We start from the raw sequence: 461,373 nt of genomic DNA on the forward strand, positions 1-461,373 counted from the left end.
TTGACAATCTCCGGTTCGAATCTGCTATGCCGATCTTGTGGGGTTTCTATAGAAATAGTGCCAGAGCCGGTCTTTATTTTTTTGGTGCCTTTTCCATTGCGCTTGTTACCCATAGAACGTTCTTCTTCCGACAAATGATTTTCCATCTCGGCAGATAGAGCGCTTTCCAGAAATTCCTTTATGATGGGCGCAAAAACGCCTCCTTCGCCTGTGAGTGATTTTCCACTACGTAATTGTTCTAAGGCCAAATCGCGTATGGCTCGGTACTCGGGTGTCTCTTTTTTCTTGTCTGTCATAAACTGCAATATTAAGATTTATTAGTTTATGGACAGAGTTTATTTTACACTCTCGACAGAACCTGAAAACTACCCAAATGAGCTTTTAAGAATTGGTTGAAAGAAAAAATATAAGTTATTTTGAGTTTAGAAAATTATACCGGACAGAGTTAAATTTACATTCCCTTTCGAAAAAAAGAAAAATTCTACTTTAGCATTGTCCTAAAAAAGGGAAGCTTACAATATCTGAAATATCCAGTGTCACATAGTAATAATTCTCATTTGTAATCTGCTATTTATTGTCGTCTGGGTCGCCACCGTTGTGACGACATACACTGGACGGATCATCCTGCTCAGTCATAAACATATCCTGCATCCAATCAGGATTTCTGTTTACAGGAATTTTGAATTCGCTAGGAATGAGAACACCTTCCCATGTTAACTAGAATAAGTTGTCAAAATTCTGAATCATTTCCACAGCATTGGCAATATCCCACCCATTTGGTGTGGCGTCACCTACCATATAAAAAACATCATAAGCAGGTCCTGTCAACTTCTCAAAAGCAATGATCAGGTCCACCAAATTAAGTTCGATGGCATAGACACCAGCCTCTTCAATTAAAAACTTATCATCGAGTTGGGAATCTTCCGTTCTGTACACCAAAGTATTGACATTTTCACCTTTATTATACGAAGGCAAGAACTGCCCCAGCCCGGTGATAAATTTCAATTCTCCTGCCGATAATGTTCCCTGAAAGATAAAAGTGGTCGGATCAGAAGAATTCGATGTTAGCGAAGTTGCAGCCTCAGGACTTCATCCGTTTGGAGCAGCATCGCCTATCATATAAAGGGTTTCAGAAACCGGTTGATAAGTCCAGACAGTAATCTGAGAAGTGGTCATTTGAGGTTCAATCCCCTCAACAGCTACATTTGCAGTTATGCGAATATCCAGGTCAACCTCTTCACCACCGTTAAAGCCAAAGAAATCCATCAACAATGTATTGATTTCCTCATGAGTAAAACTTTTTTTTTGGTAAACAGCTTTCCCCATATTATAGCTCATTGTAGATGCAAAATTATTGCTAGCAACATCCAATTCAAGTATATAGGAAATTGAGCTGCCGGTTCCCATATTGGTGCTTGAAGCCCCCAAAATACTACCCACTTCTGCATTAGCCTGTTTCAGTATCAGAACTATTTCACTATTAGAAACACTAATGGAGACCGGTTCTCCTATTGCGATATCGACTTCGTCATAATCGTCGAAACAACTATATGCTGACCATCCAAAAATGACGGCCATAAGGAAAATTATCAATCTGTTTAGACTGTTTTCCCAGGTGATATTTATATTATTTGTTTGCATGATTATTTCTTTTTGTAATCCTTGGTTTATGAATATGTTTTAAAATGCGTCAAAGAAGCATACAAATTGCCAGAAGTTAAAGGTAGATATCCTGATGCAGTGTTGCTACTGTTTGGCTTCAGGCTTTTTTCTTATCGGAATATGCATTTCATTTTCCGCGATATCTATCAGCCTATTTAAGGCTACAACACGTAATTTCTTTTATTCTAGTCTTTTCTCAAATTCCTTTAAACGTGCATCAAACGCCTTCTCTTGAGGACTTTATCCTTTTTCTTTGGCCATAATTTCAAAGCTTTTTACTTCTTGATTGGTCGGTTACGAGACCCCTAATTTACGAATCCAATTGTCTAAACAACAATGCCCCTTTCTCCCATATTTTTCCATTATCTCTCCCCGACTCTTGTTCGTACTTAGATATTCCTGGACAGCCGCATGTCTCAATTCGTCCGAATAATGGTTTACTTTTCTCTTCATTGTACTTGTTTTTGTTTACTTTTTTTGTAAACCTTTTTTAGGACAAGTCAGTTTTTCAACGAACAGGGATTCCTAAAGCCTTTAGCCGGGAAATTTGATTCTATTTTAGCAGTAATTCATGATCAATACACAGCGGTTGCTCTTCCCGATGATGGGTGACATAAATTATGGAAAGGTTGCTAATTGCTGCCAGGGTATCCACCAACTTCCGAAACCCTTGCTGCTGTGCCTCATCAAACCCCTGACAGGGTTCATCCAGAATGAGTAGAGTGGGATTTTTCACCAATGCACGCGTCAAAAGGCACAATCGCTGATAGGTGGAGGAGAGATCTGAAAACAACACATCCTCATCTTCGGCAATACCCATCACTTCCATCCATTTCAGGGCCGTTTGCCGTTGTTCCCGGCTAACGTGACGATACAGCCCTATAGTGTCGAAAAAGCCGGATTCAACCACTTGCCCGCAAGTAAAGTTACCTGGGAAATACTGAAACAGTTCGGGCGACATAAAGCCGATCTCCCGTTTTATGTCCCAGATGCTTTCGCCACTGCCCCGTTTCCGGTCGAACAAGACAATATCGTTGGCATAAGCCTGCGGATGATCACCATAGATCAGGCTGAGCAGCGTGGACTTTCCCGATCCGTTGGGACCCGACAAGGCCCACCGTTCGCCGGGACGAATGGTCCAGTCGATTCCTTGAAGTACTTCTACAGCTCCATACCGAACTGTCACATTACGCATCTCCACCAGTACCCGAAAATCCGTTTTCTGTTGCCCATTAAGCAATGCCAACAACTCCTTCTCATCCGGTAAGGCAATGGGGTTATGATTGACGGGCACCATATCGGGCCGATACTGATCGGCGGTGCACCACTGCATCTCATAGTTGTTTTTCATGACTAAAACATGAGTCACCACCTCGGGGATGTGCCGAAGTGCGGTAACCATTAAGAGGGAGATGCCGCTTTGTGCAATCTTTTTAAATACCTCATCAAATTTGCGACGTGTCTCCGGATCAAGACCAATAAGGGGGTTGTCAAGCAGCAAAAGACGCGGATTGTCCAACAGAGATGCAGCCAAACGCAAACGCTTGGTCTCTCCATTGGAAAGCTTAATCAGATGTTTCTCCAACAGGGGCGACAAATTAAACTCGGCGATCACCCGTTCCATGGTCCAGGGACCCTTCACCACATTTTTTTCAGCCCTCTCCCTAAGATATTCTTCCACTGTTTGTGCCTCATCGGCATACGAAGCATTGAAACGTTGCTGATAGAAAAAATCATGGGTATGACTCAAATTGGTAAAATCGTGTTTTACATCCACTAATTCCACCAGCTGACGATGCGAAAAAAGCGGATCAGTGATCTGATGCTTCAATCGATAATCCTGATAATAATGATGAACCACCTCTCCCCCTGCCACAAAAAAATCTCCGGCAATGGTTTTGAGCAAAGCCGTTTTTCCGGCACCGCCCGGTCCCACGATGGCCCAATGCTCTCCACGTCGGATGCTGAAATTGAGATTCTCAAAAAGTATCCGACTCCTGAATTTGATACAGGCATTATGTATGGTGAGGATTTCGTTCATATCAGATTATACAATAATGTAAGAAATACGCCAATGGCCAAACCACTTAAACACAATCTATCCAATCAGATAAAGTTTGTTTTAAAATCTTAATGCGAAACACACACACCATTGCTCACCATTATAATATGGGTAGAGAATCGATGCAGATTGCTTATTTCTATTTGGAAAGAGTTTTTTACTAATATATGGATTTACCCAATACGCAATTTTAGTGCTTAGGATTCCGATACCTGCCCCCGTCGTAACGTCCGTTAACCAATGTCTGTCGTTATACATTCTAAAAAAACCTGTTCCTGTCGCAATGACAAAACCTGTAATTCCATACCAAGCAGAAACATCTTTATATTCTTGCCATAGAAATTCAGCTCCCATAAATGCTGTGGCAGTATGACCTGATGGGAACGAGTTATTAGAACTACCATCCGGTCTGGTTATATTAGTTGTTAATTTCAGGCTAGAGACAGTTGCTGTCATAATGAGAAATGATGTCGCTAAAATTGTTGTCCTTTTTCTAAAGTTGTTTTTCCCCTTTATTCCCAATGAATTCAGCGCATAAACAGTCAAAGTTGGTGCGTATTGAGAAAAATCATCAATGGTTAGTTTTTCATCAATATTTTCGTTTAATTCTTCTTTTATTTCTGCATTCAAATTCTTCAGTCCATCACTTTCAATTCCAACCGTTCCATATCCAATTAATACAGTTGGGATAATTAACGATGAGTATTTAAATTCCAACTTTTTATCCGATGAAATAGTATCAGAGGAAAATTCTTGTCCAAAAATTTTAAATGAAAATGGTAATGACACCAAAATCATTATCAAAACTTTTCTGCCTGTCATAAAATAAACTATTATAATTTTGCTTTAAATGTTATGACTGTAGCTTTGAGCACTTCAGACCGATTCTCTGCCATGCCGCTTCAATTTTTATCCGCACCTTGAGAGTTAACCCTACTTGCCCCATAGTTAATGCTCTTTGTTTGAGTCCTGCATTAGCAACAATACATCAACTCCCGAAATTTCAGATAGCAGCTAAAAATACAAATCTTTTTCAAGGACCCCGGAATTTGGATGAAATTTTATTAGAAGGTGCTAATTCTATCAAGCTCAAGAATGACGCCTTTATCCAAGGCTAATCGGGTTTACTTTGACAAACACTACAAAGTAACCTAGCAATAAGCTATTTCACCACAATTATGCAACACGTTTTATAAACTTTTTTATCTGCTTTTCCCTGTTCGACATATACCATGATTGCAAAGCAAACCCGGGAATAATTTGCCCGGTATATTGAGTTAAACCGGCTTTGTAACCGCGAATGATTGCGTCCTTCAACATACTCAGGCAGAAGATTTAAAAAAGTTCAGGCAACAATCATTTGGCAGGTTCTGAAAACTTTTTTTCATCCTCTCCACACTATTTCTACACATTAGTTGAGCCCATTGAAACCACCGTTCCACTACTCTTATCGTCGTGGATATTGCGTATAATTTCTTTATAGATCAGGCAGTTTTTCGTGAAAACCATCTATTAATGCCTCTTTCTTTTTTCTGATCCACCCCTGTACTTGTTTCTCTCGGAAGAATGTCTCATCTATTCATTCAAAATCCTCAAAATAAACCAATGTAACGGGCAATCATTTTTTGGTATAGTTGGCACCTTTACCCTCTTGAAGTTGCGCCAAACGCCTTTTCAGATTTCTTGTACTACCGGTATAATAGCTACCATAGGCACATTGCAAAATGTACATGTAGCCCTTCATAAGTATAAATTTTATTTATTCATTGACCGATTAAGACACCATAGGTCTGTATATACACTTTGGGATACATTAAACACCCTTTTATTTTAATTGTTATTTAAAAAAACAAAACCCTTCTATGATTTTAGTTAAATAAGCAATCATTGATAATATTTTATAAGCATTCAATTCGTTTCCAAAATCTATATCAATACCATGAATAATTTCATGCCTATTCAAATAGACGACCCACCTGTTTAATTCCGATTGATGCATATTTATAGGTGTTTTTTGTTCGATAGATCCCAATGTAAAATGATGTTGTTCTAACAATGTTTTTCTAATTTTCGGAAAAACTTTAGGCTTATAATTATTTTTCGGGTCATTTAAAAAAAACTTTTCCCCAAAATAATCATAACAAATACCATCAATTTGAGTCAAAAACAATACAATTGCTGAATAAAATCTTTGGGCTTCAAAAGATTCAAAAGCCTCTATCAGAATAACTTTACGATTTATATATTTTTCAATAATAATATCCTTTAAACGTTCATAATTTTCCTTGAAATATTTTATGAAATACTTATCAATTTCATCAATTTGATTACTATATAAATAACTTATCAATACATTTATCTCCTTTCCGGAAATAGTATCAAAATTGGGTACAAACCAACCACAATCCGCCATTTTTTTTAAGAAAACGTTTAATCTTCTCGGTATTACGCAATTCAAACCTTTTATCAACATAGCGATTTAATAAACGCATAAAAATTTCATCCATAAAAAAATTTTTTCTATCAAAATAAATTCATTCAGTTCTTATAAATCAATATTTCCAATCACATTTATCCTAAATAATTGAAGTTATCCTCCAATTTCCACCTCGCATTTTTTTGCATAAAAAACTAATTGCTTTAAAAACAAATTTAAAACTATTTGGACAAATCATCTTACCCTTATGTCAAAACATAAAACAGTCCAACACAACCATTAAATTGATAACAATTCACTATCTTCAGGAATCGCAATATAACAACCACAAAGTACACAAGAAATGTCACCCGACAACCGAAAACATCGGGGACCGGGTCCCCGGGATCACCTTCTTTTCACCGAAGAACTAATAAAGATTATGAGCCAGGCAGCCAAAGATTATTGCTGGTTGCTGGACAGAAACTATACCGCCAAGGCGGCCCTGAAACTGGTTGGCGACCATTATAAACTGCGAGAGCGGCAACGGACGGCTCTGGACAGAGTTTGCCAGCCACAGGAACTGGTAGCGCGCGTGGCTGCCGGAGAACTTTACATGCCTGAAGAGTTAAAAAACCAACCTATAATTATTGACGGATTTAATCTGCTGATTATTTTGGAAGCCGTTTTAAGTGGTGCTCCGGTTTTTAAAGGAAGAGATGGACTAATAAGAGACATATCCGGTATTCATGGGTCTTACCGCAAAATCAGTGAAACGCCTAAAGCGATAGAGTTGACAGCCACATTTTTTAAACAATATCATGCCGGTACCGTTTTATGGGTTTTCGACAAACCGGTAAGCAATTCGGGCCGTCTGGCTCAACTGGTAAAAGAGATAGGTCGTAACAACAACATTAGCTGGGAAACAAAGTTGGCGGACCAGACCGACAATAAAGTTGCTGAAGCCAACCAAATTGTTATTTCTTCTGATTCTCAGATACTGGCTCGCAGCAAACAATGGTTCAATCTGATATCATTTTTACTGAATAACAAAACCATAAAGTCTATATGGCTAATAGACATCTGGAAATATTGAAGATTACATGTTAAACAACTAATCACTTATTTTTTAAGGCATCGTACAATATCTCAACGGGATGCTTTGCTCTTACACCTGTTCCATCTTTAATCTGATGCCGACAGCTGGTACCGGGGGCTGCCACCAACGTTTCTGTCTCTTTTCTTCTAATGGTTGGAAATAACACCAATTCACCTATTTTCATAGATACATCATAGTGCTCTTTTTCATATCCGAAAGAGCCGGCCATTCCACAACAGCCTGAAGGTATAACTTCCACTTCATAGTTTTTCGGCAAACTAAGCATCTTAACCGTAGGCTCCAAAGAGGCCAGTGATTTCTGATGACAGTGCCCGTGCAACAATATCTTTTGATGTTCATTAACAAAAAAATCGGGCGAAATATTCCCTTTCTTTGCTTCACGAATAACAAATTCCTCAAAAAGAAGAGCGTTTCGAGCAATATTACGCGCCTGCGGTTTCAACTCATTCGGAACCAAATCGATGTATTCATCACGAAAGGTCAACAGCGCTGAAGGCTCCAACCCTACCAGGGGAACCTCTTCCGATATCCATTTGCTCAGTCGGTTTACATTTTCGATGGCTATGTTACGAGCTTTTTTCAATAAGCCTTTAGATAAATAGGCACGTCCACTCTCCACATGAGGGGGGATTATCACTTCGTAGCCCAGTTTGTTTAACAACAGAATTGCCTTACGCCCTATTTCCGCATCATTGTAGTTGGTAAACTCATCATTAAAGAACAAGACTTTTCCTTTCGACAATGAATGTTTTGTCAGTAACTTTTTTTTCTTTCGATACCAATGTTTAAGGGTGATTTTATCAATTTTTGGCAACGAACGTTTGGGCGCAAAGCCTGATATACGCTTCAACACATTCGAGGTAAAAGAATTGGTCACCACAAAATTGTAGATTCCGGGGACTAACGATGCCAAAGCATTCAAACGAGAAATATTGGCAATCAAGCGAGTGCGAAGAGGAACCCCATGAACTTCATAATAGTGCTGCAGAAATTCCGCCTTCAGCTTGGTGACATCCACACCCGAGGGACACTCCGATTTACAGGCCTTACAGGAAAGACAGAGGTCCATCACTTTGTAAATCTCGTAATGATTGAATCGGTTCTTTACATACGGTTTTCTGAGATATTCTCTAAGAATATTTGCCCGGGCCCGGGTGGTATGCATTTCGTCACGCGTAGCCATATAGCTGGGACACATGGTGCCACCCGAAAGATGAGTCTTTCGGCAGTCGCCCGACCCATTGCAAAACTCTGCGGCACGGATATAACCACGTTCGCGGGAAAAATCAAAAATGGTCTTTATCTCCGGCGTCTCGGTAGTAGCATCGTAACGAAGCGACGTATCCATAGGGGGCGTATCCACAATCTTCCCTGGGTTCAACAGATGGTGGGGATCCCATGTTTTCTTCAATTGATTGAAAAGAATATAATTATCATCTCCCACCATATAGCGGATAAATTCACCTCTGAGGCGCCCATCGCCATGTTCACCGCTGAGCGAACCACGGTATTTTTTCACCAATCTGGCAATTTCTTCGGCAATCTGCCTGAAGAGTTTATGTCCCTCCTCCGTTTTCAGGTTGATTACCGGACGCAGATGCAATTCGCCGGAACCGGCATGACCATAAAAAACACAGGTAGTATTAAATGCCTGTAGCATTCTCTTAACGTCGGCCACATAATCCGGCAAATCTTCCACGGCTACCGATGTATCCTCAATAACGGCCACGGGTTTGGCATCACCCGGCGTAGTAAAGAGAACACCCAAAGCAGCTTTACGTAACGACCAAACCCGCTTGATATCAGATCCTGTAACAAGCGGAAAATGATAGCCCAGGCCGGCCTGTTTCAAAGCGTCGGTCAATCGCTTCACGGCTTCTTCTATTTCTTCCTTTGTCTGTTTGGTAAATTCAACCACCAGCAAAGCTTCCGGATCACCCTCCAGAAAAAAACGGTTTTTGAGCTGCTCCGAATTGTTTTTGGTACAGTTGAGAATAAAATCATCCATCAGCTCACTGGCCGAGGGCTGGTGCTTCAGAGCTATCAGGTTGGCCTGAAGAGCCTCCTCAACAGAATGAAAATGAACACATACCACTCCCTTTTCCCTGGGTGGCAGCGGATGACATTTCAGCTTAATTTGAGTGATCAACATCAAGGTCCCTTCTGATCCGGCCATCAGTTGTGCAAGATTAATACTTTCCCCGCCGGGTGTAAAAGGTGCTGAACGGGCTAATACATCCAGTGCATAGCCTGTATTACGACGATGAATGGATGACTTAGGAAATTCCTTTTCAATATTAGAACGGGTATCCGGATCGCTTAACATATCATTCAGCTGCCTATAAATGACTGCCTCCAAAGAATCGTCGGACACATCGCACTTTTTTCGAAACTCATCATTGCTCATCTCCTTAAAAGTCACCTTAGTCCCGTCACTTAGAAATCCGGTCACTGCCAGAATATTATCCCTTGTGCTTCCATAAACCAGGGAATTGGCCCCTGAGGAGTTATTGCCCACCATACCTCCGATCATAGCCCGGTTGGAGGTTGAGGTCTCCGGACCGAAGAAAAGTCCGTATTTTGCCAGATAAAGGTTCAGCTCATCGCGAACCACGCCCGGTTCAACAGTAACCCATCGTTCATCGGCATTCACCTCAAGAATTCGGGTAAAGGTACGGGAAACATCCACCACAATGCCGTTACCCACTACCTGGCCGGCCAACGAAGTACCGGCTGTTCGGGGAATCAGAGCTACACCGTTGTTCCGGGCAAAACGGATCAATTCCCGGAGGTCCTCTTCGTCTCGAGGGAACACCACGGCCAGGGGCATCTCCCGGTATACCGAGGCATCGGTGGCATAAAGCGTCCGAATCACCTCATCGGTAAACACTTTCCCTTTTATCAATTGCGATAGGGTTACAAGTTTCAATTTCATAAATAATGTACCTTAAAAAGAAGGGCAACCCTGCCGGGTCACCCTTCTCTCACAAGACCTAACTAAATGGCACTTCACTGTTTGTCAAGTGCAAATATTTTACTCTTTATCAGCATTTAAAGCATCAATGATTTTTTTCTCAAGTTCGTCTGCCAGTTCAGGATTATCACGTATCACTTCTTTCACGGCTTCTCGTCCCTGTCCCAGTTTAGTTTCACCATAGCTGAACCAGGAACCGCTCTTTTTAATAATGCCGTTTTCAACGCCCAGATCGATAATCTCACCCACTTTAGAAATACCTTCTCCATACATAATATCGAACTCAGCCTTTCTGAATGGGGGTGCCACTTTGTTTTTTACCACTTTTACCCGGGTATGGTTTCCGACGACTTCTTCCCCGTTTTTGATTTGGGTCACCCGACGGATGTCGAGACGAACCGAAGCATAAAACTTCAACGCATTACCCCCGGTCGTGGTTTCGGGGTTTCCAAACATGACACCAATCTTTTCCCGCAACTGATTGATAAAAATACAACAAGTATTGGTTTTACTAATATTGGAAGTCAATTTCCGTAATGCCTGAGACATGAGTCGGGCCTGAAGCCCCATCTTATTGTCGCCCATCTCCCCTTCAATTTCCGCTTTAGGGGTAAGAGCAGCTACGGAATCAACCACCACTAGGTCGATGGCAGATGAACGAATCAGCTGATCTGCGATTTCCAGGGCTTGCTCACCGTTATCGGGCTGAGAGATAAGCAAATTTTCCACGTCCACACCAAGCTTTTCGGCATAAAAGCGATCAAAGGCATGCTCTGCATCAATAATGGCTGCAATACCACCCAGTTTTTGCACCTCTGCCATGGCATGAATGGCCAGCGTTGTTTTCCCTGACGATTCAGGCCCGTAAATCTCAATAACGCGACCCCGTGGATATCCTCCTACGCCGAGTGCCCGGTCAAGAGCTATGGATCCGGATGAAAAAAATGGGACATTTTCTGCCACCGATTCCCCCATCCGCATAATGGCTCCTTTTCCATAGGTTTTATCAATTTTATCCATGGTCAGCTGAAGTGCTTTCAGCTTCTCTGCGCTGACTTTTTTTGCTTCTTGTTCTTTCTTGTCCTTCTTTTCCTGTTGTTCGGCCATAATTTATGTCTAATAATATGTTTTCCCTCTAACTGTAAGCAAGTTTCATTTCACCGATTCATCTGGTCAACGACCTGTTTTTCTGTCTTGAACCCGGCAACAATTTTGCTTTGACGAAGATAAAAAATCTCTCAAAACAACTCACTACAATTGCTCAATATTTTTCCTCCTATAGAATTAATTCATCCATGTCTGATGGCTCTTGCATGACCTGCTTTTACACAGGTTCATGATCCCAAGAGATAAAGACAAGCCAACATCGCCATGCTCGTTTCATCCACGGCACACACATCGACACATCACTTATAAAAACAACCAAGTAAAACCGAACCTTTCAAGTTGCCGGGACTCAAAATTTCAGATCCTCGAAAATCTGTTCAGCATGTTCTTTGGTTTTAACTTTCTCAAAGATTTTCAAAATCAAACCGTCTTCGTCTATGACAAAGGTGGTACGTACCACGCCCATATAGGTCCGACCATACATTTTTTTCTCGGCCCACACGCCATATTTTTCCAGAATCTCTTTTTCGGTATCGGCGATAAGATCGAACTTCAGACCGTATTTGTCACGAAACTTCTGATGCGAGGCTTCACTATCCGGACTAACCCCAATAATTTTGAATCCCTTTTCTGCAAATTGATCCAAATTGTCATTCAAATTACAGGCTTCAGCCGTACACCCCGGCGTGTTATCTTTGGGATAAAAATATAAAACCACTTTCTGACCTTTAAAATCATCCAGAGAGATCACTTTTCCATCCTGATTTTTACCGCTAAATGCAGGGGCTTTTTGCCCCACTTCCAGTTTATTCATCGCTACATTATTTTAAATGGTTCCTTAGGAAAACAGATATAAGAATATTTGGTTTAATGTTCATGCCAAACCTGCATTATTAAGTTTTAAGGATTGCCGCCACACCTTCAAAATCGCCCACAAATTTAAGGGGATTCAAATTCCTATCCGAGGGTTTAGAGCAAAATCCAATCATTCCACAAACATTTGAATCGCGTTTTCGAGTCTAATTTCAACCTGAATGATTAAATTTGATGCGCACAATGAATGAAGGCATCGTAAAATGAAGCAACTCAAAAATATTTTCAAACACATGAAATCAATTGCTGTAACACTGTTAGTTTTTTTATTCGCCATTTCAATAAAGGGACAAGATCAGCCGGTTTCTGCCGATGAGGCATTCGATTTGTTTCAGAAGGGAAACTATTCCGAAGCACTACCCGCCTATACCGCCCTCATCGAAAGATATGACCGAGACGCAAAATACAACTACTATTTGGGCGTTTGTTTGGTAGAACAAAGGCAGAATTACGAGGATGCCATCAAGCGACTAAAATATGCCATCTCCAAACGCGTAAGCCGGGATGCCCATTTTTATTTGGGGAAGGCTTATCAACACACCTATCAATATGATATGGCCATAAAAGAATATGAGAATTTCCTGAAATATGCCGCCAACAGTGATCCCCGCCGTGAAATCACCAAAAGAGCTATTCAGGATTGTGAATCGGGTCAGGAGCTCATCAACAAACATTTCAGCATCAAGGTAATCCGAAAAGACACTATTCAGCAAGAGAATTTCCTTAATGCTTATACTTTTCCGCATGAATGCGGCACTCTTTCCCCCAACGAATCATTTTTCAAAACGGGCGTTCCCCCGAAAGAGATCATGTATCGTACAGAAAAGGGAAATGAAGTATATTTTGTTTTGGAAGAATCTGCTGCGTCGGCACACGACATCTACAAAATGGAACGGTTGCTGGATAAATGGGGTGGCAGCAAAAACCTTGGTGTTCCCATTAATACCGACTATGATGAAAAATATCCTTTTTTAATGGTAGATGGCACCACCTTCTTTTTCGCATCGGATCGTCCGGGCGGTATGGGTGGCATGGATATTTACCGCTCCATATATGATCCGGAAAGCAACACCTTTTCTGCACCTGAAAATGTTGGCCCTCCGTTCAACTCACCTGCCGATGATTACCTCTTTGCAGCCGACCCCTTTGGCAAACAAGCCTGGTTTGCCACCAACAGAGGGGTGGCCCCCGGCAATGTCGTCGTGGTAAAAATTGTCTGGGATAACAGTGTCATCAAAAACCTGTCTCAAGACGCAAAGCAGATAAGAGAATTGGCATCTCTTCCCTTATCATCCGGAAGTTTATGGAATAAGAATCAGGAAGATCAGAAAATAAAACCTGCCAGGTCAATTCCGGATATCAAAGAATTTGTTTTTCACATTAACGATACCATAATATATACCAATTACCAACAATTCTTAAGTGATGCAGCCAGAGCTGAATTTAAACGTGGTCAGCAAGCTGAGATGGAAAAAGACAGTCTGGAACAGCTCATGCGTATCAAACGAAACCAGTATGCCAAAAGCTATAATCAAGAAGAATTGACTCGATTGATGGATGAAATACTAAATCTTGAACAAAAGGTTTATGGACACGATGATCAGGCCAAACGTCATCTTATTCGTGCCAGACAATTGGAAACCGAAAAAATCTCACAACTCATCAGGGAAGGAAACTATCAAAATATTGTACCTAAGGAAAAGAAAAACCAAAAAGACAAAGACCATAATGCACCGCTGGGCATCTTGCGGCCCAACGATTTCACCTTTTATTCGGACGAAGAGTTTGTGAGAAGGAAAGAAAAAATGACGCCCATTTACCATAAGCTTTTTACACCGGTACAGATAAAAACCCTGCAAACGACCGATAGCATGTATACCTGGGCCAACATCCTTAAACTGGAAGCCGCCAAACTCCTTGAGCAATCGGTAAACAATGAAGATGAAACGCCAAAACAAAAATCGATTTTTGATAAATTAAAAAATATTGATTCCTCAAATAATGAGCAGGCAGAACAAGAAACAGAACGCTTAATCAAGAAGTCAAAAAACATGCAAAAAAGAGCTCTGGACCTATATCATGATGCGCTCGACCGAAAATACAATATTTATCAGCCCAAATTGGAATTACTCTCTCAAAATTCCGATTTTCCTCAAATACAAACAACTTTCCGAAAGGCCCAGAGCTATTTTGAAGACGCCAATAATCAGCTGGCCAAAATGGCCATCTGGAATCCTGAAAAATACGAACATATAGCAGCCATTAAAAGAGAAGCCATTGAAATGATTGAGGATGATTTTGTAAATTACATTTCCGACCCGGGAAGATCATTCCCTCAAACTGTTAGCACTGAAAACAGCAGAAAGAAACCCTACATCCAAGCCAATTATCAAACCATCCAAAATAATAGAAACAGGCAAGCAGGGCCGGCTGCATCCACCGCCAAGCCTGAAAATGCAGACGCACTTATAAAGTCGGCCTTTTCCAAGGCTCAAAATTCCAATGAAAAGCCAATAACACTACCCGTATTTAAAATCCAGATTGGGGTCTTTAAAAATGCGCCGGATCCAACCATTCTGAACGATCTTCCCGAGGTCTCGTCCGAGCCAATAGCAGGGAAAGATCTTACCAAATACTTTGCGGGCAAATACACCACTTACGAAGAAGCCTTTCGCAATGTATCTCCTATCCGTGGGAAAGGATTTCCGGGTGCTTTTGTGGTGGCTTTTCACAATGGAAAACAAATACCCGTTAGTGAAGCTAAAAAATTGGTGAATTCTCAAAATTGATCACTTCTAAGTAATCGCTACGAACAAAATGAAAATTATATGGGTCAAATGTTCATGGCAAATATACACACCATTTGCCTCTTCCAATTTCAGAATATAACATCAATAAAATAATAGGGACGAAACGAGTCTGACAATGTGAGATTGTCGCAAAAGAACATGAATGAAACCATGAGTCATGCGAGTTCCATCAGACCAATGGATTAACCAATTTTTATACGGATGAAAATAACAGCAGTGCTTGTTCCATTGGAATTATTTTCATAATTTACAGCAAATTTCTGAATTATGGCACCATATGATAAAAAAGAAGAAAATCACAATCCCGGTAAAGAAAATATGGGCGATCATGTTCTAATTCTTTACAATGATGATGTGAACACTTTTGATGATGTGATCAACGCCCTAATAACCATTTGCCAACACGACAGTACTCAAGCTGAACAGTGTACCATCATTGCGCATTACAATGGCTCTTGCGAAATAAAACGCGGTCTCTACCCCGATCTGGTTCATCTTCGCCAAAAACTGGAGGAACAATCCTTAAGAGTAAGAATTCACCAACTTATTGTGCCATAGAAATTCATTCATTTTTAAACGAATATTCTCATCCAGGAATTGATTTCAACAAGAGGTTAAACATCAATATCACCTAATAACCAAATCATTACAATAAGAAAACATCAAATTACCAGCATCATATGCCGAATAAACGTTTTTTTAACTAAATAGATTATGGGAATAATCATATTATTAATCATCACCGGAATTCTGCTTCTCATTCTTGAGTTTTTTGTTGTGCCCGGCATCACGATCGCCGGAATAGGTGGTTTTGGAATGATTATTTATGGCATAATTATGGCCTATGGCATGGGTAGTTCCACCGGACATATCACACTGGCTGCCACGCTACTAGCCACCATTATTATTTTATATTATTTTCTCAGGACAAAGACCTGGAACAAACTAATGCTCCAATCAACGATCAAAAGTCAGGTCGACACTGTCGAAGAAGAAACCATAAAGCCCGGAGATCAAGGAATTACCATAACCCGACTCAATCCGATGGGAAAAGCCAGAATCAACAACCAGGAAGTAGAAGCCCATTGCCCTGGGCAATTTGTTGATCCAAAAACAAATGTTGAAGTCATTGAAGTACATCAGACCTATATTATTGTTAAACCTGTAAAATAATAACCATGGAAGTTTTTGGGACACTTGGACTGATAGCGGTCCTAATCGTTCTTTTTTTTATTTTCCTTTACTATGTGCCGGTAATACTCTGGTTTTCAGCCCTTGTATCAGGCGTAAGGATTTCACTAATCCAGCTGGCACTCATGCGCATTCGGAAGGTGCCGCCCACGGTCATTGTGAGAGCAATGATTGAAGCTCATAAAGCAGGTCTCCAGAGCATCAAACGAGACGAACTGGAAGCCCACTACCTTGCGGGTGGTAATGTAAACAATGTGGTTCATGCCCTCGTATCGGCATCCAAAGCCAACATTGACCTTTCATTCCAAATGGGTACAGCCATTGACCTTGCCGGTCGCGATGTGTTCGAAGCCGTGCAGATGTCGGTTAATCCCAAAGTTATTGACACCCCTCCTGTTGCAGCGGTTGCTAAAGACGGTATCCAGCTAATCACCAAAGCACGTGTTACGGTCCGGGCAAACATCAAGCAGCTGGTTGGTGGCGCCGGCGAAGAAACCGTACTGGCACGGGTAGGTGAAGGAATTGTTTCATCGATTGGTTCTTCCAGTTCGCACAAAGCCGTTTTGGAAAATCCGGATTCCATATCAAAAGTGGTTCTCAGCAAAGGTCTGGATGCCGGAACCGCATTTGAAATTCTGTCAATCGATATCGCCGATATTGACATAGGGAAAAACATTGGTGCGGAACTTCAAATCGATCAGGCCGAAGCGGATAAAAACATTGCTCAGGCCAAAGCGGAAGAACGTAGAGCCATGGCTGTAGCTCTGGAGCAGGAAATGAAAGCCAAAGCACAGGAAGCCCGCGCCCACGTAATAGAAGCTGAGGCAGAGGTGCCCAAAGCTATTGCCGAAGCCTTCCGCTCCGGTAATTTGGGTGTCATGGATTACATGCGATACAAAAACATCGATGCCGACACCCAAATGCGCGATGCCATTGCCAGACCTCAAAACCCCGGACAAACAAAAGGAAATGATGACAAAGGGAAAAGCGACAAACCGTAAATACCAATAATTTAATTTCGCATAAGACCGGTCTATATATAGGCCGGTCTTTTTTAACCAAAAACATTGTTGAGAATGAAAACAAAAAAATCTATTTTAAAATTCCTTTATTTTTCCATTGGAATCCTTTTACTGACCCAATGCCAAGCTCCAAAATCGAACCTTTTCCTGCCGGCAATTTTTTCGGACAATATGGTTCTGCAACAAAACGCTGATGCCATCATATGGGGAAAAGCAACCCCAGGCACATCCATAGAAGTAACTACCGACTGGGGGAGCTCTGCATCCGCTATAGTCGGACAAGACAGCACCTGGCAAGCTAAATTTCCGGTTCCTGAAGCCGGGGGACCACATGTCCTAACGATTCAAACGCCCGACACAATGGTAACCATCCAAAATGTAATGCTCGGGGAAGTATGGTTGGCTTCCGGCCAATCTAATATGGAAATGCCTCTGGCCGGATGGCCACCCAGAGATACCATTCTTCATTCGGCTCAGGTTATTGCCGATTCCGATAATCCTCAGATCAGAATGTTTACAGTAGGCAAAAAAACGTCCCTCATTCCACTTTCTGATGTGTCAGGATCCTGGGAAATTTCCAATCCGCAAAACGCAGGACACTTCAGCGCCACAGCCTATTTCTTTGCCGTCAAGCTACACAAAGAGCTGGGGGTACCCATTGGAATCATTCACAGCAGTTGGGGAGGGACACCTATTGAATCTTGGATAAGCAATGAAACACTTTCCGCTCATGAAGACTTTAAAGCCATCGCCACCAAACTGAAGCAAATCATCCCTCAGGAAAAAGCCTACAACCAATGGCTAAATTCTTTGAAACAGATTTCTGTTAAAACCTCTGATATAAACAAAGAACCTTATAAAAATCTGGATCTCTTCGACGGTTATTGCAGTGACCCGGAAACGAACACCGAGAATTGGAAAAGTATAAACCTGCCCGATGTTATTGAAAATTCGGAAGTAGGAGAAATCGACGGCGTCTTCTGGTTTAGAAAAACTTTTGAAATACCTGACGATTGGGCTGGGAAAAATCTGGTTATTTCTCTCGGCCCCATCGATGACATGGACGTTACCTATCTCAACGGAGAACGAATCGGAGGGTATGAAACAGAAGGACAGTGGCTCGTTGAAAGAATTTATTCTGTTCCTGGAGAAAAAATTAAATCCGGAAAAGCCGTTTTGGCGGTTAGAGTTATGGATATCATGGGAGGCGGAGGTATCAATGGTAAATCTGAGTTGTTAACCGTCTATCCGCAAAACAAACCTCAAAATGCCATATCTCTCACCGGAGAATGGAAATATAAAGTGGTGGCGCAGCTGTCAGGAAAAAAATTGTATTTATTTGATCCCGCCTCAGATACCTTCGAAAACCGCCCCGAAAGAGCTATAACCCTCAATTCTCATACTCCAACTTCTCTTTACAACGGAATGATTGCACCTTTGAAGCCCTTTTCGTTGAAGGGAAGCATCTGGTACCAGGGCGAGACCAATGTAGGTCGGGCAAAACAATACCTAGGATTGATGGAATTGCTGATAAATGACTGGCGCAATCGATTCAACAATGAGAACATGCCCTTTTATTATGTACAGCTAGCACCATGGAACTATAACGACCTGACAGGCATCAGTTCTGCTTCTCTTAGAGAAGCACAGAGAAGATCTCTCCAAATTCCTAATGCCGGAATGGCCGTGACATTGGATATTGGCGACCTGAATACCATTCATCCGGCCAATAAAATTGCAGTTGGTGAAAGACTGGCCCTATGGGCCCTCGCAAAAAATTATGACAAAAACCTGGCCTATACAGGTCCTCTTCCTTCTGAGGTTGAAAGAACAGACAATAAAGTAATTATCACTTTTGAACATACAGAGGGAGAACTAATTATTCACAATAATTTTCCTAACCAATTCGAAATTGCAGGAAAAAATGGGAAATTTGTCCCGGCTCGGGTAAAAATTAATGGAAATAAAATTGAAGTTTCTGCTCCTGGCGTATCATCTCCTGTAAATGTTCGCTATGCATACAGGAATGGTGCTGAGGCATCGCTATTTAACGCATCAGGATTGCCGGCACCATCGTTTACCACGGAGGAAGAATTTGAAAAATAATACATTTTTCAGGCAACTCATGGGGAAAAAAATTTGGGAGTTATAAGACGAATTAATACATTTGCAACCGCAAACAAAAAACAACACCACAGGATTTGCAAAGGCAATTATCTTTTGTTGTTTTAAAAAAATTATCAACCAATATCTGGTTATCCCAAAATTCCCAGGAGAGATGGGTGAGTGGCTGAAACCACCGGTTTGCTAAACCGGCGTACGGGTAATTCCGTACCGGGGGTTCGAATCCCCCTCTCTCCGCCATTTTAAAGATCATTGTGATGGGAAGCGATGATAAACGACCTCGGGGTATAGCACAGCCCGGTTAGTGTGCCTGCTTTGGGAGCAGGAGGTCGCAGGTTCGAATCCTGCTACCCCGACAAGACAATTTATTATATTGTCAGAGGCTCAACAAAAGCCGCATAAACATCAGTGTTTATGCGGCTTTTGTGCGTTTTACCGTTTTTTGTTGTTCAATAACCGTTACCCCTTTCAAGGGAATCCGAGGAAGACAAGAAAGCTGACCAAAAGCAAATAGTCGCTTCATCAAACAGGCCTCTGCATAGAGGCACCGCCAGTTCCAATTTACTGGCCATGATATTCACTCATAAGAACCTGATATACCCCCCATGAACAGAACATCCCTATATGGGTAATCCAAGCATGACAGATTGGTTGCTTAGAGATAAGAAATTATTATACTAACGAAAAAAACAAATTGAACGGCTGTTTGAGCTAATGGGATACAATCCATAGCTTAGGGACTTCAATGAGGCATACCCCCCAAAAAAAGCACCCCTATTTACTTCGAAATATAGAAATTACCTGCCAAATCATGTGGGGCAAAATTTCGAAACAAATAGACGATATATATTTAACATCCAACATAGCCCTTCACAACCAACCCATTACAGATTCATCATCCTCCAACACCCTGTAAGCAAGCCGGTGCGTTGGTGCCCGGTGTTTAGTCATTGTGCGCTAAAGGAAGGCGCAAACTTTTTATACCGATCAAAGAGTCACTTTTCCAGTGATGAATTCAAAGAATTCCCTAAAAAAAGGAATAACCATCAGTATGTACGGGAAAGTAAAAGCTTCAAACAATTTTTATTGACCGAAAGCTTATTGGGGCGTTATATTCCTCTGAATAGATTTACATTTTTAATCAAACAGCCATAAAAATTTGAAGATTTAGGTAAATTTATTGTCCATAATTAGTCAATACTTTTGCTAGATATTAAATATTTCCTATTAGAATTTTAAGAACCCGAATCGTAAAAAATCTCAGCAATGCGCTTAATTCTTTTAATTTTACTAACAGGTTTCTTATCCGCCCAGCCATCCTTTAATCAAGTTGTATTGGAAGCCGATGGACCGGGAGATACGTACGAGCTAATAAATTCTGTTCTGACATCTGATGAAGGCGATGTGATTGAAGTACCTGATTGTGGTCATCAGGGGTTTGGAAGACACATCGATGAAGTTTATGATCCTGAACTGGGGAAATTTGTTTTTCGTTTTCACATCCATGTTACCCCCGACAATGACCGATGCATTAATTATGATCGCCAAAGAACTGAAATAAAGACCTATGATAAGTCACCGGACAATCTATTGGGCACTCAAAATGAAAAAGTGATATACCAATGGAAATTCAAACTGGATAGTGATTTTCAGCCATCAAATAGCTTTACCCATTTACATCAACTCAAATCGGTCGGAAGTGATGAAGACAGTATGCCATTAATCACTCTCACGGCCAGAAAGGGGACACCGGACCAATTAGAAATCAGATATGCCGAAACCTATTCGCAAATCACCTTAAAAAAAATTGATCTAAACCCTCTTAAGGGCATTTGGCTTAACATTATTGAGACTGTCACCTATGGAGAAATAGGGTCAGGAAGCTACCATTTAATTATTAAAACAGAGAAAGAAAATCAGGAATTACTCAATTATTTCAACGATACTATCAGAACATGGAAAACCGATGCCGCATTTATCCGTCCTAAATGGGGTATTTATAGAAGCTTAAATGATCAGGAAAATCTGAGAGATGAAACAGTGCTTTTTGCCGATTTCCTTATAAAAGAAATATACACAGGGATAGAACCTCCACTACAAACACTACGAAAAGAACTATTATACCCTAACCCTGCCTCGAATGTGATTTTTATTAATCACATGCCACAAAATAACTTCACAATGGTAAACATATATAGCACTGATGGTCGGATGATAATGCAAAAAGAAATCACCGCTCAAAGCATGGATATTTCAACATTAAAACCAGGAATTTATTTATTATATCTTTCAAATGAGAGAAAAAGCAGCCAACCCTACAAGTTGATTGTTCGATAATTCACCAAGAAAAGAATTTTATTCTCCCCCTCTCCTACATATATGTTTCTAGAAATTACGATTATCCACTGGCAATTTAAAATGAGCATTCATCAGGAATTCTTTCTCCGCCTCAAGTTTGTTTCCACCATTCATGGTCCAAAAGCATAACAACTGGCTTATTCTGATTAGAATGCATCTTCGTAAATAGATAGACTAAACCGAAAAATTTAATCTATATCCTGTGGAAATATAAAATTCTGGAGCCCATTATAGTAAAAAATTACGGCAAAATAAAAAACCTCCCAGACATCCTGAAAGTTTAAGTTCATAACATTGCTTACTTAAAAATCTATAGTTTCTTACTTTAAAAAACTATAAACAAATCTCTTTCAGCGCAATATATAAAAAACCTGCCGGACTGAACAACAATCCGACAGGTCACTTCCGTTTTAAAAATCTAAATTGCTAATTCTACTTTTGGAAGTAGTAATTAAACTTAACATATGATCCATCTCCACTAGCTTGTCCTATATTCTCAGCAATATCTGCATAAGCATCTACAATTTCAATAAAACCATACTGCACTTCATCGTTCCATGTCTGTTTTACAATTATGACATCTCCTGCACTGAATTCATCTTCTTTGTCACTTCCCGGAGTGTAAATATCAAGGTCACTCTTGCTCGCACCAAAATCACCTACAACTTCTGGATCAATTTCCGTTAGAGTTTTATTTTTTACCATATCAATATAGGCTTTCTGAGCCGGATCAGATTCATCCAACACAGCAAACTTGGAAACTTTGGCTGCATTAGCACTTGGTAATTTTTCGCCGGTAGAAGAGCAAGCATAATTCTTAATAACTCCACTGGCATTCCCAGATTGTCTCAACTGAACATAACCACTCTTCGAAGCATAGAACAACAGAGAAATGTTAGCTTGAAGTATATCCCAAGAAGTACATGCATCATAAACCAAACCGGTATTGAAATCCAGGAAGAATTGGCCTTCACCACCTCTGGTATGAAGTTCGATGTTACTATAATACTTCACTTGCGGAACAATTACTTCAAAACTTTCACTAAGAATGAGCTCCTGCGTTTCACCAAAATAAGTTGCTTTAACCGTTACATCACTTGTTGATACAGCAAATTGGTCGTCTGTAAGCATAACCGTTAATTTGTCTCCGGATTCGTTTACCACAAAAGCTCCCTCCTGCTCGTTAAACCACATCTTATCTATTAATGAAAGATTTTCTCCTTCAAAAACAATATCACTACCTGTTACCCCTTCCTCAGGAATAGCACTAAAACTTGGAACAATGCGGTATAAAGAAAGAACTCCATTAGATCCCACCTGGGTAATAGTTCCACCATCATTATAAGAGAAAAACACTTTTGCAGGTTCTTCTTCTTCCTCAAAGAAAGGCACTTCAATCAAAAAGAAATCTTCATTGGCTTCAACAATATTAGCTTTTGAAGATCCAACGAAAACATCATAAACGACATCCAGGTTCTCACCTTCAATCTTAAATTGACTATTAGGTAGTACTGTAACATTTCCAAAATCGGAGATAACAGGCACTTTATGAATAACAGTAAATTCATCGGTGGATGAAGAAGCATTTCCAGACTCATTCACAACGGTGATTACACCGGAAACAGTACCTTTATCCAGTTTCACAACCATTTCATTACTACTGATACGATATTTGATATTTACGATGCTATCACCAATAGTTACAAAATTAACCGTACGTAGATTCTCTCCTTTAATGGTAATCTCATCACCCGATGAACCCGAAGTAGGTTCAAAACTTTCAATAACTGATGGATATTCTCCTTCTATATTAAATACAACCTCCTCATCGCATCCAAACCAGAATGCAGATATCAGCATTAATAATAACGATCCAATATTTTTCATCTTTCCTGCTTTTTTGTTGATTAGTAACCTGGATTTTGCGTAGCATTAATAGCAACGGACATTACACTATTGGGGATGGGCAATAAATACTGCCATTCTTCCAATTCTCGCTCATCTTCAACTAAATAGCTCATATCACTTGGAACATTTGCATAGTACATTTCTGACACAACTGTTCCGTCATCATTAATTGAAGAGATAATCAATTCACTGTTATAGTGATTTTTCATAACCGTCGCCAACCTATTGGTTCTCAAAAGATCAAAGAAGCGTTGATTTTCAAACGCAAACTCAAGCCTTCTCTCTTTCTCTATGATAAGCATCATTTCTCTTTGAGATACGACATCCCCCTCCTCAATAGGATCTAGGCCGGCTCTTTCTCTTACCATATTAACGTAAGGCAAAGCATTGTTTATCCCGGAGGTTTCATTTTCAATTTCGGCCAACATCATTAATACATCAGCAAAACGCAACACAATCCAGTCATTTTCCGCATCCAACTCATTTTCAAATTCGGATAAATACTTAGTCACAAAAGGAACAGCATTAAGATTCCCACTGTCATCGATCCATGTAGCATTCAACACAACATTCTTTCTTACATCATCACCCTCTGAATCATATGCTTCAATAAGATCATTGGTAGGGGTATTGTAATTGTATGATCTTCCTGGCACAAAGGTCCCGTCACGAGGCGTAAAATAATTAGCAAATGGAGATCCTTGACCATAACCTCCAGACAAATAACGAACAGCAAAAATAATCTCAGCATTCATTTCGTTATTCACATCAAATACAGAAGCGTAATCATCTAACAACTCATGCCCACTATTATCTTTTACATCCAATAATAATTCTTTAGCCTCAGAATAACGCTTCTGGGTTAGATAAACCTTTGCCAACAAAGTTTTTGCAGCCCATGAGGTAGCACGTCCAAGATTAGAGTCGTCATAACTATCCGGGAGCAACGCATTTGTATCACCATGTCCACACGCCAAAGCAAGATCATTTTCTATTAATTCATATACATCTTGCACAGAACTGCGAGCATAATTGTTAGCTTCCTCAATGGTCATTCTTTCAGTCACCAGAAAAACAGGACCGTACAGACGAACCAAATTAAAATAAACATAGGCTCGAATAAAACGGGCTTCACCTTCAAATTGATCTTTAAGATCTTGGTTTTCTACAGCATCAAGATGCTCCAGAACCACATTGCAGTTATCTATTGCTTTATAGGCTGCCTCCCAATACTCAGTATTTTCATCATGGGTCGTTTCAACTGTAAAATTATCCATTTGTCTTAATCGGACATTGATCGCGTCTCCTGTATTTTTAATATACAAGCGCGCATTATCGGAGCGTATTTCAGTCAACCGCCATTCCTCATTTGTTAAGTTCCTAAGACTACTATAACAAGCAATGGTGGCCATGTTTAATTCCTCATCGTTGGTAAAGAAACTACCCTCTCCCAGCTGATCAATTGGTTTTTTATCCAAAAAATCTTCACATGATGAGAGTGCTGCAACAGCCAATACCATTAAGGCTATATTTATTATTTTTTTCATAACCTGATTGATTTTTTAATGATTAAAAAGTAATATCCACACCTACGCTATAAACTCTTTGAATTGGGAATGCACCTCTTTGGTAACCATCGACCAAAGGACTTGAGTAGTTACCAGAGGTTCTTCGCGCTTCAGGATTAATACCTCGATAATCGGATGACCACCAGTAGAGCAAGTTTTGACCACTTAAATAAATTCTGACATTGGAAATATTAACTAATCCAGCAATTCTTTTGGGTAAGCTATACCCAATAGTAAGATCACGCAGAGCAATATAGTCAGCATCTTCAACGGCATAATCGGTTAGCATCTGATTAATTCCATTTCTTTCAAATGGTGTTTTCCCATCACCGATATTGTTTTCATCAATCCATCTATTGGTGTTAAACTTCTTATTATATCTAACAGTCTCGGCATAATATAAATCACCATTAATAACCTCGGAGCCAACAACCCCTTGAAACAGGAAGGAAACATCAAAATCCTTATATTTCAAATTATTCGTAACCCCCCAGGTAAAATCAGGCAATGGATCACCAATAACAGTAAAATCATTAGCATCAATAACCCCATCGGCAAAAACGTCAACCGCTCTTAACCCACCTGCCACGTCATTAACGTGTGAAGGATTTTCAGCAATTTCTTCTTCTGATTTCCAAACCCCTTGTGTTTTATACCCATAAAACTGTATCAAAGGATCTCCTACTCTGGTAAGATACATTTCATTTCTTTCCCCAGTTGATATTTGTTCAAACTCTCCCCCCAGGTCAAGCACCTTGTTTTGGTTCATGGCATAATTAAAGGTAGTGCTCCACTTAAAATCTGGCAAAACAAAGTTTTGGGTAGTCAAAGTAACTTCCAATCCTCTGTTTCGTACTTTACCCTCATTACTCCATGCTTCAGTAAACCCTATGATTGAGTTAACGGAACGTTCATACAACAAACTTTTGGTGATTGAATAATAGTAGTCAACACCTAAATTTATTCTATTCTTAAATGCACTCAAATCGATGCCATAATTAAATTCATTTGTTTGCTCCCATTGCAAATAAGAATTCCCTATAACCGATGAAGTATTGGATATTCCCGACACCACCGATCCATTAGAACTCCCCAAAACATAGGAATTAGGTGACAACATATTAGTATTCGCATAATTTGGGATATCATCTGTACCCGTCACACCATAGCTGGCGCGCAACTTCAATTGGTCAACCCAAGGTACAGCATCTTCAAAGAAAGGTTCTTCAGAGATCCGCCAACCTAAAGAAACGGAAGGAAAATACCCCCAACGGTTATCTTTTCCAAATTTAGAACTACCATCTCCCCTAAAACTGGCTGACAACAGATATTTATCAGCATAAGAATAAGCAAAACGCGAAAACAAAGAAACCAAACCTTCTTCTTCTTCCCAGGTGCCGGTCACTTGATCTTCATCATCATATTGCAAAATGGTTCCGGCAGCATTTAACGTATGTAAATAATCGGTAGGAAAATTATTCCCATACACACTAGCAATTTTTGTATTTTTTTCCTCAATAGAGAAACCAAGTAAGGCATCGAGGTTATGATTGCCTCTTTTCAGATTATAAGTTAATGTATTTTCTGAAAGCAAGTCACGGAACAAAGAATTCTCATACAGACCGCTGTTGGGAGAGGACGCCGTTTTTGAATTTATATTTTTATAGGTATTTTCCTCAGTATATTTCAAATTAAAACCATTTGATGTTTTAAACACCAACCCATCTGCCAATTTAATCCTAAAATAGATTGAACTTTGAACGCCATAATCATTTCTTGAATAAAATTCATTGTTCATGACCGACAGAGGATTATTATTAGAAGTGTTATATGGTGAAACCCCTGACTCGGTTCTTTCTTCTCCGGAAATAGGATCAATTCCTGTATAAGTTTTATTACTAAAATGATAACCATGTGCATAACTTCCAACTGGCTGGCCAGTCAAAGCGGAGGTATACTCGTTATGATATACCGGCAAATACCTAGGCGTACGAACGAAATCTGTAAACGGATTGGTAGGTTTGGATCGTTTGGTATAACTCGGAGTAATGGTAAGACCTATTTTTGTACGTGGAGATAAGTCCACCTCAACCTTAGAACGTACATTAATCTTATCATATTTATTTTGAAGCATTATACCTTCATCGCCCATATAAGAAGATGAGATATAGTATTTCATCCCTTTTTTCCCGCCAGAAACATTAAATTGAGCATTAAAAACCCCGGCCAGTCTCAAAGCCTCCTCTTGCCAGTTGGTATCCTCGGTTTCCAATACAGACATAGCAAAATACATAGGACTTAGTTCACTGTCACCAGAAAGAATTGCTTCATTAACTTTCATTGCTATAAATTCATCCTGCGTCATCATTGGATGCAACTTATAATAATCTTTAATACCATAAGATGCACGTACATTATAAGTTGGTTTATCTTCCGTACCACTCTTGGTTGTGATTATGATAACGCCATTAGCAGCTCTAGACCCATAAATCGCTGCTGATGCAGCATCCTTCAAAACTTCAATAGACTCAATGTCGGCCATATCAACAAGGCTAAGCCCATCATCCATTGGAAAGCCATCAACAATAATAAGCGGTTTACTATCGGCACTAATAGAACCAACCCCTCGAACGTTAATGCTTGGCTCCTCTCCAACCTGTGATGTAATATTTTGAATTTGCACACCGGCCATACGACCTTGAAGCAATTGGTCGGCTCGACCACCGGGAATATCTTCCAATCCACTAGTTTCCAACTTAGAAACAGCTCCAGTCAAATGAGATTTTTTCATAGTACCATATCCGACCACTACTACTTCCTCAAGTCCAACCAAATCCGCCTCTAATACAACATCAATTTTTGTTTGATTTCCAACAACAACTTCCTTAGGACTGTATCCAATAAAAGAGAAGGACACCACAGGATTCTCACCTTGAAGGGTCAAAGAGAAATTCCCATTAATATCAGTTATAGTACCATTGGTAGTCCCTTTTTCCACCACATTCACGCCAATAAGAGGAGCTCCGTCTCCTGCATCGGCTACAGTCCCTGTTATCGTCTGGGCCAAAACATGGGCAAAACCCCCTGCAAAAAGCAATAATGTTAATAAGACTTTTCTTTTCATTTGGTAAATTTTTTACATTTAGACTAATCGTTACAACAGAAAATTGACATCCAACGAGCGATTAAACAATTTTCTTATCTGATTTACAGGTTAATACTTTTATAAATTATAAATAATATCATCCTCCAAGGCTTTGTAAACCTCATCTCTTTTGGTTGAAAATCTTGCCCATCCATTTTCCCAAAAACATCCTTTGCTTCACGATTGAATCTTTTTTATTTGAGAAGAACCTCCGCGTAACATTATTTTTCTCTATTGTCCTTTCAAACATATTTCAAGCCATACAAACCCACCTTCCACCTTAATTGAGGATAATTCAACCGACATTTTTCAAAAACTTACTCTCTCTTTATCTCCCTTGACACAAAAACCAATTAAGTATCAACAATCTTTCTGGCCGACCAATAATTGGTTGACCAAAATTATTTAAAAAAAATTAATCCGCCAACTTTTATTGCCATTTCCTAACAAAAAATTACATCTGCAATTCAAAAAATTTCATCGGCCTATTTCCCAACTATTTAAAGCCCCCACATACTTAACCCTAAAAAATAGTCATCGGACAATAGACTCACACAACAACAAATAAGTCTTAAAAGACATGAACTTTCCCTTCAATGGGTATAATTATTATAATTTTTACTAATAAAATACTCACAATAATTACCCGAATGATTTTAATATTATGTATTACCGGAAAGCAATCTCTTCACATTCCATTTATTTCAAAAGAAGAACTACTACACCATCAGCAATTGGCCTATATAAAAAAATGGTGCAGAAACAGAGAAAGGATAAGTGCCAAAAATTTTAAAATTACTTTTATCAATATCCCGAGTTCAAACGATTATATATGACCTTTAAAACGTAAGACGATAAAAAACAATTTTTACATCTTCCATTCTTAAATCCTACAACCAAATGTTTTGGCACCTCAAATACACTTCAAAAGCAAAAAACAAAGTAGTCTTGGAAATAGAAAGAGAATATTCAATAACGCCCAAAAAAGATTCTTTCACAACGCAGTAAAAAAAAGGTGCATTGGATAGAAATCCGCCACACCTTTTAGTTTACCCAACAATCATTATTACGAATATTATATCCTTATATTCCTAAAGCCTGACCGCCTCCAATTTGAATAGTTTCTGCCGTGATAAATGAAGCATCTTTGCTTGCCAGGAAAGAAACCACTGAAGCCACTTCTTCCGGTTGACCTAACCGTCCTAACAGAATACTATTTTTCCATGAAGCAAAAACCTCAGGTTTAGTTGCTTTTATCTGAGCATGGAAAGGTGTATCAATAGTTCCTGGAGATACGGCATTTACTCTAATCCCATACTCTGCAAGATCTTTTGCCATAGCACGTGTAATAGCATTCACCCCGGCTTTAGAGGTTGCGTAAACACCTGCTCCTGGTCCACCGCCATTCCAAGCAGCATTAGAGGTATAATTAATAATAGAAGGAAAATCTCCTTTTTTTAGAAAGGGGATAGCTGCCCTGGCAACAAAAAATACAGAATCCAGATTCAACGCCATAACCGACCGATAAAAGTCAGTCGTCATATCTTCGAATCTGGATCTACCCCCCAATCCACCGGCATTATTAACCAAAACATCAATTTTACCATATTTTTTCCCAATGGTATTGATATTAGAAGTTACTTCTTCTTCATTGGTGACATCAAAACCATAGTATTCTGCCTGAATCCCCTCCGCAGAAAGTTCCTCTACTCTCTTGGCACCTTCTTCATGTTCAATACCGTTTAACACAACGGTATAACCATCCTTCCCTAATCGTTTTGCTACTTGGAAACCAATTCCACCTGTAGCACCGGTAACAACTGCAACTCTACTTTTTAAACTCATAATATATTAATTTAACTTATTTAAACTCTGTTCTTAAACAACCCTGTCTCCATTTAAGAAACCATCACAAAACTCTACGCAAACAAAAGATATTTTTTCTTCGTACGGCTAATCATTCACAAACCAACCTACTGTTCTTCAACAGGTTTAATTTGCTTGGCAAAAAAGAAAATGGATAAAACCCCAAGCGGAACAAAAGCGGCAATCATTATAAAAATTGGGATATAAGAAAATTTGGAAATTATTGGAACTAAGATATTTATCACTATTACAGCAAAAACACCTATGGCACCTCCCAACCCGGCCAAAGAACCGACGGACTTTCCACTAAACAAGTCACTTGGAAGCGTCTGCACATTTCCAATGGCAAATTGAAATCCAAAGAGCACAAACCCCACTACAAGAACAAACAGGATAGCTGTTTTAACAAAGAGAATCGTCACCAAAAGGCCCAAGAACATCAAAACACCTCCAATTGTAATAGTAGTTTTTCGAGCCCGGTTGACGGATGCCCCTTTCGAGATCATTCTACCGGAAAACCACCCCCCGGCAATACTCCCGATGGCAGCACCAACAAATGGGACCCATGCAAACAGACCGATCTGCTTCACATTAAATCCATACTGCTCTGCCAAATAAATCGGCATCCAGCTAACAAAGAACCACCAAATAGGCTCAAGAAAAAACCGACAAATTAGCAAGGCCCAAGATTCTCTATACGAAAGAATTTTAAAAATACTTAAGCCTTTACCCCCATCATCAGTACGTTCGCTGGCATGTTGACCTTCAAGGATGTATGCACGCTCTTTTTCATGAATCCAGGGATGTTTTCCGGGGCCTTTTTTATTTATTATTAACCAAGGAATCACCCAAAACATACCAAATGACCCTACAATCATAAAAGTAACTTGCCAGCCAAAGGCAGCCCATAGCATTGCGATCAATGGCGGGGCAATCACAGAACCGATAGACGCTCCAGCATTAAATATCCCCTGCGCAATGGCACGCTCTTTTATAGGGAACCATTCGGCATTACTTTTGACGGCACCGGGCCAATTACCCGCTTCTCCCAAACCTAGAAAAACCCTGAAAAAACTAAATGATAAAATCCCTCGCGCAATAGAATGTAGAAAGGAAGATAATCCCCAAACAAAAATGGAAATGACGTAACCAATACGAGTACCGACCTTATCAAATACCTTTCCTGATACGAATTGACCTACGGCATAGGCCACCATAAAAACATTTATAATAGTGGAATAGTCATTCTTATCCATGCCCAGATCTTCTGATATACTGGGCCACATTATTCCAATCGTACTCCTGTCAATATAATTAATAATGGTAGCTAAAGCGATTAATCCAATAATCCACCACCTAAGTCCCTTAAATTTAACTCCTTTACGTGTCATTAGTATATAATTTATCTAAAACATTAGTCCCATGGAACTCACATAGCTTGTCTTAAATTTATACATATCCCTTTTGGGCAAGCATCGCCATGCTCGTTTCATTCGAATAAGAATTTATTAATTCATTGTTTTCCGAAGCAAAGCCACACACTCCAAAGTATAGCGATATATGAAGAGAGAAATCAGCAGACCACATTTATACATTTCTAATGGAGATTATTCTATTTGGTCATGCTCGCTTTCAAGGCCCCTCACCAACACCACTTACGGAAACGTTTATTCTCATTCCCCGCAAAATCGGAAACCACAACTGCCAAGAACACCTTACTTCCCAAAATAAGAGACTTTGCTGCCATCCAGAAAATCTTCGCGTACCGGGCTAAAGACATCGATCAAAATCCCTTCCTCCAGACAAACAGCACTGTGAAGAACATTCGGTTCGAAATAAACACCATCGCCCGCATTTACAATCTGCTTTTCTCCATCAATAGTAAATTCGAATTTTCCTTTGGCGCAATAGGTAGCCTGAGTATGGAAATGCTGATGAGGAGAACCAACCGCTCCTTTTTCAAATTTCACCTTAACCATCATGATCTGATTATCGTACCCAAGGAATTGTCGCTGAACACCTCCTCCTAAGTCTTCCCACTTTTCCTTATTGGAATGAATGAAATTCTCACTTCTTCTTTTCATAGCCTGTTTTTTTACTGTTAACAATATTTCTTATTCTTATTAAAATAACATGCACTCGGAACTATTGACATCAAACACTTCGACCAACAAAAAATCACTAAAAACCAATCATTTGCCCAACAAAATCAATTACGTGTACAAATATTGATTCGCATCATTCATTTGCGGCAAAAAACTTCACATCGTCATTTCAATTCTTACCAAAGCATAGTAATATCGATCAAGCACATTTGCACGACCAATAAATTGGTTGACCAAAACTACAACGCTAATATTTATTTTGCAAATTTTTTCCAAAAAACTTCATCCAAAAATCAACTCAATACATGTTATCGCTAAATTTCAATCACTTAAAACACCAACCATTTTTCACATTCTTCAACTTAACTCAATACATCTTCATTGTTTTGGTTTACCAATTCATCCCATATAAATGAGATATAATTTTCTAAAGGAAACGGATCCTACCCAAGGAACCGTTAACAGTTATAAAAACAGCCAATCCATTTCTGCTTTTCATTAATTTAGGAATGAACCTTTTTGTATATATTCTAATTCCTATTAGATTTACTTTTTCAATAGCAAAGTAATTACCATGTCAAGCGCCTACCACATTGCTTTGTAGGTTTAATATATTTGCCAAAATTCATTACAATCAAACCAAAATGACCGACATCATAGAAATACTAAACAGAGGAGATTATGTCTGCGTGGTCAAAAACAAAGGCCGAATCAGAACATTTACGCAACGAGGCGTCCGTGATTTATATGAATTACTCACCAACGAACCGGATTTCCTAAAAGGAGCATATGTGGCAGACAAGGTGGTTGGTAAGGCCTCTGCCGCACTGATGATCGCCGGGGGAGTAAAAAAAATCTACACCCGGTTGATTAGCAAACAGGCTTTGGATCTTCTAAAAGACAAAGATATAGAGATCGAATATGACAAAGAAGTGCCGGTAATAATCAATCGTGACCAGACCGACTGGTGTCCCATGGAAAAATTGTGTTACAAGGAAAACTCCATAGAAAATATCCTGAAATTGGTTAGCGATTTTTTAAATAAGTCGAAATTAAAAACCGTTGCCCTGTTTCTCCTTGGCATGACCCTTTCATTCAGCACCAGCGGGCAGGAAAAATCAGATAGTTTAAATACTAGAAAAACGATATCTCTCGATGAAGTTACGGTGACCGGAACCCGATATGAAACCGACATTCGTCATTTGCCTTTGAGCATTTCTGTGGTTTCGCGAGATCAAATCAAAAATAGTCAACAGCAATCGCTATTGCCTCTACTCAATGAACAGGTGCCCGGCCTCTTCATTACCGGCAGAGGCATCATGGGCTATGGAGTTGCCAACGGTGCCGCCGGAACCATGAGTCTTCGGGGTGTTGGCGGACAACCCACCACGGGATTGCTGGTTCTTATCGACGGCGAACCACAATATATGGGATTAATGGGGCACCCAATGGCCGACACTTACCAATCCTTGCTGGCCGAAAGAGTTGAAGTGGTTCGGGGACCGGCCTCTGTTCTTTATGGATCCAATGCCATGGGAGGCGTCATTAATATCGTCACCTCTAAAGTAAAAAAGGACACGGTAACCAGTAATGCCGGTATAAGTTATGGCTCCTACAATACTCTCCAATCTTCTGTTTCCAACACCATCCGAAAAGACGGATTCAGCAGCAAAGTGGCAGCCTCCTACAACCGTACCGACGGACATCGCCAAGACATGGATTTTAACCAGTGGAACGGCTTTGCCAAATTGGGGTATGACATGGGCAGCCAATGGAACATCACCTACGATCTGAATTTATCCCGTTTCAACGCATCCAATCCCGGAACAGTGGATGCCCTAATAATTGATAACGATGCTGAAATAACCCGAGGAATGACCTCCCTGGCGATAGAAAATCATTACCATCAAACATCTGGAGCGCTTAAGTTTTATTATAACTGGGGACAACATAAAATAAACGATGGTTATCCTGTAGGTGAGGAACCCCTGGATGATCGTTTTCGCTCCAGGGATAAAATGACCGGCATTTCATGGTACCAGTCTGCAACCCTATTCCCCAATAACCGGGTAACCGTCGGGGTCGATTATCAATATTTTGGCGGTGAAGCGTGGAACGAATCCACTGAAAACACCAACAAAGTAACATTGACCGATACCACCTTATACGAAACTGCGGCGTATCTCAGTATAAGACAATCGGTTGGCAGTCGGCTGACCCTGGATGCCGGATTACGATACGATCACCATTCCAAAACCGGAACACAATGGATTCCTCAGGCTGGCATGGCCTTGCATTTGCCCAATACAATGGTGGTAAAAGCAAATGCCAGCAAAGGATTCCGTAACCCCACCATCAGGGAACTCTTTATGTTTCCGCCGCAAAACCCCGATTTGAAACCCGAAAGCATCATGAATTATGAGATTTCTCTATCTCAACACTTAAGCAACCATCGCCTTTATTATGGTTTGAACCTTTTTTATCTGGAAGGGGACAATATGATTCAAACCATATTTTCTGATGGCCGACCATTAAATGTTAATTCGGGAGAGATAAAAAACCAGGGAATAGAAGCCACATTTTCATACGCCATCAATCAGAAGTGGAGTACCAATGCAAACTACAGCTGGCTGAATATGGAACACCCCGTTGTGGCATCTCCCCGACATAAAGTCTTTGCCGAAGTGATACTTTCTCAAAAAAAATACCGAATATCCAACGGAATTCAATATATTAACGGTCTTTACACATCGGTAGAACCTGACCAACAAGAAAATTTCATATTATGGAATGTAAAAGCCGATTATCGGTTAAACCCTCTGATAAGCTTTTTTGTCAATGGGGAGAATCTTTTGGCGCAGGAATATGAGATCAATGAAGGGTATCCGATGCCGAAGGCTACTTTTATGACCGGAATTAATATCAACTTTTAATCATAACGACCATGGAAGCAACAGCAGTAAAACTCTACTCACTGGAGTATAAAGATGCTAAAACCTATTTGGTTACCTTACTTTTTGTTACCGGAAATATTGTATTTCCACAGCTCTGCCATTTGGCCAATCTGGGACCGGTACTTTTGCCGATCTACTTCTTTACGCTTATAGCGGCTTATAAATACGGTTGGAAAGCAGGCGTGCTTACCGCCCTATTGTCGCCAGTTGCCAACTCTTTGTTGTTTGGTATGCCACTGGCGGCAGCGCTGCCGGCCATCATGAGCAAATCATTACTCTTGGCCGGATTTGCCGGATTTGCCGCTTATTACTTTAAAAAAGTATCCGTTCTGATATTGTTGGGAGTAGTTCTCTTTTCACAAATTGTCGGAACCCTGATTGAATGGGCTATGGTCAAAGATTTCTTCCTGGCTGTTCAGGATTTTCGGTTGGGCCTTCCGGGAATGGCATTTCAAATATTGGGTGGATTTTTGATGATCAAGCTCATTTTAAAGAAATAGTTTTTTTCGAATACGCCTTATGACCAGCGAGTCAGATATAAGAAGGTTAGGGCAATCCCGTCAAATCGTTTCTATTGACAGAGGCTACGGCCTATCGGAAGGCTAGTCAAGCATGCATGAAAAAACTTGACTGCGAACATTCTGTTAATAGAAAACAACCATTCCGCATGAGATGAAATTGTTATTCCTTCCGGTATCTGACTCGTTGTCTTTTTTAATCTATTGATAATTGGAAATCCGGCATTCAATAAAACGACCATTCACCTGACCATAGATTACTACCCCGGGGATCAATTTGTTGTTAGAACCAAAAACAAACGCCCTCAAAATTATTAGCTGCATGAAAGAAGAAAAGACCATTCCACGGGAAGATTGCTACCCCCTAAAATCGTAAAAGGTGGAAGACTGATTATAGGTTGGTTAGTCCTTCCCCATAAAAATAAGGGCATGGAAAAAATGAAATGTGCATGGCAGCAATTACCAATACAGGATCTTTTAAAAGGATACCAACAGAATCACCCATTGTCCAAAAATTCATGTGATCACCGTGAAATGTGAACAAAAATTCCGGAAACAATGAAAATTTCTCGGTGAATACGAAAATTTCTCGGTGAAAATGAAAATTCTCCGGTGAAAATGAAAATTTCTCGGGGATATTGAAAATTCGACGGGGAATATCAGAAATTCGCGGTGAAAATGAAAATTTCTCGGTGAATATGAAAATTCGACGGGGAATGTCAAAAATTTCCGGTGAAAATGAAAATTTTTCGGTGAATACGAAAATTCGACGGGGATGATAAGAAATTCGAGGGGATGATGATTTTTGTCCGGTAAAATTCTATATTCCGGGTATTTTTCGATTTTTTGAAATCGCTTATAATAAGCTAAAACCGGATGTCGCACTTCAGGCATTTTTATAAAAAAGCGATGAATAACCAATGGTTAAAAGGTAGCAATTAAATCCGAAAAGAGCCTGAAGTGCGACATTTTCAATTCATTAAATATTCTCCAATACAAAAATTGAATAAGTAAACACCCGGTCTATCCTTTGGTTTGAAAAAGAAATGCTCTATAACCGAAGATCGCAATAACCACAAAACTGAACATCGGCAATATAAATGAGGCATTAACAGCCGGCAAAAATGCAACTTTTTCCATGTCAATAATAGCCCCCTGCAGTGGCGGCATCAATGCGCCTCCCAGAATAGCCATCACCAGACCTGCAGCACCAAGAGTCGCATCTTTTCCAACACCTTTTAGGGCAATGCCGTAAATGGTCGGAAACATTAAAGACATAAAACCGGATGTGGCGATCAAACAATACAAACCGTTCATTCCCTGAATAAAGATGGTACCTCCAATCGTCAGAATCCCACCAATGGCAAAAACCATAAGTAATCGCCTGGAATCTACATATTTCATAAGGAATGTACTAATAAACCGACTGGTTAAAAACAACCCCATCGCTCCAATATTGTAAAGTTGAGCTGTTGCCTTTGGAATCCCCAGGTTCTCTGCATACTGAATAATAAAAGTCCAGCACATAATCTGGGCCGCAACATAAAAGACCTGAGCAATTACACCTTCTCTGTATACGGTATTTTTGATCAAACGGTCGAATGAATCCCAAAAATGGACTCTCTCGCTGTGTTCGGTTCGGGGCATCTTGGTAATGGCAATTATCACAAGGACAGCGACGACCACCAAGCCCAAGAGAAGATAGGGGTCTCGTATCACTGCCAGATCATGTGCCCGAATACTTACCTTGGTTGTTTCATCCAACGCAGCGAAGGCTTGTTCCCCTAAGGAATCAGACTTTAAGGAGTCGAGGATTACCTGTGAAGCAACAAACATACCCAACAAAGATCCCATAGGATTAAAAGCCTGAGCCAGATTCAGACGTTGTGTTGCGGTTTCTTCATCGCCCAATGACAGAATATAAGGATTGGCAGTGGTTTCCAAAAAAGCTAATCCAAACGTCATTATATATAAGGCAACCAGGAAAAAGCCAAAAATTTGATACTGTGCTGCCGGCCAAAACAGAAATGCCCCAAAAGCGTAGAGCACAAGCCCCAACATAATCGCTTTCTTATAAGTATAGCGTTGAACAAACAATGCAGCAGGGATGGCCATGGTAGCATATCCGCCATAAAATGCGAACTGGATCAAGGCCGCCTTTGCATTGGAGATTTCCATTACTGTTCGGAAAGCCGCCACCATGGGGTTGGTAATATCATTGGCAAAGCCCCAAAGGGCAAACAAGCTGGTGATAACAACAAAAGGCACAAGATATTGTTTTGGTACAATAGAGGATTTGGTCGACATAACGATTCTATTTAACAGGTGTAACTCCTTTTTTTAGTAAAATATTTCCATATTTTGCGGTTTCGCCTGTTATTACAACGGCAAAAGCTGATTGGGCCCTTTCGTAAAACGCAAAACGATCCATACGTTCTACCGAATCAATGGCCGGGACTTCTTTCTTTATCTTTTCCAGATAGGACCGTTCCACTTCCGGATCCAGCAGATCTCCCTCCACCGGTGCCATCATCATCACGGGACAAGGCACATAACTATCCAGTTCAAAAAGTGGAAGAATCGCTTCCAACAGATCGGGGATCCGTATCCCATCCGCCCTCAATGTATTGGCGTTGACACTTTCTCCGGGGAAATGAGCATCGGCCAGAACAATTTCATCGCCATGTCCCATGGAAGCCAAAACTTTTAATAATTCAGGACTTATAAGAGGTGATATTCCTTTTAACATATCAATGGAATTTAAATGTTATTGCTCAATCATCCTTAACTTCCTTCAAAGACTCAACGGAAGGTTAGATATACTCAACGTAACAATACCTTGCAAGGTTGATACGGACATGATCAAATAAGTTGATCACAAAAGAGAATGTAAAAAACCTAAAATCATGCGAGTTCCATCCGACCAATGAATGAAACAAATTTTATACTGATGAAAATTTCACTTTACAATCACCGGCAATGGACTAATAAGAAATCAAATACCGATCAATTTGTCCTTAAAAGTAATATATCTTTGATACAATTTTTCATAAGTCATCACTTTTTCAGAAGGCTCAATAATATTGGGATTGAAGGGTATATTTTTCCGGGCCTCGTGTACATTGGAGGCGCATCCTGCGCCAGCAAAAACAAAAAGTGCAGCACCTAAGACGGTTGTTTCCTTCTGATCAATGAGACAAATGGGAGTATTGCAAACATCAGCGCGTATCTGATTCCATAATCTGTTTTTTGAGCCTCCACCCACGCAGATGATTTGATTGGCCGAAAAACGACCGGCAGTCTGAAGTTTTTCCAATCCTTCACGTAATCGGAATGCAAGACTTTCCAGGATTGCACGTCCTATTTGCCCACGCGAGGTATGAATGGTCAATCCGTGAATTTTGCCTCCATTGGCATCCCCATTTTTAAAGAATGAAGGATCAATCATCAGCCCATGTTCACCAGGCTCCACCTCTTCTGCTTCTTTTATTAATGTCTCGTACAATTGATCGCCTTTCAAGCCGGAATAGAAATGTCTTGTAAACCATTCCAGCACTCCGGAGCCTAACCAGTTTTGTCCAATGGTATATATTCCTGCTTCTGCATCAGCTTCGGTAGTAATCCCTTCTTCCAACTCATATCGAGAAGCCGTAAAATAGTTACTGCGAGCCATTAGAATTTCCCATGTACCGGAGCTGAGAACGGGTTGTTTCAACTCGGCACCAGATCCAAAAATAGCAAATTGGGTATCGTGTCCGGCCAGGAATAAAGGAGTTCTTTCAGGTAATCCGGTAAGGCGGGCAGCCTCAGGGGAGACTTCTCCCACCCTATCTCCCGGTTCGCCAATAGTTCCAAACAGGGCTGGTGACAATTTTAAGACTGTAAGTATTTCCTCAGAGAGACTTCTTGACTTCAAATCCATCAACATGGAAGTGCCCAGCATGGTGGCATCATTCACCCGACATCCACCCAATTTATTTAAAAAGAGAGAAGGCATAAACAAAAACCGATCAGCCTTTTCCAGAACATCCGGTCGATTTTCCCTGAACCATATCATCTTATTGATGGTATTAAATGCATAAGGAAAGACCCCACTGATTTCATAAAGTCGTTCAACCGGGCAGTATTGATCGATTGTTTCCACAATGGACTGAGTTCTGGAACATTGCCAGGAAATCACCGGATACAACAAGTCATCATTTTTATCGATGAATGCTCCATCGACACCGAAAGTGGTTACCGTAACACCGGCAATCCGATCTCTGTTTATCTGTTTCATAACCTTATCGGAAAGTCCACAAAACTTGCCCCACAACTTACCCAAGTTCCATATTCTGCCACCCGGAAAAAAAGGATCATCATCGGTTTCATTGGCAGCCGCTTCGGAAGCCTCTATTACACCTTTAGTATTGATGGCAATAACTCTCAGGTTGGTAGCACCACAGTCGAAAACAATAGCAATATCTTTATTTTTTGCAGGTATATCGTCCATAGATATTAATGGTCTTTTGCTGAATTAATTTTATAGCCTATTTGTATGGCGATCGGGCTTGATGGTATTATCCATAAAATTTAGGGGATCTGCCACTCAGTAAGCCCTAGAAAATCAAAAAGTAAATATCCAATAACACAGACGCAAAGCTTCTGGGGCCAAAATTACAATTGCTCACATCAGACGTTTTTAATTGAATTCTTATTTCAAATATGCTGATTATCTCCGGAAATGCTTTGCGTCTAAATGTCATTAAAACAAGTTCGAACAAACCCTACCCGTAGAGAGGTCCGTAATTGGAACAAGCTCTGTAATCGGCGCCTTCTTTATCTTCTCCGAAGGATGCCCATGCGCTGGGACGAAAGACCTTATCTTCATCAACGTTATGCAACGACACAGGGATTCTCAACATCGAAGCCAAAGTAATTAAGTCGGCACCGATATGTCCGTAACTAATGGCTCCGTGATTAGCCCCCCAGTTGGCCATAACGGAATAAACATCTTTAAAGGCCCCATTACCGGTTGTTCTGGGAACAAACCAGGTGGTTGGCCAAGTAGGATTGGTTCGCTGGTCCAGAATGGTATGGATATCATCCGGAATATCGACTGTCCATCCTTCAGCAATCTGAAGCACCGGTCCGAGTCCCTTAACCAGATTGATACGACTCATGGTAACAGGCATTTCGCCGGCAGTTTTAAATTGAGAAGAGAAGCCACCCCCTCTGAAGTATTCTCTGTCAGCCTGGGGCCATTGAGTATTTTCCAAACAACGTTGAACATCTTGCTCGGTGATTTCCCAAAATGGTTTCATCACTGAATTGCCGGCCTTATCCTTTTGCTGTCCTGTGGCATCCAGGGTGGTAGATCCGGAATTGATCAGATGAATGATCCCCCCTGCTGCTTTACCGCTCAGTTCTTTTCCAGTAACGCGTTTTACGGCTTCCGGGCTCCAATAGGTACGTACATCCGAGAATATTTGGGCTGTATTGGAAAGGAGATGCCCGAACAGCATGGCGACTCCGTTCAAACTGTCGTTTTCTGTGGCAAGCACAAAAGCTTCGCGTATTCCGTTCCAATCGAATGAGGAATTAAGAATGGCCTCAGAAAAATCGCCGTTAGGCATATAGTCGGTCCATTGCCGTTGTCCCTGGAAACCACCAAGAATGGCATTTCTACCCAGGCCTTCCTCACGGTAACCTTTTTCTACTATTTTCGGGTTTCCGATCATCATATCCCTAATAATAAGCGTCATCTTTACGACGGTTTCCCATTCCAATTGTTTCCGGGAAGCATCTTTCTTGTTATGGGGTTTATTTAAATCTTCTCCTTCTTTACAGTTCTTTTTGGTCCATTCAAGGGCCTTTTCAAACTCTTCTTTATCATAAATTTCTTCATCAATTCTCCGCAATATTTCGGTTGAATCCACAAATTCAGTACGAATACCCAGATAATCCTGGAAGAAATGCTGATCGACCATAGAACCTGCGATTCCCATAGAACTATATCCCACAGAGAGATAAGATTTACCTTTCATTTCGGCGACTGCAAGTCCGGCATTTACAAACCTCAGGATTTTTTCTTTAACATCGTCCGGAATACTCATATCATCTGCATCCTGTACATTACGACCATATATACCAAAAGCAGGCAACCCTTTCTGGGTATAACCGGCCAAAGCAGCGGCAAGATACACCGCCCCGGGCCTTTCGGTGCCGTTAAAACCCCATATGGCCTTTGGCATCAAAGGATCGGTATCCATAACCTCGGTGCCATAACACCAGCAAGGTGTAACGGTCAACGAAACACCAACTCCCTCTTGCCTGAATTTTTCAGCGCACATAGCAGCCTCTGCCACCCCACCGATGGTGGTATCAGCGATGACACATTCCACCTTTTCACCATTTGCAAAACGTATGTTTTCTTCTATCAGCCGGGCGGCTGCCTTGGCCAGTCCCATCACCTGAGATTCCAGAGATTCACGAACGCCTCGTTCCCGTCCATCAATGACGGGACGAATACCTACTTTGGGCATACTGCCTATTAGTCTTTTCGCCATAATACCTTAACTTTAGATGGTTAATTGCATTAATAAAATTTATCTAAAAACATTGGTTAAATAAAACTGGCATGGCCAAGTTTTATACATATACTTTCTCCGAAAGGTCGGGAAAAGCATGGATTATCTTCCTTGACCATACTCGTTTCATAACAAATTTCCCAATACAAACGATGCTTCACTTGTATTTACAAATTTGAGAAATCCCCATACGTTAACAAATGTTTGAATTTTATATTTTTGTATCTATTTTAAACATCATTTTTTGAACAAACATCATCAAAACCTAAAGAAATATGAGAAATACTTATAGCAAAACCCCGGACAAAGGCGATCCATCAGACGTATTTCAAATATTTCCGCGTCATCATTTGCAAATATTGTGTTGTCGATATTGGTGGTTGAAAAAATGGGAGTTTAAAGAGCTGGCTTTCCCCTATTGGCGTATATATCATAACACCATTGATGGAGCAAGAATAATTTACAACAACAAAGAATATTCTTTGTCATCGGATAAGATCATACTAATAACCCCGAACACTTCATTTCAAAGTAAGCTCTCGAGGCAAGGAACCCTACCACACGATTTCGAGCTGGAGGGTGGACGTGTAGAAAGTCTTAAGGACAAGGAAATTATAGAAACGACAGAAGGAGTTTTACACCTATTTATTCATTTCAATCTTGGAATTCCATATGACAATGTATCTCCCGGAATTTTTGTTTTTGACCTCACCGATCATCTAAGAGATAAGATATCCAGGATCATAGAGCATCTCACCGAAGATTACAGGCGTTTTAATTATTATGGATCGCTAGCTATTCAATCGTTGATTTGCGATCTCCTGTCGGAAGTACCAGAATCACTATGGGATCTTCGATCTAATGATCATAGAATTCTGAGCGTTCTTGGTTTTATTGAAAAAAATCTCCACCAATCACTAAAAAACAGCGAACTTGCCCAACAAGCAAAAATGGCCACCAATTCATTCACAAGACTCTTCACTACAGAGACCGGAATATCACCCCAAAGGTACGTCAAAAAAAAACGTGTCGAATATGCATGTGTTTTATTACACCATACCAACCGCTCCATTGATCAAATTGCAACAGAAACGGGATTTGCCGACCGTTTTCATTTTTCCAGGGTATTCAGGGAGATAACCAAGACATCACCTGCGCGCTATAGAAAAGAATATGAAATAACGTATACTCACTAACATAAGTACAAAAATCTGGTTGGAAAAAATACCGTAATATCCGAAACGCCATTTTACACCGGTTGTTCCGGGATTAAGTTGCCCCCCCTCCCTGGTTTCCCATAATAATTAAGGAAACACCTCAGCGCCTAACAAAATCAAAATGTATTACGGATTTCCCAACCATTACGACATGGCCGCTATAATGAGTTGTTTTTTACAAAATCAACAATTTCATTAAGATACCCGAATGCCACGCCCACAACTGTATCTGCTGCACCATAATAAACAGCAACTTTGTTGTCTTGTGTAATGGCAGCGCAGGGAAACACCACATTAGGGACATCCCCGGTTAATTCGTAAGTTGCATTAGGTGCCAGCAAGTAAGGTTGTGAACGGAACAACACTTTTGAAGGATCTTTTTCATCCAGGATGGCCGCCCCCATGGAATACCGAAAGCCGCGACAGGTATTGATGACCCCATGATAAAAAATGAGCCATCCTTCCTTTATGCGGATGGGTGCAGAACCGGCCCCGATTTTTGTGCACTGCCAGGCACTTTTTTCGAAATCGGCCACTTTCATCACACAGCGGTGCTCTCCCCAATATTTCATATCGGGGCTATAACTGATATAAATATCTCCGAAAGGGGTATGCCCATTATCACTGGGACGACTCAACATGGCATATTTACCGTTTATTTTTTCGGGAAATAAAACGCCGTTACGATTAAAAGGTAAAAAGGCATTTTCGCACTGATAGAAATCTACAAAATCAAAAGTATAAGCAATCCCGATGGTGGGCCCGTGATACCCGTTGCACCAGGTTACCCAGTAACGATCTTCAATAAAGACGACACGGGGGTCGTATTTATAGTCCGATTCAATCATTTCTGTGTTGCCGGGTTTCATGGCAATCGGTTCATGCTCAATATCCCAGTTAATCCCGTCCTTACTGAATCCGGCATAAATATTCATTTGGACAGCTTTGTTGTCGGAGCGAAAGACACCTGCATAACCATCACCAAACGGAACAACAGCACTGTTAAAAATACTATTGGATCCGGGAATGTCATACCTTCCAATAATCGGATTTCCGGAATATCTCCACATTACATCTGTCCATCCCCGGGGACGCTCTTCCCAGGGAAATGGTATCATACTCTTTAAATCTCTTTTTTCCATCCCAAAAAGATTAAACTACGTTTTTTATCATTGAATATTTTTAATATGGTCGTACCAGGTAAATTTCAAAACAGCAGAAGTTCCAAGCAAAACGGCCAAAGAAATCCATGCTGACTGATATTGACCTGAAAGGAAGAACAAAGGTAATACCACCATAGACATCTGCCAGGAAATCCCAATCAGCACATTAAAACAATCTCTCCAAAAATCTTTATTGGGGACAAAATCAGGATCATCCGCAATCACTGCTCTTTTTACCGGTTCCCAAAATCCCCAAGGACGTGTTTGTTTATAAAACTTCTTTAAAACCGCCATGCTTTCCGGCTTTGTTAACAACGTTCCGGCAATTGAAGCAGACATGGATATAATCAATGTCACAGGAAACATATAAATATCAATAGCCCCGGGCACAAAAACACGAAAAACCGGTGGCACAATGATGGAGGCCACTAAACCTCCCAACATGCCCCAAAAATACCCCATTCCGTTAAACCGCCACCAAATCCACTTTAACACATTGGCAGCCGCATAACCGCCATAAAGAGAGGAGGTAATCCAAAGGGTGAGGCTATTCAGTGATTTTGCAAAAAGACCAAATACCAATCCGATAATGACCAACAAAAGACTGGACATATAACTGTAACGAATCAATTTTTTATTGGAAGCCTCAGGGTTCAAATATTTTTTATATAAATCGTTGATTAAATAGGCCGGTGCAGCATTGATAAAAGCTGCAAAAGTTCCCATAAAAGCAGCCAACAGCCCAGCCAAAAGGATCCCTTTAATTCCTATGGGAATAAACTCCTGAATCGCCAATGGCAAAACCATTTCAAAGTCCGGCTCCGCTCCCATTTTCATTAATTCAGGCTTGAGATAGACCAATCCCAACACGGCTAATCCACCGATCATAAGATAACGCGGTATAAACAATACCAGAGAAGTTAAACCACTCATTTTAGCGGCATCAGCGGGTGTTCTTGTGGAAAGAATACGTTGCATGTCATAACTGGGTACCGGTCCTGCTAAACTGGCAAACACCCCTTTGAGAATCATCATCATCAACAACATGCCAAACATTTGATATCCATCCTGGGCAATCTTTCCATTTAGTTGAGGAAACAATTCAGACCAATCAAGATTAAGATTCCATTCAGGCCATAAATTGGTCCATCCCTGAGGAATAACCGCCTCAATTTGCTCAGGAGTAACTTTATTGAAGGCAATAATACCGATTGAAACGCAAGCGACCGTCATGATCAAGAACTGAAGTACTTCAGTACTTACCACACTGTACATACCCCCTTTCATGGTATAGATAGTAGTGATCGCAATAATGATAAAAGCATATACTTCCTGAGATGTTAAATGCAATCCCAGAATGGTGGTTGACAAGTCCCAAGAAAAAAAGGTAGCCGCAAATTTTCCGATCCCTTCAACAAAATAGGCAATAAAGCCGATGACACTGACCACGGCAAACAACACCACAATAATATGAGATAAACGCCCCCCTTTACCCTCTCCGAATCGGAACGTTATCCACTGAGCACCGGTCATGGTATTGGATCTTCGCATCCAAATGGCCAGAAACACCATTACAAAAATTTGATTCCATACAGGCCATAGCCAAGGGATCCATGCACTTTTTAGGCCATAAACAAAAACAATGGTAACCGTCCACATGGTTCCGGAAATATCAAACATCCCGGAAGCATTGGACAATCCAAGATAGTACCATTTGATCGTGTTTCCGCCAAGAAAATAGGCCTCAAGGTTTTTCGAGGCCCGCTTTGACAACCAAAATCCTAAAAATAAAGTTATTACCAAATATGAGAAAACAATACTAATGTCGATGAGTGATAAATTCATGATTATTAAAATATAGTATGACAAATCATATAAAAACAATATCTAAAATGGTGTCCATCAAATTTCACCCTCCCTGCCCACAAAAAAATGATTGACTCTCCACAACCATTCATTTCAAATTAATAAAACCATCTTTATCCACCATTAAAAAACCATCTCTCACAATTCTCTGTCAATGCTCATTAACAGCACCACTAAAAAATAAAAAAATCCAATATTAAATAAATAATCATATCTATCACAATCAGATTAGTCAACAATTATACGGCTCTTCAGCCGTATATCATCAGATGCCGCACCAACCATTAACGTAAAGGCTCCCGGCTCTACGCTCCTCTGGTAGTCTTTATTCACTATGGAAAAATCATCACTGCAAATAGAGAATGACACTTCCTTCTTTTCGCCTTTTCTTAAAAATACCCTTTTAAACTGTTTAAGCTGTTTCGCGGGTTGAACCATAGACGAAAATTCGTCTCGAAGATAGAGTTGAACGACCTCATCCCCATGAAAATTTCCGGTATTCCGCACTGTGCATCTAACATTAAAATCATGCTCTCCTACTTTCTCCACAGTAAGATTTTCGTATTTAAAAGTGGAAAAACTGAGGCCATAACCAAAGCTATATAACGGGGTAGCAGGCATTTCTACATAACTATGCGTACCGGGTCTTTTTTTGTTATAATAAACAGGAATCTGCCCCTCATGGCGGGGGATCGAAATAGGAAGCCGGCCTGCAGGATTATAATCCCCAAAAATAACATCGGCAATGGCGTTTCCCCCTTCCTGACCAGGATACCAAGCACAAATTAAGGCATCAGCATTTTGTGCTGCCCAATTCATCTTCAGAGGCCGTCCCTGGATGTATACGACAATAAGAGGTTTTCCAGTATTTTTTAAAGCTTTTAATAAATCTAATTGTTTGCCCAGAAGATCAAGGGTAGCCCTGTCGTATCCTTCTCCGGCATCCATATCACTAATACGTTCATCCCTAGCAACAGCAGCACCGTTATCTAAATACTCGGTTTTAAAATCACGAGCACTTGACCCGCCTACAACAACGACCACAGCATCGGCCTGACCAGCAACTTCCACTGCTTTTGCTATCTCTGTATGATTAGTATCTCTAATAGCACACCCCTTAATGTATTCAGTTGCTCCAGCAGGCAACTTTGAGCGAATACCATCTAAAACAGTTTTAATGTTACTGTCTTCCTGCGGTGCAGTATAATCTCCAAGAATATTATACTTATTGTCGGCATTGGGTCCAATTACAGCAATTTTTCCAATATTCTTTTTTAAAGGCAGCAGATTATTTTTGTTCTCGAGCAAAACCACCGACTCTTGCGCTGCCCTTCTGGCAACAGCCACATGTTGAGGATTGCGAACCATTTTCTCCGCTATTTCAGGATCAACATATGGATGATCAAACAATCCCATTTCGAACTTCAATCGTAACACCCGGGCCACAGCAGTATCTATCAAACTTTCATCAATATTTTCATTTTTCACAGCATCTATAAGCTTAAGAAAAGCCTTTCCTCCCAAATCTACATCAACCCCTGCCGAGAGGGCCATTTCTGAAGCTTCTTGTATAGATTTGGCCACATAATGTGAACCATGCAAACCCTCTATACTTCCAAGATCAGAGACCACGAAGCCATTAAAATGCCATCGGTCTCTTAAAACATCTGTCAAGAAATATTTATTGGCAGTAGATGGAACACCATCAATAGAATTATAGGAAGTCATCACCGACAAGGCCCCTGCATCAATGGCAGCCTTAAATGGAGGGAGGAAATTTTCTTCCAAATCCCGCTGCCCAATATTTACAAGATTCCCGTTTTGTCCTCCTTCGGAGATACCATAAGCCAAAAAATGTTTCAAAGTCGAAATAACGCTGTAGGGCTGGTTTAACTTACCGCCTCCTAAACCTTTTACCATGGCGGCCCCTAATTTAGCAGATAATACGGGGTCCTCACCGAAAGTTTCTTCCACTCTGGACCAACGAGGATCTCGAACGAGATCAAGAATGGGACCATAACTGATGTGAGCGCCCTGTGAACGAACTTCTGTAGCAATAACTTTCCCTACTTGTTCAAGAAGATCTGGTGACCATGTGGATGCAAGGCCTATCCCTGTAGGAAATACTGTAGTTCCAATAGCCATATGCCCATGGGGAGCTTCCTCTGCCAGAAAAACAGGGATGCCTAATCGCGTTTTTTCAGTTGCATAATTTTGAATGGCATTAGCAGTTTCTGCAGCCAATCGAGGCGTAAGACCATTTTTTAATGTTTTCTTGGTCCAGGGATCAGCCCTGAACGTAGCCCATAACATACCAATAGACTGATGCTCTACAATTTCCTTAAACTCATCAGAACAAGCCACATGGTTGTCCATTTTCGAATACATGGGCCACCCTAATGGACAAAGTAGTTGTCCAACTTTTTCATTGAGTGTCATGCGGGATAGCAAGTCGTTGGTCCTCGTCTCCACAGACTTTGAAGGATCTTTATAAATCTGCCCCGACATAGAGGGCATAGACACTAATAATACCCAGAGAAACAAAATACAATTCCGCATCTTAAAGTTTTTTATTCGTTGCTCCAAACAATAGAAAATAAGAGTGAAGGTAGGCGCAAAGGGTTAAATACCATTTTCCAAGGTTAAAACTTCTACAAAAACACTATTTGTACAATTATAAGCTAAAAAATTTACCTGGAAAAAATTTAAAACAAATTCAGTATTAAGGGCACCAGTATAGGCACCAACAAAGTCAGCGTAATTCCACTAAAAACAGCAATAATGCCATACTCTTTTCCCGAATATTTTACTATCACCGGAAGGGTTGTATCCATAGCAGTAGCACCTCCCGAAGCAATGCCCGCCAATTTCCCAAAGAAGCGTACCATGATAGGAACCAACAACAGGGTTAATATCTCCCTGAATATATTGGACAGCAAAGCTACAACGCCCAATTGCGGACCACTTAATCGGCTGATAAATACGGAAGATAAAGAATAATAACCGAATCCGGCACCAACAGCCATTGCTTCATTAATCGCCATATCTTTCAAAAAGAAAGAAACAACAGCTGCCCCGGACAGAGATCCTACAATCACCAACAAAGGAACCAATATTATCTTAAAATTCATCTGCAACAATATCTTAAAGGCTTCTTTATCTGCGCCGGTACTCATCCCTACCATTAACATCAAACCGAATAAAGTGTAAGTGACCAAGTCTTCATCCCCCAAAAAAGAAGGAAATATATCATATATTCCTCCCAATAATCCAAGTATAAAAAATGATACTATGATTAAACTTCCTTTCATAAAAAACGATTCTTTTAACACGACAAAAATCGATAACCCGGCGACATCATTAATTACTGTTCCGCCAAAGCTACTATTTGAGTGCTTCAACCCTCTCTATTTTCAAAAAACCATTTATACACCACAAATGCCAGAAGTATACTCCCCAAAATAGCCCCCAAAGCGAGAACTATAGCATCTAATCCTATTTTTGAAAAATTATTGAGTATTTCCTCTTTTCTCCCAACTGAGATGCCTAATAAAAATAACAATAAATAAATGGTCCAATTAACACCAGAATCTAAAAATTTCCGAAACTTATTCCTGTTTCGAAAAAAAAGGTATCCAATTAAAAGGCCCAAGAAAAAAAGTGCTACAACAATAAATGGAATCATATCCCTCACCGATTTTAACTAAACGATACTTTTATATCCTTAAAAATTTGGTCCATGAGGAAAAAGTCCGCACCAAAAAATCATAAAGGCAAATACCGTCCTTTTCCAGTCATTTACCCAATAGGAAAAATCAACAACAATGAATTGATACAAGAGACCCTGTTTCATCTTTTTCCAAGAAAACTCAGGCCGCAGATCATATTATAAAACCGGGAAGCTCTCTTGCAATCCGTTCTTTTTCGACACATAGCACCGATAAAGCGGAATGAAAGAGAGCTTCCCGGTATACCTTCAAACAAAAAAAAGCCTGAAATCTATAATAAGAAATAAACTTTCAGAACGACTAATCTTGTGTTTTCACTTTCACCACATAAGCAGCCAGCAAAAGATAAAGCATCCCTGCCAGTATCACTAACATACTCCCGGTTTGGCCAATGGCATCGGATGCCAGCCCCATCAACGGAGGTAATACAGCACCACCTGAAACGCCCATGATCATTAACCCTGATATTTCATTTCCTCTTTCAGGTCTTTTTTGCAAAGCCATCGAAAAAATAATGGAAAAGATATTGGCGATAGCAAATCCAATGACGGCCACCAGAATTAAAATCGGAACCGTCCCATTACTAAACAACATTAAGATCATTGCAGCCACAGCGGAAATCATGCTTATTCTGAAAAATCTCATTGCAGATAATTTGGCCAGCAAAATTGCCCCGGTCAAAGCTCCAAACGTACGGGCGGCAAAGTAAAGACTGGTTCCCAGGCCGGCTTGTTCCAAAGGCAGCCCGGTACGTTCCATCAAAAATTTAGGTGTAGCGGTATTCATACCCACATCTACTCCAACAACAAACAAGATACCCATAAAGAGCAGCAAAATAGTCTTGTCCTTCAATAATCCGAAAGCCTCACCAAACGAGGTCGTCTGTTCTACACTTTCTTCACGGGGAATTGGCACCAACCAAAGCCAAAGCCCCGACAATAGTGTGACCACAGCAAATAAGGGGAACAACATTTTCCAGTTTCCCAGAGAAGCGGCTGCAAAACCGGCTATAATGGGGCCCAAAAACGAAGCAATCGCCTTCATAAATTGACCAAGGGTAAGACGACTGGTCAATTGCTCCTGACTAACAACGTTCGACACCAACGGATTAAGAGAAACCTGCAAAATGGTATTCCCGATTCCGAGCAATGCAAACGCCAAAAGAGCCATTCCATAGCTGTAGGCGATCCACGGAACCAGCATGGCAATTACTGTTATAACCATACTAAGCAAAACAGTATTTTTCCGCCCCAGTTTATTCATTAACAACCCTGTGGGTACCGAAAAGACAAAAAACCAAAGAAAAACCATCATTGGCAACAGGTTGGCCACAGAATCACTAAGATTAAAGTCTTTCTGAACATAACTGGTCGAAATACCTACCACATCGACAAACCCCATTACGAAGAAACCGAAAAGAACGGGCAGGACTTTTGATAATGATGAATTACTACTCATAACATGAAACTTGTTTTAAAAGTCTTATAAAAATTAGATTGATGATATAATAAAATTCCAGGGAATCACCTCCCATCTCTTATAAATCCCAGACAGTCATCACATACCGCCTGGGATCTATGGCTATTCAATTTTTCAACTAGTAAAAACACTCTCAAAAATATCAATCGCACAACGTTCCTTCACTTCAAAGCCCAAAAAGCTCATCTTCGCAAAGAATTGAAACATTAGATCTAGTTTAAGATTGCCTCAGATTCGGCTACCGCAATCTTTGAGTCTGCAGTTCCATAGTAAAGGAACCATTTTCCTTTAAAGTGGGCCAATCCTTCCACAAAACACACATTATTCACCTGCCCCGTAATTTCAAAAGGCTGATCCGGTGCAATAAACCACTGATTGGTTCGATGCAATACCTTTGTCGGATCGTTTTTGTCCATAATAATCTGTCCTGCGGCATAAGTCCCATCGGCAAGCTTCTTATCACCAAAAGAAGGACTATTTTTACTGTTATATATCAACAAAATACCTTGCTCTGTAATAATTGCAGGAGGCCCCGGCTCCACCAATTCACTATCAAACATCCCTTTTCGTGTAGAAAACACGATCTTAAAGGGAACGGTATAGTGGCGCATGGTATCGAGCTTCATTTTTTCAGGATCTTTTTCAATTATCGGTTGCCAATCAATTAGATTATCTGATGTGGCAAGATAAATGTTAGATTCTCCCCAATACATCCAATATTTTCCGTTTATCTTTTCAGCAACCATTCGTCCGTCCTTTTCACGACAAACAATGGAACCGGCTTTCGACCACATATTAACGAAATCTCCCCCACTGGCTTTCTTAAACACTGATCCATGTTTTTCCCACGTTCTTAAATCTTTTGAGGTAGCCACAAAAAGTCTTGCCTTATCCCCATCATACGCGGTGTATGTCAAATAATATGTCCCGTTTTCATCTTCCACCAAACGAGGATCTTCACAGCCTCCCTCCCACTCAAATTTTTTATATTCATCGTTATCGGGGAACAAAACAGGATCCGTTCTTTTAACAAACCTGTATCCGTCCAGGCTATACGCCAAACCAATGCGCGATGTGCCATTATACCTTCCGATGCTGTCTTCGGCACGATACAAAAGAAAAACGGTATCTCCTCTTACGGCACTGGCCGGATTAAATACATCTTTTTCCTCCCAGTTGACAACAGATTCCCGAACCGGACAGAAAAATTCCAAACTGTCGGAGGGAACAAGGCAGGGATTCACTTCAACATTTTTGGTAAATGGCACCAAAAACTTTGCTTCCTCCTGCGTCCCTGAAGGCTGACATGCAGACACCATAAAAACACAGGCTGCAGCCAAAGATATAAAAACATTTTTCATCAGTTAAAAATTTTAATAATTTATCTTTAATGGTTTCTATTAGAATGAAATATTTACCCGTTTAATCATCACCATAAAGGGATGCTTTTCAACGTTAATGCATCCCTTTAAAATTGTCTCATCTTTTAAAGATCCAGTATGAAAACTAATGATACAGAAAAAGTTTAATACCCTTCATTCTGAACAATGCTTCCACCGGATCTGTCTACTTCGTCTTGTGGTATTGGATAGAGGTAATGAATATCTCTGAATCCGTAATCGCCCAATACCTCTTCGGCAATCCCCCAACGTTTTAGATCACGGAAACGATGTGACTCAAATCCCAGCTCTACACGACGCTCATGAATCAACCATTCCTTAATTAAAGAAACATTTGTTTCGTTGACATCATAATCAGGTAATGTGCCTTCGGGGGGATAGGTTCCATTGGCCGAGATAGAATTTCTTGCCCTCTGCCGAATGGCATTTATTAACGAAATAGCTCCTTCAGTATCTCCGGTATTCAAGAGGGCTTCCGATTTCCAAAGAAGAACATCGGCCCAGCGAATAAAAACTTTATTACTGGGAGAATCGTCATCGCCTTTATAAGTGCCATCCAATGATCCTAAAATTTTATTCACATTTTTGGATTCAACATCAACTGTATATAACAACCTAGGATCATTTTCTTCAAATTCTTCCAGAAAATTATCTTCCGGTGCAACAAAGCCCCACCCCAACAGAGCGCATAGTCCATTGCCTTTTTTCGGATTTTGTAAAGATTGGTGATCGTAACAAAAAATCACTTCATTCTCCTGAAATTCCTTATTTACATCGAAGCTGTCAAAATAGTTGGTATTAAGATCGTAGAATCCCAAAGTTTCCAAATCATTCACCTTGTTAATTACCTCATTCCACTCTTCCTTGAACAATGCCACTTTAGCCTGAAGGGCTATAACAGCACCAAGAGAGGCGCGCCATTTCTCTTCCTCACTTGAATATTTGGATTCAGGAAGCAAATCACGGGCATTATTGAGATCTGAACGAATCTGATCCCAAACCTTGTCAGCCTCTGCTCTGACTGCCACTTCATATGCTTCATTAAAAGAAGTTAACGGCTTTAGGATAAGCGGCACATCTCCAAAATTTGTCACCAAATCAAAATAATAGAATGCTCTTAAAAAATAAGCTTCGCCGAGAAGACGGTCCTGTAATGATCCATCAAACGCAAGTTTTTCCATCATGGCATCATCAGTCAGATAATCAATGGCTGTATTGGATCTTGAAATACCTTCATAATTATAGGCCCATTGACCATTAAATCCGCCATTCGAAGCAATAAAGCTAAAATTATTAAGCTCATCCATCCAAGCCTGGTCACCGTCCGGATTCCACTTTTTCTGCATATCATCCGAAGCAATATCTTGCAGGATAAAGTCATTTCTGGTAACCGTACCCTTATCCCATGCCCATTCACCAATTATATTGAGGGTACCGGAAAGTAACTGATAAGAAGATGTAACAGAATATTGCACCGTAGTTTTATTGGGTTCCAGATCCACCTGTTCAGGAGTCAACAAGCCTATTGGATCCTCTGTCAGATAATCTTCGCAAGAACCGAAGACCATAATTCCAACCGAAAACAAAAATATATTTCGCAGTAATTTCATGATATTCATTTTTTGGTATGGTTAAAAAACAAGGTTTACTCCCCCTATGAATGAACGTGCCTGAGGGTAGGTCCCCATATCAATCAGGTCAGTTGACTCGGGATCGAGCCCTGAATAGTCGGTAATGGTGAAAACGTTTTGAGCCGAGATGTAAAACCGTACATTTTTCAACCCTAATTGAGGCATTCCCTCAAGAGTATAGCCCAACTCAACATTTTTCAACCTGAAGTAGGAGGCATCCTCCACAAATATGCTAGACACCTTGCTACTTCCATTATCAGTGAAGCTCACGCGCGGAACAGTATTGGTAGAACCTTCTCCGTCCCAAGCATTCAAAACGTCAGTGGTATAGTTAAAGGGCCGAGTATCATAGTCCACAATTTTTTTAGAGTCGTTATAACGGTCAACCTGTCCCACACCCTGAAAGAAGAGAGAAAGATCGAAGCCTTTATAGGAGCCGGACAGGTTAATTCCGTAAAGCAGGCCGGGATTAGGATCACCAATATAATCACGGTCGTTGTCATCAATTTTCCCGTCATTATTCAAATCTTTAAACCTTATATCGCCGGGTGCAACCGTAGGATTAGTAGTTCCAAAAAGATGCTGACTGATTTCACTTTCGTTTTGATAAATACCTTCAAACACATATCCATAGTATGCATTTAAAGGATGTCCCGGTTCTGTTCGAGTGACCGTCCCCACTATACTGGGCAGATTGGGGTGTAATTTTTCAACCTCATTCTCTACGGTGGCCAGGTTAGCATTAATATTGTACTTAAATTCATTTTCACTGTTTCGATAAGTAACACCAAACTCCCAACCTTTATTGCTAACCTCGCCGGCATTAACAATCGTGGGATCCACGTCTCCTACAATGCTTGGAAGATTGATGGGCAAAAGAATATCGGTTGTTTTTTTGCGGAAATAATCAGCAATCAAATAGAGTTTATTTTTAAGCAACCCCAGATCCAACCCATAGTTATATTGAGTTGTTGTTTCCCATTTCAGATCAGAATTTCCATATCTTGATATCAAATACTTATCCCCTTCTTTCTTAATCAGAGTCAAATATGCGTAATTATCAATCTCCTGATTACCCAGTTTACCAATACTAGTCCGTATTTTCATATCAGAAAGCCAATCAAACTGCTCCATAAAGGATTCTTCGGACAACTTCCATCCGAAAGAAACAGATGGGAAATATCCCCATTGATTATCTTCGGCAAAACGAGAAGATGCATCGGCACGTAAATTGGCGGTAACCATATATTTCATGTCATAGACATAGGTTGCCGAAGCAAAATAGGACATTAAAGCCCATTCCGAACCGCTTCCTCCATTCCATAAGTCCTGCTCTGTACTTCCAAAATCTATATATCTGAATTTTTCAGTGTCATATTCATAGCGTCTTCTGGAAGCGTTTATTCCGGATTCATAATTGGTGATAAATTCACTTCCAATTAAAGCACTCACGGAATGCTGATCAAAAGACTTTTGATAGCTCAGCGTGTTATTCCAGGTCAAAGTAAAGCCTTCACTTCTTACTTCGTCAAGCCCATCGGGTCGATTCTGTCTACCAAGTCCTTCATCGATTGCACTACCGCTGCCGTCATCATCCCCAAAATTTTCATAAAAGGCTTTATTGTGATAGAAATTTAAATCTATTCCAACATTGGTTCTAAACTTTAAAGATTGGTCTGAAAGAAACCCAACCTCACCATATAGATTTCCAAAAGTTTTAAAATGAGACCGTTTATCGTCCGTAAAGTAAGCCAATGCAACGGGGTTTTGGGTCCACTCATATTTATCGCTTTCAAAACTTCCATCGGACTGATAGAACGGCAGGTCAGTATAAGGATCATCTTCCGAATAGGTAGGGTCATCCGGACTTTTATATACGGAAAGGATGGGTGGCCGCAGTAATGCATGACGGATAATACCGGGAGAATCCCCCTTGGAAGACAATTTATCCTGAATAGCGTAGGACAATTGCATATTCGTACCAATCTTAATCCTTTCTGTAAGATTGTTATTAATATTAGCCCTAAAATTATATCGTTGATACTTATCGTTATCGTAAACAACTATTCCATCCTGGTTGTAATAGCCGGCAGAAAGCAAGTACTGTAATTTTTCATTTCCCCCGCTTGCAGTCATTTGGATATTTTGTGAATAGCCTGTTTCAAATACTTCATCCAGCCAGTCGGTGTCGGCAAAATCGGACCGTCCTTTATCTGCTGTATATGGGTTGGTTCCCGAATAACCAGCGTTGTTCCAGGCTTTTTCAACAACCTCCATGTATTGTTCGGCATTCAGCATATCGGGCAGGTTGGTAGCCACTTGAACCCCTCTGTAATATCCGATATCAAATTTAGATTCCCCTTCCGATCCGCTTTTTGTTGTAATGATAATAACACCTGCCGATGCTCTGGAACCGTATATGGCGGCTGCAGACGCATCTTTTAAAACAGTCATTGATTCAATATCTGCAGGATTAAGAAACGTCAGTTCACGGGTGGGGACACCATCAATAACATACAATGGATTGTTGTTCCCAATGGTACCTTCTCCTCTTATTCTAATATTAATCTCATCCCCCGGTGCGCCGGTGCTTTGCGTCACCTGTACACCTGCCACCTGGCCCTGAAGTGCTTGTCCCAGCTCAGCGACCCGTCTTTTTCCCAAGTCGCCCACATTCACCGGGGAAACTGCACCGGTAAGCGTTGATTTTTTCTGAGCAGAATACCCCACTACCACAACTTCCTCGAGTCCCACAAAATCTTTCATCATGGTAACATCAATTTGCGCTCTGCCACCAATGGGAACCTCAAGGGTTTTCATCCCAACGAAAGAATACACTAAAACTTCAGCATTGGCCGGAACAGATAGCGTATAATTGCCATCCATATCTGTAATTGTTCCCAGAGTGGTTCCTTTTACAGAAACGGTTGCACCGGGGATGGGTTCACCTTGCTCATCCATTACCCTACCTGAAATACTTTGTTCCGATTGCTGAACAACTTCGCCGGAAGATTCTCGTCTGGAAAGAATAATCTGGTTGTCCACCACCTTATATATGACATCCCGACCGGCGAAAAGATAATCCAAAACGGCAAAAATATCTTCCCCTTCTAGCCTTACTGAGGTCAGAAAATCAACATCTACCAACTTCTCATTGTAAAGGAAATAAAACCTACTTTGGTTCTCTATTTCGTCGAGCACCTTTTCAGCTTTTACATTTTCAAGATCGATGGTTAGCTTTTTGGTCTGTGCATAAGCGTTCTCTGCAAAGATCTGGGATATTCCCACAAACATAAAGAACAATATGAGTCGCATAATTCGGAAGGTTTTCGTGAAGACACTACTGTCCCACATTCCTGTCTTAGGAATTTTTTTCATAGCTTTGTAATGTTTTAAAGTCCAACAATTGGGGATAAGGAAGTTGCCGCTTCTAAATCCCCTTTTTTTTAAAAGAAAAATACAACCAAAATCAATTAGTTTACCCGCTATCAAATATCGCTACCATTTTTTTTCATTTTATTGATGATGCAAAATCACCTTTTTTCGAGAAAAATTACCTGAGCGATCCTGCTGATTATCTATGATCTCATATCGAATAGGTGATGATAACTTCAAAAGCCTTAATACATCCTCCAGTTTTTCATCAATAAAAGTAGCCCTGAACGTATAATTGAGAAGGGCTTTATCATCAATCACCACATCCACATTAAACCATCGGGATAATTCTCGGGCCATCTGATGCATGTTTTCACCCCTCAACATCAGCTTGCCGTCAATCCAAGCGGAATAATGCCGCGGATTTACTTTTTTGCGAGTCAGCGTTTGCTTAAAGCTATTATAGACAAACATATCACCAGGTGTCATTTTAAATGCATGGGAACTACCTTCAGGAATCATTTCCACCCTTCCTTCTTCCAAAACAACCTCCATCATCTCTTCATCGGGCCACATATCAATATTGAAGCGGGTTCCCAGCACCCTGACAGACCCTTGTTTCCCACTGACAATAAAAGGATTTAAAGAATCTTTTTTCACATTAAAAAACGCCTCTCCACGGAGGTTTACCTTCCTCTTATCAAAAGGAATGGTATAACTTAATACAGAACCACTGTTCAGCCAAGTAGTGGTGCCATCCGGTAGCTGAGTTTGAACTCTTGATCCCATGGGGGCCATCACTTCTACCATCTTGGGTTCTATGTGGGAATGATTCCAGAAAAAAAACATTCCCGCAGATAAACCGAGTAAAGGTAATAATAACACTGCTGCAACTCGGCTATACCAATACACCACCCTATTTCTTTTACTTTTTCGTAAATGTTTTTCATTTTCTGAATTAATAAGAAAATGAATTTTATGAAGAACAGGTTTTAAATCTTTTGTCGTTTTTTCTCTCGCAACAGCATCCCAATCTTTTCGCATGCGTTTTTTAAGACTATTTTCATTAGTCCCTCCGCAATACAACTCCACAAATTTATTTTCTGTAGATCGGCCTCCTCTTTCATTCAGATAGTCATCAAATATTTGTTGTTGCTCCTCAGTCATTAGAATAAAAAATTAACTTAAATTATTAATTCCCCAAGCATTCCCGTACAGGCTGATCAGATAAGGAAATCCTTAACCATGATTTATAATAGTAATACCCCGCTAACGAAAAAATCTCCCGAATAAATTTACACTTTTTAAAGAAGTGTCTCATTTATTGTTATTTTCATTTTTTCCCACCACAAGATTTTCACCTCAACAAACACCTCTTTCAACCATTAGAAACTTCTAACAATGCTGAAGAATCAATTTACTGAAACAGAGAAAGATTCAACAGATTCAAACGTTCTACAATTAGGATATAGAAATAAATATTTAAAAGAAATTTCTAAAAGCAAGCGTTGACGTAAAATGAATTCCTCTAAACCGGAGAATTCAAAACCGATAAGACGAGACACGATAGAGGCCACCAAGAGAAAAAACGAACAATTTACTGGGATCGACGACTGTGCCATACTACTGAAGGAACAAATAGAAAAAAAGCCAAATCAAAGGCTTGGCTTCCTTCATATGATGACGCAAAAAACCTACAACTTCAGAAATTTGGTTATCAACCGTTTTAGGACTCACACCCACCAAAATGGATATTTCTTTCGCCGATTTCCCTTCAAAGCGACTTAATCGAAATATTCTTTGTTTTTTTTCAGGAAGCTTTTCCAACAAAACAGAAATTTGTTCCAATACGGAACGATAAATGATGGAGGCCTCGGTAGAATTATCACATTGATTAATTTCTAATTCATTTTCCAGATCCAAATACAGGCCTTTATATCTGAAATAATCCCTAATTTGATTAAAGGCAATCGTAAACATGTAAGAGTAAAAGCTCTCTTCCTCTTTTATTTTTTCTCGATTTCGCCAAATCTTCAGAAAAACATCCTGAACCAGTTCTTCCGCATCCGCTTCAGATTTTAAATATTTTAATCCAAATGCATATAATCGTGAAGAATAGCCGTCAAAAAGTTGATTAAAAGCAGAGGTACTTCCCTTTTTGAGTTCTTTTACGTAGGCTTGATCCTGAAGCATGCATCCTTCTGTTTATAGATGCAAAAATGTAAATTTAAATTAAGAAATACAAAATAGATATTAATCAGCATCTCTTACACATCGAAAGCCAAGGTGTAATGCCCCTGAATCTGGGGAAGATTTCATGCGAGCCGAAGATCTATATCCTGCACAATAAGAATCATTACATAAAAAAGACCCCCCTCTGAGTACTTTTTTGGGAACTCCGGGTTCCGCGGGGTCAAAAGAATGTTCCGGTCCTATAGGGTTTAGGGCGACACCCGTTTCTGCTAGAAACGCATAATAATCGGGATGATACCAATCGGCAGTCCACTCCCACACATTTCCGGCCATATCATACAATCCATACCCGTTTGCGGGGAAGGTACCAACAGGCGCCGTTCTTTCAAAGCCATCTTCCACAAAATTTTTATACGGAAAATTCCCTTGCCAGAAATTAGCTCTTTCTGCACTTACAGGTTCATTGCCCCACGGATATATATAGTTATTGTGCCCTCCCCTGGCCGCATATTCCCACTCCGCTTCGGTAGGCAATCTTTTGCCTGCCCACCTGGCATAGGCGGTGGCATCGAACCAGGAGACATGTACCACCGGATGATTATCCAATCCCTCAATGGAACTTGCCGGGCCCAACGGATGCGTCCAATCTGCACCTGGAACCCATTGCCACCAGGAAAAAAAATCACTTCTCGAAACTTCTTGCTTGGGAGAATTAAAAACCAGGGATGCAGGAACCAATAAAGAATCCGGAGGTTTGGGTGTCCCCGGAGGCAGTTGTTTTTTTAATTCTTCCCATTCGGGCTGCCGTTCGGCGGTGGTGACATAGCCGGTAGCTTCCACAAATGCTCTGAATTGGGCATTGGTAACCGGATGCCTGTCTATGTAAAAAGAGTCCACATGAACTTTATGAACCGGGAATTCATCAGGTTTGGCAAATTGTTCTTCCTTAGCACCCATTTCAAATACTCCTCCGGGGATTAACATCATACCTTCAAAAAGTTGCTGGCCCCCACGATCATTATCTTCAACATTCATTGATTCAGAAAACGATGAATAACGACTCTCCCTGCTGGCCGGCATGCAACAGCTCTTTGTTTCTGTTTTTGAAGATGGATGATTTGTTTGGCATCCTATTACCCAAAAGAATAACACCGATATAACTATTGCTCCCCTTTTCATCAGCATAAAATTAATTTAATTCATTGGTCTGATGGAACTCGCATGACCATTAGTTTATACAGGTTCTTATTGTGTCAAACTTAGTTGGTCATGCTCGTTTCATCCGGATTAACTTATTAACAGATTTGAAACTCCTCAACAAAAACTCTGATTTCCAACCTTTACGGCAATTAAATACTGTCCATATTCAGAGTCCTTATTCCAACAACTTAATCTGTTACAAAGTTTAATTCAGACAAAATAATCTTAAATTAATCCCTTGGGGTGCCATCAAAAAAATTTTCGTTTCTAATCCTGCTGATTCACTGTTACGCCGTAAGACTTCAGCTTTTCCATGACTTCCTGCGGCAGTTTCCAATCATGGTCAAAATAACCTTCCACGATTACTTTATGGTTACTCTTATTAAACAACAGAAAATCCTTCAGTCCTTGTAATGCCAGTGCCCCCTTTGGACTTCCAAAACGAATTCCTCCCCTCGGTTGAATCCCATCTTCAGGAATATATGTCCAAAACGGCAGGCCGGAACTAATAACTACCAAATGCCCATTATTGGGATAGCAATAGACAAGCCCCAAGCTGTCCGCTGAACTATTCAAATGCATAGGCAGCTTATCCGCCATCTCTGCAATAACAGAATTGGTCTCCCGGGTACCAAACAGTAGCATATTGGAATGAAACTTATCGAAATGACTGACTTGATCATCAGCAATAACTCTGGAATTAACAGTACTATTCTGATCAAAGTAAGAACCAAAAGAAACTGAGAAATCGGCTGCGGCCTTGGCCACCTCTTTTCGTTGAATAATTTCTTCTCGATCCTCACTATGGCGGGTCCCAAATACAAAGACATGCCTGCCGTTTACCGCCTCAAACAAAGGACCTTCCAGACCTTTCTTTTTGGCTATTACCGGGGCGATATACCGTTGGGAGACCCATTTCCCATTCTCTTTGTGAAAAGAATGATTATACTGTGGCAAACTAGTAATTTGTTGATCATCAATAGTTACATACAATATCTTTGAAGCATCGAACTGAGGATGTCCCTTTAAATTTAAGGAAAAAGCTTCCAGATTATCTGTTTCCGCGACCACCTGATTGGGTCCGGTAAACTCCACATCGATCCTTGCCAGGGTCCCGGGGGTTAATTTATCAATTGTCATCCAATAAGCTTTCGAGTATTTGTACCATTTTGTGGCATATCTTACTCTTTGCGGAAATGGATTTCGCCTAATTCCATCAAACCACTTGAAAATATTTCCATTTTCATAGGCATTCGCCCAAGAGTCGTGATGAACATCGGGATATTCATAATACTCCACCAGAGTTCCAAGGCTTCTGAGTTCATCCACTATTTGACGTGTACCCTCCGGATTAACCACCTGATCTGCACCTCCTTGAAAAACAGCAACAGGTAGGTTCAAGGCATTCTCTGTTAAATCAAAAACTTCTGCCGGGGGAGCCGGACAAACCGGTGCTAAGGCAGCAAAAAGGTCAGGACGTGACAAACCAATAAAAAGCGTCCCTCCACCTCCCATGGAAAGACCCGTTAAAAAAATACGGTCCTCATCAATATTAAAATCTTTCTGACACTTCTCGATCACTTTTATTACATCCTCTTCCGGAATTCCCAAATATCCCATTGTACCTCGGGCATAAGGTGCCACAACAATATACTCCACATCCTCCCACTCCGGAAAATATCGGGATGCCTCGGCATCACTTTCCCCTGGCAAATTGGTCTTTCCAAACACTCTGCGCAACGCCAACCGATGATTCGACATGGCACCGTGCAACATCACCACCAAAGGATACGATTTTTCCGGATCAAAATCCTGTGGAAGATAAAGAGAATAAGGTTGTTCGGAATCATCAATGGAAGAAAAGAATGTCTCAACCTGCGGGCCGACATGAAAATATTGAGAGATAGAATTATTGGTAAAAAATACAAATAAAAGAAACGCGAATAGACCTCTTAAAGAATACATGTCCTTTATTTTTGCTGTTAGAATAGTAATTTAAAAACTCACCTTAAATATAAGAGGATCAAAATTAAACAAATTACCATCCATCCTGAAGTTTTTTTTGACAAAAGCCAAACTCTCGTGGCGGACCGATTCACTTCACTATGGAAGAATCAGAAAAAGCATCAATCTGAAAATAGGATCCTATTCTTACAACCTTCTGATCATTGCAACAATCTCACTGTCCGGACGAAACCCACAATCATAGATTGGTATGTTGCGGGCAATATTAAATACCCGATCAAGGTGCTGGGCCGTCATTTCCCGATCATAATAATGTTGGGTGGCATTAGCCATAAAAAGCATTGCTCCTTTGACGCCGAATACTCTATTTAGTTCATTATTGACCGACTGTCGAATCACAAATATTTCGTTCAGCGGGGCCAAGGCAGGTTTTTGTGCATAATACGGCATCGGGGTATTAAAAAGACACCATTGTCCATCTATTTTGCGCAACCATAATCGATCATCATTGATCACTTTTGCCCCGGACCGTCCCCATAGTCCTGCCATAGTGCTCTTTCCGGTCCCCGAAACCGCTGTAAACAATCGTCCCACTCCTTCATCCATTATTCCTGAGGCATGAACGATGATGTCGTTTTGATGTTGAGCTAAAACGACCATCAAAATAGCCCCAAATGGTGAAGAAAGAGGATCAATATTGACCAGCCCATTACTTTTGGGAACGACTATGGTATGGATTTTTTTTTGATCAAAGTCAATTCGGCATAAAACCTCTTTAAATTGATCATCTTCAAAAAATTCCAAATAGATCCCCACATTTTTCTCGTCTTTTAGAATCTCCCAACGGTAGGCGATTTCCACGCCTTCAAAAGGCTCACCCTTTAACACCGTCACCATTCTCCCTCTGCTAATCTGTTCTGAAAGATCAAAGGTGCAATGAAACCTCAATTCGGAAGGGCAAAGTTCCTCGGTAAAAAGAGAAGAACCCAATAGGGAAAGACAGATATCCGATGAATTGGATTCGATCTCAAGTGATATGCCAGGTAGAAATAAATTCATTAAGCTTTTCAACAATAGATTTATCTTTCTCTGTCTTTAACATCGGTATGGGACAAATTGGGAGTCCCCAAAGCAAACAACTTCCTTCTAAGCATTATCCAACTTTAATAATTACATTATTCTTCATAGCCTTTTCCATAAAAAGCCGAATATCACTAGAAAGTGTTTCTTCATCAATATCATAAATATCCATAAGCTTACCAATGACGTTTTCAATGGTTGATGGTTTCTCAAAGGCCAAAAGAATATCAGCACCAACCTCATTAAGGGTAAGAACACCTGTCATATCCGCAACTTTATCAGCCAGCGGAACCATGACCATTTCATTCCCCATCTTTCGGGCAACAAAATTATCATTATCAACTTGATACAAGGCCTTAGGGTCAATCATAAACAGTTTGAATAAATGTAAGATTATTAGGTATAATATTAAAATTGGCAACCTTGTCTGCTTCCTTACGGTTAACAATCTGGTCGGTTATTTTACTGAATTCGTCCCCACAAAATGATCGTTTTTTCCCCTTTCAAAATTTCACTTTCATAATACCATCCTGGCAAAGGGGGCCACATCCTGTCCCACAAATTCCTTTCGTTGGTATTTAAAGAATCCGGTAATGGCAATCATTGCGGCATTATCGGTTGTATAGGAAAATTTAGGGATATAAATATTCCACTTATATTTTTCTTGTCCATCCAGAAAAGCTTGCCGCAGCGCCGAATTGGCTGATACACCCCCGGCCAGAGCAATTTCTTTAATTCCTGTTTTCTTGGCTGCGGCCACCAGTTTATCCATTAATATGTCAACGATGGTCTTTTGCAGGGAAGCACACAAATCTTCACGATGATGCGCCACAAAATCGGGATCGTTTTTAATATGATCTCTCAAAAAATAGAGAAATGATGTTTTCAGCCCACTAAAGCTGTAATCGAAATTGGCAATGCGTGGTTTGGCAAACTCAAAGGCTGTGGGGTTTCCCTCCTTAGCCAATTTATCTATCAGTGGCCCTCCGGGATAGGGCAACCCCATCACTTTTGCGCATTTATCAAAAGCTTCTCCTGCTGCATCATCGATCGTTTGCCCGATAATTTCCATCTTCAGGACGTCACGCACCAAGACAATTTGGCTGTTACCACCGGATACTAAAAGACACAAAAACGGAAACTTTGGAACCTCATGCTTTGACCCGGGTTCTTGTATGAAATGAGCCAATACATGCGCTTGTAAATGGTTCACCTCAATAAGTGGTATCTTACGGGCCAAAGCAAACCCCTTGGCAAAACTGGTGCCAACCATTAGCGATCCCATCAATCCCGGTCCCCTTGTAAAAGCTATGGCCGAAATATCCGATGGAACAACACCTGCATCCTTCATCGCTTTATGTACCACAGGTATAATATTTTGTTGATGAGCCCGCGATGCCAATTCCGGAACTACACCTCCATACTCTTCATGTACCTTCTGACCGGCAATTACATTTGATAAAATGGTTTCTCCTTTAATCACAGCTGCGGACGTATCATCACACGAGGATTCTATGCCTAATATAATCGGATCCATACTCTATTTCTCCTTATTTGGCGCTAAAGATAACAATTTCAATTAACACCCCTATCCACAACAACCGGATACGCTACCACCATACGACATAACATCATATTTCCAGAAATAAAAAATTAACACCACAAGATGCAAAAAACTATAAAATTATTATCTTTAAGCGGTTGAAGATATGAAACAATCACCATGCGCTTTAAATCGAAACCCCACAATTGGAAAATTATTTCCGGATTAACAATTTTATTGCTATCATTATTCTTCAGTCATATTACTGATCTATATTATTTAACTATTGCCATCTTAATGGGGCTTGGTATAATCTGCTTCCTCACAGGTTTTTTAGCGGGCAGAAAGGAGCAAGAAAAGCTTCAGTTCAAAAAAAGGAACATTCAAAAAAATGGATAACCGAGAGTTACGATTATGGAAATAACATTCGAAAAAGCAACATTAAACGACTTGGTGGCCATTAAGGAAATTTATGACTACTACATCACAAAAACCACCGCCACTTTTCACACACATCCCATCAGTTTTGAAGAATTACGCGAGATGATTCCCTTTTACGATAAAAAATATCCGTCATTTATAATCAGGGTAGATGAAAAGACGGCAGGATATTGCTATTTGGCACCTTTCAAAAAGAGACAGGCTTATAACCGTTCGGCGGAGGCCACCCTTTATCTGAAACCCCAATACTGTAGCAAAGGAATCGGATATAAAGCGGTCACTTTTTTGGAAGAAACTGCCAAAAAGCTAGGAATAAAAGTTTTGCTGGGAACCATTACTGGCACCAACGAAAACAGCATTCGACTCTTTGCCAAGTGCGGTTTTGAAAAATGCGCCCACTTCAAAAAGGTCGGACAAAAATTTGAGGAACTGTTGGATGTGGTGGTCTATCAAAAATTTATTGAGTAACCCCCCTTCCAACCTCCCAACCGATCCCTTAACTATCCATTAAATAGGCCTCATAAAGTTGAGATACGGATTTCGGATCTCCGATAAGAGTAAGGACATCATGCTCCTGAAGTTCTGTATCTCCATGAGGTGCGAAGGTTTCGGAATCCCGCTCTATTAGCGCCACTAACACACCTTCCGGGATCGGGATCTCTTTTAATTTTTTCCCGATTAATTGGGCTTGTTTGGATTGCGGAAGAAGCCGTAACGTAAAATAGCGCTCATTATGAAGCAAATACTCTTTAATCTTCCGTTCGCTTTTATGATCCAACACTTCTTCTACAAAATCTTCCCGCTCAATAATATCAATAAGTCTGGATAACATCCTCAACTGTTGCCGGGATTCGGTGAGGGGATTAACGAGAAAAAAGAAAACTCGAACATATTCCTCGGAGCTTATCCCGCCTTTCTCCACTGGCTTATTAACACCTCTGGTGGACAACACCATATGAAGCGAAGGATGATCTACCCCCTCACTTTTAGCATAAAGAATGGATACTTCCGGAATAATGAGTGCGGGTTCGATGGCTGAAGTGGTAAGAAATTCCCTAACAAGGGTCTCTTTTCCCACATGCATTTCCGTTGCAAAGGTTTCGGAAATATTTTCTACCAGTTCACCAAAATCCATTTCTCGATCATAACGACTAATTCGAGCTCGGATAATGGTTTCATCAAACGGATCTCCTTCCCGGAGCCCTTTCTCCTTCAGGATGGTCATAAATTCATTTTCCAATTCAGCGTACTGGTATTTTCCCAGAAGTGCAAACCAATGAAATATAGCCCCTTCCCTTTTTACTTTTTCACGGGCATAATAGTAATACCACAGCACCGCTGCAACGGTAATTAGAAAAATAAATAAAACAGCCGTCCAGCCCATATAGACGATCAGCATCAAGGATATAAAGATTCCACTTAGCTGCATCCAGGGGTAAAACGGTGATTTATACCCGGGATCGTAAGAATCAATATTACTTTTTCGAAAAACAATCACCGAAAAATTGATCAACATAAAGATAAACAACTGAAAAGCACTGGCTATCTTGGCAATACCCTCTTCGGTAAGAGTTAAAATCAACAACAAAACAATAACTGTGGTTAAAAATATGGATAAAAAAGGAGTACCCGACTTCCCCACTTTGGCAAATTGAGGAGGAAAAAGTTTGTCTCTTCCCATGGCAAACGGATATCGGGAAGAGGATAATAAGCCGGCATTACCGGTAGAAGCAAAAGCTGCCATTGCGGCCCCGACCATTAAATAGGTTCCTGCTTTTTCCGGAAGCCATTTAAATAGTTGTTTGGAAGCCGTCGCTGCGGGAGCCAGTTCCTGAGCAAACTGATCAGGCTCTATTAACGAGACCATCACCAATACACCCAGAAAATAAATAATACTTGTTATTACCAACGACAACAACATTCCCATCGGAATATTCTTTTCCGGATTCTTTATTTCTTCCGCAACACTTGCCACTTTAGTCAATCCCAGGTACGACACAAACACAAATCCGGCCGTCCGAATCAGGCCTTCAACCCCATTGGTAAAGAATGGGGTAAAATGACTGTTTTTAAACGGCGTATTGACTCTTTCAGTAAAAAAAATGGTATATAACCCATCGAAAATGAACATCCCCAACACCACCAAAAGAAATATGATAAAGAAACTTTGAAGCCCCGATGTTTTTTTGGCACCAATCAGGTTTACACCCATAAACACCATCGTTGCGGCTACGGCAACAATTTTCACCGGCACATCCCAAAATATGGAGGCATAGGCACCTATCCCGATGATGGCAAAGGCCGTTTTAAAGACCAGCGACAAGTAGGTACCCAGACCACCGATTGTACCCATCAGCGGGCCAAGACTTCTGTCAAGAAAAAAATAAGCACCTCCGGCTCGGGGAAGGGCTGTGGAAATCTCTGCAATACTAAACATTGCCGGTAAAATAAATAATCCCGAAACCAAATAGGCAAAAAACACTGAAGGACCGGTATATTGAGAGGCAAGACCAGGCAAGAGAAAAAAACCGGAACTAAACATAGCACCGGTACTTATGGCAAACACGTCAAATAACCCCAACTCCTTTTTTAACTTCCTTTTTTCCATAGGTAAATTTTATTATTTCTTTTTTGCAATGTCAATATTTCCCTGTGCCTGATGTTGAATGCGCCCAGCTCCCTTTGTAATCTCCATTGCCATCATTCTCCGGATGTCACGAACCTGCAGTTGTGCTCACTAAATGCACAATTCATTCATGAGATCCGAAATTTTATCTATCACCTCCCGGGAAATCTTTTCCATTTGGCAGCGTAAGCCCAAGTGTTCGATGACATACTGATGTTCCAAACCAACAGGAAAATCCTTGTTGTAATACTGCATTTCCTGCTCCTGAGTCTTAATCTTCTTCAACAACCTTTTCAATTGCTTCTCATAATCTTCAACAATCATCACTTCCACAACGTTTAACTCTGTCTCCCCCCGACTTCGGACGATCTCATTGTTTCGTTCGAGAATTATCTTAAAATCACGCAAAAACCATTCAATATGGTTTTTCCACATTTTGTACTCGAAGCTAAGGTCCATCAGATTTATTAAACCTTCTTTCATAAGAACACATTTTAGGATTAGATGGTTTGTTAAGATAATATTTTTTTCAATTTGAACAAAAGTGATAAAGGCGAAACAAGTGTGGCAATACTTCCCCAAAAAGAGCATGAAAAAACTTAAGACATGCCATACACATTACACTAAACCAATGAGTTAAATAAATTTCACACAAATAAAAAGGGGCAGCCTATATCAGGCAACCCCTTTGCGCTATTTGCTATGATAATTCTTCAACCTTTAACCATAGAAACCTCTCTGACAATTTCCATTCCCCGCTGAATAGCTTTTTCATTCATGGGCAGAAGATGGTGATGTCGCTCCGGAAGAGATTTCTTTAGTCCTTTTAAGACATTTTCGATATCCACAAGAGGTTTAATTTTCAAATAAGCCCCCAGAACTATCATATTCATGATTTTGGAAGATTTCATGCGAGATGCTTCCTCGGTGGCATCTACACAATAGATGTTGATATCCTCGCGTTCCGGATGACGGGTAATGCCATTGGAATCATACAGTAGAATTCCACCCGGTTTTACTTTGGGCTCAAATTTATCCAGTGACTGTTGATTCAACAATATAGACGTATCAAATACTTGCAGCATAGGAGAACTAATCCGCTGATCGCTGAGCACCACTGTAACATTCGCCGTGCCCCCCCTCATTTCGGGACCGTATGATGGCATCCAGCTCACTTCCATATTTTGCATAACACCGGAATAAGCCAGTATTTTACCCATAGATAGAACACCCTGGCCACCAAATCCGGCTATAATTATTTCTTCCTTCATAGTCTTAATTTTAATTTATTCATCTTTCAAGTCACCCAAGGGATAAAAGGCAAACATATTTTCCTCCATCCACTTATTGGCTTGTACCGGGGTCATTTTCCATCCCGAATTACAGGTAGACACCACTTCCACAACAGAAGTGCCTTTATTTTCTTTTTGCTTTTCGAAGGCTTTACGGATCGCTTTTTTGGTCTTGCGGACAGCCCCTGCAGTATGGACCGATTGTCTGGTAACATAGGCGGTACCCGGCAATTGAGCCAGCAATTCTGTTATTCTCAACGGATTTCCGTCATGCGAAGGTTCTCGTCCGTAGGGACAGGTCGCCGTTTTCATACCTTCCAAAGTGGTGGGCGCCATCTGACCCCCGGTCATACCGTAAATACCATTATTAATAAAAATAATGACAATATTTTCTCCCCGATTACAGGCATGTATGGTTTCAGCAGTTCCTATGGCTGCCAGGTCTCCATCCCCTTGATAGGTGAAAACATACCGATCGGGACGCAAACGCTTCATGGCAGTTGCCAGTGCAGGGGCACGACCATGCGCTGCTTCCTGCCAGTCTATATCCAAATAATTGTAAATCAACACCGCGCATCCAACAGGAGCTACACCAAGCGTAATATCCTGAATCCCCATCTCATCGATTACTTCGGCCACTACTTTATGCACCACCCCATGGCTACAGCCGGGACAATAGTGCATAATGTTATCGGTCAAAACTTTCGTTTTGCCGTAAACCATATTTTCAGGCTTTTTAATATCGTTGATCACTTCTGCCATTTTACTTTCCTCCTGTAAGTTTTTGTTCAAGGGCTTCGGCTACCTCTTCAGGTGAATGAACTACTCCTCCGAAACGCCCAAAATGTTCTACTTTAACACGGCCATCAACCGCCAAGCGTATGTCTTCCACCATCTGGCCGGCACTCATCTCTACCGAAAGAATTCCTTTTAACCGGCCTGCAAGCTCCTGAATTTGTTTTACCGGAAACGGGAATAGAGTTATGGGGCGAAGAAGACCCACTTTAAGTCCTTTTTTCCTCAAGATCTCTTTAGCTGCTAACGAAATACGTGCGCTACTACCATAAGCCACCAACAAATAGTCGGCATCATCGGTATCAATCGCCTCATAGCGCACTTCTTTCTCCTGTATTTCCTGATATTTTTTTTGAATCCTTCGGTTAGCTTCCTCATGTTTTTCTGAATCCAGCTCAACCGAAGTTATAATGTTGCGTTCCCTGTCATTTTTCTTGCCTGTAGTGGCCCAGGGATACATTTTTTCTATCTCTTCGTTGGTCCAACGCTTTTTTTGCGGTTTCAGTTCCACTTTCTCCATCATCTGACCGATCATACCGTCAGACAATATCATGGCCGGATTACGGTATTTGAAGGCCAAATCTAAAGCCAACTCAACAAAATCAGCCATTTCCTGAACCGAAGCGGGCGCCAAAACTATTAATTTGTAATCACCATGCCCACCTCCTTTGACCGACTGAAAATAATCGGATTGAGACGGCTGAATGGTTCCAAGGCCCGGACCTCCACGAACCACATTAACCACCAGACAGGGCAATTCTGCTCCGGCCAAATAACTAATGCCTTCCTGCATCAAGCTAATTCCGGGGCTGGATGAAGATGTCATAACACGCTTTCCACATCCGGCACCCCCATATAACATATTGATGGATGCCACTTCACTTTCGGCTTGCAAAACCACCATTCCGGTTGTTTCCCATGGCTTTAGTGCCATCAGGGTTTCCATAACTTCCGACTGAGGCGTAATCGGGTAACCAAAGTAACCGTCTACACCACAACGGATAGCTGCTTCGGCAATCGCTTCATTGCCTTTCATCAACCTTAGTTCACTCATTTGCTTATCGTTTCTTAATTCTGATTTCCTTTAAAGCTCTTTATTACGGCATCACGCCATTTCTAACTTCTTTCGGTATACCGTAATGCAACTATCGGGACATACCATTGCACAATTGGTACAACCGTTACAGGATTCCGGATGGGCCATAAACGCATAATTATAACCTTTTCCATTTACTTTATCGGACAATGCAATAACATTTGTCGGACAGGCTTCCACGCAAAGTGAACATCCTTTGCAGGTTTCTGTATCAACCACGATACTTCCTATCATTTTTGCCATAACAAATCAATTTGATTTTTTAACTCCATTACGAATTTAACCAAAATTTGTAATTCAACCTCATGACACCTGTCATTATTTCCTATAAACAAAGCAAATAAATGCAATTACAATTTGTAACCTTTTAAAAAATCAAGGAGTTAAGATAATTATTTATATGCATTCTATATTTTAGCCAAGCCAAAGAATACAGCACTGTTTTCCCCCGGTCCTTTGAATCAAAATTAAGCCTCCCGCCCAAACGCGCCAATGGCCAACGATCTTCGAAACAACCTCAAAAAAAATAACGATAAAACACTCTTTATGAATGCAATGATCGACTACCGGAAAATAATTTCAAACGGATGGCAAGGTCGTTCATTCTCTCTTTGCCCGTTTGCGATACACAGATCCTAAGTCCTTCGGTTCGAGTGCTGCCCGTTGTCGCTAGAGTGATGGCACTGATTCCGTATCGGATTAGTTCAAAAAGCAATTCTTCACCCGTCAAACCGGGAAAATAAATGGTAAAATAAAATCCGTCGGCCAAGGGTTGGTCTTCATCTTTGGAATAAACAAGCTTGAAACCGTTCTTCTCAAAAAGCTTTTTCATCCCAGTAGCCCGATCTCCATATTCTTTAATGTGGCTTATAAAGTCATATTTTCCATCATTTACCGATTTGAGAAGTGCCGCAAGGCCCCATTGTGCAGAGTAAGAAGTACCCGCAGTGGTCGCATACAGGGCTCCCTGCAATAAGGCGATCCCGAACCGCTCCGAATTAAACAAAGGCAAAAGACCTTCATAACGGCGCTCAAATAATTTATCGGATATCATTAAACCACCAATCCTCTGGCCGGCATAGCTAAATATCTTGGAACTGGAAAACAGCAGCACGTAATTGTCAGTATATTTTGCCACAGTGGGTTGACTGGGAGGTACGCCGGGTGTTCCGTAATGTTTGCGAAAATCCATTCCGAAATAAGCCAAATCCTCCATCACTATCACATCGTACTTATTGGCCATCTCACCTATTATGCTTAGTTCTTTCTCCGTAAAACAGATCCAGGAAGGATTATTGGGATTGGAATAAAGGATGGTACTGATATTGCCTTTTTTCAGATGCGATTCCAGTTTATGGCGCAGCTTGTCACCCCGGAAGTTATAAATATCGAAACTCTCGTACGGAATACCCTGTAAGACCAATTGCCTTTTATGAACGGGGAATCCGGGATCGATAAATAATGTAGTATTTTTTTGAGGATGACATCGACTCGCAACCATAAAGGTAACATAAGAGGCCTGCATAGATCCCACCGTCGGGATACATCCTTCGGGACTGAGTTCTATATCCAAAAACAAACGGGCAAACCTTGACAATTCCACTTTCAGTTCTTTCATCCCCTCAATCGGTGGATAAACAGCAGAGATGCCATGGTCCAGGCCTTCCTTTTCTGCCAAAACGCCCAACTCGGGTGTTTTAAGTCCAGGCACTCCCATTTCGGTTCGGATAAATTTCACATCATGCAGATCCTCCAAACGATTAACCAATTGCACAATCTGACGAATAGTGGAATATGAAAGACTGGTTATTCCATATTCGTTACATAATTGAGTGATAACCTCTTTACTAATTGGAAAAGGATTCTTCGGTGACATTAAAACAGTTTTTTATGGGATTTAATTATTACTCAAGGCAATTACTATCAATGTCTTGGGCATAGACCTTTTCTTTTCCCCGATTATTCCACATTTCGTTTATCTATCACCCTCCGGGCCTTACCCTCACTTCTTTTTATGGTTTTAGGCTCTACGAGTTTGATATTTATCGAAAGCCCAATGGTACTTTCAATCTGATTTTTAATCTTTTTCCCCAGGTTCTGCAGTTCACTGATTTTATCGTTATAAAAGCGATCTTCCACTTCCACATGCAATTCCAGCGTATCCAAATTATTTTTCCGATCCACTACCAGCAGGTAGTGCGGCGTAGTTTCATCCATCTCCAACAAGACACTCTCTATTTGTGAAGGAAAAAGATTCACACCCCGGATTATCAGCATATCATCGCTCCGACCGGTACATTTTTCCATCCTCACAAGAGTTCTTCCGCATTCGCAGACACCATAGTGAAGTCGGGTCAAATCTCGAGTACGGTAACGAATTATGGGAAGACCCTCTTTTGTAATAGTAGTAAACACCAATTCGCCCACTTCTCCTTCGGGCAATACTTCCAGAGTATCCGGATCAATGATCTCCGGAATAAAATGGTCTTCATTGATATGCAATCCCTTTTGACAACCACATTCGAAAGAGACCCCCGGTCCGATTATTTCACTTAATCCATAGATATCAAAAGCCTTTATTTTAAGTTTTTTTTCTATGTCGCGACGCATGTTCTCAGTCCACGGCTCGGCTCCGAAAATGCCCACTCTCAGTTTAAGTTCGTCTCGATCGATTCCGCTCTCGTCAAGGGCCTCGGCCAAATAGGAAGCATAGGATGGTGTGCAGGCCAATACGGTAGTACCAAATTCTTTCATCAGTTGCAATTGACGTCGGGTATTACCGCCCGATATGGGAATGACCGATGCCCCTACTTTCTCACCGCCATAATGAAGACCCAGTCCACCGGTAAACAATCCGTATCCGTACGCGATTTGAATAAAATCCTTTTTCCCCACGCCCGCTCCGGTTAATGTTCGCGCAATCACCTCCGACCAAACCGCAATGTCGCCTCGCGAATAGCCCACAACCGTTGGCCGACCTGTGGTTCCCGACGAGGCATGAAGACGAATTATTTCACTCATGGGAACCGCAAATAATCCGAAGGGATAATTATCACGCAGATCCTGTTTCGTCGTAAAGGGCAACCGTTTTAAATCGTCTAACGATTGAATATTCTCAGGTCCCAGACCTTTTTCCTGCATCTTTGACCGGTAATAAGGAACATTGAAATAAACCCTTTCAATGGTGTCTCGTAACCGGTCACGCTGAACCTGCCTCATCTCTTCTCGGGGCATGGTCTCAAAGTGCCGGTTCCATATCGATTGTTCCATAAAACTTTAAAATTTATACAAATCACTGGCAGAAATCAGCTCCAATTTATGCTTTTGAAGTTCCGCAAGCGCTTTCTCAATATTATCGCAACGCAATACAATAAAGGATTTATCGCCCGGCGAAAAGCCATAGAGATACTCGATATCGATACCAGCATTCGTAAGTATTTCAAGCGTTTTGGACAGGGCTCCGGGCGTATTGGGCGTGGCAAATGAAACAACCTCATTCATATTCACAGAAAAGTTGTGCTCTTTTAAGACCGACCAGGCTTTTTCAGGTTCGGAAACAATCATACGGAGAATTCCAAATTCTGATGAATCAGCGATGCTGCAGGCCGACACATTGATTTTGGCCTCTCCAAGAATGCCAAAGACTTCATTGAGGCGACCGGAACGATTTTCCAAAAAAATCGACAACTGTTTAATGACCATATAACGATTTCTTTTTTTGAATAAAACCACGGAAATTTACAAATTATTAACAATTTTTTCAATTTTTGAAACAAAAACTTTGAACCACCATCGGATCCCTTTTTATTTCTGCTGTCCATAGCCTCCAGATGCTATGATTCAATACATCTCCAACTAGATTATCTGCTAAAAGGGGAATATTTTATGCCCTTTTCCAAACTTTTCTCCTGAATAGGACATTTTTGTTTGGTAAACCTAAACTCTTTGCACTATTTTTGCTGTGTACAGCAAAACAGTAACCTTCAGGCAAAAGAGTTTAGCATTTCGTCGCGAAGAGCCAGCCCCCTAACAAAAAATAAAAATTCCGTTTTCAACCATTTACAGATTCTAATTCAGGATCTGAGGGTTTTCTGTTTTGGACATTCCGAATTACCGAACAACAAATGCGTTTCGCCACATTGACCAGAAATTACAACAAAATACTAATCATACTCCTGGGAATACTGATAGGCCTCCCTCTGGTGGGATCGGTATTTTTTATGCTTCCCGGCGTGCAAACCAGGATTGTTGCCGGCATCACCCAGCGACTGAGCAACGATTTGAACACAGAAATATCCATTGGTCGGGTTCAGGCCTTACCATTTTCAGGCATTCGACTTGATAATTTTTTGATCCGCGATTTAAACAACGACACCCTACTCTTTTCTCCGGGCGTACATGCCGAAATCGACTATTTTTCACTTCTGAAAAAGCATTTTTTCATCGGAAGGGTGACGCTAGACCAACCTCAAATAAACATCAGCGAATACAACCAAAAATTGAACTTCTACTTCCTGATTGATTCCATTGGCTCCAATCGTGCCGACACCTCTCAGTGGCACTACTCGGTCAGGGGCTTCCGCATCAATGACGGAAATATCTCCTTTACACATTCCGTGCTTCATAATCCCAACCTCAAACACGATACCCTCTCCTTTAATCAGGTAAACATCGATCTGGAAAGAACATCGGGTGTGGCCGATTCACTTAACTTCAGGCTCAACAACCTAACCCTTCATGAAAAACTGGGCCTTTCTATCCAAAGCGGGGGCGCCCGGGGACAAGTACGCCCGGATAAAATCTCCATTGATGATTTTTTCATTAAGACTCCTTTTTCCGAAATCAACATCGATCGTTTTGAAATACCGGTAAATCCGGAAAAAACCATTGCAGGAAGCAACAACCGGTTTTTGGCAGAAATAAAAAAGATCTATCTGTCGCCCAAAGAGATCGCCCTCTATCTGAAAAAATTCCCACAAATTGAAACATCCCTCGGACTCTCGGGAACGGTTTTTGGCTCCGGACAAAACCTGAAAGGTCGTGACATCTCTCTGCTTCTGGGCCGCGAAACCAGAATCAACCTCTCTTTCGACATCAGCGATCTTTCCAACTATCAGGAAACTTTCCTGTTCATGGATATCAAAAATCTGGAAACCACTCCTTCCGATCTGGTTCGAATAGCGGGTCGTGCTCAAAGCCTGCAAGGCAACCATTTACCGGCTTTGGGAACCATCCAATACAGAGGTAATCTCACCGGGTTCATCACAGACCTGGTTGCATACGGCAATTTCACCACCGCCATGGGGAGTATCAGTACCGATATTGGAATAACATTCAACCAGGATCAATCAATTTCTTATAGCGGGGCATTGAAAACCATCAACTTTAAGCTGGATGACATTCTCGGACGCAAACATCAATTTGGAGATCTATCGATGAATGTAGACATCAACGGTTCCTGGAAAAATAAAACCAATTATGCCACTTACATAAATGGGAAAATTCAGAAGTTTGAATGGAACCAATACTTATATCAAAACATTGACATTAACGGCTTGCTCACGCACCAGAGATTTGATGGTGCCGTGGCTGTTGTTGACCAATACGGCAATCTGAACTTCAACGGCGAAATAGATCTGTCGGCCCACATCCCCAGGTTTCAATTCACGGCAATGGTGGAAAACTTTATGCCCGATCGATTAAATATTTTACCCGGATTGGAAGAGGGCATTATCACCCTCACTATGAATGCCAATTTCGAAGGTGATAACCTTGATGATCTCTCCGGATTGGTGAGTATTTCGGATGGCTTAATTTATACCCCTCACACCTCCCTCGAGATAGACTCTCTCTCCCTGAAAGCTTTCAGAGATGACAATACGAAACGATTATCTCTCCGGTCCGACTTTATTGAGGCAGACCTGATCGGAGAATACCACTTTTCAGGAATTCGTCAATCCTTTCTCCAAATGATTGCTGATTATCTTCCGTCGGTCCATCCCACCACGCCCCATCTACCAATATCAGAAAACCAATTTAAGTTCGATGTGTCCTTCGATGGTTTTGACAAGGTACTGAAGCTCTTTTATCCCAATCTTTCCTTTGCCAACAGAGGAAACCTTAAAGGAGAAGTGGATTTCCGCAAACATATCTTTGATATCAATGCCTCATTTGAAAATCTGTCCGTTAACAACATCATTGCCAATGACATTCAGATCTATGCCAACACCAATAGATCCAAGAACCTGCAAATTGTAACCCGCGCCAAACAGATCAACTGGAACGACAAATTAAATCTCTACAACTTCTCCATTCATCAAATGGCCGGGAAAGATACGCTGGACATGAACATTTTCTGGAATAATTGGGATGCGGTTACCAACAGCGGGGCCATCTACACCACCACAGCCTTTCGGAGAGAAAAGAACGAAGGATTCTATTTCGCCACCCATTTAAAGCCGTCAACCATGATTCTGGAAGACTCTCTCTGGAACATCAATGAAGCCAGACTTCTTTACACCCCACAATCCATAAGTATCCAGGGGCTTGATATTCATCACCAGAAGCAGCGCCTGGCACTAAACGGTTTTCTCCATCGGAAGTCAGAAGACGGGTTGCGCCTTCTCATGGACAACATTGATATCTTTCAACTCTTTAAAGGAAGAAAGGAAGAAGGCCGACACTATTTCGGGGGAATGATTAACGGGAGTCTGGAAATTAAAAACTATTATCGTGAGCCGCTCTGGAAAGCCAATCTTTCCATCGACGATTTCAGTTTTGACGGCGACACTGCCGGGTTCTTCTCTATTGCTTCCTGGTGGGATCAAAACAAAGAAGCAGTGGTTGTCAACACTTCCTTGAAAGATGGAGATCGCACACCCCTTACCGGACAGGGAACCATCAATCCACGAGACAACAGTTTAGCCGTTGATCTGCAACTGGACCGTCTAAATGTCTCATTTCTGGAAACGTTTATCGGAAAGATACTGCAAGACTTTAAGGCTACCGCTTCCGGAAATTTAAATTTAACCGGCCCTTTGAGCAAACCCCTGTTTACCGGACAAGTCAATGTTGACGAAGGACAATTCAATGTAGACCTCCTTCAAACTTCCTACAGCATTAAAGATTCGGTTTGGTTTTACCCCAATGAAATACGTTTCAGAGATGTTACTGTTCAGGACGAATACGGAAAAACCGGATCTTTCAATGGATCGATCTACCATACAGGGTTTAAAAACATGGTATATAACCTTCAGGTAGATATCAACAACCAGCTGGTTTTGGATACAAAAGCAAAAGACAACCCCTATTATTACGGTACCGTTTTTGCCAAAGGGAAATTGTTGGTTACCGGCACCACCGGTAGCTTTGACTTATCCATCAGTGGCACCACCCTTGACAATACGCGTTTCTTCATCCCCATGAACGACACCGAAGAGGCTGAACAAAGCAATTTTATCCGGTTTGTTTCTCCTAAGAATTATTCTTCCGGCAATAATACTTTGTCGGCCCAAAACAACTCTCAAAAATATACTGCCGACCTCTCGGGGATGGAACTCAACATGGAAATCGAAGTCACCCCTGCCGCACAGATTGAAATCATTTTTGATTCTGCGGCCGGAGATATGCTTAGTACCACCGGCAACGGAAATATTCAAATTCTCCTCGACCGACAAGGGAATCTCAACTTTTTTGGAGAGTACGAAATCAATGACGGAGAATATCTCTTTTCTCTACAAAACCTTGTCAATAAGAAATTCATCATCAACCAGGGGGGGAACGTAACCTGGCAGGGGGATCCCTACAAAGCGCGAATCAACATGACGGCGGTCTATAAAGTAAAAGCCCCGCTCTCCGATTTGGTTGGGCCCATCTCCGACGGCGTTTCAGGAGATAATCAGGACATTTACCGACGGATTCCGATTTATTGTAACCTGAAACTTTCCGGACCTCTTGAAAGACCCGGTATTAAATTTGACATCGAGGCTCCTACCCTCAGCGAAAGCCGAGAAAGTTATATTCTCGATTTAATTTCTTCCGAAGATGAAATGAACCGACAAGTGCTCTCGCTGCTGGTCCTGAATCGTTTTTACACGCCCGACTATCTGCGGATGGAAAATACGGAGAGCACACAAACCAACAATGCCGCCCTGGTAACCACCACCGAGATGCTCTCCAATCAGCTGAGCCGTTGGCTCTCCAACATCAGCAGTGATGTGGATGTGGGCGTCAGCTATCGCCCCGAAGATAACCTTACCAGCGAAGAGATTGAAGTGGCCCTCTCCACCCAGATGTTTAACAACCGGGTGACCATCAACGGCAATGTGGGCTATGGGAAATATCAAACCAACACCAGTAAAATGGTGGGTGACTTTGACATGGATGTTAAACTCAATCCCGTCGGCACCATCCGCGCCAAAGCATATACCCGCTCCAATGATGATATCATCTACGAAACCTCACCCACGACCCAGGGAATCGGGATCTCCTTTAAAGAAGAATTTGATAAATTCACCGACCTACTCCATAAATATTGGAAAGCCATCACCGGGAAAAAAGAGGACGAAGACACAAGCCAGAATCCACAGAGTAGATAATAGGAAAAGAAACATGGTGTGTCTGGTTGCTGGCCTCTAGCTTCCGGTCTCTGACCACTGAGCGGCCTCTTGATCCAGCAGCCAAAGGCTTTTTTCTCGGTTTACCCTTGCAGCCGGATAGCTCAAATATTGCCCTTTTTGATTGAGGATCTCATGAACCTTGGGAGCCTTCTTTTCTCCGGTAACCAAAAAGGCGATATCACGGGAATTATTAATGACCCTTCCTGTCAGTGTGATTCTTTTTTGTCCGGATTTGGGATGGGTACCAATCTCGCACCATTCGGGCGAATCCCAAAGGGCTATTTCATGCGGAAAGATGGAGGCCGTATGTCCGTCATCGCCCATTCCCAGCAACATCACATCAAAGCAAGGTAGGCCGTTGACTTTGGGCAGCTCACGTTCCAAAATGTGACGATAATCCGCCCGCGCCTCCTCCGGTGACAATTCTCCTTTAATCCGGAAAATATTTTCCGGCAAAACAGGTGTATGATCGAAGAGATGTTCCCGGGTCATCCGATAATTACTCTCGGCATGATCGGGGGGCACACATCGTTCATCCCCCCAGAAAAACTTTATCCGGTCCCATTTGATACTCTTTTTATATTCCTGCGACAACACATCGAAGATGGTTTCCGGCGTGCTCCCGCCCGAAAGGGCCATATGAATGAGCTCATTCTTTTCTGTTAGTTCGATCAGACAATCTCCAAAATAGCGGGCCAGCTGTTCTTTAGAATAGAATATTTTAGTTTCCATAATTCGTCTTGGTTAAGTTTATTGAAATGACCACTTCCCTTCTCAAAGCTCACAATAAGTGCCATCTGAGAGATTCTTACAGGGATATCTCCAAGTCATTTCTCCTTCAATCAGATCATCGCTCTCTTCTGGGCCCCATGATCCTGCAGGATAACCATGAACCTTGATACAGGGTTGCTCTTTCCAGGCTTGAAGAATGGGATCAATAAATTTCCAGGCGGCTTCCACTGCATCGCCACGGGAATAAAGTGTCGGATCGCCCAACATACAATCCAGCAACAGACGTTCATACGCAGAGGGTAAATAGGCATCGGCCAATTCGGAATAATGAAAATCCATATTCACCTCTTGCACACGGAAGCCTGCTCCCGGAACTTTCATACCAAATTTCAGCAGCAGACCTTCATCGGGCTGAATACGTATCACCAGCTGGTTTTGATTTCGGATGATGGCCTCATCATCGGCAAAGAGGTGATGCGGTGTAGGCTGAAAATGAATCACAATCTCCGTTACCCGGGTGGGCAACATCTTACCGGTACGAATATAAAAGGGAACGCCTGCCCAGCGCCAGTTATCGATAAAAAACTTCATCGCCACAAAGGTCTCAACCCGCGATTGGGGATCAACACCCTGCTCCTGTCGATACCCTTTAACCTGCTGCCCCCGAACCTGAGATTCTATATATTGACCACGAATTACATATTTTTCCACCTCCTCTTTGGAAATAGGCCGCAACGACTGCAACACCTTGACAATCTCGTCACGAATACTTTCAGCATTTATCAGTGCCGGTGGTTCCATGGCCACCAGGCTGGTGAGCAATAAAAGGTGATTTTGAACCATATCTCTCAAAGCCCCTGACTCTTCGTAATATCCGCCGCGTCCTCCGACCCCAATGTCTTCGGAAGAAGTCACCTCCACATGATGAATGTAATTGCGATTCCACAGAGGTTCATAAATTCCATTGGAAAAACGGGTTACCAAAAGGTTTTGAACCGTCTCCTTTCCCAGATAGTGATCTATACGATAGATCTGTTCCTCTCTGAAATACCCCAATAGCTCCTTGTTGAGCTCCAGGGCACTCTCCAGATCACGACCAAACGGTTTCTCCACAATGAGGCGTCTAAAACCCTGATCATCTTTATTTAATCCCTGCTCAGCCAGATAACGTGGGATCAGAGAATACATACTAGGCGGTGTTGCCAGGTAGAAAATAAAATTATTTTGGCTGCCCGTTTCCCTGTCCAGGGCCTGCAATCGTTCTTTAAACCCTTCATACTCACCCCCCTCTTTGGTATTAAAAGCATAATAATGCAGCCTTTCTAAAAACCCTTCGGGAACTCCGTCTTTTTTGGAGGCAAACTCACTAATCCCGGTACTCATCTTTTCACGAAACTGATCGTCGGAAAGAGGAGTCCGCCCCACGCCCAGCACGGCAAATTTCTCAGGCAAAAGTTCTTGTTTATGCAGATCGGCCAGTGCAGGCACCAGCTTGCGCCGGGTTAAATCACCCGAAGCGCCGAATATTACTAAAATATGATTGTCCGGTCTCTTCATTCGTATAAATTTTATCTCATTTATTGCTCTAATGAAACTCACATACCTAAGTTTTTTGTATGGTCTGTGGTGAAAACCACTCCTGTCATGCTCGTTTCAATGTCAACATATTTTCTGCTATTTGTTTTACTGATACAATCTGTTTCAACCTGCGGGACGTCAGGTTATGTCCCGCAACGACAGGAGATCTCCTACCGTTGCATTCGTTTAAAATAATGGGGTGAATCGCCCCACTGATCATATCCCGGATGGTGACCAATCATTTCCAGCCGAATGGACAAACAATGGGAACAATCGTCGGCCCCTTCATCGGTACACGGCTTATTTTGATACAACAAATAATCTTTTCTGTGGTTCGACGGGGTAATGTTGGGCATGATCACATTGGCACCGGCCTGAATGGCTTTTTCCCGTCCCACCGGATCGATGGCCTGCATGGCGGTGGTTGCCGCGATGTTGATATCAGGCATCATCAACCGCAAACAAGCCACCATGTTGAGCGAAGTCAGAAACCGTTCCTGCAGGCTCCAAAGCTCCGATCTTCTGTCGTAGAGCGGTGTCTCTTCATGCTCTATATAGGGGCCCATCCCCACCATGTCCACATCAAAAGTCTTTATAAAAAGCAAATCTTCGGCCAAATGGTTCAGTGTCTGTCCCGGTAAACCAATCATCACCCCCGTACCGGTCTGATACCCCACCCGTTGAATAGACCTCAAACATTCCATTCTCTTTTGAAACCGATGTTTATCATTGTCGGGATGCAGTTGCCGGTAAAGGGTTTCATCCGACGTCTCGATGCGCAACAGATAGCGGTGGGCACCACTGTTGAACCACCTGCGATAGGTTTCCGGACTCTGTTCCCCCAACGAAAGGGTGATGCCCAATTTTCCATCTGTCTCCTTTTTGATGATTTGTAACAGACGATCCATTCGATCCACAAAAGCAGGATCATCGCGCTCACCCGACTGCAGCACCAGCGAGCCGTAACGGTGTTCAAGCGCAAAGCGCGCCGCTGCTATAATCGCCTCATCCGGCAAATCGTATCGCTCTGTATGGCGATTGCCCTTTCGGATCCCGCAATAGAAACAGTCTTTAGTACATAGGTTCGAAAACTCCACCAACCCACGATAATAAACCTCCCTGCCCCGATAGTTCTGAAGATACTCTCCGCCCAGCAAGAGCAACGCCTTTTGCGCCTCGCCACGTAACGACAGCAACTGTGAGAGTATTTCCACACTCCATCTTCCCGACTCTGCTATTTCGCGGATATCCCGTTTCATCCGTATAAAATTAATTTAAGTTATTGGTTGGATGGAACTCGTATGCCAGAGGGTCTATAACTCTTGTTGTGACAACCCTACGTTGTCATGTTCATTTCATCCTTATCTAGCTCATTGGCCCAATAAAACCGGCAGTCCCCTGTCTTTATCATTCTTTATTGTAATCTGATGAATAGTCCCTGCTCGTTTAATTGGGCAACATTGAATCTTCGAAAATAATAAGAAAAATCTTACCGACCGACGATAATGTGTGGCTTTTGAGCAGTGACAACGATCATTCTCATCGATCCCAATAACGAAACACTCATTTTTCCTGACAAAACTCAAAGCATATCTCTTAGATTAAAAGTATTTTTGAATATTCACAAAATGAAAAAACAGCCATGATCAACGAAAGCCTGCTGAATCCGAAAAGTATTGTCGTCGTGGGTGGGTCGGAAGACATTACCAAACCCGGGGGTAAAATACTGAAAAACATTCTGGATGGGGGATACAAAGGCACCCTGTCGGTCATCAACCCCGGCCACGATAAGGTACAGGGCATCACCGCCTGGAAATCGGTGGCCGATTTGCCTCATACGCCCGAGCTGGCCATATTGGCCATTCCCGCCCAACTGTGTGTTTCAGCAACGCAACAACTGACACAAAAAGGGACTCGTGCATTCATTGTCATTTCTGCAGGCTTCAGCGAAGATGGCCCCGAGGGACAAAGGCTGGAAGAAGAGCTGAAAAACATCATCAATAAAGTCAACGGCACCCTGATAGGGCCCAACTGCATCGGCGTATTGACACCCACATACAGTGGTATTTTCACTTCGCCCGTACCACGGCTTGATCCCAAGGGATGCGATTTTGTGTCGGGGTCGGGCTCCACGGCTGTCTTTATTTTGGAATCGGCCCTGCCCAAGGGACTCACCTTCTCGTCGCTCATCAGTGTGGGCAACAGCGCCCAGCTGGGCATTGAAGAGGTCCTGGAATATTGGGATAACGCCTACGTGCCGGGCGAAAGTTCCAACATCAAACTCATCTATGTGGAACATATCAAAAATCCCGACAAGCTGCTCAAGCATGCCTCTTCACTGGTCCGCAAAGGATGCCGCATCGCTGCCATTAAGTCGGGCATTACCGAGGCGGGACAACGCGCCACCGCCTCTCATACCGGTGCCATGGCCAGTGCCGACTCGGCCGTCGAAGCCCTCTTCCGTAAGGCCGGCATCGTTCGGTGCTTTGGACGTGAAGAACTCACCACCGTAGCCTCGGTCTTCAACTATCCCAGACTGGAAGGCAAGAACCTGGCCATCATCACCCATGCGGGCGGTGCCGGCGTCATGCTCACCGATGCCTTGTCGCAGGGCGGACTGGCCATACCTCCCATTGAAGGCAAAGATCGTGATCATCTGCTGAGCTTGCTGAATCCCGGCGCATCGGCCTCCAACCCCATCGACATCCTGGCCACCGGAACGGCAGAGCAGCTGGGTCGTGTCATTGAATATTGTGACACCCGGATGGATCACATTCACGGGATGATTGTCATCTTTGGCAGTACGGGCCTCTCGCGCGTCTTCGATGCCTACCAGACCATTCATGAAAAGATGAAACAATGCCGTAAACCGGTCTTCCCCATCCTCCCTTCTATCAGCAGTGCCCGAGAAGAGGTGGAATTTTTCCTCTCGCACGGACACATCAACTTCCCTGACGAAGTGGTGTTGGGACGCGCCCTGACCACCATCAATCAGGCGCCCGATCCGGCCGATGAGAAAATCTTTAAAGATGATATCGACATCACGGAGATACGCACCATTATAAAAGCGGCACCCGAGGGTTTCCTGGATCCCGGCACCATCAACGACCTGTTGCGGGCGGCAGGCATTCCGGTGGTTCAGGAAGGGGTGGCCACCTCCCGAAAAGAGCTCCTCTCCCTGGCACGTCAGTTCGAATACCCGGTCGCCCTGAAGGTCATTGGGCCGGTTCATAAATCCGACGTGGGGGGTGTGACGCTCAACATCAAATCGGACGAACACCTCATTTCCGAGTATAAGCGAATGCGGAAAATCAAAGGGGTAAGATCGGTGCTGATTCAAAAGATGCAGACAGGCACCGAGCTTTTTATCGGCGCCAAATACGAGCCCACCTTTGGCCATGTCATCCTGTGCGGATTGGGTGGCATCTTTGTGGAAGCCCTGGGCGATCATTCCAGCGGACTGGCGCCGCTCACCTTCAACGAAGCACGGTCTATGGTGCGCAGCCTCAGAAGCTATCCCATCATACGTGGCATTAGAGGGCAGGAAGGCATCAACGAAGATCAGTTTGTGGAAATCATTGTACGCCTCTCTACCCTGTTGCGCTTCGCCACCGAAATAAAAGAGATGGACCTAAACCCACTCATCGGAAACAGCAAAGAGATCAGAGTGGTAGATGCCAGAATGAGAATTGAAAAATAAATTTTGTGGAATACATTCCTCATTTTTACTACTTTTTTGAGGAATCTATTCCCCATTTTAAGGCAATTTTTGCTCCATGAATTCCACAAAATAAAACGTAAAGGCACAACCCTTTGCTAAAAAAGAATAAATCAATTAAGGCCGAAAGGCAACAATGGCCTTTATTTAGGGGATATCCCCATAAAAAATTGATGCCGATAACTTTATTTGCCATTGGCATCTCACCATTATTTCGGAAATAGCAAAACGAATAACGTTACTCAATGCTAGACAACCAATTCCAATTCTGTCTGCCGATAAACTACCTTCATCAAAAAAAACCTTTATTTAGTCCTTTCACAATGGGTTTTTCCTCATTTTTTGCAATCTTCGCGCCCTCAATTGGTGTATAAAGAAAGTAAAAGAGTTTTTTACATTTGACAATTAGTCACTTAATCATAATCCCTAAGTAGAATAACCATAATGCGCTTAAGGACTAACGCATCAAACAAACATGAAAAGATCGAATACTTAATGAAACAAGCATGACCATCTACGATGAGCCAAACATGAACATTTACAAACTGAGTCATGCAAGTTCTGTCTGATCTTGCTAAATAAATTTAATACGGATGAAAAGAGGGATTGATATAGATACAACAAACAATAGTAAAAAACACTACCGAGCACCTGTCCTGGAAGTGGTTAACCTGGACAGAGATATTATTTTGATGGGGAACAGTGGCGTGATTGGTGATCCTCCAATAGGAATGTCATCAAACAATTTTTCAGAAGGTTTTACAGATTCCGAAAATACCTCATCCAAACAAGAAGGCATCTTCCCCGACAAGCAAAATCCTTTTGGAGGAGGCACGCCTGATTACCAACGGTAAATTAGGTATCGCCAACGCATAAAGACCAAACACCTCAACACCAACTCAAAAAATAAAACAAACGAGGCCGAGCCCCTTGACCCGACCTCAGCTATCAAAAAAACGCTTTAGCCCTCACTGATCCACCTCTTCCTTGGTTCCGGAGGTAGAAGAACGGGTTTCCACCACACGGTTATACTTCTCAATCACTTCATTGATCTCCTTTGCCACCTGTTGATAAGAATCGTTGCCCGACACAATAGCATTGGCTTCCAGGTGCTGCAACAAGGCGCGGTAAACACCGATAATCTCCTTCCTAAGGTCGGCCATTCTCACTTCGGGTTTGGCAGCCTCTTCTTTTACTCTTTTCAGATAAGCCTCATCAAAGAGCTTGTTAGCCTCCTCCATCTCGTTCAGCCATTCGGCCAAACCTTCAATCTTTGCCACCGCCTCCACCAAATCGGTATCGGTCCGAAATTTATTGATGATCCCGGCAATGGTGCTGGTCTCTGCCTGATAATTGAGCCGGGCAACACCGCCGCCAAACAACAAGATGGCATCATAAAGCCGGGTGGCTGCCTCGCGTTTTTCCGCATCAAAATGGTAAGAAAAGGCATCAATAAACCGGTAAATACCGGTAAAGGCGCGGTCGCGCCGCTCATCCAGTTCCTGAATTTCCTGAGTAATGTCACTGCCCGTTTCGGGCTTGTACAATTCGGAAATCTGAGAACTCAGAGCCGACAGGTCATCATAAACATTCTTTACATTCAGCAATTCTGGGTCATGACTCCCCACAATGTTCAGTATATTCTTAATAAACTGAACAAACTCGCTGTTCCTGAAATTGTGAATTAACGCGGCAATAAACATATTCTTAACTTTTAAAGGTTAAAAACTAAAGTTTATTTCACACGTCTCCAATTTAAAATTTGAACAAAAAATTTTCAAGTTTTTTTATGAAATTTTGTGTTCATATCTTCTAAAATCCATTAATAAATTGGAATCTCGCCACAATATTAAGAATTATTAATCCTGCTCCAACCCCATAAAATCATCGATCCAGCAATGGGAATGCGCATTAAATGGCGTTTCCTTGTCACTTTTCTGATAGGGACACTGTTCCGTGAATATTCTCTGAATATTCTCCTCTGGAGGCCGTTACATCGTTGCAGCGAGCTTTCAAATCACTCTGGAAGCTATTACATCGCTGCAGGAAGGTTTCAAATCACTCTGGAGGCTATTACATCGCTGCAGGAAGGTTTCAAATCACTCTGGAAGCCGTTACATCGCTGCAGTGAGGTTTCAAATCAATCTGGAAGCTATTACATCGTTGCAGCGAGGTTTCAAATCACTCTGGAGGCTATTACATCGCTGCAGCAAGGTTTCAAATCACTCTGGAGGCTATTACATCGCTGCAGGAAGGTTTCAAATCAATCTGGAGGCTATTACATCGCTGCAGCAAGGTTTCAAATCAATCTGGAGGCTATTACATCGCTGCAGCAAGGTTTCAAATCAATCTGGAAGCTGTTACATCGCTGCAGTGAGGTTTCAAATCACTCTGGAGGCTATTACATCGCTGCAGGAAGATTCCGGCAAACAAACACATTAAAAGCTCAAAAAAAGAAAGCCCTGTTCCGACGTTTCGGAACAAAGCTTTCAAACTTCACAGGGATATACTTTTATAGATTGTTAGATGTAAGATGATTAGATGTAAGATGGCTAGATGTAAGAGCACTTAAAATACTCCTTCATGTTTTACTTGGCATGTCAGAATATCGATCTCCTCAATTCTGATCGCAACTTTTATGTGCATCTAAGGTCATCCTTTAACACAGACTACCCATCCCCAACAGAGATGGAAAACCCCATCCAAAATTACCCACCAACGACATCTCTTTATCTATATAATATCTATCTGTAACTACTTTTTGCTACCTATATCTATTCATTAATGGTCTATCCACTTAGTGGTTTGGTGTCCCACACGCCATCGGTCTAATTACCGAACAACCTTTTCACTCTCCACTACTCCGTTGGCAGTAACGCGAATCAGATACACACCACTATTTTCCGGCAGTTCCACTTCGGTTTCGGTATTGTCGGTCATAATGGTATTGATCCGTCGACCATTGAGGTCGGCCACTTCGATGGTGGCTTGTGAAGCCTGCAACAGTTCGGGACTAATTTTCACGAGCGCATCGTTCTGACGTCCCACAATCCGGATTTGATAGGCTTCTTCCTCTTGGGGGTGTTCTATCACCGTCGGGACCTCCTCAACTTCAGCAAAGTGAAGAACAAAACGATCGTGATCATCGCCCAACTCAACAGGAGTATAAACATATCCACTGGCTTCTCGAAGATTAACCATCGCTCCGGCGTCCCGATCTTCCAGATAAACATCATAACGGTCGGTAAACTGTTCCAGGTCGACATTCAGCGTCACCTCTCCTTCTACCCGGTTGCGAACACTCAAAGGGATCTCAAGGGTATCGGCAGTAATAACCGGCATACCGTTGATGGAAAGAGGTTCACCTCCAATGACCGTATATACTTCCGGTATATGGAGAGAGCTGTTAAACCGTTTTTCTGAATCCTCAACCCCCTGTTCCTCTAAGAAAGATTCATGGAAATAGAGGACTGTACCATCTATTGCCACTCCATTATCGGTTTGAATACGTATCAGGTTGTAATCAGATGGCTTCGTCGTTGAAGCACTTTTTAACGCCACCGCGTCGGACTTTACTCGAGCAGCCCGTTTAATGGTCAAGGACGCGTTGGGGGTTTCCACTTTCATCTGCACCGCCTGATAAGGTGCAATCAATCCCACACTACTTTCATCATATCCAGGTGGGATAATGCTCCAGACTCCAGGCAAATCATCACCATTATTATTGTAGGTCTGAATAATCCGTTCTCCATCCACCGTTATCCAGCTCCAAATGGTGTTGGATAAATTTTCCCGTTCCCATCCGGCAGGATCTTCCCAATCAATTGCTGTGGGGAAAGGATTTCCAACCAAGTAATATCCTTTGGTCAGACCATTCAAGGTTACATCCTCATTATAGACTTCACCTTGAAAAAAGAGCTCTTTACCATTCAAATATTTGGCAAAAACGGCTTCAGCAGTAGCCAATTCAGGCTTTTCACTGAGATAACCCTCATCGACCTTATACCATTGCCATTTGTCGTTTCCTAGTTCATCGCGGAAAACAAAGACCAAATCGTTATCAGGATCACCATCGGGATAGAACCACTTCAATTGAGAATTCCGGATCGGACTACTTAAGTAAAAAGCACCATTGGCTTCAAGGTTTAATTTAACATTCACATTCCCAGACTTCGTGGTGGATTCAGGCAACAAGAGCGATGACAAATTATCGTTGGTGGATTCAAGGACAATCGTCCCATCATTATCCACATCGTCAGTTATTTCCAATGAAGCACCGGGTTTGAGGGTCAGCGTTTTTCCGACATCGATGGAGAGACTTCGACACCAAGCATTTCTATCTTGTCCAATCACAGGATTATTGGAAGAGTATGCCGACTTAATAAGAACCGGGTTGGCCACCGATGGTACCAGACCACCACCCCAATTGGCACCGTCGAACCAGTCGGTCCCGTTGATTCCGATCCAGGTATAATCATCAATTGTTTTTAATCCAAAGGTGAAGAGTCGCACGGTATTATGATTCAGGGGCTCGGTGGTTACCAAACCGCCGTTTATGTCGCCCGATTTATTGGTATACTCCACCTCTTCCCATGCAGTGGGTTCATAACTGATAACCATGAAGTCGGGACTGTCGGGATTGATACCGCTTTCACTATCCCATCGCAGCATCACTTGCGCCTGTGCGGCACCTGGAGCTTCCACACGCCAGTATTCACTCTGACTCACAAAAGTGACACCCGCTTCCGTAAAGCCATCTTCCGAAGCGGCATGATCGAAATATTGAACGGTCCATAATCCGGTAGCATCGGGACGGATACCAATATTTCCATATCGGTAGTTATCCCCCACGGGGAAGTCGAAGGTAGTTCCCGCATTGATTCGTTTTTGCATGGGGCCGTCCACATAGCGGAGTCTGGAAGCTCCTGCCACGGCAGAATTACCGGCATTGAGGACGGTGAGCAGGGCATCGTCGGCAGTATTGATAATACCATCATTAAAAGTCAGCACATTGGTCACATCCACCGGGCCACTGAGCACAATACCGGAATTATTATCGGCAATGAGGTTGTATAACGCGCTGGCAGCTGTGAAATCACCACTAATGGTCTGCATGGCCTCGCCCTGCAGCCGGGCATCTCCCTGACGCATCTCCAGGGCGCCACCGGTGCGTGACACATCGCCACACAGGGTCAACAGCCTGCTTTCCTCATTGACCACCGTTCCACCGTCAATGGAAAGGTCGCCCAGCACTTTGAGATCGATATTGGGCAGGATCCGTTCTCCGTCGCCGCTAAACACCAGATGATTGACCTGCGGCATCTCGGACAGAACGGAATAATTGCCACTTCCTGAGAATTCGAGGGTCCCTCCCTCTTTCGACAAGAACTCGGTATATTCGCCGGCGGGCAACGATCCGGACTCCAAGATCATTCGGCCATTTCCGGAAACTTTACCGAGTCGGTGATTCAGGGTGGAACCCACCCCCAGAGTGCCTGTTTCGGTTAGGTTGGTTATGTAGGCTTCATGCCCGTTGGTACGCATCTGCACCTGATGCTTAATCATCACGATGGCCCCTTTAGGACCACCGCCGGGCACTTCTCCTCCGCCTACGACACTCCAGGTGGAAGGTTCATCCCAGTATCCATCATTTTTTGAAACAAATACCTGTACCTTATCGGGGATCGCTGCATCGGTACCGGCAGTATAATCGCCGTCGATACCGGCATCGTCGGTTCCTTCAAAGCGGTAGTTGAGAATGGTGTTGACCTCATCGAAGTCATCCACCGAATATTTATTCCAGCTGCCCGTCAGATCATCCAAGATACGGGCGGTGATGTAATCTTCGGCATTGTCACCGGGCACATCGTCGGGATGACCGTGCATGGCCACGGTAGCAGAAAACCCTTGAATACCTTCGGCGTCCAGCGTCCAGTTGTATTGCAACACATTATCTAGGTCTTCGGCCGGGATGGTGATATGAGGTTCGTTGGCCGCTTTCACGCGAATGGAACCGCCGGCCCGGCCATTGGCCGTAACCGCCATCACCACCGGGGTATATTTACCGGAGGATCCGATCGGGAAGGTAATATGGCCAACCGCACCGGCCGGCAAATATTTCCTGATTCCGGCATCGGTAAACGACAGGTTGGTTTGCACCATATTGGTTGGGGAGAAGCTGTCGGTGTCATCACCTGCAAATTGGGCCTGCTCTGCCAGTACCAGCAGATTGCGGCCTATATCCAAAACCCCGTTGTTAAGTTTCAGCACATCGGTGATGGTGGTCGCAGCCGACTGGGTGGGGATCACCACACCCGAAGCATTGTCGATCATCAACTTGGCAATGGCTCCTCCGCCCAAAAGCTTTTGAGATGCGGAACCATTCATGACGAGACCATGACTATTGTCACCACTCAAGGTAGAAGTCCCTTCCGCAACCGTGACATCGCCTTTTACCGAAACGTTATTTTCGACGGTATTAAGAGAGCCGGCAGCGAGGGTAAAGTCGTTTTGGATGACGATTTCGGTATTTTCGTCCATGTTCAGAGTTCCGTTTCCACCGTTTTTCACCAGGTTGTAAAAGGTGGTACTGCCCTGAATGGTCTGGCCGGCAGAACCACTGAAATAGGTCGTATTTTCGTTGGCAGTGAAGGTGCCACTATTGTTCATGTCGCCACGAATGGTCACATCCAAGCCTTCGGCATCAAAAAGGGATGATGCGCCAATGGTCAGATCACCGTTCAGCTCCAGAGGAACGGTTTGCAGACGGGCTTCCACACCTCCTGAAAGACGGAGGTTCTCCAGAGGTTGATTCACGTAGAGATCGAAGGCGCCCGTTTCAGCCCCATCGGCAATAAGAATGGTGCTTCCCTGTCCCAACGAAACCGTCTCGGGATCGAAATAAAAGTCGGCCAACCCGGAAGCTTTGCTGTTGTGAAGGGTGAGGGTCGCCCCATCGGCCATGGTAAAGGAACTGCCGGGATTGAGAATTTCGAAGACGGCGCGGGACGATTCGCCCCAATCATTAATTCCAACCTCTACCACCGCTTCACTGCTGTTCTGAGAATAGGTGAGGATGCCTGCTTCGGTGAAGGATGAGCGACGAATCTGCGAGCCCACGTAAAGCTCACCACTGCCGTTCACCTCTATTTCGGAACGACCGGAAGCCGTATATTCAATGAAGTTGTTGGTACCCCGGTCGAAGCGTGCCACCCCGCCATCGTTGATGGTCAGCTTACCGTCGAGCCACAAGCCGCCATCATCGGCATCGTCGCCACCCAATGAGACTTCCCCCTGATTAACAATCAGCTCAGCAGTGGAAGGAATTTTAAACAGTCCTCCGCCGGCGCTGAGTTCGAGGTTGATGTTGGGATGGTCGAGACTTACAATTCCCGAGGATATGGTAAGCGGTTTCCGCACTTCATCATTGGGGGCATTGAGAGTAAAATCACCCATAAAGAGGACCGAATCGGTCTCAGCCTTATTGACCATCACATAGCCAAAACGACTATTCCCACTGCCCGATTTAGTGAAGAGAGAAGAACCGTCACCGGTAAAAGAGACCGTTACCATATTAACGTTATCACCGTTTGTCTTATACAAATTTAGAACTCCATCTCCCTGATGAATGTCACCATTTATCTCCAGATTATGTTCTAACGAGGCGGTGCCGGCATTTTGCACAATCATTCGTCCATTCCCCGAAAAAATCAAACTACCCTTTATGGTGACAAAACGTTCGTAACCGGAATTTCTAAACTGAATGCGTCCCGTATTGATAACCACATCATCTTCCACTTCCATATCACCATATTGGTTTGTGCTCATCAGGAGCAGGGCATCATCCACAAAGAGACTTTTGGCTTTAAAATTCACATTGGCCACCGTTTTATTGCCCGAACCAGAAATCACTAAGTTGGGATATTGGTCCAGCTGATTGGTAAGCGTATAATTATCATCTCCATAATACTCAAAAATGGCGGTATCGTTGGTCACAAATTCACCAAAGTTGGCATCCGGAACATTTCCTGATGAAATCCGGAACTTACCGGCGCCATTAACCTCTGAAAAATTATGATTTACTGTCGATGCAATATCCAATACGGATCCATCTTCGATGATAATCTGTGCGGCTTCAGCACCATTATTAGTGATGTATACTGAATCATTATCGCCGATGATGACGATGTCTTCGGGACCGGGGGGATAATCCCAACGTCCTACCCTTCCACCGTTATGCCCGTCAAAGGACCAGGTATCTCTTTCGTTCCAATTACCTCCTCCATTACGACTGTAATAGGTATCATAATTAAGAAATGCTAGGTCACCCCAAAACCAATTGTATTCAGCAGCGGTAAAATCTCCTTCCGCAAGGTAACCGATATTTTGGTAAGTTATATGGTCAAACCGGCGACCTAAATCATCCTCGAACCAATACCATACCCCATCATAGTTTAAATAACTTTTGCAATTATCATCAAAATTGGTGGTTTCAAAATAATCAAATCGGATGGAAAGATCTTCAGATTCCAAAGAAGAGAAGCCATCCATATTTGTTTTCCAATAAAACGGCAAAACATCATATTCAAAACTGGGATTAGTAGCAGGATGCTCCTCCGGCACGGGAATCACTGCAAAAGCCCCGGACTCCCCAATCGCATTATTAACTATCAAGGTAACGGGAACATATTCATCACCCCCATCAACGTCCACCCCCACCGGATATACTACATTTCCGGTTTGGGACAATGAAAAATTGTATTGTAGTCCTTTATCGGCGGCGTTACCACGGGTTTTAATCATTTTGGAAGCGGAAAAGTTGCTGCCGGCAATCCTGTTGGTATCCACCCTCATCAGGTATTTATCGATATACATGATACCATTGGTAAGGGTAAAATAGCTGAAACGCACATCGCTGGTAAGAGAAGCCCCGTTGTTGTTATCCAGCTCGACCGATCCCATGGTGTAAGCGGTGGAATAACTATCCAGTGTTTGGTTTCCCGAGCCGTTTAGGACAATTTTTCCCAGAGTAACATCATCGGTAACAATATTTCCTTTTCCCAGGTAAAGGTCACCGCCCAATGAAACGGCTTTATTATTGAGATTCAAATCACCCCGCTCTACCGACAGGTTATTTAAAATTCGACAGCTGCCGTTCCCAAGAAACAGATTATTGGATTCGCTTTCCTTACTGATGGTTAAGTTATAAAACTCAAGGTCAGCTCCGGCATTATTGGTGAGGACAGAACTTTTGTCTCCTATAAAAGAAGTGGTATTATTTCTAAGTTCAACATTTGAGGTACTATTCTGCAGAGTAAGATCCCCCCCAATATTCATCGGATAATTGTCGTCGGACACATCGAGCGTCCCGTTTGTTCCGATGGTTAGGTCGTTAAGGATGGTTAGTTCGCTGCTGAGGAAGGCGGTGGCGGTATTGCTTTGTCCGGATATTTCGAAATTATAGAAGGGTGCAGAAGAAGAGATATGGAAATTTCCTGAAGCACTGCCTGAACGTTTGATTCTAATAGTACCGCCGGTGACGCTGTATTTCCCTTCACCCGATTCGATATTGATGGCCAGTTGACTGGATGTAGCGGCGTCTTGAATTTCCATGAGTCCGCCGGTCATGATAAAGACGTTATTGTTGCCCTTGATGCTAAAGGTTGCGGCGCCGCTGCCTGATAAGTCGCTGCCAAGGTCGCCGTACATATAGACGGCACCGCCCGACTGGTTGTAGGTCCACTTGCCGGTATTACCGCCGGCGCTGCGGAATCCGGGGGTATAGATGGTTCCGCCTTCGATGAGCACCAGGGCATTACCGCTATCCCATGCCACGAATCCGTGGGTACGGGTATTAAGTGTTCCGGAGGTAATCCGAAATTTACCCAGAACAGAAAATGACTGTTTTCCGGAGGCGGCAGTGGTGACCCCGTCGGCTGTGAAGAGGCCGTCGGCATTGGCATTATTGGCGGTGGTATTGACCTCCACGGCACTGCCGTTGAGCCACAATCCTCCGGTTGACGGCACATAAAAATCGTCCCCTCCCTCGGTCAGAGAATGGATATAGGTGGCGCCGGTAAGTTCCAGCGTTCCGTTTTTAATGTAGAGGGCTTTTTCGGTTCTGTAATTGTTGTTTTGTCCAAACAGTCGGAAATATTGCCGTTGTGAAGGGTTAACGGTAAACCGCCAGGTGGGATCGTTCCCTTTATCGATGATGAGGCGTTGCAGAAAAGTGGTATTATTGGCCTGCAGCACATTATGTGATTCCCCCTTGGCCGTCAGAATAACGTAACCATTTGAAGGGGTGCTGTTGTAATCGGGGTTGGCAAGATTCGTAAGACGGATGGTCCCATTATTAATGATATCGCCCCAGGCCAAGAGGTTATGGGCAGCGTTAGCCGTATTCACGGTAATGGAAGCCCCGGCATTGATCGTAATATCTCCGAGGACGTTAAGCGTTCGCGAAGTCGTATTGTTTCCAAACCGGAAAGCACCTTTCAGAACAGAAAAGTTACCATTCACGGTAAGCTCACCCGCCAAAGAAACGGTTGAACTGCTATTGGTGAGATCGATTTCCACATTATAAAAGGTGTGGGATGATAGATTATAGTCCGAACCTTTATAAACCACGGTGCCTTTTCCTTCATTGGTGAAATGGGAAGCATCTCCCGCAGGGAAGTTGTCGCCTTCCATGATGATGCGCCCCGAACCACGAATCTCTGAAAAGAGATGTCCCGAAGTATTTTTCAGGTCGAGGCGTCCCTCGACGGTCAAGACCTTGCAGTTGGCAGAAAAGGGGGCATCTTCGGTGGGCATGGTGATGGTTTTCCCGCTTTTAATGACGACGTTATCCCCGTCCAGGGGATATCCCTCATCTTCTGTAACATAAACAGCTGCGGCAGGATCCAGGGTCCAGTTTTCCGGATTGTTCCATTCACCCGAATTGATGGCATACCAGGTTTGTTGGGCCTGCGCACTCCATCCTAAAACCAATAACAAATAAACGAGGTAAAAATGCTTCATATTCTTGGGTTTTCATCTTTTGTTTATGGCGTCATTACTGAGCACACCTCAAACTGGTAGATTATACCCAAGAAATAAAATATTGTTAATAAGCTTTGAGGAACAAGAGGTGAGGATTGACGAAAAGAGCTTTATTGAAGATGAAGTTTGGGAAGCAACACCCCATTAATAAGACACTCAGCAGAGGCGGATTAACACCTTTAAAATAAGCACATGTGGCACATACAGAGCCCCCTGTCATATACCAACACCTGACATTCGAAAAAGGGGTGGATCTTTGTAATTTAACGAAAAGAGGTTGTCCTTGCGAATAAGGACAACCTCTTTTCATCAGAATTAAATTAGGTTAAATCATTGGTCTGATAGAACTCGCATGATCTTAAATTTTATACATTCACTTGTTGTGACAAACTTAGTTGGTCATGCTCGTTTTATATGTTTATAATTTTTCTTTCAAAGGCCGTATGGAACTCGCCTAAATTAATCATCCCTCTGTGTGTGAAATAATTCCCATGGCTCGTTTCATATCAATATATTTATACTGAAAATATGAAACACTTCCAATCTCGTAACCGATGATTACCGCGCCACCTTTTGGGTTTTCACCAGCCCCCCGGCCGCAACGCGTAACAGATAAATACCACTTTGAGCGGGTAAGTCGACCTGAGTTTCGGTATTTGCGGTTTGATAAGCGCTCACCAGATGACCATTAAGATCCAGCACCTGGATGGTAGCATCCGCATTTATCAGCAGGTCGGGACTGATCTGCAGCAAAGCATACTCTTTTTGCCCGATGATATGAATGCCATCCCAGTCGTTATCTTCCTCGATCTCTTCCACTGCTGTAGCTACCTTTTGTACTTTTTCCAAATGCAGCACAAAGCGATCGTGATCATCGCCCAACTGAACGGGGGTATAGACATATTGGTTACTATCATTAATGTTGATCAGAACGCCGGTTTCTTTATCTTCCAAAAAAACATCATAATCAGCATTAAATTGCTCCAGGTTAACCTCTAGCGTCACTTGACCTTCCACATTATTACGGACACTGAACGGAAATGAGAGCGTATCCGCAACCAGTTGGGACAATCCATTGATGGACAGGGCCTCTTCATCGATACGCGTATATACCTCCGGGACATTTTTTGAACTGTTAAATTTTTTATCGGCATCCTCGTCCCCCTTCTCTTCCGAAAGCGTCTCATGAAAATAAAGAACGGTTCCGTCAAAGGCAAAATCATTAGTTACCTGGATCCGGATAAGTTCCATATCGGAAGAACTTTCAGCCGAAGCACTTTTCAAAGGGGCACTGCTGTTTTTAACCCGAGCCGATCTTTTGATCGTCAGAGAAACATCCGATTCTTCCACTTTTATCTGAAAAGCTTGATTGGCCGCGATATGACTAACATTATCCCAATCATACCCAGGGGGAATGATTGCCGGAATACCGGGTAAAAAATCACCACCATTATTATAGGTTTGTACGATACGCATCCCATTATAGCTAATCCAACTCCAAATCGTGTTAGAAATTCCGTCTCTATCCCATCCTTCCGGATCCTCCCAATCTATGGCAGTGGGGAAAGGATTGCCCAGCAAATAATACCCCTCTGTTAAGTTGGAAAGCGTCACCTCGTCATTATTAACTTCTCCCTGGAGGCTTAGCTCTTTCCCATTTACATACTTTACAAAAACAGCTTCAGCCGTTTCCAATTCCTCATTTTCACTGATATAATCATCATCCACACGATACCACTGCCATTTATCGTTGTCTTGTACGTCTCTAAACACGTATGCAAAGTCATTATCAATATCACCATCGGGATAAAACCATCTTAATTGCGAGCTCTTTATGGGACTACTTAAATAAAAAAGAGAATTACTTTCCAAAGACAGTTTAACCTTTACGATTCCCGACTGCTTCATGGTTTCGGGCAACATCAAAGAAGCCAGGTTGTCGTTGGTGGATTGAAGGATTATGGTGCCGGCATTATTTACATCGTCCGTCACTTCGAGGGAAGCGCCTTCACTTATAGTGATGGAAGCTTCGTTTAAGACTTTAAGCTCTTTAACAATTAAATCATCCTCAATAACAGGATAATGATCGGCTACATCTATAATTACCAAAGTGGTTTCATCGGGAATTTCGTTATTTTCCCAGTTATCCTCATCATACCAGTCGGAACTTTGATTCCCGACCCACCGAGGACCATCGGATAAAACGCCTAAATCAACCACTAAATCATACAAATCAGAATCTCCCTCATCCTCAATAAAATCATCCAAGGTGCCGTACGCTTCCTCAAAAGTAACACCCCATCCCGGTCCGGAGATTTCTGCATTCGGATCCAGAATATAAATATCATCTTCCTTGCCTTTAAGACCACCTCCTAGATGAGAAAAATCTCCCCCCACAATCAAGTTACCGTTATTTTGAACCTGCGTACTTGATGAAGTGGAAAAATCCCCCAACACAATTAAATCGCCATTTACCTGAAGCGATGATCCCGTAGAAGATAAATTTCCGTGGACAATCAGAGTGGCATCTTTAGCTACAGAGATGCCAGCCGATCCCGTCAAATCGCCAAAAATCTCCACGTACGCACCTTTTTTAAGAGTAAGCCCGCCCCATTGATTATTGGTATAGTTTCCGGTAACGATAAAGGACCCATTGACCACAACATCTACAGGATTCAAATCCCCATTTCGGGTAATGGTACCGTTGATGAACATTTCCTTGTCAACATTTCCGTCGGCTGATGGCATATCCCCATTCCAACTGTCGTCACTTTCAAAATCACCAGTATAATTATTATAACTGATATAAGAATTCTGTTGTTTTTTAGCATCAACAACCTGCAGTGTGATAATCAAGCCCAACAAAATCAAGTAAAACTTCTTCATATAAATATCATTAACCACGTACAAAAATGCTTCCCCACTTTCTCTTTTCGCGCTGCAAGTATACAGTTGAAAAGTATTCAGGCTAAAAACCTTTGAGGAATGACCGACTATTTCTGACGAAACGGCAATATTATCCGACAACTGCGTCAGTGACAAGGCAAAAAAACAGCTAATAAAAAACTCCATTTGTTAAAAAACGAGGGAAAATTCCGATCTTAGCAACCAAAACCTAAGTTGTGACCTACGAGCTTCATCAATACCACGAGTGGATCGACCAGCTGCTTGAGGAAGGCAAAACAGTACAAGTCACGGTGCAGGGGATGAGCATGTTTCCCATACTGTTGCCGGGCGACAGTGTGCAAATCCGTAGAATTGGTTTCGATGAGATGCGGCCCGGCCAGGTGTTGATTTTTGAAAGAGAAGGACAGTGGATTGCCCATCGGCTCATGGTAAAAGAAGAGAAGAGCCAGTACCTGACCACACGAGGCGATGGACTGCCTCGACAGGATCATCCAATTCCGGCCACGCAGGTGAAAGGAATGATAACAGGTGTGGTCAGAAGCCGCTCTCCTTTTGCCCGAAGTATCAACACCTCCGCAGATCGATGGATGGTTTGGCTGACCCCGCTAACGGGTCGTCTGTTTTGGTATGCAGGCCGGATGGTGGTATGGGGATTGAAGAGATTGAAGAGATTGTAGAGATTGAGGGGATTGATGTGTTAAGGTGCTGATGTGCTATGGTGATGAATTAGGAAGCAAGTACATTTCTTATATCTTACCATCTAACATCTATAAATCTAATAATTTGGATTAAGCCGATTAATGAAATTGCATTAAATTAGTCATCTCAAAAAAGAAGAACAATCAAACACTATCGTCAAATATTAACCATACTGCGGTACATCTGGCAAAGCTCCCCCGGGTGGACGCTCCTCAACGGCGTTTTGCTCCTGGTAAGAGGGGTACTTCCACTACTGCTGCTTTATCTGGTAAAGTTGCTGGTGGATGAGATTCAGTTTGTGGCGACCAATCCCGGGGGCGAAGAGGTCCTGCACCGCCTAATTGGACTGCTAATTATAGCGGCGGCGGTTTTTCTGGCCAATGCCCTGACGGCCTCGTTGGGTACTCTGGTGCGGGAACGTCAGTCGTATGTCATCTCCGATTATTTCGATAACCTGATACACAACAAAACTACCCGAATAGAGTATGGTTTTTTCGAGCATCCCAAATATCAGGATATTTTTTTCCGGGCCCTGAACGAAGCATCGTTTCGTCCCTCACGGATATTCTACGGCATAATCGGTCTTTTACAAAACCTCATCACCCTCGCCGTGATGGGTGGCATATTATTGATGGTCCACTGGTCGGTATCCATCGTACTGTTACTGGTAACTGTGCCTGTGGCTATTATTCGTCTTCGGTATGCCCGCTCTCTGTTTCTGTTCAGGCGTAAAAACACGGAAAAAGAAAGAAGAGTTAACTATTACAACCGGTTGCTAACGTCCCAATCCTTTGCCAAAGAACTGAGAGTTTTTGATTTGGGCCATCTCTTTCGCCGTCGGTATCATCAGATAAAAAACGACTGGAGAAACAGTCAGTACAAGATGCTCCGAAAAAAAACGCTGCGGGAGATAACGGTGCAAATAATGGCTGCTCTGGCCGTATTTTCGCTATACGGGCTAATCGCCTACCGTGCCTTCAAGGGAAATATTTCTATCGGGGATGTGGTACTCTACTTCATGGCACTGCAACGAGGATATGCATATTTACAGGAATTTCTGGGGCGCATATCCGGATTATATGAGGACTCTCTGTTCCTGAACAATCTATTTGAATTTCTTCATTTGCCCGAAACGGGATTCAAAAACCGGAACGAAGGGAAAATCCCATTTCCGGCAAGGATGAAAGAGGGACTTCGACTGGAAAATATTGGATTTCATTATCCCTCCAATGAACGGTGGATATTACGTCATGTTTCATTTGAAATTGGCGCAGGCGAAACCATAGCACTGGTGGGTGTAAACGGGGCCGGTAAAACCACTCTGGTCAAGTTACTTTGCGGTCTTTACCGGCCGCAGGAAGGCTCTATTTCGGTGGATGGTATTCCTTTGGACAAGATTAGCTGGAAAGAGAGAATTGACAACATCAGCGTTATCTACCAAGATTTTATGCTCTACAATGTCACTGCACGGGAGAATATTTGGTTTGGCAATGTCAGACGGGCAACCACTGATGAGCATATCCAAAGTGCAGCTCAGCAGGCCGGCATTCATGAGATCATCGCCAACTTTGATAAAGGTTATGACACCATTCTGGGAACCTTGTTTGAAGATAGCGAACAGCTAAGCCCCGGCCAATGGCAACGACTGGCTCTGGCCCGTTCCTTCTTCAACGCATCATCTCAAATTGTTCTACTGGACGAACCTACCAGTTCACTGGATGCCTTCTCTGAAGCTAAACTGCTGCAATACATCCGAGGCATCACCGAAAACCGTACGGCACTGATCATTAGTCACCGGCTCTCAACCATAAAAATGGCCGACCGGATAGTGGTTCTGGATGGTCAGCATGTGGCTGAAACTGGCCCGTACAAAACATTAATGGATAAAAAAGGCGTGTTTTACCTGATGGTCCAATCACTAAATTCGTAGACAGGCTTTAGCCAATGGGTGGGTATCACCATTCATAAAACAGTCCGGTGAAAACGCCTAACGAGTAGGGACGAAAAGAGCCGGGCGAATCTTCCCCGATATCAAAAATAAAATAATCGATGCGAGGCTCCATTCGCAGACGAAGACCTTTAAATACTGGCACAGAAAGAGCAATGCCGGCATGGGTGCTAATTCCCATATCCCTAAGTCCTTCAGTTTCTCCAATCTTTTGTTTTTGACCGGGACGCTTCAAATAGGCATTGTTGCGGATCAGCCAGTTGGTGCTGAAACCTCCGGATAGGGAAACACCTAACCTTTTGTCCGGAAACAATAAATACCGAACCGTTACAGGAATTTGCATATAACCAAGACTTTGCTCCAACACGGGGATATCACTATCTTCCATAAAAGAAGGTTTTAACTCAATAAACTCATTGTCTGCCACTTTAAAACCAAGGGGTTCATCTACTTTAACCGGCGACAAATCATAATTGACCCTTCCCAGAGAATTATCCAGGCTTATCTCAGTAATACTGTTCGAATAATTATTTCCGGACATGGATTCATCCGCGAAACTAAAAACTCTCTCGGTGCGTGCTTCTGTTGCTACCTCCTGTCCCATGGCGGCATACCTCACTCCTGTTTCTATTTGCCACCTTGATCCCACATGCATGGCAAGGGTAAGTCCTCCTCCGGATGCATTCAGACCACTTTCATTAAAACGACTTGGTGCTGAACCGGAAACTGACCTGAAAGAATAGGTGGGCGAATAGTCCCCTCCCACCAACACCTGCATCGTCTTGGATTTGTCATTGTTTTCCTCCGGCAGGGCGATTGCGAAATTGTCGAAAACAGATTGGTTGGCATACAATTTTTCAGGCGGACGCACACTTAGGTTCTTCGCAATGCCGGAAAGAACAAGCGGTCTCATTTTAGCCATTGTCGGTTGAAGATCTTCCAGCGGGCCCACCTCCGATACATCGTCAGAAGGGACGACTGTTGAACGGGTACCGGCATCGGAAAACAATTGATTTTGGGAAACATGAGGCTCATTCATCACGGTTCCATCCACCTCCGTTTGTTCGGGCAATAATGCTTGCAGCTCCCTGTTTTGTTCTTGGTGAACAGGGGTCTCTCGGCTCAAATCATCTGTTTCCTCTATGGATTCTCCGGTAGGGGCAGACACCACAAGAGGTCCCTGCAAATGGTGAACAACCTCATTGTTAAAAAAGAAGAGTAGTCCTGCAACCAGAGCAATGGATGCAGCCGCGCCAACCCTTAAAAATAAAACCAGACGCCTCTTCTTCTGTTGATCGAGCCGGCGTTCAATCTCGTTCCAGACCATAGGTGAAGGTTGTGCTTCCAGGTCTTTCAGCTTTCTGAACAACAAATCGTTTTTATTTCCGGACATCATCATAATTTTATGGTCTCCAATTTTCTTTCCTCACGAATTCTTTGCTGAAGCCATTTACGGGCACGGGACAGATTGGACTTACTGGTCCCCGTGGAAATTCCCAATTTTCGCGCAATCTCATCATGCGTCATCTCATCAATCACATACATATTAAATACCAGTCGGTACTTCTCGGGTAATCTTTGAATAAGGGCCAGCAACTCATCGAGAGAATATCCCGATTTTTCCGATTGAAAAGATTCATTATCACTTTCCAAATCCGGGAACTCATTGGTGATCTCGGTACTGAACTTGGCCTTACGGAACGATTCGATAATCAAGTTAACCATGATACGCCGCATCCATCCTTCAAAGGATCCTTCAAAGCGGAAATTTTCAATTTTCTCAAACACCCGGATAAATCCATCTTGCAAAAAATCTTCCGCCGCCTCCCGACTACCGGCATAGCGTAAACAAACCCCAAACATTTTGGGCGCAAAAATCTCATAAAGTGCCTGTTGAGCACTTCGATCTCCTTTCTGGCAGCCAACAATTAATTCGTTTATATCTCTGTTTACAGACACTGAGAATCGCTCCTGTTAATATTTTGCACCAAGATACACCACTAAAACAGACATTTCAACAAAAAAGGGAAAGGGTAATTTAGAGCATTCGTTTTCTACATGTTAGAGCTTTAAAAATAAGATTCAAACCAACAGATTTTGACCTGATTATATGGTTGGCATGCTTATACCTGCGTCCCTCAAAAACACCGGGACAATAACCTATTGTTAAATCTCAACAGGCCACTAACATGAATAAAAGACGATAAAAGCGAAGATGGTTGCGTGGTGCGTATCAGAAATTTTTCCGGATTCGATCCAGCTCGCGCTTAGAGTCTTTGGCTTTAAGGGCCTCGCGTTTGTCGTGTTGTTTTTTACCCTGAGCCAGCCCAATTTCCAATTTTGCAAATCCCCGGTCATTGAGAAACATTCTCAGCGGTACAATTGTGAGTCCCGACTCTTTTGTTTTGCGCTCAAGTTTTTGAAGTTCTTTTTTAGTCAGAAGCAGTTTACGTTCCCTAAGGGGAGCATGATTATTAAAAGTACCGTAGAAATACTCGGAAATATTCATTCCCTTCAACCAGAGTTCACCTCTTTTAAAATAGCAGTACGAGTCTACCAATCCGGCACGTCCGTTCCTGACAGATTTGATTTCGGTACCAGTCAGTTGAATTCCGGCAACAAATTTATCAATGATTTCATAATCAAAAAAAGCCCGTTTATTGCGAATATTTATTCTGCTTGTTGCCATTTCAGATGGTTATCAAATTCAATAAAACAATTCTGATCAAATAAGGAAATCCTAATATTGCCAGTCCGGCAACCAAGGAAAACCAATTTTTTTGCACCTGAGAAGGCCCTTTCAAGAGCCTGACGCCAATCCACATCAAATATATGGCGTAAAAGCCAAAAATCTGCAGAAAGAAAACCTCCGGGACCAAAGCGGTAATCAGCAAAACCAAATAAAGAGAAGAAGAACTGTAAATGGTTAATTTGGCCGCAGTCTCACGCGATGGCTCAAAATGAAAATATTTCATTATCCACAAAACAAAGTACCAGGCCACAATAAGACCTAAAAACAACGCAGCGAATTCCACGCCCACTTTTTTCAGAGCCAGTTCTAACAAGAAGGCTTGCTGATTAATCAATTGCGAGATAAACGTTCCCAAAGCCACCAGTCCAATCAGAGGCAGAGCAAAAGAGCTCATCATTTCGTTGAAGGTAGTCTCTTCCCTATGAATGGCAGGCCATTCCTGACCGGGATTGATTGTCAGATTCCGCAACCTTAAACCAAGTAGCCGGTACATCTGAGCTGTATTAACAGGTTCATTTGACCCCATAAAAGTTTCCATCAATTTATTAGGTCCGCTATTATCTGTGCCGCCACCACGAACCCAAAAACCTATAGCACAATAATTAAAAAAAATGCACCAGATATAATCTGTTGACAAAATTAAAAAATATTGCCAAGGTTTCAAGTAATGACATTAAAATGGCGGGCCTCATCACCCGGCCTTCATATTCTTTTGCTATTTTTGAACGAAATTGAAAAAGTAAGATGCAGAAAGAAACCCCATACAACCTGATAGTAATTACAGGCCCCACAGCCAGTGGGAAAACACGTCTGGCCGCACACCTTGCCGCTCGAATCAACGGAGAGATTATCAGTGCCGACAGTCGGCAGGTTTATGAAAAAATGAATCTTGGTACCGGAAAAGATTACGATGACTATATTGTAAACGGACAAAAAATTGCCGGCCACCTCCTTGATATCAGAAAACCCGGATATAAATACAATGTTTACGAATACCAAACCGACTTTTTCAAAGTATTTGAAGAGATAAAATCGCGAGGCAAATTTCCCATAATGTGTGGAGGAACCGGCTTATATATTCAGGCAGTCCTCGACCAATACAAGATGGTACATGTTCCCCCGAACCCTTCATTAAGGGAAGAATTGCAAAACAAATCCCTGGAAGAACTCACCAACATATTGCAACAATTCAAAAAACTTCACAACACCACCGACACCGACACAAAAAAAAGAGCCATCCGAAGCATAGAGATTGAAACCTATTATCAAAGCCATCCAGAAATCGAAGTCGAATTGCCCAAAGTTGTCCCTCTCATTGTAGGCATTGCCATTGACCGGGAATTGAGACGAAAGAAAATAACCCAACGGTTAAAGGAACGATTGGAAGAAGGGATGATTGAAGAAGTAAAAAGGCTTATTGACGAAGGCATCGACCCGCAAGACCTGATCTATTACGGTCTGGAATATAAATACGTAACGCTCTACGTCACCAATCAAATCACCTACGACCAAATGTTTGAACGATTAAATATTGCCATTCATCAGTTTGCTAAACGACAAATGACTTGGTTCAGGGGGATGGAACGAAAGGGACATAAATTCAACTGGATAGATGCTACTAACGAGATAGACTCTAATGTTTTAAAAATAATTGATATGATGTACGACTAATCTCATACAAAAGTCCATTAAACACAAGAAATCAATACATTAATCAAATTACAGTCACCTTTTTCTTCACTATGCGTATAATGATTTGTGCGAAACCATCGTGACAGAAATGTTTCGCTGACTGTCCCAACCTTTCGGGAAGCATCGGTAGACAAAAAGTCAAATTAATTTTAAACGCATGTAACGCACATGACAAGCAAAGCGTTCCCCGCAACCACATGAATAAAACTCGTCATGCGAGTTCCATCAGAACAATGGTTTAATTGAATTTTTTACTGATGAACAATTTAGAACGGCACATACAACAGATACAAAAACTTGCCCGGCGCAACCAGGCCCTCAACAGCCAGCTGAAAAACCTGACGAGCCAGTATTCGGCCATACAACAGCAAGCAGAAAAATATAACCAGTTATTAAGTCGCTTTTCTGAATGGGGCGTGGCCGAATGGCCGGAAAAACCTTCCAAAAAAAAGGTGGAGCACCTGAAAATGGTTTCGCTGCTGTATGTATCCATCTGCGGATTCGAAGCACTTACCCAAATGGACAATCAATCTCACCATATTGATATTTTGGACGAGATATACATATCCATCAACAAGATTGCTCAGGAATTCAACTTAACCAAGATCAAGAGTTTTGGCGACAACATGATTTATGCGGTAGGACTGTCCAATAAAAACCGCACCAATCCCATAGATATCACCATGGCTGCCATCCGCATGAATTTAGCCATTCAGAATATCTATAACCAGCAGCGATGTGAACCGGTGTGGAAAGTAAAAATGGGGATCCATACCGGCCCCATTCTTGCCACCGACAAGAGTCGGCGCTATTCTCCCTTTTCCATTTCAGGCGATAATATTAATGTGGTATGTCGACTGGGAGAAAGCTGTCCCCCTGCAAAAATCAACATGTCGGAAATGACTTGTGAGCTGGTAAAAGAATTTTTCCAGTTATCCTCTTTAGGAACAATACCGGTTAGATTCAAAGGTTCCCTGAAAATGTTTCTGGTCAACGGACTGAATGAGGAACTCCAAAAAGAAAATAATCCCTTTGAAGGCAATAAAACTTTTGCTGTACGCTACGGCCACATTCAATTTCTGGACATCCAGGAAAAAGTATTGGACCTGCTGGAGAAAAATCTACCTTCCAATCTATACTACCACGATGTTAAACACACCATTGATGTCATCACGGAAGTAGAATTAATCGGATGGGCCGAAGGACTCAGTGAGGAAGAGATCCTGACCCTAAAAACGGCAGCTTTGTTTCATGATGCAGGACATATGGTCGATTACCGCACACACGAGTATCAGGGCATATTATTAGCCCGTCAGATTTTGACCGATTATCAATATCCTCCAGAGCGGATAGAAACCATCTCCCGGTTAATTATGGCGACAAAATCACCGCCAACGCCAAAAGACAAATTGGAAGAAGTGATTTGTGATTCAGATCTCGATTATTTGGGACGAACCGATTTTATTCCTGTTTCCAACAACCTCTACCGAGAGCTTAAAGAACGCCAAATGGTGGGATCATGGAACGATTGGCTCCAATTGCAGCTCAACTTCATCCAACGACATCAATATTACACCCAAACAGCCCGAAACCTTAGGGAGGTAAATAAACAGCAACAAATTGAACGGATTCAGTCACTGATCAATAAAAACAAAGTCAGAATTAATTATTAATTTTTTTTACTTTTGACCACTTAAACCAAAGAATTAAAAAAATCCATTTATGAAAAGTTGTATCGCTTTTTTTGCCGCTTTGTTAGTTTTAACCGCATGCCAGCCAACCCAAAAAAAGCTTAACGCTTCCATCTCCGATCTGAAGGAACGAGTTGATGCTTATCAATCCGTCCGGCTCACTACCGATGTATCGAATTTGTCTCCAGCACAAAAAGAGATGCTGCCTATTCTTTTCGAAGTGGCGGATATCATGGACAACCTGTTCTGGCAACAAGCATGGGGAGACCAAGAAACCTTGCTGAAAAATACGGAAAGCGAAGAGTTAAAACGATATATTGAAATCAACTATGGTCCATGGGACCGTCTAAACAACAATGAACCCTTTATTGAAGGAATTGGCCCTAAGCCTGCCGGAGCACGTTTTTATCCGGAAGATATGACCAAAGAGGAATTTCAACAGCTGGCCAATCACAGTAAGCTGGGGCTCTACACGGTGATTGAGCGCAACAGCGAAGGAGCCTTGACCGTTGTCCCCTACAGCAAAAAATGGGAAAAAGAATTAACCAGAGCCTCTGAACTGCTCATAAAAGCCTCTGAACTGGCCGAAGACGAAGGCTTTAAAAGATATCTGAAAGAGCGGGCCAAAGCGTTTCTTTCCAACGACTACTATAAAAGTGACCTGGCCTGGATGGAGATGAAAGATAATCTCATTGATTTTGTGGTAGGTCCTATCGAAACCTATGAAGATGGTTTGATGGGTGCAAAGGCCGCCTTTGAATCTTACTTGCTGATCAAGGATACCCAATGGTCTTCACGTCTTAACCATTACTCAACGTTGTTACCCCAACTTCAGACAGCGCTACCGGTCGATCCCAAGTACAAGACGGAGATGCCGGGCAGCGATTCCGACTTAAATGTATATGATGTTATCTATTATGCCGGGGATTGCAATGCGGGCAGCAAAACCATCGCCATCAATCTTCCCAACGATCCGGATGTGCAGATGAAAAAAGGAAGCCGTAAGCTACAACTTAAAAACAGTATGCGCGCAAAATTTGACCATATCCTAATTCCCATCAGCGAGTTACTAATTGATCCCTCGCAACGGCAATACATTGATTTCAATGCTTTTTTTGAGAATACGATGTTCCACGAAGTAGCACACGGTCTGGGAATCAAAAATACCATCAACAACAAAGGCACGGTACGTGAAGCACTAAAAGAAACTGCTTCTGCCATTGAAGAAGGAAAAGCCGACATTTTAGGATTATACATTGTAACTCACTTAACCGAGATGGGTGAATTAAAAGATAAAGATCTGAGGACCAATTATGTCACCTTTATGGCCAGCATCTTCCGCTCTGTCCGTTTTGGTGCAGCCAGTGCTCATGGAAAAGCCAATATGATTCGCTTCAACTACTTTCTCGAAAAGGAAGCCTTTACCAGAAATCCTCAAGATGGCACTTATAAAGTGAATTTTGAAAAAATGCAGGAGGCGATGAAACAACTTTCTGAAGAGATTCTTGTTTTACAAGGTGAAGGAGATTATGAAAAAGCCCAACAGATGATAGAAAACTTAGGCGTCGTCACTCCCCAACTGAAGAAGGATCTGGATCGCATTAACCGGGCCAACATACCGGTAGATATTGTTTTTGAACAAGGTCCTGCCGTTATCGGTTTGTAAAGACTGAATTCATTATCCCATTCCAAACCTGTTGATCTTTGAAAAATCAAAGTCAACAGGTTTTTTATGAATTAAAAAAGCATTGAATTAAAAATCATATCAACGCAACCATATGAACGCAAAAAAATTGTTTGCCGGCAATCCGGTGACTGAATTATTTAACATCCAATACCCCATCATCCAGGGGGGCATGGTGTGGTGCAGTGGCTGGAAGCTGGCATCTGCCGTCAGCAACAACGGAGGTCTGGGCTTGCTGGGGGCCGGAAGCATGTATCCCGACGTCCTTCGTGAGCATATTCATAAAATGAAGCAGGCCACCACCAAACCGTGGGGGGTGAATGTTCCGCTTTTATATCCGGATATTGAAGATCTGATGAACATCATCGTTGAGGAAGGTGTAAAAATAGTATTCACCTCAGCCGGTAGTCCTGCCAAATGGACCCCATTCCTTAAGGAAAAAGGCATTACGGTAGCCCATGTGATTGCCAATTCTCGCCTGGCCAAAAAATGCGAAGATGCCGGGGTGGATGCCATCGTTGCCGAAGGCTTCGAGGCAGGCGGTCATGAAGGACGTGAAGAGACGACCACCTTGACGCTCATTCCGCTGGTACGTAAAGCTACCCGGCTACCGCTTCTGGCAGCCGGTGGCATCGGTAGTGGCCAACACATCCTGGCCGCCCAAGCATTGGGTGCCGATGGCGTTCAAATTGGTTCACTGTTTGCCCTTTCGCAGGAATCATCGGCTCATCAGGCATTTAAAGAATATGCTGTAAAGGCCAAGGAAGGCGACACCATGCTAACCCTCAAACAACTGGCACCTGTCAGACTGTTAAAAAACCATTTTTATCATTTGGTGGAAGAGGCTCAAAGACAGGGCGCTTCAGTAGATCAACTCAAAGAGTTACTGGGACGGGGACGTGCCAAGAAAGGGATGTTTGAAGGGGATCTGGAGGAAGGAGAACTGGAAATAGGCCAGGTGGCTGCCATGATCAAAGAAATTAAACCGGTAAACGAAATCATGAAACAGCTGCTGGAAGAGTACCGATCGGCCAGAGCCCTTTTTTAAGCAACGAAGTCATTTACATTACAATCCACGGCCTTTATGAATGGGCCATCCATGGATAAGAGACAACCTAATGATACAATTTGAAAAACATACACTGAAAAACGGACTGCGAGTCATCGTCCACAGCGATAAAACCACGCCCATGGTGGCTGTAAATGTTCTTTATGATGTGGGAGCCCGCGACGAAGATCCGAATCGCACGGGTTTTGCACACCTTTTTGAACATTTAATGTTCGGCGGCACCAAAAATATTCCGTCGTACGATGAGCCGGTACAACATGTAGGTGGCGAAAACAATGCCTGGACCAGTAACGACTTTACCAACTATTATGTAACTGTCCCCGCGGTAAATATTGAGACAGCCTTCTGGCTGGAAGCGGACCGCATGACAGAGCTCAACTTTTCCGAAAGCAGTCTGGAAGTCCAACGAAAGGTCGTCATCGAAGAGTTCAAACAACGTTACCTGAATCAACCCTATGGCGATATACCGCTGCTTATTCGCGATCTGGCGTATAAGGTACATCCCTACCGCTGGCCCACCATAGGAAAAGATATTTCACACATCGAAAACGCCACCATCGAGGAAGTCAAAGCATTTTTCTATAACCATTATGCACCGAACAATGCCGTCTTGTCGGTGGCCGGGAACGTTGATGCGGAAGAAGTATTCCGTTTGGCCGAAAAATGGTTCGGCCCTGTACCTCAAAGAGACATTCCGGCAAGGTCTTTACCACAGGAGCCCCCACAGACTGAGCCCCGTTTTCTGGAAGTAAAACGGTCCGTCCCTGCCCCATTCATTCAGATGGTTTTTCACAACGGTCGGCGAACCGATTCAGATTTCTATGCCGACGATCTCTTGTCGGACATATTGTCAAACGGCCCATCTTCCCGGCTTTTCCAAACACTCATTAAAGAGCAGCAGCACTTTTCTGATGTTAACGCTTATATCGGCGGCGATCGTGATCCGGGACTGTTCACAATAACAGGGCGGCTCATGCCCGGGGTCAAAATGAAAACAGCGGAACACAGCATTCGAGCGGTCTTGGATAAGCTGATACAAACCCCGCCATCGGATTATGAATTGCAAAAAGTTAAGAATAAAGTAATTTCTAATCTTGTTTTTGAAGAGATCCACTATCTTAATAAGGCCGTAAATCTGGCCCAATATGAATTATTGGGGATGGTGGATGAGATCAATCAGGAACCGGAGAAATACGGTGCAGTCACCCCTCCGGATATCCAAGAGGCTGCAGCAAACATTTTCCGATCGGAAAATTGCTCAACACTGTACTATCAGCCTCTTTAACACAGCCTCTTCCAGCCCAAATAAAATTTCATTAATCAGAAGCATTATGTCAACAACCAATCATACGCCGCCACAGTTCAAAACCATTGAAAAGATAGATTTTTTGCCGGTGGAACTATTTCATCTTGACAACGGGGTTCCCGTATCGGTAATTCGGGCGGGCAGTCAAGAGGTTACCAAGATCGACATTGAGTATCCGGCCGGTGCGGTTCAAGCAGGCATCCCATTACTGGCATCAGCCACTGCTAATCTTATGCAGGAAGGGACCGGCAGTAAATCTTCACGGGAGATCTCCGAAATCATTGACTTCCATGGCGCCTATTTTAACACGCAAACCTATCATCACCACACGGTGGTTACCCTTCTTTGTCTGACAAGCCACCTTCCCCGGATGCTGGAATTAATTCATGAAATCATTTCATTTGCTTCTTTTCCTCAAAAAGAATTTGATATCTATCTTCAAAAACGGTATGAAGAGTTTCTGCTGGAAGGCGAAAAAGTAAAAACTCTGGCCGCCCGGCTTTTCGGCGAAACCATTTTTGGTGCTGAACATCCGTACGGACGACCATTACGCAAAGAACATTTCGACCAAATAACCAACCAACAGATCCAAACATTTCACAACCAACATTACAGGTCAGAGTTGGCCAGAATATATGTAGCCGGACAACCCGGCACCGAGATTGACCGTCTGCTTAACCACCACTTTGGACAAACAACCGGTGCCGGGCCCGAAAAAGATACCCGGATAGCACCTCCCACCCCCTCTGCCAACAAAAAAATAATACTCAAAAAAGATGGCGCGATGCAGTCTGCCATACGAATCGGCCGGCCCCTGTTCAACCAACATCACCCCGATTTTATCCCATTGCAGGTACTAAATACAGCACTGGGCGGTTACTTCGGTTCGCGCTTGATGTCAACAGTGAGAGAGGAAAAAGGTCTGACCTATGGAATCGGATCCTATATCATGCCGCTTAAGCATGCGGGGGTATGGATTGTCAGCAGCGAGGTAGCGGGAGAAAAACGGGATGAAGCCATTGATGCCATTTTCGAAGAATTCCACAAGCTCCAAAACGAGTTATTACCTGAAAAAGAGTTGGAAATGGTGAGAAATTACATGATGGGCGAATTGCTTCGCAGTTTCGACGGTCCCTTTTCCACGGCAGACATCTACCGCACCTTAAGTGAATACAATCTGGATTTTGATTACTACCGTCAAATGATTCGATATTTACGTCATGTTTCCCCTGTCAACATCCGTGATTTGGCAAGGCAATATCTTATCCCGGATGCGTTTTGGACCGTTGTGGCCGGCGTATAAATCCGGATAACGGCAGGCACTATTCAACCGAGAAAAAGGAATCGGTCGACTCAGCAATTGGAATAATTTGAATTATAACCATTTCTTCTTTTCAACCTTATTTATCCTACCCCGTAAAAGACCCGTGCAATAATTACGCAAATCCCATTTTATTCATTAATTTTAAACCGATCGGGAGATAGTCAATATGAGTGAAACGGTGAATAATTTAGAAGAGCAGGAAATAAAAAACTACTTTAACGAGCTTTTGAAAGTATGTCCCCGTTGTCGGACAGAAGAAGGCAAGAAGCTCGTCCAGAAAGCCTTTGATTTGGCGCACGAAGCCCATAAAGGCGTAAGAAGAAAGTCAGGCGAACTCTATATCTTCCATCCATTGTCTGTTGCCCGTATCGTGGCTGAAGAAATTGGACTCGGTGCCAAAGGGGTAGCTGCCGCATTACTCCATGATGTTGTGGAAGATAGTGAATATACACTGGAAGATATCGAAAGCATCTTTGGTGAAAAAGTAGCCGGCATTGTGGACGGACTCACCAAGTTGGAAGGGGTGGTAGATCAAACCCGATCCAAACAAGCCGAAAATTTCCGAAAACTTCTGCTCACAATGGTCGAAGACATTCGGGTGATTCTCATCAAGCTGGCCGACCGTCTTCACAATATGCGTACGCTCGACTCCATGCCTGAGCACAAAAGATTGAAAATAGCCGGTGAGACACTCTATCTTTACGCCCCCCTGGCTCATCGGCTTGGTCTCTACTCCATAAAATCGGAACTGGAAGATCTGGCTTTTAAATATGAACATCCGAAGATTTTCCAGGAGATATCCTCCAAACTGGCGGATTATCAAAGTAGGACAAAAAGTCTTATCACTCGTTTTTCCCTTCCCATCATCGAACGGTTGTCCAATGAGGGCTACGAATTTGACATAAAGGGACGTCCCAAGGCGATTTACTCCATTTGGCAAAAAATGCAAAAGAAACAAATCCCTTTTGAAGAGGTCTACGACCTGCTGGCCATACGGATTGTTTTCAAGCCCAAACCAAATATACCGGAAAAGGCGCAATGCTGGACCATCTATTCGCTGGTTACCGACATCTACAAACCCAAGCCCGATCGATTGCGCGATTGGGTAAGCACCCCTAAAGCCAACGGATATGAAGCACTGCATGCCACCGTCATGGGACCTGAAGGGAAATGGATAGAAATCCAGATCCGTACCGAACGGATGGATGAGATTGCTGAAAAAGGATTTGCCGCCCACTGGAAATACAAAGGTGCCAGCGACAAAGAATCGGAATTGGATAACTGGCTTCAGAGGATCAGAGAAGTACTGAACAATCCGGAATCGGATTCTTTGGAATTCCTGGACGATTTCAAACTGAACCTTTTCAGCCAGGAGATTATGATCTTTACACCCAAAGGGGATGTTAAGGTTATGCCCAAAGGAGCAACCGCTCTCGACCTCGCTTTTGAAATCCATACCGACCTGGGATACAAATGTATTGGCGCAAAAGTAAACTATAAACTGGTCCCCCTCAGTCATGAATTGAAAAGTGGTGATCAGGTAGAGATCCTTACCTCAGAAAAACAAATCCCCAGGTATGAATGGATCAATTTTGTTACCACTGCCAAGGCAAAAACAAGGATTAAAGATGCGTTTAAAAAGGAACGCAAGGCGATCATCCGCAAGGGAGAGAAGAGACTGGAAGAGGCGCTTAACCAAAAGAAACTCACCACCAACGCCAAGATCCTGAAAAAACTCTTAAAGTACTACAATCTGACCACCAAAGAAGAGCTCTATTTCCGAATAGGGAAAGGAACCATTGATCTGAAAAACCTGAACAAAATATTAAGTGACAAAACAGCCAACAAATGGGTCCGCTATTGGCGGCTTTCATTTGGGAAAAACAAAGACTTTATCCCGACAGGCAAAAAGAAAGCAACCAAAGAAAGCAACCCCAAGACCCAAATGGTGGTTTCTGATGATATGGATACGGAGGATTACGTTATTGCACCTTGTTGCAATCCTATTCCCGGCGATGATGTGGTGGGTTACCTCGACGAACATGACAAACTGATTCTTCACAGCCGAAAATGCCCCATCGCCATACGTCTCATGTCGAGTCAGGGCAACCGAATCGTCTCGGCCGAATGGGAGTCTCACAAGATACTTTCCTTTCTGGCCATCATTAATCTTTCCGGCATCGATCAAATCGGAATTGTCAGCAAAATCACCAAAGTCATCTCTGAAGACCAAACCGTGAACATGCGGTCCATTCATGTAGAAAGCCATGATGGTATTTTTGAAGGCACCATCTATCTCTACATCCACAATACGGAGGACTTAAACAACCTCATCTTCAACCTTATGAAAATCAAAGGCATTCACAACGTCACCCGTCAGGAACGAATTCACACCAACTGGTAAAGGCCTACTAGAGATATGCCGTCTTCCCGCATCGAGGTCAATCTTCCGCCTCCGTGCAACTGCCTGTCTCTTAATTTGGTTTTATTCTAAATAAAATTTTTATCTTTGCCTGTAAAGGTTCAATTTGTATTATTTTTATCGAATCAGGTTATGAACAAACCTTCCAACAAAGAAACGGTCAGGCAAATTTTTACGGAGTATCTGAAGAAAAACGGACATCGTAAAACCCCTGAAAGATATGCCATATTGGATGAAATCTATTCGCACGACGGCCATTTCGATATAGAGTCGCTCTATATTTCTATGAAAAATAAGAATTACCGGGTTAGTCGCGCAACGCTTTATAACACCATTGACTTGCTGCTCAATTGCAAACTGGTCATTAAACATCAGTTTGGGAAAAACATTGCCCAGTTTGAAAAAGCTTTTGAATCCAAACAACATGATCATTTGATCTGTACCAATTGTGGCAAAGTAATGGAGTTTTGTGATCCAAGCATCCAAATTGTGCTCAACAACGCATCTAAAAATCTGGAATTCACCGTCGTTCAGCATTCTCTCTATGTTTACGGTCTGTGCAAGGAGTGTCAGGAAAAAATAAACCAATCAAAAACCGACATCCCATCCCAACCGAAATAATTGAATCGGATCATTTCTGGATTCGCTGATAGTCGTAATCGTTGGCAGGTTAAGAAACAGGAATGGGCCACTACCCGCTTGCGCCCCATTCATTCCAATGATCCTGTTCTATTAGTTGCCAGGCAGTAGCACCAACCTATTGAGCCCCTTACCGCCAAAACATGGACGCTAAAAATTTTCAATTAATTCAAGCAAATTCAGGTTTTACGGTTTTATTTAATTAATTTTACACATCGGAAAGTCGACCATAGCAGTTGGCCTTCCGATTTTTATTGTGCCTAATTCTGACCAAACACATTCCAAAAATAAAAATCAAACGATATACAGATGAAGGTTGATGTTCTTTTAGGATTACAATGGGGCGATGAAGGGAAAGGAAAGGTGGTAGATGTATTGACCCCCAAATATGATGTGGTTACCCGCTTTCAGGGAGGCCCCAATGCCGGTCACACACTTGAATTCGAAGGTAAAAAATTTGTTCTTCATAACATTCCGTCGGGGATATTTCAAGGGAACAAAGTCAATATCATCGGCAACGGAGTTGTGCTGGATCCCATCATTTTTAAGCAAGAAACCGACGAACTGAAAAAACAAGGCATTGATTTAACGGAAAAACTTTTCATTTCCAAAAAGGCCCATCTAATTCTGCCGACTCATCGAATATTGGATGCTGCTTCGGAAGCTGCCAAAGGCAAAACCAAAATCGGGTCCACCCTCAAAGGCATTGGGCCTACCTATATGGACAAAACAGGCCGTAACGGCATAAGAGTAGGCGATATTCTCAACGACTTTGATAAAAAATATGCCGCCCTCAGGGAAAAGCATTTGCAACTCATCGAGATGTATGGGTTCGAATACAACCTGGAGGAATATGAAGAAGGCTTGAAAGAAGGCATTGAAACGCTGAAGCAGTTTACCCTTATCGACAGCGAACTTGAACTGAACCGATATCTGAAAAACGGCCAGTCCATTCTTGCGGAAGGTGCCCAAGGTACACTTTTGGATATCGACTTTGGCTCCTATCCTTTTGTGACATCATCCAACACGGTCTGTGCGGGAGCATGTATCGGCATGGGCGTTCCACCCCGAAGCATCGGCGAAGTCTATGGTATCTTCAAAGCCTATTGCACTCGCGTAGGGGCCGGCCCCTTCCCCACCGAACTCTTTGACGAAGACGGTGAACGGATGCGTAAAAACGGCAACGAATTTGGAAGTACCACCGGAAGACCCCGCCGCTGCGGATGGCTCGACCTGGTGGCCCTAAAATACAGCGTGATGATCAATGGGGTGTCGCGTCTCATCATGATGAAAAGCGATGTCCTAAGCTGTTTTGATACCATAAAAATTGCCACCGCCTATAAAATTGGCAACGACGTTGTGGAAGAGTTCCCCTTTGAATTGCCCGAAGGACTGGAACCCGTATACAAAGAAATGCCCGGGTGGAATTGCGACCTCACAGCCATTAAATCGGAAGATGATTTCCCGGCCGAATTAAAAAATTACATCCGGTTCATCGAAGAAGAGACAGGTGTACCCATTACCATTGTTTCGGTTGGCCCGGACAGGGAACAGACCATTCAGATCGAAAAATAATGGAGGGTTTTAACCCGCCCTCCCCGGCAAAAATTTAGTAGAGACGGGTTTCGATCCGTCTCTATGCTATATATCCGGATTCAACCCATCTGGATCAACAAAGCCCAGTTTTAACCCAAACCATGGAATAGACCGATGAAAGTTCTGGTTTTTTACACAAAGAAATTTGCCTACAAAACGGCCGAACAAAACCTCAGCGACGAAGATCTGAAGTTATTTTATCCTGACAAACAAGAAATAATACATCAGGGAGAACACACCAACTGTATCACCGCATTTGTTCAGGTGGAAGCAGAAGATGAGGAGAAAGGACTGAAAAGCCGCGAAAAAAAACTGGCCAACCATCTGAAGTGGGTGGCACGAAAAAACAACACCCAATCCATCCTGCTTCATTCCTTTGCACATTTATCTGCATCAAAGGCATCCCTGAAATTTACCGCCGATCTTTTAAAAGCTACCTGTGACCGATTACAAAACGGCAACTATGCGGCCGCCATTACCCCATTCGGTTTTTTTCTGGACCTGAATATGGAGGCACCGGGATTTTCCATGGCAAGGGTATGGGGAGAATTGTAACAGATTATCGTTTGGGCCACCAACCATCAACAGAAAAATGACACCAACTCAAAAGCATACCACTTAAGTCAGAAAACAGAAAAAACAAAAACCATGAAGCCAACATTGCTGATACTTGCCGCCGGAATGGGAAGCCGCTACGGAGGATTGAAACAAATGGACGAACTGGGTCCTAAAGGGGAATCGATCATCGATTACTCGGTATATGATGCCATCCGTGCAGGATTCGGAAAGGTTGTTTTTGTGATCCGTTCATCCTTTGCCGAAGCATTCGAATCACGCTTCGAACCGCGGCTCAAAGGCAAAGTGGAAACCGAATATGTATTTCAGGAATTGGAAAACATTCCGGCCGAATTCACCGTTCCCGAAGGCCGTGAAAAACCCTGGGGAACCGGACATGCCATGCTTATGGCCAAGGATGTGATTCATGAGCCCTTTGCCATCATCAATGCCGACGACTTCTATGGCCGTGAAGCCTACGAAAGTGCGTTCCGCTTCATTCAACAACATCCGGACGCGAACCAATATGCCATGGTTGGATACCCGCTCAAAAACACTCTTTCCGACTACGGAACGGTATCCAGAGGCGTTTGTGAAACAGATAATGAGGGCTACCTAAAAGATATTACCGAACGGACAAAAATCGGAAAAGAGAACGGAGACATTTTCTTTTACGAAGGAGAAAACAAAACCAGACTTTCCGGTAATGAACCTGTCTCCATGAACTTCTGGGTCTTTAAACCTTCATTTTTTGATCACCTGCAGAACGGATTTAACAAGTTTATGTCAGAGAAAGGTCAGGAACTAAAATCGGAATATTACTTTAATACCTGTGCCGACCAAACGATTAAATCGGGACTGGCCACCACAAAAGTAATTACCACCAATGCTCAATGGTTTGGAATAACCTATAAAGAAGATAAACCCAAGGTTCAAAACAGCATTCAACAGTTAACCCAACAGGGGATCTATCCGGCTGACCTTTGGAGACCATAAACTGCTAACACATCATCTCCCCTTGCATAAGGGGTAAGCACTGATCGGATGCGCATCAAGGTTTAAAATGATGCGCATCTTTTTATCATTTCATGCGGAAGAAAAAAAAAATGATGCGCATCAAATTTTTTTTCTTCCGCATCATTTTTTTTTTGATGCGCATCAAATTTTTTTTGAACGGCATCATTTTTCCAATTCATAAGCATCAATATTGCCCCACATTGCCAGGGAATGAAAAAAGCCAACACCTGTTACTACAATATCCCAAAAACGCTTTTTACCTAAACACAACCATAAGAAAAGCATAAACCCCTCCTCTATGCCCCCCGTTCCCTCATTAATTATCTAACAATTAGAATTTAAAAGCCTAAAAACTACTGTCATATCATTGACTTTGTTATCCTTTAATCCTAACTTGGACCTTTAACTCATTAAATTATAAGGTCATGGGAAAGTATGCAATGAAAACAGCCAAGAACGGACAATTTATGTTCAATCTAAAAGCAGACAATGGTGAAATCATCTTAACAAGTGAAACTTACACTTCTAAAGCCGGTTGTGAAAACGGAATTAATTCGGTAAAAGAAAACTCTTCTGTTGATACACGATATGAACGAAAAGTTACCAATCAGCAAAAGCCTTACTTCGTTTTAAAAGCTTCCAACGGTCAAATTATCGGAAAAAGTGAATATTATTCTTCCAATAGTGCCATGGAAAATGGTATTCGTTCGGTCAAAAAAAACGGGCCAATTTCTTCGGTGGTGGAACTCAATTAAATCATCCATGGAGATTACAAATCAACACTTTAACAAACCGAATCACGGAACATTACTTTCCGTGATTTTTTTTTACGGACATCTCAGAGATAACCATTGAAACGAGCATACCAATTATTTACAAACAGAAGAAGATGGACAGAAAATAAACCGGACAGAAGGGGGTGATGTAAGACGATGAGAAAAATACCGGATATAAACGAATAAACGGTTTACCTACCATTTTTCGTAAAATATTTGTACAACACCTACCCTCAAACCGATATAAAACAACCCTTTTTCACCCAACAGAAAAGGCCCTGAATTCCTTCAGAGCCTTTGATTTTATTGACTTTCGGTGCGAGCCGATGGGCGGATTCGAACCGCCGACCTGTTGTTTACGAAACAACCGCTCTAACCAACTGAGCTACATCGGCAATCTTTCTTACCTCGGAAAATTGCGATGCAAATTTAATCTTTTTCCGGATATTTTCGAAGACAAAGTTAGATTTAAGCTTTTTAGATATTAGATGACCAGACATGCGCCGGATTGTTTGACATGAGAATACCATTCTTCCGATAACGTCAGCCCAAGGCCATCCTATTATCCGTGTAGGGGTTAGCAATGTCATATCTCAGACCTGGGCCCACATAGCATCCCTGTGTTACCATTACCTCCCACAGAACAGCATTTTGCACCAATCTGTCCTTTTTTTCATCCGTATAAAAATTGGTTAATCCATTGGTTGGATGGAACTCGCATAACCATTCGTTTATACCGGTTCTTGTTGTGCCCACCAAGGTTGGTCATGCTCGTTTCATTTATTCACATGCCTTTTTTAGGACCAGTCAGTTTTCTAACTTTTACCTTCAAGCTTCTGGAAATATTTACACCATTGTTTCAGTCCGCATTGATCACACTTGGGTTTACGAGCCAGACAGACATATCGGCCGTGCAGGATCAGCCAGTGGTGAGCAATAGGGATCAATTTCTCGGGCAAATAATTCACCAGCTGTTTTTCGGCCTCAAGAGGAGTTTTGGCATTATGGGTTAATCCCAGGCGTGCCGAGACGCGAAACACATGGGTATCGACCGCCATCGCAGGTTTCTGAAACACGACCGAAGCAATAACATTGGCAGTTTTTCGTCCCACTCCGGGGAGTTTCTGAAGCTCTTTGATGTCATCCGGAACCACCCCGTTAAATTCATCCCTCAGCATTTTGGCCATTCCCACCAGGTGCTTACTCTTGTTATTGGGATAGCTGCAGCTTTTGATCACGTCCAAGACTTCCTCGGGCGTTGCTTCTGCCATTTCAAGGTGCGATGGCCATTTTTCAAATACTTTTGGGGTGATCATGTTTACCCTTTTATCGGTGCACTGGGCCGATAAAATAACGGCCACCAGAAGCTCAAAAGGATTGGAATAGTGCAGTTCCGTTTCGGCAACAGGCATATTCTCCTGAAACCAGTCTGTTATTTTCTGAAATCTCTCTTTTCGGGTCATAAAAAATACTATATAAACATAAGCAGGCTCACAGCCATCACCGCCATACCGGCAATGAGGCCATAGACCGACAAGTGATGTTCTCCATACTCTCTGGCTGCCGGAAGCAGTTCGTCAATACTGATAAAGACCATAATGCCTGCCACTCCGGCAAAAAGAATTCCAAATACCAGTGGACTCATAAAAGGCATCAGAAGTAAATAGCCCAGAATAGCACCAACGGGTTCTGCCAGGCCGGAAAGAAAACTCAAAATAAAAGCTTTACGCTTGCTGCCGGTAGCATAATACACAGGTACCGAGACAGCGATTCCCTCAGGAATATTATGGATGGCAATGGCCACCGCAATTGCAATTCCAAGATGGGGGTCATTCATTGCCGCAGTAAAGGTGGCCAACCCTTCCGGAAAGTTGTGGATAGCAATGGCCAGTGCGGTGAAGCCTCCCATGCGCATTAGACGTTTGTCATTATGTCGTTTCCGCTCCTTCTCGGTCATATGTTCCACCAACTCCACCTCGTGAGGATTTTCAGCCTTGGGAATAAACCGGTCGATCAAAGCGATCAAGGCAATCCCTCCAAAAAATGAGAGAACCGTAATCCACGTTCCCGATTCAGTTCCCAGAAATCCGACAAGAGAATCCTGCGCTTTAGCAAAAATTTCCACGAACGAAACGTAAATCATTACCCCTGCCGAAAAACCCAAACTAACAGATAAGAAACGCGTATTGGTCCTTTTGGCGAAAAAAGCCATGCTGCTACCAATCCCGGTAGATAAACCGGCAAACAATGTCAGGCCAAAGGCCAAAAGAAAACTGTTTTCTTCCATATCATTATTCCCTTAAGATGTTGCGAGTCTTGATAATGCTCCGAAATAATTCACCTTGATTAACCTGTTCCTGCGACTTCTTATGTTCTATCCGTCAATATTTTGATTAATAACAACAGAGTCCGGAAAATAATTTGCAAACAAGAAAAGAATGAAGTAGTTCCGGGAACAGATAGAACAAAACTACAAAATTTAAAGAATAACCAAGAATTGACATATCACAATAAGACTATTGCACCATGGAAAAACAGATAAAATCCAACCATAGAAAAACGAAATAAACGGAAACCGATCCCCCACACCTCTAATACATCACTCATATTTATAAACCCTTACCTTGATAGTCTTCGTCTATAAGGCATAGAATTAATTGATTTGACTTTAGTTAGTATGAACCTTAAATTTGCTTTTGTAAGATTCAATCATTCAAAAAACCATAAAATAATTAATATGATGAACGAACAAGAACAAATGCAACAGGAATTTTATCCGATGCCTCGCATCGGTGATCAGGCACCCGATTTCTCGGCCATGACCACAAAAGGTCCGATAAAATTTTCGGAATTCGCCAAAGACAAATGGGTGGTATTATTTTCGCACCCTGCCGATTTCACCCCGGTATGTACCACTGAGATGAGCGGCTTTGCTTTGCGGAAAAAAGAATTCACCCAACTGAACGCGGAACTTCTGGGGTTAAGTATTGACAGTATTCACGCCCATTTGGGCTGGGTTGCCAACGTAAAAGAAAAGACCGGCGTTTATTTTGATTTTCCCATTATTGCCGACCTAGACATGAAGGTTTCCAAACTTTACGGAATGCTGCAGCCCAATGAATCGGAAACGGCTGCTGTCAGAGCTGTATTTTTCATTGATCCCGCCAAGAAGATTCGGCTGATCATGTATTATCCGTTGAATGTGGGCCGTAACATGGATGAAATCCTTCGAGTGCTCAAAGCGTTGCAAACTTCCGACAAATTCAAAGTGGCTTTGCCACTCGACTGGAAACCCGGTGAAAAAGTAATCCTGCCACCACCCAAAACCTTGGAAGAGATGGATGCCCGCAACAAAGAAACCGGAATCGAGCGAATCGATTTCTATTTATCTAAAAAAGAGCTCAAGGTTTAATCTCACATCATTAGACTTTCTTATCGATTAAGAGCAACCGGGACGGATTATTGAGTCCCGGTTTTTTTTTGTTGATTTCTTCTTCATACTTTTTATATTTGACCGTAAAAATGAGATACCACGTATGAATATGAATTACTAACATTCATATTATTACAAGAAATGTAATTAAACCCAAATCATAAAAATCACACATTATGAAACGAAACTTGTTTGCTGAACAGCCATTATTCAATTGGCGCCAGGCCATTGAACGCCCAACCGCCAAAATCGTAACGTTGCTCCTGTTGGTTTTGAGCACCACTCTATTTTCGGGATATTCCCAGACGACGATTTCGTTTCCGGCCCCCGACAAGGACGGCGGCATTCCACTGATGCAAGCACTCAACCAGCGTCAAAGCAGCAGAAACTTCAGCTCTCGGGATTTGTCGCATCAGCAACTCTCCAACCTATGTTGGGCGGCATGGGGTTTCAATCGTACCGGAGAAAAAAAACGCACAGCTCCCTCTTCCATGAATAAACAGGAGATGGAACTTTATGTGGTGATGAAAGAAGGAGCTTACCGCTATAATGCCCAAAAACACGAACTGGAACTAATCAAAAAAGGAGATTTGAGATCCTTTTGCGGGAAGCAGGATTTTGTTGCTGAAGCACCCGTCAATTTCATTTATGTGGCCAATATGAGGAAGGCAGGCGTTGAAAAGGCCGAAGCGATCACACCGGAACATTTAATGACATCGCATGCCAATGCCGGTTTCATCGCCCAAAACACCTATCTGGCTTGTGCCTCGGAAGGGCTGGTCTGTGTGGTTCGAGCCTGGATCGACAAACCGGCGCTGGAGAAGGCTTTGGGGCTTTCGCCGTTTCATAAAGTCATTTTGGGGCATACCATAGGATTTGAGAAATAGCCTACTGAACGACTAACCTCCTAAAAGTCAATTAAGCCGTCAAACGCTATTCAAGAAAAAAAACCGAGGTATTCAATTCCGTAAGGAACAATACTTCGGTTTTTCAATTTTTTATCTAAAGTCGATCACAAAATTTTACGGGTTAACCCTCAGCAATTATTCTTTAAAAGGGATTACAGCGGCAGGATCAATAACCCGGAAAGTGAAAGATTCGGTGAAATAAAGCTGAACGGTTTTACTGTTGTGGGATTCATAACCGATAGAGATGTCTTGTCCTATAGTCAGTTCAAAATCACCACCTCTCTCCGAAACCATGAAAGCACCGTCAATAAAGGGGGCTGCAATAACAGCACCACCCAGCAAAACCTCCACTCTTTTCCGCAAAGGATAACCTTTCCCTGAAGCATTAAATCGTTCCCACAACGCCATATTCAAGACTAAAGAATAGGGTCCCTGAATGGAAGCATTTTTAAATTTAGCCACAGCTTCCGAAATAGTTTTAATAAATGCCTCATCGTTCTCCGGCAATGCGATGGGGTCGAAATCAGCGGCCTGGCTAAGGCCTTTTATACCGGAAGGATTAAATCCGTTGTATATAGCGTTCTCTTCAAATCTTGCCAATTTTCGCGCTGCTTCCTCCAGATTATTCAAATCGATGCTTTTGGCACCTCTGGCCATATTATCCAATTCCCAGATGTTTAATTCAAAGGGAACCCTAGTTTCAACCAAGGGCAATACCTGATGCATTCCGTATTGCACTTCTTCTTTTTGATTTTCGGGCACGTGAAGGCGCCCCAATGAGACAGCCGAAAAATTGAGCCCTTTAGGGCCATCCACATCCACAAATTTTCGTGCAGACAAAACTGAAGTAAAAACTTCAACTGCCGTGCTGTTAATTTGGTCCCATGCTTTATCGCAAATGGGCGCCATTGATTTTCTTAAAATATCCATAATTACATTAGATCATTAAAGATTTAATTTTTAGCCGTACGATGATCGTAAAACATCGTTTTATGGCCCTGAATGATTAACCGCCACAAATCACAAGCCACTAACTCCTAATCAAAAAAGCCCGGAGGATGTATCGTAACCGACTATCCTATTTTTTAATTTTCCCAATTCCCAAAGAATTGGCGGAAGAGTTGGTCCCATCGCTTTCACCTTCTTCCAATTCGGTAATATCTCCTTCCGAAAAAAGATACGTTCGCAATTCCTCGTCCCATCCCGGCATGTTACGTCGTAACCACTCCAGGGTCATGCAGGCATGTTCAATTTCTTCATCACGGTTGTGCGCCATGATCTTCTTCAACGATTCATCCTCCGTAAGATCAACACGTTGATGATACCAGTCTACGGCTTCAATCTCTTCTTTCAGGCTGTTAAGCGCTCTGGAAAAATTACGAGCCTCAGCGGATAATTCTTCGGCAGGTTCATGATAATTTGACATAGTTCGTTCCTTTTATATTTTTAATTCGAAAACTTTTCACATCAATTATCCCAAAGATAGCTAAATTGAACAAAATCGAGAATTAATTGAGTCATTAATTATGATCAAATCAAAAACATTCTAGTTCTGAAATTTGTCTCCATTTCATCTTTAACCCGACCATCTTTTACCGCCCACTTAATAATTCACGAACATCTATTTAAATTGATTATAACCAGAAAAGACCATAAATTTCAAATATTTACTAAGATCAAAATATGATGTCCAAGAAAAAACTTACCACAGCATCCGGCCGCCCCTATTTTGAGAAGCAAGACAGCATGACGGTCGGTCCCAAAGGCCCTGTACTTCTTCAGGATTATTATCTTCATGAGCAGATGGCCCACTTTAACCGGGAACGAATTCCCGAAAGGGTTGTACATGCCAAAGGTTCTGGCGCATTTGGAACCTTTAGGGTAACTCACGATATAAGCCGCTATACCCGAGCCCAGTTATTCAGTAAGCCGGGTAATGAATGCCGGGTATTTGTTCGATTTTCGACGGTAGGCGGCGAGAAAGGAAGCGCAGACACAGAAAGAGATCCCCGTGGTTTCGCCGTTAAATTTTATACCGAGGAAGGCAACTGGGATTTGGTAGGTAACAATACGCCCGTTTTCTTCATAAAAGATCCCAAAAAATTTGCCGATTTCATACATACGCAGAAGCGGGATCCCAGGACCAATATGATCAGTCAGACCATGCGATGGGATTACTGGAGCTTAAACCCCGAAAGTTTGCATCAGGTTCTTATTCTCTTCAGCGACAGAGGGACACCCGATGGTTACCGAAAAATGAACGGCTACGGCAGTCACACCTTCTCAATGATCAACGCAAAGAATGAACGCGTATGGGTAAAATATCACTTTAAAACATTGCAGGGAAATCACACCCTTACCGCCCAACAGGCAGACGAATTGAAAGGAAAGGATCCGGATTACGCCCAAAGAGATTTACTGAATGCCATCGACAAGGGCGATTTCCCACAATGGGCTCTAAAAATACAGGTCATGACAGAAGAACAGGCCAAGCATTTCCGGTGGAATCCTTTTGACTTGACAAAGGTATGGCCGCATAGTGAATATCCACTGATAGATGTGGGTATCATGGAACTGAATGAAATACCTGCCAACTATTTTGCAGATGTAGAGCAGGCCGCATTTAATCCGTCCAACTTAGTTGACGGTTTGGATGTCTCGCCAGATAAAATGTTGCAGGGCCGATTATTGTCTTATCCCGATGCCCACCGCTATCGTCTGGGGGTCAATTACGAACAAATTCCGGTAAACCGACCGGTTTGCCCGGTACATAATTACCAGCGTGATGGTGCCATGACGGTAAACGGCAATCAGGGGAGCTCACCCAACTACCATCCCAACAGTTTTGACGATATTGAAGTCGATAAAAAGTATAAAATTCCATCGTTTAATCTGGATTCGACCATTGCCGACACCTACGACCGGAATGAAAACGATGACGATCATTACACACAGCCCGGTCTATTATTCAGGAAAGTCATGAACGACCAGGAAAGGAAAAATACAATTTCAAATATCGTTGATGCCATGCGACAAATAAATGGTCCAAAACGCGATGAAATCATAAAAAGACAATTGATTCACTTCGCCAAAGCAGATCTGGAATTGGCTACCGGAGTCGCCAAGGGATTGAATTTTAAATTCGAGGTTTAATCATTTCCTCTGCCATGCAGCTCAAAGATTCAATGACAGAGATTATTTCGGTCGTTTAATGCCTTCTTCTGTTTCCGGAAGTAGGACATCGACAATTCGCTATTGGCCCTCATAAGGTCAAGACAAAACAGGCCATTGCTCCATTAAAAGCAAAAGGCCTGTTTTGGTATATCCATAAATTTTTACATGGCCAACACCAATGAGCATCTAGGCAAAAGAATAAACTTCCAGCAATATTTTCAATTAACAGTCATGTGTATTTAAAAGTTAAACAATCTATTGAAAATAAATTCAGGCAAAAAAATCAAGTATCTTTGCATGTATTATAAGAGAGGCTGTTTAAATGATTAATCCTCAAATCGAAGCCAATGGAATTTATGATACTCAAAGATATTCTCATCATCTTCGCTCTCTCGACACTGGTCAATTACATCTTCACCAAGATCAAGGTTCCCACCATTGTAGGATATCTACTCACGGGGGTGTTGGCCGGCCCCCATCTTGGAGGCATCATCACCAATATTGAGAACATCGATGTATTGGCAGAAATAGGCATCGTATTGCTGTTGTTTACCATAGGCCTGGAGTTTTCATTAAAACATTTGATAAAAATCCGCAAACTTGTTTTTTGGGGTGGCTTTCTTCAGTTTTCATTAACCACAATTATTGTGCTTGGGGTTGCCCGAGTATATGAATTGGATCTGAAAGGTTCTTTATTCGTAGGCTTTCTTACAGCTTTAAGTAGTACGGCCGTCGTTCTAAAGATTCTTCAGGACCGCTCTGAAGTCACCTCCAATTATGGCCGCACAGTACTGGGGATTTTGATTTTTCAGGATCTGATTCTCGTTCCTTTGTTGCTTCTAATACCCATTATGGGAGGCAAAACGGAAAATGTAAGTGGAGAAATATTGCGCATGGGATTGAAATCTGTGGTTATTATCCTATTTGTCATTTTTGGCAATAAATGGTTTATAAACAGGATTCTTCATGCCATTGCCATGACTAAAAACCAGGAATTATTTCTAATGAGCATTCTTCTAATTTGCTTATCAGTTGCATTCTTAACGTCTGAAATGGGCATGTCGTTGGCCTTTGGGGCTTTTTTGGCAGGGTTAATGATCTCCGAGTCGGACTATAGCCACCATGCTTTTAGTCACATCATACCGTTTAAAGACACTTTTACCTCATTTTTCTTTGTATCCATTGGGATGCTTCTTGATTTACAATTTGTAATGGCAAATCTCCACATTGTCATCCTGACGGTATTGATGGTTATCATCATAAAAATCATCATAGCGAGCGGTACGGCCTTTATGCTTGGGCACACCATCCGCGGAGTCATTCTGGTAGGTTTGTCTTTGGCCCAGGTGGGTGAATTCTCCTTTATACTGGTAAAACTGGGACAGGATTACCACCTCATTTCCGATTACTATTACCAGTTGTTTCTGGCTGTAGCTGTCATTACCATGTCGGTATCCCCCTTTCTGATTATGGTTTCAAAACCGCTCTCCAATGCCGTCATGAAGCTGCCTCTTCCCAACAAAATAGTTGAAGGTATTTTCCCATTACGTCAAATTGAAGTTCCTGAACTAAAAAATCATTTGGTGCTAATAGGTAAAGATCCTCGGGTGTTAAGTATGCCGATTATGGCCAGACACGTAAAGATTCCTTATGTATCAATAGTTTTTGATCCAGCCATCGTCCGGGAGAGACAACAGAAAGGAGAGATCGTCATTTACGGAGATGCCCAGAACACGCCCATATTGGAAACAGCCCACATCCATACCGCCTCCGTAATTGTCATCTCAATAGGGGATGTAGTAACCGCCATGTCCGTGACCGAAAAAGTAAGGAGTCTCAACAAACACGCAGCCCTCATCGTCCGAACCCGGCAAATTGATGATGCGGAATATCTATACAAATTAGGAGCTACGACTGTTATTCCCGAAGAATTTGAAACAGCCATTGAAATGTTCGAACGGGTTCTCAATAAATTTCTGTTACCACACCGACAAATAGAAGCAACCATCGGAGAAATCCGAAAAAACAATTACGGACTGGTTCGGGACATAAAAAAACGGCCCCGAAAATCGATATTGAGTCACCTTCCCAACCTGGAAATCTCAGCCTTTAAAGTAGACGAAGGCTCACTTGTTGCAGGGCACACTCTCTCCCACCTGGCCTTTAGAAGCACCTTCGGCGTTACGGTTGTGGCCATTAAAAGAAATGACAACCTGATTGATCATCCGGGACCTGACACTGAGCTCATTAAAAATGATATTGTTTATGTCTTAGGCAGGCAGGACCAGATCGTCCATGCGGTCAATCTCTTCGAAAAGCAAAGAGGGGAAAAGGCAGCCCACAAGACCTGAGTCTTAGAGCGATTTTGTGGTATTGGGAAAAGTTGATGTTATCCCCCACTTCAACTCGTCAGACAAAAGCATCCTGTTGGTTCTACTCCATTCCCCTCTTTGTCAAAAACATTGAATGCTTCAGCATTCTTTATATCCAGTGATTTTATTTCACTTCCCAAACTTCACCGGAATTCACCAAATCATGAAAAGATTTAATTTTTGATGTTTTCTTAATTCTCTCCATTTGTTCTTCGGCACATTGGTCATATACCGGGGCATCTGCATCTCTTATCACTCCCAGCGCTACAGGAAATTCCGGATATTCCATATCCGCCAGTTTCAGATGAATCGTTGGGTCTTCAGTATGGGCATCATGAACAAGAATATCCTTTTCGGAAATGCCATCTTCCCCAATGTGAACCACCTTCAAAGAAGTCCCATTCAGCACGAGTCCTTTGTTTCGTTGTTTGCCAAAAATCATAGGTTTCCCGTGTTCCAACACAATGGTTCTATCCTCTTTGAACTGCTTATCGGTAATTTCTCTGTGGGTATTATCGTTGTAAATCACACAGTTCTGTAGCACCTCCACAATTGAAGTTCCTTTGTGCCGCGCTGCTGCTTTCATGACTTCTACCGAAAGTTTAATTTCCTTATCAATGGTTCGGGCAAAGAAATAACCCCGTGCACCAATGGTTAATTCTCCCGGCCGAAAAGGGTATTCTATCGTTCCATAAGGAGATGTTTTTGAAATAAACCCACGTCTGGAAGTTGGTGAATATTGTCCTTTGGTTAAACCATAAATCTGATTATTGAAAAGAATCACATTAAGGTCCACATTTCGCCGGATCACATGGATAAAGTGATTGCCACCAATAGCCAAGGCATCCCCATCCCCGGTAATTTGCCACACACTCAGCTTAGGATTGGCCAGTTTCACACCTGAGGCGATGGCTGAGGCACGGCCATGTATGGTATGGAAACCATAGGTATTCATGTAATAGGGCAGTCGGGAAGAACAGCCAATTCCGGAAATCACGGCTATATCCTTTTGGGGAATATTGAGTTCCGCCATTGTTTTTTGCAGCGCATTCAAAATGGCATGATCACCGCAACCGGGACACCACCGTACATCCTGGTCACTTTTATACTCAAGAAATGGAAGTTTTTTGTTCTCAGCCATAGCTTATTTATCTAAAATTTTTTCAAAATGGTTTTTCAGCTCGGCCACAGTAAAAGGCTGGCCCTCCACCTTATTGTATTGTCTAAATGTAATATCAGGGAACTTACTTCTCAAATAGTTGGCCAGTTGGCCCAAATTAAGTTCGCACACCACAATTTTGGAGTATCGTTTCAGAATCTCATAACTATTTTTGGGCAAAGGATTAAGATAGCTAAAATGTGCCAAAGCAACCTTTTTGCCATCCTTTTGAAGTTCTTCCAGGGCGGTAAAAAGATGGCCGAAGGTTCCACCCCATCCGACAATAAGAAGGTCAGCATCCTCATCTCCGTGTACCTCAAGAGGTGGAATGAAATCAGCGACCCGTTCTACTTTTTCCTGTCTGGCTTTCACCATTTTAAAATGATTACGGTGATCATAGGAAACATCCCCCGATAGGAAATCCTTTTCAAGCCCTCCTATCCTGTGTTGATATCCGGGAGTACCGGGAATCGCCCAGTACCTGTTCAATCGTTTAGGATCTCGTTCATAGACCTGCCATTGGTCAGCACTTTTTTCCACATATGGTGGCTTAATATCGGGAAATTCATCCTCATTGGGAATACGCCATGGTTGCGTCCCATTTGCCAAGAAACCATCGGAGAGCAAAATCACCGGCGTCATATGTTCTATGGCAATTTTTGCGGCATAAAAGGCATAATCGAAACAATTTACCGGAGAACTGGCGGCCATGACCACCAACGGACTTTCCCCATTGCGTCCATAAAGAGCCTGATTAAGGTCGGCTTGTTCGGTCTTTGTAGGCAATCCAGTACTTGGACCTCCCCGCTGAACATCCACAACAACCAGTGGCAGCTCAGCCATAACGGCAAGCCCCAGGGCTTCTCCCTTGAGCGCCAAACCGGGTCCGGAAGTGGATGTAATCCCAAGGTTGCCGGCAAAACTGGCTCCTATAGCGGTAGAGATGGCAGCTATTTCGTCTTCAGCCTGAAATACTTTAACGCCCAAATCTTTTCTGGCAGACAGTTCCTGTAAGATTTCTGTAGCAGGAGTAATGGGATAAGAACCCAAAAAAAGATCCAATCCACTCTTCTGGGCAGCTAGCAAAAAGCCCCAAGCGATGGCTCTGTTGCCATTTAAATTTCGGTATATCCCCGGTTTTATTTCTGCCGGAGAAATGTGATAAGAAGGCGTAACGGCCTGAATAATCATTCCATAGTTATATCCTGCTTCAAGCACTCTTACATTAGCCTCAGCAATACGCTCGTTTTTCGAGAATTTCTCCCTAATAAGATGCTCCGTATCCTTAATAGGGCGATTAAAGAGCCAGAAAACCAACCCCAAAGCATACATATTTTTACTTCGCAGGATAGACTTATTGTCCAGATCCATGTTTTTAAGGCTCGCTCGGGTCAGAGTAGTGATAGGCGCTTTAATAATATTATAACTTCCAAGATTATCTTCTTCGATAGGATCATTTGATTTATAACCGGCTTTAGCCAGGTTTTTATCATCAAAACTATCCACATCAAGAATAATCGTAGCACCCGGCTTAAGCCATTCAAGATTAGCTTTAAGGGCAGCGGGGTTCATGGCAACCAAAACATCGGCACTATCACCGGGGGTATAAACTTCACTGTGCCCGAAATGCACCTGAAATCCGGAAACCCCTCCAATTGTTCCTTGCGGGGCCCTTATTTCAGCGGGAAAATCAGGAAACGTAGAGATATCGTTTCCGTAAATGGCAGATGAAAAAGAAAAAAGTGAACCGGTTAGCTGCATTCCGTCTCCGGAGTCGCCCGAAAACCGAACAACAACTTCATCTTTTTCAATAACTTTAGATTTTTTAGCCATAATTTTGCTAATTATTGGTGGTTCTCTGGTTAAATAAAAAAAACACCAGAACCTTTTACCGGTCCCGGGGTTAAAACTTAAATTATTGAGTAAAGTTAGAGACTAAATAACAGCTGAAAGTTGATATTTGTCAGATTTCAGGGTATTAAAATGTGCTTTGCAACAGTTGCTTTATATTTGCATGTTGAACCGCGAAATAATTTTAAATTTAACGGTTTATCACATCAGATTGTTTAATCTTATCACATAAACTATAAATCATTATGGCATTAATAAAATCAGTAAGGGGATTTAGCCCCAAAATCGGCAAAAATGTTTTTCTGGCCGATAACGCAACCATCATTGGAGATACAGAAATCGGCGATGATTGCAGCATATGGTTCAATGCGGTGCTGCGTGGCGACGTCAACAGTATTCGTATTGGAAATAAAGTAAATATTCAAGATGGATCGGTCTTGCACACCCTTTATCAAAAATCCACCATTGAAATAGGGAATAACGTCTCGATAGGTCACAATGTAACCATACATGGTGCAAAAATTGAAGATAATGTATTGATAGGCATTGGAGCCACAGTGCTAGACCATGTAGTAGTTGGTTCCAATTCCATTGTTGCGGCCAACTCACTGGTTCTGTCAGGGACTAAAATAGAGCCCAATAGTATTTACGCAGGGGTTCCGGCAAAAAAGGTAAAAGACATTGAGCCCGAACAAACCAAAGAAATGATCAACAAAATTGCCAACAATTACCTCATGTATGCCGAATGGTATAAATAGCGCACAATTATAAGAACAAACGCTCCGATTTCACAGGAAAATCGAGGAAAACAGAAGATGCCTCGTCAAACTTATCGGGATTTTCGGTTGTAAAAAAACTGCAAGTCCCGTTTTTTGAACACTTTCGGTCCATCTCAGGATGCCGCTTTAAATAATCTTTCAAACTGGCAGACACAATAGAGCCTTGAGAAAGAATATTCACATTAGGACGGACATATTTATTAATTAGAGGTAGTAGTAGAGGATAATGAGTACACCCCAAAATAAGGGTATCAATCATCTCATCCTGAGAAAACAACAAATCCAAATCCCGTTTTACAAAGAAGTCTGCACCATCAGAATTTATTTCATTGTTTTCGACCAATGGCACCCACATTGGGCAGGCCTGCTGACTAACAACAGCTTTTGGAAGAAATTTCTGGATCTCCAAGATATAGGAAAGGGATTGGACGGTTCCGGAAGTTCCAACAATTCCAACATGACCATTTTTAGTAACATTTACGACTTTTTCGACACTTGGACGTACTACCCCCAAAACCCTTCTAGACAAGTCATAGTTAGGAAGATCTCGTTGCTGAATAGAACGCAACGCTTTGGCAGAGGCAGTATTACATGCCAATATCACCAAATGTACGCCCATTTCAAAAAGCTTTAGGACCGATTGAAGGGTATATTGATAAACCATATCAAATGATCTGGTCCCATAAGGGGTACGAGCGTTGTCACCTAAATAAATAAAATCATATTCAGGAAAGTCTTTAAGGAATTCATTGAGTATTGTTAAACCGCCATATCCCGAGTCAAACACTCCAATAGGCCCCTGATTAAAAGCTATTTCCCCTGTATTCATCTAAAATTTTACCGTTTAAGATACGAAAATAAAAAAAAATCCTGAGGTAATTTGAATACAGATCCTTGATTCTCTACCAGACTAAATCAAGAAAAAAAGGAGAAAAATCTCAAAATAGAGGATGGGAAAATGATACCATTGGGTAAAAAAAAAGGCTGATAAATTATACCAGCCCTCTTCCGATTATATTTCTTGATATGTTTCTTTAAGCCGTCACAGGCAAATATTTCACTTTACATGGACTCACCTGCAATATTTCTTCAATTCCTCATTTGCTGAAGCTTGGCTTTCACCAATTCCTCGCAGTCCATACTTTGTTGTGAATGATACAAAACCACATTTGATCCGGTATCAAAGATATATATTAAGCCCTGCTCTTCTCCAACGGCATTAATAGCTTTTTGGACGTTTTCAACAATGGGCTGTAATAATTTTTGCTCCTTTTGAGTAAGAGACTGCTGTGCCAACTTATTAAAATTCTGGATTCTTTGATCATAATCCTGAATTTCTTTTTCTCTGGTTGCACGAATCAAATCAGATAACGAATCCCTCCTAACCATATAATCTTTATACTTTTCATCCAATTCCTTGGTCATAACTTCTAATTGATCCTGCAACTTTTTGGCTTCTTTTTGCAATTCTTGGTCAGCATTAATTTTTTCTGGCAGTTCAGAAATAAGTTTCTGGACATTCAAATGACCAAATTTTAATTCCTGCGCAAATGAATTCACAGAACTCAATGCAAAAAAAATCAATATAACGGTAAAAATCTTAAAACCTTTCATATTAAATAAGTCTAAATTATTAGTCTTATGGAATTAGCACGAGAATAAACCTGTTGTTTATCAATCAAAATTAGTTAATTCCCAATTTCTTTTTCACCAATGGAGTCACATCCACACTTCGATCAGATTGATAAAGGGTAACACCCGAGTTCGCTGCAAATATATAAATAAATCCGCCTTCCTTACCCACCTGTTGAATAGCATCTCTCAACTTTTCCATCACGGGTTGTTGCAACTGTTGTTGCGTTTGTGAAAGTTTTTGTTGTGTAGCTTGATAGAAAGTTTGAATTTTTTGGGACGTTTCCATCAATTGTTGTTCTTTTTGCTGACGCTGCTCCGCCCCCAGTGTATTATTGTTCTGAATATATTCCTGCTCCATTTTTTTATATTCTTCCTGCATGGTGGCAAGCTGATTTTCGAGTTTATTATACTCAGTCTCCATTGTTTTTTGCATCTCCTTAAATTCAGGCATTTCCTGCATAATTTCTTGGACATTAGCATGACCGAATTTAAGTTCCTGAGCATTTGTACCTGCAGAAAGGATAAGGAATAAGCTTATCAAGGCGGTAATGGTAAATCTTCTCATAGTTGTATTTTTTCTACTACAATATTTAAAACTTTATTTTGAATATCCAAGGATCTCTAACACCTCATCACTAATATTTTGACGTGGATTAACATAAACCACACCAGCATTACTCGCCATATCAAAAACAGCATCTAAATTGTCGCGATCTGCTATTTCCTTGATTGCACCGGAAACTTTTTCCTGAATAGGCTGAATAAGTGCTTGTTGTCGTTTCATCAATTCCCCTTCCGGGCCAAAATATTGTCGCTGAAGTTTTTTTGCGCTGTTTTCCAGTTGAATTATCTCCTCTTCCCGTTGGGTCTTCATGTCCGGTGAGAGCAAAACACTCTCTTTTTGATATTTTTTATACAATTGTTCCACATCGGCATATAAATCCTGAATTTCCTTTTCCCATTTTTGAGACAGCTGGTTTAGTTGCTCCTGCGCAGCTTCATAAGCAGGGATGTTGGACATGATATATTGCATATCCACAAATGCATATCTTTGAGCTGAAACTCCTGCAGCACTCAATGCAAAATAAGCTGCAGTCAATAATATTATTAAATAGGTTTTCATTTTTCTCCTTATTAAGTTATAAAAAACAAATTCAGGTTACTTATTACAAAAACCAAACCACGCTATTCATTTGTCGATCAAAAACTTTGACCAATAACAAAGTGGAAGTTGCCACCATTGGCATCAGGGCTTCCAGGAACTTCATCAAATCCATACCCCCAATCGATTCCCATAAGTCCGAATATAGGTAAAAATATCCTAACCCCTAATCCGGCGGACCGCTTTAACCCAAATGGGTTATAATCTCGGAACTCGGACCAGGAATTACCAGCCTCAGCAAACACCAACCCATATACTGTTGCAGAGGGCTGTAAGGTAAGAGGATATCTTAATTCCAAAGATAACTTATTGTAAATATTCCCATCTTGTCTTCCATTTGAAAGTGGTGTTAAGGAAGCATTTTCATATCCTCTAAGTCCAATGGTCTCACTACCATAATAACTATAACCTGCCATTCCATCACCTCCTAAAACAAATTTTTCAAAAGGTGATTTTTTATTTTCATCATAATATCCCAAAAATCCGCCTTCCACCTTGGTCATCAGCACCAATTTTCTAGCGTTATCAAGTGGTTTAAATACACTTCCTTTAAAGGTCCACTTATGATATTCAATCCATTTATAGCGTTCAGAATCAGGAAGGTCCTCACTTGCATAATCTATATCATCAAAATAGCTGTAAGGAGGTGTCAATTCCAAGCCCAAAACAAAATTAGAACCTTGTCTGGTATAGAGCGGGTTGTCTATAGAATTTCTGGACAACATAAATTTAAAGCTAAGATTGTTACTATTTCCATCTTGCATCAGGAAGTAAATCCAGTTTTTCAGATCATAACGCTGATAGCTTGCCTGGGTAAAAAATTGAAAGAAATCATCCGGCCAACTTAACCGCTTTCCAAATCCGACAGAAATACCGGTCACTTTCATATGCTCGTCGGGATCTTCTTCAAGAGGGGGATAGTAGCTTCCATAAGGATATCCGGAACTACCATAACCGTATCCACCATATACATTGCTGTATGGATTCCCGTAATAATAACCTGAACTGGTTCCAGTCTGGATAGATCTGTAAACAGAAAAACTAAAGGAATTAGGTTTCTTTCCCCCCAGCCAAGGTTCAGAAAAAGAAAAACTATAGGACTGATAATACTTCCCATTGGTTTGAGCTCTTAATGAAAGAGTCTGACCGTCACCTGTAGGTAAAGGTCTCCAGGCCTCCTTATTTAAAATATTGCGTACCGAGAAATTGGTAAATTTCAGTCCGAGGGAGCCCACAAACATACCACCCCCCCAGCCTCCGGAAAGTTCTATTTGGTCGTTGGCTTTTTCAACCAGATTATATTCCAGATCGACCGTTCCTTTTTCCGGATCAGGAATGGGAACAGGATTGATATTTTCCGGATCAAAATGTCCAAGTTGGGATAATTCACGAACGGTACGTATCAATTCGGATTTATCGAACAGTTCACCAGGTTTGGTTCGCAATTCACGTCTAACAACATGCTCATGGGTTTTAGTATTTCCTTTAATAATTACTTTGTCGATAGTAGCCTGTTGTCCTTCATAAACACGCATCTCCAAATCCACGGTATCGTTATAAACCTGAACATCCACAGGTTCTATGTTACTAAAAAGATAGCCATTATTCATATAAAGGTTATGAACAGCATCTTCGTCCATATATAACCGTTCTTCCAACAAGGTTTGATTGAAAACATCCCCTTTCCTAATGCGTAATTTTTCACTAAGATAGGGGCCGGGATAGACCGTATTGCCAACCCAGGTAATATTTCCAAAGTAATATTTATTCCCTTCTTCAATACCAATCACGATATCCACGCTATTATCCGGATTTCTGGCAATGGAATCATACACGACATATGCATCCCGATATCCATTTTCATTATATTTTTCAATAATAGTTTTCAGGTCATTTTCAAATTCCTCTTGGACAAACTTTTTAGTTCTGAAAAAGTTCTTAATCTTGCCTTTTTCATTGGTTTTTTTCATGAAGCGGTTTAACTTGTTGTCAGAAAACACCTTATTTCCGTCAAACTGCAAGCTACTAACTTTAACCTTTTCTTTTTTATCTACTTCCACATCCAAAAAGACATGATTCGGTTTATTGGGGTCGTCACGCTGGACAATAGTAACTTCGGTATTGTAAAAACCTTTTTGTACAAAATGTTCCTTAATATACCTTTCGGCCCGATCTACAAGATAGGGAGTCACCTGTGTGCCTTTCATCATTGAAATTTTCCCAGAAATATCCTCAATTTCAGATTTCTTAAGTCCGGAAAAATTAATCTCCGACAATCGCGGTCGTTCTTGAAGATAAATATTTAGAAAAATTTTATCCCCTTCAATTTTATCCGCAGAAATTTGGACATCGGAAAAGAGACCATATTCCCAATACTTTTTAACAGCATTGGTAATATCTTCTCCTGGGATAGTAATTTTTTGCCCCACTTTTAAACCGGATAAATTGGCCAAAATTTTGGGATCATTGTTTAAATCTCCGGTAACAATAATATCTGCAACAATAAATTCTTTGGGTTTACCGGAATAGGATATTACAGGTTTTTCTTCCTGAGAAAAGAGAGTTACAAAAGAAAAAATCAGAAAAAAGTATACTAAAAAAGTGCGATTCAACATTATTATAAATTTATTTTTTAACCTGATCACTTATTTTTCCGAAACGTCTTTCCCGACCTTGAAAATCGAGTAATGCTTTAAAGAAATGTTCCTTGCGAAAATCGGGCCATAATACGTTACAAAAATACAATTCTGAGTAAGCAATCTGCCAAAGAAGAAAATTACTGATTCGCAATTCCCCACTGGTTCTAATCAACAACTCAGGATCAGGCATATACGACGTTTCAAGATAATGGCTAAAAATATCGGCATTGACCTGATCAACGTTCAATTTCCCATCCAACACATCTGATGCAATTTTCTTAACCCCTTCCACAATTTCCCAACGGGAACTGTAACTCAATGCCAGCACCAATGTTAGTCCATCATTATCTTTTGTTTGATCCATACAGGCGGTCAGCTTATCCCGGACATCACCAGGCAAATTCTCTTTGCACCCAATGGTTTTAAGTTTGACATTATTATCCATTAAAGTCTTGGTTTCAGAAGAAATGGTTGAAACCAACAAAGACATTAATGCATCCACTTCGGTTTTGGGGCGGCTCCAATTTTCAGTGGAAAAAGCGTAAAGTGTAAGAAATTTCAACCCCAATTCAGCGGCGGCTTCGGTCACCTCGCGTACCGATTTCACCCCTTGTTGATGTCCAAACACTCTGGCATTACCTCGTTTTCGCGCCCAGCGGCCATTTCCGTCCATAATAATGGCCACATGTTTCGGCAATTTTTTCTTATCGAGCTGCTCTTTTACTGACATAGAATACTCAAATTCATACAAAAAACTCTTTGGCCTTTATTTATTTCAGGCCTGAAACAGGTCTCCCTGAATAATACGTTGAAGCAAGGAATAAAGCAGAAATAGAATTAACTGGCAACATCACGTCGAAGAGAACTCCACAACAGTTAATAACCGGCATTACACGTAACTCTTCGATGGTATAAATCAAACGTAACCAATAATCCTGCAAAAGAGTACCAATCATTGTTGTGCATAAAAGACGACTGATTAAAACCATAGGGATCAGAAGGATCAATAGCTCCATGTCCCATCAAATCCAAATCATCCGCAAATGTTTTTCTAAAATTCCATTCCACTCCAACATGCACCCAATCAGAAAGTTTCCATTTTATTCCTATGCCGATCGGCAAAGATAATATAAAATGTGGTTTTTCAGAATTATCCTCGTCACCTGAATTGTAACGACGATACAATGTTGATGCCATGCCAGTAGATATGTATGGAGAAAAACGTGTTTCTTCAGAACGAAACGGATGGTCATACTGAAAAAAATTAATTTCTATTTGAGCCGCAAAATCAGCCATACTTCTCTTAAATCGATATTGTGAAGAAGTATACCCATCTTGAAGAGGATATCGAACATTCTGATCCGGATAATTTCCCTTTAAGTTTATCACTGTCAATCCGCCTTTAAAAGCTATACGACTATTGGCCACAACCCTGATTACTCCTCCCAATGATGGTTGAGCACGGTAAAATAATTGTCCAGGATTCAAATCTCCATAATAATAAGATGCCCCTAAAAAAAAACCACCTTCAATTCGATCCTGTCCCAAACTTCCGGAAGGATGCAAAAAAAGTGCTACCATCAATACAATACAACAAATCCGGTAAAATAGAAGCATTAACAAATAGAATTAAATCCTGACTTTCTCAAAAAACGTTATCCAATGCTCTTTATTGCTGAAATCACAGATACATTTCAAAAAGATCAGTTACGCTTATCTGCTCCCCACATTAATTTATTTCTCAGCGTGGAATAGAAACTATGATTGGTTCTTTGAACCATATTAACAGTAAAAGCAGCCTTCCTGATCTTGATCTCTGTTTCCACATCCACAACCACGCTTCTTGAGTCGAGCGAGGCTAAAAATTTTCCACCTCTTGCTTCCATTTTTAGAGTCAGCTCCATATTATCAGGCACCACCAAAGGCCGAACCGTCAAATTATGAGGTGCAATAGGGGTAATTATCAACCCCTGCGAGGCGGGATGCATAATAGGGCCACCGACACTTAAAGAATAGGCTGTGGAACCGGTTGGGGTGCTCACAATAAGTCCGTCTGCCCAATAAGAATTCAGGAATTCATTATTCAGATACACATGAATAGTAATCATTGAGGAGCTGTCCTGCTTATGGACTGCCAGCTCATTTAATGCAAAATTAAAATCGCCGATAAATTTTTTGGGTGATGTTAACTCCAGTACAGAGAGATTTTTAACATCATACAATCCCTTTTCAATTTCCTGAAGTGCGGCCGGAAGTTCATGACGGGAAATATCAGCCAGAAACCCTAATCTTCCACTATTAATTCCAACCACCGGAATTCCCGTATCTCTCACAAAAGTAACTGCCTGTAAAAATGTACCATCCCCACCAATACTGAACACCATATCCACCAGAGGTAGTTCTTCAGGAGTAGAAAAAAAACCTTCCACCTCCGGTTTTAAGTTCACCTTTTCCACCAGGAATTCATAAAAAGGCTTGAAAATTATTATTTTTATGGACTTTTGATGGAGATAATCAAATAACTGATGACAATTATTAAAAAAAATTTCTCCAAAACTTTTTCCAAATATGGCAACTTCCATTCTTTTTTGAGAACGAAGATAAACAATTCGGGATGAAATCAATCTCAGATACTCAGGTATTTCATCAGGGATTCAAAATTACGACGGGTCGTGTCATCCACTCTTGGTTCTCCCACATAGGTTGACCTGATATTATAACCATATCGTACAAAAGCATTCTCTACCGAACTGATATCGACCCGATTCAACTTTATGGTAATTTTAAGTTGCTCATCTCCCTGTTTCTGTGACACATACAAACTTAAGATTTTAGCATTCGAATCCTCTACAATACGAGAGATTTCTGATAAAGCATAATCACGAGGCCCCACTTCAATTTCGATGATACCACCCGGGGTTTGCGCTGCAATCAGCTCAGAAAATCTGATCAACAAATCGTTTTGGGTGATTACCCCCATGTACTCTTGTTCCTCACTCAATACCGGCACAATTGTTAATTTAAGACGCGCAGCAATTTCAATCACCTCATATATATGCTGATGCTCGAACACATAAGGCACAATAAGTGACAGTTTATGATTTCCCAACGGTTCATCCACTGCATTCAAATCATAGATATCAGCATCTGAAATGAGGCCAAGAAATACTTTATTGTTGACAATTGGCAGGTGTGAGACTCTGAACACCTCCATCCAGTTCAGTGCATCAGCACCTGTATCGGACGTTTTCAGAGCAGGAACAATTTCGGATATTAAATCTTTCGCCAACATAAAAATACGCTTTCACGAAATACTTTGTAACTTTACCATTTTAAAAGAAACTGGCCAATGTTAAAGAATCTCTATTGCTGAAAATTACATTCAATATTTTAAACATACAAGCCATTTGGGTGTTTTATTTTCCGATAATTTAATTTTTAAGTCGCATTCCAATTATGACAAAACTAAGTGTAAATATTAATAAAATTGCAACCCTTCGAAACTCCAGAGGGGGTAATACTCCCAATGTTTTAAAAGCAGCCATCGATGTCCAAAACTTTGGGGCAGATGGCGTCACAGTTCATCCCAGGCCTGATCAACGCCATATCAAGTATAAGGATGTATATGAGATTCGACCCATTATCAAAACTGAGTTTAATATTGAAGGCTACCCTTCTCCCCAATTCATGGAATTGGTTAAAGCCGTTCATCCTCATCAAGTAACACTTGTCCCTGATCCCCCTGATGCTCTAACATCGAATTCAGGATGGGATACGATCAATCATCTTTCATTTCTACAAGACATTATCGGGGAGCTTAAAGAGTGCGGAATTCGAACATCCATTTTTATGGACCCAGATCCGGACTTAATTATTAATGCTGCAAAAACCAATACCGATCGAATAGAGTTATATACAGAGCCCTATGCAACCATGTACCCCCAAGACCCTGAAAAAGCCATTGCCCCCTTTATAGAGGCTGCAAATATTGCGAATAAAGCAGGGCTTAGAATAAACGCCGGACACGATCTCAATTTACAGAATCTAAAATTCTTCAACGAACGAATTCCTTTTTTAAAGGAAGTTTCCATAGGTCATGCATTAATTAGTGATGCCTTATATTATGGTCTGGAATTAACCATTAATAAGTACAAAGAATTACTCATCAGGGAATAATAAAAATGGAACTTTTCTATCGCGATAAAGGTCACGGTAACAAAACCATTGTTATCGTGCATGGTCTTTATGGATCTTCTGACAACTGGTTGACGGTCGCCAAGAGTTTTGAAAATGATTATAGAGTAATCCTCGTTGATCAGCGAAACCATGGTCGATCGCCTCACAGTGAGGAACAAACTTACGAAGCAATGTCAGGCGACATTTATGAACTTTTAAAAAAGATCAATCTAGAAAAAGCGATTCTTCTTGGGCATAGTATGGGCGGAAAAACAGTAATGCGCTTTTGTATGGACCATCCGGAAATGACAGAAAAACTGATAGTGGTCGATATTGCGCCAAAATCGTATCGTTCTTTTTCCAATTTTGCAGAAGTAACCGCTGACCATCAAAAAATCGTAGAAGAATTAATATCATTAAATCCGCTCCAATATTCAGATCGACGAACCATTGATGAGATTCTGAAAGCTTCATTTCCTTCACAAAAGTTGAGGGCTTTTCTGATGAAAAACCTGAAAAGAAATAAAATGGGTAAATACTTTTGGCAATTAAATCTTGAAGCCTTAAAGAATAACATGGATGAAATCATGGACGGTTTTTCAGGGATAAAAAAACCTAATCATAAAATGCCGGAAACCATTTTTATCAGAGGGGAAAAATCCCCCTATATTCATGATGAAGATGCACTGGTAATCAATCAATTTTTTCCAGGTTCACAAATTGTCTCCATTCCAGGTGCCGGACACTGGGTCCATGCCGAAAAGAAAGAACTCTTTGTCAAAACCGTTCGATATTTCCTGGATGAGTAGAGAGGCTTCGGTTAAATTTTATACAATGAATATCAGACATTTCAAACAGAAATTACTTTTTCTGTATCCAATAATTCTTCCCCCTTTAACCTAAGGAATAGTTGCACCGTAGCCAACACATCTTTTTCACAATATTTGGCGATTCGTTCTACATCATTATCTTCATAATAAACTCTGGCCACCTGACTTCCATCAATATCATCCTTTGGGGATGGGATTCCAAGAATGTGTGTCAACAAATTAAGCGAGGTATAGTGCTTGTAGTCACCAAATTTCCAGAGATCCAGAGTATCGATAAATTTCACCTCCCATGGTTTTTTGCCAGCTACATCAAGAATATCTGGTAACGGTAAACCATTCACAATCATTCTTCGGGCAATGTAAGGAAAATCAAATTCTTTAACATTGTGCCCGCAAATATTGGTACCGGGCTTTGAAGTGAAACTTTTCAGTGCGGAAGAAAAATCTTGAAGAAGCATTTTCTCATCGTGCCCGAAAAATGATTTAATTCTTAAAGTACGTCCTCCCTGTTCTGGCTTAAGAATTCCGGCCGATATACAGATAATTTTTCCAAACTCAGCATAAATACCTGCTCTGGCATAATCCTCATCCGGCGGCACATCGCCACCCGAAGTTTTGGCTGATTTATTAATCCACAATGCCTTCATAGTATCGTCAAGATTTTCAAAACTTTCATACTGGGGCACAGTTTCAATATCAATATACATTATCTTTTCAGGATGAATATCATTAAGCATGGCGTAGAATTTTGGAATAATTTATCTCAATAAAAATCAAGTTTCAATCGCTCTAGCACAAATAAGGCATAGAATTAAAAGCAATATAATCTTTGCATACTTTTGGTAAAATCAAAATGCAAAATAATAATTTTTTTGCCTTTTCAAGCACTTTGAAACACTTCAGAAAATATGTTTTTTATACTTTTACACCACTAAAAAAACTTTTGATTCAATCTATTTTTAACATCCTATGATTAAACACATTGTACTTTTCAAATTCAAGAGCTCCACAAACGAAGCAAATAAGAAGTCTCAAATCCTTTCGATCAAGACCAATCTTGAAGCATTAATTGACAAAACTGAGAGTCTGAAAAAAATAGAAGTGGGAATCAACTGCAATGACAATGAAAAATATGACATGGCCTTAACCACTGAATTCGAAGATATGGAAGGGCTTAAGGCTTATGCCACTCATCCTGAACATTTGAAGGTGTTGGCAATGATCAAAGAAATACTAGTTGAGCGCGCCTGCGTTGATTATGAAGTTTAAAACAAAACTACAGATGATAAACATAGCGGAAAAAAAATCTATCCATCCTCTTTGTTTATCATCTGTAGTAAGTTCTTAAACGGTATCAGAATAATAGGTTCCGGGTTCTTTTCGCAAATTATAATGAGATACCATTACTTCACCATAAGCGCCTGCACTTCTGATTGCCACCAGATCTCCTCTTTTCATTTCTGGCAAATCAAGCGCTTTTCCAAAGCTGTCAGAAGATTCGCAAATGGGGCCTACAACATCGTATCTAACTTTCTCTCCATCTCTATCAGCCAGATTTTCTATTTTATGACTGGCCTGATAAAGTGCAGGTCTTATTAAATCGGTCATCCCAGCATCTAGGATGGCAAAACGTTTTTTTACCCCCTCTTTGACATACAAAACTCTGGAAATTAAATTTCCGCATTGCGCTACAACAGATCTTCCCAATTCAAAGTGTAACTCTTGGTCGGGTTTTAATTCCAGAAAATCTTTAAACACTTTAAAATAAGAGTAGAAATCAGGGATAGGCATGCCATCCGGATCATGGTAATCCACACCAAATCCACCTCCCACATTAATCAATCTGGGAAACAAATGTCGGGAAATAAACCACTCCTGCAATTCATTTATACGCAAACACAATTCCTTAAAATTATCCAGATCCGTAATTTGAGATCCTATATGAAAATGCATTCCTTGAAATTGAATGTATTTCATCTGCCGCATCTCCTCTACAACCTTTTCAAGTTCAGATATCCCAATTCCAAATTTATTTTCATCAAGTCCGGTAGTTATGTAATGGTGTGTATTGGCATTTACATTGGGATTAATTCTGAGGGCCACTCGTGCTTTTTTCCCCACCTTTCGAGCTAATTCATGAATAACCTCCAGTTCGGCCAGAGACTCTACATTGAAACAGGCAATGTCATTTTCAAGTCCCATTTCAATTTCCCAATCTGTTTTTCCTACCCCTGCAAAAACAACACCACCAGGAGGAAAACCTAATTCCAAGGCTTTCTTCATCTCATTTCCACTCACGCAATCTACGCCAAAATCATACTGGCATATACGTTCCAGAATACGGTCGTTGGCATTGGCTTTTACCGCATAATGAATATGAAACCCATACCTCTGAGACTCTCTCTTTATAAAAGCCAGAGTCTCTTCCAGCAGAGACATATCATAATAATAAAAAGGGGTTCGAAGATCCTTAAACTTTTCAGTAGGAAATATAGTCATGATATGAGGAGAAAAATCAAAATAATTTAGCACTCAAAGCCCTAAGAGCTTTAACCTTATCTTTAACGTGAACCAGCAGAGATATGTTATGCTCGCTCCCCCCATAGGAAATCATTCTTATGGGAATATCCTTCAATGCTTCAAAAATCCTGTTGGCATAACCATTGTTCTCAGCCACCAAGTCACCAACCACACACACAATAACCTGATCTCTGTCAACTTCAACAGTACTAAATTTTCGTAAATCATCGACAATTTCCTCCAAATGACGATCGTTATCAATAGTTACCGAAACACCAACTTCAGAGGTCGTAATCATATCGATTGGTGTCTTATAACTTTCGAAAATTTCGAAGACTTTCCGCAAAAAACCATAAGCTAGAAGCATCCGTCCCGATTTAATTTTAATGGCTGTAATATTATCTTTGGCAGCAACGGCAGTAAGTCTTCCCTTATGCTGAGAAGATGTAATTCTTGTTCCCGGTGCCTTAGAATCCATGGTATTAAGTAATCGAACCGGAATATTAGCAAGTTTGGCAGGCAACACACTGGTGGGATGGAGAATTTTTGCTCCGAAATAGGCCAACTCAGCAGCTTCGTCAAAGGAAAGCTCTGCTATTGATTTGGTATCTTCGACATACCTTGGATCATTGTTGTGCATCCCATCAATATCTGTCCATATTTGTATTTCTACTGCATCAACGGCAGCACCGATAAGGGATGCGGAATAGTCACTTCCACCGCGCTGCAGATTATCAACCTCACCAAAAGCATTACGACAGATATACCCCTGAGTAATATACAAATGTTTATTTGGAGCACTTTTTAAAAGACGCTGCAGATTCTCTCTAATATATACTGTATCCGGCTCATTATTTTTATTGGTGCGCATGAAATCGAGTGCTGGCAGTAGCACTGAATTATACCCTTTTTCCTGGAGATAAAAGTTAAACAAAGCCGTTGTAATTAACTCTCCCTGAGCCAAAATAGATTTTTCCTCGAATACGGTAAATACATCTTTAGTAAAAGACCGGATATAATCAAAATGAGATTTTACCAGTTCAACACTCTTTTTTCGGTATTCCTCCTCTGAAAAAAGATCTTTAACGGTATCAAGATAACTTTTTTCCAACCGATTGATGACCTCATTGGCCCCATCGTAATTCTTTTTATATAAATAATTTGCAATTTCAACCAAACTATTGGTTGTTCCTGCCATCGCAGATAACACAATAATTTTATTATCCGGAGAAGTCACTAAACTTGCTACTCCCTTCATCCTTTCAGCAGATCCAACGGAGGTTCCACCAAATTTTAATACCTTCATTTGCTCAAAAATTAATTAACACCTTGAATCCAGACGGGATTGTAAGCTTTTTATTCCAAGCGAAGTAAACCAGTCCTAAAAAAACTAATCAAATGGTACTTCCTCCGGTCCTATACAACTTTCCAGATTCAAGCCAGTTGAACCTTTAATTGTTATTGGTATCCTGTAATATGCAATCCAACACTATTAATTTAGCACTTTTTCAGCCTGCAAAGTTATAATTTTAAATCAAATCACAACATTTTTCTCACACATTACTTTTTCTCACCATCTGGCAAATGAACCTCCAACAATTTACATTTTCCGTCCGTATGGATTGAAAATTCTTTCAAATCGGCAGGAATCAACACGGTCTCCCCCATCGAAATACTCTCCTTTTGATCGTTATGGTAAATAATTTCGGCATGTCCTTCTACTCCAATCAGAATAATGAATGAGTCAAGATAATAAAAATCTTTGTGCAGAACATGCCCGTTAAGGTCTATCAGACTGGTTACAAAATAGGGTGACTCAACAATCCGTGTCGTTTCATTGGGACGCACCGAATATTCCGTCTTATAATGCCCGTTTCCTGAAAAATCGATGACATCCAAAGCCAATTCAGTATGAAGTTCTCTGGTATTTCCCTGAGCATCCCTCCGATCATAATCATATATTCTATAGGTTAAATCAGATGTCTGTTGAATTTCAGCAAGTAAAATTCCCTTTCCTATAGCATGCACCCTCCCGGCCGGAATAAAAAACACATCTCCGGGGGATACTTCGTGCTTCTGCAACAACTCATCCACTCTTTTTTCTTTTAAAGCTTTCAGATACTCCTCACTGCTAGTATCCTTTTTAAATCCACTGATCAAAAATGAGCCTGCATCTGCCTGCATGACATACCACATTTCCGTCTTTCCAAAGGAATTATGACGCTTTGCAGCCCATTCATCATTCGGATGAACCTGAATAGACAAGTCGTCATTGGCATCGATAAATTTTATCAACAATGGAAATTCTTCGCCATATTTTTCAAAAACCTTATCACCTACTAATTCTGACATATAAATTTCGAGCAATTCATTCAAGGTATTCCCCTTCAAAAAGCCGTTGCATACAACCGAAACATCCCCATCAACACCACTCAACTCCCAACTTTCTCCAATATCACGCGCTGTTCCCAAATTTTTACTCAATACAGTATTCAACTTTGTGCCACCCCAAATTTTAGGTTTGAAAATAGGATTAAATTTCAAGGGATATAATTTTTTTTCCATTGTCGTTGATTTTTTATTTCACCAATTCACAAAGATAATCACTTCATCTATTTATCCCCATTTTTATCTACTTTTGCAAATAAAAATGGATATAACAGATGCACGTTTTTTGAAAAGCAGTCCACATCCTAAAGACTGCCCTACTCCTAATAAACCTGAATTTGCCTTTATCGGCCGATCAAACGTTGGCAAATCATCGTTGTTGAACATGCTTTGCCAACGAAAAAGCTTAGCCAAAATCTCCGGAACCCCCGGAAAAACAAGACTCATAAACCATTATATCATCAACAACCAATGGTATTTGGTCGATTTACCGGGTTATGGTTATGCTAAACTACCCAAAACGGAAAGAGAGAAATTCACAAAAATGATCAATTCCTATTTGATAGATCGCCCCAATTTATCCACACTTTTTGTTTTGGTTGACAGCAGGCATGCTCCGCTAAAACAAGATTTGAACTTTATACAAAACTTAGGGAAAAACAACATTCCCTTTTCTATTGTTTTTACTAAAACTGACAAGCTAAAACCCTTGCAGCTCGAAAACAACATCAAGGTATATAAGGAACGTCTCCTCCTGGATTGGGAAATATTACCACCAATATTTTACACCTCAGTTGTCACAAAAAGTGGAAGAGAAGAAATTCTCCATTATATTCAAGAAATTAACAAACTCTGAAAATCCTCTATTATTTTTAGGGTTCCGCAAAACTTTAACCCCGTATTTCTACTTATAAAAGTTGATTTTTCTTATCTTTGCAGGCAGACAATTCCTAATAAAACAACTGAAAAACAGGATTTTAAATGCCACCCAAAGCACCTATCAAACTCTTTTCCGGTTCCAATACTAGGTATTTAGCCGAAAAAATCAGCCTTTGCAATGGACGAGAACTTGGAAACATTAATGTGATGCGATTCAGTGACGGAGAATTCACCACCGCCTTTGAAGAGACCATACGCGGAGCCCATGTATTCCTTATCCAGTCAACGTTTCCCCCCTCAGATAATCTATTCGAATTATTAATGATGATTGATGCAGCCAAGAGGGCATCAGCATACAAACTGGTAGCTGTAATTCCCTACTTTGGTTTTGCACGTCAAGATCGCAAAGACAAGCCTAGGGTTGCCATTGGGGCCAAACTGGTAGCTGATTTACTCACCACCGCAGGCGTGGACAGAATCATTACCATGGATTTGCATGCCGATCAAATACAAGGCTTTTTCGACATTCCGGTTGATCATCTTTATGCTTCCAGCATTTTTGTTCCACACATACGAAAATTAAACCTCGACAACCTAGTAGTTGCTTCCCCCGATGTGGGAGGCACCAAAAGAGCCAACACCTATGCCAAATTTCTCGATAGCCCAATGGTTATTTGCCACAAACACCGTTCAAAAGCCAATGTGGTAGATGAAATGCGTATCATTGGCGATGTGGAAGGGAAAAATGTTGTAATATTGGATGACATGGTAGATACGGCAGGAACTCTTTCTAAAGCTGCAGATATGATGATGGATCAAGGAGCAAAAAGTGTCAGAGCTTTTGCCACCCACCCTGTTCTCAGTGGTCCTGCTTACGAAAATATTGAAAATTCAAAAATTGATGAGCTATACGTTACCGACTCAATTCCTTTACGTCGGAAGTCGGAAAAAATCAAGGTTCTCTCTGCTGCACAACTATTTGCAGACACTATAGAAAAAGTTTATAATTACCAATCTATTAGCACGCAGTTTGTTATTTAATTTATTACCTTTGCGGCCGCAAAAAAGCTTCGTGTGATGGGGAATTAAGGTTTCACATTACAATCTTAATTTTGAGTAACACATAAAAAACAAAAACAATGCAGACAATTGAATTAAAAGCGACCAAGCGTGAAGATCTTGGAAAAACAGCTACCCGTAAGCTCCGCAAGGAAGGTAGAGTTCCTTGTGTTATCTATGGAGGAAAAGAAACCATTCATGTTTCAGCGTTGCTTAAAGATTTCAACAAACTGATTTTTACGCCCAAGGTACACTTGGTGAATCTAGATGTTGAGGGTGAAAAGTATGATGCCATTATTCAGGATGTTCAATTTCATCCGGTATCAGATAATGCCATTCATGTTGACTTTCTTCAGGTATTTCAGGATAAACCCATTACTATCGAAATACCTGTAAAACTAAAAGGATTGGCAGTAGGTGTAAAAGCCGGGGGTAAATTGACACTGGAAAAACGGAAATTAAAAGTTAAAGCTCTGACCAAGGATATTCCTGACATGTTGGAAATTGATGTTACCAACCTTGGTCTTGGTAAAAGTATTCAGGTTGGCCAGCTCAATTTTGAAAACATCGAATTGCTCAATACCAGCAATCAGGTGGTGGCATCGGTTAAACTGACACGGGCTGCACGCGCCGCTGGTCAAACAGCAGAAGAAGCATAAAGTTACAATATTTCTTTTCATCAAATCAAACCTCCATATGGCTCAATATGGAGGTTTTTTCTATTTTTTCTCAAAATATAAATCTCACCTTCTCCTATTAGGAGTTAATAACTGATTAACCTAATTTTGCGGAAGAAATCAATACTGCAAGATGAAAACCCTTCTTAAAAATTTACATAACTTATTACTTCCAAAAAATAATAAGGACAAAACAGTGAAATATTTAATTACAGGATTAGGAAACATTGGAAAAGAATACGAACATACCCGACATAACATTGGGTTTGACATACTAGATGCCATCGCAAAACAAGAAGGACTTGATTTTGATGACGTCAGATATGGGGCTATTACAGAATATAAATATAAAGGGCGAATATTTATTTTATTGAAACCCAACACATATGTCAATCTTAGCGGCAGGGCTGTCAACTACTGGATGAAAAAAGAAAAAATTCCTGCGGAAAGGTTACTCATTGTTTTGGATGATCTGGCACTTTCTTTTGGCACCTTGAGATTAAGAGCCAAAGGTAGTGATGCCGGACATAACGGATTAAAAAACATCAACCAAGTACTGGGACATAACAACTATGCACGGTTAAGATTTGGTATAGGGAATGATTTTCCTCGGGGACGCCAAATTGAACATGTTTTGGGAAGATGGTCGTCAGATGAAGCCGCCCAACTTCCCGAACGCATTGAAATGGCCGGCGAAATCATTAAAGCCTTTGGAACTATCGGCCTAGCCCAAACCATGAGCCAATATAATAACAAATAACTATTATGAATAGGTCAGAAACGGTTCGAATTGACAAATTCCTGTGGGCTGTCAGACTCTTCAAAACGCGTAGTCTGGCCGCCGAAGCTTGCAAAAAAGGAAGGGTACTCATCGACAACTTACCAGTAAAATCCTCTCGACTGATTCGTTGTGGTGATAAAATTTCCATCAAAGTACCTCCGGCTATAAAGACTTACAAAGTTCTCAATTTGTCGGAAAAAAGAATGGGAGCAAAACTCGTTGACGGTTTCATTGAAGATGTTACTCCAAAAGAAGAACTGGAACTTTTGGAAATGGCTCATCTTACACAAAAAATGAACCGACCAAAAGGAACCGGACGACCTACAAAAAAAGATCGCAGAGAACTGGACAACCTGAATGACAAAGGTTGGAATTTCTTTGATTAATCACCATAATATTCAACATAAAACCTATTTTTCTCTCTAATAATGATTGTTTCAAAACATAAAAAGCAAAACGATATCGCAGGATATATCCTCTATATGTGGCAGATTGAAGATCTCATCCGCGCAAACGATCTGGACATGGCGAAAATTGAGAAGACCATCATATCGCAATACGAACAACCCGAAAATGTCAAAAAAGAAATTTTTGATTGGTATGAAAACCTAGTTTTCATGATAAAAAATGAAAAGATTGAACAGAAAGGTCACCTTCAAGTCTTGATCAATATAATTAACGACATGAACAACCTTCATCTCAAACTTATGCACTCGTCCAAAGAAATGGCTTATCAGCATCAATTTATGAAGGCCGTTCCGCACATTAAAGAGCTTGAAAAAAAAATGAAACCAACCCCCCGACATGATATCGAACTGATGCTGGCCGCTCTTTATAATGCTTTTATGCTTAAACTTCAAGGAACGGAAATAACCGATGCCACCAAGGAAGCCTTAACCATATTTGGAAAATCTTTATCCCTGTTATCAGCCAAATATCGACAAGAACAAAAAGGTGAACTTAATCCGGAATAAAAGTACAAGTAGCACGGCGCCCAAACCATTGGTAACGGTTTTTTGCAACCATACGATAGCCCCATTTGAGGAATGAAGAGGGAAAAAACTTTAAAATGCGTCCACACCAATGCCCGGTTTTCCCAGAATGTTCCAGAATATAAAGAATTGCAGAAGAACCTGATAATACAGATCCTTCTTTCGTTTTAACAACTACTTCATCAAAGTTATTCAAGTCTAGCCCCAATTGATGCATCAACAGAATACCTGGACCCGATTGTGCCGAAATCAACGACATCGAATCTCCGCTCCTTTTCTTTAACCACCTGGCAAAACCACTACACAACACGCAATAACCATCAAAAATCACTGTTATTGGTTTCATTTTATCTCCTAATCGATCAACGCCTTAAAGTAATCATTACTACTTTAACACCATATCCACCCTTCTGTTCACCATTTCATGTACTCTAGAAGATAAATCCCCCTCTGAAAAGATCGGATCATCGGTCCCTTTGGGAATAATCTCTATTTTTGAACGATCAATCCCAAAATTTTTAACCATAAAGTCTTTAACTGCCTTACATTGATTTAGACTCTCTTCAACAGCATCTAGGCTCTCATTCTCGGAATGGTAATAACCATATAGATACAACTTCTTGTCAGATGAATTATGCAATTGCACCGCCATTTGCCCCATCAACAGTTGATCGGCTGGACTAAAGGATCTAAATTTTCTTTCCGGAAAGAAAAGGGTTCTGACATTATAACGATCATAAATAATCTTCAAAGTTTCAGATATTACGACAGAATCTTTTTTCACAGGCCTATTTGCTTCATACAACGCCATTTCATCGGCAAGCCTTCTTACCTCATCCTCAAAATTATCCTTCTGTTTCCTTCCAAGTAAATCCATTCCTTCCGAACGATAGGTCCACCGCACATGGCGACGATCCTTATCACCCAATTTGTAGCTCACATTTAGTGATGTAAACAAATAGCGATCATTGGTAGCTCCGGTTAATATATTATCCAGATTGTCTGACGTTGAGAAGCGTAAAATACTTTCCACACCCACATCAAATCGGTTGTTTAACCGGTACATTACCCCTAATCCGAAAGGCATCACAATCTCCGATTGACGAGGTTTTTTCTTGCGGTAATCATTTTTATCATATCCAAGCACCACATATTCAGAACTGGCAGTTTCGTATAGGTCACTTCGCTGTACCACTTCTCCGGTCTCACTGAAAAGCAAACGACTACGAAACAAAGTTGCCCCCACACCAATCTTCAAATAAAAATTCCAGTGATCATTTATCGGTCCGGGATGTGCAGACATTTGATTCAATATGGCAATCCCGTTAATGGAAAAGTCGAGCAAGTCTCCTTCAAATCCGTACCGACCTTCCTTGCCTGACATATCTGCCTGGAGATATTGAAGCTCAAAGCCAAAAGCAGGTACCAGATGTTTAGTTAACAAAACAGAAGGACCAAAGTGAATATCTTCATCCGGAATAATGGTGTATCCTCGTTGATCGGCATACATAAAAACTGGACCAAACCCCACTCCCACTGACCATGTGTTATATTTCTGACCAAAGGAATATATCATTTCGGGGGTTTTAATAAACCCTTTTTTTTCTGCGATTTGCCCACTTACAGTACCACTAAAAATTAGTAGGGTAATTATTACAGAAAGTCTCATTCTTCAATTTTTTGGAAAATATCTACACGACGATTGACCATATGAACACCATTTGGCGCAAGCTCCTTGGTATTGGATAGTAGTTCATTCTCTCCTACAGGTTCAGTTTCGAAGCGGCTCCGGTCAATGCCATAATCTTTCACCAAGACGTCGACCACGGCATCACATCGCCTTTGACTTAACTTAACATTATAGTCGTCAGATCCTCGCTCATCGCAGTAACCTTGTACAATCACTTTCCGACTCTCATCTTCTTTCATAAACTGGGCAACTATTGCAATTGTCCTATGAGCCTCAGATGTGATTTCCGTCTTATCAAAACCAAAGAATACAGATGCAACCAATACATAGCGTTGTTCTACAATTTCATTATAAATTAATGTTGTATCTGTAACTGATGAATCATTTGCGGCCAAATAATCAAGTCTCTGACGCAATGAATCAAGCTCACGCCCAAAGGGCTGTTTTTGCCGTTCTCTTTCATAGGCCAGATTAAAATCTTTATAGGTCCACAAAGAATGCCGCTTATTCTTTTTGCCTATTTTATATGTCAAAGTAAAAAGTGCGGCCATGTATGAATCATTATCGGCACCCGTGAGATTGACATCCAAATTATCCTGAGTAAGATTCCTTAAGGTAAGCTCAAAACCAACATCAAAGCTTTTATTAAGTCTGTAATCGATTCCCAAACCAATGGGAACCACCACCTCACTTCTGCGATCTGTTATTTCTTCGGGGTTCTGTCTATCATATCCTATGGCCAGATAATCGGTCTCAGCCCAACCATAAGGACGAGGATAACCTGGTGTCCCGCTATGAACCTCTCCTACCGTTATCCAATTTCCGGTGCTTAGACTTCTCTGGCGCGCTCTAAAGTAATTAACACCCAGTCCTATTTTACCATATATATTAAGGCGGTCACGAATGGGGCCAAAGAGCACCAACTGATTGATACTCACATTCAGATTTAAGGATAAATCATAAAAATTCCCAGAAAAGTACCGGGTATTCTTTTCCCCATACAGATCTGCTGTCAAAAACTGAGCATCAACAGACCAAGGTCTGCCAAACTGTTTACTAACCAAAAAAGATGGTCCAAAGCGCCAGTGTGAGGATGGGAATAGGGCATAATCATTTACATCAGTATAATAAACTACCGGGCCGAAGCCGGCCGTCACAGACCAGGTATTATACTTTTTGTCAGGGTTGTAAAGTTGCTCTTCCTCAAGATTATAAAAATCTATTTGCTGGGCAACTAATTCCCCGATCCCTTCAAATAGAACTATTATTATAATGAGAGCTAGTAAAATATGTTTCATGTTTCTGATTTGGTTAATGATGTCAATATTAATCCGAGAACATTCAGGTCTATGGTCTAAAATTCACATATCCATTTTTTAAATTTGGATATACTAATTCTTCGCAATTAAAACCTTAACCAAATCTAAAATTAAAAACCAGCAGCGTAAAGGAAATTTTTACCAACTAATGATTAGTATAGATTAAAGTAAAACAGTTTACAGTCAGAAAGCATAGAGAAAGAAGAATTTTATTTATAATCTAGGCAGAATAATCCTATAATTTCATTGGAGAGAGGAGAACAAATAAATATGGCAAAGCTCAAATTTTGAGATAGACGAAAAAATTATTTTTCGCTTTCAAAGGTTATATCAATGACCGGTAAAGGTTATGACGGAACCTTGCATAAGTTTTACAGAGATCGTGTATAAAGAATGACCAACATTAGGGATAACCTTAAACTGACAGTTGAGATAAGTTTGAACAACAACATGTAATCGTAATAACAAAGCGGTTGCAGAATGATGAAAGACACATTCAATAATCTGCTTGGTTGAAGAAAGGAAATTATTTTGGAATCGTATATCAAACAAAAATAAAATGGACTTCTTAGCGTGAGATTCACGCGAAGAGGTCCATTTTTTCTGCATTTAATTCATTATACAACTTGTTATTAAAGCATTGCAACTTTTCACTCTTGTTGTTCTTCAAAAGCACTCAAGCCCCTCTTCAACCAATTAAGATAAGCCTCAATATCGGTGTTATAGCCCCTGTCAGGAACAAGTTTTTCCTCATCAAGGCCCAAAATAACATAGTGTGGCTGGCTGTTTTTTTGAAAGCGAGAAATCTGAAAATCGCTCCATTTGTTACCCACCGTTCTAATCTTCTTCCCGGTAACAGGTGATACATATTTCTCTTCTTCTGGAAGCTCTTCTCTAAAATCTACATATAGCGACGTCAAAACAAAATCGTTGGTCAACATATTTTTGACCGTTGGATCCGACCAAACGGCATCTTCCATTTTCCGGCAATTAGTACACCCCTTCCCGGTAAAATCGAGAAGTAACGGTTTATTCACTTGCTTCGCGTAGGCCAACGCCTTATCATAGTCAATAAATGCCGGAATTCCCTGAGGGCCCAGATGCATATCCTCAGAAAGAGAAACCGCAGGAGCGCCTCCACTTCCCGGAGTCCGGTTTCCTACACCATAGGGTGACTCGGCATAATTGGTTGGAGGTGGAAATCCGCTGATCAGATTAACCGGTGCCCCCCAAAGCCCCGGAATCATGTATATAGTAAACGCAAAAACGACTAAGCCCAACATCATACGGGAAACCGGAAGATGCTCCATTGGGGAATCGTGCGGAAGTCTGATTTTCCCCATCAAATAGAATCCAAGGGCACCAAATATAGTAATCCAAATGGCAATAAACACTTCGCGTTCCAAAATATGAAGCCCTAATACCATATCTGTTATACTCAAAAACTTAAAAGCAAACGCCAGTTCCAGGAACCCCAGAAAAACTTTAACCGAGTTCAGCCAACTTCCCGACTTGGGTAAAGAATTAAGCCAGCCGGGAAAAGCAGCAAACAAAGTAAAAGGCAAAGCCAATGCCAAAGAAAAACCTAACATACCAATTACCGGGGCCATGCCTCCCACCGAGGCGGCCTGCACAATCAAGGTACCCACAATAGGTCCGGTACATGAAAAAGATACCAACGCCAAGGTAAAGGCCATAAAGAAAATTCCTAACAATCCTCCCTTATCGGCCCCTTTATCAGCGGCACTAACCCATGACGAAGGAAGAACAATTTCGAATGCTCCAAAAAACGAGACGGCAAAAATAATCAGTAAAGCCGCAAAAAACAGATTAAACCATGGATCGGTAGATAACTTATTGAGTACGTCGGCACCAAACAGTGCTGTCACCACTGTCCCAAGAATAACATAAATGACAATTATAGAAATACCGTATAATAAGGCATTTCTTATACCGGTAGCTTTTGTTTTGCTCTGCTTAGTAAAGAAGCTCACCGTCATAGGAATCATCGGAAATACGCAGGGCGTCAAAAGAGCTGCTAATCCTCCCAGAAATGAGATCCAAAAAATGGCCCAATTGCCACGTTCTCCAACCTCTTCCGAATCGACATCTCCCTTTTCGGATACTTCAACAGTTTCCTTCTGAACTATGATTTGTTGATCCTTTCCTGAGGTGGCAGCCGTTGGTGTCACTTGGCCTCCTCCACCTATATCAACTCCTGCCTTATCTATGGTTAAAGAAAAATCTATTCGATCAGGAGGCAGACACTGTTCATCATCGCAGGCCATAAACTCCACATAACCTTCAATAACATGGACATCGGATGATTTAAGCCTTACCGGCAAGGTGAGCTTTGCAGTATTGGAAAACCATGAGAGCTCCATCTTAAATGTATTGTCGAACTTTGTAACGGGTGCAGGCTCTTCCCGGATCTCCCCTATTGGTTCAAAATCGTCGGATGACACAAGATTCACAGACGTTGGGACGGGGCCATCTTCAGGCAGGTTCACCGAATAAAGATGCCAACCTTCATCAATAGTAGCTTCTGCTATCACTTCAACATCGGTATCCGAAATAGAGCGCACCGAGAAACTCCATTTTACAGGTTCCAAAACCTGAGAATAGGCAGAAAACGCACTCCAAAAAAGAAGCAGAATAAGTAACAGATTTTGTTTTTTCATAACAATACTAATCTAACACTTTTAATTTGCGTAAGTAATTCTTCTTTAACTCATCATAATATTGAAGGGTTCATTTGGGCCATAGTCAAGAAAGAGCGATCCGAAACACTCTTTATCTCTAATTCATATTTTTCCTTTTAAAAACTGGAAAGATATAAATTTCCGAAAAATAAAATACCACTAGCATCTTGGGTACTCCTCATTTCTATTTCAACAAACTCCCATTCATCAATTTCTAAATATGTATATTTTTAGATATGTAGGCCAAAATAAAAAGCCTTAAAACCAAAATGGTTCAAGGCACATCACCCAACTAGGTGAAAAAATAGTATACAAAAAACAAGCCATTTTTCCCTATCAAGGCATTTTATATACGATGGCATTAATATTCATTCCTGCACCAACCGAAGTAAAAACAAAATGGTCTCCACTGTGTAGACGATGATCTTTCAATTCGTTCCGCATAACCAAATCAAAAAGAACCGGAACAGTGGCTACAGAATTATTCCCCAAAGAGCCAATTGTTAGGGGCATAATATTATCAGGCACGGAACGTAGACCATATAATTTCATCAAGCGCTTCAAAATAGCGTAGTCCATTTTAGCATTGGCCTGATGAATCAATACCTTCTTTACATCCGCTATGTCAATTTTGGCATCATCTATTGCTTTCTTAACCGTGGCAGGAACAGTATTAAGAGCATATTCATAAACTTTTCTACCATTCATTTTTAAAAATTGCTCCTTCTGATCCAATTCCGGATTATAGGATGGCCCCATATGAAGAAACCATGCATTCTCGAATGTATCGCTACGCGAAATATGTGAAATAATACCCACGGGGCTTTCGCTTTGACGAGCCTCTAGAATAACTGCTCCCGCCCCATCCGAATAGATCATACTGTCAACATCGTGGGGGTCGGAAATCCGAGACAAAGTTTCAGCCCCTATCACAAGAACCTTTCTTGCGGCACCTGCTTTGATATAAAAATCAGCCTGAATAACGGCTTCAATCCAGCCTGGGCAACCAAACAAAACATCATAAGCCCCACAAAAAGGATTTTGAATTCTCAGTTTGTGCTTGACTTTGGCGGCGAGTGAAGGAAGAATATCAGTTCGAAGAGTCTTTTTACTAATATCTCCAAAATTATGCGCTACAATAATTTTATCAAGCGTTTCAGGATCAACGTTGGCCGATTCCAGTGCCTTTCTAGCAGCAAAGGCCCCTATGTCAGATGCAACAAATTGGTCTTCCACATATCGTCTCTCCTCTATTTCCGTTATCTCTTTAAATTTATCTATTATTTCCCGATTTGTCTTTTTAACAGGTTCACCTGCAGCAGAAAAAAAACTATTTTGCAAAAAATCATCATTTTTAATCACTTGAGTAGGAACGTATGAGCCAGTTCCTGTGATTACTGAATACAACTGTTTATCCATTTTTAGTACTTACTTTTTTTAATATTCCTGCAGCAAAGGAACAAATTTTTAAAACAGGTATAAATACAAATCGTTTCCATTCGCCCCACCATATTACCACTCACCACATTTTTCAATCAAAACGCCAAATCAAGCATTTTGTTCTCAGCACAAAAAAATATTTATCGCAAATATTTATATAGCCCACTATCGGGTTAACAACCAATATACATCCGCATTTCAGGAAAAAGAAAAATTATATACGACCATCACGCACTATTTTCAGTTTGATATCTAACGCTCAATCAAGACCATATAAATTTCCAGACTTCAAATCGCATTTACGCACAAAAATCTAATGTTCAATTTTTGTAGGTAAACCCAGAAAAAACTATATTTGCACCGCAAAAGCAACAAATTTACCATCGGCCCGGATGGTGGAATTGGTAGACACGCAGGACTTAAAATCCTGTGGCCATTACGGCTGTGCGGGTTCAAGTCCCGCTCCGGGTACACATCAAAGCTCTATGATACATTTTTCATAGAGCTTTGTTTTTATTTAGATTGCTAACATAAAAAGATTGGTCGTTTTGGAAACATTATTTTTGGCATAAATTATTTATTGCCCTGAAGTAATTCAAATAAAAATATATTTACGCCTTCTTCAAACAGCTTTTTAAGACGCCCCCGTCGAATGTTTTTTAATTTAGCATCTGATAATTTTCGCCCTCCCCTCAATCCCCTTTTACAAACACAAAAAAATGAACTAATAAATTGTAAACCTATGAGACGGAGGATAATCTTCTTGCTTCGCCAATGGAATGATGCCCGAATAAAAATAAAATTCAGGCTCACTTTCGGACTTATTTCTCTATTTATTTTGTCATTAGCAATCATTGCCAATAAAGGCATTTACAGCATCATCAAGGATACGGAAAAGATACAGTCATCAGGACAGCTTCAGAATGACATTAAGCATTACCATACAACCCATTTGCAATGGGTCGCAAAAGTGAACCGGCTCTTAACCGATGATAATGTAACCAACCTCAGCGTAGAAACAAACCATAAACTCTGTGAATTTGGGAAATGGTACTATGGCGAAGGACGTAAAAAAGCAGAAGAACTGGTTCCTGAGCTATCCTCAATTCTCGAAAAATTTGAAAAACCGCACCTTCAACTGCATCAATCGGCTAGGCAAATTGGCAATGTGTTCAGCCAGGCAGATCATAATCTATCAAAGCAATTGAATCACGTAAAAATTGCCCACCTAGCATGGATGAATAGCCTAGAAGGCAGCATTTTAGAAGAGAGCCCCAACCATCAGATACAACTTAACGAAAAGGCCTGTACCCTTGGTCGTTGGCTCCACTCAGAAAATGCTAATTCCTTGATAAAAAACGATCCCCAATTAGTATCCTGGATAGAACAGTTATATCGGCCTCACGAGTTGCTTCATGCATCGGCGGTCCAAATCAATAAAGCTCTAAAGAGTGGCAATTCTGCACATGCCAAAACCATATTTAACAATCAATCTAAAATTCATGCAAAAAAAACTTTAGCAATACTCGATAAAATAATAGGCTGGAATGATCACCGGCTGGATGCCATGGCCAAAGCTGACAGCATCTATTCATACGTCACCCTGCCAACCATTGACGAACTTTCTCTCCTTTTTCAGGATCTTATTGTACAGACCAACTCAACCATAGAGAAAAACAATAAACAAATTGCTACCAATGCGACAATTACCCAGTCGTCTCTTATTTTTACAAGCTTTATGGTTTTGGCACTATCCCTTCTTTCGGCAATTTTCTTCAGCCGCTATTTTTACAAAAGTATAGGTCAAAGAGTGACAGATGCGCAGACCATAGCGCTAGGCAACCTGAATCGGCCGATCCTTGCAAGACAAAAGGATGAGCTAGGCGATCTAGCCCGGTCACTTGAACAAATGCGTAAAAAACTTAATGAAATTATCGGTAGTATTATTATGGGGGCAAATACCATTCAAATGGCTGGTCATCAAATCAACTCCGGAGCACAAAATATTTCCAACGGGGCTAATGAACAAGCCGCTTCCATTGAAGAAATCTCCTCATCGATGGAAGAAGCCCTTGCCAGCACTACCCAAACTTACAATCACGCTCAAAAAACAAGAAAGTTTCTGGAAGAGCTCTCCTTCAGGATTAAGGCAAGCAACGAAAAGGGCGCTAAAGCAAGAACCGTTTTGGAAGATATTGTTAGCCGAATCTCAATCATCAATGACATTGCTCGCCAAACAAACCTCCTCGCTCTAAACGCTGCTGTTGAGGCATCCAGAGCAGGTGACCATGGAAAAGGATTTTCTGTGATTGCCGCTGAAATCAGAAAGCTTGCAGAACGAAGCAAAGAGGCCGCACAAGAAATCAATAAATTATCATCCAAAGGAATTGAAACCGCTGCTGAGACCAAAGATTTAATGAGTGAACTCGCCCCTATGATTTCAGAAACAATCGAATTGATGAATGAAGTGGTAACTGCTAGTGCCGAGCAAAACACCGGAGCTCAACACATCAACTCGGCCATTGAAGTACTCAACGGCATGACTCAGGAAAATGCAGCCAGTGCAGAACAGTTATCGGCAAGTTCAGATGGATTAAATATTCAGTCAAAAAACTTGGATAATTTAACCCATTACTTCAAAGTTAAGTAGGCTTGCTAAGGAGTAAGTAGGTTTTTACAATAAACCTACTTACCCTTAAAAAAGGTTTATTTTAGTCCGGCAATACGCTTTATTTCATTCAATTTATTTAAAGCATCCATCGGTGTTAGATTATTTATATCCAGATTTACAATCTGGTCTCTGATCTGCTTCAACACCGGGTCGTCAAGCTGAAAGAAACTCAACTGATACCCTTCGCGATGCTTGGCTAAATCCTCCACCGGTTTTGAAATACCTCCTTGGCGGTGACTATCCTCCAGTTCGGACAGAATGTCATTCGCTCTTTTCACCACACTGGGGGGCATACCTGCCATCCGGGCTACATGAATCCCGAAACTGTGTTCACTACCTCCTGGGACCAATTTCCTAAGAAAAATAACTTTATTGTCCACTTCCTTTACCGATACATTATAATTGCGGCATCGAGGATAAGATTTTTCCATTTCATTAAGCTCATGATAATGGGTAGCAAACAAAGTTTTTGCCCTCGCACGAGTGTTCTCGTGAATATACTCCACAATCGACCAGGCGATAGAAATTCCGTCGTAAGTACTTGTGCCCCTTCCCAACTCGTCAAAAAGGACCAGACTACGTGGAGACAAATTATTCAAGATGCTGGAGGCTTCATTCATCTCCACCATAAAAGTGGATTCTCCCAATGAAATGTTGTCTGATGCCCCGACACGGGTAAATATTTTATCCACCACCCCTATTTTGGCACTCTCTGCCGGGACAAAACTTCCAATTTGTGCGAGCAAAACAATCAACGCGGTTTGACGCAATAAGGCCGATTTACCAGCCATATTAGGTCCCGTAATAATCATGATTTGCTGGCTATCATTATCTAGATAAACATCATTGGGAACATATTCTTCACCTGCCGGAAGCAACTTTTCGATGACAGGATGACGACCAGCATGAATATCTATTTCTTCACCATCATTTACCACAGGGCGAACATAATGATTCTCGGCAGCCAATGATGAAAATCCAAGAAGGCAATCCAGTCGGGCCAATATATTTGAGTTTAGCTGAATCGCCGGTATAAACTCAGACAAGGCCACAACCAAACCATTGTATAGCTCAGTTTCCAAAACCAAAATGCGTTCCTCGGCCCCTAGTATTTTACTTTCATACTCTTTCAATTCCTCCGTTATGTAACGCTCTGCACTAACGAGTGTTTGTTTTCTTATCCAGTCGGAAGGAACTTTATCTTTATGGGCATTACGTACTTCAATATAATATCCGAAAACATTATTAAAACTGATTTTCAGACTGGGAATACCGGTTCTTTCAATTTCACGTTGCTGCAACTTATTCAGATAATCTTTTCCGGAAAAAGCAATATTCCTGATTTCATCAAGTTCAGCAGAAACACCTTCTCGAATAACATTCCCTTTGTTAAGAGCACTGGGCGGGTCAGGAACAATCTCTTTTTCGATTCTATCACGAATAGTATCACAACTATTCAGTTGATCGCCCATGCGGCTAAGAACATCATTTTCGGCCGACAAACACAATTGACGGATAGGGGTAATACATTTCAGAGCATTGTGCAACTGCATCATTTCTCGAGGCGTAATGCGACCGGCAGCCACTTTTGACACCAACCGTTCCAGGTCGCCCACAGGTCGAAGATAAGTTTCCAGATCCATTTTAAACTGCGGATCTTTAAAAAAATACTCCACAACTGACTGACGGTCGAGAATTGGTGCGGTTTCTTTCAAAGGTAATGCCACCCACCGCTTCAGCAATCGACTCCCCATTGGCGTCACCGTTTTGTCTATAATATCAATCAATGAGCGCCCCCCGTCATTCACTGATGAAAAAATCTCCAAATTACGGATAGTAAAACGATCCAGCCAGACATATTTTTCCTCATCAATTCTGGAAATACCGGAAATATGTCTGATTTGATGGTGCTGGGTTAAATCAAGGTAGTGCAAAATAGCCCCTGCTGCAACAACCCCAAGTTTGAGATGATCAATGCCAAATCCTTTCAGCGATTTAGTCTGAAAATGCTTCAACAGTCGATCTCGAGCCGCATCAGGAGTAAAAGCCCAATCGTCTAGGCCATAGGTATAATGCCGTGGACCAAAAGTATCGGTAAAGAGTCCTCTTTTACTTTTTTCGAACAAAATTTCTTTCGGCTTAAAACTCGCAATAAGCTTTTCTATGTGGTCATAGGGTCCCTCAGCCGTCAAAAATTCGCCGGTAGAAATATCTAGGAAAGCCACGCCGGCACTTTTATCTTCAAGATGCACCGCCGCCAGAAAATTATTTTCACGATGCTCCAGAATATTGTCGCTGATGGCCACCCCGGGAGTTATCAATTCGGTAACTCCACGTTTAACAATCTTTTTGGTCAGCTTGGGGTCTTCAAGCTGATCGCAAACAGCCACTCGTTGTCCAGCCCTTACAAGCTTGGGAAGATAGGTATCAAGAGCGTGGTGAGGAAATCCGGCCAATTCGACCGAAGATGCAGAGCCATTGGCCCTCCGAGTAAGAGTAATACCCAATATTTCGGATGTTTTGATGGCATCATCCGAAAATGTTTCATAAAAGTCTCCTACCCTGAAAAGCAATATTGCATCGGGATATTTATTTTTAATGCTATAATATTGCTTCATCAAAGGTGTTTCTACAACGGATTTTTTTGATTTAGCCAATGGTTTTATCTTTTTAATTCAACTTCGGGATTACATTCGACAAAGATAACAATTGATCATCAGATTTTATGAGCGCATAGACCAGGTTATTTATAAAGACAAGATATCCAATAAAAATTAACCAACACCTGTTATTTCGCAGAGGAAATGAATGAGAAACATGCATCCGTATAAATTTAAGTTATTGGTCGAATGGAACTCGCATGACTTTTAGTTTATACATATTCTTGTTGCGACGAGCTTTCTTGGTTATGCTTATCTTTTTGGAAGAACCTCCGTCAATTAACAATGCATACGCTTAAGGGTTTAAGAAATAACTGTTAAGTCTTATAGTTTTATTGATATATTGGTACAATTTGGCTTCATCCTTCGATGCGACTCAATCGCATGCCCAGATGTGACTGAATAACACAAATAATAACAGCAGCCTAAATGGCTGTATTATCACTTTTTAGACAACGATAATTTGACTTCCGAATTTAGGAGAAAAGGTTAAGAACAAAGGATTAAAAAGAAATCCACCAATTTTTAACATCAAAGTAAGATCACGCTTACGACCTTTTTGAGGGAAAATTTTAACGATACCTCTAAATAATTTTCAAATCACTAAAAAGCTTTTCGCTTTCTATGATTTTGAATTATTGGAATCAATTAATATTTTTATCTTCGCATTTCAATTAAAACGAACAACAATCAAACATTTTACACTATGAAATATCTTCTAAAAAACCTGGGAGTATTAATGATTCTGGCGGCTGTGGTAATATTAGGCATTTATGCAAAAAACAGTTATTCCGACAATGTTTATCTAATCGTTTCAATGCTTTTACTTATAGGTGGAATATTTGCCCACATTATTTTCAATAAAAAAGTGGAAGGATAGGATTTTACTTTAATACATCGCAGACGGTTACTCCTCACGAAGTAACCGTCTGCGGTTAATTTTCTATTGTTTTCCGGCAAAAATACTACCGTTTTCCCGGAAGCAGATCAGGTCAATACAATCCTTCCGGAAGCAATAGGACAGATCGTCTTCTAAACCCTTACTCTTAAGTAATTGATAGTGTCTTCCCAGTGAGGCCATGCCATGCAAATCGTTTCGGGCATGGATAAATAATTGATGAGCCCCCAGTGCCGCATCCGACAAAAAAAGTGATTTTCCCATTTGCGATTGCACTATATCAATAATATACCCCGCACATAAAGTATCTTCCATTGTAAAGCTTCCGTTGCTGCCTGAAGCAATCAGAGTAACTTCATCGAAGTTTTCCAAAACTTTTGCAGTCGATCTGGCATTCAGAAAAGCAGCAATAAAAAGGTCATTTGCAGCTTCTGCTGCCCGTATAGCACGGGTACCGTTGGTGGTCGTCATTACAAGAATATGATTCTCTACCACAAGGGAGGACATCTCCAAAGGACTATTTCCATAATCAAACCCCTCAATGGGATTGGCACTTCGCTCTCCAACAAGAAGAACATTCTCCGGGTGTAACTCTCTATAATGGAATGCCTCCTCGGGCGTTAACACCGGCACTACTTTTGAAGCGCCGTTATTCAGGGCCGTTACCATTAGCGAGGTGGCACGCAACACATCAATAACAACCACGGTACGGCCGGCAATCCGATTGGCCGACACTTCAGAATACGAAAAGATAACATCTATATTCACATCAAAATAATTTTTATTGCATTTCTTTTGTCATCCATCTAAACCGCAACAAAAGAAACAAAGATATTGAAAATAACCCCAACAAGTATCCATACCATATACCCAGGGGCCCAGCATTCCAGACAAAAGCAAATAACCATCCGGTTGGCAAGGCTAACCCGAAATAGGCCACCAGAAGCATCCCAAACGGGATTCTGACATCTTCCAACCCACGCAATGCCCCCAACATAGTCACTTGCATGCCGTCAAACAACTGGAAGGCGCCGGCCACAATCATCAACCCGGCTGCAATGGAAGTTACCGCCTCTTGATCGATAAAAAGCGCAGGCAAGACATTTCTAAAAAAAACAAATAACGCTGCACTCAATCCCATAAAAGCAAGCACAAGATGTAATGATGCGAAAGTAACTGTCCGGATCGTTTCCGGCTCTCGCCGCCCCACCAGATGACTAACCTTAACAGTCGTTGCGGCGGCTATTCCCTGACTGATCATAAAGGTTAAACTGGCAAAGCTAAGAACGATCTGGTGAGCAGCCAAAGCAGCAGCGCCAAGCCACCCCATCATAATACTACCAAAACTGAAGGCTAAAACCTCGATAAAATACTGCCCACCAATGGGCAATCCCAACAACAACAAATGACGACACCTAGTCCAGGAAAACCGGGTTTCACGGATATGAATCCTGAAATACTTAAAAAATTCTAATCTGGAAAAGACCCACAAAAAAAGAATCGGCATAACCATGCGGGATGTTAAAGTGGCATAACCGGCACCTAAAAGTCCCATGGCTGGAAATCCACCCTTACCGAAAATCCATAGATAATTCAACAAAATATTCAACACATTAGCTGAAACTGTGATCACCATTGCAATGCGAGTATTGCCTAATCCTTCGGCGAATTGCTTAAACGTAAAAAATAAAATAAAGGGGATCATTGAAACAACCAAAATTCGATAGTAAGGTATTGCAGCCAACACTATTTCATTGGGTTGCCCCATATAAGGCATCAGATACGAAACAAGCCATAGGATTAATGTTAAAGACAATCCGGCCGCCTGAAAAGTGTATAACCCTTGCTTTAACCATTTGGTTGCCTCCAGCGAATTACCTCCTCCATAGGCTTTTCCAATCAAAGGGGTCAATCCGTTAACCATGCCTATTCCAAAAACCATTCCTACAACAAAAACCGTATTAGCGAATGATGCTGCAGCCAAAGGAATTGTTCCCAACTGTCCCACCATCAGGTTATCGGCCAATACAACGATCATCTGCCCAGCCTGAGCCAATATTACAGGAAATGCCAAGGCCAAATTGGATCGGTAATGAGCCGTATATGTTTTAATAATTTGCATTAAATGTTTAGATAAAAATCGCGAGTTAACGTTCTAAATTCCTCAGAATAATGATGACGAGATAACTCAATTACCAACTCTTCTGCTTGCAAAGCAACCCGAGGCAGCTGAAGTCCCCATACAGAAATCACCCGCTTTACTGATTTGGAAGGTGTCGGCCTGATCTTCAATAACCGATATTCGTATAAACCTCTTCTGGCAGCCTCCAAACGAAAATTCTCATAATCTAAAACCGGCAATATTAAAGAAAAAACACCAGTTTGCCGTAATGATTTTTTTATTCCTTCAATTAAATCGACATGAGACAAAGCGTGGTTATGACGTGCTAAGGCCTTTCGTGCAGAAGGATTCTTCATTCCCCCCGAAAAGAAAGGAGGATTGCACACTATCAAATCATATTGTTTGCCTACAGTATCACAAAATGTTTGAAAAGAAGATCTATAAACAGATAACCGATTGGCCCAAGGAGAAGCCTCAAAATTGGCTTCCATATCGTCACATGATGGATCATCCAGCTCTACAGCATCAATCTGGGCTTCGCAGCAGCGTTGGGCTAGAATAAGAGCAATAAGACCAGTCCCCGCTCCCACATCTAGCATGGACTTGGTATGATCCGGGATAGGTGTCCAAACCCCCGTTAAGACCCCATCAGTTCCCACCTTCATTATCGCTTTGTCCTGACGGATAGAAAATTGTTTAAACCGGAACATATTTAAAACTTCTCGTAAACACCTAAACCAAAAAGGGCATAATCATAAAACACGGGATCGTGAGGACGGAACTCTCTTAATTGCTGAGTGAGTTCCATGACACTTTTCAGATCATTCGATTTTCGGTTAAGCATTCCTAGCGATCGCGCAACCCTCCCAACATGTATGTCAAGAGGTATAAGCAAATGAGCAGGATCCATGCTAGACCATAGCCCAAAGTCAACCGGGGAGTCACGACGAACCATCCATCTTAAATACATATTTATACGCTTGGCCGATGCATTCTTAGCGACATTAGCCACATGCTTTTCTGTTCTTAATGAAGGCTGAAAAGAGAAAAATAACTTCCTAAAATGATCAATGGCTCCCACCATCCCATTTGAACTGTATCCGGCAAAAAAGACCTTTTCCAATCCTTCATGATCAATATATATTCGGTGCAGTGCCTTCAAAAAATAGTGCGCATCAACATCATTAAACGTTCGGTATACAAAGCCTGTCAGCCGATCAACCTCTCGCTCTGTAGCATTACAAATAAATTCATAGGGTGCCATATCCATCCGCTTCATCAGGTCTAAGCATTTGGTTAAAATCATGGATCGTTTTCCCCATGAAAGAATGGCTGTTAAAAAACCTGCAATTTCAATATCTTCTTTTAATTGAAATAAGTGAGGAATTTGCACCGGATCCTCGTCGATGAACCATCGAGACTGATAATAATTGGCCTTGCTATCCAGAAACTCCTTCAGCTCTTTTTTATTAAGCATAGCGAGAGAAAATTCACCCGGCAATGTTGCCGATAAGGAAATACTAATCAACTATGACTCCATCCACAATATGTATGGTTCGGTCGGCCTTTTCGGCCAGGTGCTGATCATGAGTGACAATCACAAAAGTCTGATTGAATTGTTTTCTCAGGTCAACAAAGAGGTCCATCAACTCTTCCTGATTTTTGGAGTCAAGGTTTCCTGAAGGTTCATCGGCAAACACCACTAAGGGATCATTTACCAGAGCACGGGCTACTGCCACCCGCTGTTTTTCACCACCACTCAGTTCGGCCGGCTTATGATCTAACCGTTCCGAAAGACCAAGATAAGACAAAAGCTTCAGAGCGCGGTCTTGGGCTTCTTTGTCCTTCCTTCCTGCAATAAGTCCGGGAAGCATACAGTTTTCCAGCGCAGTAAATTCCGGCAGCAATTGATGAAACTGAAAAACAAAACCAATATGTTGATTCCTAAATTTTGCGAGTTGATTCCCCGTAAGCCTATTGATTGGAGTGTTGTTAATTATCACTTCTCCTTTTGAGGGTTGGTCCAACGATCCCAAAATCTGAAGCAGGGTTGTTTTCCCGGCTCCACTAGCTCCCAAAATGGTTACAATCTCACCCTTTTCGATAGAGAGATCAATACCCTTTAGAACTTTAAGATCACCAAACTGCTTTTCTATATTTTGTCCTACTACCATTCTTTACTAATAGTTTTTTCTACCGATTTTGTCCGGTTTTTTACATTTGCCATCTCGATCCCTATATCCGAACTCATAGCGTATACAAGAACCAAATATATAATATATATATCAATAGAAATATTACACCTTTAAAGCGGGTTATTAGTCCTTTCTTTAAAGGTATCATAAAAAGTAACAGCAACACACCTATTCCAATCATCCACCAAATGTCAAAAGAAATCACACGTTTCGATACCTCTAAAGGCTTCAGAATAGCAGTTAATCCCAATATGGAAAAAACATTAAATATGTTGGATCCAATAATATTTCCCACCGAAATTTCCATCTCTTTTTTTAAAGCTGCCGCCAATGATGTAGCCAATTCCGGAACGCTGGTACCAAATGCAACAATGGATATGCCCACTACTCTTTCACTCACTCCCCAACCTATAGCCAGCTCACTGGCCCCAGCGACTAACCAATCAGCACCAAAATACAGACCGGTAATCGATAGGATCACTAAGAGCAATGAAACCCATAACTTCTTTCTAGGTCTCTGAAATACTTCTTCTCGAAGCGAGGACTGACGTCGGGAATAAATCACAGACCAAAAGAGATATAAAAGTATTAAAATAAACAAAACCAAACCTTCCACCCTATGGATTATCCAGTCCATCCCAAACAAGTATAAAAGGATAAACGAGAGCATCATAACCGACCAGTCAAATAATACGGAACGACGCTTTACCTCTATAGGAAAAACGACTGCTACACATCCCAGAATAAGAGCTATATTGGCAATATTGGATCCAACAATGTTCCCGATGGAAATGTCTGGTGAATTGGTAAACACGGCTTCAACACTCACAAAAAGCTCCGGCGCAGAAGTGCCAAAAGCAACCACCGTAAGACCAACGACCAAAGGACTAATCCGGAAATGAAGTGATAATTCTACCCCTCCCTTTACCAGTAGATTTCCACTGACAAACAGCAACACAAAGCCGGCAATAACCTGTAAGTATAGAAATAAATCCATTATAATACTTTTGAAATAACCAATGAATCGGATAACTCCGGTCACTCAAAAATTTTTCCCCGAAAAATTCCCCAGATAAAATATCACAGGCATTAGACGAAACCTATAGCCTAATATTCAAAAGAAGCAAATTCTTAAATTGATGTCTAATCCTTCTCTTCATCCAACCCGTAGGCTTTTCTAACATTTTCATCCATCTCTTGGGACCGAGTAGGCTCAGTCGTGGTCTCACCCCCGTCATTCATTGAGCCATCTTCTCTAAGCGATTCTCCAACTTCCTCTCCTACATGCTTGACATCTTCATTAACCTCATCTTTCTGCTCTTTTAGATAGTGCTGAACCTCTCCCAAATCTTCCTTCAAATCGTCAGTACTTTCTTCAAACTCTTTCTTCAGGTCATCCGCAGCTTTTCGAAACTCATTCATCCCTTTGCCAAGCATCCGAGCAAACTCAGGGATCTTATCGGCGCCGAACAACAATAAAATAACCAAAAAGATGACAAAAATTTCACCCATCGATATGCCGAAAAGAAACGTTATCATATTAGTGCCATTTATTTCTGCCAAAGATATAAAAAAATTCCCCGGTTGGCTTTTTCCAACCGGGGAACTATTTTTCCTATATGATCTTACAAATCTTTATTTTTTACGGCCTTTTTTAAGTCGGTTTTCTATAAAACTAAAAGCAATAGGTGATGCAATAAACAGGGATGAATAAGTTCCCACAACCACACCTACAATCAGCGCAAATACAAAGCCTTGAATAACTTCACTTCCAAAAAGGAAAATAACCAACAACACAACCAGAGTGGTCAATGACGTATTAATTGTACGGCTAATGGTAGAGTTCATGGCCAAGTTAAATACTTCTTTCAACTCTCTTTTTGGATAAAGACCACGATACTCCCGAATCCGGTCAAACACAACCACGGTATCATTAATCGAATACCCTATCACTGTAAGCACGGCAGCAATAAACGACTGGTCTATTTCCATTGAAAATGGCATCACGGAATAGAGTAAAGAAAAGGCTCCTAACACAATTAACACATCATGCACAAGTGCTCCAATAGCTCCTATTCCATACTCCCAGTTCCGGAAACGGATCAGAATATACAGGAATATCACAATCAATGAGAAAAAGATGGCATAACCCGCTTTGCTTCTGATATCTGTTGCAATGGTAGGACCCACTTTCTGAGAGCTCTGACGAAAATCAGACAGGAACTTATTGAGTGTGACACCGTCGCCCAAGAAAGGCTGAAGGCCTTCATACAACTTATTTACCACCTTATCATCGGTTTCCTTATCATCTTCGTCGATCAAATAGTTGGTAGTAATCCTTATCTGATGATCTGATCCAAATGTTTTGGCTTCAACATTAGCTTCTTCAAAGGCATCGGTTAAAGCAGATTGAATATCACTAGCGGATACGGCTTGCTCAAAACGAACAACATAGGAACGCCCTCCCGTAAAGTCAATACCTTGTTTCAAGCCTCTGAAGGATAGAGAAAGAACACCAAGCAGAATAACAATACCGGAAATCACAAAAAAGAGCTTTCTTTTCTCAATAAATTTGATGTGTGCCTGACTAAAAAGGCGATCGGTCAAATTGGTTGAAAAGCGAATATCAATTTTTGTGTTCATTAATCTTTCAAAAACCAAACGCGTAATGAAGATGGCTGAGAAGAACGAGGTTGCAATACCAATCATTAAAGTAGTGGCAAACCCTTTTATTGGGCCGGTACCAAAACTAAACAGAATCAGACCGGTTAAAAAGGTGGTGATATTGGCATCAATAATTGCAGAAAAAGCATTCTTATAACCATCTGCAATAGCTAGTTTAAGACCCTTGCCGGCTCTCAGCTCCTCCCGTATACGTTCATAAATCAACACATTAGCATCAACAGACATGCCGATGGTAAGCACAATACCCGCGATACCTGGCAGCGTCAATACGGCATTAAATGCCGCCAGCACGCCCATAATAAAGAACATATTGGCAATCAAAGCCAAGTCGGCAACCAGACCTGCTTTTACACCGTAATATAATATCATGTAAATCAACACAGCAATAAAAGCCCATATAAAGGATGTAAGTCCGGCATTTACCGCTTCAGACCCCAGAGATGGCCCCACAACAGTGCTTTCAACCACGCGAGCAGGAGCAGGCATTTTCCCTGATTGCAATACATTCGCCAAGTCTTTAGCCTCCTGTGGCGTAAAATCACCGGTAATAGAACTTCTACCTCCGGTTATTTCATTTTGTACGGTAGGGAATGAATAAACATAACCATCCAATACGATGGCGATCGATTTTTTAATGTTCGCCTTAGTAAGCCGAGCCCATGTTTTTGCCCCCTCACTATTCATCGCCATTTCAATCTCATAGCTTCCTTGCTGATTGGTGACAGCTCTTGCATTGGATACCGCATCGCCTTCCAACGGCGGACGACCATCGTGGCTGGTCACTCGCAAAGCAATTAACTGAAATAATTCTTCTTTACTGTCAAATTGTTGATTGGTCCAATATTGAGCTTCATCAGCCGGAATCGGTTTGATGGTCCATAAAAACTTAACGTCACGAGGCATCCGGGATTGAACTTCCTCCATTGCCAGATAATTGTTTACTTTACCTGTATCTCGTGAAGTGGCCAAACCAACAACCGGACCATTGGGGCGTCCACTGGGAGCAAGATAAGTAAAGAGTGAAACCATTTCCTCATTATCTTCTATCCCAAGAGAATCGCTATCAATCTCATCCAGCAGGGCGAGATCACTCTCTTCCTGTTCTTCTTTAGTGGCCTGGAGAGTAGAATCAGCTTTTGAAGTTGATTTTACTTCTGTTGTAATTCTGTTGACTTCTATCAGGCTTTGAAATATTTCTTCCTGATTATAAGTTTCCCAAAATTCCAGATTGGCAGTTCCCTGCAGCAAGCCCTTGACCCGTTCGGGATCTCCCACACCGGGTAATTCTATAAGAATACGACCTGTTTGGTCCAAGCGTTGGATATTGGGTTGAGTAACGCCAAAGCGATCGATACGCGTACGAAGAATATTAAAGGCATTATCAATAGCTCCCTTCGCTTCTTCACGGATAACATTAAGCACCTCTTCATTTGTTGAATTATAATCCACTTTTTCTCTTAACTCAACCGTATTGAAAATAGCTGCCAGTCGACCATCAGGAGCAACCTCTTCGAATGCTTCTCCAAACAAAGTGGTAAAATCTTTGGTGGAACTCTTTTCTCGCTCACGAGCCAATTTTAACGCTTTATGAAATGTTTCGTCCTGGCTGTAGTTCGAAAGTGCCTTTATAATATCTTCGACCTTTATTTCGAGAATGAGGTTCATCCCACCTTTAAGGTCAAGACCAAAATTGATTTCACGTTCTTTACACTCCTGGTAGGTGTATTTCCTCAATCCGAAAAGAAAGTTATAAACCACCTCGTTTTTCATGGAATCGAGATAGTTAAAACGGTACTGACTGATCAGAGAAGGATCGTTACCACCACGCTGAAGGGCATATTCTTCTGCCTGTTTTTCGACATCGCGAGTATGGAATGTAAAGATCAACTGATACAAACTAACCAAAGCCAAAAGAATGGCAAATAGCCTGATCGCTCCTTTATTCTGCATTTGTTGGTATTTTTATTAATTCAAAATCACATTTTTCTACTAAACGCGCAAATATATTGATTTTTTTTAAAACCTTTTGGCTTTGTGTTGCTAAAAGACCAGCATTAATATTTGCAGGACACTAAATCTTAATAAAAAACAATATGAGAAATAAATTACTAAATTGGTTTAAATCAAAAACGATGAAGCGACATTTGTCTCCGCAACCTTATTGTACCATACCACGCAATACCAAAACCTAACCCCAAAAGCAATACGGCAGGGATGAAAAAACACAGATAATTTACCGTAGAATGAGCACTAAAAGTTTGCATCCAAAAATTCAACAATGACCGCGACAGCATTAAGGAAAGAATAACTCCGGCCAAAACAAACCAAAAATATCCTGAGAAAAGTGTTATCCCGTTATTTACATCTGAGAATCCCATAATTCTCCTTAGAAAAAAATCATCCCGACGGGTAGAGATCAAGAAAGATACCAGTCCGGTCATACCTAGCGAAGCCATAATCACTACCAACACAGCAAAGGCCGTTGCTAATGAGCTGTATCTGTAATCTTCGCTATAAAAAGAGTTGACCTTTTCTAGAAGGGGAACTGCCGTGAAAGGCGCACTCGTTCCTACGCCATCCCAAACTTTTTTAATTTGATTAAAAGCATGACGGGACTCCGTACCGGAATACCGTATCAATATACTCCCGGGCACATCGTGCTTCTTAACCGCAATAAATAACGAAGGACGAAGCGGATCTTTCAAACTGCTTAAATAGAGGTTTTTTACAACTCCTGAAACGTGAAGATCCGTTTTACCACGAAAACCCGGAATCTCAGCTTGCAAAATCTTCTCTTCTCCTTCATCAACGCCCAATAAAGAAGCCCCCTCTTCATTTACCAACACCTTGCTAGAGTCTGCACAGAAAACGTTCCCTTCCTTTATAACAGCCTGAAGCGTTTCAAAAAAAGTACAATCCACAAAATGCACCGAAAGGAGATATTTTCTGCTGCTGTCCCCGGATAAATTAAAGGACATAATAGGGACGGGATCTCCGGGATTGTCATATAATTTACTGACGTGAGTAATCCCTTCAATATTTCGGATCTGAGATATAACCGAGTCAATATCTTCACCTAAATACCGGGCTCCCTCAACAAGAATCAGATTCTCTGAATTGAATCCAAGATCATAATTTCTTACGTAATGCATTTGTCGCCACATTCCAATGGAAATAGTACAAAGCATAACGGCCACAAAAACCTGTAAAAAAACTAATGGACCCCGTAGCCAAAGACCTGGATAGGATGAAAAACGGCCTTTTTCATCTTGCAAATGGCCCGCACTAATCCCGGAAAATACTGACGCAGGGTAGACTCCCGACAACAATCCCACGAAAAAAGTAATCACGATTACCCACCAAATATTAATCTGTTCCCGATAAGCCGAACCTAAAAAATCTACATTGAACAATTTCCCAAAAAAAGGAAGCAACAACTCTACCAACACCAACCCCAAAAAAAGAGCTATAAAGCTAAACAACACCGACTCACTGATAAATTGGACAACCAGACTATGCCGCCGGGCCCCGAAGATACGCCGCACAATAGCTTCCATTGCCCGATCCAATGCCCGGGAGGTCGTCAGATTCATAAAATTGAAGGCCGTTATTGCCAAAATAAAAAAAGCTATCCCTAAAAAAATAAATACATACAATGAGTTAGCCGTTTCGCCTATTTCAAAATCACAATCGGAAAACAAATAAATATCGGTCAGTTGTTGAAAAGAAAAACTCAAAAAAGTTTGAGACAATGGATCAAATAATGCCTCTCTTTGTCTATTCATCTCAGATTCAATATCTCCATTTATATGACGCGTCAAATCTTGAACATTTGTCTCTGGTGCAATTTTACAATAGATATAGGTAATCAACGAAAACCAGCTCTTACTAACTTCTGAATAGTTTTTATCTCCATAATAAGCATTCATCTGCTTTTCTAAAACAATAAAAGGAAGAACAATGCCAAATTTAAAATGGCTATTTTCCGGAACATCCTGAAATACTCCGATGACACGGAAAGTATCTGTTTCACTTATCCATACGGGCTCTCCCAATGGATTTCGTGAACCAAACAACCCGGATGCAACAGATTGAGAAATCATTATTCCTGTAGAATCGGAACACCACTGATCGGTTCCTCCCAAAAGAAAAGGTCTGGAAAATATTGAAAAAAAAGCGCTGTCTCCATATATTATTTCCGACTCAAAAGCTTTTGCATAATTACTTCGAACAGGCTTCTCCGGGGCATAAAGGACCCGAGTCATATCCAAAATTTCCGGAAATTCTTTTAATCTGGATGCTAAAACCATTGGTGTAAGAGCCACATTTACCGCTTCATTCTCCATTTTCCCCGTTGATACTACCCGATAGATGTTTTCCGCGTCTTCATAGTGTCGATCGTATGAAAACTGGTAAAAAACATATTTCAACACGAAAATACTCATGGCAATCCCCACGGAAAGTCCGACTAATGTCAGCAGAGAAAAGCCCCTATGGAGAAACAATGTCCGGAATGATATTACAATATAATTCCAAATACGCATAAAAATCGTCTAATTAAGTAATACTGCTCTTTAGGTGGGTTATCGGCCAAATGAAGAATGAGAAACCACATGTCCGTCAAACAGATGAATGGCCCTTTGTCCATACTTCATAATCTCCTCAGAATGAGTTGCCATAACAATTGTTTGTCCCTCCTCATTCAATTGACGAAACAGCTCCATTAATTCATCACTCTCGGAGGAACTCAATCTTCCGCAAGGTTCATCTGCCAGAATTAAATCAGGTGAGCAACTGCAAGCCCGAGCCAGTGCAATCTTTTGTTGCAACAAGTTGCCCAAACGCGATGGATATTGCCTCTTTAGATGCGTGAGTCGAAAACGATCCATCAACCGATTAACAATCTCTTTTTTCTCTTTTCGTCGATACGACATATACAAGAGAGGCAGGCCAATATTTTCCGAAACCGTCAAATCATCTATCAAATGAATATTTTCAAAAACAAAGGCCATATGCTGTCTCCTTATCCGATCCCTCTCCCGGTCTGAAACAGCTCCGACTTCGGAACCTTTAAAAAAAATTTCTCCACCTGACGGAGCATCAACCAACCCCAACAATCCCAACAAGGTTGTTTTTCCACTTGCAGAAGGACCCCCTATGACAACATACTCTCCTTCTCTTATATCAATATTGATATTTTGCAAGGCATATTTCACGTACTCACCACGTTGATAAAACTTCTGAATATTTCTTGTATGAATCATAACACTAAAAAATGTTCGAATGCGGACAATACATGTTCATTCACGGACACATCAAGCCATTTTACAATACCTCCATTCCAAAAATCCGGGCAAATGTAATATTATTGCTCCGTGCTTACGGTTATTTCTCCCACATCTACCACGTTCATAGTTACTAATCATAAATCTGGCCAAACGCTTCTAAATACTGTTTGTCAAATCATTAACAACACTCACAAGGCAATTCGATGAACAAAACCCTTTTCAAAATGTCCGATTACGAACATTTTTTGCCAAAACCTGAACAATTTTTAATACATTTGAATCGAGCTCAACGAAACGACAGTCTACCTTAACTGACCATCAGAAAGGTTGATAAGAAAACACAACCATAAAAATTTAATGAACGAATAACAATAATTAAATCAGCATAAGCTATGGCTACAAAATTTGGGAAAATCCTTGCAGTCGACGACAATACTGATATTCTGTTTGCGTTAAAACTTTTATTGCGCCCACATGTGGAACTCGTCACTACCGAAACAGAGCCTGAAAAAATACCAGCCTTGCTAAAAGAAACCGACTATGATGTAATCCTGCTTGATATGAACTTTACCCAAGATGCCATCAGCGGAAAAGAAGGGTTTCACTGGCTTCAAAAAATACTCCAAATTGACCCTTTGGCGGTGGTCTTATTTATTACAGCATACGGAGATGTGGAAAAATCGGTCCAGGCCATTAAAGCAGGAGCCACCGATTTCATCATTAAACCTTGGCAAAACGAAAAATTGATCGCCACCATATCTTCAGCCATCAAACTCAACCGATCTCGTCGTGAAGCCTCCGATCTGCGCGAAAAGCAAAGAGAGATCAATACCATCATGGACCAACCCTTTTCCGACTTTATCGGCATTTCACCCGGGATGCAACAAGTTTTCAGCACCATAAAAAAAGTTGCAGCCACAGATGCAAACGTCCTGATCTTAGGCGAAAATGGAACAGGGAAAGAATTGGTTGCCAGAGCTCTTCACCGTAACTCTTTAAGAAAAGACGAGGCTTTCATCAGTGTTGATCTGGGCGCCTTAAGCGAAACTCTTTTTGAAAGTGAACTATTTGGTCATGTTAAGGGTGCATTTACGGATGCCAAAACCGATCGCCCCGGAAGATTTGAATTGGCATCCGGAGGAACCATCTTTCTGGATGAAATTGGCAATCTTTCGCTTCCCATGCAGGCTAAGCTATTAACGGTGTTGGAGCGCAGGGAAGTAACCCGCGTTGGCGCCAATAAACCAAAACCTATTGATATCCGGCTCATCAGCGCCACCAACATGCCATTAAAAAAGATGGCCACAGAAAACCAATTTCGACAAGACCTTATCTATCGCATTAACACCGTTGAAATAGAAATTCCGCCATTGCGTGAACGACCGGAGGACATCCCGCTGTTAGCCGACCATTTCCTGAAAATATTCGGAAAAAAGTACAATAAAAAAATCAACAAACTAAACAGTCAGGTGATCAAAAAATTCCATTCTTACCCATGGCCCGGAAACGTACGCGAATTTCAACATGTTCTGGAGCGAGCTGTCATCATGAGCGAATCCCCCAATCTGGAACCAAACGATTTCCCTCTTTCGACGCATGGAGCCGTTACTGACGCCTTCGAATTTGACACCTACAACCTGGAAGATATCGAACAGAAAGTGATAGGCAAAGTACTTCGCTTACACAATGGGAATATTTCGAAAGCTGCATCAGACTTGGGTCTGACCCGCACTTCTCTTTACCGAAGAATGGAAAAATATGGGCTTTAATAATTTTAGAACCAATTATATCATACGGACCATCCTTTTAACGGCTACCATTTTCGGGTTTGGTTTCCTTTGGTACAATACCAGTCTCACAATGACATTAATACTGGTAGGACTCCTCATCGTTTTTCAGGTGGTGGCCATGATTTTTTACGTAGATCGCACCAATCGGGTGCTAAACAATTTTCTGGAATCGATTCGTTATTCCGACTTCACACGGACTTTTCAGGTAGAAAGTTTAGATTCTTCATTTGATAAGTTGAAAAAATCATTCAACGAAGTTATTAAAGATTTTCAAGCCGTAAGAGCTGAAAAAGAAGAGAATTACTTTTATCTCCAAACCGTCATCCAACACATCGGAATAGCACTCATAGCCTTCCAAAAAGACGGTAAAGTGGAATTGATCAACAATACCACTAAAAAAATTTTTCAGGTGCGTACTCTACATAACATACAAGGGTTACGCGAATTTAGTCCCGAAATTGTTCAAAAACTGCTTACCATCAAGCATGGAGAAAACATTCTCGTGAGGGTACGTCAAAAAGATGATCTGCTACAGCTGGCAATCTACGCCACGGAATTCCGCATCCACAATCGCACCATCATGTTGGTATCCATCAAAAACATACAGCAGGAGCTGGATGAAAAAGAAATGGAGTCTTGGCAGAAACTTATCCGGGTTCTCACCCACGAAATCATGAACTCCATCACGCCCATTTCTTCCCTTTCATCCACGGTACAAGATCTAATTCACAACATTATTAATTCATTCGAAGCACAAAAAATTGAAAATGAAGAAACCGAATTGCTAAAAGAGGTAGAACAAGCATTACAGACCATCCACAAACGCACCGATGGACTATTACACTTTGTAAACACATATCGCAACCTGACCAAAATTCCAACACCTAATTTTACTATTTTCAAAGTATCCCGACTACTCAACAACATTTGTGAACTTCATGGAAAAGAAATTCGGGAAAAAGGAATAACATGCAGCGTTATTGTTGAACCCGAATCACTGGAACTTTCGGCAGACGAGCATCTCATTGAACAAGTCCTGATAAACCTTTTGAAGAATGCCATCCACGCGTTAGATGGACGCGAAAAACCACAGATTGAAATCATGGCTTTCCTCAACCAACGAGGACGTATCACCATACAGGTTATCGACAATGGAAAGGGAATTTTGCCGGAGGTGCTGGATAAGATATTCATCCCGTTTTTCACCACCAAACCACAAGGATCGGGGATCGGGCTGAGCCTGTCGCGACAGATAATGCGATTGCACGGTGGAAGCATTAATGCTTATTCCAAACCGGGAATAGAAACCAGATTCTCTTTAACCTTTTAAATTAATTGACCCAATAAATTATCTGATTTTTAGATATGTAATCTTTTGGTGTATGTGATACTCCGAATACCCGCTCAGGTCTGCGTTAGTATTTCTTCTCCTGCTTAATTTCGTAAAGTCGGTTAAACATCACCGCCAAATGAGCATATAAAGAAGTGTTCTGTACCACCACATCATCAGGCGTCTTAATCCGCACAGGCGTAAAGTTCCATATGGCACGAATACCCCCCTCAACCATCAGGTTGGCAACATGTTGAGCACTTTCGGTAGGCACGGTCAATATCCCAATTTCTACGCCCTCTTCCCGCATCAACTTAAAATCATCGATATGATGAATCGGTACGCCCACAATCTCACGTCCCACAACGGCCGGATCTATATCAAAAGCTTTGACCACATTCAGACCGTATTGTTTCAATCCATGATCATGCAAAAGGGCACGCCCCAAACTTCCGGCACCAAACAAAAAAGCGTTATCTACTTTTCTAAAGCCCAGAAAATCTTCCAAGGCATCGATCAGTGGCTCCACTTCGTAGCCAACCCGGGTTTTCCCGGAAATGCCCGTATACGAAAGATCTTTGGTTACCTGGGTGGGATCTACACCCATATCTCCGGCAATATTGGTTGATGAAATATACCGATCCCCTTTACGGGAGGCTATTTTCAGATAAGCCAAATAACATGGCATACGACGCAATGCAGGTTCCGGTACGGAAAAACTCCTTTTTTTACTACTTCCTTCTTCCATGCAGATTTTTTTAATCTGGTTGTAACCTACAAATTTAAATGAAGTTTTTTACTAACGAAGAAAATCATTATTAAAAACCGGTCTCAAATCCAAACAAAAAAAAAGGACCTTTTGAGGTCCTATCATTTCGTGGGCGATAATGGATTCGAACCATTGACCCCCTGCTTGTAAGGCAGGTGCTCTGAACCAGCTGAGCTAATCGCCCTCTTGAGAAAAATCTAGTTGAAATGTTACGGTGGGCGATAATGGATTCGAACCATTGACCCCCTGCTTGTAAGGCAGGTGCTCTGAACCAGCTGAGCTAATCGCCCCGTTTTTTCTCAAAAGCGATGCAAAGATAGAAGAGTTTTTCTCAATCACCAAACAAAAAAATTATTTTTCGAGAGCTTCTGCTACCACGAAAGTACTTCCTCCTATGAAAATCAAATCTTTATCCCCAGCATTTTTTTTTGCAGCAGCGACTGCCAAACGAACATTCGGATAGGTTTCACCCTTAAGACCCATCTTTTCGGCCGCCTCACCCAGTTTCTTTTCATCCAAAGCTCTAGGAATGGATGCACGTGTAAAATAATAGCATGCTTCCTTAGGAAGTAACTTTAATATACTTTGAGTATCCTTATCATTTACCATTCCCCAAACTATATGCATTTTCTCATGTGCGACGGTCTTTAGCTGTCCCATCACCCGTTCTATTCCATCGACATTGTGACCGGTATCACAAACTGTCATTGGATGACGTGCAACCACTTGCCAACGTCCGGCAAGACCCGTTTGCTCCGACACTTTTTCAATCCCTTCGGCCAAAGAAGATGCATCAACCAGGAATCCTTTTCCCCTCAACAACACCACCGATGTCAAAACCGTTAAAAGATTTTCCTGCTGATAGCTTCCCAGCAGCGGCAATTGAAATGATCCTGAAAAATATTTGGATGTCACACTCACCCGTTGATAAAAATCACCTATTTCTACTTTATTTACATCAAATATTTGTGACGCAAAAAAAACAGGTGCCTCCCGCTCCGATGCCACCTGCCTGAAAACACCGGCCGTCTCCTCCTGATAACGTCCTATTACCACCGGCACCCTATTTTTTATGATGCCCGCTTTTTCTCCGGCAATAGCAGAAAGCGTATGCCCCAAAAACATAGTGTGGTCCATGCCGATATTGGTGATAACCGATAAATCGGGAGTAATAATATTGGTTGAATCGAGACGACCGCCAAGCCCTACTTCCACAACGGCAACATCAACCTCCTCACGGGCAAAATAGTCAAAGGCCATCGCTACCGTCATCTCAAAAAAGGAAGGATGAAGTCGCTCTATAATTTCCTGATTGTTCTCAACAAAATCGGTCACCTCTTGCTTCGATATCATTTGCCCGTTAACACGGATCCGCTCCCGGAAGTCAAGCAAATGCGGTGAAGTATAAAGACCGGTCCGATACCCGGCACTTTGCAAAATGGAAGCAATCATGTGCGAAACACTCCCCTTGCCGTTGGTTCCGGCCACATGAATGGTTTTATATTTTCGGTGAGGGTGTCCGAAATGCCGGTCGAGGGCATAAGTATTTTCCAACCCGCTTTTATAGGCAGCTTTCCCGCTACGCTGATACATCGGCAACTGCTCAAACAGATATTGAATGGTTTCCTGATAAGTCATCCTACTGAAATTAGCACCACAAAAGTCGCATTTTTTGAAGTCATTCCACTCTTTTGCCAACAGAAATTCAAAAAGAATTTACCGAAACGCAACAACGGAATTCACCCCCTAAAAATTGCAATCCAACGAAAGCTCGAATATTCGTCTCTAATCGATTTTCCCAAAAAATAACAACAGCATACATCTCAGAGTTTCTTCCGTTTTTCGTTTTTAATGCTTAATTTGTAGTCGGTAAAAAGATTAATTAATAATCATTTTAAGCGTATGAAGGTTGATAATCGGCACATTGTTCATTTCGATCTGGACTCCTTTTTTGTTTCGGTAGAGCGTTTACTCAACAGCCGGCTTAGGGGTGTTCCGGTCATCGTAGGCGGCATGTCCGATCGAGGCGTTGTGGCAGCATGCAGCTACGAAGCCCGAAGCTTTGGTGTGCATTCGGCCATGCCCATGAAGCTGGCACGTCGGCTCTGCCCACATGCCTTCTATATTCGTGGTGACATGGACGTGTACAGCCGTTACTCACGCATGGTAACTCAAATCATTGAAGAGTCGGCCCCACTATATGAAAAAGCATCTATTGACGAGCATTATCTTGACCTTACCGGCATGGATCGCTTCTTCGGATGCCTCAAGTGGAGCCACGAACTACGAAACAAAATCATGAAAGAAACAGGCCTGCCGATTTCTTTCGGCCTCTCGATCAATAAAACGGTCTCAAAAATAGCCACCGGAGAGGCCAAACCCAACGGCGAAAAACAAGTTGATTACAATGAAGTACGTCCCTTTTTGTGGCCTCTCTCCATTCGAAAAATACCCATGATCGGCCCTTCCACCTATAAGCTGCTGCGATCCATGGGGATTGATCGAATCAAAACACTGGCAGACATGCCTTCCGAAATGTTGTACCATGCTCTCGGCAAAAACGGAATAGAAATCTGGCGTAGGGCTAATGGCATTGACCCAACCCCCATAACACCTTATACCGAACAAAAATCCATCAGCAGTGAACGCACCTTTGAACAGGACACAGGAGACATGAAAATGCTAATGGCTCAGGTCGTAAAAATGACCGAAAAGCTGGCCTACCAGCTTCGTGCCACAGAGAAGCTGACAGGATGCATCTCCGTTAAAATAAAATACAGCGATTTTGAAACGCGCACCCTCCAGAAAACGGTTCCCTACACTTCTTTTGACCACCTTCTCATTCCCGTGGCCAAAGAACTGCTAACCCGGCTTTACACCCGTCGGATTATGGTGCGGCTCGTTGGGGTCAGACTATCCCACCTTGTTAGCGGCGCCCCGCAACTCGACTTGTTCGATGACACCCCACGACAGGTACAGCTTTACCGTGCACTCGACAATGTGCGACATCGGTTTGGGGCCGGCGCAGTAGGAAGAGCAGTGTAAGACAATGGTCATTGGAAAATCATATTACAGCCTTCGTTTCGGCACTCTCTCACCCGAAGAATTGGCAGACACAGCAGCCAAACAAGGTGTTGATGTACTTATCCTTACAGACATTAATAACACCACCGGAATTTTTGAGTTCGTAAAAACATGCCGGCAAAAAAACATCACACCCCTTACAGGTATCGAATTCCGAAACAACAATAAATGGCTCTATACCGGCATTGCCAAAAACGTTAAAGGCTTTGGCGAATTAAACCGATTTTTAAGTCATTACCGTTTACAGGGGCAGCCACTGCCTGAAAATCCGCCCTCTTTCGAACAGGCTTTTATTGTATGGCCATGGGATTCTAAAACCCCTAACGAAATAAAAGACAATGAATACATCGGCATTCGTCATTTTCAACTCAGACAACTGTTAACCTCTCCCTGGCGCAACAGACAGGAACGAATCCTCATCTGGCAACCGGTGGTCTTTACCAATCGCCGGGATCTGGAACTTCACCGACACCTGAGAGCCATCGATCGGAATGTCCTGCTCGACCATCTTTCCCCCGATGATACTGCATCGCCTTACGACTGGATGGTGCCACCACAAAAGCTAATGAAAGCCTTCAACGACTGGCCGGAAATTATAAAAACAACAAACAAACTATTAAAGCAGCTCTCTTTCGACTTCAGCTTTGAAGGCAGCAAAAACAAGCAAACTTACACCGGCAACCGTAGCGATGACGAACTGTTGCTGGCTCAACTTGCCTCAGACGGTCTCAAAGAACGCTATGGCCCCAACAATACCGTTGCCCGCGAACGTGTAGAAAAAGAGCTGTCCATTATCTGCAAGCTGGGCTTCGCAGCCTACTATCTGATGGTATGGGATATTATCCGGTATTCCCTTTCTCGCGGCTTTTATCATGTGGGACGGGGCAGCGGTGCCAACAGCGTTGTCGCCTATTGCCTGAAAATAACCGATGTGGATCCCATCGAATTAAACCTCTATTTTGAACGTTTTCTCAACCCCAAACGCTCCTCTCCCCCCGATTTTGACATCGACTACTCATGGAAAGAGAGAGAAGAGGTGCAGAATTACATATTCAAACGCTACGGAAGGGAGCACACAGCATTACTGGGAGCTGTCTCCACTTTTCAAGCCAGAGCAGCCATCCGTGAGCTGGGAAAAGTTTACGGTTTACCCAAAGAAGAAATCGACCTTCTGGTGACTCAACCCAGAGGATTTGAACCCGACACACTGGGAAAGAAGATTCTGAAAACAGCTCATCGTTTAACAGACTTTCCCAACCTGCGCACCATCCATGCCGGCGGCATTCTCATATCAGAAGCTCCCATCACCAACTATACCGCTCTGGATATGCCTCCAAAGGGCTTTCCCACCACACAGTGGGATATGTACACCGCCGAAGAAATAGGATTTGAAAAATTTGACATACTCTCCCAACGGGGAATAGGACATATCCGAGACTGTATCGATATTGTACATCAAACCCGAGGGGAAAAAATCGACATTCACCGTGTCGAAGATTTCAAAAATGACAAAAAGGTCAAAGAACTTCTCAAAAAAGGCGAAACCACCGGCTGCTTCTACATCGAAAGTCCGGCCATGCGTGGTTTGCTCAAAAAACTACAGTGCGAAGATTATCTGACACTGGTAGCTGCCAGTTCCATCATACGGCCGGGAGTGGCCCGGTCGGGTATGATGCGGGAATACATTCGTCGGTTTCATAATCCCAACGGATTTGAATATGCTCATCCCATATTGAAAGAGCAACTGAGCGAAACCTATGGTGTTATGGTCTATCAGGAAGATGTCATCAAGGTATGTCACCACTTTGCAGGCCTCGATCTGGCCGATGCCGACGTACTGCGCCGTGCCATGAGCGGCAAGTACCGTTCCCGCAAGGCTCTTCAGTCCATTGTCGAGAAATTTTTTGATCATTGTAACCAACGAGGTTACGACAAAGCACTGACAGCAGAAGTATGGCGACAAATTGAATCTTTTGCCGGCTATTCCTTTTCCAAAGCACACTCGGCGTCCTATGCCGTGGAGAGTTTCCAGAGTTTATTCCTGAAGGCTCATTACCCCTTAGAATTTATGGTGGCTGTAATCAACAATTTTGGCGGGTTTTATGACACATGGCTCTATGTAAATGAAGCCCGCCGGCTTGGGGGCATCGTTCACTTGCCCTGTGTCAACAAGGGACAATATGCGACCTCAATATCAGGGAAAAATATCTATCTGGGCTTTGTTCATGTCCATGACCTGGAACAAAAAACGGCATTAACCATTATTAATGAAAGAAACAGAAATGGCCTCTTTCAGCATCTGGAAGATTTTATAACACGCACCAATATCACCCGCGATCAGCTGCTTCTGCTCATCCGGATGGGCGCCTTTCGATTTACCGGGAAGAGTAAACCCCAATTGCTGTGGGAAGCCCACCTGTTTTTGTCTAACGGGAAGAAAAAAAAGAATATTCCACGGTTGTTCCGGACAATATCTCCCCACTACCGTTTGCCCCGACTGGAACAACATAAACTGGAAGAGGCTTATGACGAAATAGAATTGTTAGGCTTTCCGGTAAGTTGTTCTTTTTTTGACATGCTAAAAACCGCTTTTCGTGGCGAACTCCTTGCTCGTGATCTATCACACAATGTGGGTCGGCGGGTTCGAATGACCGGCCGGTTGGTAACCATTAAATATGTCCGAACCATCAACCGTCAGATCATGCATTTCGCCACCTTTTTGGATGCCAACGGCGAATTTTTCGACACGGTCCATTTCCCCGCAATTCTCAAACGATGGCCTTTTGCCGGAAACGGGATTTACCTCATCCAAGGAAAGATCGTGAGTGAATTCGGGTACCCCTCGATCGAAGTGGAAAAGATGGCTTCGTTACCCCTTCTCCCCGACCCGAGAAGTCACTGACCCAAAATAAATACGGAAATTTTTCGCCAATAAAACTTCATCTAAATTGGGGTTTACGCATATTGCTATGATCCAATCCTACAACTTATTAAAAGTTATTTTAATTTGTTCTAAACAAAAAATAGATCCCCTAAACGGCCAATCTTTCCCAATTATATACATTTGTGGCCATTAAGGGGAAATAATACATGGCTGGTAAAAATCAGATAGAGCACGAAGGAATCGTAGAACAAACCGAAGGCGATCAGGTTAAAGTCAAAATTTTAACCCAATCGGCATGTGCTTCCTGCCATGCAAAAGGTGTTTGTACGGCTGCCGACCTTCAGGAAAAAATCATTGATGTCTCCAGCGATCACGCTTATGCTTCCGGTCAACGGGTCATTCTCGTTGGGGAAAGACGACTAGGGCTTCAGGCTGCCTGGTGGGCTTATATTCTCCCGCTCCTACTGATGCTTGGCACACTGATCATTACCTTCTCTCTCACCAACGATGAAAACATATCCGGTCTTTTGACTCTGGCCATATTAATACCCTATTATTTGCTGATAAAAATTTTCAATAAGAGATTTTTAAAAACATTTTCGTTTACCATAAAACCATCGATGGATTAGCGTTATGAGTATTATTTTGATAACCATATTGACCCTCGTAGGACTAGGAGTGCTGGCAGCGGTCATTCTTTATCTGGCTTCCCAAAAATTTAAAGTTTTTGAAGATCCACGTATTGATCAGGTGGAAGAAGTGCTTCCTGCCGCCAATTGTGGAGGGTGTGGTTTTCCGGGTTGCAGGGCCTTTGCCGAAGCTTTGGTGAAAGCCGACGACATTTCCGATTTAAACTGTCCGGTTGGAGGTGCGGAAGTAATGAGCAAAGTGGCACAAATACTTGGAAAAGAAGTAGCACAATCAGAACCACAAATTGCAGTGGTCCGTTGCAACGGAACCTGTGAACACCGTCCACGCCTCAACCAGTACGAAGGGGCTTCTTCCTGTACGGTAGCTGCTGCATTATATGGCGGTGAAACAGGTTGTTCCTTCGGATGCTATGGGTTGGGTGATTGTGTCGACGCCTGTAACTTCGATGCCATGTATATGGATGAAGAGACCGGACTCCCGGTCGTGATCGAAGACAACTGCGTGGCCTGTGGGGCCTGCGTGGATGCCTGTCCCAAAAACATTATTGAACTTCGCAAAAAAGGTCCCAAAAACAGACGCATTTTTGTCAGCTGTGTCAACCAAGAAAAAGGAGCTGTGGCCAGAAAATCTTGCGAGGTAGCTTGTATCGGTTGTGGAAAATGTGCCAAAGTATGTCCTTTCGATGCCATCACCATTGAAAACAATTTGGCTTATATCGATGACGAGAAGTGCCGGCTTTGCAGAAAGTGCGTAGCTGAATGTCCGACCAATGCCATTCACGAATTAAATTTCCCGGCACGAAAAAACAAAACAGCTGTTAAAGAATCAGCAACGGAAGAGAAATAATAATAGACAACATTGATCATCAATTAATCAGATAACCGTGCTTAAAACATTCAAAATAGGAGGCGTTCATCCCCGCGAACAGAAATTGTCTGCCGAAAAATCAATAGAAGTACTCCCCCTCCCCAAAAGAGTATCGGTACCCGTCACTCAACATATTGGAGCACCGGCAAAACTGCTGGTAAAAAAGGGAGATCTTGTAAAAGCCGGACAGATCATTGCCGAATCCGGGGGCTTTGTTTCGGCCAATATTCATTCTCCTGTTTCGGGAAAAGTGTTTAAAACAGACCAGACCATAGATGCTTCAGGCTATCGAAAACCCGCCATTATCATCGACGTAGAAGGTGATGATTGGGTCGAAAGCATCGATCGGTCAGACAACCTCGTAAAAGAGATATCTCTTTCAGGAGAAGAAATCGTTAAAAAAATTGGTGAGATGGGAATCGTCGGGATGGGGGGGGCCACTTTCCCGTCGCATGTAAAACTCTCTCCCCCACCCGGGAAAAAATGCGAAATATTGCTGATCAACGGCGTGGAGTGCGAACCTTATCTCACAAGCGATCATCGCCTCATGCTCGAGAAAAGCGAAGAGCTGATCGTCGGCATTCGCATTTTGATGAAAGCATTGAAGGTCAACAGAGCTGTTATTGGCATCGAAAATAACAAACCCGATGCCATCCGGAAGCTAACCGACCTCACTGCTCAGGAAGAAGGGATTGAAGTAAAACCCCTCAAAGTCAAATACCCTCAGGGTGGGGAAAAACAACTCATCGACGCCGTTACGGGACGTCAGGTTCCATCCGGAAAGTTGCCCATTGAGGTTGGGGCAGTGGTTCAAAATGTCGGAACCACCTACGCGGTGTATGAAGCCGTACAAAAAAATAAACCCCTCATCGAACGAGTGGTTACCGTAACAGGCCCGGGCATTGCACGTCCGTCTAACTTTCTGGCACGAATAGGCACCCCTGTATCACAACTCATCGAAGCCGCAGGCGGCGTCCCGGAAAATACCGGAAAAGTAATTGGTGGCGGCCCAATGATGGGTAAAGCATTAACCACTCTCGAAGTCCCTATCACCAAGGGTAGTTCAGGACTTTTAGTATTGCCCGACGAAGCAGCGCACCGCCAACCAATCAAAAACTGCATCCGCTGTTCCAAATGTGTTTCAGCCTGTCCGATGGGATTAGAACCCTACCTGTTGATGATTGAAGCAGAAAAAGAATTATGGGATAAAGCTGAAGAGGATCGGATTATGGATTGTATCGAGTGCGGTTCTTGTAGTTTTACCTGTCCGGCCCATCGTCCTCTCCTCGACTACATTCGTCTGGGAAAAGGAAAAGTTGGTCAGATCATTCGCAGCAGAAAATAAAGCAAAACATATATTAAAACAATCATGGCAATAAAGTTTTACACCTTTCTCCCATTTTCAGAAAGGGTGTATGTTTAAAATTAAGCCATGGGAGTTCTGTTAGACCACTGATTTAGATAAATTGTATACGAATGAACCAAAAATTAGTCATTTCTCCATCACCACATGTTCACAGCGGAGATTCGATTCCCGCCAATATGTATGGAGTGATTATCGCGCTTCTTCCGGCACTGGCAGCGTCCGTATGGTTATTTGGTGCGGGCGCACTCATCGTTACCATCACATCGGTAGCAGCGTGTCTTCTCTTCGAATGGATCATCCAAAAATATTTGTTTAAAACCACGCCGTCCATCACCGACGGATCGGCCATCGTTACGGGTTTATTGCTGGCCTTCAACCTCCCGACCAACATCCCGTTGGGGTTGATCATTATTGGCGCAGCAGTAGCCATCGGAATCGCTAAAATGTCGTTTGGCGGTTTGGGCAACAATCCGTTCAATCCGGCCCTGGTAGGAAGAGTCTTTTTGCTGATCTCCTATCCGGTTCAGATGACCACCTGGCCAACACCTTTTGCCTCCCGTCTTCAATATATTGATGCACAAACCGGAGCAACCCCTCTTTCCATTATCAAGGAAGGCCTTAGTGGAGGACAAACCATCCCCGATCTTATGGAGAAAGTACCATCCTACCTCGACCTCTTTTTAGGGAAGATGGGCGGTAGTGCCGGTGAAATGGCCGCGTTAGCCCTTCTCATTGGCGGAATTTATCTGTTGTGGAAAAAAATTATCACTTGGCACATACCGGTCAGTGTTATTGGTTCGGTCATTATCTTTACAGGCATTCTGCATCTTGCCGACCCCTCTTCTTATGCCGATCCGTTGTTCCATATTCTGACAGGAGGAATCATGCTGGGAGCTTTCTTCATGGCGACCGATTATGCCACCTCTCCCATGTCTAACCGTGGAATGTTGCTGTATGGTGCTGGAATAGGAATCATTACCGTTTTAATCCGCTGTTTCGGTTCCTATCCCGAAGGGGTATCCTTTGCGATTCTAATCATGAACGGATTCACACCGCTTATCAACAGATATATTAAGCCAAAGCGATTTGGTGAAACCATTAAAACTGCCAAGGTGCAAACCTCAAAATAATATTTCAATGGGTAAAACAGAATCATCATTATCTAATATGGCACTCACCCTCATCACCATTACTTTGTTGACGGGTGCCGCATTGGGATATGTTTACAAGCTTACAGAAGAACCGGTTGCCAAAGCTAAAGAACAAAAACAGCAGGAAGCCATTCGATTGGTAGTGCCGGAATTCGACAATAATCCTACTCAAGAGATGTATTTGATTCCCGGACCGGACGGGGATTCTCTGAAAGTCTTCCCGGCAAAAAAAGAGGGTAGCAACGTAGGGGTCGCAATCGAAACCATCAGTCATAACGGCTTTGGAGGAGACGTGAAAATTATGGTGGGGATTCTTCCCAACGGAACCATTCACAACTACCAGGTACTGGAGCATAAGGAAACACCCGGCCTGGGAACAAAAATGACCTCCTGGTTCAAACCCGCCGAAGATGACAATGTCTCCAAAGCATCGGGCAATGCCTTCTTCGACTGGATGTTTGGCATCTCTAATAATTCCGGAGGAGGCAACACCAGCATCGTTGGAGTAGATCCGGCCAAAACAAAACTGGTAGTATCGGCCGACGGAGGTGACATTGACGCCATTACGGCCGCTACCATCAGCTCACGAGCCTTCTTGGAAGCGGTACGAAAAGCTTGGAATGCCTACACCGAAAATGTAGATACACACAGTTCTGCCACCACCAAAGAATATAATACTCAGGAAGGAGGAATGCAATGAACCAATGGACTAATTTCACAAAAGGTTTCTTTAAAGAAAACCCCGTTTTTGTTATGCTTCTGGGGATGTGCCCGACCCTAGGGGTCACCTCTTCGGCCATCAATGGGTTAGGTATGGGACTGGCTACCACGTTTGTGTTGGTGATGTCCAATATCGTGGTCGCACTGGTTAAAGACTTTATTCCCGAAAAGGTACGTATCCCTTCTTTTATTGTGATCATTGCCTCTTTTGTGACCATCGTTGAGATGGTGATGCAAGCCTGGCTGCCGGCTCTTTTTGAAGCACTGGGACTGTTCATCCCGCTCATCGTGGTGAACTGTATTGTGCTGGGACGTGCCGAAGCCTTTGCTTCCAAAAATTCCGTGGGTTCGTCTATCATCGATGGACTGGGCATGGGATTAGGTTTTTCCATGGCACTAACAATCCTGGGAACTACCAGAGAGTTGCTGGGTAGCGGTAAAGCATTTGGGCTGTCACTTTTTTCCGAAAGCTATGGCATGCTTATTTTCGTGCTTGCCCCGGGGGCTTTTATTGCCTTAGGCTATCTGATTGCTCTGATCAATAGAATTCGAAGAGCAAATTGAGTTGACCATCATTGACACATAAAATATAAGATACAATGACCTATTTTATTATCATCATATCGGCAATATTTGTCAACAACATTGTGTTGAGCCAGTTTTTGGGGATCTGCCCTTTTCTTGGCGTATCCAAAAAGATTTCAACCGGGCTGGGGATGACCGGAGCAGTGACCTTTGTTATGGTAATTGCCACCATTGTGACTTACTTTATTCAGAAATTGATCCTCGAGCAATTTGGCATCACCTTTCTGCAAACCATCTCATTCATACTGGTTATTGCAGCATTGGTGCAACTCGTTGAGATTGTATTAAAGAAAGTAAGTCCTCCACTCTACCAGGCTCTGGGAGTCTTTCTGCCGTTGATCACCACCAATTGTGCCATTCTGGGTGTGGCCATCATGACCGTCAACCGGGATTTTAATTTGATTGAAGCGGTTGTTTTCTCTGCCTCATCTGCCATTGGCTTTGGGCTGGCCCTCGTTACTTTTGCCGGCATCAGAGAACAGCTCGAATTGGTAGAAATTCCGAAAGGGATGCAGGGAGCGCCCATTGCTCTGCTCGTTGCCGGAATTCTGGCCATGGCGTTCATGGGCTTTGCAGGAATGGTTTAATTTTTCGTTACCTCAGCACAAAAATCCGATCAATCTTATTAAAAAAATCACTTAAAAAGGCCGATGCTCCAAAACAGCACCGGCCTTTTTATTCATCCCTATTAATTATAAAAAACGGTTACTCTGAAACCTTTTAACTTCCATCCTTTGCCTTCAAACCTCTGTGCCCAAAAAACTTATCCAATCGCTAAATAATCTATTTATTTCTATTGTATTTCTATATATTTCAACCAATCCCAATCTGACTTCTCGCTTCTGACTATCCAATTAAAACTTTTTCCATCATTCTCCGTACTTCAATACATTGTTTTCCGTTATGGAATATATAAATTTGTGGTAATTCTGATATTTCAGCAACGATTTGAAGGGAAGATCATATGACAACCAAACAGCAATCAAGCACCTGCAATATTTTTTCCGGAATCATTATTTTTAGTGTTGGCGCACTGGCATGGAGCCTCTTCACTTATTCTTCCAGCCCCGAAGAGATTGAACCCACGCCCTCTCACACAGAGCTATTTCAAAAGGAATACAATATTTTTTCGCTCCCGGTACCCGAACATCCCACCTTTGCGGGAGAACCAGTTCCCATTGAGCGATCCTACATCCGTGAAAGCCTGGACCGAGAATTATTGGTCAACACCTATTGGCAGTCCCAAACATTACTGTTCATAAAAAGAGCTGCCAAATATTTTCCGCTCATTGAGCCCATCCTGAAACGTGAAGGCGTTCCCGATGATTTTAAATATCTGGCGCTGGCCGAGAGCGGACTGATCATTCGAGCCACCTCCCCTGCCGGAGCAGTAGGCCCCTGGCAATTTGTACGTAGCGCTGCCACCGACTTCGGATTAGAAGTTAACAACGAGGTGGACGAACGCTATCATCTGGAAAAAGCTACCGAAGCAGCCTGCAAATACCTGAAAAAGAGCTATGATAAATTTGGTTCCTGGACCCTTGCCGCTGCGGCCTACAATGCCGGAAGATCACATGTCCTGAAACAATTGAGCCGACAAAAAACAGACAATTATTATGACCTTTTGCTCAATGAAGAAACCGGCCGTTATGTCTTTAGAATTATTGCCATCAAAGAGATTCTTGAAAATCCTGAAAAATATGGCTTCCATGTGAGAGAGGAAGATCTTTACCATCTGCCGGAAACATATACCGTAGATGTTGATTCCTCTGTGGGCAATTTTGCCGATTTTGCCAAATCCTATGGCATATCCTACAAAGAATTAAAGGATCTGAACCCCTGGTTGCGGGATATCAAATTAACCAACTCCCGCAAAAAGACTTATCGAATAAAGATTCCCAAAGATTCTTCCTTTTCTTTCAATCAACAAACCCAATCTCCCTCAGCACCCCTTTCCCCACAATAAAAAATTTATTCTCGGCCCTTGAAGCCATTAATGATATGACCTGAGAGGCTTTTCCTTCATAGTTGGAAGAAAGGTTTCTTTTCAGGCATGATTACTTTTACTATTTTTGAAGGTTTCAAAAATCAAATCAGTGAAGACATTAAATAACGAAGCCACACCCGTGGAGAACGACCTTGAACAGATAGAAGTATTAGGAGCACGGGTTCATAACCTACAAAATATTGACATTGCCATTCCCCGCAACCAACTGGTGGTGATCACCGGGCTCAGCGGAAGCGGCAAATCATCCCTGGCCTTCGACACCATTTATGCCGAAGGACAACGCCGCTACATTGAAACCTTCTCTGCCTATGCCCGCCAATTTCTCGGAGGGTTGGAAAGACCCGATGTGGACAAGATAACAGGCCTTAGCCCGGTCATATCCATCGAGCAGAAAACCACCGGTAAAAATCCCAGATCTACCGTGGGGACGACCACCGAGGTTTACGACTTCTTCCGACTTCTCTATGCACGAGCCGGGGAAGCCTTCTCCTACAAAACAGGAGAAAAAATGGTGAAATATACCGATCGCGAAATTCTGAATCTTATCCTTTCCCAATTTGAGCAAAAAAACGTCTATATCCTGTCACCTCTGGTTAAAGGACGTAAAGGACATTACAAAGAGCTCTTCGAACAAATCCGCAAAAAAGGATTTCTCAATGTAAGAGTGGACGGCGAAATGAAAGAGATCCGCCATGGCATGAAAGTCGACCGTTACAAAAACCATTTCATTGAAGTGGTCATCGACAAGCTAAAAGTGACTCCCAAAGATCAAAAACGTCTGGAAGACTCAGTGGCCCTGGCAATGAAACAAGGGAAAAACATCATGATGGTTCTGGAAAAAGATACCGATACACCTCGCTATTTCAGCCGTCAGCTCATGTGCCCAACCACCGGGATCTCATACAATGAACCGGCCCCCCACAATTTCTCGTTCAACTCCCCCCAAGGGGCTTGTCCCAAATGTAAAGGATTGGGGTTTGTCGAAGAAACCGACATCGAAAAAATCATTCCCGACAAAACCAAGTCGATCTATTCCGGCGGTATTATTCCACTGGGACGATACAAAAACAATCTTATTTTCTGGCAACTGGAGGCAATTGCCGACAAACATGGATTCAAACTGAAAACCCCTATTAAAAACATTCCTGATGAAGGGTTGGATGAAATACTTCATGGAACCACCGAGCCATTGCGCCTCAAAGATACCCCGCTGGGGACCTCTTCCAATTACAGTCTCAGCTTTGACGGCATCATCAGCTATATCCGGAACCAACAAAACAACGACACTTCTCAAAAAGCCAGAAAATGGGCCAATCAATTTGTCCGCAAAACCACGTGTCCTCAATGTAACGGGCAGCGCTTGAATAAGGAAGCCCTCCACTTTCTCATCGACGGAAAAAATATTGCCCAAGTGAGCAATATGGATCTCAAAGATCTCTATAAATGGTGCGACGGACTGGAGGACCGTTTATCAAGCAAACAAAGAACCATTGCCCGGGAAATTCTGAAAGAGATTAGAGCAAGACTGGGTTTCATGCTGGACGTCGGTCTCGACTATCTCACCCTCAACAGAAGTGCCATGACCCTCTCGGGAGGCGAAAGCCAGCGCATCCGCCTGGCCACACAAATCGGATCTCAACTGGTCAACGTCCTCTACATCCTTGATGAACCAAGCATTGGACTCCATCAACGCGACAATCACCGACTCATAACCTCTCTGAAACAACTGCGTGACACCGGCAACTCGGTATTGGTGGTCGAGCACGACCGCGATATGATGATGGCAGCAGATCACATTGTCGACATGGGGCCCTATGCCGGACGGCATGGCGGTGAAGTGGTAGCGCAGGGAACACCCAATGAGATCCTTAAAGCAGAATCGTTGACGGCCAACTACCTTCGTGGAAACAAAGACATTCCACTCCCTTCTGATCGAAGAAAAGGGGACGGGCATAAATTAACCATAAAAGGGGCACACGGAAACAATCTGAAAAATATTGATGTCTCCTTTCCGCTGGGCACCTTTATCTGTGTTACCGGAGTCTCAGGAAGCGGCAAATCCACCTTAATCAACGAGACACTTTACCCCATCCTCAATCAACACATTTATAACTCGGTTAAAGATCCACTGCCTTACAAATCGGTTAAAGGACTCGAATATATCGACAAAGTGGTCAACGTTGACCAGTCGCCCCTGGGCCGAACGCCTCGATCCAATCCGGCCACCTACACCAAATTATTTGACGACATCCGGAAACTCTTTGCCGAATTGCCCGAAGCAAAAATCAGAGCCTATAAACCGGGACGCTTCTCCTTCAATGTCAAAGGAGGACGCTGCGAAACGTGCAAAGGAGCAGGGGTTCAGGTCATTGAAATGAATTTTTTACCCGATGTCATGGTCGAGTGTCCCGAATGCCGTGGAAAACGCTATAACAGAGAAACGCTCGAAGTTCGCTATAAAGGAAAATCCATCAGTGATGTTTTGAACATGACCATCAATCAGGCGGTCGACTTTTTTGAGCATATCCCCTCACTGGTTCATCGTCTGAAAATTCTGCAGGAGGTGGGGCTTGGCTATATCCGGCTGGGACAGCCCTCCACCACACTATCGGGCGGTGAGTCGCAACGGGTCAAGCTGGCTTCTGAACTCTCGAAAAAGGATACCGGCAAAACCGTCTATTTGCTGGATGAACCTACCACCGGCCTTCATTTTGAAGACATCAGAGTGCTGCTTGACGTCCTCAGCCGACTCATATCAAAAGGCAATACAGTGATTATGATCGAGCATAACTTAGATGTTATCAAAGCCGCCGACTACATCATCGACATCGGACCCGAAGGAGGCGCTCAAGGGGGGAATGTGGTGTGCTGCGGAACCCCCGAAGAAGTGGCTGCTTGTCCGCAAAGTTATACCGGGCAATTCCTCAAAATGGAAGGTTTGTAATTTCCATGGTTTTGTTTATCTTAATGGGGTTTTGCCTCGATTGGCACAAAATATGTTTATCATCAGGTCAGTTAAGAATCACCATTAAAGTAAGCAGGAATGAAGAACGAAGTACGTATCAAATGCCTCAATACCAATCAGGCCTTTTGCGTTGAAAGAGGTACCACGCTGAAAGAAATTGCAGAGACACAAAACATCCGATTGAGCCATCCCATCCTGGGTGCCATGGTCAACAACCAGGTTCGGGAACTTACATTCGAAATATACAACCCCAAAACCATCGAATTTATTGACATCACCCACAAGGAAGGGATGAGAATGTATATCCGGGGCCTTTCATTTCTGCTCTATGCCGCAGCACGCGAACTTTTCCCCGGCGCCCGTCTCAGAATTGACCACTCTGTTAGTAAAGGTTTTTACTGCGAATTGCATGAGGTCCATACCCCTCTCAGCGTTGAAGATATCTTTGCTCTGGGGCAAAAAATGCGGCAACTGGTGGAGGAAAACATTCCCATAGAACGGCACAGGGAAGAAACAGAGGAGGTGATTGAACTCTTTAAACAGAACGAATTGCACGACAAGGTAGATTTGTTACGCCATCGCGGTAAGTATTACACCACCTACTACACGCTGAAAAATCATGTGGGTAAGTTTTACGGCACTCTGCCTCCTTCTACGGGCTACCTCAAAGTATTTGATTTAAACAAATATTACAATGGTATGCTGTTACAAATTCCCGGAAAAGAAAACCCCAATGTTGTACAGCAACTGGTGGAACAAAAAAAGATGTTCGAAATTTTTCGGGAATTCAGCCACTGGAACCAGATTCTCAATGTCACCAACATCAGCGACCTGAACAATGCTGCCGCCAACGGAAATGCCGAACGTCTCATTAAAGTCAGCGAAGCCCTCCATGAGAAAAAAATAGCCCAAATCGCCGACGCCATCACCGCCCGAAAAGAGGACGTGCGCATCGTTCTCATCAGCGGCCCCTCGTCAAGCGGCAAAACAACTTTCAGTAAGCGGCTGGCCATACAGCTGCTGGTCAATGGCATCACGCCTCTCAACCTGTCGCTCGACAACTATTTTGTGGATCGTGAAAAAACCCCCCGCGACGAAAACGGAGAATACGACTTTGAAGCGCTGGAAGCCCTCGACTTAGAGCTCTTCAACCATCATCTGCAACATCTCCTCAACGGCGAAGAGGTCGAAATCCCAAAATTCTTATTTGAAACAGGAAAACGCATCTACAACGGCGATAAACTGAGAATGAGAAATGACAATATCCTTATCGTTGAAGGCATCCATGCTCTGAATCCCCAATTAACCCATGCCATTGAAAACAGTGTGAAATTTAAAATCTATGTGTCGGCACTCACCAATATAAACATCGACGATCAGACCCGAATACCCACAACCGACAACCGACTGATCCGAAGAATCATCAGAGACTATCGCTACCGGAGTTATTCGGCTCTGGAGACCATCTCACGGTGGGATAGCGTCCGCCGGGGCGAAGACAAGCACATCTTCCCCTTTCAGGAAGAGGCCGACGTCATGTTTAACTCGGCGCTCCTCTACGAACTGGCCGTCCTTAAACCTTATGCCGAACCCATCCTGCTCGAGGTTCAACCCAACCGGCCCGAATACGCCGAAGCCAACCGGTTGCTAAAGTTTTTCCGGTACTTTAAACCCATACAGCAAAGAGAAATACCACCCACTTCCATCCTGCGCGAATTCCTGGGGGGTAGTAGTTTTAGTTATTAGGAATGAGAAATCTTTGCAAACTTGTCGTTGTGGATTTGTAATCCACAACGCATTATTTTCGGGATTTGTAATCCCATTATCATAATCGATAATGGTTAAATCGAAACCATTCGATAATTTCCGTGTTGGTTTGACCAATTTTTCAATGTGGATTGCAAATCCACATCTTTAGTTCTGCGTGGATTACAAATCCACGCAGACGTGGCACGTCAGAAAAAATTCTGAAAACGTCCTGCACACTGAGCTAACGTTTAAGATTTGTTCCTGCATGCTGCAGCGCCTCAGAAAAAATTCTGAAAACATGCTGCACGTTGCAGCGTCTCGGAAAAAACTCTGAAAACGTCCTGCACACTGCAGCACGTCAGCTAACGCTTAAGATTTGTTCCTGCACGTTGCAGCGTCTCAGAAAAAATTCTGAAAACATGCTGCACGTTGCAGCGTCTCAGAAAAAATTCTGAAAACGTCCTGCACACTGCAGCGTCTCGGAAAAAACTCTGAAAACGTCCTGCACACTGCAGCACGTCAGCTAATGTTTAAGATTTGTTCCTGCATGCTGCAGCGCCTCAGAAAAAATTCTGATCGGTTGCTGTTAGTGTCGTTATTCGGGAAGGTTCATCAAACTGTGTCCTGATTAATTTTTTTCTTTTTTTCTCAAAAGCCTTCTAAGTATATTTTCATATTCAGTCAAGGGTGTCGCGGGACGAGACATTCGTATACCCTTGACAGAACCTGAAAACTACCCAAATGAGCTTTTAAGAATTGGTTGAAAAAAAATATGAGTTATTTTGAATTACGAAAAGTCTACCGGACAGAGTTAAATTTACATTCCCAAATAAAAAAATAAATAACTTATGATTGTGCCTAACAATCTTTATTCTTTTATTAAAAAATTACCGATCCCCCAAAAACAATAAATCTTCTCTCATCCCTTCTGCCCCCTATGCGTCTCTGCGTTTTTACTCCTCCATACACCAAACCGCCATGGCTACTTGCCGCAGAAGATGCGAAAACATTCTATCCAAGCGAATCATTAATCAAGGAACTTTTACCAGCGACTCAAGTTTCTGTATAGCTATTGAACAACTTTAAAAAATAATGCTATTTTTACTTTTCTAGTCAATTAGTATTATGATGATTTGCTACACAAAAATATTAATCAATTAAAATGATTTTAAGATGATTGTATGGTCAGGAAGAGGCATTCTCACAGCTCTTGTATTTATAGTTACTTTATTTTTATCAATTTGGTACCTCCCGGAATCATTAAGTGATTATGGTTTTGCAACTACTTGTTTTATTTCAGCCGCATTCAGTTGGATTTTTGGGAAAAAATGGAACAAGCAAAACAAAAGAATAGTTACGGACAACAAAACCGGACAAAAGCTGATAATTAAGAGAAATCATTCACTTTTTTGGATTCCAATGCAATATTGGGGAATTATTTTCTCAATAGTAGGAATTATTATCTTATATCAAAATTCGATTATTGCATCTATTGTTGCATTGGCTATTTGGTCTGTATGGGTAATTATTGAAATACGAAATAAGTCGACCGATGATCTGCAGCAGGAAACACCTCCAAACGAAGTTTAATTCAGCTAAGGAAATGAAAAGAGAACAATTAGCGTAAGTTGGTCTCCGGTTTAAAAATCGTTAAGATTAGGTAGCCACCTTTATAATAATGCCAAAACAGCAACCACGAATCATGCAGATGGCCGGAGCTTTATATAGCCCCGAGCCCCCCTCAGCGATGCGAATTCGCTGTAGTGCATTTTTAATCACACCACATATACATGCTGACCGAAGTGGTTCCCCAAAAACGAGGTCTCACTCTGCGAAACATGAGACATCAATTTAAACAAGCCCTCAGCGTTTTTGCGTCTCAGCGTTTTCCATATCTTCCTCCACACTGCGCCAGTTAAAAGTTCTTGAAAAAAACCAATCGGCAACTTGCAGAAAGAAAAATACTCGAATATTTTCAAAGCAAAATTATGGTTACCGATAAATTTAATTACCACTTTTTTTCAGTATTGGGGGATATGTTGTAAATTGCATCCAATAAAACAGTGGTGAAATACAAATTTCAAAGAAAACATTTAGAGGCATTTATATGGCTGGGTGCCATCATCGCGTTGGCGCTAACCGATCCTACAGAAGATCACATGTCGCTTTGTCCATTAAAGAATGCCGGCTTTCAACATTGTCCGGGGTGCGGTTTGGGACATTCCATCTCATGGCTTTTCAAAGGTCAAATAGCAGCGTCCTTTCACAGTCATCCGCTGGGAATACCTGCAATCATCATTTTATTAACCAGAAGCTATAACCTCCTGAAAAACGACATTAAATTTTCAACAAAACCAATAAATCAAAAAAGTAATGGAACGAATCTTAAAGTGGATGCCTGAAGCCGAAATGGAAGAGGCCAATTTCCTGGATAATCTTTTAAAAGAAAAATCGAATGATCAAGTCAAGGATTTTCTGTTGATCTACCGCACACGTCGTCGCGACCCTCAAATAACATTAGTAACGGCCCTAATAGGATTTTTCGGTGTAGCCGGCATCCATCGTTTTTTGCTCAACCAGATAGGCATGGGTATATTATACATCCTGACGGCAGGTCTTTGTTTTATCGGAACCATCGTGGATCTGGTCAACTATCGCAGCCTAACCATGGAGTACAACCAGAAGATGGCTAATCATCTTAAACAGATGATTCATTAAAGACTTTTCGCATCTGATAAAGGGGTCAGATCGCCACCCTACCATATAAAAAGCCCCGTGCCAAAGAGGGAAAACCTGCCATGGCCCGGGGATAAAAATTATAATCACCACCCATTAAATGTGGATCACTTCGTCATAGGCAGCAGCGGCGGCTTCCATCACGGCTTCCGACATGGTTGGATGCGGGTGAACCGATTTGATGATTTCATGTCCGGTAGTTTCCAGCTTACGTGCCGTTACCAGTTCGGCAATCATCTCAGTAACATTGGCACCTATCATGTGAGCTCCGAGGAGTTCACCATATTTGGCATCAAAGATGAGTTTGACAAATCCCTCTTTATGTCCGGCAGCACTGGCTTTTCCACTAGCCGAATAAGGGAACTTCCCGATCTTCAGTTCATAACCGGCTTCTTTGGCTGCTTTTTCGGTCATACCAACGCTTGCCACCTCCGGCGAAGTGTAAGTACAACCCGGGATATTACCATAATTAAGAGGTTCTACATCCATCCCGGCAATTTTCTCCACACAAATAATGCCCTCGGCTGAAGCAACGTGCGCCAATGCCTGGCCTGGCACGATATCGCCAATGGCGTAGATGCCTTCGACAGACGTACGATAAAATTCATCCACTTTAATACGTCCTTTTTCCACTTCTACGCCGGCTTCTTCCAGCCCGATATTTTCAATATTGGGAGAAATTCCCACAGCCGAAAGAACGATCTCAGCTTCCACCGTCTCTTCTCCTTTTTTAGTCTTAATGGTCACTTTAACTTTATCGCCCGAAGTATCGACACTTGTCACCTCCGAACGGGTCATAACCTTGATCCCGGCCTTTTTAAAGGAACGTTCCAGTTGTTTGGACACTTCGGTGTCTTCCAACGGAACAATATTATCCATATATTCCACCAAAGTAACTTTAGTGCCAATGGAGTTATAGAAATAGGCAAACTCACTACCAATAGCACCGGATCCCACCACAACCATCGATTCGGGTTGTTTTTCCAGTGTCAACGCCTTACGGTATCCGATAATTTTTTCTCCGTCTTGCGGAAGGTTCGGCAATTCACGGCTACGGGCACCGGTAGCCAACAAAATATGTTTGGCCTCTACGGTCACATTTTCACCATCATTTTTGGTTACCTCCACCTTTTTATCTTTGGTGAGTTTACCTGTTCCTTCAATGACTTCTATTTTGTTTTTCTTAAAGAGATATTTTATGCCATTGCTCATACCTCCTGCCACCTCGCGGCTGCGTTTTACCATGGCACCAAAATCGGGGGAAGCCTTCCCCTCTATGTTAATACCATAATCCTGTGCATGGGATAAATACTCAAAAACCTGAGCGCTTTTCAATAATGATTTGGTCGGGATACAGCCCCAGTTCAGGCATACTCCCCCCAATTCGGCCTTTTCAACCACTCCGACTTTCATTCCTAATTGAGAAGCCCTGATTGCTGCCACATAACCACCCGGGCCGCTTCCTATAACTACGAGATCGTAATTCATAATATACTATTGTTTGATTTTAATTAAAGACTCTATTCTTTTTTGCTATCTCAAATATAATAAATTCAAAATAAGCCACAGATTTATACCTTTAACAATCATCTTCCTTCTTTGTTGAAACATTTATCCACCTGTTTGTCGCGTTACAACTCACCATAACAGGAAGACAAACTTGACTTATTCTATGTCAAACCTTTACATAATTCCTATCAATCCTTGGCTCGGAACATACCAACCTTGCACGATCGAAGGATTTCCAATATAAGGTCTATCGAAAAGTATATGGTTGATAACAAAAAGACTTCATAGAAACCATCCTCGTTAAGTGGGACACGTAAATGGCAATCGAGTAGGAGAAACGGGATTGTTTCCCGTCATACTGGATTGGGACGATAATTCCCCTGATGGATACATTCTATTAACCTGTCCTTGTTGTTTACAAGATAGTCCTTTAATGACTTTACCCCCATCTTGTCTACGCCCCCAGCTCCTTTATTCCGCTTTACTTGTTTGTAGGCGTTTTCAGATTTGTCGGTGACAGGATAGGTTCTAATTAACACTCCGGAGTCCGCATTATCTTTGGACTTTGACTTGTTTTGCAATCTCATTCCACCGGTTGTGCCTGATGTGATTCGTGTGCCTCGTGGCAGGATTTTGCCGTAGAGTTCCTTCAGACTCTACCTCGCGATGGACACCCTCGTCATGAGCTGATGGTTGGCGATTATGCCCCCCCATAGTGGACTTGCATCACCAAGTCATTTACCATGCACGGCATACTAAAAAAAGGGCTGCCTATTCAGACAGCCCTTTTTGGTAAGAGGTTTTAACTTATAAATTATAAAATTTCATCCAGTTTTTCTTGCAAAGCATCTCCGCGAAGATTTTTTTCAATGATCACCCCATCTTTGTCGAGTAACAACGTAAATGGAATAGATTGAACTCCGTAGGTATTAGCCACATCACCTTCCGGATCGTGCAGTTGTACCCAGTTAATATTATCTTCTTCCACCGCTTTCAGCCAAGGTTCTTTTGTTTTATCGAGAGAAACCCCGATCACTTCAAATTCTTCTCCTGCAAATTGCTGGTATGCTTTAGCCACATTGGGCATTTCATCCCGGCAGGGGCGGCACCATGAAGCCCAGAAATCCAGAAGCACATATTTACCATTAAAGTCTTTGAGGCTTACTTCATTACCATCCATATCGGTCAGCGTAAAATCAGGGGCTTCTTTCCCAATCTGAATCGCATCTTCAGCAGCTTTCTGCTTTTTCATAGGCTCCAGCATCTCTTTCAACTCCTCAACATAAGGATGCCCGGGGATACTCTTTTCGAAAGAAGTTACCAGCTCCTCCAGTTCTTCCATATCCAAAGATCTGGCCATATTGAGTGCTAAGAAAGCACCAACCGGATTGTCGGAATTTTCACGAACAAAGTTGTGGTAATACTCCTGCTGCGCCATCATGATGGATTGATATTCTGCAGCCAAGGCTTGCATTTTCTCCTGATCGCCTGCCTGACGGGCTTCCATAAATTCTTGCTGAAGGCCCTGAGCTCTATCCATGGATGGAATTGAGTCGTTAAAGGACTTGAGAATTTTATTCAATTCACCACCTTCCACAACGGCATCGTTCAGGTTTTCTATATTTCCGGAAATACTGATATCGCCGGGTTCCAAAAATAACGCTACAGGCATTCTGTTGTCATTAATGAGGATCAGGAACAATTCAGGATTTTCAACCGAACCGGTAAACTGAAATTTTCCGTCCGCAATTTGTACGCTGTCAATAGTTTCTGCCCCTGTTTTTCCTACTTTTTGCAGAAGAGCAGTGCCGTCGCCAACGCCGTCAATGGTTCCTGATACCGTGTATTGATTGTTTTTCCCGCAAGAAGCAAGTAAAACACCAATTACCAATAAAAAAGCAATTTGTCTCATAAAATAATCATTATAGTTTATCAAAGTATTTATTCAGAATCTCTCGAGCAGCAATAAAAGAGCTGGTTTCATCGTTCAGCACTTTTTGCTCATATCGTTCCAGTTCCTCTTTTATTCCCGGATGCTGGTAAAAGCTGTTTTTCAATTGTTCATTAATGGATTCATACATCCAATATTTGGACTGCTCCCTGCGATTCGCATTAAAAAATCCATTGCCTTTGGTCAGGCCCATGTATTCCAGAATCATTTCCCAAATCTCATTCACACCTATGTTATAAAGCGAAGAAAGAATTTCCACCTTTGGCGTCCAGCCCGAACGGGTTGGAGGAAATAAATGCAGCGCATTTCGGTATTCGGCTTGCGCCATTTTGGCTTTCTGAAGGTTTTGGCCATCCGCCTTATTAATGGCTATGGCATCGGCCATCTCCATTATTCCTCTTTTAATACCCTGGAGTTCATCACCTGCGCCGGCAAGCATCAACAGAAGGAAAAAATCGACCATGGAATGAACCGCTGTCTCCGACTGTCCTACTCCCACCGTCTCAATAAATATGGTATCAAAACCTGCGGCTTCACATAAAATGATCGTTTCTCTTGTTTTGCGGGCCACCCCTCCTAATGATCCTGCAGAAGGAGAAGGACGAATATACGCATTTTTTTCGGCCGACAACTTCTCCATTCTCGTTTTATCGCCCAAAATACTGCCCTTTGACCGCTCACTACTGGGATCTATCGCCAACACCGCCAACTTTCTGCCTCGATCAATAATATGGAGTCCTAATGCCTCAATAAAAGTACTTTTTCCGGCGCCTGGAACTCCGGTTATCCCAATCCTTATCGACTTACCGGAATGTGGCAGGCAACCTTCAATGATCTGACGCGCTATTTCACGATGTTCTGCTTTATTGCTTTCGATCATGGTGACGGCACGGCTCAGAATGGTTACATCCCCTTTAAGGATACCTTCCACATATTGCTCAACCGTAAGCTTTGAACGCTTTCGCTTCAAAAATATGCGCGACGCATCAGGATTAACCGATGGCAGACTTTCTACTCCTTTATTTACGTTTAGTCCTTTAAAAGAAGGATCATTTTCTATATGTTCCTGTTTTCCCCCGAAACTCATTCAGCAATCTCGTTATATACTATACCTTCATTTATAAAAGGCAAAGTTAGTAATCTATTATGGTTTTTTATTAATTCGCTCAACAAATAGATTATCGGCACCCTAAATGTTAGATTTATAGGATCATAGATTTATAATACAAAATCAAAATTATGAGGTGTCATTTATAAAGCTAAAACTATCTTAAATCATGAAATTTGTCAACCTTCCTACTTATTTCACAACAGTACCACTCAGCCTAAGTAACAGCGTGCTGCGCTTAGGGTCGTTGGAATAAATGGTAACGGATTTATTTTGCCGACCACTCATGCCTGCTGAATTATATATAGCAACAATCTTGGTGCTTTCGCCCGGACCTATCACTGTTTTATCCGGCTGGATTGCGGTACAACCACAGGAAGCCCTGACTTTTCGGAGAATTAGATTGGCCTTTCCTTTATTGGTAACGATAAAAGCATGAGAAACTTTTTCGCCTTGCTTAATTTCCCCAAAATCAAACACGCGGTCATCGATTTCAATTACGGGGGCGTTAGCCATCTGCTCTTCTGTCCATTTAGAATAGTCTTCCTCAATAGTGGCACTAATGCTTAATCTGTTTTGACGATTCAACTCCCCATTCATCTTCAAATAAATCTGATCCACCACAAACCCCCAGTCATTTTTTACCGAAGCATCATAAGTAGCAACGATCTTACCTTTTTGTCCCGGCTTGACCGTTTCGGGTTCCATTTTCAATTGGAGGTGCTTGGGTACATTCTCAAATTCGATTTTAACAGGATTGTCAGAGGTATTGATCAATTCCAGTTCTTCCGTTTTTACGGCTTTCGGATCAATACGAGTAAACGAGAAATGCGCCGACTTAAGCCTTACAGGCCCCATGGCACGAGGATAAATATCTTCAATGGTTTTCTCACGAGGCAACACTTTACCGGTAATTCTCAGAACAATGGTTGACTCTTGTCCGTTGGTATAAACCATGATGGATTTATTGAAATTCCCGGGTCTGTTACGCGGATCAAAGGTAGCTTTCACAAAGCCCGTTTTCCCCGGTTGAACGGGTTGTCGCGTCCATTCGGGACTGGTGCAACCGCAGGAGGCGCGAACATTATGAATAATCAAAGGTTGGTCTCCGGTGTTTTTAAAAGTGAAAGAATGCGTTACTTTTCCACCATCCTCTTTAATCTCTCCAAAATCAAAAACTTTCTCCTCAAAATCAGCTACAGGTTTCTTTGCTTGGGAAAATACCTGCATCCCAATCATGCTCACAATTAAGAATAAATAAACTCTATTCATAGTAAAAACCATTTTTATATATGAAACTTTAATATCAATGAATGATGTTCTATCACCCCGTACAACCTTGCCTTCATTGCATTTCCCTTCTAAGAACAAAAAAAACGGTATTGTACATAGTGCAACGTACAAAGCTAATAATATTTCTGATTTTGATAATCGGTTAAAAGTTAGTTTTGTAACGGTCAAACACCTCCCGATTCGGATATCCCCGTCTTTAAAGGTGTCCTGATGGGTGCAAAAAGAAAACAGAAACATCCTTACAAATCCCTTGCCGAACGATGCAGTGAGGCATCGAGTATTTTTTACATCCCGACACAAACCACTATCTTTGTTTTTCGGGATTCCAACTCTTGCAACATATTTTTTTATAATGAGGTGGGCAATCCAATCTATCAACCCTATAAACACCAACATTTGGAAACAAAATTATGGAAGAACTAAAACAATTGGTCCGTCGACTCACCAAAGAACAACTTAAACATATTATCACGGACAGACGCCATCTTCATCAGCATCCCGAGCTATCGTTTGAAGAACACAACACTGCAGAATATGTTGCTTCCCGGCTTAAAAAGGCCGGCATCCCTTTTCGCAGCGGAGTAGCCGGAACAGGTATCATTGCCACCATTCAAGGAAAAAACGAAGGAAAGGTTATTGCCTTGCGAGCCGACATGGATGCTTTACCCATACGGGAAGAGACAAACCTGCCGTTCGCATCGGTCAACAAAGGAGTGATGCATGCATGTGGACACGATGCCCACACCGCTGTCTTGATAGGGGTTGCCAATGTATTAAATCAACTCAAAGACAAGTGGAACGGAACCATCTTATTAATTTTTCAACCAGGGGAAGAAAAATTCCCCGGAGGCGCCAGCCTTTTAATTAATGAGGGAGCACTAACACATCCAACGCCGGAGCTGATCATTGGTCAGCATGTGTTGCCGGAAATGGCTGCCGGACATGTAGGCTTCCGTCCAGGTATGTACATGGCTTCGGGGGATGAAGTATATCTGACCGTATCCGGACAAGGAGGACATGCCGCCCTTCCTCATACACTTACCGACACCATCTTAACTGCGTCGCACATCATCGTAGCGCTTCAGCAAATTGTTTCCCGATTTGTACCAACCACCATCCCGACCGTACTCTCTTTTGGTCGAATAGAAGGATTGGGCGCCACCAACATCATCCCCGAAAAGGTGGAAATTGCCGGCACTTTACGAACCTTGGATGAAGAGTGGAGAGGACGTATCAAAGATCGCATTAGAAATATTGCACAAGGAACCGCCGAAGCTATGGGGGCGCGTTGCACCGTCGATATTAAAGATGGTTACCCGGTGGTTTTCAATCATGAAAAAACTACCCGTCAAGCTTTATCGCTGGCCAAAGAACTTTTGGGCGACAATAGAGTCGAAGAGATGGGCATCCGTATGACAGCCGAAGATTTTGGTTACTATTCCCAAAAATTTCCATCCGTTTTTTACCGGTTTGGAGTGGCCCAAAACAAGGGAGAGACAGGAGCCTTACACACACCCTATTTTAACCTCAACGAAAAAGCTTTGGAAACCGCAACGGAAGTGTTGACTTGGCTGGCCGTTAATTTCTTGGGAGCCGATTAATGCTAAATCCAGCATATAACATGGAAGGCAGAAAGCGGAATTGGAACGGTATAAATTCGCAACCTAAAGAACTAATAGGATAAGACAGACCCCTTCAGACGAATACAATACATTGATGGAAATGCCACAACAACTCATCACATAGTAATCGTTATCAAATTTTAACGTTGAAGAGTCGTTGTTTTTTTATATTTTTGACTGTTTTAAAACATTGTTATAGAACACAGATCATGCAATGGTGACAGAGAAAGGAACACTTCGGGAACTTACAATAAAAGACATTCCACAACTATATGATGTGTTAACACCAGAAGAACAAACTTATCTCCTGGAGAACCACACGACTATTAAATACCGGAAAAATCAAATCATTTACCAGGAAGGAGAATGGCCCACGGGGCTACTGTGCATCGGTGCCGGCAAAGTTAAGATTTATAAAGAAGGGATGATGGGACGCGACCAGATTGTCAGAATGGCCTCCGGCCCTGGATTTATTGGTTATCGGGCATTATTTGCCAACGAACGACATATTGCTTCTGCCGTGGTTTTTGAACCATGCGTTATCTTTCATGTGGCAAGAGATGTGATCATGAAACTAATGAAAACAAACAATGATTTGTGTATGAACATCATCAAATCATTTGCCACAGAGTTGGGCTTTGCCCGCTTCAGAACCGTTTCGCTGACACAAAAACACATTAGGGGCCGGCTTGCCGAAAGCCTCCTTGTTTTACGTGACATTTACGGGTATGAAGATGACAATTGCACCTTGAAAATATACTTATCAAGAGAAGATCTGGCGAACTTTTCAAACATGACCGCTTCCAATGCCATCCGTACTCTAACCGCTTTTGCCAAAGAAAAACTTTTGACCGTTGACGGGCGCATTATTCGCATCCTTGATGAGAAGAAACTGGAACGAATCTCCAGACTCGGTTAAACTTATTCCCGGTAATACACTCTTACCACCCGACGCGAAATACCGGTTAGGACTTCATATGGAATGGTTCCCAGCAGGCGGGCCATTTCCGTAACCGGGTAATTGTCCCCGAAGACGATAACTTCATCCCCTTCAACGGCATCTAGATCCGTCAGATCCACCATACACATATCCATACAAATATTACCGACAATAGGTGCTCGTCGGCCTCTGATCAACATTCGGCCTTTCCCGTTACTTAAACGACGGTTTAAACCATCGGCATAGCCCACTGGCACAATACCGATTTTCCCGTCGCGTCCCAGATTGCCGGCACGATTATACCCTATGGTATCTCCCGCTGCGACAGCTCTTATCTGGGATATAAAGGATTTCAGGGTGATGACATTACGTAAGGCCTCAATTTTTCCGGCACCAATACCATAAAGGCCAATGCCCAGACGAACCATATCAAATTGAGCCTCCGGGAACCGCTCAATGCCAGCACTGTTAAGAATGTGCATCCAGAAATCGGTATTCAGCCCACCTTTCAGTCTTTCGCATACGGCCTTAAACAGATGGATCTGACTTTTGGTAAAGTCGTCATGGTTGGCATCATCACTACCGGCCAGATGCGAAAACACCGATTTAATCTTTAAATCCGGTTTTTGTTTCATTCGACCTATCAACTCTTCAATCTCATCTTCCGAAAATCCCATCCGATGCATTCCCGTATCAATTTTCAAATGAACCGCAACCTGGTGTCTGTTTTCGGATTGTACAACCCTGTGGAACGCTTCCAGTACTCTGAAATTGTATATTTCAGGTTCAAGATTATAATCGATCATTTGCCCGAAACTTTTCTCTTCGGGATTCATAACTATTATAGGAACACTTATTCCCGCACGTCGCAACTCTACCCCTTCATCAGCAAAGGCCACGCCCAGGTAATCAATATTCTGATATTGCAATGCGGCGGCTATCTCATATGAACCGCTTCCGTACGAGAAGGCTTTTACCATTGCCAAAACCCGGGTTTCGGGTTTCAACAACCGACGATACTGATTCAAATTGTGAGTCAAGGCATCCAGGTTAATCTCCATCACCGTAGCATGTCGCTTTAACTCCAACTGCTGAACCACACGCTCAAAAGAAAAACGCCGTGATCCTTTTACCAAGATGGCTTCTTCTCGAAACCGAAAAGAGGAAATAGCCTTCAACAGATCTTCAGTGGTTTCAAAAAATCGGGCTTCGCCCCCAAACAATGAAGCATGCCGCATTAACGATGAACCAACACCAATAAACCGATCGATTTCTTTTTCCTTTATTAAGTTGGCAACAAGTGGATAAAGGTCATCATCCGGCAACCCGGTTTGTAATAAATCGGAGAGAATAACGGTCCTGTTGACGCCCTTCTTCCGGCTTTGCTGCACCAAAAAATCAAGAGCCATCTCCAAAGAGGTTATATCCGAGTTATAGGTATCATTGATGAGCAAATTGTGATTAATCCCTTCTTTTTGTTCCAACCTCATTGCCACCGACACCAACGACATGGCTCTTTGTGAAATGGTGGCAACCGGATAATCCTGATGCAGAAGAAACAAGACCACAGGAAGAACATTCTCCACACTCATCCGGTCGGTAAAGGGTATCTCTATATTAAAGACGTCGTTTTCATATTTCAGTCTCAACTGTTTATGCTCATTTACATCAGCCACTTCCAGCAACCGAAGTGTAGCTTCCGGAGACCGGCCCCACGAAAGCAATGTTTTTTCCGGATAATACTGCTTTATGGCAGTATCCACCATCGGTTGATCTGCATTGTAAAAAAGGGTTGTCACATTTTTGAAGAGGCGTAACTTCTCATAAAGTTTCTCTTCCTGAGAAGCAAAATTTTCCTGATGTGCCTGTCCCAGTGTAGTAAAAAGCCCCATGGTGGGATGAATGATCCGTTCCAGACGTTCCATTTCGCCCGGAAGAGAGATGCCCGCCTCGATAATAGCCAGATCGGATCGGTTATTCATCTGCCATACAGAAAGGGGAACGCCTACCTGGCTGTTATAGCTTCGAGGCGACCGTGCCACCAGAAGGTCACCGCCTATCATTTGGGTAATCCATTCCTTAACAATGGTTTTACCGTTGCTTCCCGTTATTGCCAGCACCGGCACCGTGAAATGTTGACGATGATAAGCCCCGATATCTTGTAGAGCCTTCAACACATCGGGCACCTCAATCCAATTGGCCTTTTCCTTCAACGCAACAGGGAGTTTCCCTTCTCTAACCACAAAATTACAAACCCCTTTTTCGATCAGCTGATGTAAAAATTGATGTCCGTCGTGTCTGTTTCCTCGCAATGCAAAAAAGAGTCCTTCTGAAGCATCATAAACCGACCGACTGTCGATAAACAATCGTGAAATTTGCGAATCCTTTTTTTTAAACAATCTACCTCCGCAGGCTTCTGCTATTTGATCCAAAGAATATGCTATCATTTCCTTACTACCTTTTTTTGATAACAGTGCCGGCAAACAGCTTCGTAAGCCTCGTCAGCCCCTACTTCCACCAACTTATCGCTGGTCGATTTGCGCAGGGAGAAATGAGCCAAGTCGCCACAATAAACACAAATGGCATGTACCTTGGTAACATATTCGGCGCTGGCCATCAAAGCCGGAATGGGCCCAAAAGGATTTCCTTTAAAATCCATATCAAGACCGGCCACGATAACACGAATCCCCTGATTGGCCAATTGATTACAAACGTTGCTCAGTTCCTTATCGAAAAACTGAGCTTCATCAATACCCACGACATCAACATTACTGCTCAACAGCAGAATATTCCCTGAACTTTCCACCGGCGTAGAACGAATACTATTGGAATCGTGCGATACCACTTCTTCCTCACTGTATCTATTGTCAACAAGCGGTTTAAATATTTCTACCCGCTGACGGGCAATGCGCGCCCGACGAAGGCGGCGAAGCAACTCTTCGGTTTTACCCGAAAACATGGAACCGGTAATAACCTCGATCCAGCCCCGTTTTTCTGTTTTATCAACCTTGTTCTCAAGAAACATTAAAAGAATAATTTATTTTATCATTGCATTCACTACATTTGCAAATGTAACGAAAAATGGGCCTCAAGATATTATGGAAAAAGATGCTCTTCTCGAAATAATTTTGCGCGACCTCCAGGAAGTAGAAACATTGACGCAATCGTTCAAAGGAAAAAACGAAATTTCTAAAGTTTTTTACCGACTTGCTCGAAATAAACTTCACAGCATCCTGGATGAAATTGACGTTTTGGAAGAAATTGCCGGCGCCTCTCAAAAGATACCCCAACCACCTGTTCGGGAGGAGAAACAACCGGATATTCCCAATACCGAAAAAGCAAATATCAAGGTTCCGGAACAAACTAATACCATCCAACCTCCGGTTACCGCCACCGATCAGGATAAAGTGGTTCCTCAAAACACAAAACAAAAGGAACCTCAACCCGAGCCTGTAACACCAGAGACAATCGTTAACATCTCTTCTTCGGAAACCATAGATAAAGAACCGCCACACGAAGAAATCAAAACTGATGTTAATACCTCCGCCGAGACGTCTTCGACCAAGGTGACACCGACTCCTGAGAAGGAAAAAACAGAACCAGAAACACAACAGAATAAAAGTTCAAACGTTATACAACCAAACGTAACAACCAAAAACAATGGTCGGGTTTTAGGGGAAAAATTGGGAACCAATAAAGCCTCGTTCAATGAGCATATTGGCAAAAATCAATCTGACACCCGAAAAAAACGATCTTTGACATTACCCCCTGTTCAGGATCTGAAAAAAGCGCTGGGCATTAACGATCGCTTTTTCTTCCAGCGAGAACTATTTGGCGGTAATGCCGATGTAATGAATCAAACGCTGGATCAGCTCAACCAGATGAATGGAATCGAGGATGCCCGTAGTTTTCTGTTGGCCAACTTTCACTGGGACCCTGAAGAGGATGCAGTGAACCGTTTCCTGGAACTGGTGGAACGCCGCTTCTTGTAATCTCTAAATAGACCCAAAAATCAAATGTCAAATGCCGGGTAAAACCAATTCATCCGAAAAGTCAGGAAAACTTTTTATTGTTCCCACACCTATTGGAAACCTTGAAGATATGACCTTCAGGGCGGTTCGGATTCTAAAAGAAGTGGATTTTATCCTAGCCGAAGATACCCGCACTTCAGGAAAACTGCTGAAACATTATGATATCAACACCCGGATGTATGCGCACCATAAATTTAACGAACACGCTGCCATCGATAAAATAGCAGAGCGTTTACATTCCGGAGAAAAAGCGGCCCTGATATCCGATGCAGGGACACCGGCCATTTCCGATCCGGGTTTTCTGGCAGTCAGAAAATGTATTGAAGAGGGAATTCCGGTTGAATGCCTGCCTGGCCCTACCGCATTCGTGCCGGCACTGGTAGCAGCAGGATTTCCCAATGACCGATTCTCCTTCGAAGGCTTTCTGCCCGTCAAAAAAGGACGTAAAACCAGATTGGAATCCCTGATTTCGGAAACACGTACTTTTATTTTATACGAATCACCACACCGTCTGGTAAAAACACTGGGGCAACTTAAAGATGCTTTAGGAAATGACCGACAGGCCGCGGTTTGCCGAGAAATCAGCAAAATACATGAAGAGGTTATTCGCGGAACCTTGGAAGAACTTCAAAGTCACTACACACAAACCCCGCCAAAAGGCGAAATCGTGATTGTAGTCAATGGGAAAAAATAATTTTTTTGCCTCTAGACGCAACACGACTTTCCGGTTTTAAGACAAATACCTCAACCATTTTCTTCAATTAAATGGTTAATTTTCACTGGATACTATGGAATTTAATCTTTTATAGTGTTATATTTCTAACATCATTTTTCGATATTGACCACAGGGGCATATTGATAATACATTAGATTTCATTATCAAACAATTTATAGCATTAAAATTTTTAGTTCGCTATCCATCACACACAATATATAAACCTAACTTACAATTGATTAATCTTAAACTCTGAAAAACAAAAAACATGAACAAAACATTATTAGTGCTTTTAATATTGCCATTGCTTTGGCAATGTCAGCAAGGTCCTAGTCGCAAGGAGTTATTAGTTCAAAATGATTCATTGGCAAGAATAACTGCACTCAAAGACTCTCAGATGAATCAAATGGTTAATACCATTGGAGATATTGAAGCCACGTTAAGGGTAATCAAGGAAAAAGAAAAAATCATTGCCCTTAAAGCCAGTAAAGGCGAAACCAAGGGGGATGCAGCCGAACAAATCAATGAAGACATCCGGCTGATATATGACCTGATGGTTCAAAACAAAGAACGAATTGAATCATTGGAGGAACAACTGAAACGGTCCGGTGTAGAAAGTGGGCGTTTGAGAAAACTGGTAGTCAGCCTACAGGAAGAGTTACAACAAAGAAATCAGGAAATCAAAGAACTCAACGAACTTCTCAAAGAAAAGAATGCCGAAATTGACAATATGAATTTTGCGCTCACAGATATGGAGTTAACTCTCGACTCCATGAAAGAGGTGAATGCCGAAGCCAGAGCTCAACTGGAGGCTACAAAAAATGACATGTACACAGGGTATTATGCCATCGGAACACGATCCGAGCTCAAAGAAAAAAACATCATCGATTACAAAGGATTTCTCTTTTTCGGTAAAACAGAAGTGCTCAAAGAGCAATTTGCGAAAGACTATTTTGCAGAAATCGATATTCGCCAAACCGACAGTATCGAACTGTTCCAGCCCAATGTAAAAATTCTGTCCACACATCCGCAGGGATCCTTCACGCTTAGTGAACAGGAAGATGGTAATCAGGTGCTGGTAATAAATGATAAAGAACAATTCTGGAGTGTATCCAGATACTTGGTAGTTTTAGCAAGATAGAATATTTCCAACACTTTATTTAACTTTCGGCCCCCGAGAAGAATAACGTTCTCTGGGGCCGAAACATTTTTAAAACAATTCAAAATTTATGACAATACCATACAAACATCTCTTTTTTGATCTCGATCACACCATCTGGGATTTTGATGCCAACCAAGCACTAACACTTAAAAAGCTGTTTGAAAAGTATCACCTTGGAAATCACTTTAAAGATTTTGACAACTTTTTCCAGAGATACTCCCCCATCAATGAACGGCTATGGAGAGATTATCAGTACGGACGAATTTCCAAAAAAGAATTAAAAATAGGGCGTTTCTACCAAACGTTTAGAAGTGTTGGGGTCGATGATTTTGCTATGGCCGAAAGATTCTCAGAAGACTTTGTCACCAACAATTCAAAGGAAACCAATGTTATCCCTCATGCTTTTGAACTTCTGAACTACCTGCAGCAAAAAAAATATCATTTATATATTATTACCAACGGTTTCCGGGAAACCCAATATTCAAAACTGGAAAAAAGCGGGCTGGCCCCCTATTTTGAAAAAACTTTCATCTCAGAAGATATTGGTGTAAACAAGCCGAACCCTGCATTTTTTGAATATTCCCTCAAGAATGCCAAAGCTTCCAAAAACGAAAGCCTAGTGATTGGAGACAGCCTGGAGAACGACATCAAAGGGGCTCGTAATTCGGGTATTGATCAAGTATTTTTTAACCCGAAAAGAAAACCTCACGACGAAGAAGTTTTTAAAGAAATAACATCGCTGAAAGAGTTAATAGAATGGCTCTAAAAAATCATTTGAGTTTAGGCCTATCATCCTAAACTCAAACGATAACAAGGTCGTCGTAAAAGCCAATTAAACCATGGCATATTAAAAGGGCGCCTCGCTGCCAAAACCGGATGGAGGTGGAACCTCAAATCCATTGGAAGCAGTTCCCTTTCCGGGGGTCGCTTCCTCTTCTTCATTCATCTTGGAACTAAAGGTCATTGGGGCGGCGGCACCATTCTCCATATCAAAACCGACACCGGAGGTGGGAAGTCCCTGCAATTCGGGATCTTCGAAACGTGCCAGTTCCTTACGAAAACGTAGTCGCACATCGCCCGTAGCACCGTTACGATGCTTGGCAATGATTATTTCAGCCATACCTTCAAGTGAATACCCGTCTGTATCCTCGAAAATACCATAATACTCAGGTCTATGGATAAACAACACCATATCAGCATCCTGTTCAATGGCTCCTGACTCACGAAGGTCGGCCAGCTGAGGACGTTTCCCTTCAATTCCCGAGCGATTTTCCACGCCCCGGTTCAGCTGCGACAAAGCCAATATGGGGATATCCAACTCCTTGGCAAGGCCTTTTAATGAGCGGGAAATCATACTAACTTCCTGCTCACGGCTTCCGGGGTTCATCCCCGAGGCACTCATCAACTGCAAGTAGTCAATAATGACCACCTGAATATCGTGCTGTTTTTTCAGCCGACGACATTTGGCCCTTAATTCAAAGATAGATAGACCGGGCGTATCATCCACATAGATGGGGGCTCCCATTAGAGAATGAATTTTTGTATCGAGCTGCTCCCATTCGAAAGGTGCCAGATTTCCATTTTTGATTTTTTCGCCGGGAATTTCCGTTTCCGATACGATCAAACGATTCACCAGCTGAACATTAGACATCTCCAGAGAAAAGAGTGCCACCGGCGCCTGATGGGACACCGCCATATTTCGTGCCATCGACAACACAAAGGCCGTTTTCCCCATCGCCGGACGAGCTGCAATAATCACCAGGTCGGAAGCCTGCCATCCCGAAGTAATCCGATCCAGACCGGTAAAGCCGGAAGGAACACCGCTTAACCCATCCTTACGATTCCCGGCTTCCCGAATGCGATCAATCGACTCCTGTATGACCGGATCAATTTGTGTCACCTCCTTCTTCATGGAGCCTTGAGAAAGCAGAAAAAAGCTGTTTTCTGCCTCATCCAGCAGGTCGTTAACATCGATCGACTCATCATAGGAGCGGGTCTGCAAATCACTCGAAATGCGAATCATTTCCCGCTGAAGATACTTCTGCCAAATGATTCGTGCATGATATTCAATATGAGCGGCAGAAGCGACACGACTGGTTAATTGGGAAACGTAAAAAGCGCCGCCAACCTCCTCAATCTTATCCATCTTCTTTAACTCTTCCGTAACAGTAAGGATGTCGACCGGTTGCTCGTGGTAAAACAAATTGGCTATGGCCTGAAATATGTACTGATGTGCTTCTTTATAAAAGCATTCTGCCTTCAGCAATTCCGAAACGTTGATAAAGGCATCTTTTTCCAGCAAAAGTGCTCCCAAAACAGCCTCTTCTACTTCCACGGCCTGGGGAGGCATCTTTCCCATGTCTACATCCATTTGGGCAGGTGTCTTGCTTCTTGGTTTGTTATTCCCGTAATTTTTTTGAGCCATAATAATACTACGCTATTCACGAATTATCTCATCCTCATTTGTCTCGAACAAAATTAAGGACGCCTCTTAATCTTTTTAAAAATTGAAGAGCCAAAGGAAAACAAAGTTAGAAAATTTTCAAGCAGGAAACCATTAAAAAATATTCATAAAAAATATTCTCCTTTTCCTGCCCTGGACAATAAATGCCGTCATGCGCTCAGGAAAAGGAGAATAACTTTTTATCCTTAATGATTCTTAATTATTGATCTCTTAAAATGCTTCAGATCACCCAAACAAAACGATTTATTTCTTCAGCAATTCATCCTTAAAAAACTGTCCGGCCCGGGTTGGGGTATAGTTCCAGTCTTTGATTAACTGTGGCGACCAATCGGGATCAAAGACCCAGGCCACCCAGGAGATGCCTTTGGCATCAAAATAATCCATGATGGTACGGCCATATTCCTCATCTCCCAGACAGGGGATGTGAGCGCCCTTCTGATCGGGATACATATATCCAATTTCTGTGGCAATGACCGGATAGTGGTCGGCCACAAATCCGAAGTCACGTTCCCATTGCGGCACCCAGGGCTGTTCCCGCTTCTGCGGATAGGGATGACTGACATAGGCAACATTGTCGAACGGCAAAGGAGAATGCATCAGCGGCGTCAGATCATAGGCCCAGTTAAAGCCGGCCACCAAAACAACGGCATGAGGACTGTTGGCTTGAATAACGGATATGATGTCCGAAACGATTTCGGTCCACTGTTCCCACGACAGCGATCCCAGCTGACCATTAAATGTAGTGGGTTCATTAAATATTTCGTAAAGCGCCACCGCCGGCTCATCGGCATACCGGCGCGAGATGGTATACCAGAACCTTAGCGTCTCCCGGATGGAAGTGTCATACATTTTGGCCTGGAACAATCCGGTTCGCAGGTTCCCGATGGAATGCCAGTCAATGATCACATATAATCCCGACTCTTTGGCCCATTGGATGCCCTGGTCCAGAAGCTTAAGATATTCCTCTTCACCCCGTTCCCGCCAAGCCGAGGGATGCACCGGTAACCGAACGATGTTGGCGCCCCACCGATTCAGTTCTTCAAAAAGTTCTTTCTTCCAATGACCATTTTTTTCCAGCCGGTCCGGATCAGCAATATTAAACCCTTTAAATACAATGGTCTCATTCTGAGCGTTCACAAACTTGTTTCCATCAACAGATATCCGGGTCAGTTTTGTTTCCTGTGCGGAAGCCAACATCATCGCAAGCAGGAAAATCAGATTAATTAATAAAATCTTTCTCTTCATAATGCTTAAAATTATAAAGTTTCATTTTAAAAACCACATAAAAAACACCTCATCAGACAGTTATCATTAAAAACCCATTCAATACTTTCTTAATGTTCCTATGCCTGACTAAGAGAATCAAGAAAAAAGAAAGAAACATTTATAACAATAATGATTTGTCATAAAAGAAATATTCAAACATGATCCCACCATCCTAGTTGTCGGCAACTTAGATTAATCAACACCCATAAAAATATTACTTTTCCATCATCTAAGTGTATGGTTAACACTTTTCAAATATACACATTTCTACACATAAATTCATTGTTTTTTTAAGGAAACGCTATAAAGCATTAATAAATTTTTATTTTTGTAAAATACATATTATTAATAATCAATCCGTTTTTTATTTAAAATTATCATGAAAAAAATTTACACTATCAGTTTTTTGTGTTTCATTCTTTGGATTCCGGGGATATCTCAGAAGGTTAAAAAAGAAAAATTCATACTTCATGTTCCCACCAAACCCCTTATCAAATTAAAAAACAACCCCGAAAGCTATTTCTGTAAAGACTTTCATTTCAATATAGAAGGCTTAAAAAAAACAGAGGAGAATCCCGATTTATTTATTTCAATAAAGTCTTATCCTGCCGCCAAACATTCTAGTTTTTCATTAGAGCATTCCGATAGTTATGGCAATAAAAGTCCAATTACTGACTTTTTATGCACCCAACCATTCGAAGTAACAATAAAAGATTCAAACAAAAACATAATATTCCATCGCACCTACAACATATTTGACTTCATCGATAAGCCGATTATGAACCCTGAGCATGTGGCTACCCCAGATCGATTAGATTCAGATTTATCGATTCAGATGGATATGTCGAGATATTTTTCTTATTTGTTTTCACCGAATTACACACCACGGTTTGAAATTAAGTTGAATTATATCACCAAGAGCCAAAATCATGATGATATTAATTCCGCATTCGAGTCTGCCAAACAAGGCATAGATTTATTCAATCAAAAACATTTTGAGGAAGCAAAAACAGAATTAAACAAAGCATTGGAAATATGGATGAAAGCACTAGAAGAGAAGAATTTATCCAACAAAAAAGCAAGAATCAATAAAAATATCACCAAAGGAATTTATGATAATGTTATCCAAACACTGATCCTGCTGGATAGATTTGAAGAAGCGGATGAATTAATAACTTCTATCCAAAAAGAGATTCAGGGTATTTATGCCGCATTGCTAGGGAAACACTATTATCTTTTAACAAACCTCAAAAACATAAAAATGGCGAATGAGGGCAATTCAGATTTCCATTTTGTAGACCTGGAATATGATGAATCCGTTAAACCCATGGTTAAAGGAGAGGAAAAAATGAAACCAAATTCGCCCCAAGACATCCGGAATCTTCTTCACGGTTCTTGGCGATTTATGCTTATTACTAAGGATGGACTTCCAGCAAGCATCGAAGACTACGATTATAAAAATAGAGAAAAGAACCTTTTAGGTAAGGGGGTAGAACAAATCCTACATTTAAATCCTGACGGAACATCAATCCACCAAGAAGGAGCTTGGGATGAAGGTGAAACACAAAACATGGAGGGAGCCTTTAGCGGATACTGGAGATACACGGCGGTTCCCAACCCTAAAGACCCCGATAAATTACTCTATTTTCTATTTTTCGCCATGGAAAAAGAAGAACTTAACAATGTTATGGAAAACATTCGCTCTCTTGAATATTTAGGTGTTTATTCTATAAACGATAGAAAACTTATTCTTAAAGCCCCTAATTTCAATCCCAACGTTGACGGCAGAGGATATTACGTTCAATTACAAAGAATTGATCGTCCTAAATTTTAACTTTCTCTAAAGAGTGTCTTAAATTTTTACTTCAATTGATTTTTCATCCCTATAACTTTCATCTTAGTTATTGGCCGAACGGAACCCGCATGACCTACAGTTTAGACATGTTCATATTGTGAGAAACCTTCTTGCCATGCTCGTTTCATTTATTTACCTATAACGCAACAACTAATTTATAGCATCAAAAAAATTTAAGACACTCTATTTTTACGCTTGTTCCATTACCCATCAAAAACTCAGCAGCCACTCCAGCAGTCCCGGTTCGCTGAATGCGGCATCCCATGAATTGTGGTTTAACTCCGAATAGAGCGTGTATCGGGTATTTACATTACATTTCCTCAGAACCTCAAAAACCTGTCGGGAATAAACCGATGGCACCACATCATCCTTTCCGCCGTGGAAAAACCAAACCGGAACATGACAATAGGTGGACGTCAAAGCCGGGTCATGACCACCGCAAATGCAAATGGCTGCAGCATATTTCTCAGGCCATCGATATAAAAACTCCAGGGTACCTATGCCGCCCATGGATAACCCCATCACATACATTCGTTCGGGATCTACCCTCCCCGATGCCATCAGCTCTTCTACCAGACTATTGACCAGTTGAGCGGGACGGGGTGCAGAATCACCCAGCGGAAAACTAAATTCCCAGACACCGTCACTGTTTTTCTCCTTGACGCGATGCGTCCACATAACATTGGGCGGACATTGCGGTAATAACACAATGGCGTCCTGCGTGGGGCGACCTTCTTCATCTACAAACAATGCGGCACCGTGTATCAACTGCTTTTCATTATTTACCCCTCTTTCCCCGGCACCGTGCAAAAACAAGATCAAGGGATACTTTCTTCCCGCTTCCATATTTGGGGGATATAATATCCGATAGTTTAAAGTATCATTATCATGAACAAATACATTGGGTAAAAAAGCCTCAAAATGCTGTGCCTTGACATTTATGGCTGTCAGCACAACCAATACCAGTAAACATAAATTTCTCATTGGTCTAATTTTTTTAATTCCCTGATTTAATGGGATTATCCTTATCATTTTTTATTCCCTGCGCATGATGCGCCGATTGGATGCTTATCGACCAACCATTCGATGCGCATCAATTGATTAAATGATGCGCATCAATTTGCGGAAAGATGCGCATCAACGACTTAAACGATGCGCATGAATTTTTTGTTCGAAACTTACAATTGCATCTCCCGTTCATGTGGCAATAAACCTATTCCTGTTATAACAGTTTAATTCAATCCTTTCTCTTGAATCTATTTTACCTTTTGGCCATAAGGAACAGACATAGCTTGCCAATTAACGGCTATACGGTTGCAGAGGGATAAGATGCCCTGGGTGTTTCAACGGTCCTTTATTATTCCCCGCTCTTTATACTTTTGAATGAATTGTCGGTCGAGGCTGTCCGAATCCCCGTACTTCTGTCTGATGCGGTATAGCTTTTGGGTCAATTCAAATACCACGTCCTTATAGGCCGGATCATCATAGACATTATTCAGTTCATTGGGATCTTTTTTCCGGTCGTATAATTCCCATTCATCAATATCGTAATAAAAATGAATTAATTTATACTCTTTTGTCACGATTCCATAATGGCGTTTCACCGCATGAAAACCCGGATATTCATAATAGTGGTAATAAACGGCATCGCGGGTCCACTTTTCAGGTGTTCCCACAAGCAAGGGCATCAGACTTTCCCCTTGCATGTCATCGGGGATTTCGACCCCTGCCGCCTCCAGAAAGGTGGGGGCAAAATCGAGGTTTTGCACCATCTCATCGGATACCGAGCCCGGTTTAATTTTGCCGGGCCAGCGCATCAACAAAGGGGTCTTAAACGATTCGTCATAAATAAATCGTTTGTCGAACCAGCCATGCTCACCAAGGTAAAATCCCTGATCGGAGGTATACACCACAATGGTGTTTTCCTTAAGCCCCGACTGTTCCAAATAATCGAGCACTCGGCCCACATTCTCATCGACAGAGGCAATGCATCCCAGGTAATCCTGCATATAACGCTGATATTTCCATCGTAATAAATCAGAATCATTCATGCTGGGATATAACTTTTTAAATTCTTCGTTGATGGGGCCGTAGACCTCATCCCACTGTTTCTTTTGCTCCTCGGTAAACCGACCATATTTGCTTTTAAATATTTTAAACCCCCAATCGGATGGTTCTTCAATGCCCAGTTCATGTGCAACATCGGGATAGATTTTATTATCCGCTGAAATGGTCATATGATGCAGCAAACTCATTTCAGCTTCTCCGGCCGCTGTTCCACGACCCGCATAATCATCAAAAAGGGTTGCCGGCTCGGGAAATGTTCTTTTTGTAAACTCACGGTAATGTCGAGGCGCAGGATACCACTCCCTGTGTGGCGCTTTGTGCAAATAGAACAAAAGAAAAGGTTGATCCTTTTGACGCTTGCTTTCCAGCCAGTCAAGGGTCAAATCGGTTATAATATCCGTCACATAGCCCGTTATGGTTGTATCGCCTCTTTTCGAAATAAATTCCGGGTTATAATAGTCGCCCTGGTCGGGAAGAATCATGAACTCATCAAAACCTTTGGGATTATTTCCGAAATGCAGTTTTCCGAACATGGCGGTTTGATAACCTTGCTCATGCATGATTTGAGGGAAAGTAATATTGGTCGTATCAAAAGGAAAAACATTATCCACTTTCCCATGCAAATGCGCATGTTTACCTGTTAATATGGTGGCCCTGGATGGTGCACAAATAGAATTGGTAACCGATGCATTGGTAAAAAGCATTCCCTCATGAGCTATTCGATCAATATTGGGTGTTTCAATCAGCTTATTGTTATAGGCACTAATGGCCTGATAGGCGTGGTCGTCACTCATGATGAAGACAATGTTGGGCCTCTTCTTCTCCACCTTTTGTTGCCCGGAACAGGATACAAATAAGGAAAGAAGAAGGATGGGAAACATACTACCCAACCGGGAAAAGTTATATTTGCTCATTTTTAACTGTTTTATCAAATAAAAGGAAATCTCAGTCCACCTTTATTACTTTAGTCCGCTCCGAAATTCCATTTTCATTAAAGGCCTCAATAGAAAAGTAGTATGGCGCATCCCTGTCCAGACAGCGCATAAAGAGTTCATTATCATCGTAAACGAGCCACGACAAATAGAGCTTATCGGGTGCAATACCCCAACGGATGTTGTATCCCTGCGCTCCTTTCACGGGCTTCCAGGTGAGCCGGGCATCTCTGCGGTCGTCCTGCCGCTCCACCCTGAAACCCTTAACTTTGTCCGGTTTCTTGCCCAATCCAATGCCAAACACGCGGACTTCGGACAGTGCCAGATTTCTGCCCGGCACTTTTACATTGTTATAACGAATGTATTTCCCAATCACCGGCTCATTTAGTGGGATATAGGCATTGGGTGAATCTTTGTAGCTATTGCTACGGTCTACTACGGTAATCCAGTTTTCTCCATCGTCCGACACTTCCAGAGTAAAGCGGTGACGTAATCCATCAACCCGCGTATAAATACCAGTTTCATAATCATGAAAATTGAGTTGAAAGGCATAAATCTTTCCGGGGTTTTGCATCTCAATTTGCACCCATTGTTGGTCATCATTGGCCTCGGCCACCCAAAAGGATTTGGGGTTCTCGTCGGTTAACACCTCAGTCAATATATTTCCATAATCATCAGTGGTTGCAGGTAATTCGGTAATTTCAATTTCATCGTCGTTGGTGGTACTCTTTTTAATTTGCAGTTTGGATGAAGAAACCGTTGTTTTTCCTTTATACGATAACAACATCCAACCACAATGCTGTCCGGCTTTAGATGGATGGTCAGGCCCAAAACGAGGGTAATCACCGTAATCGGTATTAGAATACATTAACCCTTCCTTATCAAAATAAACAGGGAACATACAAATTCGGCGTTCCCATTGAGAATTGGAAGCCAGGGCCATGGTTGCAAAATGCCAGTACTGCCCGTTGGTTTGTCGCATGGTCATGCCATGGCCTGCGCCGTTGGTAAATCCGCCCGGCTTAAAGCTCATGGGATTGCTTTTCATATATTCAAAGGGCCCCAGCGGGGAATCCCCGATATAGACTCCGTCGGCATAAACGTTAAACTGAGTGCCCGGTGCAGCGTATTGCAGATAATACTTCCCGTTGTGCTTGATGATGGATGCGCCTTCCATGTATCCTTCCTTAATACGGGGATGAAAATTGTTTTCACCGAAACGCTCCCAGCCATGCTTCTCTTCGTCCAGGTTAATTAACTCCTTAACGACACCTGTTTCCAGCATGCGGTCATCTTTATTAAGCATTTTCACCTTTATGGGATATACATTGGAAGAGCCCCAGTAGAGATAGGTTTTCCCGTCGTCGTCAATAAATACTTCAGAGTCCTGAATATTAGAGGTAATAGACGCTATTGGGGTCCATTTTCCACCTTTGGGGTCATCGGTATAGATGATACTGCCATAGCCTGCGGGGTCGCCGGCAAAATAGATAACCGAATCTTTGTAATTAAAGGCGGCGGGTGCATTGCACCCTTCAAAATACCACTGAACAGGTTTTATAAAGTCCCAGTGAATCAGGTCGCGAGAGTGCCAGTAGCCAAACGAGCGGGTCACAAACATATAGTATTCTCCGCGGAACTCCACCACCGCCGGGTCGGCACCCGAGCGATAGGAAATATTCCGGCTGGAATTATAGACCATATAGGAATAGTCGATGTCCAGGGGATTGCAATAGGTTTGCGGGACCACTTCATCCTGAGCCCATCCGATGTTAACGGCTACCATTAATGCAATAAAAATATACAAAAGCCTCATCACAATATTTTTTTTCCAATGATGATTAATATGCCATTGAACAAGACCACCTCAAAAACAAGAATGTCATGCTCAACGGCATTTTAGATTTCAGGTGACAATAATCTCATAAAAAACTCTGCGTCTTAGCGTCTGCGCGTTTTTATTCACACTAATCCACCAACTCGAACTCCAGATGATTGGATTCATCGGCCGAGTTTTTAGCCACCCATACATCAAACTCGCCCGGTTCGGCCACCCATTCCATATCGATGTTATACATTTTCAACAACTCTTCGTTGATGGTAAATTGTACGGTTTGGGTTTCTCCCTTTTTCAGGAATATCTTTTTAAACCCCTTCAACTCCTTCACGGGACGGGTCACCGACCCCACTTTATCACGCATGTAGAGTTGCACCACCTCTTCGCCATCCCTATTACCGATATTCTTAACATCTACCGAAACCGTCAATGTCTCTCCTCTTCTTAGCTTAGTGTCACAGATTTTAACATTCTCATATTTAAAGGTAGTATAACTTAACCCAAACCCAAAGGGGAAAAGTGGGGAATTGGGCGAATCGATATAGGAAGAGCGATAGTCGGCCGGATGGTTTTCATCGAAGGGACGCCCTGTGTTTTTCATATTATAGAAAATGGGTATTTGTCCGACGTTACGGGGGAAGGTGACCACCAGCCTGGCAGAGGGGTTGTAATCGCCCGACAGGACATCGGCGACGGCGTGGCCTGCCATGATACCCGGGTACCAGGCTTCAACGATGGCATCTACGTTTTCGGCTTCCCATGACAGGTCGAGCGGACGGCCGTTAAACAAGATCAGCACAATGGGTTTTCCTGTTTTTTTGAGTTCTTTCAACAATTCGCGTTGGTTTCCGGGCAGAGTGATGTCGGTACGGCTGGCAGCCTCGCCCGACCAGTTAAAGTTTTCACCCATCGCCACCAGAATAAGGTCGCTGCTTCGTGCAATCCTCACCGCTTCGGCAAACCCGCTGCGGTCGAATCCCTGAGCTGTAGAGACCTGACGGGTTGCACCGTCAATCACCGGCAGAGAAGTTCCTTTGGCATAGTTAAATTTCACAGGCGTGTTGTTGTATTTATCCTGCAGGCCTTCCCAGAGGGTAACAGATTTACTTCGGTCACCTTTAATGGCCCACTCACCGTTAAGGCTTTCCCGTTCTTTTACAAAGGGTCCGATAAGAGCCACCCGCTTAGGAACCTCTTTTCTCAATGGCAAAACATTAGGGTCATACTTCAGCAATACGATGGATCGTTGGGCCACTTCTCTGGCTGCCTGCAGGTGTTGGGGATTCATCAACACTTCTTTTTCCCGTTCCGCATCGCAATACTTATAAGGGTCATCAAACAGCCCCAGTAAAAATTTCATTTCCAGGATACGGGCAACGGCCACATCAATTTGTTTTTCGGAAACCTGGCCTTCCTCAACCAGTTCCTTCAGGTAGGTCACAAACCCTTCGCTGATCATATCCATGTCAATGCCTGCATCCATAGCCAGTTTAGAGGCCTGCTTCAGGTCTTTGGCAAAGCCGTGGGCCACCATTTCCTGAATAGCGGTGTAATCGGTGACCACCATCCCATTAAAGTTCCACTGATGGCGCAAAATGTCCTGAAAAATATATTTGTTACCGGTACAGGGGACACCGTCCAGTTCGTTAAAGGCGGTCATGAATGAAGCCACGCCTTCGTCAACGGCGGCTTTAAACGGCGGCAAATAAGTTTCGTGCAAGGAACGATTCGAGATATCTACGGTATGATAGTCACGCCCTGCCTGAGCGGCCCCATATCCTACAAAATGTTTGGCACAAGCCATCATGGTGTTGGGTTTGGAAAAATCCTTATAACTGTCGATACCCTGGAAACCACGAACGCGAGCACGGGCAATTAGACTGCCCAGATAGACATCTTCACCGGCACCTTCCATGATGCGTCCCCAGCGTGGGTCACGAGAGATATCCACCATGGGGGCAAAATTCCAGGCGACACCTGAAGCTGTAGCTTCTTCGGCCGCGATGCGTGCGCTTTTCTCCATGAGTTGCAGGTCCCATGAACAGGCCTCTGCCAACGGTATGGGGAAAGTGGTTTCCAGACCATGGATAACATCGGCAGCAAAGAGCATGGGAATCTTGAGCCTCGAATATTTCAAGTTTTGCTCCTGCAACATCCTAACATGGTCGGCACCAAAAACATTAAAGGTGCTGCCTATCATCCCTTTTTTCAGATATTCACCCGACCGGGTATTGGCCACCTCGCCGGTCACCGCAAAATTTCCGGAATATTGATTCAACTGGCCAATCTTCTCTTCCAGCGTCATCAGACTCAGCACAGAATCGACTTTCCTTTCTATTGCGGGGTCGCCACTATAGCTTTTCCATTCAACCGCACTTTCATTTACGGATGTATTCCCGCAAGACATCAACCACATAAAAACGCCTATAGCGACAAATGATCTTCTAATTCTCTTCATGATTGCAAAAAGTATCTTTATTATTACATGTTTTATCTAATTCATTACTCTAAAAACCTATTCGCCGAACAACCTGATATTCTACAACCTTCCTCAATCAAAATGCGGACTTGAAAAACCCAGTTTCTTTAATCCGTTTAAGACATCCTCTTCCTGCATAAAAAGGTCCCAGAGCAACCCGGTGCGGTAGTTCTCTATCATCACCGGGACAGGCCCCTGATCGATGGCCAGGTATCGTTTGGGATACCATTCATACTCTTCACTGAAGGCATCGTAAAAGCCATATTTTCCCCATATCTTATTTCCAAGATCTTCGTAAAAATGGCGCAAAACGGGTATGACTGCTTCGGGTGCGTAGGGGATGGATGAGAGTGCTGCCGTTGGTGCTATTACCCCCAAATCAAGGGATGGACAATGGGCGGCATATTCTGCATTTGCGGAATTCCCTTTTTCGGGGACCTCTTCGGTTCTCCCTTTGTAATAGTTTTTTGCCCCCGGAACGCTGTAGCTGGATGTCAAGCCCCAGCTGTTTTCTCCGTATCCCTTATAATCAATAGGGTTATTAATGCAATGCTGACGGTTGATCATGGTATGCGCAACGTTATGTTTCCAATAGTTGGCGTAACGATCGGACAACCCTCTGGGATCGAGCCCCAGATAAGAGTAATGAGCCCAGAACAAAGGTCCTCCTTTGTAAGGATCTACCTGATGATTCAGGGGAAGTTCATATCCAAAGGTGGTCTGAGGTGTGGCCATGTCACCGCCTCTGGCCCACCCCTCATGATAGACCGCCGCATCCACCGGATAGGTGGGTGACGAAGCGGCAAGCACATACATGACCAGACATTCATTATAGCCCTTCACCCCGAAATTCATCTTCCATTCGTGGTTGGGCGACCAATGCCAATACAAAATGTTTTCGCCACGGGTATACCAGTTCCACTCCACTTCACGCCATAAACGATCGATCTTTTGGGCCAGCGCTCTCTCTTCAGCATTCCCGTCTTTGAAGTAGTTCTTGACGGCGAGCAGTCCCTGTACCAAAAACGCCGTCTCCACCAGGTCACCTCCATCATCATAGGTTGAAAAAGGTTTTACTTTTCCGGTCACACCATCGAGCCAATGGGGCCAGGCGCCATGAAAACGGTCGGCCTTTTCCAGAAAGTCCACCGCCTTAATGAATCGCTGCAATACCTGCTCTCGTGTGATGAAACCACGTTCGATGCCAACCAGTATGGCCATCAGACCAAAGCCGCTACCTCCCGTGGTCACGATATGCATATCATTTTGGGGATAATTACCATCCATATGGATACGCTCACGTGCCAGCCCTGAATTGGGTTCGGCCCCATCCCAGAAATATTGAAATGTCCGATATTGAACCAGTGTTAATAAAGAATCCTCAGAAATTCCGTCGGTTGTGTTTTGCGATTGTTCTGTCGATTTTTTCTGAACGTTTCCACATGATGCCTGCAATACCACAACCATTACCACTAAAACCTTTACAAATCCAAATACTCTATTCATATTATATCGCTAATAGTTAAATCCTAATTTTGTTAACCCTTCCTGAATCTCAGGGCACGACATAAGCAGCTCCCAGATAAGTCCGGAACGGTAATTTTCTATCATCACCACAATAGGACCCTGGTCTATTGCCAGATAAGAATCGGCCACCCATCCTTCGGTAATATTGAATGCATCATAAAAACCATAATCGCCCCAGAGTCGGTCGCCCAGTTGATAGTAGAAAAAACGTATGGCCTGTAATGACTCAACCGGTGTATAAGGAAGAGATGAGATGGCGGCCGTAGGTGTAATAACTCCCAGGTCATTGGTGGGGGAATGGGCCGAATAGCCTTCATGGTTATCACTGGCAGTAAGGCCCCAGCAGTCGGGACCGTACCCAACAAAATGGTTGGGATTTTCAATACAATGTTGTCGGTTAATCAAAGTATGGTTCACATTCTGCTCCCAGTAGTCAGCATATTGGTCCGACAGGTTTCGGGGGTCGAGGCCTAAAAAGGAATAGTGTGCAAAGAATAAGGGGCCACCATATTGTTGACCGAGGGGAAGTGTGTATCCATAATATTGGTTGCCGTTAGCCATCTCTCCGTTATCGGCCCACCCTTGATGGTATGCGTCGGTTGGCACCGTGTGGGTAGTGGAAGATGCAGCCAAAACATAGGTAATCAGCGCTTCATTATAGCCTTTTATGGGCATGTTCATGGCCCACCCGTGATTGGATGACCAGTGCCAGTAGAGTACATTTTGACCATCGCGGGTGTACCAATCCCATTCCACAGCGTCCCACAAATCATTGATTTCATCGATCAAAGCTTTTTCACTGGTATCTGAAGCATCCAAATATTGACGGGCAGAGAGCAATCCGGCCACCAGAAATGATGTTTCAACCAAGTCGCCACCATCGTCATAAGTGCTGAATGGCAGCGCATCGCCGGTAGTCCCGTTCAACCAATGGGGCCAGGCGCCATGAAAGCGGTCGGCAGCGGCAAGAAAGTTAACAATCGTATTCAACCGTTCCACCCCTTCCTCTCGGGTTATGAAGCCTCGTTCCATCCCCACCACAATGGCCATAATGCCGAATCCGGTACCACCGGTGGTTACTGTCTCGTCCGATGTGTTTCGTTCACGGGCCATGCCGCTCACAGGGTGAGCAAAATCCCAAAAATACCGGAAGGTTTGTTGTTGTATCTTGGTCAACAATTCTTCATCGGAAATCGCCGGGAATTTGGGCGTTGAAGCCGGTCCGGTGTAAAATGTCAGGTCCAGTCCGTCGAACGGTCGCCCCATCTGCTCTTCCAGCTTCGGGGAAATGGTGAAGAGATATTTGGTGTAGTCGTCTAAATCCTGAGCAACCAAAACGGTGATCCTATTTTCCTCAGTCCGGTTTAAGGTAATATCCACCACCTCATTACCCGAAGTCAAAGAGATGTAGCCGGCAAGATCTTCGGGTGCCAGGTCAACATTAAAATTGAGTTCAATAACCGGGTTTAGATTTACATCTGTAATTGACAAAGCAGAATTGACCTCCTCACCACCAATGGTTATCGATTCTAATTGTAAAGGAGAGGTAAGCGTTGAAAACGTATAATCCAGACCTTCGAACACCTCCCCATTTTCACCTTTCAGGCCGTGCTTTATGGAAAGCGTATAAACACTGTTTTCATCCAGTGTGGGATGTTCGATTTTAAAAAGTTTGTTCTGGTCAAAGGAAGAATACGATAGTTCTATCTCTGCACCGGCCTCAGTGCCTAAAGAAATATTTTCCCGTGCCGACTCCAAACTGACCGATTGGTCAAATTTAATTTCTATCGGCTCGTCAATATCAATATTGTTGTTCTCGCCTCCGACCGAAAGAGCATGCTCCCCTACATAAACATAAGAAACGGAAAGCTTTTCCGGCTCAGGATCAGGATCATTCGTGTCACATGATACCAATATCATCGAAACCAACAACAACCAAAAGAGTACATTACGCATAATCAAAAAGATGTGGTAAAATGAAACGATTAAAACAAGGTAAGTTGGTCACAACAACTTGTATAAACTTGTTCATTCAACTTAACCAAAACCAACAACTTAAATATCTTTTCAAATGGATTTAATTGCAATCGGAAACAGGGTCACAAAAGAACGAGAAAAAGAGAGTTACGATGAATCGTAAAAGAGTGCTTCTTATCCAATCAAATAAAAAATGTAATTCAGCGGTTTCTCCGTGATATCCTGCATAACAATCTATATTACATAGATTCACGGAGAAACACACTGAAGCTTACAGAGTACTAAGACATCAAACAAAAGGTTTTATCAGTTGTGTTGTTTGATTCTATATCCCATCGCTCATCAGCAACCCCACCTCGTCTGCTGTAAGGGCTTTGGGGAACATATAGAGTTCATCCATCCAACTTTGGTCTGAGGTATGTCCCCATCCGTTGAACCGTGGTGAGCCCGACATGATGGACAACAGGTCACAACCGTTCCAGTCGATGCCATCAAAAACGCCCTGGGATACTTCAACCCCGTTAATAAAAACCCGGGCCTCACTATTGCTGATGACAAAGGCAAAGTGCACCCATTCTCCGGTGTTGGGGGTTACATCGGCGGCTTCGCCACCATCGAACCAGGAATCGGCCGTACCATTCCCCGCGTTGAGTTTAAAGCGTTGAGTTGCGCCGTCGTTGGTGGCTTCACGGAAAAACCGGAAACCACTGGTCCGATCGTTCTGAGCATCCGGGTTGGCAGCGTCCTCGGGTCCCATTACCAGAATTCCCGCGCGGCTGGCATCATCATTGATGTTTAACCAGAAGCTGGCGCTAAATTCTTCAGATTGGATATTGAGATCTTCTGCCGAAAAGGTAAGATAAGAATCGGCAGCACCTTTGTAGGCATCTCCGGTAACTCCGGCACCATATTCAAAAGAGGGATTCCCAACAACCGTTGCATCAGCACCACTTACTGCATCCTGATAATCCCCGTTAAAGTCCATATAGAACGAAGCCTCTTCTTTGAGCATGATGGTCCTTATCTCATCCTGTGTCAAGGCTTTGTTAAAAATACGCAATTCATCCATCTGACTACCGTCAGACAAGTGCCCCCATTCGGTCCAGTAGGGTGCTCCCGACATGATGGAAATCAAATCGCAACCGGTCCAGTCAATGCCGTCGAAGGCGCCTTCGGATACTGTTTCCCCGTTGATATAAAGGGCCGCCCGGGTTTCAGAAATGCTAAACGCGATATGAACCCAATCACCGGTATTTACCTCCACATCGGCAGCAGTACCACCGTCGTACCACGAATCGGAATCGCCGGTTCCCACATTCAGCTTAAATCGCTGAGTTGCACCACTGTTGCTGGACTCACGAAATAACCTGAATCCTTTGGTACGGTCGTTATTGTTATCGGCAGGAGGTGCCACCACCAGTATTCCGGCACGCTCAGCCGAAGCGTCAATCTTGAGCCAGAAAGAGGCACTAACGGCCGTAGCTCCCTCCAGTAAAGAAGTCGGGAAAGTAAGGTAGGAATCCGTTGCGCCCTGATAAGCTGTCCCGCCCTGTATGCCTTCCGCGAAGCCGGGGTTACCGACAACTGTAGCCAGAGAAAGAGTATTCATTTCACGGTATTCGTTGTTGAAGGCCATATAGAACACCTCTCCCTCGTACTCGGAAACATAGGGTGGGGATTTCTTAAAGTTGATATTTACAACGGTAGTCTCACCATTCAGATCTGTTGCTTTTATCGTAAAAACATGCGATCCGGTGGTTACCTCATCATAGGTGTATTTCTCCATGAATACTCTATAATCCTTGAAACTGGTAAAAGAGGCCATCTCACTGCCATCCATTTCCAGAACCACCGAGGCAATTTCAATATCATCGCTCACTTCAAAATCGAAGGTGATGGATGCCACCGCATCGTTGGTCTGCAATTCATATCCCTCGGGCGGGAAATTAACGATGACCTGCGGGGCCGATTCATCTTCTCCGGGTTCCACTTTCGAAATATCGTCGATGTATTGTTGATCACAGGCATTGAAAAAACTCAACACCAGTAAAGAAGCGAATATTAATTTTAATGTTTTCATGTTCATCGAGTTTTATTGTAAACCATCAGCCAATTGAGGTAATTCTGCCACCTGGTCGGCCGGGAAAGGGAAATAAGCTTTTTCCATGGTGAAAACTTTGCCGTCATGGCTTAATTCAGCCGTATTTTTGGTTCTCACCATATCGTAATAGCGGGTTCCCCATTCCATGGCGAGTTCAGCAAATTTTTCATCCAGAACATTCTGAGTAGTCACATTTTCCAGGTCACCCAGACCGGCTCTGTTACGAACCATATTAACGGCCTCGTCTGCCGTCATAGATATAGGACCGGTAGCGCCTCTGGTAAGCGCCTCGGCATACATCAAAAGGATTTCGGCATAACGAATTACAATAAAGTTCTTGTTACTGCTATAGGCAGTGCGACCCTCGATAACTTCGGTAGAAGGAATCATGTGTTTTCCACTGGCATATAAAAGGCGGGCATTGTTATTAAAGATATCACCTTCACGATTGGTATTAGAAATCCAGGCAGGGATAGAACCATATTTCTGTTCAAGTTCAGAAATTCCGTCAGGGGTAAACAGAACACTTGTTTCCAGCCGGACGGTTTCACCCCGGTCGAGCATAAAAGTGATATATTTCTGGGTAGGTTCATAGAATCCCCAGCCACCGCCAACACCGGTTACTGCGGGGGTCCAACCCGGGATACCGAAAGGGGCCCATAGAAAATTAAAGCTATCGCCTTCACCCTGATTAAAATCGGAATACTGGAATTCCAGAATATTCTCGTCATTCAATTTTCCGGCAGTTTTAAAGAGATGATAGAAGTCTGATGAAAGGGCAAACTCTCCGGAATCGATAATCTTGGCAGCAGCAGTGGCCACACCCTGATAATCTTCCATTTCCTGATAGGCCAGAGCCTGCAGGGCATACGCGGTATATTGGGTCATTCCACCGGGAATATCGGTCCGTTTGTTGGGATGAACGGCCGGCAAGTTCGGAATGGCTTCATTCATCTCATCCACGATGTATTGCATTACCCCGGCTTTGTTGCTGACGGGGGTGTTCTGAATGTTATCCAGCTCATCGATCACGATACATCCACCAAACGACCTGGCCAGATTGAGGTATAAATAAGCCCGGATCACCCGGCATTCGGCGATATACTGATCGGCCAGGGCCTCGTTATTGGCCGCCGGACGATACTTTTCAATTTCATCCATTGCGGTGAAAATATTGATGATGTCATTATAATGTAATTGCCATACAGAGTTAAGATTCCAGTGACTGGCCTGGTATTTAAACTCATCTTGCTCATGCATAGGCGTCTGATCGCCGGCAGCATTCACATCATCGCCACGAAAGCCCAGCGTCAGAGCTTCTTCCCACGATCTGGTATAAAGGCCCTGATAGGCTCCTAAAAGCGGTAAAACCATATCTTCACCGATGGTGTAATCCACATCGCTAGTGAAAGATTCGTCTTCATAAGGCTCATCCAGCTTATCCGTACATCCGATGCCCCCGGTCAGCAACAGGCTGCTGAATATTAAGGGTGCGAAATATTTTTTGAACTCTTGTATTTTCATCAGTATAAAATTTATCTAAGTTATGGTTAGATGGTACATGCATGACAGAGATTGATACTTTCTCTTTGGCGACAATCTCTCATTGGTCATGCGCGTTTCATCGTCGTATAATTTTTAGAATTTAAGATTTAGCCCCACAGTAAAAACTGAAGGAACAGGATAAAACTGACGATCGATGCCGTTGGGCACTTCGGGGTTAAACCCATTGTAATTAAACAAAGTCAGAGGCTTTTCTGCCGTGAAATAAATTCTGGCATCGGGCATGCCTTCACCCAGCAGTTGTGCCCCTTTTATATTATAGGCCAATTGAATGTTTTGTATCCTGAAAAAGGCGCCATCTTCCAGCAGAAAGTTGCTGAAATTCTGATTCCATCCTCGTCGCAACCCGGATGCCGAAGGATATTTGTTGGAAGTTCCCTCTCCGTTCCACAGGTTGGAGGCCAGTTCGGCATCGATATTGGTATCGTTGGTCCAGATGATTTCGCCGCGTTTACGGTTGAGGATTTTATTTCCGCTCTGTCCCATGAAGCTCATGGAAAACTCGAAGTCTTTATATGTCAACCCTATGGATCCGCCATAGGTAAGCGTAGGGATATAGGATCCTAAGAATACTTTATCGTTATCATCGATCACATCGTTATCATCCTGATCCACAAATTTAAAATCACCGGGAACCAGTCCATTGGCCACGGCAATGGGGTCGGCATCTATTTCGGCCTGATTTTGATATACACCGGCCACTTCATAGCCGTAAAAGGAGAGAATGGGCTCTCCCACCTGAGACCTCTGACGGAACTCGGCACTTCCGCCGTTTATATAGGCTTGACCATAGAGGTCACGTACTTCATTCTTTAGGGTGGCAATATTTCCGCCGGCGGTGAATGCCAAATCCTGAGTTATTTTTCCGGAATAGGTTACCGACAGTTCTAATCCTGAATTACGAATGGTACCTACGTTTCGAAGGATGCTTCCCGACTGAAGTTTAAGGCTGACAGGAATAGCCGCATTCTCGGTGTCACGGATAAAATAATCGGACTCAATGCTTAAATGATTTCCAAACAAATTGGCCGTTAAACCGATGTTGGTACCCTTCACGGTCTCCCATTCCAGATAACCGAAGGTACTGGTGGTAGTCGTTCCGTTCACCTGGGTATCATCGATAGCCAGGAAAACAGGATTGGTGGTGTTGGCACCGTCCTGACGACTGATTCTGTCGTTACCAAGCTTACCCCAGCCACCACGCAATTTAAGGTAGTTCACAAAGTCTATTCCCTGGAAAAAACCTTCTTCCGAGACCACCCATCCTAATCCGAAGGCTGGAAATGTACCCCATCTTTCCTGATATTTGGAGGTTCCCTCACGACGAAGAGTAAAGTAAGCCAGGTATTTGTTGGCATAATTGTAGGACAACCGTCCAAAATAGGACAAACCATAAATTCTTTCGGCATTGTCGTTGGCATACTTGGAGGATTCAGACCGCGACTGACCAATATACCACGCATTTTCGTTTAATGGAATATCCTCTGCCGATCCGCTTAAATAGTCGTACCATTCATCGCGATACGATGTCCCAACCATAGCACTAATCGTATGTTTTCCAAAACGATCGTTGTATGTCAAAGTATTATCGAAAAACTGGTTGACATCGGTAGTTCTCGATGACGAAATGGTCGAAAGATCTCTATTGGTATCGTTGGAGATGTAATAAGGCAATCCCACACTTCTGGCCTTAAGAAACATCATTGACACATTGTAATTACTTTTAAAGGAAAGTTTTTCAGGGATCAGATCAACTTGTCCGTAAACCCCCGACAGCACTTTTCTGATATCCTGTCTGTTTTCATTAAATGCCAGGCTGAGAAAAGGATTCTGCGATCCGCGGTAGCCAAGAATCTGAGCACTGGAATAGCGACTGGGATATTTGGTTCCTGCATTCACCAATGATTCATAATTCTCGTCATCATACACCGGTAATATGGGTACCGCATGGTAGGCCTTGAACCAGGCTGCATCATCGGCAATATACCTGATACCATTACTCAGATTGAAATTGACCCCGGCCTTCAGCCAATTATTGGCCTGATGATCGATTTTAGACCTTATATTCATCCGCTGGTAAGAATTCTTGGCCTTTAACAACCCTTCCTGATCGAAATAACTAACCCCCAAAGAGTAGGTTGTTTTATCGTTACCTCCCGCTACGGACAAAGAATGGTTTTGCTGAATCGCGTAAGATTCCATGATTTCGGCATACCAGTCGGTGTTCACATCCGGAACATTGGGATTAATACGGCTACGGCCATATCGTTGCATGGCATTTTCGATATAACTGAGATCTTCAGGTGCGCCCGTTTGATTTATATACTCCACAAACTGCTCGGCATTAGCCATCTTCATCACATTTTGCGGCACCTGAACACCAAAGTAACCATCATAAGTAATGGATGAGCGGCTGTTAAGTGAACCCTGGCGAGTGGTAATAAGCACCACCCCGTTGGCAGCACGAACCCCATAAATGGCCGATGCCGAGGCATCTTTAAGGACCGAGAGGGTTTCTATGTCCGAAGGGTTCAAAAAATCAATATTATCGAAGTACATTCCGTCGACCACATATAATGGCGAAGAATTGCTACTTCCCGGGAAAGAGCCAACCCCTCTGATTCGAACTGTGGGTTCACTCCCCGGCGAACCGGCATTCACAATCTGCACACCGGCCACCTTTCCCTGCAGCGCCTGCATGGTTTGTCCGGCGGGCGTTTTAACCAGTTCCTCCGACTTCAAAGTGGTTATGGCGGAAGTCAGGTCTTTAACCTTGATCTGGCCATACCCTACCACGACCACCTCGTCCAGGTCGACCATCGCTTCATCCAATTGAACATTTACAAGGCTTCGGCCGTCAACGGAAACCGTCTGGCTCTTCAAGCCTATAAAACTGAAAACCAGCGTTGCATCCGGAGGGACATTCAGCGTATAATTACCATCTATATCGGTAATGGTACCCATGGTGGTTCCCTCTATTATAATGGAGACCCCGGGGATACCAAGATTTTCCGAATCTGTCACTTTACCCCGGACAGTAATTTCTTCCTGTCCGAAAGCAAAAACAGATATCCATAAAAAACAAATGATGAACAGAGATTTTCTCATGACGTTACATTTTTTTCATTTTACTGGCTTAAAATTAAGCCTCATTGCAGACGTTGGTAAAGTAATTTACTACACTAAAAATACTCATTGTTAAAAAATGTATTTTCACAATTCACTTTTACTACACCATCACAACACTCATTTTGCTTTTATAATTGTTTTTCAATATCTTGTGAATCCACTTTTTTTATATTTCTCCAATGAAAAATTCTTCCTGACAACCGAAAAAGTGAAGCGGATTTTGACTTTTCCTTGGCTCCGAATCTTTCATTAATACTAAATGCCTCCGGAACCGGAAACAAATTCCCGTATTTTAAACATAGAAGGACCGAAAAAAACACAAAATTCGGATAATTTTGTACTTTGTTAACGCAGCAAAAGGCCCCATATCGTCGCACCGCAGAACATGTTGACCGGCCACAATACGAATTAGGGCCCCTCAATCGGCTAAATAGGAATTGAAATAACAGGACTGAATATGAAGATTACTTTCGAAAGAAACCACCCCCCCATCCTTTCTCCAATCCTCATTATTTTATCCGCTATACTTTTTGGGGCTCCTTTTTCGGGCTCAGCAGCGCCAATTGATCAATATCAAGTCATTAATTTTAATAAAAACCACTACCTCGGAGCCAACAAAAACTGGTGTATCAACTTCGACTCGGAAGGATTTACCTATTTTGGCAACACCATCGGCCTCATCGAATTCGACGGCGTTTCGTGGCACATCTACCCTTCACCCAACGGATTCGCCATCCGAACCATCGCCATCGATAGCAACAATCGCATATATACCGGAGGTTACAGAGAAATCGGCTTTTGGGAACGCAACAATCTGGGAACTCTGAATTACACCTCATTGACCGAACAGGTGGAACACTACTTTGCTAAAAACGAAGAGTTTTGGAATATCTTCATCATTGACGACAAGATTTATTTTCAATCGTTTTCCGGAATATATATCTATTCCGATGGCCAGTTTGAATTTATCAGAATCAATGGTTTTATTTCCCGATCGGACGTATTAAACCAGGAACCGGTTATTGCCATTCAGGGGAGAGGACTATATCGAATAAACAACAACAGTTACAGTCCCTTGCTGGAATCGTCTTTCTTTCGGGACAAAAAAATCAACTTCTTTTCAGAATATCAAACAAACAACCAATACCTGATTGGCACCGAAAGTCATGGAATGTTCCTGTATGACGGAGCAACGCAACAACTAAAAGAATGGTTCTCTGAACAAAAAGATTTCTTGATCCGAAACAACATTAATAAAGGGATAAAAAGGCCGGACGGATCCTTCGCCATAGGAACCATTCTCAATGGCGTCATCATCCTCTCGGAAAACGGGACGGTGCAACATCACCTCACCATTCAATCGGGCCTACAAAGCAACACGGTCCATTCCCTGACATGCGATACCACCGGGAACATCTGGGTAGCATCGGACAAAGGGCTGGATTTTATCTCTTTTGCGGACTCAACCTCCTACAATCTTTTTACAAAGCATTCACCCGGTGCCATGTACTCGGCAGGCATCCACAACGGACTTTTTTATGTGGGTACCAACCAGGGGTTGTTCTATCGTAAATGGGATCAATCTAACACCCCTTTCACTCTGGTCCAGGGCACCCAAAGACAAGTATGGGATTGTAAAGTTATCGACGAAACGCTTTTCGTAGGTCACAACTCAGGAACTTTTATTGTTGACGGCGGAAAAGCCCAAAAAATTTCTGATATTGCCGGAGGCTATTCCATCACCTCGATTCCCGGTCACCCCGATTTTTTGCTACAATGTACCTTCTCCGATCTGGTGGTTTACCAAAAAATAAACGGAAAGTGGCAATTTGCTCATACGGTTAAAGGATTCAGCGACCTGATCCGATTTGTTGAATTCGATCATCGAAACAACCTGTGGGCCGGCCATCTTTATCACGGGCTGTATAAGTTAAATTTAAATGAATCGTTGGATTCCGTTGTACAAATAAAACATTACGGAAAAGATTCAAACATTTGGCGAAAAGGAAGCAGCTTACGCGTTTTCAACATCGAGAACCGCATTATCTTTTCCAATAATGATTCTCTATACACCTATGATGACCTGACCGACCAAATTGTCCCCTACGAATTTCTAAACAACCATCTGGGTGATTATGCCTCTTCATTTCTCATTGTTCCGGCCCCCGACAACCGATATTGGTTTATGAATGAGCACGGGATAGCGCAGTTTCAAATCAAACAGGATAGAATTCAAAAAATCAAAGAGTTCCCGCTCTCTCTCTTCCGGAACAATCTGATCCCAAGAGAAGAGAACATTGTCACGGTAGATCGTCACAAAGCCATTCTTTGTCTCGAAAATGGCTATGCCATCCTCGACACGGAGTCGAAAGACAGCGGCGATCAAATAACCCGGGAAACACTGAAAATCAGAGCAATTATCACCCAATCACAGACAGGAGAGCCAAAGAAGCTCTCTCCTTACCAGGGGAAGCTCAGCATTCCTTTCGCACAAAACAATCTCACCTTAAGATATTCCTTCCCGCTCTTTTCGGCTGAACCCGTTCAATATCAGTATAAAATTGAAGGGTTAACCCCCCGGTGGTCGGCTCCCCTCGAATCACCGGTTTTCACCATTAACCGGATTCCTGCAGGTGAATATGTTATTAAAGTGAGAGCAACCAATCAATGGGAAAAAACGTCTGCAACTCATGAATTGCAGCTCGAAGTAGCCCCGCCCTGGTACCAGTCAACCCCTGCCTTTTTCATTTACGCATTGGTCTTTTCCGGCCTCTTTTACCTGGGGAAACACATTACCGTAAAACGGGTCAAACTTTACGAAAAGCATAAACGTGAAGAAAAGGAACGTGAATTAATTCGACTTAGAAACGAAAAACTTCAGTCGGAACTCTCCTTCAAAAGTCGGCAGCTGGCCAACTCCACGCTTGAGATGATTAAGAAAAATGAATTTCTGATGGCCCTAAAAGACAAACTGAAAAAGCAGAAAGAACAACTGGGCACTCGCTATCCCGACAAATACTACAACGAACTGATCAGGAAAATTGACGATCACATTTCAGGTGGTGACGACTGGAAAATTTTTGAGCATAACTTTAATCAGGCTCATGAAACATTCCTTCAATCCATCAAAGAGGCTTATCCACAGCTCACCCCCAGTGACCTCCGGCTCTGTGCTTTTCTGAGAATTAACCTTACCTCCAAAGAGATTGCACCGCTATTGGGCATTTCTGTGCGAGGCGTCGAAAATCACCGATACCGGCTTAGAAAAAAACTGGAACTATCCCCCGATACCGACCTCACTGAATTTATCCTCTCGTTCCGAGACGGTAAAAAGGAATAATCCGGGCGAGGCAAAAACGTCTATCCCAACTTAGCAGTTATCTTCTAAAACGCAGAGATGCTAAGCGCAGAGTTTTTTGATGAGAATGGCAGTCATATCTCATAGATTCCCACTCATGGCGATCCCCTATTTATAGCCATATCTGATTTACCGGGAATCGTCTTCCTCTTCACAAGGTTCGATACGGCCGCTATAGCGTATGGACTCTCGGTTATTACTGGTGACGGTAAGTGAGGTATCCCCATCGTAACCAATATCCAGCATGATGCGATACCTATCCCGATCCTTCACTTCAAACGAGTACAGAATCCTTAATTTATTGGGTTTCTCTACCACCGACAGTTCATTTACCACACCCGAAAACCTTATCCCGCCCGGCTCACCATAATCCACATGATAAGCCCTTCCGAAAAAGGGCAGATGAGCAGTAGCAAGTGAATCTGTCACACTCAGAAAGCCATAATTGGTAGTCAGATCAATCGAGGCGCCTCCCTGCGGAAAGGCTCTTTGGGCTTCAAACAGAAAACATCCCCCTTTTACAAGGTCAAGGGTCGCCTGATATTGCGCCCGGCGTTTCTCCTTTTTGTTTGGTGTTGCTGAATGAGCAAGCGGTGTCATGTTTAAGAAAACTATTCCCACCAATATTAACAACATCTGCTTCATAATCGGATTGTTTTATAATCAAAAAAAACAGAATCAACAACCTAAAAATCAGGAATCCCCAACTATTTATCCGGCTTTTCAACCCTTCTAAAATGTTCTCTCCCCGCAAAAAAATCACCTTTCACCATTCGTTTGAACTCCGACCGGGTAGGTCGTACCAGAAAGTAGGCAACATCTCCTTCGCTATTCTTAATGGTTTCCACTCCTGTAATCTTACTAAGAAGATCTATCTTCCCACGATCTTTGCTACCAATATCAATCAATCGCAAATCAAATCCATCATCCCCATTTTCTATCAAAAACACATCCCACTCCTCCTCTTCTTGCATACTCAACACATAATAATTCTTGTATTTCTTTAATACCATGTTGCCGGACAACAATGATCTCTTTAAACATTCCGAATCCATATTGCCAAATCCATATTCAAACCCCTGAGATGTAACCAGAAGCGTATCCCCTTCTTCATCCACATAAAATCCGGATAGCTCTTTCGGGAATCTTGCCAAGTCTCTGGCACCCTCCGGTTGCGGTTGATCAAAACGAACCGGCGTACATGAGGCCAATACGGAGCAAACCAATAACGTAAAAAAAGTATACCTCATCTTTCCAACATTTTAGATTTTTAGACTTAATATTTTCTGATGCTTCTTTTCTGTTTTCTATTGCAAGTCATCAATTTACAACAATTTGCCAAGCTTTGACAATAGATTCAGTTAGTAAAAATTTATTTAACATATTGGCCCAATAAAACGCGCATGGCCGGGAGTTATACTCTCCCTTTCCCGAAGAATCGGGATAAGTGGTGATAACCCCTTTTGCCATGCGCGTTTTTGTTGTTGCAATTAAATATTTTGACCTGCCAAAACACAGAAAATCATAAACCTCAGATTCAATTAAAACCTATCATCTAAAAATCTAATCACCTAGAAATTCTTTATTTTGGCATAACGGTATTCATCGCAAACCGTATTATTCTTTATGACCGCTTTCTCAAAAATGCCCTCCAGTTTAAATCCCGCTTTCTCCAGAACCCGTTGCGAACCTTTGTTATAGGAAAAAACGCCGGCATCAATCCTTATCAACCCCAATTGATTAAAGCCATAGTCCACCATCAAATTCACGGCGGTGGTAGCAATTCCTCTATTCCAATAGGGTTCTCCCAACCAGTAACCAATAGCAGCACTCATCCGGTAAATGTCGTTTTTTTGTTCCAGCCCAATGGTTCCCACAAACTCGTTCTTATACTCGATGGCAAAAGTCCCTGGTGGATCCATCTTCCTGCAAAAATCTATAAACTCATGGGCATCTTTCTCAAAATAGGGGAAAGGCAACGAATCACGAACATTATCCCAGATTTTGCGATTATTGATGAGTTGGATTATGGAGTCGGCATCTGAATGCCTGAACTCCCTTAACGTCACATGATGGTTTTTTAGCTCCATAAACTCAAAGAGATAAAACGGTATTCTCTATTCCATTGTGTTTCATTCATTCTCGGCAGAATCGATAAATAAATCCTCTTCCTCCTGCCAGGGCACCAAAGGGGAGGGATAATAGTTGATCCCTAGGGCTTCGAATCGATTCTTCTCTTTCCCCAGACGAACCTTATACTCGTCCCAGGAGCGCTGCTCGGATGCCGTCCAGCCTATTTCAGCATATCCCGGCAATCGCGGAAAAACCATATATTCAATATCCTTTAAATCTTCTACGGTTTCGCTCCATAGCGGGGCCTCAACACCCATTATATCCTTTTTACCAATGCCCTCTACCAATGTGGCGGGGTCCCAGTTGTAAGCATCATCTACTTCGGTCAGGCCGGCCCATGTAAGCCCCAAAACGGTGGTAGAATCATATTTTATATCCATATACGCATGTTTAGAGGGCGACATAATCACTTTGGCACCTTTTGTCACCCCCAACTGAGCATTCTTTTCTTTAGCCCAGAACTGAACCACATCGTTGCCATCAATGGCGGCATGGGCTATCTCATCCCATCCGATGACCTTCTTACCGTGAGATTTCACAATTTTGCGAGCCCTATTAATGAATCGTACATAATCGTCATGTGCAGTGGAATGAGACTCATCACCACCTATATGGAACCATGGTCCGGGCGTCATTTCGGCGATTTCACCAACCACATCATCCACAAATTTGTAAACCACCTCTTTATTGGTACATAAAGTACTAAAGCCCACTTTTGTGCCCGTATACAATTCAGGAGCCTTTCCGTCGCAGTTTAACTCGGGATAGGAAGAAAGGGCCGCATTGGTATGCCCCGGCATATCAATCTCCGGAACCACGGTAATATATCGTTCGGAAGCATAGGCCACTATCTCCCGATACTCTTCCTTGGTAAAGAAACCTCCGGGGCCTCCCCCTACCTCTGTACTACCTCCATGTTTGGCAAGGTTGGGCCACGATTCGATTTCGATACGCCAGCCCTGGTCGTCGGAAAGATGTAGATGCAAGACGTTCATCTTATACATGGCCAGATAATCAATGAAACGTTTTACCGTCTCCACACCAAAAAAGTGACGAGCTACATCCAACATAGCGCCACGGTATTCATACTCGGGCCAATCCACAATCGTTCCGGTAGGCAAGAACCACTTTTCATGGGTCTCATCCCCGGTCTTTTCTATATCTGCAGGAAACAACTGCCGCAGCGTCTGGATGCCGTAAAATACACCTTCGCCATGACCTGACGAAATCTTAACCAGGCGTTCCGTAATTTCCAATTTATAGCTTCCTGACTCCTTTAGGGAATCATTCCCGGTTAAAAAAATATTTCCCCTTGAAGGAGATTGGGTGGTGGGTTCCACTCCGACTTCAAAGCCTGTTGCCGTTTTCAGAAAACCGGACAGATACTCTGCCGTCTTCTTCAACTCATTATTCCCGGAATCGTAATACACCGTTGCTCCATCCTTTAAAACAAAGGTACCATGATTGGCCACGACCTTCATCGGACGGGGAATAATAGAATGATTAGACAAATTGGTGGGCGGGTATTGTTCCTTACAAGAGGTGAATACCATCATAAGTCCTCCCAATAAAAATGTACTAACTAAGGTTCTTCTGAATCTCATAGTAATTTTTTTAACCGGTTTATAAATATTTTGAACAAACTCTCTTTTCTTTGTGCTAAAATTAATCGATTATGGTGGTTTTTCCCAACGCTAAAATCAATTTAGGGCTCTTTGTCACCGAAAAGCGCCCCGACGGTTTTCACAACCTCGAAACCGTTTTTATTCCCGTGCCGGGATTCAATGACGTACTGGAAGTCATTGACAATAAAGACAGCAAAGAAGATTCATTCTCTTCTTCCGGAATCAATGTGGTTGAAAATCATGAAGACAATCTGGTTGCCAAAGCCTTAAAATTATTGCGAAAAGACCATCCTATTCCTCCACTAAAGGTTCATCTTCATAAAAACATTCCGGCAGGCGCAGGATTGGGCGGTGGCTCGGCCGATGCCGCATTTATGCTCAGGTTACTCAATGAACAATACACCCTGGGACTATCTTCGGAAGAACTGGAAACACGAGCATCCCTGCTGGGTGCCGACTGTGCTTTCTTTATCCGCAACCAACCGGTGGCGGCACGCGGAACAGGCAATATCTTTTCACCCATAGAACTGCCTCTGCCCGGTTACTGGATGATGGTTGTCATCCCCCCGGTCAGTCTCTCTACCCCCGAGGCTTACCGCAACATCACCCCCAAACAGCCTGCCCAAAACATCGAAACCATCCTGAAGGAGCCTGTAGAGGTATGGCGCCAACAGCTGGTCAACGATTTTGAGCCCAATGCATTTTCCAAATATCCGGAACTAAAGCAAATAAAATCCGATCTCTATGACCAGGGGGCCCTCTACGCTGCCATGTCGGGCAGTGGTTCGGCCATCTTCGGGATATTCCGGCAAAAGCCAGATATTTCCTGGCCGAAAGATTATTCCATTTGGTGCGGAAAATTATAAGGGAAGACCGAATGGACCAACCCATACCATTGTACAGACTGAACCGCATTATCAAACATTTGCCCGGGTCTTAACGTTGGATAGTAGTCACAACCACATCACCCAATCCCCAAACCATTTAATTATAATACACTAAAACTAAAGAAATGTCAGAAACCAACTTTAATACAAGCGAAGTCCACACTTTAAAAGACATGGTTGAATACGTATCCGGATCAACCGTAAGTAAAATAATTTCCCGCAGCGACAAAGGAAACCTCACCCTGTTTGCCTTCGATAAAGGACAAAATCTCAGCGAACATTCGGCTCCTTTTGACGCTATTGTACAGGTCATCGATGGATCAGGCACCATCATCATCGACAAAAAAGAACATGTGGTCAATGAAGGTCAAATGATTATCATGCCCGCCAATGTCCCGCATGCCGTGGAAGCAAAGAACAAGTTTAAAATGTTACTCACCATGATTAAAGCCTGACGTTTATGCTCTGTATTCGTTCAAACACCCTTGATCCGGCCTTTAACCTGGCCACCGAAGAGTTTTTATTGGACAACAAAGCCGACGAATGTTTCTACCTGTATATCAACAGACCGTCCATCATCGTTGGCAGACACCAAAACTCGCTGGCCGAGATTAACGTCGATTACGTTAAAAAAAACAACATTGATGTGGTAAGAAGATTGTCGGGTGGCGGTGCGGTTTTTCATGATCCGGGAAACCTCAATTTCTCGTTTATCATGAACAAAGAGAGAAATAACACCGAAGGTTTTAAAAAATATACCCGACCAATATTGGATGTGTTAATATCTTTAGGACTTGATGCCAAATTTGAAGGACGCAATGACCTAACCATCGACGGGAAAAAATTCTCCGGAAATGCCAAGTGTTTGTATAATGATAAAATTTTGCAGCATGGCACGTTGCTCTTCAGCTCCAAATTGCCCGATCTGTCGAACGCATTAAAGGTAAACCCTCTGAAATTTCAGGATAAAGCAGTGAAATCGGTACGAAGCAGAGTCACCAACATTTCGGAGCATCTGAAACAACCCATCACTTTGGCCCGGTTTGAGAACCTCATCTTTGACCATGTCCGCAGCTTATACCCCGACTCGGAAATCTATAATCTGTCCGATGCGGATATCGCGGCCATCAACAAACTTGTCGAAGATAAATATGGCACCTGGGACTGGAACTTCGGCTCCTCTCCTCAATACAACTTCCAAAAAGGGATTAAAACAAATGGCGGTTTTATTGAGATAAATCTGGAAGTTCAGAAAGGAAGAATTGAAAAAGCCAAAATTTTTGGCGACTTCTTTAATTCGCGCGATATCAACGAGCTGGAAAACTTCCTGAACGGAATGCCGCACGACCCCCAACACATTAAAGAAAAACTGAATTCCATACAGTTAGATCACTACCTGGAAAATGTGTCGGTCGAGCATTTTATGGAGGGGCTCTTCTAACGCTATTATAAATAACCTTAAAACCTGAACCCAGGCACTAAAAACCATGCAGGCTATCAGGTTGTTAGGCAATGATATTGAGGGGATTGAAAAGATTGATGTACTAAACAGACTAATGACTAAACACTAACCACAAACTTTAAATTCTATTACAACAATGATTTAAATAAAATTAATACTAATAAAATGAGAAGAGACACCGATTGACGAACACTCCCAACACTCCCCATAATTTCGGAGTTAGAAGTCTGCATAAAGGTCTCGGAGCTTCGCATAAGCCTCTCAGAGCTTCGCATAAACCCCTCAACGCTGCGCACAAACCTCTCAAAGCTGCGCATATACCTCTCGGAGCTGCGCATAAACCCCTCAAAGCTGCTCACAAACCCCTCAAAGCTGCCCACAAACCTCTCAAAGCTGCGCATAAACCCCTCAAAGCTGCGCATAAACCCCTCGAAGCCGCGCATAAACCCCTCAAAGCTGCGCATGAACCCCTCAAAGCTGCGCATAAACCTCTCGGAGCTGCGCATAAAAGTCGGAAAGAAGGAAACAAATCATGAGAATCTATAAGAAAAGGCACCATGAAGGTCTTAAGTGCACTTTGGTCACCATTGGGAAGACCAAATGGACCTTGAAAAAAGTATTTGGTTATATGAAGCAATCAGGTTTGCCATTAATTATTAATGAGTCTTTTGGGCATGAAGCACAACAGGTGGCGGGATGAAAGGTTTGACATTTGAAAGTGCGCACCCGTTGGGGTCGCATTATTCGTTCCCAATTTATATCCCATATTCACGGCATAAAATTCGGACATCAATACCGCTTTTACTTTCATATTCCTTGAAAATCTTTAAAATCTGACTTTCTGTAAATCTTGGCTTTTTCATAACACTTTTTTGACAGCTTAAAATTAATATTTTGTCTAATTTTAAGCTGTCTGGTTTGCGGGGAAGGCTACATTGGCGGGGAAGGTTACATTGGGACGGTCGGAAAAACCGAAAAATCCAAAATCTAAAACGTTAAGGCTGGATTCATCATCTAATCCTTTGTTTTTATGAGAGGGCTTGGGGAGGCACTCCCGATTTTTTGATTTCTGTTGTGATACCTTCAAAGATGGTAAGTCCCAAGGGGCTAACTGCTGAACTGTGGTGTGGCAAAAAGTGTACGAAACATTAGCATGTTAAGGAGCAAAAAACAACCTTGTTCCTCAGCCGCCCTTGACAAAACCAGCCTGCTCACGGAATATAATTTAGAGTTTGGGTTTCACGAAGAGAAAAAATCCAAAGCTACCGGTCCCAACTCCGGCACTTCGTTTTTTTTTTATTCTTCAAAACGAAATGGGACTAAAACAGTCAGAGGGTAGAAATATATCTCCTATTATATAGCCATCCGGCCCCCAATAATATTTTTCACCACCCCCTGACATGAGATGGATAGTTACTATTTTCTCAAAAGTAATACCCAGTCTTTACCATCCTCAACGGGTGGTTGTCCGGGATTAACTTCATCTCCGGGTTTAAGGGTTTTCAAAGAGCCTCTTTTCAATGGTCCGCCCACTCTTGGGTTATACCAAAAAGCTTTAAGTTTCGTGGTGGCATGAGAAAGATCGATATTCGCCTTACCTGATTTAAAAAAGAAGACATATACTTCCCCCGGTTTTGAAAAACAGTAATCGCCATCGTTAAGCACCAATTCGTCATGCGATTCCATTTCCCAAAAAGGAATATTGTAATTATGAAAGAAATCGAGTGCAATTTTTGCCTGATTCCAAAATTGATCACGAGAAGCATAATCCTGACAGGTTAAATCGCTGTGAGCATGTTTATATCCGAAGTACCATTCGGTACCCCACCCTCCAGCCAGGAAATTGCCCCACAATCCATTCATCCTGGCATTATCGTGATAAGGATCTTCCGCATCGGGAAGCAAAGCATGCTGAGCATCTCCCGGCTCATCGCAGGCAATGGCCCATTGTTTTCCGGCATTTTTGGTTGCGTTGATCAGCTCCAGCGTTCTCTTGTGAACATTTTTAAAGTCCGGCCGATTGGTTTGCAAGGAAGCTCCGGTATAATGACTGTCAGGTCCGAAAAGATCGGTAAACCAGTTGCCGTTATGAATAACTCGATGATGGTTATAAGGATCGTGCTTATCGAACCATGCCGCCATAGACAAACGAGCCAAAGTGAACTGAGGGGGCGTGGGAGGATTTTTAGTCCAATCACCATTTTCCTCGCACATATTCCAGTTCATAGCCAGGTGGTGACCAAAACGAGCAATCATCTCCCGATAATATAATTTACTCAAGGCACCAACACCTCCATGGTCGAGCAACCCTTGGTTTTCGAACTCCATCAGTTTAAAATGGAGAAACATTCCCAATTGATCCGCATGCTCAAATACGATTTCCCACTGGTCGAGTTTGGAACAATCCATCTGGTCATACGTGTCGTAACGGATATAGGGAAACACATTTTGGTCATCACCACCAATATTTAACGTAATAAAAGAGAAAGCATTCATTCCCTTAGATGCCAGATAATTCACAGCACCAATGATCCCCTTACCTTTTCCGTCTTTCCAGGTTGGATCGCCCTCATGCCAATGTTTAATATGAGGATCCCATGTTTTTACAAGGTTATCTTTATGTCCATCATTGTGGAAAGTTCCGTCAAATTCCTGATAAGCCAAAAAGTTCTCCGGCGCATCAGACCCCACTTTTAGAAAATATTCACCGGTTTCGGCAAACTGAAGGTATCGCTTACCAACATATTGTAAACGCCCTTTAGCTCGCATGTCCCGTCCTGTTTTATCGGTATTAGCAACCTCAAAAGAACCTTGGGCCTGGTCCATAAATCCAGCAGAAACTCCTGCATCCTGACGGTCACTGACCGCACAGAAATTACCTTTTCTAAAATCCACATGATAGTTCCAGGTTCCCACTTCATCCGGCGCAAAATGTACCCGCCATTTATTTCCTTTGGTTGCAGAGGTATTAGCGGCATCTCCGTCGGCCGCAAAATAACCCGGCACCAGATATTTTTTACCGGTGGCAGGATGCGTGAATTCCACGTTCAATCGATAATTCATAAACGGATTATAGGAAGCTGTTTCTGAAGTCTCCGGACCATCGAATGTTAAAGTAATTTTATGCCACTTTTTCAATTCCCCGGATATTTCCGGTGTTGAATTCGAACGCTGGCTCTGGTCCAATCCTATATTGGCTGCACTCAAAGTGGTGCCGACAAAAAACAGCAAAAAAAGATAGGTGATCTGATTTTTTTTCATATTTCTAATAAATTTAGTTATACCCATCCAAGAGAGATCAGCCTGTTATCTTCTAAAGGTATTCAATATCCTCATTAGGGTGGGATAAATCACATTTCAGTGCATTTTACTTCATCCCAGTAAAATATTACTGCAAAGCCGCCTGCCGCTTCACAAAAATAGACCCACATAATACCTAGCATAAAAACCATTAGACCTTTTTATCCGCCTAAAGTACAATTAAATCTACTGCCATGGTATTGAACAAAGATAATAACTACCGTAAAAGTATGCATAAATAGGCACAACTTTCCATTCACTTCCAAAATCCGATATCAATTCAGATAATTGTTAGAACAACAGGCTTTTTTGCTGCTAATTTTTAACTTCCCACGAAATAAAACCGATCTATTTAATGAACAATCTATTATTATAGACTTACATAAAATGGCAACCATTATTGTATCTGTTCATGAAAAAAATATTCATCATAAACTTATACAGTCTGTAAATGAAGATCAATCTGATTCCGTACGTCCATATTTATCCATTTCAATTTGATTCTTTTTTTGATCCAGGTCCATTCCTTTATCCCCCAAATGGTTCAACGCATCAATGGCTGAGGCTCTTGTGTTCCCCAGCTTTTATTTGGATTAGGCCCCAGCTCAATTTCAAGGACTCCTCCTTTTACTAGGTCGGAATGATACAGCCAGCAATTATTTAAATCCTGACGATTCAGCTTAGCCGATTGAATGTAAATATTTTCCAGCCTGTTATTATTGGTCTTAATGACAAACTTTTTGCCGGGGAAATAACGATTATCCAGCCGGATGGTGATCTTATCGAAGACAGGGCTCGTTATATCATAGTATGGATTGACAGCTGCTCCGCCATCCACCTCAAACAAGCCAATCGCCATCAACACCCCCAGTGCCCCCATTTGCCCCTGGTCCTCGTCGCCGCGATAACCATTATAAGGGGTCGTATCAACAAAAGAAGCCTTTACTTTGCGAACCCATTTTTGCGTTATCCAGGGCGATCCGGCATAATTAAAAAGATGAGCCATCGCCGTTCCCGGTTGATTGCCGTAATCAACCCATCCGGAGGCATGATTCTTATTTTCACCCACAAAGCCTAGTGACTCTCCGGCCTCAAACGAATGATTCAAAAAAGCCGTATAAGCTTCGTTTCCCCCAAACAGGTTAATCAATCCCTTCATGTCCTGCGGAACAAAATTGGTATAAATAGCGGCATTACTTTCACAAAATCCTCTTGCACTAAAACCTTCTGATACCGGTTCAAAATCCTTTATCCAGCTACCATCCATCTCACGTGGATGAATATACTTTGTTTCCGGATTCCACAAATTTTTATAGTTCAGGCCCCGTTTATTAAAGAGCTTATAATCATCTTCTTTTCCCAATGCTTTTGCCAATTGCCCCAAGCACCAATCCTGGTAGGCATATTCCATCGTCATGGCGGCGCCGTCAAGGTGCATCCCTTTCGATTTAATACCCTCGGGAATCCAGCCCTGTTTGATGTAATACTGCATTCCACCGCCATAGGCCGGCCGGTCATGCTCATAACCGGCATGGTCTCTAATGCCGCCTACAAATGCATTTTTTCGTAACCCCTCATAAGCTTTCTCCACATCAAAATTCCGAATGCCCTTATTATAGGCTGATGCAAAAAAAGAAACTGCCGGGTCGCCAATCATCACATAGGTATAATTGCCACCTGAAGGACCACGAGGAATTAAGCCGCCATCGTTGTACATATCAAACATTGTGTTGCAAAAGCCATCCACTACCTCGGGATAAACCAACGACCATAAAATATTAAGCGACCAATGGCTTCCCCACCAGGCATCAAAGTTGTAATGAGGGAATAGAGGCTTGCCTGTTTCATCGAGCCGAACACTCTTCACCAAGGGTTTACTACCTGTCATGTCCATATATTTACCGTCAACATCGCTGGTTATACGTCGCCCCAAAAGGGCATGCCACAAATCGGTATAAAACTTCACGCGTTGCTGATGCGTTCCGCCTTTAACTTTTATTCGGCCCAACCAATCGTTCCACGTTTGATAGGACTCATCAACCACTTTATCAAAATCCCAGTGACTAATCTCTGCGTTCATATTTTTACGCGCTTGTTCAACGCTCACATATGAAATGGCCACCTTCATTAAAATCGGATCCTCATCCCCGGCATCAAAAAATACAGCGGCCCCGGCATCTTGGCCTTGGATGGTATCTGTATGATAAGGGATTACTTCTTTATTGACCCATCCTTTAAATGACCGGAAAGACTTATTCAGCCGGGCAACAAAGTAAACGGGTGTATCCTTAGGTCGCCGGATGGTTTTCCCAATTACTTGAACCCCGGCAATTTCGGTATCGCTAACTTTCCATACTTTGGAAAAAACGGTAGGACTATGTGCCAAATAAGCGCCAGTATCAAAAATGATCGACTTTTTTTCCTCTGACGTATAAGTATATCTGTGAAATCCAACCCTTGTGGAGGAAGTCAGTTCAACCGTAATCCCATAATCACTTAAAAACACTTTATGATAACCGGGTTTGGCGATCTCTCCTTCATGGCTAAAAGCCGACTGATAGGCATCCATTCCCAAGTTGCCTTTAAATTCACCGGTAGTTGGCATAACAGCCACCCCGGCCAACTGCCAGGCATGTATATGACTAAAACATCGAATAAAACGGCTGTCATATAAGTAACCCGACTCCCAACTTCCTTTGGTATTGGTGTCGGGACTAAGATTTACCATTCCAAAAGGCCGACACGCAGAATTGAAATAAAACCAACGAGATTTGTGCGTATCTATAAACGGATTAACCAAATCGACCGGAGGTTCCTTAGCATACATCTGAGGGGATACCGATCCTATAAAACACAAGAAAAAAATTGTCTTAAACCATCTCTTCATCTAACTTCCCTTTTCTGATATTCAATTATCGAATTATTTATGCCATGCCGGCAAGAAGACATCATTTATCTCATCACACTAAACATCCGGAAAGACCTTCTTTGTCATTTCGACTTCTGCGAGATAAAGAACTCATGAAAAAACATCAATTGATACTTGATGGAATTGGCCCAATATTTTGTGTTATGTTTCCCTGGACGCTCAATATAGTCGTGCGGGATATTTCTTTGCAGTAACTTCTCATGCATCCGTTTATTGCAATCATAAAAAAAGTCATCAACGCCACAATCAAAGATTAATTTCAACTTCGACCCATCCAGTAAATAAACCAGATTAATCACCGTATTATTTTCCCAATTATCTTTATTCTCGGCATATGATCCTAATCGTTTGGCAATATTCCAATTATTGGGAAAGGGTCTAATATCTAAACCACCACTGGTACTGCCTGCGGCTCCCCAGATATCCTGATGCCGAAATGCCAGGTAGAAGGCACCATGTCCCCCCATGCTTAATCCGGTAATAGCTCTTCCATTCCGATTTTTTATGGTGCGGTATGAATGATCTACCTTTTTAATCAATTCCTTCGAAACATAGGTCTCATATTGCATCGTTGGGTCCACCGGACTATCAAAATACCAACTGGTATGTCCTCCATCGGGACAAACAATAATAAAATTGTACAAATCAACATATTCCCTCAAGTGTGGCGCTTTTCTCAACCAATCTTTATAGTCAGCAGATGCCCCATGCAACAGATACAGCACAGGGAACGCGCTACTTTTTTGAGCATCATAGGAATCGGGCACAATAACCAAATTCGGGATAGACTTATTCATTACCTCACTTTTCACATAGAGGGTGTCAACACGAGCAGCTGTTAAATTTAATACACAGACAAACAGTAAAATCAGTAAAACATTAAACTTCATATCTTTATATTTTAATCAAATTCAATTATTGGGCGCCGGAAAAACCGGAAACCCCATAAAAAAACTGTCCTAATAGTCCAAATGCTGCATTATGCATGCTATCAAGCCGCAATAAAATCATATTTTTTAAAACACACAAACCTTCATTTTAAACTTTACAAACAGCCCCTCATGTTTATACACAATAATGATAAAGGACCATCCATCAAAAAATGAGTGATTATTGCCTAACAAATATTGGACTTGAGACGGATAACTCCCTATTCTCTGTAACATAAAAGAAAGCATATTTAAAATCCATGTCTGGCAGATCACAGCTAATCATCTTTTTCTCAGCATCAATTGTTGCAGCGACGTTAAACCAGACTCTTTTGGCATTGGTCGAAATGGTATCAGAGGAATAATAGAACCGTGCTGATCGTAACCCGGCAAAAGACTTAAAGCCGGCGCTAACGGAAGTTTGAGTCAGTTTCACCTTTTCAATTTTGGGCAGAGGGACACCTTGATTCACGACCGACTCAAAAAAATACCGTATTTCCACAGGCTGCCAGCCTTCCCGATGGCCATGCTTCATATTTGGTTTTAAACAAATATTCTTATCACAATTTTTTGGCAAATGATAGGTTTTGTAATAGGGAACTATATTGTAGAAGTAGTCTTTATTCCCATTCATAAACAGAAGAGCCGGTTTAGCAAAGGGGAGGTAAGCCGATGGATCAAAATATTTCATCCATTGTTTTTCATAAACAGGGGTAAGTTCAGATAAAGGTTTACCAAATGCGTCGGACTCATCATAATAGCCGCATCCGTACACCGGCACTGCTGCTTTAAACCGATCATCGAGCCCGGCCACCATACAGGTTAAATATCCCCCCCAGCTGATGCCGGTCAAACAAGTTCTTTCGGCATCTACTTCAGTACGTTCCAGTAAAAATGAGTGTGCCAAAATAACACTGGCAACAGCATGATAACTCCAAACATTTTTTAAATCCCCTTTTTCTATTCTTGTAAACTTATTCTCATGGGTTTGATCAGGACCAGCCATTAATAAAGGTTTTCCGGTCCCATCTTTTCCACCCAAATCCATCGCTATAGCAGCATACCCATCGGCAGCCCATTTTTCAACCCATTCTTTAAATGCTTTACCTCCTCCTCCATGAACTAAAACAACAGCGGGAAATATATTCTCTGTTTTTTTCCCTTGTAATAAATCCGGATTGGAATAGTAAGCAAATACCTGAGTAGGCTTCCCTTCGAAGGGAACACTCTCATAAACCAGTGAACGAACCGAAGAGGTAGAATCGATCCACGAAAAAGCCGGAGGATTACTCAACGCCTCCAAATCCCACAATATTTTGGAATTCTGAAATCTGTCGACGGTAATTTTGTAAACTTTTTTGCCGGTATTTGTTCCGCACGAGGCAAAAATTAATAGCAACACGAGTGAATATACACGTATCATTTTAGTCGTTTATTACATTTTAAATATTATTCCTTTGAATCGGTCTTTTGTTTGAGTTCCTCAACGACTCTGTCAAATTTACCGGCTAATTGGGGATCGAATTTTGCCAGTTCTTTCCATGCTTTAGATCCATAAACTCCGGCGTTGGAAACATCAAAAGGTTTAAACCCAATCTTTTTGACAACCGATTTGTTTTTAATTCTGAAATCAAAATTTTGTGGGTCAGCAAAGCAGGGATCAGCAATAATGGAATTTTCATCTCTGCCTGATTCTTTCCACTCATCAAACGATAACCCGTAAAATTTAGGGTGTGGCTCATTTATTTTCCAATAGCAATTGTGATCGATATTGATTTTTATTTTGGTCCCGTTATCTCCACCCCATACATCCGATATTATTTTTCCTTCATTCTGATAAACAATATTGTTAGTAAATGTATAGGAGAGATGCTTTTCAACTTTGGAAACCTGGATGCCCCTTAATTGGTTGAAGGCGAAAATGTTGTTCTTTATAATATTTTCTTTACCATAATGTTGGTGAAACCCGGCACTTTTACAGGCATAAACCAGATTGTTTTCCATCACAATACCGGTTGATCCTTCATCGGTGTATAACCCCCAACCACCATATCCATGGGAATATACATGATGAACAACATTGTTACTAACCCTTGTACCTTCCGACTCACCGAGGGTATAAATGCCCCCCATATCACTGAGTACACCCCAACCAAGATGATGAATATGGTTGTATTCAATTGTATTTCGTTTCGTTGGACTATAAGCATACCCCCAGACCCAGCCTACGGAGATCCCAGTGTAACGAAAATCAGCAATCTCATTATGGCTTATTTTATTGTCGCTGGCATGAAAAATGGCAACACCAACAGCGCAAGGAAAAATAAAACCTCCCGAACGTATTATATTATTGTCAACGGTGATATTTCGGGTCAAATCTTCCTCATTGTCAGGAAGCTTGTTATCTCCCACCTTTATACCTCCGGCCCCCAAATCATGTATATAGCTTTGAGATACAGAGCAGTTATCACAAGCTTTCCGGAACCAGAAAGCATTGGTACCAATTTGGCTGATACCACAATTGACAAAATCAATATTTTTAGCGTAATCCAACATGACCACTGCTTCTACCGGCGCTGCCGCCTGAACGGGTTCATTGCCCCATAATGGCGTACGATAACCGGCCACTTCGAAGCGAATATTCTCAAAACGAATATTTCGTACTTCTTTTCCTTTCGAGCCTTTAATAACAAGAAACTGATCGGTCACAGGAGCATACACACTGACGTTATTCAAATCTTCTCCTTCTCGGGGGATATAGTATAAATCGCCACTTCGCTCAAGAAACCACTCTCCGCAGCTATCCAACCCAGCTTTGTAGTTGTCAATGGTAAAACGTGTCTTATTGTCGAGTTTATTCCATGGCTTCATGCCTCCACCTACCGTGAAAACAGCGGCGCTGTCGGCACTAAATGAAGACACCCGTTTGCGGGTATTGTCCCATTTGTGGTAAAAGGTAATTAATGCATCATTAAAGTCACTGCTCGTGAAGGAAGCGAAATGGGATGCTGCCGAAGGAAAAAGCTTTAACTTTTGAACAGCCAATGCTGCTCTACGACCAGTCCCTTTTTCGATGATTGTCTCATCCACCTCTTTCAAAAAATAAAACCCGCTATTGGGTGATTTGGCCCGAACGGCTCGCTTACCATCCACATACAACTGTTCGAAATACAAACCATAACGACTTACTTCCGGAACTTTGGCTTTCCAAAGATTATCTGACACTTTCTCCCAATTTTCTATTGCAATTCCTCCCACAAAAACAGGTTCTTCTCCTTTTGCCGCCTTAAAAACAATGGGAGCATTATCACCTCCGGAATCAATATCGGTAAAGACCACAGGTTCGGTCATATAATAGATCCCACCGGAAATGATTACCTGTATTTCTTCTTGCAGGTTGTTTGTTTCCCTCAATTGCCGGATAAAATCACGGGCACCATATAAACTCGCCAATGGTTGATCTTTGGTTCCGGGGGCCTTATCATCACCATTTGCTGAAACATAAATATTTATATTCTTGCCCCAAAGATTAAAACTGAATAAAACAATAAATATCAGAGCAACAACTTGCTTTAAATTCATCTTATTACAATTTTTTAATTTTCCATTTAATAAAATCAGTATAATTTCCTCACATAGTCCACAACAACAGTCCTATTGGAATAACACTCTCCAAACCTAAAATTCCATATTTCATCCCACAAAACCCAAAAGAGACAAGCATGACCCAGGTTTTATGCATCCGTATTGAGACAAAAGCTCGACAAACCTTATCTCAATAAAGCAGCAGCACACCACAGCAAAGGAGCTTGACCATGCAAATCACCAACGATACGAGGCCGGTTCATATAATGGTCCCGACTGTTTTTGATATTTGTTCCGGCACACACCTCTGTCAATTCATCATCGTCGTTGATGTAGTTGGTTAAGGCTAACCACCCTTTTCGCGCAGCAGCACCATATGTGTCTTTATTTAGCCATCCATTTTTTACGCCGGTAATCATTGCATATGTAAACATTGCTGTTGCCGAAGTCTCTTTCCAGGCTTCCTCATCATCAATAATTTGTCGCCACATTCCATCCGTTTCCTGATATTCCAGTAATGCAGACATCATTTTACGGTATCCTTGCATGATACTGCTCCTGTTGGGATTATCCTTCGGCAGAATTCGAAGCAACTCGGCCATCCCAACGGCCATCCAACCATTTCCTCTGCCCCAACAGAAGGGCGCTTCGGGAGAATGATAAAAAAGACCATTTTTTAATTGTATTTCATCCAGATAGAGAACCATTTCCTTGGCTGCTCGATCAATATATTTTTTGTCACCCGTTGCCAAAAAAGCCTGCGCCTGAACCGCGGTGATCATAAACATATCATCAATCCAGATACGAGTTTGCCAGGAATAGCCCTTTTCGCTCCATTGTCTTTGTTGTAAGGTGGCATCCTCGGGCAAGTTCCACTGGCTATCGGCATATTCTAAACCTAATTCCAGATATCTCGATTCTCCGGTTTCCAGAAATAATTCCAATGGAACAGCTCCAAACACGTTGTTGTCAACATGGTTCGGAACGGGAAGCATATTTCTTTCTTCCTTAAACAAAGGCTGAAAACGTGCTTTAAAGCGGCTAAAAAGAGCCGTATCCTTGGTAGCTTCGGCCAACCACATTCCTCCCAGCCACGCGCAAACATCGGGATAGGTTATTTGCGTGGGAGGTTCTGATGGACGGGTATTACCATATAGCGAATGTGAGGTGCTTAAAAATTTTTCGGCAATACGGCAGCCTATTTCCTCAGGGGACTTGCCTTCCGGAAAATGCCTCAAATCGCTATGACTTTGGCATGACACAAGAAATGCCATCATGATCAATATAAGAAAAGGTCTTGTTCTCATTTTCCCAGGTATAAATGGTTTAAAAATACTTTAATTCATTTCGGTTATCACAGGCAAATCCAATTGCCAGTCCACCTTAATTTTGGTCGTCCCGTCATCGATTAACAGCACATTGTTATCCATATTAATATACGGGCTTTCAATCATGGGCCATTGCCGATAATCGGTCTCTGCCTTGTTATTAATCTTCACAAAAGGTACGGACTCGGCCAAACCGGTTATTCCCCTTTTAATCAGATACTCGGATGAAATATTTTCCGGTGCAACATTCAACCCGCCACGATATTGAATCTGGATTTTGTCATTTTGGGAGTCAACATAAGTAACACTCATTTTTCCCCAATCGACGGATAACTTATTTTTTTCTAACTTGTTTCGAAAGTATTCAAAGCTCTTAAACTCATCAAGTGTTCCCACTTCGAAAACAAAGCCTGTTTTTGCGTGGTCACTCTTTATAACATTAAAGCCATCCCGTCCAATACCTTTCAGATCAACCTGTTCATAATAACTCTTCAAAGGTTTTATGCCAATAAAAGTTTCTCCTTCACGAAGAAAAATCCACCCTTTTTCTTCTACTTTTTCATCAATTGATTTGGGATAACGCACCATTCCCCTTTTTATCAAATCATTGGCATGCCCGTCGCGCCAGGCCCACTTGGCGGCATTAGGAGCCTCCGGCCATGGATCTTTCTCCGGAATATTGAATAAAACAATGACGGTATTTTTATCATGTGCCGATTGCTGAAAAGGAGAAGTATTGCCCTTGTGCCAAGTGTCTGCTGTATGGATTTTGTCATCCCCGTCGCTGTACCAGTAAGGATGAAAACAACCTAAATAATTGAAACGGTCGGCACTATGATATACAATATTAAAGCCATTAATGTCGTGATCGGCATAATCACCACCGGGCACCCAACGGAAATTTCCGCTACCGACAGCATAGGTTTTGTCCCGATAGACCTTACGCATCATCTGATGAGGAATACCTGAACCATAATGGCCAAAGGTGGATGCGGAGGTCTTCAGCTCCATGGGTGCCATGTTGTTGCCACTCAACCGAAAAAAAACATTTCTTGGTATTATCCTTGAAAGCGCAGTATAGACGGCATAACTGGTTTCGGGATACCTGGTAAAGTTATTGATAAATACATTTCCGGTGGCGGGGCCCCACCCCCACAATAGCCAGTTATAATAGGTGGTTGCCGCAACGTAACTATTATCCGGATAATGGTCTTGCTGGGTATTCATTCGACCATACGGGGCAATAATGTTCCCTTCAAAATTATTTAACGACACCAACGACCACTTATAAAGCATATAAGCTTCCGCAATGGCTTTCATTTCCGGATCTTCTGCGTATTCCAGCAACATCTCGACCGGGTTATTCATGACAACCTCATAGGTTGTTGAGAGATATTCGGCATAACCATGGCTATAAACATTCTTAAAAGTTTTCCGCAATCGCTCCTTCATATCTGCCATCAGCTCATCACTGGTCATCCCGTTAGCCCATTGCGCATCGGGAAACAACTGACCAAACAGATAAGCACTACACCACATCATTGTGGCATGATTTTCTGTGCCATGACCAAGAAAACCCTCACCATTTATTTTGTCATCTTTTGCCAAATATTCGAGGCTACTTTTAATTTTCCTTAACTGAGTAGCATTAAAGCTATCCCAATAGCGACACAAGGCCAATGCAACACCCGGGAAGTCAAACATTGTTTGACGTCGATGATCCAAAATATTGGTTATGTAAGTCAGGGCCGCCTCATCATGCGGGTTAAACTCCAATCGAACAATGGCTTTGGGGAGGCCATGTTTACCATGCTCCGCAAGCGTGATATCTTTTAATCCTTCTAAAACCCATTGCTTCCGTTTTTGATAACTTGAAAAATCCTGAGAAAAACAAAAAACAGGTATCAACAATAAGATTAATAAATATAGCTTTCTCATTTAATGTTGTTAATTGAATTTATGTCTTTAAACAATCAGGCTAGCCCCTACCCCCCCTCCTTTATAAGCTCTATTCCTTAGGTCAGGCTGATGACAGAATAAACAGTCAAGATTTCTCCATCCTTTTCCTTTTCTCCCACACATCCACCTTCACTTATTGGTTAATGCTTCAATTTTTGCTGTTAAGTTTCTATATCGGTCCACTGTCTTTTTTAAGCCTTCTACACCAAAATAAGTTGGTGGATTACCATAATTAAAAGCAAAGGGACGATAAAGGGTCGCACAATCCGGATTTTGCTCTTTCAAGATGATAAATTCTTTCCACAACAAATCATATTTCTCTATTGCAGAAGAAATTGCATGGTAATCGTAGTTTCCGGACGATTCCCCGACTTGTCCTTTTAGCATAATTATCCAGGCCTGCTCATAGATGGCATACAAAAGAGATCCATAGCGGGTTGAAGTACGAATGTAATGCAAGGTTTGTGTATCACTCCCTTTCAATGAATCAGCCATTGCAACCATCTCTTGCCAGATATCAACGCTGGTACCCTTTTCGTCAAGCATCTCCTCCACCAGCCCATTCTGGATTATTTCCTTAAAATCATTGGTCAATTCATTTTCGCCACCAATAAATTCATCTCTTGTCCACCAAAGATTGATGGGCATGATCAAGGAAGCCCGTCCTCTGACAATGGCGTCTGCCGACAACAAAGCCAATCGGTGAAACCGTCGGATATTCTCACCTTCAAACCCTCGCATACGGGCATAATCACCAAATATTTCTTTTTCCGGCCGATTGGGATTGTTCGCCCATTGCGACAGGCAATAGGCATTTAAATCACACCACAACTCATTTGAAATATAAGGGCCTACCCAGCCGCCCCCGCGCGACCATGTCCAAACTCCCGCAAAATTGGGGTTCGTTTTCAACCCATTGAGACTATGTATCTCCGTATCATTCTGTAATTCCTCGAAACCATCTATAACACCTTTGGCAATATAGTTTGGATAAGCACCTTTTCCTTCATACTCACGTTGGCACTGGACCTCAACAATTTGCTTATGTTTTCCAATCCCCAGTGTTGGGTTGAACTTTAGAGTACGATGATAATCTCCTTTCACATATTTTACACTGAAGTACAAATTGGGATGTGGATCAATAGAATCAGTCACAGAGAGATAATATTCAGGCAATACATGGAAAAAGCCAAAGTCCCAGGTGCGATAAAAAATCTTCTTATTAAACTTTTCACACACTTCATCGCGTAACAAATCAATTAATAGGCGATGAATCTCTTCCCCTCCGTCGCTTTTACTGTCGGTGTTATGCATCCATGATTTTTCGTCACGCAGAATCGGACCATTGCCTGTATGATAGGGCACGTTCTGCAGATAGGTTTCTCCCACCCTGATTACCAGTCCGTCCAATCCGGGAAAACGCTCAAACACCTCATCGAGCATAATCCGGTGTATCTCCTGCGTTTTGGGTCGGGTAAAATCAATGCGTCCGGTAGAATCGCAAATCTCATCTTTATAAAGCTGAACCAATCGACGAGGTAATACTATTATATCCATGAAATAATAAGCTTCCAGCCCTTCTTGATGGATCTCGTCAATCCGCTTGGTTATTCGATTCGCCAATGAATCAATCCAAATTCTCTCTTTTGAACCCTCCGGAAAAATATTTTCATTCAGCGAGTTGAAAGATATAGCGCAATGAACCGATTGAAATTCATTAACTACCTGTGCATTGAAGCCATATTCACGTAGTTTTGACGGTTCGTTAAACTCGGTTTTCGTAAAACCTTCTCCAGGGTTGTTATGGACCATATCCATAACAACCCAAGATGAATGATCCAATTCCTCACTGTTCTGGCATGAATTAAGACCCAAAAAAATCAATATTATAACACTAATCCAAGTCCCATTTTTTTTCATCATGTGAAGATTTCTTTATTCAACCACTTTTATTCGAACAGAACTTCTAATATCGGCCGATGAAGTAGCAAGAGATAAAGTAAATCGATCTTGCTCCACAACCCACTCATGTCTTTCATCATCAAAAAAAGCTAAGTCTTTAACCGGTATAGTAAAGGAAACGGTTTTCGTTTCACCGGCCTTCAGAGATACTTTTTTAAAGGCTTTCAATTCTTTAAGGGGACGTGGAAGTGACGGATGCCGCTGTGAGCTGTATATTTGCAATGTTTCCGCGCCATCCTTACCTCCGGTGTTGGTAATACTGCAAGACAACCTGATCACATCTGTTTTAGAATATTCCTTATTATCAGTTGTCAACTTGCCATAATTGAAAGAGGTATAAGACAAACCAAAACCAAACGGAAATTGAGGTTCAATCTTTTTTGTATCAAACCACCTGTAACCCACAAGGATATCTTCCTTGTAATAAACATTAATACTGTCGCCCGGATAAACGGAAGGACCAAAAGAATTTGCTCCATTATCTTCCAACTTCTTGGGTATGGTAAAAGGCAGTTTCCCGCTGGGATTAACTTCTCCTGAGATTACATTTGCCATAGCGTTTCCGGCTTGAGAGCCCAAATACCATGACTGGATAAGTGCAGGCACCTGCTCGATCCATGGCATGGCAACCCCATTACCACTGATAATTATTACACCGGTATTCTTGTTAACCTCAAGTAAACGCTCTATTAAATCATTCTGGTCATAAGGTAAATCAAACGATTTACGATCAAAAGCTTCACAGTCCTGATAATGATCCTTGTTCAAACCGCCTATGTATATCACCAAATCAGCACTCTTTGCTAAAGCAAGTGCCACTTGTCTAAGGGAGTCAGCATCATACTTCTGTGGTTCGGAGGTGTAACCTAAAGTATAATGAATAGTCTTTTCCCCATATTTTTCAATCAGCCCTTCCAGCGGGGAGATTTCCTTTTTCGCTTTCAATTCTGATGATCCACCACCAACAGTAAGCGATTTGACTGCATTTTCGCCAACGACAAGAATTCGATCATATTGGCCCACCGAAACAGGGAATAATTGAGTCTCATTTTTCAGCAACACAATCCCTTGTTCTGCAATTCGCCGAGAAATAGCGGCGTGGGCATCTGTTGCAAAGCTCCCCCAGGGTCGATTTCGATCCATATTGGTTCTAAAAACCAACCGCAATACACGCCTCACCTTATCATCGAGCAGCTGTTGTGGTAATTCTCCACTCTTTATTTTATCCAAAAAAGGACGAGCCAAAAAATAATCATCATAAGCAAAAGCTCTTCCATTGGTCAGGCCATCGCTCCAGGTCCCCATTTCAATATCTAACCCATTACGAGCTGATTCATCAGTATCATAGACTCCCCCCCAATCGCTGACCACAACGCCATCAAAGCTCCACTCATTTTTTAATATCTTATTCAATAAAAGATCATGATGACTGCAATGCTGTCCACGAAACAAATTGTATGCACCCATTACGGCCCACACGTTTCCTTCTTGCACACCGGCCTTAAATGCAGGGAGATAAATCTCATAGAGAGCTCTGTCGCTTACTTCCACATTGATATTATGTCGCCACCGTTCCTGATTATTTAATGCGAAATGTTTGAGACAAGCCGCCACACCATTTTGCTGAACGCCTTGAATATATGGGACCACCATTCGGGATGCCAGATAGGGATCTTCCCCCATATATTCAAAGTTACGGCCATTTAAAGGCGTCCGGTAAATATTGACCCCCGGCCCCAACAAAATGTCCTTTTTCCGATATCGGGCTTCTTCTCCAATAGCTTTCCCATATTCTAACGCTAATTGAGGATCAAAGGTGGCCGCCAGACAAGTCAATGCCGGAAATGCGGTACATGAATCATTGGTCCACCCCGCAGGTTTGAATGCGTCCCACAAAGGTTCAGGTCTAATTCCGTGAGGCCCATCGGACATCCAAACCTCAGGAATTCCCAATCGTGAACATCCGGCAGAACTAAACTTGGATTGAGCATGTACCATTGCAATCTTTTCTTCCAGAGTCATCCTAGATAATGCATCTTCAACCCTTTGCTCCAACGGCTTACTATCATCCAGATAGATCGGCTTTGAGGGTTCCTGCGCCGACACACAATACACAATTATTGAATATATTAACCCGATAAAGAATGATCGTTTCATGTCAAAATATTTTTTTGTTAAGAAAATCTATGCATCCCTACTGTCTCAACAGCATTACATTCACTTTCAACTTCTAAGCCTCAGTCCAATTTCTTAGCACTTTTGGCGATCGCTTTCTCTGCAAGCGCCTCCATCACTTTATAACCTTCCCTGTTGGGGTGTACCCCATCAAAGGTATATTCATACTTCATTCCTTTACGTTTATCAACCAATGAAGAATAAAAGTCCAAATATCCAACATCGTGCTTGGCGCAGTAGCTCTTAATCCACTTGTTAAGTGATGCAATCTTTTCAGCCGGTTCAAGTCCACGACGCCAAGGATAATCATATACCGGTAAAACAGAACAAAGAATAACCCTGATTCCATTGGCCTTTGCCAGTTCAGTCATCGAGGCATAATTATCTTCAATCATTTCCAACGTTGAAGGACCGGTATTACCGGCAATATCATTTGTTCCGGCCAGAATCACAACAATTTTTGGTTCCAGAGCTATAACATCGGCCCGAAACCTAGCCAATATTTGAGGTGTGGTTTGTCCACTAATCCCCCTATTTACATAAGATTTGCCTTCAAAAAATTCAGGACTAAGATTGATCCAATTATCTATGATCGAATTCCCGATAAAAACAATTCTTTGCTCATTTTTACGCGGCTTTTCTAGTTTACTATTGGCCTCCCTGTAACGATTCAAACCTGGCCAGTCATCCCTGACCCTTGTCCATTTTTTATACTCCTCCACCATCTGTTGCATCGTTTTTTGCGAAACAGGACTCTTCGTCTCAACGTTTTGTGCTGCAGATTGAGACTGGAGAATAAGAAGTAGCGCCAAGGAAAACATAATGTTTTTAAAGTTGATAAAAAGTGTATTTCTCATCCGTATTTATTTTAAAATTTATTGATCTAATGGAACTCGCTCTATTTGCCGCGGTTAACCAGGAAATTTACGATCTGACAAGTATTTCCTTTACTTTTCTCATTCTTCTTTTCAGACACTCTGATGATTAACTGATGACGTTTCGCAGGCAGTTCATCTTCCAATACAAAAAACTGATTTAAATACAACCTGGTACTGAATTTTGAGAAAAGGTCTAATTCCTTAAAATCCCCATTATCTATTTTATACTCAATAATGCCAGCATCAGGACCGGCAACATTACTAAACCCAACGGCCGTACCTTTAAAATTAAATTTTATCTCAGCACCCGGAGTGGATGAAATAAGCATGGGAACATCCACAAATCCTTTCCGTGTAGGCAGTTTATCTGAGGGAGACCAATTTTTGTCAATCCTCCATCCGTTGGACAGCTTCGCTTTTCGGATATCAACATAACATCCGGACACAAAGCTGTATGGATCCATTTGTGATGGAATGACATGCGCTTTCTTTTCAGAGGGAGTGCCGGCTGCTTTCCAACAATTCTCCAACCATGAGCACATGGATTGAAAATACAATTCATGTCCAAAGGGAGAAGGGTGCAAGTTTTTAAAATCCCCGTCCCAGGTAAATTCATTCGCATTAATTCGGTCGGTTATTTCCTTGGCCAGATTGAGAGAAGGTAGTTGATAGTGTTCCGCCACCTTATTATGCGCCTCCACGGCAGGAGGAATCTGTCCCGAATTGTAATAATCCATTTTCTTGGGATCAACAAAATACATCAACACCACATCCGTCATGGGATTAACCTCTAAAGCACGACGTACAATTCCTTCCATCCCACGAATATCCTGAGTCTGTGATTGACCCGCATCATTTACTGATGCTTCTTCAAACAGTAAATCAATTTTCCCCTTCGACAACACATCATTCACCAGGCGAAATGCACCGGCAGTACTCCCGGTGGAAGGAATGCCGGCATATATGAATTCAAATGTCGTTTCCGGAAAACGTTCTGTCAGGTACTTACAAATTTTTTCTTTCCACCCTTTCATCTCGGTAATGGAACCGCCAACAAATGCCACACGACTGGTTTTGCTGGTGGAAAAATGATAAAAACTATTTTGGAGCCCTCCTCTGATTTCTTGGTAATCGGCATGATTAATATTGGAATGAGCCAAAACCGAATCGGCTTTCAGTTCTGCTTCTTGTGCAGCAAGACGGTAACTAATAAATAATAATAAAACCAATAAATACGTTCTCATAAATTACTTTCTTTTCTTGGGTATCGGACCAATTATCGGGTTTAACAAATTGTGAATTCTAAAACCTCCATTTCCGACCAATGCCATCAAAGCTTATAAAAAACAACTGTCTCAAGTCAATTTTATTTACAATTGGCAAAAGCAACCCCAATAGATTGATAACCACATAAAATATTAGCGTCCTTTTACCACTGCGATTAAAATCAACCACCAAAAAATAAAACGATTAGATAAGAGGGTGCCAAAAAAGTGTGCAATGCTTTGTGTATACTAAATTACCCACACTCTAATTTATTGTTGCACAGAGCTCATACAAGTTATTCACAGAGCAAAAATTAGACTTTTTAGACACCCTCTCTATTTAGAATATTTAGTGTCGGTAAAAAATTATTTGGAGATAATCGGCAGACTACCTTTCCAGATCACTCTGATGCTTGTGGTACCATCATTAATGTTAAGTATTCCATCATCCATTGTAACATAAGGACTATCCAGCAATGGCCATTCCGAATAAGATTCATCCGCAACACCATTCACTTCAACGGTAGGCACAGCCTCATGCATCCCGGTAATGCCATACGATTGCCATGTAGATGGCGGGTTAGCAACAGATACAAGGGGAAACCCTTCCTGAAATTTAATGTACAAGTTGTCGCCGTTGATATTCGTATACTCACAAGTCATTTCACCCCAATCAACAGACAAGGAATTGCTCAGCACTTTGGTCTGAAAATCCGCAAAACTGCCGGAAGTCTCGGAGTCGCTTACTTCAAAGACAAAACCTGTTTTTGCAAAACTACTCTTGATTACATTGAAACCATCCAAACTGGCATCAGGAGAAGTCTTATCAATGGTATAATCTTTTAGTGGCTTGATGCCGATGTAAACTTCTCCCTCCCGCAAGAAGATCCATCCTTCCTTTTCAATTTCCTCATCCATGGTTTTGGGATAACGAACCATTCCAACTTTGACCAAATCATCAGCGTAAGCCGACCGCCATCCCCAAAAATCTTCACCTGATATAGGATTCTGAACATTTGGCCAGGGATCTTCCTGAGGAATATCGAAAAGAGTTATCACACTTCCCTCATGGTGAGCCGTTTGCTGAAATGGTGAAATATTACCTAAATCCCAAGTGTCGGGACCTGACCCTTTTGTAAAAAAATAGGGAGCAAAACAGCCTATATAATTAAATCTGTCGGCAGAACTCCAACAAATATTAAAACCATTGGTCGCAAACATCAAATCACCTCCGGGTACCCATCGGAAATTTCCTGTCCCTATCGCGAAGTTTTCAGCCCTATAGGCTTTTCTCATCACGGCATGAGGCACACCTGAACCATACGAGCCAAAAGTAGGCATGGATGACTTAATAGTCATGGGAGACTTATCCATTCCAATTCTAAAAAATACTTCGGGTATTTCCACTTCAGACACAACTGTATATAAGGTCTCTGATGCATCCGAATAATTTTTAGTGAATTGTTCCAACTTAACGTTATCAGAGGCAGATCCCCAACCAAAAAGCAACCAATTATAATAAGTGGTTCCCGCAACATAATAATATGTAGGCGCATGGTCTTGTTGCGTATTCATTCTGGCATAGGGTGCAATTGTAGTTCCTTCGAATTGGAGCAATGAAATCAAAGCCCATTTATAAAGCAGCATCGCTTCGGCCATTTTTTTCACATCCGCATCTTCAGCACATTCATACAATATTTCTATCGGGAAATTGTAAACTTGCTCATAGGTCGTAGAAAGAGACTCTGCATTTCCCTTGGCATATACGTTTTTGAAGGTAGTGCTTAAATTATTCTTCAGTGTTGCCATCAGTTGCTCACTAGTTTGCCCATTTGACCAGTTAGCATCCGGGAAAAGTTGTGCCAACAAATAACCACCACACCAAAGCATACTTGCATGATTTTCTGTTCCATGTCCTAAAAAACTACTGCCATATTGTTCAAGCTTAGACTGCAAATGAGATTTTTGCGCATCCGAAAAATTATCCCAATACCGATGAAGAGCAAGTGCTAACCCCGGCCAATAAAACATATCAGCATAACCATCAGCAACATAAGTCAAATAGTTAAGTGCCTTCTCATCATTAGGATCATTCTCGAGCCTTATTAAGGCGAAGGGTATTCCGTGCTTCCCGCTTTTGGTTAGCATATCGTCTTTAAATGCATCGATAAGCCAGGCTTTCCTCTCTTTATAGGGAGTCAAGTCCACAGAACCGGGGGTTTCACCCCCGGGTTCCGGACCAGACTTGATATCATCATCCTTACAGGATGAAAATGCCATCGTCATCATTAATAATAAAACGATAATACTAATATCATTTATTTTATTCATGTCATTCAAACTAATAATAGGTTAAAACTGACGAATGGCTCTAAATTGGCACAGATTCTTTCGACTCTTATACAAACGCCCATTTCTACTAATAACTCCTTTGAATCCTACATAGTTTTTTGAAGCATCCTTATCCAATTCAGTGGTTGATGCATGTCCTCGGTCATCAGGAACTTTGCTTCCACCAGCTGCCTCTAGTTTTTGGTTTACCAAAGTTCTAGCCTCAAGACTTGCACCTACAGGTGTGTTGGCTTCCAACTGGATCGTCGGGATAACATCCAGTCCGGCTGAAGTACGAATGGCTTCATCCCAATCTGCCAGGACTTCGTCATAATCAATTCCAAATGAAAAGGCCATCATTCGACGAAGTTCATTAAACGAAGGCATATACCAGACACCATCAATGTCACCGTTATTCAAGAATGTATAAACATAATCAAACAAAGCATAATTGGTTGAAAAATCCGCCTCGTCTTTATGCGCAGCAATTAAATCTTTTGTTGCAGTCTTTCCATCATCCTCACTGGCCATTGATGGAATAAGATTGGTTTCAAAAACATCATCAACGCCCCAACGAGCTCCCCATGTGCCGGGCGCATATCCGGAAGTATTAACGTCTTTAAGATTCATCACCAAACCATGGCGTCCTTCACTAATGGGATCAACCCAAAAAACAACACCTTCTATCTGCGCCTTCGCTTCCGGATCATTCAAATCCACATTAGGATCAGGATAATAATCGCCCACGTTGTATACTATTTTTGTAGCTCCCTTTTTGTACAAGGTAATAGGAAATTCATAACTATTTCCGGATACCAAGGCCAGTCCATCAGGAATCTCATAGAATGCCGGTTCTAGCTCCAATTCTTCGGGTGCAGTAACGGTTATTTTCCGACCTGTGAAACTATTGGCAGTAGTAGGGATCACCAAGGCATCATACGCTACGCCTGCTTCTACTGACCGCATCTCTATTGGTGAAACATTCTCCTTATTTGAAAAGATTTCTGTTCCAATATTGAAATCGGCAGTAGTAGGCATTCCTTCAATCATTAATTGGATACCGGAAACATCCAAATCTGCAATATCCATATCCTTTTCTATGTTGATTTTAATCTTTGCCAGTGTATGATGAAAGCCAAACTTTATATTTATAATGGCATCCTCTTGTGTTTTATTTTTGATGGCTGCTCGCATCAAATCAATGCTCTTCTGATCACTTTGGCCCGATACATCAACAGGATAGACACCGTTACTTGTTGATGGGTTATAAGGGAAATAGGCATAAAAATCCACATTGCTTCCATCAGTAGGGTAGTACATTTCCTCTCCTTGCGGAATAAGATTCCCATTTATATCGTAAACAAACTTTTTATTATCTGCACCACTTAAAATGTTTTCAGCAACTAATTCCTCTCCTTTGGGAACCATATATACGCCAACTTCATCATTCTCTGCCCAGTTTGAATTACTTTCATCGCCCTCAAATTGAGAAATAACACCATGAAACTGTGTCGGCGCATAAACAATATCATCACCGTCATCGCAAGAAAAAAAAGCAATATTGGCTAATAAAAAGCAAAAAATAAATATGTTAGTTTTCATCTGAATTCAATTTTATTTTTTTAATAGCAAGATGAAACAAAACATATTTTTGTGAGAAATAGTCTCATAGCCCGTTTCATCTTGCAACTTTTTAAATTTTTAATACTAATGACTATTCATTATACCCGGGGTTCTCTAAGAGATTCGGGTTATTCCCTGTTCTGGAAGTTGTGATTGGGAAATAATAATTCCGTTCATAAAAAGCCGGCGGATTGACAGTCCCATCTAAGTTCTCCACGACAATAACCTTGTATTTCCGAGTATTGTAATCGAGTCTATATCTTAAACCACTGAATTTTCTGTCCGGACCACTGGTCAATTCATAGACAGCGGTTCTCCAACGACGTAAGTCCCAATAGCGATGGCCTTCGAAGGCCAGTTCTACTTTCCGTTCATGACGGATTTTGCCTCTGTCAATTTCTGTCAGAGGATCAACTCCAGCTCTATTTCTAACTTGGTTGATAGCACTTAACGCATCGTCAAATTTATTGAGTTCAAAGGCTGCCTCGGCATAGTTCAACAACACTTCTCCGTATCGAAATAACTTCCAGTCTTGCGGTGAAGTATTTCTTTCACCATTCACATCCTTATCCTCATCCAAATATTTCATAATACCAAAACCCGAGCCCTGGGTATAATCCACGGCCTGATTTCCAAGAGTTTTCAACCCCTGATAAGATCCTGTTTCCTGAATTGATCCATCCGGGAGAATGATTCCTTTGTGCCAGGAAAGTTCAGTCCCTTTCCATTGCATTCCTTGATAATAGAGAGTGGCAAAAAATCGAGGCTCTTTCCCATCAAATAATTCCTCTCCTGTCCAAAAACCTTGTTGAATGGCATCTCTATCCAAGGGTGCTGCTTCGCCCGGAGTTCCATTGACATTTTCAAATTCATCTGCCATCTCCAGATAAGGTTGTCCCATATTTCCACTTCCCCATGCATTAGGTCTTGGTCCTTGAAAGAAATCCAGAGACCATCCCTGGCCGGGAGCCCAATTGGAAACATTCTCGTCATGCACACGGGCAAAAATGACTTCTTCATTTTCGTCTTCCAGGAATAATTGTTTAAAATTCTTAATCTTATCCTCCGGATATCGGTTAAATAAAGAATGTACTCCGCTGTTCATTATTGCAGTTGCTGCATCATACGATTTCTGGTAATAATCTTCTGCCTCAGATGCAGGAAATCCTAATAATCCATCCAGTTGCTGAGTCCCAAATTGAGCAATACTTCCGGCATAAAGTGCCGCGCGACATTTTAAGGCTGCTGCCGCCCATTTGGTGGGCCGACCATAATCTGTCGTTCTAACAGACGGAAGATCATCAAAAATATCATCACATTCTGAAATGATAAAATCATAAATGGCTTTTTCAGAATCCCTTGAACGGAAAAGCTCTTCTGTAGGGTCATCGATACTTTGGGCCTCTGTAATCAATGGCACGCCACCATATCGAATCACCATCGCAAAATAATTATAAGCTCGAATAAATCTTGCTTCAGCCACCCGGTCGGTTTTGAAATCCTCTCCTACCGGAGAAGTTGGTACCCGATCAATAAAAAAATTCAGATCTCGAATAATTTTATAGGAAGCTTCCCACCAAGGCAAAGGATTTGAGTTCACCTTAATGTTTCCTCTTTTCCAACTCCCGAATCCTCTATCACTAGCTTCATCGGCAATTCCATCTATATCCATGTACCACCAGGTTCGGGCATTAGCCTCTGTCCAGGAATCCTTATCCCATACACACATCCGGGTATAGGCACCGGTGAGATAGGCGTCAATAAGTACCTCATCCTCCCACACAGCAGCATCAGAAATAATATCTAATGGTTCTTTATCCAGAACATCTTCGCACGAAGAGGCCACGACAAATATGAATAAGAAATAATATATTAGTTTTTTCATGATACCAATTTTTTATAATTAGAATATATTATCTACTAGAAATCGATGGTCGCACCAACAGAAATAGTTCTCTGTTGCGGATAATAATAGGCTGAATTACCGCTACTAGTAGGCATAGGGACCTCCGGATCCAATCCATATTTACTCAGTTTATCAAATGTCAACAAGTTCGTACCAGCCAGGTATAAACGTACTTTAGAGAAATTAGCTTTTTCAACCCATCTTTGTGGCAGCGTATACCCTAACGTGGCTGCTTTTAGCCTGACATACCCGGCTTTCTTAAATCGATAATCAGAATAGTATCCGTTGGTACCGGCTCCTCCCAAACGAGGAACTAATGCATTTGGATCATTGTTCTCTTCGGTCCATCGCAACTCGTAATAGTTCGACATATTTGTTGTAAGATTGACATATGTATAATGGCCAAAAGCGCCTTGCCACAAAGAAGTCAGATCAAAATTACTATAAGTAAATCGTGTATTGAGACCAACCGTCCAATGTGGCAATTGTCCTTTTCCAATCTCTACCTGGTCTTTCCAATTCAGAACTCCGTCATCATTCACATCAATGTATTTAACATCGCCTGGTCTTAAGCTACTGTTTCCTTGCTGGTCTTGGTCAAACTCCAAATTGTTAATTTCTTCCTGACTCGTAAACAGACCATCACTTTTATACCCAAAAGTGACGTCAGTCCATCTTCCAGAACGTTTTGAAATCCTAATTTGATCGGGATCCTCATACTCAGGCTCTTCAAAATGCATCCATTTTGCTCTGGACCATGCTACTAATGCACTTATATCCCAGGTGAATTTTGCCATCTTTCCGGAAGTACCAACTTTTAAATCAAATCCTCGATTATTTAAACTGTTAATGTTCTCGGGAGGCAAACTGGCTCCAAATGTACTGGGAAGCGAAAGAATGCGGGTTCCGGGGATGCCTTCTCGTTCACGATAAAACACATCCATCTCTCCGTACAGTTTTCTTTTCCACATCGAAAACTCAGCGCCCACATTATACAATGTAATATTTTCCCAAGTCAGATTCGGATTTGATAACCCCGTCGTATATAATCCTGCGCTGTAATCCGAACCAAATTTATAATATCCATAATTGGCTTTAAACGAGTAACCAGTCAGATATTCAAAGTTGCCAACACCATCATTCCCCGATTGGCCGTAACTGGCTTTTAATTTCAGGTTATCAAACAGTCCCATGTTGGCAATAAATCCTTCCTCAGATAATCGCCAGGCCAAAAGAATACTTGGGAAATACCCCCATCTTTGATCCGATGGAAATTTCGCAGAAGCATCTGCACGGAAAATAGCCTCCAAAAGGTACTTGTCTTTATAGGAATAATTTAACCTCCCCACAAAACTCTTGCGCCCCATTTCGCTTGCTGTTCCGTCATTCGTCGAAGTACTTGAGTCTCCGGCATACAATTGATCCAATGTAGATGTAATAAAGTTGCTCCGTCTGGTATAAAGATAGTCCGATTTATAACCGATACTTTCATATAGTGCAAGGACAGTCAAGTGGTGATCAACATTAAACCGTCTGTCATAGTTGAATGAAAACTGGGAGGTTAAAATCTGACTCTCAGATTTCCTCAATGTTAAAGCTGACTCACCTCTAGTGTCTGCCACAGACGTATAAATATCGTCTTCATAGGCATACTCCCACATTTCATAGCCACCATAAAAGGTTTTTTGTCTGGTATAGTCCTTTAAATAGTGCCAGGTATATTTGGCTGACAATCCTTGAATGAAATCCAAATCGTAATTGAAGGAGAAACGGCCTTCAACTCTCTGAAAGTCGGTATCATTATATCCTCCTATTTCCCGGTTTGATCCCCCGTAAGCAGGGTAGTTCGTGCCCACAAAAGGAAGTTTATCCTTTTCAGGAAAATCTGCACGATACATGGGGTTACTAAACCACAGATCCTGCCACAGTTCAGGATAATCACGACTCTGATTTCGTTTGGTTTCATTCAGATCTCTGACCACACTAGAAACATCTATTTTCATGTCGAGATTGTCGGTCAACTTCATATCCACATTCGACTGAAAATTATAACGCTGAAAATCTCCTCCGTTCTTTTTCCAAATGGTTTCCTGCTTCAAATAACCCAAAAAACCATAATATTTAATTCTATCGGATCCGCCGCGAACAGAGATATTATGTTCCTGCTGAGGAGCCCAATCTCTAATCAATAAATCATACCAATCGGTATTCGGATGATATAGTGGGTCGCTACCATCGTAAAACATCCGGATGTCTTCTTCCGAATAAGGTGCTGTTTCTTCCGGTTTACCTGCCTGAAGATGCGCTTCTCTTTGCATCTCGGCATACTGGCCGGAACTTACTTTTTTAGGAAAATTGGTTATTCCCTGCAATGAGTAAGAGGTATTTAAAGTAAAAATTGGTTTAGAGATATTACCTCTTTTGGTGGTTACCAAAACCACTCCATTACCGGCTCGGGCACCATAAATAGAAGCAGAACCATCCTTCAGTATAGAAATTGACTCTATAGAGTTAGGATCCAACAAATTCAAATCTCCTTCCACACCATCTACAATAACCAACGGATTACCAAATCCACGAATATTTATTGAAGCTGCGTCAGCACCGGGTCGACCTTCCGATTGCACGGTGATCAAACCAGCCAAACGTCCGGAAAGGGCATTGGAGGCGGACGAAATAGGAGCTACTGTTAAATCTTTTGTCTGGACACTTGAAATCGCACCGGCAAGGGATGACTTACGTCTTGTGCCATAACCTATTGCAACCACTTCATCAAGGCTTATGGTTTCTTCAACCATAACAACATTAATGGTCCTCTGTCCTGCCACAGCGACCTCTTGATCTTTCATTCCTATAAAAGAAAAAACGAGGGTGGCATCGGGTGAAAAATCTGTCAAATTATAGATCCCTTCACCGTTGGTGATTGTACCATTGGTCGTTCCTTTCTCTACGACCGATACCCCTGGCAATGGTTCCCCGGCAGAATCAACAACCCGTCCGGAAATATTTATTCTTTGCGGTGCAACCGGCGCCTTGGCGGGGGAGAGAATGACATGTCCATCGCGAATAATGGTCTGTATTTTTCCTTTACCAAATAGTTGATCTATAACTTCAGGTATTTCCTTATCCTCAACAGTGATGTCAACTCTCTTATATACATCAATTAATCCGTTATCGTAAAGAAAATAAAATCCGCTTTGCTTTTCTATCTGAGATAGCACCTCTTTTATCGTAGCATCTCTCATTTTTAGAGTCAGCCGTGACGGCGGAGAAAAACTATTACCTGCCAAAATTTGAAGTGTGCTTACAAAAGCCAGAAATAAACTAATTCTAATAGCTCTGAAAAATTTCCTGTGCCTGGAAAATTCCAGGCACAATGAATTCGCGTTTTTTTTCATAAATTTGAATGTTTAAATTACTATTATTTAAATCTGCTCCTAGAGCAATTGGAAGGAAGTGTTGCAGCACTTCCTTCTTTACTTTTCATTACTAATCATCTATCAGCTCGACTAATAAGAACTTTCCTTCTTCGGAGGGTATCGGTCGTCCCTTCCATTTTCGCAGAAATTTGTTCTACTTTTATAGGAGAGGCTATTTCCAACATTTCCAATATTTCACTTAACGATTCATTTTCAAACGTTGAAGAAATCTTAACATCTTCAACCTTTGGATCAACAATTTCTACTTCTACACCAAACCAACGTTCTAGTCGTTGTGCTATCTCCGGCATCGGACACTCATCCAGAATTAATTTATTTTTATGCCATCCAATATATTTTTCTATATTTTCAGTAGATATTATCGTTTCCTTACTCATTTTATCGACTACAGCTCGTTCACCCGGTTTCATAATAACACCCTTGATGGCTGTATTAGAAGCCATTGGATTCAATTTTATGCTTCCCTCTGCTAATACAACTTCTATAGTGCTGTCTTCCGGAAATGCTTTACAATTAAATTGTGTTCCTAGTACCGTCACGCTTACATCTCCCGACTCAACCCGGAATGGCAACTGATCATTTTTTTTCACCTTAAAGAAAGCCTCTCCGATCAACTTAACCTCACGCTGTTTTCCCCCAACAAAAGGAACCTTATAACTTATGGTACTCTCTGCGTTCAACCACACAACAGTTCCGTCAGGTAAAGAAATCTCTGAACGGACTCCCAATGGATTGGATATCTTTTGTTCCGCAAATTGCTCTGCTCCAGGTTGCACTTTCTGTTTCGAAAAAAGGATAACTGAAGTTATTAACAAGGGGATAAAAAGGATCGCTGCAGCACGCATCAGAACGTCCAGAACCCGAATCCGAGAATTCGCTTTCTCTATGCGTTTCCGAACCAATTCAAATGCTCGATAACTATTAACCTTTTCTATCGAATGGATAATTTGTTCCGCTTCGGATATTTGCGCATCAACATCCTGCTCCTTTCGGATTGAAAGAATTCTTTGAAGTTGCTTTTCTATTTGAGAATCTTTTGACATTTCTTAAATCCAGTTACCTTAATCTGTATTAAAATACGACCTGAAACGTTAACACACGTACGTCAATTGAAAAAATATTTAAAAATTTATTTAAATAAGAGAATACCTGATAGATAGGATCAGCAAGTAAACGCCTGTTTGGTCACTATTCTTACACACACAGTAGTCACTCATGAAAAAATTTCACTTAATTAAGCAGAAAAAGCTCTGGAATATACAATCCGATGCCAACGACCAACTTGACCAAAAGGCATTAGATAATAAAAAATAATAATCCCAGATAATCTTTCAACTCCACACGAAGCACTTTGAGGGCTTTACTGATTTGAGTCTCAACGGTTCGCTTGGAAATATTTAATTTTTCCGCAATTTCTTCATTCTTTAATCCTTCAATGCGGCTCATTACAAAAACTTGCCGACATTTCTCCGGCAACAGGTCAATTCCTTGTTTCAATTTTTCCTGAAGTTCAGAGACCACAAATAAATCAACATCATAAGCCAAATGGTTCTTCGATAATTCCATCATCTCATTCACATACCTCTTTTCAACTTTCTGATGTTTTAAGAAATCCAGACATGCGTTTTTTATGGAGGAGAAAAAGTAATTTTTAAAAGAATCGCATAGAGTTATCTGATTATGCTTCGACCACAAGCGAACAAAAAAATCCTGTACAATCTCTTCTGAATCCGCAGTACGAGTAGTAAACTGAGATGCATATATAACCAATCCCGGATAATAGAAATGAAATAACAGTTGAAAAGCAGTTTGATCCCCCTCCTTTAGACGAACAATTAAATCCCTTTCAGATACTCCGTTAATAATTTGCATGCTTGGCATTTAGATATCATTTTTTTTCGGTAAAACCGAAAAATTCAAAACTAGTGATTCGCCTGAAAAGTCAACGATATAATTGGGTATTAAGAAAAGGTAACAATCTAATATGATATAATTTTTCCATAACTATTACTTAACGTATGCGTTTATTTCCTGCATTCTTTTTCTCCTGTATCGGCTCCTAACCACCAACACCATGATGATTCCCCAATTGCACACAATAACCGCTAAATAGAGAGAGAATTACGCCTCCCATTTTTTCAAACAAGAGACTGTCTACGGAACACTTTATATAAAGACTTATCATACCTGATTTGTTTGGTGGGCTGCATGGTAAACCCCATTTATTTCCAAATAGTAACAGAAGAAATAATGGCAGATAAAATATGTAGTTACAATTCGTAAGGTTAATATTTAAAATTAATCACAAACGCTGACTTCTATAGTTCTTAACATCCGTAACTATATCCAACAACCATGCCCCAATGCATCTTAAACTATTTGTTAAAATTTGTTGCAAATTTAATCACTTTTATCTTCATATTTCAATTTTATCCCAAAGTTCTTGAGCTTCGATGTCATTTAAGACTACAGCCCTGCATCCCCGGAGGGATAACGATTATCATCATAAAAATATCATTTCCCAAAACTATTTACTTGGGAAATGTAATATTGGCCAAAACCGACCCCCAATCAACAACTTCTTTTTGCCCCATAAAAGGTTATTGCATCATTTAGAGGATTGCTCCAAATATAAGTTTCAAATTTTCTTTTTCAGACGCTGAGGTTTTCCAATCCGGGACTTCTGGGTTTTAGTCTGGAAAAAATAAAGGTAGTATGGTGGAAAGTGGAAATGGTAAAACGGAGGAATGAGGAGTAATGATAAGTATGAGGTCTGAAAAAACTCTTCAAAACCTCATTCCTTCATTATCCGGGGATCTATCTCCGGGCTATTTTCAAACATTACGGTTTCGTCCCAATATTCCACCACCATCCGATTTTGATTAAAGGCTTGCATCAACTCCCTGACCAAGGCATCAGAAGTAGTTTTAAAAAGCGCTTCACTCATCGGAAATTTGGGATAATTGATCAATCCCAATCTTAAGTGGGGTTCAACCTGTCCGCCAAACACGATCTCACTCGGCGACAAACGAATGCTTAGCCCAATTCCTTTCTCTTTAAACAAACGAGCTTGATATTCTTGCAGCCAAGAAACAACCTCTTGCTTGTCGATCAATTTACGGGTATAGCCATATTCCAGCCCCATGGTGATCGTTACGGAAAAAGGTTGAACAGAAGCTCGCTTCATAATAATATTTTGTCAAAAATTAAGACACAGGTAACTTACTACTTCTCATATCTAGCTACCAACGGCATACGGCGCCCTACACCAAAAGCCTTGCCCGACACTCGTAAAATAGGTGGAGCCTGGAATCGCTTGTATTCGTTGAAATTGACCATTCGCACGGTCTTGTTCACCACCTCCTCGGGGAAACCCTCCTCTATAATACTTCTGGGCGAACGGTTCAATTCAATGTAACGGAACAACACCTTATCCAAAATATCATAGTCGGGCAACGAATCGGAATCTTTCTGATCGGGCCTCAGCTCTGCCGAAGGAGGTTTGATAATGGTATTTTCAGGAACCATTTCTCCGTCTTTATTCAGATATCGAGCCAGCTTAAACACCTCTGTTTTGTATACATCGCCCAACACACTCAATCCCCCATTCATATCGCCATACAAAGTTCCATACCCCACGGCAGCTTCGCTCTTGTTGGAGGTATTGAGTAAAATATGCCCAAATTTATTGGAATAGGCCATCAATAGAAGTCCTCGAATACGTGCCTGAATGTTCTCTTCGGTAACATCGGGAGCCCTGTCTCCAAAGACCGGCTTCATGGCCTCCTCAACTTTTTCGTAAATATCCCTGATGGGTACGGTATGCGTTTGGATACCAAGATTACGAGCCAACTGTTCGGCATCTGTGATGCTGTGGCCGGTGCTGTATTGCGACGGCAACAAAACACCATGAACATTCTCTGCTCCAAGGGCTTCTACGGCAAGAGCTGCCGTCACAGCCGAATCAATTCCACCTGAGAGGCCAAGTACCGCCTTCCGAAGCCCCGACTTACGGAAATAATCCCTAATGCCTACGACCAGCCCCTCGTGAATCAACGCGATGGGATCTGACTCAGAGAGCTGTCCCGACGACACTTCATCCACTTTTTCCAGTTCAAGGTCCCGGTAGGCTTCTTCAAACCTTGGCAACTTTTGTGTGATATTTCCCTCACTATTCACCATCATGGATCCCCCGTCAAATATCAACTCGGTATTGGCACCCACCTGATTCACATAAACAACAGGCATATGATAGGCTGCCGCCTTTTTGCAGACCACCTGCTTCCGAACATTTTCCTGATAATAAGAAAAGGGCGACGCAGCTATGTTAATCATAAAATCCGGCTTCAGGGTTGCCAACTTTTGCATGGGAGATAAAGTATATAGCTTGTTTCTGGAAAATTCGGCCTCCACTGGCTGATCGTCCCACAAATCCTCACAAATGGTAATGGCAATTCGATGACCTTTATAATTGACTACCTTAAAGGCTTCATTGGGCTGAAAATAACGGTATTCATCAAACACATCATAGTTGGGAAGCAGCGTTTTATGAATGATTTCCTTCACTCTTCCATCAGCTAAAAACCAAGCCGAATTGTACAGTTGCTTCCCTCGACTGTGGGGGTTCAAACTAGGCCCCCCGATCACCGCTGCAATACCTTGACAGCAACCGGCGATTCCTTCTATGGCTTGAATAGATGCCTCCACAAACTCCTGACGCGTCAACAAATCCAACGGTGGATATCCACAAATGGCCAATTCAGAAAAGACAACCACATCAACACCTCTCTCCTTGGCCTTCTCTATTTGCTCAATGATTTTTTTACTGTTCTCACTAAAATTTCCAATGTGATAGTTTAACTGTACAAGCGCCAGCTTCATAGTTTATTGATATTAGATGATTAGATGGTCAGAGATAAAATTTATGATTTTGGTAATTTGAACTTTCAACCTCACCAATCAAAATATAAACCCAAACTCGAAAACCAGACGATTCAGGACTGTTTTATCCACGTATCCTGACTCATCCGTAATATCGGTAAATCCGTTATGGAAAACAATGCCAAACATCAGGGCATTGGAACCACCTATAGAATATTCAATCCCTGCCCCCAAGTGATATCCCAAATCAAACAGCCGCACCTCATCTCCAATAGAATTGTCATCTTCATCACGCGCTTCAATATTGATCTGGGGCGTCAGACCAAACCGACCATAAAAACAGCTTCGCCGAAATTCATTGGAACGCAACTTCAATCCCACCGGAATCTCCAGATATCTCAACTTATAATCCTTTTCTATCGAGACGCTGTTACCATCAACATCCTCCCCTATATAGGTGAGCTTTCCGCCCGTGCGATTAATAGTCAATCCCGTTGAAAGGGCATAATTATCTGCAAAAAAACGGTCCAGAACTACCCCAAAGTTATAGCCGGCCATCCCACTGCGCGATTCCACACCTTCTTTATCGGGTTTCAGCCATGATATCTGGGGTTCTGCCACAAACGAAAGTCGTATAGTCCGGGCTTCCTGTCCCACCACTTCCAATATGCTCAGCAATAATAGTCCAATTGAAAAAATCAGTTTCTTCATAAGGTTAATATTTCTTGTAATTCCAAAATGTCAGGCTTCCGCCCTTTATTCCTAAACTATTTCAGTCTAAAATTAATATCTTAGCATTTCATTTCGGTCAGCATAACAACACCAAGGTTCTGCTGATTCAATGAACGGCATAGATGACCGTTTTATTATCCGGAGTGATCAAATCGGAGTGAATCAACTCTCTTAACATCGGAGGCTTGGTTCATCCCGGAAATGGTTACCCAAAAATTGAATTGTAAATATAACCCAATTCCACTGTTTTCATGAAAAAATATGATCACAAAACGATCTCGACAACAAAGTAATTTTTCGCAAAGGAATCATCACACCGTGGTTCAATTAAAGAACATTTGTCTCAGATTTGCCATTGTGAGTATGTGCTTGTGGTGGCTGGAACAAGGGCCCAAAAGTCACAACAAAAAGGACACCAAAGAGATTTAAATCTGTGATTTAACATCATTACCAGGATAATAAATAAAGCAAACTTGAAAAGAATGAGAATAAATTTTGTATTTCTGACCATTGCTCTTTTAACAATCCTTGCCGGTGGCTGTCATATCTCCAATAACACCCCGGACGTTTCGGATATTAAGGTTGATTTTGAGTTAAAGCCTTTCTATGAAAAATTGTTTTCTATTCCTCCAGAAGAGATTGAAATGCACCTCAATCAACTACAAGAAGAGTACGGACGCTACTTCGACGCCTACTGTGAGGGAATTATTGGGATAGGGGCGACTGAGAGCCTTCAGTTCAGAGATAACTTTTTGAAATTCTTAACCTACAAGCCCAATCTTGAAGTTGTGGATTCTTGTCAAACTATTTTCTCTAAAAAAAGAAAAGAGTCATTATACAATCACCTTCTCCTGGCTTTTAAGTACTATCGTTACTATTATCCCGAAAGAGAAATCCCCGATATTTATTTGCATATTTCAGGTTTCAATGAATCCATGGTGGTTGATTCGGGTTGGATATCGGTAAGCGTAGAAAAATATCTGGGGCGCAACTGCATTTTTTATGAGTGGTTAGGTACACCCAAATATCTTCGCAACCAAATGGACACGGAAAGGGTCGTGCCAGACGTCATGAGAGCCATAGCAATGACCGAATATTCTTATAACGACTCCATCAATGATCTGATCAGCCAGATGGTATACCATGGCAAAATCTTACAATTTGTCAAACACACCATTCCCAATATCCCCGATACGCTGCTTTTTGGATTTTCCCAAAAACAAATGAAATGGTGCGATAAAAATGAATCATCAATGTGGGCCTCTATTGTCGAACACAAACATCTCTTTTCTACCGATCAGATGCTGATTCGGAAATATGTGGGCCCCGCACCATTTACATCGGTTTTTGGGCAGGACTCCCCAGGTCAGACGGGAAGATATCTAGGCTATAAAATTTTAGAATCATGGATGGAAGAAAACCCCGACCAATCTTTTCGAGACATGATGGAACAAACCGATCCCCACAACATTTTAAGGCAGGCTAAGTACCGTCCCTAATGATTCTTTTCCAATGAAGACAAAAGTAAATATAGGTTTATTGCAATTCGCACCCGTTTTGGGTAATATTGCATTAAACATCCGGAAAATTAACCACCTGTTGGAAAAGACATCCGGAATAGATCTTTGGGTCTTACCGGAATTGGCTTCTTCCGGCTATAACTTTTCCTCCAAAGAGGAAGCCTTAAGATATTCAGAACCCCTTAATGACAGTCTTTTCACAAAATTCCTCATAAAAAAAGCCAAAGCTCTAAATACCCTCTTTGTCTCCGGCATAAATGAACGGGAAGGAGATAAGATTTTTAATAGTGCGGTTCTGATAGGCCCCAACGGAATAACGGGACATTACAGAAAACTTCACCTTTTCAATCGCGAGAAAGAATTTTTCGAGCCCGGAAATACCGGACTGCCCGTTTTCAATACCCCTATAGGAAAAATAGGTATCCTCATCTGTTTCGACTGGATGTTTCCCGAAAGCTGGAGACTTCTGGCGCTAAAAGGAGCAACACTTATTTGTCACCCCTCCAATCTGGTCTTACCCTACTGCCAGACAGCCCTCCCCGGCTATGCCCTTACCAATCAAATCTTTGTTGCCTCAGCCAACAGGGTGGGCAAAGATAACGACCTCTCTTTCACCGGACAATCGGTTTTGGTCAACCCCAATGGCGAATATCTCCTTAAAGGTTCGCCTCACAACGAAGAAATCCTATCCTATGGAATTGATCTTTCCGAAGCCTCTAACAAGCAGATGACCCCTTTCAACCAGGCTTTTGCCGACCGAAGAACCGATATTTATTCTCTTCATGAAAAGGATTTTAACCCAATGGTTCAAATGGAAAAAAGAAGACTCCGAATAGAAGTCAAACAAACCATTCAAGAACTTTCTTTTGACGAAAGGCTCTCCATGAGCCAAAATATTATGACGCAACTTGAGAAGCACTCTTATTTTCAAAAGGCCAACACCATCTTTATCTACTGGTCTCTGCCGGATGAAGTACAAACCCACGACTTCATAAAACGATGGATGGGAAAAAAGAAATTTATTCTACCAAAAATAAATGGTGACCAATTAGAACTAAGAGAGTTTACCGGAATCTCCGATTTAAAACCGGATGAAAAATTCCATATATCTGAACCTACCGGCAGATTGGTGAACGATCCCTCGCTCATCGACTTGGCCATAGTCCCGGGAATTGCTTTTACCTCCGGAGGAGCACGTCTGGGACGTGGCAAAGGATACTACGACCGAACCCTGCCATTATTAAATAGAGCATTTAAAGTTGGCGTAGCTTTTCCCGCTCAAATAGTGAAAGATATCCCCACCGATGGTAATGATGTGTTTTTGGATCAGGTAATCACCGTTTAGGATCCCCTATTTCAGCCAAGTCTCATAACACAAAAAAACCTGCCATTTAAAAATGACAGGTCTTGTGGTTAATGCAATAAATACTTTTCTAACCTTATGCAGGATGAATGGCCTCTGTAGGACAAACATCAGCACAGGTACCACAATCGGTACACAGTTCGGGGTCGATCTTGTAGATTTCACCTTCGGAGATAGCCTCAACAGGGCACTCATCTATACATGTACCACAAGCAATACAGTCATCACTAATTACGTATGCCATTTTCTTTCTTTTTAAATGATTTGATGAAACAAAATTATTTTCTTTTTCCCTGAAATAAAAAAGAATGGCGTCTAAATAAGGTAATTTGTAAATGATATAAATAACGCTCGTCGACAACCATTGTCTTTTCTTTTAGGAAATCTTACAGAGGGACAAAATAAATTCATTCCTCATAAAAATAAGATGATAAACTCGACAGAACTATTCAATTTCAATCATTAAATAGTCTTTCGGTACTTTCTGCCCTTTTTCAATATCAATACTCTTAATTTTTCCATCAAATGGCATTTGTATATTATTTACCATTTTCATGGCCTCAAGCTGGAGCAATACGTCACCCTTTTTTACTTTCTGTCCCTTTTTGACCATAATATCAGTAATGGTACCAGGTATCACCGAACGTACCTCTTTAGGATTGTTGGGACGGTACTTTTTTCTTTCCTTATATTTTCTGGTCAATTTGGTTTTATACCTCAAACTTAAAATTTGAAAATCAACCAATTCACGATTATCGTCCTTCATTGTGATAAAATTTTGATTCAAAAACGATCCATTTTCGACAAAAAAACAAGTAACAAGCCGGCTTTGTTTCTCAAGCCGGCTCCTTTACCCCGTCATTAAAACGGTGGTATTCCATGTTTCTTTTCGGGACGATGATCTACTTTGCTTCCAGAAATTTCAAGGGCATGCAACAACATGTGACGGGTTTCGTCCGGTTCTATCACAGAGTCGATATACCCTTTGGCTGCAGCAACATAAGGATTGGCAAACTTATCTTTATACTCTTGAACCTTGAGCTGTCGCATAGCATCAGGATTCTCTGCCTCCTCAATTTCTTTCTTGAAAATAATATTGGCAGCACCTTCCGGTCCCATCACTGCAATTTCGGCAGTAGGCCATGCAAAAGCAAAATCGGCATGAAGGTGACGGGAGTTCATAGCAATATATCCACCCCCATAGGCTTTCCTAAGAATCACCGTAATCTTCGGAACTGTAGCCTCAGAATAAGCATACAGCACCTTTGCTCCATGACGGATAACGCCCGCATGTTCCTGATCGATTCCGGGAAGATAACCCGGCATGTCTTCCAGAGTAATAATCGGAATATTAAAAGCATCACAAAAACGAATAAACCGCGCTGCTTTATCCGAACTATCACAATCTAAAACCCCTGCCAACACCAATGGCTGATTGGCAACAAAGCCGACTGTTTCACCATTCATACGACCAAACCCAATCACTATATTAGCGGCAAACAACTCCTGAATCTCAAAAAAGTCGGAATCATCCACGATGGCTTTGATAACATCTCGCACATCATAGGGTTCTTTGGGATCGGCAGGAATAATATCCTCAACAGCTTTTTTAAATTTAGGAGGCTTTGGTGGAAATGATTTCGCCTTTTCCTTGTTATTCCAAGGAATAAAGGTCATCAACTTTTTGATTTGATCGAAACATTCGGCTTCACTGTGCGCAAAAAAATGAGCATTTCCAGTGATTTCTGCATGTACACGAGCACCTCCAAGATCCTCCATTGAAATTTCTTCGCCCAGAACAGTTTTAATAACGTTCGGACCGGTAATAAACATCTTACTGATATTGTCAACAGTAAATACAAAGTCGGTAAGTGCAGGTGAATAAACAGCTCCTCCGGCACATGGACCCAAAATCACAGATATTTGTGGAATAACTCCCGAGGCAATGGTGTTGCGGTAGAATATTTCTCCATAACCGGCTAGGGAATTAACTCCTTCCTGAATACGGGCACCTCCCGAATCATTAATACCAATAAGAGGGACCCTCATTTTCAGTGCATGGTCCATAATCTTGGTGATTTTTCGGGCATGCATCAATCCCAGTGATCCCCCGGCAACCGTGAAATCCTGAGCAAACACACAGACGGGTGCACCGTAAATAGTACCCGTACCAATAATCACCCCATCCCCATGCAGTTCCTTTTTGTCCATCCCGAAGTCTCGGGCTTCATGCTCCACAAAAAGGTCGTACTCGGTAAAAGAATCCTGGTCCAGCAAGGCCATGATACGCTCACGAGCAGTCATTTTACCCATGGCAACCTGCTTTTTGATGGCTTTTTCGCCACCACCCTGCTGTACTTTTTCTCTCCTTTTTCGAAGGTCAAGAATGTACTTTTTTAATGACATATTCAAAGTTTTTGATTAACCATCTGTCAATCAACACTCAGTACAGAATGCTGTTGACGAAATCAGAGTGCATAATTACTAATTTTAGGTTAAAGAGAGGCATGAAAAATTGAATATTTTACAATCGACAACCGTAATAAATTGATTTACAAATCCAAAATAATCGAACTGGTCCAACACTGTCTTTTCTCCAAACACACTCTATTCATCTCTATTATTTCCTTTTATACGCAAATCCAGCAGAACCAAACCATCTTTTTATTGATAAACCTTTCAAAGAAAAGAGATAAAAATCAAGTCTGTCAGCCTTTCCATGTCGAGACAGATATTTCCAAGGTAGGAAAAAAAACGCAATTATGCGATCCCTAAGGTTTTAAGATATAGAATATTGCCAAATCAGCAACATAAAATCGACAATTTAACTCTTTCAACCAAACAACGCCCCATCTCTATTTAGGGGCTCGATGGTATAATAATATACCAACCGCAGCAAATACAAAATTGGGGATCCAGGTGGCTACCATTGGCGACAAGTTCCCGTTTATAGCAAAAGTAGTCGATATGGTCATAAATAGAATATAAGAGAAGCTAAGAGCGATCCCCACACCGATGTGAAGCCCCATTCCCCCACGGGTCTTTCTCGAAGCCAATGAGACTCCAATCAGGGTCAGAATAAATGCAGAAAAGGGTGACGCGATGCGTCGATGTTTCTCAATCAAATAGGGTTCAATATTGCCCACGCCCCGTTCCTGTTGTTCTTTAATGTAGCTGTCCAGCTCGGGATTGGTCATGGTTTCAAAAAATTTCCGTTCCTCCACAAAATCAGCGGGCTTCATGTTGACTACCGTGTCCATCTTCTCTCCTTTTGTTAGAATCATTCCACCCACTTCCGGAAAATCACGCCTCACATAGTTCTCAAAGGTCCATTTGTTTTCAGTACTGTCATACTGCACTCTCTTGGCAGTAATCTTAAACATCAACTTTTTTCCTTCAATTTTTTCCAGACTAAAATCATCTCCGCGCTCACGAAAGGAAGAAAACCGCCTCATATATATAAATAGTCCCGGCTCTATTTGCATGTGAATATTGCTCATTCCTGTTTCCCGGATTTTTTTTATATACGTATTCTCAAAATCAATACGAACTTTATTGGCCGGAGGAATAATATATCCCCCCATAACAAAGGAGAAGGCAGTAAGAATCGCAGCCCCCAAAAAATAAGGATACATCAGTCTTTTAAAACTGACCCCGCTGGATAAAATCGCTATTATTTCGGTCTGATAGGCCATTTTGGAAGTAAAAAAAATGACCGATATAAAGACAAACAACGGTGTAAAAAGATTGGCAAAATAAGGTATGAAGTTTTTGTAATAGTCCAATATTATTGCCTTCAAGGGAGCATTGGTTTCCAAAAAATCATCAATCTTTTCCGCAAGATCAAACACAATGGAAATACTTAGTATCAATATAATGGCAAAGAAAAAAGTTCCCAAAAACTTTTTCAGTATGTAAAGATCCAGCTTTTTCAATATCATATTTAATACAGGTCGTTAGATTCTCTGATATAACTCATTCTGCTACAACACAGAATAAAATGGTTTTTCGCCTATTTCCATTCGCAACAACCGGCAGATTTTCCCTTAACTACTTCATGAAAATCGCCACTCATGATCAGTCATGTTTTTTCGAATCGTTAAATTCTACAGAAAGCCAAGGCATGGATATACAATAAAATCTTCCCGTACTAAAATTCGTTCCCGACCCTCATCCACCTTTCGAACATGCCTCATCTATAACACTGATTCTTATTACAAACGTCTTGCCAGTTGTTGCACCATTTTTTCTTTCCATCCGGAAAAACTGCCATTCTCTATTTGACGACGGGCTTCCGACACCAACCAAAGGTAAAAAGATAAATTGTGAATGGAAGCGATCTGTGGCCCCAACATCTCACGGGCAACAAACAAATGACGAAGATAAGCTTTAGAATAAAGGGTATCAAACGCACAATGTCCGTTAGAATCTATGGGCGAAAAATCTTTCTTCCACTTTTCGTTTTTAATATTAATAATACCCTGACTGGTAAATATCATTCCATTACGTCCGTTTCTGGTAGGCATCACACAATCAAACATATCCACACCCAGACCGATGGCCTCCAAAATATTTACAGGGGTTCCCACGCCCATCAGATACCGGGGTTTATCCTTGGGCAGTATGGCATTGACAACCTGAATCATCTCATACATTACCTCTTCGGGCTCTCCAACGGCTAACCCTCCGATAGCGTTCCCTTCCATCTCAAACGATGCCACATACTCTGCCGACCTCCGACGAAGCTCAGTATATCCGGCACCCTGTACAATAGGAAAAAGGGTTTGATCATAACCATACAATGGCTCACTGTTTTTAAAACGTTCAACCCCTCGCTTCAACCATTGGTGCGTCAGTTCCATTGATTGAGCCGCATAATTATAATCAGAATCTCCGGGCGGGCATTCGTCAAAGGCCATCATAATATCTGCACCGATAACACGCTGGATATCCACCACGTTTTCAGGAGTAAACAAATGTTTGGATCCATCCAGATGCGATCTAAATTCGGCTCCACGAGCCGTCAGCTTCCTTTTCTCACTCAACGAAAACACCTGAAAACCACCGCTATCAGTCAAAATCGACCGATTCCAGCTACTGAAACGATGTAATCCTCCGGCCTGTTTCAACACTTCTTGTCCGGGTCGAAGATATAGATGATAAGTGTTTCCTAGTATTATAGGTGCATTAATCTCTTCTTGCAAATCTTTTACATGTATGCCCTTTACCGATCCTACCGTCCCCACCGGCATGAATATGGGGGTCGGAATCTCGTTGTGGGCGGTAATGATTCTCCCGGCCCTTGCTGAACTGTTCGGATCGGTATGTTCCAACTGATACTGCATTGAAATAGATGTTAAATATGTACAGGGTGCAAAGATATAAGACTTAACCGTTTTTACATTGTTTGTTGTGAGCTTACAAAAAAAATTGCACTTTTGACAGATCTTTTCGAAGTTATAGAGCCATGAATAATTTACAATTTACCCCTTACGAGCTCATATTATTTACTCTGACCGCCATCGTTTGGTTGTGGCAATTCTCATTTTTAATCCGACGCATCGTACCGGTTGTAAAGCACAAGCCACCAATCAATACTTCAAATAATCTCCCGCCGGTATCAGTGATTATATGTGCTCGCAATGAGGCAGAAAATCTGGAGAAATTCCTTCCGCATATACTCCGTCAAGACTATCCTGAATTCCAGGTTGTGGTGGTCAACGATGGTTCGGAAGATGAATCCGATCTGATCCTTGCCAGACTCAAAGCCAAATACAATAATTTATATTATACTACCATTGCTCCCGATAGAAAATTTAGCCACGGCAAAAAACTGCCTCTTTCTCTTGGCATCAAAGCAGCGAAATACGAACACTTGCTTTTGACCGATGCCGATTGCAGGCCAGCATCTGATCAATGGATCAAAAAAATGGCACAAAATTTCAACCAACCGGGAATTGAAATGGTATTGGGTATTGGTAATTATGATAAAACAAAAGGTTTAAACAACCTGTGGCTGCGCTACGACACGTTCACCATTGCCATTCAATATCTTGGATATGCATTGAGTGGAAAACCATATATGGGAATTGGAAGAAATATAGGCTATACCAAATCATTATTTGAAAAAAATAACGGGTTCAAAAGCCACATTTATCTGGCGTCGGGCGATGACGACCTCTTTGTTCAGGAAGCCGCGACTGCTTCCAACACAGCAGTCTGTATTGATCCATTAGCACATACCATCAGTACGCCCCCGCCCACTTTTCAAAAATGGCTCGACCAAAAAAAGCGACATTTAACCACCTCCAAACGTTACAAAAACAACATTAAATCAGCCATTTTCTTCGAGTCAGTTACTAGGGAAGCTGCTTGGATACTTTCAGGATATTTTATTTTTTTTCCTAATTTAGCGCCGATCTTTTTACCATTTTTACTATTATTGTTCTTGGCAAAATTTATTTTATGGAAAATGGCAGCTAGAAAAACCGGGATGGGCAAAATATTCCGCGGATTCCTGTTATTCGATTTTGTTCAACCTGTTTTACTTGCATTTGCTCATTTAGGAAATCTGACAGGGTCAAAAAAAAGGAAATGGAAATAAATCCAAATTTATCAGACAAGGCGAAGTATGACCTTGAATTGGTGAAAAGGGCTGTTAATAACGACCAGAAAGCTTTCGCAGAATTAATGGCTCGTTACAAAGATGCCATTTATTTTATGCTGCTCAAAATGATCAACAATAAAACAGATGCGGAAGACCTGACCATCGAAGCTTTTGGAAAAGCTTTTAAAAACATTGGCCAATATTCGCCAAACTATGCGTTTAGCACCTGGTTGTTCAAAATAGCCTCAAATAATTGCATCGACTATCTTCGTAAAAAGCGAAACAACCACATCAGCATCGATGGAAGTAGCATCTCTGAAGAAAAAGAATCCGAATCTCAAATTCACCTTAAGGACGAAACCCCAGACCCGGAAGAAAATTTAATCCGAGCTCAAAAAGTGGTACTAATGCGTACCGTGGTTAAAAAACTTAAACCCCGTTATCGAACCCTAATTGAGCTCCGCTATTTCAAAGAATACTCATACGAAGAAATCTCCGAAGAGCTTGAGTTACCGCTGGGGACTGTTAAAGCTCAACTTTTCAGGGCTCGGGAATTACTCTTTAATACCCTCAAAAACTCTGAAGTAAAAAAATATTAGCAGCAAGGGCCCATATATTTGATTGGATTCACCTCAAAAGTTCTAGTAAGATAATATTGCTCAATGGTCGATAATAAAAGAACAACGGCATGCACGTATTTTTTCATTCACTACCGTTGAAATGAGGATTTTTCGACCAACCCAAACAGTAACCAAACAGTAAAAACTTTAATTGCCTTAGTTAATGGACTTAATTTCCAAATATTTCCCAAATCTGACCATTTTACAAAAGAATCAATTTGCAGCATTAGGCCCTTTATATAAAATCTGGAACAGCAAAATCAACGTAATATCCAGAAAGGACATGGACCACTTTTACCTTCATCATGTCCTGCATTCCCTGTCCATTGCAAAATTTCTCTCTTTTAATGAAAGCACCAAAATCATCGATGTGGGCACAGGAGGTGGCTTCCCGGGCATACCACTAAGCATCCTCTTTCCTAACGTACAATTCGTAATGCTCGACTCCGTAGGGAAAAAGATTAAAGTAGTGAATGAAGTAATCCGTGAAATCAATCTTAATAATGCAGAAGCAGTACAATGCAGATCGGAAAATTTCAAAGGACAGTTCGACTTTATTATCAGCAGAGCCGTCACAAAGCTTCCCGATTTTGTTAAACTGACTCGTCACCTGATCAATCACCACCAACAAAATGCTGTTCCTAATGGAATTATCTATCTTAAAGGAGGAAATATTGAAAGTGAAATTCATCCGTTTCGAAGAAAAGTTTTCACAACCGATATTCGTCAATGGTTTGAAGAACCCTTCTTCGAAACCAAGAAGCTGATTCATTTACCTTTATAACTTCAGTATTAAAACAATTTCAGGCTCGGAAGACCAAGCGCTCTGAACCTGCGAAATATAAAATCCACTCCATTTTTTTTGGAAGACCAAAAAAACTTGTATTTTTGCATTCCGAATTTTGTAGAAAAAGAGAATATAACCCTTGAAAACAGACTTTTACCGGATATCGGATTTATTGGGTACTCCGCACTGTAATCAGAAAAATATTGAAAAATGAAAAGAACATTTCAACCATCTAATCGCAAGAGAAGAAATAAGCATGGCTTTCGTTCTCGTATGAAAACCGCTACCGGACGCAGGGTTTTAGCTACTCGGCGCGCCAAAGGACGCAAAAAACTTAGTGTTAGCAGCGAAAAAAGACATAAAGCATAACACGTAATCTTTATCCCATACAAGTTTTTAGGGTATAGATTCAAAATACCTTAATGGCAAAAATACATGTTTGTGAAACTTTGCAAACATGTATTTTTTGTATATAATCATTCTATGTGGCACCTTTCCTCCTATGTAACAAAGATTACTGCCGGCGTTCGTCTCGCCCAGCCATACACAGTTCACAATTTTGCCATCCTTTTTTTCCTATTTGCCGTGATTCTTTTTTATCGTTCTTTTGTTTGGTGATTTTATTTTATTTTTGAAGGCATTCAAAAACCAAAAAGATGTCAATCGTAAAAGCCATTTTTAGTAAAGATTTTGCCAAACATTTTGCTATCGTGATTGTGTCAGGCTTTATCCTCTTAGGACTTATTTTTTGGGGATTAAGCCTCTACACCCGACATGGGCAAAGTTTGGAAACTCCGGATTTTACCGGCCTGACCGAAGAACAATTCAAACATCTGATTGAGACCCATGAACTCAGATATGACATCATAGATTCGGTCTACATCAACGATGAACCTCCCGGCATTGTCATTGAACAAACTCCCGAACCGGGAAGTCTCATCAAAAAAAACAGGAAAATATTTTTCACCATCAATGCCTGGGCTGCCGAAAATGTTCGCATGCCCGACCTACACGATTACAGTGTCAGAAACGCCAGAGTTTTACTGGAATCGTTTGGCCTCAAAATCGGAAAACTCATTTATGTCCCTTCAGAATATACCAATCTGGTTTTAGGACAACACTATCAGGGTAAGCCCGTAGAGCCCGGCACACCGCTGGAGAAGGGTTCTTCTGTCGACTTACTTATAGGCAAAGGATTAAGTGATCAAACCACATCCGTTCCGGATCTGACGGGGCTTACACTCGAGGAAGCTTTGGGCACATGCCATAACCTTTCTCTTAACATTGGTGCCCAAATTTATGATACAACTGTTGTGTCCAAACAAGATTCACTCGCTGCCTTTGTCTGGAAACAACGTCCCGAAAGCCTGCCGCAAAATCAGCTCAGACTGGGGGCTTCCATCGACATCTGGTTGTCAACCGATTCTTCTTTTATTATACCAGATTCCACACAAACGCTCTACCTGAATGAGAATGATTTTTCTAACGAGCAAGAAGATTTTGATACGGAAGAAGAAAAATTTTATTAATCCCTGCATCTGATGAGCATAGAAAATTTGAATTTTGAGGAGACTGATGATCTGGATGAGATCATTGAACTTGCTGATGAAAACCAGACAGGTAAGGAGCGATTCGAACATTACCGGTTTGTGGCAGATGCGGGGCAAAGCCCTTTGAGAATCGATAAATTTTTAGTCAACCGCATAGAAAATGCTTCGCGTAATAAAATACAGGAAGCAGCTTCGGCCGGGTGCCTTTTAGCTAACGGAAATACCGTAAAAGCCAGCTACAAAGTTAAACCGGGAGATGTCATCACCATTGAGATGACATGGCCGCCCAGAGAGATTGAAATAATACCTGAAGACATCCCTCTGGACATTGTTTACGAAGATGATCAACTAATCGTCGTTAATAAAGTTCCCGGCATGGTGGTGCATCCCGGATATGGAAATTATAGCGGAACGCTGGTTAATGCCCTGGCATGGCACCTCAAGGATTTACCTCTGTTTCAAAGCAAAGATCCGCGTCCCGGACTGGTACACCGCATCGATAAAGATACTTCCGGATTGCTGGTTGTGGCTAAAACAGAACAGGCAAAAACCCACCTGGCCAAACAATTCTTTAACAAAACTTCCACGCGAACCTATCAGGCCATCGTCTGGGGAACCGTGAAGGATGAACAGGGAACCATTAAAGGAAATATCGGTCGAAGCCTGCGCGACAGGAAACAAATGACCGTATTTACGGATGACACCATGGGTAAACCCGCCGTCACCCATTATAAAGTACTGGAACGTCTGGGGTATGTCACATTGCTCGAATGTCGGCTCGAAACAGGACGAACCCACCAGATCAGAGTGCATCTGAAACATATCGGTCATACACTTTTTAATGACGAACGATACGGTGGAAATCAAATTTTAAAAGGTACCACATTTACCAAGTATCGACAATTTGTAAAAAATTGCTTCTCGCTACTTCCCCGGCAAGCGCTTCACGCCAAAACTCTCGGATTTGAACATCCCACAACCGGGAAATTTATGGAATTTGACACTCCTCTACCCGACGACATGACGAACGTAATCGACAAATGGAGAAACTACATTGCTGGTAGAGAGGCAGAATAGATCAAGTGTTAACTATTTAATGCAACCTTCTTTTCAAAAAGATACAACGATCATGAAAAATATTGGAATCATATATGGAGGCTATTCTTCTGAATTAATTGTTAGCAGAAAAAGTGCTGAGGGGATCCGCTCATTTATTGACCCCAAAAATTTTAATGTTTACCCGATATTCCTAACCCTAGAAAAGTGGGTAGTGCAAATTGAAGATGAAGAATATCCCATTGATCGCAACGATTTTTCCTTTACCCAAAACGGAGAAAAGATAACCTTCGATTGCTTATACATCACCATCCACGGGACACCAGGAGAAGACGGACTTTTACAGGGCTATTTAAAAATGTTGAACATACCTCACACCACATGTGATGTTCTAACTGCAGCAATTACCTTCAACAAATTTACCTGTAACACCTATCTGAAAGGATTCGGGGTAGCTGTTGCCGACTCGGTACTCCTTAGAAAAGGACGAAAATTCAAGGCGGAAGATATTATTGAAAAAACCGGCCTTCCCTGTTTTGTAAAACCAAATGCTGGTGGCTCCAGCTTTGGAATCTCAAAGGTGAAAGCCTTAGAAGAGTTAACCCCTGCCATTGAAAATGCTTTTAAAGAAAGCGATGAAACGCTGATTGAAGCTTTCATGCAAGGAAGAGAGGTCACTTGCGGAATTTATAAAACCCTTGACAGAGAAGTTATCCTACCTCTTACTGAAGTCATAAGTAAGAATGAATTTTTTGATTTTGAAGCCAAATACAACGCTACCAAAGCGGATGAAATTACACCGGCACCTCTATCGGAAAATATCACTGAAAAAATCCAAAAAATTACTTCTCTGATTTACGACATTCTTAATTGCAAAGGAATTGTGAGAATGGACTATATTATTACCGAAGAGAAGATTTTTTTGCTTGAGGTAAACACAACGCCCGGAATGACCCCTACCAGTTTTATTCCCCAACAGGTGAAGACAATGGGCATGACGATGAAGGATGTGATGACCGAAATTATTGAAGATTCCATTAAAAGGCATCAACGCTAAAAGAAGGGGGACTGAAGTTATTATCTAAGGCAGTGGCGTCACTTAAGGAAGTCCGGCACATTCCCACTTTTTGAGGAATCCCAGAGAATCCATTCATACCCACCTCCTGAAATCAAAAACGGGTGCATCTTTCAACTCTGAAGATACACCCGATAAGAGTATACAGTCTTTCGACCGTGGATGACAATTGCCTTGTTGATTACTTACTGATTGCATAACTACTTTCCTTTTCACCTGAAATCAAACTTACATAATAAGTCCCTGCAGGAAGGGCTGAAACATCGAATTTTCCTGAGTAGGTCAAGTCTTTGGGTAATGCAGACTCAAACAATACTCCACCGTTGGAATCTTTCAGTCTCATGGTGTAGCTGTCAAAGGATTTATTCAGGTAGCTTACAAACAAAAAGTTACTTTTGGTCCATACTTTGGCGATAGGAGCTTCTTCATTGCTTTCCGCTTTTTCATGAACAAGCTTTCCGCCGGAAATCATGAATTCATCTTTCAGAAAGGTCTTGTCATTACTTTTCAGTACTGCAACATATTTCCCATCACTCAGTTCAGAAAAGTCGAACAATTTATTAAAACTGGCAGAATTAGCTACTTTCCCGCTGTTGTATACCAGCTCACCATTCATCGTCTTAATTTCAACGGCAAAATCATTCATATCCTCATTGAGCGCCGCGATTAACGCAAAATCAGTATTCAGATAAGGATAAACCTTGATCTTTCCTTTGGCTGAGGCGGGTATCGCCAATCCAACCATCATGACTGCAAGAGCAGTTACGGTTAAAAACTTTTTAGCTTTCATAATTGATAAGTTTTAAGTAAAACATTTAGTAAATGTGCCATTCTGTAATAACACATTGCAAACATAATTCTGTTTTTTTCTCCCGCCAAATTTTACGACCTAAAACTCTTTAAATTTACAAAAGCTTAACTATACCCCCTATTTTCCTATTAAATATAAACAAATCATCTTATTTTTTTTACAAACACTTAAATTTCGATAGACTTATTTGTAGGAAGAAATACTTTTTGACAATGCACCCCCCTATTTAAACTTTTAGTAATAATTTATTAAAATCACACCTTATGAGAACATTTGATCATTTCTATTGTTAAAAAATTATAGTAAAACAAATTTACCCCAAGAAACCTCATTCAAGCCGCGATAATTACAAATTCTATTTCAATAAAAAATAGGAAGCAAGCACTCATTTACCATGGGCTTGACGCCACTTTTTTCAACTTTTTAAGTTAATTAGTATTGAAAATTTAAATAATCGATAAACAATACCATTATGAAAGACAGCAATTTAAAAGTAACCTTTGCCGGAACACCCATAACCTTGGCAGGGAAAAAAGCTCAACAAGGCGAAAAAGCACCCGAATTCACCGTTCTGGGAAATGACCTGAATCCGGTAAATCTTTCCGATTTCGATGGAAAAGTAAAAGTTATTGCGGTTTATCCATCCGTCGACACCAGTGTCTGTGCTGCACAAAACAGAAGATTTAACCAGGAAGCGGAAAAATTGAATGATGTGGTGGTCCTTTCCATTTCCTGCGATCTTCCCTTTGCTCAAAAAAGATTTTGTGCTGCTGAGGGACTCAACAAAATTGTAACCTTGTCCGATCATAAAACCCTGGACTTTGGGCTGAAGTATGGTTTTGTCATGGAAGAGTTCAGACTTTTGGCACGGGGAACGGTCATCATCGACAAAGACAATATTGTCAGATATGTTGAGTATGTACCGGAAGTCACTCATGAGCCCGATTACGAAAAGGCCCTCAATGAAGTAAAAAAGCTGTTATAACATTCCGAAAATCCTAAATTCTTGCTTCACTCAGGAACAGCAAAGCAGTAAACTCTTATTTTTCAGGCCAATGATCCTTTCATTATGACATTGGCCTGATTAATTGTATTGATCTCTATTGAATTGTTATTGATCAAACTTACCGGATTAACACCTGAAACGTCTGTCTATCAAACAGAGCCTAAAAAAATTGCTTTTTCTTTTCTGCTCATTGTTTATTGAAATAGATTAAAATCATTATCCCCTAAAATCAGAAGATAACTTTCCTCTCCGGACTCGTTTCACCAGTATGAAAATTGGTTAATTCATTGGTCTGATAGAACTCGCATGACCATCAAGTTTATACATGTTCTTGTTGTGACAACCCTACGTTGTCATGCTCGTTTCATTCGTATCTAAGTCATTGACCGAGTGCAACTCGTATGGCAATGGTTATTATACATGATCTTTTTGAGATAAGCTTTCTTGCGCTGCTCATTCCATATATCCTATAAAATACCCATATTTGTTTTCCATTCATTTAAAAAGCTATACAATGAGAGCAACTTTTCTTTCGGTTACATTGGTCGTTTTTACTCTTTTCTCCGCATGTAACGGTAAAACTAAAAAAGATAATCCACAAAAGAAGTTAACAACGTCATCACCAGAAGCATCTTCACCACAAGCTCCTTCTATTCCCATTCACGAGGCAGCCTTTAACGGAAATGTATCCATCGTAAAAAATCACTTGGCGGCCAACACCAATGCAGATTCCGTGAATCAGGATGGTCAAACACCCATCATGCTCGCAGCCTTTAATGGCCATACAGAAGTGGTAAAATTATTGGCTGAAAATGGGGCATCCCTAACGAAAAGTGACCAAAAAGGATTAACCCCTCTTCACTTTGCTGCGTCAGGGCCTTTCCCTGAAACGGTTCAATATCTCTTGGAAAATGGCGCATCCATAAATGCCACAGATAGCATAGAGAATTTTACACCGCTCATGTATGCGGCATCAGAAGGAAACATGGAAGTGGTTAGGATATTGCTCAAATATGGGGCAGACCCCTATCTCAAAGATATTGATGGAGATAACGCCGCAAACTTTGCCATTCAAAATAATCACCCGGAAATTGGAAAACTTTTGAAAAATCTTCCTAAATAACAAGCATTCCTATCCAAAAGGAGTATTTTCTATTCTGACAAAATGAAAAAAGGTGAAGGATCTTAATCCCTCACCTTTTCTATTGATATAATAAAATTCACACTTAATACAACTACATGAAAACCCCGGAATGGCAGACAATACAAATCCAACGAATCAGGTTTGATTGCATCTTCAAGGCTTACTCATTCCATAAACTAAATGCGTCGCAGGTGCAAACCAGATTTCTGTCTCCCCAGGCATCATCAACCCGAGCCACCGCCGGCCAAAATTTATTCTCTTTGACCCACTGAAGTGGGAAAGCAGCTTTTTCTCTGCCGTAGGGATGCTCCCAAGAGTCCGAAACCACCACATAGTCGGGATGAGGTGCATTTTTCAGAACATTATCCTCACGATCGGCCGTCCCTGCCTCTATCTCTTTGATCTCAGAAAAAATAGTTTTTAAAGCCTCTACAAAGCGATCAAGCTCCTCCTTCGACTCACTTTCGGTGGGTTCAACCATCAGGGTTCCGTGAACGGGGAATGACACCGTTGGCGCATGATAACCAAAATCCATCAGTCGTTTGGCGATATCAATTTCAGAAATTCCCGTGCTGGCTTTTAGCTTCCGGCATTCAAGAATCAGCTCGTGCCCCACACGTCCTTGTTCTCCAGAATACAGCACCCCAAAATCATTTTTCAACTCACAAGCCACATAATTGGCATTCAGTATGGCTATTTTGGTGGCATATGTCAATCCGTCGGCTCCCATCATTTTAATGTATCCGTAGGTAATGGGCAAAATACCCGCACTTCCCCATGGTGCAGCAGAAACAGCAGAAATACCTTTCCGCATATTATCGATAACATTATGTCCGGGAAGAAACTCCACAAGATGAGACGCGACGGCAATAGGGCCGACACCGGGGCCTCCTCCGCCATGAGGTATCGCAAACGTTTTATGAAGGTTAAGATGACATACATCAGCACCAATGGTCCCCGGACTGGTGATACCCACCTGCGCATTCAGGTTGGCGCCATCCATATATACCTGACCACCATGCTTGTGGATAATATCACATATTTCACAAATGGATGCCTCAAAAACACCGTGCGTCGATGGATAGGTAACCATCATGCAAGCCAGTTCATCACTGTATTTTTCTGCTTTCTCTGCCAAATCCTGCACATCAATATTTCCTCTCTCGTCACATTGTACTACAACCACCTTCATTCCCGCCATTACAGCACTAGCAGGATTAGTCCCGTGGGCAGAGGAGGGTATCAGCGCCACATTCCGGTGACCCTCATTTCGCGACTGGTGATAAGCCCTGATCACCATCAAGCCGGTATACTCTCCTGCAGCTCCTGAGTTGGGCTGAAGCGTCACATCTGCCAGTCCTGTAATCTCAGCTAAATCGGAGCGCAATTCGTTCATCATCAGGTGATAACCCAATGCCTGATCAACCGGTGCAAAGGGATGAATAGAGGTAAACTCCGGCCAGGTAAGGGTTGCCATTTCCGACGCAGCATTCAGTTTCATGGTACACGAACCCAGCGATATCATTGAATGTGCCAGCGAAACATCTTTACGCTCCAGACGTTTGATGTAACGCATCATCTCCGTTTCGGAACGATAATGTCTAAACACTTCCTGTTCCATATAACCCGAAGACCTTCTCAAAGAATCTGGAATCAAACAACCCCCTTCAAAATCTTCTATATTAAGGTTATTTCCATCCACCATTCCCAAGAAAATGTCCGCCAGCTCCTGCACGTCACTTTCCGAAGTGGTCTCATCCAGACTAATGCCAACGACCAAAGGATCATCTTCAAAATACCTAATGTTAATTTCTTTCGCCAGCAACTTCTCTTTAAGATTTGCGGCAGATACCTCCTCCGGCAGTTTGATTCTCAGTGTATCAAAAAATGTATCGTTGAGCGAAACAAAGCCCTTGCTTTCCAAAGCATTCTTCAATTTCACAGTAAATGTATGAATCTTCAGCGCAATATCCCTCAAACCATCCGGGCCATGCCATACACCATAAAACCCGGCCATTATTGCCAAAAGAGCCTGAGCAGTACAAATATTCGAAGTAGCCCGTTCCCGCTTTATGTGTTGTTCTCTGGTTTGCAAAGCCATTCTCAGAGCCGGTCGCCCGGTAACATCTTTCGAGACCCCAATTATCCGTCCGGGCAGATGACGCTTATACTCATTTTTAGCCGCGAAGAAGGCGGCATGAGGACCACCATAATACAAAGGAACGCCAAACCGCTGAGAAGAACCAAAGACAATATCCGCGCCCCATTCACCCGGTGGGATAAGTAATGTCAGGGCCAACAAATCGGTTGCCACCGCAATCTTTCCACCTTGTCGGTGGACCTCCTCTGCGATGGAACGGAAGTCTCTAATTTCTCCATTGGCATCCGGATACTGAACAATCATTCCAAAATGTTTGTCCGGGTCATATTTTTCCTTGCCTGCATCCGCATACTGAAGATTTATGCCCAAGGGTTTCGACCTGGTCTCCAACACAGCACGTGTCTGAGGCCACATCCGTGAATCAACCAGACAAGTATCCACTCCCGATTTCACCTGAGAGCGACTTCGTGTATTAAACATCATAATCATAGCTTCGGCTGCGGCAGTCGCTTCATCCAATAGTGATGCATTGGCCAACTCCATACCCGTCAGTTCCGCCACCATGGTTTGGAAGTTAAGAAGGGCTTCCAGTCTTCCCTGAGAAATCTCCGATTGATATGGCGTATATGAGGTATACCAAACAGGATTTTCCAAAACATTCCGAATAATGACCGGCGGAGAAAACGTATTATAATACCCCATCCCGATATAGGTCTTAAATACTTTATTTTTGGAAGCGATTCGTCTGATCCGTTCCAAATATTCCTGTTCGGAAATAGCCGGGGATAACTTTAAATCCTCTTTCAATCGAATGTTGTCCGGCACTGCCTGACTTACCAATTCGTCAAGCGAGGATACGCCTGTTTTTTCAAGCATAAGGGCCACATCGCCTGCAGCGGGACCAATATGCCGGTCTTTGAACTCTTTCATATGGAAATGTTTGGATTGTTTTTTTTCATCAAACTCACTCAGAGTGATTCCTTCGATCAGTAAAAAAACAAATTAATACCATTCACAGCAATGATATTTGTCAAAAGGATATCTCAGCACAAAAAGGGATTGGTTCTTTTTTCCTCTCCAATGGTTGTTTTGGGACCATGCCCGGGATAAACCACAACATCATCAGGTAAAACCATCAAGCGACTCTTGATCCCGTCGATAAGCAGCTTATGATTGCCGCCAGGTAAATCGGAACGGCCCACACTGCCTTTGAATAATATATCACCGGCAAGTAAAACTTTATTTTCTGCCGAATAAAAGGCTATCCCGCCAGGGGAATGGCCGGGAACATGAATCACCTCAAAGGTGGTAGCTCCCAACTCGACTCTATCGCCATGGTTCAGATGAACAGCAGGAACCGGTGGATCCCGGTCAACCGCCATGCCAAATGAAGCTGCCATACTTTTGGTTTGACCAATCAAAAACTCATCCCCTTCATGAGCCATGGGATCCAAACCATATTTCTCAGAAACAAAACGGGTACCCAACACATGATCCACATGCAAATGGGTTTGCAAAAGAAGCCGAGGAACCACCTTCAACTCAGCAATCTTCTCAACCAATCGGGCTTCTTCATGATCAAATAACATGCCCGGATCGACAATGGCACATTCACCACTATCCGTATAAACAATCAGGGTATTTTCCTGAAACGGATTAAAAACCAATGGTTCTATATGTAGCATACTCTAATGTTTTTGGTTTATGATTGTTTCAATCTTTTCTATAGTGCAAGAAATATTCCGCCAGCCTTTTATGCTCCAACCACCTGTCGCTCTATCATATTACTACCATCTTCCCTACGCTCTTCAATCTATCCAAATATTCAACCCTATTTTGCAATGCCCTTTAACATCGGCACAAAAGCAAACTGTCCAAAAGTTTCTTGCTCGAAGTCTTCTTCAGATAAACGCCTGATCCGCGTCATTGTTTGCGAACGCTCACCCAAAGGAATCACCATAAGTCCATTGGTTTTAAGCTGAAGAAGTAAAGCGGAAGGCACCTCATCAACTGCTGCCGTTACAATAATTTTATCAAAAGGGGCAAATTCCGGAAGTCCTTCATATCCATCGCCCAAAAACATTTTAACATTTTTGTAACCAATGGACTTCAACAAACGGGAGGTTTTAGAATACAACCGGGATTGCCGTTCAATGGAATAAACCGCGGCTCCCATTTCCGATAAAACAGCGGCCTGATACCCTGATCCCGTCCCGATTTCCAACACCTTATCCTCCGGGGTTATCTTAAGTAAAGAAGTCTGAACCGCAACCGTATAGGGTTGTGAAATGGTTTGTCCTTCTCCTATGGGAAACGCCTGATCCTTGTATGCCATGTTAACAAATGAACTGTCCATAAACAGATGGCGCGGTACTTTACCTATGGCCTCCAACACTTTTTTATCGGTGATCCCTTTTCTCTCAATATCATTTACAAGCCTTTGGCGCAAACCCTTATGTCGAAAAGAATCTTCTAAATTCATATTTAATATTGAGAATTCATTTTAAACATTTCTTGTCTAGTCTCAAATCAATACCTCAAAGAAACACATAAAATCATCAATTTAGAAATCATCAATATTTTTCTCTCCTATTTCTATTCAGTCCGAACCACAACATCAGCTCCGAAGTGCCTTTGACACAAATTTCCGAGCAGCCGCCTCCTTTTTTATTCAGGCATTTGAATCCCCGTGTTTTTTAATCGGTTTGAATGTTTTTTTGACCGAGTTAGTCAACAACTATCTGGCTCTAAAAAAAACGGGGTTGTCTGCTGTCAAACAACCCCGTCTCATCGGCAATTATCACTTCGTTTACTGCTTCACTATTTTTTGCCAATAGACTTTATCGGTAGCCTCTACCATCTTCAACAGGTATACTCCTTTATGCAGACCGGAAACATTTATCGTTTCTCTTCCCGAAACGTTTTCCAAAAAAACCATTCTTCCCGAATAGTCATATATGGCAATTTCTTTAATTCCCTGATCACTTTCTGTTTGGAAGGTCAGTGTGTTGGAAACCGGATTAGGATAAACCCGTATCCTCTCCTCATCAATCATTACTTGGGGACCGGATGAAGTGATATTCCTGAACCCTTCAAGTTTTGAAGAGGTGAAAAAAGCAAATTCTCCGGGATCTAGCGTAACTTCCATATTCTGATCCGACACATTAACACTATCACCCACAAAATGATTGTACCACCATCCTGTTTTACTGAAAAGAGGTTTAACCCTCGTTGTTTCCAAGCCAAAGTTTCCAACTAACCGCACATCCGTATCAGAACCGTTTAGCCGAATATACTTTACCGGATCATTAACTTCCAACTCAAAATCTGCGGTAGAAAACACCTCATATTTTTTCTTCAGGTTAATGATATTCGCAAAAACCATCCAAAGCGTTTCCCGATAATAGTCCTCCAGGTATTCCCATTTGGGTGGTTTCTGACTCAGCCGTCCCCCATCATCAATACTTATGTCATATCCCATTTCACCAAACTGCCAGATCATTTTGGGACCGGGTATCGACATCAAAAAGACCGCAGCCATGCCAAATCTGTCGGCAGCATTTTCAAGCTCCTTAACTTCATAACTACCGGATGAGTTGCCATAAGCTTGGGCTTTAAACATCAATCGTTCCTCATCATGACTTTCCATATACGCCACCACATTGGGGTTGCTCCATCCCCGTTGCTTGTATGATGCCCATGAAAAATCGGACTTCCCGTCTTCATGATAGCCCATAATGGCTTCCCCAAAAGAATAATTCATATTACCCCACAGCAGAATGCCATGATCGGCCAGGACCTTCTCTTCCGAATTTTCAGAAAGATGTTCGAAAATAACATAGGCATCCGGATTCTTTTCCCATATCTTATCGGCCATTCGCTTCAAAATATTGATCCTTGAAGCATCAAAATCACTGGCCCACGATGAAGGACCATACGGGGTATTGGTAAAACCTTTGGTAAAATCGAAACGAAATCCGTCAACCCGCAGTTCTGTCATCCAGAACGATGTAATGCTATCAACCAATTCCTGAGTATAAGGACTTTCATGATTAAAATCATAACCCCACTGTGCATCTGCATTCTGCATATTATGCTCCCGATTATACCAAGGGTTATTCTCGGCCGGCTTACCCCCTTCCAGATACATTTGAGCCAATGGCGACTGACCATAGCTATGGTTCAAAACCAAATCCATAATCACCGCTATTCCACGCGCATGACATTCATCCACAAATTCCTTGAAGTCATTAAAGGTTCCGTAGGCTTTATCTGTGGCGAAATAGAAGGATGGATTATAACCCCAGCTGTCGTTACCTTCGAACTCATTGAACGGCATCAGCTCTATGGCGTTGATCCCCAGCCGCTGCAGGTAATCGAGTGTATCGGTAACAGTTTTAATGTCCTGGTTTTCGGTAAAATCACGAATAAGCAATTCATAAACAATCAGATCTTCCGCATCAGGAGCTGTAAAATCCGCTGTTTGCCATTCGTAGTCCTCCGGAGTGGTAGTAAAAACGGAAACGATTCCGTCGGCACCATCCCCTTCGGGATAGGATTTTAAGTTAGGATAAATCCGTTCGGGAATATACTTATCATTCCACGGATCCAGCACTTTATTGGCATAAGGATCGGCCACTTTAACCTCTCCATCGATATAATACTGATAAGCATATTCTTCTCCGGGTTCCAGGCCCGTAAGAGTCAGCCAGAACATCTCACCGTCTTTTTTCATTTGTGCTTCCGGACGGGGTTCCCAATCATTAAAGTCGCCCAGCACGTAAACATACGATTTGTAAGGAGCCTGCAAAACCAAAGTAACACTATTATCATCCAAAATGTTGACACCCTTTCTCAAGCCGGTGGGCATCGCTTCTTCCACTACCGGTTCCCGTATATAGAAGTCAACAGTATCGGCATCCGTTTCACCGTCATCCCCGGTAGCAACAAGAATAAGCTGATGACTCCCTTCATTGGGCGCACTAAAGGAATAACTCAACTCTGACGAGGTTATGGAAGTCACGGTTGTTCCATTAAAAAGCAGTTCCAGGGAAACAGCCTCTTGGCCCTGCCCCTCTACCTCAACCGTCTGGCCGGGTTCAAAGAGTGCCCCATCCACAGGTTGAGTCAATACAGCAGTTAGCTCAGGCTCGTAAACATTCACAAAAATATCTTTGCTTCCGGTATCTTTCCCTTCCAGATAAGAACCGTTTACTAGTTCTCCACTGCGAAATACAAAGGCCAATTTCAGAACTGTTTCACCATCCGGGACTTCATAGTAAGTGCGAATATCCGGAGAAATGGTCAGCTGATAGGTGTTGGCATCGACCCGCTCTAATTTTGTCTTGGCCTCATTCTCCCCCCACTCGGAAATAGTATGTTTCCAATCGGAAGAACTCGTACTTTCATTGGTTATTACCCCGGTATGTGCGTACACATCACCACTGTAATCTTTCAACCCTCCCGTTCCCTCATCGGCATGGAAGGTGACAATGACCTGGTCGGTTTCGGTTGGCAGGGCAGGTTCTGTAGTCACTACCTGGCTGTAACCTGAAAAAGACAGGATTAATATAAATATTGAAGTAAAAAATTGTCTCATCAGCATAAAATTTATATAAGTTATAGATCTGATGGAACTCGTATGACTCAGATATTGTTCAGTTCCTTTTGTCATGCCCGTTTCTTCGAAGAAATTTTTATCGAAAATAAAAGCCCAAACAACAACTTATCTCATTAACAACCATTTTAAAAACTTTATTAATAGCACTTTCGCAACTCAGTTGTTGAATTCAACACCCGAGCTGCGAAAGACACACTTCTACATTCTAAATGCAATATACCAGTTAAAACAACATTGCCTTTTCAAAGAACAATTCAAAAATTAATTTTTGGTCAATGTTGCAGTATTATTCCACGGATCTAACGTGATGGTATAATTCCCGGCTTCTTCAATTGCCATATTTGCCCCACCGGGGGTGAGCGCATTTATATCGCCACCTAAATCATAATCCCATGCATCATCGGCTCTGAATTTAAATTCTCCTACCACCATATCCAGTGTTGCGGTAAATACCTGATTCGTCTCATCCCAGGTCATATCGGTATCGGTACTCCATTCTCCCGGAGTAGCTGATCCAATAACCCCCCAACGATGTGCGCTGTATTTATACTCATTGGGCGTACTCAAATCCAGCGTTACCGCATAATCAGCTTCAAAATCAACGGGGATATTTTCTCCTCCGGCACTTAATGTTCCATCGGCAGCATCACTTCCATAGTTGTAATCCCAGGAACCATTGGCACGGAATTTAAACTCCCCAACGGTAAAGTGGAAAGCACCCTTCAACACTTTAAGCGAACTATCGTAAGTTAAAAGCGTTTCAACATCCCATCCATTAGGAGTAGCATTACCGACCACACCCCATTGCATGGCAATCAAAGAATAGGTCATATCACTCAGATTGGCCTGAATCCTATAATATCCATCGGCAGGAACCGGAATATTGTTACCCGGATTGGTTAACCCACCGGAGCCGTCATCGCCAAAGGTGTGGGCATCATCCCATGAATGATCCGTGGTCAGTTTAATTTCACCAGCTGTAAGGTATACATAACCCTCTGCCAATCCATTGCTCTCGGCTGTTGAAATTATAAATTCCGCATTATCACTATTGTCCCATTCATTATAGTTGCCAACAATCCAGAACTTTGTTATATCGGCCAATGTGGTAAATGAAATGTTTTCACCGTAGGCTGTGCCATATTCATTGGTAGCAAAAGCACGAACATAATAGGTGGTGTTCATTTCCAGTTCGGTCAATTCTTCCACAATTACACCAACGCCATCTCCACTGTTAAGAACATTGTCTTCAAGAGTCGGGTTTTCTGAGGTACCCCATACAAACCCGCGAGCGGTTACCGTTCCCCCTCCATCATAGGTTACTTCACCGTTTATGATGGCGGATGTTTTTGTAACATTGTCAATGGAAGAGGTGACTACAACCGGAGCATCTACGGGCGTTTTGAACGTTACCTGCAAACCATAACCGGTTCCGGCACTGTTGGTAGCATAAGCACGAACATAATAGATGGTGTTTCCTTTTAATCCCGTCAGGGTACTAACAAATTCACCCAACCCTTCACCATCATCTGTCTTTTGATCTTCTATAGTAGGATTTTCTTCCGTGCTAAAACAAACACCACGTGCCGTAACCTCTGCACCTCCAGCAACAGTTACTTCTCCTCCACTTTTGGCAGAATTACCTGTTATATCACTTACTATTTCCATGGTCGTAACGGTTGGCACAACAGGAAGGGTCGTAAAACTCATTTGTTCCCCATAAACGACCCCGTTAGGTCCAATACCATAAGCACGCGCATAATAAGGGGTGGCATAATCCAACCCTCTCAATGTTACGTTAAATGCGGCTTTGTCTGTATCTCCGGTGTATTCCACCTTATTGTCATCTACAGTTGGATTTTCAGTTGTACTGTAACATACTCCCCGTTCGGTAAAACCGGTTCCTTCGGTAAGAACAAAACCTTCTATTACAGCACTATCAGAGCTTATGCCCATCGATTGGGTAGTCTCTATTGCCGGATCTAACCGCACTTCCGACATATCTTCCGTACAGGAAGACCCAATTATCGTCATCAGAAGGACAACAAATAAACTCCCGTATATATTTTTTCGTTTCATAACTTACGATTTTTCAAGTTTTGAAGACAAGCCGGTAAAACCTTATTTCACTTAAATAAAGGAAACTACCGGCTCATCCCTCTGTAATTATTTAATCGTTTTCAATCAGTTCAAAAGTTCCGGTGGCATCTCCCGTCAGGGTAAGAATAATGGTATAGTTTCCTGCGCTAACGGCAATATTATCCCCATCTTTTACCAAATTATCTTCCGTACCTCCAAGATTCCAGCCCCAATCATCATTCAAACGGAATTTAATCTCACCATCCGACAGATCAGTTGTAATAACCCAGGTTCCGGTTTCAGCATCATAATCCATCTTCAAATCGGGTGCATCCCAGCCGTTGGGTGTAGCAGATCCTACTACTCCAATCATATTGGGTACTGCTTCGAAAGTAAGATTATTAATATCTACATAAAACTTATACCAACCACTTTTTTCAATCTGGATTCCGTCACCGTCAACAACCAATGTTCCTCCGCTTCCTCCATATTCCGTTTCGGCATCGGGATCATAAAGTGTGAATGGCATAGACTCATCTAATTTCACCAAGCCATAATAGTTTCCGTCTCCTAAGGATGATTCTATTTTTTGATCCATTCCGGAATTGAGTAAATTAAGCCGTGGCAAGCCGTACAAACTAACATCAGCACTCTGAATTTCAGAAATATACTCAAACGGATTGGTACCCGTACCGGGTGCTCCGGTACCACCATCTACAACAAGAACTGCACGTAAGCGGAATTCAACGGTAGATGTTTCATCTGCCGGAAACTTCTTCAGCAAAATGGTATTCAATTCACTTACCTTGATTTTTATAGATTCAGCTTGAACACCCGAATAAATCTGAACCGCATCTTCAAAATTTGTTCCCGGCATTGCTGCCTCAAGAATATATCGTGCTGAAGATTGGAATCCCGCATCGACAGGCGTTCCGACAAATTCCAGCGTATCGTTTCCGATACCACGCCTAAGGGTTAAATCAGGAATTGTTTGAATGGTCGGAGCATTTGGGGTTTCCAGCATATAAACCTTTTCTCTATCATCTTCACAAGAAAAAAGGCCTGCCGTTATCCCAATAAAAGCCAGAAATATGAATATATTATTTTTCATTGCTTGATCAATTTTAGTGAATTAATATCCGGTGTTTTGCTCTATATTTGGATTAGCAGATACTTCATCGCCCGGAATCGGGAAAATATTCAGGTGATCAGAAGTTGATGTACCTTCAAAGGTCCCTCCTTTCCACTGCCAGTGATAAGTCCCGTCGGTGAATTGTCCGAAACGAACCAGGTCGGTACGACGCTGAGCTTCATAATAAAATTCCCGGGCTCTTTCATCCAAAATGAAGGCTTCGTCCAAATCGTCGGCAGTAATATCTCCACTGTTGTCTCCATAAGCTCTGCGACGAATAACATTTATATCATCCACCGATTCCGTAATATTACCCAAACGGAAATTAGCCTCGGCTCTCATCAGGTAAGCATCTGCCAACCTGAATATTGGAAAATCAGTACAGGCATAAGCTGGATGATAATTTTCCGGCTGTGAACCATCAATATTCAGAGCAGTGAATTTATAGACACCGATACCATAGTCACCACTGGCTGAAGGACTGGGTATATCCACTGATTTTTTAATCTTAAGATAAACCCTCTTATCTTTCACTTCATCAAAGGTGGAAACATCCGAAGGAATGGGATTATCGCCGTAGGTAGCCAATGTGTCCACCATAATATTCATAAAATCTTTCCTTGCCCTGTTTCCGTTCCAGTTGGTATTTTCAGTCAACCCATGATATACTTCAGCAGGAAGGTAATCAGCATCACTGCTCGACTCGATAATAAAGGTTGTGCCTACGTATCCCTGAGTATGAACACCATCCTGTTCCCAGGCAAAAATCATTTCCGGATTGTCGGGATAATGATTATTCCCGCTAAAATTTTGCCGGTAATCATCTGCCAGGGCATAAGCACCACTCTCTAATACTTTATTAGTATAGATGATACAACTATCCCATTTGGCGGTTCCTGTATAAACTTCGGCATTCAGGTATAAACGTGCCAGCAACATCCAGGCAGCACCTTTATCAGCCTGAGGATAAGATGACCCCGGTTCGCCCAAATCATCCTCAATATCCTTGAGTTCAGTCACAATGTAATTAAAGAGATCGGCACGCTTAATCTGTTTGGGATAAAATTTACCTACGCCATCCTTTTCTGTGGTGAAGGGTGGATTCCCGAAAAAATCCATTTGCCAAAAATAGGCCAATGCCCTTAAGAAACGAGCCTCGGCAACATAATTCATTATTTCAGGATCGTCACTTCCCTGATTCAACTGAATGAAATCATTGGCGTAAGTGATGCTCAATCCAAGACGTTGATACAACGCGGTTAAAAAGGGATTACTGGGACTCCAGGTCTGAGTATTCAAATCAGAGATGCCAATATCGGTCCAGCCACATATAGCCTCATCAGTGGTAATCTCCTGTAAATTCCATAATGCCCGCATGGTGGTAAAAAAGTTCTCATCGGATGCAGCAATATCCGCACCTCCATTTTCTCCCTGACCCGCAATAACAAAGCTGGCATATATCTTCCCTAACACCTGTTTCGTGTATTGGGGATCGTCTCCAATATTCCCGGAAAGGATCGTATTTGGATCTTTGGGAGTCACATCCAGATCATCTACACAGGATGAAAACATCCATGTGAAAATCAAAACTCCTATTATTATTAATATCTTATTCATCGTTGTTGCTTTTTTAAAATCTGAAGTTAGTAGGAAATGTTTATACCAAGCATAAATACCTGAGGCCGAGGATACAGATTATTATCAATACCATCCGACACTTCAGGATCAATTCCGTCATAATCGGTTATGGTCCAGATATTCTGAGCACTTAACGTAACATATGCCGAAATATCCTTCATTATATTTCCAAAATTGTATCCAACACTTACATTATCCAGCTTAAAAAAGGAGGCGTCCTGAACAAAATAATCACTGGTAAACTGTCGTTTTACAAATTGAAACTCATTCAACACTCTTGGAAAATTTTTCCAGTAACCAATTTGTTGCATCTGATCGTAGGATGCTCCCGCAGCCACCTGATTATATACATAGTTTCCAATACTGGCCCGTCCGGATGCTGAGAAATCAAAGTTTTTGTAGTTAAACCTTAAGGACATACCCATTAAATAGTCGGGATATGGATTTTTGAAGATGTATTTATCATCGTTATCTCCGTTTACTGTTCCTCCTTCTCCTGAAAGATCAACGTAAAGACCTTCAATGGGTTTCCCATTCGGATCATAAACTTGTTTATTCACGAAATATGAATAGGCTGTTTCACCAACCCGGGTAACCTGTTTCTGACCTGTCATTCCGTCGCCATACAAAATCCCGATATAATTCGGATCATCGCTCAACAACAATTTTGTAATGGTATTTTCATTGTAAGTCAGATTAAACCCTACATTCAGGGACATATCTTTAGTAGATAAAGGAATCAAATTCAAAACAAATTCAACCCCTTCATTTTTAAGGCTTCCAACATTTGTTAAGAGCTGATTGGAAAAGTTACTACCTGTAGGAACAGTAACCGTATTAAGCAAATCTTTGGTTTCCCGTTTGTAAACATCCACGGAACCTGAAATACGATTTTTGAAAAACCCAAAGTCCAGCCCAATATTTTGAGTGGTTGTCTCTTCCCATTTGATATCCGGGTCGTAGGCATCTGGCCTTAAAGTGGGCAAAAATTCTCCCCCTATTTTGTAGTAAGACCCCGGCGAAGATAAAACATAGGATGCCTGAGCAGGATAATCATTACCAATATCCTGTTGTCCGGTGATACCCCAGCTAATCCTCATTTTCAAATCCGACAAAGCATCAAAATCTTCGAGAAATGATTCCTGATTAATTTTCCATGCCAACGCTGCTGATGGGAAAAAGCCCCATTTGTTATCATCAATAAACCGGGATGAGCCATCATTTCTGAATGTTGCCGTAAGCAGATACTTATCCATCAAAGAATAATTCAGACGGCCAAAAAATGATACAAGATAATTTTCAGTGATCGTCGAATTGCTGGTAGGCTTCACATACCCCTCTTCCCCTTCAGGAATAAGACCATGCGTTTCGCTGTCACTTTCACGATGAAAATGCTGCCAGGAATAACCTGCTGTGAGATCAAAGTTATGAATGTCACCCAGATCTTTCTTATAATTCAGATAAAAGTCCAGCAAATCATTAGAATTATTAGCACTGTAATTGTTAACTTTTCCTGTAAAATCACCATCCAATTGGCCATTGGTGGTCACTGGTCGATTGTTGTGACCTTCGCTATCGATACGATCGGTCGCAACATTTAAATTGGCACGTAGATCGGTTAGAAAGGGCATTGTATAGTCCACCCGCATATTGGCAATAATCCTTTTAACGGTCGACCGATTGTCTACTTCCAAAGCCTGTTCTACAGGGTTGGGAGTTCCCAGGTTGGCACCATAGTTATCCCACTGAAAATAACCGTCAGAAGCAGGATTACCATCTTTTACCGGTTGTGTGGGGTCCATATTAATAGCTGAACCGATGGCTCCCTCATCACCAAAATTATTATCCGTGATCATCCCCTTCACATTTACATTAAGCTTTAAATATCCATCCAGCAGGGTGGGCGATAAATTTAATGCCCCGGTAAAACGCTCCATATCCGTGTTCTTAAGAATTCCTGCATCATCGGTATACCCCACCGACAAGCGGTATGGAAGCTTTTTATAGGATCCGGAAAAACTCAAATTATGATCCTGACTAAAAGCATCCCGAAATATCTCTTCCTGCCAGTTAGTATTGTAACTACCCAACTTATCAAGGTTACTAACACCAAATAGCTCCTTTTTTTCTAAAGCAATTGCACGGAATTCATCTCCTGAGAATACATCCACATATTTAATGGGACTTGAGATGGACGTTTTTACATTATAGTCAATTTTTAAAGGAGACCCTTCCTTCGATGATTTGGTCTCTATTATAATAACCCCATTCGAGGCCCTTGAACCATATATAGCAGTAGATGATGCATCCTTTAATACAGTAAAGGATTCAATATCGTTAGGATTTACTACCGTAAGGATGTTATTATTCCCTGATACATCATTGTTATCCAAAGGCACCCCATCCACTATTATCAACGGATCATTGGATGCATTCAAAGAAGAACCTCCACGAATACGTATGGTGGCACCACTGCCTGGTGCACCACCACCCGGGGTAACAATGGCACCTGCACTTTTCCCAACCATTAATTCCTGAGCTGAAGTAATGGATCCTTTATTAAAGTCCTTTGAGGTAACAACGTTAACGGCTCCGGTAGCATCTCCCTTTTTCACTGTTCCGTAACCGATTACTACCACTTCCTCCAGTCCCAACATATCAGGTTCAAGGGCAATATTTATGACTTGTTTATCTCCTACAGTCTCTTCAACAGATTTATAACCCACAAAGGAAAACACCAGAACATCCTCAGGGGATACATTGATAGAATAAGACCCATCAATCTGTGTGATGACTCCCTGAAACGTTCCTTTTTTAACTACAGTTACTCCCGGCAACGGACCACCGGTATCTGCATCCGTCACAACTCCTGTTACCATGGTTTCCTGGGCGGCAACTCCGGTATATAAGCCCAGCCCCAAAAAGAGAAACAGGATTTTAAAGAAATTAAACTGTTTTTTCATAAAACTTTAATTTAAAAATAAACTTGATTAATGACCTTTAGATAAATCCCTTACAATTTATAAGGACTTCCTGTTCGGTAATTTTTCTGCTTTCAATAAATTCTCCGGGTTGTTACTTAAAAATGTCGTTACATTTTTTCCCGGGTAAAATCATCTTTCTTCATTCACAAAATTAGACCAAATGCATCCATTAATAAACATTTATTAACATTAACTTTCCTTTTTTTTTGTGAAAAGTTCTGCAAACGAAACCGCAAACGTTTGCGGTTTCGTTTGCAAAAAAACACCTGCTTTAAAACATTTTCCCAAATTTTCTGCAAACGTTTTCGAAGGTTAATTTCATCACTGTAAAATTAATTTATGTCATGGGGCGGCAACTGGCATGACAGAGCTTGATACATCCTTTTTTGTGACAATCTCTCATTGTCATGCAGCAATAAGGAGATTTAATTAAAGCCCCTTCTGCCTCTGCGCTGCACAATTATTTCTTGTTGTGACCAACTTAGTTGGTCATACTCATCTCATGCGCTTTTACCCCCGGGGAACCCATCTTGCCCATAAATCCGAATTAAGCCCATCAATGCATTTTGTTAAAAGAATCAAACATCTGAAAATTCCGAGCTCCGCCGCAAGTTGAAATCCGAAAATTGCCGCTTCTGAAGACATTTCATGCCTCAAAAATCACCTTTCATAAATTTTTTTCAAGAAATCATTCCTCTTTTTTATATCTTTAAAATGTTATTGCCAAAAAATCAAAATTTAAACTCAGACCAAAAATTTAAATCTTAAGAAACAGGCGAGACCATATTTAGCGAAACAAACAAAGAGAAAAATTTGGCTATGCGAGTTCTCCCTGCCGACCCCGTTACTTCGGGGATGATTTGGGAAAGCTTAGGGAACCAACAAATTTGTTAAACTGCACACCAATGAAGTCGAACCACATCACACTCAAAGATATAGCCCGCATATTGGAATTATCACCTTCAACGGTATCCAGAGCCCTAAAAGATCACCCGGACATCAACGAAGAAACGAAAAGGTTGGTAAAGACCTTTGCAAAAAAAGTAAACTATCGACCCAACGCTCTGGCTCTTAGCCTAAGAAGACAAAAAACCAATACCATAGGTCTCATCATTCCCGAAATTGTGCACCATTTTTTTTCTTCCGTCATTAGTGGCATCGAAGATCTGGCCTATGGCGAAGGCTACAATGTCATGATTTGCCAGTCGAACGAAAACTATCAACGTGAAGTCATCGACACCCAAGCGCTGGTGGACCACCGTGTGGACGGCATTCTTGTCTCGGTCAGCAAAACCACCAAAGATTTTACTCATCTCAAAAAAGCTCATGAAAATGGAATCCCCATGGTATTTTTTGACCGGGTGTGTGAAGAGATAAACACCGATCGCGTCATCACCGACGACTTCAAAGGCGCACACATTGCCACCTCTCATCTCATTGAACGGGGATGTAAAAAAATATTACACCTCTCTGCCCCGCAGCATCTTATTATTGGTAGCCAGCGCACCGAAGGTTACAAACAAGCGTTGAAAGACAACAACATACCCGTCAACGATGAGTTCATTGTTAAATGTGATACCCGAGAGTATGTGTTCAGCCTTCAGGAGCACCTCATCAAGCTGATAAGTGACCAAAAAATCGACGGCATTTTTGCCGTTAACGACAGCACCGCCATCGCTGCCATGCAGATCCTTCAAACCGCCGGTTGGGACATTCCAAGCCAGATTAAAGTGGTTGGTTTTGGCGATGGACCCAATGCAGAAATTGCCTATCCCCCCCTTACCACCGTGGAGCAAAAAGGGTATGAAACCGGTCGGGAAGCCATGCGATTACTTTTGCAACGTTTGGAAAACAAAGACCTGAACATCGATTATTCCACCAAAGTTTTTACCCCCACCTTAAAATTGCGACAATCAACCTGACCATCCTATCGTTAAACGGTAAATTTTCAAATAGGGCGTTTGCCATACCAACCTGTTTCCAACACCAAGAAATCCGAACGTTTCGAAAACGTTTGCAAAATCTTGTTGTGTTTTTCTCTTTTTTTTCGCAAATGCCCGAAAGTCAGCAAATCAACGGACTTACACCCCACCTTTAGCACCACCTCCCACTTTTTTCGAATCGGTTTTTTATCAAATATTTACATTAATCCTTACATTTGCATTGTTCGGTATTTTTCTTCTTTCTTCAATTCCGGATAATATTATATATGGTATAATCCCTACCGTTCAGGTCCACGGATAAAATACTCATTGGAGGTCCATTAGATCTCGTCATCTTTCTTCACCAATAAAACATTTTAAGGGTTTCGGGCTCTTTTTTCATGATGCATTCCGCATGGAACAAGTGTGACAACAACAGCTTTTCAGGCAGATTGCATCCAGCTCAACAAAAAAAGAGGAGCCCTGTACCATGGAAAATTCTGATTTAAAGGAAATCGTGCAACTATGAACAAATTACCTCGGCTAACCAGGACCCAAATCTGGAATATGAGTCTTGGTTTTTTAGGAATACAATTCGGCTTTGCGCTTCAAAATGCCAATGCCAGTCGTATCCTACAAACTTTCGGTGCCAACATCGAACACCTAGGGTGGTTTTGGCTGGCGGCCCCCATCACGGGGATGTTGGTACAACCCATCGTTGGCCATTACAGTGACCGCACCTGGAACCGTCTGGGACGCAGACGTCCCTATTTTTTGGTTGGGTCGCTTTTTGCCGCATTGGCACTGGTCTTTATGCCCAATTCGGAGATGCTGGCGGCCATTATTCCGCCCATGTTTGTGGGAGCCGGCATGTTAATGATTATGGATGCCTCTTTTAACGTATCCATGGAGCCCTTTCGTGCTCTGGTGGCGGATAAGCTGCCACTGGATCAACGCACCGCCGGCTTTGCCGTTCAATCCACCCTTATCGGTATAGGAGCGGTTGTCGGATCCTGGATCACCTATATCCTGGCGGAATGGATGGATGTTTCCAAGGTGGCTCCGGAGGGCAGCGTCCCCGACAATGTGGTCTTCTCATTCTATTTGGGAGCGGCGGTCTTAGTTATTACGATTCTTTGGACCATTATCACCACCAAAGAATACTCACCCAAAGAGATGGAACAGTTTCATGGGGCTGAAAAAAGTTCACCAAACGAAAAAAAAGTAAGTGGCATCGTTCAGATATTCAAAGATTTTATCGCCATGCCCCGCACCATGAAACAGCTGGGACTGGTTCAATTTTTTTCCTGGCTGGCGCTTTTTGGCATGTGGGTTTATACCACTCCTGCCATTGCTCAGCATGTTTACAATTTGCCGCTTACCGACACCAGCTCCGCCGCCTACAATGATGCCGGCAACTGGGTCGGTGTTCTCTTCGGAATATACAATGGAGTGGCTGCCTTGTATGCCATGCTGCTTCCTTTCATTGCCAAAAAAACCAGCAGAAAGACAGCACACGCTGTTTCATTGCTTTTTGGCGCAGCAGGATTATTATCCATCTATTTCATCAAGGATCCCAATATGCTCATATATCCCATGATTGGTGTGGGGATTGCCTGGGCAAGCATTCTGTCCATGCCTTATGCCATCCTCTCGGGCGCATTACCGCCCAGAAAAATGGGAATATATATGGGCCTCTTTAATTTTTTCATCACCATACCACAAATTGTAAACGGCGTTTTTAGCGGCCCGATCATCAAAGCTTGGTTTCATTCTCAGGCCATTTATGCACTGATTATTGCCGGTGCCAGCCTGATCATTGCTGCTATAACAGTCTATTTTGTTGAAGACAAAGAAAATTAACCCATGATAAAAGCGTGTATTTTTGATTTAGACGGTGTTATTGTTGATACGGCACGTTACCACTTCATTGCCTGGAAAAAACTTGCCGAAGAACTGGGAATTGATTTCACCGAAAAAGACAACGAACGACTGAAGGGCGTCAGCCGAATGCGGTCACTCGACATCCTGCTGGAGCTGGGAAGTTTGGAGCTTCCACAACAGAAAAAAGAGGAACTGGCTCAAAAGAAAAATGAAAACTATCGTTCCTACATTCTGAAAATGACGCCTGATGAGATATTGCCCGGCGCACTGGATTTCATCCGTGAACTGAAAAACAACGATCTATTGATCGCCCTTGGGTCGGCCAGCAAAAATGCCATGACCATCCTCGACCGACTGGAACTTACCCCCTGGTTCGATGCCATCATTGACGGCACCAAAGTATCGGCGGCCAAACCTGACCCCGAAGTCTTTTTAAAAGGCGCAGAGGCACTAAAGGTAGACCCGAAGAATTGCGTGGTGTTCGAAGATGCCGAAGCCGGCGTGGAAGCTGCCCTTAGGGGCGGAATGAAATGCGTCGGCATCGGATCGGCCCAAACATTGGGAAAGGCTCATCTGGTAGTCGAAGGACTCAATGAGATGAACCTCAACAAACTGAATCAACTGTAGGATTTATTGCAACAGAAGAGTTTAAATGTGACACGGTCACCATTTAATTTTATTGAGATGATGAGACAATATTTGAAGAACGACGAGTGGAAAATCATTGAAGAAGGATTAAATCCTGATCATCATAAAGCATCGGAAAGTATTTTCAGCCTGGGAAACGGGCTGATGGGACAACGGGCCAACTTCGAAGAGACCTGGAGCGGTCCTTCCCTCAGAGGCAGTTACATCGCCGGCGTCTATTACCCCGACAAAACCCGTGTGGGATGGTGGAAAAACGGCTACCCCGAATACTTCGCCAAAGTAATTAATTCGCCCAATTGGATTGGCATCGTGGTAAATATCAACGGTGAGACGCTCGATCTTTTTAAAGCGCAGAAAGTGGAAAATTTCGTGCGCATCCTCGACATGAAAAAAGGGGTTTTGCAGCGTGAGTTCACCGCAACGCTCAACAATGGAATAAAGGTGAAGGTTGCCACGGAGCGCTTCCTCAGCATGGAACGACCCGAAGTGGGCGCCATCCGTTATTCCATTACGCCCGAAAACAAAGATTGTAAAATCATTGTAACCCCCTACATCGACGGTGACGTTAAAAACGAAGACGCCAACTACGACGAAAAATTCTGGAACATCCTATCTACCAATGCTTCTGACCATGAAGCATCGCTCTTGTCGCAAACCAAAAAACTCGATTTTAAGGTCGGATTTGCTGCCAAAAGTAAAATTTCCGGTGGAGAAATAACAGATATTCAACCCATCCAAAACGTCTCTTTCGCCGGCAGCCAGTTTTCAATTGATGCCAAACAAGGAAAGAATATTATCATTCATAAATATGTAGGCGTTTGCAGTTCTTTAAATCACCCGGAAGAACTTCTTTTGGCCAATGCGCAACGACAAGCCGCCGAGGCGGCCGACATCGGCTTCGACCATTTGCTGGACGAACATGCTGCCCACTGGGAAAACATCTGGAAACATAGTGACATCAAAATCTCAGGCGATGTGGCGGCTCAACAAGGTATCAGGTTTAACATTTTCCACCTCAACCAGACCTATACCGGCAAAGACGAACGTCTAAACATCGGCCCCAAAGGTTTTACCGGTGAAAAATATGGTGGCAGCACCTACTGGGATACCGAAGCCTATTGCATCCCCTTCTTCCTGATGACCGCCCCGCAGAAAGTGGTAAAAAATCTGCTGATCTACCGTTACAAACACCTGGATAAGGCCATCGAAAACGCACAGAAACTGGGATTCACCAACGGGGCAGCCCTTTACCCCATGGTTACCATGAACGGCGAAGAATGTCACAACGAATGGGAAATAACCTTCGAAGAGATCCATCGTAATGGGGCCATCGCCTTTGCCATTCACAATTACATCCGTCACACGGGTGACGAGGCCTATCTGGAAGATTACGGTCTGGAAGTGCTCATTGCCATTGCGCGCTTCTGGAGCCAAAGGGCAACCTACTCTCAGGAGAAGAAAAAGTTTGTCATCCTTGGGGTAACAGGTCCCAACGAGTACGAAAACAACGTCAACAACAACTGGTATACCAACAAAGTGGCGCAATGGTGTCTCAACTATGCCCGGGAAGCCATCCTTATGGTTGAGAAAAACAACCCCAAAAGGTTGGAAAAAATCATCCAAAAGATCCATCTCGATCGCAATACGGAAACCAATCTGTGGAAATCCATTGCCGAAAACATTTATTTCCCCCACAACCACGACGAAGATGTTTTCCTGCAACAGGATGGCTATATGGACAAAGAACAAATTACCACAGACGAGCTCAGTCCTTCCATCCGCCCCATCAACCAACACTGGTCGTGGGACCGCATCCTGCGCTCCTGCTTTATCAAACAGGCGGATACCTTACAGGGGATCTACCTCTTTGAAGAGGAATACGACACCCAGACCATCCGGCGCAATTTTGCCTTCTACGAACCCAGAACGGTACACGAGTCATCGCTGTCGCCCTGTGTCCACAATATTCTGGCGGCACGCATTGGAAATCTCGACAAAGCCTATGAGATGTACCTCAGAACCAGTCGTCTCGATTTGGACGACTATAATAACGAAGTTCACGAAGGGTTACACATCACCAGTATGGCCGGAACATGGATGTCCATCGTGGAAGGGTTCGGCGGCAAACGCGTTTACGACGACCGCAAATTACGTCTGACACCCATCATCCCCAAACAATGGAAAGAGTATTCATTCCGTATTCGCTTCCGGGGAAATGACCTGGAAATAAAAGTTGACCAAAAACAGGTGGAAATAACCTGTCACGGCACCGGAAAAACTTCGCTCCTGCTGTATGGCGAAGAAGTCACTATTCCGGCCGGAAAATCTATTGTCAAACCTTTAAATGCTAACTTCTATGCAAAAAATTAATCTTCTCACCATACTGATATTAGCGGCCCTGGCAGGCTCCCTTGGCAACGTCCGGGCGGCCGATAAAATCCGCGATCGGCTCGAACCACCTTCCTGGTGGATCGGCTTCAAAAATCCTGTGGTACAGGTGATGGCATACAGTGAAAACATTGGTTTGCTGAGGCCCGAAATCGACTATCCGGGTCTTTCCATCCAAAAAATCACATCGGTAAAGAACCCCAACTACCTCTTTATCGATATTTTGATTGATGACAACGCCGCACCGGGAACGGTAGCAATCCGGTTTAAAGATGGTAAAAGGGTCAAAAAAACCATGTCGCTCGAACTATTGGAACGACGCGAAGGCTCTGCCCTCCGCGAGGGTTTTAACAGCTCCGACGCCATCTACCTCATTATGCCCGACCGCTTTGCCAACGGCAACCCGGCTAACGACAACATCGATGGCATGTTGGAAATAGCCGACCGTAATGCCCCCTACGGCCGTCACGGCGGCGACCTGGAAGGCATCAAACAGCACCTCGACTATATCGCCGGCATGGGATTTACGGCCATCTGGCTCAACCCCGTACTGGAAAACGACATGCCCCAATCATCCTATCACGGGTATGCCACCACCGACTATTACAAGGTAGATCCCCGTTTCGGCACCAACGAAGAGTACAAACAGCTGGTGGAAGCAGCCAACCAAAAAGGCCTCAAAGTGATTAAAGACATGATCTTCAACCATTGCGGAAGTTACCATTGGTGGATGAATGACCTGCCTACCGACGACTGGATCAACTACGGCCATTTCATCCGTTCCAACTACCGGCTGTCCACCATTTCCGATCCCAACGCTTCTGAAGCCGATCTTAAGCTGGCCACCGAAGGGTGGTTCGACAGCACCATGCCCGACCTGAACCTCCGCAACGAACTCCTTCTCAACTATCTGATTCAAAACAGTATCTGGTGGATTGAGTATGCCGGTCTGCAGGGGATTCGTCAGGACACATACCCCTATCCCGACAAACACGGGATGGCAGAATGGAACAAACGCATCAACCTGGAATATCCCAACTTCAACATTGTTGGTGAAGCTTGGATTGGTGATCCTTCCAAACTCTGCTACTGGCAAAAGGATTTCCCCAACGCCGACGGGTTCAACTCTCACCTGAAATCCATCATGGATTTCCCTCTCATGGATGCCATGCATAAGGCCTTTAATGAGAAAGGTGGCGGATGGAGCGACGGACTGATGCGCCTCTACAATGTTCTGGCCGACGATCATCTCTATCCCGATGTAAACAATATCCTGGTATTTCCCGAAAACCATGATGTGGGAAGAATCTTTACCATATTGGAAAACGACATTCGCAAAATGAAGATGGTCGCCGCTTTCTTTGCTACCGTCAGAGGCATCCCCCAATGGTATTGCGGAAGCGAAATATTGATGGCCGGTAACGGATACGACGGTCATGCCAATATTCGTCAGGATTTTCCCGGTGGATGGTCGGGCGACCCAACCGATGCTTTCACCAGAGAAGGCCGGACACCCGAACAAAACCAGATGGTGGATTATCTTTCCAAAATCCTGAATTTCAGAAAATCAAACAAAGCCATCCACCACGGCAAGACCCTTCACTTTGTACCCGAAAACAATGTTTATGTTTTCTTCCGCTATCTGGATGACGAAGCAGTCATGGTGATACTCAACAATTCGGACGAGGAAAACAGAACCATTTCGGGCGATCGGTTTGCCGAAATATTGAGTCGTTACAGCACCGGCAAAGACGTATTGTCGGGACAATCGCTCAACACCCTCGACCGCTTTGACATCGATGCCAAGTCGGCAAGAATTATTGAACTGAAATAACACCATACGATTTTTTCCGGCCTTATCACTACCCAGGTACCCGAATCCGTGTTTTTTTTAGATCCGGGCTTGAAAAAATCCCTTGATGAATTCATTCCCCTGCACTCACGGGTGCAGGGGAAATTCAGTATATTGCACAGACATAAGTCTGTATGTTTAACATCACAAACCACTGTAAAACGACCATGAAACAGATCAACCTTCTCGCATTATTGTTATCCCTTATGGTGCTGGGCACCGCATGCCAGAACCGGCAAAACAGGAATGAACAGGCTCCAGAAAACATCCGGGTAAGCAACACCCCTGTCCCCTCATGGAGCAAAGATGCTGTAATATATGAGGTAAACATCCGTCAGTATACCCCCGAAGGAACTTTTAATGCTTTTGCAGAACATTTGCCACGCCTCAAAGAGCTGGGCGTCGATATTCTGTGGCTCATGCCCGTACATCCCATCGGCGAAAAAAACCGTAAAGGTTCATTGGGATCCTATTATTCGATAAAAGATTACAAAGGCATCAATCCCGAGTTTGGGACGCTCGACGATTTTAAAGCCCTCGTACAAAAAGCCCATGAGATGGATATGCATCTGATCCTCGACTGGGTGGCCAACCACACCGCCTGGGACCACCCATGGATCGCCGAACATCCCCAATGGTACACCAAAAATGAAGCAGGAGAAATTATTCCACCCGTCGAAGACTGGACCGACGTGGCAGACCTCGACTACAGCAATGCCCAACTCAGAGAGGCTATGATTGACGCCATGGCTTACTGGGTGAAAGAAGCCGACATCGACGGCTTTCGCTGCGACGTGGCCGGAATGGTGCCCGTCGACTTCTGGGAGGCGGCACGGGAAGCCCTTGAAAACATTAAACCCGTATGGATGCTCGCCGAAGACGAAGCAGAAATCAACCTCCTCAACAACGCCTTTAATGCCAACTATGGATGGGAGTTTCATCATATTATGAACGGTGTGGCCAAAGGAGAAAAAAATGCTCTCGATGTGGCTGCCTACTTCCAAAAAATTGATACACTCTACCCAAAAGGCAGCTGGCCCATGCAGTTCACATCCAACCACGACGAAAACAGCTGGAACGGAACCGCCCCCGAACGACTGGGCAAAGCTCTGAAAACAATGGCTGCACTCACATTCACCGTGGAAGGTATGCCCCTCATCTATTCGGGACAGGAAGTGGGACTCAATAAACGCTTGCGCTTTTTCGACAAAGACACCATTGAGTGGAAAGAATCCGAAATGACACCTTTCTACCAAACCTTAACCAAACTGAAAAAAGAAAATCCGGCACTGTGGAACGGCACCGCCGGTGGCCATTTACAGATCATCACCACCAACGCACCCGAAAACATTTTTGCTTTCGTGCGTGAAAAAGAGAACAACCGCGTGGTGGCTTTCTTCAACCTGTCCGACCAATCGGTCAGCCTCTTTTCAGAGAACGGTCCGCAAGGCAATTTTACGGACTTGTTTTCGGGCAATACCGTTTCTCTGCCCGCAGATGGCCTACTCCTGCAACCGTGGGATTTTAAAATATTTATTCACTACTGACCGACTAAAATGAAATGGATATAATGAAGAACTGTATCTATGTGCGTTCAGAATCCTTTTATACAGTTCAAGGGTAGGTTCGCATCAAAGAAATTCCTAAAAATTAGATTGTTTTTCGTGAAAAAATCCGAATTGTTTGAGCGAAGCGAGTTTTCGGATTTTAGAAAAACAATCTAATTTTTAGGAATTTCTTTGCGCGACGGCATTTTTTAGCATAGCTGAATTTTGCTGCGTTCGGCATTGACACAAACAAGTTTGGTCACTGCTCTCACTTAACGCAAAATTTGTTTACTTTTTTTTGCTGTAGAATTGGAGCGAAGCGTAAATCGTGAACGCCATATAATTTTTCTCTCGTGAACAAAAAAAGTAAAGGCCTGCGCGGCCTGAGCGCATAAAAATTAAATGTTGTTTTGTCGGACAGCAGTGATATTTATTCAAAAATAACCGGATTGGTCAATTCGGCCGAACACCCAAAATTCAGACCACCATTAATATTGTTACCGGGGAATCTGAAAAGTTAATCTTTTTGGATTCCCTTTTTTGTGAAAATGGCTCATTCAACGAATTACACCCAATTGATCCGGCCATCCATTTCTTTTTTTAATTTATCCGATTTCACCATTGCTGCCGGATTGATTTTTTTAACTTTAAGCATCATAAGAAAATAAAAAAGTGAAGTATGGAATACTCGGGTTCTTGTTTGTGCAAGGGAATAACATTTAAAGTCACAGGCGACTTTGAAAGTTTCTATTTATGCCATTGCAATTATTGCAGGAAAGACACAGGGTCTGCGCATGCTGCCAGTTTGTTTTCCTCAACAGCTCAATTAGAGTGGACAAAGACCGAAACCGAAATCAAAACATATCAGCCACCTGAAAGCAGGCATGTGAAAGCCTTTTGTGCCAATTGTGGTTCCGCCCTGCCCAATGTTCAAATGGACGGTAAGCTCTTGGTCGTCCCGGCAGGTTGCTTAGACACCAAATTAGAAAAACGTCCTGATGCTCACATCTTCACCGCAAATAAAGCTTGCTGGGATGATGCTCTGGACGATATTAAGAAATTTGAACGATTACCCAAATAAGTATAAATTATCCTGCCCCGGCTCTTTGGTTGATAAACAGACCCTGCCGTTGTGGATTTGCAATCCACAACACTCTATTTCAGGGATTTGCAATCCAACGCAGAATGCCTACATAGAAAGATTTAACCGTTTATTCAGAGAAGATATTTTGGATGCTTACCTGTTTAGTGATTTACATCAAGTCAGGGAATTAGCCTGGGAGTGGATGGATGATTACAATGAATTTCATCCTCACAAGTCACTAGGAGGCATAAGTCCAATAGCATATTTAAAAAAGATGAAACGAGCATGACAATGAAAGTTTGTCACAATTTTAATATGTATTAACCCTATGTCATGCGAGTTCCATTCGGCCAATGTGCTAAATAAATTATGGTTCGAAGGAAAAACAACCAAACTCTAAATAGCAAAGGAAGTTCGCAACCTGAACCTGTCAAGGGTATATAAACGGCTTCGTTCCTCAGCTGCCCTTGACAGAACCTGAAAACTTACTGAAAAGCTTTTAGAAATTGATTTCGAAGGAAAAAATTCTACTTTTGTCCTAAAAAAGGGAAGCCTACATTTATTTGCCAACGCACGTCAAGAAAAATAAATGAATTGGGAAAAATTAAATATTAAAACTGAAAACGGAGAGAATGTAGAAGCGCAAGCACCTGTTGTTATTTCTGCCAGTCGCTCTACCGACATACCAGCATTTTACTCTGATTGGTTTATAAACAGACTAGAAAAGGGGTACTTGGTATGGAAAAATCCATTTAACCAAAAACCTCTTTACGTAACATTTGACAACGCTAGATTAATTGTGTTTTGGTCAAAAAATCCAAACCCAATAATTAAGCATCTTGATTATTTAGATGATAAAAAACTAAATTACTATTTTCAATTTACTCTAAATGACTATGTAAAAGAAAATTTAGAGCCCAATGTGCCAAGTGTTGAATCACGAATTGAAACCTTTATCAAACTATCAGAAAAGATTGGTAAAGAAAAAGTCATTTGGAGGTTTGACCCATTAATCTTAACTGACAAAATTGGAGTAAACGAATTACTGAATAAGGTTGAAAGAATTGGAAATGAATTGTATCAATACACTAATAAACTAGTGTTCAGTTTTGCTGATATTGGGGTTTATAAGAAAGTTCAATCAAACCTAAATAGAGGCAATATCAAATATTCAGAGTTTGATAATGTTTCGATGAATGAATTTGCCAATGGATTGAAAGAGTTAAATCAAAAGTGGCAACTTGAAATTGGAACTTGTGCCGAAAGAATAGACTTGGCAAAATATGGAATTGTTCACAACAAATGTATTGATGATGAATTAATGAAACGTCTTTTCTATGACGACATAAAACTTATGGAGTTCTTAGGCTATGAACTTAAAAAAGCAGATTTGTTTAATGCCACAGAAGAACTTGTTCCAATAAAAAAGAGGAATCTAAAAGATAAAGGTCAGAGAGAACTCTGTGGTTGCATTTTTAGCAAAGATATTGGAGAGTATAATACGTGTCTTCATTTATGTGAGTATTGCTATGCTAACACAAGCAAGAAGGTTGTACTTGACAATTATAACCGAATAAAAGTAAATGGGCAGACTTCAGAAACTACAACAGGTAAATAAAAAATGAGAGATAGCCTAATCCAAATAACCCAACAAATAATTGATTCCAACGAAATAGTTGTCAATAAATTTCAGGTATTTGAAGAATCCGATACATTACCTGAAATTATTGAATGCATAGAATTTCAATCTGAATATTTAGTTTGTCTATGGGTTGACTGTAATGATGCTTTAATTGCACAAAGGCAATATGAAAGTTTTTTACATAAACCTGTTGGTGTGGTAAAAAATCATCAGCAGAGTGTACTATATTGGTTTGAGGGTTTTAAAAGAAAAGCGACATTAGATACTCATAAAGAAGACCAACGAAAACCAATTAGCAAAGAGAAAGCCCAAGTAGAGAGTTTAAAAAACGATTCAATATTACCAACTTGGTTGCAGCAAAGAATTTTTGAAATACACGATGCTAAATATGCTCCTGACCACAAACGATACGAGAAAAACCTTGAATTGTCTGATGATGAATTAAAAGTATATCTAGGCACATATTTCCCTAGAAGTTATGGCGAAAGTTTCTGCGTATTTGATAACATTTTTAATAATAGGCAATATTCTGATTTAGCATCAAAGGAAGAAATAAGCATTCTTGATATTGGATGTGGAACGGGAGGAAATCTGATAGGTTTATTAGTTGCTTTAAACAAATATAGTATAGCAACCAAAAAAGTAAATATTCTTGCAATAGATGGAAACTTAAATGCTCTTAGAATTTTAAGTGATTTAGTGGAAAGCTTTGCACCTAAAGCAACTTTTGCAATAAAACTGATAACAAAAACACAATCGATTCATTCTGCAAAAGACCTAGAATGGCTTTCTAATTCCACTTATGATTTTATTATGTCTTTTAAAATGGGCTGTGAACTTATCGCAGAAGGAAATGCAAATTTTTACTATGACTTAACAACCTTATGTCTGCCAATGTTGTCAGAATCTGGCTTGTTTCTACTATTAGATGTAACTACAAAAGTTGGAATAACATATAATCCTATTTTGCTAAACACACAGATAAACAGAGCTATAAAAGATTTGATAAAATATCAAACACTTATCCCTATCACTTGTGGTGAATTTGAGAAAGAGTGTTCAGAACAGTGTTTTACTCAACGAACTTTTTTTATTTCCCATTTTCTTAAAACAAAAGATAAGAGTAAAATAGCTTATAGGATTCTGGCAAATGCAGATTTTGTCAAACAAATTTCATTATATGATTGCAATTGCTCTTATATAAACATATTAGAAAATGATGAAAAAACTGGCACATATTGTCCAAACAGTCAAGGTGAATTAGTTAAAGATAATTATAGAATTTAAAGTATCAAGGAATGCCAAAGAAAGATTTTTTTATAAAAGAATCAGATTTAGATGATTATCAAAGAGATTTACTCTATCGCACTCTAGACCAATCAATGGTAGTTTCAGGGTGTGCAGGAAGTGGTAAATCTGTAATTGCCTTACATAAAGCAAAACAAATTCAAAAAGAAAAAGGCAATGATTATCAGATAATTGTATTTACAAACTCCTTAAGCAGTTATATGAATTCTGGACGTCAAGCCCTTGGCTTAACAAATGAATTTTATTATCACTGGCATTGGAAGAATAAACGAGGTTGTCCACAATCGGATTACGTCATTGTAGATGAAATACAAGATTTCACACAAGAGGAAATTGAAGAGTTTAAAAATTCTACTCGAAAACACTTTTTCTTTTTTGGAGACACTGCACAATCAATTTTTGATGGGTTAAAAGATACTCAGGAGGTCAGAGACATTGCATATCAAGCAGGTTTGTCAGAATTTCCATTGTATTTTAATTATCGACTGCCTAAACCAATTGCAAAAGTTACAGAAAGCTATATTGGCGTAGGAACTCGCTATAATGAAGGAACATATAAAAGTAACGAAAATTCCATTCCTCGTATTTTATCTTATTCGAATTACGACAAGCAAATTGAAGCTATTGCAAGAATTATAAATAACAATAAACTTACTGATGTTGGTATATTATTTCCGCATAATGAACAGGTTAAAAGTGCAAGCGAGGTATTAACTAAAAAAGGGATAAACAATGAAGTTAAGTTTGAAGATAGGGGAAATTGGAGAAATAGCAGAAACACTTTAAATTTTGAAACTTCAAATCCCAAATTAATGACATATCATTCTGCTAAGGGATTACAATTTGAAACAGTATTTTTGCCTGATTGTACTATTGAAAATGATAATGGATATAGCAAACAGAAATCTCTATATGTCGCAATGACAAGAACCTATAAGAATTTGTATATTTTACATAGTGGAGACTTATCTTCATTCTTTGCGCCAGTTCCACCAAGCTTGTATAAAACGACAGAGTTTGATGAAATTGAAGATATTTAAAATTTGAAAATTATGAAATTATTTATACCGACAAGTTCATTGAATTTCAATAATATAATGTCTTGTGAATCTGTATCTCCAAGTGCATTTTATTCGCAAAGAAATTTTGGATATAAAACTTTTGAAAAGGTTGATTTAAATTGTTTTGAAAATTCTTTGCTTCTTTTCGAAGTTTTTCCTGAATTTCAAATTCCTAAAAGTGAACTAGTCAACTACCCAATGGTAATTGAAATTGATATTGATTCTGAATATAATGGATTAAAAAAAATAGAAAATGGAATTTGGCAAATCGACAGAACTGTCTATTTGAATCCTTTTAACTCTAACATTTATTTCTTTTCATCAGAGCAGAAACGCACGACACTATCTCGTTCTGAATCAAGCGCTGAAACCAAATTAGTTAATCTGTATAGAAACAATATTAAGGTTTGGCAGTCAGAAAAGAAAAAATTCAAAATAGATTCAATATCTGATTTTCGTAGTCTGAACTATCAAGAGGTAGAAAACGATAATCAAAAAAACAAAATTAAAGGTTTTGCCTATGCTTATTTGATTGCTGCAAATAAATCAGTCACAAAGGAGACTGTTCAGTTAAAACACTTGGTTAAACAAATAGAGAACCTTTCATCAGCAATAGTTAATGGAGTTACTGAAAATGGCACACAACAGCAACGAGATGATCTCAAACAGCTTTTATGTCGAATTAATGCCTATCAGTATATAAAAGTTAAGAGTTATTTGAAGTCAAAGTTACCAGACCAGTATCAAGAGGTTTGGGATACTTTGTACAATCAATTTGGTTTAAGAAAACAGGAGGAAATAGACTTTCAAAACTTTTTCAACACTCTTATCAGCAAATCTAGATATGAATCATCATTGCTAGAGTTAAAAAACAGGTGTAATGGATTAATTCCAACTCAAAATGTTTTACGATTTAACTTTAACTGGGATGAGGTTGCAATTGCCAATAACAGATTGACCAGATTTGATGACCCCATTCTTGAAAAGAAAGAAACCAGACAATGGTATCAAAATTTAGTCAATGATATTTTTGTTTTAACTGATATTACAGAATCTTCATTTAGCTCACAGCGCTCTCGCTTAGCTGACGAGATCACAAAAAAAATGAAAAGTTACATTGGAGAAGATGAGTGGAAAAATCATAGTGCAAATAAATATCTTAACAATTTAAGACGAAATATTGCAGGACAAGAGGCTTTTAACATTAATTGGAATACAGGTCTGATATCTGCAATTGCATCATTTTTACTAAAAGGAGAAGATTTTGAAAAGTTGAATGATTTCCTTATTTCCTCTGAAATTGAAGATGGTCGTCTTGCATTTGGATTTTATGGTTGTATTTGCGGATTTGCAAATCTATCAAGGGTATTTACATCTGACTTTTTTAGCTCAAACATTGATTGTTTGACAAGTACATATAAGGCCATATATAAACAACTTCATAATATTGACTTGTTAGGTGATTTACCTAAAGAGGAAAAAGTAAAGTCATCCGAACAATTTTTACAAAAAAATATTTTGAACCAATCAGTTAAGGTTGAGGAACAGGAAAAAGATACTTTAACAGAGGGTACAATTAGAGAGAATCATAATTGTCCAATTTGTGGAAAAGAAATGGTTTTAAGAAAACATTCAAAAGGTGATTTTTATGGCTGTTCAGACTATAAAAATGGCTGTAAAGGGAAACGAGATTTAGATTTTAATGAATTAGATGATAAGTTTAGGATTGTCAAACAATCGCCAAAAACAGGGTGTAATTATACAGAGCTGATATTAAAATACTTAAAACAAAATTCTCCTTGTAAAATTGCAGACTTGAATACCCATTTGAGTTCTACTACGACTTGGAGTTATAATGTTAAAAATGCGAAAGCATTTATCAAAGAGAATTTAGCAAATAAAGTAGAATTTGTTAAAATAAATCGAGCAGAGGGAATTCAATTAAAAAAAGAAGATATGTTCAAATAGAGCCATAAAGAGTCATACATGCGGGGAGACTGTGAAAAAGAAAGTACATACCCCCAACATTTTGTATAGTGCATAGCGGGTTCAGTGCGGGTTTTGAGCATTGTCACTCGCCCATAGTTTAGTGGTTTTCTGAAAGAGAAAATTCACGTAATCCGCAACGACACCATACAATTTTCCGTTATTGCGACACGAGATCGTATTATATAATTGTTTTACAGTCAGTTTAGGCAGGCTGATATAACCTGCTGTTCCTTCAGCAGTATCCTACTGTAAGCATCTGGTAAACCCCGTCTTGATGCGATAAAAATAAGTGTTACTCTGGTGGACAGGATGCGATGGGTAAATAATATTAAAAATGTGGTGACCAAGTCGTGATAGAACTTTCGAATACAGATGAACTGCGTCATACCAACGAATAGATAAATAACAACTAAACCTCCCGTCGTTGTGGATTTGCAATCCACAACGCTATATTTCAGGGATTTGCAATCCCATTCAATACACAACGTCCCATTTCGCCGAAATTACCCCGTCTTTGTGGATTTCGGATCCACAACACTCTTTTTCAGGAATTTGCAATCCCGGTCACCCCCCCCTCATTTTATTAATCGCCATTACACCAAAAACCAATACCTTTACACCCGGAAACGAATCAACGAACCATGTGTTTCAGAACGCAACTCAACAAAAGTGCTCACGAGATAGAGACCCGCTTTCGGGCGGTCTTTAGCGATGCGGGCTGGTACGCGCCGCAGGAGTTCAATGGCTTCAATTTTCCGCTGACGCCGGTGATTACCAACGAGCAGCCCGGGCAGATTCAGTCCTTCAGATGGGGCCTGATACCGCCCTGGGCAGGGGATGAAGAGATCCGCCGCTATACGCTCAACGCCCGCCTGGAGACGCTCGACCGTAAGCCCTCGTTTAAAGCGGTGCTCCACCAACGGTGTCTGATCATTGCCGACGGCTTTTTTGAGTGGCAATGGCTCGATGACAAAGGAAAAAAGAAACAAAAATACCTGCTGACCCTTGGCGACCGCGAGCTCTTTGCCTTTGCCGGCCTCTGGAGCCAATGGAAAAATCCGGCATCGGGACAGGTCGCCAACACCTACACCATCATCACCACCCGCGCCAATGAGCTCATGAGCCGCATCCACAACACCAAACAACGCATGCCGGTAATCCCCCAAAATGAAGAAGAGTGGCTAAACGGCCGGGCACTGATCATGGCCAACGACAGGTTGGTGGCAGAACCGCTCTAACTTCGACAGACTAAAGGCAGGAATCAGAAGGCAGAATGTATCTATTACGATTGCAGTGATTTGTGTTAACAAGACCACTTTTTTGTTACTCAGAGTTGCACAGAGTGAAATACAGATTTCCCGGACAATCTGGCGTCAAAAAACACTTCTTACCTTACCCATTCCCCAGTGTGAAACGCTCTATTTCGGAATAAATGGGACCATTGGTGGTCAGCCGGCTTTTGTAGAGCACAACATACTGAACCGGCACCGTTCCCCACTCCATATTTTTCACTGCTTCCACCTCATCGAGCAACGCTTTGGTGTTCTTTAGATATTTGACCCGCCCGATGGTAAGGTGAGGCCGAAACGGTCTATTATCCGTTTCCAACCCAAGGGCCGAAACGCCCTGCAATGTTTTCATCCAAAGCTCATGCAGCCATTGAGTAGTTTCAATACCAGCCCATACAACCTTTGGCGTTTGGGGTTGACCAAAAACACCGGCCCCTTTCAGAATGATCTCGCCGTCGGAGATACCGTCATATTCCTTTCTTAGGGAAGACCTTAACGCATCCACGTCCTTAAGTTCCAGGTCGCCGATAAATTTCAGCGTCAGGTGCCAGAGATGTTTTTCGTTCCATTTCACTTTCCCATCCACAAGTTTGGTTTTTAACGCCTCTTGCCACGACTCAAGCCCATAAAGGCCGGTTAAAGGTATTCCTATAAAGGTTCTGATACGTTGCATTTGTTTTTTTCTTTAAAGATCGACATTCTTTGGAGATATTTTTCACCGGATTTTTTTTGACATTCCCCGTCGAATTTTCATATTCACCGAAAAATTTTCATTTTCACCACGAATTTTTGACAATCCCCTTCAATTTTTCATATTCACCGAAAAATTTTCGTTTTCACCGAGAAATTTTCATTTTCACCGCGAATTTCTGACAATCCCCGTCAAATTTTCGTATTCACCGGAAAATTTTCATTTTCACCGGAAATTTCTGACATTCCCCGTCGAATTTTCATATTCACCGAAAAATTTTGACTTTCACCGCGAAATTTTCACTATTTCCGGGAATTTTTGATCATACCCGTCGATTTTTCATTATGCCCGAAAATATCTGACCATGCCCGTCGATTTTTCATCATGCCCGCAAAATTTTCACCATCACCGGGGGAGAATCATTTTTTCGGGAATCATAACCATACTCAAGAGTTATATCAATTTTCCCGGGAAATGGGACGGAAAATTTTTAGGTCGATAGGCCGATAGGTCAATAGGCCGATAGGTCAATAGGCCGATAGGTCAATAGGTCGATAGGTCGATAGGCCGATAGGTCAATAGGTCGCTAGGTCAATAGGGCGATAGGGCGGTAGGTCGATAGGCTTTTAGGCGATGAGATTGAGAGGTTTGATGAGATTGGTGAGATTGATGAGATTGGTAAGATTGAGGGGATTGAGGAGATTGAAGTGCAAAACCGACGAATCACTGAAACCTAACATTAGTTTCCATTGGCCAATGGGTTAAATAAATTTTAGACATAAAGGAAGGATGGCAATGGATCTTGCAATGAAGACAAAAGAACTACCGAAAAGATATTAAAAATCCATCTTCGCTCTATTATTGGCAATTGAGAAAGAAAACAGAGTAATAAATAATTAGAGTATTGCACAATATTAAAAAATTAAAAATCTTTGTATTCGGCAGTCATGCAAATTTTTATCGTCAGATTTAAGTCGCGCGACTTAAAATTCATCTCTGTTCTTGCTATGACAAACCGACTGGTTGAAGTAAGTTTCCTTAAATTCCGATTAACCACAGAAAATTAAAATATCATACTTATGTCGAAGAAAAAAGTAGCAGTCATTCTGTCAGGATGCGGAGTCTTTGACGGCTCCGAGATCCACGAAGCGGTGCTCACGATGCTGGCCATCGCCAAAGCCGGAGGCGAATATTCCCTTTTTGCCCCCGATATGGAGCAACATCATGTAATAGATCATCTTACAGGAAATGAGATGTCGGAAAAACGAAACGTACTGGTAGAATCGGCCCGCATAGCCCGAGGGAAGATACAACCCCTGAGTGCTTTCCGTGCCGACGCCTTTGATGCATTAATGTTTCCCGGCGGCTTTGGTGCAGCCAAGAATTTGTGCACCTTTGCTTTCGACGGTGCTGACTGCACCGTCCATCCGGAGGTGGAGCGGGCCATCCGCGAGACCAACGCCGCCGGAAAACCCATTGGCGCCTTGTGCATCTCACCGGTAATACTGGCCAAAGTGCTGAGCGGCGGAAAAATAACCATCGGCTCGGATCAGGAAACGGCCGGTGCCGTCCAGGCTATGGGAAGCACTCATGTGGATACTACGCATGGGGAAGTAGTGACCGACGAACAGCTGAAAATTGCCACCACCCCCTGCTACATGCTGGATGCCACCATCGATCAGATAGCCCTGGGGGCGGAAAACGTCGTTAAAGCCGTATTTGGCATGATGAAAAATTAATGGGCAGACACGACTCATCACACATAAAAAAGGGACCTCAAGCAACAGAACCGCACAAGGTCTCTTTTTTTATAGCATGCCGTTATCGATCATGATGATGATATGCTCAATCATCCGATCTTCCCGTTGGGCGTCATATTCTTCCTTCAGGTTGGATCCGAAGATTCGGGCCACCGACTGCCAGAAAAAGGCCGAGAAGCTGCCTTTGTACTCTTTAATCAGGTCATAACTGGTATCCCCTGTTTCTCTGTCGATGAGCTTGATCAACAGTCGTCCTTGCGAAAAAGAGAGCTTTCGTAAAGGCTGCTCAAACTCATGAAACAATTTTTTTTCTGCTTCGCGAAGGTAAGCCTTGCGTTCTTTTTCTCCTTCTATCTGTGCCAGTTCAGCATTGATCTCTTGCAGTTTTACGGCGGCCATCCGGGCATAAGGCAAGGTAATCTTAATATTCCGCACCAGACGGTTGTAGACCTTACGCTCCCGCTTGTTACGATAGCGCCAACGGGGAACGACCTTCACTTCCGCAAGAGTCACATGAGGTATGGTATCGGTACCCAGCACTTTCGATTTGAGCATATACACCTTCTTCCCGGCCATTCGGGCAGTATCTACCTTTTGGGCGCAAAGCCCAAAGCCGAAAGTCAGAGAAAATATTCCACACACTATAATGTATCGGCAGAATCTCATAAACACCTATCGTTAAACAGTTAGCCGAAAACCATCAAAAGCTATGGATCGGCCAACGACCCATGAACAATATCGACATCCGCCCTCACGATCGATCTGCGCAAAGGAACTAAATAGAATAAACATCAAAGCCCAATGGATCTGATTTGAGGCATGGATCAAAATCCCAGACAACCACTATTGGCCGGCCTCTTTATTCAACCATTCAATTTCCTTTGGCCACAAATCGGGTTGTGGCGTCTCCAGAATAATGGGGATATCGTCAAAACGGGGATCTTTCATCATTCTGGCAAACGTAACCTCCTGCAAATAGCCTTCTCCCAGACTGGCATGACGATCCACCTTACTGCCTCTCTCTTTTTTGGCATCGTTCAGATGGATTCCCTTCAACATATTCAATCCCACAATATCATCAAATAGCTTCCAGGTATCTTCATATCCCTCTTCCGATAAAAAATCATAACCGGCCGCCCATCCATGGCAGGTATCGATACAGACACCCACTCTGGAGCGGTCGTCCACCTTTTCAATGATAGCAGCCAGATGTTCAAAACGATAGCCGACATTAGAACCCTGACCAGCCGTGTTTTCAATGACCGCCGTAACCCCATTGGTTTTCGACAGAGCCCAATTGATGGATTCGGCCACCCGTTTGAGGCAATCTTCTTCCGTTATCTTATTGAGATGACTTCCGGGATGAAAGTTAAGCAATTTCAGGCCAAGCTGCTGGCATCGTTGCATCTCATCCAGGAAGGCGGCACGCGATTTTTCAATTCCGGCCTCTTCGGGATGTCCCAGGTTAATGAGATAACTGTCGTGAGGCAGAATATGAGATGGAGAAATACCTTTGGCCTTACAATTCTCCTTAAACTTTTGGATACTCTCTTCCGTCAAGGGCTTTGCTTTCCATTGACGTTGATTCTTGGTAAACAAGGCAAATGCATTTGCCCCAATTTCTGCAGCATTCAACGGCGCATTCTCCACACCACCGGCAGCACTGACATGGGCTCCGATAAATTTTTTTGTCATGACATTAACCCTTAAAAAATAATCCTAAAATCCATTTTTTTCACGATGATGCAAGATATCAAAAATATTCACGTTAACGAAATCTGTCATTTTGTCAATCGCTTCAATCTGGCATTATTTCTGATTTATGGACAAATGTATATTTTTAGATAATTAGACTGTTGGATGGTAGATTGATAGATGATAGATGTTAGATATTTAGATGTTAGATAATTAGATATTAGATATTTAGATGATAGATGTTAGATTAAGACTCATAGTACTGAGGACCTATCAATAAAGAGTAAAACAAAAAAAACAGATACAATAAAAGCAATAAGCATGAAACATCAGGCGATAACCTCATTGCAGGATTTCAGAGATCGGCTCCAACAAGATCCTGACCTCTATCTTCTGATTTACAAACAAGGATCGGAACAAAGCGATTGTGCGCTTTCCAATCTGGAAGCACTGGAAATGGATATGGACAAGCCACTGTTCACTGTAAACGTTGCAGAAGTGCGCGATGTTCATCCCGAATATCACATCACCACGGCCCCGGTAGTCATAGAATTCAAATCGGGGAAACCGGGTCGTCAGCTCAAAGGATGCCACCAGCCCGGGGCTCTGGAAAGTTTCTTCAAACCGGCCACGGTCTCCGCCGCATCAGAAAACGGCGAGAAACAAAAGCAGGTGATCGTATATACCACCCCCACCTGCTCGTGGTGCCGCACGTTGAAAGAATATTTAAGGAATCATCAGATTCAATTCCGGGAAATTGATGTCAGCAAAGATGAGAAAGCCGCTCAAGAGATGGTTCGTCGCAGCGGACAACAGGGCGTTCCACAAAGTCTAATCGACGGACAAGTGGTGGTTGGATTCGACAGAAACCGGATCAACACGCTGCTGGGCATCAATTAAACGGACACGGCGAATTTCAATACAATAGGTCGATAGGTTATTAGGCCAATAGGCCATTGGGTTATTAGGTCGATAGGTCGATAGGTTATTAGGCCAATAGGCCATTGGGTTATTAGGTCAATAGGCCGATAGGTTATTAGGCCAATGGGCCATTGGGTTATTAGGTCGATAGGCGATGGTTCGTTGACAAAGTGCCAACACCCAACCATAACAACTAATAGATCAACAAAATAGGTAAATTTTATACGAACAAATAATTGGTATTAAAATAACATTTGTTAAACCACTAAATTAAAAATAGAACATGAGAGAATTACAGCCAATTAATCAAAATGTTCTGCTGGAATTGACCGAAGAAACGGCAGAACAAAAAACGGCATCGGGGATAATCATTCCCGACAGTGCCAAAAGCAAAGAAAAAACCGGAAAAGTTGCGGGAATCAGTAACATTGACAACCCCGAAATAGCCGTCGGCGACACGGTGCTCTATAAAGAGTTTTCGGGTACCGAACTGGAATTTGAAGGGAAAAAATTTTTGCTGATCCCCTATTCCGACATCCTGGGAAAAGTTGTTGAGACAGAAAGCATCTGATCGTTGACGTTTTTTCAGGACGTTAGACAATTAATTATTCCATCATATATTGCAACAGGTCGTCGCCTATTTTGCGGAGACAATACATTCTTCAGTGACCGAAGACGGTTATTGAACCAACAACCGAAAATCATTTACAAGTGGCATTGAAGAATGACGATTGAATTGAAGCAAAAACTGCCACGATCAGTTGATTCAAAAAAGCCGGTAGCATTAAGTTACCGGCTTCTTTTTTTATAAAAACCACGTGTAATCAAACGCTTTGCGCAAAGAGTGAACAAAAATCACATTTTTTATCGGTAACAATTGCTAAATTGCATTATTATAATCACCAACTGATATGAAACTCACCCCTGCCCCAACACAAATTGCAACCCATAAAAGAGAGTAATAAGCAACCAAAAATCGTCATTTTTATGAGTCAACCGATAGAACCATTCATCACATCAGAGATAGGAGAAATAGAAGCAGTCATCCTTCACACGCCCGGTCTGGAAGTGGAAAATATGACGCCGGGCAATGCAGAAAGAGCCCTCTATAGTGACATACTGAACCTTCCGGTGGTACAAGAAGAATACCTTCAGCTGCACGGGGTACTGGAAAAGCTCACCACCACCTTCCAGGTAAAAGATCTACTGACCGAAATCCTGGTCAACCAGGAAGTCAGAACCTCCCTGGTTGATCGCATCTGCACCTTTGAAAGGGTGCCGGAAATAAAAAACGATTTGCTGTCACTGAGTCCCCGTGAACTGGCCTCCCAGCTCATTGAAGGGGTAGCGCTGAAACGCGACTCGCTCACCACCTTTTTATCGGAAGAGCGTTACGCCCTGAAGCCGCTTCACAATTTTTTCTTTACCCGCGATGCTTCGGCAACCATCTACAATGATATTCTGATTTCGAAAATGGCCAACCGGGTCAGAGAGCGGGAAACCATAATCATGGACGCCATATTCCGTCATTCTCCCCGTTTTAAAACGGCCATTGTCAACCCGATGAGCAAGCAGGATCTTGGGGCCGAAACATTTATTGAAGGAGGCGATATTCTCATCGCACGCGAAGATATTCTGATAGTAGGAAATGGCATGAGAACTTCCACACAAGGCATCGACTTTCTGGTTCAACACCTTAAGAAGCAAAAGAGCCGGATCCACATCATCGTGCAACAGCTTCCCGACAAGCCGGAGTCGTTTATCCATCTGGACATGATTTTCACGCTGCTGGATAAAGATACGTGTATGGTCTACGAACCGGTCCTAAAACATGAAAATAACTATGGAACCATATTGATGACCATTGATAATGGAAAAGTGGAAAATATTTCCCGTCAACCGGGATTGTTGCAATGTCTCGACTCTTTAGGCATGCCATTGAAGGCGGTGCCATGCGGCGGCCACGATCTGTGGCAACAGGAACGCGAACAATGGCACAGTGGCGCCAACTTTTTCGCCCTAGCTCCGGGAAGACTTATCGGCTACGCCCGAAACGTGCACACCATAGAAGCGCTTCAGGAAGAAGGATATTCGGTGATTGAAGCCATGAGCGTAATCAATGGCACGGTGTCGCTGGACCAATACGAGAAGTTTATTATCACCATTGAGGGTTCCGAACTTCCACGTGGTGGCGGTGGCGCACGATGCATGACCATGCCGGTGCGTCGGAAAAGAGTGGAATAGAGAATTAGGGATGCGTGGTTCGTTTGGTTGAAGAATTAAACAGGGGGCTATGCCCCACCCGCCGGAGCGGTCAGGATTGAAATTTCCCCAACACCGGACATGGGTAATTTCTTTTGGTGGATCCCCTACCACAGATAGGCCCATTCCAATTATTATGCTTTGTGTACCTCAATCGTGGTTTTTTCTTGAACAATAAGGATATGAATACATTCTGACAACGATGAAATTCAATGAGGGTGTCAAAACGGACTATTACTTAACCTTCAGGTATCTTTGATTTCTCGAACCTACAGAGCACCATAAAGCCCCCAAAGTGTTTTTAGACACCCTCATTATTTCATCCGTATAAAGTTGATCTCATTTAATGATCGGATGGAACTCGCATGACCAGGCGTTTAAACATGTTCTTATCGTGACAAACTTTGTTGTTCATGCTCGTTTCATCACCAAAAATAGAGGCGCAGCCTAAGGGAATCGTCAAACGACTTCTTTCACAATTTGGGCGGCCTCCTGCAAGGTGATGGCCGAACGCACTTTCAATCCGGAACCATCAATCACCTTTTTCCCCTCTTCAGCATTGGTTCCCTGCAATCGGACGATAACCGGCACTTCAATGTTTCCTAACTTTTTATAGGCTTCCACCACCCCGTTAGCGACTCTGTCACACCGAACAATTCCCCCGAAGATATTGATCAGCACCGCTTTCACGGAAGGATCATTCAATATCAGCTTCAGACCGGCTTCCACCGTTTCGGCGCTGGCGCCACCTCCAACATCCAGGAAGTTGGCCGGTTCACCCCCCGAAAGTTTAATGATATCCATGGTCGCCATGGCCAGTCCTGCACCATTCACCATACATCCCACATTACCATCCAGCTTCACAAAGTTGAGGTTATGTTTCCCGGCTTCCACCTCGGTGGCATCTTCTTCCTCCAGGTCGCGCATCTCCACCAATTCGGGATGCCGGAAAAGCGCATTATCATCCAGATTAAATTTGGCATCGACGGCCAGAATTTTATCATCGGTAGTTTTTAAAACGGGATTTATCTCCACCAGAGAAGCATCGACAGACGAATAAGCCCTATAAAGCGCCGAAATAAACTTCGTCATCTCTTTAAAGGCATTCCCGGACAGTCCCAGATTAAAAGCAATTTTTCGGGCTTGAAAAGGAAGAATGCCGTTGCCGGGATCAATCTCTTCTCGGAAAATCAGTTCCGGTGTTTGCTCAGCCACCTGCTCAATGTCCATCCCTCCTTCGGGGGAATACATAATCGTATGATGTCCGGTTTTTCGGTTCAACAAGACGCTCATATAAAACTCCTCTTTCTGAGCAGGTCCGGGATAATAGACATCCTGAGCAATGAGGATTTTGCGAACTTTTTTACCTTCCGGTCCGGTTTGATGGGTCACCAATTGCATTCCAATCATTTGTTTCGCCAGACTTTTCACTTCCTCCAAACTCTTGGCCAGTTTCACGCCTCCTCCTTTCCCACGTCCCCCTGCATGCACCTGAGCCTTCAGCACCCACCACCCGGTTCCTGTTTCTTTTTGAAGTTTTTCGGCAGCTTTAACAGCTTCGTCAGGGGAACAGGCTACAATTCCTTCCTGAATGGAAACCCCGTTCTGTTTTAAAATCTCTTTGGCTTGATACTCATGAATATTCATAAACTCGGTTTTGTTGTTTTATAATAAAATGTCTGATACAATAAACTTTATCCATATAGAATAAACTTCTCACCGGTTCCGGAAGCGATGGCCATCCTCCGGACAAAAACGGCATGACACAGTTTAGACCTGTTCTTATTGTGCGGATCTTGTATGGTCATGCATGTTTCACTAATTTTGCGCCACCCATTAAAAAGCTAAACATGCGCAAATTAAAACTACATGAATTAGGCCGGATCACCGTCGACCAATTCAAAGAGGCCCCCAAAACGCCTATTGTTGTGGTCCTCGACAATGTCAGAAGCCTCCATAATGTGGGAAGCATCTTCCGAACATCGGATGCTTTCCGGCTGCACGCCATTTACCTGTGCGGTATCACTTCAACCCCTCCTCACAAAGAGATTCATAAAACAGCGTTGGGGGCAGAAGATGCCGTTTCGTGGCGTTACTTTGATAAAACAACAGAAGCGGTAGAATTGTTGAAAAAGGAAGGTTTTTTACTCATTGGCGTGGAACAGGTAGAGGGAAGTGTCAGCCTGCCTGATTTCACACCTGTCAAAGGCGAAAAATATGCCGTCGTTTTCGGAAATGAAGTGAAAGGAGTTGATCAGAAAGTCATTGATCAATGCGATCTGTGTCTGGAAATACCGCAATACGGCACCAAGCATTCCTTTAATGTATCGGTTTCAGCCGGTATAGTTCTGTGGGAATTGGCCGGGAAAATGTTTCAACAGAAAAAATAAAAATCAACTATTACAAACCTTTCAGGGGGAATAAGATACCAACCTAAATTGGCAAAAGAGTCAAAGATCTGAGAAATCGCCTCAAAAAGATAAAAACAGAAAGGCTGCCCAAAATATATTGGACAGCCCTTTTATTTGGATAAAAATCAAAATGTCTTATTGAACGATTTGTTTGAATGAGGCGTCTTCGAAGTAACGACCAAATTCCATATCAGTTGCAGCCAATTCTTTCAGGCTACTGTCAAGTTCAACAGCCTTACGCAGTTCGGCAAACAACATATCAGTATCATTTTGACGAGCACCGATGATGGCTTTCAGATAATGTTTCAAACCTACTTCAGCGTCAATAGCATTTAAGGTAGCCAAAGCAGAGTCGTAGTTACCATTCAGCAATTTAGCCAAAGCAGCGTTGCTGGTTGTAGCATTTCCGAAATAGCGAACCGCTTCGTCATAGTTACCATTGTAAAGGGCCAATACACCAAGATTGTTATCCAGAGCGGCACCGGCACCGGCAGCAGAGTCGAAGTATTCTTTGGCAGTATCGACATCGTCATTATACAAAGCGATCACACCAAGGTTATTCAACACAACCGGTTCGTTGGCTTTCATACTATTTGCTTTTTCAAAAGCCCCTTTAGCTCCTTCAACATCCCCTTTATTGAACAAAACAACACCGATGTTATTTTGAGCTCTCCAGCAATTTGAATGCTGATTCAAAGCAGCCTTGTAAATTTTAAGCTGATCGTCCAGATTGTTGGTCAAAGTAGCAGCATACAAAATTTCTTCAAGGTTCAAATCTGCCGGAGAAGTAGCGGCCAGTTCTGAAATTTCAGCATCTGATTTACCCATAACTTCAACATTCACTTTCATAACCGAACGACGAAGTTGAGGCAGGATTTTTTCGGCCAACACTTTGTAAGTAGCAGCCATATTCTTCATTTCAGATTCACGTACTTCAGGATCGCTGTAAGTAGACAGAACACGCAGAATCAAATCTTTCTCTTCAATATCACTGTTTTGAACCAGTTCTTTAAACCCTTCCCAATCTTCGGGAGTGCTTCTTAATTCAAAGAAATCTTCTGCAGTGGCGCCTTCAACACCATTCTTTTTAAGGATACGATCCAGATATTTTTTGGCAGCATTTTGACGTTGTTCGGCCAAACGGGTGTTCAGATCAATAGGCCCGTCGGGAGAGGCATAAGAAGAAATGTTAGCGTTTTTGAAAGATTTATTTTCAGCTTCTTTGGAAGCTTTCACAAATTCTTCCAAGGTCTTAACATCTTCTTTGGTCAACTCGGAACGACGAACATTAGATCTCTGAATGAGGAAATGAATGTCGGCCTCACCAACTTCAGGAGTGATACGTTGGAAATGATCTTCGCCCAAAGCAGCAATCGTACCTTTTTTACCCATCAATTGAGAAGTAGCAATAACCCCTTCTGCAATTTTAACCGGTTCAAAATCCAGAGTAGTTTCGCCTTTAGTAGCTGTAATGCGAACAACAAGGTCAGAAACGCGCATGTTCTCATTGTAATCAACAGAACCTTCGTAAGTAAACTGACCACCATTGGAGTAAGAAATCACTTTAGCGTTACCGTCTACGCTTTCACCTTGAAGACGATAGGGAGCATAAGCTGTTTCGCCACCTTCATAAACCAAAACCGGAGTGGCTTCAATTTCAGTTTTCTTGTCAAAATATCCGCCTGGGATTTGCACTTTAATGGTAACTGGCACTTTTCCGCCATGTGCTTCCAACACTTCCGGGGTAACGGTGTACTTTACATCCGGAGCGTTGTCTTTCATCTTATCCAGGCCAGAACAACTTGCCAGTAATGCAGCAAGTGTTACTGTAGCAAAAAGATTAATTCTTGTTCTTTTCATAATGTTAACCGAATTATTTGTTCTTGAATAAATCCTATCTATAGTTAATTCTATCTAATTATTACAAATTTAGGAATGTTTTTAATAAATGAAACCCATTCCACACGTTTTAATGCAAATATAGTCAATCGCTGAACTTTATCAAGCAAAAAAAACAGATTAACTATTCTTTCTGGGCAATTATTTCTTCTTAAACTGAAACTATCATTCAAATATATAGCTATCAAAATAAATCTTTTCTACAAAAACAGTCTCGAAAAATGGTTTATAACAATCACGATATCAACCTACATTAAGTCGAACCGAAGTGCTGCTGGTTTCATTGTTCATTTTTCCATTGCCCAATTCGCACTAAATTTGTCCTGCAGTTTCTATTTATAGGGCACTACGCCCAGATTGTAAAACGTAAAGGCATACATATCCACCAATTCCTCAATGGCTTTTGACACCGGTTTGCCGGCACCATGCCCAGCCTTGGTTTCAATACGAATCAGCACGGGCTTATCACCCTTGTATTTCTCCTGAAGGGTGGCAATGTACTTAAAGGAATGGGCCGGCACAACCCGATCGTCATGATCGGCGGTAAAGACTAAAACGGCTGGATAATCAACACCTGTTTTTATATTATGCAAAGGAGAATAGGCATAAAGATACTTAAACATCTCCTCACTCTCATCACTACGGCCATAATCACTGGCCCATGCCCATCCGATGGTAAATTTGTGGTATCTGAGCATATCCATAACGCCCACCGCGGGCAAGGCAACGCCAAACAAATCGGGACGTTGGTTAACCACTGCCCCCACCAGCAGGCCGCCATTGGAACCTCCTCTGACAGCAATTTTCCCTTTACTGGTATATCCCATCTCAATCAGTTTTTCGGCGGCCAGAATAAAGTCGTCGAACACACGCTGCTTGTTCAATTTGGTGCCAGCCTGATGCCATTCCGCTCCATATTCTCCGCCACCACGGATATGGGCATTCACATAAATACCGCCATTTTCGAGCCAGGGAATCAACCGGATATCAAATCCGGGTTGATATACCACATTGAAACCGCCATAGCCATAGAGCATCAACGGATTACTTCCGTCTTTCACAATCCCCTTTTTATGAATAATATGCAAAGGCACCTGAGCCCCATCATCGGCTTCAATAAAAACCAGTTCGGTGACATATTGAGTGCCATCAAAAGCCACATCCGGTTTAAAAATTACTTCCTTGCTGTGTTTTTCCAGGTTGTATTTTATGATTTGTCCCGGAACATTATAAGAGTGATAATAATAGAAAAGCTCATCATCATCTTTAATGGATCTAAGTGAAGCAACAGAACCATGTCCTGCCAAATCGATTTCAAAAGCCTTGTGCCCATTAAAATTATACACAAACAATTTGGATTCGGCATCGACCATGTAATGTAAAATGGCATAAGATTTGGATAACGTGGCTTCTTTTAAGACGCCATCCGCTTCAGGAATTACCTCCTGCCAGTTTTCAATGGCCGGATCTTGCGGATCAAATGCCATGATCCGATAACGAGGCGCTTCATAATCGGTGAGAACCCAATATTTACCATTGACCGTTCCCACATAAAAGGAATTATTCTCATAGGTAGTATCTGCCACCAACCATTGCTCACTGCCAATTTTCTTTATCATCAGTGAGTTATTATTGGTTGACCGGGTACCGTATAAAATCAAATGTTGACCATCATCGTCCACCACGGCAGAGAAGTTGCTCAGAGAATAAACGGGATCTTTATAGATCAACCGATCTTTTCCCTGACTATTTCCCACTTGATGATAGAAAACCTGTTGGAATTGATTGATATTGGTCAACTCCACCCCTTTTTCGGGTTCGTCATAACGACTGTAAAAGAAACCCTCTTCCCCCTTCCAGGATATTTCTGAAAATTTAACCCACTCCAAATGGTCTTCAAGATCGTTGCCGGTGGCAACCTCTTTCACAAAAATCTCCCGCCAGTCGGATCCACCTCTCGAAATGGCATAAGCCATATATTTTCCATTTTCTGAGATGGCGTAGTCGGCCAATGCTACGGTTCCGTCCTCCGAAAGTTGATTGGGATCCAACAAAACCCGTTCCTGACCGTCAGGACCTTCTTTGACATAAACCACAGACTGGTTTTGGAGTCCGTCATTTTTGGAAAAGAACCAGTACTTACCTTTTCGGATGGGAGTTCCTTGTTTTTCGTAATTCCAGACCTCCTTAAGGCGCTCTTCAATTTTAGTCCGAAACGCAATTTTCTGCAGATATTGGCTGGTAACGGCCACCTGTTTCTGCACCCATTCTTTGGTTTCATCCGACTGATCATCTTCCAGCCATCGATAAGGATCTGCCACTCGAGTCCCAAAATAAACATCCACCGAATCAACTTTTTTGGTTTCGGGATAGGTGGGTTTTCCCGGCCTCTCTTTACAAGAAAAAGTTAGTGCCATTATACACAGTAGGATAACAATAAAATTTCGTTTCATCTGTATAAAGTTTATCTAATTTATTGGTCAGATGGAATTCCTACGAAAAGATTAACGCATATGCTCAACCTTATTCTCTCAGGATTATAACAATTTGGCAAATTCATAGAGGATCAAAACAATCGATTTTGCTTTCTGAATTTACGTTCTTTATTTTTCCCGGCGATCCACCCGGCAAGCATTCCTATGAATGCGCCTGTTAGCAATATTCCACCTATAACCACTCCTGCAGCAACAACGATGGTAATAAGAGCGCCGAGCAATCCTACCAGAATCCCCATTAATACGAACCTGGACAACCAAAGCCCCTGAGGAAAAACCTTATGCTCAGTGCGCAAGTGACGGACACTCTCTTCCAATTCTTTCTGGAAATTAACGATTTCAGATGCCTCGGTTTTCATCCACTGCCCCAAATCTAAACTCATCTTATCCAATTCTTCAAAATGACGGGCGCACACCTGACACTCTGCCTTATGAGTTTCCAGGTGATGCATCAGTCGTGGAAATGCTTCCAGGCTATAGAAACGAATACTTTCCCGGGGTGCTCCCTTCAATCTGCTGCTCAATATTTCATACCATTGCTGAATGGTTCTGTAATGCCCCATAAGTTAACGATATTAAATGAATTACAGAATATTATAAACCTATTAACAACTAATAATCTTTACCCGAGTTAAGGTAGAAAAAATGGAACAACAAACAAAATCCCCAACGGCAAAATGCACCACTGGGGATTTATATTCAGTAAAATCATTATCTCATTTTTTACAGCATCCATTGTTCCCTTCCTATTAAATATTGTCCCTATTCAAGAGAACAGCAACACGATCCAAAAGAAAAGGACAACAGGATGGAGCAAACACTTTCTGCAAAAAATATCAATTATTATTTTCGGTCCGGTTTCGGCAATAAAACTTTTCGAGAAAGTTTCAATTTTCCGGATCGTTCGTCAACGTCGATCAGTTTTACTTCAACCATTTGACCTTCTTTCAGCACATCTTCGACTTTGTCGAGACGATGCCATTCAATTTCCGAGATGTGCAACAACCCATCCTTACCCGGTAAAATTTCCACAAATGCACCAAAAGGCACGATAGATTTCACTTTACCGGTATAAACCTTACCCACCTCAGGGACCGCAACAATAGCCTGAATTCGAGCCAATGCTTTTTCAACCCCTTCTTTATTATTGGAAGAGACATCTACGATTCCGTATTTATCATCTTCATCAATAACAATGGCAGTACCTGTTTCGGCTTGAATCTCCTGAATAATTTTTCCACCGGGTCCGATAACGGCACCAATCATCTCTTTGGGGATCTTCAGGGTAACGATTCTCGGAGCATGAGGCTTGTAATCGGCTCTGGGCTCACTGATGGTCTCTGTTATTTTATCCAAAATGTGCAGACGGCCTCTTCTGGCCTGGTCCAAAGCTTTTTCCAGAACTTCATAGGAAAGACCGTCCACTTTGATATCCATTTGGGTGGCGGTAATTCCATCCCGGGTTCCGGTTACCTTAAAGTCCATATCTCCCAGGTGATCTTCATCGCCCAGGATATCGGAAAGAATTACATATTTGTCACTATCCTTATCGGTAATCAACCCCATGGCAATACCCGATACCGGCTTTTTAAACTGAATACCGGCATCCATCAAAGCCATGGTTCCGGCACAAACCGTTGCCATAGATGAAGAACCGTTCGATTCCAATATATCTGAGACCACCCGCACCACATAGGGCAGATCGTCAGGCAACATACGTTTCAATGCCCGGTGAGCAAGATTACCATGACCGATCTCACGCCGACCGACACCTCTGTATGGCTTAGGATCATTCGTGGAAAATGGCGGGAAATTATAATGCAATAAAAAGCGATCAACCCCTTTAACCAGAACATCGTCCACAATTTTTTCATCCAGTTTCGATCCCAGAGTAACGGTGGTCAACGACTGGGTTTCACCCCTGGTAAAGATAGCAGATCCATGGGGTCCGGGCAGACAATCTACCTCGCACCAAATAGGACGAATCTGATCCATGGCCCGTCCGTCAAGACGGATACTTTCATCGAGCATCACCCGACGAACCGCTTCTTTCTGAACATCATGGAAGTATCTTTTTATAAGCGTTTCCGGAATCTCATCCTCTTCAGCGTTATAATTGCTTTCGATAAACTCTTCCACAATTTTATCAAAGGCTTCAGCACGCTGTTGCTTGTTGGGATTTCCTGCGCGGGCAACTTCTTTGGCTTTTTCAAAGGTTTCATCCCAAACTTTTTGGCGCAACGCCTCATCATTTACTTCGTGAGAATATTCACGTTTATTGGCTGCGCCAACCATCTCTGCCAGCTCAATCTGAGCATCGCATTGTATTTTAATGGCATCATGGGCAAACTTCATCGCTTCAAGCAATTCAGCTTCTGAAACTTCATCCATTTCCCCTTCCACCATCATAATATTTTCTTTAGTGGCTGCCACAATGATATCCATGTCGGCATCCTTTAACTCAGAAGCGGAGGGGTTAATTCTCAATTCACCATTGATTCGAGCCACTCTAACTTCCGAAATGGGCCCGCCAAATGGAATATCTGAAACGGCGAGCGCTGCAGAAGCCGCCAGACCGGCCAAAGCATCAGGGGTACTTTCACTATCTGCAGAAATAAGATTAACAGTAACAAACGTGTCAGCATGATAATCTTCGGGGAACAGCGGACGCAGAGCCCGGTCCACTAATCGGGAAACTAATATTTCATAATCCGAGGGTCGAGCCTCACGTTTCTGAAATCCGCCGGGAAAACGACCGGCTGCAGCAAATTTTTCACGGTAATCAACGGAGAGTGGCATAAAGTCCACATCCGGTTTAGCATCTTTTGCAGAAACTACAGTTGCCAACAAATAGGTATTTCCCATCCGAACCACAACCGATCCATCAGCCTGTTTGGCCAATTTACCAGTTTCTATCACAATCGACCTTCCATCTCCAAGGTCAATACTTTTTTCAATCGGTTTAATCATAAATAACTTCTCTATTTTTTCTTACAATCTCTTAGTCAACCCCAAAGATAGACAATATCTGCTATTCCACACCTGCCACATTGGTTTTTTTTATGTAAAGATCTATTTTAGTAGGGTATAAACACAAAGAAAGGCAATCCTTCTGAAGAATTGCCTTTCTTATTTTATCCTCACTGACCCGCGATTAACGACGGATTTTAAGCTCTTTGATCAAGTTACGATATTTTTCAATATCCTTAGCTTTTAAATAATCGAGCAAACGACGACGTTTCCCAACCATTTTTTTCAAAGCATGCTCCGTACTAAAATCCTTTTTATGAACTTTTAAGTGCTCGGTCAGATGTGCGATACGGTTAGTAAATAATGCTATCTGGCTTTCAGGAGAACCAGTATCAGTATTCGACTTTCCGAACTTCGCAAAGATTTCTTGTTTTTCTTCTTTTGTCAAATGCATACGACCTTCTAAAAATTATAGTTTTACAAATCAGATCGCAAAGTTAGATAATATTTTGACTCCTTGCAAATTATTTGGATTGGAGTTATTAATAATTCAACCTGGCCTAAATTTTTTTCCGTCTAGAACAAGTTGTTGGTGCGTAAAGCCGGTTGCGCGGGATTCAGATAAAATAATAGTTAGAACCTCTTACCGCCCCAAATACCAATAATTTTTGAATCCATTCGTCCTTCGGTCGTTCAATTTAAGGATCAATTGAACCGGAATCATCGGTCAGCTAGCCCCAAGCAAATCATTAATAAGTATTATCTATCTACTAATATCCCCGTTCTTTGGCCATCTGTTCCATTTCCTGTTCAAAGATTTCCTGGAACTTTTGTTTGTCATAATCCAACTGTAACTTATCGTCGTTGGAAATGCGACGCTCCAAACCGTTCACCAGGTCTTCACGACTAACTTCGATAGCGATAAAACCATGATATTTACCATCATCAGTAACACTCGCCTTTTCACAGATAACAACAATATTATTAATGGTTTCATCGGCTACCTCACGGGTCATATTTTCAAATTTTTGTTCAAATTCGGCGGCATCACTTACTTCACGTTCATTCACATAACGATCGGTAACCGATTTGGTGTTGGAATTGATTAAGGTAACCAGGCGTTGTTTGGCAAGAAGAAGCGCTTTTTCTTTAGCCAGACTCAGATCGACACTGGTAGACATGGCACTGGCCCTGAAAAAATTCTTATCTGAACGGCCTTTTTCTTCACAGGGAAGTTCTTCAATGATGTCCCCGATTTCACTTTTGGCAGAGACTTTTTCCTTGGATTTACAGCCTGACATTCCTGAGATCAGAACCATCATCATTGTAGCAAATAGTAAAGAATTAATTTTCATAGTTTTCAATTTTGAAAAAGTAAAATAATAAATATTTTTTAACAACTTAATGCCTATCAAAAAACGAACCAAAATAATTATACGTTATTGTTCATGGTCATAACCTTACGTCCCACTCTGCATTTCAAGCAATTAGAAAGATCACAATAATTCTTTTTTAAATAGACCAATCCCTGTGTTACTGCTGCAGAATTAATATCCACATGAGGTAAAAATTTTTTCCAGCGGTTCACCACCCCATTTTGCTCCGGCTCCAGACACTCAAGCCAGTTGAGTGAGCTTTGTTCCAACTCGGGTTTTCCTCTAAGCTTACCATAGGCAAACAGCACCGGAACAACAGTATTGATAATAATAAGATCTACAGCTTGTTTGCCCAATTTTCGGGAATGCTTTTTTCCCGGCACATCAGGCTTATAATGATCCAACCAATATTGAGAAGGTTCAGCCTGAAACAATTCCCGAATCTCAGAAAGATGACGGCAATTTAATAAATGATCAAACATTAAAGGATTACCCACCAAAAGCGCGGCCAGTTGAACCAACCGAATAGTCGGGAAGTTACCCGGTCGTAATCGCAAAAACTTCCATACATGCTCCGGCAAAGAACTCAGTTGATACTTTGTTTTCAAAAGGGCATACTCTCTTTTGAGTACCCGCATATATTCATCTTCAAACAACACTCTGTCAAGGAAACCGGCTTGTCCCAGGAAGAGTGCTTCCAGCTTTACGGAACGATCTGCATTCCTGGCAACTATATTCCAGGGTGTTTGTCGGGCCAATCGTTCAAAAGGATCTCCATTTACTCCGAACCCAAAATTTCTGGCCAGCACCCGATAAAACATCTCCTGCCAATTATTTTCTGAAGCTGCGAGAAGAGCTTTGATGGCATCAACTTTTTGCTCCAATTTTTCGACCAGCATTCGCTGCACCCAGGAAGACATCTCAAAAGCCGGTATTTGATGAATCATCTCTTCACAGGCAATCCACCCCCTATGGTCGCGTAATTCTTCATATCGGTTTAACACCCACTGTGGAATCTCCATTTCCCAGGTGGGAACAGTTCTTCCCCCGGCGGTGGTCACCATCGCATCATTATTCAGCACCACATGCAACACCACATTATTATAAAGATGATCCAGATGGTGCTGGTGACGGGTCCAGTCAGATGCTTTTAAATGAATTTCCACATTCCCTGCCCACAAAACATCATCCAACTTAATTTTGGCATTAAAAAAGTCGGGGCCACAGTCGTTGTTGGGTAACCCGGGGTGTATAATTTCAATTTTTTGGCCCTGATCGGAAATGAACAGTCCCGGCTTATACAATTTGTGCTGCCAGATGAAATGCAAAAAATCTTCACTCATAGGTAAAAAGATTTGTGGCTGTGACGACTCCTCACTCAACCATTCACCATCAATAAGGATTGATGAAACCTCTACCTTTGAATGTGCAAAATACGAAGATTTTTTATTTCAACCTACAACTGAAGGATTAACGAAGACTATACAATTCCCTTTTCAACCAATAAATCTGCCATTTCATCCCTAACCTTCATCGCCGCTTCCCTTGCCTTAGCCGCAAAATCTTCGTCCTCCCCGGCAAAAATGATACCTCTGGAAGAGTTTACCAACAAGCCACACTGATCGTTCATCCCGTTCCGGGCTACTTCGGCAAGACTTCCGCCCTGCGCACCCACACCGGGAACCAGCAAAAAATGATCGGGAACCAGATTACGAATCTCTTTTAACATTTCCGCTCTTGTGGCGCCAACCACATACATCATATTTTCTTTGTCGCCCCAATCCTTTGAGGTGGCAATCACTTTCTGAAACAAACGCTGCTTATTTTCCTCCATATATTGAAAATCGTTGGCTCCCTTATTGGAAGTGAGTGCCAACAGAATCACCCACCGGCCCACATAGGTCAGAAACGGTTTCACAGAGTCCTCTCCCATATATGGAGCCACGGTCACAGCATCAAAATCCATGGCATCAAAAAAGGCCCGGGCATAATGATTCGAAGTATTACCGATATCACCACGTTTGGCGTCGGCAATAATAAAAAGATCCGGATAGTTATAGCGAATATAATTGACTGTTTTCTCCAGAGTATTCCATCCGCTCACGCCCATACTTTCATAAAAGGCCAGGTTGGGTTTATAGGCAACGACCAAATCATGTGTGGCATCAATAATTTCTTTGTTAAAAGCAAAAACAGGATCGCTGGTATCGTATAGATAACGCGGAATCTTATTGATATCGCTATCAAGTCCCACGCAAAGAAAACTTTTCTTTTTCTTTATCTGTTCAAAAATTTCCTGTCTGGTCATGATGGTATATTTTAATCATTAACGGTAAATCAACTGAGGGTCCGGAGAGTCGGCCAAGCAGAAAGCCCTTCCATCTGATTGCTCCGGCAACTATTACATTTCACTGGCTTTAAGCCGTTCAGCATTCTCTTCAACCTGAAGTTTATCAATAATACCACCAATATCCCCGTCCATCACTGCCGGAAGATTGTATATGGTATAGTTAATCCGATGATCCGTGACGCGTCCCTGCGGGTAGTTGTAGGTACGAATTTTTGCCGATCTGTCACCGGTAGAGACCATTGTTTTTCTTTTTGAAGAAATTTCATCCAGGTATTTTTGATATTCCAGGTTGTAGATTCGTGTTCTCAATTCAGCCATTGCTTTATCAAGGTTCTTAAGCTGAGATTTCTGATCCTGACAGGTGACGACAATTCCGGTGGGGATGTGTGTCAGACGGATGGCAGAGTAAGTGGTATTCACAGACTGTCCTCCGGGCCCGGAAGAGCAATAAGTATCTTTTCGGATGTCTTCCTGCCTCAGTTCAATATCAAACTCCTCCGCTTCAGGCAACACAGCCACGGAGGCCGCTGAAGTATGCACACGTCCCTGAGTTTCTGTTTGCGGGACACGCTGAACCCGGTGAACGCCTGACTCATACTTTAACACACCATATACACCGTTCCCGGTTACTTTCATGACAACCTCTTTGTAACCACCAACCGTTCCTTCGGAATAGTGCGTCACTTCATACTTCCAACCTTTTTTCTCACAGAATTTGGAATACATACGAAACAGATCCCCGGCGAAAATACTGGCTTCATCACCTCCTGTACCGGCTCTAATCTCCAGAACAGCATTTTTGGAGTCTTCAGGATCGCCCGGGAGCAACAACATCTTAATTTTCTCCTCCATTTCGGGCTTTTTCTTTTCCAAATCCTCTATTTCCTGGCGTGCCAGTGCACGCATCTCCTCATCGTCCTCTTCTTTAAGCATTACTCGGGATGACTCAATATTATCTACCAAATCTTTATACGCTTTCCCGACCTGAACTATTTCTTCCAGTTCGCGATACTCTTTATTAAGCTTTACATACCTTTTCTGGTCTGCCAATATGGTGGGATCAGTAATCATTTGTCCCACTTCTTCGAACCTTAACTTAAGCGTTTCCAGTTTTTCCAGTAATGAATTATCTTGTGCCATATTATTTGGATCTATTTGAAATCATGAACATATAAGGGATGAGAGAAGAAACTGCAGCCGGCAAATGCAGCATAAAAAAACATCAACCCCGACGTCTTGCAACCAATCAATTGTTTAAACCAGACAAAACATTCTCAACACAGATTGTCTTACAAAACAGAATGGTGGTACACCGGCAAAAGCATCTATCGCACCTAATAGAAGTAGGTTCCCTTTTCACCTTTGATGGTCAGTTTATTTCCTGTTGGTGAAGCGTCACAGTACCCCACCACTTTCGCCTCTATTCCAAAGCTTTGAGCGATATCGATAATCTGATCTGCATGAGAGGAATCCAAATAAATTTCGAACCGATGGCCCATATTGAATACCTTATACATTTCCTGCCATGGGGTTTTTGAAGTCTCCTGTATAATGCGAAACAACTCAGGTACCGGGAAAAGATTGTCCTTCACCACATGAATGTTTTCCACAAAATTCATCACCTTTGTTTGTGCTCCGCCCGAACAATGTACCATCCCATGAATCGACGACCGTAGTTCCTTAAGCACTTCTTTGACCACGGGTGCATAGGTTCGTGTGGGTGACAACACCATTTTACCGGCATCAATTCCAAGGGCTTGAATGGCATCTGTTAACTGATATTGCCCCTGATAGACCAACTCATCGGGTACTTCCGGATCAAAACTTTCAGGATATTTGGCGGCCAGATAGTGCGCGAATACATCGTGTCGTGCAGAGGTAAGTCCGTTGCTGCCCATTCCTGCATTAAGAAAGGTCTCATAGTCTGCTTGGCCTGTAGATGAGAGACCAACAATAACGTCTCCGGGTTGAATCCGATGGTTTGAGATCACTTCGCTCCTTTTCATTCTGGCCGTAACCGTCGAATCCACAATAATGGTCCTTACCAGATCGCCCACATCAGCAGTTTCACCGCCGGTGCTATAAATGGCAATCCCCAGACGGCGAAGCCTTTCGAGCAACTCTTCTGTACCATTAATAATGGCAGAGATCACTTCGCCGGGTATTTTATTTTTATTTCGACCAATGGTAGAAGACAACAAAATGTTATCGGTAGCCCCAACACAGAGCAAGTCATCCAGGTTCATGACCAAAGCATCCTGGGCAATTCCTTTCCATACTGACAAATCACCGGTTTCACGCCAATAGAGATATGCCAGCGACGACTTGGTGCCCGCCCCATCGGCATGCATAATATTGCACCAATCGGGATCGCCTCCCAGGTAGTCCGGAACGATTTTACAAAAGGCTTTTGGAAAAAGACCTTTATCAACATTCTTTATTGCCTGGTGCACATCTTCTTTCGATGCTGAAACACCCCGCCGGTTATATCTCAAATCTTTTTGCACGAACGATAAATTTTTATTTTGGGGAAAATTATTTGAAGGGCAAAAATACATAAAGTTTTCGGGGTGAGAAAAAAACTACCGGGTAAGGGGTTCCGTTTTTTTAAGGATAACGACCCGCTCAAACTCATCACTCTCATCCATTCCATAGGTCGACAGGCTAACTTTACCATTATAATATCCCTCCGCGACAATCATAACGATGTAATTGGCATCCGGCTCCAGGACAAAAGTAAAAGTTCCGTTGTCAGAAGTTGTTGTTTTGCGATTTAGGCCATTATTTCCAACCACATAGACCTCTGCATCCTTCAGGGGGTTGTCATGCTCATCCGTAACTTTGCCTTTCAAAAAAGCTTCTATTGCGGGCAGCTCAAATTCGAAAATTTGCTCAACACCTCTATAGCTACCACGTGAAGAGGATAAAAATCCTTCTTGTCGGCTGCCCCGAAAAACGATCCCAAAGTCATGGGCCGGAGAATTAAGCGGAACACCCAGGTTGGTCACGATCCATTCTCCTGAATTCTCATCCCATTCTGCCTCAAAAATATCAAGCCCACCATAGCCGGGCAGGCCATCGGAAGAAAAATATAATCGACCGTCATTCCTCACATAAGGAAACATCTCATCGGCAGGGGTATTGATATCGGGTCCCAGATTTTCGGGCATTCCCCATTCATTGCCTCGTCGAGACACTTTCCACAAATCTTTACCTCCGTATCCCCCGGGCTGATCCGATACGAAATAAAGCGTTTGACCATCCGGAGAAATCGCCGGGTGAGCAAAAACAAGACTATCATGCCCCAGGGTCAACTTTTCGGGTTGCCCCCACCTACCTCCTGCTTTTTTCATCACCATAATGGAAGCCCCCGAAGGTCCTTCGTCGGAATAAGTACAACGGGTAAAATACATCGCTTTGCCATCAGCCGTAAAAGAAGGAGTCCCATCATCGGTTAAAGGATCCACATCCCCCACAAAAGGCACCGGTTTCTCCCAGCCACCTCGTCCATCCTGAATCGCACTGTAAATTATGGAGCTGCCCTGTCCGGTAATTTTATTTTTATCCCTTTTTTTTTCACTGCCTCTCATTGAAGAAAAAAAGACGGTGGAATAATCATTCCCTGCATAAGTTGGACAATAATCACTTTCTCTCGAGCTCAAAGACCGGTTTATTTCCACCTTGAAGCGAGTCTGCACGGGATTGTTTTGGGCCATTTTGCAGGAGGTAATGCCATTGAGTGCAGCCCTGTTTCCCACATCATGTTTAAGAAATTCTTCATAGGCAGCCAGAGCCTCGTCGTATTCCTGTCGCATCCGTAAACTTTGCCCCAGAAAAAAGTAGGCTTCGGGATTGGAAAGGCCGTAACGTAGGGCACGCTGAAAATAGGCAGAAGCGCGTTGTGCTTGTCCTATTTTATAATAGGACATGGCCAGATAGAACGAAGCCTGTGCACGGTAATACCGGTTTTCGAAATCCATCTTTCTAAATCTGGTTACGGCTTGGCTATACTCCCCCGTACGGTATAATTTAACACCGGAAGCCAGTCGGGCTTCGGCACTACAGCCGCTCATCATCAGCAAGAGCAAGACGCCTCCCAATATTGTAAAAAAAACTAGTTTGTACCTGCCGGGCATTGATTAATCCAAATTATTAATATTCTTCTGTTTTGATCGAAAAAGAAGGGCTTCCCCTCATGCTCCCCGTCCATTGCAGATCCCCTCAATTTATCAAAGTCAGAAAAAACATGTTTTCTCAAAACTTTCCGTTGAGTCAAAGTTACCACTACTAAAGCAGTAACGAAAAAAACCTACAAATATTTTTCAAGTTATCGTGGTGATTGGCCCGATCAACCCAACGACCATTCAAGGTTTTTCAACAGCAAAAAGGTCGTCCTTTTTATTGGTTTGCCTCCATATTGCCAACAGTCGAAACGTGCCTTTCGATCATGCTCCAAACCGCACGTTCTCAGTTATGGGAAAAAACCTCCCCCTACTCATTATTATACAGCATAAAAAAAGGCCACCGAAACATTCGGCAGCCATATCCAAGTCAAAACCTCTCCCGCATGCTAACGGGCAAATAAAAGTTCTCTGTATTTGGGGAGAGGCCAGATACTGTTATCGACGGTCAACTCTAATTTATCAATATGATAACGAACATCTTCAAGGAAAGGACGTACTTTTTGATCGTACTCTTCAGCTTTCTTGGCCATATCCTCTATCTTATTGGCTATTTTCCGAGCTTCAACCATATCATGAGTTTTGTTTTTAATATTCTGGATATGGTAAGAAATTTTCCGGATCAGATCTATGCGGTCGGACGCCAGCACATGATAATCATCCTCATCTCCAAACACGTCTTTGAGTCCCTGAACATTTTCAACCAAGGTATTCATGTATCGAACGCCTGTAGGAACAATATGATTCAATGCCAGATCTCCCAAGACGCGTGCCTCGATCTGAATTTTCTTAACAAATTTCTCGAGTTCCACTTCAGTACGGGCTTCGAGCTCTACCTCGGTGAAAACACCGTTCTCGGTAAAAAGTTTTTTGGCTTTATCGCCCAAATAAGCTTTTAAGGCCTCGGGCACATTAGAAACATTAACCAAGCCACGACGAGCAGCTTCTTTAACCCAGTCCTCGCTATAGCCGTCACCATCGAACCGAATCTTTTTAGAGGCCGTTATGTACTCTTTGATAATTTGAAAAATGGCCTCGTCTTTTTTGACACCTTTTTCGATCAGTACATCCACTTCTTTTTTAAATATTTTCAACTGATTAGCCACAGCGGTATTAAGGGCAATCATAGCGGAGGCGCAGTTGGCAGAGGAGCCCACAGCCCGATATTCGAAACGGTTACCGGTAAAGGCAAAAGGTGAAGTTCTGTTTCGGTCGGTATTATCCAGTAATATTTCCGGAATTTTACCAATATCAAGTTTAAGCGCGGTTTTCTCATCGGGGGTCATTTTTTTGTCGGGCACCCTGGTTTCCAGTTCGTCCAACATGGCAGAGATCTGACTTCCCAGAAATACGGAAAGGATAGATGGAGGTGCTTCATTGGCCCCAAGACGGTGAGAGTTACTTGCCGTCATAATACTAGCCAGCAAAATATCTTGATTATCATACACGGCTTTCAGAACGTTGACCAGGAAGGTCAGGAACTGAAGGTTTGATTTTGGATTTTTACCGGGGCTAAGCAAATTGACGCCGGTATTGGTACTGAGCGACCAGTTATTGTGTTTTCCCGATCCATTAATTCCCTTAAATGGTTTTTCATGGAACAGCACCCGAAATTTATGTTTTCTGGCTACCCGCTTCATAAGATCCATCACCATTTGGTTGTGATCATTGGCCAGGTTGGTTTCCTCAAAGATAGGCGCCACTTCGAACTGGTTAGGGGCCACCTCATTATGACGGGTTTTAACAGGGATTCCCAGTCGGTAAGCTTCTTTTTCAAAATCTTCCATAAAGGCGATCACCCGTTCGGGGATGGACCCAAAATAATGGTCGTCCAGCTGTTGATCTTTAGCCGAAGAATGTCCCATAAGGGTTCTGCCTGTAAGCAAAAGGTCGGGGCGGGCCATATATAAAGCTTCATCGATCAGGAAATATTCCTGTTCCCATCCCAGGTTACTGATAACCCTTGTCACATTTTTGTCAAAATATTGGCAAACCTCAGTAGCGGCTTTATCCACTGCATTGATAGCCTTAAGTAAAGGGAATTTATAATCAAGAGCATGTCCGGTGTAGGACACGAAAATAGTGGGAATACATAATGTGCTGCCAACGATAAATGCCGGAGAAGAGACATCCCATGCGGTATATCCACGAGCTTCGAATGTATTTCTTATGCCTCCGGAGGGAAAACTGGAAGCATCGGGTTCCTGTTGCACCAGCAAAGAGCCGGAAAAATTCTCAACCATAGAACCAAATTCTCCAAATGTAAGGAAAGCGTCATGCTTTTCTGCAGTGCCGTCGGTAAGTGGATGAAACCAGTGCGTATAATGTGTCGCCCCTTTTTCCATAGCCCAGGCTTTCATCCCTACGGCAATCTGATCCGCCATACGGCGATCTATTCTGGTTCCCTTTTCAATCGCTTCTATAACATGCTCGAAAGCTTCTTTTGAAAGATATTTTTTCATTTTTTGGCGATCGAACACCAATTCACCAAAAAAATCAGAAGTAGGTATTCTATCCCCTTCTTCCTTTATAATATCTCTATTGAGGAGTTCCTCCAAAGCAGTAAATCTTAATTTTGCCATAACAATTCGTTTATGAGTTAGCTTTGGCAAATATATGATTTTTTTATTTAACCCCTCCCACACATCGGGGTATTTTTTGATTTTTTGATATTTTTATCGATCACAACCTCTATTTTTATAGGGCATGTTCACACAAACAGATTGCTATTTACAAAAAGTGTCCGAAAAACAGGGGTATCAGATTGACTCGATATGCCATCATACAAATAATGTCGTCCCAACAGAACTTATTTTATTATATCAAGCTCCGTCGAGACGACATTACAAGAAAAGTGATTCATCAGAAATGAATCCCTCTAATAAAAAAAGAGGGTTAACTGCTGCGTCTCAAAAAAGATAAGTTTGGCAAACAAACCCGGTTACTTATGCTCTTGCGCAAAATATTTATAAAAATAAGTAATCGTTTCAATCCCCTTAAAAAATTGATCCAAAGGATAATTTTCATTGGGACTGTGTATGGCATCACTGCTCAATCCAAATCCCATCAATACCGACTTCATACCCAAAATTTGCTCAAACGATGAAATGATCGGGATGGAACCGCCACTGCGCACCGGCACGGGGGCTTTCCCGAAGGATTGCAAGCAGGCTTTTTCCGCCGCCTGATAGGCAGGCATATCAATGGGGCACACATAGCCATATCCGCCATGCAAATACGACACTTTCACATGCACCGATTCAGGGGCAATCGACTGAAAATAGTCTTGAAACTGCTGTGCTATTTTCTTATGATCTTGATTCGGCACCAACCGTGCCGACAACTTGGCATGAGCTTTGGATGGCAGAATGGTTTTGGCACCTTCACCGGTGTGCCCGCCCCATATTCCACACACATCAAAAGAAGGCCGAATTCCTGTTCGTTCCGGAGTTGTGAATCCCACTTCTCCATGCAAGGCTTTAACGCCAATAGCTTTTTTGTAGTCTTCTTCATCAAAAGGCGCTTTAGCCATCAAGGCTCGTTCTTCGGGGCTCACCTCCAAAACATCATCGTAAAATCCGGGAATGGTAATATGCCCCGCTTCATCCATTAACCCTGCAATCATCTTTGAGAGTACAAAAATCGGATTGGCCACAGCACCACCATACAATCCCGAGTGAAGATCTCGATCGGGACCGGTTACTTCCACCTCCCAATAGGCTAAACCTCTTAGCCCGGTAGTGATGGTTGGCACACCGGGTGCGAGCATGGAAGTATCAGACACCAGGATCACATCTCCTTTAAGCAGATCTTTGTGTTCTTCACAAAACTGAGGCAGATGTTCCGAACCAATCTCTTCTTCTCCTTCAATAAGAAACTTAACATTGGCCTTCAACTGCCCGGTTCTGACCAGATATTCGAAGGCTTTCAAATGCATAAACGATTGTCCTTTATCATCATCTGCGCCACGCGCCCATATTTTACCATCCTTAATCACCGGCTCAAAAGGATCGGTGTTCCATAATTCCAGAGGGTCGGCAGGCATCACATCCATATGTCCGTAAACCAACACGGTAGGCAACCTTTCATCCAAAATTTTTTCGGCAAAAACAACCGGATGTCCTTCGGTTTCCATTACTTCAGCCTTGTCGACACCGGCTTTCAGTAACAACTCTTTCCATTTAGCGGCGGCACGATACATATCCTCTTTATGAGCGGCCTCACTACTGATAGAGGGTATGCGAATCAATTCAAAAAGTTCATCCAGAAACCGATCGCGGTTTTCATCGATATACTGCTTGATATCCAACATTATAATACATTTTTACTCCCGGGCCATTATTTCATGGCCCTTACCAGGAAAATTACACAATTCTATTACTGAGACCTAAAGTACTAAAAAATTTGCGGGATCAGGCATGAGAGATATCAAGGATGCAGAGATCGGAGAAGATTGCCCCTATATTCCTTATGTTTTGCCGTTAATTTGAGGTTTCAGAATCGAATAAGAATAAAAGGCAGCATCACTCCCGGCAGTAGAGAACAGACACCTGACAAGGTGTTTGCCCGACACCCGTTAAGGTGTTTGTCGGAGACCCTAAAAGGTGTTTGCCGGAGACCTTAAAGGGTGTTTACCAGACACCTCAAAGGGTGTTTACCGGACACCGCATAAGGTGTTTACCATTTACCACATAAAACAAATGGGAATCTCCCTCAACAGCACCGGATCAATAAAACAGGAGCAATAGAAAGGCATGACTCAACCGCCAACTCAACCAGAAGAACCAACGAAAAAAGGCTGTCCGACAAAATTTTGCGGCAGCCCTTTATCCTTTCAATAAGATTAGAGAGATTCATTCAATCTCAGGCCATATTATGGAATACGTTTGTCACGTCATCATCCTCTTCAAATCTAGCCAACAACTTTTCAATATCGGCGGCCTGTTCTTCGTTGAGGGTTCGGGTGTCCTGAGGTATTCGTTCGAATTCGGCCTTTTCTATCTCAAACCCGTTTTCTTCGAGATACTTCTGAATGGGCCCGAAAGCTTCGAAGTCTCCGTAAATCATCATGCTTTCATCCTCGGCAAACACCTCCTGTCCGCCCAGATCTATCAACTCAAGTTCAAGCTCCTCCAAATCAACGCCTTCCTTCATTTTTACTTTAAAGTTGCATTTATGCTCAAACATGTAGTCGACACTTCCGGAAGTCCCCAGGGATCCACCGGCCTTATTAAAGTAACTGCGAACATTTGCCACCGTCCGCGTGGGGTTATCGGTAGCCGTTTCCACCAGCACCGCAATCCCATGAGGGGCATATCCTTCATACACCACCTCTTTATAATCGGCCTGATCTTTTCCTGAAGCTTTTTTAATCGCCCTTTCCACATTGTCTTTGGGCATGTTGGCCGCTTTTGCATTCTGGATCAACATTCTGAGACGTGGATTACCGGAAGGATCGGGACCACCGCTTTTTACGGCAATAGCGATTTCACGACCAATTTTAGTAAAAGTTTTGGCCATATTACCCCATCTTTTGAGCTTTCTGGCCTTACGATATTCAAATGCGCGTCCCATGCTTTATAATCAAAAACTCTATAATGTGAAAAATTTATTACTTTAGAATCAACGAGGCATCAAAACCAATTAAAGAAACATCATTCTTTAATGTTTTTCTCATCCCCGGCTGTTTTTTGTTTTTTTTGGTTCTCAAGATATTTAAAGATATCTTCCATCTCTTCATAAAACCGTTCACCATATTTGCGAATGATGGGTTCTTTCAGAAACCGAAAGACCGGAACCCCAATCTTTTGTCCCAGCTCACGTGCGGGATTACATACCGGCCAGAGGTGATAATTCAAGGCTTCATAATTTTCATATTTATCCACCCTGATGGGATAAAGATGACAAGAGATCGGTTTTTTAAAATTAACCAACCCCTCATTATAGGCCTTTTCAATGGCACAACGGCAAACGCCTTCCTGATCGAAATAGGTATACACACATTCCCGGCCACGGATGATGGGCGTCACTTTATCGCCATCAGGATCAACTTCCCAGGTTCCGTTTTTTTCAACAATTTCTACTGCTTCGGGCGAGAGAAGGTGTCGAATTGCCGGAAAGATTTCATCAAGGATCTCAGTTTCTTCATCTTCGAGGGGCGCACCCGACTCACCCTCCACGCAGCAACTTCCCAAGCAATGCGGTAAATCACAAACAAAACGCTTCTCGAAGATGTCCAGACTGATGATCTTATCGTCTATTTGAACCATTTAAATGAATGTAAATTAATCTGTCTGAAAGCCAGACAAAAATTCAGGGGTGCAAAGTTAAAGAAATATTAACATGTTTCTGCATTTTCTTCCCAAAAACACTTCGTCGGTAAATTATTCCTTTCCGTTATAAATTCTGTTTTCCTGCTCTGCTACCCGAATAAAGGTAGTGCGTTTGCTCAACTCTTTAAGTTTTGAGGCACCCACATAGGTACAAGTGCTTCTAACCCCTCCCAGAATATCTTTAACCGTCTTTTCCACAGGCCCTCGATATTCCACTTTAACCGTCTTACCTTCACTGGCTCTGTATTCAGCCACTCCACCGGCGTGTTTTTCCATCGCGGTGGCAGAACTCATCCCATAAAAGAGTTTAAATTTTCTGCCGTTTTGTTCAACCATCTCTCCGTCACTTTCATCGTGACCGGCCAACATTCCCCCCAGCATGACAAAATCGGCTCCAGCACCAAAGGCTTTTGACACATCGCCCGGTGTGGTACAACCGCCATCGCTGATAATTTGACCGCCAATGCCGTGGGCCGCGTCAGCACACTCAATGATGGCCGACAACTGGGGATACCCGACCCCGGTCTTCACCCGGGTGGTACAAACCGATCCCGGACCAATCCCCACTTTGATAATATCGGCACCCGACAGCAATAACTCTTCGACCATTTCGCCGGTAACCACATTTCCTGCAATGATTACTTTATCCGGAAATTTCTCACGTGCATTAACCACAAACGAAACAAACTGTTCCGAATAGCCATTCGCCACATCAATGCAGAGGAATTTCAGCCGGGGATGATGCGAGAATATCCGGCTGACCTTTTTTAAGTCATCTTCACCGGTTCCTGTACTTACTGCAATATAATTCTCAATGGCCTCGGGTGAATGGTCCATAAAACGGTCCCATTCTTCAACCGGATAATGTTTGTGAAGGGCCGTAAACATCTTATGAGAAGCCAAAGCCCGAGCCATTTCAAAGGTGCCCACCGTATCCATATTGGCGGCCATTACCGGCACACCCGTCCATTCAACGTTGGCATGTAAAAATTTAAAGGTGCGCTGCAAATCGACCTGCGATCTGCTTTTCAAGGTTGAACGTTTCGGACGAAACATCACATCTTTAAAGCCCAGTTTTATGTCATATTCAATTCTCATCTATACTTAATTTTAAGATTTCACGTCATCACCAACTTAAAAGGTCTGAACCATAAGATCTATCTCCAATAAGCAAGAAACTCACATCTTAACCATTTATTGCACTATTGAGAACAGGATGCAGACCCCATTTATCAATTCCCCAAAAAAAGGACAGTAACCTTAAGGGCACTGTCCTTTCAAAATGTCTCCGGATGATCACCAATTCTTATTTCAAAGAAATCAGGCTTTGTCCGGTCATATCTTCAGGTTGTTCCAGCCCCATTAAATTGATAAGGGATGGGGCAACATCGGCCAAGATACCATCTTTCACAGAACCTTTTCTCTCTTCCGACACCCAGATAAACGGAACGGGGTTGAGTGAATGGGCCGTATTGGGAGATCCATCGGCATTAATGGCATGATCGGCATTACCGTGATCGGCAATGATGATTGCCTCATAACCATTCTTTTTAGCGGTTTCAACCACCTCTTTAAGGCAATTATCCACTGCTTTTACAGCTTTTTTAATGGCATCGTACACACCGGTATGTCCCACCATATCCCCATTGGCAAAATTGAGGCAGATGAAATCGTACTTTTTCTTATTCAACTCTCCGACAATGGCATCTTTCACCTCATAGGCACTCATTTCCGGCTGTAAGTCGTAAGTAGGGACTTTGGGGGAGTTGATCAGAATTCGGTCTTCACCTTCAAAGACCTCTTCACGACCGCCCGAAAAGAAGAAGGTTACGTGTGCGTATTTTTCGGTTTCAGCGATGCGCAATTGTTTGAGGCCGTTTTTGGCCACCAGTTCGCCCATGGTATTTTTCACATTATCCTTATCGAACAAGATGTGCATACCCTTAAACGTAGCATCGTAAGGCGTTAGAGTGCAATAATAGAGCGGAATGGTTTTCATATCGTATTCGGGCATATCCTGCTGCGTGAGCACCTGAGTAATCTCACGAGCCCTATCGTTACGGAAGTTAAAGAATACGACCACATCACCTTCCTGAATCGTACCGACGGGTTTTCCGGTCTCATCGACGTGAACGATTGGTTTAATAAATTCATCGGTCACCCCCTCATCATAAGACTCCTGGATGGCTGTCAACAGGTCTTGAGATTCTTTGCCTTTACCGCGCACCATCACGTCGTAAGCTTCTTTAATACGCTCCCAACGTTTGTCACGATCCATGGCATAATAACGGCCAATAACAGATGCCACCTGTCCAGCCGAAGACTTAAGGTGATCTATCAGTTCGCCCAGATAACCTTTTCCACTTTTAGGATCGGTATCCCTTCCATCCATAAAGGCATGCACAAACAGTTTATTCAGGCCGAAATCTTTGGCAACATCAACCAATTTATAAACATGCTCCTGACTACTGTGTACGCCTCCTTTTGAGACGAGGCCAAGGAAGTGCACCTGTTTATTATTTTCCTTAGCATATTTATAGGCGTTGACCAGCTCAGGATTTTCTGCAATGGAATTGTCTTTAATGGCCAGATTGATCTTCACCAGATCCTGGTATACAATTCGTCCGGCACCAATATTGAGGTGTCCCACTTCAGAATTCCCCATTTGTCCGTCGGGGAGACCAACATTTTCGCCGGAGGCCTGAAGCTGAGAATTGGGATACTTCTTCAGCAGGCTCTCGAAATAGGGAGCGCCGGCGGTATAAATGGCATCTGACTTGTCTTTTTTCCCATATCCCCAGCCATCGAGGATGATTAGTATGGTCTTTTTATCCATGTTTATTTTTGTTTAATAATTATTCCGCTTCATGTAGATAGAAACAAACAATATGGATTTCAGTTTACAAGAACGGACAAAAGTACCGAATTTGGCCTCAAAAAAAAAGATGACGGGTGTTAAGGAAGCTAAAAAGATACAAGACCACACACTGTTCGCTTTCGCACACCCTTTTGTTGCACTTCCGAACATTCCACAACTTATAAAATTGAACCATCAACTCAATTACCACCTGTCGTTCAATCACTTACAAATCATGGCACACCTCTTGATATTCTTTATTCGTCAACGAAAAAAATTAACCAAAACAGGAGGAACATAAAATGAAAACATCAGCAATCGTATCAATGATCATTTTGGCCTTAACCATGAATTTAAATGCAGCAACACCTCAAACAGGAGAAACGCTCTTATCTATCAAACATAAAGCCACCCTGTTTGCCTCACTAAGAAATATTGAAGAAAACACGAAAAAAATTTCAGCATGGATGCTCAACGAAAAGAACTTTGAACCCGGCGTTAAAAAGATGGAATCAAATAGGGTAATGCCAGCCGCCTTTATAACAGTTGAAAAATCAAGGTCAATCGAAAAGTGGATGCTCAATGACGCTCTCTTTTCAGATTATGAAGAGGCAACCCCCATTGAAGAATGGATGTTCAATGATTCACTTTTTTCAGATTCGGAAAAACAGGTTACAATAAAAAACTGGATGTTGGATGTCAACTCATTTCGGACTCAAAAATAGGATTAGAGATGACAGATCTTCAGCCAACCAATCTTCACTTAATTTTAAATAATTACTATATTTGATTAGCTGACTAAAACTCTCTGTCATGAACCGATTATATGTACAAACCCCGACTTCAGAAATCATCAAAGGCGTTGCAGCCTTACTAATATCACTTTTGATCTTTATAGACCCGGCCGGAGCGCTGATGACCATTGCCACCTACTTTGGTCTGCTGGCTCTTATCGGAGGAGTCATCACCATCATCGCCGCATTGAGAAGCCACCGGCAAGGCCGAAATTTCATTCTTATACAGGGCATCTTTTTTACGCTCATAGGCCTTCTTATCGTTATTTATCCGGGAGGGACCGCCAGCTTAATGGTTGTTTTAATTGGTCTGTTCATCACTTTTCTGGGTGCCATTCAACTGGCTGGCTATCTTCAGATGAAAGACGTCCTTCCGGCTCCACAACTCTCACTCATCCACGCCATACTCTCTTTAGCCATTGGCTTACTATTGCTTTTCAATCCATTCGAAGGAGCAGTATTAGCCACCCTGATCATGGGGGCTTATGCCCTGTGGTATGGGATATCACGTCTTTACTTGGCATGGCAAATACACCATCACTAACAATCCATTTATTGGTTTTAACCAGCCTTAATCATGACCAATTCATCGGTCGAACAGATTTTGCCTAACTCAGGCTACTCATATTCATTTGTCATTCTCCGTCTTGCGAGACTCGTTTCATTCCAATAAAATCCACTTATCGGTATAAGCCGTATGGGACTCGCATGGCTTACCCGAATTCATACCTGTTATTCTTCCTTAAGAACCGTTGCGCAGAGGAGCCGACTTTACCACAGCAAGTGCCGACATCAAGCGATGTCTACCAAAATCTTTCCGACCAACAACATTGAAAATTTTTAAACAGAAGAAGTAGTAATAATCTTTATACGATCGCCAAGAAAAGAAACAGGGAGTGGGACTTCCAACACAGACTGCCACATCCAAATGTCTTAACAACCTCTCAGACACAAAAAAGGCTGTCCCTGCATTGGAGACAGCCTTTAATTCTGTGGTACCACCTGGAATCGAACCAGGGACACACGGATTTTCAGTCCGTTGCTCTACCGACTGAGCTATGGTACCGGCCGTTATTTTTATTTCTTTTGAAAATGGCCTAAAAATAACAAAAAACCACTCTATCAATAACCCTTTAAAAACTCAACAGAAATCATTTAATGGATAAATTGATTTCTATCCTTCATCAAAGACCGACCTTATCAAAAAGTCACTTTGAGTGGTACCACCTGGAATCGAACCAGGGACACACGGATTTTCAGTCCGTTGCTCTACCGACTGAGCTATGGTACCTTCGCAAAAGCGGTTGCAAATATACTGAAAGATTTGCTTTAACAAAATACCCATCGCAATTTTTAATACCTCCATTTTTGAATTTCGAATGATATTCCCTGATGTTTAGTTATTTTTGCCATCAAATTTTCCGGAAAAAAAATCATGAATCTATTTACACATACACTTCCCAATGGCATCCGCGTGGTGCATCATCGCATCGCATCGCCGGTGGGGCATTGCGGATTAATCATCAATACGGGGTCGCGCGACGAGCAGGACAACGAACACGGAATGGCCCATTTCATCGAGCATGTCATCTTTAAAGGCACTCAAAAACGAAAAACTTGGCATATTTTGAGCCGACTCGAAGATGTGGGAGGGGAACTCAATGCCTATACCTCGAAAGAAGAAACAGCCATTTATGCCTCTTACCTGATCGAAGACTTCGAAAGGGCGCTGGAATTGCTTCACGACATCACTTTTCATTCCGTTTTTCCTGAAAAGGAATTGATAAAGGAAAAAGAGGTAATCATTGATGAGATCAATTCCTATAAAGACAACCCTGCCGAGCTTATTATCGACGATTTTGAAGAACTGGTCTTTAACGACGGCCCCATGGGGCGCAATATTCTGGGGACCGCCGAATCGGTCAGAAGTTTTACCCGGGACGACATTATCCGCTTCATCCAAAATAATTACCATACCGATCAGATGGTTTTGTGCATGGTGGGCAACATGGAATCGGAAAAATTTCTCAAAATCGTCCATAAATATTTTGGCAAGGAATCCGCCAATTTCCGGCATTCGCAGAGGCCCCCAACTTCGACCTACAAGCCGACCAGTATCCACAAAGAACTGGACACCTTTCAGAGCCACATCACGTTGGGAAATATTGCCTACGATCTGGAAAACCCCAAGCGACTCGGCCTTTCTCTGCTGAGCAACCTGATTGGAGGCCCCGGCATGAACAGTCGGCTCAACATGGCTCTTCGCGAAAAAAACGGCATCGCCTACAATATCGAATCCATCTATTCGCCTTACTACCAAACCGGAGTTTTCAGCATCTATTTTGGTACCGACCGGCAAAATATTGATCGCAGCATACGCATTGCCCGACGCGAACTGGCACGACTGCGTGATAAAAAGCTAGGACAACTGCAGTTGCACAAAGCCAGACGACAGCTGAAGGGACAAATTGCCATTGCCAATGAAAATAAGGAGAACTTGATGCTTAGCATCGGTAAAAGTTTTCTTCTCTACAACAAAGTAGATTCTCTGACCGATCTCTATACAAAAATTGACAACTTAACGGCCAGTGATCTTTTGGAAATCGCCAACGAAATTTTTGATGACAATCAACTTTCATATCTAATATATGAGCAATCATAATCACATTACCGGCAATCAAAACATTGATCTGGAAAACTATATTGAAACCCACACCTCACAGGAAGACGAACTGCTCTATCACCTGCGTCGGCAAACCCACCTTAAAGTTCTCCGGCCCCGAATGGTATCAGGCCCCGTTCAGGGCCAACTTCTGACCATGTTGTGCCAAATGATACGCCCGCAAAACGTGCTGGAGATCGGCACCTTTACAGGCTATTCTGCCATTTGCATGGCCAGAGGCCTCAACCAAGGAGCAGTCATTCATACCATTGAGCGAGACGACGAACTGGAATCATTTATCAGCCACTATATTGATAAGGCAGGCCTTCAAGACAAAATCAAACTGCACATAGGCGACGCCCTCAAGGTAATTGAAGAACTTAACACATCTTTTGATCTGGCCTTTATTGATGGCGACAAAAGAGAATACCCCACCTATTATAAGATGGTCATTGAGAAGATGAACCCCGGCGGGTTTATTCTGGCCGACAACATACTCTGGAACGGCAAGGTGGTAGATCCCCAAGCCCAGAACGACAGCTACACACAAGGAATACTCACCTTCAACAAGCTGGTAAAAGAAGACCCTCGAACCGAGCAGGTGATTTTGCCCATGCGCGATGGATTGATGATGATCCGGGTAAAGGAATAAGCAGCAGGGTCGCTCATATGGTCTAATGTCCGAAACAGAACAACAGACCACCTATCGGGTCCGGCATTAGTCTAAAAAAATGAACAAAATGGCAAGATAAAAAGCAAACGAGTACAATGGCGGATCATCGGTATTCGAAAGGGTTCAGAACAAAACAGCAGATAAGAGTGTTAAGATGTTGTGCAACCCATTTGGGGGTTTGCCGCAACATTTAATTGAAGGCATCCAGGAGGCAAGACAACCATTTGGAAAGGCTACCTACCACGAGAATTAATCAGTCATCGCCCCCAAAGGATAAACTACCACAAAAACTAAAAAACCATGCTAAAAACAGCCATCCTATTCGGATCGTCCGTAGGCAACACCCGATTTGTTGCCGAAAAGTTACATGCCATCCTGCCTGAAGCGGATCTTATTTCGGCTGAAAGCGCCAAAGCAAAGGACTTGAAAGATTATGACTTTTACATCCTTGGCACTTCCACCTGGGGAGTAGGCCAGTTGCAGGATGACTTTGAAACATTTGTTGAAGACTTCCTAACCTTGGATTTAGCCCCCAAGACCATCGCCCTTTTTGGATTAGGAGACCAACAGACTTACCCCGACACTTTTTGCGATGGGATGGGAAAACTATATGAATTATTGGCGCCCAAAGGTCCACGTTTTATTGGTCAGTGGCCGGACGATGATTACGACTTTAGTGAATCACGCGCTTTCAAAGATGGGATGTTTGTAGGCCTACCCCTGGATGAAGACAATGAGCCGGACCTGACCGATGGCAGAATAGCTGAATGGAGCCACCAATTGATGAAAGAGTTACAAGCATAGGGTTTGCAGGGGCTGATTTTAAAAAGGTGTTTATTCAAGATTTTTGTTGGCGGGGTAATTCCCTATTATTTATTCCGGCACCTTAAGTCGGTCAAGGTCTTCCTTCTCAAAAAGAGTGGGATAATCTTCCATAAACTGATCCATCACTACCCTCATCACCGATTCACGCATAAAACGGGCCTTATTTTTCACTTTGTATCGTTTACAATACACTTCAAAGGCCTCCAGTTCTTTATCGTTCAAAAGAAAAGTAGCTTTATGCTTACGTTTTAAAGCATCTTCACGGTTGAAATTCTTTTTGACAGCAGCTTTGCCGTTTTTGGACATATCCGAAGTATCTTTATTTACGGCACAAAAATAAATAAAAATTAATGAATTACACAGAAGCATTTTTGAATCCTAAAACCGCCAATTCCCGGCCCCTGAAAGAACAATATCAACCACTTTAGACGGCAACATTTAACAATGATGGCTAAGACATCCTTTAGCGCAAAGGATTCAAAAGAGGGTTTCATACATTCGGCCACCCCTTAATTCTCAATACAAAGCAATTAAGACCGCCCCCTTAATTGAACAACACTGCGACCTCCTTGAATCCGACACCGGTCCATCGACCTATACCGCCTTCGATATTGGTTTCAATAGTATTTCCGTTAAAAGCAAAAGGATTTTCATGGTTGGCACGATCCGCAAAGAGACTTTCAAGGACCCGGTACGAAGCGGAATCGATGGTTCCCACAATCAATTTAAGGGTATCTCGGCGGTCGTATTCAAATTGTTCATACATCCCGTAAAAAGTCGATTCGGCATCTCTAAGATACAAACCAAATTCGGAGGTTCTTAATAGGCGGTGCCAGACAGGGCCCGATTGCGAAGCTTTCACCAAAGACACAGGGTTGAAGGAAGGATGAAAGTTTTCTTCCGCATAGCTACTTTTCACCCTCGTAAACAAATAGAGGCTTTCCCGATCGGGAGCATCAATGGCAAATTCCCAAAAACCGGTGGTGTCGCTGATCTCGACGAATCTGGTTCCCACGATTTCAACAGCCGGCGGAATGGTTGTTTCGGCCTTAAGTATCTGTCCCATCCCTTCAACCTTAATCTGATATTGCACCCCTTCCTCCCCTTTGATGTGAACGCTCTTATAAACATATGGAGGAAAAAAACTGTTTTCGCGGAAAAGGGTCAGTACTTCCTCCTCGCCCAAGGAAGAAGATAGCGTGATTTTGGCATAATTCAAAAAAGATGCCCGAATAGAGACCGAATCATAATGTGTTAGAAACGGGGAACTCATCGTTAAAAAAACATGGGCTGGCTGTCCCGTTTCGATGTAGCCGTCCACCACCATTTTTTGCTGATAAGCCGGTTGCTCCAACTCCACCTCCTTTCGGCAGGATAATATGGTTATGGAAATCAATGCGATCGGCAGCAAAAACTTTGTCACATTAAAGATTACAGGATGTCTTCTTAGTTTTAGAATATGTAATGGTAATACCATAAAAGATGTTAAAATTTAAATTTCCAGCTCAGCGATGGCATAATCGGGAAAAGTGAAATTTGCCTGGCCTGAATATCAATATCGTAATTACTATTCCCTTTGGATACCTTGTAGAACAAAAAATAGGGGTTAGCCCTATTGTAGACATTGATCACGGAAAAATCGAGCACCGACTCTTTAAACGTGTCACTATTCAGTTTTAAGGATGCCGAAAGATCGAGACGATGATAGGGCGGCAAACGAAAATTATTAAAACTATCATAATCATTCATAATGGTTCCCATCATCCACATTCTTCCGGAAGGCAGATTCATGGATATCCCCGTTGCATAAGTCCAGTTGGCCGAACATGACCATTTTCCGGAGAGGTTACCGGTAACCAGAACCGTTAGATCATGAGTGCGATCAAATTTATCATTGAACCATACCCCATCAAAAATATCGTTGAAGGAACGCTCGGATTTTGACATGGTATAATTGAGTGCTCCCGTTATGGGCCCGGCTTTCTTGCGAAGCGACCACTCCAATCCGTAGGCTCTTCCCCTCCCTTTATAGAAATGATCTTCAAAGTTCATCTCTTCTCCATCGATATTGACATTAAAAATCAACTGATTTCGCATCAATCGAGCAAAAGCACCGACCCTCCAATCATAAGACGTTGACACCCTCTCATATTCTACCGACCATTGATGCCCTATCTGTGGTTTCAGCCGGGGTGAAGCCATCATCCACAAATCATTGGGGAGAGGCATAGAACTTAGTGCCGCCAAATGGCGTAACTGAACCGACCTCGTCCAGGCAATTTTACAGGTACTACTCTTCCCGGGAGAATAAGACACCGACAGGGAGGAACTCCAAAGCCAGTCATGATCGATTGTTTCGCCAGCCCCTACATCTGTGAAATCAACATCACCATTGTACTGATAAGGTCCCAAAGATGCATAATAATACCCTCTGATGCCCGCATAAAGGCTGATCTTAGGCAACAGATGAAAGTTATCTTCCAGAAACCAGGACACTTCATAATTCCGGTAGATATCCTTGCGTTGGGTGGTATCGTCCGTTATCACCAAGAAAAGTTTCTGAGGCATCGTTTTATACCAGGCACCTTCGGCCCCGTACCTTATAAGATGTGATCGGTATTCATTCAACATCTCGGCGCTTAAAGAGAGCTTTTGGTGTCGGCTGGTGAAGTCCAAATCATTCTGAATGATTTCACCTGTAAAATCAGACCATGCAGAGGTATAATCGGCGGATATTTTCAGGGAACCATCCACTCCCATTCGTTTGCGCCATTGCAAGGCCACAGCATTATTTCCATAGTTGGTACCGGCGTCATAATCCACATCATCGTTGTCAATCACAAAATCATCGACGCCCACATACCAGCTTAATACAAATTGTGATCCTGGGTGGGGCTGAAATACCATTCTTCCGTTAAAATCATAAAACCAGTAAAAACTTTGGTCAAAATAGTTGTCATCTTCCTTCAGGAAAAGAGAGGAAGCTTCCCGGTAAACTTCCAAATAACTGCGTCGTGCACCTGCAGTGATCCCAAACTTTCCATTTCTGCTTTGCAGGGAAAGCGTAAGATTGGATGCAATATTGCCGATGGCCCCCTTTACACCTTGATCTCCCGAAATCGGATCATCAGAAGTCACCAATATAGAAGAAGAAAGACCGCTGCGAACGGAGACAGGAGAATGCCCTTTGAAAACTTCTACGCCCCGGGTAATTAGTGGATTAAAAACAGAATAAACCCCCATCAGATGAACGGGATTCAAAAGCTCCATGCCGTCAAGCAAAACCCTGTTCTGTCCGGGACTTCCCCCTCTTACAAAAACACCTCCAATGCCTTCACTCACCGACTGAATTCCCGGCAATTGTCGAAGCGCCCCTACCACATCGGCTTCGCCCAACAAGGAAGGAAGTAAAAGAATGTCCTTTGATTTAATAGAACCAGTGGAAGGAAGTACAGGATTGATGGCCGTTTCGCGACGTCCTCGCACTTCCACCTCTCTGGCAACAACATCTCTTTGGTTCAGGTAAATAAAAACTGAATCTTTATCATTTTCCACCAGAGAAAGCCGTTGGGTATCATAGGTTGCATGACTAATAATCAACACCTCATTTTTGTCAAAACAGATTTCAAATGCGCCGGAACTATCGGTGATGGTTCCCTTCCCCGAACGCGTTGCCCAAATATGCACATCAGACACCGGCTCCCCTGAGTCGGCCTCCCTTACCCATCCCCTGACACAATGGTTTTGCGCAACGGTCTCTAAGACCGTTACTAACAAGGACAAACACAAAATCGGGATTTTTAGATTCATTATAAAAACCAAAAATGTATTCCTACCAATTATTGCCATAAAAAAAGGAGACCATGATCCCGTCACGATCTCCAATATTCTATCACATAATTAAAAATCTATTCTTGGGATAACCCGTAACTGGCTTCAATTTCATTGATCAGTTCTTTCGCCTCCTGAATAAATTCTGCAAAGTTAGTTTCGGAGAAGAAAGAATCATCCATATACGAACCATCACCAAATTTCATTCTCATATCCATATCCCAGAAGGCCGCTCCATATTCTGTATATTCATATGCATAAAACTCGGCCGCGGCAATAATCTCATTGGTATCGTTGTATTTTATAAAAAGTTCAACGTTATCATTCAGGACGTCAGCAAACGTTTCAAAATATTGCTGCTCAGATTCCACATTCTCAAACTGATCGCCCGAATTGGTAAGTCCTTCCCAATCGGCAACACCCTGTAACTTTAAGTTATCAACAGCCACCCAAACATTGGATGATTCAATGAAATCCTGGCTATAAATCAGTCCCTCCGAATCGACCTCCGAATTCTCCAGGAAAACATCATAGTTAAAGCTTCCATTATTTTCAAAATGACAGGAGATAATATTTGCATCCTCAAAGGTGAATGACTGCTCTAAAACAATTTTGGAATTGCTTCTGCTCACGGACGTGGTGATCATGTATTGGCCGACAGAATAGGTTTCTATCATCGAAACGGGGATGTCATCCTCATCATATTCGGCCTCCAATTCAAACGCCAAAAGTTGATTACCATCCACTGAAAGAGTAATGGTAACAGATTCGAGCAGATCTTCAGAAATACTCTGAGCGACATCCGGATTATCGGCTTTAAAACTTTTAAAGTTAGTCACCGAAACTGTTGCATTATTGACGTCACTACCTTCGGTGGGAAAATGATAAGTGATTTCATCTGTAGATTCTTCCTTGTCCCATGATTGGGTTTCAGGATTATAAGTATAAATTCCGGATTCATCTATAAATAATTGTGCCAAAGACGACTGCTCAGAAGCTGAACTCTTTAGGGTAAAAGGAGTACCTCCTGCCTCCTGAAGATCGGCAACTGGCTTCAAAACTGTCATAACACCTGATTCATCATGGTTCGTTGCCTGAAGCAAATCGATAAAATCCACGACCACGTGAATGGCATCCAAATCCTTAAAATCATTGAGCTGCCCAATCACATTCAAACCACTTTCTTCAATTTTTTGTTTATGCTGCTCTGCTGTCAATTCACTGAACGTTTCAGCGTTTTTGTCATCATCCTTACATCCGGTAATGAAGGCCAGAGCCAGCATCACGACCAAAAAATTCTTCTGTTTCATAAATCAGTTTTTTAAAATAGACGATATACTAGCAATTTATACGCAACAACCCTGCATTTGTTGTGGTCTAAATTAAGATTTGTCTCCCCTTCATTGCCCTGCGAAGGCCAAATTCAATCATTTTATAATCGGGAATTCATAATTATCAGCTATTTATATTTGCTACACGGAAGTAGTAAATATTAGGGACATAGCTCCTTCTAACACGCCGATTATCATCAGTCCTAAAGATTCATTTTCACGATCAATTCAGACTTTCATCTCCACTGTCAAGAGGATAGGAAAAATATTGGCAATGGTAAACCCCAAAATACCGTACTTTACAAAACCAAAAGTTTTCCTCTGCCAAAGATTAAACGAGTTAAAGCATTCACTGCATTCAAAATGTTAGTTTTAAATTGGTCACTAATTTGTAATTATCCATTTCAGAATCAAAACGGCCATCAGAAACTTAGCACCACTTTTACAGGAAAATGATCGGAAGGGGTTCGAGCATTGTATTTAATTAAAGAAACTTCTTTGGGAAAATTAGAAGACTTTTCTATTTTATTGCTAGAATCTTTAGCCCTGTATGTATCCGTAAGAACCCCATAGCGCTCAACCTTGAATAATGGACTAACAAACACATGGTCAATTCGGCTGTCCGTCTTCCTATCAGTCTTAAAATCATTAAAGGTTCCATTTAATGCATATCTTATTTCAGCCACCACATAGGCATCGTTCAAAAGTTCCGAGCCTTCTAACACTTCATAATTAGGACTATTCTGGTCTACATTAAAATCACCGGTAAGAATCACTGGATTATTCGCACACATTTGTTTTATTTTCTTCAATACGAGTTTTGCGCTGTTCTTTCTTGCTTCTACACCAACATGATCCATATGCAGATTAAAAAAGAAAAATTCAAAACCACTTTGAATGTTTTTGAATCTGGCCCAGGTGCATATCCTAGGCAAAGCTGCATCCCACCCCTTATTAGGATAATCAGTATTATCAGATAACCAAAAATGACCGGACTTCAAAACCTTAAATTTATTTTTTTTGTAAAAAATCGGAGCATATTCCCCCTTGGTTTTGCCATCATCTCTTCCAACGCCAACATATCCATACCCAGGAAGACTTTCAAGCAAGTCATGAAGTTGGCCATGCAACACTTCTTGTGCCCCAAAAAGTTCAAAATCATGAAATCGTATTAAACTGCAAATAACAGGGCAACGCTTTCCCCAACCATTTCCTTCAAGAGAATCTCTTGTATTTTGATAACGCACATTAAAAGTGGCCACTGTTAACTCTTCTGCAGTCGCATTTGGACATACTATAAGTTTAAACGCCAATAAAAACAAAAAAACTCGTTTCATCTTATTCTATTTAATATTCTCACAAATTGATTCCCAACAAACTGACTAAAGCAATAAAACCTAACTCCCCAATTGAAAAGAGTCTCTCTTTCCTGATCAAAAATCAAGAAAAGAGAGACAATTTAAGAAATTATGCTTCATTCTAAATCATAAAGTTTCCAATAATTATTTACCTTCCACCTGTATAATATTCATCAACATTATTGAATTTCAAGTATCCCCGAATAATCAAGACAGGCAGGAAGAACTCGAATCACTTTTTGTTTTCTTTCGTATAAAATTTTCTTAAGCTGTTGATCGAAAGAAACTCGCATGGCTTGCCTTAACTTAATTTTATACCTGTTCTTTTTCGGCAAGCTTTATTTTGCGCATTTTATTTTCTTTCATCACAATCCATCGGGAATGCGAGTTTCATTTGAAAATGAATAAGGAAAATCCCTTTTCTTTGTACCTCTTTTGGTATTGGGATCTGCACTCATCCTGTAATTAATTTCGGCTCCCTTCATAAGATCTTCATGCCTAAGAAAGTTTTTGGAGTATTTCTTTCCGTTTAACTCCATTTGTTCAATATACCTATTTTCTTTAGAATTACTATTTGCCCTAATTTTGATTTCTTTTCCGTTTTCCAATTCAATAGTTACAGATTTAAACAAAGGAGATCCAAGAACATATTCATTACTTCCAGGACAAACCGGATAAAACCCCATGGCTGAAAAAACGTACCAAGCAGAAGTTTGACCGTTGTCTTCATCCCCGCAATAACCATCCGGAGCTGCAGAATAAAGCTTATCCATAATTTCCCTAGTCCAAAATTGGGCTTTCCAAGGTTCTCCACCATAATTATAAAGATAAACCATGTGTTGAATAGGTTGATTCCCATGCGCATATTGCCCCATATCCATCACCTGCATCTCCCTCATTTCATGAATCATAGATCGACTTTTCATCCCTTTGGCCCCGGGAATTATAAAGACAGAATCGAGCATCGAAACAAATTCTTCCTTACCTCCCATCAAGTTGATCAACCCTTGCGGATCATGAAATACAGACCAGGAATAATGCCAACTATTACCCTCTGTAAAATCTCTGCTCCAATCAGCTGGTTCAAATGAGTCGGAAAAGGAACCATCGCTGGACCGACCTGCCATTAATTTATGTTTTGGATTATAAAGATTTTTGTAATTCAATGCACGTTGGGCATAAATATTAATCTCATTCTCTGGTTTATTTAAGGCTTTTCCCAAACGATAAATAGCCCAGTCGTCATAAGCGTATTCCAAAGTACGGGCAACATTTTGATTGACTCCAACATCATTGGGAATATATCCATATTTATTATAAAATTCGTATCCAGCCCTTCCCGATGCCGACACTTTAGGGTGGACGTTATTGGCACCGTTTTTCAGGGCTTCCCATAAAGTTTGGATATCGTAGCCACGCAAACCTTTTAAATAGGCATCGGCGACTACTGAAGCCGAATTGTTACCCACCATAATATTTCTATGGCCGGGACTGGCCCATTCAGGCAAAAACCCACTCTCTTTATAGGCGTTGACCAAGCCTTCTTGCATTTTTATATTTTCGGAAGGATACAGAAAGTTTAAGAATGGGAACAAACTGCGAAATGTGTCCCAAAAGCCAGTATCGGTAAACATATATCCCGGCAAAACCTGTCCATTATAGGGACTATAATGGATTACGTTTCCATTGGCATCTATTTCAGACAAATTTCGAGGAAACAAAACGGTACGATATAAACAGGAATAAAAGGTACGAAGGTTATCAACATTATCATCTTCCACCTTAATTTTACCCAACACTTCGTTCCACCTCTCTTTTCCACGAGTAACAATTGCATCAAAATCGTCGTTACCCAATTCTTTTAAGTTAATCATCGCCTGCTCCTCACTAATAAATGAGGAAGCTACTCGAGCATGCACCTTTTCGTTTTTTTGCGTGGAAAAACCAATGATAGCCCCTGCATGATTACCATCAAACTCGGTTTCTCTTTCCTTGATTTTCCCATCTTTTACCACTGCAAAATAGGAAAAAGGCTTATCAAATAGAATAACAAACCAATTTCTGAAATTGTCCGGGACTCCTCCACTGTTCCGAGTGGTATAACCAACAATTTTATTCTCCTCCGGCACAATTTTAATAAATGATCCCCTATCGAAGGCATCGGCTATAATATAAGAATTCTCACTATCGGGAAAAGAAAACCGAAACATGGCGGCCCGTTCAGTTGGAGTAATTTCAGTTGTGACATCAAAGTCGGCTAAATAAACCTTGTAATAATAAGGTTTGGCGATCTCTGCTTTATGAGAAAACCAGCTGGCTCTTTCATCCTCATGAAAAACTGCCTTCCCTGTAACCGGCATAATGGCGAACTGCCCATAATCGTTCATCCAGGGACTAGGTTGATGAGTCTGTTTAAAGCCTCTGATTTTGTCAGCAGTATAAGTGTACATCCAACCGTCTCCCATTTTTCCGGTTTGGGGAGACCAAAAATTCATCCCCCACGGAAGAGCAATGGCAGGATAAGTATTGCCGGTGGAAAGTTCGTATTTCGATTGTGTTCCCACTAGGGTACTAACATAACTAACTGGGGCAAAAGATTGTGCGTTTGCATTCCATAAACAAACAAGAAAGAGGAATACAGTTAAATATCTAACTTTTATTATCATAATCAATAAATTAATTCACTTTCAAAAAACACAATTTGGAGATACTGGGAATACAATAAATTAGGGATTTTCATTTTTATGCGATTTCTGAATTTATGCGACAAAAATTAATCGCTGTCCCGATAATTGGCATTTCACATTTGATGGAATCAAGCCAGAAATACAACCTAATTATCAGGACAGCAACAGGTAAAGACAAGGGGAACATTATAGTCTCTTTTGAAAAAGAGAATAATAAAATTCAGTAATTAATAAGTTTTACGACATTTCGAAAAACAACAACCCCTAGGCCAATAATCATTCAAGCATCTTAATAAAATAACCTCCTACTACTGATCTGGCCTGAAATCCCACTTTCTTGGCATTGGTCGTCATATACCAATCCGACATTGGGACACGATCGGGGGTTTCGGTAATAAACCGATGCAATGGCACAATTAAATTTTGGAAATCCTCCTGACTGTCGGCTAAAGTAGCTGTCCAGACGATCCAATCAGCTTTGGTATAATCTCTTCTGTTATCCAGCGGCAATCCAAAAGCGTTTTGTCTGGTCAGATAGTATTTTATTTCCTTTTGAGCCACCTCATCGGGGAAAACAGTCAGATTAAGCAGCTTATCCCACACCAGATTGTATTTCTGACTCCAAGTACCTGGTTTATCAAAAGTGAGCCGGTAATGATCCCCGTCATCAGCCATTTTCATCCATGCTTTAGCCATCAACTTAGCTTGAGAAGTATAATGTTGGGCCAGTTCATCCTTATTAAGCATATCAGCCAGGCGACCGTAACAGGCTAGTGCCATAATTGCCTTTATAGACAGATTGGCATTGTGAGCAAAATGACCTGCAAAATCATCTGTACAAAGTTGATTTTCGGGATCGAGTCCATTTTCCAATAAATATTCAGCCCAAGTCGTTAAAACGTCCCAATGCTTACCTGCGTATTCGGCATTCCCTTCTTGATGAGCAATGGCAGCAGTCAAAATAATCATATTTCCACACTCTTCCACCGGCATATCACCGCCGTAGGTTTGCCCATTAGCCTTGGGATAAGTCCCTACATCATGAGCAGCAAATGGTTTATTCCACTTACCACTTTCAGAATAATAGAAAATGGGATTAAGCATTCCTTTAAGCAATTCCGGATTGTATTTTAAAAACAGCGGGGCAGATGGATAAGTAACATCTACCGTTCCTATGGAACCATTGCTGAAGTTTTCTTTGGATAAGAAGAGAATTGTGCCGTCCGAAGCCTTCACCAATTTATGGGCAGCGACCGACTGTCGGTAGGCCAAAACACAAAGGTCGGCATATATTTTACCTCCTGCATCTACGGCATCTTTCCACAACTTCTTGTCGAATTCCGAACATGCGTCCATTACAGAATGGTATTCTTCTTTTGCCGTGGAAAGCATCTCATTCATAGTAATATTATCCTTACGCCAATAGGGTGGGAGATTTTCACCAAAATATTGAATGGATTTTATATCATCATATCCCAACATTATAAATCCGGACGAAGGCGTTGAAGAAATCTCACCAAAATCTTTAGATATACTCAACAGAGGCATCGATTTAGTCATTTTTCCTTTATGCGCTTCGATTCCATCACTGACCACACCATGATCCACGAAATTTTTCCGTCCAATCACTGAATTAAATATAGTGGCAGAAGTATGTTCATTTTGTTCGGCAGCCAAATAAAAATAGCCCCAGTCAATCCTAAGATCATCCCCTTTCTTTTCTAGAACCGGTTGTTCGGTAGTTCCTGTTTTCAAATAAACGAGTCCATCCATATTTCCGGAAGACACTTCTATTTCCTGAACTTCATTATTCACAGCCCACTGAGGGGTGGCATCAAAATAGATCTGTACATCATGTGAAGCCCCATCGTTTGACGAGACACTGTAATTGACATAATTTACTGGTCTGGCCAACAGATCCAAATCATTGGGAAGCAACGGTGAAACAAACTGAACATCTAAATTTACAGGCCCACAAGTGAAATTATAATTGGTTTTGGTAGCCGATATTTTCACATAATTTTGAACAGCAGCTCTATTAAAGAAATGGAATGAGTTATCAATGGTAAACAGACCGAAATCAACATATCCTCCACCTGTCCGATTGTGACAATGAACCGCAATCACATTCTTCCCGTCCTTATCCAATAATTTTGAGTCTATTTTCAGAGTCACATCATTCTTCCATTCATAACCTGTTTCGACAAGTTTGTGACCATTTAAATACAATTCAAAAATATCATCATGGCTATAACAAAGATAAACGGTCTTGTCATCGAAGTCAGGCAAAAAAAATTCTCTTCGAATCCAAATATCTTTTGTTTCCCAACTTGTTGACAAGGAGGGCATATGCGGTGTTCCGAAAGCTCCCTTTCCTAATTTCCAATTACGATCATCGAAATCCACCTGTGTCCAACCTTTCCTGGGCTCGTTCAATAAATATTTTCCTTCCCAAGCTTCTTCCTTGGCCATAGGGACCAGCGTCACCTTATATGTCTCTTCTTTACCTAAGAAACGATACACTTCGCCGTCAACTCTTACTGCCCCAACTAAACCATGAATTTCTCCGGTCCAATGGCGCACCTGATCGTTAAATAACGAATCGGTATGAGACCAGGCACTCATATAGGGATCAATAGTTACCAGTGGATAGGCCGGAGCCCTCAGCTCGGTAAACCCTGCCCTATTATCTCCACTAGAATTTTGACAGGAAGAAAAAACACTTCCAATAGCTAATAAACCCAACAAGAAACAAAACATTCTATTAATTCTTAACATAAATAATACTTTTTCGATTAATTAAAACAAATTAAAATGCATTCCAAAAATTCATATATTATCCATTAATTACCTTAGGAACAAGAAACTGACAAAATTCATTTCGCTATAGGAATCGCACTTAGTCGCAATCTTGCCGCACCCATAGGAATCAGCTCCACCTCTTCCGTGGGTTGATCAGTAAATACCGGGCTCTCAGGCAACTCACCACAGAGTCCGTGTTTATCGATAGTCCAACCAGGGATTTTTTTTGCCCAGGCCTTTATCGAAATGGGTACATTGTCCAGAGTAAAAGGAAAATTATCTTTTGGCCAATCCTTTTTTTCTACATAGAAAGATTGAGAAGGATTGTTTTCATCCAACACAAATCCATAGTTCCAATCAGATTCCGGTAAAATGGTCCAAGATGGCCATTTCGATTTATCGACCCCTGATTGCCATCTGGAGTCACCGATAGCTGTCTGGTCACTTGGTTTCTCAATATATTTTTCCTCAATCTTCAAAGAGAAAGTTAAGGGTCCATAGTTAACACTGATGCTATTTTTATTTTTTTCCCATTGCTGCACGGAAACCTCCATCGGCAGATTTAGAAGGATTCTATCTCCATTATTCCATTTTCTTTCAATACGAACGATTTTTCCGGGCTCAGGGGTTACTTTTATTTTTTTCCCGTTCAATTCAACAGATGCCCCTGAGCACCATTGAGGGATCCGGAGATAAAGCGGAAACCTGACAGCCTTTTTCATAGAAAGACGCATCAACACATCCTCTTCAAAAGGATATTTTGTTATTTCATGAAAAATAACCTCTGAACCCTCTCCTACCAATATTTTTGCTTCACTGGCAGCATACAATGCGGCAAAAGCACCATTGTCGGGGGTGGCCATCCATAAATTTTCTGCATAATAGGGCCACCCCTGTCCATGATTATGCTGACAACATCTACTGCTAAATGGATTCATCATAAAGAAAGGTCCCGAATTCATAATTCCAGGACTATGATTTTGCTCATCACAAACCACCATATTAGGAGCCGTAAAATAACGTAATGCTTTCATATCTTTTGTCAAAGATGCGGGATACATATTGAAAGCTACATTTTCTGTATGATCGGCCCAAAAAGGATCCCCAGTGATTCGAAGCAAATGTTCATCAGAATTCATTTGTTCAACCAAACCACAAGTTTCGATGGCCTGATGAGGATCGTAATATCCAGGACGCGCGACTTCATCAGCGCCGAACATACCGCCGGGCACTTGTCCAAAAAATTGACGAATAATATTAAAAACATCATATGATGCTTTCAAATCTGTCGAATCTTTTGATAATTGAAAGTATTGAGCTGGCTCTCTAAACCCCTGAGCAACATTAACATTATGCCAATCCGGAAGCAAATTATACCATTCAGGATTATTTTTTTTCGGATGATTGCCTGCTTTGTGAGTATGATGACGCGATGTCCAACTAGGCATACAACGATGTATCTTTTGGGCAAGATCGATTAAAAATTTTTCTCCTGTTCTGTTGTATAGCCAGAATACAGAATAAAGATTATCTCCACCTCTCAAGCCTTCCCAATAGCCTTTCAAAAATTCCTTATCAGGGATAGACAATTGAAATTTGAAAAACCTGACCATCAAATCAATAACTCGTTGATCTTTTGAATATTCATAATAGGACTGCAGACAGTATAGCATAACCATATTACCCCAGAAATTTCGATTACCATTTGAAAAATGTTTTGGACCAAAATCTCCATTCGGGCGTTGACTATTCAGCACACCTTCAATCCATACGGCAGATTTCCCTATCATAGCTGAATCCCCTAACAAATAACCCAAATCTCCAAAACCTTTCAACCAATAAGGCACCTCTTCCCAGCCCCAGGCACCTTCCCCCGTCTTTGAAAGCCAGGCATTATCATTTTTTTGAAGCCAAGCACTAATATCATCTAAGTGACCATTCAATCCGTCTCTTTGGCGATTCAAACACTCAAGCAACCATCCTTGAGGTTTTATTGATCCCACAGGCAACTTAATAAAAGCAGAAGGAATTAGAGGATACCTATTACTAACATAATTGATATTTTTAATCAGGGAATCTGGTCGATCTACCACAGAAACCTTGAAAGACTTACCACTTGCCGAAAAAACATTGAAAGAAAAAATGACGAATAGAAACAACAATAATTTTTCCATATACAGTTTAAATTATTTCCTCTGTTAAACCATGAATTCATTTCATAAAAACAATTCGAAGACCCAACAACGTCATATCTTGCAATCCAGTCCCAGATAATGATGATGTCAGGTCTTTTATCTAATCTAATTTGCTTTTATTGAGCGAAGATTATGCAATCCAAAGGCATATAGGGATGCATGGTATCTCATTTACCATTCAATCGCTTGATCTTCATCTGGAATTTGAGTATTTATTTTACGTTCCAAAATCATTGACCCCCTTACGGTATAAGAAATAGAAGCCCCAGGAACCGATGTATAGTCCGTATAATTATAATCAATATTGCTTATCGTTACATAACGGTGCAAAAGGTAAGGCCTCGTTGCATCCATTGTCTCCTCCACACTAAATCGAGGCGTGCTGTTGACAGTAAATTCGATATTAGGATCCTCGGCCGTTAGCGAAACTATTTTTGTTTTATCATCGAAAAAAGCAATAATCTTATAATTTTGCCGATCAACGTTTTCCTCGTCCACCGTTCCTGCATAAAAGAATACGGAATTTTCGTCCACAACATAAACTGGAATTTCGCTTTCAACAATAGCTGCATCATTCTCATAACCTTTAAGGTACACCTTCAATGCGGTGCCGCTATATATTCCAGAATAGTCGTTAAAAGGCAAAACCCGCAGCAATGCTTTTCGGTAATGCTTTCGTGGATTTGAAAAATAGTTTTCAGAAGGATCTTCCAGTATGGTCAAGGGAAGCAACCATTTGTCCACTAAATCGATACCACCCAACGTAAAATCGATATTCAGAAGAGCGGTATTTTCACCCGCCTTAATATTTACCACTTCGGGCATTGAGAAATACTGACTATCCAATTCTTCATAGAATAGCTCTTCGCGGCTCTGGAAGCGTTCATAATTCAGGATCTCTAAAGTGTCAGAATCAACACCCACATGGACCGTTAGGTCACTGTTGTTAGTGGTAGAACCGCTGACAATTAACGGAAGCTGGTAAGTAACTTCACCATCAGGTTTGTAGCGAACATATATTGGAGAAACTCCATCCTCATCAAGAGGAGCCTTGAAGGAAATATAATGTTCATACTGTTCCTCTTCCCATTCATCATTGCATGCACTGAAAAAAAGTACCATTGCAATCAGATATAAAAATTTACATGTCATTTTCATTCTTATAAAATTTATTTAACTCATTGGCCGAATGGAACTCGCATGACCTCATTTTAACTTATTCTCATCGCGGCAAAGTTGACCGGCCATGCTCGTTTCATGCGGAAAATTTAATGCACTTATTGGTTCCCTTTGTTCCATACTAAACAAGGAATACAATGAAATTAGCATTTAATCGTTATAAGTCCATCCAGGATTCTGTGTAAGACGTTTATTTCGTTTCAATTCATCATGAGCGATAGGCCAGAACCACATTTTTCGTGAGAATGTAGATTGTAACGCCCATGCAACCACCGGCGTATGAAACAGATCTTTTTGCTCCGCGGTCATTAGTGTATTGCAACCATAAACCGGCAAAGCTTCCTCTTCCGGTGCATCTTTCCACCTGCGAAGATCATAATACCTTTGTCCTTCCCCAAGCAACTCGATTTGTCTTTCACGTTTTAGTTTGGCGCGCAATTTATCTCTATCAGCGTATTCATCGGTGGAAAAATCTGGGACGCCAGCCCGAATTCGAACAGGACGAATTCCTCTTTTCATCTCATTAATATCCCTGCTTATGGTATATGTTTGTGATCCGTCCCATGAAGGGATATTATAAGTTCCATCCAGTTCATTGAGCGCTTCAGCATACATGAGCAAAATGTCGGCATACCGAATAGCCGGTTCTGTTTTGGGAACGATTTTATTAATATCTCCATTTTCATAAGTATCTCTTGGATGAACAAATTTCATTACACCAATACCAGTCCGCAGCCAAAACATTGTATTGGTATATCCATTTCCGTCCCCCCTATAATAAAATACTTGTTGTTCCCTATTTTGGTCCTGCGATTCATTTTCCATATGCCAGACACTACCGTTAAAAGCCACTGATGCGTAAAACCTAGGCTCCCTGTCTGCATATTGCAAAGATGCGCCCACAGCCAAGGGCTTATAACGACCTTCATCTAGATCCTCCTGTGTAACGAATCCCGTCAGACGATCACTTCCATCACCGCGACCGATTTCTTTATCTTTTCCGGGGCAATCCGTTCCATCGTTCATATAATAAGCATCACATTGCTTTTGGGTTAAACCGTGCGTATTCCATCCAGATGCAATCCGAGGCAATTGGTGAGCAACCATTGTGGCTAAAGATTCTCCACCATTATTCCCTCGAGTGAAAATAAGCTCCGGATTTTCTGATGCGTTCAAAGTTCCGTTGAATACAGCCCGATAAGATTCGAAAGGATCGATATTGGCCCAACCATCTGGCCATGTCTTTTCAGAGAATTCTGCATTATAGGGTGGCACAATGGTAGCCGGGTAAGACGAATTACCTGAATTACGAAAGCTGGCCACATATAATTCGTAAATCCCCAATTCCATCACATCTCTGGCAGCAGCAGCTGCTCTGGCCCATTTTTCTTCATCATAATTAGAAGAAAGAAGAGGATTCCCCTCATCGTCTACCAGATCTTGAGCAAACTGATCGGTATTTCCGTTAGCCAATGGGCTGGCGGCATAGAGCAGCACCTTTGCACGAGTTGCTAGAGCGGCACCTCGAGTTGGCCTTGCAACAGATTGTTCATCGCGTCGTGTAACCTGCAAATCTTTGGCTGCTAGCACCATCTCATTACTTATATACTCAGCACATTCTTCATATGTACTACGTGGTATCGCTATATCGTCGTAACTATTTGTATAGTCAATTCCATCATCTGGCAATAGGGGGATAGGACCATACTTACGTAATAATAACCAATAGTAATAGGCTCTAACAAACCGTGCCTGAGCTTTGTAATCTGCAATTTCCTCCTTTGTCATTTCTTGGTTTAAATCGATATTCATAATGAAAGTGGTCGCATTTCGAATCCCTTTGTAGCATTGTTCCCAAGTAGCCTGCTTATCATTTTCTGAATAATCCCCCATATGGAATTCATTGTACGAAAGGTCAGATTCATTTTGACTATCATAATTTCCATCCCGATCACCATAATACATATCATCGGCAAAACAATGTGGGGTATAACCCTTACTGCATACGTCGGCACATTCATTCGTCAAAAAAGAAAAGGTATGTGCCAACCATTCTTCAGAGTATTGCTTGCTTTCAAACACTTTTTCCTCTGTCATACGATCTTTGAAATACTGATCAGATTCCAGGTAATCCGAGCAAGAAAAAAGAATACCTATTCCCAGAAAAATTACTATTAAAACATATATTTTTCTCATCATTTCTATTTTTTACAAATTAACACTTAACCCAAAAGTAATTGATTTGGAAGGGGGATATTTTTCTCCTCTGGGATCACCCAGTTCCGGATCCCACAATTTAAAATCAGACCATGTTATCAGATTAGTTCCAACCATAAATATTCGAACATTGCTGATATGAAAACGGTTGACAATTTTATTAGGGAGGGTATATCCTACATCTACTGTTTTGAGTCGAATATATGATCCATTCCGAAGCCAAAATGTTGAGTTTCGAAAATTATTTGAATTTCCTCCATAACTCAAGCGGGGATAAGATGCATTCGGATTTTCTGTTGAAGGATCGCCGGATAAATCTGCAGATATCCACCGATCTGCAACGAGATCCTCTAAAATATTGCCCCATTCTCCCTCACTAAAAGCATACACACATTTTCCATAAATTGGGAAAGTAGATTTTCCAGCCCCTTGAAAATGCACATTGACATCAATCCCTTTCCATCTGGATGAAATACCCATCCCATATACCAAGTTGGGTGTAGTTGTCGCACCAATGGCAACAATATCGCCATCATTGACCACACCATCCCCATTCACATCTTTATATTTTATATCACCAGGTTGGTATTCTCCAAACTCTTGTTTGGGGCTATTGCGGATATCATCGTAATCCTTGAATAATCCCACAGCAATCAAGCCTTTGCTTTGATTTACTCTATAACCTTCTTCCATTTGATAGGGATATACACTATTCTCCTCATCCTTTTCCAGAATCTCATTTTTGCTATAGGTAATTGTACCTCGAATGGTAAGATCTACATCCCCAACTTTCTGATTGTAATCAAAACGACCATCAAAACCTTTTGAGCTTACAGCACCTACATTTGCACTTGGGTTACTTTCCAATCCCACTATTTCCGGCAAATATTGACGTTGCATATAAATACCTTCACGTTTTTCGTAAAAATAATCCAGGTTAGCCGAGAATTTATTTTTGAAGAGTGATACATCTAATCCCAGATCATCTTTAGTTGCAACCTCCCAGGTAACATAAGGTGAAGCCACTTGTGTATAACGTAATCCACTGTAATACCTATCATTTCCGTATTCAGCCCATTGGTATCCCGCAGCATCGCCAGCAATGGTGTATAAGTATGGGAATCTTTGATCATCCCCAAGATAGTCGTTACCTACTTTCCCATGAGAAAAGCGAATTTTAAACATGTTAATCCAAGGGAAATTATTACCAACAAAAGTTTCCTCAGCAAGATTCCAGGCTACCGAGAAGGCGGGGAAAAATCCGAATTGATGCCCAGGTGCAAAATTTTCAGAACCGGTGTACCCAAAATTGAAATCAGCAAAATAACGATAGTTCCAGTTGTATGTAACCTGTCCGGCCAGTCCAAGATTTCTTCTGGAAACACCATTTTTTAGGTCACTCCCTAAATTTTGTGTTTGGATGTAAGCATCCTGAGTATATTTGAGCGTACTACCAAAATGATGATTAGAGATGCTATGATCATAATTGAATCTTAAGTCTAGGAATTCTCTGCGGTCTCCATCTGATCCGCTCTCCTGAAACATTTCACTGGGATCTGATATTCTGGTAAATATCAATTCGCCATCACTGTTACGAGCTCGTTCTGCTTTCCACTGTTCAGGCCATTTTCTTCGATTGATATTATTGCTATTGTTGGTGTCATATCCAAAATGACCGACGAATCGCAATCCAGGGATTAAAAAACCAAAATCCTGTTCCAGAGATACGTTAGTTTGTATTTTATTATTCCATATTTCATTAAAGCCGGTTTGCGTGGCAGCCACCCATGGGTTAGTTTTATTTCCTATTCCATAGGCCGGCACATAACCATTGGAGTACTCAATTGGAGTAAGAATAGGAGTATATCCAAAAAGTTCACCCCAAAGATTATCCCCCAATCCGGGACTACTCTCTTTATCCAATGAACCGGATACTCCTACTTTCAAAATTGTACTCTTGGTGATATTAATATCGGTATTGAGACGGTAATTCCAGCGTCTGTAATTTACGTTGGTATCGTATTCATCCTGAACTGCATCGTCGGTTTTGTACATTCCTTGCTCTTCCAAGTAACTTGCCGAAACGTAATAACGTGCCGTAGACCCACCTCCGCTCATATTCAGATTAGCACGATAACTCATAGCACCGTTTTTAAGAACTTTGTCCCACCAGTCCACATTCGGATAAAGATCAGGATCTAGGCCCAATCGTAGAATTTCCATTTCTTCTGGCTGAAACATTGGTTCATGATTCCGCGTTATTCGAGCCTCATTTAAAAGTTCAGCATAGGAATACCCATCGACAAACTCGGGGGTGATAGTACGGGTATTGTATGTCGTCTCCACTTTTGCATCAATATTAATTTTCCCGGCTTTCCCATGCTTTGTTGTAATAAGGATAACACCGTTAGCACCTTTAGCTCCGTATATAGCAGTTGCAGAAGCATCTTTAAGAACCGAGAAAGACTCGATATCTTCAATATTCAGATCGTTCAGATCTCGCTCAAAACCATCCACAAGGACATAAGCTTCCGAGCCCGCACCAAAAGTGGATATCCCGCGAATCCAGAATTCAGACACATTTCTCCCGGGTTGACCGGAAGTTTGCATCGCCATTATTCCGGCCACATTTCCTGCCAAAGCATTAGAAATGCTCGGCGACGGATTCGTTTTCAACTCCTTCATCTTAACCGTAGTTATGGCACCAGTTACAGTGGCTTTCTTCTGAACACCGGTACCAGTAATCACAACTTCATCCAATATACTGGCTTCAGATTCTTTCAAAACAACGGTTAATTGACGTTGTTCTTTCACCAAGATTTCCTGTTTATCAAATCCAATATAAGAGAAAGTCAATTTATGAAATGGCTCCATCTTTATACTAAAATGGCCATTAATATCTGTAATGGTACCTAACCCTGGTTTGTCACTAATAGAAATGTTAACGCCAACAAGTGGTTCATTTTGGCTGTCAGTTACAACACCTGTCACTTCAACTGCTTCCTGCGTGAAAGCATTTAACGAAAGCCCCAGCAACAGGACAACTGCAATTAAAAACTTCTTCATTTTATTTTTAACTATTTAGTTCTTGGATTAATTTTCTTCTTCCAGCGCAATCTTTCGAATCCTATGATTCTCTACATCTCCAACATAAAACACATGGTTTACTTCGTCATAGGCCAACCCTTTCGGTTGATCAAAACGGGCTTCCAACCGCAAATCGCCATCGATGTATCCCCAAGGGTTGGAATTAACGCTGGTGCTGCCTCTACCCGCAAACGTAGTTACCTTTCCTTCCGGAGTCAAAATGCGAATATCATGATTATGTTGTTCTGTGAAGTAAAAATCGTATTCGTCGCTGAGTCCCTCGTATTCTGGATTTTTCACAAATACACCTTGATAAGGAGTATTTAAACGAGCTTTTGTTCCAACGCCATCCACCCATCCGGAAACTCTAGGTTCTCCACATACAAGGTATGGCTGTGTAAATCTTTTTGTCTCCCAGTTATAGTCGGTACGCAATATATAATGTCTGTTTATAACAATGATATAAGCATAATTACCTGTGGGATGAATTCGGATATTAAATTCCCATGAATTATCCTGAATTTTAAACAACTCTTCATAATCCTTAACCCCTAATTCTCCATTAAAATACCGTTCCATGTCATAACGAAAGAATTGTCCTTTTTCGTAGCTATTGAAATATAATTCCCCATTTATTGGATGGATGGAAGCACCATTACATTGACGGTAGCGCGTCATCGCTTGTGGATCAGAAAAATTATTGGTTCTGGACAAGATGGAAGTACTAATGTCATTTTCTCCACCCTGATCGTTTGAAATAATCATATATTCTCCATCAATGGTCCAATCGATCGTTCGTATCCGATCCCAGTTCCCCATACCTCTAGTAATCGGCGTAGTAACCGTACTGTCCTGGAAGTTAAGTAAACGAACGTTGCCCCCATCCTGCGCGATATAAAGGAGTTGAGGATTCTGAGGGTCGAACGACAGCCATGAAGGATTTTTAAATCCTCCACAATCCGAAAACGGACCATCGATTGTTTTATAGTCCCCATTTTCATCTTCTTCCCCGCACAGTGTACTAACAACGGTTTTCCTTTGATATTCAAATTTTTCACTAGCCTCAGAAATAACCTTATTATCCCCATCCCCGATGCGTATTTCTATCCCCCCTTCATAGGACTTTTCAGGCACAAGGCAATAGAGACTCTCTCCATTTAACCCAATCACTTTGGCTTCCTTCCCACCTATAAGCACCTGAACAATAGAGGTGTCGCACCCAAAATTACTCCCAAAAATCACTAATCTCTGACCAGCTCCACCAGATTTGGGAATAAAATCCGTAATTGTGATAGGTTGCGATGGGTCATGAGCCGTTACTCCATCATCATTATTCTCCTCACTGCATGCTGTGGCAAAACAAATTACCAAAAAGCATACTACCATTCCGGAGAAACGAAGTAAACTAATTGCGATTCTTTTCATAGCATAAAACTTTAAATCATTAAAAATTAAAATCTATCTAGTTATAATACACCTTAGCTAATTTCCTTTTCCCAGTCCATAACTTGCCAAACCAGCGTATTCAGCCGCAAAAGCAAAGCTGAACATTCCCTCTATTTGGTTTTTGTTTGGATCCGAACGCCATCCCTCTAATAGGTTAGCCGGAAGAAAGCCTTTATAAAGGAAATGATCATATCCGTAGTCAAGATTTTGTTGAAAACTCTGGATATATTCAGAGACGCTTTCATAAAAAGGATATACATCAAGGTACCCCCGCAATAACACCCCATTAAACCAGTTCCTGAAACCGCTAAGATCATAAGTGTAATATCCAGTCAACGTAACTTCCTGTTTTGCAAAATAATGAAAGCTAGCATCCGATAATTTTCGGGCATCTTCAAGGAAGTTTTTTTCACCGGTTGCCTTGTATAAATCAGCGGCACCTGAAAGCATAGTTCCACTATTATATGTAATGGCTGGTCCGACCCGATCTTTACAACTAATACCCTGGCGATAAACAACTCCATTAACTATTTCAGTTTGGGGGCTCCCAGGAGTACACCCTCCCATCATATCGTCGTAGACCCCATCTGGACGCAACAAATGTTTTTTTTGCCAGTCATATATTTTTTTTGCAAACCCCAAATAATAGTCACACTTCTTAACCTGCACTGATTTCCTTGTTTGTTTGTCGACCGGATCGATATACAGGTAGGTTACTTCATCATTTTTGTCTTTGTATATTTCGTATAACCAAACCAGGGGACTTATCATCGGACCATTGCTGCAAGCATGTTTGGTTACATATCCGGGCCCCCAGGTGATACCTCCCCTTTCTTCTCCACTTTGATCGCGTGTACAATCCCAACCGTCAAGGACATAATCGGTTAAATATTCAGCCTTTTCCAGATACTCGACCTTTCCTGTAATTTTGTAGGCTAAAATCAATTCACGGATAAGCCACATTTGGTCATCATATACATTTTGGATCTTCTCCACTTTGGCAGTTCCTTTGAATACGCCACGATTCACCCCATATACCGACCATTCCCGACTCTGGGTATAAGAGGTAAGTTTAAACGTTCCCAAGTAGTAATCCGCATTGTCATACAGTCTGTATAATAGCTCTGAATAACGATTAAAATGTTCATGGAAAAGCTTAGCGTTGCCATAATCACGGTGAGCGATGAGACCATGAAGGATAGCATTCACCGCTTCAATGGCACTCGTGTACATCCAAATACTGCCCAATTCTTTGGAACGAACTTCTGTATAAGGATTATAAAACCGGGCCATAGCCATGTCATTTCCTATAAAATGAGCAGAAACAGCACTATCAGTAATGGCCATGGCTCGAAGAAGATTTTGCACTGAAAGATTTTCTTTTTGCGGATAATTACTATCCCCACATTCCCTCTCATTTCCAGCCTTTAGAAATAATACATTTATTAAAAAAAGACATAATACAATAACAAATAGCTTTTTCATCAGTCAAAGAATTAACTTGTTGTCTATCGAAAAACATAATGTTGAGGCCTCAAAGATTGAATCAAAGTGGTTAAAAAGGGGGTTAATTTCGGGTTAAAAGTGAAAAAAAGTTATTAACCATGCGCTTTTGTTAATTTCAGATTAAATTAACCTCTCTGTTATCTTAAGGCTTTCAAAATTCTTTTTGCAAGCGTAAAAGAATTTTAAAATTATAATCATTAATTTAACTTTGCATTTCCATTGAAAAAGGTAAACCATACAAAACAGGAGAGATGACAGAGGCAACTCAAATATTTTATTCCTGAATAATATAAAAAAGCGATTTTCTTTTTGGGGCCTCAATAAAAATCTGAATACTAACCATTAAACAACCATTGTAAAGAACACAAAATCATAAACCAAAAGGATTTTGCTTGAAGGATTGAATTCATTCGTTTTTCCAACAGAAATCGGAACATTTTATGACAACATTATTGTCATGATCATTTTTCATCAAAATATTGTTTGAATCAAATATTATGTAACTTTCAGAATTTCCTTTGAAATGTTCGCTATGCTGACTTTTACCAAACTAAATTGTTACATTTTTATAATTTTAAATTTCCTGACATTTCAAGGCTCTTTTACGGGAGGACTGAAGTTTAAAGGAAATGATCAACCCATAAATAAACGGACTTCCTATAATGTATTTACCGAAAAAACAGTTGAATTTAAAGATTACTTTGATGTAGAATTTAATCTTTCACTTTATTCGGATATGCTTATGGGATATATTATCCGAATAAAAAACAGGGAAACCAACACAATCTATAATCTGTTTTATGACGGCAATGGAGAAGATATTATCTTCACATTTAACCAGGAAGGAAAAAGCAACCTGATAACGGCCCAATTAAATAAAGAAGAGCTACTTAAGGCTCATTGGTTTAAAATGAAAATCTTTTTCGATCTCAAAAACGACTCCATATCCTTATCAATTCACAATAAAACATTTAACAAAAGAAACACAATCCTTCCGGACAAGTATTACCCTATAATTGTTTTTGGGAAAAGTGATCATATTATTGATGTTCCGTCCTTTGCAATAAAGGATCTTTCCATAGGTAATAAAAAGAAGTACTTTTTCCCCCTGCAAGAAAGCGAAGGATCCAAGGTTCATGATATAGATGGAAAAATAACGGGTATTGTTTCTAATCCTGAATGGTTAATAAACGATGCCTATCATTGGAAGCACAAAACCTCTTTCCATTCTGAAACTGTAGCTGGTTCGAATTTCAATCCCCTAAAGGAAGAGATTTACTTTTACAATAGTGATTCAATTGTAGTATATAATGCCAAATCAGGGGAACTAAAAACCAAAATTTTCTCACAAAAATGCCCGGTAAAACTCTCATTAGGCTCAAACTTTTTAGATACCAAGAATAACAAACTCTATTCTTATGAATTATATTATGATTCTTTATATAAAGGACCGACTGTTGCGAGTCTTGATTTGAGTACGTATTTATGGAAAACGGAAAGTTTTGATCTATTGCCTGTTCAACTTCATCACCATGCTGCCTATTTCGATCAAAAACTGAAACAATATACCATATTCGGTGGTTTCGGAAACATGCATTATAGTAACAGTTTTTATTCTTATCCTTTGAATGAAAAGGAATGGCAAAAACTCAAAAAAAATGAAGGAGAAAACATATTTCCTCGTTACTTCTCATCAATGGGATATTTAAAAAAAACGAATTCTCTATACATTTTTGGAGGAATGGGAAATGAATCTGGAGAGCAAATTGTAGGAAGAGAATACTTCTACGATTTATATAAAGTAGATTTAAATTCAAAAAAAATTACAAAGTTATGGGAAATAGACTGGCATAAAGACAATGTGGTTCCGGTAAGAGGAATGGTAATACTGGACGACTCCTGTTTTTATACCCTATGCTACCCCGAGCATTTTACCAGCTCGTTCCTTAAATTATACCGATTCTCTCTTTCGGACGGAAGTTATGAAATACTTGGAGATTCAATCCCCATTTATTCTGACAAGATTTCGACCAACGCAAATTTATATTATAGCAGCAATCACTTATATGCAGTAATTGAGGAATCTCGTGACGATATATCTTCTACCTTAAAAATATACTCACTGGTTTTCCCTCCAGTTGCAGAAGCTGAACTCCACAGCCTCTCGAAGAGACATGATAAAAATCTTTTTACTCTAATATTATTGCCGCTTTTAACAATCATCGGCATAGGTTTTCTTTTTTATTGGAAAAATCAAAAGGCCAAAAACAAACAAAAACCAGAAATAATCCTAGATCAAAAAAAACAATTCAATATAGCCAAAATAGACCCAAACCCCAACTCCGTGTATCTTTTTGGGGACTTCACTGTGATTGATAGAAACAATCGGGATATTACCTACATGTTCAGCACCAGATTAAAACAAGTTTTCTGCATTTTATTACAGCACAGCATAGATGGAGGACTTCCTTCCCAACAATTGAGTGAAAAATTATGGCCAGGGAAACCAGCTTCAAAAGTTAAAAATTCAAGAGGAGTGACCATTAATCATCTACGTAAAGTACTAAAAGAGTTGGATGGAATTGAATTAATTTATGACCAAGGGTGCTTCAAATTAATTCAATCAGACAACTTTTATTGTGACTTCATTCATTGCATGAACATCATACACCCCGGGAAGGTGGAACAACATAGAGAAGAATTAATTAAAATATTAGGACGCGGTAAATTCTTAAAACTAACTGATCATCAATTATTTGACTCATTTAAAGAAGAAGTAGAACAAAAATTGGAACCAATTCTATTACTACAAATGGAAAAAAGCTTTATGGAAGAATCATACCAAACCGCACTTGCTTTTGCTGAAGCTGTTTTCAACATAGATCCTTTGAATGATACAGCTTTGAAATTACAAATAAAGGCGCTGCAGAAGCTAAAGAGATTTCAAGAAGCAAAATTAAGATATCAAGCTTTTGCCATTGAGTATAAAAAAATTATGGGTAAAGAGTGCGATCTTTCATTTAAAGGGCTTAGTTAACTACATGGCTTAATTCAAAAAATCTCATCAGAAAATAACAACATTTAGATTTTCACCTGAGCTTTAAACCGTTAGAATTTTAAGATATAAATACTAAAAGAAGCTTCAGTCTTTAGCTAGAAGTTTAGCCAAATTTTCAAGCAACGCAAATGCCGCCAAAAAAAAATATATACACGTTTGACAAAATACTCCAAAAAAAATTAAGGGGAGATGACCAACTATTTCATGAAGCTTTACGATACACCTAAAAATATTCATACCTAGAAAGCACCAAATAACTGGCAGGTATCATGTCATAAGTAGGAAAAAATCAAAACAATGTGATCCCGGGAGGACTCGAACCCCCACCATAGGAACCGGAATCCTACGTTCTATCCAGTTAAACTACGGGACCCATTGGTGGCGCAAATATAGAACTTTTTATGCATTCATCAAACCAACGCAAACTTTTAAATTCCCCTTTGTAAATCACCATCAAAGGAACCATTTCTCTCCAATATTCTATCAATCTTACAATTCGTATCGCAATTTTTGAACACAAAAAATAAATTTCCGACCACCAGAATAAATTAAAGGTTTTTGATATTAATCAAGCATGCCTGGCATCATTTTTGGCAATTCACTAAACCTCAATTGTGTAAAAATAATACCCTTTAGGAATGAAAAAACAATTATTTCTTTTAGTATTATTAGGAACCATCATCCTGATTCCCATACAAACACATGCTTGTTCAGTGCTTTACTATATAGATTCCACCACAGGAAAAATATATGTGGTTAATAGTGAAGACTTCTGGTTGGATGTGGAGGCTTACATTCAGATTGAGCCCTCAACAAAAAAGAAATTTGCCCGTCTGTGGTACGGTTGGGATAACTTTGCGCAAGGCGGCATCAATGAAAAGGGCCTTTTTTTTGATGCCGCTGTTACACCGGAACAAAAGAAAATAAAAGGATACAGAAATCCATCCAACAACTTAGGCAATAAAATTTTAGCATATTGCTCAACAGTAGAAGAAGCTTTAGAACTCCTGGAAAAAGAAAAAATAGCTTTGAACAAAAGCCACATGATGTTCGGGGACAAAACGGGAAACGCTGTAATAGTAGAGTGGGTCGATGGAGAAAAAAAACTTCACTGGAAAAAAGACAATAAGTTAATCATGACCAATTTCCTATTATCGAAGCCTGAAGCCGGCAACTTCCCTTGCTACCGCTACAATAGTATTGAACACCGAATCACTGAGATGGAGAAAAGCACCGAAGAAATAAATCTTTTAAAAATTGGAAATACATTTGGACAGGCCGTCCAGCCACCAAGAAGTACAGAGCAGGGGCGAATGGGAGGCACTCTTTACACAACATTTATCGACATTACTGATCACAAATTCTTCTTATCCTATCGATTAAGCAACAAAAATGTAATAAAGCTGGATTTAAATAATGAATTTTCTAGAGAAAAACCGCAAAGAATAAAGCTCAAAAAAAATTGAACAATTGGATGTTTCTTTAAGTTCATCTACTTGCTCTGACTGGGGGCTATTAACTCAACCCCAAAAATTCAACTAGTTTTCCCGGTCTTGGTAAATGATTTAAGCAGAACTACTGTATAAAAAATTAGAATGATGAAACATTTCATTACATCAACCATTTTATTGGCAGTCACATTTTATTGCGTAGCACAACAAAGCAGCATTCCTAGGGATACAACATTTACGGTATGGTCGGCTTGGAATAAAATAAAAGATGCCTATCCAGTTGCTGTCCCCGTTAAAGAACAATTACCTAATGGCGTAGTTGAATACCGTAATTTGATATATGCCACTATCGAAAACACTTCTTATGGCCCTCGCCACCTTCACCTAGATCTATTTAGACCTCAAGGGAATAAAAAGCTCCCGGCCCTGATCATGGTTCATGGCGGAGGATGGAGCTCTGGCAATAAAAGCATGGAGGTCCCTTTAGCCCAAAAAATTGCAACCAACGGCTATGTAACGATTACAGTTGAATATCAATTATCCCCAGAAGCCGTATATCCCGCCGCAGTTCATAATATCAAGGCAGCCATCCGGTGGGTACGCGCCAATGCTTCAAAATACCATATTAATGCCGACAAGATTGCCATCTCCGGCACTTCAGCCGGCGGTCAACTGGCCGCTTTGGTTGGCTTATCCGATGGAATAAAGAAATTTGAAGGAAGTCTCGGAAATCAACAGTTCAGCAGTTCTGTTCAAGGCATTCTAGTGATTGACGGCGTTATCAATTTTCTGGCACCCTTATCTTTGAATAAAAAACGTACGCCCAATTCGGCAGATATTCGATGGATTGGAGGATCGTACACCGAGAAGCCCCAAACATGGAAAGAAGCCTCTCCCATTTTTTACGCCAATCCATCCTCTCCACCAATGTTGTTTATCAACAGTGGGATACCGCGATTTCATGCTGGTCAAGATGAATTAAAGGGATTGTTTACTCAATGGAATATTTACTACGAAATCCATTCTTTTTCCGCCAAGATACATCCTTTTTGGTTGTTTCATCCTTGGTTTGAACCAACAGCGAAACATATGACAGATTTCCTAAACAAAATATTTTAGTAGAAAACATCTCCATTTTTTTAACCGGAACTTTCTTCAAAATAGCCCACGCGACTAAGGGCAAACGACTCAGTCGACTTACCAGTCAATAGCACAACAAAAAAAGTTCAACCAGTAAAATTAATCCTCAGATTCTTCCTCTGGGTCTTCATAACAGTATCCTTCGGATTTAGGTTCATTATAATTTGTAATTGAATAGTTAAATGGAATTCCTGAATACCAATGGATATTTTAGATGTAAAAAAGGGGATAAAATAAAGATTATTGGATCACAATAAAAGATCAATCCCCCTTTAAATCGTACCATTTCCCCATCCTTCATAGATAAAAACCCCCTATACATCAGCATTATCGAGGCATATATAGAATTTATTTCTCTTCTAAAGCTCACCGCCCTATATTTGATCTAAATAACAATTATTAATAACTAAAAATGTTAAACCATGAAACAAATATCAAAATTGACCACCATTATCGTCGTTGCACTTTTAATGATTTCAATCAATGAAACATCTGCACAGAACCGACGTCAAGGACCTCCGGCTGCTCCGGATTCCACACAAATCATAGAAATGGTAGATAACTTGGCCAAAGAACTTTCATTAACCGATGTACAGAAAGAAAAAATCAAAGAATTGCATCTGAGCCAATTGGAAGAAATGAAAACAAACAGACAAAATGGAGAAAATGATCGCCAGAAAATGAGAGAAGAAATGGAAGAATCAAGAAAAGAACTTCAAGAAAAAGTCATGCAAATTTTAAATGATGAACAAAAAGAAAAATACACTGAATTAATGGAAAAACGGCTAAATCAAAGACCCCAAAGGTCCCAGAGACCCCAAAGACAAAGATAAATTCATCATTAAAATGTAATCAACTACTCAATTTGCAAGAAAATACATTATTAAATTACCCGTTATTTAAATCTATTCTCCGATTTATATAACGGGTAGCATATTTTAGGTAAACGCAAACTACTTTCTGTTCCCTGACTTATGAAACAAAACGTCCACATCTTCGCACATGACCAAACAGCCGTATCGCATTTCTTCAAGCAGAGGCTTAATACTATGGAAAAAAGCATCAATTTTATCCTTCTGATCAACCACTTCCACAACAACAGGGACTTTTTCTGTCACCTCCCAAAATTTATAGGAGTGAATAACTGAACTGGCGCCATATCCCAATGATCCCCTTAGTACGGTAGCACCCGCAAGGCCGGCGTCCCGTGCTTTAAATACGAGCGATTCATACAACGGCTGATGACCATCCTTGTCAGAAGAGCTAATGAAAATCCGTAACAAAGTAGCGCGACTATGCTTATCCATTTCAAATGATTTTGATGAGGGTTCGGCCCAAAAAAACAGCTACAAGACCAAGAAAAAAACTTAATCCAGAGTAAAGAACGAAGCGAAAAACTTCTCTGTCCTGCAAGAGTAGCAAAGCATCATTAGCAAAAGAGGAAAAAGTGGTAAATCCCCCGCATAAGCCTACCGTCAAGAACAGTCTCCATTCGGCAGACATAAAATCTCCTTTTTCAGATATTCCAAAAAACAATCCTATCAAAAAACTGCCTACAATATTTACAATAAAGGTTCCCCAAGGAAATGTTGAAGCAAAGGCCATCTGAACATAGCGAGAGATCAAAAACCTTAAGACCGTTCCGATAAATCCTCCAAAGCCGGCAATGAATATTGCTTTCACCATATATTATTCCTGTTTATTTCATATACGTAGAAGTCATCAGCTCGTAAAGCGGTTTAAGGCAGACTTCATTGCCTGATACAAAGGAAATAATTTTTCACCACAAAGGGAAAAATCGAATCCATTCGGTAATCCTTTTAACAATTAGACCATTAGATTTTAACTTCCTAAGGCGAAAAGAATCTACTTAGAGAAATTAGAAATCCAATGATCTAAAAAACTTTAAGAGTCTCGCCCAAGAAATATTTTAATATTTCCATCGATTGGCCAAAGCCACCAAAGACAACATCACAGGTACTTCCACCAACACTCCTACTACGGTTACCAGAGCCGCAGGAGAATGCAGACCGAACAACGAGATGGCAACAGCCACTGCCAACTCGAAAAAGTTGCTCGCACCAATCATGGCTGCCGGGGAACAGACCGGATGTGGCAGTTTTAATCTTCGACCCGCGAACCAGGTAAGAAAAAAGATAAAATAGGTTTGAAGAACCAGAGGTACAGCCACAAGTAGTATAACGAAAGGATGATTGATAATACTTTGTCCCTGAAAAGCAAAAAGCAGTACCAAAGTGGCTAGGAGCGCCACAATACTTACCGGTTTCAATCTGGGAAGGAATACCTTTTTGAACCATTCATCTCCGTGGCTCTTCAATAATAGCTTTTGGGTCAGAACTCCTGCAACCAGAGGAATCACAACAAATGTAACAATACTTGCAACAAGGGTATCATATGGAATGGTAACATCGGTAATTCCCAGCAAGAATCCCACGATAGGTACAAACGCCACCAAAATAATCAAATCGTTGACCGACACCTGAACCAGTGTATAGTTGGGATCACCATCGGTAAGGTAGGACCATACGAAAACCATTGCCGTGCAAGGAGCTGCCCCCAGCAAGATCGCTCCGGCAATATACTCACCCGCCATTCCAGGATCAATCCACGCCTGATAAAGCTTTGAAAAAAACAACCAGGCAAAGAAGGCCATGGAAAAGGGTTTAATCAGCCAGTTAACCACCAGTGTCAGAACAACACCCTTAGGCCGCTGACCGATCTTTTTAATGCTTGAAAAATCTACTTGTAACATCATGGGATAAATCATCAGCCAAATTAGAATAGCCACTGGAATATTCACTTTGGCTATTTCCAAACTACTGATCACCTCAATGGACCCACCTGCCAAATGGCCGATACCAATTCCGCCCAGAATACCTAGGGCGACCCAAATAGTCAGATACTTTTCAAAAAATCCTATTTTTTTCGTGCTCATTTTTTAGAATCTATGAAATAAAATATTCAGTGAAAAAGGTGTTGGGGTGTGGTCGCAACAACACAACACCGACAATAAAAGAAATCAGAACCAGCAAAATTGTCGGGCCGGGCTCAAACAACAACACCAACCCTTACTTTTTTAATTGTTTATTAAAATCTGATAAAATTCGAAAGAGTCTGGACTTTACTATTCTTTTTCGGCATATAAAGTAATGCTGTAAATCCCGCTCCCCGACTTTTTATAAAGATTCAGCCTCTCACGATCCATATGCCTTAGTAACAAATCGTCAGATAACACAATCTCTTTCTCTTTTTGAATTTGGATTTCCGAGAATCCTTGCTTTGCAATAATGGAAAGATAACGTTCCTTTTCGATGGCTCCGGAAACACACCCGGCATACATTTCAGCATCCTTTTTTAATCCGACTGGAAGTTCACCTGCAATCACTACGTCAGAGATGGAAAAGTGACCTCCGGGCTTTAGCACCCTGAATATTTCAGAAAATGCTTTTTCTTTATTAGGTACTAAATTCAGCACGCAGTTACTGATTACCACATCCACGGCGTCATCAGGAAGAGGAATATCCTCAATATCACCATGAATAAATTCAATATTATTAAGCCCTGTTTTCTTCAAATTCTCGTTGGCTTTTTTGATCATAGCCTCCGTAAAATCCAACCCGATAACTTTTCCTGTCTCGCCGGTTTGGCTCCGCGCCACAAAGCAATCGTTTCCTGCTCCACTTCCCAAATCAAGGACATGGTCGCCTTCTTTGATCTTCGCAAATTCTGTGGGCAATCCACATCCCAAACCTAGATCGGCTTGTTGATTATATCCCTTCTGACTGGAATAATCTTCACTAAAGACGGTATAGTCAACCGATGAACAGCAGCTGTCATTGCCACAGCAAGACTTGGTTCCTTCAGCAATTTGTCCGTATTTTTCCTGAACAATTAATTTAAGATCTTGCGGATTCATAGCTGCGGTTTTATTTCTTCAAGATAGAATTTATAGAACGTCTCTCTTATCTCGTTTCGAACGCGAATGAACTCGCTCCAGATGAATTCCTCTGTACCAGTTGCATAAGAGGGATCTTCGAAGCCCATATGAAGCCGATGCTTTACTCTACCCAAAAACGTTGGACAATTTTCGTTGGCACCGCCACAAACAGTGATCACATAATCCCATTCATCATTCAGATAGTCTTCGACTGCGTCGGAAGTGTGATGGCTAATGTCGATTCCTACTTCTTTCATGGCTCTCACAGCATGGGGGTTAAGCCGACCCGAAGCTTCGGTGCCCGCAGATGCCACCTCCAAATTCTTATCAAATGATTGCAGAAAGCCGTGGGCCATCTGACTTCTGCAACTGTTTCCGGTACACAAAATGAGTATTTTCATAAAAAAATTATAACTAACTGGATAAAACAATTTGTAATTCAAAAACCTACCCACCACACTTAAAGTCATCAGGCTCTAACGTGGACAAAAAAGCGTCGCTAACCATCTTTAAGGTCTTTATTTTTTCAGGATCCAGACAATAATTGGTATTTTTTCCACTAACATGTCCTTGAATAAGACCGGCTTTTTTCAATTCGGCCAAATGCTGATTAACGGTGGTTCGACTCAATGGCAACTCTTCGGAAATATCACCCGTAATACACATCTTCGTTTCCGAGAGATAACGCAATATTTGCAGACGAGCCGGATGCCCCAACGCCTTAAAAAATGAAGCAGCTTCCTGCAATTCAGTATCAAATAATGTTGTTTTGGCTAGTACCATAGATAATTATTTTGACGCAAAAATACGTCAAATATTTTCATGACGCAAAAATACGTCGCAAAAAATTTAAAATTTAACGAACTTCAGAACCCCTTCCATTGCATTTAATTTAATTCGCCCCCTCACAAATCCGTAAAAAACTGAAGTACAAGAGCTACAATTATCTTGAACCGGAAATCCATGAACAACTCATGGCGAAACAAACTCAAAATTTAATTTGTTCTGCATAAAATAAAACCCAAAAACATATAATAACGTAAAAAATTTCACACTCCTATGGAATGAACTAAATCGCAAACACCAATATCCAAAACGAAAAACAAACTCACTCTTTATGAAGTACTTATACTCTACATTAATTTTAACACTTATCAATTTCGCTGTATCTAGCGCTTCCTATAAAACCCGAATAACGGTAGCAAAAGACGGGACCGGTGATTTCACGTCCATACAGGAAGCCATATATAACACTAAAGCATTCCCGGACAATCGTATCACCATTTATTTAAAGAAGGGCATTTATCACGAAAAGGTAAGAATCCCTGCCTTTAACACCCACCTATCAATTGTCGGGGAAGACCCACAAGAGACCATAATAACCTGGGACGATCATTTTAATAAGATTGGAAAAGGCCGAAACAGCACCTTTTATACCTATACCATGAAAGTGGAGGCCAATGATTTCTATGCAGAAAATATAACGATTGAAAACACCGCCGGTTCGGTCGGTCAGGCTGTGGCTCTTCATGTGACAGGGGACAGAGTAGTCTTTAGGAATTGCAGAATATTAGGACACCAGGACACTTTCTATGGCGCAGGTGAATATAGCCGCCAATACTTTAGTCAATGCTATTTCGAAGGAACTACAGATTTTATCTTTGGGGAAGCAACCATTTTGTTCGAAGGATGTCAAATCCACGCCTTGAGTGATTCCTACATCACCGCTGCCAGTACGCCCATGTGGAAAGATTTTGGAATGGTATTTATTAACTGCCGCATTACCGCTAGTGAAACGGTCAAAAATGTCTATTTGGGAAGACCTTGGCGAGATTATGCGAATGTTGCATTCTTGAACTGTTCTATGGGCGACCACATTAGCCCAGAGGGATGGGCCAACTGGAATGGCACAAATCGACATCAAACAGCTGTTTTTTCGGAGTATGGGAATACCGGGCCGGGAGCAGATCTCTCAAATAGAGTTGACTGGATGCACCCACTAACCGAAAAACAAGCGAAACAATATGTCATTGAAAACATATTAGCTCCCGCCTGTGATCAACAAGCTAAGATGGAAATGTGGACTTCCAGGTGTGCAGAAAGAGAATAACCGCTTCTTTTTTAATCTCATTTTCTGATGTTCAACAAATCCCCGTCATCGATGTCTTAAAGTTTTTTGTATTTTCGCATTTTTAACCCATCATAGATAAGAAGGACAAAATCAAACACAATATTCTTAACTGCGCTATGGAATACAATTTCAAAGAGATCGAAAAAAAGTGGCAAAAACATTGGAAAGACCAAAAAATTTATACGGTTGATATTGACCCTTCCCGACCAAAATATTATGTCCTTGATATGTTTCCCTATCCTTCAGGTGCAGGCCTTCATGTCGGACACCCACTGGGATATATTGCCTCAGATATCTTCACCCGATACAAACGATCGTCGGGATATAACGTACTTCATCCCATGGGATATGATGCCTATGGATTACCGGCGGAGCAGTATGCCATACAAACGGGGCAGCATCCCGCCATCACGACCGAAAACAACGTAAAGAGGTACCGCGAACAGCTCGATAAAATTGGCTTTTCTTACGACTGGAACAGAGAGGTTAAAACCTGCGACCCCAAGTACTATCATTGGACACAATGGGCTTTTATCCAAATGTTTCATCACTATTATGACAACATAGTCGATAAAGCATTACCCATCACTGATCTGGTAAAAAAATTTGAAACTTCAGGAACGAAGGAAGTTGATGCTGCATGTTCTAATAAGCTATCGTTTACTGCCGAAGAGTGGAAAAACATGAGCGAAAAAGAGCAACAGGAAGTTCTGCTAAACTACCGCATCGCCTATCTGGCCGATACGATGGTTAACTGGTGCCCCCAATTGGGAACTGTTCTGGCCAACGACGAAGTCAAAGACGGGGTTTCTCTGCGTGGAGGTTATCCTGTTGAACAAAAAGTTATGCGTCAATGGTCGCTCAGAGTTTCAGCTTATGCAGAACGCTTACTCAAGGGATTGGATACAATCGATTGGTCCGACTCTTTAAAAGAAATTCAAAGAAACTGGATCGGACGTTCCGTAGGTGCTGAAATAATTTTTCCTGTTAAAGACTCTGATGTGGAAATGAAAATTTTCACCACTCGGGCAGATACAGTATTCGGAGTTACCTTCATGGTATTGGCCCCAGAAAGCGAATTGGTGGAACAGGTTGTAACCCCCGATCAGAAAAAAGAGGTGGACCGCTATATTGCCGAAACCAAAAAACGCACCGAACGCGAAAGAATGGCTGAGGTGAAAAAAATGACGGGTGTATTCACCGGGGCTTATGCCATCAATCCCCTCAACAACAAAGAAGTACCCATCTGGATCAGTGACTATGTATTGGCAGGTTATGGGACCGGCGCTATTATGGCCGTACCGGCACACGACAGCAGAGACTTTGCATTTGCCCGGTCATTTGATTTGCCCATTATACAGGTGGTGGTTCCTGAAGGTGAAGAACCCGGTGATGTTGAAAAATGGGAAGACTCAAAAGATTCAAAAGAGGGTTATCTCATAAATTCCGGATTCCTGAATGGTTTAAAAGTTCCGGAAGCCATTGAAAAAACCAAAGAATACATTCGGAGCAGAAAGATTGGGGACGTAAAAGTTAATTATCGCTTACGAGATGCTATTTTTAGCCGTCAACGTTATTGGGGCGAACCATTCCCGGTCTATTACAAAGACGGGCTTCCTTATACTCTTGATGAATCAGAACTGCCGTTGGAATTGCCGGAGGTAGATAAATATCTGCCTACCGAACAAGGAGAACCCCCGTTAGGCCGTGCCAAAAACTGGAAGACGAAGGATGGATATCCTCTGGAGCTGAACACCATGCCCGGATTTGCCGGCTCTTCGGCCTACTATCTCAGATATATGGATCCGCACAATGATAAGGCATTGGTAAGTCCAGAAGCCAACCAGTACTGGCAGGATGTCGATCTGTATATCGGTGGAACGGAACATGCTACCGGTCACTTGATTTATTCTCGCTTTTGGAATAAATTCCTGTACGATCTGGGCGTTGTCTGCAAATCCGAACCGTTTCGAAAGCTCGTCAATCAGGGCATGATACAAGGACGATCAAACTTTGTTTACAGAATTAAAGGAACCAACACTTTTGTATCCTACAATCTGAAAAAAGATTACGACGTCACTCCCATTCACGTGGACATTAGCTTGGTGCACAATGACATTCTCGACATTGACGCCTTCAAAAAATGGACCCCAGAGTACCAGGATGCAGAGTTCATCCTTGAAGAAGGAGATAAATATGTTTGCGGATGGGCAGTGGAAAAAATGTCCAAATCCATGTTTAACGTGGTCAATCCAGATCATATTATTGAACAATATGGGGCAGACACGCTTCGTTTGTATGAGATGTTCCTGGGGCCGCTGGAACAATCCAAACCATGGGATACCAATGGCATCGACGGAGTGCATAAATTCCTTCGCAAAGTATGGCGCCTTTTTGCCGACCGAGACGGAAAACTATTATTATCAGAAGACAATCCGACCAAAGAGGAGCTTAAAGTATTGCATCGAACCATTGCTAAAGTGACTGAAGACATTGAACGGTTTTCGTTCAACACATGTGTCAGCGCCTTTATGATTTGCGTCAATCAGCTCACCGATCTAAAATGTCATAAACGAGGCATTTTGGAACCGTTATTGATTCTGTTGTCGCCTTTTGCCCCTCACATTGCAGAAGAACTCTGGCATTTATCGGGACAAAAAGGATCCATCGTTGATGCGCCATGGCCTAAAGCTGAAGAAAAATATTTAAAAGATGACTCAGTAGTTTATCCGGTCTCTTTCAACGGTAAGGTACGCTTCAAACTTGAAATGCCTGCCGGAGCCGATAAAAAGGAACTGGAAAAAGCGGCACTGGAACACGAGGCAGCAACAAAATGGACCGATGGAAAAACTATCCGCAAAGTTATTGTGGTTCCGGGGAAGATTATTAATATTGTTGTCTCATAAGTTTATGTCATTCAGTCATAAAAATAAAAACAGAAAAATTCAAACAAGCTTTTTTAATATCAGATAGGACAACATATGGCAGAAGAAACAAACACTTTCTTCTGCCCTTTTCCCAATAACATAACAAAAGTCTGTACCGGCTTTTACAAAGGGCTGGAAGATTTAACCGCTTTAAAGTGGTGAATATTTTCCAGAGGTTTTATAATTATTAAATAATCATATTTCTCGACTAAACAGCGGGACATTCAAATCCTATGCTGGTTTTCCTGTAAAGGCGGATCCAACTTATTTCATCGATCTTTACCTAACCGGTATATATAAACAAACAGATCCTATGAAAAGAAAATATATACCAGGACTCATTCTTCTATTCATTGTGGGCTTCTCCCTTTTCTGGTGCCATCGACAGTTCAGCGGCATCAAGACCCCCGACACAACCCAACTGGCCGACAGCGTCCAACTTAACATTGCTCCTTCTCCACCTCCTGAAACCTTATATGGCATTGTAAAAGACTCTTTTGAAATAGAAACCGGGACCATTCGATATGCCCAAAGTCTGGCAACCATTCTTTCTTCATACAATGTTGATTACTCCGTTATACACGGGTTAGCACAGGCTTCAAAAAAAGTTTTTGATGTCAGAAAGATGAAAACAGGAAACTCTTACACTGTCTTTAGCCGAATGAAAGACTCTTTAAAAGTTCCAACCTGGTTTGTTTATGAAATTGACCCCATCGAATACATGGTCATGTCTCTTAAAGGAGATACCACGGTTTATCGCGAAAAAAAAACGGTAACCCTAAAACGCAAAAACACAGTTGGGGTAATCGAAACCTCTTTGTGGAATACCATTAATGAAAATGACCTCAACCCATACCTAGCATTGGATCTGTCGGATATTTTTGCTTGGACAGTCGATTTTTTTGGACTTGAAAAGGGAGACCGTTTTTCCGTGATCTACGATGAGCAATTCATCGACAGCATTCCCGTCAGGATTGGGCACATTTATGCGGCTTGCTTTCATCATAGAGGAACCCCCTATTATGCTTTCCGCTACGAGCAGGACAGCGCCTTCTCTTTTTTTGATGAAAAAGGGGCCAGCCTTAAAAAAGCATTTCTAAAGGCCCCACTAAAGTTTTCACGCATTAGCAGCAGGTTTACCAATAGCCGCCTGCACCCGATTTTAAAAATCCGACGCCCTCATCATGGCGTAGATTATGCCGCAGCAGCCGGAACCCCGGTATATGCCCTCGGTGATGGACGCGTCACTCATAAAGGATGGGATACCAAAGGGGGTGGAAATTACATCAAAATTCGTCACAACAGTGTTTATACCACTGTTTACATGCACCTTTCCGGATTCGCCAAAGGACTAAAAAAAGGGATGAATGTAACTCAGGGGCAACTCATTGGGTATGTGGGTTCCACCGGCATGGCCACCGGACCACATCTCGACTTCAGAGTATATAAAAATGGAAGACCTATTGATCCCCTCACGATTAAAGCTCCGCCGGTAGCCCCCATTCATGAAGAAAAAATGCAGGAATACATGAACTTTATCGCTCCCTGGAAAGAGAGGCTCGACAGTTTAACTTTTTCCCATCAACTTAATCCCGATTCTGTTTTTGTTGGGCTAGGACCTCTGCTATAACGCGAGGATAATGTTCGTATTCCAGTTGATGAATTCTGCTTGCCAGTGATTCGGGCGAATCGTCTGCTTCTATTGGACAATGCGCTTGAAATATGATATCTCCATCATCATACCGATCATTCACATAATGAATGGTGATACCCGATTCTTTTTCACCGTTTCGAAGAACCGCCTCATGCACATGATGACCATACATTCCCTTTCCGCCATAATTAGGCAAAAGAGCAGGATGAATATTGACAATCCGTCGAGGAAAGGCTTCAACAATATTGGAAGGTACCAACCAAAGAAAACCGGCTAAAACAATAAGATCGGGCGATGCACTAATTAAAAAATCATGGATACGACATGTGCTAAAAAAATCATCCCTATTAAATACTTTTGTCTTAATATTCAACTTTTTAGCTCGCTCAAGCACCCCTGCATCCGGTCGGTTAGATAATATATAGGAAACTTCCGTATCGGGATGATCTTTAAAAAAAAGAGCAATATTTTCCGCATTAGTTCCCGACCCGGAAGCAAAAAGGACAATATTATTCATTTTCAAAATTTTATCTTACAAATTTTTACTACTTTTGCACGGTCAAAATTAGAAAAAAGAAGCCTGAAAACTAATTTCCTTGGTGGAATATTTGATTTATTTTAGGCAAATCTTTTTCTTTGCACAGTTGTTTTAAAACCAAATTTTCTATTATTAACTTAAAATTTAAAGCTATGTCAGACATTGCATCAAGAGTTAAAGCAATTATTGTAGACAAGTTGGGCGTTGACGAAACAGAAGTAACCAACGAAGCCAGTTTCACCAACGATCTGGGTGCTGACTCTCTTGACACTGTAGAGCTGATCATGGAATTCGAAAAAGAATTCAATATCGCTATTCCGGATGATCAGGCAGAGAATATCGGTACAGTGGGTGACGCCATTGCTTACATTGAAAAGAATGCAAAGTAATCAGTAAAAGTAGAGTTATACTTTAAAAGCAGTTATGGAGTTAAAAAGAGTAGTTGTTACAGGGTTAGGTGCCATCACTCCGATAGGTAAAACCGCTGAAGAGTTTTGGGACAACCTGGTGAAAGGAGTAAGTGGTGCTGCACCCATTACTCGATTTGACGCCACCCATTTTAAGACTAAATTTGCTTGTGAGGTAAAAGACTACAAAGCTGCCGATTACTTCGATCGCAAAGAGGCTAGAAAAATGGACTTGTTTGCTCAGTTTGCAATGGTGGCAGCTGAGCAGGCAGTCCGGGATGCCGGTATCGACCCTCAGGCCATAGACCAGGATATGGCAGGCGTCATCTGGGGTGCGGGCATTGGAGGCATCATTACTTTCCTCGACGAAACCCGTTCTTTTGTTAAGAACAACGAAGTACCTCGCTTCAATCCATTCTTCATTCCGAAAATGATTTCCGACATTGCTGCCGGGCACATTTCCATGAAGTATGGTTTTAGAGGCCCTAATTTTGGGACCGTTTCAGCATGCGCATCATCAACGCATGCGATTGCAAGTGCTTTTGACCTCATTCGGCTTGGAAAAGCTGAAATGTTTATCACTGGAGGTTCAGAAGCAGCAATCAATGAAGCTGGGGTAGGCGGTTTTAATGCCATGCAGGCAATATCGACTCGCAACGACGATCCGGCAACAGCCTCTCGTCCATTTGATAAAGACCGTGACGGTTTTGTCATGGGTGAAGGAGCCGGAGCCCTGGTTTTAGAAGAGTATGAACATGCCGTGAAACGTGGTGCAACCATCTATTGTGAATTGGTAGGAGCCGGTATGACTGCCGATGCATACCACATGACAGCTCCTCATCCCGATGGATTGGGCGCCCAAAAAGTGATGGAAAATGCATTGAAAGATGGGAATCTCAACCCCAATGATGTTGATTACATCAATGTTCATGGCACTTCCACCCCACTGGGAGACATCGCTGAACCACTTGCCATTCAAAAGGTATTTGGAGATCACGCGTATAATCTAAACATTAGTTCAACCAAATCGATGACCGGCCACCTTCTGGGAGCTGCCGGTGCCGTTGAGGCCATTGCATCGATTTTGGCATTAAAAAACAGCATTGTTCCCCCAACCATTAATCTCTTTGAGCTGGATCCACAAATTGACTCAAAACTTAATTTGACGGCCAACAAAGCTCAAAAAAGAGAAGTTAAAGTGGCTATGTCCAATACTTTTGGATTTGGCGGACACAATGCATGTGTGGTATTTAAAGCTTTAAGTTAAGTTGTGTTTATACCGCTCTTTAAATCTATAAAACTTTTTTCCCGAAGGGGAAGAAAGTTTTATAGATTTATTAATTCAATCACAGGCATTCGACCAAGCAATACGGATTTGTACTATCAAGCGATGGTACATAAATCTGCTATCAGAAGACATTCCGGTAAAAAACCAATTAACAACGAAAGACTGGAATATCTTGGCGATGCTATTTTAGGTGCTGTTGTTGCACAAGAACTCTTTCTCCTTTTCCCCAATGAAGATGAGGGGTTTCTCACAAAAACCCGATCTCGCATTGTAAGTCGGGCCAATCTCAATCAAATTGCATTGGAAATGGGACTCCAAAATTGGATCCAATTTCATCCTCCCGGCGATATTTCCCAAACACATATTCTGGGAGATGCCTTAGAAGCTATCATTGGTGCCATTTTTCTGGATAAAGGCTATGGCAGCTCCAGAAAGTTTATCAGAAACAGAATTCTTACCAAATACCTGAATTTAAAAGATATCATTGAAAACGATACGAACTACAAATCTTTACTTATTGAGTGGGGACAAAAAAACAAATGTCCGGTGCAATTTATCACAGAAGAGTATTTAGAGTCAAAAAACAAAAACATCATTTTTATCGCACGTGCGGTTGTCAATGATAAAATCTCCGGAATGGGCCGGGGAAACTCGAAAAAGGAAGCGGAGCAAAATGCGGCTAACGAAGCGTTGGAAAATGTCCAAACCGACACTCTCTCTTAAACAACATTTTTTCGTATTTCATTAGTATATAATGCATCTAAAACATTGGTCTAATGGAACTCGCATGATCAAGTTTTATACTTACTCATTTGTGGCAACCTTTCTTTGCCACGCTTGTTTCATTTGTTAAAAAATTCTTTCTATATTATCACCCTCTATTATGCAAAAAACAGGAAATATGCTTGGCAAAATTGAACTCAATTCCCCTCCTATCGCTAACAGAAAGTTGAAATCAGGACGAAAAGATTTTTACAACCAATAAAAATCTTTATTAACTGAATATCAAGCACTAAAGTTAATTAATGTTAATCAAACAAGATTTCGAGTTCAACCCATTATTTTTGTAACATGAGCAGGAAATTTATTTGGGTATTGACCATTATCATTGCGTTTACACTTGCCGGGCTGATCTATATCCAAACCCTCTGGATAAAAAATGCCACCAAAATCAAAGAGGTCCATTTCGATCAGACGGTTCGGCAAGCTATGGATCAGGTTATCACCCGTCTGGAGATGAATGAAACATCAAGGCTCGGTGCTCAGTTAAAGCTCAATCCGGTTAGTAATTTACCTGAAAACCTTCGCAAAGAAAACAAATACTTTTCCAGCCAGAACAATCAATTTGATCAGGAAGAGGTCCCTCAACTTGATATCACATTCGACTTTTTCATTCAAGGATCGAAAATGGACACTGAATTTTCCACTTATAACGAAGATTCTCTTGTCTTTTCTTATCGGGAAACAACCCCTATGATATTCAGCAAATCGGATGCTATGGACCCCCTGGAGATCGCTTTCAATAATATCCAGCACCAGGTCCGCAACAAGATGGAAGAACAACGCAAAAGGCTGCTTAAAGATCTCTTTGACGACATCCCCATAGAAAGAAGAATTGATCGTGAACTGGTGGACGCCTTCCTCCTTAAAGAATTTGAAGAAAAAGGCATTAAATTGCCCTATGAATTTTCCATTGTTGATTCACGCGGCAACAGAGTAATGTCCACTGTTGGGTTCAACGAAAAAGAAGGCAATAAAATTTATCAAAAGTATCTTTTCCCCAACGACCTACACCCTAAAGCCAACCACATTCAACTTTATTTCCCCGAGCGTCCTAATTACATTATGGAATCCATGGGTATGGTTTTGCCCAGTGCGGTATTTACCATCATAATGGTTTTGGCATCAATTTTGACTCTTGTCATAATCGTCAAACAAAAACGTCTGGATGAAATTAAAAATGATTTCATCAATAACATGACCCATGAATTCAAAACGCCCATCTCGACCATTTCACTGGCATCGCAAATGTTAAAAGATGGAACCGTTGCAAAAAGCCCTAATAGTCTAAAACATATCTCAAGTGTTATTCAGGACGAGAGTAAAAGACTCAGCTTTCAGGTTGAAAAAGTCCTGCAAATGGCTATCTTTGAAAAAGGAAATGCCAGTTTGAAAATCAAAAAGGTGAATATCAACGAGCTTATTGCCGGTGTCACCAATAATTTTAAACTGAAAGTTGAGAATAAAGAAGGGAGGATCATTGAAAAACTGGATGCCAAAAATCCTACGATTTATGTCGATGAAGTGCATTTTACAAATGTTATTCATAACTTGCTGGACAATGCCCTGAAATATCGTCGCGGAAAGCCAATCTTTCAGGTCAAAACATGGAATCGACCTAAAAATGGCGTAGTTATCTCAATTCAGGATAATGGCATGGGTATTTCAAAAGAAAATATAAAACGTATCTTTGAAAAGTTTTATAGAGTACCGACAGGAAATATTCATAACGTTAAAGGATTTGGGCTTGGGTTAGCATATGTAAAAAAAATTGTAGAAGACCATGGTGGCTCGATCACCGTTGAAAGTGAACTTAATGTAGGCACAAAATTCGAAATATTTTTACCTTTTAAAATACCTAGGAATGGAAAAAGAATATAAAATTCTCCTGACCGAAGATGATGAGAACTTAGGAATGTTGCTTCGGGAATATCTTGAAGCCAAAGGCTATGAAACAGATCTTTTGCCCGATGGCGAACAGGGCTATGAAGCCTTCATGAATAAAAAATACGATGTTTGTATTTTTGATGTCATGATGCCAAAAAAAGACGGCTTTACCCTTGCCAAAGAAATTCGGATGGTGAACACCGATGTCCCCATTATCTTCCTTACTGCTAAATCCATGAAGGAAGATATTTTCCAGGGCTTCAAAATCGGTGCTGACGACTACCTCACCAAGCCCTTTAGCATGGAAGAGCTGCTTTTCCGCATTGAGGCAATTTTACGTCGGACCAAAGGAGGTCTTGCCAATCAGGAAGTCTTCCAACTCGGCAAATACAAATTTGACACCCAAAAACAACAATTAATTGAGGGCGACAAAATCGTAAAGCTCACCACCAAAGAGTCGGAATTGCTCAAATTGTTATGCAACAACGCCAATAAAGTGTTGGAACGTAATTTTGCCCTTAAAACCATTTGGGTGGACGACAATTACTTCAATGCCCGAAGCATGGACGTGTACATCACTAAACTGAGAAAACACCTCAAAGATGAACCCGCCGTTGAAATCATCAACGTCCATGGGAAAGGCTACAAATTGGTGCTATAATTCCTTTTTGTAAAGAACACTATAAATGGTAATTATCTTTTACCGACCCGGTTCATTTCGGGTCGGAAAAGATGTTTATTGTGGCCCCCAAACCGATCTTTAGAATAATCGATTTTTAATCCTTTCTCAAACGGATTGAATCCGTTGTTTTCTTCTTCTATTGACAAATTTGGGATAATCGCCTTCACCCTACCAAACAAGATATTATTTCAGTCCTAGATTTTCCCGGACTTCTTCTTTCTTAAAATCTGCTTTGAAAAAAGGATGTGCTTCGGTATTGAAGATGTAATCATCCAAATTAAATGCTTTGGTTTCTTCAATAAATGTAAGGTATAAATACTTCATTGTTTCGGCAAAGAAGAACGTTGGCATATAATCCTTCTTTTTCATTGTTTGAACATCCTCTACGGATGCAAAAGCCACCTCATGTTTGCTGTATTTTAATAAATCGGACCAGTACTTTTTCACCATATTTAAATATTTGGCATTTCCGGTACGATGGTAGAGGTAATAAGCAGATTCAATAATTTCCGGATTCAGATCATAGGCAGGATAAGTAGGAACTCCTTGCGCAAAATCATAGATCATGGGCTCCAGACCATAGCGATTCCATAACCAGTTCCAGGTAGCCTGATTTTTTTCGGCTCTCACCAAATCATTATCCAAAACCAGCACTGCGGGGAAAAATGCGTCGTAAAGCGTTACTATATGGCCCGTTTGATGAGTCGAATTGGGATCGATCAAATCGGTAATTTTTTGGCCGGTGTGCATATCAACTCGCTTGTACCAGAATGAGGTATCACTTTCTTCCACAAGATATTTATTAACCGCCTCCACACTTTGATCCCAGATGGCTTTCAAATCTTCATCGCCAAACAACAGATAACTCTTTAAAAGATATTCATAATAAGAATCTATTCCGGCGCAAATATGGCTGGAGGTATTGAGCCATTCACCCGTCTCCACATTGATGATTTCACCCACCAAATTCAGGTCGGAAACCCTTTCCCATATAGCCAGATTGGCTTTTTTTGCAGCTTGATAATAGACTGGATTTTTGGTATAATGACTGAGCACGCCCATTTCCAGCAAATAGGTTCCTGCTTCCGCCACATTAACCCTCTCTCCTTTTACTTCGCCGGTTTTTAGGTTAAAATAGTAGTAAGGAATTCCGGTCGGAGAATTGAACGCTTTTAACATCCGTCGCCCAAAATCTTCCGTACGCTCCAAAATCACCGGATCTTTAGTATATTGATACATGGCCAGTAATCCGCCCAGAATCCGAATATTCACTTCAAAGGTTTTAACAAAGAGATCTTTATCCCAATTCACCTCATTAATAATGTAATCTTCCACCTTTTGTGCCTCTTCATCCAGTCCCATTATTTTAATGGTACTGTAAGCATCAATGGGTGAGATATGCAACGACTCCTCATACCAGTCATGGTATCCTTTAGAAAGGGGTAATAATACATCGTGTCCCCAAGCGTAAGTTTTGTAATCGTTCCACGAACGGATGAACTCCTCTTTTACACTCTTGGCCAACTCCGCCGTACTTCCATCCGAATCGGCTTCAGCCGATTTTTGGGCAGGGCCCTGACAGGCCAATAAGAAAACAGCAAACGAAAATAAGAACAATAACTTTTGCATAATGATTTAATTTAAAGGGTTGTTTTGAAAATAATTTATGGAAACACCCTGGAATGTTCCCATATTATATTCACACATTAACAAATGTACATAGTAAATGGAAAATGTATTTGGCCTTTCAAATCGTGCAAATTCTCTCCTACGAATCTTGCAAATTTAACAATTTAAAGGATTTTACTTTTAGGTGGTCATAACCTAAGTTTACATGATACATTGGGGTAGTATTGCCTTTTGGGGGGCATATTATAAGGAGGGGAAAAACTGGGGGCCGGGGCTACTTTCTTCCAGAGGGCTTCACGATAGGTTCGGCAGCAACATTATAGCCAGGAGGCTCCTTAGCCTTTTTTTCTCGCTTTAAATCCTCCAACTCCTTCTTCAACTCGTGGTTCTCTATAGCCAGCTCCTTCACGCTCTCAATCAAATACAATGGCTTTGTGGGTTTATCCTGGGAGGCTCTGTCCCTTGATGAAATAGCTTTATTCAACTTCTCCTCCGATTTCATCATTCCACCTTTACCGGTCAAAAGCCATTCTGCAGAATATTTTGGAAACTCTTCGATAATTTTCGACAGCCACCCACTGGATATCATTCCAGGAACGTATTACGATAGGATACTTTTTGCCCCATTGCTCTTCTAAGTTTATCAGTTCTGTTTCTGCTTCAGATTTATTGACTGCACGATATACTTTTTTCAAGTCTTTCATAAAGGATTTTTGGTCTTTTGACGCTACATATTTCAAGGAATTGCGAATTTGGTGAATGATACATTTTTGTATCTCTGTTTCAGGAAAAACGCTCAATATTGCTTCTGAAAAACCATTTAATTTATCGGTGCAGGCAATTAGTATATCTTTTACACCACGATTTTTCAAATCAGTTAATACAGATAACCAAAACTTTGCACCTTCACTTTCGGATATATACATGCCAATCAGGCTCTTCTTGCCCTCTTTATTGATGGCTAAAATATTATATACTGCCCGACTAACAACCCGTCCTTCACCATTTACCTTGTAGCCAGACGATGGGATAAACATCGTCTAAGGGGCGATTTTGCCACTCTTTTACTTGTGGTATTATCCTGTCTGTTATTTCACTTAATACTGTGGGTGATACTTCTGTATCGTACATTTCTGCAATATGGGAGGATATGTCCCTTAAACTCATTCCTTTTCCATATTGCCCTATGATTTTCGGTGCCAAACTATCAGCAAGAACGCGTTGCCGTTTTTTGACAATCTCCGGTTCGAATCTGCTATGTCGATCTTGTGGGGTTTCTATAGAAATAGTGCCAGAGCCGGTCTTTATTTTTTTGGTGCCTTTTCCATTGCGCTTGTTACCCAAAGAACGCTCTTCTTCCGACAAATGATTTTCCATCTCGGCCGAAAGAGCGCTTTCCAGAAATTCCTTTATGATGGGCGCAAAAACGCCACCTTCGCCTGTAAGTGATTTTCCACTACGCAATTGTTCTAAAGCCAAGTCGCGCAGAGCGCGATACTCGGGTGTTTCTTTTTTCTTGTCTGTCATAAACTGCAATATTAAGATTGATTAGTTTATGGACAGAGTTTATTTTACACTCTCAAAATGGAAGCCTGGACAGATTTATACAAAGAGTTGGCAGAGGTAATTAAAACTAAAACTCCCGAAATTGAGTGGATTGATTTATGGCTCGAGCAGGTTTCTTTCCTCACGGATGAGCTGCCATTCCAAAGCCCGGCAGTTTTTATATCCTTCAACACCATGTCATGTAATGACAAAGGCCAACTAATACAGAACTGCGAAACGCAAATAGAATTTTATCTATTCTTTGAGACGTCCTCTGATACCTACGTTGGATCATATAATCAGGATAGCGCGATCAACTTTCTCAGGATACTTACCAAACTACACACTGCATTCCACGGCCTCTGTGGTAACAATTTTAATACAATGAGACGGGTGGATATGCGCCGGGAGGAAAGCGGAGACGCTGGTAATCTTTACCGCATTTCGTTCGCCTCTGTTCTTGAAGATGCCAGTGCTCAGGCTGAATATGACCAACAGTCAGTTAATGAAGTGGATTTGAGTAAAGGCCCAATCACACGGTCTGACACCACAGATGGTGAGCCGCTTTATGACATCAGGATGTAGGTTGCTTTGATTTACTAAGGAGCTGGTTGTAATACTCGTAGTTGATTTTATCGTAGAATATCAGAGAGTAGATATAGTCCTGGTCTAAGAAAAAATATTCCTCTTCAAGTTCCTTTAAAACGTCATCAATGCGATTGCGCTTCACACCGTAGAGCTCATAAAATTTATGAACCAGGCGTCGGTTTCGTTTATTGATTCTATCAGATTTGCGCATCAGGAATAATGGCTTTGATACAAAAATAGAAAACAAATCCATCAGCCCCAGAAAAAAAATTGTAACCTAAATTGTACCTTTCAATATTTTTTCTTTCTCAAATATCAAAAAAGCGCAAAACAGAATGAACTGCTTCGTGCTTTTTTATATCCTTTTGAATCCCACGTTAAATCTATTATCTTTGTTCTACTCTTTTCTCTTAAACGGGCTTAAATCAAATTCAATGCTTATTAAATGTATATTCAATCATCAGCACGGTTTGTAGAGGCTTGTTTTGTCCTTAAAACTTAATCAATCCTTTACAATTCAAACCTTTACACATGTTTTCATGGTAACCTATTTCTTTCATCATTCTTAATCCCCCTTACAAAAACTATAAAATTTTAGTCATCCTTCACCCCATTAAGGGTAAAATAGGCCTGAACTGAAAAAACCATCCCAATACGGTATTGGAATGGTTTTTAATGATTTTAATCTCTAATAAGCAATAAATATTCGTCAATGAGTATGGATTCCCTTTTCATCCGTATAAAAACTGGTTAATCCATTGGTCTGATGGAACTCGCATGACTCAGGGGTTATACCTACTCTTTTGCGTCATTTTCACATTGTCATGCTCGTTTCATTTTTCAAAAACCCCCACCTCCCGGGGCGTGCAACAAAACAATAACACAACCAATCGATGGCCAGAGAACTCAACGTCCCAATCGCCCTCCTATCTTTAGTTTTTCTTTTGGCGTCTAAAACTTAATCCAAGGGTAACTTCCAACCAGCTAGACCTTATATTATCGGCATCGTCACTATTTGAATGCAAATTGTAATGATATCTGCCTTCCACAGAAACCCGCATTTTCCCAACCATTAATCCATAGTCCAAACCTCCTGCAAGGCCAAAAAGACTGCTGCGATCAAATACGACATCAACATCTTGATCCGTGATCAGTTGTAAATACGAGCCAATATTTAAAGCAATATCATTTCTCTTATTTAACGGAAATCGGAAACGGGACATAAAAGGGATGTGAATGAAACTGTAATTATATTCCAGCTCCTCAGAGGTAAAAGACTGACTGCTATAATTCACTTCGGCCAAAAGCCCCGCATTCTTTGTCTGCATATGGAGAAACCTAACCCCTACTCCGGGCCCCTTAAAACCGCTTCCTTCATCATCAATGGAAATAAACGCGGTAGATAATACAGTAGAAGCCTTTATGCCAACTTCATAGAACGGACTGAAAGGATCTTGGCCCAATGCTTCATGCAAAGTAGGAACTCCAATCAACAATAGAATGATGAATGTTTTTTTCATTCGTATAAAATTAATTTTACTCATTGGCCGGATGAGACTGGCACGACAGGTCCATATAGCCGTTTCCCCTAAGATAGAAAAAACCTCTCATAAACTGGCACCGTGCTCATCATTGACCCTAATTCATACATTTTTATGGGCAAAGAAGCAATTGAAACGAATCCCGAATTAAAAGGTCGAGATTATCCGACCTGAATAACCTTTATGCGAATAAAGTATTAATCCAGTTTTAATACATTAATAAAGGCTTTTTGAGGCACTTCTACATTACCCACCTGTTTCATTCTTTTTTTCCCTTTTTTCTGCTTTTCCAGCAGTTTTCTTTTTCGGGAGATATCCCCACCGTAACATTTGGCCGTAACATCTTTTCGCACCGCTTTAACCGTCTCGCGGGCAATTATTTTGGCTCCGATAGCGGCCTGAATGGCCACATCAAACTGCTGACGGGGAATCAATTCTTTCAGTTTTTCACACATCCTTCGTCCAAGAGGATAGGCATTATCAAAGTAAGTAAGTGTTGATAGGGCATCGACCGGATCTCCGTTTAAAAGAATATCCAGGCGCACCAACTTCGAAGGTCGATATCCTGTTGTGTAATAATCAAAGGATGCATACCCTTTTGAAATACTCTTCAGCTTATCGTAAAAATCAAACACAATCTCTGCCAGAGGCATATCAAAACTCAGTTCCACTCTGTCGGAAGTGAGATAATGTTGATTAATCAGCTCCCCTCTTTTGCTCAGACACAACGTCATGATGGGCCCAATAAAATCGGACCGGGAAATAATTTGTGCTCTGATAAAAGGTTCTTCCACATGGTCTATGACCGTGGGTTCGGGCAGTCCGGAAGGGTTATGAACTTCCAACACATCACCCTGTTTGGTATAAACCATATACGGCACATTAGGAACCGTTGTAATCACATCCATATTGAATTCGCGATCCAGACGTTCCTGAACGATTTCCATATGCAGCATTCCCAGAAAACCACAACGAAATCCAAAGCCCAGCGCTACGGAAGATTCCGGCTGGAAGGTCAGAGAGGCATCATTGAGCTGCAACTTTTCTATAGCCGCACGCAGATCTTCATAATCCTCCGTATCGATGGGATAAACACCGGCAAAGACCATGGGCTTCACCTCCTCAAAACCGGAGATCGCCTTGGAACAAGGACGATTCACATGCGTGATGGTATCTCCCACCCTGACTTCTTTACTGGTTTTGATACCCGAAATGATATACCCCACATCGCCGGTACTCAACTCATTTCTCGATACCATGGCCAACTTCAAAACACCAATCTCATCGGCTTCATACTCCTTGCCGGTATTGAAAAACTTAACTTTATCGCCCTTTCGAATCTTACCATTCACGACCTTAAAATAGGCAATGATGCCCCGAAAACTATTAAATACCGAATCGAATATCAAAGCTTGTAAGGGGGCTTCGGGATCTCCTTTGGGGGCAGGAATGCGTTCTACAATGGCATTCAAAATATCCTCGGCACCCATACCGGTTTTACCACTGGCCCTGATGATTTCAGACCGATCGCAGCCAATAAGCTCAATAATCTGATCCTCCACCTCTTCCGGCATGGCACTCTCCATATCCATTTTATTTAGCACCGGAATAATGGTCAAATCATGATCAACAGCCAGATAAAGATTACTGATTGTCTGTGCCTGAATCCCTTGCGTTGCATCCACAATAAGCAATGCGCCTTCACAGGAAGCAATGGACCGCGACACTTCATAAGAAAAATCAACGTGACCGGGCGTGTCTATTAAGTTTAATGTATAAACCTCATCATCTTTAGGATATTGCATCTGAATGGCATGGCTTTTTATGGTGATACCCCGCTCCCGCTCCAAATCCATGTTATCCAGGGTCTGTTCCAGCAATTCACGATCGGACACCGTATTGGTGCGCTCCAACAATCGATCGGCCAAAGTACTCTTTCCATGATCAATATGGGCAATGATGCAAAAGTTCCTTATGTTTTTCATTCGTAAAAATATTATCTAAGTTATTGGTCGAATGAAACTCGCACAACTGATTTCCAACATATTTTTGTTTCCGAAATATCCGAACCAAAACCTTTTAGTTATGCTCGTTTCCCTCTTTCTCATTTTTTTAGGCGATTGTCTCTTCCCACAAATCTTTTTTGCGGAATAAATATCCCGGATATTGCATTTCCTATCCGGGCACAAAGATATTTAAATAATGTATTATAGCATTCTACATCCCCATCTCAATTAGTTTATATATGATCAAATTTAGGATAGCATGAATTCCTTCGGGATGTACATCCGAATTTATTCCTTACAAAAGCAAGAAGAAAAAACATTTTCAAAATTTTTCTTGGGACGCTTATAATCCCCAAATCGAAATGTACACAATTTAAAAACGAATTGTGCAGAAAAAAACACATCACAAAAGTGGTTAAAAAAATTGGTATAACAATAAGACAATTAAGCTGCCATACGCTGTGCTATACAGTATACGGCAGCTTATTATCGAAACATCGTTGAAATAACATTAAAATATCATTTAAACCTACTTGCTACGGGGTTTTGCAGTCTGTTTTTCTTCGCCTTCATTTACATTAACCTGAACGGCCGTTTCATCAATTTTTCTCATAACACCTGCCACCTGCCTGTATGGCAAAGAGGACAGCATATTTATAACATCGTTCAACACTTCTATTGGAAGGGCTACTTTTACATTCTGTTTTTCCATTTCAATGGGTTTTTTAAAGGTTAAAAAATAACGATAGCTAATAAAGCTAATAAGCTCACAACGGCCACAATTCCTATATTAATTACAGTCTTTTTGTAGGAATTGGTGTCATTACTTTCTTTTACACCAGTATAACCAGTGTTTGCGTCTGAATTGTCTTTTCTTCTGTTCATAATTGTATATTTAAAAGGTTATTGAATGGTTACTCCATAACTTATATCTATACCAGTCTTTGTATATGGTGAATAAGGTGCATTAAACACACTAAAATATGTATCTTTAATTAAAAGTGATAGATGTGCTCCTGTGTTATTATAAGGCTCCTTAGGGAATGAAGCAGTCATATTTATTGGTGTTGGTAAATCTGTTCTTATTTCGAATTGTTGTGAATCTGTCCAGCCTAATTGACCCATACTATCCTTAGGTGTCATTTCAATAGTAACAACAGCTGTTATTGCATTATTTCCATCCAATCCTTGTCTTACTCCATCAATTTCATAAGCAAGCGTTGCTGAACCAAATAAAAAGGCTGTATAATTTGAGGAAGATGCCGAAGCACTAAGTACTTCAAAATAAATATAACATTTTATGCTGGGTTTATGAGGAACAGTCAAAGGGAATACATACCCATCATTATCGTTGTTCCCTATTACATCTTCTCCAAGTTCTGTATCTTGCATTTTTTTATCATATATATACATTCCTGACAATGGTTTTATTCTTACATATACAGTATCACCAGGTTCTAATGGTGTACTTACATTATCAGGCGGATAATCACAAGGTATAGTTATTGTTTCAGAAAAACTATCTCCATAATCTTCTGAATCGCACTCAATAGATTCTTCTATTACAGCGTAACCTCCTTTGTGAAAATCGCTTGTTCGTTTAAATTCTACTCGATACAATGGTTTTTCATCTCTTTCGATACTCCAAGAAGGGAAATATCTTTGTTTGATTTTAAATTTAATACCATCGTACCACCCCATAGGGCCAGTTAAATCTGGCATAAAATAATCATCTGGATTGTCTGGGTCTGGTCCTGGTATTTTACCTTGCGTTACACCCACAAGAGCATAAGCCCTCCAATCGTGTATATATCCTCTGTAATCACCAATCTTATATGGTTCAGCTGGTTGAACTCCCCACTCATTACCAACTATATTATCCCTTTTTCTAAATCCCCACCAATTATTTTTTGATGAACGGGCTAACTCACTTATCTTATTAGTATCCTCTCCAAGTATATTCCTTACTTGTGATACTGTTATATTATTCTCTGGTAATGCCATAATCAATTAGTTTAATGTTCCATAAGCTGTTACTTCCCCAGTTGCCACAAAGTCTCCATTTTGCGTTAGATACGCTTTCTTTTCGCCTGAAGCGTTGTAAAAAGCTAAATCGTCCCCATCTGCTTTAAGACTCCATTTTAGCGTGCCTGAACTATTATAGATATTATATTCTGTTGTCTTTATTGTCTGTCTAACGGTTAACTTATCAATTGTTAGGTGATTTTCAGAAGCATCTAATTTCCATCCTGAACCTGCAAAGCCAGAGACAAAGGTTCCATTGTTCTGTAAATCTGAACTAAATTTTACATCTAAAGAATCAGTAATTCTTACTGCTTCTTCTAAATTAACAGTATCTGTGGCATTAGTATTGTCCGTATCAATAAGAAAAGAAATATAAGGACTGTGATTACCTGTTTCTCCAAATTTAATGCTTGCTCCTGACGAATATTGGTTTCCTCTTTTCCAGTTAAGATTATCGTCTAAATAAATAGTCCTTGATATATAACTACTATAATAGGATACAGGACCAGTACCAGTTCTTATACTTTGTATGTTTAAATCAAGATTATATTGTGGTGCCGCAATATTTAATTTTCCTTCAAATTTACCATTCCCTACAACGTGTAGTTTTTCTTGAGGGGCAGTAGTGCCTATGCCTACGTTGCCATTTTTAATATAAACAGAATCTGTTTTGAACATCGAATTCGCAGCATCCCAATAGGCAATACCATTGCTAACAGGGTTGTCTTCACGGGTAGCAATTTTATCCCCGTCTATCTTCCAACTGTTGTCAGTGTCGTAGTACAATTTTGAAAGCTCTGTGCTATTGTCGTTGTTAAAGATTATCAACCCACTTGCTACCCTTGCAGAGTTTTGAACAGCATTTAACTGTAAATTTGCATCGTCCACCGTGATTGTATCGGCCAGCCAATGGTTGACAATACCGTGAAGTGTTAAGTTGTTAGCCACAAAATCCAACGAACTGCTACCACCTTTAGGGTGATAGTCGTTGTCGTGATTGTGGTCACTTCTAGCAACAGTAGTGGCTGAACCTGTGCCTGCAAAGTTTTTATTGAATGCGCTATTCTTTGTGAATTTTGGCTCAAACTGACTATTAGCCCAGCTCTGTGTTGCTACGTCTTCGCCGTCTTTTTGTAATAACCCTGTAAAGTTCCAGTTGCCTGTGGGGTTATAATTAGCAGACTCATCGAAACCTGTCCCCACTGCCCCATCTACAGATAGAACACCGTTGTTAATTGTCAGACCGCTTCCTACCTTTATGCCACCTACTTTTGTAGGGGTAGCATAAGGCATTGAATCCCATAATGAAGGGATGTTAATCTCACTGTCTGCATAGGCCATTACTTCGCCTGTTGAGGCAAAGTTTTTGTTTACCTTTAGAACGTTGTTTTCTGAATCGAATTCAAAATAATTCTCAAGCCAGCTGCCTGATTGATTTACCTGCGCCCCACCTCCACTTATAATACTGCCCGATGTATCTCTTTTATTCCTTAATTTGTAAGGCGTTTTTATTTTCTTTATATTCATCCGTATAAATTTTAACTAAGTTATTGGCTGGATGGAACTCGCATGGCTTTGTCAAATTTATACATGTACTTTTGTGGCAAAAAGTCGCCATGCTCGTTTCATTATTTCACCTCCTCTAATACTACGTCAATAATTCTCATCCTGGCATCGTAAGTTTCAGAGACAATCACAAATTTTTTATTATTCCACAATGTATCATTTTGCATCGTCAATAATGAATATACCGGTAAATTATCTTCATACAACGATAGCGACAAAACAATCTGATTGTCCTGGTACTGTCTTATTATTTTATCGCCTCGAAGGTCTTCGAAATTATCCTTTGTTATCCCGTTTGCCGATACCTGAATTATATAATCGTTATCAAGTGTTATACCCCCCAAATCGGTTATATATTGGTCATCGGCCGTGTAGTGATACAATTCATCTTCTTGTTTCTCTGTTTTAAATTTTTCGCTTAAATAGTATTGTAACTCTTCGTCATTAAGACTAATAGCCTCACCTGTATTTTTATCAATTAATTCTGTCTCTATGTCTTTAATACCCAAAAGGGGCAGCGTTTCTTTTAAGTCGCCATGCTCTTCTCCATTATCGAATCGGAAAAATTCATTATAAAATACAACTTCAAGCTGATGTAAATCCCCGAATTCGGCAGGGATATCAATATTAACATCTACATTTTTATTGAATACACGCTCAAAAAACCCTGCTTCATTAATTTCATCAATAAGGTAATAAGTTTTGTGTTCTCCCGGGGTTAATTTATATATAAGTTCGTCAGACTTAGCGGCCCCGTTATTGGTAAGTGAGTAAGCTATATTCCCGTTTTTATCTTTTAAATAAATCCCTATCGTATGTTTAAACACGTAGTATTCATCAGAGGGGTAATAATCTCTATAATACCACAACACGTTATCGTCACTTACTACTTGCCCAAATGACAAAAGAAATGCTTTAAATTTTAGTCTTATTATTGTTTTTGTGGAAGGGAAAATAAACGGCGTATTTTTCGAATATCGAAAAGCCTCTTTAAGTATATTGTATGCCGAAGGTAAATCAGGGTTAGCCCATGATTCAGGATATTGATAATCGCCAAAATTCTTGTATGGATTAGAAATAAAAATGTAATTATTAAAATTAACATCGTCCTCATCAAAATCGATATCAACATTATCTACATACTTAACAGGCTTACACCCACCTGCAAAGGCTGTTACATTAAAAAAGTCATGGAAAACAGCCATGTGGGGGTATGTTAACTCCTCTTCATTTATTGTATAATTCTTAAAACCGTCTAATTTATTTACCCAGTATTCAGCCAAAAAAGAATCCTGCCCATAATTATCAGCCGCGGTTCTTATAACATTTTCGTATATATCCCCTTCAAAATTATCTTCATCATCAAAATCAACCTCTTCGATAATATCTTTAATATATCTGTTCTTTGTTAACTTATATAAGTTAAAACCTGCTTCGACAGTAAATTCGCCTGCAGCTTGCGACAATTCAGACAAATCTTTTACAACATTCATTTGCGCCGTTGTAAATGTCCCGCTGCTCCCAAGCGTTTTTGTATGCACCGTTATTGTACCATTTTTAAGGTATTCAGTATCCACTATCCACACATCTTCACCCTCTATAAATAATGTTAACCCGAGAGGTGTAAGTATGCTTTCAAGTACATCCCGACAGCTCATTACTATTCCATCTTCATCAATATAATTGTCCTGATTAACAATTAAATGTTGTAATATAATTTCGCCCGAAGGGACGTCATAACCGTTAACAGCGATATCAGCGGCATACTTAATATGGCTAAGCGGCAACCCAAGTTTTTCGATAATTCGTTCTATAACTGTAAGCATATCGGCGCTACCCGAATATGTTTCCCCGTTTTCATCAACATATCTGTCACGTTCAAGGACGTTAATCCCATTATTTGCAAACAAAGAAACATCATAATACTTATCGTCGCTGAAAGACTCCTGGTAGGTTTCTGCATCCAGGTATCCCAGAAAAAACGGTGAGCCATTTTTCAGCACTTCCACCATGCACTGTTTATAATCTGCTGTATATAAATCAAGGAATTGCCTGTCTTGCTCGGCAAACAAAACAATTTCAGCAGACATTCCTTTTGTGGCAGCAAATTTGTCATCACGATGATAGGTTCGTTTAAAAGGATTTGCTCCCGGCGTTACTTCAATTGTTTCACCGGTATAATCACGCCAATAAAGCGTTATTTTAAACAGGTTTTCTTTTATGTCCCTGAACTCTGTTATGTATTTAGCACCGTAGGCCATTATCTTCCTCTGTTTTCTCGTGTTTTATTAAATTGTAAAGCTCCTTCCAATTCGCCTCTTTTCGCTTTTATGTATACAACAGAAGGCACATTAATACTATTGCTTTGTATCATCCCTCTTAACTTATCAAGAGGGGCTATAACTTCCGGATTACTTTTTGCCCCGGGGTATTCACCCATCAAACCTACTGTTGGCCCATAAACAAGTCCACCGTCCGCAAATGCCGGAATAAGAGAGTTAAAAGCCGTGGACGCCATGGCGGCAGCTGTGGGAGCAGCAAGGATATTTAACGGGAACGGTGCCGATGCCATGGCAGCAGATACCGCAGCTGCAACACCTTTAGCTATGTACCCACTTATTACTGAGCGAACTGTATTAAGAATATTTGCACCCATCTCTGCGAAGCTATCTGCACCATTTTCAGCTGTTGCCATCAGTGAGTCTCTTAAATCCTCACTGAAAGATTGCATCAATTTCATGCGTTCAATATTCCTTCCCTGGCTTTCTTCAAGTTCTTTTTGCATCTCAATAAGATGCTGTATGGCTTCACCTTCGGCAGAATATCCTTCATCAATAAGTGTTTTAATGCTATCGGCAAGTATATTCTGTTTGTCAGTATAAAGAGTTAACTCATCGCCGTACAGTTTTGCATATTCTGAAGCTTTTGAAAACTCGCTGTTAATCTCTGCGAGCATTGCACTCAATCTGTTCTTATTACCAAGCGCTGTATTGGGGTCAAAAAGGTTTTCACTAATATCCGGCAAATCTGCCTCGCCGGAATATTTAAGTTTTGAAATATCCAATTCCTTAAGCTCTGCCGGCTTCTTTGTTAACTGTCCGGTAATAGCCTCAGCAATCACCTCTCCGGCTTCGATACCGGATTCTCTTGCATTGTCAAGGCTAACATATTCAATTTTTTCTCTTTTAACAGTATTTTCAACTGCCTCAAGAAAGTTCTCGGCCACACCATTCGCATAATCTTTCCCAAGTTGTATTGTATCCTCAAACCCTTTTTTAAGGGTTTCTTTAAGGCTTGCAAAATCGAGTTTAAAGAGGTCTGCAAGGGCATTTCCGGTTGTTTTAATTACATTCCAAATGTGATTAAATACAGTTTTAACAGTCAGCCATAAATTATCAAAAGTCATCCCCACATATTCCACTGCAGTTCTGAAAACAACGCTCTCATTATAGAGGTCAATAAACCAGTTAACCAGGTCGACACCTGCCTTTACCGAGTCGTTAATAAATTCCAGGATAGCTGCTTTGGCATTTCCTGCTGCGGCATTCATGCCTCCAAAAATTGCTGCGGCCGTGGCATTAAGCTCTGTTTGTGCTGCGATTAAACGTTCATTAGCTTTTGCCTGTTCGGACGCATTCTTAGTAAGATTATCAAGATTAGTATCAACATCTTTCAACGTTCTGATAAAGTCGAGTCCTGCATCTTCGCCGGCAGCGCCAAAAATGTCGGCAATAGCTGTTCCCACCTTAGCAGACGTTGAAGGCAGCTCATCAAGCCTTGCGCTAATAAGCTTTATTGCGTCGCTAACCTTTAAAGAGCCATCTGCCAAACCTTCTTCAATTTCTCGAGAGCTTAACCCTATGCCTTCAATAGCTGCCCTGGTCGCAGCAGTCATCTCCCTTAACCTCAGGGTTGCTTCTTTTATGGTATCAGATCCTTTGTCAGAGAATATCCCCATCTTCTCCGACTGACTCATGATGGCAATCATCTCAGAAGCATCATATCCGGCAGCTTTAAACTGTGCTGAATACTCTTTAATTTGTTCGAGTAATTCTCCTGAAGCATCAGCCCCGGCAACAAATCCTTTCCTTATCAAGGCCAATGCCTCGCTATTTGTCTTACCAAATTGTTTTGCCAGGGCATTTCCTGTTAATAGTACTTCTTCATAATCTTTCTTATAAACATCCGCAATGGCTTTAATTTCGCCAGTAACAGAGTTAAGCACTCCCCCCGAAAGTCCGGTTAATTTCGCCACAGAAGTACGTATATTATCAATTTCTTTAGCATAATTATATGCCTCTAAAGCCGCATCTTTAATTTTATCTGCAGCGAACAACCCTGCTGCGGCAGCGCCGGCGGTTTTAAGTAATCCCTTTAAATTTCCTGCACTCTTTTCAAATTTGCTGGTATCGGCTTTTAACCCGATTATGTATGTGTATTTTTTAGCCATTCCACTTTTTCTTTAACATCTCAAATCGTTCCTGAGTACTCATAGGGGCATCATGTGGTGTTTTTATTTCCCTTTCCCAAGGGAATCGGTTAATATCATAAGGTGTTATTTGTTTCTTTTGCGGCGGGCATATGGTCCAAAACACCTGCATTCTGGTTCGTTCCCATGCCAGGCGCTCTTCGTGTTCTTTATTTTTTACCCACAGCTGCCATGCCTCTGCAAACTCAAATGGGGTCATGTTTAGAAAAGTATCCAAACCCAACCCCATTTGTCCAATTGCTATTCCGGTTAATTGTTCTGCAGTCAGGTCATCACTCTTTTTTTTTATCCGGGTTATCCCCGGCATCGTCGTTGAGCTCAGCGAGTTTTTCGAGCGCGTTAGGTTCTACATTGTCAACGAACGTTTCAAAGTCCATATCGAACTCAATTTTCTCACGAATACAAGCACCCTTAACAAGACAGTAGAGAGCGTACAACACGGCCTCTATGGCGCCGTTTTTGATGTCTTTTTGCTTAAAGGCGCTGCGTTCAAGGTCAACCTGTGCCCGCATGGTTTTATAAAGGGGATAAGTTTTATCCCCAATTTTTATTGAAGTTTGCTTCATGATCCACTCACAGTTTTAATTTCTGTTTTTCCGTTAATTGATATGGTACAGGAATAGGTGGCAATTCCATCATGAGCATTTTCATTGCTCAATTCAGTTATATAACCATAACCTTCCTCATACTTATCGCCGGCTTGTTCCGTACGCTCGAAATAATCCGGATCATCAGACGGCCGACCCGACAGTTTTATGTGTACCAACTGATTGGCATCAAAAATCTGCTTCAAATCAAAGTAGTCATACCCGTCATAAGTACGAAGTCCTTGTATCGAAACCGTTGATACGTTATGTTTCCCCGGCTTCAAATTAGGATGCCTGCCTGTGTCTTTTGAAGAAACTTCCTGCGCCGACATTCCATGTGTAACAGAATGCGTCGTTGCGTGGGCAACAGGCGTCCATACGGGTGTGCTTTCATCGCCAGTGTTAATATAAAGAAGCACGTCGCCTCCATGTACTACTTCACTCATAATTAATCCTCCTTATTTTTATTAAAGAACCACCAGCCTTTATTTGGTTCCTGTTCTTCCTGTTCTTGCTTATTAATATTATTCCAATTTCCTTCGTTATTACGGCCCTTGATTTTTTGTTTCCCTATTTCCATCACCGTTTCGGGCTTATCTAATACCTTTGCGTAGAACCAAGCCCCGGCCGGAAAGCCTATAATAATTCCTATTAAAAAGGCCGCAACAAAACGCCATGGCTTAAGTATCTTCATCATCATCAATCCAGTTTGAAAATTTATAAACCTGTCTTGTGAGCCTTCGTTTCCGGTAAACTCCATCTCCTTCCCGGCTGCCCGCTTCGTTGGTATTGCCTTCGACAGTAATTATTGTGGTGCCATTATATTTATCTACAAACCCGACGTGAGCTATTCGGCCTTTATTTTTAAAGTATATACCAAATAGATCGCCCGGCAGAGGATCCTTATTCTTTATATTATAAGTTTTATCGCGTGGGAACCATGCAGGCGACCATGCCGGGGAAGCAGGTCCCTCAATACCGTTTTGCACAAAAACCCAATTAACGAAAGCAGCACACCAGGCATATCCTTTTGTAAAGCCTGCTGAGGCCAGATATTGTTCTACTTCCAAACCGTCATTTTGCCCGGTTGCTTCTCTTACTCCAATTTGAGAAGTGTAAGTTTGCACAACCTGATCTCTCACAGGTTGTGCATCCATAAAGACGAGCGGGACGGCTACAATCAAAATCAATAATATCATTAGAATTCTTTTCATTTCAACGTCTTTTAAAAATTATTACAATACACTTGTAAAAATTATTACAGCACCCAAAAAGTACACTGCAAACAGTGCAAGTGAGTACCATAACCTGAATGTGTTGTTTGTGTGAACAGAGAATAATTGCCCCAGATAATTATCAACAAAACGCCCTATTTCCGGGAATATAATTCTTAAGGCTACCCAGCTAAAAGCCGTGGCGGCATAATAAATTACCAGTCCGAACAACAGAGCCTGAAACAAGCCTGCATCATCGACGCCGGCTGTTGGGTCAATCATGCGCAATACCGGTCCGGAAAGTGCCCAGGCGACCAAAGCCGCCAGAAAAGGCACATATTCATTCCATCTCTTCCGGATCACACTCCAACTTCTTTTCAGTATGTTTACGATGCTCTCTCTCATGTCTTATCTTTTGTTTTATTGTATACCAGGCTGCTATAATGGTGAAAATAAAGGCCACATTTTGCAGAAACCACGTCACCATATCCGGAATATCAGATGGGACAATATCAAGAAACACCCCGAAACAAAAACTGAATATTCCGCCAAACAGCCTGCCGTGTTCTTGTAACATAGTTTTCATAGCTTAAAAGCGGTCCGGGGACTCCCGAACCGCTGCGGGTTAGGCATTATCTTCAAGCAAGGCAACAACGCCTTTTTCGTCTTCACGAACAATGGCAGCCCCAAAGCGAGTATAAGAACTGATAAGGGTACCGCCAACATAATCGGCACGGTCGGTATTGATCGAAGTCTTTACAGTTCCTTCTGCCCGGCATACCATTTTTTCATGCCAAAAGAGGTTTGCAGGTCTGTCAGAATTAACGATTTCATCCATAGCTCGCTTAACAGGTGTAGAAGCATTGCTGTAGAGCAACCCGATATCCATCCGCTCGGTTGACCTGGTCATAATTTCAATGTTCATTATCCTGCCAAGGATGCCTTGCTCCAATTTTGTGGTATAACCTGTTTTTTCGTAACTCACAAAATCGTCAATATTCAGCAAATCGCTGTAAGCGTCAGCGGTAAGCAGAGCATACCATTTACCGGGTAACCCGGAAACATTCATCCGCAACAGCAGATTATACACCTTTAAGATGTCTGCTTTAGTTATTGCTTTTCTGTTTCCCGTGAGACCTGCCACATTGGTTGCTCTCCCTTCGCCGGTACTTTTAATAATATTGGTTGACTTCGTTGGGCCCCAATTGTGTGCCGCAATATCCGCACACCTGGTATTAATTACCCCGGCCTGCTGTTCTTGTTTGGTTTGCCGCTTACTGTAATTGGTAAGCATCTCACTCTCGCTGGTTATCAAAATGGGGGGTGCATAAACAAGCTCAACAGGATAAGTTGATTTTGAGTCGTCAGCTTTTGTAACCTTAAGCGGGTAGCTATCTGGTTCACCGTTCTTTGCTTTCGGGATCGTGCCTTGCTGTGGTTTCTCTACGGCAATGGCATTAATTGCAACCCCGGTTTCCCCAATAGACTTTTTAAAGAAGCTATTATCAGGGAACAATTGTTTCTGTAATTCTTTCGAATATACAGTAGTTCTAATTTCACTCATCGTCTCAAATATTAGAGGTTAGAAATTTAATTACTTAATCGATCTGAACATCGGCGCCGGCCATTACAAAACTGGTGCCGTCAAAAACGAATAAGGCAGTTTTTGTTTTGCCTGCCACTCCGGTCAATGAAGCACCTGTCATTCCATTACCGAATATTGTTGCTTGCGTTGCGGATGTCTTGGCCTTAACCATAATCATCGCTCCAACTCCAACGTCTTCAGAAATTGTCAAATTCAAAGTTCTGTCATCCGTAGCCTGAGTACTTACTCCATCAATGATTGTTAACTCATTGTTAATCTCTATTTCCTGATTTCCGGATGCGCTCAGCTGAACGGTTGATGCTTCGCCAAAAGGCCATTTTACTATTTTTTCCATATCCTTATTTTAGTTTTGGTTTAAAGAAATGCATTAAAGAGATGCCTCATATTCATCAAGAAGCTGGTTGAACTTTTCGGGGTCTTCTTCCTTTATTTTTGCAAGCGCCTGAGGGTCGTTGCGCTGATACCAGTCATAAGTTTTTTCTGCCTTAATTTTCTTTGCCCTATCGTCAACCAATTGGCTCAACCTTGCCTGTAATTTTTCCTTTTTAGTGTCAACAGGCTTTGCAGCCTTCAGCTGGTCAACTACTTTTAAATAAAGGTCAACATCCTGCATTGCGAGTTTTCGCATACTTTCACGATTGTCATCATTAATCACACCGACATCTTCGCCAAGTCTGATGTATCGATCAACAATTTCCCTCTCTCTTTTTTCGAGAGTCTCAATAACTGTTTCCTCGGTACTGTTTTCCGGAAGTCCGAGTTTTGCAAGAATTTTTTTCATTGTTCTCTGTTGTTTAAAAGGTTCATATTCACTATCAACCATTGCCACCAATTGCTTTGGCGCCATAGCGGCAAGTTCTTTTTTCCCGGTTGCAATAATCTCATCAATTAATCCTTCGTCAAGAGCTTCCTGGGCATTATACCAGGTATCAGTAATAAGAAGTTTTTTAATATACTCTTCCTCTTTCCCTCTTTTACTTAATAGGGTAATAATTATGCCTTTCAGAGCATCGAGGGCCTTTTTCTCCTTTGCGCTCAGTTTTGTAATTCTATTACCGTCATCATCAACATAGTATGGCGAATGAAGCATAATTCTTGCATAATCATTCATCCTTACATGATCGGCTGCCGGTAAAAGAGCTGCAGCCATACTGGCTGCAACTCCATCAACCTGAGCTATAATGAAAGCCTTTGCTGCCATCATTGCACTTACTATACTAAGCCCCTGGCTCACTGAACCGCCGTCAGAATTTATTCTGATAATTATTTCATCAAATTCCTTGTCTGCATACATGAGTTCCTGTGCGAAATAATCGCCATCAACCTTATCGCCAATTAACCCATAGAGTAGGAAAGTAATTTGCTTTTTCTCTCGCGCAATAATGTGCCGTGTCTTTAGTTCCATAAATTCCGTTTTATAAAGTCAAGTCTCACTCAAGTCGCATTGAAAACATTTCAAATTCTTTGAGCAAATGTGACAATAGAATACAATGCAGCCAATAAACTGTTTAAGGCCTGGACTTTTTAGTCCGACCCTTATACTTTTTTTATAATAAAAGCGGGATATAAAAGACCTTCGCAACAAAGATTATTGTTATGAAAGAAAGAGATGCAGCGCGCATATTATACACAGAAGGGTGGACGCAAAAAGAAATAGCCCGGACATTGCGCAGGTCGGAAAAGACAATCTGCACCTGGAAGCAGAACGACAATTGGGATAAGCAAAAAAGCGAATCACTCATTCAACGGCAAACAGCCGAAGAAGGAGTATGGGAACTTATTTTGTATCAGCTCAATGCTTTAAAAAACATTAAGCAACAATACGAAAGAGAGGGCTCAAAAAAACTTATCTCAAAGGGCGATATCGATGCATTGCAGAAGCTTTTTACTACTGTTAAAGGGAAAGAACTTGAATGGAGTACAATTGTCAAGATACTAAGAGAATTTGCGCAATGGTTAAAAAATGAGAATCTGGAGCTTGCTCAGGAACTGGTCGATTACATGGATGCATATCTTAACGAAAAACGTCGCATGCTATGAACGATTTAAGCATTAAAGCAAAACGTGAATATCAGCAATGGCTTACCGAAAAGGCAAGCATCCAGCGCGCTGCACCGGCAATTAATGAATCAGCTTCGCAAAAAAAACGGCGCATTGAACAGTTATTGTCTTCATTCGCAAAGTTTGCACAATACTATTTCAGCCACCTAATGGACAGCGAGTTTGGGTGGTTTCATATTAAAGCAGCCAGAGAGATACAAAAGAACACCGATATTTTTGCTATTCTTGAATGGCCCCGCGAACACGCAAAATCGGTATTTGCCGATATTATGATTCCGATGTTCCTCAAAGCCAGGGGCGAACTTTCGGGGATGATGATTGCAAGTGCCAATAACGATAAAGCAAAAGGGTTGCTTGGTGATATACAGGCAGAGCTGATGTTTAATAAAAGATATATCGCCGACTTTGGCGAACAATATAATCTTGGAAACTGGCAGGATGGACACTTTACAACAATAGACGGGATTGGCTTTTGGGCTTTTGGACGCGGACAATCACCCAGGGGAACCAGAAAATCAGATAAGCGACCCAATTATGGTGTAGTGGATGACATTGACGATGCACAAATCGTAAAAAATGAATCCAGAGTTGACGATATTGTCGATTGGGTTTTAGGCGATTTTTACGGTGCAATGCCCAATAAAGGCAGCCGATTAATAATTGCCGGGAACAGAATACATAGGGCAAGTATATTAGCCAAATTGGTTGGAGATGTTGACCCCGACACACCCAAAAGGCAAGGCATTACCCATATCAAAGTATTTGCTCTGGAAGATAGTAAACACCGCAAAGACTTAAGTACTTCGGGCCGCCCCGCATGGAAAGAACGGTACACCCGCGAAATGATTATCAACAAAATGACCCGTATGGGGTGGCGCCTTGGCCTTCGCGAGTTCTTTCATCAACACATGGTGGTTGGTAGAATCTTTAAAGACGATGACCTTATTTGGGCCAATTTACCCAATTTAACTGCTTATGACAAGCTGGTAACTTATAACGATCCTTCGTTTAAAGGCACAAAGAAAAATGATTATAAGGCAATTGTGCTGGTCGGGCGCATAGGACGGTACTTTGACATAATTGATGTATTCTGCCGTCAGTGCACCACCGGTGAAATGGTAAGAGGGCATTATAATATTGCTGATAAATTACCTCAAAATGTGAATTGCAGACACTATATGGAAGCTAACTTTATACAGGATATATTGATTGAAGAATACTATAAAGAGGGCGACAAAAGAGGTTATTACCTCCCTATTCGAGGCGACAGAAGGAAAAAGCCGGATAAAGAAGGCAGAATTGAAAACTTGTCAGCCTTAACAGAGCAACACGTAATAAGGTTTAATATAGAGCTTAAACACGAGCCTGACATGCAAGTGCTACGAGAACAATTCCTTGCCTTTCCGGACGGGGACCACGACGATGGTCCTGATGCCGTAGAAGGCGCCATATATCTTTTAAACAAAAAACACAGCAGAAGAGGAACCGCACAAACAACTCGTGCAGGTTATTATATACGCAACAACTCAAGGAGGTACTAACATGGACTTTATTCAAAAAGAAGATTACAGCACACGCGTTGATAGTGCAATAATTGATCAAATTACCGGCGGCAACGATTCACTACTTGATGAGGCAGAAAAAGATGCCGCCTCAGTAATTATTGACCGTTTGGGCGACAAATACAACGTTCAAAGCGAGTTGGCGCATACCGGTGAAGACAGAGACAGGTCGTTAATGAGATGGATGATTAGTCTTTCTCTGTACTACATTTATGCACGTGTGCCTGACGAAGAAATTCCGGAACGTGTTATCAAAGATTATGATGATACGCTTTCTGAATTGGATAAAATTGCCTCCGGCAGGTATGCATGTAACCTTGCTCGAATAACGAATGAAAGAGGTGAAGCAACAACCTCAATTCGAATGGGTAGTAATCATTTAAGAACTCATAATCCGTATTACTTATGAAATTCAATTTGTTAAACTGGATGGGGAAAGGAAATATTGACAAAACCCCAATAAACGGATACAGGCATAGCCGCAAGGCTGAAAAGAAGAGCCCGGACAGGATTAAAATGGAGATGAAAAATCTCCGTCAAGCCATTGAAGATGCTCTGGATGCTGACAACCCGGACAGAAGAGACCTTATTTCGTTGTATGAAAATGCCGTACAAGACAGCCACGTTCATGCACAAATAGAAATTGCCAGGAATAAAATTGTGTCAAGCCCTTTTATACTTAAACGCAATGGTGTAGTTGATGAACAAGCTACGGAACTGTTACGTCGAGAATGGTTTGAAAAATTCCTCGGCTACGTACTTGATTCAGAGCTGTGGGGCTACACGCTGGTCGAAGCAGGTGATATGAACGACAACGGCGAATTTACGGATATGATTATATTCCCGCGCAGGAACGTACTGCCCTTCAAAAGGGCTATTTGCCTCGACAGCGATTCCCCCGACGATTACATTCCTTATGCAGGGAAAGACTTAACGCCTGAACAATTCTTTTTTATTGAATTGGGAACACCTGACAACCTTGGAAGCCTTAGGCTTATAACCAGAGAGGTGATATGGAAAAACTTCGCCCGTTCTGACTGGTCTCAGGCCTCTGAAAAATATGGAATGCCTTATTTGTCGATAAAAACAGATACAACAGACAAAGCTGAGCTGGATAGAATAGAGGCAATGGCTCGTAATTTCGCATCGAATGGTTATGTTATTACCGACCACGATGACGAAGTAACAATACAGCAAGTATCGCACACCGATTTTTACAAGATATACCTGGAAAACGCTCAGTTTTGTGATGAACAAATATCGAAATGTATAAACGGCCAAACAAGTTCAAGTGACGAAAAGGCCTTTGTTGGAAGCGCCGAAGTGCATGAGCGAATACTTAACGATTTTCATAGTGCACGATTAAGACGTTGCACCAACGTTGTTAATAATAAACTAATCCCATTTTTAATTTTCCATGGTTATCCGCTCGAAGGGTGTCGTATAGAGTTTTTAGATTTAACAGCTAAAGACAAAGAAAAAAACACCACACCTCAAAGCCGGCTATTAATTAATGGCATAAAAAAAAAGCCGATAGCCGCCTCACGAAATTTACCCTGGTAGGTGAGAGCGGCGATGATTTAAATAGCTATATTAAACGAATATACCAGGGACAAAAAGGGATTGACAGCGATATATGGGAACTTAATTTTAAAACCATTTCAGGGGCAGTATCCGACAAAGTAGCAGATATAACGAATGTTACATATAAACATCGCGACTGGGCATTAGCCGAACAATTAAGAACCAACGCCGCCGTTTTTGCGGCCTTTAAAAACCATAAAGAGGCAAAGGAATTAATTAATTTAATAACTGATAAGGATGGAAAAATCCGGTCTTTCTCTGAGTTTAAAAAGCTTGCTACACCAATAACCGAACAGTACAATAAAAATTGGTTGAGGACCGAATACGACCAGGCACTTAGTTCGGCCGAAATGGCTAAAAAATGGAACGGATTTATTGCCGATAAGGATTTGTATCCTAACCTGGAATATGTGGCCGTAATGGACAGCCAGACGCGCAATAGTCATGCCGCACTTAACGGCACTATTCGTCCAATAGATGATCCGTTTTGGGATAGTCACTATCCGCCCAACGGTTGGGGGTGTAGGTGCGATGTTGTGCAAACCGACAAACCGGCAAACAAAGCCCCTGATTTAACACCTGACAAAGGGTTTAACAACAATCCGGGTAAAAGAGGTAAATTATTTAGCGACGATGCAGGTTATTATGATGTTACAAAAGAGGAAATGAACGAAGTTAACCAACATGCCAACGAGTTGCTTAAAGCTAATATAATTAAAGAAGCGACAGAGATACTTACCAACAAATTCGTTCGTTCAGGCAATTTAAAGATTGCTTTCTCTGAGAAAGGTATTAAAACAACTGCCAGCATAAATAAAAAAACAAAAGCCATGGCATTACTGCTTAATAACGACAACATTCAGCAGCTTATCGATGCAGCAGAAAAACACATTGTAAAAGGGAATGTTCATATCTGGACCGGCGAAGATGCCGGAATAAGCTTTGAAATTAAAGCTACTGAAACAACTACCGGAACTCTTATTTTTGACTATGTTAAAATAAAGTAATGGACATAAACAAAAAACTACAACAGGTACAAAACGATATTGACGACTTAATTAAGCGAGATTTGCCGCGCGTAATTAAGCGTGAGGGCCTCGCTTTTATTGCCGATAACTTTGCGAAACAGGGATTTCAAACCGGCAAAGGCATCGAAAAATGGAAGAAAAGAAAACCTCCGAAATCTCGGAAAGAGCAAAGACGTCAGGGAAGAAACATCCTTGTAGACAGAGGTCATTTAAGACGTTCATGGGAACAAGAAAGCACAGAAAAACCCGGTCAGGTAATATTTCAAAGCAGCCATCCGGCAGCAGAGGTACACAACGAAGGTGGAAGAGCAGGTCGGGGGAAAGGTTTTCAAATGCCAAAGCGACAAATGATTGGCGACAGCGATGAACTTAACGCGAGAGTAGAGAAAAAAATTGATAGTTTAATGGACAAAATTTTAAACAAATAAGATATGCTATATCAAATTTTTAAAGCTATAAAAGAGCAATTATCCGTTATCAATGATTTAAAGGATATACAATGGTTTAATAACCAATACGACACAACTATACACACTCATCCTGTGGCATTTATTGAATTCCCGGAAGAGTTTGCGCCGCAGCAAATATCTAATGATCTGGATGAAGGGAGTCTTGCCATTCGAATTCACGTAGTAAGCAAGGTTATTAGCCGGATAGACAACGACATTCCGGATATTGCGGTTCAACAAAACGAGGATATTGCAATGGCAGTTAAAGATAATTTAAACGGTTTTACACCCACCTACAATGGCAATCAATTAAGCACTCGATTAAAATTAAGCGGGTGGCAGCATTATCATAAATACAGCGGATGGATGGTTACTTTTGTTTCGTTTACCACCAACATCAGGAAATAAAAAAAAGCCCCAGAGCGGGGCTTAAAACAAAAATTTATTCATTCATTTTAATAGCACATTGATAAGATGGCTGCAAGTTCGTAACTTGCTTTTCATTCTTTTTGGAACTCATATAAAAGAATTTTAAAAAAAAAGAACGCAGCCCTACGTAGGTGTGAGTTCCAATTCGTCGCGGGGCGATGAATCAGTACGGTCGTTTCCTCTCGTACCACCTTATAGAGCTGCGCCTTTATGTTAAGAAAAAGTTCTCAGGTTATTGCCCCTGAGTTGACAAATTGGAACTCAAAGGCAATATTACAATTTTTTTTAATATTCTACAACTTCAATCACTTTAAAATTTCCATCAACAGGCAATAATTTTACCTGCCATCTGGTCCTAACCATTGCTCCAAATCCGTTCTGTGAATCAACATGAAATTGACAAATAAAAATTCCGTCTTCATCCCATGATTTGGATTCATTGTCATGAAAACTTGCAAAATTAGCTGTTGACGGTGACCTCAATCTCTTTTTTACCGCTTCTTGTGCGACATTAAAAGCCCTTATAGCAAGGATGGATTTTTGTTTTTCTAATATCTTATTTTCCCAATTAGGTCTTTGTTTAAAAACAACACTGTCGGCATAAGGGGTCAATTCTGGATACAAAGATACAATACTATCAACTTCAGATATCAATTTATCCAATTCAGAAAAACTCGTCACATCTTGTATCTTATTTACAATACTATCAATTTCCATTGATGCCTTTTCAGTATCAGACATTGTTACAAATAAAATAGCACCCCCAATAACAGGCAATACCAGAATACCAATTAAAATAGTTTTAAAAGTCTTTTTCATAACGATTTAATTTTTTTTGGTTAACACTCTCATTGCATATTTCTTTTAATTCCTTAGTTGCCGGAATTGCAAGATATTCATAAAAAGTTGAGCGAGAAATAAAGAAATGTGGGGCAATGTAACGTTTGTATATCTCCTCGTTAGTTATACCCTGTTCTTTGAATCGAAGATATACTTCCTGAACTCTCAATACTTTTTTTAAGAAATTCTTCCTTGTATAAGCCATATTGCCCCGCTTTTTATTTCAAAAATATATCATTTTAGATGATTCTCAAAACTAACTACTTCCGCCCGGTCTATAATGTTCTCGTCTATACTCGATATCTTTAATAGACTCATCTAATGCCAAATCTTTGTCCTCAACCGTTGCGGCAATAGCTTTCACCTGTTCCCTGGACATCTCTTGCTTAACATGTTCCGGAATTGATTTAAGAAAATCAACTTCCGTCTTCGCAGTATCAATAATTGTTCCTAACAGACCTCTAATTTCCTGGGCTTGTTTAACATCGATTTTACCTTCTTTTAAAAGCTTAATAGCTTCAATGGCTTCGTTTCTAACTTCGGTGAATGTTATTCTACTCATTGTCCCTTAATTTTAGCGTTAATACTACGTGAAAGAATACCTTTTAACCGAACTAACTCCTGAACCGGTTCCGGTAGATTCAGCAGTGAATTTCGTCTTAAATTCTCCTCTCTCGATATCAATTCAAGGTTATCGAGTTGTACATTTTTAGGGTTTCCGTCTTTAAACACCAGGCAATACCCTTTAGGAATTGGCCCGTGTGCTTTTTCCCATATAACTCGATGCAACAATCTGTACTCCCCTTTCCTTACCCTAATTTCAATATAGCCATCTTTTGTGGTTCTTGTATGCCCGTCATACTTAGTGTTATGCGGCTCATGGCCCTTTTTAAACCAGGTCTTTTCGCAACCGGGCGCACACCACCCTTTCATGCCCTTATTAAAAGGTATATTACCTTTTTTGAATTGTGTTTTTCTGCCACCATGCAATGGGTTCTGCATACTCTTTCGGGCCATTTCTGCCACACACTCTTTTGTCTTTTTTAGTCCCATGGCTCTGGCTTGATTGTAAACAGATTTTAAAGACACACCCAAATGGTTGGCTATTTCTTTGCTCGGTTTATTAGGGTAATTTTCTCTTATATATTCCTTTTCGGCTTCGGTGTAGTAGTGACGTTGCATGGTTGTTATTCTAAATATTTTGACATGTCATCTCTAAAATTAATTGCATGCTGTTTTTCAAAACCATCTATATACTTATAAGCATCGGTTTCTGATTTCATTTTAACATCTATCTTGGCTATTACGTCATCAAAATCAGTTCTAAGTTGAACAACATATTCGTCTACCCCCTTTTCTTTCATAACAGCAAGAACTTGTATTCCATCCTGCAACTCAATTAGTTTGGCAAATCTTTTCATTATTACATATTTTTATCAATTATTTGTGCATATTTTATTAGAGAAAATGTGTGTTTACAATCTTATCATCAACACAGACTCATTATCAATGAGAGGCGAGTAGTCAATGGTTGTAATTCGAATAAGCCTCCCTTTTCCTTTACAAGCCTTACATTCTTTTGTTGTGTATTTCACACCCCTGTCACCCGGATCAACCAAAATACTCCCTATCCCATTGCATGCCGGGCATGCTATAACTTTTCTGATTGTTTTTTTGTGAACGTCTTCCATTGTACATCCTTTAAAGGTTTAACTTCTCTATCAAGAGTATCCGGATTTTCCTTCTCGGCGAGATGATTGTTGTAGTTCATTTCTTCTGCATCCTTAAGCCTTTGCTTTTCATACTCTGCGAAAGCTGCAAGAACTTTGTTTTCTGTTAATTTCCCGTACTGTTTGCTTTTCTTTAACTGCTGCAACACATAGTAACAATCTTCAAGCGAGTAATAGTAAAAAGTGCTTGCAACTTCTGCTGATACTGCCAATGCTGTTTCTTCATCAAACTGAGTCTCGAACGCCTGTGAAGCCTCAACCAGCAATATCGACAATACACCCTCGACCTTTTCCTGTCCGTGTTTCTTCTTTAATAAAGCCAGAGAAGGATATCGATTGTTAATTATTGTAGCGGGTGTAAGGCGTGCGAATTGACGCACAAGGTCAATCCGCGAAGCGCCTCCTAAGATCATCTGCAGTATTCCGCGCTGCTGTTTTGCCGGTGTTTGTCCCATTCTTTAATTGGTTTACAATTTTATTAAGTTGAGAATTAACAAACCTCAAATCCATATTCCTTTGATAGAAATCTTCGAGCCTGTTCCATCTGTGCAAAATGAATTTCCAGGCATCCAGCGCCTCGTCTTCAGAACCTGTAAGTCCTTTAAGGTATTGTCCTATATCTTTAAGAGCTTTCCCGTCAGCACCCATAAATCGATAGTCGAGGCCCGTTTGAGAATGATAGAATTCCATCCAGGCTTTTTGTGCGGGTTTGAAAAATCCATCTTTAGGCTTTTGCTCTATTTTTTTAAACCATTTTTCGGGAATATGACTTTCCTTTTCAGGGACAATAGTTGCAAGTTCTTCCAGGTCAAGTGTCCCTTTTTTTACTTCAATTCTCTTAAGTTTTCCACGAGAATATGAAACAATAACCTTATCATTATTACATTCAACTTCATACTGTGTCATAGCTCAAATTCTTTCAAATGATTCAATATTGAGATCATAAAGTCCGAGAAAATCTCTGGCATCTTTTGCATCTTTTTCTGATGCAAAATACCAGGCTCCTGCTCTGTGAACAGAAAAACAATCTTCGCCATCTTTCCGAAACTGAAAAAACAGTTTTGTGTCGCCACAATACTTGGTCAGGCAATATATCTTATTGTCTTTACTACGACTATTAAAAACCTTTTCAATAGCTTTTAAAATCCATTTCATAGCTTACCCTCCACTTGTTGTATTTTTTCTGCTATTGCTTTATGCAGAGATATCCTGCGTTGCCAAACTCGATTATAAATTTCGCTTTTCATTCCTTTAGGTACATTCGGCAAAGGCCATGCTTTTAACTCATCTTTCAAGTCATAAATTTGTTGTCTCACAATTTCCTGCTCTCTGTTATCCTTATTGGTTTCATGGGTATTATCTTCCTCTAACTCCAAGCAGTATTCTCTCATAAGCTTTATTGTATCAAGTCCTCTAATAGGTTTTTGAAGCTTAATGTCGTAGCAATTAGTGCTTCCATATCGTTTTACATCCTCTATTACACCGCGAGCACCAATTACTTTTCCCGGAATACCTCTTCCCGCCGGCAATTCCTTTATAGTAACAATACAACCTTTCTTAAACATATCAATTAATTTCTGATCGTTTATTAGTTCTAAAAGGCTGCTGTTTTTGTTCTTTATCTGGCATTAACAACATGAAAACAAACATTAACAGCAGCCATATAAATATCAAATAATTCATAACTCATCAGTATTAACTCCCGCCCCGTCGGGGAAATCAACAGAAGTAATACTTAGCGGAATATTAACAGCTTTGCCGGTTACAGGGTCTTTATAACTTGCCTCGATGAAATAAGCAGAGCGATTCGGTTTATAAGCGTCTTTTATTATATCAACTGCCTCTGTTAGCCCCGGGTCATTAATATCTTTGGCAAGTTTTTGTAACTCTAATACTCGCGAAGGTTTTAAATTTCCTTTTTGGTCTTTTTTGAGAAACCCTTGTATTATTCTTACCAGTTTAGCTGTTTCTTCATTAGTGCTAAGACTGTCTATGTAGTCATTAACTTTAGCGATACCGGCCTCAACGGTATCGTCCCATGAGTCAATAATCCGAAATCCAATAACTATTGAATTTCCTTTATTGTCAGTAAAGGTGTGAGACTGCTGCCCATTTCGATAGCCATACAATTCCTTCTTTTGTTTAAGAAGGGAATTAAATAGATTAAATATTTCCGCTTTTTTTTGACTTAAAAAACTGCTAAGAACTTGAAGATCCTTAATAGTATTACCGACAACTTTGTTGACATTGTCGCGGTAATTCTCGCGTTCTTTCCTTTTCTTTTCTTTTTCAGCTTCCTCTTCAGCGATAAGCTGCTGTTTTAAGGCAGCTCTCTGTTCCGGAGTCATTTTGCTTAAATCTAAATTCATTGTTTCCATATCATTTAATTGTTTTAAAAATTATACATAAAACCACTATCCCAATTATTGTCGATACTAAAAAACCCAGCATAAAAAGGAGCCATAAAGGCAACAGGATCACTATCCACGATAATGTTATCACATCAGTGAGCTTTAACAGAGCGAGCAATAACTCACTCACAACAATTAGTTTCAGTAATTTCATTATCATACAAAGTCCTTATCTTGTAATATTGTGCCTGTAATTGTCACGTTTTTTTCATTATACCCTTCAATTCCTTTATCTTTCTTTCTCTGGTAATGTTTGTATCTGCATTTTTGGCAGACAAAAACATCCATATCAGAATCGTAGAATCCATACCATAAGTCCGGAGCTTTAGGATCGAACCCCGGATTTTTACCGCAGTATTCACATTTTGTAAAGCCAAATAATTCCATAGCTGTGTTTTTTGAGGTTAAATGAATTGAGGGGAAGGCAGGATTCGAACCTGCTTCAGACTCTCTGTTTTAAGGCGCCGTCCGTGTTACCGTTACACCACTTCCCCTTGTGCGACAGGACTATCAGCTTGGCCTTCACTGAAGTCGAACATCCACCTGCGCGCCGATTTTTGTTCGATTTTCGTCCTGTCTTCTCTCTCTAAAGGTTGTGGGGAGTTCCGGAATCGAACCGGAAAAGTAACTATCCAAGACTCCCCATGAAGCGCAGAACCGTTTACAGCACTTATGCATTCTGTCTCAATCTTTCTTCCTTTACTATCTTATCATGCAGCAATAACCACGGTCTTTTAGTTTGCCGCTGCATATCAATAAGGTGGTCAATGCTCTTATTGGGGTTGTCCCAATCGAGATATATTTCACATGTGTTGACCCATTCTATAATCCAGTAGTACCAGAACACATTGCTTGTGATATACCTTCGAACTATATGCTTTAATGATTTCCCTTGGTAACCCTCTTTTATAAAGAGATCTTCAACAAATTCGCACCCCGTCTCATGCAGTAATTCGAGGTACTCATCTGGTGTCATGTCGTGTAAATCACAAATCATTCTTTCGCAGCGAATTACACGTTTCTTAATATTTGTATCATTACGTTTCATTGTTAATTCATTGAGATATTGTTGTACAAGGCTTTTTCAGCTTCTCTTTCCTTTTTTTTGCAATACTTGCCAGTTTTCGATAAAGAGTTTTAAGCTCTTCAATATTCATCTCATAAAGCATCTTTCCGGCAATTCTTTTGTCAAGCAGAAACTTATTTACACGCTCCCAATCATTATTGTCTGCATATACTCCACATTTGTTAAGCATTACAAGTACATTGCTTCGCCATTGTCTTATTGTCCGAGTCGTATTATATCTTTTATTAATCGCGATTTTTAACCTTTCAATAAGGTCATCAAGTTGTTGCTCTGTCAACTCTGTAGTACTTGTAACACCATAAGATGAAAGAATATCCTTCTTATTAGGAAGTGCCCCTAACTTAAACAATAGAGCATGTAACAATTGCCGTTTTCTCTTAATATTCATCATCTTCATAAATTTGATCGCCCCAATATTCGGCAGCACCTTCAGGCCAAATAATAAAGTGTTTTCCACCGCCATACCGACTCATTACTTCAGCTCTGTAACCTTCAACCCAAATCTTTACAAAAGAGTCATACCTTATTTGCTTTGCTACTCTACCGGAAGGATGTTTCCCATCGGCGTGCGATATGAGTATGAATAACTTTCGAGGGAATTCTGCTCTTAAAGCCTTATAAGAAGCATATGTTAAGCCGCTGTATTGAATACTGTCAATAGCTATAATATGTGGTGATTTATGCTTCTTTAGTCGCTTTATGAGCTCGTCGATAGGTTCCTGATCGAGTAGTATTATGTTTCTTGATACTTCATGCATCCTTTCCGATTCAAAGGCAATCTGCATCGACCTCGAGGCCCCCTCTTCGAGGGAATTGTATGCCACCTTACCAAATTTTGTAAGGTATTTGCACAACTGAAGTGCAAATCGTGTCTTCCCATTGCCTGAATGCCCCCATATAATCCAGCTTCCACCTCGTTCAGGCTCCCCAAAAGAAGCCTTCCATTTGCCGGTAAATGGCATTACATGGGGTTTATAATTATATAGCTGTGTAACACTTACTGCTCGAGCCATTACGCATTAGCTTTGTTGTTTAACTTTTGTATTTCAGTGTAAATTCGTCGCAACGAACCTTGTGTTTTACTATACAACTGCTGAACATTAGTAACGCCATTTGCTTTTGCAATAAGAGCCACCTGGTGGCGTTTAAATTTCTCAAGTTCTTCGCCGCCGTCCGGTGTTATTTTTTGATAGCGAGAACCGTATCGGCTAAATATTTCTGTATATCCAACTTTCTTATTACCCAAATTCTTTTCAATTTTTTTCCTTAACCCGTCAGCCCCTATCATGTACCAGCCACAAACATACTCCGTCGCATTCCAGAGAGCTTTTAACTCAAGGAAGGCAGGATAATCAAGGTCACCGGCTTCGTCCAATACCACCAAGGGATTGGGTACAGACCTAAGATAGAATACAAGGTCGTCGTAAACGTCACTATATCGGCCAATGTGGTTTAGCCCGAACTCCCTGGCTATTGCTCGAATTAGCTTTTGTTTGGTTTTGTATTGGCTACAATCTATGTAAGCGGCATTCTTATTGTTGCGGCAGAACCATTTTGCAGCGTAAGACTTCCCAACGTCAGCACTATCACAAAGGAGACCGCTTAAAGAATTTTCTTTACAGGCAGCCAGCTGTTGAGTAACAAATTGGAATACGGGTGTTTTGGCAGTAACAAGTTCTTTGCGCCCGGAAATTTCAACATTTAGCCTCCTGGCAATTGAGATCCACTTGGCATCGGAAAGAACATTCTCAATATCACCTCTTGTTATCCTACTAAATTGAGATGAACTAATGCCGAGGGCAACGGCCATTTTTGCATCACTCGAATAGTTTTCGCGGCTCTTTTTAATAGCCTCGATAATTCTTTTTTTAATTTCTAAAGTCATCATAGCTCAATAGTTTTAAAGTTTTACAATGAGTCTAAAGCTCTTTGAATATTGAATTCGTCATCATCAGTGAAATCATCAAAACCGAAATCGTCAGAATTGGAAGTGTCTGGGACTGTTTCGACAATGATATCCTCATTGTCTTCCTCTTCATTTTCTATTACATGAAGCTTTGCAAGAGAAGCCTTGCCTTCTTTAGCTATCTTATCAAATTTGCTAACATACTTAGCCTGCTGAGTATAAGCTTCCAGGTCTTCCTCGGTTTGCTCTGCCGTGGCAGTGTTGTATGTTTTTATCTTATTGGCTTTACAGATAAATGTTTGTCCCTGGTATAAGTAGACTTCATCAATGCCATCTTCAGTCGGCAAGTAATAAGCATCGACGGTGTAATTGTTAGGCATTAATTTTCCAAGAACTTCAGGAGTAGGGAGTTGATACTTCTCATGAAGCACCGTAACATACTGCGAGCGTCTGATGCTCGTTCGAGTATGTTCCCCTATGTACCGTACAAGTATAGCTCTATCAATTTTTGTTAGTTCCGGGTTTTGATTTCGTTTAAGAACTTGCATTCTTGTCATTCCCGGAAAAAGCTTTTGATTAGGATGTAAACTGTTATTAAACTTTTCTATAACGAACCTGTCATCAGCTACGATTTGGTCGAAGGTGTATGTTTTTTCTCGGACCTTCATTCCCTCTTCGTCCCAGGTTTTTTCAACCTTAGGTCTGTTGGCTTCAAGCTTTGAGTAAAAACGACCAATTCCGTCCTGGTACCTTTTCTCATATCCATACTTCTTAACCCTGTTCATTGTCTCTGCATACTTTTCCTGACTGTTCCCAGGGTTACACCAGCGAACAAATGGGAATATAATCCCGGCTTGCATCAAATCATCTTTAAACTTGTTAACAAGGTGATGTTCAACTTCAACTTCTGCCGGAGTTCCCATATTATTCCTATCAAGGAACCTAAACATGTCACGCACACAATTAATGAAAAGATCTTTGTCTTTGTGTTTGCTATAAGCAGCACCAATAACACAACCACTCAAAACGTCGTAAGCATAATAAGCTTTAACTCTGCTGCCATCTTCAAGCTTGCGCGGCAAGTCGCGGTCATCAAGAGAAATTTTCGACAAACTAAATTGAGGTCCATGCCGATGATGATGGGGCCTGTGCAATGTATTAAACGCAAGACTGTCGTTCCTGGCTTTATCTACAATAAGCCTGTTCTTAGGATTATTAATGTAATTCCAGACGGTGCTCTCACTGATCATTACAGGTACACCGTTTTTATCAAAGAAGTCGTTCCGGTCGTATATCTCACCAGTATCATAATCAACCACCTCTATGGCTCCTGATAAAAATTGAAGATATAAATCATGAACACTCGCGGCGAAAGGTTTATTCGGCATAGCATATAGAGATAGTATGAGCCGTTCTAAGTCTGCCGTAACCTTCCTTGAATTACTATTACAATAACCTTTATGAATTAGTGCATGATACCCATCTTCCATGTATTTTTTGTAGCGTTCTTTTAGGCGTCGAGGGTTTGAAGGCAGAGAGTGCTTATATTTATCTTTTAATTGTTCTACCGTCTTTGCAACACTTTCCCATATATGAGATACCCTGCCGCCTAATGCTTTTCTTTTGCCTATCCTCTTTGTTATCACCCTATGTATTGCATTAAGGATATCTGCGTTTGCTGAATATTCTGCAATTACTTCATCCGGCAAATGTCTTCCATCCGGCAGTTTAAAACTACTATAATAAGAGCGCGCATGATTGTCGGCAATAATGTGTTTTTCAAAATCATCAATCCGGGCCTTTTTCCGCGGATCGCCGATTCTTGCTTCAATGACTACCCTAAACCGGTCGGGCACTGAATCATATTGAATAAGAGCAGGACGTCCAGGACCACCACCTTTACGAACAACTTTCATTCGTCCCCGCGCAATAAGAGAATCATAATTTGATTTACTCATTATGCCTTCGCGATGTAGCCATCCGCCTTCAATACATAATATGTTGTTGTGGTATTCCAACATGATGCATACAGATTATTCTGTATTGACTTCTTTAGCTAACTTTTGACGTGATTCAACAAGCATCCTAAGGACATTTATGGCTTTTTTGTATTTTTTTGACGTAGGACGGCGCAAAATCTGTCTTGTATTATTGTCCGTTTCGCCAATTATTTCAGCCACAATTTTAATGTCACCAAATTTTTTTTGCTCTAAAACTTGCTTTTCCGTCATTTTTTCAATTAGCTTTGTAATAAACTTGTGACAATATTACAGCATTTTCTGTATTATTGCAAGAAAAAAGACAGAAAATTTTGCATAAAAACGCAGAAATATCAGAACGAATTACAAGGATGCTTGAATTCCTTGAGCTCAAGCCGGCTCAATTTGCTTCAAAATTGGGCTATGATAGAGCACAAACTATCTATGATATAGAAAAAGGTAGATCTAAACCATCCTATGATTTTTTTAAAAGATTTGTCGATGCAGGATTTGCTGAATTGATAAACATAGAATGGCTAATTTCAGGTAAAGGACCAATGGTTAGAAACCAAAAAGAAGTCACTGATAAATCCACAAAAAAAGAAGATGCTGATTTAGCTCCTGTATTAATAGAATATCTCAAAGAAAAAGACAACGACATAAAACAACTCGCCGAAGAAATTGGCCGCCTTAAAGCAGAAATTTCATACCTCAAGAACAATGCAGATAGAGGCAATATGTACGTTGCCGAACCTTAACACACACAAATAATTTACCCCGATAAATTTAACTATCTGACAAACAGACAATAAACCTATGCAAGTCTTTTTCTAATCATGGTATTTTCCCCCGTTTAATTTTAATTATTAGCCTTCTTTCAAGCATTTTTTTGTATTTTATCATCATTCTATTGAATGCATTTTTTTGTATTTTGCAAGCCCTTTTGC

At 41.7% G+C, this 461,373-nt stretch carries 358 protein-coding genes, 10 tRNA genes, 2 pseudogenes and 1 riboswitch; of the genes and pseudogenes, 132 read left to right on the forward strand and 238 right to left on the reverse strand.

Annotated features, from left to right (window positions below):
- From ACT29H_RS00005 to ACT29H_RS00045, 9 genes and pseudogenes are all read right to left on the reverse strand, one after another.
- Window positions 1–296 (reverse strand): transposase (locus ACT29H_RS00005; RefSeq protein ID WP_444819534.1); only part of this gene is annotated, 296 nt, incomplete at its 3' end.
- Window positions 297–717: 421 nt separating this feature from the next.
- Window positions 718–1,056, reverse strand: a pseudogene (locus tag ACT29H_RS00010) (hypothetical protein); the annotation flags it as partial.
- Window positions 1,057–1,089: 33 nt separating this feature from the next.
- Complete coding sequence (locus ACT29H_RS00015) at window positions 1,090–1,641, reverse strand: SusE domain-containing protein (RefSeq protein ID WP_444819535.1); 552 nt, start codon at window positions 1,639–1,641, stop codon at window positions 1,090–1,092.
- A 315-nt stretch (window positions 1,642–1,956) separates the two neighbouring features.
- Window positions 1,957–2,115, reverse strand: coding sequence for a hypothetical protein (locus tag ACT29H_RS00020; protein WP_444819536.1), 159 nt, complete (start codon window positions 2,113–2,115; stop codon window positions 1,957–1,959).
- A 100-nt stretch (window positions 2,116–2,215) separates the two neighbouring features.
- Entirely contained in the window at window positions 2,216–3,703 is a 1,488-nt protein-coding gene (locus tag ACT29H_RS00025; protein ID WP_444819537.1) for an ATP-binding cassette domain-containing protein, read from the reverse strand.
- 81 nt (window positions 3,704–3,784) lie between these two features.
- On the reverse strand, window positions 3,785–4,546 hold the full coding sequence (locus ACT29H_RS00030) for a phosphatase PAP2 family protein (protein WP_444819538.1): 762 nt from the start codon (window positions 4,544–4,546) through the stop codon (window positions 3,785–3,787).
- A 354-nt stretch (window positions 4,547–4,900) separates the two neighbouring features.
- Complete coding sequence (locus ACT29H_RS00035; RefSeq protein ID WP_444819539.1) at window positions 4,901–5,044, reverse strand: hypothetical protein; 144 nt, start codon at window positions 5,042–5,044, stop codon at window positions 4,901–4,903.
- Window positions 5,045–5,342: 298 nt separating this feature from the next.
- On the reverse strand, window positions 5,343–5,468 hold the full coding sequence (locus tag ACT29H_RS00040; RefSeq protein ID WP_444819540.1) for a GIY-YIG nuclease family protein: 126 nt from the start codon (window positions 5,466–5,468) through the stop codon (window positions 5,343–5,345).
- 93 nt (window positions 5,469–5,561) lie between these two features.
- Window positions 5,562–6,197, reverse strand: coding sequence for a hypothetical protein (locus ACT29H_RS00045; RefSeq protein WP_444819541.1), 636 nt, complete (start codon window positions 6,195–6,197; stop codon window positions 5,562–5,564).
- Window positions 6,198–6,504: 307 nt separating this feature from the next.
- Between ACT29H_RS00045 and ACT29H_RS00050 the strand changes: the two genes are divergently transcribed.
- The gene (locus ACT29H_RS00050; protein WP_444819542.1) at window positions 6,505–7,236 is read left to right on the forward strand and encodes a DUF434 domain-containing protein; all 732 of its coding nucleotides are present in this window, start codon (window positions 6,505–6,507) and stop codon (window positions 7,234–7,236) included.
- A 22-nt stretch (window positions 7,237–7,258) separates the two neighbouring features.
- Here ACT29H_RS00050 and ACT29H_RS00055 read toward each other — a convergent pair whose 3' ends face one another.
- The 3 genes from ACT29H_RS00055 to bcp form a co-directional block, all read right to left on the reverse strand.
- Entirely contained in the window at window positions 7,259–10,195 is a 2,937-nt protein-coding gene (locus tag ACT29H_RS00055) for an FAD-binding and (Fe-S)-binding domain-containing protein (protein WP_444819543.1), read from the reverse strand.
- A gap of 99 nt (window positions 10,196–10,294) precedes the next feature.
- Window positions 10,295–11,341, reverse strand: a complete 1,047-nt coding sequence (gene recA, locus ACT29H_RS00060) for a recombinase RecA (protein WP_444819544.1) — start codon at window positions 11,339–11,341, stop codon at window positions 10,295–10,297.
- A gap of 349 nt (window positions 11,342–11,690) precedes the next feature.
- Window positions 11,691–12,155, reverse strand: a complete 465-nt coding sequence (bcp, locus tag ACT29H_RS00065; protein ID WP_444819545.1) for a thioredoxin-dependent thiol peroxidase — start codon at window positions 12,153–12,155, stop codon at window positions 11,691–11,693.
- Between the two features lie 292 nt (window positions 12,156–12,447).
- Here bcp and ACT29H_RS00070 point away from each other — a divergent pair, with 292 nt between their 5' ends.
- The 8 genes from ACT29H_RS00070 to ACT29H_RS00105 all read left to right on the forward strand — a co-directional run bounded on the left by ACT29H_RS00070 (window position 12,448) and on the right by ACT29H_RS00105 (window position 21,698).
- Window positions 12,448–15,003: a tetratricopeptide repeat protein gene (locus ACT29H_RS00070; protein WP_444819546.1), complete on the forward strand. Its 2,556-nt coding sequence runs from the start codon at window positions 12,448–12,450 to the stop codon at window positions 15,001–15,003.
- Window positions 15,004–15,291: 288 nt separating this feature from the next.
- On the forward strand, window positions 15,292–15,582 hold the full coding sequence (locus ACT29H_RS00075; protein WP_444819547.1) for an ATP-dependent Clp protease adaptor ClpS: 291 nt from the start codon (window positions 15,292–15,294) through the stop codon (window positions 15,580–15,582).
- A 156-nt stretch (window positions 15,583–15,738) separates the two neighbouring features.
- Window positions 15,739–16,197 carry an NfeD family protein gene (locus ACT29H_RS00080; RefSeq protein ID WP_444819548.1) on the forward strand — a complete coding sequence of 153 codons (459 nt, stop codon included), beginning with the start codon at window positions 15,739–15,741 and terminating at the stop codon, window positions 16,195–16,197.
- A 5-nt stretch (window positions 16,198–16,202) separates the two neighbouring features.
- Window positions 16,203–17,216 carry a flotillin-like protein FloA gene (gene floA / locus ACT29H_RS00085; RefSeq protein WP_444819549.1) on the forward strand — a complete coding sequence of 338 codons (1,014 nt, stop codon included), beginning with the start codon at window positions 16,203–16,205 and terminating at the stop codon, window positions 17,214–17,216.
- A gap of 75 nt (window positions 17,217–17,291) precedes the next feature.
- Window positions 17,292–19,343 (forward strand): sialate O-acetylesterase, encoded by a 2,052-nt coding sequence (locus tag ACT29H_RS00090; protein WP_444819550.1) that lies wholly within the window; start codon window positions 17,292–17,294, stop codon window positions 19,341–19,343.
- 166 nt (window positions 19,344–19,509) lie between these two features.
- A tRNA-Ser gene (locus ACT29H_RS00095) sits at window positions 19,510–19,601 on the forward strand.
- A 41-nt stretch (window positions 19,602–19,642) separates the two neighbouring features.
- Window positions 19,643–19,717: transfer RNA gene (locus tag ACT29H_RS00100), tRNA-Pro, on the forward strand.
- A 910-nt stretch (window positions 19,718–20,627) separates the two neighbouring features.
- A complete protein-coding gene (locus tag ACT29H_RS00105) occupies window positions 20,628–21,698 on the forward strand; it encodes a T9SS type A sorting domain-containing protein (RefSeq protein ID WP_444819551.1) in 1,071 nt (356 codons plus the stop codon).
- Between the two features lie 453 nt (window positions 21,699–22,151).
- Here ACT29H_RS00105 and ACT29H_RS00110 read toward each other — a convergent pair whose 3' ends face one another.
- From ACT29H_RS00110 to ACT29H_RS00135, 6 genes are all read right to left on the reverse strand, one after another.
- Window positions 22,152–23,606: an IPT/TIG domain-containing protein gene (locus ACT29H_RS00110; RefSeq protein WP_444819552.1), complete on the reverse strand. Its 1,455-nt coding sequence runs from the start codon at window positions 23,604–23,606 to the stop codon at window positions 22,152–22,154.
- Between the two features lie 20 nt (window positions 23,607–23,626).
- Window positions 23,627–25,174: a RagB/SusD family nutrient uptake outer membrane protein gene (locus ACT29H_RS00115; RefSeq protein WP_444819553.1), complete on the reverse strand. Its 1,548-nt coding sequence runs from the start codon at window positions 25,172–25,174 to the stop codon at window positions 23,627–23,629.
- A gap of 22 nt (window positions 25,175–25,196) precedes the next feature.
- Window positions 25,197–28,319 (reverse strand): SusC/RagA family TonB-linked outer membrane protein, encoded by a 3,123-nt coding sequence (locus ACT29H_RS00120; RefSeq protein ID WP_444819554.1) that lies wholly within the window; start codon window positions 28,317–28,319, stop codon window positions 25,197–25,199.
- Window positions 28,320–29,423: 1,104 nt separating this feature from the next.
- The gene (locus ACT29H_RS00125; protein ID WP_444819555.1) at window positions 29,424–30,185 is read right to left on the reverse strand and encodes an SDR family NAD(P)-dependent oxidoreductase; all 762 of its coding nucleotides are present in this window, start codon (window positions 30,183–30,185) and stop codon (window positions 29,424–29,426) included.
- Window positions 30,186–30,313: 128 nt separating this feature from the next.
- Window positions 30,314–31,597: an MFS transporter gene (locus tag ACT29H_RS00130; RefSeq protein ID WP_444819556.1), complete on the reverse strand. Its 1,284-nt coding sequence runs from the start codon at window positions 31,595–31,597 to the stop codon at window positions 30,314–30,316.
- Between the two features lie 324 nt (window positions 31,598–31,921).
- Complete coding sequence (locus tag ACT29H_RS00135; protein WP_444819557.1) at window positions 31,922–32,290, reverse strand: cupin domain-containing protein; 369 nt, start codon at window positions 32,288–32,290, stop codon at window positions 31,922–31,924.
- Window positions 32,291–32,955: 665 nt separating this feature from the next.
- On the opposite strand from ACT29H_RS00135, the gene ACT29H_RS00140 reads away from it, so the two are divergent.
- The gene (locus tag ACT29H_RS00140) at window positions 32,956–35,244 is read left to right on the forward strand and encodes a TonB-dependent receptor domain-containing protein (RefSeq protein WP_444819558.1); all 2,289 of its coding nucleotides are present in this window, start codon (window positions 32,956–32,958) and stop codon (window positions 35,242–35,244) included.
- 11 nt (window positions 35,245–35,255) lie between these two features.
- Window positions 35,256–35,765, forward strand: a complete 510-nt coding sequence (locus ACT29H_RS00145) for an ECF transporter S component (protein WP_444819559.1) — start codon at window positions 35,256–35,258, stop codon at window positions 35,763–35,765.
- 1,041 nt (window positions 35,766–36,806) lie between these two features.
- Here the strand turns inward: ACT29H_RS00145 and fucP are convergent.
- From fucP to ACT29H_RS00165, 4 genes are all read right to left on the reverse strand, one after another.
- Window positions 36,807–38,090, reverse strand: coding sequence for an L-fucose:H+ symporter permease (gene fucP, locus ACT29H_RS00150; RefSeq protein ID WP_444819560.1), 1,284 nt, complete (start codon window positions 38,088–38,090; stop codon window positions 36,807–36,809).
- Window positions 38,091–38,097: 7 nt separating this feature from the next.
- Window positions 38,098–38,532 carry an L-fucose mutarotase gene (gene fucU / locus ACT29H_RS00155; protein WP_444819561.1) on the reverse strand — a complete coding sequence of 145 codons (435 nt, stop codon included), beginning with the start codon at window positions 38,530–38,532 and terminating at the stop codon, window positions 38,098–38,100.
- 246 nt (window positions 38,533–38,778) lie between these two features.
- Window positions 38,779–40,275: an L-fuculokinase gene (gene fucK / locus ACT29H_RS00160; protein WP_444819562.1), complete on the reverse strand. Its 1,497-nt coding sequence runs from the start codon at window positions 40,273–40,275 to the stop codon at window positions 38,779–38,781.
- A gap of 274 nt (window positions 40,276–40,549) precedes the next feature.
- The gene (locus ACT29H_RS00165) at window positions 40,550–42,331 is read right to left on the reverse strand and encodes an L-fucose isomerase (protein ID WP_444819563.1); all 1,782 of its coding nucleotides are present in this window, start codon (window positions 42,329–42,331) and stop codon (window positions 40,550–40,552) included.
- 296 nt (window positions 42,332–42,627) lie between these two features.
- On the opposite strand from ACT29H_RS00165, the gene ACT29H_RS00170 reads away from it, so the two are divergent.
- Window positions 42,628–43,548, forward strand: coding sequence for a helix-turn-helix domain-containing protein (locus ACT29H_RS00170; protein ID WP_444819564.1), 921 nt, complete (start codon window positions 42,628–42,630; stop codon window positions 43,546–43,548).
- Window positions 43,549–43,727: 179 nt separating this feature from the next.
- On the opposite strand, the gene ACT29H_RS00175 is transcribed toward ACT29H_RS00170, so the two are convergent.
- The 16 genes from ACT29H_RS00175 to tsaD form a co-directional block, all read right to left on the reverse strand.
- Window positions 43,728–44,711, reverse strand: coding sequence for a glycoside hydrolase family 130 protein (locus tag ACT29H_RS00175; RefSeq protein WP_444819565.1), 984 nt, complete (start codon window positions 44,709–44,711; stop codon window positions 43,728–43,730).
- 27 nt (window positions 44,712–44,738) lie between these two features.
- Window positions 44,739–46,577 (reverse strand): sodium:solute symporter family protein, encoded by a 1,839-nt coding sequence (locus ACT29H_RS00180; protein WP_444819566.1) that lies wholly within the window; start codon window positions 46,575–46,577, stop codon window positions 44,739–44,741.
- Between the two features lie 249 nt (window positions 46,578–46,826).
- Complete coding sequence (locus ACT29H_RS00185; protein ID WP_444819567.1) at window positions 46,827–49,157, reverse strand: glycoside hydrolase family 3 N-terminal domain-containing protein; 2,331 nt, start codon at window positions 49,155–49,157, stop codon at window positions 46,827–46,829.
- Between the two features lie 146 nt (window positions 49,158–49,303).
- Entirely contained in the window at window positions 49,304–49,909 is a 606-nt protein-coding gene (locus ACT29H_RS00190; protein ID WP_444819568.1) for a lysine exporter LysO family protein, read from the reverse strand.
- A gap of 86 nt (window positions 49,910–49,995) precedes the next feature.
- Window positions 49,996–50,283, reverse strand: a complete 288-nt coding sequence (locus ACT29H_RS00195) for a LysO family transporter (protein WP_444819569.1) — start codon at window positions 50,281–50,283, stop codon at window positions 49,996–49,998.
- Between the two features lie 343 nt (window positions 50,284–50,626).
- Window positions 50,627–51,784, reverse strand: coding sequence for an MFS transporter (locus tag ACT29H_RS00200; RefSeq protein ID WP_444819570.1), 1,158 nt, complete (start codon window positions 51,782–51,784; stop codon window positions 50,627–50,629).
- A 233-nt stretch (window positions 51,785–52,017) separates the two neighbouring features.
- On the reverse strand, window positions 52,018–53,166 hold the full coding sequence (locus ACT29H_RS00205; RefSeq protein ID WP_444819571.1) for a glycoside hydrolase family 130 protein: 1,149 nt from the start codon (window positions 53,164–53,166) through the stop codon (window positions 52,018–52,020).
- 164 nt (window positions 53,167–53,330) lie between these two features.
- Window positions 53,331–54,815 (reverse strand): RagB/SusD family nutrient uptake outer membrane protein, encoded by a 1,485-nt coding sequence (locus ACT29H_RS00210; RefSeq protein ID WP_444819572.1) that lies wholly within the window; start codon window positions 54,813–54,815, stop codon window positions 53,331–53,333.
- Window positions 54,816–54,836: 21 nt separating this feature from the next.
- Complete coding sequence (locus ACT29H_RS00215; RefSeq protein ID WP_444819573.1) at window positions 54,837–58,214, reverse strand: TonB-dependent receptor; 3,378 nt, start codon at window positions 58,212–58,214, stop codon at window positions 54,837–54,839.
- 138 nt (window positions 58,215–58,352) lie between these two features.
- Entirely contained in the window at window positions 58,353–59,378 is a 1,026-nt protein-coding gene (locus ACT29H_RS00220) for a FecR family protein (protein WP_444819574.1), read from the reverse strand.
- Window positions 59,379–59,834: 456 nt separating this feature from the next.
- Window positions 59,835–60,404 carry an RNA polymerase sigma factor gene (locus tag ACT29H_RS00225; RefSeq protein WP_444819575.1) on the reverse strand — a complete coding sequence of 190 codons (570 nt, stop codon included), beginning with the start codon at window positions 60,402–60,404 and terminating at the stop codon, window positions 59,835–59,837.
- Between the two features lie 60 nt (window positions 60,405–60,464).
- Entirely contained in the window at window positions 60,465–61,583 is a 1,119-nt protein-coding gene (locus ACT29H_RS00230; RefSeq protein WP_444819576.1) for a formylglycine-generating enzyme family protein, read from the reverse strand.
- Between the two features lie 288 nt (window positions 61,584–61,871).
- The gene (locus ACT29H_RS00235) at window positions 61,872–63,569 is read right to left on the reverse strand and encodes a prolyl oligopeptidase family serine peptidase (RefSeq protein WP_444819577.1); all 1,698 of its coding nucleotides are present in this window, start codon (window positions 63,567–63,569) and stop codon (window positions 61,872–61,874) included.
- A gap of 186 nt (window positions 63,570–63,755) precedes the next feature.
- Entirely contained in the window at window positions 63,756–64,628 is an 873-nt protein-coding gene (locus ACT29H_RS00240) for a hypothetical protein (protein ID WP_444819578.1), read from the reverse strand.
- Between the two features lie 94 nt (window positions 64,629–64,722).
- Window positions 64,723–65,019: a PqqD family protein gene (locus ACT29H_RS00245; protein ID WP_444819579.1), complete on the reverse strand. Its 297-nt coding sequence runs from the start codon at window positions 65,017–65,019 to the stop codon at window positions 64,723–64,725.
- Window positions 65,020–65,166: 147 nt separating this feature from the next.
- Window positions 65,167–66,186, reverse strand: coding sequence for a tRNA (adenosine(37)-N6)-threonylcarbamoyltransferase complex transferase subunit TsaD (tsaD, locus tag ACT29H_RS00250; protein WP_444819580.1), 1,020 nt, complete (start codon window positions 66,184–66,186; stop codon window positions 65,167–65,169).
- Window positions 66,187–66,606: 420 nt separating this feature from the next.
- Between tsaD and ACT29H_RS00255 the strand changes: the two genes are divergently transcribed.
- Window positions 66,607–67,101, forward strand: coding sequence for a GNAT family N-acetyltransferase (locus tag ACT29H_RS00255; protein ID WP_444819581.1), 495 nt, complete (start codon window positions 66,607–66,609; stop codon window positions 67,099–67,101).
- A 28-nt stretch (window positions 67,102–67,129) separates the two neighbouring features.
- On the opposite strand, the gene ACT29H_RS00260 is transcribed toward ACT29H_RS00255, so the two are convergent.
- The 9 genes from ACT29H_RS00260 to ACT29H_RS00300 form a co-directional block, all read right to left on the reverse strand.
- A complete protein-coding gene (locus ACT29H_RS00260; protein WP_444819582.1) occupies window positions 67,130–69,241 on the reverse strand; it encodes an amino acid permease in 2,112 nt (703 codons plus the stop codon).
- A 129-nt stretch (window positions 69,242–69,370) separates the two neighbouring features.
- Window positions 69,371–69,742 carry a hypothetical protein gene (locus tag ACT29H_RS00265; RefSeq protein ID WP_444819583.1) on the reverse strand — a complete coding sequence of 124 codons (372 nt, stop codon included), beginning with the start codon at window positions 69,740–69,742 and terminating at the stop codon, window positions 69,371–69,373.
- Window positions 69,743–69,972: 230 nt separating this feature from the next.
- Window positions 69,973–70,530 (reverse strand): 2-oxoacid:acceptor oxidoreductase family protein, encoded by a 558-nt coding sequence (locus ACT29H_RS00270; protein ID WP_444819584.1) that lies wholly within the window; start codon window positions 70,528–70,530, stop codon window positions 69,973–69,975.
- Between the two features lie 15 nt (window positions 70,531–70,545).
- Window positions 70,546–71,343, reverse strand: coding sequence for a thiamine pyrophosphate-dependent enzyme (locus ACT29H_RS00275; RefSeq protein WP_444819585.1), 798 nt, complete (start codon window positions 71,341–71,343; stop codon window positions 70,546–70,548).
- Window positions 71,315–72,400: a 3-methyl-2-oxobutanoate dehydrogenase subunit VorB gene (locus ACT29H_RS00280; RefSeq protein WP_444819586.1), complete on the reverse strand. Its 1,086-nt coding sequence runs from the start codon at window positions 72,398–72,400 to the stop codon at window positions 71,315–71,317. The genes ACT29H_RS00275 and ACT29H_RS00280 overlap by 29 nt, the downstream gene beginning before the upstream one ends.
- 51 nt (window positions 72,401–72,451) lie before the next feature.
- Window positions 72,452–72,685, reverse strand: coding sequence for a 4Fe-4S dicluster domain-containing protein (locus ACT29H_RS00285; RefSeq protein WP_444819587.1), 234 nt, complete (start codon window positions 72,683–72,685; stop codon window positions 72,452–72,454).
- Window positions 72,686–72,986: 301 nt separating this feature from the next.
- Window positions 72,987–74,318, reverse strand: coding sequence for a pyridoxal phosphate-dependent aminotransferase (locus tag ACT29H_RS00290; protein ID WP_444819588.1), 1,332 nt, complete (start codon window positions 74,316–74,318; stop codon window positions 72,987–72,989).
- 83 nt (window positions 74,319–74,401) lie between these two features.
- Entirely contained in the window at window positions 74,402–75,712 is a 1,311-nt protein-coding gene (locus ACT29H_RS00295; RefSeq protein ID WP_444819589.1) for a phenylacetate--CoA ligase family protein, read from the reverse strand.
- A gap of 6 nt (window positions 75,713–75,718) precedes the next feature.
- The gene (locus ACT29H_RS00300; protein WP_444819590.1) at window positions 75,719–76,144 is read right to left on the reverse strand and encodes an acetolactate synthase; all 426 of its coding nucleotides are present in this window, start codon (window positions 76,142–76,144) and stop codon (window positions 75,719–75,721) included.
- A gap of 422 nt (window positions 76,145–76,566) precedes the next feature.
- Here ACT29H_RS00300 and ACT29H_RS00305 point away from each other — a divergent pair, with 422 nt between their 5' ends.
- Complete coding sequence (locus tag ACT29H_RS00305; protein WP_444819591.1) at window positions 76,567–81,039, forward strand: translocation/assembly module TamB domain-containing protein; 4,473 nt, start codon at window positions 76,567–76,569, stop codon at window positions 81,037–81,039.
- Window positions 81,040–81,075: 36 nt separating this feature from the next.
- On the opposite strand, the gene pgl is transcribed toward ACT29H_RS00305, so the two are convergent.
- The 3 genes from pgl to hydE form a co-directional block, all read right to left on the reverse strand.
- Window positions 81,076–81,792, reverse strand: a complete 717-nt coding sequence (pgl, locus tag ACT29H_RS00310; protein WP_444819592.1) for a 6-phosphogluconolactonase — start codon at window positions 81,790–81,792, stop codon at window positions 81,076–81,078.
- A gap of 42 nt (window positions 81,793–81,834) precedes the next feature.
- Window positions 81,835–83,349 carry a glucose-6-phosphate dehydrogenase gene (zwf, locus tag ACT29H_RS00315; RefSeq protein WP_444819593.1) on the reverse strand — a complete coding sequence of 505 codons (1,515 nt, stop codon included), beginning with the start codon at window positions 83,347–83,349 and terminating at the stop codon, window positions 81,835–81,837.
- 191 nt (window positions 83,350–83,540) lie between these two features.
- Window positions 83,541–84,629 (reverse strand): [FeFe] hydrogenase H-cluster radical SAM maturase HydE, encoded by a 1,089-nt coding sequence (gene hydE, locus ACT29H_RS00320; protein WP_444819594.1) that lies wholly within the window; start codon window positions 84,627–84,629, stop codon window positions 83,541–83,543.
- A gap of 383 nt (window positions 84,630–85,012) precedes the next feature.
- On the opposite strand from hydE, the gene ACT29H_RS00325 reads away from it, so the two are divergent.
- Window positions 85,013–87,070, forward strand: coding sequence for an acetate--CoA ligase family protein (locus ACT29H_RS00325; RefSeq protein ID WP_444819595.1), 2,058 nt, complete (start codon window positions 85,013–85,015; stop codon window positions 87,068–87,070).
- Between the two features lie 611 nt (window positions 87,071–87,681).
- Window positions 87,682–87,942 (forward strand): hypothetical protein, encoded by a 261-nt coding sequence (locus tag ACT29H_RS00330; protein WP_444819596.1) that lies wholly within the window; start codon window positions 87,682–87,684, stop codon window positions 87,940–87,942.
- 114 nt (window positions 87,943–88,056) lie between these two features.
- On the opposite strand, the gene ACT29H_RS00335 is transcribed toward ACT29H_RS00330, so the two are convergent.
- A complete protein-coding gene (locus ACT29H_RS00335; protein WP_444819597.1) occupies window positions 88,057–88,791 on the reverse strand; it encodes a DUF6261 family protein in 735 nt (244 codons plus the stop codon).
- A 195-nt stretch (window positions 88,792–88,986) separates the two neighbouring features.
- Between ACT29H_RS00335 and ACT29H_RS00340 the strand changes: the two genes are divergently transcribed.
- Window positions 88,987–89,625 (forward strand): hypothetical protein, encoded by a 639-nt coding sequence (locus ACT29H_RS00340; protein WP_444819598.1) that lies wholly within the window; start codon window positions 88,987–88,989, stop codon window positions 89,623–89,625.
- A 295-nt stretch (window positions 89,626–89,920) separates the two neighbouring features.
- On the opposite strand, the gene ACT29H_RS00345 is transcribed toward ACT29H_RS00340, so the two are convergent.
- Window positions 89,921–98,110 (reverse strand): T9SS type A sorting domain-containing protein, encoded by an 8,190-nt coding sequence (locus ACT29H_RS00345; protein ID WP_444819599.1) that lies wholly within the window; start codon window positions 98,108–98,110, stop codon window positions 89,921–89,923.
- 579 nt (window positions 98,111–98,689) lie between these two features.
- On the reverse strand, window positions 98,690–101,017 hold the full coding sequence (locus ACT29H_RS00350) for a T9SS type A sorting domain-containing protein (protein ID WP_444819600.1): 2,328 nt from the start codon (window positions 101,015–101,017) through the stop codon (window positions 98,690–98,692).
- Window positions 101,018–101,253: 236 nt separating this feature from the next.
- On the opposite strand from ACT29H_RS00350, the gene ACT29H_RS00355 reads away from it, so the two are divergent.
- Both ACT29H_RS00355 and ACT29H_RS00360 read left to right on the forward strand, forming a co-directional pair.
- Window positions 101,254–101,715, forward strand: coding sequence for a S24/S26 family peptidase (locus ACT29H_RS00355; protein WP_444819601.1), 462 nt, complete (start codon window positions 101,254–101,256; stop codon window positions 101,713–101,715).
- Between the two features lie 245 nt (window positions 101,716–101,960).
- Entirely contained in the window at window positions 101,961–103,667 is a 1,707-nt protein-coding gene (locus ACT29H_RS00360) for an ABC transporter ATP-binding protein (RefSeq protein WP_444819602.1), read from the forward strand.
- Between the two features lie 25 nt (window positions 103,668–103,692).
- Here ACT29H_RS00360 and ACT29H_RS00365 read toward each other — a convergent pair whose 3' ends face one another.
- From ACT29H_RS00365 to ACT29H_RS00380, 4 genes are all read right to left on the reverse strand, one after another.
- On the reverse strand, window positions 103,693–105,084 hold the full coding sequence (locus ACT29H_RS00365) for a hypothetical protein (protein ID WP_444819603.1): 1,392 nt from the start codon (window positions 105,082–105,084) through the stop codon (window positions 103,693–103,695).
- The gene (locus ACT29H_RS00370) at window positions 105,081–105,644 is read right to left on the reverse strand and encodes an RNA polymerase sigma factor (protein ID WP_444819604.1); all 564 of its coding nucleotides are present in this window, start codon (window positions 105,642–105,644) and stop codon (window positions 105,081–105,083) included. The genes ACT29H_RS00365 and ACT29H_RS00370 overlap by 4 nt, the downstream gene beginning before the upstream one ends.
- 274 nt (window positions 105,645–105,918) lie before the next feature.
- Entirely contained in the window at window positions 105,919–106,374 is a 456-nt protein-coding gene (gene smpB / locus ACT29H_RS00375) for an SsrA-binding protein SmpB (RefSeq protein WP_444819605.1), read from the reverse strand.
- Between the two features lies 1 nt (window position 106,375).
- Complete coding sequence (locus ACT29H_RS00380; RefSeq protein ID WP_444819606.1) at window positions 106,376–106,963, reverse strand: YIP1 family protein; 588 nt, start codon at window positions 106,961–106,963, stop codon at window positions 106,376–106,378.
- Between the two features lie 218 nt (window positions 106,964–107,181).
- On the opposite strand from ACT29H_RS00380, the gene miaA reads away from it, so the two are divergent.
- The 11 genes from miaA to ACT29H_RS00435 all read left to right on the forward strand — a co-directional run bounded on the left by miaA (window position 107,182) and on the right by ACT29H_RS00435 (window position 121,411).
- Window positions 107,182–108,108, forward strand: a complete 927-nt coding sequence (gene miaA, locus ACT29H_RS00385; protein ID WP_444819607.1) for a tRNA (adenosine(37)-N6)-dimethylallyltransferase MiaA — start codon at window positions 107,182–107,184, stop codon at window positions 108,106–108,108.
- 278 nt (window positions 108,109–108,386) lie between these two features.
- Window positions 108,387–109,802, forward strand: coding sequence for an adenylate/guanylate cyclase domain-containing protein (locus tag ACT29H_RS00390; RefSeq protein ID WP_444819608.1), 1,416 nt, complete (start codon window positions 108,387–108,389; stop codon window positions 109,800–109,802).
- 49 nt (window positions 109,803–109,851) lie between these two features.
- On the forward strand, window positions 109,852–111,486 hold the full coding sequence (locus tag ACT29H_RS00395; protein WP_444819609.1) for a dipeptidyl-peptidase 3 family protein: 1,635 nt from the start codon (window positions 109,852–109,854) through the stop codon (window positions 111,484–111,486).
- 112 nt (window positions 111,487–111,598) lie between these two features.
- A complete protein-coding gene (locus ACT29H_RS00400) occupies window positions 111,599–112,552 on the forward strand; it encodes an NAD(P)H-dependent flavin oxidoreductase (RefSeq protein WP_444819610.1) in 954 nt (317 codons plus the stop codon).
- A 70-nt stretch (window positions 112,553–112,622) separates the two neighbouring features.
- The gene (locus tag ACT29H_RS00405) at window positions 112,623–113,858 is read left to right on the forward strand and encodes a M16 family metallopeptidase (protein WP_444819611.1); all 1,236 of its coding nucleotides are present in this window, start codon (window positions 112,623–112,625) and stop codon (window positions 113,856–113,858) included.
- A 46-nt stretch (window positions 113,859–113,904) separates the two neighbouring features.
- Window positions 113,905–115,182: a M16 family metallopeptidase gene (locus ACT29H_RS00410; protein WP_444819612.1), complete on the forward strand. Its 1,278-nt coding sequence runs from the start codon at window positions 113,905–113,907 to the stop codon at window positions 115,180–115,182.
- Window positions 115,183–115,381: 199 nt separating this feature from the next.
- Entirely contained in the window at window positions 115,382–117,607 is a 2,226-nt protein-coding gene (locus tag ACT29H_RS00415; RefSeq protein WP_444819613.1) for a RelA/SpoT family protein, read from the forward strand.
- A gap of 150 nt (window positions 117,608–117,757) precedes the next feature.
- A complete protein-coding gene (locus tag ACT29H_RS00420; protein WP_444819614.1) occupies window positions 117,758–118,246 on the forward strand; it encodes a Fur family transcriptional regulator in 489 nt (162 codons plus the stop codon).
- Between the two features lie 327 nt (window positions 118,247–118,573).
- Entirely contained in the window at window positions 118,574–119,839 is a 1,266-nt protein-coding gene (locus ACT29H_RS00425; RefSeq protein ID WP_444819615.1) for an adenylosuccinate synthase, read from the forward strand.
- Between the two features lie 135 nt (window positions 119,840–119,974).
- Window positions 119,975–120,415, forward strand: coding sequence for a threonyl-tRNA synthetase editing domain-containing protein (locus tag ACT29H_RS00430; RefSeq protein WP_444819616.1), 441 nt, complete (start codon window positions 119,975–119,977; stop codon window positions 120,413–120,415).
- Window positions 120,416–120,508: 93 nt separating this feature from the next.
- On the forward strand, window positions 120,509–121,411 hold the full coding sequence (locus ACT29H_RS00435; protein WP_444819617.1) for a nucleotidyltransferase family protein: 903 nt from the start codon (window positions 120,509–120,511) through the stop codon (window positions 121,409–121,411).
- Between the two features lie 62 nt (window positions 121,412–121,473).
- Here ACT29H_RS00435 and ACT29H_RS00440 read toward each other — a convergent pair whose 3' ends face one another.
- Window positions 121,474–121,611: a hypothetical protein gene (locus tag ACT29H_RS00440; protein WP_444819618.1), complete on the reverse strand. Its 138-nt coding sequence runs from the start codon at window positions 121,609–121,611 to the stop codon at window positions 121,474–121,476.
- 246 nt (window positions 121,612–121,857) lie between these two features.
- Between ACT29H_RS00440 and ACT29H_RS00445 the strand changes: the two genes are divergently transcribed.
- Window positions 121,858–122,187 carry a YegP family protein gene (locus ACT29H_RS00445; RefSeq protein WP_444819619.1) on the forward strand — a complete coding sequence of 110 codons (330 nt, stop codon included), beginning with the start codon at window positions 121,858–121,860 and terminating at the stop codon, window positions 122,185–122,187.
- 342 nt (window positions 122,188–122,529) lie between these two features.
- On the opposite strand, the gene ACT29H_RS00450 is transcribed toward ACT29H_RS00445, so the two are convergent.
- The 3 genes from ACT29H_RS00450 to zupT form a co-directional block, all read right to left on the reverse strand.
- Window positions 122,530–122,603, reverse strand: a tRNA-Thr gene (locus ACT29H_RS00450).
- 420 nt (window positions 122,604–123,023) lie between these two features.
- Entirely contained in the window at window positions 123,024–123,671 is a 648-nt protein-coding gene (gene nth, locus ACT29H_RS00455; RefSeq protein ID WP_444819620.1) for an endonuclease III, read from the reverse strand.
- Window positions 123,672–123,679: 8 nt separating this feature from the next.
- Window positions 123,680–124,495, reverse strand: coding sequence for a zinc transporter ZupT (gene zupT / locus ACT29H_RS00460; RefSeq protein WP_444819621.1), 816 nt, complete (start codon window positions 124,493–124,495; stop codon window positions 123,680–123,682).
- 450 nt (window positions 124,496–124,945) lie between these two features.
- Here zupT and ACT29H_RS00465 point away from each other — a divergent pair, with 450 nt between their 5' ends.
- The gene (locus ACT29H_RS00465; RefSeq protein ID WP_444819622.1) at window positions 124,946–125,620 is read left to right on the forward strand and encodes a peroxiredoxin; all 675 of its coding nucleotides are present in this window, start codon (window positions 124,946–124,948) and stop codon (window positions 125,618–125,620) included.
- Between the two features lie 197 nt (window positions 125,621–125,817).
- Window positions 125,818–126,528, forward strand: a complete 711-nt coding sequence (locus ACT29H_RS00470; RefSeq protein WP_444819623.1) for a SagB/ThcOx family dehydrogenase — start codon at window positions 125,818–125,820, stop codon at window positions 126,526–126,528.
- Between the two features lie 156 nt (window positions 126,529–126,684).
- Here ACT29H_RS00470 and ACT29H_RS00475 read toward each other — a convergent pair whose 3' ends face one another.
- A complete protein-coding gene (locus tag ACT29H_RS00475) occupies window positions 126,685–127,479 on the reverse strand; it encodes a family 1 encapsulin nanocompartment shell protein (protein WP_444819624.1) in 795 nt (264 codons plus the stop codon).
- A gap of 148 nt (window positions 127,480–127,627) precedes the next feature.
- Window positions 127,628–127,975 carry an encapsulin-associated ferritin-like protein gene (locus ACT29H_RS00480; RefSeq protein ID WP_444819625.1) on the reverse strand — a complete coding sequence of 116 codons (348 nt, stop codon included), beginning with the start codon at window positions 127,973–127,975 and terminating at the stop codon, window positions 127,628–127,630.
- A 257-nt stretch (window positions 127,976–128,232) separates the two neighbouring features.
- Between ACT29H_RS00480 and ACT29H_RS00485 the strand changes: the two genes are divergently transcribed.
- Together ACT29H_RS00485 and ACT29H_RS00490 are read left to right on the forward strand one after the other, a co-directional pair.
- On the forward strand, window positions 128,233–129,702 hold the full coding sequence (locus ACT29H_RS00485) for a catalase (protein ID WP_444819626.1): 1,470 nt from the start codon (window positions 128,233–128,235) through the stop codon (window positions 129,700–129,702).
- Between the two features lie 368 nt (window positions 129,703–130,070).
- Window positions 130,071–132,074, forward strand: coding sequence for a cation:proton antiporter domain-containing protein (locus ACT29H_RS00490; RefSeq protein ID WP_444819627.1), 2,004 nt, complete (start codon window positions 130,071–130,073; stop codon window positions 132,072–132,074).
- A gap of 145 nt (window positions 132,075–132,219) precedes the next feature.
- Here the strand turns inward: ACT29H_RS00490 and ACT29H_RS00495 are convergent, their stop codons facing one another.
- Together ACT29H_RS00495 and ACT29H_RS00500 are read right to left on the reverse strand one after the other, a co-directional pair.
- Window positions 132,220–133,236, reverse strand: a complete 1,017-nt coding sequence (locus ACT29H_RS00495; protein ID WP_444819628.1) for a 2-oxoacid:ferredoxin oxidoreductase subunit beta — start codon at window positions 133,234–133,236, stop codon at window positions 132,220–132,222.
- Between the two features lie 3 nt (window positions 133,237–133,239).
- Window positions 133,240–135,087 carry a 2-oxoacid:acceptor oxidoreductase subunit alpha gene (locus ACT29H_RS00500; RefSeq protein ID WP_444819629.1) on the reverse strand — a complete coding sequence of 616 codons (1,848 nt, stop codon included), beginning with the start codon at window positions 135,085–135,087 and terminating at the stop codon, window positions 133,240–133,242.
- 263 nt (window positions 135,088–135,350) lie between these two features.
- On the opposite strand from ACT29H_RS00500, the gene ACT29H_RS00505 reads away from it, so the two are divergent.
- Window positions 135,351–135,863 carry a gamma carbonic anhydrase family protein gene (locus ACT29H_RS00505; RefSeq protein WP_444819630.1) on the forward strand — a complete coding sequence of 171 codons (513 nt, stop codon included), beginning with the start codon at window positions 135,351–135,353 and terminating at the stop codon, window positions 135,861–135,863.
- A 7-nt stretch (window positions 135,864–135,870) separates the two neighbouring features.
- Here ACT29H_RS00505 and murI read toward each other — a convergent pair whose 3' ends face one another.
- The 9 genes from murI to ACT29H_RS00550 all read right to left on the reverse strand — a co-directional run bounded on the left by murI (window position 135,871) and on the right by ACT29H_RS00550 (window position 144,612).
- Window positions 135,871–136,713 (reverse strand): glutamate racemase, encoded by an 843-nt coding sequence (gene murI, locus ACT29H_RS00510; protein ID WP_444819631.1) that lies wholly within the window; start codon window positions 136,711–136,713, stop codon window positions 135,871–135,873.
- Window positions 136,714–136,973: 260 nt separating this feature from the next.
- The gene (locus ACT29H_RS00515) at window positions 136,974–137,468 is read right to left on the reverse strand and encodes an OmpH family outer membrane protein (RefSeq protein WP_444819632.1); all 495 of its coding nucleotides are present in this window, start codon (window positions 137,466–137,468) and stop codon (window positions 136,974–136,976) included.
- Window positions 137,469–137,568: 100 nt separating this feature from the next.
- The gene (locus ACT29H_RS00520) at window positions 137,569–138,084 is read right to left on the reverse strand and encodes an OmpH family outer membrane protein (RefSeq protein WP_444819633.1); all 516 of its coding nucleotides are present in this window, start codon (window positions 138,082–138,084) and stop codon (window positions 137,569–137,571) included.
- Between the two features lie 33 nt (window positions 138,085–138,117).
- Window positions 138,118–138,642 (reverse strand): OmpH family outer membrane protein, encoded by a 525-nt coding sequence (locus ACT29H_RS00525; RefSeq protein ID WP_444819634.1) that lies wholly within the window; start codon window positions 138,640–138,642, stop codon window positions 138,118–138,120.
- Window positions 138,643–138,719: 77 nt separating this feature from the next.
- Window positions 138,720–141,296, reverse strand: coding sequence for an outer membrane protein assembly factor BamA (bamA, locus tag ACT29H_RS00530; RefSeq protein ID WP_444819635.1), 2,577 nt, complete (start codon window positions 141,294–141,296; stop codon window positions 138,720–138,722).
- A gap of 10 nt (window positions 141,297–141,306) precedes the next feature.
- Window positions 141,307–142,050 (reverse strand): isoprenyl transferase, encoded by a 744-nt coding sequence (locus tag ACT29H_RS00535; RefSeq protein WP_444819636.1) that lies wholly within the window; start codon window positions 142,048–142,050, stop codon window positions 141,307–141,309.
- Between the two features lie 146 nt (window positions 142,051–142,196).
- Complete coding sequence (porG, locus tag ACT29H_RS00540; RefSeq protein ID WP_444819637.1) at window positions 142,197–142,937, reverse strand: type IX secretion system protein PorG; 741 nt, start codon at window positions 142,935–142,937, stop codon at window positions 142,197–142,199.
- 86 nt (window positions 142,938–143,023) lie between these two features.
- A complete protein-coding gene (locus ACT29H_RS00545; protein ID WP_444819638.1) occupies window positions 143,024–143,902 on the reverse strand; it encodes an NAD kinase in 879 nt (292 codons plus the stop codon).
- 44 nt (window positions 143,903–143,946) lie between these two features.
- Window positions 143,947–144,612: a CBS domain-containing protein gene (locus ACT29H_RS00550; RefSeq protein ID WP_444819639.1), complete on the reverse strand. Its 666-nt coding sequence runs from the start codon at window positions 144,610–144,612 to the stop codon at window positions 143,947–143,949.
- A gap of 164 nt (window positions 144,613–144,776) precedes the next feature.
- On the opposite strand from ACT29H_RS00550, the gene ACT29H_RS00555 reads away from it, so the two are divergent.
- Together ACT29H_RS00555 and ACT29H_RS00560 are read left to right on the forward strand one after the other, a co-directional pair.
- Window positions 144,777–145,496, forward strand: coding sequence for a pyridoxine 5'-phosphate synthase (locus ACT29H_RS00555; protein ID WP_444819640.1), 720 nt, complete (start codon window positions 144,777–144,779; stop codon window positions 145,494–145,496).
- 5 nt (window positions 145,497–145,501) lie between these two features.
- A complete protein-coding gene (locus ACT29H_RS00560; protein ID WP_444819641.1) occupies window positions 145,502–146,305 on the forward strand; it encodes an alpha/beta fold hydrolase in 804 nt (267 codons plus the stop codon).
- Window positions 146,306–146,346: 41 nt separating this feature from the next.
- Here the strand turns inward: ACT29H_RS00560 and ACT29H_RS00565 are convergent, their stop codons facing one another.
- Window positions 146,347–147,063, reverse strand: a complete 717-nt coding sequence (locus ACT29H_RS00565) for a 3'-5' exonuclease (RefSeq protein ID WP_444819642.1) — start codon at window positions 147,061–147,063, stop codon at window positions 146,347–146,349.
- Window positions 147,064–147,295: 232 nt separating this feature from the next.
- On the opposite strand from ACT29H_RS00565, the gene ACT29H_RS00570 reads away from it, so the two are divergent.
- The gene (locus tag ACT29H_RS00570; RefSeq protein WP_444819643.1) at window positions 147,296–147,595 is read left to right on the forward strand and encodes a Dabb family protein; all 300 of its coding nucleotides are present in this window, start codon (window positions 147,296–147,298) and stop codon (window positions 147,593–147,595) included.
- A gap of 75 nt (window positions 147,596–147,670) precedes the next feature.
- On the opposite strand, the gene lysA is transcribed toward ACT29H_RS00570, so the two are convergent.
- The 3 genes from lysA to ACT29H_RS00585 all read right to left on the reverse strand — a co-directional run bounded on the left by lysA (window position 147,671) and on the right by ACT29H_RS00585 (window position 151,411).
- Window positions 147,671–148,825 carry a diaminopimelate decarboxylase gene (gene lysA / locus ACT29H_RS00575; protein ID WP_444819644.1) on the reverse strand — a complete coding sequence of 385 codons (1,155 nt, stop codon included), beginning with the start codon at window positions 148,823–148,825 and terminating at the stop codon, window positions 147,671–147,673.
- 16 nt (window positions 148,826–148,841) lie between these two features.
- Complete coding sequence (locus ACT29H_RS00580; RefSeq protein WP_444819645.1) at window positions 148,842–150,152, reverse strand: aspartate kinase; 1,311 nt, start codon at window positions 150,150–150,152, stop codon at window positions 148,842–148,844.
- A gap of 254 nt (window positions 150,153–150,406) precedes the next feature.
- Window positions 150,407–151,411, reverse strand: a complete 1,005-nt coding sequence (locus tag ACT29H_RS00585; RefSeq protein WP_444819646.1) for a type I phosphomannose isomerase catalytic subunit — start codon at window positions 151,409–151,411, stop codon at window positions 150,407–150,409.
- 85 nt (window positions 151,412–151,496) lie between these two features.
- Between ACT29H_RS00585 and yihA the strand changes: the two genes are divergently transcribed.
- The 6 genes from yihA (at window position 151,497) to ACT29H_RS00615 (ending at window position 155,604) form a co-directional block, all read left to right on the forward strand.
- Entirely contained in the window at window positions 151,497–152,090 is a 594-nt protein-coding gene (gene yihA / locus ACT29H_RS00590; RefSeq protein ID WP_444819647.1) for a ribosome biogenesis GTP-binding protein YihA/YsxC, read from the forward strand.
- Window positions 152,091–152,215: 125 nt separating this feature from the next.
- A complete protein-coding gene (locus ACT29H_RS00595) occupies window positions 152,216–153,154 on the forward strand; it encodes a ribose-phosphate pyrophosphokinase (protein WP_444819648.1) in 939 nt (312 codons plus the stop codon).
- A 98-nt stretch (window positions 153,155–153,252) separates the two neighbouring features.
- Window positions 153,253–153,831, forward strand: a complete 579-nt coding sequence (locus ACT29H_RS00600; RefSeq protein WP_444819649.1) for a 50S ribosomal protein L25/general stress protein Ctc — start codon at window positions 153,253–153,255, stop codon at window positions 153,829–153,831.
- Window positions 153,832–154,045: 214 nt separating this feature from the next.
- The gene (gene pth, locus ACT29H_RS00605) at window positions 154,046–154,609 is read left to right on the forward strand and encodes an aminoacyl-tRNA hydrolase (protein WP_444819650.1); all 564 of its coding nucleotides are present in this window, start codon (window positions 154,046–154,048) and stop codon (window positions 154,607–154,609) included.
- Between the two features lie 5 nt (window positions 154,610–154,614).
- On the forward strand, window positions 154,615–155,016 hold the full coding sequence (locus ACT29H_RS00610; protein WP_444819651.1) for an RNA-binding S4 domain-containing protein: 402 nt from the start codon (window positions 154,615–154,617) through the stop codon (window positions 155,014–155,016).
- A 42-nt stretch (window positions 155,017–155,058) separates the two neighbouring features.
- Window positions 155,059–155,604 (forward strand): DUF4924 family protein, encoded by a 546-nt coding sequence (locus ACT29H_RS00615; protein ID WP_444819652.1) that lies wholly within the window; start codon window positions 155,059–155,061, stop codon window positions 155,602–155,604.
- Here the strand turns inward: ACT29H_RS00615 and ACT29H_RS00620 are convergent.
- The 5 genes from ACT29H_RS00620 to ACT29H_RS00640 form a co-directional block, all read right to left on the reverse strand.
- The gene (locus ACT29H_RS00620; RefSeq protein ID WP_444819653.1) at window positions 155,591–155,968 is read right to left on the reverse strand and encodes a thiol-disulfide oxidoreductase DCC family protein; all 378 of its coding nucleotides are present in this window, start codon (window positions 155,966–155,968) and stop codon (window positions 155,591–155,593) included. The genes ACT29H_RS00615 and ACT29H_RS00620 overlap by 14 nt on opposite strands.
- Before the next feature lie 39 nt (window positions 155,969–156,007).
- On the reverse strand, window positions 156,008–157,291 hold the full coding sequence (locus tag ACT29H_RS00625) for an OmpA family protein (RefSeq protein WP_444819654.1): 1,284 nt from the start codon (window positions 157,289–157,291) through the stop codon (window positions 156,008–156,010).
- Window positions 157,288–158,610, reverse strand: a complete 1,323-nt coding sequence (locus ACT29H_RS00630; RefSeq protein WP_444819655.1) for an OmpA family protein — start codon at window positions 158,608–158,610, stop codon at window positions 157,288–157,290. The genes ACT29H_RS00625 and ACT29H_RS00630 overlap by 4 nt, the downstream gene beginning before the upstream one ends.
- A 671-nt stretch (window positions 158,611–159,281) precedes the next feature.
- Window positions 159,282–161,312 carry a cytochrome c biogenesis protein CcdA gene (locus ACT29H_RS00635; RefSeq protein ID WP_444819656.1) on the reverse strand — a complete coding sequence of 677 codons (2,031 nt, stop codon included), beginning with the start codon at window positions 161,310–161,312 and terminating at the stop codon, window positions 159,282–159,284.
- A gap of 357 nt (window positions 161,313–161,669) precedes the next feature.
- The gene (locus tag ACT29H_RS00640) at window positions 161,670–162,752 is read right to left on the reverse strand and encodes a 3-oxoacyl-ACP synthase III family protein (protein WP_444819657.1); all 1,083 of its coding nucleotides are present in this window, start codon (window positions 162,750–162,752) and stop codon (window positions 161,670–161,672) included.
- A 407-nt stretch (window positions 162,753–163,159) separates the two neighbouring features.
- Here ACT29H_RS00640 and ACT29H_RS00645 point away from each other — a divergent pair.
- A tRNA-Leu gene (locus ACT29H_RS00645) sits at window positions 163,160–163,244 on the forward strand.
- Between the two features lie 271 nt (window positions 163,245–163,515).
- Window positions 163,516–165,423, forward strand: coding sequence for a methyl-accepting chemotaxis protein (locus ACT29H_RS00650; RefSeq protein WP_444819658.1), 1,908 nt, complete (start codon window positions 163,516–163,518; stop codon window positions 165,421–165,423).
- 56 nt (window positions 165,424–165,479) lie between these two features.
- Here the strand turns inward: ACT29H_RS00650 and mutS are convergent, their stop codons facing one another.
- Complete coding sequence (gene mutS, locus ACT29H_RS00655) at window positions 165,480–168,101, reverse strand: DNA mismatch repair protein MutS (protein ID WP_444819659.1); 2,622 nt, start codon at window positions 168,099–168,101, stop codon at window positions 165,480–165,482.
- Between the two features lie 709 nt (window positions 168,102–168,810).
- Here mutS and ACT29H_RS00660 point away from each other — a divergent pair.
- A complete protein-coding gene (locus ACT29H_RS00660; RefSeq protein WP_444819660.1) occupies window positions 168,811–168,984 on the forward strand; it encodes a hypothetical protein in 174 nt (57 codons plus the stop codon).
- A 63-nt stretch (window positions 168,985–169,047) separates the two neighbouring features.
- On the opposite strand, the gene ACT29H_RS00665 is transcribed toward ACT29H_RS00660, so the two are convergent.
- The 10 genes from ACT29H_RS00665 to ACT29H_RS00710 all read right to left on the reverse strand — a co-directional run bounded on the left by ACT29H_RS00665 (window position 169,048) and on the right by ACT29H_RS00710 (window position 181,268).
- Window positions 169,048–169,770, reverse strand: a complete 723-nt coding sequence (locus tag ACT29H_RS00665) for a 2-phosphosulfolactate phosphatase (RefSeq protein ID WP_444819661.1) — start codon at window positions 169,768–169,770, stop codon at window positions 169,048–169,050.
- A 13-nt stretch (window positions 169,771–169,783) separates the two neighbouring features.
- Window positions 169,784–171,124, reverse strand: a complete 1,341-nt coding sequence (locus ACT29H_RS00670) for an MATE family efflux transporter (protein WP_444819662.1) — start codon at window positions 171,122–171,124, stop codon at window positions 169,784–169,786.
- Entirely contained in the window at window positions 171,124–171,834 is a 711-nt protein-coding gene (locus ACT29H_RS00675) for a tRNA1(Val) (adenine(37)-N6)-methyltransferase (RefSeq protein ID WP_444819663.1), read from the reverse strand. The genes ACT29H_RS00670 and ACT29H_RS00675 overlap by 1 nt, the downstream gene beginning before the upstream one ends.
- A gap of 2 nt (window positions 171,835–171,836) precedes the next feature.
- A complete protein-coding gene (locus ACT29H_RS00680; protein WP_444819664.1) occupies window positions 171,837–172,601 on the reverse strand; it encodes a TIGR02757 family protein in 765 nt (254 codons plus the stop codon).
- A gap of 43 nt (window positions 172,602–172,644) precedes the next feature.
- On the reverse strand, window positions 172,645–173,298 hold the full coding sequence (locus tag ACT29H_RS00685) for an ABC transporter ATP-binding protein (RefSeq protein WP_444819665.1): 654 nt from the start codon (window positions 173,296–173,298) through the stop codon (window positions 172,645–172,647).
- A gap of 73 nt (window positions 173,299–173,371) precedes the next feature.
- Window positions 173,372–174,316, reverse strand: a complete 945-nt coding sequence (locus tag ACT29H_RS00690; RefSeq protein ID WP_444819666.1) for a calcium/sodium antiporter — start codon at window positions 174,314–174,316, stop codon at window positions 173,372–173,374.
- 146 nt (window positions 174,317–174,462) lie between these two features.
- A complete protein-coding gene (locus ACT29H_RS00695; protein ID WP_444819667.1) occupies window positions 174,463–174,858 on the reverse strand; it encodes a Sec-independent protein translocase subunit TatA/TatB in 396 nt (131 codons plus the stop codon).
- Between the two features lie 96 nt (window positions 174,859–174,954).
- Window positions 174,955–177,954, reverse strand: coding sequence for a protein translocase subunit SecDF (gene secDF / locus ACT29H_RS00700; RefSeq protein ID WP_444819668.1), 3,000 nt, complete (start codon window positions 177,952–177,954; stop codon window positions 174,955–174,957).
- Window positions 177,955–178,127: 173 nt separating this feature from the next.
- Window positions 178,128–180,548 (reverse strand): FtsX-like permease family protein, encoded by a 2,421-nt coding sequence (locus ACT29H_RS00705; RefSeq protein ID WP_444819669.1) that lies wholly within the window; start codon window positions 180,546–180,548, stop codon window positions 178,128–178,130.
- Window positions 180,549–180,587: 39 nt separating this feature from the next.
- Entirely contained in the window at window positions 180,588–181,268 is a 681-nt protein-coding gene (locus tag ACT29H_RS00710; RefSeq protein WP_444819670.1) for an ABC transporter ATP-binding protein, read from the reverse strand.
- A 416-nt stretch (window positions 181,269–181,684) separates the two neighbouring features.
- Here ACT29H_RS00710 and ACT29H_RS00715 point away from each other — a divergent pair, with 416 nt between their 5' ends.
- Entirely contained in the window at window positions 181,685–183,061 is a 1,377-nt protein-coding gene (locus ACT29H_RS00715; RefSeq protein ID WP_444819671.1) for a sigma-54-dependent transcriptional regulator, read from the forward strand.
- A 91-nt stretch (window positions 183,062–183,152) separates the two neighbouring features.
- On the forward strand, window positions 183,153–184,412 hold the full coding sequence (locus ACT29H_RS00720; protein ID WP_444819672.1) for a sensor histidine kinase: 1,260 nt from the start codon (window positions 183,153–183,155) through the stop codon (window positions 184,410–184,412).
- Between the two features lie 85 nt (window positions 184,413–184,497).
- Here ACT29H_RS00720 and ACT29H_RS00725 read toward each other — a convergent pair whose 3' ends face one another.
- From ACT29H_RS00725 to ACT29H_RS00740, 4 genes are all read right to left on the reverse strand, one after another.
- A complete protein-coding gene (locus tag ACT29H_RS00725) occupies window positions 184,498–185,160 on the reverse strand; it encodes a redox-sensing transcriptional repressor Rex (RefSeq protein WP_444819673.1) in 663 nt (220 codons plus the stop codon).
- Between the two features lie 130 nt (window positions 185,161–185,290).
- Window positions 185,291–185,365, reverse strand: a tRNA-Val gene (locus ACT29H_RS00730).
- Between the two features lie 31 nt (window positions 185,366–185,396).
- Window positions 185,397–185,471 (reverse strand) — tRNA-Val (locus ACT29H_RS00735).
- A 61-nt stretch (window positions 185,472–185,532) separates the two neighbouring features.
- Window positions 185,533–186,819, reverse strand: coding sequence for a bifunctional folylpolyglutamate synthase/dihydrofolate synthase (locus ACT29H_RS00740; RefSeq protein ID WP_444819674.1), 1,287 nt, complete (start codon window positions 186,817–186,819; stop codon window positions 185,533–185,535).
- A 264-nt stretch (window positions 186,820–187,083) separates the two neighbouring features.
- On the opposite strand from ACT29H_RS00740, the gene dinB reads away from it, so the two are divergent.
- The 15 genes from dinB (at window position 187,084) to ACT29H_RS00815 (ending at window position 205,929) form a co-directional block, all read left to right on the forward strand.
- Window positions 187,084–188,226 carry a DNA polymerase IV gene (gene dinB, locus ACT29H_RS00745; RefSeq protein ID WP_444819675.1) on the forward strand — a complete coding sequence of 381 codons (1,143 nt, stop codon included), beginning with the start codon at window positions 187,084–187,086 and terminating at the stop codon, window positions 188,224–188,226.
- Window positions 188,227–188,230: 4 nt separating this feature from the next.
- Window positions 188,231–191,167: a DNA polymerase III subunit alpha gene (locus ACT29H_RS00750; RefSeq protein WP_444819676.1), complete on the forward strand. Its 2,937-nt coding sequence runs from the start codon at window positions 188,231–188,233 to the stop codon at window positions 191,165–191,167.
- 188 nt (window positions 191,168–191,355) lie between these two features.
- On the forward strand, window positions 191,356–191,778 hold the full coding sequence (locus ACT29H_RS00755; protein WP_444819677.1) for a SoxR reducing system RseC family protein: 423 nt from the start codon (window positions 191,356–191,358) through the stop codon (window positions 191,776–191,778).
- Between the two features lie 4 nt (window positions 191,779–191,782).
- A complete protein-coding gene (locus ACT29H_RS00760) occupies window positions 191,783–192,646 on the forward strand; it encodes a Fe-S cluster domain-containing protein (RefSeq protein ID WP_444819678.1) in 864 nt (287 codons plus the stop codon).
- Window positions 192,647–192,683: 37 nt separating this feature from the next.
- Complete coding sequence (gene rsxC / locus ACT29H_RS00765) at window positions 192,684–194,012, forward strand: electron transport complex subunit RsxC (protein WP_444819679.1); 1,329 nt, start codon at window positions 192,684–192,686, stop codon at window positions 194,010–194,012.
- Window positions 194,013–194,143: 131 nt separating this feature from the next.
- On the forward strand, window positions 194,144–195,163 hold the full coding sequence (locus ACT29H_RS00770; protein ID WP_444819680.1) for an RnfABCDGE type electron transport complex subunit D: 1,020 nt from the start codon (window positions 194,144–194,146) through the stop codon (window positions 195,161–195,163).
- A gap of 7 nt (window positions 195,164–195,170) precedes the next feature.
- Window positions 195,171–195,884 (forward strand): RnfABCDGE type electron transport complex subunit G, encoded by a 714-nt coding sequence (locus ACT29H_RS00775; protein ID WP_444819681.1) that lies wholly within the window; start codon window positions 195,171–195,173, stop codon window positions 195,882–195,884.
- Complete coding sequence (locus tag ACT29H_RS00780; RefSeq protein ID WP_444819682.1) at window positions 195,881–196,468, forward strand: RnfABCDGE type electron transport complex subunit E; 588 nt, start codon at window positions 195,881–195,883, stop codon at window positions 196,466–196,468. The genes ACT29H_RS00775 and ACT29H_RS00780 overlap by 4 nt, the downstream gene beginning before the upstream one ends.
- A gap of 35 nt (window positions 196,469–196,503) precedes the next feature.
- Window positions 196,504–197,076, forward strand: a complete 573-nt coding sequence (locus tag ACT29H_RS00785) for an electron transport complex protein RnfA (RefSeq protein ID WP_444819683.1) — start codon at window positions 196,504–196,506, stop codon at window positions 197,074–197,076.
- Between the two features lie 377 nt (window positions 197,077–197,453).
- Window positions 197,454–198,455: a lytic transglycosylase domain-containing protein gene (locus tag ACT29H_RS00790; RefSeq protein ID WP_444819684.1), complete on the forward strand. Its 1,002-nt coding sequence runs from the start codon at window positions 197,454–197,456 to the stop codon at window positions 198,453–198,455.
- A 130-nt stretch (window positions 198,456–198,585) separates the two neighbouring features.
- Complete coding sequence (gene uvrA / locus ACT29H_RS00795; RefSeq protein ID WP_444819685.1) at window positions 198,586–201,441, forward strand: excinuclease ABC subunit UvrA; 2,856 nt, start codon at window positions 198,586–198,588, stop codon at window positions 201,439–201,441.
- Window positions 201,442–201,540: 99 nt separating this feature from the next.
- On the forward strand, window positions 201,541–203,208 hold the full coding sequence (locus ACT29H_RS00800) for a nucleoside kinase (protein ID WP_444819686.1): 1,668 nt from the start codon (window positions 201,541–201,543) through the stop codon (window positions 203,206–203,208).
- 1,176 nt (window positions 203,209–204,384) lie between these two features.
- A complete protein-coding gene (locus tag ACT29H_RS00805; RefSeq protein WP_444819687.1) occupies window positions 204,385–204,801 on the forward strand; it encodes a hypothetical protein in 417 nt (138 codons plus the stop codon).
- A 476-nt stretch (window positions 204,802–205,277) separates the two neighbouring features.
- The gene (locus ACT29H_RS00810; protein ID WP_444819688.1) at window positions 205,278–205,613 is read left to right on the forward strand and encodes a DUF2752 domain-containing protein; all 336 of its coding nucleotides are present in this window, start codon (window positions 205,278–205,280) and stop codon (window positions 205,611–205,613) included.
- The gene (locus ACT29H_RS00815) at window positions 205,585–205,929 is read left to right on the forward strand and encodes a TM2 domain-containing protein (protein WP_444819689.1); all 345 of its coding nucleotides are present in this window, start codon (window positions 205,585–205,587) and stop codon (window positions 205,927–205,929) included. Before ACT29H_RS00810 ends, ACT29H_RS00815 begins: the two co-directional genes overlap by 29 nt.
- A gap of 114 nt (window positions 205,930–206,043) precedes the next feature.
- On the opposite strand, the gene lpdA is transcribed toward ACT29H_RS00815, so the two are convergent.
- The 4 genes from lpdA to ACT29H_RS00835 all read right to left on the reverse strand — a co-directional run bounded on the left by lpdA (window position 206,044) and on the right by ACT29H_RS00835 (window position 211,787).
- Entirely contained in the window at window positions 206,044–207,435 is a 1,392-nt protein-coding gene (gene lpdA, locus ACT29H_RS00820) for a dihydrolipoyl dehydrogenase (RefSeq protein WP_444819690.1), read from the reverse strand.
- 835 nt (window positions 207,436–208,270) lie between these two features.
- Window positions 208,271–209,368, reverse strand: a complete 1,098-nt coding sequence (locus tag ACT29H_RS00825; RefSeq protein ID WP_444819691.1) for a redoxin domain-containing protein — start codon at window positions 209,366–209,368, stop codon at window positions 208,271–208,273.
- Window positions 209,369–209,378: 10 nt separating this feature from the next.
- Window positions 209,379–210,494, reverse strand: a complete 1,116-nt coding sequence (gene meaB, locus ACT29H_RS00830; protein ID WP_444819692.1) for a methylmalonyl Co-A mutase-associated GTPase MeaB — start codon at window positions 210,492–210,494, stop codon at window positions 209,379–209,381.
- A 213-nt stretch (window positions 210,495–210,707) separates the two neighbouring features.
- Window positions 210,708–211,787, reverse strand: a complete 1,080-nt coding sequence (locus ACT29H_RS00835) for a DUF1573 domain-containing protein (RefSeq protein ID WP_444819693.1) — start codon at window positions 211,785–211,787, stop codon at window positions 210,708–210,710.
- Window positions 211,788–212,218: 431 nt separating this feature from the next.
- Between ACT29H_RS00835 and ACT29H_RS00840 the strand changes: the two genes are divergently transcribed.
- Window positions 212,219–213,409: a M20 metallopeptidase family protein gene (locus ACT29H_RS00840; protein ID WP_444819694.1), complete on the forward strand. Its 1,191-nt coding sequence runs from the start codon at window positions 212,219–212,221 to the stop codon at window positions 213,407–213,409.
- 235 nt (window positions 213,410–213,644) lie between these two features.
- The gene (locus ACT29H_RS00845; protein ID WP_444819695.1) at window positions 213,645–214,349 is read left to right on the forward strand and encodes a Crp/Fnr family transcriptional regulator; all 705 of its coding nucleotides are present in this window, start codon (window positions 213,645–213,647) and stop codon (window positions 214,347–214,349) included.
- 2 nt (window positions 214,350–214,351) lie between these two features.
- Here ACT29H_RS00845 and ACT29H_RS00850 read toward each other — a convergent pair whose 3' ends face one another.
- Window positions 214,352–216,817, reverse strand: a complete 2,466-nt coding sequence (locus ACT29H_RS00850) for a bifunctional UDP-N-acetylmuramoyl-tripeptide:D-alanyl-D-alanine ligase/alanine racemase (protein WP_444819696.1) — start codon at window positions 216,815–216,817, stop codon at window positions 214,352–214,354.
- The gene (locus ACT29H_RS00855) at window positions 216,814–217,395 is read right to left on the reverse strand and encodes a thymidine kinase (protein ID WP_444819697.1); all 582 of its coding nucleotides are present in this window, start codon (window positions 217,393–217,395) and stop codon (window positions 216,814–216,816) included. The genes ACT29H_RS00850 and ACT29H_RS00855 overlap by 4 nt, the downstream gene beginning before the upstream one ends.
- A 73-nt stretch (window positions 217,396–217,468) precedes the next feature.
- On the opposite strand from ACT29H_RS00855, the gene ACT29H_RS00860 reads away from it, so the two are divergent.
- The 4 genes from ACT29H_RS00860 to ACT29H_RS00875 all read left to right on the forward strand — a co-directional run bounded on the left by ACT29H_RS00860 (window position 217,469) and on the right by ACT29H_RS00875 (window position 221,044).
- A complete protein-coding gene (locus ACT29H_RS00860; RefSeq protein ID WP_444819698.1) occupies window positions 217,469–218,362 on the forward strand; it encodes a hypothetical protein in 894 nt (297 codons plus the stop codon).
- A 31-nt stretch (window positions 218,363–218,393) separates the two neighbouring features.
- Window positions 218,394–219,095 (forward strand): 16S rRNA (cytidine(1402)-2'-O)-methyltransferase, encoded by a 702-nt coding sequence (gene rsmI / locus ACT29H_RS00865; protein WP_444819699.1) that lies wholly within the window; start codon window positions 218,394–218,396, stop codon window positions 219,093–219,095.
- Window positions 219,096–219,384: 289 nt separating this feature from the next.
- On the forward strand, window positions 219,385–220,257 hold the full coding sequence (locus ACT29H_RS00870) for a Cbp1 family collagen-binding glycoprotein adhesin (RefSeq protein ID WP_444819700.1): 873 nt from the start codon (window positions 219,385–219,387) through the stop codon (window positions 220,255–220,257).
- Window positions 220,258–220,345: 88 nt separating this feature from the next.
- Window positions 220,346–221,044 carry a YjjG family noncanonical pyrimidine nucleotidase gene (locus ACT29H_RS00875; RefSeq protein ID WP_444819701.1) on the forward strand — a complete coding sequence of 233 codons (699 nt, stop codon included), beginning with the start codon at window positions 220,346–220,348 and terminating at the stop codon, window positions 221,042–221,044.
- Window positions 221,045–221,125: 81 nt separating this feature from the next.
- Here ACT29H_RS00875 and dnaB read toward each other — a convergent pair whose 3' ends face one another.
- Both dnaB and ACT29H_RS00885 read right to left on the reverse strand, forming a co-directional pair.
- Window positions 221,126–222,703 carry a replicative DNA helicase gene (gene dnaB, locus ACT29H_RS00880; RefSeq protein WP_444819702.1) on the reverse strand — a complete coding sequence of 526 codons (1,578 nt, stop codon included), beginning with the start codon at window positions 222,701–222,703 and terminating at the stop codon, window positions 221,126–221,128.
- Between the two features lie 282 nt (window positions 222,704–222,985).
- Window positions 222,986–223,987, reverse strand: a complete 1,002-nt coding sequence (locus ACT29H_RS00885) for a glycoside hydrolase family 5 protein (RefSeq protein WP_444819703.1) — start codon at window positions 223,985–223,987, stop codon at window positions 222,986–222,988.
- A gap of 400 nt (window positions 223,988–224,387) precedes the next feature.
- Here ACT29H_RS00885 and ACT29H_RS00890 point away from each other — a divergent pair, with 400 nt between their 5' ends.
- Window positions 224,388–225,842, forward strand: a complete 1,455-nt coding sequence (locus tag ACT29H_RS00890) for a hypothetical protein (RefSeq protein ID WP_444819704.1) — start codon at window positions 224,388–224,390, stop codon at window positions 225,840–225,842.
- A 231-nt stretch (window positions 225,843–226,073) separates the two neighbouring features.
- Here the strand turns inward: ACT29H_RS00890 and ACT29H_RS00895 are convergent, their stop codons facing one another.
- The 9 genes from ACT29H_RS00895 to ACT29H_RS00935 all read right to left on the reverse strand — a co-directional run bounded on the left by ACT29H_RS00895 (window position 226,074) and on the right by ACT29H_RS00935 (window position 243,454).
- Window positions 226,074–226,847 (reverse strand): prolyl oligopeptidase family serine peptidase, encoded by a 774-nt coding sequence (locus ACT29H_RS00895; RefSeq protein ID WP_444819705.1) that lies wholly within the window; start codon window positions 226,845–226,847, stop codon window positions 226,074–226,076.
- A gap of 359 nt (window positions 226,848–227,206) precedes the next feature.
- Entirely contained in the window at window positions 227,207–228,844 is a 1,638-nt protein-coding gene (locus tag ACT29H_RS00900) for a sulfatase family protein (protein ID WP_444819706.1), read from the reverse strand.
- 31 nt (window positions 228,845–228,875) lie between these two features.
- Window positions 228,876–230,678, reverse strand: a complete 1,803-nt coding sequence (locus tag ACT29H_RS00905) for a family 43 glycosylhydrolase (protein ID WP_444819707.1) — start codon at window positions 230,676–230,678, stop codon at window positions 228,876–228,878.
- A 151-nt stretch (window positions 230,679–230,829) separates the two neighbouring features.
- A complete protein-coding gene (gene bglX / locus ACT29H_RS00910; protein WP_444819708.1) occupies window positions 230,830–233,157 on the reverse strand; it encodes a beta-glucosidase BglX in 2,328 nt (775 codons plus the stop codon).
- Between the two features lie 93 nt (window positions 233,158–233,250).
- Complete coding sequence (locus tag ACT29H_RS00915; protein ID WP_444819709.1) at window positions 233,251–234,684, reverse strand: glucoamylase family protein; 1,434 nt, start codon at window positions 234,682–234,684, stop codon at window positions 233,251–233,253.
- A 9-nt stretch (window positions 234,685–234,693) separates the two neighbouring features.
- Window positions 234,694–236,661: a glucoamylase family protein gene (locus ACT29H_RS00920; RefSeq protein ID WP_444819710.1), complete on the reverse strand. Its 1,968-nt coding sequence runs from the start codon at window positions 236,659–236,661 to the stop codon at window positions 234,694–234,696.
- 346 nt (window positions 236,662–237,007) lie between these two features.
- Window positions 237,008–238,762, reverse strand: a complete 1,755-nt coding sequence (locus ACT29H_RS00925) for a LamG domain-containing protein (RefSeq protein ID WP_444819711.1) — start codon at window positions 238,760–238,762, stop codon at window positions 237,008–237,010.
- Window positions 238,763–238,774: 12 nt separating this feature from the next.
- Window positions 238,775–240,307: a RagB/SusD family nutrient uptake outer membrane protein gene (locus tag ACT29H_RS00930; protein ID WP_444819712.1), complete on the reverse strand. Its 1,533-nt coding sequence runs from the start codon at window positions 240,305–240,307 to the stop codon at window positions 238,775–238,777.
- Between the two features lie 114 nt (window positions 240,308–240,421).
- Entirely contained in the window at window positions 240,422–243,454 is a 3,033-nt protein-coding gene (locus ACT29H_RS00935; protein WP_444819713.1) for a SusC/RagA family TonB-linked outer membrane protein, read from the reverse strand.
- A 478-nt stretch (window positions 243,455–243,932) separates the two neighbouring features.
- On the opposite strand from ACT29H_RS00935, the gene ACT29H_RS00940 reads away from it, so the two are divergent.
- Window positions 243,933–246,815: a two-component regulator propeller domain-containing protein gene (locus tag ACT29H_RS00940; RefSeq protein ID WP_444819714.1), complete on the forward strand. Its 2,883-nt coding sequence runs from the start codon at window positions 243,933–243,935 to the stop codon at window positions 246,813–246,815.
- A 147-nt stretch (window positions 246,816–246,962) separates the two neighbouring features.
- Here ACT29H_RS00940 and ACT29H_RS00945 read toward each other — a convergent pair whose 3' ends face one another.
- The 4 genes from ACT29H_RS00945 to ACT29H_RS00960 form a co-directional block, all read right to left on the reverse strand.
- Window positions 246,963–247,478 carry a DUF4251 domain-containing protein gene (locus tag ACT29H_RS00945; RefSeq protein WP_444819715.1) on the reverse strand — a complete coding sequence of 172 codons (516 nt, stop codon included), beginning with the start codon at window positions 247,476–247,478 and terminating at the stop codon, window positions 246,963–246,965.
- A 62-nt stretch (window positions 247,479–247,540) separates the two neighbouring features.
- A complete protein-coding gene (locus ACT29H_RS00950; RefSeq protein WP_444819716.1) occupies window positions 247,541–248,083 on the reverse strand; it encodes a hypothetical protein in 543 nt (180 codons plus the stop codon).
- Between the two features lie 321 nt (window positions 248,084–248,404).
- Window positions 248,405–248,923, reverse strand: a complete 519-nt coding sequence (locus tag ACT29H_RS00955) for a GNAT family N-acetyltransferase (RefSeq protein ID WP_444819717.1) — start codon at window positions 248,921–248,923, stop codon at window positions 248,405–248,407.
- Window positions 248,924–248,965: 42 nt separating this feature from the next.
- Entirely contained in the window at window positions 248,966–250,570 is a 1,605-nt protein-coding gene (locus ACT29H_RS00960; RefSeq protein WP_444819718.1) for a beta-N-acetylhexosaminidase, read from the reverse strand.
- Between the two features lie 71 nt (window positions 250,571–250,641).
- Between ACT29H_RS00960 and ispE the strand changes: the two genes are divergently transcribed.
- The 3 genes from ispE to ACT29H_RS00975 all read left to right on the forward strand — a co-directional run bounded on the left by ispE (window position 250,642) and on the right by ACT29H_RS00975 (window position 252,919).
- On the forward strand, window positions 250,642–251,457 hold the full coding sequence (ispE, locus tag ACT29H_RS00965) for a 4-(cytidine 5'-diphospho)-2-C-methyl-D-erythritol kinase (RefSeq protein WP_444819719.1): 816 nt from the start codon (window positions 250,642–250,644) through the stop codon (window positions 251,455–251,457).
- Window positions 251,458–251,603: 146 nt separating this feature from the next.
- On the forward strand, window positions 251,604–251,933 hold the full coding sequence (locus ACT29H_RS00970; protein WP_444819720.1) for a cupin domain-containing protein: 330 nt from the start codon (window positions 251,604–251,606) through the stop codon (window positions 251,931–251,933).
- A gap of 5 nt (window positions 251,934–251,938) precedes the next feature.
- The gene (locus tag ACT29H_RS00975) at window positions 251,939–252,919 is read left to right on the forward strand and encodes a lipoate--protein ligase (protein WP_444819721.1); all 981 of its coding nucleotides are present in this window, start codon (window positions 251,939–251,941) and stop codon (window positions 252,917–252,919) included.
- Between the two features lie 149 nt (window positions 252,920–253,068).
- Here the strand turns inward: ACT29H_RS00975 and ACT29H_RS00980 are convergent, their stop codons facing one another.
- A complete protein-coding gene (locus tag ACT29H_RS00980) occupies window positions 253,069–253,425 on the reverse strand; it encodes a hypothetical protein (protein ID WP_444819722.1) in 357 nt (118 codons plus the stop codon).
- Window positions 253,426–253,472: 47 nt separating this feature from the next.
- Between ACT29H_RS00980 and ACT29H_RS00985 the strand changes: the two genes are divergently transcribed.
- Window positions 253,473–253,640, forward strand: a complete 168-nt coding sequence (locus tag ACT29H_RS00985) for a hypothetical protein (protein ID WP_444819723.1) — start codon at window positions 253,473–253,475, stop codon at window positions 253,638–253,640.
- A 716-nt stretch (window positions 253,641–254,356) separates the two neighbouring features.
- Here ACT29H_RS00985 and ACT29H_RS00990 read toward each other — a convergent pair.
- The 20 genes from ACT29H_RS00990 to ACT29H_RS01085 form a co-directional block, all read right to left on the reverse strand.
- Window positions 254,357–256,201, reverse strand: coding sequence for a DUF5060 domain-containing protein (locus ACT29H_RS00990; protein WP_444819724.1), 1,845 nt, complete (start codon window positions 256,199–256,201; stop codon window positions 254,357–254,359).
- A 583-nt stretch (window positions 256,202–256,784) separates the two neighbouring features.
- Window positions 256,785–259,127, reverse strand: a complete 2,343-nt coding sequence (locus ACT29H_RS00995) for a GH92 family glycosyl hydrolase (protein WP_444819725.1) — start codon at window positions 259,125–259,127, stop codon at window positions 256,785–256,787.
- A gap of 104 nt (window positions 259,128–259,231) precedes the next feature.
- A complete protein-coding gene (locus ACT29H_RS01000) occupies window positions 259,232–260,059 on the reverse strand; it encodes an alpha/beta hydrolase (RefSeq protein ID WP_444819726.1) in 828 nt (275 codons plus the stop codon).
- Window positions 260,060–260,279: 220 nt separating this feature from the next.
- A complete protein-coding gene (locus ACT29H_RS01005) occupies window positions 260,280–261,521 on the reverse strand; it encodes an alpha/beta hydrolase family protein (RefSeq protein ID WP_444819727.1) in 1,242 nt (413 codons plus the stop codon).
- Window positions 261,522–261,547: 26 nt separating this feature from the next.
- The gene (locus ACT29H_RS01010) at window positions 261,548–263,680 is read right to left on the reverse strand and encodes a right-handed parallel beta-helix repeat-containing protein (RefSeq protein WP_444819728.1); all 2,133 of its coding nucleotides are present in this window, start codon (window positions 263,678–263,680) and stop codon (window positions 261,548–261,550) included.
- A 188-nt stretch (window positions 263,681–263,868) separates the two neighbouring features.
- Complete coding sequence (locus ACT29H_RS01015; RefSeq protein WP_444819729.1) at window positions 263,869–264,990, reverse strand: glycoside hydrolase family 88/105 protein; 1,122 nt, start codon at window positions 264,988–264,990, stop codon at window positions 263,869–263,871.
- A 30-nt stretch (window positions 264,991–265,020) separates the two neighbouring features.
- Window positions 265,021–266,949: a hypothetical protein gene (locus tag ACT29H_RS01020; protein ID WP_444819730.1), complete on the reverse strand. Its 1,929-nt coding sequence runs from the start codon at window positions 266,947–266,949 to the stop codon at window positions 265,021–265,023.
- A 150-nt stretch (window positions 266,950–267,099) separates the two neighbouring features.
- The gene (locus tag ACT29H_RS01025; protein ID WP_444819731.1) at window positions 267,100–268,893 is read right to left on the reverse strand and encodes a hypothetical protein; all 1,794 of its coding nucleotides are present in this window, start codon (window positions 268,891–268,893) and stop codon (window positions 267,100–267,102) included.
- A 12-nt stretch (window positions 268,894–268,905) separates the two neighbouring features.
- Complete coding sequence (locus ACT29H_RS01030) at window positions 268,906–271,089, reverse strand: beta-glucosidase (RefSeq protein WP_444819732.1); 2,184 nt, start codon at window positions 271,087–271,089, stop codon at window positions 268,906–268,908.
- Window positions 271,090–271,169: 80 nt separating this feature from the next.
- Entirely contained in the window at window positions 271,170–271,964 is a 795-nt protein-coding gene (locus ACT29H_RS01035) for an SGNH/GDSL hydrolase family protein (protein WP_444819733.1), read from the reverse strand.
- 41 nt (window positions 271,965–272,005) lie between these two features.
- Entirely contained in the window at window positions 272,006–273,229 is a 1,224-nt protein-coding gene (locus tag ACT29H_RS01040) for an SGNH/GDSL hydrolase family protein (RefSeq protein WP_444819734.1), read from the reverse strand.
- A 387-nt stretch (window positions 273,230–273,616) separates the two neighbouring features.
- Window positions 273,617–275,581 carry a hypothetical protein gene (locus tag ACT29H_RS01045; RefSeq protein WP_444819735.1) on the reverse strand — a complete coding sequence of 655 codons (1,965 nt, stop codon included), beginning with the start codon at window positions 275,579–275,581 and terminating at the stop codon, window positions 273,617–273,619.
- A gap of 21 nt (window positions 275,582–275,602) precedes the next feature.
- Window positions 275,603–277,183 carry a fimbrillin family protein gene (locus tag ACT29H_RS01050; protein WP_444819736.1) on the reverse strand — a complete coding sequence of 527 codons (1,581 nt, stop codon included), beginning with the start codon at window positions 277,181–277,183 and terminating at the stop codon, window positions 275,603–275,605.
- Between the two features lie 112 nt (window positions 277,184–277,295).
- A complete protein-coding gene (locus ACT29H_RS01055) occupies window positions 277,296–279,089 on the reverse strand; it encodes a RagB/SusD family nutrient uptake outer membrane protein (RefSeq protein WP_444819737.1) in 1,794 nt (597 codons plus the stop codon).
- Between the two features lie 35 nt (window positions 279,090–279,124).
- A complete protein-coding gene (locus ACT29H_RS01060) occupies window positions 279,125–282,508 on the reverse strand; it encodes a SusC/RagA family TonB-linked outer membrane protein (RefSeq protein ID WP_444819738.1) in 3,384 nt (1,127 codons plus the stop codon).
- A gap of 95 nt (window positions 282,509–282,603) precedes the next feature.
- A complete protein-coding gene (locus ACT29H_RS01065; protein ID WP_444819739.1) occupies window positions 282,604–283,593 on the reverse strand; it encodes a FecR family protein in 990 nt (329 codons plus the stop codon).
- A gap of 253 nt (window positions 283,594–283,846) precedes the next feature.
- On the reverse strand, window positions 283,847–284,431 hold the full coding sequence (locus ACT29H_RS01070; protein WP_444819740.1) for an RNA polymerase sigma-70 factor: 585 nt from the start codon (window positions 284,429–284,431) through the stop codon (window positions 283,847–283,849).
- Between the two features lie 913 nt (window positions 284,432–285,344).
- Window positions 285,345–285,737: a hypothetical protein gene (locus ACT29H_RS01075; RefSeq protein WP_444819741.1), complete on the reverse strand. Its 393-nt coding sequence runs from the start codon at window positions 285,735–285,737 to the stop codon at window positions 285,345–285,347.
- A gap of 38 nt (window positions 285,738–285,775) precedes the next feature.
- On the reverse strand, window positions 285,776–287,431 hold the full coding sequence (locus ACT29H_RS01080; RefSeq protein WP_444819742.1) for an NAD+ synthase: 1,656 nt from the start codon (window positions 287,429–287,431) through the stop codon (window positions 285,776–285,778).
- A 78-nt stretch (window positions 287,432–287,509) separates the two neighbouring features.
- Complete coding sequence (locus ACT29H_RS01085; RefSeq protein WP_444819743.1) at window positions 287,510–288,142, reverse strand: porin family protein; 633 nt, start codon at window positions 288,140–288,142, stop codon at window positions 287,510–287,512.
- A 503-nt stretch (window positions 288,143–288,645) separates the two neighbouring features.
- On the opposite strand from ACT29H_RS01085, the gene gldB reads away from it, so the two are divergent.
- Window positions 288,646–289,662 (forward strand): gliding motility lipoprotein GldB, encoded by a 1,017-nt coding sequence (gldB, locus tag ACT29H_RS01090; protein WP_444819744.1) that lies wholly within the window; start codon window positions 288,646–288,648, stop codon window positions 289,660–289,662.
- 13 nt (window positions 289,663–289,675) lie between these two features.
- Entirely contained in the window at window positions 289,676–291,028 is a 1,353-nt protein-coding gene (locus tag ACT29H_RS01095) for a 5-formyltetrahydrofolate cyclo-ligase (protein ID WP_444819745.1), read from the forward strand.
- Between the two features lie 94 nt (window positions 291,029–291,122).
- Here ACT29H_RS01095 and ACT29H_RS01100 read toward each other — a convergent pair whose 3' ends face one another.
- The 5 genes from ACT29H_RS01100 to tgt form a co-directional block, all read right to left on the reverse strand.
- Window positions 291,123–291,290, reverse strand: a complete 168-nt coding sequence (locus ACT29H_RS01100) for a DUF362 domain-containing protein (protein ID WP_010526503.1) — start codon at window positions 291,288–291,290, stop codon at window positions 291,123–291,125.
- Between the two features lie 201 nt (window positions 291,291–291,491).
- Window positions 291,492–291,812 (reverse strand): biotin/lipoyl-containing protein, encoded by a 321-nt coding sequence (locus ACT29H_RS01105; RefSeq protein WP_444819746.1) that lies wholly within the window; start codon window positions 291,810–291,812, stop codon window positions 291,492–291,494.
- 95 nt (window positions 291,813–291,907) lie between these two features.
- On the reverse strand, window positions 291,908–293,452 hold the full coding sequence (locus ACT29H_RS01110; RefSeq protein ID WP_444819747.1) for an acyl-CoA carboxylase subunit beta: 1,545 nt from the start codon (window positions 293,450–293,452) through the stop codon (window positions 291,908–291,910).
- Window positions 293,453–293,901: 449 nt separating this feature from the next.
- Complete coding sequence (locus ACT29H_RS01115; RefSeq protein ID WP_444819748.1) at window positions 293,902–294,987, reverse strand: LptF/LptG family permease; 1,086 nt, start codon at window positions 294,985–294,987, stop codon at window positions 293,902–293,904.
- Window positions 294,988–295,260: 273 nt separating this feature from the next.
- Window positions 295,261–296,391 (reverse strand): tRNA guanosine(34) transglycosylase Tgt, encoded by a 1,131-nt coding sequence (gene tgt, locus ACT29H_RS01120; RefSeq protein ID WP_444819749.1) that lies wholly within the window; start codon window positions 296,389–296,391, stop codon window positions 295,261–295,263.
- A 122-nt stretch (window positions 296,392–296,513) separates the two neighbouring features.
- Between tgt and ACT29H_RS01125 the strand changes: the two genes are divergently transcribed.
- The 7 genes from ACT29H_RS01125 to ACT29H_RS01155 all read left to right on the forward strand — a co-directional run bounded on the left by ACT29H_RS01125 (window position 296,514) and on the right by ACT29H_RS01155 (window position 302,723).
- Complete coding sequence (locus tag ACT29H_RS01125; RefSeq protein WP_444819750.1) at window positions 296,514–297,650, forward strand: glycosyltransferase; 1,137 nt, start codon at window positions 296,514–296,516, stop codon at window positions 297,648–297,650.
- A complete protein-coding gene (locus ACT29H_RS01130; protein WP_444819751.1) occupies window positions 297,641–298,252 on the forward strand; it encodes an RNA polymerase sigma factor in 612 nt (203 codons plus the stop codon). The genes ACT29H_RS01125 and ACT29H_RS01130 overlap by 10 nt, the downstream gene beginning before the upstream one ends.
- Before the next feature lie 184 nt (window positions 298,253–298,436).
- A complete protein-coding gene (rsmG, locus tag ACT29H_RS01135) occupies window positions 298,437–299,057 on the forward strand; it encodes a 16S rRNA (guanine(527)-N(7))-methyltransferase RsmG (protein ID WP_444819752.1) in 621 nt (206 codons plus the stop codon).
- A 213-nt stretch (window positions 299,058–299,270) separates the two neighbouring features.
- Window positions 299,271–299,429 (forward strand): 50S ribosomal protein L34, encoded by a 159-nt coding sequence (gene rpmH, locus ACT29H_RS01140; protein WP_444819753.1) that lies wholly within the window; start codon window positions 299,271–299,273, stop codon window positions 299,427–299,429.
- Window positions 299,430–299,716: 287 nt separating this feature from the next.
- A complete protein-coding gene (locus ACT29H_RS01145) occupies window positions 299,717–300,589 on the forward strand; it encodes a PASTA domain-containing protein (RefSeq protein ID WP_444819754.1) in 873 nt (290 codons plus the stop codon).
- Between the two features lie 12 nt (window positions 300,590–300,601).
- Complete coding sequence (locus ACT29H_RS01150) at window positions 300,602–301,687, forward strand: RluA family pseudouridine synthase (protein WP_444819755.1); 1,086 nt, start codon at window positions 300,602–300,604, stop codon at window positions 301,685–301,687.
- Between the two features lie 52 nt (window positions 301,688–301,739).
- On the forward strand, window positions 301,740–302,723 hold the full coding sequence (locus ACT29H_RS01155) for a D-alanine--D-alanine ligase (RefSeq protein WP_444819756.1): 984 nt from the start codon (window positions 301,740–301,742) through the stop codon (window positions 302,721–302,723).
- A gap of 199 nt (window positions 302,724–302,922) precedes the next feature.
- Here the strand turns inward: ACT29H_RS01155 and ACT29H_RS01160 are convergent, their stop codons facing one another.
- A complete protein-coding gene (locus ACT29H_RS01160; protein ID WP_444819757.1) occupies window positions 302,923–303,531 on the reverse strand; it encodes a T9SS C-terminal target domain-containing protein in 609 nt (202 codons plus the stop codon).
- A gap of 493 nt (window positions 303,532–304,024) precedes the next feature.
- Here ACT29H_RS01160 and tpx point away from each other — a divergent pair, with 493 nt between their 5' ends.
- Together tpx and ACT29H_RS01170 are read left to right on the forward strand one after the other, a co-directional pair.
- Window positions 304,025–304,537 carry a thiol peroxidase gene (tpx, locus tag ACT29H_RS01165; protein WP_444819758.1) on the forward strand — a complete coding sequence of 171 codons (513 nt, stop codon included), beginning with the start codon at window positions 304,025–304,027 and terminating at the stop codon, window positions 304,535–304,537.
- A 535-nt stretch (window positions 304,538–305,072) separates the two neighbouring features.
- The gene (locus ACT29H_RS01170) at window positions 305,073–305,681 is read left to right on the forward strand and encodes an ankyrin repeat domain-containing protein (protein ID WP_444819759.1); all 609 of its coding nucleotides are present in this window, start codon (window positions 305,073–305,075) and stop codon (window positions 305,679–305,681) included.
- A gap of 181 nt (window positions 305,682–305,862) precedes the next feature.
- Here the strand turns inward: ACT29H_RS01170 and gcvP are convergent, their stop codons facing one another.
- The 8 genes from gcvP to ACT29H_RS01210 all read right to left on the reverse strand — a co-directional run bounded on the left by gcvP (window position 305,863) and on the right by ACT29H_RS01210 (window position 321,235).
- On the reverse strand, window positions 305,863–308,733 hold the full coding sequence (gene gcvP, locus ACT29H_RS01175; RefSeq protein ID WP_444819760.1) for an aminomethyl-transferring glycine dehydrogenase: 2,871 nt from the start codon (window positions 308,731–308,733) through the stop codon (window positions 305,863–305,865).
- A 113-nt stretch (window positions 308,734–308,846) separates the two neighbouring features.
- Entirely contained in the window at window positions 308,847–309,488 is a 642-nt protein-coding gene (locus ACT29H_RS01180; protein WP_444819761.1) for an MBL fold metallo-hydrolase, read from the reverse strand.
- A 146-nt stretch (window positions 309,489–309,634) separates the two neighbouring features.
- Window positions 309,635–310,285 (reverse strand): protein-L-isoaspartate(D-aspartate) O-methyltransferase, encoded by a 651-nt coding sequence (locus tag ACT29H_RS01185; protein ID WP_444819762.1) that lies wholly within the window; start codon window positions 310,283–310,285, stop codon window positions 309,635–309,637.
- A gap of 327 nt (window positions 310,286–310,612) precedes the next feature.
- Window positions 310,613–313,402 (reverse strand): alpha-amylase family glycosyl hydrolase, encoded by a 2,790-nt coding sequence (locus ACT29H_RS01190; protein ID WP_444819763.1) that lies wholly within the window; start codon window positions 313,400–313,402, stop codon window positions 310,613–310,615.
- A gap of 282 nt (window positions 313,403–313,684) precedes the next feature.
- The gene (locus tag ACT29H_RS01195; protein WP_444819764.1) at window positions 313,685–315,502 is read right to left on the reverse strand and encodes a SusF/SusE family outer membrane protein; all 1,818 of its coding nucleotides are present in this window, start codon (window positions 315,500–315,502) and stop codon (window positions 313,685–313,687) included.
- A gap of 91 nt (window positions 315,503–315,593) precedes the next feature.
- Entirely contained in the window at window positions 315,594–316,613 is a 1,020-nt protein-coding gene (locus ACT29H_RS01200) for a SusE domain-containing protein (protein ID WP_444819765.1), read from the reverse strand.
- Between the two features lie 21 nt (window positions 316,614–316,634).
- Complete coding sequence (locus ACT29H_RS01205) at window positions 316,635–318,251, reverse strand: RagB/SusD family nutrient uptake outer membrane protein (RefSeq protein ID WP_444819766.1); 1,617 nt, start codon at window positions 318,249–318,251, stop codon at window positions 316,635–316,637.
- A 26-nt stretch (window positions 318,252–318,277) separates the two neighbouring features.
- The gene (locus tag ACT29H_RS01210; protein WP_444819767.1) at window positions 318,278–321,235 is read right to left on the reverse strand and encodes a SusC/RagA family TonB-linked outer membrane protein; all 2,958 of its coding nucleotides are present in this window, start codon (window positions 321,233–321,235) and stop codon (window positions 318,278–318,280) included.
- A 926-nt stretch (window positions 321,236–322,161) separates the two neighbouring features.
- Between ACT29H_RS01210 and ACT29H_RS01215 the strand changes: the two genes are divergently transcribed.
- From ACT29H_RS01215 to ACT29H_RS01275, 13 genes are all read left to right on the forward strand, one after another.
- Window positions 322,162–323,178, forward strand: coding sequence for a LacI family DNA-binding transcriptional regulator (locus ACT29H_RS01215; RefSeq protein WP_444819768.1), 1,017 nt, complete (start codon window positions 322,162–322,164; stop codon window positions 323,176–323,178).
- 525 nt (window positions 323,179–323,703) lie between these two features.
- The gene (locus ACT29H_RS01220; protein ID WP_444819769.1) at window positions 323,704–325,041 is read left to right on the forward strand and encodes an MFS transporter; all 1,338 of its coding nucleotides are present in this window, start codon (window positions 323,704–323,706) and stop codon (window positions 325,039–325,041) included.
- Window positions 325,042–325,044: 3 nt separating this feature from the next.
- Window positions 325,045–325,689 (forward strand): beta-phosphoglucomutase, encoded by a 645-nt coding sequence (gene pgmB, locus ACT29H_RS01225; protein ID WP_444819770.1) that lies wholly within the window; start codon window positions 325,045–325,047, stop codon window positions 325,687–325,689.
- A gap of 57 nt (window positions 325,690–325,746) precedes the next feature.
- The gene (locus ACT29H_RS01230; RefSeq protein WP_444819771.1) at window positions 325,747–328,080 is read left to right on the forward strand and encodes a family 65 glycosyl hydrolase domain-containing protein; all 2,334 of its coding nucleotides are present in this window, start codon (window positions 325,747–325,749) and stop codon (window positions 328,078–328,080) included.
- Window positions 328,067–329,932 carry a glycoside hydrolase family 13 protein gene (locus ACT29H_RS01235; RefSeq protein WP_444819772.1) on the forward strand — a complete coding sequence of 622 codons (1,866 nt, stop codon included), beginning with the start codon at window positions 328,067–328,069 and terminating at the stop codon, window positions 329,930–329,932. Before ACT29H_RS01230 ends, ACT29H_RS01235 begins: the two co-directional genes overlap by 14 nt.
- A gap of 185 nt (window positions 329,933–330,117) precedes the next feature.
- Window positions 330,118–331,497 (forward strand): alpha-amylase family glycosyl hydrolase, encoded by a 1,380-nt coding sequence (locus ACT29H_RS01240; protein WP_444819773.1) that lies wholly within the window; start codon window positions 330,118–330,120, stop codon window positions 331,495–331,497.
- A gap of 679 nt (window positions 331,498–332,176) precedes the next feature.
- Window positions 332,177–332,578, forward strand: coding sequence for a GFA family protein (locus ACT29H_RS01245; protein ID WP_444819774.1), 402 nt, complete (start codon window positions 332,177–332,179; stop codon window positions 332,576–332,578).
- The gene (locus tag ACT29H_RS01250; RefSeq protein ID WP_444819775.1) at window positions 332,496–332,870 is read left to right on the forward strand and encodes an integrase core domain-containing protein; all 375 of its coding nucleotides are present in this window, start codon (window positions 332,496–332,498) and stop codon (window positions 332,868–332,870) included. Before ACT29H_RS01245 ends, ACT29H_RS01250 begins: the two co-directional genes overlap by 83 nt.
- A 300-nt stretch (window positions 332,871–333,170) precedes the next feature.
- Window positions 333,171–334,199, forward strand: coding sequence for a DUF1848 domain-containing protein (locus tag ACT29H_RS01255; RefSeq protein ID WP_444819776.1), 1,029 nt, complete (start codon window positions 333,171–333,173; stop codon window positions 334,197–334,199).
- 3 nt (window positions 334,200–334,202) lie between these two features.
- On the forward strand, window positions 334,203–335,510 hold the full coding sequence (locus ACT29H_RS01260) for a class I SAM-dependent methyltransferase (RefSeq protein ID WP_444819777.1): 1,308 nt from the start codon (window positions 334,203–334,205) through the stop codon (window positions 335,508–335,510).
- An 11-nt stretch (window positions 335,511–335,521) separates the two neighbouring features.
- Window positions 335,522–336,571 carry a 3'-5' exonuclease gene (locus ACT29H_RS01265; RefSeq protein WP_444819778.1) on the forward strand — a complete coding sequence of 350 codons (1,050 nt, stop codon included), beginning with the start codon at window positions 335,522–335,524 and terminating at the stop codon, window positions 336,569–336,571.
- 12 nt (window positions 336,572–336,583) lie between these two features.
- On the forward strand, window positions 336,584–338,560 hold the full coding sequence (locus ACT29H_RS01270; RefSeq protein ID WP_444819779.1) for a hypothetical protein: 1,977 nt from the start codon (window positions 336,584–336,586) through the stop codon (window positions 338,558–338,560).
- 662 nt (window positions 338,561–339,222) lie between these two features.
- Window positions 339,223–339,819, forward strand: coding sequence for an SOS response-associated peptidase (locus ACT29H_RS01275; RefSeq protein ID WP_444819780.1), 597 nt, complete (start codon window positions 339,223–339,225; stop codon window positions 339,817–339,819).
- Window positions 339,820–339,973: 154 nt separating this feature from the next.
- On the opposite strand, the gene thpR is transcribed toward ACT29H_RS01275, so the two are convergent.
- Window positions 339,974–340,543, reverse strand: a complete 570-nt coding sequence (thpR, locus tag ACT29H_RS01280; RefSeq protein ID WP_444819781.1) for an RNA 2',3'-cyclic phosphodiesterase — start codon at window positions 340,541–340,543, stop codon at window positions 339,974–339,976.
- Window positions 340,544–341,640: 1,097 nt separating this feature from the next.
- Here thpR and elbB point away from each other — a divergent pair.
- Window positions 341,641–342,300, forward strand: a complete 660-nt coding sequence (gene elbB / locus ACT29H_RS01285; RefSeq protein ID WP_444819782.1) for an isoprenoid biosynthesis glyoxalase ElbB — start codon at window positions 341,641–341,643, stop codon at window positions 342,298–342,300.
- A gap of 69 nt (window positions 342,301–342,369) precedes the next feature.
- On the opposite strand, the gene ACT29H_RS01290 is transcribed toward elbB, so the two are convergent.
- A complete protein-coding gene (locus ACT29H_RS01290) occupies window positions 342,370–342,987 on the reverse strand; it encodes a DUF4294 domain-containing protein (protein ID WP_444819783.1) in 618 nt (205 codons plus the stop codon).
- A gap of 177 nt (window positions 342,988–343,164) precedes the next feature.
- Complete coding sequence (nfo, locus tag ACT29H_RS01295; RefSeq protein ID WP_444819784.1) at window positions 343,165–344,016, reverse strand: deoxyribonuclease IV; 852 nt, start codon at window positions 344,014–344,016, stop codon at window positions 343,165–343,167.
- 321 nt (window positions 344,017–344,337) lie between these two features.
- On the opposite strand from nfo, the gene ACT29H_RS01300 reads away from it, so the two are divergent.
- From ACT29H_RS01300 to ACT29H_RS01310, 3 genes are all read left to right on the forward strand, one after another.
- Window positions 344,338–344,916, forward strand: a complete 579-nt coding sequence (locus ACT29H_RS01300) for a glutaredoxin domain-containing protein (RefSeq protein WP_444819785.1) — start codon at window positions 344,338–344,340, stop codon at window positions 344,914–344,916.
- 304 nt (window positions 344,917–345,220) lie between these two features.
- Window positions 345,221–345,508, forward strand: coding sequence for a GroES family chaperonin (locus ACT29H_RS01305; protein WP_444819786.1), 288 nt, complete (start codon window positions 345,221–345,223; stop codon window positions 345,506–345,508).
- A 416-nt stretch (window positions 345,509–345,924) separates the two neighbouring features.
- The gene (locus ACT29H_RS01310; protein ID WP_444819787.1) at window positions 345,925–347,181 is read left to right on the forward strand and encodes an arginine deiminase; all 1,257 of its coding nucleotides are present in this window, start codon (window positions 345,925–345,927) and stop codon (window positions 347,179–347,181) included.
- Between the two features lie 477 nt (window positions 347,182–347,658).
- On the opposite strand, the gene sucC is transcribed toward ACT29H_RS01310, so the two are convergent.
- Window positions 347,659–348,846: an ADP-forming succinate--CoA ligase subunit beta gene (gene sucC, locus ACT29H_RS01315; RefSeq protein ID WP_444819788.1), complete on the reverse strand. Its 1,188-nt coding sequence runs from the start codon at window positions 348,844–348,846 to the stop codon at window positions 347,659–347,661.
- Between the two features lie 203 nt (window positions 348,847–349,049).
- On the opposite strand from sucC, the gene ACT29H_RS01320 reads away from it, so the two are divergent.
- Window positions 349,050–349,589 (forward strand): RNA methyltransferase, encoded by a 540-nt coding sequence (locus tag ACT29H_RS01320; protein ID WP_444819789.1) that lies wholly within the window; start codon window positions 349,050–349,052, stop codon window positions 349,587–349,589.
- A gap of 156 nt (window positions 349,590–349,745) precedes the next feature.
- On the opposite strand, the gene ACT29H_RS01325 is transcribed toward ACT29H_RS01320, so the two are convergent.
- The 17 genes from ACT29H_RS01325 to gpmI all read right to left on the reverse strand — a co-directional run bounded on the left by ACT29H_RS01325 (window position 349,746) and on the right by gpmI (window position 374,049).
- The gene (locus ACT29H_RS01325) at window positions 349,746–351,470 is read right to left on the reverse strand and encodes a TPR end-of-group domain-containing protein (protein ID WP_444819790.1); all 1,725 of its coding nucleotides are present in this window, start codon (window positions 351,468–351,470) and stop codon (window positions 349,746–349,748) included.
- Between the two features lie 371 nt (window positions 351,471–351,841).
- Entirely contained in the window at window positions 351,842–353,962 is a 2,121-nt protein-coding gene (locus ACT29H_RS01330; protein ID WP_444819791.1) for a prolyl oligopeptidase family serine peptidase, read from the reverse strand.
- Window positions 353,963–354,075: 113 nt separating this feature from the next.
- The gene (locus ACT29H_RS01335; RefSeq protein WP_444819792.1) at window positions 354,076–354,567 is read right to left on the reverse strand and encodes a hypothetical protein; all 492 of its coding nucleotides are present in this window, start codon (window positions 354,565–354,567) and stop codon (window positions 354,076–354,078) included.
- Between the two features lie 280 nt (window positions 354,568–354,847).
- Entirely contained in the window at window positions 354,848–356,974 is a 2,127-nt protein-coding gene (gene pnp, locus ACT29H_RS01340) for a polyribonucleotide nucleotidyltransferase (protein ID WP_444819793.1), read from the reverse strand.
- A 184-nt stretch (window positions 356,975–357,158) separates the two neighbouring features.
- Window positions 357,159–357,428 (reverse strand): 30S ribosomal protein S15, encoded by a 270-nt coding sequence (gene rpsO, locus ACT29H_RS01345; RefSeq protein WP_444819794.1) that lies wholly within the window; start codon window positions 357,426–357,428, stop codon window positions 357,159–357,161.
- A gap of 316 nt (window positions 357,429–357,744) precedes the next feature.
- The gene (locus ACT29H_RS01350) at window positions 357,745–358,329 is read right to left on the reverse strand and encodes a hypothetical protein (RefSeq protein WP_444819795.1); all 585 of its coding nucleotides are present in this window, start codon (window positions 358,327–358,329) and stop codon (window positions 357,745–357,747) included.
- A gap of 77 nt (window positions 358,330–358,406) precedes the next feature.
- Window positions 358,407–359,693, reverse strand: a complete 1,287-nt coding sequence (locus tag ACT29H_RS01355) for a DUF2851 family protein (RefSeq protein WP_444819796.1) — start codon at window positions 359,691–359,693, stop codon at window positions 358,407–358,409.
- A 137-nt stretch (window positions 359,694–359,830) separates the two neighbouring features.
- Window positions 359,831–360,658 (reverse strand): orotidine-5'-phosphate decarboxylase, encoded by an 828-nt coding sequence (gene pyrF, locus ACT29H_RS01360; protein ID WP_444819797.1) that lies wholly within the window; start codon window positions 360,656–360,658, stop codon window positions 359,831–359,833.
- A 93-nt stretch (window positions 360,659–360,751) separates the two neighbouring features.
- Window positions 360,752–361,840 (reverse strand): peptide chain release factor 1, encoded by a 1,089-nt coding sequence (gene prfA / locus ACT29H_RS01365; protein WP_444819798.1) that lies wholly within the window; start codon window positions 361,838–361,840, stop codon window positions 360,752–360,754.
- Between the two features lie 194 nt (window positions 361,841–362,034).
- A complete protein-coding gene (locus tag ACT29H_RS01370) occupies window positions 362,035–363,207 on the reverse strand; it encodes an AIR synthase related protein (RefSeq protein ID WP_444819799.1) in 1,173 nt (390 codons plus the stop codon).
- Window positions 363,208–363,282: 75 nt separating this feature from the next.
- A complete protein-coding gene (locus ACT29H_RS01375; protein WP_444819800.1) occupies window positions 363,283–364,836 on the reverse strand; it encodes a carboxypeptidase regulatory-like domain-containing protein in 1,554 nt (517 codons plus the stop codon).
- A 434-nt stretch (window positions 364,837–365,270) separates the two neighbouring features.
- A complete protein-coding gene (locus ACT29H_RS01380; RefSeq protein ID WP_444819801.1) occupies window positions 365,271–367,463 on the reverse strand; it encodes a glutamine synthetase III family protein in 2,193 nt (730 codons plus the stop codon).
- A 359-nt stretch (window positions 367,464–367,822) separates the two neighbouring features.
- Window positions 367,823–369,193: a dipeptidase gene (locus ACT29H_RS01385; protein WP_444819802.1), complete on the reverse strand. Its 1,371-nt coding sequence runs from the start codon at window positions 369,191–369,193 to the stop codon at window positions 367,823–367,825.
- Between the two features lie 551 nt (window positions 369,194–369,744).
- Entirely contained in the window at window positions 369,745–370,455 is a 711-nt protein-coding gene (locus ACT29H_RS01390; RefSeq protein ID WP_444819803.1) for a YebC/PmpR family DNA-binding transcriptional regulator, read from the reverse strand.
- Between the two features lie 80 nt (window positions 370,456–370,535).
- Window positions 370,536–371,150, reverse strand: coding sequence for a DUF3109 family protein (locus tag ACT29H_RS01395; RefSeq protein ID WP_444819804.1), 615 nt, complete (start codon window positions 371,148–371,150; stop codon window positions 370,536–370,538).
- Between the two features lie 114 nt (window positions 371,151–371,264).
- Window positions 371,265–372,311, reverse strand: a complete 1,047-nt coding sequence (locus tag ACT29H_RS01400) for a GMP reductase (protein WP_444819805.1) — start codon at window positions 372,309–372,311, stop codon at window positions 371,265–371,267.
- Between the two features lie 208 nt (window positions 372,312–372,519).
- Window positions 372,520–374,049, reverse strand: a complete 1,530-nt coding sequence (gene gpmI / locus ACT29H_RS01405) for a 2,3-bisphosphoglycerate-independent phosphoglycerate mutase (protein WP_444819806.1) — start codon at window positions 374,047–374,049, stop codon at window positions 372,520–372,522.
- Between the two features lie 323 nt (window positions 374,050–374,372).
- Here gpmI and ACT29H_RS01410 point away from each other — a divergent pair, with 323 nt between their 5' ends.
- Together ACT29H_RS01410 and ACT29H_RS01415 are read left to right on the forward strand one after the other, a co-directional pair.
- Window positions 374,373–374,795: a hypothetical protein gene (locus tag ACT29H_RS01410; RefSeq protein WP_444819807.1), complete on the forward strand. Its 423-nt coding sequence runs from the start codon at window positions 374,373–374,375 to the stop codon at window positions 374,793–374,795.
- A gap of 88 nt (window positions 374,796–374,883) precedes the next feature.
- Window positions 374,884–375,408 carry an HdeD family acid-resistance protein gene (locus ACT29H_RS01415; protein WP_444819808.1) on the forward strand — a complete coding sequence of 175 codons (525 nt, stop codon included), beginning with the start codon at window positions 374,884–374,886 and terminating at the stop codon, window positions 375,406–375,408.
- Between the two features lie 449 nt (window positions 375,409–375,857).
- On the opposite strand, the gene ACT29H_RS01420 is transcribed toward ACT29H_RS01415, so the two are convergent.
- Both ACT29H_RS01420 and ACT29H_RS01425 read right to left on the reverse strand, forming a co-directional pair.
- Window positions 375,858–375,930 (reverse strand) — tRNA-Phe (locus tag ACT29H_RS01420).
- 152 nt (window positions 375,931–376,082) lie between these two features.
- Window positions 376,083–376,155: transfer RNA gene (locus ACT29H_RS01425), tRNA-Phe, on the reverse strand.
- 144 nt (window positions 376,156–376,299) lie between these two features.
- Between ACT29H_RS01425 and ACT29H_RS01430 the strand changes: the two genes are divergently transcribed.
- From ACT29H_RS01430 to ACT29H_RS01440, 3 genes are all read left to right on the forward strand, one after another.
- A complete protein-coding gene (locus ACT29H_RS01430) occupies window positions 376,300–377,526 on the forward strand; it encodes a M16 family metallopeptidase (protein ID WP_444819809.1) in 1,227 nt (408 codons plus the stop codon).
- Window positions 377,513–378,178, forward strand: coding sequence for an O-methyltransferase (locus tag ACT29H_RS01435; protein WP_444819810.1), 666 nt, complete (start codon window positions 377,513–377,515; stop codon window positions 378,176–378,178). Before ACT29H_RS01430 ends, ACT29H_RS01435 begins: the two co-directional genes overlap by 14 nt.
- A gap of 321 nt (window positions 378,179–378,499) precedes the next feature.
- A complete protein-coding gene (locus ACT29H_RS01440; RefSeq protein ID WP_444819811.1) occupies window positions 378,500–379,003 on the forward strand; it encodes a flavodoxin in 504 nt (167 codons plus the stop codon).
- 69 nt (window positions 379,004–379,072) lie between these two features.
- On the opposite strand, the gene ACT29H_RS01445 is transcribed toward ACT29H_RS01440, so the two are convergent.
- From ACT29H_RS01445 to ACT29H_RS01505, 13 genes are all read right to left on the reverse strand, one after another.
- Complete coding sequence (locus ACT29H_RS01445; protein WP_444819812.1) at window positions 379,073–379,330, reverse strand: hypothetical protein; 258 nt, start codon at window positions 379,328–379,330, stop codon at window positions 379,073–379,075.
- Between the two features lie 238 nt (window positions 379,331–379,568).
- Complete coding sequence (locus ACT29H_RS01450) at window positions 379,569–380,501, reverse strand: DUF4249 family protein (RefSeq protein ID WP_444819813.1); 933 nt, start codon at window positions 380,499–380,501, stop codon at window positions 379,569–379,571.
- An 8-nt stretch (window positions 380,502–380,509) separates the two neighbouring features.
- Window positions 380,510–382,807, reverse strand: a complete 2,298-nt coding sequence (locus tag ACT29H_RS01455) for a TonB-dependent receptor (RefSeq protein ID WP_444819814.1) — start codon at window positions 382,805–382,807, stop codon at window positions 380,510–380,512.
- A gap of 125 nt (window positions 382,808–382,932) precedes the next feature.
- Complete coding sequence (locus ACT29H_RS01460; RefSeq protein WP_444819815.1) at window positions 382,933–384,165, reverse strand: hypothetical protein; 1,233 nt, start codon at window positions 384,163–384,165, stop codon at window positions 382,933–382,935.
- Between the two features lie 443 nt (window positions 384,166–384,608).
- Window positions 384,609–385,523 carry an endonuclease/exonuclease/phosphatase family protein gene (locus ACT29H_RS01465; RefSeq protein WP_444819816.1) on the reverse strand — a complete coding sequence of 305 codons (915 nt, stop codon included), beginning with the start codon at window positions 385,521–385,523 and terminating at the stop codon, window positions 384,609–384,611.
- 386 nt (window positions 385,524–385,909) lie between these two features.
- Complete coding sequence (locus ACT29H_RS01470; RefSeq protein ID WP_444819817.1) at window positions 385,910–388,210, reverse strand: GH92 family glycosyl hydrolase; 2,301 nt, start codon at window positions 388,208–388,210, stop codon at window positions 385,910–385,912.
- Between the two features lie 297 nt (window positions 388,211–388,507).
- Entirely contained in the window at window positions 388,508–391,009 is a 2,502-nt protein-coding gene (locus ACT29H_RS01475; protein WP_444819818.1) for a glutaminase domain-containing protein, read from the reverse strand.
- A 98-nt stretch (window positions 391,010–391,107) separates the two neighbouring features.
- Window positions 391,108–393,207 (reverse strand): beta-L-arabinofuranosidase domain-containing protein, encoded by a 2,100-nt coding sequence (locus ACT29H_RS01480; protein WP_444819819.1) that lies wholly within the window; start codon window positions 393,205–393,207, stop codon window positions 391,108–391,110.
- Window positions 393,208–393,399: 192 nt separating this feature from the next.
- Window positions 393,400–394,386 carry a DUF4973 domain-containing protein gene (locus ACT29H_RS01485; protein WP_444819820.1) on the reverse strand — a complete coding sequence of 329 codons (987 nt, stop codon included), beginning with the start codon at window positions 394,384–394,386 and terminating at the stop codon, window positions 393,400–393,402.
- A 171-nt stretch (window positions 394,387–394,557) separates the two neighbouring features.
- On the reverse strand, window positions 394,558–396,603 hold the full coding sequence (locus ACT29H_RS01490; protein WP_444819821.1) for a RagB/SusD family nutrient uptake outer membrane protein: 2,046 nt from the start codon (window positions 396,601–396,603) through the stop codon (window positions 394,558–394,560).
- Window positions 396,604–396,615: 12 nt separating this feature from the next.
- Window positions 396,616–399,690, reverse strand: coding sequence for a SusC/RagA family TonB-linked outer membrane protein (locus tag ACT29H_RS01495; protein WP_444819822.1), 3,075 nt, complete (start codon window positions 399,688–399,690; stop codon window positions 396,616–396,618).
- Between the two features lie 27 nt (window positions 399,691–399,717).
- Complete coding sequence (locus ACT29H_RS01500; RefSeq protein ID WP_444819823.1) at window positions 399,718–401,136, reverse strand: IPT/TIG domain-containing protein; 1,419 nt, start codon at window positions 401,134–401,136, stop codon at window positions 399,718–399,720.
- Window positions 401,137–401,193: 57 nt separating this feature from the next.
- Entirely contained in the window at window positions 401,194–402,642 is a 1,449-nt protein-coding gene (locus ACT29H_RS01505; protein WP_444819824.1) for a glycoside hydrolase family 76 protein, read from the reverse strand.
- Window positions 402,643–403,573: 931 nt separating this feature from the next.
- On the opposite strand from ACT29H_RS01505, the gene ACT29H_RS01510 reads away from it, so the two are divergent.
- Window positions 403,574–405,700, forward strand: a complete 2,127-nt coding sequence (locus tag ACT29H_RS01510) for a Kelch repeat-containing protein (RefSeq protein ID WP_444819825.1) — start codon at window positions 403,574–403,576, stop codon at window positions 405,698–405,700.
- Between the two features lie 321 nt (window positions 405,701–406,021).
- Here the strand turns inward: ACT29H_RS01510 and ACT29H_RS01515 are convergent.
- Window positions 406,022–406,094, reverse strand: a tRNA-Arg gene (locus ACT29H_RS01515).
- Window positions 406,095–406,359: 265 nt separating this feature from the next.
- On the opposite strand from ACT29H_RS01515, the gene ACT29H_RS01520 reads away from it, so the two are divergent.
- The 3 genes from ACT29H_RS01520 to ACT29H_RS01530 all read left to right on the forward strand — a co-directional run bounded on the left by ACT29H_RS01520 (window position 406,360) and on the right by ACT29H_RS01530 (window position 409,145).
- The gene (locus tag ACT29H_RS01520) at window positions 406,360–407,187 is read left to right on the forward strand and encodes a carcinine hydrolase/isopenicillin-N N-acyltransferase family protein (protein WP_444819826.1); all 828 of its coding nucleotides are present in this window, start codon (window positions 406,360–406,362) and stop codon (window positions 407,185–407,187) included.
- Window positions 407,188–407,316: 129 nt separating this feature from the next.
- A complete protein-coding gene (locus ACT29H_RS01525) occupies window positions 407,317–408,291 on the forward strand; it encodes an alpha/beta hydrolase fold domain-containing protein (RefSeq protein WP_444819827.1) in 975 nt (324 codons plus the stop codon).
- Window positions 408,292–408,734: 443 nt separating this feature from the next.
- Window positions 408,735–409,145, forward strand: coding sequence for a Spy/CpxP family protein refolding chaperone (locus ACT29H_RS01530; protein ID WP_444819828.1), 411 nt, complete (start codon window positions 408,735–408,737; stop codon window positions 409,143–409,145).
- Between the two features lie 120 nt (window positions 409,146–409,265).
- On the opposite strand, the gene ACT29H_RS01535 is transcribed toward ACT29H_RS01530, so the two are convergent.
- From ACT29H_RS01535 to ACT29H_RS01560, 6 genes are all read right to left on the reverse strand, one after another.
- Window positions 409,266–409,619, reverse strand: a complete 354-nt coding sequence (locus ACT29H_RS01535) for a DUF190 domain-containing protein (RefSeq protein ID WP_444819829.1) — start codon at window positions 409,617–409,619, stop codon at window positions 409,266–409,268.
- Between the two features lies 1 nt (window position 409,620).
- Complete coding sequence (gene crcB, locus ACT29H_RS01540) at window positions 409,621–409,998, reverse strand: fluoride efflux transporter CrcB (protein ID WP_444819830.1); 378 nt, start codon at window positions 409,996–409,998, stop codon at window positions 409,621–409,623.
- Between the two features lie 20 nt (window positions 409,999–410,018).
- A riboswitch (Fluoride riboswitch) is annotated at window positions 410,019–410,080 on the reverse strand.
- A gap of 162 nt (window positions 410,081–410,242) precedes the next feature.
- Window positions 410,243–411,268: an ACR3 family arsenite efflux transporter gene (gene arsB / locus ACT29H_RS01545; protein WP_444819831.1), complete on the reverse strand. Its 1,026-nt coding sequence runs from the start codon at window positions 411,266–411,268 to the stop codon at window positions 410,243–410,245.
- Between the two features lie 189 nt (window positions 411,269–411,457).
- Window positions 411,458–412,249: an arsenite methyltransferase gene (locus tag ACT29H_RS01550; protein ID WP_444819832.1), complete on the reverse strand. Its 792-nt coding sequence runs from the start codon at window positions 412,247–412,249 to the stop codon at window positions 411,458–411,460.
- Window positions 412,246–412,671, reverse strand: a complete 426-nt coding sequence (locus ACT29H_RS01555; RefSeq protein ID WP_444819833.1) for an arsenate reductase ArsC — start codon at window positions 412,669–412,671, stop codon at window positions 412,246–412,248. Before ACT29H_RS01555 ends, ACT29H_RS01550 begins: the two co-directional genes overlap by 4 nt.
- Window positions 412,672–412,717: 46 nt before the next feature.
- A complete protein-coding gene (locus ACT29H_RS01560) occupies window positions 412,718–413,053 on the reverse strand; it encodes an ArsR/SmtB family transcription factor (RefSeq protein WP_444819834.1) in 336 nt (111 codons plus the stop codon).
- Window positions 413,054–413,387: 334 nt separating this feature from the next.
- On the opposite strand from ACT29H_RS01560, the gene ACT29H_RS01565 reads away from it, so the two are divergent.
- The 3 genes from ACT29H_RS01565 to ACT29H_RS01575 all read left to right on the forward strand — a co-directional run bounded on the left by ACT29H_RS01565 (window position 413,388) and on the right by ACT29H_RS01575 (window position 418,958).
- Window positions 413,388–414,380, forward strand: a complete 993-nt coding sequence (locus ACT29H_RS01565; RefSeq protein ID WP_444819835.1) for a pectinesterase family protein — start codon at window positions 413,388–413,390, stop codon at window positions 414,378–414,380.
- 137 nt (window positions 414,381–414,517) lie between these two features.
- Complete coding sequence (gene leuS, locus ACT29H_RS01570) at window positions 414,518–417,307, forward strand: leucine--tRNA ligase (RefSeq protein WP_444819836.1); 2,790 nt, start codon at window positions 414,518–414,520, stop codon at window positions 417,305–417,307.
- Between the two features lie 334 nt (window positions 417,308–417,641).
- Window positions 417,642–418,958 (forward strand): peptidoglycan DD-metalloendopeptidase family protein, encoded by a 1,317-nt coding sequence (locus ACT29H_RS01575; protein ID WP_444819837.1) that lies wholly within the window; start codon window positions 417,642–417,644, stop codon window positions 418,956–418,958.
- Here the strand turns inward: ACT29H_RS01575 and purN are convergent.
- Window positions 418,915–419,499 (reverse strand): phosphoribosylglycinamide formyltransferase, encoded by a 585-nt coding sequence (purN, locus tag ACT29H_RS01580; protein ID WP_444819838.1) that lies wholly within the window; start codon window positions 419,497–419,499, stop codon window positions 418,915–418,917. The genes ACT29H_RS01575 and purN overlap by 44 nt on opposite strands.
- Window positions 419,500–419,672: 173 nt before the next feature.
- Here purN and ACT29H_RS01585 point away from each other — a divergent pair, with 173 nt between their 5' ends.
- From ACT29H_RS01585 to rprY, 5 genes are all read left to right on the forward strand, one after another.
- Complete coding sequence (locus ACT29H_RS01585) at window positions 419,673–419,909, forward strand: acyl carrier protein (protein WP_010528635.1); 237 nt, start codon at window positions 419,673–419,675, stop codon at window positions 419,907–419,909.
- Between the two features lie 34 nt (window positions 419,910–419,943).
- A complete protein-coding gene (fabF, locus tag ACT29H_RS01590) occupies window positions 419,944–421,194 on the forward strand; it encodes a beta-ketoacyl-ACP synthase II (RefSeq protein ID WP_444819839.1) in 1,251 nt (416 codons plus the stop codon).
- Between the two features lie 3 nt (window positions 421,195–421,197).
- Complete coding sequence (gene rnc, locus ACT29H_RS01595; RefSeq protein WP_444819840.1) at window positions 421,198–421,938, forward strand: ribonuclease III; 741 nt, start codon at window positions 421,198–421,200, stop codon at window positions 421,936–421,938.
- 348 nt (window positions 421,939–422,286) lie between these two features.
- The gene (locus ACT29H_RS01600) at window positions 422,287–423,876 is read left to right on the forward strand and encodes a sensor histidine kinase (RefSeq protein WP_444819841.1); all 1,590 of its coding nucleotides are present in this window, start codon (window positions 422,287–422,289) and stop codon (window positions 423,874–423,876) included.
- The gene (gene rprY / locus ACT29H_RS01605; RefSeq protein WP_444819842.1) at window positions 423,860–424,543 is read left to right on the forward strand and encodes a response regulator transcription factor RprY; all 684 of its coding nucleotides are present in this window, start codon (window positions 423,860–423,862) and stop codon (window positions 424,541–424,543) included. Before ACT29H_RS01600 ends, rprY begins: the two co-directional genes overlap by 17 nt.
- A 204-nt stretch (window positions 424,544–424,747) precedes the next feature.
- Here rprY and ACT29H_RS01610 read toward each other — a convergent pair whose 3' ends face one another.
- The 3 genes and pseudogenes from ACT29H_RS01610 to ACT29H_RS01620 all read right to left on the reverse strand — a co-directional run.
- The gene (locus tag ACT29H_RS01610) at window positions 424,748–426,193 is read right to left on the reverse strand and encodes a glycoside hydrolase family 47 protein (protein ID WP_444819843.1); all 1,446 of its coding nucleotides are present in this window, start codon (window positions 426,191–426,193) and stop codon (window positions 424,748–424,750) included.
- A 274-nt stretch (window positions 426,194–426,467) separates the two neighbouring features.
- The gene (locus tag ACT29H_RS01615; RefSeq protein WP_444819844.1) at window positions 426,468–426,698 is read right to left on the reverse strand and encodes a hypothetical protein; all 231 of its coding nucleotides are present in this window, start codon (window positions 426,696–426,698) and stop codon (window positions 426,468–426,470) included.
- Between the two features lie 52 nt (window positions 426,699–426,750).
- Window positions 426,751–427,720, reverse strand: a pseudogene (locus tag ACT29H_RS01620) (IS256 family transposase); the annotation flags it as partial.
- Between the two features lie 57 nt (window positions 427,721–427,777).
- On the opposite strand from ACT29H_RS01620, the gene ACT29H_RS01625 reads away from it, so the two are divergent.
- Window positions 427,778–428,323 (forward strand): hypothetical protein, encoded by a 546-nt coding sequence (locus ACT29H_RS01625; RefSeq protein WP_444819845.1) that lies wholly within the window; start codon window positions 427,778–427,780, stop codon window positions 428,321–428,323.
- Here ACT29H_RS01625 and ACT29H_RS01630 read toward each other — a convergent pair.
- From ACT29H_RS01630 to ACT29H_RS01720, 19 genes are all read right to left on the reverse strand, one after another.
- The gene (locus tag ACT29H_RS01630) at window positions 428,313–428,537 is read right to left on the reverse strand and encodes a hypothetical protein (RefSeq protein ID WP_444819846.1); all 225 of its coding nucleotides are present in this window, start codon (window positions 428,535–428,537) and stop codon (window positions 428,313–428,315) included. The genes ACT29H_RS01625 and ACT29H_RS01630 overlap by 11 nt on opposite strands.
- A 721-nt stretch (window positions 428,538–429,258) precedes the next feature.
- Window positions 429,259–429,846, reverse strand: a complete 588-nt coding sequence (locus ACT29H_RS01635) for an outer membrane beta-barrel protein (RefSeq protein ID WP_444819847.1) — start codon at window positions 429,844–429,846, stop codon at window positions 429,259–429,261.
- A gap of 218 nt (window positions 429,847–430,064) precedes the next feature.
- The gene (lepA, locus tag ACT29H_RS01640) at window positions 430,065–431,852 is read right to left on the reverse strand and encodes a translation elongation factor 4 (RefSeq protein WP_444819848.1); all 1,788 of its coding nucleotides are present in this window, start codon (window positions 431,850–431,852) and stop codon (window positions 430,065–430,067) included.
- A 550-nt stretch (window positions 431,853–432,402) separates the two neighbouring features.
- Window positions 432,403–432,585, reverse strand: coding sequence for a hypothetical protein (locus ACT29H_RS01645; RefSeq protein ID WP_444819849.1), 183 nt, complete (start codon window positions 432,583–432,585; stop codon window positions 432,403–432,405).
- Window positions 432,586–432,605: 20 nt separating this feature from the next.
- Window positions 432,606–432,758, reverse strand: coding sequence for a hypothetical protein (locus ACT29H_RS01650; RefSeq protein WP_444819850.1), 153 nt, complete (start codon window positions 432,756–432,758; stop codon window positions 432,606–432,608).
- Window positions 432,759–432,776: 18 nt separating this feature from the next.
- Window positions 432,777–433,877: a hypothetical protein gene (locus ACT29H_RS01655; RefSeq protein ID WP_444819851.1), complete on the reverse strand. Its 1,101-nt coding sequence runs from the start codon at window positions 433,875–433,877 to the stop codon at window positions 432,777–432,779.
- 6 nt (window positions 433,878–433,883) lie between these two features.
- Window positions 433,884–435,425 (reverse strand): hypothetical protein, encoded by a 1,542-nt coding sequence (locus tag ACT29H_RS01660; RefSeq protein ID WP_444819852.1) that lies wholly within the window; start codon window positions 435,423–435,425, stop codon window positions 433,884–433,886.
- A gap of 101 nt (window positions 435,426–435,526) precedes the next feature.
- Complete coding sequence (locus tag ACT29H_RS01665) at window positions 435,527–437,725, reverse strand: hypothetical protein (protein WP_444819853.1); 2,199 nt, start codon at window positions 437,723–437,725, stop codon at window positions 435,527–435,529.
- Window positions 437,725–439,914 carry a phage tail tape measure protein gene (locus ACT29H_RS01670; protein WP_444819854.1) on the reverse strand — a complete coding sequence of 730 codons (2,190 nt, stop codon included), beginning with the start codon at window positions 439,912–439,914 and terminating at the stop codon, window positions 437,725–437,727. The genes ACT29H_RS01665 and ACT29H_RS01670 overlap by 1 nt, the downstream gene beginning before the upstream one ends.
- Window positions 439,907–440,260: a hypothetical protein gene (locus ACT29H_RS01675; RefSeq protein WP_444819855.1), complete on the reverse strand. Its 354-nt coding sequence runs from the start codon at window positions 440,258–440,260 to the stop codon at window positions 439,907–439,909. The genes ACT29H_RS01670 and ACT29H_RS01675 overlap by 8 nt, the downstream gene beginning before the upstream one ends.
- Window positions 440,226–440,519 carry a hypothetical protein gene (locus ACT29H_RS01680; protein ID WP_444819856.1) on the reverse strand — a complete coding sequence of 98 codons (294 nt, stop codon included), beginning with the start codon at window positions 440,517–440,519 and terminating at the stop codon, window positions 440,226–440,228. Before ACT29H_RS01680 ends, ACT29H_RS01675 begins: the two co-directional genes overlap by 35 nt.
- Window positions 440,516–440,986, reverse strand: coding sequence for a phage tail tube protein (locus tag ACT29H_RS01685; protein WP_444819857.1), 471 nt, complete (start codon window positions 440,984–440,986; stop codon window positions 440,516–440,518). Before ACT29H_RS01685 ends, ACT29H_RS01680 begins: the two co-directional genes overlap by 4 nt.
- 2 nt (window positions 440,987–440,988) lie before the next feature.
- On the reverse strand, window positions 440,989–441,237 hold the full coding sequence (locus tag ACT29H_RS01690; RefSeq protein WP_444819858.1) for a hypothetical protein: 249 nt from the start codon (window positions 441,235–441,237) through the stop codon (window positions 440,989–440,991).
- On the reverse strand, window positions 441,221–441,754 hold the full coding sequence (locus ACT29H_RS01695) for a CHAP domain-containing protein (protein ID WP_444819859.1): 534 nt from the start codon (window positions 441,752–441,754) through the stop codon (window positions 441,221–441,223). The genes ACT29H_RS01690 and ACT29H_RS01695 overlap by 17 nt, the downstream gene beginning before the upstream one ends.
- 21 nt (window positions 441,755–441,775) lie before the next feature.
- On the reverse strand, window positions 441,776–442,159 hold the full coding sequence (locus tag ACT29H_RS01700) for a hypothetical protein (protein WP_444819860.1): 384 nt from the start codon (window positions 442,157–442,159) through the stop codon (window positions 441,776–441,778).
- On the reverse strand, window positions 442,095–442,331 hold the full coding sequence (locus ACT29H_RS01705; RefSeq protein ID WP_444819861.1) for a hypothetical protein: 237 nt from the start codon (window positions 442,329–442,331) through the stop codon (window positions 442,095–442,097). Before ACT29H_RS01705 ends, ACT29H_RS01700 begins: the two co-directional genes overlap by 65 nt.
- Before the next feature lie 48 nt (window positions 442,332–442,379).
- Entirely contained in the window at window positions 442,380–443,318 is a 939-nt protein-coding gene (locus ACT29H_RS01710; protein ID WP_444819862.1) for a hypothetical protein, read from the reverse strand.
- Between the two features lie 34 nt (window positions 443,319–443,352).
- Window positions 443,353–443,694, reverse strand: coding sequence for a hypothetical protein (locus ACT29H_RS01715; protein ID WP_444819863.1), 342 nt, complete (start codon window positions 443,692–443,694; stop codon window positions 443,353–443,355).
- A 33-nt stretch (window positions 443,695–443,727) separates the two neighbouring features.
- Window positions 443,728–444,765, reverse strand: coding sequence for an ATP-dependent Clp protease proteolytic subunit (locus tag ACT29H_RS01720; RefSeq protein ID WP_444819864.1), 1,038 nt, complete (start codon window positions 444,763–444,765; stop codon window positions 443,728–443,730).
- 191 nt (window positions 444,766–444,956) lie between these two features.
- Between ACT29H_RS01720 and ACT29H_RS01725 the strand changes: the two genes are divergently transcribed.
- From ACT29H_RS01725 to ACT29H_RS01755, 7 genes are all read left to right on the forward strand, one after another.
- The gene (locus ACT29H_RS01725) at window positions 444,957–445,400 is read left to right on the forward strand and encodes a terminase gpP N-terminus-related DNA-binding protein (RefSeq protein ID WP_444819865.1); all 444 of its coding nucleotides are present in this window, start codon (window positions 444,957–444,959) and stop codon (window positions 445,398–445,400) included.
- Window positions 445,397–446,962 (forward strand): hypothetical protein, encoded by a 1,566-nt coding sequence (locus ACT29H_RS01730; RefSeq protein ID WP_444819866.1) that lies wholly within the window; start codon window positions 445,397–445,399, stop codon window positions 446,960–446,962. The genes ACT29H_RS01725 and ACT29H_RS01730 overlap by 4 nt, the downstream gene beginning before the upstream one ends.
- A gap of 1 nt (window position 446,963) precedes the next feature.
- Entirely contained in the window at window positions 446,964–447,392 is a 429-nt protein-coding gene (locus tag ACT29H_RS01735) for a phage protein Gp36 family protein (protein ID WP_444819867.1), read from the forward strand.
- Window positions 447,389–448,546 (forward strand): phage portal protein family protein, encoded by a 1,158-nt coding sequence (locus ACT29H_RS01740; protein ID WP_444819868.1) that lies wholly within the window; start codon window positions 447,389–447,391, stop codon window positions 448,544–448,546. Before ACT29H_RS01735 ends, ACT29H_RS01740 begins: the two co-directional genes overlap by 4 nt.
- 305 nt (window positions 448,547–448,851) lie before the next feature.
- Entirely contained in the window at window positions 448,852–449,574 is a 723-nt protein-coding gene (locus tag ACT29H_RS01745; RefSeq protein ID WP_444819961.1) for a phage head morphogenesis protein, read from the forward strand.
- The gene (locus tag ACT29H_RS01750; protein ID WP_444819869.1) at window positions 449,574–450,023 is read left to right on the forward strand and encodes a phage virion morphogenesis protein; all 450 of its coding nucleotides are present in this window, start codon (window positions 449,574–449,576) and stop codon (window positions 450,021–450,023) included. The genes ACT29H_RS01745 and ACT29H_RS01750 overlap by 1 nt, the downstream gene beginning before the upstream one ends.
- A gap of 3 nt (window positions 450,024–450,026) precedes the next feature.
- On the forward strand, window positions 450,027–450,452 hold the full coding sequence (locus ACT29H_RS01755; RefSeq protein ID WP_444819870.1) for a hypothetical protein: 426 nt from the start codon (window positions 450,027–450,029) through the stop codon (window positions 450,450–450,452).
- A gap of 306 nt (window positions 450,453–450,758) precedes the next feature.
- On the opposite strand, the gene ACT29H_RS01760 is transcribed toward ACT29H_RS01755, so the two are convergent.
- From ACT29H_RS01760 to ACT29H_RS01845, 18 genes are all read right to left on the reverse strand, one after another.
- Window positions 450,759–451,292: a hypothetical protein gene (locus ACT29H_RS01760; RefSeq protein ID WP_444819871.1), complete on the reverse strand. Its 534-nt coding sequence runs from the start codon at window positions 451,290–451,292 to the stop codon at window positions 450,759–450,761.
- Entirely contained in the window at window positions 451,276–451,518 is a 243-nt protein-coding gene (locus tag ACT29H_RS01765; protein WP_444819872.1) for a hypothetical protein, read from the reverse strand. The genes ACT29H_RS01760 and ACT29H_RS01765 overlap by 17 nt, the downstream gene beginning before the upstream one ends.
- A 51-nt stretch (window positions 451,519–451,569) precedes the next feature.
- Window positions 451,570–451,875, reverse strand: a complete 306-nt coding sequence (locus tag ACT29H_RS01770; protein ID WP_444819873.1) for a hypothetical protein — start codon at window positions 451,873–451,875, stop codon at window positions 451,570–451,572.
- Window positions 451,872–452,495: an HNH endonuclease signature motif containing protein gene (locus ACT29H_RS01775; protein ID WP_444819874.1), complete on the reverse strand. Its 624-nt coding sequence runs from the start codon at window positions 452,493–452,495 to the stop codon at window positions 451,872–451,874. The genes ACT29H_RS01770 and ACT29H_RS01775 overlap by 4 nt, the downstream gene beginning before the upstream one ends.
- A 5-nt stretch (window positions 452,496–452,500) precedes the next feature.
- Window positions 452,501–452,734 (reverse strand): hypothetical protein, encoded by a 234-nt coding sequence (locus ACT29H_RS01780; RefSeq protein WP_444819875.1) that lies wholly within the window; start codon window positions 452,732–452,734, stop codon window positions 452,501–452,503.
- A gap of 230 nt (window positions 452,735–452,964) precedes the next feature.
- The gene (locus ACT29H_RS01785) at window positions 452,965–453,498 is read right to left on the reverse strand and encodes a hypothetical protein (protein WP_444819876.1); all 534 of its coding nucleotides are present in this window, start codon (window positions 453,496–453,498) and stop codon (window positions 452,965–452,967) included.
- The gene (locus ACT29H_RS01790; RefSeq protein ID WP_444819877.1) at window positions 453,428–453,949 is read right to left on the reverse strand and encodes a hypothetical protein; all 522 of its coding nucleotides are present in this window, start codon (window positions 453,947–453,949) and stop codon (window positions 453,428–453,430) included. The genes ACT29H_RS01785 and ACT29H_RS01790 overlap by 71 nt, the downstream gene beginning before the upstream one ends.
- Window positions 453,950–453,952: 3 nt before the next feature.
- Complete coding sequence (locus tag ACT29H_RS01795) at window positions 453,953–454,198, reverse strand: hypothetical protein (protein ID WP_444819878.1); 246 nt, start codon at window positions 454,196–454,198, stop codon at window positions 453,953–453,955.
- Window positions 454,195–454,608, reverse strand: a complete 414-nt coding sequence (locus ACT29H_RS01800) for a hypothetical protein (RefSeq protein WP_444819879.1) — start codon at window positions 454,606–454,608, stop codon at window positions 454,195–454,197. The genes ACT29H_RS01795 and ACT29H_RS01800 overlap by 4 nt, the downstream gene beginning before the upstream one ends.
- Window positions 454,609–454,722: 114 nt before the next feature.
- The gene (locus ACT29H_RS01805; RefSeq protein WP_444819880.1) at window positions 454,723–455,421 is read right to left on the reverse strand and encodes a DUF3164 family protein; all 699 of its coding nucleotides are present in this window, start codon (window positions 455,419–455,421) and stop codon (window positions 454,723–454,725) included.
- A 189-nt stretch (window positions 455,422–455,610) separates the two neighbouring features.
- The gene (locus ACT29H_RS01810; protein ID WP_444819881.1) at window positions 455,611–455,841 is read right to left on the reverse strand and encodes a hypothetical protein; all 231 of its coding nucleotides are present in this window, start codon (window positions 455,839–455,841) and stop codon (window positions 455,611–455,613) included.
- Between the two features lie 29 nt (window positions 455,842–455,870).
- Window positions 455,871–455,948 (reverse strand) — tRNA-OTHER (locus ACT29H_RS01815).
- A gap of 176 nt (window positions 455,949–456,124) precedes the next feature.
- Complete coding sequence (locus tag ACT29H_RS01820) at window positions 456,125–456,451, reverse strand: hypothetical protein (RefSeq protein WP_444819882.1); 327 nt, start codon at window positions 456,449–456,451, stop codon at window positions 456,125–456,127.
- A gap of 58 nt (window positions 456,452–456,509) precedes the next feature.
- Window positions 456,510–456,932 carry a hypothetical protein gene (locus tag ACT29H_RS01825; protein ID WP_444819883.1) on the reverse strand — a complete coding sequence of 141 codons (423 nt, stop codon included), beginning with the start codon at window positions 456,930–456,932 and terminating at the stop codon, window positions 456,510–456,512.
- On the reverse strand, window positions 456,919–457,554 hold the full coding sequence (locus tag ACT29H_RS01830; protein ID WP_444819884.1) for a hypothetical protein: 636 nt from the start codon (window positions 457,552–457,554) through the stop codon (window positions 456,919–456,921). The genes ACT29H_RS01825 and ACT29H_RS01830 overlap by 14 nt, the downstream gene beginning before the upstream one ends.
- Window positions 457,554–458,429 (reverse strand): ATP-binding protein, encoded by an 876-nt coding sequence (locus tag ACT29H_RS01835; RefSeq protein WP_444819885.1) that lies wholly within the window; start codon window positions 458,427–458,429, stop codon window positions 457,554–457,556. The genes ACT29H_RS01830 and ACT29H_RS01835 overlap by 1 nt, the downstream gene beginning before the upstream one ends.
- Window positions 458,430–458,449: 20 nt before the next feature.
- Entirely contained in the window at window positions 458,450–460,468 is a 2,019-nt protein-coding gene (locus tag ACT29H_RS01840; protein WP_444819886.1) for a hypothetical protein, read from the reverse strand.
- A gap of 12 nt (window positions 460,469–460,480) precedes the next feature.
- Window positions 460,481–460,678 (reverse strand): hypothetical protein, encoded by a 198-nt coding sequence (locus tag ACT29H_RS01845; RefSeq protein ID WP_444819887.1) that lies wholly within the window; start codon window positions 460,676–460,678, stop codon window positions 460,481–460,483.
- 80 nt (window positions 460,679–460,758) lie between these two features.
- On the opposite strand from ACT29H_RS01845, the gene ACT29H_RS01850 reads away from it, so the two are divergent.
- Complete coding sequence (locus ACT29H_RS01850) at window positions 460,759–461,184, forward strand: hypothetical protein (RefSeq protein ID WP_444819888.1); 426 nt, start codon at window positions 460,759–460,761, stop codon at window positions 461,182–461,184.
- The last annotated feature ends 189 nt before the right edge of the window (window positions 461,185–461,373 follow it).

The sequence above is a fragment of the Thermophagus sp. OGC60D27 genome, from assembly GCF_052400625.1.
GTDB lineage: Bacteria > Bacteroidota > Bacteroidia > Bacteroidales > Marinilabiliaceae > Thermophagus.

Bases quoted from the DNA above. Each gene is read 5' to 3' on its own strand.
- ACT29H_RS00015 (WP_444819535.1), bottom strand. From the start codon at position 1,641: ATGCAAACAAATAATATAAATATCACCTGGGAAAACAGTCTAAACAGA.
- ACT29H_RS00020 (WP_444819536.1), bottom strand. From the start codon at position 2,115: ATGAAGAGAAAAGTAAACCATTATTCGGACGAATTGAGACATGCGGCT.
- ACT29H_RS00025 (WP_444819537.1), bottom strand. From the start codon at position 3,703: ATGAACGAAATCCTCACCATACATAATGCCTGTATCAAATTCAGGAGT.
- ACT29H_RS00030 (WP_444819538.1), bottom strand. From the start codon at position 4,546: ATGACAGGCAGAAAAGTTTTGATAATGATTTTGGTGTCATTACCATTT.
- ACT29H_RS00035 (WP_444819539.1), bottom strand. From the start codon at position 5,044: ATGTTGAAGGACGCAATCATTCGCGGTTACAAAGCCGGTTTAACTCAA.
- ACT29H_RS00040 (WP_444819540.1), bottom strand. From the start codon at position 5,468: ATGAAGGGCTACATGTACATTTTGCAATGTGCCTATGGTAGCTATTAT.
- ACT29H_RS00045 (WP_444819541.1), bottom strand. From the start codon at position 6,197: ATGTTGATAAAAGGTTTGAATTGCGTAATACCGAGAAGATTAAACGTT.
- ACT29H_RS00050 (WP_444819542.1), top strand. From the start codon at position 6,505: ATGTCACCCGACAACCGAAAACATCGGGGACCGGGTCCCCGGGATCAC.
- ACT29H_RS00055 (WP_444819543.1), bottom strand. From the start codon at position 10,195: ATGAAATTGAAACTTGTAACCCTATCGCAATTGATAAAAGGGAAAGTG.
- recA (WP_444819544.1), bottom strand. From the start codon at position 11,341: ATGGCCGAACAACAGGAAAAGAAGGACAAGAAAGAACAAGAAGCAAAA.
- bcp (WP_444819545.1), bottom strand. From the start codon at position 12,155: ATGAATAAACTGGAAGTGGGGCAAAAAGCCCCTGCATTTAGCGGTAAA.
- ACT29H_RS00070 (WP_444819546.1), top strand. From the start codon at position 12,448: ATGAAATCAATTGCTGTAACACTGTTAGTTTTTTTATTCGCCATTTCA.
- ACT29H_RS00075 (WP_444819547.1), top strand. From the start codon at position 15,292: ATGGCACCATATGATAAAAAAGAAGAAAATCACAATCCCGGTAAAGAA.
- ACT29H_RS00080 (WP_444819548.1), top strand. From the start codon at position 15,739: ATGGGAATAATCATATTATTAATCATCACCGGAATTCTGCTTCTCATT.
- floA (WP_444819549.1), top strand. From the start codon at position 16,203: ATGGAAGTTTTTGGGACACTTGGACTGATAGCGGTCCTAATCGTTCTT.
- ACT29H_RS00090 (WP_444819550.1), top strand. From the start codon at position 17,292: ATGAAAACAAAAAAATCTATTTTAAAATTCCTTTATTTTTCCATTGGA.
- ACT29H_RS00105 (WP_444819551.1), top strand. From the start codon at position 20,628: ATGCGCTTAATTCTTTTAATTTTACTAACAGGTTTCTTATCCGCCCAG.
- ACT29H_RS00110 (WP_444819552.1), bottom strand. From the start codon at position 23,606: ATGAAAAATATTGGATCGTTATTATTAATGCTGATATCTGCATTCTGG.
- ACT29H_RS00115 (WP_444819553.1), bottom strand. From the start codon at position 25,174: ATGAAAAAAATAATAAATATAGCCTTAATGGTATTGGCTGTTGCAGCA.
- ACT29H_RS00120 (WP_444819554.1), bottom strand. From the start codon at position 28,319: ATGAAAAGAAAAGTCTTATTAACATTATTGCTTTTTGCAGGGGGTTTT.
- ACT29H_RS00125 (WP_444819555.1), bottom strand. From the start codon at position 30,185: ATGAGTTTAAAAAGTAGAGTTGCAGTTGTTACCGGTGCTACAGGTGGA.
- ACT29H_RS00130 (WP_444819556.1), bottom strand. From the start codon at position 31,597: ATGACACGTAAAGGAGTTAAATTTAAGGGACTTAGGTGGTGGATTATT.
- ACT29H_RS00135 (WP_444819557.1), bottom strand. From the start codon at position 32,290: ATGAAAAGAAGAAGTGAGAATTTCATTCATTCCAATAAGGAAAAGTGG.
- ACT29H_RS00140 (WP_444819558.1), top strand. From the start codon at position 32,956: ATGACCGACATCATAGAAATACTAAACAGAGGAGATTATGTCTGCGTG.
- ACT29H_RS00145 (WP_444819559.1), top strand. From the start codon at position 35,256: ATGGAAGCAACAGCAGTAAAACTCTACTCACTGGAGTATAAAGATGCT.
- fucP (WP_444819560.1), bottom strand. From the start codon at position 38,090: ATGTCGACCAAATCCTCTATTGTACCAAAACAATATCTTGTGCCTTTT.
- fucU (WP_444819561.1), bottom strand. From the start codon at position 38,532: ATGTTAAAAGGAATATCACCTCTTATAAGTCCTGAATTATTAAAAGTT.
- fucK (WP_444819562.1), bottom strand. From the start codon at position 40,275: ATGGACGATATACCTGCAAAAAATAAAGATATTGCTATTGTTTTCGAC.
- ACT29H_RS00165 (WP_444819563.1), bottom strand. From the start codon at position 42,331: ATGGCGAAAAGACTAATAGGCAGTATGCCCAAAGTAGGTATTCGTCCC.
- ACT29H_RS00170 (WP_444819564.1), top strand. From the start codon at position 42,628: ATGAGAAATACTTATAGCAAAACCCCGGACAAAGGCGATCCATCAGAC.
- ACT29H_RS00175 (WP_444819565.1), bottom strand. From the start codon at position 44,711: ATGGAAAAAAGAGATTTAAAGAGTATGATACCATTTCCCTGGGAAGAG.
- ACT29H_RS00180 (WP_444819566.1), bottom strand. From the start codon at position 46,577: ATGAATTTATCACTCATCGACATTAGTATTGTTTTCTCATATTTGGTA.
- ACT29H_RS00185 (WP_444819567.1), bottom strand. From the start codon at position 49,157: ATGCGGAATTGTATTTTGTTTCTCTGGGTATTATTAGTGTCTATGCCC.
- ACT29H_RS00190 (WP_444819568.1), bottom strand. From the start codon at position 49,909: ATGAAAGGAAGTTTAATCATAGTATCATTTTTTATACTTGGATTATTG.
- ACT29H_RS00195 (WP_444819569.1), bottom strand. From the start codon at position 50,283: ATGATTCCATTTATTGTTGTAGCACTTTTTTTCTTGGGCCTTTTAATT.
- ACT29H_RS00200 (WP_444819570.1), bottom strand. From the start codon at position 51,784: ATGAGTAGTAATTCATCATTATCAAAAGTCCTGCCCGTTCTTTTCGGT.
- ACT29H_RS00205 (WP_444819571.1), bottom strand. From the start codon at position 53,166: ATGAAAAATGTTTTTATATCTTTGGCTGCAGCCTGTGTTTTTATGGTG.
- ACT29H_RS00210 (WP_444819572.1), bottom strand. From the start codon at position 54,815: ATGAAATTACTGCGAAATATATTTTTGTTTTCGGTTGGAATTATGGTC.
- ACT29H_RS00215 (WP_444819573.1), bottom strand. From the start codon at position 58,214: ATGAAAAAAATTCCTAAGACAGGAATGTGGGACAGTAGTGTCTTCACG.
- ACT29H_RS00220 (WP_444819574.1), bottom strand. From the start codon at position 59,378: ATGACTGAGGAGCAACAACAAATATTTGATGACTATCTGAATGAAAGA.
- ACT29H_RS00225 (WP_444819575.1), bottom strand. From the start codon at position 60,404: ATGCTTCAGGATCAAGCCTACGTAAAAGAACTCAAAAAGGGAAGTACC.
- ACT29H_RS00230 (WP_444819576.1), bottom strand. From the start codon at position 61,583: ATGAAAAGGGGAGCAATAGTTATATCGGTGTTATTCTTTTGGGTAATA.
- ACT29H_RS00235 (WP_444819577.1), bottom strand. From the start codon at position 63,569: ATGTATTCTTTAAGAGGTCTATTCGCGTTTCTTTTATTTGTATTTTTT.
- ACT29H_RS00240 (WP_444819578.1), bottom strand. From the start codon at position 64,628: ATGAATTTATTTCTACCTGGCATATCACTTGAGATCGAATCCAATTCA.
- ACT29H_RS00245 (WP_444819579.1), bottom strand. From the start codon at position 65,019: ATGATTGACCCTAAGGCCTTGTATCAAGTTGATAATGATAATTTTGTT.
- tsaD (WP_444819580.1), bottom strand. From the start codon at position 66,186: ATGGATCCGATTATATTAGGCATAGAATCCTCGTGTGATGATACGTCC.
- ACT29H_RS00255 (WP_444819581.1), top strand. From the start codon at position 66,607: ATGGAAATAACATTCGAAAAAGCAACATTAAACGACTTGGTGGCCATT.
- ACT29H_RS00260 (WP_444819582.1), bottom strand. From the start codon at position 69,241: ATGGAAAAAAGGAAGTTAAAAAAGGAGTTGGGGTTATTTGACGTGTTT.
- ACT29H_RS00265 (WP_444819583.1), bottom strand. From the start codon at position 69,742: ATGAAAGAAGGTTTAATAAATCTGATGGACCTTAGCTTCGAGTACAAA.
- ACT29H_RS00270 (WP_444819584.1), bottom strand. From the start codon at position 70,530: ATGAAGGAAGAAATAATTATAGCCGGATTTGGTGGCCAGGGTGTTCTA.
- ACT29H_RS00280 (WP_444819586.1), bottom strand. From the start codon at position 72,400: ATGAGTGAACTAAGGTTGATGAAAGGCAATGAAGCGATTGCCGAAGCA.
- ACT29H_RS00285 (WP_444819587.1), bottom strand. From the start codon at position 72,685: ATGGCAAAAATGATAGGAAGTATCGTGGTTGATACAGAAACCTGCAAA.
- ACT29H_RS00290 (WP_444819588.1), bottom strand. From the start codon at position 74,318: ATGTCACCGAAGAATCCTTTTCCAATTAGTAAAGAGGTTATCACTCAA.
- ACT29H_RS00295 (WP_444819589.1), bottom strand. From the start codon at position 75,712: ATGGAACAATCGATATGGAACCGGCACTTTGAGACCATGCCCCGAGAA.
- ACT29H_RS00300 (WP_444819590.1), bottom strand. From the start codon at position 76,144: ATGGTCATTAAACAGTTGTCGATTTTTTTGGAAAATCGTTCCGGTCGC.
- ACT29H_RS00305 (WP_444819591.1), top strand. From the start codon at position 76,567: ATGCGTTTCGCCACATTGACCAGAAATTACAACAAAATACTAATCATA.
- pgl (WP_444819592.1), bottom strand. From the start codon at position 81,792: ATGGAAACTAAAATATTCTATTCTAAAGAACAGCTGGCCCGCTATTTT.
- zwf (WP_444819593.1), bottom strand. From the start codon at position 83,349: ATGAAGAGACCGGACAATCATATTTTAGTAATATTCGGCGCTTCGGGT.
- hydE (WP_444819594.1), bottom strand. From the start codon at position 84,629: ATGAAACGGGATATCCGCGAAATAGCAGAGTCGGGAAGATGGAGTGTG.
- ACT29H_RS00325 (WP_444819595.1), top strand. From the start codon at position 85,013: ATGATCAACGAAAGCCTGCTGAATCCGAAAAGTATTGTCGTCGTGGGT.
- ACT29H_RS00330 (WP_444819596.1), top strand. From the start codon at position 87,682: ATGAAAAGAGGGATTGATATAGATACAACAAACAATAGTAAAAAACAC.
- ACT29H_RS00335 (WP_444819597.1), bottom strand. From the start codon at position 88,791: ATGTTTATTGCCGCGTTAATTCACAATTTCAGGAACAGCGAGTTTGTT.
- ACT29H_RS00340 (WP_444819598.1), top strand. From the start codon at position 88,987: ATGGGAATGCGCATTAAATGGCGTTTCCTTGTCACTTTTCTGATAGGG.
- ACT29H_RS00345 (WP_444819599.1), bottom strand. From the start codon at position 98,110: ATGAAGCATTTTTACCTCGTTTATTTGTTATTGGTTTTAGGATGGAGT.
- ACT29H_RS00350 (WP_444819600.1), bottom strand. From the start codon at position 101,017: ATGAAGAAGTTTTACTTGATTTTGTTGGGCTTGATTATCACACTGCAG.
- ACT29H_RS00365 (WP_444819603.1), bottom strand. From the start codon at position 105,084: ATGATGATGTCCGGAAATAAAAACGATTTGTTGTTCAGAAAGCTGAAA.
- smpB (WP_444819605.1), bottom strand. From the start codon at position 106,374: ATGGCAACAAGCAGAATAAATATTCGCAATAAACGGGCTTTTTTTGAT.
- ACT29H_RS00380 (WP_444819606.1), bottom strand. From the start codon at position 106,963: ATGGGGTCAAATGAACCTGTTAATACAGCTCAGATGTACCGGCTACTT.
- miaA (WP_444819607.1), top strand. From the start codon at position 107,182: ATGCAGAAAGAAACCCCATACAACCTGATAGTAATTACAGGCCCCACA.
- ACT29H_RS00390 (WP_444819608.1), top strand. From the start codon at position 108,387: ATGAACAATTTAGAACGGCACATACAACAGATACAAAAACTTGCCCGG.
- ACT29H_RS00395 (WP_444819609.1), top strand. From the start codon at position 109,852: ATGAAAAGTTGTATCGCTTTTTTTGCCGCTTTGTTAGTTTTAACCGCA.
- ACT29H_RS00400 (WP_444819610.1), top strand. From the start codon at position 111,599: ATGAACGCAAAAAAATTGTTTGCCGGCAATCCGGTGACTGAATTATTT.
- ACT29H_RS00405 (WP_444819611.1), top strand. From the start codon at position 112,623: ATGATACAATTTGAAAAACATACACTGAAAAACGGACTGCGAGTCATC.
- ACT29H_RS00410 (WP_444819612.1), top strand. From the start codon at position 113,905: ATGTCAACAACCAATCATACGCCGCCACAGTTCAAAACCATTGAAAAG.
- ACT29H_RS00420 (WP_444819614.1), top strand. From the start codon at position 117,758: ATGAACAAACCTTCCAACAAAGAAACGGTCAGGCAAATTTTTACGGAG.
- ACT29H_RS00425 (WP_444819615.1), top strand. From the start codon at position 118,574: ATGAAGGTTGATGTTCTTTTAGGATTACAATGGGGCGATGAAGGGAAA.
- ACT29H_RS00430 (WP_444819616.1), top strand. From the start codon at position 119,975: ATGAAAGTTCTGGTTTTTTACACAAAGAAATTTGCCTACAAAACGGCC.
- ACT29H_RS00435 (WP_444819617.1), top strand. From the start codon at position 120,509: ATGAAGCCAACATTGCTGATACTTGCCGCCGGAATGGGAAGCCGCTAC.
- ACT29H_RS00440 (WP_444819618.1), bottom strand. From the start codon at position 121,611: ATGAATTGGAAAAATGATGCCGTTCAAAAAAAATTTGATGCGCATCAA.
- ACT29H_RS00445 (WP_444819619.1), top strand. From the start codon at position 121,858: ATGGGAAAGTATGCAATGAAAACAGCCAAGAACGGACAATTTATGTTC.
- nth (WP_444819620.1), bottom strand. From the start codon at position 123,671: ATGACCCGAAAAGAGAGATTTCAGAAAATAACAGACTGGTTTCAGGAG.
- zupT (WP_444819621.1), bottom strand. From the start codon at position 124,495: ATGGAAGAAAACAGTTTTCTTTTGGCCTTTGGCCTGACATTGTTTGCC.
- ACT29H_RS00465 (WP_444819622.1), top strand. From the start codon at position 124,946: ATGATGAACGAACAAGAACAAATGCAACAGGAATTTTATCCGATGCCT.
- ACT29H_RS00470 (WP_444819623.1), top strand. From the start codon at position 125,818: ATGAAACGAAACTTGTTTGCTGAACAGCCATTATTCAATTGGCGCCAG.
- ACT29H_RS00475 (WP_444819624.1), bottom strand. From the start codon at position 127,479: ATGGATATTTTAAGAAAATCAATGGCGCCCATTTGCGATAAAGCATGG.
- ACT29H_RS00480 (WP_444819625.1), bottom strand. From the start codon at position 127,975: ATGTCAAATTATCATGAACCTGCCGAAGAATTATCCGCTGAGGCTCGT.
- ACT29H_RS00485 (WP_444819626.1), top strand. From the start codon at position 128,233: ATGATGTCCAAGAAAAAACTTACCACAGCATCCGGCCGCCCCTATTTT.
- ACT29H_RS00490 (WP_444819627.1), top strand. From the start codon at position 130,071: ATGGAATTTATGATACTCAAAGATATTCTCATCATCTTCGCTCTCTCG.
- ACT29H_RS00495 (WP_444819628.1), bottom strand. From the start codon at position 133,236: ATGGCTGAGAACAAAAAACTTCCATTTCTTGAGTATAAAAGTGACCAG.
- ACT29H_RS00500 (WP_444819629.1), bottom strand. From the start codon at position 135,087: ATGGCTAAAAAATCTAAAGTTATTGAAAAAGATGAAGTTGTTGTTCGG.
- ACT29H_RS00505 (WP_444819630.1), top strand. From the start codon at position 135,351: ATGGCATTAATAAAATCAGTAAGGGGATTTAGCCCCAAAATCGGCAAA.
- murI (WP_444819631.1), bottom strand. From the start codon at position 136,713: ATGAATACAGGGGAAATAGCTTTTAATCAGGGGCCTATTGGAGTGTTT.
- ACT29H_RS00520 (WP_444819633.1), bottom strand. From the start codon at position 138,084: ATGAGAAGATTTACCATTACCGCCTTGATAAGCTTATTCCTTATCCTT.
- ACT29H_RS00525 (WP_444819634.1), bottom strand. From the start codon at position 138,642: ATGAAAACCTATTTAATAATATTATTGACTGCAGCTTATTTTGCATTG.
- bamA (WP_444819635.1), bottom strand. From the start codon at position 141,296: ATGTTGAATCGCACTTTTTTAGTATACTTTTTTCTGATTTTTTCTTTT.
- ACT29H_RS00535 (WP_444819636.1), bottom strand. From the start codon at position 142,050: ATGTCAGTAAAAGAGCAGCTCGATAAGAAAAAATTGCCGAAACATGTG.
- porG (WP_444819637.1), bottom strand. From the start codon at position 142,937: ATGCTTCTATTTTACCGGATTTGTTGTATTGTATTGATGGTAGCACTT.
- ACT29H_RS00545 (WP_444819638.1), bottom strand. From the start codon at position 143,902: ATGGAAGTTGCCATATTTGGAAAAAGTTTTGGAGAAATTTTTTTTAAT.
- ACT29H_RS00550 (WP_444819639.1), bottom strand. From the start codon at position 144,612: ATGTTGGCGAAAGATTTAATATCCGAAATTGTTCCTGCTCTGAAAACG.
- ACT29H_RS00555 (WP_444819640.1), top strand. From the start codon at position 144,777: ATGACAAAACTAAGTGTAAATATTAATAAAATTGCAACCCTTCGAAAC.
- ACT29H_RS00560 (WP_444819641.1), top strand. From the start codon at position 145,502: ATGGAACTTTTCTATCGCGATAAAGGTCACGGTAACAAAACCATTGTT.
- ACT29H_RS00565 (WP_444819642.1), bottom strand. From the start codon at position 147,063: ATGCTTAATGATATTCATCCTGAAAAGATAATGTATATTGATATTGAA.
- ACT29H_RS00570 (WP_444819643.1), top strand. From the start codon at position 147,296: ATGATTAAACACATTGTACTTTTCAAATTCAAGAGCTCCACAAACGAA.
- lysA (WP_444819644.1), bottom strand. From the start codon at position 148,825: ATGACTATATTTCCTACTGAAAAGTTTAAGGATCTTCGAACCCCTTTT.
- ACT29H_RS00580 (WP_444819645.1), bottom strand. From the start codon at position 150,152: ATGAAGGTATTAAAATTTGGTGGAACCTCCGTTGGATCTGCTGAAAGG.
- ACT29H_RS00585 (WP_444819646.1), bottom strand. From the start codon at position 151,411: ATGGAAAAAAAATTATATCCCTTGAAATTTAATCCTATTTTCAAACCT.
- yihA (WP_444819647.1), top strand. From the start codon at position 151,497: ATGGATATAACAGATGCACGTTTTTTGAAAAGCAGTCCACATCCTAAA.
- ACT29H_RS00595 (WP_444819648.1), top strand. From the start codon at position 152,216: ATGCCACCCAAAGCACCTATCAAACTCTTTTCCGGTTCCAATACTAGG.
- ACT29H_RS00600 (WP_444819649.1), top strand. From the start codon at position 153,253: ATGCAGACAATTGAATTAAAAGCGACCAAGCGTGAAGATCTTGGAAAA.
- ACT29H_RS00610 (WP_444819651.1), top strand. From the start codon at position 154,615: ATGAATAGGTCAGAAACGGTTCGAATTGACAAATTCCTGTGGGCTGTC.
- ACT29H_RS00615 (WP_444819652.1), top strand. From the start codon at position 155,059: ATGATTGTTTCAAAACATAAAAAGCAAAACGATATCGCAGGATATATC.
- ACT29H_RS00620 (WP_444819653.1), bottom strand. From the start codon at position 155,968: ATGAAACCAATAACAGTGATTTTTGATGGTTATTGCGTGTTGTGTAGT.
- ACT29H_RS00625 (WP_444819654.1), bottom strand. From the start codon at position 157,291: ATGAGACTTTCTGTAATAATTACCCTACTAATTTTTAGTGGTACTGTA.
- ACT29H_RS00630 (WP_444819655.1), bottom strand. From the start codon at position 158,610: ATGAAACATATTTTACTAGCTCTCATTATAATAATAGTTCTATTTGAA.
- ACT29H_RS00635 (WP_444819656.1), bottom strand. From the start codon at position 161,312: ATGAAAAAACAAAATCTGTTACTTATTCTGCTTCTTTTTTGGAGTGCG.
- ACT29H_RS00640 (WP_444819657.1), bottom strand. From the start codon at position 162,752: ATGGATAAACAGTTGTATTCAGTAATCACAGGAACTGGCTCATACGTT.
- ACT29H_RS00650 (WP_444819658.1), top strand. From the start codon at position 163,516: ATGAGACGGAGGATAATCTTCTTGCTTCGCCAATGGAATGATGCCCGA.
- ACT29H_RS00660 (WP_444819660.1), top strand. From the start codon at position 168,811: ATGAAATATCTTCTAAAAAACCTGGGAGTATTAATGATTCTGGCGGCT.
- ACT29H_RS00670 (WP_444819662.1), bottom strand. From the start codon at position 171,124: ATGCAAATTATTAAAACATATACGGCTCATTACCGATCCAATTTGGCC.
- ACT29H_RS00675 (WP_444819663.1), bottom strand. From the start codon at position 171,834: ATGTTCCGGTTTAAACAATTTTCTATCCGTCAGGACAAAGCGATAATG.
- ACT29H_RS00680 (WP_444819664.1), bottom strand. From the start codon at position 172,601: ATGCTTAATAAAAAAGAGCTGAAGGAGTTTCTGGATAGCAAGGCCAAT.
- ACT29H_RS00685 (WP_444819665.1), bottom strand. From the start codon at position 173,298: ATGGTAGTAGGACAAAATATAGAAAAGCAGTTTGGTGATCTTAAAGTT.
- ACT29H_RS00690 (WP_444819666.1), bottom strand. From the start codon at position 174,316: ATGGATTTATTTCTATACTTACAGGTTATTGCCGGCTTTGTGTTGCTG.
- ACT29H_RS00695 (WP_444819667.1), bottom strand. From the start codon at position 174,858: ATGATAACGTTTCTTTTCGGCATATCGATGGGTGAAATTTTTGTCATC.
- secDF (WP_444819668.1), bottom strand. From the start codon at position 177,954: ATGCAGAATAAAGGAGCGATCAGGCTATTTGCCATTCTTTTGGCTTTG.
- ACT29H_RS00705 (WP_444819669.1), bottom strand. From the start codon at position 180,548: ATGCGTATTTGGAATTATATTGTAATATCATTCCGGACATTGTTTCTC.
- ACT29H_RS00710 (WP_444819670.1), bottom strand. From the start codon at position 181,268: ATGATTCATACAAGAAATATTCAGAAGTTTTATCAACGTGGTGAGTAC.
- ACT29H_RS00715 (WP_444819671.1), top strand. From the start codon at position 181,685: ATGGCTACAAAATTTGGGAAAATCCTTGCAGTCGACGACAATACTGAT.
- ACT29H_RS00720 (WP_444819672.1), top strand. From the start codon at position 183,153: ATGACATTAATACTGGTAGGACTCCTCATCGTTTTTCAGGTGGTGGCC.
- ACT29H_RS00725 (WP_444819673.1), bottom strand. From the start codon at position 185,160: ATGGAAGAAGGAAGTAGTAAAAAAAGGAGTTTTTCCGTACCGGAACCT.
- ACT29H_RS00740 (WP_444819674.1), bottom strand. From the start codon at position 186,819: ATGACTTATCAGGAAACCATTCAATATCTGTTTGAGCAGTTGCCGATG.
- dinB (WP_444819675.1), top strand. From the start codon at position 187,084: ATGAAGGTTGATAATCGGCACATTGTTCATTTCGATCTGGACTCCTTT.
- ACT29H_RS00750 (WP_444819676.1), top strand. From the start codon at position 188,231: ATGGTCATTGGAAAATCATATTACAGCCTTCGTTTCGGCACTCTCTCA.
- ACT29H_RS00755 (WP_444819677.1), top strand. From the start codon at position 191,356: ATGGCTGGTAAAAATCAGATAGAGCACGAAGGAATCGTAGAACAAACC.
- ACT29H_RS00760 (WP_444819678.1), top strand. From the start codon at position 191,783: ATGAGTATTATTTTGATAACCATATTGACCCTCGTAGGACTAGGAGTG.
- ACT29H_RS00770 (WP_444819680.1), top strand. From the start codon at position 194,144: ATGAACCAAAAATTAGTCATTTCTCCATCACCACATGTTCACAGCGGA.
- ACT29H_RS00775 (WP_444819681.1), top strand. From the start codon at position 195,171: ATGGGTAAAACAGAATCATCATTATCTAATATGGCACTCACCCTCATC.
- ACT29H_RS00780 (WP_444819682.1), top strand. From the start codon at position 195,881: ATGAACCAATGGACTAATTTCACAAAAGGTTTCTTTAAAGAAAACCCC.
- ACT29H_RS00785 (WP_444819683.1), top strand. From the start codon at position 196,504: ATGACCTATTTTATTATCATCATATCGGCAATATTTGTCAACAACATT.
- ACT29H_RS00790 (WP_444819684.1), top strand. From the start codon at position 197,454: ATGACAACCAAACAGCAATCAAGCACCTGCAATATTTTTTCCGGAATC.
- ACT29H_RS00800 (WP_444819686.1), top strand. From the start codon at position 201,541: ATGAAGAACGAAGTACGTATCAAATGCCTCAATACCAATCAGGCCTTT.
- ACT29H_RS00805 (WP_444819687.1), top strand. From the start codon at position 204,385: ATGATTGTATGGTCAGGAAGAGGCATTCTCACAGCTCTTGTATTTATA.
- ACT29H_RS00815 (WP_444819689.1), top strand. From the start codon at position 205,585: ATGGAACGAATCTTAAAGTGGATGCCTGAAGCCGAAATGGAAGAGGCC.
- lpdA (WP_444819690.1), bottom strand. From the start codon at position 207,435: ATGAATTACGATCTCGTAGTTATAGGAAGCGGCCCGGGTGGTTATGTG.
- ACT29H_RS00825 (WP_444819691.1), bottom strand. From the start codon at position 209,368: ATGAGACAAATTGCTTTTTTATTGGTAATTGGTGTTTTACTTGCTTCT.
- meaB (WP_444819692.1), bottom strand. From the start codon at position 210,494: ATGAGTTTCGGGGGAAAACAGGAACATATAGAAAATGATCCTTCTTTT.
- ACT29H_RS00835 (WP_444819693.1), bottom strand. From the start codon at position 211,787: ATGAATAGAGTTTATTTATTCTTAATTGTGAGCATGATTGGGATGCAG.
- ACT29H_RS00840 (WP_444819694.1), top strand. From the start codon at position 212,219: ATGGAAGAACTAAAACAATTGGTCCGTCGACTCACCAAAGAACAACTT.
- ACT29H_RS00845 (WP_444819695.1), top strand. From the start codon at position 213,645: ATGGTGACAGAGAAAGGAACACTTCGGGAACTTACAATAAAAGACATT.
- ACT29H_RS00850 (WP_444819696.1), bottom strand. From the start codon at position 216,817: ATGATAGCATATTCTTTGGATCAAATAGCAGAAGCCTGCGGAGGTAGA.
- ACT29H_RS00855 (WP_444819697.1), bottom strand. From the start codon at position 217,395: ATGTTTCTTGAGAACAAGGTTGATAAAACAGAAAAACGGGGCTGGATC.
- ACT29H_RS00860 (WP_444819698.1), top strand. From the start codon at position 217,469: ATGGAAAAAGATGCTCTTCTCGAAATAATTTTGCGCGACCTCCAGGAA.
- rsmI (WP_444819699.1), top strand. From the start codon at position 218,394: ATGCCGGGTAAAACCAATTCATCCGAAAAGTCAGGAAAACTTTTTATT.
- ACT29H_RS00870 (WP_444819700.1), top strand. From the start codon at position 219,385: ATGAACAAAACATTATTAGTGCTTTTAATATTGCCATTGCTTTGGCAA.
- ACT29H_RS00875 (WP_444819701.1), top strand. From the start codon at position 220,346: ATGACAATACCATACAAACATCTCTTTTTTGATCTCGATCACACCATC.
- dnaB (WP_444819702.1), bottom strand. From the start codon at position 222,703: ATGGCTCAAAAAAATTACGGGAATAACAAACCAAGAAGCAAGACACCT.
- ACT29H_RS00885 (WP_444819703.1), bottom strand. From the start codon at position 223,987: ATGAAGAGAAAGATTTTATTAATTAATCTGATTTTCCTGCTTGCGATG.
- ACT29H_RS00890 (WP_444819704.1), top strand. From the start codon at position 224,388: ATGAAAAAAATTTACACTATCAGTTTTTTGTGTTTCATTCTTTGGATT.
- ACT29H_RS00895 (WP_444819705.1), bottom strand. From the start codon at position 226,847: ATGAGAAATTTATGTTTACTGGTATTGGTTGTGCTGACAGCCATAAAT.
- ACT29H_RS00900 (WP_444819706.1), bottom strand. From the start codon at position 228,844: ATGAGCAAATATAACTTTTCCCGGTTGGGTAGTATGTTTCCCATCCTT.
- ACT29H_RS00905 (WP_444819707.1), bottom strand. From the start codon at position 230,678: ATGAGGCTTTTGTATATTTTTATTGCATTAATGGTAGCCGTTAACATC.
- bglX (WP_444819708.1), bottom strand. From the start codon at position 233,157: ATGAAGAGAATTAGAAGATCATTTGTCGCTATAGGCGTTTTTATGTGG.
- ACT29H_RS00915 (WP_444819709.1), bottom strand. From the start codon at position 234,684: ATGAATAGAGTATTTGGATTTGTAAAGGTTTTAGTGGTAATGGTTGTG.
- ACT29H_RS00920 (WP_444819710.1), bottom strand. From the start codon at position 236,661: ATGCGTAATGTACTCTTTTGGTTGTTGTTGGTTTCGATGATATTGGTA.
- ACT29H_RS00925 (WP_444819711.1), bottom strand. From the start codon at position 238,762: ATGAAAACATTAAAATTAATATTCGCTTCTTTACTGGTGTTGAGTTTT.
- ACT29H_RS00930 (WP_444819712.1), bottom strand. From the start codon at position 240,307: ATGAAAATACAAGAGTTCAAAAAATATTTCGCACCCTTAATATTCAGC.
- ACT29H_RS00935 (WP_444819713.1), bottom strand. From the start codon at position 243,454: ATGAGAAAATCTCTGTTCATCATTTGTTTTTTATGGATATCTGTTTTT.
- ACT29H_RS00940 (WP_444819714.1), top strand. From the start codon at position 243,933: ATGAAGATTACTTTCGAAAGAAACCACCCCCCCATCCTTTCTCCAATC.
- ACT29H_RS00945 (WP_444819715.1), bottom strand. From the start codon at position 247,478: ATGAAGCAGATGTTGTTAATATTGGTGGGAATAGTTTTCTTAAACATG.
- ACT29H_RS00950 (WP_444819716.1), bottom strand. From the start codon at position 248,083: ATGAGGTATACTTTTTTTACGTTATTGGTTTGCTCCGTATTGGCCTCA.
- ACT29H_RS00955 (WP_444819717.1), bottom strand. From the start codon at position 248,923: ATGGAGCTAAAAAACCATCATGTGACGTTAAGGGAGTTCAGGCATTCA.
- ACT29H_RS00960 (WP_444819718.1), bottom strand. From the start codon at position 250,570: ATGAGATTCAGAAGAACCTTAGTTAGTACATTTTTATTGGGAGGACTT.
- ispE (WP_444819719.1), top strand. From the start codon at position 250,642: ATGGTGGTTTTTCCCAACGCTAAAATCAATTTAGGGCTCTTTGTCACC.
- ACT29H_RS00970 (WP_444819720.1), top strand. From the start codon at position 251,604: ATGTCAGAAACCAACTTTAATACAAGCGAAGTCCACACTTTAAAAGAC.
- ACT29H_RS00975 (WP_444819721.1), top strand. From the start codon at position 251,939: ATGCTCTGTATTCGTTCAAACACCCTTGATCCGGCCTTTAACCTGGCC.
- ACT29H_RS00980 (WP_444819722.1), bottom strand. From the start codon at position 253,425: ATGCGCAGCTTTGAGGGGTTCATGCGCAGCTTTGAGGGGTTTATGCGC.
- ACT29H_RS00985 (WP_444819723.1), top strand. From the start codon at position 253,473: ATGAGAATCTATAAGAAAAGGCACCATGAAGGTCTTAAGTGCACTTTG.
- ACT29H_RS00990 (WP_444819724.1), bottom strand. From the start codon at position 256,201: ATGAAAAAAAATCAGATCACCTATCTTTTTTTGCTGTTTTTTGTCGGC.
- ACT29H_RS00995 (WP_444819725.1), bottom strand. From the start codon at position 259,127: ATGAAGAGATGGTTTAAGACAATTTTTTTCTTGTGTTTTATAGGATCG.
- ACT29H_RS01000 (WP_444819726.1), bottom strand. From the start codon at position 260,059: ATGAAGTTTAATGTTTTACTGATTTTACTGTTTGTCTGTGTATTAAAT.
- ACT29H_RS01005 (WP_444819727.1), bottom strand. From the start codon at position 261,521: ATGATACGTGTATATTCACTCGTGTTGCTATTAATTTTTGCCTCGTGC.
- ACT29H_RS01010 (WP_444819728.1), bottom strand. From the start codon at position 263,680: ATGAATTTAAAGCAAGTTGTTGCTCTGATATTTATTGTTTTATTCAGT.
- ACT29H_RS01015 (WP_444819729.1), bottom strand. From the start codon at position 264,990: ATGAGAACAAGACCTTTTCTTATATTGATCATGATGGCATTTCTTGTG.
- ACT29H_RS01020 (WP_444819730.1), bottom strand. From the start codon at position 266,949: ATGAGAAAGCTATATTTATTAATCTTATTGTTGATACCTGTTTTTTGT.
- ACT29H_RS01025 (WP_444819731.1), bottom strand. From the start codon at position 268,893: ATGATGAAAAAAAATGGGACTTGGATTAGTGTTATAATATTGATTTTT.
- ACT29H_RS01030 (WP_444819732.1), bottom strand. From the start codon at position 271,089: ATGAAACGATCATTCTTTATCGGGTTAATATATTCAATAATTGTGTAT.
- ACT29H_RS01035 (WP_444819733.1), bottom strand. From the start codon at position 271,964: ATGAGAAATACACTTTTTATCAACTTTAAAAACATTATGTTTTCCTTG.
- ACT29H_RS01040 (WP_444819734.1), bottom strand. From the start codon at position 273,229: ATGAGAACGTATTTATTGGTTTTATTATTATTTATTAGTTACCGTCTT.
- ACT29H_RS01045 (WP_444819735.1), bottom strand. From the start codon at position 275,581: ATGAATAAAATAAATGATATTAGTATTATCGTTTTATTATTAATGATG.
- ACT29H_RS01050 (WP_444819736.1), bottom strand. From the start codon at position 277,183: ATGAAAACTAACATATTTATTTTTTGCTTTTTATTAGCCAATATTGCT.
- ACT29H_RS01055 (WP_444819737.1), bottom strand. From the start codon at position 279,089: ATGAAAAAACTAATATATTATTTCTTATTCATATTTGTCGTGGCCTCT.
- ACT29H_RS01060 (WP_444819738.1), bottom strand. From the start codon at position 282,508: ATGAAAAAAAACGCGAATTCATTGTGCCTGGAATTTTCCAGGCACAGG.
- ACT29H_RS01065 (WP_444819739.1), bottom strand. From the start codon at position 283,593: ATGTCAAAAGATTCTCAAATAGAAAAGCAACTTCAAAGAATTCTTTCA.
- ACT29H_RS01070 (WP_444819740.1), bottom strand. From the start codon at position 284,431: ATGCCAAGCATGCAAATTATTAACGGAGTATCTGAAAGGGATTTAATT.
- ACT29H_RS01075 (WP_444819741.1), bottom strand. From the start codon at position 285,737: ATGAAGCGAGCTTCTGTTCAACCTTTTTCCGTAACGATCACCATGGGG.
- ACT29H_RS01080 (WP_444819742.1), bottom strand. From the start codon at position 287,431: ATGAAGCTGGCGCTTGTACAGTTAAACTATCACATTGGAAATTTTAGT.
- ACT29H_RS01085 (WP_444819743.1), bottom strand. From the start codon at position 288,142: ATGAAGAAACTGATTTTTTCAATTGGACTATTATTGCTGAGCATATTG.
- gldB (WP_444819744.1), top strand. From the start codon at position 288,646: ATGAGAATAAATTTTGTATTTCTGACCATTGCTCTTTTAACAATCCTT.
- ACT29H_RS01095 (WP_444819745.1), top strand. From the start codon at position 289,676: ATGAAGACAAAAGTAAATATAGGTTTATTGCAATTCGCACCCGTTTTG.
- ACT29H_RS01100 (WP_010526503.1), bottom strand. From the start codon at position 291,290: ATGGCATACGTAATTAGTGATGACTGTATTGCTTGTGGTACATGTATA.
- ACT29H_RS01105 (WP_444819746.1), bottom strand. From the start codon at position 291,812: ATGAAGGACGATAATCGTGAATTGGTTGATTTTCAAATTTTAAGTTTG.
- ACT29H_RS01110 (WP_444819747.1), bottom strand. From the start codon at position 293,452: ATGTCATTAAAAAAGTACATTCTTGACCTTCGAAAAAGGAGAGAAAAA.
- ACT29H_RS01115 (WP_444819748.1), bottom strand. From the start codon at position 294,987: ATGATATTGAAAAAGCTGGATCTTTACATACTGAAAAAGTTTTTGGGA.
- tgt (WP_444819749.1), bottom strand. From the start codon at position 296,391: ATGCAGTATCAGTTGGAACATACCGATCCGAACAGTTCAGCAAGGGCC.
- ACT29H_RS01125 (WP_444819750.1), top strand. From the start codon at position 296,514: ATGAATAATTTACAATTTACCCCTTACGAGCTCATATTATTTACTCTG.
- ACT29H_RS01130 (WP_444819751.1), top strand. From the start codon at position 297,641: ATGGAAATAAATCCAAATTTATCAGACAAGGCGAAGTATGACCTTGAA.
- rsmG (WP_444819752.1), top strand. From the start codon at position 298,437: ATGGACTTAATTTCCAAATATTTCCCAAATCTGACCATTTTACAAAAG.
- rpmH (WP_444819753.1), top strand. From the start codon at position 299,271: ATGAAAAGAACATTTCAACCATCTAATCGCAAGAGAAGAAATAAGCAT.
- ACT29H_RS01145 (WP_444819754.1), top strand. From the start codon at position 299,717: ATGTCAATCGTAAAAGCCATTTTTAGTAAAGATTTTGCCAAACATTTT.
- ACT29H_RS01150 (WP_444819755.1), top strand. From the start codon at position 300,602: ATGAGCATAGAAAATTTGAATTTTGAGGAGACTGATGATCTGGATGAG.
- ACT29H_RS01155 (WP_444819756.1), top strand. From the start codon at position 301,740: ATGAAAAATATTGGAATCATATATGGAGGCTATTCTTCTGAATTAATT.
- ACT29H_RS01160 (WP_444819757.1), bottom strand. From the start codon at position 303,531: ATGAAAGCTAAAAAGTTTTTAACCGTAACTGCTCTTGCAGTCATGATG.
- tpx (WP_444819758.1), top strand. From the start codon at position 304,025: ATGAAAGACAGCAATTTAAAAGTAACCTTTGCCGGAACACCCATAACC.
- ACT29H_RS01170 (WP_444819759.1), top strand. From the start codon at position 305,073: ATGAGAGCAACTTTTCTTTCGGTTACATTGGTCGTTTTTACTCTTTTC.
- gcvP (WP_444819760.1), bottom strand. From the start codon at position 308,733: ATGAAAGAGTTCAAAGACCGGCATATTGGTCCCGCTGCAGGCGATGTG.
- ACT29H_RS01180 (WP_444819761.1), bottom strand. From the start codon at position 309,488: ATGCTACATATAGAACCATTGGTTTTTAATCCGTTTCAGGAAAATACC.
- ACT29H_RS01185 (WP_444819762.1), bottom strand. From the start codon at position 310,285: ATGAATTTAGAAGATTCTTTTCGACATAAGGGTTTGCGCCAAAGGCTT.
- ACT29H_RS01190 (WP_444819763.1), bottom strand. From the start codon at position 313,402: ATGAGACAATTTTTTACTTCAATATTTATATTAATCCTGTCTTTTTCA.
- ACT29H_RS01195 (WP_444819764.1), bottom strand. From the start codon at position 315,502: ATGAAACGAAAAAATATATACGGGAGTTTATTTGTTGTCCTTCTGATG.
- ACT29H_RS01200 (WP_444819765.1), bottom strand. From the start codon at position 316,613: ATGAAAAATAATATATTCATATTTCTGGCTTTTATTGGGATAACGGCA.
- ACT29H_RS01205 (WP_444819766.1), bottom strand. From the start codon at position 318,251: ATGAATAAGATATTAATAATAATAGGAGTTTTGATTTTCACATGGATG.
- ACT29H_RS01210 (WP_444819767.1), bottom strand. From the start codon at position 321,235: ATGAAAAAACAGTTTAATTTCTTTAAAATCCTGTTTCTCTTTTTGGGG.
- ACT29H_RS01215 (WP_444819768.1), top strand. From the start codon at position 322,162: ATGAAGTCGAACCACATCACACTCAAAGATATAGCCCGCATATTGGAA.
- ACT29H_RS01220 (WP_444819769.1), top strand. From the start codon at position 323,704: ATGAACAAATTACCTCGGCTAACCAGGACCCAAATCTGGAATATGAGT.
- pgmB (WP_444819770.1), top strand. From the start codon at position 325,045: ATGATAAAAGCGTGTATTTTTGATTTAGACGGTGTTATTGTTGATACG.
- ACT29H_RS01230 (WP_444819771.1), top strand. From the start codon at position 325,747: ATGATGAGACAATATTTGAAGAACGACGAGTGGAAAATCATTGAAGAA.
- ACT29H_RS01235 (WP_444819772.1), top strand. From the start codon at position 328,067: ATGCAAAAAATTAATCTTCTCACCATACTGATATTAGCGGCCCTGGCA.
- ACT29H_RS01240 (WP_444819773.1), top strand. From the start codon at position 330,118: ATGAAACAGATCAACCTTCTCGCATTATTGTTATCCCTTATGGTGCTG.
- ACT29H_RS01245 (WP_444819774.1), top strand. From the start codon at position 332,177: ATGGAATACTCGGGTTCTTGTTTGTGCAAGGGAATAACATTTAAAGTC.
- ACT29H_RS01250 (WP_444819775.1), top strand. From the start codon at position 332,496: ATGCTCACATCTTCACCGCAAATAAAGCTTGCTGGGATGATGCTCTGG.
- ACT29H_RS01255 (WP_444819776.1), top strand. From the start codon at position 333,171: ATGAATTGGGAAAAATTAAATATTAAAACTGAAAACGGAGAGAATGTA.
- ACT29H_RS01260 (WP_444819777.1), top strand. From the start codon at position 334,203: ATGAGAGATAGCCTAATCCAAATAACCCAACAAATAATTGATTCCAAC.
- ACT29H_RS01265 (WP_444819778.1), top strand. From the start codon at position 335,522: ATGCCAAAGAAAGATTTTTTTATAAAAGAATCAGATTTAGATGATTAT.
- ACT29H_RS01270 (WP_444819779.1), top strand. From the start codon at position 336,584: ATGAAATTATTTATACCGACAAGTTCATTGAATTTCAATAATATAATG.
- ACT29H_RS01275 (WP_444819780.1), top strand. From the start codon at position 339,223: ATGTGTTTCAGAACGCAACTCAACAAAAGTGCTCACGAGATAGAGACC.
- thpR (WP_444819781.1), bottom strand. From the start codon at position 340,543: ATGCAACGTATCAGAACCTTTATAGGAATACCTTTAACCGGCCTTTAT.
- elbB (WP_444819782.1), top strand. From the start codon at position 341,641: ATGTCGAAGAAAAAAGTAGCAGTCATTCTGTCAGGATGCGGAGTCTTT.
- ACT29H_RS01290 (WP_444819783.1), bottom strand. From the start codon at position 342,987: ATGAGATTCTGCCGATACATTATAGTGTGTGGAATATTTTCTCTGACT.
- nfo (WP_444819784.1), bottom strand. From the start codon at position 344,016: ATGACAAAAAAATTTATCGGAGCCCATGTCAGTGCTGCCGGTGGTGTG.
- ACT29H_RS01300 (WP_444819785.1), top strand. From the start codon at position 344,338: ATGAAACATCAGGCGATAACCTCATTGCAGGATTTCAGAGATCGGCTC.
- ACT29H_RS01305 (WP_444819786.1), top strand. From the start codon at position 345,221: ATGAGAGAATTACAGCCAATTAATCAAAATGTTCTGCTGGAATTGACC.
- ACT29H_RS01310 (WP_444819787.1), top strand. From the start codon at position 345,925: ATGAGTCAACCGATAGAACCATTCATCACATCAGAGATAGGAGAAATA.
- sucC (WP_444819788.1), bottom strand. From the start codon at position 348,846: ATGAATATTCATGAGTATCAAGCCAAAGAGATTTTAAAACAGAACGGG.
- ACT29H_RS01320 (WP_444819789.1), top strand. From the start codon at position 349,050: ATGCGCAAATTAAAACTACATGAATTAGGCCGGATCACCGTCGACCAA.
- ACT29H_RS01325 (WP_444819790.1), bottom strand. From the start codon at position 351,470: ATGAAAAGAACAAGAATTAATCTTTTTGCTACAGTAACACTTGCTGCA.
- ACT29H_RS01330 (WP_444819791.1), bottom strand. From the start codon at position 353,962: ATGAAACGAAATTTTATTGTTATCCTACTGTGTATAATGGCACTAACT.
- ACT29H_RS01335 (WP_444819792.1), bottom strand. From the start codon at position 354,567: ATGGGGCATTACAGAACCATTCAGCAATGGTATGAAATATTGAGCAGC.
- pnp (WP_444819793.1), bottom strand. From the start codon at position 356,974: ATGATTAAACCGATTGAAAAAAGTATTGACCTTGGAGATGGAAGGTCG.
- rpsO (WP_444819794.1), bottom strand. From the start codon at position 357,428: ATGCATTTGACAAAAGAAGAAAAACAAGAAATCTTTGCGAAGTTCGGA.
- ACT29H_RS01350 (WP_444819795.1), bottom strand. From the start codon at position 358,329: ATGAAAATTAATTCTTTACTATTTGCTACAATGATGATGGTTCTGATC.
- ACT29H_RS01355 (WP_444819796.1), bottom strand. From the start codon at position 359,693: ATGAGTGAAGATTTTTTGCATTTCATCTGGCAGCACAAATTGTATAAG.
- pyrF (WP_444819797.1), bottom strand. From the start codon at position 360,658: ATGACCAGACAGGAAATTTTTGAACAGATAAAGAAAAAGAAAAGTTTT.
- prfA (WP_444819798.1), bottom strand. From the start codon at position 361,840: ATGGCACAAGATAATTCATTACTGGAAAAACTGGAAACGCTTAAGTTA.
- ACT29H_RS01375 (WP_444819800.1), bottom strand. From the start codon at position 364,836: ATGCCCGGCAGGTACAAACTAGTTTTTTTTACAATATTGGGAGGCGTC.
- ACT29H_RS01380 (WP_444819801.1), bottom strand. From the start codon at position 367,463: ATGGCAAAATTAAGATTTACTGCTTTGGAGGAACTCCTCAATAGAGAT.
- ACT29H_RS01385 (WP_444819802.1), bottom strand. From the start codon at position 369,193: ATGTTGGATATCAAGCAGTATATCGATGAAAACCGCGATCGGTTTCTG.
- ACT29H_RS01390 (WP_444819803.1), bottom strand. From the start codon at position 370,455: ATGGGACGCGCATTTGAATATCGTAAGGCCAGAAAGCTCAAAAGATGG.
- ACT29H_RS01395 (WP_444819804.1), bottom strand. From the start codon at position 371,150: ATGGTTCAAATAGACGATAAGATCATCAGTCTGGACATCTTCGAGAAG.
- ACT29H_RS01400 (WP_444819805.1), bottom strand. From the start codon at position 372,311: ATGAGAATTGAATATGACATAAAACTGGGCTTTAAAGATGTGATGTTT.
- gpmI (WP_444819806.1), bottom strand. From the start codon at position 374,049: ATGGATAAAAAGACCATACTAATCATCCTCGATGGCTGGGGATATGGG.
- ACT29H_RS01410 (WP_444819807.1), top strand. From the start codon at position 374,373: ATGAAAACATCAGCAATCGTATCAATGATCATTTTGGCCTTAACCATG.
- ACT29H_RS01415 (WP_444819808.1), top strand. From the start codon at position 374,884: ATGAACCGATTATATGTACAAACCCCGACTTCAGAAATCATCAAAGGC.
- ACT29H_RS01430 (WP_444819809.1), top strand. From the start codon at position 376,300: ATGAATCTATTTACACATACACTTCCCAATGGCATCCGCGTGGTGCAT.
- ACT29H_RS01435 (WP_444819810.1), top strand. From the start codon at position 377,513: ATGAGCAATCATAATCACATTACCGGCAATCAAAACATTGATCTGGAA.
- ACT29H_RS01440 (WP_444819811.1), top strand. From the start codon at position 378,500: ATGCTAAAAACAGCCATCCTATTCGGATCGTCCGTAGGCAACACCCGA.
- ACT29H_RS01445 (WP_444819812.1), bottom strand. From the start codon at position 379,330: ATGTCCAAAAACGGCAAAGCTGCTGTCAAAAAGAATTTCAACCGTGAA.
- ACT29H_RS01450 (WP_444819813.1), bottom strand. From the start codon at position 380,501: ATGGTATTACCATTACATATTCTAAAACTAAGAAGACATCCTGTAATC.
- ACT29H_RS01460 (WP_444819815.1), bottom strand. From the start codon at position 384,165: ATGAAACAGAAGAATTTTTTGGTCGTGATGCTGGCTCTGGCCTTCATT.
- ACT29H_RS01465 (WP_444819816.1), bottom strand. From the start codon at position 385,523: ATGAAACGAGTTTTTTTGTTTTTATTGGCGTTTAAACTTATAGTATGT.
- ACT29H_RS01470 (WP_444819817.1), bottom strand. From the start codon at position 388,210: ATGATAATAAAAGTTAGATATTTAACTGTATTCCTCTTTCTTGTTTGT.
- ACT29H_RS01475 (WP_444819818.1), bottom strand. From the start codon at position 391,009: ATGTTAAGAATTAATAGAATGTTTTGTTTCTTGTTGGGTTTATTAGCT.
- ACT29H_RS01480 (WP_444819819.1), bottom strand. From the start codon at position 393,207: ATGGAAAAATTATTGTTGTTTCTATTCGTCATTTTTTCTTTCAATGTT.
- ACT29H_RS01485 (WP_444819820.1), bottom strand. From the start codon at position 394,386: ATGAAAATGACATGTAAATTTTTATATCTGATTGCAATGGTACTTTTT.
- ACT29H_RS01490 (WP_444819821.1), bottom strand. From the start codon at position 396,603: ATGAGAAAAATATATGTTTTAATAGTAATTTTTCTGGGAATAGGTATT.
- ACT29H_RS01495 (WP_444819822.1), bottom strand. From the start codon at position 399,690: ATGAAGAAGTTTTTAATTGCAGTTGTCCTGTTGCTGGGGCTTTCGTTA.
- ACT29H_RS01500 (WP_444819823.1), bottom strand. From the start codon at position 401,136: ATGAAAAGAATCGCAATTAGTTTACTTCGTTTCTCCGGAATGGTAGTA.
- ACT29H_RS01505 (WP_444819824.1), bottom strand. From the start codon at position 402,642: ATGAAAAAGCTATTTGTTATTGTATTATGTCTTTTTTTAATAAATGTA.
- ACT29H_RS01510 (WP_444819825.1), top strand. From the start codon at position 403,574: ATGAAAATCTTTTTCGATCTCAAAAACGACTCCATATCCTTATCAATT.
- ACT29H_RS01520 (WP_444819826.1), top strand. From the start codon at position 406,360: ATGAAAAAACAATTATTTCTTTTAGTATTATTAGGAACCATCATCCTG.
- ACT29H_RS01525 (WP_444819827.1), top strand. From the start codon at position 407,317: ATGATGAAACATTTCATTACATCAACCATTTTATTGGCAGTCACATTT.
- ACT29H_RS01530 (WP_444819828.1), top strand. From the start codon at position 408,735: ATGAAACAAATATCAAAATTGACCACCATTATCGTCGTTGCACTTTTA.
- ACT29H_RS01535 (WP_444819829.1), bottom strand. From the start codon at position 409,619: ATGGATAAGCATAGTCGCGCTACTTTGTTACGGATTTTCATTAGCTCT.
- crcB (WP_444819830.1), bottom strand. From the start codon at position 409,998: ATGGTGAAAGCAATATTCATTGCCGGCTTTGGAGGATTTATCGGAACG.
- arsB (WP_444819831.1), bottom strand. From the start codon at position 411,268: ATGAGCACGAAAAAAATAGGATTTTTTGAAAAGTATCTGACTATTTGG.
- ACT29H_RS01550 (WP_444819832.1), bottom strand. From the start codon at position 412,249: ATGAATCCGCAAGATCTTAAATTAATTGTTCAGGAAAAATACGGACAA.
- ACT29H_RS01555 (WP_444819833.1), bottom strand. From the start codon at position 412,671: ATGAAAATACTCATTTTGTGTACCGGAAACAGTTGCAGAAGTCAGATG.
- ACT29H_RS01560 (WP_444819834.1), bottom strand. From the start codon at position 413,053: ATGGTACTAGCCAAAACAACATTATTTGATACTGAATTGCAGGAAGCT.
- ACT29H_RS01565 (WP_444819835.1), top strand. From the start codon at position 413,388: ATGAAGTACTTATACTCTACATTAATTTTAACACTTATCAATTTCGCT.
- leuS (WP_444819836.1), top strand. From the start codon at position 414,518: ATGGAATACAATTTCAAAGAGATCGAAAAAAAGTGGCAAAAACATTGG.
- ACT29H_RS01575 (WP_444819837.1), top strand. From the start codon at position 417,642: ATGAAAAGAAAATATATACCAGGACTCATTCTTCTATTCATTGTGGGC.
- purN (WP_444819838.1), bottom strand. From the start codon at position 419,499: ATGAATAATATTGTCCTTTTTGCTTCCGGGTCGGGAACTAATGCGGAA.
- ACT29H_RS01585 (WP_010528635.1), top strand. From the start codon at position 419,673: ATGTCAGACATTGCATCAAGAGTTAAAGCAATTATTGTAGACAAGTTG.
- fabF (WP_444819839.1), top strand. From the start codon at position 419,944: ATGGAGTTAAAAAGAGTAGTTGTTACAGGGTTAGGTGCCATCACTCCG.
- ACT29H_RS01600 (WP_444819841.1), top strand. From the start codon at position 422,287: ATGAGCAGGAAATTTATTTGGGTATTGACCATTATCATTGCGTTTACA.
- rprY (WP_444819842.1), top strand. From the start codon at position 423,860: ATGGAAAAAGAATATAAAATTCTCCTGACCGAAGATGATGAGAACTTA.
- ACT29H_RS01610 (WP_444819843.1), bottom strand. From the start codon at position 426,193: ATGCAAAAGTTATTGTTCTTATTTTCGTTTGCTGTTTTCTTATTGGCC.
- ACT29H_RS01615 (WP_444819844.1), bottom strand. From the start codon at position 426,698: ATGATGAAATCGGAGGAGAAGTTGAATAAAGCTATTTCATCAAGGGAC.
- ACT29H_RS01625 (WP_444819845.1), top strand. From the start codon at position 427,778: ATGGAAGCCTGGACAGATTTATACAAAGAGTTGGCAGAGGTAATTAAA.
- ACT29H_RS01630 (WP_444819846.1), bottom strand. From the start codon at position 428,537: ATGCGCAAATCTGATAGAATCAATAAACGAAACCGACGCCTGGTTCAT.
- ACT29H_RS01635 (WP_444819847.1), bottom strand. From the start codon at position 429,846: ATGAAAAAAACATTCATCATTCTATTGTTGATTGGAGTTCCTACTTTG.
- lepA (WP_444819848.1), bottom strand. From the start codon at position 431,852: ATGAAAAACATAAGGAACTTTTGCATCATTGCCCATATTGATCATGGA.
- ACT29H_RS01645 (WP_444819849.1), bottom strand. From the start codon at position 432,585: ATGGAAAAACAGAATGTAAAAGTAGCCCTTCCAATAGAAGTGTTGAAC.
- ACT29H_RS01650 (WP_444819850.1), bottom strand. From the start codon at position 432,758: ATGAACAGAAGAAAAGACAATTCAGACGCAAACACTGGTTATACTGGT.
- ACT29H_RS01655 (WP_444819851.1), bottom strand. From the start codon at position 433,877: ATGGCATTACCAGAGAATAATATAACAGTATCACAAGTAAGGAATATA.
- ACT29H_RS01660 (WP_444819852.1), bottom strand. From the start codon at position 435,425: ATGAATATAAAGAAAATAAAAACGCCTTACAAATTAAGGAATAAAAGA.
- ACT29H_RS01665 (WP_444819853.1), bottom strand. From the start codon at position 437,725: ATGGCCTACGGTGCTAAATACATAACAGAGTTCAGGGACATAAAAGAA.
- ACT29H_RS01670 (WP_444819854.1), bottom strand. From the start codon at position 439,914: ATGGCTAAAAAATACACATACATAATCGGGTTAAAAGCCGATACCAGC.
- ACT29H_RS01675 (WP_444819855.1), bottom strand. From the start codon at position 440,260: ATGCCGGGGATAACCCGGATAAAAAAAAAGAGTGATGACCTGACTGCA.
- ACT29H_RS01680 (WP_444819856.1), bottom strand. From the start codon at position 440,519: ATGAAGCAAACTTCAATAAAAATTGGGGATAAAACTTATCCCCTTTAT.
- ACT29H_RS01685 (WP_444819857.1), bottom strand. From the start codon at position 440,986: ATGAGTGAAGTAGTACATGGAGGCGACGTGCTTCTTTATATTAACACT.
- ACT29H_RS01690 (WP_444819858.1), bottom strand. From the start codon at position 441,237: ATGATGAAGATACTTAAGCCATGGCGTTTTGTTGCGGCCTTTTTAATA.
- ACT29H_RS01695 (WP_444819859.1), bottom strand. From the start codon at position 441,754: ATGAAAAGAATTCTAATGATATTATTGATTTTGATTGTAGCCGTCCCG.
- ACT29H_RS01700 (WP_444819860.1), bottom strand. From the start codon at position 442,159: ATGAGAGAGAGCATCGTAAACATACTGAAAAGAAGTTGGAGTGTGATC.
- ACT29H_RS01705 (WP_444819861.1), bottom strand. From the start codon at position 442,331: ATGTTACAAGAACACGGCAGGCTGTTTGGCGGAATATTCAGTTTTTGT.
- ACT29H_RS01710 (WP_444819862.1), bottom strand. From the start codon at position 443,318: ATGAGTGAAATTAGAACTACTGTATATTCGAAAGAATTACAGAAACAA.
- ACT29H_RS01715 (WP_444819863.1), bottom strand. From the start codon at position 443,694: ATGGAAAAAATAGTAAAATGGCCTTTTGGCGAAGCATCAACCGTTCAG.
- ACT29H_RS01720 (WP_444819864.1), bottom strand. From the start codon at position 444,765: ATGGAACTAAAGACACGGCACATTATTGCGCGAGAGAAAAAGCAAATT.
- ACT29H_RS01725 (WP_444819865.1), top strand. From the start codon at position 444,957: ATGAAAGAAAGAGATGCAGCGCGCATATTATACACAGAAGGGTGGACG.
- ACT29H_RS01730 (WP_444819866.1), top strand. From the start codon at position 445,397: ATGAACGATTTAAGCATTAAAGCAAAACGTGAATATCAGCAATGGCTT.
- ACT29H_RS01735 (WP_444819867.1), top strand. From the start codon at position 446,964: ATGGACTTTATTCAAAAAGAAGATTACAGCACACGCGTTGATAGTGCA.
- ACT29H_RS01740 (WP_444819868.1), top strand. From the start codon at position 447,389: ATGAAATTCAATTTGTTAAACTGGATGGGGAAAGGAAATATTGACAAA.
- ACT29H_RS01750 (WP_444819869.1), top strand. From the start codon at position 449,574: ATGGACATAAACAAAAAACTACAACAGGTACAAAACGATATTGACGAC.
- ACT29H_RS01755 (WP_444819870.1), top strand. From the start codon at position 450,027: ATGCTATATCAAATTTTTAAAGCTATAAAAGAGCAATTATCCGTTATC.
- ACT29H_RS01760 (WP_444819871.1), bottom strand. From the start codon at position 451,292: ATGAAAAAGACTTTTAAAACTATTTTAATTGGTATTCTGGTATTGCCT.
- ACT29H_RS01765 (WP_444819872.1), bottom strand. From the start codon at position 451,518: ATGGCTTATACAAGGAAGAATTTCTTAAAAAAAGTATTGAGAGTTCAG.
- ACT29H_RS01770 (WP_444819873.1), bottom strand. From the start codon at position 451,875: ATGAGTAGAATAACATTCACCGAAGTTAGAAACGAAGCCATTGAAGCT.
- ACT29H_RS01775 (WP_444819874.1), bottom strand. From the start codon at position 452,495: ATGCAACGTCACTACTACACCGAAGCCGAAAAGGAATATATAAGAGAA.
- ACT29H_RS01780 (WP_444819875.1), bottom strand. From the start codon at position 452,734: ATGAAAAGATTTGCCAAACTAATTGAGTTGCAGGATGGAATACAAGTT.
- ACT29H_RS01785 (WP_444819876.1), bottom strand. From the start codon at position 453,498: ATGGGACAAACACCGGCAAAACAGCAGCGCGGAATACTGCAGATGATC.
- ACT29H_RS01790 (WP_444819877.1), bottom strand. From the start codon at position 453,949: ATGACACAGTATGAAGTTGAATGTAATAATGATAAGGTTATTGTTTCA.
- ACT29H_RS01795 (WP_444819878.1), bottom strand. From the start codon at position 454,198: ATGAAATGGATTTTAAAAGCTATTGAAAAGGTTTTTAATAGTCGTAGT.
- ACT29H_RS01800 (WP_444819879.1), bottom strand. From the start codon at position 454,608: ATGTTTAAGAAAGGTTGTATTGTTACTATAAAGGAATTGCCGGCGGGA.
- ACT29H_RS01805 (WP_444819880.1), bottom strand. From the start codon at position 455,421: ATGGAAACAATGAATTTAGATTTAAGCAAAATGACTCCGGAACAGAGA.
- ACT29H_RS01810 (WP_444819881.1), bottom strand. From the start codon at position 455,841: ATGGAATTATTTGGCTTTACAAAATGTGAATACTGCGGTAAAAATCCG.
- ACT29H_RS01820 (WP_444819882.1), bottom strand. From the start codon at position 456,451: ATGATTTGTGATTTACACGACATGACACCAGATGAGTACCTCGAATTA.
- ACT29H_RS01825 (WP_444819883.1), bottom strand. From the start codon at position 456,932: ATGATGAATATTAAGAGAAAACGGCAATTGTTACATGCTCTATTGTTT.
- ACT29H_RS01830 (WP_444819884.1), bottom strand. From the start codon at position 457,554: ATGGCTCGAGCAGTAAGTGTTACACAGCTATATAATTATAAACCCCAT.
- ACT29H_RS01835 (WP_444819885.1), bottom strand. From the start codon at position 458,429: ATGATGACTTTAGAAATTAAAAAAAGAATTATCGAGGCTATTAAAAAG.
- ACT29H_RS01840 (WP_444819886.1), bottom strand. From the start codon at position 460,468: ATGTTGGAATACCACAACAACATATTATGTATTGAAGGCGGATGGCTA.
- ACT29H_RS01845 (WP_444819887.1), bottom strand. From the start codon at position 460,678: ATGACGGAAAAGCAAGTTTTAGAGCAAAAAAAATTTGGTGACATTAAA.